431 protein-coding genes, 3 tRNA genes and 2 pseudogenes (1 of these 436 only partly in view) are annotated in these 461,373 nt (G+C 59.6%); 187 read left to right on the forward strand and 249 right to left on the reverse strand.

Annotated elements, in window-relative coordinates; all coding sequences use genetic code 11:
* From VGG22_05945 to VGG22_06055, 23 genes are all read right to left on the reverse strand, one after another.
* A partial coding sequence (locus VGG22_05945) for a methylenetetrahydrofolate reductase (GenBank protein HEY1727891.1) occupies positions 1-476 on the reverse strand: 476 nt, incomplete at its 3' end.
* 9 nt (positions 477-485) lie between these two features.
* The gene (locus VGG22_05950; protein HEY1727892.1) at positions 486-1,127 is read right to left on the reverse strand and encodes a flagellar type III secretion system pore protein FliP; all 642 of its coding nucleotides are present in this window, start codon (positions 1,125-1,127) and stop codon (positions 486-488) included.
* Between the two features lie 48 nt (positions 1,128-1,175).
* Positions 1,176-1,442: a flagellar motor switch protein FliN gene (gene fliN, locus VGG22_05955; protein HEY1727893.1), complete on the reverse strand. Its 267-nt coding sequence runs from the start codon at positions 1,440-1,442 to the stop codon at positions 1,176-1,178.
* Positions 1,439-2,215 carry a FliM/FliN family flagellar motor C-terminal domain-containing protein gene (locus tag VGG22_05960; protein HEY1727894.1) on the reverse strand — a complete coding sequence of 259 codons (777 nt, stop codon included), beginning with the start codon at positions 2,213-2,215 and terminating at the stop codon, positions 1,439-1,441. The genes fliN and VGG22_05960 overlap by 4 nt, the downstream gene beginning before the upstream one ends.
* The gene (locus tag VGG22_05965; GenBank protein HEY1727895.1) at positions 2,212-2,928 is read right to left on the reverse strand and encodes a hypothetical protein; all 717 of its coding nucleotides are present in this window, start codon (positions 2,926-2,928) and stop codon (positions 2,212-2,214) included. Before VGG22_05965 ends, VGG22_05960 begins: the two co-directional genes overlap by 4 nt.
* A gap of 531 nt (positions 2,929-3,459) precedes the next feature.
* A complete protein-coding gene (locus VGG22_05970; protein ID HEY1727896.1) occupies positions 3,460-4,029 on the reverse strand; it encodes a lytic transglycosylase domain-containing protein in 570 nt (189 codons plus the stop codon).
* Positions 4,030-4,031: 2 nt separating this feature from the next.
* Positions 4,032-5,252 carry a flagellum-specific ATP synthase FliI gene (gene fliI, locus VGG22_05975; protein ID HEY1727897.1) on the reverse strand — a complete coding sequence of 407 codons (1,221 nt, stop codon included), beginning with the start codon at positions 5,250-5,252 and terminating at the stop codon, positions 4,032-4,034.
* A complete protein-coding gene (locus VGG22_05980; protein ID HEY1727898.1) occupies positions 5,249-5,659 on the reverse strand; it encodes a hypothetical protein in 411 nt (136 codons plus the stop codon). Before VGG22_05980 ends, fliI begins: the two co-directional genes overlap by 4 nt.
* On the reverse strand, positions 5,656-7,113 hold the full coding sequence (locus VGG22_05985) for a flagellar M-ring protein FliF C-terminal domain-containing protein (protein ID HEY1727899.1): 1,458 nt from the start codon (positions 7,111-7,113) through the stop codon (positions 5,656-5,658). The genes VGG22_05980 and VGG22_05985 overlap by 4 nt, the downstream gene beginning before the upstream one ends.
* Positions 7,110-7,391: a hypothetical protein gene (locus VGG22_05990; GenBank protein ID HEY1727900.1), complete on the reverse strand. Its 282-nt coding sequence runs from the start codon at positions 7,389-7,391 to the stop codon at positions 7,110-7,112. The genes VGG22_05985 and VGG22_05990 overlap by 4 nt, the downstream gene beginning before the upstream one ends.
* A complete protein-coding gene (locus VGG22_05995) occupies positions 7,388-7,711 on the reverse strand; it encodes a flagellar basal body rod C-terminal domain-containing protein (protein HEY1727901.1) in 324 nt (107 codons plus the stop codon). The genes VGG22_05990 and VGG22_05995 overlap by 4 nt, the downstream gene beginning before the upstream one ends.
* Positions 7,708-7,950, reverse strand: coding sequence for a hypothetical protein (locus VGG22_06000; GenBank protein HEY1727902.1), 243 nt, complete (start codon positions 7,948-7,950; stop codon positions 7,708-7,710). Before VGG22_06000 ends, VGG22_05995 begins: the two co-directional genes overlap by 4 nt.
* Before the next feature lie 166 nt (positions 7,951-8,116).
* Positions 8,117-8,602 carry a GNAT family N-acetyltransferase gene (locus VGG22_06005; protein HEY1727903.1) on the reverse strand — a complete coding sequence of 162 codons (486 nt, stop codon included), beginning with the start codon at positions 8,600-8,602 and terminating at the stop codon, positions 8,117-8,119.
* A 16-nt stretch (positions 8,603-8,618) separates the two neighbouring features.
* The gene (gene rpsI / locus VGG22_06010) at positions 8,619-9,017 is read right to left on the reverse strand and encodes a 30S ribosomal protein S9 (protein HEY1727904.1); all 399 of its coding nucleotides are present in this window, start codon (positions 9,015-9,017) and stop codon (positions 8,619-8,621) included.
* Positions 9,017-9,442, reverse strand: coding sequence for a 50S ribosomal protein L13 (gene rplM, locus VGG22_06015; protein HEY1727905.1), 426 nt, complete (start codon positions 9,440-9,442; stop codon positions 9,017-9,019). The genes rpsI and rplM overlap by 1 nt, the downstream gene beginning before the upstream one ends.
* Before the next feature lie 51 nt (positions 9,443-9,493).
* The gene (gene truA, locus VGG22_06020; GenBank protein HEY1727906.1) at positions 9,494-10,276 is read right to left on the reverse strand and encodes a tRNA pseudouridine(38-40) synthase TruA; all 783 of its coding nucleotides are present in this window, start codon (positions 10,274-10,276) and stop codon (positions 9,494-9,496) included.
* Between the two features lie 13 nt (positions 10,277-10,289).
* Positions 10,290-10,724, reverse strand: coding sequence for a DUF5069 domain-containing protein (locus tag VGG22_06025; protein HEY1727907.1), 435 nt, complete (start codon positions 10,722-10,724; stop codon positions 10,290-10,292).
* Positions 10,725-10,760: 36 nt separating this feature from the next.
* The gene (locus tag VGG22_06030; protein ID HEY1727908.1) at positions 10,761-11,933 is read right to left on the reverse strand and encodes an amidase; all 1,173 of its coding nucleotides are present in this window, start codon (positions 11,931-11,933) and stop codon (positions 10,761-10,763) included.
* The gene (gene lysS, locus VGG22_06035; GenBank protein ID HEY1727909.1) at positions 11,933-13,414 is read right to left on the reverse strand and encodes a lysine--tRNA ligase; all 1,482 of its coding nucleotides are present in this window, start codon (positions 13,412-13,414) and stop codon (positions 11,933-11,935) included. Before lysS ends, VGG22_06030 begins: the two co-directional genes overlap by 1 nt.
* On the reverse strand, positions 13,411-13,920 hold the full coding sequence (gene greA / locus VGG22_06040) for a transcription elongation factor GreA (protein HEY1727910.1): 510 nt from the start codon (positions 13,918-13,920) through the stop codon (positions 13,411-13,413). Before greA ends, lysS begins: the two co-directional genes overlap by 4 nt.
* Positions 13,921-13,934: 14 nt before the next feature.
* On the reverse strand, positions 13,935-15,263 hold the full coding sequence (locus VGG22_06045; protein HEY1727911.1) for an APC family permease: 1,329 nt from the start codon (positions 15,261-15,263) through the stop codon (positions 13,935-13,937).
* Complete coding sequence (locus tag VGG22_06050) at positions 15,256-16,176, reverse strand: hypothetical protein (protein HEY1727912.1); 921 nt, start codon at positions 16,174-16,176, stop codon at positions 15,256-15,258. Before VGG22_06050 ends, VGG22_06045 begins: the two co-directional genes overlap by 8 nt.
* Positions 16,173-17,309: a hypothetical protein gene (locus VGG22_06055; protein ID HEY1727913.1), complete on the reverse strand. Its 1,137-nt coding sequence runs from the start codon at positions 17,307-17,309 to the stop codon at positions 16,173-16,175. Before VGG22_06055 ends, VGG22_06050 begins: the two co-directional genes overlap by 4 nt.
* 64 nt (positions 17,310-17,373) lie before the next feature.
* Between VGG22_06055 and VGG22_06060 the strand changes: the two genes are divergently transcribed.
* A complete protein-coding gene (locus VGG22_06060) occupies positions 17,374-18,039 on the forward strand; it encodes a hypothetical protein (GenBank protein ID HEY1727914.1) in 666 nt (221 codons plus the stop codon).
* A gap of 3 nt (positions 18,040-18,042) precedes the next feature.
* Here the strand turns inward: VGG22_06060 and VGG22_06065 are convergent, their stop codons facing one another.
* On the reverse strand, positions 18,043-18,423 hold the full coding sequence (locus tag VGG22_06065; protein ID HEY1727915.1) for a VOC family protein: 381 nt from the start codon (positions 18,421-18,423) through the stop codon (positions 18,043-18,045).
* 95 nt (positions 18,424-18,518) lie between these two features.
* Here VGG22_06065 and VGG22_06070 point away from each other — a divergent pair, with 95 nt between their 5' ends.
* Together VGG22_06070 and VGG22_06075 are read left to right on the forward strand one after the other, a co-directional pair.
* Positions 18,519-19,460, forward strand: a complete 942-nt coding sequence (locus VGG22_06070; GenBank protein HEY1727916.1) for a YafY family protein — start codon at positions 18,519-18,521, stop codon at positions 19,458-19,460.
* Positions 19,450-19,875 (forward strand): hypothetical protein, encoded by a 426-nt coding sequence (locus VGG22_06075; GenBank protein HEY1727917.1) that lies wholly within the window; start codon positions 19,450-19,452, stop codon positions 19,873-19,875. The genes VGG22_06070 and VGG22_06075 overlap by 11 nt, the downstream gene beginning before the upstream one ends.
* Positions 19,876-19,943: 68 nt before the next feature.
* Here VGG22_06075 and VGG22_06080 read toward each other — a convergent pair whose 3' ends face one another.
* The 9 genes from VGG22_06080 to lexA all read right to left on the reverse strand — a co-directional run bounded on the left by VGG22_06080 (position 19,944) and on the right by lexA (position 28,269).
* On the reverse strand, positions 19,944-21,155 hold the full coding sequence (locus VGG22_06080) for a hypothetical protein (GenBank protein ID HEY1727918.1): 1,212 nt from the start codon (positions 21,153-21,155) through the stop codon (positions 19,944-19,946).
* Positions 21,152-21,610: an aromatase/cyclase gene (locus tag VGG22_06085; GenBank protein ID HEY1727919.1), complete on the reverse strand. Its 459-nt coding sequence runs from the start codon at positions 21,608-21,610 to the stop codon at positions 21,152-21,154. The genes VGG22_06080 and VGG22_06085 overlap by 4 nt, the downstream gene beginning before the upstream one ends.
* Before the next feature lie 2 nt (positions 21,611-21,612).
* Positions 21,613-22,878 (reverse strand): aspartate aminotransferase family protein, encoded by a 1,266-nt coding sequence (locus VGG22_06090; GenBank protein HEY1727920.1) that lies wholly within the window; start codon positions 22,876-22,878, stop codon positions 21,613-21,615.
* Positions 22,878-23,951: a tRNA dihydrouridine synthase DusB gene (gene dusB / locus VGG22_06095; GenBank protein HEY1727921.1), complete on the reverse strand. Its 1,074-nt coding sequence runs from the start codon at positions 23,949-23,951 to the stop codon at positions 22,878-22,880. The genes VGG22_06090 and dusB overlap by 1 nt, the downstream gene beginning before the upstream one ends.
* A gap of 94 nt (positions 23,952-24,045) precedes the next feature.
* A complete protein-coding gene (locus tag VGG22_06100; GenBank protein ID HEY1727922.1) occupies positions 24,046-24,846 on the reverse strand; it encodes a type III pantothenate kinase in 801 nt (266 codons plus the stop codon).
* Between the two features lies 1 nt (position 24,847).
* Positions 24,848-26,125: a bifunctional phosphopantothenoylcysteine decarboxylase/phosphopantothenate--cysteine ligase CoaBC gene (gene coaBC / locus VGG22_06105; protein HEY1727923.1), complete on the reverse strand. Its 1,278-nt coding sequence runs from the start codon at positions 26,123-26,125 to the stop codon at positions 24,848-24,850.
* Positions 26,031-26,354 carry an FHA domain-containing protein gene (locus VGG22_06110; GenBank protein ID HEY1727924.1) on the reverse strand — a complete coding sequence of 108 codons (324 nt, stop codon included), beginning with the start codon at positions 26,352-26,354 and terminating at the stop codon, positions 26,031-26,033. Before VGG22_06110 ends, coaBC begins: the two co-directional genes overlap by 95 nt.
* A 9-nt stretch (positions 26,355-26,363) precedes the next feature.
* Positions 26,364-27,683 carry a methionine gamma-lyase family protein gene (locus VGG22_06115; GenBank protein ID HEY1727925.1) on the reverse strand — a complete coding sequence of 440 codons (1,320 nt, stop codon included), beginning with the start codon at positions 27,681-27,683 and terminating at the stop codon, positions 26,364-26,366.
* A complete protein-coding gene (lexA, locus tag VGG22_06120) occupies positions 27,637-28,269 on the reverse strand; it encodes a transcriptional repressor LexA (GenBank protein HEY1727926.1) in 633 nt (210 codons plus the stop codon). The genes VGG22_06115 and lexA overlap by 47 nt, the downstream gene beginning before the upstream one ends.
* A 252-nt stretch (positions 28,270-28,521) precedes the next feature.
* Here lexA and VGG22_06125 point away from each other — a divergent pair, with 252 nt between their 5' ends.
* The gene (locus VGG22_06125) at positions 28,522-28,809 is read left to right on the forward strand and encodes a LysM peptidoglycan-binding domain-containing protein (GenBank protein ID HEY1727927.1); all 288 of its coding nucleotides are present in this window, start codon (positions 28,522-28,524) and stop codon (positions 28,807-28,809) included.
* Positions 28,810-28,865: 56 nt separating this feature from the next.
* Here VGG22_06125 and VGG22_06130 read toward each other — a convergent pair whose 3' ends face one another.
* From VGG22_06130 to sucC, 5 genes are all read right to left on the reverse strand, one after another.
* Complete coding sequence (locus VGG22_06130; GenBank protein HEY1727928.1) at positions 28,866-29,075, reverse strand: hypothetical protein; 210 nt, start codon at positions 29,073-29,075, stop codon at positions 28,866-28,868.
* A 72-nt stretch (positions 29,076-29,147) separates the two neighbouring features.
* Positions 29,148-30,578, reverse strand: coding sequence for a hypothetical protein (locus tag VGG22_06135; protein HEY1727929.1), 1,431 nt, complete (start codon positions 30,576-30,578; stop codon positions 29,148-29,150).
* A gap of 12 nt (positions 30,579-30,590) precedes the next feature.
* Entirely contained in the window at positions 30,591-33,842 is a 3,252-nt protein-coding gene (locus tag VGG22_06140; GenBank protein ID HEY1727930.1) for a TonB-dependent receptor, read from the reverse strand.
* 224 nt (positions 33,843-34,066) lie between these two features.
* Positions 34,067-34,951, reverse strand: coding sequence for a succinate--CoA ligase subunit alpha (gene sucD / locus VGG22_06145; protein ID HEY1727931.1), 885 nt, complete (start codon positions 34,949-34,951; stop codon positions 34,067-34,069).
* Positions 34,951-36,126 carry an ADP-forming succinate--CoA ligase subunit beta gene (gene sucC, locus VGG22_06150; GenBank protein ID HEY1727932.1) on the reverse strand — a complete coding sequence of 392 codons (1,176 nt, stop codon included), beginning with the start codon at positions 36,124-36,126 and terminating at the stop codon, positions 34,951-34,953. The genes sucD and sucC overlap by 1 nt, the downstream gene beginning before the upstream one ends.
* 90 nt (positions 36,127-36,216) lie before the next feature.
* Between sucC and VGG22_06155 the strand changes: the two genes are divergently transcribed.
* Positions 36,217-37,311, forward strand: coding sequence for a redoxin domain-containing protein (locus VGG22_06155; protein HEY1727933.1), 1,095 nt, complete (start codon positions 36,217-36,219; stop codon positions 37,309-37,311).
* Positions 37,312-37,509: 198 nt separating this feature from the next.
* Here VGG22_06155 and VGG22_06160 read toward each other — a convergent pair whose 3' ends face one another.
* The 13 genes from VGG22_06160 to VGG22_06220 all read right to left on the reverse strand — a co-directional run bounded on the left by VGG22_06160 (position 37,510) and on the right by VGG22_06220 (position 53,055).
* Positions 37,510-38,655: an acyl-CoA dehydrogenase family protein gene (locus tag VGG22_06160; protein HEY1727934.1), complete on the reverse strand. Its 1,146-nt coding sequence runs from the start codon at positions 38,653-38,655 to the stop codon at positions 37,510-37,512.
* On the reverse strand, positions 38,652-39,527 hold the full coding sequence (locus VGG22_06165; protein ID HEY1727935.1) for a 3-hydroxyacyl-CoA dehydrogenase NAD-binding domain-containing protein: 876 nt from the start codon (positions 39,525-39,527) through the stop codon (positions 38,652-38,654). The genes VGG22_06160 and VGG22_06165 overlap by 4 nt, the downstream gene beginning before the upstream one ends.
* A gap of 407 nt (positions 39,528-39,934) precedes the next feature.
* A complete protein-coding gene (locus VGG22_06170; GenBank protein HEY1727936.1) occupies positions 39,935-41,284 on the reverse strand; it encodes a hypothetical protein in 1,350 nt (449 codons plus the stop codon).
* A gap of 22 nt (positions 41,285-41,306) precedes the next feature.
* Complete coding sequence (locus tag VGG22_06175) at positions 41,307-42,182, reverse strand: cation diffusion facilitator family transporter (protein ID HEY1727937.1); 876 nt, start codon at positions 42,180-42,182, stop codon at positions 41,307-41,309.
* A complete protein-coding gene (locus tag VGG22_06180) occupies positions 42,179-42,763 on the reverse strand; it encodes an isoprenylcysteine carboxylmethyltransferase family protein (protein HEY1727938.1) in 585 nt (194 codons plus the stop codon). Before VGG22_06180 ends, VGG22_06175 begins: the two co-directional genes overlap by 4 nt.
* The gene (locus VGG22_06185) at positions 42,763-43,683 is read right to left on the reverse strand and encodes a GDP-mannose 4,6-dehydratase (GenBank protein ID HEY1727939.1); all 921 of its coding nucleotides are present in this window, start codon (positions 43,681-43,683) and stop codon (positions 42,763-42,765) included. Before VGG22_06185 ends, VGG22_06180 begins: the two co-directional genes overlap by 1 nt.
* A gap of 63 nt (positions 43,684-43,746) precedes the next feature.
* On the reverse strand, positions 43,747-45,732 hold the full coding sequence (locus VGG22_06190) for a GDP-mannose 4,6-dehydratase (GenBank protein ID HEY1727940.1): 1,986 nt from the start codon (positions 45,730-45,732) through the stop codon (positions 43,747-43,749).
* Between the two features lie 5 nt (positions 45,733-45,737).
* Positions 45,738-46,415, reverse strand: coding sequence for a PilZ domain-containing protein (locus VGG22_06195; protein HEY1727941.1), 678 nt, complete (start codon positions 46,413-46,415; stop codon positions 45,738-45,740).
* 44 nt (positions 46,416-46,459) lie between these two features.
* Positions 46,460-47,455 carry an SIS domain-containing protein gene (locus VGG22_06200; GenBank protein HEY1727942.1) on the reverse strand — a complete coding sequence of 332 codons (996 nt, stop codon included), beginning with the start codon at positions 47,453-47,455 and terminating at the stop codon, positions 46,460-46,462.
* On the reverse strand, positions 47,456-48,661 hold the full coding sequence (locus VGG22_06205; protein HEY1727943.1) for a D-alanyl-D-alanine carboxypeptidase: 1,206 nt from the start codon (positions 48,659-48,661) through the stop codon (positions 47,456-47,458).
* A complete protein-coding gene (locus tag VGG22_06210) occupies positions 48,658-49,386 on the reverse strand; it encodes an OAM dimerization domain-containing protein (protein HEY1727944.1) in 729 nt (242 codons plus the stop codon). The genes VGG22_06205 and VGG22_06210 overlap by 4 nt, the downstream gene beginning before the upstream one ends.
* Positions 49,387-49,792: 406 nt before the next feature.
* On the reverse strand, positions 49,793-50,929 hold the full coding sequence (locus VGG22_06215) for a Fic family protein (GenBank protein ID HEY1727945.1): 1,137 nt from the start codon (positions 50,927-50,929) through the stop codon (positions 49,793-49,795).
* A 668-nt stretch (positions 50,930-51,597) separates the two neighbouring features.
* Positions 51,598-53,055 carry a lysine 5,6-aminomutase subunit alpha gene (locus VGG22_06220; GenBank protein HEY1727946.1) on the reverse strand — a complete coding sequence of 486 codons (1,458 nt, stop codon included), beginning with the start codon at positions 53,053-53,055 and terminating at the stop codon, positions 51,598-51,600.
* A gap of 45 nt (positions 53,056-53,100) precedes the next feature.
* Between VGG22_06220 and VGG22_06225 the strand changes: the two genes are divergently transcribed.
* From VGG22_06225 to VGG22_06240, 4 genes are read left to right on the forward strand one after another with little or no spacing between them, the layout of a single operon-like run.
* Positions 53,101-53,721 carry a sigma-70 family RNA polymerase sigma factor gene (locus tag VGG22_06225; protein ID HEY1727947.1) on the forward strand — a complete coding sequence of 207 codons (621 nt, stop codon included), beginning with the start codon at positions 53,101-53,103 and terminating at the stop codon, positions 53,719-53,721.
* The gene (locus VGG22_06230) at positions 53,702-54,241 is read left to right on the forward strand and encodes a zf-HC2 domain-containing protein (GenBank protein ID HEY1727948.1); all 540 of its coding nucleotides are present in this window, start codon (positions 53,702-53,704) and stop codon (positions 54,239-54,241) included. The genes VGG22_06225 and VGG22_06230 overlap by 20 nt, the downstream gene beginning before the upstream one ends.
* On the forward strand, positions 54,241-55,083 hold the full coding sequence (locus tag VGG22_06235; GenBank protein HEY1727949.1) for a hypothetical protein: 843 nt from the start codon (positions 54,241-54,243) through the stop codon (positions 55,081-55,083). Before VGG22_06230 ends, VGG22_06235 begins: the two co-directional genes overlap by 1 nt.
* A 60-nt stretch (positions 55,084-55,143) precedes the next feature.
* Positions 55,144-55,584, forward strand: coding sequence for a hypothetical protein (locus tag VGG22_06240; protein HEY1727950.1), 441 nt, complete (start codon positions 55,144-55,146; stop codon positions 55,582-55,584).
* 4 nt (positions 55,585-55,588) lie between these two features.
* On the opposite strand, the gene VGG22_06245 is transcribed toward VGG22_06240, so the two are convergent.
* Entirely contained in the window at positions 55,589-55,804 is a 216-nt protein-coding gene (locus VGG22_06245; protein ID HEY1727951.1) for a type II toxin-antitoxin system HicB family antitoxin, read from the reverse strand.
* 343 nt (positions 55,805-56,147) lie between these two features.
* Between VGG22_06245 and VGG22_06250 the strand changes: the two genes are divergently transcribed.
* From VGG22_06250 to VGG22_06260, 3 genes are read left to right on the forward strand one after another with little or no spacing between them, the layout of a single operon-like run.
* Complete coding sequence (locus VGG22_06250) at positions 56,148-56,429, forward strand: hypothetical protein (protein HEY1727952.1); 282 nt, start codon at positions 56,148-56,150, stop codon at positions 56,427-56,429.
* A gap of 43 nt (positions 56,430-56,472) precedes the next feature.
* Positions 56,473-58,110, forward strand: coding sequence for a hypothetical protein (locus VGG22_06255; GenBank protein ID HEY1727953.1), 1,638 nt, complete (start codon positions 56,473-56,475; stop codon positions 58,108-58,110).
* A gap of 40 nt (positions 58,111-58,150) precedes the next feature.
* Complete coding sequence (locus tag VGG22_06260) at positions 58,151-58,708, forward strand: Uma2 family endonuclease (GenBank protein HEY1727954.1); 558 nt, start codon at positions 58,151-58,153, stop codon at positions 58,706-58,708.
* Here VGG22_06260 and VGG22_06265 read toward each other — a convergent pair.
* On the reverse strand, positions 58,698-59,348 hold the full coding sequence (locus tag VGG22_06265; GenBank protein ID HEY1727955.1) for a hypothetical protein: 651 nt from the start codon (positions 59,346-59,348) through the stop codon (positions 58,698-58,700). The two genes, VGG22_06260 and VGG22_06265, sit on opposite strands and share 11 nt — an antisense overlap.
* On the reverse strand, positions 59,345-60,220 hold the full coding sequence (rfbD, locus tag VGG22_06270) for a dTDP-4-dehydrorhamnose reductase (GenBank protein ID HEY1727956.1): 876 nt from the start codon (positions 60,218-60,220) through the stop codon (positions 59,345-59,347). Before rfbD ends, VGG22_06265 begins: the two co-directional genes overlap by 4 nt.
* 40 nt (positions 60,221-60,260) lie before the next feature.
* Here rfbD and VGG22_06275 point away from each other — a divergent pair, with 40 nt between their 5' ends.
* The 9 genes from VGG22_06275 to VGG22_06315 all read left to right on the forward strand — a co-directional run bounded on the left by VGG22_06275 (position 60,261) and on the right by VGG22_06315 (position 73,827).
* The gene (locus VGG22_06275; GenBank protein HEY1727957.1) at positions 60,261-61,082 is read left to right on the forward strand and encodes a hypothetical protein; all 822 of its coding nucleotides are present in this window, start codon (positions 60,261-60,263) and stop codon (positions 61,080-61,082) included.
* Positions 61,079-63,055, forward strand: a complete 1,977-nt coding sequence (locus tag VGG22_06280; protein ID HEY1727958.1) for a glycosyltransferase — start codon at positions 61,079-61,081, stop codon at positions 63,053-63,055. Before VGG22_06275 ends, VGG22_06280 begins: the two co-directional genes overlap by 4 nt.
* Complete coding sequence (locus VGG22_06285) at positions 63,052-63,438, forward strand: hypothetical protein (GenBank protein HEY1727959.1); 387 nt, start codon at positions 63,052-63,054, stop codon at positions 63,436-63,438. The genes VGG22_06280 and VGG22_06285 overlap by 4 nt, the downstream gene beginning before the upstream one ends.
* Positions 63,435-65,714 (forward strand): glycosyltransferase, encoded by a 2,280-nt coding sequence (locus VGG22_06290; protein ID HEY1727960.1) that lies wholly within the window; start codon positions 63,435-63,437, stop codon positions 65,712-65,714. Before VGG22_06285 ends, VGG22_06290 begins: the two co-directional genes overlap by 4 nt.
* Before the next feature lies 1 nt (position 65,715).
* Complete coding sequence (locus tag VGG22_06295; protein HEY1727961.1) at positions 65,716-67,557, forward strand: hypothetical protein; 1,842 nt, start codon at positions 65,716-65,718, stop codon at positions 67,555-67,557.
* Positions 67,541-68,800: a hypothetical protein gene (locus VGG22_06300; GenBank protein HEY1727962.1), complete on the forward strand. Its 1,260-nt coding sequence runs from the start codon at positions 67,541-67,543 to the stop codon at positions 68,798-68,800. Before VGG22_06295 ends, VGG22_06300 begins: the two co-directional genes overlap by 17 nt.
* A gap of 1 nt (position 68,801) precedes the next feature.
* Positions 68,802-69,608 (forward strand): ABC transporter permease, encoded by an 807-nt coding sequence (locus VGG22_06305; protein HEY1727963.1) that lies wholly within the window; start codon positions 68,802-68,804, stop codon positions 69,606-69,608.
* A gap of 149 nt (positions 69,609-69,757) precedes the next feature.
* Positions 69,758-70,591 carry an ABC transporter ATP-binding protein gene (locus VGG22_06310; protein ID HEY1727964.1) on the forward strand — a complete coding sequence of 278 codons (834 nt, stop codon included), beginning with the start codon at positions 69,758-69,760 and terminating at the stop codon, positions 70,589-70,591.
* Between the two features lie 77 nt (positions 70,592-70,668).
* A complete protein-coding gene (locus tag VGG22_06315) occupies positions 70,669-73,827 on the forward strand; it encodes a hypothetical protein (protein HEY1727965.1) in 3,159 nt (1,052 codons plus the stop codon).
* Here VGG22_06315 and VGG22_06320 read toward each other — a convergent pair.
* Positions 73,788-75,119: a nucleotide sugar dehydrogenase gene (locus VGG22_06320; protein HEY1727966.1), complete on the reverse strand. Its 1,332-nt coding sequence runs from the start codon at positions 75,117-75,119 to the stop codon at positions 73,788-73,790. The two genes, VGG22_06315 and VGG22_06320, sit on opposite strands and share 40 nt — an antisense overlap.
* 54 nt (positions 75,120-75,173) lie before the next feature.
* Between VGG22_06320 and VGG22_06325 the strand changes: the two genes are divergently transcribed.
* From VGG22_06325 to VGG22_06345, 5 genes are all read left to right on the forward strand, one after another.
* Positions 75,174-76,172, forward strand: coding sequence for an NAD-dependent epimerase/dehydratase family protein (locus VGG22_06325; protein ID HEY1727967.1), 999 nt, complete (start codon positions 75,174-75,176; stop codon positions 76,170-76,172).
* A gap of 134 nt (positions 76,173-76,306) precedes the next feature.
* Entirely contained in the window at positions 76,307-77,833 is a 1,527-nt protein-coding gene (locus VGG22_06330) for a hypothetical protein (GenBank protein HEY1727968.1), read from the forward strand.
* Positions 77,834-78,704: 871 nt separating this feature from the next.
* Positions 78,705-80,111: a hypothetical protein gene (locus VGG22_06335; protein HEY1727969.1), complete on the forward strand. Its 1,407-nt coding sequence runs from the start codon at positions 78,705-78,707 to the stop codon at positions 80,109-80,111.
* 46 nt (positions 80,112-80,157) lie between these two features.
* A complete protein-coding gene (locus VGG22_06340; protein ID HEY1727970.1) occupies positions 80,158-81,846 on the forward strand; it encodes a hypothetical protein in 1,689 nt (562 codons plus the stop codon).
* Positions 81,847-82,967: 1,121 nt separating this feature from the next.
* Entirely contained in the window at positions 82,968-84,035 is a 1,068-nt protein-coding gene (locus VGG22_06345) for an SDR family NAD(P)-dependent oxidoreductase (protein ID HEY1727971.1), read from the forward strand.
* Between the two features lie 3 nt (positions 84,036-84,038).
* Here the strand turns inward: VGG22_06345 and VGG22_06350 are convergent, their stop codons facing one another.
* A complete protein-coding gene (locus tag VGG22_06350; protein HEY1727972.1) occupies positions 84,039-84,581 on the reverse strand; it encodes a class I SAM-dependent methyltransferase in 543 nt (180 codons plus the stop codon).
* A 182-nt stretch (positions 84,582-84,763) separates the two neighbouring features.
* Between VGG22_06350 and VGG22_06355 the strand changes: the two genes are divergently transcribed.
* The 6 genes from VGG22_06355 to VGG22_06380 are packed head-to-tail and all read left to right on the forward strand — an operon-like array spanning position 84,764 to position 90,617.
* A complete protein-coding gene (locus VGG22_06355) occupies positions 84,764-85,912 on the forward strand; it encodes an NAD-dependent epimerase/dehydratase family protein (protein ID HEY1727973.1) in 1,149 nt (382 codons plus the stop codon).
* A gap of 27 nt (positions 85,913-85,939) precedes the next feature.
* Complete coding sequence (locus tag VGG22_06360; GenBank protein ID HEY1727974.1) at positions 85,940-87,199, forward strand: hypothetical protein; 1,260 nt, start codon at positions 85,940-85,942, stop codon at positions 87,197-87,199.
* A 13-nt stretch (positions 87,200-87,212) separates the two neighbouring features.
* Complete coding sequence (locus VGG22_06365; GenBank protein HEY1727975.1) at positions 87,213-88,106, forward strand: ChbG/HpnK family deacetylase; 894 nt, start codon at positions 87,213-87,215, stop codon at positions 88,104-88,106.
* The gene (locus VGG22_06370; protein HEY1727976.1) at positions 88,103-88,936 is read left to right on the forward strand and encodes a glycosyltransferase family 2 protein; all 834 of its coding nucleotides are present in this window, start codon (positions 88,103-88,105) and stop codon (positions 88,934-88,936) included. Before VGG22_06365 ends, VGG22_06370 begins: the two co-directional genes overlap by 4 nt.
* 6 nt (positions 88,937-88,942) lie before the next feature.
* Positions 88,943-89,692, forward strand: coding sequence for a class I SAM-dependent methyltransferase (locus tag VGG22_06375; protein ID HEY1727977.1), 750 nt, complete (start codon positions 88,943-88,945; stop codon positions 89,690-89,692).
* Positions 89,685-90,617, forward strand: coding sequence for an NAD-dependent epimerase/dehydratase family protein (locus tag VGG22_06380; GenBank protein HEY1727978.1), 933 nt, complete (start codon positions 89,685-89,687; stop codon positions 90,615-90,617). Before VGG22_06375 ends, VGG22_06380 begins: the two co-directional genes overlap by 8 nt.
* Positions 90,618-90,623: 6 nt before the next feature.
* On the opposite strand, the gene VGG22_06385 is transcribed toward VGG22_06380, so the two are convergent.
* Genes VGG22_06385 through VGG22_06410 form a run of 6 tightly spaced genes read right to left on the reverse strand, consistent with a single transcriptional unit; the run spans position 90,624 to position 97,599 of the window.
* The gene (locus VGG22_06385) at positions 90,624-92,411 is read right to left on the reverse strand and encodes a glycosyltransferase family 4 protein (protein ID HEY1727979.1); all 1,788 of its coding nucleotides are present in this window, start codon (positions 92,409-92,411) and stop codon (positions 90,624-90,626) included.
* 4 nt (positions 92,412-92,415) lie between these two features.
* Positions 92,416-92,790 (reverse strand): hypothetical protein, encoded by a 375-nt coding sequence (locus VGG22_06390; protein ID HEY1727980.1) that lies wholly within the window; start codon positions 92,788-92,790, stop codon positions 92,416-92,418.
* Positions 92,787-94,127 (reverse strand): O-antigen ligase family protein, encoded by a 1,341-nt coding sequence (locus tag VGG22_06395; protein ID HEY1727981.1) that lies wholly within the window; start codon positions 94,125-94,127, stop codon positions 92,787-92,789. Before VGG22_06395 ends, VGG22_06390 begins: the two co-directional genes overlap by 4 nt.
* A complete protein-coding gene (murJ, locus tag VGG22_06400) occupies positions 94,120-95,739 on the reverse strand; it encodes a murein biosynthesis integral membrane protein MurJ (GenBank protein HEY1727982.1) in 1,620 nt (539 codons plus the stop codon). The genes VGG22_06395 and murJ overlap by 8 nt, the downstream gene beginning before the upstream one ends.
* 33 nt (positions 95,740-95,772) lie before the next feature.
* Complete coding sequence (locus tag VGG22_06405) at positions 95,773-96,438, reverse strand: sugar transferase (GenBank protein HEY1727983.1); 666 nt, start codon at positions 96,436-96,438, stop codon at positions 95,773-95,775.
* 15 nt (positions 96,439-96,453) lie between these two features.
* Positions 96,454-97,599 (reverse strand): phosphopentomutase, encoded by a 1,146-nt coding sequence (locus VGG22_06410; protein HEY1727984.1) that lies wholly within the window; start codon positions 97,597-97,599, stop codon positions 96,454-96,456.
* A 60-nt stretch (positions 97,600-97,659) separates the two neighbouring features.
* On the opposite strand from VGG22_06410, the gene VGG22_06415 reads away from it, so the two are divergent.
* Positions 97,660-99,420: a hypothetical protein gene (locus tag VGG22_06415; GenBank protein HEY1727985.1), complete on the forward strand. Its 1,761-nt coding sequence runs from the start codon at positions 97,660-97,662 to the stop codon at positions 99,418-99,420.
* Positions 99,417-100,319: a hypothetical protein gene (locus VGG22_06420; GenBank protein ID HEY1727986.1), complete on the forward strand. Its 903-nt coding sequence runs from the start codon at positions 99,417-99,419 to the stop codon at positions 100,317-100,319. Before VGG22_06415 ends, VGG22_06420 begins: the two co-directional genes overlap by 4 nt.
* On the opposite strand, the gene VGG22_06425 is transcribed toward VGG22_06420, so the two are convergent.
* The gene (locus VGG22_06425) at positions 100,316-100,672 is read right to left on the reverse strand and encodes a hypothetical protein (GenBank protein ID HEY1727987.1); all 357 of its coding nucleotides are present in this window, start codon (positions 100,670-100,672) and stop codon (positions 100,316-100,318) included. The two genes, VGG22_06420 and VGG22_06425, sit on opposite strands and share 4 nt — an antisense overlap.
* Before the next feature lie 248 nt (positions 100,673-100,920).
* Between VGG22_06425 and VGG22_06430 the strand changes: the two genes are divergently transcribed.
* Complete coding sequence (locus VGG22_06430) at positions 100,921-101,907, forward strand: glycosyltransferase family 2 protein (GenBank protein ID HEY1727988.1); 987 nt, start codon at positions 100,921-100,923, stop codon at positions 101,905-101,907.
* On the opposite strand, the gene VGG22_06435 is transcribed toward VGG22_06430, so the two are convergent.
* The gene (locus tag VGG22_06435) at positions 101,829-103,115 is read right to left on the reverse strand and encodes a thymidine phosphorylase (protein ID HEY1727989.1); all 1,287 of its coding nucleotides are present in this window, start codon (positions 103,113-103,115) and stop codon (positions 101,829-101,831) included. The two genes, VGG22_06430 and VGG22_06435, sit on opposite strands and share 79 nt — an antisense overlap.
* 41 nt (positions 103,116-103,156) lie before the next feature.
* Between VGG22_06435 and VGG22_06440 the strand changes: the two genes are divergently transcribed.
* Genes VGG22_06440 through VGG22_06450 form a run of 3 tightly spaced genes read left to right on the forward strand, consistent with a single transcriptional unit; the run spans position 103,157 to position 106,256 of the window.
* Positions 103,157-104,392: an O-antigen ligase family protein gene (locus VGG22_06440; GenBank protein ID HEY1727990.1), complete on the forward strand. Its 1,236-nt coding sequence runs from the start codon at positions 103,157-103,159 to the stop codon at positions 104,390-104,392.
* A gap of 47 nt (positions 104,393-104,439) precedes the next feature.
* Entirely contained in the window at positions 104,440-105,705 is a 1,266-nt protein-coding gene (locus VGG22_06445) for a glycosyltransferase 87 family protein (GenBank protein ID HEY1727991.1), read from the forward strand.
* Positions 105,702-106,256: a hypothetical protein gene (locus VGG22_06450; GenBank protein HEY1727992.1), complete on the forward strand. Its 555-nt coding sequence runs from the start codon at positions 105,702-105,704 to the stop codon at positions 106,254-106,256. The genes VGG22_06445 and VGG22_06450 overlap by 4 nt, the downstream gene beginning before the upstream one ends.
* 2 nt (positions 106,257-106,258) lie before the next feature.
* On the opposite strand, the gene VGG22_06455 is transcribed toward VGG22_06450, so the two are convergent.
* Both VGG22_06455 and rfaD read right to left on the reverse strand, forming a co-directional pair.
* Complete coding sequence (locus VGG22_06455) at positions 106,259-107,122, reverse strand: class I SAM-dependent methyltransferase (protein ID HEY1727993.1); 864 nt, start codon at positions 107,120-107,122, stop codon at positions 106,259-106,261.
* A gap of 342 nt (positions 107,123-107,464) precedes the next feature.
* Positions 107,465-108,487, reverse strand: a complete 1,023-nt coding sequence (rfaD, locus tag VGG22_06460; GenBank protein HEY1727994.1) for an ADP-glyceromanno-heptose 6-epimerase — start codon at positions 108,485-108,487, stop codon at positions 107,465-107,467.
* Between the two features lie 36 nt (positions 108,488-108,523).
* Here rfaD and mfd point away from each other — a divergent pair, with 36 nt between their 5' ends.
* From mfd to VGG22_06530, 14 genes are all read left to right on the forward strand, one after another.
* Positions 108,524-112,015 (forward strand): transcription-repair coupling factor, encoded by a 3,492-nt coding sequence (mfd, locus tag VGG22_06465; protein HEY1727995.1) that lies wholly within the window; start codon positions 108,524-108,526, stop codon positions 112,013-112,015.
* A 41-nt stretch (positions 112,016-112,056) separates the two neighbouring features.
* Positions 112,057-113,433, forward strand: coding sequence for a hypothetical protein (locus tag VGG22_06470; protein HEY1727996.1), 1,377 nt, complete (start codon positions 112,057-112,059; stop codon positions 113,431-113,433).
* 79 nt (positions 113,434-113,512) lie between these two features.
* The gene (locus VGG22_06475; protein ID HEY1727997.1) at positions 113,513-114,481 is read left to right on the forward strand and encodes a peptidylprolyl isomerase; all 969 of its coding nucleotides are present in this window, start codon (positions 113,513-113,515) and stop codon (positions 114,479-114,481) included.
* 29 nt (positions 114,482-114,510) lie between these two features.
* Positions 114,511-115,686 (forward strand): nucleoside triphosphate pyrophosphohydrolase, encoded by a 1,176-nt coding sequence (mazG, locus tag VGG22_06480; GenBank protein HEY1727998.1) that lies wholly within the window; start codon positions 114,511-114,513, stop codon positions 115,684-115,686.
* Complete coding sequence (locus VGG22_06485) at positions 115,659-116,069, forward strand: hotdog domain-containing protein (GenBank protein ID HEY1727999.1); 411 nt, start codon at positions 115,659-115,661, stop codon at positions 116,067-116,069. Before mazG ends, VGG22_06485 begins: the two co-directional genes overlap by 28 nt.
* Positions 116,056-116,331 (forward strand): S4 domain-containing protein, encoded by a 276-nt coding sequence (locus VGG22_06490; protein HEY1728000.1) that lies wholly within the window; start codon positions 116,056-116,058, stop codon positions 116,329-116,331. The genes VGG22_06485 and VGG22_06490 overlap by 14 nt, the downstream gene beginning before the upstream one ends.
* Positions 116,322-117,182 carry a DNA-binding protein WhiA gene (gene whiA, locus VGG22_06495; GenBank protein HEY1728001.1) on the forward strand — a complete coding sequence of 287 codons (861 nt, stop codon included), beginning with the start codon at positions 116,322-116,324 and terminating at the stop codon, positions 117,180-117,182. The genes VGG22_06490 and whiA overlap by 10 nt, the downstream gene beginning before the upstream one ends.
* A gap of 38 nt (positions 117,183-117,220) precedes the next feature.
* Positions 117,221-118,237 carry a type I glyceraldehyde-3-phosphate dehydrogenase gene (gap, locus tag VGG22_06500; protein HEY1728002.1) on the forward strand — a complete coding sequence of 339 codons (1,017 nt, stop codon included), beginning with the start codon at positions 117,221-117,223 and terminating at the stop codon, positions 118,235-118,237.
* 7 nt (positions 118,238-118,244) lie between these two features.
* On the forward strand, positions 118,245-119,444 hold the full coding sequence (locus tag VGG22_06505; GenBank protein ID HEY1728003.1) for a phosphoglycerate kinase: 1,200 nt from the start codon (positions 118,245-118,247) through the stop codon (positions 119,442-119,444).
* Positions 119,426-120,187 carry a triose-phosphate isomerase gene (gene tpiA / locus VGG22_06510; protein ID HEY1728004.1) on the forward strand — a complete coding sequence of 254 codons (762 nt, stop codon included), beginning with the start codon at positions 119,426-119,428 and terminating at the stop codon, positions 120,185-120,187. Before VGG22_06505 ends, tpiA begins: the two co-directional genes overlap by 19 nt.
* Complete coding sequence (gene gpmI / locus VGG22_06515) at positions 120,184-121,713, forward strand: 2,3-bisphosphoglycerate-independent phosphoglycerate mutase (GenBank protein HEY1728005.1); 1,530 nt, start codon at positions 120,184-120,186, stop codon at positions 121,711-121,713. Before tpiA ends, gpmI begins: the two co-directional genes overlap by 4 nt.
* Entirely contained in the window at positions 121,710-122,474 is a 765-nt protein-coding gene (locus VGG22_06520; GenBank protein HEY1728006.1) for a purine-nucleoside phosphorylase, read from the forward strand. The genes gpmI and VGG22_06520 overlap by 4 nt, the downstream gene beginning before the upstream one ends.
* A gap of 662 nt (positions 122,475-123,136) precedes the next feature.
* Positions 123,137-124,570 (forward strand): alkaline phosphatase family protein, encoded by a 1,434-nt coding sequence (locus VGG22_06525; protein ID HEY1728007.1) that lies wholly within the window; start codon positions 123,137-123,139, stop codon positions 124,568-124,570.
* Positions 124,571-124,684: 114 nt separating this feature from the next.
* Entirely contained in the window at positions 124,685-126,286 is a 1,602-nt protein-coding gene (locus tag VGG22_06530; GenBank protein ID HEY1728008.1) for a diguanylate cyclase, read from the forward strand.
* A gap of 10 nt (positions 126,287-126,296) precedes the next feature.
* On the opposite strand, the gene VGG22_06535 is transcribed toward VGG22_06530, so the two are convergent.
* From VGG22_06535 to VGG22_06590, 12 genes are all read right to left on the reverse strand, one after another.
* Positions 126,297-127,472: a Fic family protein gene (locus VGG22_06535; GenBank protein HEY1728009.1), complete on the reverse strand. Its 1,176-nt coding sequence runs from the start codon at positions 127,470-127,472 to the stop codon at positions 126,297-126,299.
* A gap of 120 nt (positions 127,473-127,592) precedes the next feature.
* Positions 127,593-128,519, reverse strand: a complete 927-nt coding sequence (locus VGG22_06540; protein ID HEY1728010.1) for a prohibitin family protein — start codon at positions 128,517-128,519, stop codon at positions 127,593-127,595.
* A gap of 65 nt (positions 128,520-128,584) precedes the next feature.
* A complete protein-coding gene (locus VGG22_06545) occupies positions 128,585-129,034 on the reverse strand; it encodes a MaoC family dehydratase (GenBank protein ID HEY1728011.1) in 450 nt (149 codons plus the stop codon).
* A complete protein-coding gene (locus VGG22_06550; GenBank protein ID HEY1728012.1) occupies positions 129,031-130,917 on the reverse strand; it encodes a KUP/HAK/KT family potassium transporter in 1,887 nt (628 codons plus the stop codon). Before VGG22_06550 ends, VGG22_06545 begins: the two co-directional genes overlap by 4 nt.
* Before the next feature lie 14 nt (positions 130,918-130,931).
* Entirely contained in the window at positions 130,932-132,512 is a 1,581-nt protein-coding gene (locus VGG22_06555) for a hypothetical protein (protein ID HEY1728013.1), read from the reverse strand.
* A 17-nt stretch (positions 132,513-132,529) separates the two neighbouring features.
* Positions 132,530-132,811, reverse strand: a complete 282-nt coding sequence (locus tag VGG22_06560) for a hypothetical protein (protein ID HEY1728014.1) — start codon at positions 132,809-132,811, stop codon at positions 132,530-132,532.
* On the reverse strand, positions 132,811-133,470 hold the full coding sequence (locus tag VGG22_06565) for a sigma-70 family RNA polymerase sigma factor (protein HEY1728015.1): 660 nt from the start codon (positions 133,468-133,470) through the stop codon (positions 132,811-132,813). Before VGG22_06565 ends, VGG22_06560 begins: the two co-directional genes overlap by 1 nt.
* 138 nt (positions 133,471-133,608) lie before the next feature.
* Positions 133,609-134,337, reverse strand: a complete 729-nt coding sequence (locus VGG22_06570; protein ID HEY1728016.1) for a flagellar hook-basal body protein — start codon at positions 134,335-134,337, stop codon at positions 133,609-133,611.
* Positions 134,334-134,885, reverse strand: a complete 552-nt coding sequence (locus VGG22_06575) for a flagellar basal body rod C-terminal domain-containing protein (GenBank protein HEY1728017.1) — start codon at positions 134,883-134,885, stop codon at positions 134,334-134,336. Before VGG22_06575 ends, VGG22_06570 begins: the two co-directional genes overlap by 4 nt.
* A gap of 38 nt (positions 134,886-134,923) precedes the next feature.
* The gene (locus VGG22_06580; protein HEY1728018.1) at positions 134,924-135,142 is read right to left on the reverse strand and encodes a hypothetical protein; all 219 of its coding nucleotides are present in this window, start codon (positions 135,140-135,142) and stop codon (positions 134,924-134,926) included.
* A 34-nt stretch (positions 135,143-135,176) separates the two neighbouring features.
* Entirely contained in the window at positions 135,177-135,860 is a 684-nt protein-coding gene (locus VGG22_06585; GenBank protein ID HEY1728019.1) for a haloacid dehalogenase type II, read from the reverse strand.
* Positions 135,860-136,594: a class I SAM-dependent methyltransferase gene (locus VGG22_06590; GenBank protein HEY1728020.1), complete on the reverse strand. Its 735-nt coding sequence runs from the start codon at positions 136,592-136,594 to the stop codon at positions 135,860-135,862. Before VGG22_06590 ends, VGG22_06585 begins: the two co-directional genes overlap by 1 nt.
* Before the next feature lie 116 nt (positions 136,595-136,710).
* On the opposite strand from VGG22_06590, the gene VGG22_06595 reads away from it, so the two are divergent.
* From VGG22_06595 to VGG22_06610, 4 genes are read left to right on the forward strand one after another with little or no spacing between them, the layout of a single operon-like run.
* Positions 136,711-137,049, forward strand: a complete 339-nt coding sequence (locus tag VGG22_06595; protein HEY1728021.1) for a YciI family protein — start codon at positions 136,711-136,713, stop codon at positions 137,047-137,049.
* Positions 137,012-138,289: an RNA polymerase sigma factor gene (locus VGG22_06600; GenBank protein ID HEY1728022.1), complete on the forward strand. Its 1,278-nt coding sequence runs from the start codon at positions 137,012-137,014 to the stop codon at positions 138,287-138,289. Before VGG22_06595 ends, VGG22_06600 begins: the two co-directional genes overlap by 38 nt.
* 45 nt (positions 138,290-138,334) lie before the next feature.
* Complete coding sequence (locus tag VGG22_06605) at positions 138,335-138,874, forward strand: Uma2 family endonuclease (protein ID HEY1728023.1); 540 nt, start codon at positions 138,335-138,337, stop codon at positions 138,872-138,874.
* The gene (locus VGG22_06610) at positions 138,784-139,845 is read left to right on the forward strand and encodes an ATP-dependent DNA ligase (protein HEY1728024.1); all 1,062 of its coding nucleotides are present in this window, start codon (positions 138,784-138,786) and stop codon (positions 139,843-139,845) included. Before VGG22_06605 ends, VGG22_06610 begins: the two co-directional genes overlap by 91 nt.
* Before the next feature lies 1 nt (position 139,846).
* Here VGG22_06610 and VGG22_06615 read toward each other — a convergent pair whose 3' ends face one another.
* Entirely contained in the window at positions 139,847-140,416 is a 570-nt protein-coding gene (locus VGG22_06615; GenBank protein ID HEY1728025.1) for a DUF6249 domain-containing protein, read from the reverse strand.
* 102 nt (positions 140,417-140,518) lie between these two features.
* Here VGG22_06615 and VGG22_06620 point away from each other — a divergent pair, with 102 nt between their 5' ends.
* Positions 140,519-141,136 carry an RNA polymerase sigma factor gene (locus tag VGG22_06620; protein ID HEY1728026.1) on the forward strand — a complete coding sequence of 206 codons (618 nt, stop codon included), beginning with the start codon at positions 140,519-140,521 and terminating at the stop codon, positions 141,134-141,136.
* Entirely contained in the window at positions 141,133-141,483 is a 351-nt protein-coding gene (locus VGG22_06625; protein ID HEY1728027.1) for a hypothetical protein, read from the forward strand. The genes VGG22_06620 and VGG22_06625 overlap by 4 nt, the downstream gene beginning before the upstream one ends.
* On the opposite strand, the gene leuB is transcribed toward VGG22_06625, so the two are convergent.
* Genes leuB through VGG22_06650 form a run of 5 tightly spaced genes read right to left on the reverse strand, consistent with a single transcriptional unit; the run spans position 141,425 to position 144,892 of the window.
* Complete coding sequence (gene leuB / locus VGG22_06630) at positions 141,425-142,504, reverse strand: 3-isopropylmalate dehydrogenase (protein HEY1728028.1); 1,080 nt, start codon at positions 142,502-142,504, stop codon at positions 141,425-141,427. The two genes, VGG22_06625 and leuB, sit on opposite strands and share 59 nt — an antisense overlap.
* 5 nt (positions 142,505-142,509) lie before the next feature.
* Entirely contained in the window at positions 142,510-143,244 is a 735-nt protein-coding gene (locus tag VGG22_06635; GenBank protein HEY1728029.1) for a GvpL/GvpF family gas vesicle protein, read from the reverse strand.
* Positions 143,241-143,747 carry a DivIVA domain-containing protein gene (locus VGG22_06640; protein HEY1728030.1) on the reverse strand — a complete coding sequence of 169 codons (507 nt, stop codon included), beginning with the start codon at positions 143,745-143,747 and terminating at the stop codon, positions 143,241-143,243. Before VGG22_06640 ends, VGG22_06635 begins: the two co-directional genes overlap by 4 nt.
* Before the next feature lie 6 nt (positions 143,748-143,753).
* Positions 143,754-144,182 carry a cell division protein SepF gene (gene sepF, locus VGG22_06645; protein ID HEY1728031.1) on the reverse strand — a complete coding sequence of 143 codons (429 nt, stop codon included), beginning with the start codon at positions 144,180-144,182 and terminating at the stop codon, positions 143,754-143,756.
* On the reverse strand, positions 144,179-144,892 hold the full coding sequence (locus tag VGG22_06650; protein HEY1728032.1) for a YggS family pyridoxal phosphate-dependent enzyme: 714 nt from the start codon (positions 144,890-144,892) through the stop codon (positions 144,179-144,181). The genes sepF and VGG22_06650 overlap by 4 nt, the downstream gene beginning before the upstream one ends.
* Before the next feature lie 53 nt (positions 144,893-144,945).
* On the opposite strand from VGG22_06650, the gene VGG22_06655 reads away from it, so the two are divergent.
* Positions 144,946-145,590, forward strand: a complete 645-nt coding sequence (locus tag VGG22_06655) for a hypothetical protein (protein HEY1728033.1) — start codon at positions 144,946-144,948, stop codon at positions 145,588-145,590.
* 7 nt (positions 145,591-145,597) lie between these two features.
* Here VGG22_06655 and VGG22_06660 read toward each other — a convergent pair whose 3' ends face one another.
* Entirely contained in the window at positions 145,598-146,122 is a 525-nt protein-coding gene (locus VGG22_06660; GenBank protein HEY1728034.1) for a Uma2 family endonuclease, read from the reverse strand.
* 47 nt (positions 146,123-146,169) lie between these two features.
* Complete coding sequence (gene lgt / locus VGG22_06665; GenBank protein HEY1728035.1) at positions 146,170-147,000, reverse strand: prolipoprotein diacylglyceryl transferase; 831 nt, start codon at positions 146,998-147,000, stop codon at positions 146,170-146,172.
* A 56-nt stretch (positions 147,001-147,056) separates the two neighbouring features.
* Here lgt and VGG22_06670 point away from each other — a divergent pair, with 56 nt between their 5' ends.
* The 4 genes from VGG22_06670 to tgt are packed head-to-tail and all read left to right on the forward strand — an operon-like array spanning position 147,057 to position 150,193.
* Complete coding sequence (locus VGG22_06670) at positions 147,057-147,788, forward strand: cytochrome c biogenesis protein CcdA (protein HEY1728036.1); 732 nt, start codon at positions 147,057-147,059, stop codon at positions 147,786-147,788.
* Positions 147,785-148,243, forward strand: coding sequence for a signal peptidase II (gene lspA, locus VGG22_06675; GenBank protein ID HEY1728037.1), 459 nt, complete (start codon positions 147,785-147,787; stop codon positions 148,241-148,243). The genes VGG22_06670 and lspA overlap by 4 nt, the downstream gene beginning before the upstream one ends.
* The gene (locus VGG22_06680; GenBank protein HEY1728038.1) at positions 148,212-149,105 is read left to right on the forward strand and encodes an RluA family pseudouridine synthase; all 894 of its coding nucleotides are present in this window, start codon (positions 148,212-148,214) and stop codon (positions 149,103-149,105) included. Before lspA ends, VGG22_06680 begins: the two co-directional genes overlap by 32 nt.
* The gene (gene tgt / locus VGG22_06685; protein ID HEY1728039.1) at positions 149,102-150,193 is read left to right on the forward strand and encodes a tRNA guanosine(34) transglycosylase Tgt; all 1,092 of its coding nucleotides are present in this window, start codon (positions 149,102-149,104) and stop codon (positions 150,191-150,193) included. Before VGG22_06680 ends, tgt begins: the two co-directional genes overlap by 4 nt.
* Here the strand turns inward: tgt and VGG22_06690 are convergent.
* Positions 150,183-152,720: a LuxR C-terminal-related transcriptional regulator gene (locus tag VGG22_06690; protein HEY1728040.1), complete on the reverse strand. Its 2,538-nt coding sequence runs from the start codon at positions 152,718-152,720 to the stop codon at positions 150,183-150,185. The genes tgt and VGG22_06690 overlap by 11 nt on opposite strands.
* 427 nt (positions 152,721-153,147) lie before the next feature.
* Positions 153,148-154,665, reverse strand: coding sequence for a helix-turn-helix domain-containing protein (locus VGG22_06695; GenBank protein ID HEY1728041.1), 1,518 nt, complete (start codon positions 154,663-154,665; stop codon positions 153,148-153,150).
* A gap of 454 nt (positions 154,666-155,119) precedes the next feature.
* On the opposite strand from VGG22_06695, the gene VGG22_06700 reads away from it, so the two are divergent.
* The 3 genes from VGG22_06700 to VGG22_06710 all read left to right on the forward strand — a co-directional run bounded on the left by VGG22_06700 (position 155,120) and on the right by VGG22_06710 (position 156,161).
* Positions 155,120-155,404, forward strand: a complete 285-nt coding sequence (locus VGG22_06700; GenBank protein ID HEY1728042.1) for a hypothetical protein — start codon at positions 155,120-155,122, stop codon at positions 155,402-155,404.
* Positions 155,405-155,625: 221 nt separating this feature from the next.
* Positions 155,626-155,958 carry a hypothetical protein gene (locus tag VGG22_06705; GenBank protein HEY1728043.1) on the forward strand — a complete coding sequence of 111 codons (333 nt, stop codon included), beginning with the start codon at positions 155,626-155,628 and terminating at the stop codon, positions 155,956-155,958.
* Positions 155,955-156,161, forward strand: coding sequence for a hypothetical protein (locus VGG22_06710; protein HEY1728044.1), 207 nt, complete (start codon positions 155,955-155,957; stop codon positions 156,159-156,161). Before VGG22_06705 ends, VGG22_06710 begins: the two co-directional genes overlap by 4 nt.
* Positions 156,162-156,283: 122 nt before the next feature.
* On the opposite strand, the gene ileS is transcribed toward VGG22_06710, so the two are convergent.
* The 7 genes from ileS to VGG22_06745 all read right to left on the reverse strand — a co-directional run bounded on the left by ileS (position 156,284) and on the right by VGG22_06745 (position 167,145).
* Positions 156,284-159,085 (reverse strand): isoleucine--tRNA ligase, encoded by a 2,802-nt coding sequence (gene ileS / locus VGG22_06715; GenBank protein ID HEY1728045.1) that lies wholly within the window; start codon positions 159,083-159,085, stop codon positions 156,284-156,286.
* Positions 159,082-159,804, reverse strand: a complete 723-nt coding sequence (locus VGG22_06720) for a site-2 protease family protein (GenBank protein HEY1728046.1) — start codon at positions 159,802-159,804, stop codon at positions 159,082-159,084. Before VGG22_06720 ends, ileS begins: the two co-directional genes overlap by 4 nt.
* Positions 159,805-160,893 (reverse strand): polysaccharide pyruvyl transferase CsaB, encoded by a 1,089-nt coding sequence (gene csaB, locus VGG22_06725; GenBank protein HEY1728047.1) that lies wholly within the window; start codon positions 160,891-160,893, stop codon positions 159,805-159,807. It lies immediately after the preceding gene.
* A 6-nt stretch (positions 160,894-160,899) separates the two neighbouring features.
* The gene (locus VGG22_06730) at positions 160,900-162,399 is read right to left on the reverse strand and encodes a retropepsin-like aspartic protease (GenBank protein HEY1728048.1); all 1,500 of its coding nucleotides are present in this window, start codon (positions 162,397-162,399) and stop codon (positions 160,900-160,902) included.
* 2 nt (positions 162,400-162,401) lie between these two features.
* Positions 162,402-163,919, reverse strand: a complete 1,518-nt coding sequence (locus VGG22_06735; protein ID HEY1728049.1) for an aspartyl protease family protein — start codon at positions 163,917-163,919, stop codon at positions 162,402-162,404.
* Entirely contained in the window at positions 163,916-165,907 is a 1,992-nt protein-coding gene (locus tag VGG22_06740) for a DUF5693 family protein (protein ID HEY1728050.1), read from the reverse strand. Before VGG22_06740 ends, VGG22_06735 begins: the two co-directional genes overlap by 4 nt.
* 266 nt (positions 165,908-166,173) lie before the next feature.
* Positions 166,174-167,145, reverse strand: coding sequence for an NADPH:quinone reductase (locus VGG22_06745; GenBank protein HEY1728051.1), 972 nt, complete (start codon positions 167,143-167,145; stop codon positions 166,174-166,176).
* A 33-nt stretch (positions 167,146-167,178) separates the two neighbouring features.
* Between VGG22_06745 and VGG22_06750 the strand changes: the two genes are divergently transcribed.
* Both VGG22_06750 and VGG22_06755 read left to right on the forward strand, forming a co-directional pair.
* Positions 167,179-168,285, forward strand: coding sequence for a peptidyl-alpha-hydroxyglycine alpha-amidating lyase family protein (locus VGG22_06750; GenBank protein HEY1728052.1), 1,107 nt, complete (start codon positions 167,179-167,181; stop codon positions 168,283-168,285).
* Positions 168,286-168,459: 174 nt separating this feature from the next.
* Positions 168,460-169,587 carry a homoserine dehydrogenase gene (locus VGG22_06755; protein HEY1728053.1) on the forward strand — a complete coding sequence of 376 codons (1,128 nt, stop codon included), beginning with the start codon at positions 168,460-168,462 and terminating at the stop codon, positions 169,585-169,587.
* On the opposite strand, the gene VGG22_06760 is transcribed toward VGG22_06755, so the two are convergent.
* Both VGG22_06760 and VGG22_06765 read right to left on the reverse strand, forming a co-directional pair.
* On the reverse strand, positions 169,584-170,081 hold the full coding sequence (locus tag VGG22_06760; protein HEY1728054.1) for a hypothetical protein: 498 nt from the start codon (positions 170,079-170,081) through the stop codon (positions 169,584-169,586). The two genes, VGG22_06755 and VGG22_06760, sit on opposite strands and share 4 nt — an antisense overlap.
* Positions 170,082-170,241: 160 nt before the next feature.
* A complete protein-coding gene (locus VGG22_06765) occupies positions 170,242-170,940 on the reverse strand; it encodes an SIMPL domain-containing protein (GenBank protein HEY1728055.1) in 699 nt (232 codons plus the stop codon).
* Between the two features lie 36 nt (positions 170,941-170,976).
* Between VGG22_06765 and VGG22_06770 the strand changes: the two genes are divergently transcribed.
* Both VGG22_06770 and VGG22_06775 read left to right on the forward strand, forming a co-directional pair.
* Positions 170,977-171,213 carry a hypothetical protein gene (locus VGG22_06770; GenBank protein ID HEY1728056.1) on the forward strand — a complete coding sequence of 79 codons (237 nt, stop codon included), beginning with the start codon at positions 170,977-170,979 and terminating at the stop codon, positions 171,211-171,213.
* A gap of 5 nt (positions 171,214-171,218) precedes the next feature.
* Entirely contained in the window at positions 171,219-171,965 is a 747-nt protein-coding gene (locus tag VGG22_06775; protein ID HEY1728057.1) for an SDR family oxidoreductase, read from the forward strand.
* Here the strand turns inward: VGG22_06775 and VGG22_06780 are convergent.
* The 3 genes from VGG22_06780 to VGG22_06790 are packed head-to-tail and all read right to left on the reverse strand — an operon-like array spanning position 171,962 to position 174,679.
* A complete protein-coding gene (locus VGG22_06780) occupies positions 171,962-172,759 on the reverse strand; it encodes an enoyl-CoA hydratase (protein HEY1728058.1) in 798 nt (265 codons plus the stop codon). The two genes, VGG22_06775 and VGG22_06780, sit on opposite strands and share 4 nt — an antisense overlap.
* Entirely contained in the window at positions 172,756-173,838 is a 1,083-nt protein-coding gene (locus VGG22_06785) for an acyltransferase (protein HEY1728059.1), read from the reverse strand. Before VGG22_06785 ends, VGG22_06780 begins: the two co-directional genes overlap by 4 nt.
* Positions 173,839-173,881: 43 nt before the next feature.
* Entirely contained in the window at positions 173,882-174,679 is a 798-nt protein-coding gene (locus VGG22_06790) for a GDSL-type esterase/lipase family protein (protein HEY1728060.1), read from the reverse strand.
* Between the two features lie 98 nt (positions 174,680-174,777).
* On the opposite strand from VGG22_06790, the gene VGG22_06795 reads away from it, so the two are divergent.
* Entirely contained in the window at positions 174,778-179,331 is a 4,554-nt protein-coding gene (locus tag VGG22_06795; protein HEY1728061.1) for a translocation/assembly module TamB domain-containing protein, read from the forward strand.
* Here VGG22_06795 and VGG22_06800 read toward each other — a convergent pair.
* Genes VGG22_06800 through VGG22_06810 form a run of 3 tightly spaced genes read right to left on the reverse strand, consistent with a single transcriptional unit; the run spans position 179,310 to position 182,312 of the window.
* Complete coding sequence (locus VGG22_06800; GenBank protein ID HEY1728062.1) at positions 179,310-181,010, reverse strand: hypothetical protein; 1,701 nt, start codon at positions 181,008-181,010, stop codon at positions 179,310-179,312. The two genes, VGG22_06795 and VGG22_06800, sit on opposite strands and share 22 nt — an antisense overlap.
* A 37-nt stretch (positions 181,011-181,047) precedes the next feature.
* Entirely contained in the window at positions 181,048-181,590 is a 543-nt protein-coding gene (locus VGG22_06805; protein HEY1728063.1) for a hypothetical protein, read from the reverse strand.
* 38 nt (positions 181,591-181,628) lie between these two features.
* The gene (locus tag VGG22_06810; GenBank protein ID HEY1728064.1) at positions 181,629-182,312 is read right to left on the reverse strand and encodes a Crp/Fnr family transcriptional regulator; all 684 of its coding nucleotides are present in this window, start codon (positions 182,310-182,312) and stop codon (positions 181,629-181,631) included.
* A 329-nt stretch (positions 182,313-182,641) separates the two neighbouring features.
* Here VGG22_06810 and VGG22_06815 point away from each other — a divergent pair, with 329 nt between their 5' ends.
* Positions 182,642-183,091, forward strand: a complete 450-nt coding sequence (locus VGG22_06815) for an ATP-binding protein (protein HEY1728065.1) — start codon at positions 182,642-182,644, stop codon at positions 183,089-183,091.
* On the opposite strand, the gene VGG22_06820 is transcribed toward VGG22_06815, so the two are convergent.
* The 8 genes from VGG22_06820 to VGG22_06855 all read right to left on the reverse strand — a co-directional run bounded on the left by VGG22_06820 (position 183,035) and on the right by VGG22_06855 (position 187,957).
* Complete coding sequence (locus VGG22_06820; protein ID HEY1728066.1) at positions 183,035-183,763, reverse strand: amino acid ABC transporter ATP-binding protein; 729 nt, start codon at positions 183,761-183,763, stop codon at positions 183,035-183,037. The two genes, VGG22_06815 and VGG22_06820, sit on opposite strands and share 57 nt — an antisense overlap.
* Positions 183,750-184,400, reverse strand: a complete 651-nt coding sequence (locus VGG22_06825; GenBank protein ID HEY1728067.1) for an amino acid ABC transporter permease — start codon at positions 184,398-184,400, stop codon at positions 183,750-183,752. Before VGG22_06825 ends, VGG22_06820 begins: the two co-directional genes overlap by 14 nt.
* 6 nt (positions 184,401-184,406) lie before the next feature.
* Positions 184,407-185,069, reverse strand: coding sequence for an amino acid ABC transporter permease (locus VGG22_06830; GenBank protein HEY1728068.1), 663 nt, complete (start codon positions 185,067-185,069; stop codon positions 184,407-184,409).
* A gap of 4 nt (positions 185,070-185,073) precedes the next feature.
* Complete coding sequence (locus VGG22_06835; GenBank protein HEY1728069.1) at positions 185,074-185,850, reverse strand: transporter substrate-binding domain-containing protein; 777 nt, start codon at positions 185,848-185,850, stop codon at positions 185,074-185,076.
* 89 nt (positions 185,851-185,939) lie between these two features.
* Positions 185,940-186,012: transfer RNA gene (locus VGG22_06840), tRNA-Val, on the reverse strand.
* A 39-nt stretch (positions 186,013-186,051) separates the two neighbouring features.
* Complete coding sequence (locus tag VGG22_06845) at positions 186,052-186,921, reverse strand: DMT family transporter (protein ID HEY1728070.1); 870 nt, start codon at positions 186,919-186,921, stop codon at positions 186,052-186,054.
* On the reverse strand, positions 186,918-187,283 hold the full coding sequence (locus tag VGG22_06850; protein HEY1728071.1) for an acylphosphatase: 366 nt from the start codon (positions 187,281-187,283) through the stop codon (positions 186,918-186,920). Before VGG22_06850 ends, VGG22_06845 begins: the two co-directional genes overlap by 4 nt.
* The gene (locus VGG22_06855) at positions 187,187-187,957 is read right to left on the reverse strand and encodes an aldolase/citrate lyase family protein (protein ID HEY1728072.1); all 771 of its coding nucleotides are present in this window, start codon (positions 187,955-187,957) and stop codon (positions 187,187-187,189) included. Before VGG22_06855 ends, VGG22_06850 begins: the two co-directional genes overlap by 97 nt.
* Before the next feature lie 10 nt (positions 187,958-187,967).
* On the opposite strand from VGG22_06855, the gene VGG22_06860 reads away from it, so the two are divergent.
* Entirely contained in the window at positions 187,968-189,974 is a 2,007-nt protein-coding gene (locus VGG22_06860; GenBank protein ID HEY1728073.1) for a phosphodiester glycosidase family protein, read from the forward strand.
* Positions 189,971-190,714 carry a polysaccharide deacetylase family protein gene (locus VGG22_06865; GenBank protein HEY1728074.1) on the forward strand — a complete coding sequence of 248 codons (744 nt, stop codon included), beginning with the start codon at positions 189,971-189,973 and terminating at the stop codon, positions 190,712-190,714. Before VGG22_06860 ends, VGG22_06865 begins: the two co-directional genes overlap by 4 nt.
* Here VGG22_06865 and VGG22_06870 read toward each other — a convergent pair.
* A complete protein-coding gene (locus VGG22_06870) occupies positions 190,711-190,863 on the reverse strand; it encodes a hypothetical protein (protein ID HEY1728075.1) in 153 nt (50 codons plus the stop codon). The genes VGG22_06865 and VGG22_06870 overlap by 4 nt on opposite strands.
* Positions 190,864-190,922: 59 nt before the next feature.
* Positions 190,923-192,149 (reverse strand): LCP family protein, encoded by a 1,227-nt coding sequence (locus VGG22_06875; GenBank protein HEY1728076.1) that lies wholly within the window; start codon positions 192,147-192,149, stop codon positions 190,923-190,925.
* Positions 192,150-192,314: 165 nt separating this feature from the next.
* On the opposite strand from VGG22_06875, the gene VGG22_06880 reads away from it, so the two are divergent.
* Positions 192,315-192,746, forward strand: coding sequence for a hypothetical protein (locus VGG22_06880; protein ID HEY1728077.1), 432 nt, complete (start codon positions 192,315-192,317; stop codon positions 192,744-192,746).
* Here VGG22_06880 and VGG22_06885 read toward each other — a convergent pair.
* Entirely contained in the window at positions 192,743-193,549 is an 807-nt protein-coding gene (locus VGG22_06885; protein ID HEY1728078.1) for an FkbM family methyltransferase, read from the reverse strand. The genes VGG22_06880 and VGG22_06885 overlap by 4 nt on opposite strands.
* A gap of 23 nt (positions 193,550-193,572) precedes the next feature.
* Here VGG22_06885 and VGG22_06890 point away from each other — a divergent pair, with 23 nt between their 5' ends.
* Entirely contained in the window at positions 193,573-193,998 is a 426-nt protein-coding gene (locus VGG22_06890) for a hypothetical protein (protein HEY1728079.1), read from the forward strand.
* Here VGG22_06890 and VGG22_06895 read toward each other — a convergent pair.
* Complete coding sequence (locus tag VGG22_06895; protein HEY1728080.1) at positions 193,995-194,651, reverse strand: PilZ domain-containing protein; 657 nt, start codon at positions 194,649-194,651, stop codon at positions 193,995-193,997. The two genes, VGG22_06890 and VGG22_06895, sit on opposite strands and share 4 nt — an antisense overlap.
* 109 nt (positions 194,652-194,760) lie before the next feature.
* Here VGG22_06895 and VGG22_06900 point away from each other — a divergent pair, with 109 nt between their 5' ends.
* A complete protein-coding gene (locus VGG22_06900; GenBank protein ID HEY1728081.1) occupies positions 194,761-195,150 on the forward strand; it encodes a hypothetical protein in 390 nt (129 codons plus the stop codon).
* Between the two features lie 70 nt (positions 195,151-195,220).
* Positions 195,221-195,844, forward strand: a complete 624-nt coding sequence (locus tag VGG22_06905) for a hypothetical protein (protein ID HEY1728082.1) — start codon at positions 195,221-195,223, stop codon at positions 195,842-195,844.
* Here VGG22_06905 and VGG22_06910 read toward each other — a convergent pair.
* On the reverse strand, positions 195,813-196,433 hold the full coding sequence (locus VGG22_06910) for a methyltransferase domain-containing protein (GenBank protein ID HEY1728083.1): 621 nt from the start codon (positions 196,431-196,433) through the stop codon (positions 195,813-195,815). The two genes, VGG22_06905 and VGG22_06910, sit on opposite strands and share 32 nt — an antisense overlap.
* A gap of 39 nt (positions 196,434-196,472) precedes the next feature.
* Between VGG22_06910 and VGG22_06915 the strand changes: the two genes are divergently transcribed.
* From VGG22_06915 to VGG22_06930, 4 genes are all read left to right on the forward strand, one after another.
* A complete protein-coding gene (locus VGG22_06915; protein HEY1728084.1) occupies positions 196,473-197,240 on the forward strand; it encodes an AIM24 family protein in 768 nt (255 codons plus the stop codon).
* Between the two features lie 270 nt (positions 197,241-197,510).
* Complete coding sequence (locus VGG22_06920) at positions 197,511-197,840, forward strand: hypothetical protein (GenBank protein ID HEY1728085.1); 330 nt, start codon at positions 197,511-197,513, stop codon at positions 197,838-197,840.
* Positions 197,841-197,924: 84 nt separating this feature from the next.
* Entirely contained in the window at positions 197,925-198,296 is a 372-nt protein-coding gene (locus tag VGG22_06925; protein HEY1728086.1) for an STAS domain-containing protein, read from the forward strand.
* 46 nt (positions 198,297-198,342) lie between these two features.
* A complete protein-coding gene (locus tag VGG22_06930; protein HEY1728087.1) occupies positions 198,343-198,993 on the forward strand; it encodes a hypothetical protein in 651 nt (216 codons plus the stop codon).
* Here VGG22_06930 and VGG22_06935 read toward each other — a convergent pair.
* A complete protein-coding gene (locus VGG22_06935; GenBank protein ID HEY1728088.1) occupies positions 198,990-200,162 on the reverse strand; it encodes an aminotransferase class V-fold PLP-dependent enzyme in 1,173 nt (390 codons plus the stop codon). The two genes, VGG22_06930 and VGG22_06935, sit on opposite strands and share 4 nt — an antisense overlap.
* Here VGG22_06935 and VGG22_06940 point away from each other — a divergent pair.
* Complete coding sequence (locus tag VGG22_06940; GenBank protein ID HEY1728089.1) at positions 200,140-201,105, forward strand: DNA-formamidopyrimidine glycosylase family protein; 966 nt, start codon at positions 200,140-200,142, stop codon at positions 201,103-201,105. The genes VGG22_06935 and VGG22_06940 overlap by 23 nt on opposite strands.
* Here VGG22_06940 and VGG22_06945 read toward each other — a convergent pair whose 3' ends face one another.
* Positions 201,106-202,386 (reverse strand): hypothetical protein, encoded by a 1,281-nt coding sequence (locus tag VGG22_06945; protein HEY1728090.1) that lies wholly within the window; start codon positions 202,384-202,386, stop codon positions 201,106-201,108.
* Entirely contained in the window at positions 202,383-203,150 is a 768-nt protein-coding gene (locus tag VGG22_06950) for a FecR domain-containing protein (GenBank protein HEY1728091.1), read from the reverse strand. The genes VGG22_06945 and VGG22_06950 overlap by 4 nt, the downstream gene beginning before the upstream one ends.
* Positions 203,151-203,332: 182 nt before the next feature.
* Here VGG22_06950 and VGG22_06955 point away from each other — a divergent pair, with 182 nt between their 5' ends.
* Complete coding sequence (locus tag VGG22_06955) at positions 203,333-203,539, forward strand: hypothetical protein (protein HEY1728092.1); 207 nt, start codon at positions 203,333-203,335, stop codon at positions 203,537-203,539.
* A gap of 1 nt (position 203,540) precedes the next feature.
* Here VGG22_06955 and VGG22_06960 read toward each other — a convergent pair whose 3' ends face one another.
* A complete protein-coding gene (locus tag VGG22_06960; GenBank protein ID HEY1728093.1) occupies positions 203,541-207,176 on the reverse strand; it encodes a SpoIIE family protein phosphatase in 3,636 nt (1,211 codons plus the stop codon).
* A gap of 182 nt (positions 207,177-207,358) precedes the next feature.
* Between VGG22_06960 and VGG22_06965 the strand changes: the two genes are divergently transcribed.
* A complete protein-coding gene (locus VGG22_06965) occupies positions 207,359-208,009 on the forward strand; it encodes a PilZ domain-containing protein (GenBank protein ID HEY1728094.1) in 651 nt (216 codons plus the stop codon).
* Positions 208,010-208,221: 212 nt separating this feature from the next.
* Positions 208,222-208,974, forward strand: a complete 753-nt coding sequence (locus VGG22_06970; protein ID HEY1728095.1) for an AraC family transcriptional regulator — start codon at positions 208,222-208,224, stop codon at positions 208,972-208,974.
* On the opposite strand, the gene VGG22_06975 is transcribed toward VGG22_06970, so the two are convergent.
* On the reverse strand, positions 208,942-210,177 hold the full coding sequence (locus VGG22_06975; GenBank protein HEY1728096.1) for an acyltransferase: 1,236 nt from the start codon (positions 210,175-210,177) through the stop codon (positions 208,942-208,944). The genes VGG22_06970 and VGG22_06975 overlap by 33 nt on opposite strands.
* A gap of 61 nt (positions 210,178-210,238) precedes the next feature.
* Positions 210,239-210,697 (reverse strand): YkgJ family cysteine cluster protein, encoded by a 459-nt coding sequence (locus tag VGG22_06980; protein ID HEY1728097.1) that lies wholly within the window; start codon positions 210,695-210,697, stop codon positions 210,239-210,241.
* An 80-nt stretch (positions 210,698-210,777) separates the two neighbouring features.
* On the opposite strand from VGG22_06980, the gene VGG22_06985 reads away from it, so the two are divergent.
* On the forward strand, positions 210,778-212,928 hold the full coding sequence (locus VGG22_06985; GenBank protein HEY1728098.1) for a hypothetical protein: 2,151 nt from the start codon (positions 210,778-210,780) through the stop codon (positions 212,926-212,928).
* Between the two features lie 6 nt (positions 212,929-212,934).
* Here VGG22_06985 and VGG22_06990 read toward each other — a convergent pair whose 3' ends face one another.
* The 3 genes from VGG22_06990 to VGG22_07000 form a co-directional block, all read right to left on the reverse strand.
* On the reverse strand, positions 212,935-213,717 hold the full coding sequence (locus tag VGG22_06990) for a transglutaminase family protein (protein ID HEY1728099.1): 783 nt from the start codon (positions 213,715-213,717) through the stop codon (positions 212,935-212,937).
* A 127-nt stretch (positions 213,718-213,844) separates the two neighbouring features.
* Positions 213,845-214,840 (reverse strand): magnesium transporter CorA family protein, encoded by a 996-nt coding sequence (locus VGG22_06995; GenBank protein HEY1728100.1) that lies wholly within the window; start codon positions 214,838-214,840, stop codon positions 213,845-213,847.
* A 66-nt stretch (positions 214,841-214,906) separates the two neighbouring features.
* The gene (locus VGG22_07000; GenBank protein HEY1728101.1) at positions 214,907-215,131 is read right to left on the reverse strand and encodes a hypothetical protein; all 225 of its coding nucleotides are present in this window, start codon (positions 215,129-215,131) and stop codon (positions 214,907-214,909) included.
* Between the two features lie 58 nt (positions 215,132-215,189).
* Between VGG22_07000 and VGG22_07005 the strand changes: the two genes are divergently transcribed.
* Positions 215,190-215,975, forward strand: a complete 786-nt coding sequence (locus tag VGG22_07005; protein ID HEY1728102.1) for a 5'-3' exonuclease H3TH domain-containing protein — start codon at positions 215,190-215,192, stop codon at positions 215,973-215,975.
* On the opposite strand, the gene VGG22_07010 is transcribed toward VGG22_07005, so the two are convergent.
* Entirely contained in the window at positions 215,916-217,097 is a 1,182-nt protein-coding gene (locus VGG22_07010; protein HEY1728103.1) for an MFS transporter, read from the reverse strand. The genes VGG22_07005 and VGG22_07010 overlap by 60 nt on opposite strands.
* A 786-nt stretch (positions 217,098-217,883) precedes the next feature.
* Here VGG22_07010 and VGG22_07015 point away from each other — a divergent pair.
* The 8 genes from VGG22_07015 to VGG22_07050 all read left to right on the forward strand — a co-directional run bounded on the left by VGG22_07015 (position 217,884) and on the right by VGG22_07050 (position 225,091).
* Positions 217,884-219,587, forward strand: coding sequence for an NADPH-dependent assimilatory sulfite reductase hemoprotein subunit (locus VGG22_07015; GenBank protein ID HEY1728104.1), 1,704 nt, complete (start codon positions 217,884-217,886; stop codon positions 219,585-219,587).
* Between the two features lie 152 nt (positions 219,588-219,739).
* On the forward strand, positions 219,740-220,150 hold the full coding sequence (locus tag VGG22_07020; protein HEY1728105.1) for a MarC family protein: 411 nt from the start codon (positions 219,740-219,742) through the stop codon (positions 220,148-220,150).
* On the forward strand, positions 220,147-220,749 hold the full coding sequence (locus tag VGG22_07025) for a trimeric intracellular cation channel family protein (protein HEY1728106.1): 603 nt from the start codon (positions 220,147-220,149) through the stop codon (positions 220,747-220,749). Before VGG22_07020 ends, VGG22_07025 begins: the two co-directional genes overlap by 4 nt.
* A 1-nt stretch (position 220,750) precedes the next feature.
* On the forward strand, positions 220,751-221,974 hold the full coding sequence (bioA, locus tag VGG22_07030) for an adenosylmethionine--8-amino-7-oxononanoate transaminase (GenBank protein HEY1728107.1): 1,224 nt from the start codon (positions 220,751-220,753) through the stop codon (positions 221,972-221,974).
* A complete protein-coding gene (locus VGG22_07035) occupies positions 221,958-223,073 on the forward strand; it encodes an 8-amino-7-oxononanoate synthase (GenBank protein ID HEY1728108.1) in 1,116 nt (371 codons plus the stop codon). The genes bioA and VGG22_07035 overlap by 17 nt, the downstream gene beginning before the upstream one ends.
* A gap of 2 nt (positions 223,074-223,075) precedes the next feature.
* Entirely contained in the window at positions 223,076-223,765 is a 690-nt protein-coding gene (gene bioD / locus VGG22_07040; GenBank protein ID HEY1728109.1) for a dethiobiotin synthase, read from the forward strand.
* 655 nt (positions 223,766-224,420) lie between these two features.
* Entirely contained in the window at positions 224,421-224,645 is a 225-nt protein-coding gene (locus VGG22_07045) for a hypothetical protein (GenBank protein HEY1728110.1), read from the forward strand.
* The gene (locus VGG22_07050; protein ID HEY1728111.1) at positions 224,642-225,091 is read left to right on the forward strand and encodes a tyrosine-type recombinase/integrase; all 450 of its coding nucleotides are present in this window, start codon (positions 224,642-224,644) and stop codon (positions 225,089-225,091) included. The genes VGG22_07045 and VGG22_07050 overlap by 4 nt, the downstream gene beginning before the upstream one ends.
* Before the next feature lie 2,683 nt (positions 225,092-227,774).
* On the opposite strand, the gene VGG22_07055 is transcribed toward VGG22_07050, so the two are convergent.
* The 4 genes from VGG22_07055 to VGG22_07070 form a co-directional block, all read right to left on the reverse strand.
* Positions 227,775-228,548: a DUF2321 domain-containing protein gene (locus tag VGG22_07055; protein ID HEY1728112.1), complete on the reverse strand. Its 774-nt coding sequence runs from the start codon at positions 228,546-228,548 to the stop codon at positions 227,775-227,777.
* Between the two features lies 1 nt (position 228,549).
* Positions 228,550-228,825, reverse strand: a complete 276-nt coding sequence (locus tag VGG22_07060; protein HEY1728113.1) for a hypothetical protein — start codon at positions 228,823-228,825, stop codon at positions 228,550-228,552.
* A 93-nt stretch (positions 228,826-228,918) separates the two neighbouring features.
* Complete coding sequence (locus tag VGG22_07065) at positions 228,919-229,620, reverse strand: RES family NAD+ phosphorylase (GenBank protein ID HEY1728114.1); 702 nt, start codon at positions 229,618-229,620, stop codon at positions 228,919-228,921.
* Between the two features lie 14 nt (positions 229,621-229,634).
* Entirely contained in the window at positions 229,635-230,027 is a 393-nt protein-coding gene (locus VGG22_07070; protein ID HEY1728115.1) for a hypothetical protein, read from the reverse strand.
* A 147-nt stretch (positions 230,028-230,174) separates the two neighbouring features.
* Between VGG22_07070 and VGG22_07075 the strand changes: the two genes are divergently transcribed.
* Positions 230,175-230,756, forward strand: a complete 582-nt coding sequence (locus VGG22_07075) for a hypothetical protein (protein HEY1728116.1) — start codon at positions 230,175-230,177, stop codon at positions 230,754-230,756.
* A 137-nt stretch (positions 230,757-230,893) separates the two neighbouring features.
* Here the strand turns inward: VGG22_07075 and VGG22_07080 are convergent.
* From VGG22_07080 to ndk, 6 genes are all read right to left on the reverse strand, one after another.
* Positions 230,894-230,968: transfer RNA gene (locus VGG22_07080), tRNA-Glu, on the reverse strand.
* Positions 230,969-231,021: 53 nt separating this feature from the next.
* Positions 231,022-231,798 carry a copper amine oxidase N-terminal domain-containing protein gene (locus VGG22_07085; protein ID HEY1728117.1) on the reverse strand — a complete coding sequence of 259 codons (777 nt, stop codon included), beginning with the start codon at positions 231,796-231,798 and terminating at the stop codon, positions 231,022-231,024.
* A 35-nt stretch (positions 231,799-231,833) separates the two neighbouring features.
* Entirely contained in the window at positions 231,834-232,874 is a 1,041-nt protein-coding gene (locus VGG22_07090) for a hypothetical protein (protein HEY1728118.1), read from the reverse strand.
* A 64-nt stretch (positions 232,875-232,938) separates the two neighbouring features.
* Positions 232,939-233,010: transfer RNA gene (locus VGG22_07095), tRNA-Ile, on the reverse strand.
* 23 nt (positions 233,011-233,033) lie between these two features.
* A complete protein-coding gene (gene eno / locus VGG22_07100; protein ID HEY1728119.1) occupies positions 233,034-234,350 on the reverse strand; it encodes a phosphopyruvate hydratase in 1,317 nt (438 codons plus the stop codon).
* Positions 234,350-234,859 carry a nucleoside-diphosphate kinase gene (gene ndk, locus VGG22_07105; GenBank protein ID HEY1728120.1) on the reverse strand — a complete coding sequence of 170 codons (510 nt, stop codon included), beginning with the start codon at positions 234,857-234,859 and terminating at the stop codon, positions 234,350-234,352. Before ndk ends, eno begins: the two co-directional genes overlap by 1 nt.
* On the opposite strand from ndk, the gene VGG22_07110 reads away from it, so the two are divergent.
* Positions 234,828-235,616, forward strand: a complete 789-nt coding sequence (locus tag VGG22_07110) for a biotin--[acetyl-CoA-carboxylase] ligase (protein HEY1728121.1) — start codon at positions 234,828-234,830, stop codon at positions 235,614-235,616. The genes ndk and VGG22_07110 overlap by 32 nt on opposite strands.
* On the opposite strand, the gene VGG22_07115 is transcribed toward VGG22_07110, so the two are convergent.
* Positions 235,613-236,161 carry an archaemetzincin gene (locus VGG22_07115; GenBank protein HEY1728122.1) on the reverse strand — a complete coding sequence of 183 codons (549 nt, stop codon included), beginning with the start codon at positions 236,159-236,161 and terminating at the stop codon, positions 235,613-235,615. The genes VGG22_07110 and VGG22_07115 overlap by 4 nt on opposite strands.
* Positions 236,162-236,221: 60 nt before the next feature.
* Here VGG22_07115 and acpS point away from each other — a divergent pair, with 60 nt between their 5' ends.
* From acpS to VGG22_07130, 3 genes are read left to right on the forward strand one after another with little or no spacing between them, the layout of a single operon-like run.
* Positions 236,222-236,584, forward strand: coding sequence for a holo-ACP synthase (gene acpS, locus VGG22_07120; protein ID HEY1728123.1), 363 nt, complete (start codon positions 236,222-236,224; stop codon positions 236,582-236,584).
* Positions 236,581-238,095 carry an NAD(P)H-hydrate dehydratase gene (locus tag VGG22_07125; GenBank protein HEY1728124.1) on the forward strand — a complete coding sequence of 505 codons (1,515 nt, stop codon included), beginning with the start codon at positions 236,581-236,583 and terminating at the stop codon, positions 238,093-238,095. Before acpS ends, VGG22_07125 begins: the two co-directional genes overlap by 4 nt.
* A gap of 8 nt (positions 238,096-238,103) precedes the next feature.
* Positions 238,104-238,670 (forward strand): Uma2 family endonuclease, encoded by a 567-nt coding sequence (locus tag VGG22_07130; GenBank protein HEY1728125.1) that lies wholly within the window; start codon positions 238,104-238,106, stop codon positions 238,668-238,670.
* On the opposite strand, the gene ligA is transcribed toward VGG22_07130, so the two are convergent.
* Genes ligA through uvrA form a run of 3 tightly spaced genes read right to left on the reverse strand, consistent with a single transcriptional unit; the run spans position 238,667 to position 244,017 of the window.
* Positions 238,667-240,694: an NAD-dependent DNA ligase LigA gene (gene ligA / locus VGG22_07135; protein HEY1728126.1), complete on the reverse strand. Its 2,028-nt coding sequence runs from the start codon at positions 240,692-240,694 to the stop codon at positions 238,667-238,669. The two genes, VGG22_07130 and ligA, sit on opposite strands and share 4 nt — an antisense overlap.
* Positions 240,657-241,046, reverse strand: a complete 390-nt coding sequence (locus tag VGG22_07140) for a VOC family protein (protein HEY1728127.1) — start codon at positions 241,044-241,046, stop codon at positions 240,657-240,659. Before VGG22_07140 ends, ligA begins: the two co-directional genes overlap by 38 nt.
* Positions 241,018-244,017: an excinuclease ABC subunit UvrA gene (gene uvrA / locus VGG22_07145; GenBank protein ID HEY1728128.1), complete on the reverse strand. Its 3,000-nt coding sequence runs from the start codon at positions 244,015-244,017 to the stop codon at positions 241,018-241,020. Before uvrA ends, VGG22_07140 begins: the two co-directional genes overlap by 29 nt.
* Before the next feature lie 87 nt (positions 244,018-244,104).
* On the opposite strand from uvrA, the gene VGG22_07150 reads away from it, so the two are divergent.
* The 3 genes from VGG22_07150 to VGG22_07160 are packed head-to-tail and all read left to right on the forward strand — an operon-like array spanning position 244,105 to position 245,914.
* A complete protein-coding gene (locus tag VGG22_07150; GenBank protein ID HEY1728129.1) occupies positions 244,105-244,431 on the forward strand; it encodes a metalloregulator ArsR/SmtB family transcription factor in 327 nt (108 codons plus the stop codon).
* The gene (locus tag VGG22_07155) at positions 244,428-244,820 is read left to right on the forward strand and encodes an ArsI/CadI family heavy metal resistance metalloenzyme (GenBank protein ID HEY1728130.1); all 393 of its coding nucleotides are present in this window, start codon (positions 244,428-244,430) and stop codon (positions 244,818-244,820) included. The genes VGG22_07150 and VGG22_07155 overlap by 4 nt, the downstream gene beginning before the upstream one ends.
* Entirely contained in the window at positions 244,808-245,914 is a 1,107-nt protein-coding gene (locus VGG22_07160; GenBank protein ID HEY1728131.1) for an aquaporin, read from the forward strand. The genes VGG22_07155 and VGG22_07160 overlap by 13 nt, the downstream gene beginning before the upstream one ends.
* A gap of 7 nt (positions 245,915-245,921) precedes the next feature.
* On the opposite strand, the gene VGG22_07165 is transcribed toward VGG22_07160, so the two are convergent.
* The 6 genes from VGG22_07165 to uvrB form a co-directional block, all read right to left on the reverse strand.
* Positions 245,922-246,647 (reverse strand): hypothetical protein, encoded by a 726-nt coding sequence (locus VGG22_07165; protein ID HEY1728132.1) that lies wholly within the window; start codon positions 246,645-246,647, stop codon positions 245,922-245,924.
* A gap of 24 nt (positions 246,648-246,671) precedes the next feature.
* Positions 246,672-247,385, reverse strand: coding sequence for an HAD family hydrolase (locus VGG22_07170; protein HEY1728133.1), 714 nt, complete (start codon positions 247,383-247,385; stop codon positions 246,672-246,674).
* Positions 247,382-249,772 (reverse strand): glycoside hydrolase family 38 C-terminal domain-containing protein, encoded by a 2,391-nt coding sequence (locus VGG22_07175; protein ID HEY1728134.1) that lies wholly within the window; start codon positions 249,770-249,772, stop codon positions 247,382-247,384. The genes VGG22_07170 and VGG22_07175 overlap by 4 nt, the downstream gene beginning before the upstream one ends.
* A 61-nt stretch (positions 249,773-249,833) precedes the next feature.
* Complete coding sequence (locus tag VGG22_07180; protein ID HEY1728135.1) at positions 249,834-250,034, reverse strand: hypothetical protein; 201 nt, start codon at positions 250,032-250,034, stop codon at positions 249,834-249,836.
* Between the two features lie 41 nt (positions 250,035-250,075).
* Positions 250,076-251,131 (reverse strand): cupin domain-containing protein, encoded by a 1,056-nt coding sequence (locus tag VGG22_07185; protein ID HEY1728136.1) that lies wholly within the window; start codon positions 251,129-251,131, stop codon positions 250,076-250,078.
* The gene (gene uvrB / locus VGG22_07190) at positions 251,131-253,185 is read right to left on the reverse strand and encodes an excinuclease ABC subunit UvrB (GenBank protein ID HEY1728137.1); all 2,055 of its coding nucleotides are present in this window, start codon (positions 253,183-253,185) and stop codon (positions 251,131-251,133) included. The genes VGG22_07185 and uvrB overlap by 1 nt, the downstream gene beginning before the upstream one ends.
* A gap of 98 nt (positions 253,186-253,283) precedes the next feature.
* Here uvrB and VGG22_07195 point away from each other — a divergent pair, with 98 nt between their 5' ends.
* From VGG22_07195 to VGG22_07210, 4 genes are read left to right on the forward strand one after another with little or no spacing between them, the layout of a single operon-like run.
* A complete protein-coding gene (locus tag VGG22_07195; protein HEY1728138.1) occupies positions 253,284-254,339 on the forward strand; it encodes a ribose-phosphate pyrophosphokinase in 1,056 nt (351 codons plus the stop codon).
* Between the two features lie 10 nt (positions 254,340-254,349).
* Positions 254,350-255,003, forward strand: coding sequence for a 50S ribosomal protein L25 (locus VGG22_07200; GenBank protein HEY1728139.1), 654 nt, complete (start codon positions 254,350-254,352; stop codon positions 255,001-255,003).
* Between the two features lie 29 nt (positions 255,004-255,032).
* Entirely contained in the window at positions 255,033-255,629 is a 597-nt protein-coding gene (pth, locus tag VGG22_07205) for an aminoacyl-tRNA hydrolase (GenBank protein HEY1728140.1), read from the forward strand.
* Positions 255,630-255,653: 24 nt separating this feature from the next.
* Positions 255,654-256,322, forward strand: a complete 669-nt coding sequence (locus VGG22_07210; protein HEY1728141.1) for a hypothetical protein — start codon at positions 255,654-255,656, stop codon at positions 256,320-256,322.
* Here the strand turns inward: VGG22_07210 and VGG22_07215 are convergent.
* From VGG22_07215 to VGG22_07270, 12 genes are read right to left on the reverse strand one after another with little or no spacing between them, the layout of a single operon-like run.
* Positions 256,286-258,862, reverse strand: a complete 2,577-nt coding sequence (locus VGG22_07215; GenBank protein ID HEY1728142.1) for a SpoIIE family protein phosphatase — start codon at positions 258,860-258,862, stop codon at positions 256,286-256,288. The genes VGG22_07210 and VGG22_07215 overlap by 37 nt on opposite strands.
* Before the next feature lie 16 nt (positions 258,863-258,878).
* Positions 258,879-260,054, reverse strand: a complete 1,176-nt coding sequence (locus tag VGG22_07220; protein ID HEY1728143.1) for a M48 family metalloprotease — start codon at positions 260,052-260,054, stop codon at positions 258,879-258,881.
* A gap of 16 nt (positions 260,055-260,070) precedes the next feature.
* Positions 260,071-260,574 (reverse strand): peroxiredoxin, encoded by a 504-nt coding sequence (locus tag VGG22_07225; GenBank protein HEY1728144.1) that lies wholly within the window; start codon positions 260,572-260,574, stop codon positions 260,071-260,073.
* A 27-nt stretch (positions 260,575-260,601) separates the two neighbouring features.
* The gene (thyX, locus tag VGG22_07230; GenBank protein ID HEY1728145.1) at positions 260,602-261,384 is read right to left on the reverse strand and encodes an FAD-dependent thymidylate synthase; all 783 of its coding nucleotides are present in this window, start codon (positions 261,382-261,384) and stop codon (positions 260,602-260,604) included.
* 16 nt (positions 261,385-261,400) lie between these two features.
* Positions 261,401-262,339, reverse strand: a complete 939-nt coding sequence (locus VGG22_07235; GenBank protein HEY1728146.1) for a GGDEF domain-containing protein — start codon at positions 262,337-262,339, stop codon at positions 261,401-261,403.
* 28 nt (positions 262,340-262,367) lie between these two features.
* Complete coding sequence (locus tag VGG22_07240) at positions 262,368-265,850, reverse strand: indolepyruvate ferredoxin oxidoreductase family protein (GenBank protein ID HEY1728147.1); 3,483 nt, start codon at positions 265,848-265,850, stop codon at positions 262,368-262,370.
* Positions 265,847-267,001: an ABC transporter substrate-binding protein gene (locus VGG22_07245; GenBank protein HEY1728148.1), complete on the reverse strand. Its 1,155-nt coding sequence runs from the start codon at positions 266,999-267,001 to the stop codon at positions 265,847-265,849. Before VGG22_07245 ends, VGG22_07240 begins: the two co-directional genes overlap by 4 nt.
* An 8-nt stretch (positions 267,002-267,009) precedes the next feature.
* A complete protein-coding gene (locus VGG22_07250) occupies positions 267,010-267,738 on the reverse strand; it encodes an ABC transporter ATP-binding protein (protein ID HEY1728149.1) in 729 nt (242 codons plus the stop codon).
* Positions 267,735-268,454, reverse strand: coding sequence for an ABC transporter ATP-binding protein (locus VGG22_07255; GenBank protein ID HEY1728150.1), 720 nt, complete (start codon positions 268,452-268,454; stop codon positions 267,735-267,737). Before VGG22_07255 ends, VGG22_07250 begins: the two co-directional genes overlap by 4 nt.
* Positions 268,451-269,332: a branched-chain amino acid ABC transporter permease gene (locus VGG22_07260; protein ID HEY1728151.1), complete on the reverse strand. Its 882-nt coding sequence runs from the start codon at positions 269,330-269,332 to the stop codon at positions 268,451-268,453. Before VGG22_07260 ends, VGG22_07255 begins: the two co-directional genes overlap by 4 nt.
* Entirely contained in the window at positions 269,329-270,027 is a 699-nt protein-coding gene (locus VGG22_07265) for a Phenylacetic acid catabolic protein (GenBank protein ID HEY1728152.1), read from the reverse strand. Before VGG22_07265 ends, VGG22_07260 begins: the two co-directional genes overlap by 4 nt.
* On the reverse strand, positions 270,011-270,946 hold the full coding sequence (locus tag VGG22_07270) for an SDR family NAD(P)-dependent oxidoreductase (GenBank protein ID HEY1728153.1): 936 nt from the start codon (positions 270,944-270,946) through the stop codon (positions 270,011-270,013). Before VGG22_07270 ends, VGG22_07265 begins: the two co-directional genes overlap by 17 nt.
* Before the next feature lie 55 nt (positions 270,947-271,001).
* Between VGG22_07270 and VGG22_07275 the strand changes: the two genes are divergently transcribed.
* A complete protein-coding gene (locus tag VGG22_07275) occupies positions 271,002-271,958 on the forward strand; it encodes a branched-chain amino acid ABC transporter permease (protein ID HEY1728154.1) in 957 nt (318 codons plus the stop codon).
* Positions 271,959-272,018: 60 nt separating this feature from the next.
* Here VGG22_07275 and VGG22_07280 read toward each other — a convergent pair whose 3' ends face one another.
* The 7 genes from VGG22_07280 to VGG22_07310 all read right to left on the reverse strand — a co-directional run bounded on the left by VGG22_07280 (position 272,019) and on the right by VGG22_07310 (position 280,845).
* On the reverse strand, positions 272,019-273,164 hold the full coding sequence (locus VGG22_07280; GenBank protein ID HEY1728155.1) for a hypothetical protein: 1,146 nt from the start codon (positions 273,162-273,164) through the stop codon (positions 272,019-272,021).
* Between the two features lie 179 nt (positions 273,165-273,343).
* Positions 273,344-274,735 carry a bifunctional UDP-N-acetylglucosamine diphosphorylase/glucosamine-1-phosphate N-acetyltransferase GlmU gene (gene glmU, locus VGG22_07285; GenBank protein HEY1728156.1) on the reverse strand — a complete coding sequence of 464 codons (1,392 nt, stop codon included), beginning with the start codon at positions 274,733-274,735 and terminating at the stop codon, positions 273,344-273,346.
* A complete protein-coding gene (gene gltX, locus VGG22_07290; GenBank protein HEY1728157.1) occupies positions 274,732-276,213 on the reverse strand; it encodes a glutamate--tRNA ligase in 1,482 nt (493 codons plus the stop codon). Before gltX ends, glmU begins: the two co-directional genes overlap by 4 nt.
* 2 nt (positions 276,214-276,215) lie before the next feature.
* The gene (locus VGG22_07295; GenBank protein ID HEY1728158.1) at positions 276,216-277,679 is read right to left on the reverse strand and encodes a tetratricopeptide repeat protein; all 1,464 of its coding nucleotides are present in this window, start codon (positions 277,677-277,679) and stop codon (positions 276,216-276,218) included.
* Complete coding sequence (locus tag VGG22_07300; protein ID HEY1728159.1) at positions 277,649-278,068, reverse strand: cobalamin B12-binding domain-containing protein; 420 nt, start codon at positions 278,066-278,068, stop codon at positions 277,649-277,651. The genes VGG22_07295 and VGG22_07300 overlap by 31 nt, the downstream gene beginning before the upstream one ends.
* Before the next feature lie 126 nt (positions 278,069-278,194).
* Positions 278,195-279,838: a methylmalonyl-CoA mutase family protein gene (locus VGG22_07305; GenBank protein ID HEY1728160.1), complete on the reverse strand. Its 1,644-nt coding sequence runs from the start codon at positions 279,836-279,838 to the stop codon at positions 278,195-278,197.
* 17 nt (positions 279,839-279,855) lie between these two features.
* Entirely contained in the window at positions 279,856-280,845 is a 990-nt protein-coding gene (locus VGG22_07310; protein ID HEY1728161.1) for an NADP-dependent oxidoreductase, read from the reverse strand.
* 21 nt (positions 280,846-280,866) lie between these two features.
* Here VGG22_07310 and VGG22_07315 point away from each other — a divergent pair, with 21 nt between their 5' ends.
* From VGG22_07315 to VGG22_07325, 3 genes are read left to right on the forward strand one after another with little or no spacing between them, the layout of a single operon-like run.
* Positions 280,867-281,619, forward strand: a complete 753-nt coding sequence (locus tag VGG22_07315) for a 5-oxoprolinase subunit PxpA (protein ID HEY1728162.1) — start codon at positions 280,867-280,869, stop codon at positions 281,617-281,619.
* Positions 281,570-282,295, forward strand: a complete 726-nt coding sequence (gene pxpB / locus VGG22_07320) for a 5-oxoprolinase subunit PxpB (GenBank protein HEY1728163.1) — start codon at positions 281,570-281,572, stop codon at positions 282,293-282,295. Before VGG22_07315 ends, pxpB begins: the two co-directional genes overlap by 50 nt.
* Positions 282,292-283,287 (forward strand): biotin-dependent carboxyltransferase family protein, encoded by a 996-nt coding sequence (locus tag VGG22_07325; protein ID HEY1728164.1) that lies wholly within the window; start codon positions 282,292-282,294, stop codon positions 283,285-283,287. Before pxpB ends, VGG22_07325 begins: the two co-directional genes overlap by 4 nt.
* On the opposite strand, the gene VGG22_07330 is transcribed toward VGG22_07325, so the two are convergent.
* From VGG22_07330 to VGG22_07340, 3 genes are read right to left on the reverse strand one after another with little or no spacing between them, the layout of a single operon-like run.
* Positions 283,288-284,091, reverse strand: a complete 804-nt coding sequence (locus tag VGG22_07330; protein ID HEY1728165.1) for an alpha/beta hydrolase — start codon at positions 284,089-284,091, stop codon at positions 283,288-283,290.
* Complete coding sequence (locus VGG22_07335; protein HEY1728166.1) at positions 284,088-285,437, reverse strand: sensor domain-containing diguanylate cyclase; 1,350 nt, start codon at positions 285,435-285,437, stop codon at positions 284,088-284,090. The genes VGG22_07330 and VGG22_07335 overlap by 4 nt, the downstream gene beginning before the upstream one ends.
* On the reverse strand, positions 285,434-286,408 hold the full coding sequence (locus tag VGG22_07340; GenBank protein HEY1728167.1) for an NAD(P)-dependent oxidoreductase: 975 nt from the start codon (positions 286,406-286,408) through the stop codon (positions 285,434-285,436). Before VGG22_07340 ends, VGG22_07335 begins: the two co-directional genes overlap by 4 nt.
* A gap of 109 nt (positions 286,409-286,517) precedes the next feature.
* Between VGG22_07340 and VGG22_07345 the strand changes: the two genes are divergently transcribed.
* On the forward strand, positions 286,518-289,757 hold the full coding sequence (locus tag VGG22_07345; protein HEY1728168.1) for a PDZ domain-containing protein: 3,240 nt from the start codon (positions 286,518-286,520) through the stop codon (positions 289,755-289,757).
* On the opposite strand, the gene VGG22_07350 is transcribed toward VGG22_07345, so the two are convergent.
* Entirely contained in the window at positions 289,669-290,076 is a 408-nt protein-coding gene (locus VGG22_07350) for a hypothetical protein (protein ID HEY1728169.1), read from the reverse strand. The genes VGG22_07345 and VGG22_07350 overlap by 89 nt on opposite strands.
* Positions 290,073-290,486, reverse strand: coding sequence for a hypothetical protein (locus VGG22_07355; protein ID HEY1728170.1), 414 nt, complete (start codon positions 290,484-290,486; stop codon positions 290,073-290,075). Before VGG22_07355 ends, VGG22_07350 begins: the two co-directional genes overlap by 4 nt.
* Before the next feature lie 123 nt (positions 290,487-290,609).
* On the opposite strand from VGG22_07355, the gene infC reads away from it, so the two are divergent.
* The 4 genes from infC to VGG22_07375 are packed head-to-tail and all read left to right on the forward strand — an operon-like array spanning position 290,610 to position 292,340.
* On the forward strand, positions 290,610-291,380 hold the full coding sequence (gene infC / locus VGG22_07360; protein HEY1728171.1) for a translation initiation factor IF-3: 771 nt from the start codon (positions 290,610-290,612) through the stop codon (positions 291,378-291,380).
* The gene (gene rpmI / locus VGG22_07365; protein HEY1728172.1) at positions 291,373-291,579 is read left to right on the forward strand and encodes a 50S ribosomal protein L35; all 207 of its coding nucleotides are present in this window, start codon (positions 291,373-291,375) and stop codon (positions 291,577-291,579) included. Before infC ends, rpmI begins: the two co-directional genes overlap by 8 nt.
* Positions 291,580-291,599: 20 nt before the next feature.
* On the forward strand, positions 291,600-291,965 hold the full coding sequence (gene rplT, locus VGG22_07370; GenBank protein ID HEY1728173.1) for a 50S ribosomal protein L20: 366 nt from the start codon (positions 291,600-291,602) through the stop codon (positions 291,963-291,965).
* Between the two features lie 30 nt (positions 291,966-291,995).
* A complete protein-coding gene (locus VGG22_07375; GenBank protein HEY1728174.1) occupies positions 291,996-292,340 on the forward strand; it encodes a hypothetical protein in 345 nt (114 codons plus the stop codon).
* Here VGG22_07375 and VGG22_07380 read toward each other — a convergent pair.
* From VGG22_07380 to VGG22_07390, 3 genes are all read right to left on the reverse strand, one after another.
* A complete protein-coding gene (locus VGG22_07380) occupies positions 292,324-292,848 on the reverse strand; it encodes an NUDIX hydrolase (GenBank protein ID HEY1728175.1) in 525 nt (174 codons plus the stop codon). The two genes, VGG22_07375 and VGG22_07380, sit on opposite strands and share 17 nt — an antisense overlap.
* 70 nt (positions 292,849-292,918) lie before the next feature.
* Positions 292,919-294,559 (reverse strand): hypothetical protein, encoded by a 1,641-nt coding sequence (locus VGG22_07385; GenBank protein HEY1728176.1) that lies wholly within the window; start codon positions 294,557-294,559, stop codon positions 292,919-292,921.
* 281 nt (positions 294,560-294,840) lie between these two features.
* Positions 294,841-295,173 (reverse strand): hypothetical protein, encoded by a 333-nt coding sequence (locus tag VGG22_07390; protein HEY1728177.1) that lies wholly within the window; start codon positions 295,171-295,173, stop codon positions 294,841-294,843.
* Between the two features lie 2 nt (positions 295,174-295,175).
* Between VGG22_07390 and VGG22_07395 the strand changes: the two genes are divergently transcribed.
* From VGG22_07395 to VGG22_07420, 6 genes are all read left to right on the forward strand, one after another.
* Positions 295,176-295,949, forward strand: a complete 774-nt coding sequence (locus tag VGG22_07395) for an RNA methyltransferase (GenBank protein ID HEY1728178.1) — start codon at positions 295,176-295,178, stop codon at positions 295,947-295,949.
* 271 nt (positions 295,950-296,220) lie between these two features.
* The gene (pheS, locus tag VGG22_07400; protein HEY1728179.1) at positions 296,221-297,258 is read left to right on the forward strand and encodes a phenylalanine--tRNA ligase subunit alpha; all 1,038 of its coding nucleotides are present in this window, start codon (positions 296,221-296,223) and stop codon (positions 297,256-297,258) included.
* Positions 297,255-299,603: a phenylalanine--tRNA ligase subunit beta gene (pheT, locus tag VGG22_07405; protein ID HEY1728180.1), complete on the forward strand. Its 2,349-nt coding sequence runs from the start codon at positions 297,255-297,257 to the stop codon at positions 299,601-299,603. Before pheS ends, pheT begins: the two co-directional genes overlap by 4 nt.
* Positions 299,604-299,680: 77 nt before the next feature.
* The gene (locus tag VGG22_07410) at positions 299,681-300,766 is read left to right on the forward strand and encodes an MFS transporter (GenBank protein ID HEY1728181.1); all 1,086 of its coding nucleotides are present in this window, start codon (positions 299,681-299,683) and stop codon (positions 300,764-300,766) included.
* Entirely contained in the window at positions 300,763-301,278 is a 516-nt protein-coding gene (locus tag VGG22_07415) for a phytanoyl-CoA dioxygenase family protein (GenBank protein ID HEY1728182.1), read from the forward strand. The genes VGG22_07410 and VGG22_07415 overlap by 4 nt, the downstream gene beginning before the upstream one ends.
* A gap of 91 nt (positions 301,279-301,369) precedes the next feature.
* The gene (locus tag VGG22_07420; protein ID HEY1728183.1) at positions 301,370-301,900 is read left to right on the forward strand and encodes a CvpA family protein; all 531 of its coding nucleotides are present in this window, start codon (positions 301,370-301,372) and stop codon (positions 301,898-301,900) included.
* Here the strand turns inward: VGG22_07420 and VGG22_07425 are convergent.
* Entirely contained in the window at positions 301,880-303,061 is a 1,182-nt protein-coding gene (locus tag VGG22_07425; protein ID HEY1728184.1) for an alanine--glyoxylate aminotransferase family protein, read from the reverse strand. The two genes, VGG22_07420 and VGG22_07425, sit on opposite strands and share 21 nt — an antisense overlap.
* A 66-nt stretch (positions 303,062-303,127) precedes the next feature.
* Here VGG22_07425 and selD point away from each other — a divergent pair, with 66 nt between their 5' ends.
* Complete coding sequence (selD, locus tag VGG22_07430; protein HEY1728185.1) at positions 303,128-304,153, forward strand: selenide, water dikinase SelD; 1,026 nt, start codon at positions 303,128-303,130, stop codon at positions 304,151-304,153.
* Positions 304,154-304,213: 60 nt separating this feature from the next.
* Here selD and VGG22_07435 read toward each other — a convergent pair whose 3' ends face one another.
* The 11 genes from VGG22_07435 to VGG22_07485 form a co-directional block, all read right to left on the reverse strand.
* On the reverse strand, positions 304,214-304,852 hold the full coding sequence (locus tag VGG22_07435) for a DUF3501 family protein (GenBank protein HEY1728186.1): 639 nt from the start codon (positions 304,850-304,852) through the stop codon (positions 304,214-304,216).
* Between the two features lie 14 nt (positions 304,853-304,866).
* Entirely contained in the window at positions 304,867-306,168 is a 1,302-nt protein-coding gene (locus VGG22_07440; GenBank protein ID HEY1728187.1) for an anaerobic glycerol-3-phosphate dehydrogenase subunit C, read from the reverse strand.
* Positions 306,169-306,183: 15 nt separating this feature from the next.
* Positions 306,184-306,603, reverse strand: a complete 420-nt coding sequence (locus VGG22_07445) for a rubrerythrin family protein (protein HEY1728188.1) — start codon at positions 306,601-306,603, stop codon at positions 306,184-306,186.
* Between the two features lie 16 nt (positions 306,604-306,619).
* A complete protein-coding gene (locus tag VGG22_07450; GenBank protein ID HEY1728189.1) occupies positions 306,620-307,099 on the reverse strand; it encodes a transcriptional repressor in 480 nt (159 codons plus the stop codon).
* A 74-nt stretch (positions 307,100-307,173) separates the two neighbouring features.
* On the reverse strand, positions 307,174-308,187 hold the full coding sequence (locus VGG22_07455) for a TRAP transporter substrate-binding protein (GenBank protein ID HEY1728190.1): 1,014 nt from the start codon (positions 308,185-308,187) through the stop codon (positions 307,174-307,176).
* Positions 308,184-309,020, reverse strand: coding sequence for an amidohydrolase family protein (locus tag VGG22_07460; protein ID HEY1728191.1), 837 nt, complete (start codon positions 309,018-309,020; stop codon positions 308,184-308,186). The genes VGG22_07455 and VGG22_07460 overlap by 4 nt, the downstream gene beginning before the upstream one ends.
* Positions 309,020-309,850 carry a hypothetical protein gene (locus tag VGG22_07465; protein HEY1728192.1) on the reverse strand — a complete coding sequence of 277 codons (831 nt, stop codon included), beginning with the start codon at positions 309,848-309,850 and terminating at the stop codon, positions 309,020-309,022. The genes VGG22_07460 and VGG22_07465 overlap by 1 nt, the downstream gene beginning before the upstream one ends.
* Before the next feature lie 29 nt (positions 309,851-309,879).
* Positions 309,880-310,725, reverse strand: a complete 846-nt coding sequence (locus VGG22_07470) for an amidohydrolase family protein (protein HEY1728193.1) — start codon at positions 310,723-310,725, stop codon at positions 309,880-309,882.
* Between the two features lie 20 nt (positions 310,726-310,745).
* Positions 310,746-311,861: an MFS transporter gene (locus VGG22_07475; protein HEY1728194.1), complete on the reverse strand. Its 1,116-nt coding sequence runs from the start codon at positions 311,859-311,861 to the stop codon at positions 310,746-310,748.
* A 50-nt stretch (positions 311,862-311,911) separates the two neighbouring features.
* The gene (gene lon / locus VGG22_07480; protein ID HEY1728195.1) at positions 311,912-314,371 is read right to left on the reverse strand and encodes an endopeptidase La; all 2,460 of its coding nucleotides are present in this window, start codon (positions 314,369-314,371) and stop codon (positions 311,912-311,914) included.
* The gene (locus VGG22_07485) at positions 314,368-314,778 is read right to left on the reverse strand and encodes an Hsp20/alpha crystallin family protein (protein HEY1728196.1); all 411 of its coding nucleotides are present in this window, start codon (positions 314,776-314,778) and stop codon (positions 314,368-314,370) included. Before VGG22_07485 ends, lon begins: the two co-directional genes overlap by 4 nt.
* A 388-nt stretch (positions 314,779-315,166) precedes the next feature.
* On the opposite strand from VGG22_07485, the gene VGG22_07490 reads away from it, so the two are divergent.
* Genes VGG22_07490 through VGG22_07505 form a run of 4 tightly spaced genes read left to right on the forward strand, consistent with a single transcriptional unit; the run spans position 315,167 to position 319,194 of the window.
* The gene (locus VGG22_07490; protein ID HEY1728197.1) at positions 315,167-315,748 is read left to right on the forward strand and encodes a hypothetical protein; all 582 of its coding nucleotides are present in this window, start codon (positions 315,167-315,169) and stop codon (positions 315,746-315,748) included.
* Complete coding sequence (locus tag VGG22_07495; GenBank protein HEY1728198.1) at positions 315,749-316,543, forward strand: hypothetical protein; 795 nt, start codon at positions 315,749-315,751, stop codon at positions 316,541-316,543.
* A 1-nt stretch (position 316,544) separates the two neighbouring features.
* Positions 316,545-317,054 carry a hypothetical protein gene (locus tag VGG22_07500; protein HEY1728199.1) on the forward strand — a complete coding sequence of 170 codons (510 nt, stop codon included), beginning with the start codon at positions 316,545-316,547 and terminating at the stop codon, positions 317,052-317,054.
* A 1-nt stretch (position 317,055) separates the two neighbouring features.
* Positions 317,056-319,194, forward strand: coding sequence for a hypothetical protein (locus tag VGG22_07505; protein ID HEY1728200.1), 2,139 nt, complete (start codon positions 317,056-317,058; stop codon positions 319,192-319,194).
* On the opposite strand, the gene VGG22_07510 is transcribed toward VGG22_07505, so the two are convergent.
* From VGG22_07510 to VGG22_07520, 3 genes are read right to left on the reverse strand one after another with little or no spacing between them, the layout of a single operon-like run.
* Positions 319,195-320,100, reverse strand: a complete 906-nt coding sequence (locus tag VGG22_07510; GenBank protein HEY1728201.1) for a transglutaminase family protein — start codon at positions 320,098-320,100, stop codon at positions 319,195-319,197.
* A complete protein-coding gene (locus VGG22_07515; GenBank protein HEY1728202.1) occupies positions 320,100-321,032 on the reverse strand; it encodes an alpha-E domain-containing protein in 933 nt (310 codons plus the stop codon). Before VGG22_07515 ends, VGG22_07510 begins: the two co-directional genes overlap by 1 nt.
* Positions 321,026-322,444, reverse strand: coding sequence for a circularly permuted type 2 ATP-grasp protein (locus VGG22_07520; protein ID HEY1728203.1), 1,419 nt, complete (start codon positions 322,442-322,444; stop codon positions 321,026-321,028). The genes VGG22_07515 and VGG22_07520 overlap by 7 nt, the downstream gene beginning before the upstream one ends.
* A gap of 104 nt (positions 322,445-322,548) precedes the next feature.
* On the opposite strand from VGG22_07520, the gene VGG22_07525 reads away from it, so the two are divergent.
* Genes VGG22_07525 through VGG22_07550 form a run of 6 tightly spaced genes read left to right on the forward strand, consistent with a single transcriptional unit; the run spans position 322,549 to position 329,973 of the window.
* Positions 322,549-323,892, forward strand: coding sequence for an aminotransferase class III-fold pyridoxal phosphate-dependent enzyme (locus VGG22_07525; GenBank protein HEY1728204.1), 1,344 nt, complete (start codon positions 322,549-322,551; stop codon positions 323,890-323,892).
* Positions 323,889-325,295 carry a CoA-acylating methylmalonate-semialdehyde dehydrogenase gene (locus VGG22_07530; GenBank protein ID HEY1728205.1) on the forward strand — a complete coding sequence of 469 codons (1,407 nt, stop codon included), beginning with the start codon at positions 323,889-323,891 and terminating at the stop codon, positions 325,293-325,295. Before VGG22_07525 ends, VGG22_07530 begins: the two co-directional genes overlap by 4 nt.
* Positions 325,292-326,905, forward strand: a complete 1,614-nt coding sequence (locus VGG22_07535) for an amidohydrolase (GenBank protein HEY1728206.1) — start codon at positions 325,292-325,294, stop codon at positions 326,903-326,905. Before VGG22_07530 ends, VGG22_07535 begins: the two co-directional genes overlap by 4 nt.
* A gap of 37 nt (positions 326,906-326,942) precedes the next feature.
* A complete protein-coding gene (locus VGG22_07540; protein HEY1728207.1) occupies positions 326,943-328,262 on the forward strand; it encodes an extracellular solute-binding protein in 1,320 nt (439 codons plus the stop codon).
* Between the two features lie 53 nt (positions 328,263-328,315).
* On the forward strand, positions 328,316-329,152 hold the full coding sequence (locus VGG22_07545) for a sugar ABC transporter permease (GenBank protein ID HEY1728208.1): 837 nt from the start codon (positions 328,316-328,318) through the stop codon (positions 329,150-329,152).
* A complete protein-coding gene (locus VGG22_07550) occupies positions 329,149-329,973 on the forward strand; it encodes a carbohydrate ABC transporter permease (GenBank protein ID HEY1728209.1) in 825 nt (274 codons plus the stop codon). The genes VGG22_07545 and VGG22_07550 overlap by 4 nt, the downstream gene beginning before the upstream one ends.
* Here the strand turns inward: VGG22_07550 and VGG22_07555 are convergent.
* Positions 329,970-330,332 carry a hypothetical protein gene (locus VGG22_07555; GenBank protein HEY1728210.1) on the reverse strand — a complete coding sequence of 121 codons (363 nt, stop codon included), beginning with the start codon at positions 330,330-330,332 and terminating at the stop codon, positions 329,970-329,972. The genes VGG22_07550 and VGG22_07555 overlap by 4 nt on opposite strands.
* 293 nt (positions 330,333-330,625) lie before the next feature.
* Between VGG22_07555 and VGG22_07560 the strand changes: the two genes are divergently transcribed.
* The 6 genes from VGG22_07560 to VGG22_07585 are packed head-to-tail and all read left to right on the forward strand — an operon-like array spanning position 330,626 to position 336,320.
* Positions 330,626-331,888 carry an MFS transporter gene (locus tag VGG22_07560; GenBank protein HEY1728211.1) on the forward strand — a complete coding sequence of 421 codons (1,263 nt, stop codon included), beginning with the start codon at positions 330,626-330,628 and terminating at the stop codon, positions 331,886-331,888.
* A gap of 4 nt (positions 331,889-331,892) precedes the next feature.
* Positions 331,893-332,753, forward strand: a complete 861-nt coding sequence (locus VGG22_07565) for a branched-chain amino acid ABC transporter permease (protein ID HEY1728212.1) — start codon at positions 331,893-331,895, stop codon at positions 332,751-332,753.
* Positions 332,750-333,667, forward strand: a complete 918-nt coding sequence (locus tag VGG22_07570; GenBank protein ID HEY1728213.1) for a branched-chain amino acid ABC transporter permease — start codon at positions 332,750-332,752, stop codon at positions 333,665-333,667. Before VGG22_07565 ends, VGG22_07570 begins: the two co-directional genes overlap by 4 nt.
* Complete coding sequence (locus VGG22_07575) at positions 333,651-334,391, forward strand: ABC transporter ATP-binding protein (protein ID HEY1728214.1); 741 nt, start codon at positions 333,651-333,653, stop codon at positions 334,389-334,391. Before VGG22_07570 ends, VGG22_07575 begins: the two co-directional genes overlap by 17 nt.
* Positions 334,388-335,083: an ABC transporter ATP-binding protein gene (locus VGG22_07580; protein HEY1728215.1), complete on the forward strand. Its 696-nt coding sequence runs from the start codon at positions 334,388-334,390 to the stop codon at positions 335,081-335,083. The genes VGG22_07575 and VGG22_07580 overlap by 4 nt, the downstream gene beginning before the upstream one ends.
* A gap of 22 nt (positions 335,084-335,105) precedes the next feature.
* Positions 335,106-336,320, forward strand: coding sequence for an ABC transporter substrate-binding protein (locus VGG22_07585; GenBank protein HEY1728216.1), 1,215 nt, complete (start codon positions 335,106-335,108; stop codon positions 336,318-336,320).
* On the opposite strand, the gene VGG22_07590 is transcribed toward VGG22_07585, so the two are convergent.
* Positions 336,299-337,447, reverse strand: coding sequence for an MFS transporter (locus VGG22_07590; GenBank protein HEY1728217.1), 1,149 nt, complete (start codon positions 337,445-337,447; stop codon positions 336,299-336,301). The genes VGG22_07585 and VGG22_07590 overlap by 22 nt on opposite strands.
* Positions 337,444-338,259 carry an alpha/beta hydrolase gene (locus VGG22_07595; GenBank protein HEY1728218.1) on the reverse strand — a complete coding sequence of 272 codons (816 nt, stop codon included), beginning with the start codon at positions 338,257-338,259 and terminating at the stop codon, positions 337,444-337,446. The genes VGG22_07590 and VGG22_07595 overlap by 4 nt, the downstream gene beginning before the upstream one ends.
* Before the next feature lie 42 nt (positions 338,260-338,301).
* On the opposite strand from VGG22_07595, the gene VGG22_07600 reads away from it, so the two are divergent.
* Together VGG22_07600 and VGG22_07605 are read left to right on the forward strand one after the other, a co-directional pair.
* A complete protein-coding gene (locus tag VGG22_07600; GenBank protein HEY1728219.1) occupies positions 338,302-339,153 on the forward strand; it encodes an alpha/beta hydrolase in 852 nt (283 codons plus the stop codon).
* A gap of 37 nt (positions 339,154-339,190) precedes the next feature.
* Entirely contained in the window at positions 339,191-339,391 is a 201-nt protein-coding gene (locus VGG22_07605) for a hypothetical protein (GenBank protein HEY1728220.1), read from the forward strand.
* Here the strand turns inward: VGG22_07605 and VGG22_07610 are convergent, their stop codons facing one another.
* Entirely contained in the window at positions 339,392-340,240 is an 849-nt protein-coding gene (locus VGG22_07610; protein HEY1728221.1) for a helix-turn-helix transcriptional regulator, read from the reverse strand.
* A gap of 104 nt (positions 340,241-340,344) precedes the next feature.
* On the opposite strand from VGG22_07610, the gene VGG22_07615 reads away from it, so the two are divergent.
* Both VGG22_07615 and VGG22_07620 read left to right on the forward strand, forming a co-directional pair.
* Entirely contained in the window at positions 340,345-341,271 is a 927-nt protein-coding gene (locus VGG22_07615) for a helix-turn-helix domain-containing GNAT family N-acetyltransferase (GenBank protein HEY1728222.1), read from the forward strand.
* Between the two features lie 14 nt (positions 341,272-341,285).
* Positions 341,286-342,116, forward strand: a complete 831-nt coding sequence (locus tag VGG22_07620; GenBank protein HEY1728223.1) for a dienelactone hydrolase family protein — start codon at positions 341,286-341,288, stop codon at positions 342,114-342,116.
* A gap of 61 nt (positions 342,117-342,177) precedes the next feature.
* Here VGG22_07620 and groL read toward each other — a convergent pair whose 3' ends face one another.
* Positions 342,178-343,821, reverse strand: a complete 1,644-nt coding sequence (gene groL / locus VGG22_07625) for a chaperonin GroEL (protein HEY1728224.1) — start codon at positions 343,819-343,821, stop codon at positions 342,178-342,180.
* Between the two features lie 9 nt (positions 343,822-343,830).
* Complete coding sequence (gene groES / locus VGG22_07630) at positions 343,831-344,133, reverse strand: co-chaperone GroES (protein ID HEY1728225.1); 303 nt, start codon at positions 344,131-344,133, stop codon at positions 343,831-343,833.
* A gap of 321 nt (positions 344,134-344,454) precedes the next feature.
* Between groES and VGG22_07635 the strand changes: the two genes are divergently transcribed.
* Positions 344,455-345,498 carry an alcohol dehydrogenase catalytic domain-containing protein gene (locus VGG22_07635; GenBank protein HEY1728226.1) on the forward strand — a complete coding sequence of 348 codons (1,044 nt, stop codon included), beginning with the start codon at positions 344,455-344,457 and terminating at the stop codon, positions 345,496-345,498.
* A gap of 13 nt (positions 345,499-345,511) precedes the next feature.
* Positions 345,512-346,600: a sn-glycerol-3-phosphate ABC transporter ATP-binding protein UgpC gene (gene ugpC / locus VGG22_07640; GenBank protein HEY1728227.1), complete on the forward strand. Its 1,089-nt coding sequence runs from the start codon at positions 345,512-345,514 to the stop codon at positions 346,598-346,600.
* Positions 346,601-346,941: 341 nt separating this feature from the next.
* Here the strand turns inward: ugpC and VGG22_07645 are convergent, their stop codons facing one another.
* Positions 346,942-347,664 carry an SDR family NAD(P)-dependent oxidoreductase gene (locus VGG22_07645; GenBank protein ID HEY1728228.1) on the reverse strand — a complete coding sequence of 241 codons (723 nt, stop codon included), beginning with the start codon at positions 347,662-347,664 and terminating at the stop codon, positions 346,942-346,944.
* 104 nt (positions 347,665-347,768) lie between these two features.
* Between VGG22_07645 and alr the strand changes: the two genes are divergently transcribed.
* Both alr and VGG22_07655 read left to right on the forward strand, forming a co-directional pair.
* Positions 347,769-348,872: an alanine racemase gene (alr, locus tag VGG22_07650; GenBank protein HEY1728229.1), complete on the forward strand. Its 1,104-nt coding sequence runs from the start codon at positions 347,769-347,771 to the stop codon at positions 348,870-348,872.
* Between the two features lie 19 nt (positions 348,873-348,891).
* On the forward strand, positions 348,892-351,081 hold the full coding sequence (locus VGG22_07655; GenBank protein HEY1728230.1) for a methyl-accepting chemotaxis protein: 2,190 nt from the start codon (positions 348,892-348,894) through the stop codon (positions 351,079-351,081).
* Here the strand turns inward: VGG22_07655 and VGG22_07660 are convergent.
* Complete coding sequence (locus tag VGG22_07660; GenBank protein HEY1728231.1) at positions 351,030-351,773, reverse strand: HisA/HisF-related TIM barrel protein; 744 nt, start codon at positions 351,771-351,773, stop codon at positions 351,030-351,032. The genes VGG22_07655 and VGG22_07660 overlap by 52 nt on opposite strands.
* A gap of 27 nt (positions 351,774-351,800) precedes the next feature.
* Between VGG22_07660 and VGG22_07665 the strand changes: the two genes are divergently transcribed.
* Positions 351,801-352,913, forward strand: a complete 1,113-nt coding sequence (locus tag VGG22_07665; protein ID HEY1728232.1) for an aspartyl protease family protein — start codon at positions 351,801-351,803, stop codon at positions 352,911-352,913.
* Here VGG22_07665 and hisH read toward each other — a convergent pair.
* Positions 352,885-353,496: an imidazole glycerol phosphate synthase subunit HisH gene (gene hisH / locus VGG22_07670; GenBank protein HEY1728233.1), complete on the reverse strand. Its 612-nt coding sequence runs from the start codon at positions 353,494-353,496 to the stop codon at positions 352,885-352,887. The two genes, VGG22_07665 and hisH, sit on opposite strands and share 29 nt — an antisense overlap.
* Positions 353,497-353,551: 55 nt before the next feature.
* On the opposite strand from hisH, the gene VGG22_07675 reads away from it, so the two are divergent.
* Positions 353,552-354,688 (forward strand): hypothetical protein, encoded by a 1,137-nt coding sequence (locus VGG22_07675; GenBank protein ID HEY1728234.1) that lies wholly within the window; start codon positions 353,552-353,554, stop codon positions 354,686-354,688.
* 11 nt (positions 354,689-354,699) lie between these two features.
* Positions 354,700-355,815 carry a trypsin-like peptidase domain-containing protein gene (locus VGG22_07680; GenBank protein ID HEY1728235.1) on the forward strand — a complete coding sequence of 372 codons (1,116 nt, stop codon included), beginning with the start codon at positions 354,700-354,702 and terminating at the stop codon, positions 355,813-355,815.
* On the opposite strand, the gene VGG22_07685 is transcribed toward VGG22_07680, so the two are convergent.
* Complete coding sequence (locus VGG22_07685) at positions 355,781-356,437, reverse strand: ATP-dependent Clp protease proteolytic subunit (GenBank protein HEY1728236.1); 657 nt, start codon at positions 356,435-356,437, stop codon at positions 355,781-355,783. The two genes, VGG22_07680 and VGG22_07685, sit on opposite strands and share 35 nt — an antisense overlap.
* 75 nt (positions 356,438-356,512) lie before the next feature.
* Here VGG22_07685 and VGG22_07690 point away from each other — a divergent pair, with 75 nt between their 5' ends.
* The gene (locus tag VGG22_07690) at positions 356,513-356,713 is read left to right on the forward strand and encodes a hypothetical protein (protein HEY1728237.1); all 201 of its coding nucleotides are present in this window, start codon (positions 356,513-356,515) and stop codon (positions 356,711-356,713) included.
* On the opposite strand, the gene VGG22_07695 is transcribed toward VGG22_07690, so the two are convergent.
* Genes VGG22_07695 through VGG22_07775 form a run of 17 tightly spaced genes read right to left on the reverse strand, consistent with a single transcriptional unit; the run spans position 356,710 to position 375,177 of the window.
* A complete protein-coding gene (locus VGG22_07695; protein HEY1728238.1) occupies positions 356,710-358,086 on the reverse strand; it encodes a citrate synthase in 1,377 nt (458 codons plus the stop codon). The two genes, VGG22_07690 and VGG22_07695, sit on opposite strands and share 4 nt — an antisense overlap.
* Before the next feature lie 16 nt (positions 358,087-358,102).
* On the reverse strand, positions 358,103-358,687 hold the full coding sequence (gene hisB, locus VGG22_07700; GenBank protein HEY1728239.1) for an imidazoleglycerol-phosphate dehydratase HisB: 585 nt from the start codon (positions 358,685-358,687) through the stop codon (positions 358,103-358,105).
* Between the two features lie 46 nt (positions 358,688-358,733).
* A complete protein-coding gene (locus VGG22_07705) occupies positions 358,734-359,693 on the reverse strand; it encodes a D-alanine--D-alanine ligase (protein ID HEY1728240.1) in 960 nt (319 codons plus the stop codon).
* Positions 359,684-360,616 carry a UDP-N-acetylmuramate dehydrogenase gene (gene murB / locus VGG22_07710; GenBank protein HEY1728241.1) on the reverse strand — a complete coding sequence of 311 codons (933 nt, stop codon included), beginning with the start codon at positions 360,614-360,616 and terminating at the stop codon, positions 359,684-359,686. Before murB ends, VGG22_07705 begins: the two co-directional genes overlap by 10 nt.
* On the reverse strand, positions 360,613-361,959 hold the full coding sequence (gene murC / locus VGG22_07715) for a UDP-N-acetylmuramate--L-alanine ligase (GenBank protein ID HEY1728242.1): 1,347 nt from the start codon (positions 361,957-361,959) through the stop codon (positions 360,613-360,615). The genes murB and murC overlap by 4 nt, the downstream gene beginning before the upstream one ends.
* On the reverse strand, positions 361,956-363,116 hold the full coding sequence (locus VGG22_07720; protein HEY1728243.1) for a UDP-N-acetylglucosamine--N-acetylmuramyl-(pentapeptide) pyrophosphoryl-undecaprenol N-acetylglucosamine transferase: 1,161 nt from the start codon (positions 363,114-363,116) through the stop codon (positions 361,956-361,958). Before VGG22_07720 ends, murC begins: the two co-directional genes overlap by 4 nt.
* A gap of 8 nt (positions 363,117-363,124) precedes the next feature.
* On the reverse strand, positions 363,125-364,786 hold the full coding sequence (locus VGG22_07725; protein ID HEY1728244.1) for a hypothetical protein: 1,662 nt from the start codon (positions 364,784-364,786) through the stop codon (positions 363,125-363,127).
* Positions 364,783-365,916, reverse strand: coding sequence for a putative lipid II flippase FtsW (gene ftsW / locus VGG22_07730; protein ID HEY1728245.1), 1,134 nt, complete (start codon positions 365,914-365,916; stop codon positions 364,783-364,785). The genes VGG22_07725 and ftsW overlap by 4 nt, the downstream gene beginning before the upstream one ends.
* Positions 365,913-367,310, reverse strand: coding sequence for a UDP-N-acetylmuramoyl-L-alanine--D-glutamate ligase (gene murD, locus VGG22_07735; protein ID HEY1728246.1), 1,398 nt, complete (start codon positions 367,308-367,310; stop codon positions 365,913-365,915). The genes ftsW and murD overlap by 4 nt, the downstream gene beginning before the upstream one ends.
* Positions 367,307-368,251 (reverse strand): phospho-N-acetylmuramoyl-pentapeptide-transferase, encoded by a 945-nt coding sequence (mraY, locus tag VGG22_07740; protein HEY1728247.1) that lies wholly within the window; start codon positions 368,249-368,251, stop codon positions 367,307-367,309. Before mraY ends, murD begins: the two co-directional genes overlap by 4 nt.
* Complete coding sequence (locus VGG22_07745) at positions 368,248-368,946, reverse strand: coenzyme F420-0:L-glutamate ligase (GenBank protein HEY1728248.1); 699 nt, start codon at positions 368,944-368,946, stop codon at positions 368,248-368,250. The genes mraY and VGG22_07745 overlap by 4 nt, the downstream gene beginning before the upstream one ends.
* The gene (gene murF, locus VGG22_07750; protein HEY1728249.1) at positions 368,918-370,291 is read right to left on the reverse strand and encodes a UDP-N-acetylmuramoyl-tripeptide--D-alanyl-D-alanine ligase; all 1,374 of its coding nucleotides are present in this window, start codon (positions 370,289-370,291) and stop codon (positions 368,918-368,920) included. Before murF ends, VGG22_07745 begins: the two co-directional genes overlap by 29 nt.
* Positions 370,288-371,715, reverse strand: a complete 1,428-nt coding sequence (locus VGG22_07755) for a UDP-N-acetylmuramoyl-L-alanyl-D-glutamate--2,6-diaminopimelate ligase (GenBank protein ID HEY1728250.1) — start codon at positions 371,713-371,715, stop codon at positions 370,288-370,290. Before VGG22_07755 ends, murF begins: the two co-directional genes overlap by 4 nt.
* A complete protein-coding gene (locus VGG22_07760; protein HEY1728251.1) occupies positions 371,712-373,481 on the reverse strand; it encodes a penicillin-binding protein 2 in 1,770 nt (589 codons plus the stop codon). Before VGG22_07760 ends, VGG22_07755 begins: the two co-directional genes overlap by 4 nt.
* 2 nt (positions 373,482-373,483) lie before the next feature.
* Positions 373,484-373,906, reverse strand: coding sequence for a hypothetical protein (locus VGG22_07765; protein ID HEY1728252.1), 423 nt, complete (start codon positions 373,904-373,906; stop codon positions 373,484-373,486).
* Positions 373,903-374,766: a 16S rRNA (cytosine(1402)-N(4))-methyltransferase RsmH gene (gene rsmH, locus VGG22_07770; protein HEY1728253.1), complete on the reverse strand. Its 864-nt coding sequence runs from the start codon at positions 374,764-374,766 to the stop codon at positions 373,903-373,905. Before rsmH ends, VGG22_07765 begins: the two co-directional genes overlap by 4 nt.
* Positions 374,767-375,177 carry a division/cell wall cluster transcriptional repressor MraZ gene (locus VGG22_07775; GenBank protein ID HEY1728254.1) on the reverse strand — a complete coding sequence of 137 codons (411 nt, stop codon included), beginning with the start codon at positions 375,175-375,177 and terminating at the stop codon, positions 374,767-374,769. It lies immediately after the preceding gene.
* 812 nt (positions 375,178-375,989) lie between these two features.
* Between VGG22_07775 and VGG22_07780 the strand changes: the two genes are divergently transcribed.
* Positions 375,990-376,448, forward strand: a complete 459-nt coding sequence (locus tag VGG22_07780; GenBank protein HEY1728255.1) for a type II toxin-antitoxin system antitoxin SocA domain-containing protein — start codon at positions 375,990-375,992, stop codon at positions 376,446-376,448.
* 240 nt (positions 376,449-376,688) lie between these two features.
* Here the strand turns inward: VGG22_07780 and VGG22_07785 are convergent, their stop codons facing one another.
* From VGG22_07785 to VGG22_07795, 3 genes are all read right to left on the reverse strand, one after another.
* Positions 376,689-377,468, reverse strand: coding sequence for a hypothetical protein (locus VGG22_07785; GenBank protein HEY1728256.1), 780 nt, complete (start codon positions 377,466-377,468; stop codon positions 376,689-376,691).
* A gap of 38 nt (positions 377,469-377,506) precedes the next feature.
* Positions 377,507-377,785 (reverse strand): hypothetical protein, encoded by a 279-nt coding sequence (locus tag VGG22_07790; GenBank protein ID HEY1728257.1) that lies wholly within the window; start codon positions 377,783-377,785, stop codon positions 377,507-377,509.
* 192 nt (positions 377,786-377,977) lie between these two features.
* Positions 377,978-378,760 carry a hypothetical protein gene (locus tag VGG22_07795; GenBank protein HEY1728258.1) on the reverse strand — a complete coding sequence of 261 codons (783 nt, stop codon included), beginning with the start codon at positions 378,758-378,760 and terminating at the stop codon, positions 377,978-377,980.
* Between the two features lie 336 nt (positions 378,761-379,096).
* Here VGG22_07795 and VGG22_07800 point away from each other — a divergent pair, with 336 nt between their 5' ends.
* Complete coding sequence (locus tag VGG22_07800) at positions 379,097-379,465, forward strand: hypothetical protein (GenBank protein ID HEY1728259.1); 369 nt, start codon at positions 379,097-379,099, stop codon at positions 379,463-379,465.
* A 187-nt stretch (positions 379,466-379,652) separates the two neighbouring features.
* On the opposite strand, the gene VGG22_07805 is transcribed toward VGG22_07800, so the two are convergent.
* The 3 genes from VGG22_07805 to VGG22_07815 all read right to left on the reverse strand — a co-directional run bounded on the left by VGG22_07805 (position 379,653) and on the right by VGG22_07815 (position 385,908).
* A complete protein-coding gene (locus VGG22_07805) occupies positions 379,653-380,372 on the reverse strand; it encodes a hypothetical protein (protein ID HEY1728260.1) in 720 nt (239 codons plus the stop codon).
* Positions 380,373-381,823: 1,451 nt separating this feature from the next.
* Entirely contained in the window at positions 381,824-382,888 is a 1,065-nt protein-coding gene (locus VGG22_07810) for an alpha/beta hydrolase (protein HEY1728261.1), read from the reverse strand.
* Between the two features lie 230 nt (positions 382,889-383,118).
* Positions 383,119-385,908: a TonB-dependent receptor gene (locus tag VGG22_07815; GenBank protein HEY1728262.1), complete on the reverse strand. Its 2,790-nt coding sequence runs from the start codon at positions 385,906-385,908 to the stop codon at positions 383,119-383,121.
* A 642-nt stretch (positions 385,909-386,550) separates the two neighbouring features.
* On the opposite strand from VGG22_07815, the gene VGG22_07820 reads away from it, so the two are divergent.
* The 6 genes from VGG22_07820 to VGG22_07845 all read left to right on the forward strand — a co-directional run bounded on the left by VGG22_07820 (position 386,551) and on the right by VGG22_07845 (position 394,787).
* Positions 386,551-388,194 carry a LuxR C-terminal-related transcriptional regulator gene (locus VGG22_07820; protein ID HEY1728263.1) on the forward strand — a complete coding sequence of 548 codons (1,644 nt, stop codon included), beginning with the start codon at positions 386,551-386,553 and terminating at the stop codon, positions 388,192-388,194.
* A 57-nt stretch (positions 388,195-388,251) separates the two neighbouring features.
* Entirely contained in the window at positions 388,252-388,983 is a 732-nt protein-coding gene (locus VGG22_07825) for a gamma-glutamyl-gamma-aminobutyrate hydrolase family protein (GenBank protein ID HEY1728264.1), read from the forward strand.
* 1,030 nt (positions 388,984-390,013) lie between these two features.
* Positions 390,014-391,252, forward strand: coding sequence for a prolyl oligopeptidase family serine peptidase (locus tag VGG22_07830; GenBank protein HEY1728265.1), 1,239 nt, complete (start codon positions 390,014-390,016; stop codon positions 391,250-391,252).
* 3 nt (positions 391,253-391,255) lie between these two features.
* Positions 391,256-392,560 carry an MFS transporter gene (locus tag VGG22_07835; protein ID HEY1728266.1) on the forward strand — a complete coding sequence of 435 codons (1,305 nt, stop codon included), beginning with the start codon at positions 391,256-391,258 and terminating at the stop codon, positions 392,558-392,560.
* 205 nt (positions 392,561-392,765) lie between these two features.
* The gene (locus VGG22_07840) at positions 392,766-393,155 is read left to right on the forward strand and encodes a TRIC cation channel family protein (GenBank protein HEY1728267.1); all 390 of its coding nucleotides are present in this window, start codon (positions 392,766-392,768) and stop codon (positions 393,153-393,155) included.
* A 1,404-nt stretch (positions 393,156-394,559) separates the two neighbouring features.
* Positions 394,560-394,787 carry a hypothetical protein gene (locus VGG22_07845; GenBank protein ID HEY1728268.1) on the forward strand — a complete coding sequence of 76 codons (228 nt, stop codon included), beginning with the start codon at positions 394,560-394,562 and terminating at the stop codon, positions 394,785-394,787.
* A 471-nt stretch (positions 394,788-395,258) separates the two neighbouring features.
* Here the strand turns inward: VGG22_07845 and VGG22_07850 are convergent, their stop codons facing one another.
* The 4 genes from VGG22_07850 to VGG22_07865 form a co-directional block, all read right to left on the reverse strand.
* The gene (locus tag VGG22_07850; protein HEY1728269.1) at positions 395,259-396,131 is read right to left on the reverse strand and encodes a TniB family NTP-binding protein; all 873 of its coding nucleotides are present in this window, start codon (positions 396,129-396,131) and stop codon (positions 395,259-395,261) included.
* A complete protein-coding gene (locus tag VGG22_07855; protein HEY1728270.1) occupies positions 396,125-397,972 on the reverse strand; it encodes a Mu transposase C-terminal domain-containing protein in 1,848 nt (615 codons plus the stop codon). Before VGG22_07855 ends, VGG22_07850 begins: the two co-directional genes overlap by 7 nt.
* A complete protein-coding gene (locus VGG22_07860; GenBank protein ID HEY1728271.1) occupies positions 397,905-398,564 on the reverse strand; it encodes a TnsA endonuclease N-terminal domain-containing protein in 660 nt (219 codons plus the stop codon). Before VGG22_07860 ends, VGG22_07855 begins: the two co-directional genes overlap by 68 nt.
* A gap of 326 nt (positions 398,565-398,890) precedes the next feature.
* Entirely contained in the window at positions 398,891-399,358 is a 468-nt protein-coding gene (locus VGG22_07865; protein ID HEY1728272.1) for a hypothetical protein, read from the reverse strand.
* A 659-nt stretch (positions 399,359-400,017) separates the two neighbouring features.
* Between VGG22_07865 and VGG22_07870 the strand changes: the two genes are divergently transcribed.
* The 7 genes from VGG22_07870 (at position 400,018) to VGG22_07900 (ending at position 409,847) form a co-directional block, all read left to right on the forward strand.
* Positions 400,018-400,764 carry an NUDIX domain-containing protein gene (locus VGG22_07870; GenBank protein ID HEY1728273.1) on the forward strand — a complete coding sequence of 249 codons (747 nt, stop codon included), beginning with the start codon at positions 400,018-400,020 and terminating at the stop codon, positions 400,762-400,764.
* Positions 400,765-400,775: 11 nt separating this feature from the next.
* Positions 400,776-401,795, forward strand: coding sequence for an SPFH domain-containing protein (locus VGG22_07875; protein ID HEY1728274.1), 1,020 nt, complete (start codon positions 400,776-400,778; stop codon positions 401,793-401,795).
* Positions 401,796-402,034: 239 nt separating this feature from the next.
* Positions 402,035-402,727, forward strand: coding sequence for a hypothetical protein (locus tag VGG22_07880; protein HEY1728275.1), 693 nt, complete (start codon positions 402,035-402,037; stop codon positions 402,725-402,727).
* Between the two features lie 11 nt (positions 402,728-402,738).
* Positions 402,739-404,028, forward strand: coding sequence for a TIR domain-containing protein (locus tag VGG22_07885; GenBank protein ID HEY1728276.1), 1,290 nt, complete (start codon positions 402,739-402,741; stop codon positions 404,026-404,028).
* Positions 403,982-405,553, forward strand: a complete 1,572-nt coding sequence (locus VGG22_07890) for an SIR2 family protein (protein HEY1728277.1) — start codon at positions 403,982-403,984, stop codon at positions 405,551-405,553. The genes VGG22_07885 and VGG22_07890 overlap by 47 nt, the downstream gene beginning before the upstream one ends.
* 468 nt (positions 405,554-406,021) lie before the next feature.
* Positions 406,022-406,414, forward strand: a complete 393-nt coding sequence (locus tag VGG22_07895; GenBank protein ID HEY1728278.1) for a hypothetical protein — start codon at positions 406,022-406,024, stop codon at positions 406,412-406,414.
* Positions 406,415-406,457: 43 nt separating this feature from the next.
* Positions 406,458-409,847 carry a hypothetical protein gene (locus VGG22_07900; GenBank protein HEY1728279.1) on the forward strand — a complete coding sequence of 1,130 codons (3,390 nt, stop codon included), beginning with the start codon at positions 406,458-406,460 and terminating at the stop codon, positions 409,845-409,847.
* 23 nt (positions 409,848-409,870) lie between these two features.
* Here VGG22_07900 and VGG22_07905 read toward each other — a convergent pair whose 3' ends face one another.
* The gene (locus VGG22_07905; protein HEY1728280.1) at positions 409,871-410,317 is read right to left on the reverse strand and encodes a GIY-YIG nuclease family protein; all 447 of its coding nucleotides are present in this window, start codon (positions 410,315-410,317) and stop codon (positions 409,871-409,873) included.
* Positions 410,318-410,935: 618 nt separating this feature from the next.
* Between VGG22_07905 and VGG22_07910 the strand changes: the two genes are divergently transcribed.
* The 5 genes from VGG22_07910 (at position 410,936) to VGG22_07930 (ending at position 417,010) form a co-directional block, all read left to right on the forward strand.
* Positions 410,936-411,364 carry a hypothetical protein gene (locus VGG22_07910; protein ID HEY1728281.1) on the forward strand — a complete coding sequence of 143 codons (429 nt, stop codon included), beginning with the start codon at positions 410,936-410,938 and terminating at the stop codon, positions 411,362-411,364.
* 107 nt (positions 411,365-411,471) lie between these two features.
* Complete coding sequence (locus VGG22_07915; GenBank protein ID HEY1728282.1) at positions 411,472-413,037, forward strand: hypothetical protein; 1,566 nt, start codon at positions 411,472-411,474, stop codon at positions 413,035-413,037.
* Positions 413,038-413,134: 97 nt separating this feature from the next.
* Positions 413,135-415,258 carry a hypothetical protein gene (locus VGG22_07920; GenBank protein HEY1728283.1) on the forward strand — a complete coding sequence of 708 codons (2,124 nt, stop codon included), beginning with the start codon at positions 413,135-413,137 and terminating at the stop codon, positions 415,256-415,258.
* A gap of 42 nt (positions 415,259-415,300) precedes the next feature.
* Positions 415,301-415,867, forward strand: a complete 567-nt coding sequence (locus tag VGG22_07925) for a hypothetical protein (GenBank protein HEY1728284.1) — start codon at positions 415,301-415,303, stop codon at positions 415,865-415,867.
* A gap of 282 nt (positions 415,868-416,149) precedes the next feature.
* Positions 416,150-417,010 carry a hypothetical protein gene (locus tag VGG22_07930; GenBank protein ID HEY1728285.1) on the forward strand — a complete coding sequence of 287 codons (861 nt, stop codon included), beginning with the start codon at positions 416,150-416,152 and terminating at the stop codon, positions 417,008-417,010.
* A 25-nt stretch (positions 417,011-417,035) separates the two neighbouring features.
* Here VGG22_07930 and VGG22_07935 read toward each other — a convergent pair whose 3' ends face one another.
* Complete coding sequence (locus VGG22_07935; protein ID HEY1728286.1) at positions 417,036-417,551, reverse strand: TIGR02391 family protein; 516 nt, start codon at positions 417,549-417,551, stop codon at positions 417,036-417,038.
* A gap of 241 nt (positions 417,552-417,792) precedes the next feature.
* The gene (locus tag VGG22_07940) at positions 417,793-418,470 is read right to left on the reverse strand and encodes a hypothetical protein (GenBank protein ID HEY1728287.1); all 678 of its coding nucleotides are present in this window, start codon (positions 418,468-418,470) and stop codon (positions 417,793-417,795) included.
* A gap of 454 nt (positions 418,471-418,924) precedes the next feature.
* Here VGG22_07940 and VGG22_07945 point away from each other — a divergent pair.
* From VGG22_07945 to VGG22_07970, 6 genes and pseudogenes are all read left to right on the forward strand, one after another.
* Positions 418,925-419,182, forward strand: a pseudogene (locus VGG22_07945) (metalloregulator ArsR/SmtB family transcription factor).
* Between the two features lie 120 nt (positions 419,183-419,302).
* Positions 419,303-419,599, forward strand: a complete 297-nt coding sequence (locus tag VGG22_07950) for a rhodanese-like domain-containing protein (protein HEY1728288.1) — start codon at positions 419,303-419,305, stop codon at positions 419,597-419,599.
* On the forward strand, positions 419,596-420,846 hold the full coding sequence (locus tag VGG22_07955; GenBank protein ID HEY1728289.1) for an MFS transporter: 1,251 nt from the start codon (positions 419,596-419,598) through the stop codon (positions 420,844-420,846). Before VGG22_07950 ends, VGG22_07955 begins: the two co-directional genes overlap by 4 nt.
* 92 nt (positions 420,847-420,938) lie before the next feature.
* Positions 420,939-421,562: pseudogene (locus VGG22_07960) on the forward strand (MBL fold metallo-hydrolase).
* Between the two features lie 320 nt (positions 421,563-421,882).
* Positions 421,883-422,137: a hypothetical protein gene (locus VGG22_07965; GenBank protein HEY1728290.1), complete on the forward strand. Its 255-nt coding sequence runs from the start codon at positions 421,883-421,885 to the stop codon at positions 422,135-422,137.
* An 18-nt stretch (positions 422,138-422,155) separates the two neighbouring features.
* On the forward strand, positions 422,156-422,764 hold the full coding sequence (locus VGG22_07970) for a hypothetical protein (protein HEY1728291.1): 609 nt from the start codon (positions 422,156-422,158) through the stop codon (positions 422,762-422,764).
* 560 nt (positions 422,765-423,324) lie between these two features.
* Here VGG22_07970 and VGG22_07975 read toward each other — a convergent pair.
* The gene (locus VGG22_07975; GenBank protein HEY1728292.1) at positions 423,325-424,389 is read right to left on the reverse strand and encodes a DUF1611 domain-containing protein; all 1,065 of its coding nucleotides are present in this window, start codon (positions 424,387-424,389) and stop codon (positions 423,325-423,327) included.
* On the reverse strand, positions 424,386-425,285 hold the full coding sequence (locus VGG22_07980; protein HEY1728293.1) for a dihydrodipicolinate synthase family protein: 900 nt from the start codon (positions 425,283-425,285) through the stop codon (positions 424,386-424,388). Before VGG22_07980 ends, VGG22_07975 begins: the two co-directional genes overlap by 4 nt.
* A 48-nt stretch (positions 425,286-425,333) precedes the next feature.
* Here VGG22_07980 and VGG22_07985 point away from each other — a divergent pair, with 48 nt between their 5' ends.
* The 4 genes from VGG22_07985 to VGG22_08000 are packed head-to-tail and all read left to right on the forward strand — an operon-like array spanning position 425,334 to position 430,039.
* Positions 425,334-426,281: a proline racemase family protein gene (locus VGG22_07985; protein ID HEY1728294.1), complete on the forward strand. Its 948-nt coding sequence runs from the start codon at positions 425,334-425,336 to the stop codon at positions 426,279-426,281.
* Entirely contained in the window at positions 426,278-427,450 is a 1,173-nt protein-coding gene (locus VGG22_07990) for an FAD-binding oxidoreductase (GenBank protein HEY1728295.1), read from the forward strand. The genes VGG22_07985 and VGG22_07990 overlap by 4 nt, the downstream gene beginning before the upstream one ends.
* Before the next feature lie 8 nt (positions 427,451-427,458).
* Positions 427,459-428,982, forward strand: a complete 1,524-nt coding sequence (locus VGG22_07995; GenBank protein HEY1728296.1) for an aldehyde dehydrogenase family protein — start codon at positions 427,459-427,461, stop codon at positions 428,980-428,982.
* A 1-nt stretch (position 428,983) separates the two neighbouring features.
* Positions 428,984-430,039, forward strand: a complete 1,056-nt coding sequence (locus VGG22_08000) for an acetamidase/formamidase family protein (protein ID HEY1728297.1) — start codon at positions 428,984-428,986, stop codon at positions 430,037-430,039.
* Here VGG22_08000 and VGG22_08005 read toward each other — a convergent pair.
* The 5 genes from VGG22_08005 to VGG22_08025 form a co-directional block, all read right to left on the reverse strand.
* Positions 430,013-430,273, reverse strand: coding sequence for an SRPBCC family protein (locus VGG22_08005; protein ID HEY1728298.1), 261 nt, complete (start codon positions 430,271-430,273; stop codon positions 430,013-430,015). The two genes, VGG22_08000 and VGG22_08005, sit on opposite strands and share 27 nt — an antisense overlap.
* 19 nt (positions 430,274-430,292) lie before the next feature.
* A complete protein-coding gene (locus VGG22_08010; protein ID HEY1728299.1) occupies positions 430,293-431,795 on the reverse strand; it encodes a peptide ABC transporter substrate-binding protein in 1,503 nt (500 codons plus the stop codon).
* A gap of 95 nt (positions 431,796-431,890) precedes the next feature.
* Positions 431,891-433,621, reverse strand: coding sequence for a CocE/NonD family hydrolase (locus VGG22_08015; GenBank protein HEY1728300.1), 1,731 nt, complete (start codon positions 433,619-433,621; stop codon positions 431,891-431,893).
* Positions 433,618-434,850, reverse strand: coding sequence for an FAD-dependent oxidoreductase (locus VGG22_08020; protein ID HEY1728301.1), 1,233 nt, complete (start codon positions 434,848-434,850; stop codon positions 433,618-433,620). The genes VGG22_08015 and VGG22_08020 overlap by 4 nt, the downstream gene beginning before the upstream one ends.
* An 11-nt stretch (positions 434,851-434,861) precedes the next feature.
* Positions 434,862-437,630, reverse strand: coding sequence for a TonB-dependent receptor (locus VGG22_08025; protein HEY1728302.1), 2,769 nt, complete (start codon positions 437,628-437,630; stop codon positions 434,862-434,864).
* A 268-nt stretch (positions 437,631-437,898) separates the two neighbouring features.
* Here VGG22_08025 and VGG22_08030 point away from each other — a divergent pair, with 268 nt between their 5' ends.
* From VGG22_08030 to VGG22_08040, 3 genes are read left to right on the forward strand one after another with little or no spacing between them, the layout of a single operon-like run.
* Positions 437,899-438,591: a GntR family transcriptional regulator gene (locus VGG22_08030; GenBank protein HEY1728303.1), complete on the forward strand. Its 693-nt coding sequence runs from the start codon at positions 437,899-437,901 to the stop codon at positions 438,589-438,591.
* A gap of 7 nt (positions 438,592-438,598) precedes the next feature.
* On the forward strand, positions 438,599-439,573 hold the full coding sequence (locus VGG22_08035; protein ID HEY1728304.1) for a hypothetical protein: 975 nt from the start codon (positions 438,599-438,601) through the stop codon (positions 439,571-439,573).
* A gap of 35 nt (positions 439,574-439,608) precedes the next feature.
* Positions 439,609-441,156: a D-aminoacylase gene (locus VGG22_08040; GenBank protein HEY1728305.1), complete on the forward strand. Its 1,548-nt coding sequence runs from the start codon at positions 439,609-439,611 to the stop codon at positions 441,154-441,156.
* Here the strand turns inward: VGG22_08040 and VGG22_08045 are convergent.
* Positions 441,149-442,234: a cis-3-hydroxy-L-proline dehydratase gene (locus tag VGG22_08045; protein ID HEY1728306.1), complete on the reverse strand. Its 1,086-nt coding sequence runs from the start codon at positions 442,232-442,234 to the stop codon at positions 441,149-441,151. The genes VGG22_08040 and VGG22_08045 overlap by 8 nt on opposite strands.
* Before the next feature lie 294 nt (positions 442,235-442,528).
* Here VGG22_08045 and VGG22_08050 point away from each other — a divergent pair, with 294 nt between their 5' ends.
* Complete coding sequence (locus VGG22_08050; protein ID HEY1728307.1) at positions 442,529-443,251, forward strand: GntR family transcriptional regulator; 723 nt, start codon at positions 442,529-442,531, stop codon at positions 443,249-443,251.
* Positions 443,252-443,436: 185 nt separating this feature from the next.
* On the opposite strand, the gene VGG22_08055 is transcribed toward VGG22_08050, so the two are convergent.
* From VGG22_08055 to VGG22_08075, 5 genes are all read right to left on the reverse strand, one after another.
* Positions 443,437-446,250: a TonB-dependent receptor gene (locus VGG22_08055; GenBank protein HEY1728308.1), complete on the reverse strand. Its 2,814-nt coding sequence runs from the start codon at positions 446,248-446,250 to the stop codon at positions 443,437-443,439.
* Positions 446,251-446,500: 250 nt separating this feature from the next.
* Positions 446,501-447,199: a hypothetical protein gene (locus VGG22_08060; protein HEY1728309.1), complete on the reverse strand. Its 699-nt coding sequence runs from the start codon at positions 447,197-447,199 to the stop codon at positions 446,501-446,503.
* A gap of 239 nt (positions 447,200-447,438) precedes the next feature.
* On the reverse strand, positions 447,439-448,179 hold the full coding sequence (locus tag VGG22_08065) for a sulfite exporter TauE/SafE family protein (protein ID HEY1728310.1): 741 nt from the start codon (positions 448,177-448,179) through the stop codon (positions 447,439-447,441).
* A 14-nt stretch (positions 448,180-448,193) separates the two neighbouring features.
* On the reverse strand, positions 448,194-448,877 hold the full coding sequence (locus VGG22_08070) for a class I SAM-dependent methyltransferase (GenBank protein HEY1728311.1): 684 nt from the start codon (positions 448,875-448,877) through the stop codon (positions 448,194-448,196).
* Positions 448,878-448,895: 18 nt separating this feature from the next.
* Positions 448,896-450,266, reverse strand: coding sequence for a hypothetical protein (locus VGG22_08075; protein ID HEY1728312.1), 1,371 nt, complete (start codon positions 450,264-450,266; stop codon positions 448,896-448,898).
* Here VGG22_08075 and VGG22_08080 point away from each other — a divergent pair.
* Positions 450,257-451,138 carry a DUF4097 family beta strand repeat-containing protein gene (locus tag VGG22_08080; protein ID HEY1728313.1) on the forward strand — a complete coding sequence of 294 codons (882 nt, stop codon included), beginning with the start codon at positions 450,257-450,259 and terminating at the stop codon, positions 451,136-451,138. The two genes, VGG22_08075 and VGG22_08080, sit on opposite strands and share 10 nt — an antisense overlap.
* On the opposite strand, the gene VGG22_08085 is transcribed toward VGG22_08080, so the two are convergent.
* The 8 genes from VGG22_08085 to VGG22_08120 all read right to left on the reverse strand — a co-directional run.
* Positions 451,135-451,905 carry a DUF4239 domain-containing protein gene (locus tag VGG22_08085; protein ID HEY1728314.1) on the reverse strand — a complete coding sequence of 257 codons (771 nt, stop codon included), beginning with the start codon at positions 451,903-451,905 and terminating at the stop codon, positions 451,135-451,137. The genes VGG22_08080 and VGG22_08085 overlap by 4 nt on opposite strands.
* Before the next feature lie 55 nt (positions 451,906-451,960).
* A complete protein-coding gene (locus tag VGG22_08090) occupies positions 451,961-452,488 on the reverse strand; it encodes a hemerythrin domain-containing protein (GenBank protein ID HEY1728315.1) in 528 nt (175 codons plus the stop codon).
* Between the two features lie 409 nt (positions 452,489-452,897).
* Positions 452,898-453,443: an SRPBCC family protein gene (locus VGG22_08095; protein HEY1728316.1), complete on the reverse strand. Its 546-nt coding sequence runs from the start codon at positions 453,441-453,443 to the stop codon at positions 452,898-452,900.
* Positions 453,444-453,785: a metalloregulator ArsR/SmtB family transcription factor gene (locus VGG22_08100; GenBank protein HEY1728317.1), complete on the reverse strand. Its 342-nt coding sequence runs from the start codon at positions 453,783-453,785 to the stop codon at positions 453,444-453,446.
* Between the two features lie 394 nt (positions 453,786-454,179).
* Entirely contained in the window at positions 454,180-456,246 is a 2,067-nt protein-coding gene (locus tag VGG22_08105; protein HEY1728318.1) for a prolyl oligopeptidase family serine peptidase, read from the reverse strand.
* 125 nt (positions 456,247-456,371) lie between these two features.
* Positions 456,372-459,173 (reverse strand): TonB-dependent receptor, encoded by a 2,802-nt coding sequence (locus VGG22_08110; protein HEY1728319.1) that lies wholly within the window; start codon positions 459,171-459,173, stop codon positions 456,372-456,374.
* Between the two features lies 1 nt (position 459,174).
* Positions 459,175-459,924, reverse strand: a complete 750-nt coding sequence (locus VGG22_08115) for a gamma-glutamyl-gamma-aminobutyrate hydrolase family protein (GenBank protein HEY1728320.1) — start codon at positions 459,922-459,924, stop codon at positions 459,175-459,177.
* A gap of 142 nt (positions 459,925-460,066) precedes the next feature.
* Positions 460,067-461,373, reverse strand: partial view of a LuxR C-terminal-related transcriptional regulator gene (locus VGG22_08120; protein HEY1728321.1) — the 3' portion only. Its footprint extends 493 nt past the window's final position; the window shows 1,307 of its 1,800 coding nt (coding positions 494-1,800); its start codon lies beyond the right edge, outside the window; the stop codon is at positions 460,067-460,069.

Here is a 461,373-nt window from a genome sequence, read left to right on the forward strand (position 1 = left end):
GTCTCGGCATTGAATGCCTCGGGATGCGTTTCCGGATAGCACGCCGCGCCGATGCAAAACGCGTACTCTTTGGAAAGCATCGCGATCAGCTCCACAGCGTGCGCGAAGCCGCCCTTCGAAGCGCTGAAAGCTTCTTCTCCCTTTGGAGGGTCGCCGCGTAACGCCATGATGTTTTCGATGTTGGCTGCCGCTAAGTCGTCGAACAGCGTCCGTAGCTCGTCGCGCGTCGCGCCCACGCACGTGACGTGCGCCATGACATCGAGGCAAAGCTCGTTGCGGATACGCTTCGCAAGCTCAACCGTGCGGGCTCGAGTCGAACCTCCTGCGCCGTAGGTAATCGAAACGAAGGCCGGCTGCAAGGTCCGCAGCTGCGCGATCGCGTCGAAAAGCAAGCGCACGCCCTCGTCGTTCCTCGGCGGGAAGAACTCGAAGGAGAAAAACGGCTGCCGCTGCTCGAGCGACTCGGTGATGCGCACTACCTATAATTATCGGAAGCTGGTGGTCACCCCCGCACAAACGACGGCCCAGCCGTCGACGGTGACGAACAGCAACAGCTTGAGGGGCAACGAAACGATCGGCGGGCTCAGCATCATCATGCCGAGACTCATCAAAATACCGGCGACCGCGAGATCGATCGCGAGAAACGGAAGATAGAGAGCCACGCCGATTGCAAATGCACTGCGCAACTCGCCAACCACGAAGGCCGGAATCAGTACGGCAATCTCGGCCGGCGATCGGTGCGCGACGCGTGCGAACAACGCCAGATCTCGTGCGCGCGTCTGCCGGATCATGAATTGCCGTAGCGGTTCGATGGCACGTGCGACAAACGCGCTCTGTGAAAGACGGCCGTGTGCGTACGGCTGCAGCGCATCGTGCTGGATCGCGTGAATCGTCGGAGTCATCACCAGGACCGTCAGAACGATCGCCAATCCTGTAAGGACCATGCTCGGCGGAACCGTCGGCGAGCCGATCGCCGAACGCACCAGCGATAGCACGACGACGATGCGCACGAACGAGGTCGTCATCACTGCGAAAAACGGGACGATCGAAAGCAGCGTTAGGCCGGCCAGCGCATCCAGCGGCAGGGACGCGCGCGTATGCGCGAAGAGGGCGAAAAGATCGTCCACCACGCCATGATGGAGGCCGTAAATTACGCCGGGATGACCGCGAGCGGTCTAGGGGGTTTCGGGGCGGTCGATCAGCTCCGTAATGCGGACGCCGAAATTATCGTCGATCGCCACAACCTCGCCACGCGCAACGAGCTTGTTGTTGACGAGCAGGTCGACGGGACCGCCGGCCAGGCGATCGAGCTCGACAACGGAGCCGGTGCCGAGCTTGAGAATGTCGCGGACATTCATCTTCGCCTTGCCCAATTCAGCAGTCACCTGAAGCGAAACGTTCAGGAGCAGGTCGAGATTTTTGCCGTTCTCCGAAATTCTCATATCAGTTCGTGTACCTTGAAGGCGGATCGGTCGCCGAGCACGCCGCCTTCGCCCGCAGCGATTGGGTCGCGCCCCACGTTCAGCGTCGCGTACGGGCCCACCTTGGTGTCCTGGGGGATCACATCGCCGGGTGTCAGACCCGCAATTGTAAAGATATTGAATGCGGCGAGACTGAGCTGCGCCGAGCACTCGATGGAGCAATCCTCGAGTACCTCAAAACCGATCGTCGGTCCGATTTTCGAGACGTTCTCGCTCACCGCAATACCGATCACGGCATCAAGCGGCGAGGGAAGTCGCAGCTCACAATATGCACGACGCGGCGCCGGAAGTCGCGTTCGAACAACCGCACCGTTGCACGTTCCACGAATCGACGTGAGGCGGTCCGCAAGCTCTGCAACAAAGCGTTCTAAAACGCGCACCTCCATAGCCGAAAGCAGTTTCTCGCATTCCACCGGACTTTCGCCGAACGCACGTCCAACGATGCTTCGAGCGGCTTTCGGTGCAATCACGACGCTCAAATCACCCGCATCGACCGTCATATCGAAAACAAAATTTCCGTCGTAAAGTCTCGCCCATGTCACCGTTTCCAAATGAACGGGCGGGAACGCGTCGACGGCAATAGGCTCGGCGAAGATCTCGGATACGCACGATTCAACGGCCCGAGCGATCGCGTCGATCAAACACAGATCGAACGGTACGCGTCTTTCGAAACGCACGTTCCGTACGCGACCGTCGTTCGCATCTTGCGTCCACACGAGCTCGCGAACGATCACTTGAGTAAGTCGAACGCTCCACGCGCAAACGCGTTTTGCGAGCGTTCGATCGTGCCCAACGCGCGCATCGCGAGGTAGGCATCCTGTAGACGCGAAACGGCAACATCTGCATCAAGCCGCCCTAGTGCACGCCGCTGCGTTTCGATCGGCAAGAAACTTCCGTCGTTCGGCGATCCGACGAACGGAATGGTACTCGTGGGAGCGTGAACGTGCGTCGCATTGATACGCTCGAGACGAGTCCCCGCGGGAAAGCGCGCCAGTGCGACGCGCCCGACGACGACGCGTTCGACGCTCGACTGGCCGGTCTTCGGATCGAACACGGAGCGCGCGTATCCAAACACGCCGTCGGGTTCGACGCGAATGTCTTGCGCTCGCCCTAAGAGCACATCGTTCTTCTCAATCTCCAGCACGCGCGGCACGCCCGACGCATCGCCCTCGACAAATCCAAGCACGGGCGTTCCATCACTGCTCTCGAGAACGCCGTCGCGCACCGCTAGCGCTCCATCGCGCGTGTACGCCGGCCGCGCACCATCACCCGCAACGAAGTACGCATCCGAAGGCAACGCCACCGACAGCGGATCGTTCGTCAGCTCCGCACGCTCCGGCCGCAACGCATCGGAGAAATTCGGCTGCGCACCGCCGGTAAAGACCATGCGCAAATCCTCAGCCCGCCGATCGACATTCTCGATCGCGTTCGCAATCCCAAGATTCATAGTGCGTACCTCACTTGCACCAGCGCCTTTTCCACGGCGTCGCGAATCGCCGGCGGACAAAACGCCACAATCTGCGACCGCCGCTCCCCACGCACGACGTACAGACACACCCGTCCTTGCGGCACGTCGAATACGAACCGTGTCGCCTTGGGCTGCGCCCGCAACCGCGCCACAATGTCGCCGGCTAACGAAGTAAGCTTAGCCCTTCGCTCCCCCGACACTCTCTTCGTAGGGAGGTCAGTCGCGGTGACATTTCCCGACGGACGCTCCAACTTTTTCGGGAGCCATGGATGGCGAAACGAAAAAGTGGGCGAGCAGACTTTTCCACGATGGAAAAGTCGAGCGCTCCGGAGGGGGGTGTTACCGGGCTGAGCGACCGCGCGAGAACAATCGGTTCGCGCAAGGTGCAATGCGTCATACCACGCTTGCGATAGGGCACGGCGATCAACACCCGGCGATCGTACGGCTACAAGGTCGAACTTCGCGGCGACTGCATGCATGATACGCAGTCTAGCGGCGCGATGTTATCGTTTATTGTCCGGTTTTGTACTGTTTATACGTGTCGAGAACGTTCTTGACGTACGATTGCGTCTCGGGATACGGCGGCACGCCGTTATACTTGTCGACGGCTTCAGGACCCGCGTTGTACGCAGCGACTGCGTTCGTGAGATTGCCACCGAAACGATCGAGCAGTGTGCGGAGGTACTTCGTGCCCCCGGCAACGTTCTGCGATGGATCGTAGCTGTTGGTCACGCCGACGTCCGCCGCGGTTTGCGGCATGAGCTGCATGAGCCCTTGCGCGCCGGCGCTCGATGTCGCGTTCGGATCGAATGCTGATTCGTTCGCCATGACGGCGCGGATGAGATCCGGGTCGACGCCTTGCGATGCGCTGTTAGACTGGACGAGCTGCTCGATAGCCGGCGTTGCTTGCGGCTTACCGGCGCCACCCTCTTGACCCGCCATCTGCTGCTGCACCATCGACGCGAAGCGCCCGCTGGGGACGTTCGAGATGGTGGGCGTCGTCGGCTGGTCCTGAGGGTCGACCCCGAAAATCTGGTCGATCCGAGCCTGGATGCGCATAATCCCGGTGTCAAAGTCCATGCTCATATTCTATCGGCAAGGTGGTGGAGCGCGTCTAGGGTCCGAGCGATAAGCTCTGGTTGAGAATCTTGCCGGAGGAACTCCTCGAGGACCGGTTCCAGGGGTTCCGGAGGGGCCAAGCCCAGCTCGCGAGCCTCGCGGGCGCCCTCGAAGCGCGCCAGAGCGGCCCGGACGCGCACCGCGGCGACGAGTTGCAGGGGGTCGACGACGGCCGGCATTGGGCGGCTCAGGCTCGCCGGGACGTCGATCGCCGGGAAGGCCCCCCGCTCGGCCCGCTCCCGTGAGAGAACGAGATGCCCGTCCAGATGCGAGCGGGCAGCTTCCGCGAGGGGATCCGAAGGGTCGGCGACGTCCGAAAGCACCGTTGCGAGTAGCGTCACGGATCCGCAGGTAGTCGCGCCTGCACATTCGCACAACTCCGCGAGCCGCGCATAGACGGTCGGAGGGTAGCCTCCGCGCCCGGGCGGCTCACCACAGGAAAGCGCAATCTCGCGCAAGGCATGTGCATAACGGGCCAAGCTATCCAGGATGATGACGACGTCGAGCCCGCATTCGCGCAAACGGCATGCCTGCGCCATCGCAAGCTCCGTCGCAGCGATTTGCTCGCCGGCGGTGCGATCGGCGGGCGCGCAGACGATTGTGGTGCGCGCGTTCATGATTGCGAAATGCCGCTCCGCTTCCGTGCCGCGCTCGCCGATCAACGCGACCACTACCGCATCCGCCTTTACATCGCGCGCAATTGTCTGAAGCAACGATGATTTTCCGGCGCCGGGCGGACCGAAAATGCCGAGCCGCATTCCGCACGCGAACGTCAGCAATCCATCAATCGCGCGAACTCCGGTCCATAGTGGACGCGAAAATGCGCGTCGCTTCAGGGGTGACGGCGCGACCAGATAACGCGTGATCGAAAAGCGCGAACCGTTCGGCGCGGGCCGGCCATCGAGTGGTCGTCCGATGCCGTCGACCGCGCGTCCGCACAGGCTCGTTCCAAGGACCGTGTAATCGCCAAAATCTTCACGCTCGACGACGTCACCTAACGCTACGCATCGCGCATCGTCCAGGACGGATAACACCGTGCGCGCGCCTTCAACGGCAACGACAACCGCAGCAGCGTTTCGTCCGCGAGCGCGAATCGAAACGCGATCGCAGAGACGAACGCCGCGCAAGTTTGCTTCGATTCGATGGGCCCGAGTCGAGGTAACGCGCCCGCGAACTGCGATCACGCCATTGCCCGTTCGATGGCCGCGTGAAGCCTGCGTCCGAGTGATGCGTCGATTTCCGTGCCGTCCCATTCGATTTTGAGGTCGCCGCGCGAGCTGCTAACGGCGACGTCTTCGAATCCGTACCGTTCTTTGAGCCGGAGCACGATGCGTGCAACGTCGATTGGAGCAAGCAGCAGCTCGCGTCCGATGACTTCGGCCGCAATTTCCTCGAGCAATCGTCGCAGTGCGGCTTCGAATCGTTCGAGCGTCTGTACCCCAAGAAGCCGGTCCTCGGGTTCTTCGTCTTCCGCGACTTCTTCGGGCACTTGCACTTCGGGCAACGGCTGCGCTATTAACGGCGAAATCAGCGGTGATGCGGCGCGACTCTCGCGCAGAATCTCAGCCAGACTCTTGAACTCCGGGCTCATCGGGCGATCGGCTCGGTATCGAGAGCTGCAACGAGGCGAGTCGGCTTACGTGAAAGCCGCGTGACGATTGCGCGACGCACGTCACTCGGATATAGCTCGAGCACGGCAGCCGCAAGCGGCGAGGGCAGGCGCGCAATTATCGCGGCAGCGACGTGCGGTGGTTCGGCGCGTAACATTGCAAAAATATCTTCAGGAGACGCAGCTCCGTTCGAAGGCGTGTCCCGTTCGAGGCGCACACGGCGAACGGCATCGTTCAGAAACGCAAAAGCCGGGCGCGCGGCTACGCGCACGATGACAATGACCATGACTGCGAGTGCGACGCCTGGAAGCGCCTCACCGAGAATGCCCAACGCATAGGCCAAGGGTTGTGGCGCGACGCCGTACGGGCGGTCGAACGCAACCGCTTCGATGGACAACTTATCGCCGCGCCCGGGATTGTAGCCGCTCGCTGCGCCCGCGACCTCGCGGATCTTCTCGATGTCGAGCGAGCGTCGTGCATCGACGATTACCGCGATCGAAATGCGCGCAAGGGTCCCCGCGGCGAGCGTCGTGTGTTCCTCGTGTACGTCGCTTCCGCGATCTTCGGTCGTGGCCCGGCGTGAGTAGCTCTTCTTCTCGCCGCTGAAGCGCTCGTCCAAATCACGGCGCGAGACTGCGGCTCCTAGATCCGGACTGCGTTTGACATCGTGCGACTCCGTTGCTGATGTAGTTCGCTCGACGTGGACGCGTACGATCGTCGCTCCGGTCCCGAAGGCAGCATCAAGTGCGCTTTGCAGCGCAGTCTGGGGGCCGGATTCGTCGTCGTCTTGATGACCGTCGTACGCGCCACGGTCGTCGACCACGGTCACGTGCGCGGAATCGAGACCCGCGACGCCCGAAGCAACGAAGGCGCGAACGGCGTCGAGCGTTGAGTCCGTCAGCGTCTGACCAGGCTCGGCCGTCAGCCGCACGCTCGCACTCGCCGGGGTTGACGGTTCATCCGCGAACACGCCGCTGCGCGCCGGCGCGATAATGACGCGGGCATCGGCAATCCCACCGAGGCCACGCAAACCTTTTTCAAAATCGCCCTCGAGCCCGGCACGCGTTTGGGCATCGAGAATTGCTTGAGGCGTTAGCGTTCCGACACTCGATAGGGCCTCGCTCGTTCCGACGACGTGCGCATGCGGAACGCCGGCGAGCGCAAGACGCGCCAGCAGCGTGCTGCGCTGCTTTGCGTCGACCCGGACATTATCGTGACTCGCCACGAACACGACGCTCCAGGCAGAAAGCTGAGCGTCGACTTCCGCAAGTTGATCCGGCTTGAGCGAGTTTGCAAAGAGCGCGACGCGCGTGTCGCGTCCGAGCAGTGCAATGAGAGCGGCCGCGAGGACAATTGCAAATGCACAAGCACCGAGACCGATGCGGACGCGCGGCTCGAGCGAATTCCAACGCTCGACTAGCGAACCTACATTCACACCTGCATCCCGAGCAACGTCGAAACCGCTTGGGTCGCGCGTCCGGCTGCGACGGCTGCAAGCTGCAGCATCACGTCGGCGCTAGCACGCTCGACCATCATCTCGACGAGGCCACCGCGCTGAACGGCAAAAGCGTGTTCGGCGCGCTCCGCGCGATCTAGCACGGCTCCCGCGCCGTCGAGGACGGTTTGAAACGAGCCCTTCTCGAGCGGAGCGATCGTTGGCGTTTCATCGATGCCGCCGGGCGCGCTATCCGGCTGGAGTTGGCTAACACTCACGGCCGGTCCAGATCGATTGCTCGTTCCGCAATGCGTTTGCCGACATCGAAGATGGACGCGTTTGCCTCGTACGAGCGCTGCGCGTCGAGCATGGAGATCATCTCGGTCAGCGCGTCGACAGGTTCGCTGCTCTCGCGAACATGCGGCTCACCATCGTTATCAAACGGAACGTCGTCTTCGAAGTCGGCGACCAGGCGGTGATATTCGTGTCCCGGAGTCGAGGCTTGCGCCGCGGCGACGTTGCGCGCGGAGAGCTCGAGCAGCGTACGCTGGCGTTCCATCCCTGACGCGCCGGCCGCGAGGATATCGAATTCGCTCACCGTGCCACGATCTTCAGCTCGTTGAGATGCGCACGCAGTGCGCCGAGCAACGCCTCTTCGAAAAGCGCCGTCGTACCGATCTCGGCCATGTGCCGCTCGTCGCCGCCCTGCTGCGCAAGCGACGTTAACCGATCGCGCGCCTGGATTGCCCGCGCCCCCGCCACGGAAAAATCATTTGCTTCCATACGCCGCAGCATACGACGATGTGGATTTCCGCGATGTTGCTCTCCCGTTGTCATGGTGAGCGTAGCTACGCCTCGCATGTCATGGTGAGCGTAGCTGCGCGCAGCGCAGCGTAGTCGAACCACCGCGATGGTCACTAATACTCGCGACGTTTGCGCTGTCCCTCGACTACGCTGCGCTTCGCGCAGCTACGCTCGGGATGACAAAGAGGGGTTCCGACCTCTATCTGATGCGTAGCTCGTAAACGAGTTCGTCTTCCGTTGTTCCGTCGGGCCAGTTTTTTGATTCCGTGCGTACGAACTCGAATCCGAACGGGCGATTCGCCTTTGCGGAGATCTCGTTGCTCACGCGGTGACTGACGACGATCTTCTCGACCTGTGCATGCGCACGCACCCAATCGAGCCGCGCGTTGTAGAGTAGTCGCGAGAACCCGCGCTTGCGATACTCAGGGGCAATATATGACATTGCGAATACCGCAGTTTTCTCACTTGGATCGAGACGCCACGTAAAGGCGGCCGTGATTCCGACGAGCCGCTCGCCATCGAACAAGCCGAAGACTTGCTTCTTCTCGTCGCCTCTAAGCAGCTCGCGCCACTCGTCATCCGTCTGCGCAGACTCCTTGGCGTACGACATCAAGAACACACCCGGTTCGCTTTGCAGCGCGTGAAGCCGCATTGCGCGGAATGGTTCCCATTCGTCCGGGCGCATCGCCCGGATCGTGATATTAGCGCTTACTGAACTGGAAGCGTTTGCGGGCGCGCTTGCGTCCGTATTTCTTCGACTCTTTTTCACGCGGGTCGCGCGTGAGGAGTCCGTTGCGGCGCAAGACTTCGCGCAGCGATTCGTCCATCGAGACGAGCGCGCGAGCGATACCGTGACGCACGGCGCCGGCTTGACCGGCGATTCCGCCGCCTTCCGTCTTAACGACCACGTCGAAACGGCTGAGGCTTTGCGTGACGTCGAGCGGCTGACGAACGATCTGCTTGAGGCTATCGCGCGTGAAATAATCGTCGAGCGGCTTCTTATTGATCGTGATCTGCCCGGAACCCAGCGCGAGTTTTACGCGCGCGACCGAACGCTTGCGGCGTCCGGTACCTAAAAATATATCGTCGTTTGGTTGCATCACGGAAGAGGTTGTGGTTTCTGGGCGTCATGCCCGTGCTCAGCACCGGCGTACACCTTGAGGCGGCGGAGCAGCGAGGCGCGCATCTTATTCGGCGCGAGCATCCCGCGGACGGCCAGCTCAACGAGACGTTCGGGCTTCTTGTCGTGGACTTCGCGCGCCGTCTCAGTCTTCAGGTTGCCCATATACTGGTTGTGGCGGCGATACAGCTTCTGATCCCATTTGCGCCCGCCCAGCTCGACTTGTGACGCGTTCAAGACCACGACATGGTCTCCGTCATCGATGTGCGGCGTCCAGGTCGGTTTATGGCGCCCTGAAAGAGCACGCGCGATGCGAACGGCAAGCGTTCCAAGGCGTGCGCCGGCAGCATCGACGATATACCAGTCGTGCTTCGTTTCTGCGGTTTTCTGCTGATACGTGCGCATGGACAACCAAGGTAGTATACGGACCGGCACCCCTAGCGTCAAGGGGTTGCCTTAAGCACTAGAATAAGCAGTCGCTGGCCGATGATATGAGTCGAACGCGTTGTAGCGCACGCCGGCGAGATACAGTCCACTCGGGGGTGCGGTATAGCCGGCTCGGCGGCGGTCCCTCGAGGCGATGATCCCGGGGATCTCGTCGGGCGGGCGCCGGTGGGTCGCAATTTCGATTGCGGTCCCCATGAGGATGCGGACCATCCGGTGCAAAAATCCCTCGGCGGCGATTCGTACTCGAATGAGCTCACCGTCGCGTTCCACCTCGAACGCATTCACCGTACGTTCGGTCCCACCGAACTCCGGGAGCACGCCGCAGAACGCGAGGAAGTCGTGCGTTCCCACAAATTCTTGGCCGATGCGCGCGAGCAGCTCCTCGTCGATCGGACGATGAACGTGATGGGTCCATCTGCGCAGCACGGCCGAGGGCATCGGGCGATTCAGAATGACGTACTCGTAAATGCGCTCGTACGCATCGAAGCGCGCGGAAAAATCTTTGGCTGCGAAATCCGCTTCGCGAACGCTGATGTCGTGCGGCAGCGTTGCGTTGAGTGCAATCGCTAAGCGCTCGACCGGAAACTGACGCGGCGTTTTAAACGAGACGACTTGGCCCGTCGCGTGAACGCCCGCATCGGTTCGGCCCGCAGCTGCGACCGAGATCTCGGCGTGAAAGAGCGCGCACAGTGCGCCTTCCAACACGCCGGCCACGGTTCGCAGCTGGGGCTGAAATTGAAACCCGTGGAAATCGGTACCGTCGTATTCAACGACGAGGCGATACGTCGGCACCGCTACGGAATCTCTACGCGGGGACCCGGCGAGGAACCGGGCGCTTCTCGTCGAGGTCGAGCAGATCGGCCCACGCGGTTACGTCGGTGCGATCGGGCGCGACTTGTCCGCGCAATTCGAGAAAATACTTCTCGCCGTCGGAGCCGGCAGCCGGACCATAGTCGAGCCATTCACGATTGAACTTTTCGATATCGGCGGCATTCTTCTTCGCGATAGCAGCCTTGAAGAAATCATCCGTTGCCGCGTCGCTCTTCTTGATGGCGTCGAGGAGCGCGTTCCCATCGATGTTCAGGAACTCGAAGAGGTGCTGATCCATCGGGCAATCGTAGCGGTATTCGCCGAGCTTGCCGTCGAGCGACGCTTTGCCTTTGTCGACCGTGCGCGCGACTTGCACCAAACCGAGGTGCTTTTCACGGACGCTGCGTGGATATGAAGTGGTAAGATCCATTGTCACTCCCGTTATCAGAGGTAGGGTTGGCGACGCCTACGACCGGCCTGCGGCGGTGACGGTTTCAGGGGCGGCCAGACCTTGCTCGACGCGTGCCGCGATCTCGAGGAGACGCCCGTCGGCACCCGCCGGCGCGACAATTTGCATCGAGAATGGAAGCTTGGTGGCCGCATCGTCGCCGATCGGCACCGCGATCGCCGGAAGTCCGAAGAAGGTCACGGGCGCAAGCGGTGTCGGGTCACCGGTTGAGCCGAATTCGGGCGCCAGATTCGCGCACGGCATGATGACCGCGTCGACGGAATTGAAGATCCCCGCAATCTCGGGACGCTTCGCTTCACGCCAGGCGCGCAGCGAGCGATACGCCGCATAGTCGATCGCCTTTCCGGTTGCGAGAACCTTCGCAACCCACTCGGGCACCGGCTTACCGGCTAGCCACGCACCCGACGACATCCATGTCTCAGCTGCTTGCAGCCGCGCCGTGTACGACGCTGCTTCTTCAAACGATGCCGGCAACGCAACATCGTTAATGCTCAAGCCGCTTTCGCGCAAGCGCGCGACCGCTCGTTCGATCGCGCTGCGCGTTGCAGGTTCGATGATGTTCGTCATGTAGCCGAGCGCAAGACCGATGCGCGGTGACGACGGCGCACGATCTTCGAGTGAAAAGAGCGCCTCAGCTGCGCGACGCGCGATCGCGACGTCGGCTGCGATGATTCCGATCGTATCGAGCGACGGTGCGCACGGCGCCATACCGACCGTCGGAATACGTCCCCAACTCGGCTTGTAACCGACGACGCCGCAATATGCCGCGGGACGCTCGACCGAGCCGAGTGTTTGCGTACCGAGCGCGAACGGCACATCGCCGGCGCCGACGGCGGCTGCGCTGCCTGCGCTCGAGCCACCGGGTGAACGCGCGGGATCGCGCGGATTGCGCGTTACGGCGGGATCGCGAAACGCAAGCGCGGTCGTGTGCGTCTTGCCGATGGGAATTCCGCCGGCGGCACGCAGCGCCGAAACACACCATGCGTCGACGACCGGCTGATGGGTGAGAAAGTCGACGCCGTACGACGTCGGAAATCCGGCCACGTCGATGATGTCTTTGACGCCGAAGTGCATTCCGCCGAGCGGCAAGTGCGCAAATGATTGTGCCGAAGGCGGCGAGTCATCGCGGACGACCCAAGACAAGTACAGATCGCTGGTCGGCTTTGCCATCACTGTCCATCTCCAAGCGGCCGTTGCAACGGGAAGAGCAAGACATCCCGAATCGATGTATTGTCCGTAAGCAGCATGACGAGTCTGTCGATGCCGATTCCGATTCCGGCGGTTGCGGGCATGCCATATTCGAGCGCGGTAACGAAATCCCAGTCCGGATCGGGGACTTCTTCGTCGCCCCCGGCACGTTCGACGACTTGCGCTTCGAAGCGCGCGCGCTGATCGTCGGGGTCGTTCAGCTCCGAGAACGCGTTCGCTATCTCAAAGTGATGGCAGAACAGCTCGTAGCGGTCGGTTAGGTCGGGATCGCCGGGCAGCCGCTTCGCGAGCGGCGAGAGCACGACCGGATAGTCGTACACGAAGGTGGGATCGAGGAGATGCGGCTCGACGACGCTCTCGAAGATCTTGTCGAGCGAATGCGCGTGTGAGGGCGAGAAACCCAACCCCAGCTCGCCCATGATCGCCTGCGCGCCGTCGGGCGAAAGCAGCCGCTCGCGCGGAAGACCGCCGTATTTTTGCAGCGCTTCGAGAAACGCGATGCGTGCAAAGGGGCGCTTGAACGAAATCTGACGTCCGCGATAGACGAGTGCGTCGCTGCCGTGCACTTGCTCGACGAGATGCGCCATCAGCTCTTCGTTAAATGCCATCATATCGTCTTTGGACCAGTAGGCCGCGTACAATTCGAGCATCGTGAATTCGGGGAAGTGCGTGGTGTCGATGCCTTCGTTGCGGAACGTGCGCCCGATCTCGTAGACGCGTTCGAGGCCGCCCACCACCAGACGCTTGAGATTGAGCTCGGTCGCGATGCGCAAATCGACCTCGATATCGAGCGCATTCATATGCGTCTTGAAGCGCCGCGCCGCTGCCCCGCCGGCAACGTTGAGCAAGACGGGCGTCTCGACTTCGAGAAAATCCCGTGCGTCGATGAAGCGCCGCATCTCGGCGATGATCCGGCTGCGCTTGATGAAGGTGTCGCGCACCTCCGCATTCATGATGAGATCGACGTAGCGTTGCCGGTAGCGTTTCTCAACGTCGACCAGCCCATGCCACTTGTCGGGCAGCGGTGCGAGCGCCTTACCGAGCACGTCGAAGCTCGTCGCGCGTAACGTCAACTCGCCCATCTTCGAGCGAAAGACGTGGCCGCGCACGCCGATCAAGTCACCGCGGTCGAGCGCTGCAAAGGCCGCAAACGGCTCGTCACCCAGCTCGTCCTTCCGTATATAGATCTGGATTTTGCCGCTGCGATCGACCAGATCGGCGAAAAAAGTCTTGCCGGCGCTGCGAATCGACATCAGGCGGCCCGCGAGTGCAAAATCATCCGCCGGCGCTGGGTCGGCGACGGTTAGCTGCGCATAGCGAACCAGCAGGTCGCGCGCGTGCGCGCTAACCTCGTAGCGCAGGGTCGCAAACGGATCGATCCCGTGCGCCCGCAGTTCCGCAAGATTCGCGCGGCGGGCCTTGACGAGATCGGCTTCGCTCACGAAGCTTTCTTGCCGGCTGCCTTCTTCGCCATCTTATTAACGGCTTCGATTTTATACTGAACTTTGCCGCGCGGCGTTTCGACGTCGATCGTGTCGCCTTTGCGTTTGCCGATGAGAGCCAAACCCAGCGGCGATTCATTTGAAAGGCGCTTGTTCGGCGGATCCGATTCAGCCGAGCCGACGATCGAGAAATCGAAAGCGTCGCCGCTTTTGAGATCTTTCACGCGTACGGACGCGCCGAGCTGAACGTCTTCGGAAACCGATCCGGATGCATCGATGAGCCGCGCATTGCGAATCATCTGCTCGATCCGAATGATGCGACCTTCGACGAACGCTTGTTCTTGCTTGGCGTCTTCGTACTCGGCGTTTTCGGAGATGTCGCCAAATTCTTTGGCTTGCCGAATGCGGTCGTTGACTTCCTTACGATGGACCGTCTTGAGTTCGTCAAGCTCAAGTTCGAGCTTTTCTAAGCCCTCTTTTGTAAGGACGATGTCTTTGTCGTTCAACGGAACCCTCCGAATCAGCCCCCGATGTTCCCAGCCGCCGGGCTCTGTCCCTTCCGCATGCGCTCGCGCACAGCGTACCCTAACGTAATCGGCAATCCCAAACCTAGGGCCACAACGATGCACCAGCGCGTCGCGGGTGCCGCTTGCACGATTGCGACCGTCAGAATGACGACCAACGCCAGCGCGCCGGCAGCCGCGAAAAGAGGGGTGCCCTGGGGTCGCAAGCGTAGCGCGGCGAGACAACTAATCAAAAACAGCAACCCCAGAAATACTGCCGACCCATTCAGAACGAGTGCAAGGCGATCGTTCGCGCTTGGCACCAGGCCAACGATTGCCATAGCAAGCAGCGAAGCGACGGTGACGGCGACCAGCGCGACATCCGGATCGCGCGTCCGCGCGCCGAGCGCTCCCAGCGCACCCGGCAACACGCCGTCGCGTCCCATCGCGTAGACGCTGCGAACGAGATAGAGCAATGTCGTCTCGAGCGTCGCGGCGAGCGACACGAGCACCGTGACGACGAGCAAGGTACGCCACATGCCGCCCAGCCGTTCCCCGACGAATGCGAGCACGTCGGTTTGATTTGCGGCCAGCCCCTCGACGCCGCCGGCATGCATGTACGCAAGCGTGCAGACGATCAAGAAGACCGCGGTCACGAGCAAGCCGACGATGCCGCCGATGCCCGCGACGCGCGCGGCATCGCGCGTCTCCTCAGACGTCGACGCGGTTACTTCCCAACCGTCGACCATCCAAATGCCGAGCACCATCGCTTCGATGAAGCCGATTGCGCCGAGCGAATGCGCGGAGGGCATTGCCGGAGCCGATGCGGGCGCATGCGCCATCCCCGCAAAGGCGCTCGCGGCCAAGACGACCAGCTCTGCGATCAGCAACACGGCCGCAACGCGCGCCGAAGATCGAATGCCCAGATACAACACGAGCGCGATCGCGACGATCCAAGCGCAACCGATCGCGGCGCTCCACAGCGTCGAGTCGACAAGTGAGGGCGCGAAGAGCGCAAGCGTATAGGTTCCGGCCGGAATCGCGGTCGCAAGCACTGCGAAAAAGTTCGCGACGATCAAGATCCACGCCGTGTACGCGCCGATGCCTTCGCCGAATGCGCGCCGCGCCCAACCATACGAAGATCCCGCATCCGGATACTGCGTGATCAGCTGCATGAACGCGATCGCAACGAGCAGCAACACGATCGTCGTACCGAGCAACGCCAGGATCGTTAGCGAGCCGGCGGCCGCGACCATGACGCCAAGCGTGCTCGCAAGCGAAAACGCCGGCCCCATTGACGCCGACGCCAAAACCGAAAGATCGAAGAGCGAGAGAACCCTACGCAGTGGCTGTTGCGTTCAGCTCGATCAGACGCGGACGCAAATTCAACTGTGCGATCGCGTGCTTGTAATCATCCGGAACGATGTCGTCGGGACGTTTGCCGAGAAATGCAACGAGAGCAGCTTCGACCACGTTCGTTCCGAACGAGCGCCCGCCGAAATCGGGCGTGCTCGTTACCAGACGGCTAACGCCGCGCGCGCGTAAATCCTCGATGTCGCGCGCCGTGACGGTGTTCGTCAGTACCAGCTTGCCGTCGAGACGGTCGGGCATGAACGAACGCATGAAATGGAAGTCGCCCGCAATGATCGCGGCCTCTTCGTAATATTGCGGGTATTTCGGTTCCGGCGGCCGCTCTTGTTTCTTTCCGGTCGGATAGAAGAATTGGAACGGCAGCTTGCACGCGTCGGGTAGATAGCGCCGGGCAAGCGCCTCAAACTCAGCGAGGCCACGCACCGGCTTGTCGAGATCGAGCGCAAAGATGAAATCGCCAAAAAGGACGTCGGCGCCCGCATCGACGAGTGCTTGCGCCATCCCGAACCGGTCGAGCGCACTTACCATCAGTACTTTGCGGCCGCGTAAATCGAGGCCCAAATCATTCTGAAGATATGAGACCGCCTGCCGCTCGAGCGTGTTCTTCAGTCCGCTTCCGTCGACGACGGGCGTTCTCGTTGCAGCGCCGAGGAGCCGCAATCCATCGCGAAGCGCGTAGCGATCGCTTCCCGCGTACAAATAGACATCGATTCCACCCAGGCCGATTGCATCGACCTTACCGTCAAGCTCTTTGATCTTCGCAAGCGCGGCATCGAGCACGCCGTCCATCCCGATTCGCTCGATCCTGAACTGCTCGCCCAGAAGTTCGATGTTCGCTTTATGATCGCGCGTCGACGAACCGAGCGAGACAGAGACGATGTGCTTCACGCTGACAATCCTGCCTTGTCATCCCGAGCGAAGTCGAGGGACCGCGACTTGGCTGCCTCCCGAGTCCGTTTTATTTGTTCGGATGTTATTGCAAGATCGAACGCGCGCATGTCGGCGAACTCGAATCCGGCACCTTTGGCCAGCTTTTCGATCTCGATGACTTTCTCGACGTTGACGCCGCGCCCCAGCGTGAACGACTCCAAGCGATCGCAAAGCGCAAGCGTCATCGTCTCCGACATGCACGCAAGCGCAGTTCCGCGCGGCAAGCCCAAATCGAACTCTTTGTCCGGCTCGCGCACGCGCATCCATTTCGGATCGCCCGGCATACGCATGTTGCCGCCTTCGATCACGAGCACGTCGGGACGTTCGGTTGCGACGCGGCGCGAGACGTCGTGCGGCAATGATATCTCGCACACGACCGCACCCGAACGCAGATCTTCCGGCTGGATGATTTCTTGCGTCGACGACGTTGCCGTCAGGATCATATCGCCTTCGCGCACGGCACGCGAAAGATCGGTCGTGTACGACGATGCGCAGGGCAGCCCGCTCGCAATCGACTCGTGGTATTTGCGCAAACGCGTTTCATTGCGTGCAACGAGAATGATTTCACGGACGCGCGGCGCGATCAATCGAACGCACGCCGATCCGATCGAGCCCGTCGCACCGACGACGACCGCTGTCGCTTGCGAAGCATCGAGCTCCATCTCGTCGGCGCCGCGGAACAGGCTCGCAACGCCCGACGCAATCGTCAGCGAGTTCCCGGTCGTTACGGGAATCGAGACGCGCTCGGCAATCGTCACGCCACCGTCACCAACGACCCCGGTGAACGCTCCGAGGCCGGCGACTTGTGCGCCCAGCTCGATGCCGATTTCGATCGCACGCACGATGCGTGCATACACTTCCTCGCGCGGAAATTCGAGCATCTGGGCCGGCAAGAGCGGCGCGGCAACGAACCAGCCCTCGGTCGTCCGGCCATCAGGCGCGCGGACGCCCGTTATGTGCGCCGCGGCGTATGAGGGCATCCACTCGAGGATCTTCGCAATGATCGGACGTCCTTTGCCGGCAGCGCCCGGCTCGTACCGGGCGACGTCGTCAAACGACACCGGATGTATGACGAAGCAGAACTTGCCCATGCCGCGCGTCCCCTTCGGGCCGCTCGCGCGGGACCCCGCCCAGTGGGCTGCGAAGCCCGCCGCCATGCAGACATTGAGCGAAATCGAAGAGCTTTATCGCGTTCCATCGCCCGCTCCGGCGCCGCAAGCCCTCGCCGTCGACGGAGCGACACTGTGGATGGGGTCGCTCGAAACGAGACGCATCTACGGCGTTGATTCGCGGCAAGGCCGCGTCTTCGAAGAAAATGAGGCGCCCGGCAGACCGATCGGCATGTGCGTCGTCGGTGACGAGCTGCGCGTACTGTGCAGTGAGAACGGCAAAGAAGACAATCGATACGTTCGTCGCTACGTCCCCGGCCACGGCTTCAAAGATAAAGACAAGTTTGCATGTCCGGAAGACACTGGTTCATTCATCGCGTACGATGGTGATTTTCTGTATCTCAGTCAGCGCTTCCAAAAACGCATCCTCGAGATCGACGACAAAGGGTGTGAGATTCGTGTCGTTGCGGAAATTCCGCGCGAAATTACCGGCATGACGATTTTCGGTGGCTGCTTCTATCTTGCGACATCAGCCGGTATGGATTCGGGCGACTATCGGATTACGAGAGTCGACGCACGCAAAGGGACGCCGGAGATCAACGATCTCGCAAGCGTCCCCTTCGAAGCGCGTTCGCTCTGCCACGACGGCCAGCGCTTCTGGACGAATCAGCGCTGGGAAGCACAATTCGTCGCGTTCAAACTGCCGGAGTAAACGCTAGTCGCGTCCGCCTTTGCGCTGGTGCAGAATGAAACTGTTGCCTTCGCTATCTTCGGCGAACGCCATTACGCAGACGGGCGAGTCCTCGATGTGATCGTTGACTTTCACGCCTTTTGATTTGTAATAGTCGACGGCCGTGCGGACGTCGTCGACGGCGAAGAGGGCCCATCCGCTCGCATGCCACGAGCCGTCGTCCATCTTCCAAAGACCAAACGTCGTTCCGTCGGCGAACGTGAACTCGCCGCCGTTGGGGCCATAATCTTGGGTCAGGTTCAGACCCATCGTCTCCGTATAGAATTTTTTCGCGCGCTCCGCGTCTTTGACCAAATAGGTCGTGATGTCGATGCCGCGGATCGTCGCGGTTTGGGTGGCTGCCATCTCAAAGCTCCCGTCTGGTGAGGTGGGTGTCTTGTTCAAGCCTACCGAATCATACCTGACATCTGCTGTCATATTTAAAAGGGTAGGCTGAACGGGTGAAATCGGCGCGTCTTCTGCGGATACTGCTGCTGCTTCAAACGAAGAGTCCCCGCTCGGCGCGCGAGCTTGCGGACGAGCTCGAGGTCTGCGAGCGGACGGTCTACCGCGATGTCGAGGCGCTCGGGGCCGGTGGGGTCCCGATCTTCGCGACTCGCGGAGCCCAGGGCGGCATTCATCTGATGGAAGGCTACCGCCGCGCGATTGCGGAGCTCGACGAGGACGAGATTCACGCGCTGTACGTCTCCGGCAGCGATCCGCTCGCCGATCTCGGCTTCGGCTCGCCGCTCCAACGTGCACGCGAAAAACTTTCGGGTGCGCTTTCCGAGCGTCAGAAGAACATCGCCGAAAAGGCACGGACGCGCATCCGTGTCGATCAGCGCCGCTGGGGGCAAACCGAAGCGCCGACGGAAACGCTCGGGCTCGTGCGGCGCGCGGTTTGGGACGATCGCCGCATCGAGATCGCGTACCGCGATCGCAACGGAACGCGCTCGACGCGCGAGATCGATCCACTGGGTCTCGTTTCGAAGACCGGTATCTGGTACGTCGTCGCCCGCTCGGGCAGCGAGCTACGAAGCTTCCGCGCGGATCGCATTCTAACGGTAAGGGCGACCGACGCGCACTTCGAACGTCCACGCGATTTCGATTTGGACGCTTACTGGTCGCAAAGCTCGCGCAACTACGAGGGCATGCACGAACGCTTGCCGGTAACTGTCCGCGCGAATCGCACCATGCTCGACACACTCACGGCATATTGGACGCCCAAGAGCATCGATGAGAACGCGGCGCAGTGCGTGGTGCGTTTCGAGTTTCCGGCCCGCGGCGCCGCGATTCAGCAGATCCTTGCGTGGGGCAAGAGCGTCACGATTCTCGAGCCGCTCGACCTCGTCGACGACATTGTCGCGCTCGCGCGCGACGTGCTCGGCCACTATGCCGGCTAGACTTCTGGCAATCGTGCTGGCCGCACTGACTGCGTGTTCCACGCCACGCATGCCGTTGGAACGCGCGCCGGTTGCTTACGGCGGATCAGAGCCAATGGTCGCCGCCGAGGTGCGTGCAAACGCTGCGCCGCCAGTCATTCAATCGATCTGGATATCAGGAAAGACGTTCAAGGGCGGCGATCTGGTGCGCATTCGCGTGACCGCCTCCACGAACGTTGCCGTCGTCGAGATGCGTACGTTTTACGGTGGACGAGCGCTCATCAAGCACGACTTCGGAAAGTTTGGCTGCGCGTATCACGTTCCGGTGCTGCCGCCATTCGCACGTATTCCGTACACGATCACGTTTCATTTCGTCGCGCGCGACTCCGCGGGCACACCGGTCGGGGAAGACGCCGCCATCGATATTAAGGGTTAAGCTTGTCATCCCGAGCGTAGTTCGACTTCGCGCGCGTGCCGCGCGCTACGCTCAGGGTGACAACGAGGCTAACGATAAGGGCCCAGATGGGCTGCGCGTAACTGCGCCGCGAGCGCGCGCGTATCGGGATCGGCACTGTACTCGCTGAGCTCCTCGTCGTCGACGCGATCCAAATGCTGCATCGCAACGAAAGCATCGAGCTGTAAGCCCGTAAGCGAGTAGGAATAAAAGTACCCCGCCGCTGACCCAACGATCACGAGCGCGCCGATTGCAAGCGTCTGGGCGTGCCACCGGCGTAAGTCGAGCACTTGGGCGGAGAGTCCGGCAAGCGCGATCCATCCGAGTGTCGAGGGCGTCACGTACCGCAACGCCAGCGCCGCGTCAACGCCGTTCCCGGCGCGTCCGGCCGCTTCAAAACATGCCGCGCTTAGCGCAAACGCTGCAAGCGCGTACCACGGTCGTGCAGGCACGCCTTGCGCGAGCGCGATGCGCATACAGTACACAAAGGCCACGATCAGCGCAGCTCCCGCGATCTCCGCTACGATTCGTCCCGCCCAAGCTCCGAGCGGATCGCCAAGATAGACCAAGATGAACTGCGCGATGCCAAGCGGAGAAGAGAGCGAACCCCATCCGTTTTCAAACTGCGGCGCATGATAGCCGATCGAGAAGAACACCGCGAAGATCGCGCCAAGCGCGCACCACGCCGCCAACAGTCCGCGGCAGCGAATCAGCATGACGATCCCAGCGATCCATGCGCCGAATCCGAAGATCAGAGAGCTCGAGGCAGCCACGGCGGCAAGTATCGCTACGATGAAACCCAGTGGTTTGCGCGTCCGCAGTAAAACGACGACCGCGACTACGAAGAAATTCACCAGAAACCACGACATCTGAAATCCCCACAGCCAATTCTCGGCTTGTAGCAGCGAGAAAAATAACAAGCTGCTGATTCCAAACCACCACGCGCGGCGCTCGCCTTCGATGCTCGATCCGAGAATGAAGAGCACGACTTGCGTTGCCAGCGCAATCAACACGTTCACCAAAGCCTCGATACGTACGTTCCAACCGTCGAGCTGCGCCAGCGCCAGCATCAGCAGGCTCGGCACGAAACTGCGGTGCGCTTGCTGCTGCGCCCATAGATCGCTGAGGTGCAACGTGCCGGCATGCAACGCGAGAACAAGCGGCGCGAACGTCCATTCGTCGAACATCGGCACGTTGATGACGAGGCCCGCAGCGAGCGCGAAGATTGCCGGGGCGCACAGCCACGGCCAGACCCGCGTCACACGCGCGTCTTGGAAGCCAACGCTTCGGCTTCGCGCTTGAGGCCGGCCAGCATCATCTCGCTATTCTCTTGCACCTTGCGCTGCAAGGTCGGCCCGATCAGCTCCGCCAGCGTCGGTACGCCGAAATCGTAGTCGACGTCGAGCACGACGCGCGTCGTTCCGTCGCCGACGTCATCGAACGTCCACGTGCCCTCGAACTTGTCGAGATCGCCTTCCGTCAATTTGTACTCGATGCGCGTACGCGCGTCATCGAACCGGTCTTCTTCCGTCCATTCGATCGGCGCTTCTTCAACCAGCGTCTTCCAGCGCGTCAAGATCGCGTCGTCGCGGCGTTCGAGCACGGTCACCGATTCGACGTCGGGCATGAACTCCGGAAAACGCTCCTGATCCTTCGCAAGCTCGTAGACGTCGCGCGCCGGAGCAGCGACGACGATCTCAACTTTTACGTACGCCATCGCTAGGTGAGAACGCCTAGCTTCGTTTGCGCCGTCGCAACCGCGCCGCGCAGTGCCGTAAGGGCGCGCTCGACTTCGGACTCCGTTACGATCAGCGGCGGTTCGAGACGAATGACGCGCTGCTGGTTCAGCGTCCACGCGGCCGTAACGCCGGCCTTGAGCATCTCCGGAATGATCGTGCCCGCGTAACCTTCGTGCACGAGCTCGACGCCGACGAGCAAGCCGCGTCCACGCACTTCGCGGATTACGCCGGGATACGCTTGCGCGATCGCATGCGCACCGGTCAGAAGCTGTTCGCCGCGCGCCTTTGCGTTGGCGACCAAATCTTCGTCGCGCAATACGTCGAGCGCAGCCAACGCCGCGACGCATGCAAGCTCACCGCCGCCGAACGTTGAGGTGTGCAGCAGCGGCGCTTTTCCGTACGCCGCATTCCATGCGGCCGGACGCGCTACGATTGCGCCAATGGGAATGACGCCACCGGATAGTCCCTTGGCCAGCGTCATCACGTCCGGAACGACGCCGTCGAATTCGCACGCGAACATCACGCCGCACCGCCCGAGTCCGGTTTGAACCTCGTCAGCGACGAGAAGTGCGCCGGCACGCTCGCACAGCTCGCGCGCGCGTGAAAGATATCCGGAGGGCGGAACGTTGATCCCGCCTTCGCCTTGAATCGGCTCGACGATAAAGCAGGCCGCATCCTCGAGCACACCCGCGAGCGCTTCTGCATCACCGAACGGAACGTGCACGACGTCTTCCAGCAGCGGACGAAACCGCTCCTGAAACGTCTCGCGTCCGCTGACCGACAACCCACCCAGCGTTTTGCCGTGGAATGCATCCTGCGTCGCGACAATCTTCGAGCGCCGTGTTGCGGCGCGCGCGAGCTTGAGCGCGCCCTCGACGGCTTCGGTCCCGCTGTTGCACAGAAACGAGTATTGCAAATCGCCGGGCGTCAGCTCTGCCAGACGCTTTGCGAGCCTTCCGAGCTGCGCGTTGAACATCGTCTTGCCGGAGAGCGACATCTCATCGAGCTGCCGGCGCACCGCTTCGACCACGCGCGGATGACTATGGCCGATCGTAAAGACGCCGTACCCGCCCGCAAAATCGAGATATGCTTTGCCGGCGTGGTCGACGATCGTCGTCCCGTGCGCGCTCACTTCGAGCGGCGAGCCCGAAAGCTTCATCACGCGCGCGAGCGGCGGATTTACATATTCGCGATAGTTCTCGTACGTCTCATCGTAGAGCGACTGCTTCGCATCTTCGGCAATCACTACGCAGCCTTTTGACGTTCGGCTTCGAGCCGTTCGACCGTCGCTTCGACGAGCGCCAGCGTCTCGGCCGCAGTCGGCGTGCGCATGACCAGCTCGCGAAGATCGCTTGCGCTCGTGAATCCCTTGAGATAATAGCCGAGATGTTTGCGCATTTGCGGAACCGCGCGCGACTCACCAAGCTCGTCAACCATAATGCGATAGTGATGGATTGCGAAGCGCAGGCGTTCGACCGCATTCGGATACGGCAGCGGCTCGCGGCCTTCCATCAGTGCGCGTACGCCTGAGGCAAGCCAAGGATTGCCGAGAATCGCCCGGCCGAGCATGACCGCATCGACGCCGCTTTCACGCATGCGGCGCATGGCATCGTGCGGATCGCTCAGATCGCCGTTCCCGATGATGGGAATGTCGACTGCAGCCTTCAGACGGCGAATCTGCTCCCAGTCGGCGCTGCCCTTATAGAATTGCTTGGCCGTCCGCGCGTGGAGCGTCAAGGCTTGCACGCCGACGCTCTGTGCGCGCTTCGCGACGTCGATGAAGACCATCTCGCTTTCGCTCCAGCCGAGGCGCATTTTCATCGTCACCGGACAATCGACGGCCTCGACGACCGCTTTCATGATCGCTTCGCAGCGCTCCGGATCGCGCAGGCAGGCGCTGCCGCCTTCCGTCTTGGTGATCTTTGGCGCGGGACAGCCGAAATTGATGTCGACGATATCAGCGCCGCACTCGCGCACGACTTTCGCCGCCAATGCCATGACGGCCGGATCGCTGCCCCACAACTGCGTCGAAACCGGCCGCTCGACGCCGTGTTGATCGATCATCTCCATCGTGCGCTTGGCGCCGTATTGCAACGCGTTCGACGAAACGAACTCCGTAACGGTCAGCCCGAAACCGAACGGCTTGTACAGCGCGCGCATCGTCCGGTTCGTCACGCCCGACATCGGCGCCAGGACGATCGGCGGCCAAATCTCATGGCCTCCGATTTTGAGAGGTTTCGGAACCGTCATGATGCCCATGTCATCCCGAGCGTAGCGCTCGATGCGAAACGAGAGCGCGTAGTCGAGGGACAGCCGCAATGGGAGACGTCAACGATTATCTTTGTCCCTCGACTACGGCGCTTCGCGCCTACGCTCGGGATGACAAACGTGACCAAGCCGCGACGCTGATGCATCATCGTCGCACCGTGGCAGCGACTTCCGCTTCCCAAAACATCTTGAGGCCTTCGAGGGCGAGCGACTTATCGACGATTTGGACGATATTCGTGTTGTCCGCAACGATGTCGGCGAGGCCACCCGTCGCAATAACGCGTGCATCGGGTCCAAGCTGCTCCTTGAAGCGCGCGACGACGCCTTCCGTTTGACCGACGAAACCGTACACGAGACCCGATTGCAGTGATTCAGTCGTTTCGCGGCCGATCGGCGAGCTGGGCGGCTCGAAGGCGACCTGCGGAAGCTTTGCGGCACGCGCGACCAGCGCATCGATCGAGATCTGAATTCCGGGCGCAATCGCCGTCCCGAGAAATGCTCCGTCGCGCGAGATCGCCGAAAACGTCGTGGCCGTACCGTAACCGATCACGATCGCGGGCACGCCGTATTTTCCGCGGGCGCCGATAGCGGCTGCGAGCATGTCGGAACCCAGCTCGTTCGGACGCTCGGTGCGCACTTCCATCAAATGCTGCGCGCGCGCGTTCAGCATGAGCGGATCGGATTTGAAATAACGCCGGCAGCAGTCGCGCAAGTCCCGATTGACTTGCGGAACGACGCTCGACATCGCAATTCCGCGAACCGCGCCGAGCGCAATCCCTTCGGAAGCGAAGAGCGAGGTGAACAGGACCCCGTATTCATCGCCGGTTCGAGGACGGATGGTCGTGACGCGCCACTGCGCAACCATTTCGAGTCCGAGTCCCGAGGCGGGCACGCCGTAGAATCCGAGTTTCGTATCGGTGTTGCCGACGTCGATGCACAGCAGCATGCTAGTTACGCTCTGCGCGGAGCGACTTGATTGCGTCCCAAAACCGCGTCGCCAGCTCGCGCTTGCGTCCGCGGCCGAGCGGAATGCGACCCGCATCGCCGTGCAAGAGCACAAGCTCGTTCTCGCCGGTGCCAAAGCCGCGCTCTCCGGCGACGTCATTGACGGCGATCGCATCCAGGTGTTTGCGGCGCAGCTTCTCGCGCGCGTTCGTTTCGTGCGCCTGCGTCTCAGCGGCAAAGCCGATCAGGTACGTGCCGTTCTTCTGCCCGCCGATCGCGGCCAGAATGTCGGGATTACGAACGAGCGCGACGCTCTCGTCCGCTTCGCCGGCTTCCTTTTTGATTTTCTGCGCATGCGCTTGGGCCGGACGCCAATCCGCGACGGCGGCCGCGGCGATGACGATCGTCGCTTCCTTGGCAAGCGGAACGGTGGCGTCATACATCTCTTGCGCGGTCGTCACGCGATGCGTGCGCGCCGCCTCGGGTGGATCGGCATTCGTCGGACCTAGGACGAGATCGACGACCGCGCCGCGCGCCAAAGCTTCGCGCGCAATCTCGATGCCGGTCGTACCCGTCGACGCATTCGAGATGAAGCGCACCGGATCGATCGGTTCGCGCGTCGGCCCCGCCGTGATGACGACGCGTTCGCCGCGCAGCTCATTTCCGCGCGCAACGACGGCTTCGATCGCCGCCAATATCTTCGACTCGTCGGCAAGCCGGCCGATGCCGTGCTCGCGCTCCGCGAGAAATCCTGATTCCGGCTCGACGAACTCGATGCCGCGCGCTCGCAGCGTGCGCATGTTCTCGATCGTGGCTGCATTCATGTACATCGCCGCATTCATCGCGGGTGCGATGACGATCGGAATCGTCGCCGCGAGCGCCGCGTTCGTCAGCAAGTCGTCGGCGATGCCTTGCGCGAGCTTGGCGATCACGTTCGCCGTCGCCGGCACGATCGCCATCACGTCGGCTTCGCGCACCAGCCGGATGTGCGGAATCTTTTCTTGCTCGTCCCACAGCGAGGTGTGGACGCGATTGCGCGTGAGCGCCGCAAACGTGAGCGGCGCAATAAAACGCTGAGCGTCGTCGGTCATAACGACGTTTACATCGGCGCCGCGCTGGACGAGCGTACTCGTCAACGCCGCTGCTTTGTACGCGGCTATCCCGCCGCATACACCCAGGAGAATTCTAATCGTGCTCGGCCTCCGCGCCTGCACCGGCTCGAATGACACGTAAGAGCGTCCGCCCGATCGTAAATGGCGTGCCGATTTCCAGCTCCGCATCGCCGCTGAGCGGCTTGCCGCCCAGACGCGTCCCGTTGCGGCTTGCGAGATCCTCGATGTGCAAGCTGCCTTGGTCCGAAGCGTACAGCCGCGCATGCTTGCGCGAGACGTAGCGGTCGATCGTGATGCACGCGGTCGCGACGCGTTCGTCGCGGCCGATCGTGATCTCGTGATCGAACTCCCAGGTCTTGCCGTCCAGCGGCCCGCTCATGATCTCGAGGATGTACACGTCGAAAACCTACCGTTGCTCGCCCTTCTGTCCCTTCATAACTGCATCGGCAGCAGCGATGGCTCCGAGGGCGACGTGCTCGGCGAGCGTCCCGCCTTGCAAATAGACTTGGAACGGCGGCCGCAGGGGGGCGTCGCAGGAAAGCTCCGCGGTCGATCCGGCGATAAACGCGCCGCTGGACATGATCACGGGATCAACGTACCCGGGAACCGCCCCCGGCTCCGGTGCGAAGCGCGCGTTGACGGGCAGCACGCGCTGCAGCCCACGCGCAAAGGCAATCAGCGCTTCCGGAGTTCCGAGCGTAATCGCTTGCACCATATCGGTGCGCGGTTCGCCGCCGCGCGGTTCGACCTCGAAGCCAAGCTCGGAGAAGAGCGTCGCCGCGAAATCGAGGCCGCGTAGCGATTCGCCGACGAGCGCAGGTGCCGAAAATAGTCCTTGCAGCAGCGCACGGCCAAACCCGAGCGTCGAGCCGAGCGCGTCACGCAAACCGGGCGCGTACAAGCGCGCTGCAGTTCGTTCGATGACGTCCTTCCGTCCGATCACGTAGCCGCCGGCGGGCGCGAGGCCGCCGCCGATGTTTTTGATCAGCGAACCTGCGATCGCATCGGCGCCGACTTCGAGCGGCTCGCGTTCTTCGACGAACTCACCGTAGCAGTTGTCGACGATGATCCGCGCGTTCGGAGAGAACGAGCGCACGACGTGCACGAGCTCTTCGATCTCCGCGATCGACATCGATGGGCGCGGATTGTAACCGCGCGAGCGTTGCACGAAGATCGTACGCGCCGGCGTCGTCGCGAGAACTTCCGCGAGCGCGCCGGGTTCGAAACGTCCGTTACCATCGAGCGCAACTTCCGCATATCCAATGCCTTGCGACGCAAGCGAATTCGGTGCGGACGTGAGCGCGTAATGCAGCGTGTCGTACGGACGTCCGGCTGCACACACGATCGTCTCACCGGGTGCGGTGCAGGCCGAAAGCGCCGTCAGAATTGCGTGTGTGCCGCTTGCGAAATTCAAGCGTGCGAGCGCACGTTCGCCACGGAAAATGCGCGCCAGCAACGCTTCGTAGTGCTCGCGTGCCGCATCGTCGTAGCCGTAGCCGAGCGTTCCGGCCAGATCTGATTCGGCCAGACCTTCTTTCAGAAAAGCGCCGATGACACGCATACGAATGCGCGCGCGCAATGCGACGTCACGCGGCTGCAGCATCGACGCCGCAGCTCGCGCAGCATGCGCTACCTCGGGCCCGCACGCGGCGTGCTCGAGGATCGCTTCTATGAGGTCGCTAGAGTTTTCGTATGACGGCTTCGACTCGGCCGACGATTGTAACATCGTCCGCGTAAATTGGCGTCATAGAGCGGTTCTCCGGTTGGAGCCGGATCCGGCTCGGTTCGCGGTAGAAGCGCTTGACGGTTGCTTCCCCGTCAAGCATCGCAACCACGATCTCACCGTTCTTGGCATCCGGCGACGGCCTCACGACAATCAGATCGCCGTCCAAGATCGCGGCGTCGACCATTGAGTCGCCGCTGACCTTTAAGATGAAGGCGTTCGGATCGCGGACGAAGCCGGTCGGCAGCGCGAAAGTGTCCTCCACGTTCTCAACCGCCGTGATCGGAACGCCGGCTGCGACCTTACCGACGATGGGCACGTGCGCGACTTGCCCGTTTTCGTTGCGTGCGCGCTCGAGCGGCCGTGAGGCGCTTCCGCTTGGGACGAGCGCCCGGGGCTTAGTCGGATCGCGTTTGAGCAATCCGCGGCGTTCGAGCGTCTTGAGATGGGACTGGACGGTCGACGAGGACGAGAGTCCCACCCGTTCGCCGATCTCGCGGACTGACGGCGGATAGCCACGCTCGGCCGTAAAGGCGCAAATGACGTCGAGAATCCGCTGTTGTCGGTCCGTTGTAACTGTTTCCGGCAAAAGTTCCCCCCTGTGTCATCCCGAGCGTAGGCGCAAAGCGCCGTAGTCGAGGGACAGAGATAAGTGCCATGCAGCTGGCACGACAGCGGCCTACGGTAGGGTCAGACTGGCCGCTCAATTGCTTTCACCATATCAAGAACCGGGTAAAAAGGCAAACATACGTTCGAAGAAGTCTTGACGGCAAGCAAGCGGCCGAGGTACAATCTTGGGGACGAACAGACGTTTGCCACTATATATAGCGAGGACAAAGTAATGTTGGCGACCCGAAAGACCCGATTCACCCTGATGCCGCTGATCGCGCTCGGGACCTTGAGTCTGGCAGTCTCGATCCCAACTCTCGCGAGCGGCCATCTTTACGCCGCAAGCCCGCAGCGCTACGAAACGGTCGTAGTGAAGCGCGGCGACGACCTCTGGACGCTGGCCGCGGCCAGGACGGCCTCCGGTAGCGACGTGCAAGCCACGATCGACCGCGTCATGGCCGACAATCATCTCGACACCGCCACACTGCAACCGGGACAGCAGATCCGAATCCCGATCTAAATCGTCGCCGTGTGATGGTTAACGGGCCGCGTAAGCGGCTCGTTTTCTTTTTGCGACTAAGGCCGTCGCACGATCACGACGTTATGTCCGCTGTGGCGATCGAGGAAGTTCAGCGCCTCGTCCATCCACGTATCGAGTCCTGATTGCAGATGACGCGCGACTTCTTGCACGACGTGCTGTTTGTTGCGCAACCAAACCAGCTCGGAGCGCGTCGTCGCCGGCCAAATCGTATCCTCACACTCTTCACAGTGATAACCGTGTTTCACGTTGCAGCGCTTCTCTAGCAAACGAAAAGGGCCCGGCCGAAGCCGAGCCCTTTGTTTTGTGTCCTGGTGTCTCTACTTGACGGGCGCCTTTGCCTTGAGTGCAGCGGCCGGCATGCGGTGGAGCGCTCTTCCAAGCTTCCGCGCATGAAGCAGCGGCAGGTTGGCGTTGCAGTCACCCGCTGCAGCGATCGTGCAGGTAGCTGTCGAGATCGACAGGTCCGCACTTCCCGCCGCGCCGAGCAACGTCGGCGAGGTCTTCCCGCTGCTGCTGGCTGCTTGCGTACCGTATTGCAACTCGTAGATCGGGTAATCAGCGTAGACCACTTGCGTGACTATCTGATCGCCCGCGGCAGTCGAGGTACAAGCCGGCAGCGTACCGCCGATCACGCATCCGGCCGGATTCGGCCCGATCGTGTCCGACAGCGTGCACACGAGTCCGGTGCAGCCAATGCCGTTACCACCGTTGACGGCCTCCAACGTGTAGTAGATTCCGCCCCCGCCACCGGCCGTAGCCGCCGCGGGGTAGTCGATGACTTCGACAAGCGCTTCCGTCCATGCGCCGGCCGGCGGCACAAGAGTGACGGTTCCGCCGCCGGTGCCATCCGGAACGAATCCCGGAGCAGCTCCCGCCGTTCCAAGATCAACAACGCCGGGCAACGCGAACGACCCCGATGCAGTCGTCGTTCCGGAATTCGCCGGAATACTGACTGAGAGACCGTACGTTCCGGCAGCCGCTGCGGGTGCCGGCATCATGAACACGTCGATGCCCAAGCTAATGCCGTTACCGACATCGTCTGAGTCAAAGGCAATGTTCTGCCCGTTGCTGTCTCTGCTGTACTGGATCGCCGGCGGACCGCCCCACGCTGCGTCGAGCTGGTTCGGATCGCAAGCCGGCGCCGTTGCGCAGCCCGCGTTGACCGTATCCCAGAGCGGCACGGGGTAGGGATTGACCGAGAACGGCGTACCATCCGACCCCGGGCCGATGATGCCCAGAAGCGCGGCGTAGTCACCCTGTCCAACGGAGTTGTACGGTTCAAGCCCGAGACCGAAAACGCCGCCGGATTGGCCGAACGTCGTTTGCGCAGTGCCTCCGCAATTGAACGCTGAGTTCTGCGTGGTGCTCGTGATTGTCGTGGTGGTCTCCGCCGTCGCAGAGCCGAAAGCCGCGGTCGAGCAGGGATCAAAACCCTCGACCGAGCCCGAGGCATCCGCGCTTCCGGCGGCGATTGCCACCGGAAGCGTGATGGTCGGAGAGTTCAGCAGCGTACCGCTGCCGCCAGGCAACGTGCTGCCGGCCGGCTGACGGTACGTCGTAACCACGTTCAGACCGCCGTTGGCAGTACCGAACAAGTTAACCGTACCGACAGCAAACTGCAGAACGTTGCTGGGGATGCTGGCATGGTTAGTTGGTGCGGGTGCATTTGATCCATTTGCCGACCCGCATCCGACGAGAGCGAACGAAGCGATCGCCCCTAATGCAATGAGCTTGTTGATATTAGTCATGCGCCATTCCATTTAAAACGACCGCGAATAATAGACTTGGAGATAGAAGGGCTGTTGTGGCCCCACCGATGCTCCGCTGGTGTAGTTGGCATTCGAGAGCAAATATCCACCGTTGGTGAAGGCATTTGCCGCCGAGGGAATCACTGGGACGCAGCCCCGATTTCCAGCTCCAACCTGATTCGCGCATGAACCGTAGTTCGTCTGCGGTCCCGATATGCCCGTGGCTACCGGTTGGTAGTACGGGTTCACGATCGGAATCGTGTTGACGAACGCGTTGCCGAAGAGGTTGAACATCTGGACACCGATGGTGTTACGCGACCACTTGTACTGCAACGTAAGATCTGCGTTCAAATTGAAGTGTGAAAGCAGACTTCCGCTCGCGACGCCAAGGCCGACGCCGCGGTTTGCCGCGATGTTCGGTTGAAGCGCGCTGCCCGGGTTCGCCGGATCGTAGTAGTTGGTCGCAATCGCGGCTCCCGGAGAGCCGATGAGGCTGCCCGTGTTGCCGAGACCGCTGCTGACGGCCGGACCGAAATCCACCTGCGGGATATTCATGTTCGTGCCGTTCGCCAGCGTCGCCGCAACGTAGTTGCCCAAGTTGTACGGATAGCCGACGTTCATCTGAAGTTGTGGGCTGATGCTGAAACCGTTCTTGAAGTTCTCAACGCCGCCGATGCGGATCGAGAACGGTGAGACGAAGTCAGCGCGGTACAGATCGCCGAGTGCGACTGACGGCGGCGGAATGATCGGGAACGCGTTTTCGTAGCTGGTGAACGGCTCAGTCGTCGTTAGGACGTTCTGATACGTTGCAGCGAAGAAACCGGAGAATCCGACAGCCCGCTGTGGCGTCGTAAGGTCGAACTCAACTCCGCTCGTCTTTTCGTAACCTTCGTTTGTGGTTGCGAAGATACCGAGCACCGGATTGATGATCGTACCGATCGGCAGCCCTGAGCCCGTTCGCACGAACGGCGAGAGCCGCAGACCCCAACCATTCGTGAAGAGATGGTTGTAGCTGAAGTCCCAGTTATTGTAGATAGCCGGAGCCGAGTTGCCGGCGTCCGGCGCCTCGATGTTGTCGCCTTCCCAATATAGGGCTTGCGCGTAGCTCTTGCAGTTCCAGGTGGTCGTTGCCAACCAGCCGCACTGCTGGACACCGTTCGCCGGGACGTTCAGATACGGTTCGTATCCGTACATACCGAACGGGGTGCCGGCAAACTGCGCGTCCGCGAAGACCGCGGAGCGGCCGTAGCTGAAGCGCAGCGAGTCGTTCGAGCCCATCTCATACGAGACGGACATGCGCGGCTCGGCCACCGTCGGGGATAGGAAGTTCGATCCCCAGGACGAGTTGAGGACGTCGAACGGATTGTTGATCGGAACCGTCGAGCCCGCGGCCACGCCGTAGGCGATACAGGAACCCGAGCAGATACCGCTCGCCGGCGGCCCTTGCCCCGGCAGCGAGTTGGTCCAGTGCGTGTTCTGCCCTTCCTCGCGGAAGCCGACGTCGAAGCGCAGACGGTCCGTTGGATTGTACTGGAAGCGAATACCCATGCCGTAGTTTTGGAAGATGGCATTTGTGTAGTTGATGCCCCAGTTCGGAATACGCGGCAAGCAGTTCGACGCGTATCCGGCCGGAACCGCAACCGACGAACAATCCCGCTGCGGTATGTTAACCGCGTTGGCTCCGAAGTAGTTGTAGACGTAGCCACCCGGCAGCCAGTCGCCGATGAACGGCGCATTGGCAAGGCCGCCCGGATCGAGTCCGGTACCGTAGACCATGTAGTCCGGGTTGACGTTGTTCCAAACCGGGCGAATGAAATTGTACTGACCGTTCAGCGTAACCGTTAGGTTCGAGCCGAATTGATGCAGCAAGTCCATGTTGACGCCCGAGGTCGGACCACCGACGCTACTCGTTTCGCCAACGCCGCCTGCGCCGTTAGCCCAAGCGCCGAGTGTGTGGGTGTCGTCGCTGTCGGACAGCGTTTCCCAGTTGTAGTACCGCAGCGCTAGGTACGTATTGGAGCTGAGGTTGTTGTCATATTCCAACTTGAGGAAACGCGTCTGGTTCGAGAACAGCTGCTGCGGCGACGTCGCCAGCGTGTTCGTTGCCGGCACGCCGGGAGCCAGGCCGACGAGTCCCGAGTACTGCGCTGGCGTTAGGGCCCCGCCGGTGACGCCGGCTGCGATCGCATAACCGAACGAGTTCTGCGTTGTGAAGTCGTACGGATAGTATGTATTGTCGAGCGCAGTCGACGTCAGGAACCCCTGCTGCGAGGTATTCATATAGAGCACTTGCAGCTGTTGGCTGTTGTCCTTACCGAACTTGAAGAAGAAGTTGTTGAGCAATTGGTCGTTCCGCAAACTCTGAGTTGGGAACGCAGCCAAGTATGCTTGCGGCGTACCGCCCGAATAACCGTAATACGGCGTCAGGCGCTCACCGTTGTATGAGATGTAATCCGAGAAGCGATTGTCGGGAGTCGAAAAGCCGTAGTTGATGCCGAGCTGGTGATCGAAATTCGGACCACCGACACCGAGAAACAGCTCGCCGGAACCCGGACCGCTGCCGCGCTGCGGGACGATGTTGATGACGCCCGCGCCGACGCCGGCTTGCGTTGCGTCCGCAGCACCTTCGACGACTTGAACGTTACCGACGCCGTTCATAAGTCCGAACGAACCATTTCCGTTAAGGAACGGCTCGCGGAACGGAACGCCGTCCATCTGATATCCGACTTCCCAGGCCGCCGCACCGCGGATCGTCACCTGGGTCGAGTACGCCATGCTGTTGTTGGTCAGGGTCACACCCGGAACCGACAAAAGCGCCGCATTTTCGTTCGACGAGTATTTGTTACCGGTCGATTGAACTATTTGCGTTTGGTTGATCGTATATTGATCGGTGGTTTGCGTCGGTTGGTATGCACTCGAAACGCTACGCGATGTTACGCGCGCAATCGTTGCGAGATGCGGTTCGAGCGAAACCGCGCCGATCGAGTTCGTTTGGTCACCGAATACGGTGACGCCCGGAATGTTGACCGTGTCGTGACCCGGTGCGGTCACGCTGATCGAGTACGTGTCGACACTGACACCCAGGACCGTAAAGTGCCCCGAAGAGTCGGTCGTTGCCGAGTATGAATTGCTCGGCGACTTCGCCGAGACGCTGGCACCGCTGATCGGTGCGCGCGTCGTCGAGTCAAGGACTGTACCGCTGAGCGTGCCATAGACACCGCCCGCAGCGAACGCCGATGGCGTAGTTAGTGCAAGAATCGCCACAGCTAACAGTGACGCGATTACGCACTTAACCGACGCACGGCGTATCCGTGTGAGTCGCATGCTGCCTCCAGATTGTTCCAATGGGGAAAGGCAAACTAAACAAGTGGGCGGCCCCGAGGGCCCCCTGCTCGCTCCGCGCCTTTCGTTTATGTGACGGGCTTAACCCTCTTAATACGCAGGGCAAGCACAAGAATACATTTCCTTACTTTTTCTGGATATTTGGCTCAGGCATGGACTAAATTGCCGAGCTTCTTTTTAAGCAACTTCGGGATGTCCGAAGGCCGGTCGGCGACTGGGACTCCGGCAGCTTCGAATGCCGCGACTTTGCTTTGCGGCGTCCCGGTGTTCCCCGAAATGATGGCGCCGGCGTGGCCCAAACGTTTGCCCGGCGGCGCCGAGCGTCCACCGATGAAAGCGACGGCCGGGATGCCGGCCATGTGTTCCTTTATGAAGGCGGCCGCGTCTTCTTCATCTGAACCGCCGATTTCGCCGCAGATCACGAGCGCCTCAGTCAGCGGATCGCTCTTGAACTCGCGCAGCGCATCGACGAACGTGGTCCCGATGATCGGGTCGCCCCCGATACCGACGCAGGTCGACTGGCCGAGGCCCGCCTTCGTAAGATTGTCCACGATCTCGTAGGTCAAGGTCCCGGAGCGCGAGACCATGCCGACCTTGCCCGGCGCGAAGATGTGGCCGGGCATGATCCCGACCAGAGCCTTGCCCGGCGAGACGAGGCCGGGGCAGTTCGGCCCCAGGATCTGCATCCCAGGGGTCGTCGCCACAATCTTGAGCATGTCGGTCGCCGGGATCCCCTCGGTGATGCAGACGCAGAAGCCGATCCCGGCGTCGTAGGCTTCGTAGAGCGCGTCGGCCGCGAACTGCGGCGGGACGAAGATGATCGAATGGGTCGCCCCGGTCGCCTCGACGGCGGCTTTAACGGTGTCGAAGACCGGCTGGCCGGTCTCGATCTTGCTTCCGCCCTTGCCGGGCGTCACACCGCCGACGACGTTCGAGCCGTACGCGATCATGCGGCTCGCGTGGAAACCGCCCTCGCGACCGGTGATCCCCTGAACGATGACGCGCGAGTTCTTATCGAGCCAAATCGACATCAGGCGGCTCCCTTCGCGGCAGCGACGGCCTTGGCGGCGCCGTCGTCCATCGTCTCGACCGACGCGATTCCGGCCTTGGCCAGAATTTCGCGGCCTTCTTTTTCATTGGTCCCGGTCAGCCGCACGACCAGCGGCACTTTCCGCAGCGAGTTGCCCGAGAGAGCTTCGACGATCCCCGCCGCGACTTGGTCGGCGCGCGTTATCCCGCCGAAGATGTTAATGAACATCGCCTTAACTTTCGGATCGCTCACGATCAGCTCATAGCATTTGCGCACGCGTTCGGCTTGCGCACCACCGCCGACGTCGAGAAAGTTTGCAGCGGAACCGCCGGCGGTGCGAATCGCGTCCATCGTTCCCATGCCGAGCCCGGCGCCGTTGGCCATCACGCCGATGTCGCCGTCGAGCCGCGCGTAGTTCGAACGTCCGAGACCAATCGCAACGGCTTTGGCTTCGTCCTCGTTGTCGGGCGATTCGTTTTCTTTCTCCCACGCGGCAAGCTCGGGATGTTTGTAGAGCGCGTTGTCGTCCAGCTCGACTTTCGCATCGGATGCGATGACGCGCCCGTCTTTGGTGAGCACGAGCGGATTGATCTCGATCAGATTCGCACCGTAGTCGAAAAACAGTTTGTAGATGGCGCCTGCGATCGCGGGCCATTCTTTCGCGTATCCGGCCGGAAGCTTCGAGGCAAAAAACAGAAGCCGCGCTTCGAACGGCGAGTATCCTACTGCAGTATCAACCCAATATTTCGAAAGCGCGTGCGGATCTTTATCCGCAACCTCTTCGATGTCCATGCCGCCTTGCGCGGTAACGATGAACACGGGACGCTTCGTACTGCGATCGATCGTGACCGAAACATAGGCCTCGTGCGCGATTGCAACTTTCTCTTCGACGAGCAACGACTTGACGAGCTCGCCTTGCGGATTCTGAATTCCGCGCAGCGTCGTGCCGATCAGCGCAGCAGCGATTTTCTTTCCGTCATCTGCATTGTCGGCGAATTTGATTCCGCCGGCTTTGCCGCGCCCACCCATCTGCACTTGAGCTTTGAGCACCCACGAACCGGGATTCGCGGCGATGAACGATGCAACGTCGTCCGCGGTACGCGCATGCTCTCCGCGCGGAACCGGAATGCCGACACGCTTAAAGAGCTCTTTGCCTTGGTATTCGACTAACTTCATTTCGACACGCCCGCCGTTCCCGATAGTAGCAAGATTGTGCACGCGTTTAGGCAGGAGAACTTGCCGGACCCTTCCGACGTTAGTCTCACTATGAAACGCTTGTCCTCGGTGGTCCTGATCGCAGCGCTTTTCTTGGTACCGACGTTGGTGACGGCGGCCGAACCGGATTCCATCCTGTCCTTCGACGGCGGCAGCGGATGGCTCAATGGCGCTCCGATTTCCATCGCCGATTTGCGCGGGAAAGTCGTGCTCGTCGACTTCTGGGAGTACACGTGCATCAATTGCTTGCGCACGCTCCCGTATCTGCGCGAATGGTATAAGCGTTACGCGGCGGACGGTTTCGTCATCATCGGTGTCCACACGCCGGAGTTCACGTTCTCCTCCGACCCGAAGAACGTTGAAGCGGCAACGAAGCGGCTCGGCGTAACTTGGCCGGTCGTTCTCGATGACAAAGACGTAATCTGGAACCGCTACGGCACCACCACATGGCCGCACGAGCTGCTTTTCGATCAAACCGGAAAACGTAACGACAGCGTGATCGGCGAGGGCGGCTATACCGAAACCGAACAGCGGATCCAATATCTGCTCAAGCGCGCGAATCCGTCGCTACAATTGCCGCCGATCATGGCGCTGTTGCCGGAAGACAACTACTCGAAGCCGGGCGCCGTGTGTTATCCCAAGACCGAAGAGACGTTCGTCGGCGGGCCGCATGCAAACGTGGGAAACGCTCCGCCGCAAGCTGCGAACGGTGGTCTGTTCGACTCGCAATCGTCGCTCCAGGGCCTTACGAGCGCGATGTACTACGACAAGGGCTCGCACACGGACGGCAAGATCTATCTGCAAGGCGGCTGGCGCAAAGTGGAACAAGGACTCGTATCAGTCGACGGCCGCCCGCATGTCGCGCTCAAGTACCACGCCATTCAGGTCGTCGGCGTCATGCGTCCGGAAAAAGGCGCGGTAACGGTCATCGTTACGCAAGACGGAAAACCCGTTGCGCACGATGATGCGGGCCCCGACATTCAATACGATGCGCAAGGACGCTCGTACATGACGGTCGATGCGCCGCGTGCCTACACGATCATCAACAATAAGAAGTGGGGTACGCACGATCTCACGCTCGAGCCGCAAGGCTCAGGCGTCGGCATGTTCAGCTTCGACTTCGAATCCTGCGAAGTCCCGAACTAGTCGAGGCGGCCAACGCGATGGAGCTTATTTTGTCATTCCGAGCGTAGCGCCGAAAGCGCGTAGTCGAGGAATCGGGACAATAAAAAAATCAGAGCCCTTGCGAGCTCTGATTCCGTAGCTTCCAGAGAAGCATTTTCACGAAAGTGGTGCCTACAGTCTAGCAACTGCCGTCGCCGCCGTCAACGGTTCGGGCCTTTCCTATTCCAGCCTTCCGAGTAAAGCGCGCGCGATGATCATCTGCTGAATCTCTGAGGTGCCTTCGTAGATCTCGGTGATCTTCGCGTCGCGATAGTAGCGCTCGACCGGGAAGTCGCTCATGAATCCGTAGCCCCCGTGAATTTGCACGGCTTCCGATGCGTGCTCGCGCGCCTTCGTCGACGCAAATAGTTTTGCCATGCTGGCTTCGACGGCAAACGGTTTGCCGGCGTCGCACAGCGCAGCCGCGCGGTACGTCGCGAGCTGCGCGGCATTCAAATCAGCGGCCATGCGCGCGATCTTGAACGAGATCGCTTCGAACGCACCGATCGGCTTGCCGAAAGCTTCGCGATCTTTTGCAAATTGAACCGATGCGTCGAGACATGCACCAAGAATGCCGCACGCCTGCGAGGCAATGCCGATGCGGCCCGACGTCAGTGTGCCGAGCGCGCTGCGCAAGCCTTCGCCTTCGCCGGCGAGCAACGCACTTACCGGAATCTCAACGTCATCGAAAGCGATGTCGCACGTGTTGCTAGTGTGAATGCCGAGTTTGTTCGAGAGGTTCTCGATCACCATGCCCTTCCAGGGATGATCGATCAGAAACGCAGAGATGCCGCGCACGCCCTCACCGCCGGTTCGAAACATCCCCATGATCACCGCGGAGTAGCCGCCGTTCGAACACCACTGTTTGCGACCGTTCAGAATGAACGCGTCGCCCTTGCGCCGCGCGGTTGCACGTAACGCGGCGGCGTCCGAACCGACTTCGGGCTCCGTGAGCGCAAATGCCGCGATCGCATCGCCGGTCGCGAGCATCGGTAAATATTTCTTTTTCTGCGCGTCGGTGCCGAGGCGCATGATCGCCGCGCAAATCATGACGTGCACGGAGAGCGTCACCGCTGCGCCGGCATCGACTTTCGCGATCTGCTCGACTGCGAGCGCGTAACTCACGTAGTCTGCGCCGACGCCGCCATATTCTTCCGGGATGACGATGCCCATTAGGCCGGCTTCCGTCATCTTCGTGAAAAGCGCGCGCGGAAACGTGTGACCGCGATCCCACTGCGCGATATGCGGTGCGATTTCGCGCTTGGCAAACTCCGCTGCCAGCTCCGCAATCGCGCGCTGGTCGTCGGTCAGCTCGAATTGTGCTATACGGGGACCGCCTCGGCGCTGACTTTGCGGCCGTTCTCATACGCGTAGAAACCGCGGCCCGTCTTGCGCCCGTACCAACCGGCGTCGACGTATTGGCGCAACAACGCGCACGGGTTGTACTTCGGGTCGCCAAGACCGTCGTACAACACTTCCATGATTGCAAGGCACGTATCGAGGCCGATCAGATCGGCGAGCTCGAGGGGACCCATCGGATGATTGAGTCCGAGCTTCGCAACGGTGTCGATCGCATCCGGAGTACCGACGCCTTGGAACAAAGCGAAGACCGCTTCATTAATAAGCGGCATCAAAATTCGATTGGCAATAAAGCCCGGCATGTCGCGCGACTCGGCCGTCGTCTTGCCGAGATCGGCTGCGAGATCGTGGACGAACTTCGCCGTCGCGTCTGTCGTTTGAATCGCGCGGATGACTTCGACCAGCTTCATGACCGGAACCGGATTCATGAAGTGCATTCCGATCACGCGCCCCGGATTGTCGCAGACGGCGGCCAGCTTCGTGATCGAGATCGAGGACGTGTTGCTGGCAAGAATCGTTTCGGGCGCCGTCGATTCGTTGAGCTTGCGGAAGATTTGCAGTTTGAGCTCGAGGTTCTCGGTCGCAGCTTCGATCGCGATTGCAACGTCGAGATTCGTGAAGTGCGGCCGCGCGTCGATGTGCGAGAGAACCCGTCCCCGCTCGTCGGCCGTCATCCGGCCTTTCTCAACGGCGCGATCGAGATTCGATTCGATCGAACGTATGCCGTGCTCGATGAACTTCTCTTCGCGATCGTTGAGCAGCACTTCGTGTCCGGTTTGCGCGCAAACTTGCGCGATCCCGGATCCCATCTGCCCGGCGCCTATAACTAAGATCCGCATGTTATTTCAGCGGCACGCTTCGCGGGCCGAACCTCCACAAGAGCAGCGAGACGATTTTCGGGCCGAGCCCTCCACAGCAGGTTCACTAGTGACTTGCTCCCCATTGTGTCTTCTGACCATAGCGCTCCCACGTATGTCATCCTGAGCGTAGCGCTCCGCAGGAGCGCGAAGTCGAAGGGCGAGCCCGAATGATGCGGGCAGCGAAACACTGCGGCAAGGTCGAGGGCACGATCATGCCCGCAAGTTCGGACGATCGTTCCTCTACCCGGACGACTACGACGCGCCCTTCGACTTCGCAACGCGGCGCGTTGCTACGCTCAGGATGACATCGGGGTAATCGTGCCGTGCGGCGGCCCTTTGCGCGAAATCAACTGCACGCGCTAATCGAACGTGCGCCCGTTCATCCATCACTCCACTCTTACCAGGACGGCGTCACCTTGGCCGCCGCCGCTGCAGATCGCGGCAATGCCGAGTCCGCCGCCGCGCCGGCGCAGCTGATGAATCACCGTGCCGACGATACGTGCGCCCGATGCTCCGATCGGGTGGCCCATCGCGACTGCGCCGCCTTGCAGGTTGACGCTATCGGCGCTGAGACCTAAGCGCTGCGAAGAGCTCAGGACGACTGCCGAAAATGCTTCGTTGATTTCCCATACCGCGATGTCGCTGCGCGAGAGACCTTGCTGGTCGAGCAGTTTTTGCGCGGCCATCGCCGGCGTTAAGGCGAGATATGGCGGATCCCATGCAGCCGTCGCATGATCGACGATCGTCGCGAGCACTTCGGCGCCTTGGCTTTTCGCGTACGCCGGATCTGCGATCACGAGTGCGGCTGCACCGTCGTTGACGCCCGGCGCGTTGCCGGCCGTAACCGACCCGCCTTTGTCGATCGGCGGAAGCTTGGCCATCGCAGCGACGTTCGCGTCGCCGCGCACCGCTTCGTCGCGATCGACGAGCGTCACGGCAATCTCACCGTGCGCGTGCGCATCGAGATACGGCGAATATTTTTGCGGATCCGGCACCATCGTGTGCGGCGGCGTATGCGACCAGACGCTCGAGCTACCGTTTCCACCCGCAAGAACGGGGACGCGTGGCGGCACGCGTGTGGGAACGATCTCGACGACGATCTTGCCCTTCTGTTTCACAGCAACGCGAATCGGCACGATCTCGTCGGAAAAATAGCCGGCTTCGCGCGCTTGCGCCGCGCGCTGGTGACTGCGGTACGCGAATTCATCTTGCATCTCACGCGTCAAGCCCAACTCGGCTGCGACTTGCGCGCCTTGCGATGCCATCGTCACGTCGAAGAAAAAGTCCCACAAGCCGTCGTGGACCATCAAATCGACGAGCTTACCGTCGCCGAACCGATAGCCGCTGCGCGCGCCCGGGAGCGCGTAAGGGGCATTGGACATCGACTCCATCCCGCCGGCGACGATCAGCCGGTAGTCGCCGCTGTCGACCAGACGCGCCGCCATGACGACGGCGAGCATGCCGGAGGCGCAGACCTTGTTCACGGTCTCGCTGGTGACGGTCTTGGCAAGCCCTGCTTTATAGGAAGCTTGGCGCGCGGGCGCTTGCCCGGCCCCGCCCTGTAAGACCTGCCCCATCACGACGTGGTCGACGTCGGCGCGGTCGACTTTGGCGCGCTCGAGCGCAGTGCGGATGGCTTCAGCTCCCAGCGTCGTCGCGGGAAGCGCGGCGAGGGCGCCGCCCAAGCGGCCGAACGGCGTACGCGTCGCGGCCAGAACTACGGCTTTTCCATTCATGTTCTCGATGACCCCGGAGTGGTTATTTTGGCTGCAGTTGGGTGCACACGATCCGCTCGTCGGCCGCGCACGACTGGCATTCGAACTGCACGGTCACGTGCGAGATCGCGAACTCGTCGCGCATCGCGCGATCGACGCTTTGCAAGATCTGCGTTGCGTCGCTGATGCTGCGATCCGGCAAGAGGATGTGCGCCGAAAGCGCGTAGTTTCCGGTTCCGAGCGTCCAGACGTGCAGGTCATGCACGCCGACGATCCCGTCGACCCGGCGAATGCGATCCTGAACGCGCTCGACGTTGACGTGCGCTGGGACGCTTTCGAGCAGCACGTCGCTGGCTTCGAGAACGATGCGCACCACGCCGACGACGATAACGGCTGCAATCCCAATCGAGAGCAATGGGTCGATCCACGACCAGCCGAAGCGCCAGATCACGAGCGCCCCGAGGATGACGCCGAACGACGAGAGCGCGTCGCCGAGCACGTGCAGCGTCGCCGCGCGCATGTTCAGGTTCTCGTGCATCTTGCGCGCCAGCACGATGCTGAGCGCAGCATTCACGATCAGCGCGAACGCAGCGAATGCCGCCATCAACGGACCTTCGGGAATAACCGGGTTCATCAACCGGCGCACCGCCTCGACGACGATGAACACCGTGATCGCAAAGAGTAAGCCGCCGTTGAGCAGTGCCGCAAGAATTTCGGTGCGCCCGAAACCGAAGGTTTGGCGCCGTGTTGCGGGCCGCGAAGCGAGATGCATCGCGGCTAGTGCAATCAGCAGGGCGATCGCATCCAAGAACACGTGCGCGCTATCGGTCAGGAGCGCAAGCGAGTGCGCAAGAAATCCGCCCGCGCACTCGATCGCAGCAACGAGCGTGGTCGCGATGAACGCCACGCGCAGCGTCATGACACGACCGCCTTGAATCCTAGGATTGCGAGCATTACGCCAAACGTCACGAACGTGCGCGTCTCCGCGCGCACGATGACGCCGGCATCATAGGAGCCCATCCGTGACGCGGACGCTTTTGGAATGCGCGGCCAGACGCGCGCCACGCGTGAAGCATACTCATCAAAGCTCGCGCCGAACGTCGCCCGCAGAAAATTCTCTTCGTGCGGCACGATCGTTATGTAGATGGCGAGCATCATAGCCAAGCTGATCACAATGAGCACGTAGCGGTCCGTCTCGGAGTTGTTCCCGGTGAACGCGATTGCGAAGCCCAACGCCGTGAGAAAGTTTCCGATATAAAGCGGATTGCGAACGTAGGCGTATGGCCCGGCGGTGACGAGCTGCGGCGCCGTCACCTGATCGGCACGCGTCGTCGTTCCCGAATAGCCGACCGCCCAGCAGCGAATCGCCTCGCCTGCAAGCGCGAGCGGCAGCCCGGCGAGAATTGACGTTAGGTTCGGCTTTCCGAAAATCGCCAGAATGAGCGCCGGGATCGCAAGCAGCGCGCCGCGGTTCTTAAAGACGAAGGCACGAACGCCCATCAGGCGGGGACTTCTGCGCGCGCTTCCTCGTAGACTTCGCGTAGCGAATCCGCAAGGCTGATGCGCGGCGACCATCCGGTCGTGCGCTTGAGTTTGCTCGGATCGCCAACCGAGCGCAGCACTTCGCCGCTTGTGCGCATCAGCTCGGGATCCTCACGAATCTCGACCGGTACGCCCGCAATGTTGACGAGCCGCCGCAAGACCTCGCGCATTTTGACGGCCTGTCCGCTGCAAACGTTGTAGACTTCGCCGCTCGAGCCCCGATCCGCAAGTGCAATGTACGCGGCGACGACGTCGCGCACGTCGAGAAAATCGCGTTCGCTCTCGACGTTGCCGACGTTGAGCACGCGATCTTGTCCACTTGCAATCTTCGCCAGACGGTGCGCGAAGGCGGGGACCGCGAAGCGCGCATCTTGTCCGGCGCCGATGTGATTGAATGCTCGCGAGATGACGGCATCGATCCCGTACGAGTGATGCCAGCCAAGAACCAGCGCTTCGCCGGCAGCTTTCGAGGCTGCGTACGGATTGGTGGGACGCGGCGGAAGCGTTTCGCGCAGCGGCATGTCCTCTTGCGAACGGCGCCCGTAAACTTCGGCAGAACTGACGAACAGCAATCGCGGCTTGAGTTCGCGCAAGGCTTCGAGCAGATACGCCGTACCGTCGACGTTTACGCGATACGTCGTCACAGGATCTTCGATCGAAACCGGAACGAACGACTGTGCCGCAAGATGATAGACGACCTCAGGCTGCACCATCTCGACGACGGCGCGAACGTTCTCGGCGTCGGTTAGATCGAGTGGGAGATGTTGATCGTCGCCGTGCGAGGGCGCAGCGGAAATGACGTCGTCACCACGCTCGCGCAACGCAGCAACAAGTCGCCGCCCAACAAAGCCACTCCCCCCGGTAACCAAAACTCGCATACGGCTACGTTACGCTTGTCATCCCGAGCGTAGGCGCGTAGCGCCGTCGAGGGACAGCCACGATCACAAGACGGGCGTCAGCGCTCGCAAACGCGCGACATCGGCACGAACCATCATCTCGGCAAGCTCCTCGACTGGAACCTTTGGCTCCCAACCCAAGATGCGCTTCGCTTTAGACGGATCACCGACGAGCATGTCGACTTCCGCGGGACGATAGAAGCGCGGATCGACGACGACATACTTCTCCCAGTCCAAGTCGACGCACGCAAATGCCAAGCGGACGAACTCTTTGACCGTGTGTGTGCGGCCCGTCGCGAGCACAAAATCTTCGGGCGTGTCGTGCTGCAGCATCATCCACATACCGCGCACGTAGTCGAGCGCGTAGCCCCAATCGCGCTTTGCGTCGAGGTTCCCGAGTCGCAATTCTTTCGCAAGGCCAAGCTTGATGCGAGCGACACCGTCACTGATCTTGCGGGTCACAAACTCTTTGCCGCGACGCGGAGAGTTGTGAATTATGCATTCACCGACGCCCGCGTGAAATCGTTGCGAACCCGTCTGAAGATCGTACAGCCAATCATCATAGCCAGGAAGATCTACTTTACGCTTAACTTCTGCACGGTCTTTGAGCATATGCGCACCAACACCGTTGGCGTTCGGAGACCGCAGGTTGATCGAGTAGAAGGGGCCCGGCCTCTCAGGCGGGCCGACCTCGACATTGAGGATGCACGCTTGCTTCAACGCTCTCGACATCCACCACAAACCCATTGCGAGGACTGGCGAGTTCGTCGACTTGAGACCGTCCGTCGCGTTGTAGCCCTCGAGGAAAGCCTTCCATGCGCTCTCGTCGGAATTTAGGATCACGCGAGGAACCCTCTTGAATCCCGTCTCGGTGTAACACTCCTCGCGTAGCCATTCGATGTAGCGGCCGGCTCCGTTAAGTGCCAGCGCCCCAATTATGCGGCCGGGAACAAACCCTGAAGACGTTGCGCTGTACGTTGTAAAGCCACACGTCACTCGCTCCCAAGCCCCCGCGAAATACTCACGAAGACGCGGATCGCGGTTCGTGAACTTCGCGTGCGCGCCGCCGCCTTCTTTGGTATAGGCGCTGCAATCGCCGACAAAAGCTCCCAACATCCACGCCTCGTCGAGCGTAATCGACGTTCGACTGGGGACTTCCGGAAGCAATGCCTGCTGCACGCGATCACCAACGGCAACATCACGATTCATCCGTTCACCGTCGGCCATGAAGACGACGTGATCTCCCGTTGTCGTGACAGTGCCACAGCGAGCTTCGATACGAGCTACGTTCTTGTCTACGAAGTTCCGACCGGTCCGGCGGTACGCTGTCGCACCAAGTACCTGTGTAAATTGCTCTCCGTCCCAGACCTCGAGATCGGAGAAATCGAAGCGCTGATGCGTTGCACCCTTTTCTCGAACGCTGACGACCTCTTCGATCGGAACGATATCGACAAAGCCGTTCCTACGAATTATGACCGGCGTGTTTCCCGGGACGGACTCGTGATTGAAGCAAATTCCGCTTGCGGCAAAGATGTCGAAGCTCTCACGGTAGTTGACCGTAATGTAGTGGCCGTAGACCTTCGCGACGCCGTACGGGCTACGCGGATGAAACGGCGTGTTCTCGGTTTGCGGAACCTCGCGTACTTTACCGAACATCTCGGAGCTCGAGGCTTGATAGAAGCGAATCTTCGGATCGACCGCACGGATCGCTTCGAGTACGCGCGTGACGCCGAGCGCCGTAAATTCGCCGGTGAGTACCGGTTGCGTCCACGAGGTCGGAACGAACGACTGCGCCGCGAGATTATAAATTTCATCGGGGCGGATCGTTGCAACGATCGTCGTGATCGAGCTTTGATCGAGCAGATCGCCCGAGACGATCTCGACGCGGTCAACGATGTGCTCGATGCGTTCGTGTACGTCGGTGCTCGAACGCCGCGTCATCCCGGCGACACGATACCCTTGCTCTAACAAGAATTCGGCCAGGTACGATCCGTCCTGGCCGGTGATTCCGGTTATCAGCGCAGTTTTCACGAAGCTCAGTTCATCATCAAGACGTTTTCGCCGGTCTCATCGAACAGGAACCGCGTCTCGTACATGTCGGTCCCGTCGTCGCGGACGATCTTCGATTGTATCGTCAAGCGATGCATCGGCTTGTTCTGATAACGAACGAGGCCCGAATAGAAGAATTGCACCAGCGGCGTCGACTTGCCGTCAGGGTTCGCGAGCCGGTTGCGCGCCACGAGCATATCGAGCAGTTTGCGCTGCAGCACCATCGGAATCAGGCGCTGCGCGTCGTCCTCGCTCATCTTGACCGCGACGAGCTCTTCTTGCGCCTTATTCGTTTCCTCGGGGGGTTTGTCCGAAGAGTAGCGCATTATGGCGTCCCAGTCGTCGGCCGGAATGCCCGAGTAGCGAACGCCGAAGCGCGTCACCGCTTTGCCCGCGTGCGTGACCTTGTCTTTCCAAACCGGCTTCACGCGCATGCGCACCGTGCGTTGATCGAGAGTCGCGCGCACTTCGAATTCGGGCTGTTCGACGTCGGTCTGCGTCAAAAAGCACATTCCGCCGGCGCTGATGTCGAGGCCGATGGCAGGATGCATCGTCTGACCGCCGTCCATCGTGTAGGTCGCGCGATAGCCTTTTTTCTTACGCGGAAATTTCCGGCGGTTAACCTCTTTACCGGTAAACCACGCCAGCAGCTCGGGAAGGGGCATTTACTGTGCGATTCTGGACCGCACGCCACTGGGCCCTGCGGCGGTCAGGCGAGGAATTTGCTGAGCCCGCGTGGTGCGTCGCTGTCAACACCGGCGGCGCGCCCCACGAAGAGCGCCAGCGCCTGCCCGGTGACCAGCCACGCCAGCGTATTGAACGCTTCGGGGGTCTTTGGCCCCAAGAGGGGGAGCTCGCCGAGCTTCGCGCCGATCACGAAGCGCAACGCGCCGGCGGCCTCTGCCTCACGCATCGGACGCTCGACGATATCGCGCGAGGTCTCGTCGAGGATGCCGATCAGCGTGCACGATTTGTCGAGGATCGCGGAGCTGCCATGACGGAACTCTCCCGCCGGAAACCCCTCGGCGTGCACGTAGGTGGCTTCTTTCATCTTCAGCGCAAGTTCGTAAGCGATCGGCACGCTGTAACCGGCACCCACGATCGCGACGGCGCGCGAGCGCGCGACGGACTGTGCCATCGTATCGACCTCGTGCCAACCATCGCTCGCGAACCAGCGTTCGACGTCGTCTGCGGTTTGGCGCAAGGTCTGTGCGGTGCGGTTACGATGTCCCGCGATCAGCGCAGCGCTCCACAGCAGAATCGCGGCCATTGCCGTGACGCTCTTGCTGGCGGGGACCGCCGTCTCGGGACCTGCGCTGACATCGATCGCAAGCGAGGCGCGCGCTGCGAGCGGCGAATCGGCCACATTGGTGAGCGCGACGGTTGCCCGGGGCGTCAAGATATCGAGCGCGCTCAGCAAATCGCTCGAGCGTCCGCTTTGCGAAAGCGCAACGACGCAGCCGTTGCGATAGACCTCACGATCGAAGCGTGCTTCGGTCGCGGCGAGTGCGCTTGCTGCGATGCCGCGACGCCGAAGCGCTAGCGCGCCGAGCTGCGCGACGAACAGCGAGCTTCCGCTTCCGACCAAACACACGGGTCCGCTGCCGATCGCACGTGCCAACTCTTCGGCCTTTGAGGAGTCCGCAATCCGGCGCCACACCAAGGGCTGCTCGCGAATCTCGCGCTCGAATCGTTCGCCCGGCATCTAACTCCTAATCAAACGCGAAAGCAATTGACCTTCAAAACGATCGAGATCGTCATCGTCGCCGGTCCAGTCGTCCACCATGAACGCGAACGTGATCGTGCCGTGGCGCGTCGGCATCAGATAACCGGCGAGCGAGCTTGCGAAAAGACGATTGCCGTCCTTCGCGTAGGTCCGGCCCCGCGCCGGCATCCCGGCGAACGAGTTGCGAATCGTCCCGCGCACGCCGGCGAGCGGCAATGCAGCCACAATCGTGTCGCGGTTCGAGCTGCGCCAATCGACTTGAAAAACGTGCACGAGCGTGTGCGGCGAGAGCCGATCGTAGATCGAAACGCCCGAACCGTCGTAAATCGCGGTGTTGAGCGCGGGATTTATTCCGATCGAACGCAGCCAGCGCTCTTCATGTTTCGCGCCGTTCCCCGCCGTGCCGGGTATTCCGTGCGCAGCGACGCCCATCGACTTGATCAGCATTTCGGCGATCAGATTGTCGCTCGGATACCACATTGAAGCTAGGTATTGCGTGAGCGGTTTGGACTCGTGCGTCCACACGACGTGATATGCGCTTGGCGGCGGACGTACGTAAACGTCGCTCGGGATGACGTCCGGGAGCGAGACGCCGCGCGTACGCAGGTCGCGCGCGAGAATCGCAAGCGCAACGTGTTCGGGATCGACGCGCGGCTGGCGATCGGCGACGTTATCCTGATAGCACAGCGCCGTTAGCGCCGGCGCGTACGCTTCACCGATGTCGTCGAGCGTCCAGCCGTATCCGTAACGTTCCTGATCGAAGCGGCTCGTATCCGCGTCAATCTCGGAAATCGGCCCGAAGTTCGCAGCCGCGACCGCGGCGGCCGCATCATCGAGATCGCTCGCGCTCAAGAGCGGATCGCCGCCGCCGATCAGCACCAGCTTCGTCGTCGTCCCGTCCGTAAGCGTCGCGACTTGCGTCGTGAACGTGAAGTTCGGCCCCAGCATCGCAAGGGCGCTTGACCCGGTGATCACCTTGAGCGTGCTGGCCGGCATGAATGCATCGTCGGACTTATGCGCGTACAGCACGCGCCCACTGCGCGTGTCGACCGCGAGAAAACCGACGTGCGCTCCGCGCAGGGTCTTGGCCGTCGCTAGCATGCGATCGACGTTCGCGTGGAGTTTCGCAATCTGCGCGGGCGTCCACGGCAATACCGCGAGCAACAGCGCCAGAAACGCGATCATGCAGCGCGCTCGATGAGCCGGCGGGCGATGAACGTCGCGACCTCGCTAGGCAGCGTTCCGCGCCCGAACCCGGCGTCATAGCCGAGCTCAGCGGCCAGCAGATTCGTGACGCGCGGACCGCCGCACAAGAGCAGAATGCGATCGCGTATGCCGGCTTCTTCGAGACGTTCGGCGAGCGCGGTGAAGTTGAGGACGTCGCTGCCTTTTTGCGTGACGACCTGCGAGGCGAGGATGACGTCGAGCTCGCGCTCGCGCGCAATGCGCACCATATCTTCAACTGCGACCTGCGCGCCGAGGTTGAGCGTTTCGAACATCGCGTAACGCTCGAGCCCGTAGTCGCCTTTGTAGCCTTTCATATTAAGGATCGCGTCGATTCCGACCGTGTGCGCGTCGGTACCGATGCACGCACCCGCGACGCGGACTTTGCGCCCAAAGCGCTCGCGCAAGAGTCCGTCGACCTCTTCCATTGCCATCGGCCGTTCGCGCGGAATGGCAGCCGCGATGTTGTCGACCGCGACCGATGCCTTCGTGCGCGCGTACACGACGAAGAACGAAAAGCCGCGCGCGATCTCGCGCCCTTCAGCCACCGCAACGTCGGTGAACCCCATTTGCGCGACGAGCCGGCGCGCAGCTTCGTCCGCTGCTTCGCTCCACTCGAGCGGCAACGTGAAACTCAACTGAACGACGCCGTCGTCCTTGGTGTCACCGTAGGGACGAACGTTCATGCTCGGACCGCGGCCCCTCTGTCATCCCGAGCGTAGGGCCACGCTGTGGCCCGAAGTCGAGGGACCGTTCCAATCGCGCAGGCAGCGAAACGATGCGCCAAGGCCGAGGGCTCGATCGTGCCCGCAAATCGCAAAGATCGTTGCGCTACCCGAATCACTTCAGCCGTCCCTCGACTACGTTCGCTGCGCTCACTACGCTCGGGATGACAAACATGCGTGGCGCTACGCTCGGGATGACAAACATGCGTGGCGCTACGCTCGGGATGACAAACATTCTTGGCGCTACGCTCGGGATGACACCAACGTGATTCGCAGCATGAGGCGGCCCGCAGCTTGTCCCGAGCGCAGCGTAGCGAAGTCGAGGGGCGCGAAATCGACTGCGCGTTGCAATCGAACTTGCGCCAGATCATCGCGCCACCGAAGCGTGCAGGTTGGACAGGGAATAACTCGTGCTTCTACCACCTGCGGGATCCTTTTTGAGGATCCCCTTTTCAACGAGTGCTTCAATGTCGCGTAGCGCTGTGTCGTGAGATGCTTTTGTCATTTTTGCCCATTTCGTGGACGTCAGCTTACCTTCGAATCCGTCCAATAGGTTGTTGACCATGATCCGCTGCCGCTCGTTCAGCGACGCGTCGCGGTGAACTTCCCAAAAATTCGCCTTTGACAGAACGTCTTTCAGTTCTGTCTCGGCTGCTTCGAATGCGCGGCCGAGACAGCTGAGGAACCAATCGAGCCAAGGCGTGACGTCAAGATCACCCTTTTGCATTGCTTCGAGCAGATCATAGTACTTGTCGCGCTCCTTACGTATTTGCGATGACATGCTGTAGAAGCGCTGCGACGTTTGCTCGGACCTAGTCAGCAGCAGGTCGGTGATAGCGCGCGCGATGCGACCGTTGCCGTCCTCGAATGGATGAATCGTCACAAACCAAAGATGAGCAATGCCTGCCTTCAGGACGATATCCATGTCCCCGGCTTCGTTGAACCACCGCAGAAAGGAACGCATCTCGTCATCGACGCGATCGGCGATAGGCGCCTGATAATGAACCTGTTTTCGGCCGATCGGTCCGGATACCACTTGCATCGGACCGTCTGCGTCCGTCCGCCACGCACCCACGCTGATCTTGTGAATCCCACTGTGTCCGGTTGGAAAAAGCGCCGCATGCCAACCAAAGAGCCGCGCCTCCGTCAAAGGCTCGCTATATCGTTGCGTCGCGTCGAGCATCATCTCGACGACGCCATCGACGTTCCGGTCGGCTGGAGTTAAGGCGCCGATATCGACGCCGAGACGACGCGCGATGGACGATCGTACTTGATTCTTGTCGAGCCTCTCGCCTTCGATCTCGTTCGATTTGAGAATTTCTTCCGTTAGGCTCTCGAGGGTCGCCTCGGTTTGGAGCGTGAAGCCAAGCGCCGTCATTCTACCAAGCAAGCGCCCTTGCAGATGCCGGACGGCAGCTAGGTGACCAGCCAGCCGTTCTGAGTTCATCCGGAAATTCGGCCATTCCGGACGCTCGTGGATATATCGCGGCGGCAATATACGCATAACTTGCGTATATTATATCACTTTTCTGCGCAGGGGCAATTATTCTACGCAGATTTTGCGTCGATTAAGGCCCTTATTCTACGCAAGAGCGAATTCAGCAGTCGGCCTGGCGATTGTCGGGCCAAGCCCCCACGGCATAAGCATTGTAGACTTGCTCACGATCGTATCGCGATTTCTCGTCATCCCGAGCGTAGGGCCCCCCGATTGTGTCATCCCGAGCGTAGGGCTCCCCGATTGTGTCATCCCGAGCGTAGGGGCCCCCCGATTGTGTCATCCCGAGCCTAGGGCTCCCGATTGTGTCATCCCGAGCGTAGGGCCACGCAGTGGCCCGAAGTCGAGGGACCGTTCCAATCGCGCAGGCAGCGAAACGATGCGCCAAGGCCGAGGGCTCGATCGTGCTCGCAAATCGCAAAGATCGTTGCGCTACCCGAATCACTTCAGCCGTCCCTCGACTACGTTCGCTGCGCTCACTACGCTCGGGATGACAAACCTCCGTGGCGCTACGCTCGGGATGACAAACATGCGTGGCGCTACGCTCGGGATGACACCAACGTGATTCGCACCCTGAGGCGGCCCTTTGCGCGAAATCGACTGCCCGTTGCAATCGAACGTGCGCCAGGTCATCGCGCCCTGAATCGACTGCCCATTGCAATCGAACGTGCGCCAGGTCATCGCGCCGCTGAGGCATGTCGCAGCATTTCTTCAAAAGGATTCCAATAACCGTCAGCTTTTGCGAAGACGCCTTCGTAACCGCGTCCGCCGGCCGGCGTGCGCGAAACATCGGCAAACACACGCGCTTCGATTGCAGCTTCGAGTCCGATTTCAGCGACGTGACGCAGTCGCGTGCGCGCAGCCTCGAGCACGTGACGGGCACGGTGCTCGATGATCCCGCCGCGCTTGATTTCCAGCTCGTCACCGAGATGCCGCGCCGTTCCCATCACGTAGCGCGCGCCTCCGATGGAGAGCGCACGATCGCCGAGCAGCGGCGTGTGAATCGCTTCGGTCAGCATTCCGCATAGATGAATCGTCTGATGCGTCATCACCGATGTTAGATCGAACATTCCATCCATCAGGTGCCCTTTGAAAATGTCGCCCGTCATGTGTTTGGTCGGCGGCATATACTTCAGCGGCGCATCGGGGAAGATCTGGCGCGTCAGCTGCGCTTGCGCGAGCTGGAAAAGAAACCCGTCTTCCAAATCCGGATCGATCTCGAAGGCGTCGCCCAGACCAAGCTGTTTATCGGGCAAGCCCGCACGATGCGCGAACTCTTCGTTGATGAATTGCGATGCGAGCACGGAAGGTGCTTGCTCGACCGCGTCGGCGGTCGTGAGGTAATTATCCTCGCCCGTGTTGATGATGATCCCGGCGTGCGCATTGAGCATGCGCGAGAAGTGTTGATCGACGAACGTGCGCCGCATGTTGATGTCGCGAAAGAGAATCCCGTACATCGAGTCGTTGAGCAGCATGTCGAGCCGCTCGAGTGCCGCAAGCGCCGCGATTTCTGGCATGCACAAGCCGCTCGCGTAATTGGTGAGCATCACGTAGCGCCCGAGCCGTTCGCCGGCTTCATCGAGCGCTTCACGCATGATGCGAAAATTTTCTTGCGTTGCGTAGGTGCCGCCGAAGCCTTCGGTCGTCGCGCCTTCGGGGACGAAATCGAGCAGCGATTGCCCCGTCGAGCGGATCACCGCGATGATCTGTGCGCCGGCCTCGGCTGCCGCGACTGCTGCGATACGGTCTTCGTAGATGTTGCCGCTCGCGACGATGACGTAGAGCAAGGGCGGCGCACCTTGCGGCAAGCGGTCGAGCAAGGCTTGCCGGTCGTTCCGCTGCGTCTCGATCGCGTGGAGCGCGGAGCCCGCCCGCCGTTCGATTTCCGCGCGCCCCAGTTCCAAGGCCATTGCCCCGGCGACGCCATGCGGCAGCCGCTCACCGAGCGCATCGACAACCACGTTCGCGCGGGGGACGCTATCGGCGCCGGCGCCGGCCTCGCCAAGTAAGCGAGCGATAGCCCGCTCGACCGCTACGGTCGAGTGGGCAGCGATGAATGCGGCAACGGGATCGACGATCCGGCGCGCCAGGTCGCGGCACTCCATGACGGCATCCCAATCGAGCTCCAGCTGCATCGGCGAAACCTTGCTCCCTTCCGGCAGTATCTCCCGGTGAAAGCCATGGGACCGCGCGATGAAGCCCTCGTCAAAAACGTCCTTGCAGGCGACCACGAACAATTCGCCGTTCTGGTCGACCGGTATAAACGCGGCATCGGGAATTTCATCGGCGCCAGCGTCCGCTCGTCATCCGACGTAGCCGATATCTCGCAAGAAACGTTCATGCGCGCGTACGCGCACCTCGGCACGTACAATCCGCAGCTCGGCAAGTTTTCGACCTGGCTCTATCACATCGCGCGCAATGTCGTGCGCACGCATCTCGGCAAAGCACAGCGCCGTCCCACGACGCAAGAGTTGGCTGAAGAACAGACGCTCGAAAACACGCTTCCCGATATGTCGATCGAAGCCGATCCGGCCGGCGGCGTCTTACGCTCCGAAGCTGAAGCGGAAGTTCGCGCAGCGCTCGCGCTGCTGCCGGAACGCACGCGCACCGTTCTGGCGCTACGCTACTACGACAACATGGACTATCAAACGATCGCGCAGACGATGGGACTGTCGCTCGGCAACGTAAAGACGTTGATTCACCGTGGCAAGCTCGCGCTTGCGCACAAGCTCCGTCAGGCAGAGACGGAAGCCAGCAGCTTTCGCGCCTTGAGTATGATGCATGCGTTGCAACACGTCTGAAAATCTTTTCGACGGTCTGCTCGACGGGACGCTGAGCACGCTGCAGCGTCACAACGTCGAAACGCATCTCGCGAGCTGCGCGCGCTGCACGTCGGTGCTTGAAGAACTGCGCGTCATCGACGCGTTGCTGTTGACGCCGCGCCTGCTCGAGTCCGTTCCGAACTTCACGCAGAAAACGATGGCCGAGATTCGCACGATGCCGGCTCCGAAACCGGCGGCGCCGCGTCTTCCGCTGTGGATGGCGTTCGGATTCTATCTGCTCGTGTCGTGGCTCGGAATCGGAACGTGGATTGCATTCGGACGTCCCAACGCGCACGGACTGTTCTCGCTTGCGCTCGGCTTGCTCGATCACAGCTCGCGCGCAGTTCAGGACGTTGCCCGGGTGGTCGCCGCCGGCGTCGGATCGACCGGGATCGCGAGCATCGTCGCGCTCGTACTCGGCGTCGACATTTTGCTGATTGCGCTTGCGTTCTTTGCGCCGCGCGTCATCTCGCGCATGGCGCGCAACGAGCCGGTCTGATGCGCCGTAAGGCACTTCTCGTGATCGTCGCCATCTTCGCCGTCGGGATGCTCTCGCATCGTTCGTGGCCATCGGCACCGCGCCACTGGTTCCATCATGGCGCGAACTACATGTTCCGCGACGTCACGGTTGGGCCGGGCGAAGTCGTCTACGGCAATCTGAACGTGTTATTCGGCAACGCAACGATCGACGGCCGCGTCGACGGCGATCTCAACGTCTTCGGTGGCAGCTGCGACACGACCAATGGCACGGTCGAAGGTGAGCTCAATTGCGTGCAGACGGCGTCGGTCGGCGCGATCGCTCCCTGGATCGGAAGCGCGTTCGAAGACATTCCGTTCGCGGGCGAATCCAAGCACCTCTCGATGACGCTCGCCTGGAACTTCATCATCTTTCTGATGTTCTTGCTGTTCCCGATGCGCGCACGCTTGGCGCTCGCGCGCGCTGAGACGCAGCCGGGACTCGCAGCCATGGTCGGCCTGCTGGCGTTCGTCGCAGTGGTGCCGCTTGGGATTTTATTGGCGCTTTCGATCATCGGAATTCCACTGATCGTCATCGAGCTGGCCGCGGTCTTTGCGGGCGTCTGCATCGGCCAAGCTGCAATCGCATTGCTCGTCGGCCGACGTCTCTCGGAGCTGGTGCGCCCGAATACGACACCGTCACCGCTTGCGGCATTGCTGCTCGGGTTGATCGTCGTCAGCGCAGCAGAAATCGTCCCAGGCATGGGCTGGCTCGTGACGGCGCTGATGGTTCTCGTCGGCCTCGGCGCTGCGATTCTCGGATTCGTTCCCTCTGCCATGGCAGGGGTGCGCCAGCCCATTACTGGGCCGCCGATGACGCGCTAAAGGGCGCCTCTGGTCCCCCGCGAAACGAGGCCGACGCCCCGCGCTTCGGAGGATGTTCTCTTGGGTTTGACCGTCACCGGTATCTCGCAGACAACCGACATCAAAGGGTTGGAGAAAGCGCTGCAAGATGCGGGATTTCCGCTCGATCCGATTCAGCTCGTCTCTCCGGACGATAGCGACAAGCATCTCACGGACGTTGAGAGCGATCAGCGCATCGATACGCGCTTGATGCTCGGTGGCGGACAAGGCACGGGCGTCCCCGGTCTTTCGGGTGGACGTTCGGATTACGATCTTCCCGGCCACAGCACATATTTTCGCAACGAAGAGCTGTGGGATCGTCTCGATGATTTCGAGATCCCTGACGACGAGATCGAAAATTATCTCGAAGCGCTCGCGGCCGGCCGCAGTGTGGTCGCATATTTTGCCGGAAAGCTAGACAACGTCCCCAAGGTCGAAGCGCTCTTCCGCTCCTCGGGTCTTTCAAAAGTAAAGACGTTCTAACGACCTAGACTGCCACCCGAATAAGCTCGACTTCTCCCGGCTCGGGTATCGGAAGTTGCTCGTCGCGAAGTGTTTCGATGTAGTCTGCGATAGCAGCAGGGGCGCCGGCCAACAGTTCATCGCGCGAATCAGCCGCAAGCACTAGGCCCGGCAGGTTAGGTGCCATCGCGCTCCAACTGCCGTCGTCGGCCCGCTCGAGTATGATCGGGTAGGAGCTCATCGTGGCCTCCAAGTTCCATCGATTTGTTTCAAGATAGTTGCAACTGTCCCCGCCGCTAGATCTCTCGAACCATGATCCGGGATGGACAACAGATACGGATACTTGGGATGATGATAGATACGATGAGACGCGCGCGAGCCATACCGCAAGAATGCCCAACCTTTACTCTCCGCATATGCAATAAGATCCCTGACTTTCACAGAAAAGGCAGTGCCCGCCCACGACCCGTTGTCACCCCGAGCGTAGGGACGCGAAGCGTCCTGTAGTCGAGGGGCCGCACTTGTCGCGCTACCGCAGTGCGTGAATAGAGGCGGGGAGGGTCGGCTTTGGGGAAAATACGGACATGAGCGCGCAACCGCTGGAAGCCCGGATGGCCCGCATCGAAGGCGCATTCGATCAGATCGATAAGCGCTTGGATTCGTTCGAGCACCGCGTGGTCGCGAGCTTCGCCCAGGTGGACGCGCGCTTCGCGCAAATCGATGGACGATTTGCGCAACTCGAAACTCGATTCGATTTGCGCCTCGGCCGTATCGAGCAGGTCCTGGAATCTCGGTTCACGTGGCTCATTGGCCTCATGCTCGGAACTTGGGTCAGCTTAATGCTGGCCGTTCTCTTTCACCGATAGCCTGACAATCGCGCATACGTTCGTCGCGCTCCTTTGGCTCGCGATGTTGTGGTATGCCGCTCCGCTCTTATCGCGCGAAGAGAGCGCCGACGTTCCGTCGCGCTTGCGCGGCATGCTCGTTTTGCTGCTGGCGATTCCGCTCGTGCTCGCGACGCTCCACGCGCTCACGTTCGTGGGAGTACTCCTCGCAGCTGCGATGCTGTGCGGGCTGCGCGCATACATCGCTCGTAAAAAGACGACGGCGTTCGATCCCTGGGAAAGTTTGGCAGCCGCCGTTACGCTGATCGTTGCCTCTCCATACGTTCCGCGCGCACCGACGGACGGCGATTCGCTCGCGTATCATTTGCCGAACGCCATCGCGTGGGTTCAATCCCATTCGCTTGATCCCACCTGGATGCGCTACTGGTGGTATCCGCCGGGTTCAGAGGCGAGCATTTCCGGCGTCGTTGCCGCGGGCGGACTTTGGATCACGGGCGCGGTTTCGTTGCTGACCGCCGTCATGTTGAGCACACGGCTCGTCGCGTGGTTGCGCACGCTCGACGTACCCGCGCCGGCAGCCACTGCACTGAGCGCCGCCTTCATCACGATCAGTACCGTTGCGTTTCAAACATACGATCAGCGCAACGATCTCATATTGGCCGCGTGGTTTCTCGAGGCACTCTGGATGCTGCGCATCCCGGATCGGATGGCAATCGTCCCGATCATCGTGCTCGCGCTCGTAAAACCGTACGGCTGGGCGTACGCGCTGGTCGCATTCGTCTGCATGGGTCGTCCGCGTATGCTTGTCGGCTTAATCCCGCTTGGGCTTTGGTCGCTGCACGACGCATTGCTCTCGCCTCACGCGTTCAACTCGATCGGATCGACGAACGCGATAGGTTCGTGGTCGACGACGATCCTCGGAAATTTCCCGAGCTCACTCGGGGTGCTGGCGCTCGCTGTGGGTGCACGCGGACCTGCAATGGTCGTTTTCTTTCTGGCGCCGATTTTCGCAATTTTCGCGCGCGGCGAAGTGCGTCGCCTCGCGATCATCGGCATCGTTTCGATGGTCTTGTTTCTCTTGAGCCCTTTCGGCTATGCGAACAATCTACCGCAGCTCGCGCTCGGCTGGTCGTTACGATACGATCTGCCCGCACTCGTGCTCGGCGTTCTTTGCATAGCGCCACTCGCGCGCCGAATGTCGCTCATCGTCGTTATACTTTCGATCGTAAGCGCGCTCGCCGGTTTCGCGCGACTGCTCTATATTCTCAATCACGATCCAACGATACTCGTCGCCGTCGCCTTCGCGTGCACCGCGGGGATTGCAGCGTGTCTCGCATTCCTACCGCACATGCGACGCGCCTCGGGCCTGCTCGGCGGAGCTGCTGCATTTGCACTCTTCTTCTACGGAAGCAGCGTCGCGTCTACGAACGCGGTGTCTTTCTACGGCGATTCGCATTCAATCTACGCGTGGTTTCACGCGCATCCGCACGCGGCCGAAAGCGTCAACTTCCGTGCGGGGACGCTCTTGATGCTCGCGCCTGAGGTCCGCATCACCGACGCTGACGGCATCGATTGCGAAGGCGCGCGAAGGCAGAAAGCATGGATCGTCGTCGGAACCGGTGACATTCGAGCGCAGGACGCCCGCGGCTGTGGGCGCGTGCTCTTCGAAGACGCCGACGCCATCGCGGTCTTCCCGCGCTAAGGGCCTTTCCGCCCGAGGCGACGGCGTGATAGGGTTGTGTATGGAGAACACCGCCATGGCACGAAGCACCGCCCTGCGCTACGAAGATCTCGCCTCGTTCCCGGACGACAACCTGCGCCGCGAGATCCTAAGCGGCGAGCTCTACGTGACGCCATCGCCGACCTTGCGTCATCAACATGTCGTCGGACAGATCTTCAGGGTATTGGCAGACTACGCGGATGGAGCGGATGGCCGGGCGATCGTTGCACCGCTCGACACCGCGCTGAGCGCACAGAACGTCGTTGAGCCCGATGTCGTCTTCGTTGCGGCCGATCGGATGCACACGCTCGGGCGTAAGGGTATTTTTGGGGTCCCGAGTCTCGTGGTAGAAGTGCTCTCGCCCGGTACGAAGATCGTCGATCGCGGAAGTAAGCGCGAAATCTATGCGCGATTCGGCACCCCTGAATACTGGATCGTCGACCCGGACGCCAACACGATCGAGCGCTGCAGTCGTCCAGCCGGCGACTGCTATGAAGAGAACGTCACCTTCGAATCGGACATGGCCGCAGCGACACTGCCCGGTCTCACGCTAACCTTCGATAAGATTTTCAGCGCGTAGTCTTCGCTCGCGACGTCCCCTTCCACTCAGCGGGCGCAACGAACGGCGGTGGCTCGCCCTCGCCAGTCTGCGCACGGTGCAAACCTTCGCGCGCATTTACACTTCCGGGATCAACTGCAATCGCGCGCTGGAAATACTGTATTGATCCGTTGCGATCGCCGTTGAGGAGCGCTTGATTTCCGGCCGCAAGCAACAGCGTCTCTGAAAGCGGTTCGAACTGCAGGGCCTGATCGTAGTCCTTGAGCGCCGTCTGCCATTGGATGCGACGATGCGCCGGCTCGACGTAGCCGGTTTCCGCATCGAGCTGTCCTAAGCGCCAAAGCGCGTCAGCGAGCGCGACCTGATCGATGCGGTCGCGTTCGAGACGCTCAACGAGCTGTTCGTCGAGCGCAGTAGCGTCACGATAATTACCGGCCTTGTCGAGCGCATCGATTTGCGCACGCACCGTCAGGACATCAGCCACAGAATTCTGCGGGAAAAACGCGAGCGCGCGCGCCGGACGATCGCCAAGCGTACTTGCGATCAGCCGGGGAACGGAGATTCGCGCACCGGCTTGTCCGGTCGCTCCCTCTGCGATGACCTGTATCGCAGCCGCCGCGATCACGGCGATGCCAAAGGCTATCGCGCCAAGCGCCTTCACGAAGCCCCAACGGAAAGACGTGCGGCGATGTAGCGCTGCAGTCCGTCCTGCCACGACGGCATCGTAATGCCGATTTTTGCGAGCGCTTCATGCGCAAGCGCGCTATACGTCGGACGTTTCACGTTTGATGCGAAATCGCGATAGGACGCGGGCGTTATCTCCGTCGAGAGCCCGGCTAGACGCAGCGCTTCCTTCGCATACTCGAACCAGCTGCAGTGTCCGGCGTTGGTCACATTGTATAGGCCGTACGCCTCGCGCTCGATTACTTGCCGGATCGCAAGAGCGACATCACTCGCGAATGAAGGCGAAAATATAACGTCGGTGACAACGCGCGGCGTCTCGCCGTTTTCAGCTTGTTTTATGATGCGATTGACGAACGTGTGACCCTTTTGCGTCGCAGTGCGGAGTCCGTAAAGACCGCTGGTACGGAAGACGAACGCCTTGGGACGACTCAGTGCCGCCAGTTCGCCCGCCCGCTTGGATTCGCCGTACACGTTTACCGGTGCCGGCTCATCGCGTTCGGAATACGGCCTGCCGGCATCGCCTGCAAAAACATAGTCCGAGCTAATCGTGGCAAAGGCCGCGTCGATCCTCACGCACGCGGCCGACAACCGGTCGACAGCAGTTGCATTGACGGCGAAGGCACGGTCGGGATTCTGCTCGCATTGATCGACGTTATGATACGACGCCGTGTTGATCACGATTGTCGGCTTGACGCGCGCGAATGCCTCCTCGACGGACGCATCGCTCTCGATCTCGATCGCCGTGTGATCGAGGCCGGTGACGCCACAATCTTCGAATACGCGCGTGAGTTCGGTACCGAGTTGCCCCGACGAACCAATGACCAAGGGATGGCCCAGAAGTTGTGTCAAACGGCCTCCTGCGGTGAGATCATTTCTCGGTCGCTCTGCCGTGACTCTCTCGAAAGTCCCTGCGATTCGCAACAGCTTGGCTGCCTTGCGGAGACTCGCGCGTCAGCGGCATACTCGAACACTCCAGCGCTTTTCCGATCTGCAAGCATTTGAGCGAAAAGTACTTTCGCAAAACGCCGAGGACGGTCTCATTCATGAAATACTGTTTCGTATCGGGGAGGACCGCTATTTCGTCGAGTTCGGCGTCGGCGACGGCATCGAGTGCAACACGGCTCTTCTTTCATTGCATTACGGATGGCGCGGCCTCGTCATAGAAGCGGACGCGACGAACGCGGAGCGCCTGCGCGAGCGCTATCGCGGCCTTTCGGTCGAAGTGCGCTCGGAATTCGTTACACGCGAGAGTATCGTAACGATCTTTCGCACGGCAGACGTCCCCAGCGAGTTCGACCTTCTTTCGATCGACATCGACGGTAATGACTACTGGGTTTGGGAAGCGCTTGACGCATACCGTCCGCGCCTTGCCATCATCGAATATAATGCGAGCATTTCACCGGACCGCTTTTGGGTGATGCGGTACAACGCCAAGCACGTGTGGGAAAAGACGCTGTACTATGGCGCCAGCATCCGTGCCCTCACGTTCCTTGCCGAAAAAAAGGGTTACGCGCTGATCGGTACCGACTCGCAAGGCGTAAACGCGTTTTTCGTGCGACGCGACCTGCTTGCCAAATCCGGGTTCCCCGAACGCGCGCCCAAAGACGTCTATCGAAAACCCGGCGGCATTTGGCGGCTCTTCCCCGCGCAGATCGGGCCATCGGTTACCGACGCCGCGCAACTCTCCGACGCCGCGGTATGCGGAAGGTGAGCGCTCTGGTCTACTCCATCATCATTCCCGGTCGCAACGAAAGCGCACGCATCGAGAGCACGCTCGACGATTTTGCGAAGACCTTCTACGATTCGGAGATCATCGTCGTCCTCAATGGTTGCACGGACGCAACGCCTGCCATCGTTCGCGGCCTGAGGGCGCAGTTTTCGAACATCGTCGTGGTCGAGATCGAAGACGCAGTCGGGAAAGGCGGCGCGGTGCGGGCCGGCATGCTCGTCGCCAAGGCTCCTGTCGTTGCGTACGTCGATGCCGATCACGCGACGAGCGCGGCCGAACTTCGCCGTTTGTGCGAATCGCTCGACGGTGACGGAATCGTTGCGTCCCGCTGGTGCAAAGGCGCGATTGTCGAGGTAGCGCAACCCTTTGCCCGACGGATTGCAAGCCGTGTGTTCAATGCTCTCGTGCGCGCAGCCTTCGGCTTGCGGTTTACCGACACGCAATGTGGGGCCAAGGTTTTTCGGACCGCGTCGATTCGCGACGTTCTGCCTTATGTTGAGACATCGAACTTTGCATTCGACGTGGACCTGCTCTTTGCGATGAAGAATGCCGGGATGAACGTGCGCGAGGTACCGACGGTTTGGCGAGACGTTGAAGGCTCGCGCCTCAATCTCGTCCCGGCCTCGGCGCGCATGTTCGCTGCAATCGTGCGCTTGCGAATTCGAAACTCGTTCTTGCGCTGGGTTGTACCCGCATTCGACCGGTTGTTTCCTACGTCGCCAATGCGCTCGCACTCGGGATTGAATATCCTCATCTTGAACTGGCGTGATCCCGAGCATCCGCAAGCCGGAGGCGCCGAGAAGTACTTGCACGAGATGGCGCGACGCTGGGTTGCGTCGGGCCATGCGGTTGAATGGCTGACGGCACGTTTCCCCGGGGCCGCTTCGACAACCACGATCGATGGTGTTCGCGTTATGCGCGTCGGGAACGCGATGTCCGTGTACGCGCTCTTGCCGATCGCATACTTAAGGAAGTTCCGCGATAGATTCGACGTCGTCATCGACGCGGAGAACGGGATTCCGTTCTTCAGCCCACTCTTCTCGATGAAGCCGAAGATCTGCCTCGTCTTTCACGTCCACCAGCAGGTGCTCAAGAAGTATCTGCCTGCCGCAATCGGCAGCATACTGATCTGGGCCGAATCGTGGCTGATGCCCCGGCTTTATCGAACCAGCAAATTCGTCACGATCTCAAACGATACACGCGAAGCAATGCACGCAATCGGCATTCCGCGGCAATCGGTTGACATCGTTTATAGCGGCGTCGACGCCGAAATGGTTCCCGGCACGAAATCGCTGGTCCCATTGTTTGCCTACGTCGGTCGCTTGAAAGTGTATAAGCGCGTCGAGTGCATCATCGAAGCATTCTCCGCAGTGCGCGCCGCCTTTCCAAATGCAATGCTGCACATTGCCGGAGACGGCGACGACCGTGGACGCCTCGAGGAATGCGCACTCCGGCTAGGACTCGCGGAGAGTGTCGTCTTCGAAGGCTTAGTATCGCAGCAACGCAAGGTCGAGCTCTTGCAATCTGCGTGGGCCTACGTCTCCGCGTCGGAGATCGAGGGTTGGGGCATCGGCGTCATTGAGGCCAACGCGTGCGGCACCCCTGCTCTCGTGTACGGGGTTCCAGGTTTGCGTGAAGCGGTCATCGATGGCGTGAGCGGCTTAGTTATCGAAGACGGGTCGGATCTTTCACCCGCGCTCCTCTCTATCGTGCGAGATGAACCGCTCCGGCGCCGGCTCGAATCCGGCGCAGTTTCTCGCGCTCGAGAATTCTCGTGGGACGCAGCCGCTCAGGCCATGGTTGACGTCGCGATGCACGCGGTGATCGGCGACTATTACGGCCTGGCGCATCTCTCGGGCGAGTGGAGTCTCATCAAGCGGGTTCGCAATGACGGCGACTCGATAGCGCTTGCGAAGATTCCGCTAGTGAGCGAGCGAAAGACAGCCGGTGGATGATCCGGCGCAACAATCCTTTCATCGATTTTGATCAACTCGAAGGGAGCATTCGTACGCACGCGGAGCAGCTGCGCGTGCAAGGCTACGCTTCGCCCGACGAGGTTCTCGCGCAGTATCGCGCCGCGGAAGCCTATCTCGATCGCGCCGAAGAGCTCAACCAGCCTCGATCGCGCATTCCGCGCCGCTTCGCGCCCTTGTTGCGTTTTGGGTCGATGGGACAGCTCTTCCTCAAGGCATACAACCTCGCGTTGCTTCCAACACGCCGATCGAACGCATTGCAAATCGAGGCGCTCCGCGAGCTGCTCGGGGCCGGACTCACGTTAACCAAACGGATTGAGGACCTCGAGCGTGAGATCGAACGCCTCCGAAACAAGGGCGAGTGAAGCGCAGCATCGCCCTCCTCACGCCGTGGTACGGCCCGGAGTGCACGGGCGGAGCCGAATCGCTTGCGCGTGAGCTCGCCGAGCGTCTCTCCGTGGAAAATAAAGTCACAATCCTAACGACAACGTCGCGTTCGTTCTTGCACGACTGGGACAAAGATTTTCACAAGGCCGGACGCTCGAAGGAAGGGTCGAAGGACGTTTTACGATTTCGCGTCCGAAGGCGCGATCGTAGGATATTCAACGACCTCAACACGTCGCTCCTCGAGCTTCCGCAAGAACGCTGGGGCGAGGTTGCTCGCAGCCGGTCGTTCACCGATCCGTTCATCGAGAACTCGATCAACTCGCCGGACCTGGAGAATTATCTAGCACGAGAGAGTGCATCGCACTATGATGCCGTCCTCGCGCTTCCGTATCTCTACGGTGTTGTCGTCCGCGGCATCGCTGCAGCGAGCGGGCCTGTACATCTCGTTCCATGTCTGCATGACGAAGCGTATGCGCGAATACCGCACATCGAAGACGCGTTTCACAAGGCACGAACGCTGCTCTTCAACAGCGCAGGCGAAGCTGCGCTCGCGAAACAGCTGTACGGGCCCGGCATTTTACACAAGTCGCACATTGTCGGCACGGGAGTGCCACCCGCCGGCGAAGCCGGGCCGCTTCCCCCGATCGCAACGTCGCCCTATTATCTCTTTCTTGGCCGCCGTGCGCCCGAAAAAGGCTTGGATCTTCTGCTCGAAGCTTTTCAGCGCTCGCGCGGAAACGGCCACGGGCGAGAGATCGCGCTTATTCTCGCGGGCCCGGGTGAACGATCGTATTCCGATCCAGATCGTGGCATTCACGATCTCGGCTTCGTCGATGAGGCGACGAAGCGCGCGCTCTTGCGCGACGCTCTTGCCCTTGCGAGTCCAAGTAAGAACGAAAGCTATTCGCGCGTCTTGATGGAAGCGTGGCGCGAACACACGCCCGTCATCGCGCACGCAGATTGTCTCGCCACCGCAACCGCCGTCCGCGAGTCGCGAGGCGGTTTGGTCGCAGGCACGAGCGATGAGTGGACAAGGGCGCTGAACGCGATGCACTCGATGGAAGCTGTATCGCGCCAAGCGATGGGCGCTTCCGGCGCGGAATACGCTGCCGAGAACGCCGATTGGGACAAGGCTCTTGCGCGGCTGCGCGATGCTATCGGCATCGAGCAGGCCGCCTCCCCGGCTCCGAAACGCGGCAAACGGATCGATCAAGTACTTGAAGCCGTCGACGAAGGTGATGCCATCACGCAGCAGGCGCGACGCATTCGGGACCGCTTACGCGACATCGGTTACGATTCGAACATCTACGCAACGAGCATCCCGCCCGGCGTCTCCGATGCGCATTCGCTTGTCCAATCAAGCGTGAGCGGTGCGGATGCGCTTATCCTTCATCATTCGATTGGCTCGAACGCGGCAGACGCCGTTTTGAAAGCCCGATGCCGCAAAGCGATGGTTTATCACAATATTACGCCGGCGAGGTTTTTCGCGCCTTACGCGCCCGACGTTGCCGCACAACTCGAGCAGGGTCGCGAGCAGTTGGCTGCGTCGGTCCAGAAGTTCGATATCCTCATTGGGGCTTCGGATTACAACGCACGCGAGCTTGTCGCGCTTGGCGCGAAGAACGTGCGGACGCTTCCCGTAGTACCAGATCTAAACCGCTTTGACCGCACGCCGGCGGACGGGTCGATCCGCCTGCGGCGCGGGACAACTTGGCTCTTCGTGGGGCGCATCGTTCCGAACAAAGGCATAAAGGCGCTGATTGAAGCCTTTGCCGCATACCTGCGTTTCGACGACTCGGCGAGTTTGGTCGTGCTTGGAAAATTCGATGGCGGAGACGCCTACTATAGCGAGCTCCGACGTAGCGTCGCCGAGTACAACATCAGGCCGTACGTGACGTTTACGGGTTATATGGAGGACGACAGCGTCGTCGGGAAATATCGCAGCGCCGATGTGTTCGTCTGCTTGAGCGAGCACGAGGGGTTTTGCGTGCCGCTAGTTGAGGCGATGTTCTTCGACGTTCCGATCGTTGCGAAAGCATTGACGGCCGTGCCCGAGACTCTCGGGCCCGCCGGACTCATTCTCGAGCCCGGCGCCGACGCATTCGACGTCGCTGCAGCCGTTTGGGAAGTCGTCACGAATGCGAAGGTACGCCGTACGATCCTGGAGGCCCAACGTGAACGACGCGAAGCATTTCTCGCGGAGAAAATCGACCCACTGATTGATGCGCTAGGCGCGGACCTCATCGCGTACTAATATGTCGCGCCGCGCCATCCCATATCTCGTTACTGGGCTTATCTCTTTTGTCGCGTTTGCGATCGCATTTAAGTTGTGGCGGGCCGATTTGCACGTGCCGTTTGCGTATGCGAACTACGGCGACATCATCAATACGAAAATGAGCGAGATGCTCAACGGCGGCTGGCTCTTCTTTGATCCACGACTGGCGGCGCCATTCGGACAGAATACGATGAGCTTGCCCGAGCTCTACACGGTGAACTGGGCGATCCGGTGGTTGCTCGTCGAGATTTCGCGCAACGCGTTCGTCGCCGAGAATCTTTTCGACATTCTGTCACCGATTCTAAACTCGCTGGCGTTCCTCTACGCTGCGCGTCGCTTCAGACTATCGTATATGGCGGCCATTCCCAGCGCGGTCCTGTACGGCAATCTCTTCGCGGTCTATTGGCGCACCATCGCCGGCCACGAGTTCCTAGCGGCGTATTGGCTCATTCCGCTCGTATGTTTGGCCCTCATACAGATTGCCGACGGCACAGAGAATGCGACGAGGACTGACCGCATCGTCTTTTACGGGACAGCAGCACTTGCCGGGCTAGAAAGTCACTACGAAGCCTTCTTCTCAACATACTTGGTCGTTGTTGGCATCCTGATCGGGGCGATCCAGCTTCGATCGTGGCGCCCCTTGCAGCTTGGGCGAGCATTCATTCTAACGACGATCCTCGCTTTCGCAGTCAATGACGTGAACGCGATTCTCTGGAAGCTGTCCGGTCACTCGATTGCCGCTTACCCCCGACAGTCCATCGAGGCTTATTTATACGCCCTTTCACCAGCTCCGATGATACTGCCGATTCCGAGCCATCGTATTCCGCATCTGGCGGCAGTGCGATCGCACTTCGACAATATCTTCCCGCAGCTCGCGACGGAGAACGCTGCAGCGACGCTAGGCACAGTTGCAACGATCGGACTCTTCATTCTGATGATTGCGCTCGTCATGCGCAATGACAGCAAGATGCCGCACGTGTTGCGGCATGGTGCGCTTTTTACGCTTGCAGCGTTTGCACTCGCGACGATAGGCGGATTTGGGGCCATCTTCAATACGTTTGTTCTGCCTGACATCCGCGCGTACAACCGGATCAGTCCCTTCATCGCGTTCTTTGCGCTACTGGCCATCGCGCATGTCTTTGAGTGGGCATGGAACGCGCTGCGTAAGCGCAATCTCGTGCCGCTTTACGCCGCAGTTGCCGCGATCATTATGGTCCTCGGCGTTCTCGACCAATCGCCCGCGTCGTGGGCGCCGTTCGCAAAGAGCAAACAACGCGTTGCGATCGACACGGCATGGGCGGCGCGGATCGCGAACGCAGTGCCGGCGAAATCTGCGATTCTCCAGCTGCCCTACGTATCGGCGCCCGAGTTCCCTATCCTCGAATCGATGTACACGCAAGTCGAACAGGTTCCGTCTCTCTATACGCGCGACGTACGATGGTCGGTTGGCGCAGTCGAAGGCACGCCCGATGCGAGCTTTGAGCGCTGGCTGGCGAGTTTGCCGCCGCGGGATCTGGTCGCCGTCGCGTTGCTTGCCGGTTTTGACGGCGTGCTTGTCTATCAGCAGGGGTTTGCCGACCGCGGAGGCGCGATCGAGAGCGCGCTCAAAGCAATCAGCAAACAGCCATCTCTACTCAATGACGACGGAACTCAAGTGTTCTATCCGTTGGTCGCGCTGGCTCAGAAAGCGCACGCGGCGGAACCTAATGCTGGGACGTCCCAAGGCGTAAGTGACGCGGTTGCTATCTTTAATGCAAAAGGGCTCCCAGAATCCGATCCCCACGTTGCGCGAATCGAGGCAGTACTTGCGAAACCTTCGTGAGTTTGCTCGGCACGGTGCAATCGTCTTTGCTGGTCTGACCGCCGGCAATTTATTTCTCTACCTTTATTATGTCATTATTGGGCGCGTTGTCGGACTGACGGGCTATGGCGTCGTCACCGCCCTGATGTCCGCGATCTTGCTCTTTTCCTTACCATCTACGGTCGCCGGAGCGGTCATCGCAAAAGCCGCAGCCGACTTCCACGCGACGGGCGAGGGCGCACGTCTGAGATGGCTTGCAAACCTTGTCGACCGCGCGGCATGGGCGGCGGGTGCGATCGTCTTTGCCCTCGTTGCGGTCTTCTCGGCTTCGATCGGTTTTTTTTTCCATCTGACGTCGACCGCGCCGGTCATCGCCGCTGGCGCCGCGCTCGGCCTCTCTCTCGTCGTGACCGCTCAGCGCGCCTACCTACAAGGACGGCACAGATTCGAAGCTTTTGCGCTTTCGTACGTCATCGATGCGTTAAGTCGCGCGATACTTGGTGGGATCGGTGCGCACTTCTATGGCGTTGCAGGCGCGCTTGGTGGCGTCGCGATCGATCTACTCATTACGACGCTCTTCGATTCCGTCGCGATGCGTCACGGTATTCCGCAGGAGTCCGTACCACTCGATCTGTCATTCGGAGGCTTTGCAGGTTCCGCAGTAAGAATCGGATTGACGCTGCTCGCCGTCAACGCGATGCTATCCTACGACACGATACTCGTTCGACATTATTTCAGCGCCGAGACCGCAGGACTCTATAGCGCGGCTGCGCTCGTCGCCCGGGGCGTCTACGCGGTGGTCGCATTCATCCCCATCGTTTTGCTTCCCAGCGCTGCGAAGCGCGCCGCACAAGGCGAGCGCTCGACGCATCTCCTGATGTTCGCGGGGACCATCGTTTGTGCAGTCGGCGTCGTCGCGATAGCAGCCAGCATCGTCGCCCCGGGTTTCGTCGTACGCACCATAGCGGGCCCTGCTTTCGCCGATGCGGGCCCGTACGTTCTCCCATACGTAACGGCGCTTGTTGCTCTTGCCGGCGCGAACGCTGTCGCAAACTACAAGATCGGCCTCGGCCGGATGGAACAGGCTATCCCATTAACGGTGATTGCATTTGCTCAGATCGTTTTCGTCGTCATGCGACACGACTCGGTGCACACCGTCCTCATGACGCTACTCACGGGCGACATTTGTGCGCTGATCGTAACGCTCTACGGCGTCATGCCCGTTCCGGCAGGACTCCGACCCCGTCCGATAGAGACACGTTAGCGTGACCGCAGCGATCTTTCCGGCGACTAGCAATGCGAGCGTGCGAAGGTACGTCGAGCTTGTAACCACGATTGCAGAGCGCAACATCAAGGCCCGCTATCGCGGGTCGGTTCTTGGCGTCTTCTGGTCGCTATCGAATCCCTTGATCATGACCGGCGTCTACACGCTCATTTTCGGCACGGCGTTTGCCTCGTACTACGGAAATTCTATCCCGAATTACGTTTTGGCCGTCTTCATGGGCCTCGTTGTCGTTACGTTTTTTTCGCAGGCATCGAGCCAAGCGCTCACCTCTGTTGTCGCTAACGGATCGCTCGTCAACAAGATCAGAATTCCACTGAGCGTCTTCCCCGTTGCGATCGTCGTTGCGAACTTGTTCCAGTTTATCGTCGGCGTCTTGCCGGTAATCGTAGTCGTAACGCTACTCGCGAGCCATCACCCCGAGCGTGTACTGTTCCTGATCGTCCCGGCGTTATCGCTCCTCCTCGTCACCGTCGGAGCATCGCTCGCCACATCTGCACTCTTCGTCTTCTTCCGCGACCTACCGTACGTCTACGAGCTTGTCGTCTTCATCACGTGGATGACGAGCCCGATCTTCTATCCTGAAGAGATCGTTCCGCACAAGCTACGCTTCTGGGTACACATCAATCCCATCGCGGCAATCGCCAACGACATTCGGCAAATCGCATTCGGCATATCCGCGCCGAGCTTTCAGTCGCTCGCGCTCACGCTACTGACGGCCGTCGCAACGCTTTTGGCGGGCGCAGCGATATTCTATTCGCTGCGACGTCACGCCATGGATCTGCTCTAGTGGCTCGTCAAGTGATCGGGATGCAAGGGGTCGACTTGTGGCGCCGGACGCAAGAAGAGTTTCACTACGATCTCAAGCGATTTGTTTTTGGGCTTTTGCGCGGGCGTAATCGAAAACCGAGCCGGCGGCAGGTACTCGCGGGTGTCAACTTGAGCATCGAGGCCGGTGAAAAGATTGGGATCATCGGCCCGAATGGCTCTGGTAAGACGACGCTTTTGAAAGTCATCTGTGGAATTCTATCGCCGACGCGTGGTAAGGCCACCACGAATGGAACCATCGCGCCCCTCATCGAGTTGGGTGCAGGATTTGACCCCGAACTTTCACTTGTCGACAATGTCATCTACTACGGGCTCTTGCTGGGAATCGAACGGCACCGTATGAACGAGCACCTCGATGCGATCTTGGACTTTGCGGAGCTACAAGACTACCGAAATGAACCCGTCAAAACGCTTTCCTCCGGCATGACTGCTAGACTTGGCTTTTCGATCGCGACTGAGTTTCGATCAGACATTCTCATCCTCGATGAAGTCCTGTCAGTCGGCGACGAAGCATTCCAGCGGAAATGTCGCGAACGCATCGATCATCTTTGGGATGAGCATGTCACGATTCTGGTCGTTTCCCATAACCTTGATTTCATTCTCAAGGCCTGTGATCGAGCGCTCTGGCTCGATAAGGGCTCAATCGCCTATGACGGCGCGCCGCAGGAAGCTGTTCTGCAGTACAAGCTCCGCGTCGAGCAACAGCGCCTGGAAGGCACCGGTCGGCCCGCAATGCTTTTGCTCGGCCCCGAACACGCGGACTCAAAATATGCCGGAAAGCTATTCGCCTTCTTCGATGGAAACCGGCACCTCGTGCTCGATAATAACTGGATGAGCTCCAACGGGCTCGACGATACCACCGCCTTGCGCTTTTCCGATGAGACGATCGATCGTATACCGGAAGGCGAGCCCGTGGGAAATCTAGCGGCCATCTCAGGCGGATGATCTCGCTCGTCCTGTACGGCCGCAACGACAATTACGGTTATAATCTACATAAGCGTGCTGCGATTAGCCTAAATTGTATGGCTGAAATCCTCACCGACCCCGACGATGAGATCATCTTCGTCGATTACAACACGCCCGACGACTTCCCGACCTTCCCGGAAGCGATTCAAGACACGCTTACGGCGAAGGCACGAGCGGCACTGAGAATTTTGCGCGTGCGTCCTTCACAGCACGAGCGATTCCAAGACAAGACACACTTGGTTTGTCTAGAGCCGATCGCGCGCAACGTCGGAATCCGCCGGTCCAATCCCACGAACCGTTGGATCCTCTCGACGAATACGGACATGGTGTTTTATCCGCGAAACAACAAATCTCTTTCGGAGATCGTTTCGTCGCTTCCTGATGCGTACTATCACCTGCCTCGCTTCGAAGTTCCCGAGTCGTTGTGGGAAGGCGCGAACCGGATGGACCCTGATGGGACAATCAGTTCCTTTGGAACTTGGGGTCGCGAACTTCATCTAAACGAGATCGTATACACGTCGCTTTCCGACGTGCGATACGACGGCCCGGGTGATTTTCAACTCATGCTCCGTTCGGACATTTGGAACATTCACGGATTTCACGAGAGCATGCTGGTAGGGTGGCATGTCGATTCGAATATCGCTCGCAGACTTTCTCTGATCCCTAGGGCTCTAGGCGACGTCGTCGATGAGCTCTACGGTTACCACTGCGATCATACACGCCAGGTAACTCCCGCGCACAAGGCACGCGGTATTCAAAATGATCAGAAGATCTATTATGAGAACGTCACAGGTGCCGACGTCCGTGCACAATCCAAAACTTGGGGGCTCGCCGACGAAATCGTAGAAGAAATACGCGTTGACCCAACCGGCAATACTTACCTCGTGGCGTTGCAGTCCGCGATTGACGCGCCATTAGACAAGCCGACGACGACCGGCTACTCGTCCACGAGTTTCAATCACCTCGACTATCCGATCGAACACGTCGCGCCCTTTCTTGCAGACAGCCTTGCGAGCTATCCACGCGATACGGTTCTCGGTTGGTCTGGAGCCAAGAGAAGTCTGTTGCGGCGCTTCGCGCGGGTTTGGAAGGCGCTCGGTTTCTCGGCGCCTATCATGGTCTTCGCCGACGCAAAGTGGCTGGGTCCGGACCTTCCAGTCAATTGTGTCTGGATGCCGTGGGAAGAAGCTATCGAACGGGCGACTGTCTTTGTGTTCGATTGGGGAAAACCTGATGAAGGTCCGCCGCTCGCGGAGTGGCTCTTTCAAAACGACCCGATCATTCAGCACGTAACTCGCGACTTTCGGCGCGCTGTCCGAAGCGAACGGTACCGGGTCGAACGGAATCCCAGCGCCGCGAGACGGTTCATCGGAATCAACGCGATCTGCAACTCCGTCGAGGGAGTTTTCAATAACAACGTTGGCGCCGCACTCACGCCGCTCGCAACGCATATCAGGCAAGGCTTCTTGAACGCAACACCGAGCGACGAATTATTATCGGCACTTTATATCGGCCAAGCCGGAAATCGAATGCCACGTGCTATCGTCACGTTGCCGAAAATTGAAGGCTACGTTTTTTACGGCCCGTATCTCGACCTTGATCCGGGAGCTTTTCGCTTTACCGTTGAGTTCGACGATGTAAAATACACCTCGCGTTCCCCCGCGACATTGGTCCTGGAAGTCGTTGCTAGCGCGCGGCTCATCGCCTATCGCGAGATACTCCGTAAGGATCTGGCTGACGGCACCGTATCGCTCGACTTCAATATTTCGCCGGAAATTGGAAACGCAGGGGACTGGCCGAGAATCGAGTTTCGCCTGAAGACGTCGGGATCGATCAGCCTCGCGGTCCGGAACGCCTTCCTCGATGAGCTGGAAATGGATCAGGCTCATTTCGAAGGGCTTCGTGAATTCGATTGTGCCCCGTTGCTATCAATCGGACCGGCAGGGACGGCGGGAGGCTCCCCCGCGAACAGTGAGCGTCGCGCAATACATGCAAAGCGGGGCGTAAACGACCTTCTCGTTTTTGGTCCACATTTTTGGCTGGAAAGCGGACATTACGAAGTGACGTTCGAGTTTGATGTCTCTCGTCCGAATGCAGACTCGTCAATCCGCGTGTACGTCGCATCTCACCTCGGCAAACGCATCTTGGGAAGCGGGGTTGCCGAACCCGGCAAGCGCGGGATTGCCTCGTGCACGGTAGCGTTTGATATACCCAACGAAACGCCGGCGGCTGAACTGGGGCTGCTTGAGTTTCTCGTGTGGTCCGACGGACGACCTCGCTTTTCTCTACTCTCGGCGCGCGTTAAATACGTGCGCCATCTCACTGCCGCAACAAGACCGGATATTGAGCCGCGTGACCTCTTGGCAATGCTACCAACCGGTCGCGGCGGGAAAACAGTTCCCGGTAAGATCGTCTCAGTCGTCGGCGCATATGGGGCGGTATTCTTCGGCCCATATCTCGACCTGAAACCCGGGTCGTATCGTGTTTGCGTGGCTTTGAAGCCGAGCGGGGCGCAAAACCCAGACGCTTCCCCCGGCCTCTCATTAGCAGTCGTAAGTGATGCAGGGATTCTTGCCTTTCATCAAATCACCGCGCAAGAACTCGACCTGGGAAGCGTCGAGATGTTCTTCAGCAGCCCCGAAGAGCGTGGCTGCCGCAGGACCGAGTTCGTATTACGTACGACCGGCCATGTCGCGGTCGAAGTGTCGTCCGTCGTTTTCGAAGAAATCGGAGGGTCAATTCCCGGAGGGATCGCGCAGTCGACGGATCTTTTACCAATGCTCGAGATTCACGAGGCCGCCAAGTGGGAGCGCGCACCGGGAAAATCCGATCAGCTTCGGAGCCCGTTCGGCGCGGGTGGAATCATGGCATATGGACCGTACGTCGCCTTGCTGCCCGGAGACTATGAAGTCGATTTTGATGCTGTCTTTCGCGGATGCTTGCCAAATACAACAATTCGCGTTGATGTGGCAACCGATCTCGGGCAAAACATCTTGGCCCAGGGACGCCTGGTGCCTACGCAGGTCTTGGGCACTGGTTCGGCTCGAGCAACTCTGAAATTCTCCGTAAATGGGTCAGTGAGCTCCAGCCAAACGGCACGCTACGAGTTCAGAGTATGGTCCTCGCGAAAGGCTGACGTCATCCTGACGGGCGTCCGCCTCAGACGGACGACGAGCTACAGCGGGGTTGCCGCTACTACTGCCGCGCTGCCGTAACCAAGCCAGATCGGCTCTACCGCCGACCTACTCGCATCTGTCGTTAAGATTCGCCAACAATCAATCACGGGCACGACCCTCGGCAGATTCGCTTTCGAAAGCCGTGCGTATTCGGGCCACGGCGTGACGATGATTGCAATGTCGACGTTCTGCAATGCATCCTCGATGCTATCCGCACGAACGACGCCCGATCCGAGAATTCCCGACGCTACTTCGCCTGCCACGGGATCATGTATTGTCACGACATAGCCGTCGTCATGGAGACGCTTCGCGAGCAAAAGGCCCTGGCTCTGCTCGACAACCGACGTGTCCGGTTTATAGGACATGCCAAGAATAGCGACACGAGCCCCGTCTGACACACGTGACGAGATCGCTTGTACGAGGCGATCGATCTGATACTTGTTGATCGCATCGGTCGCGCGTGCGATATCGGGCCGAGCGCCTACACTGCTTGCGAGTGCAGCGAAAGCCACATTGTCGCGCGGGAAACATGGGCCGCCGTAACCGGTTGCACCACGAAGATATTTTCTCCCGATTCGCGTGTCGCTTCCAATCGCGTCCGCGACGACGTCGGCGTCTGCGCCTGGAAGTCGATCACAGATGTCGGCGATCATGTTGGCATACGAGATCTTGGTTGTAACGAATGTGTTGACCGCGATCTTCGCTAACTCTGCATTCACGAAGTTCATGCGTCGAGCCGGCGGATTATTTTCGCAAACCCACTTATAAACCGACTCGACCGTGTCGCCGGCGCGCCGGTCGCTCTCACCGATCAACAAAAAATCGGGACGGAGCATATTATTGACGACGCTACCGAGCGCGATAAATTCCGGATTGTAACAGAGGCCGATGTCCGAACCCACGGATCGGCCTGATGACCGCTCCAGGGTTTCGCTAATGACACCTCCCGTTGCCCCCGGCATAACCGTCGATGTAACAACGACGACGTGATATGCGCTCCTCTTGCGCAATGCTGCACCCAACTTTTCGACAACGGCAAGCACGCACTCGTTCGAGAATGCACCGCTCTCGTCACTGGGCGTCGGCACGATAATAAATGTGACGTCACTCTGGTCGACGAGCTGCTCGTAATCGGACGTGACGGCCATCCGATCTTTTCCTGCGTCAATCATCTCTTGTAAGCGCGGCTCGTCGACCGGCGCTCGCCCAGCCGCCAAGGCTGTCAGGAATGCCGCATTTGCGTCAAGACCAATGAGGCGATGCCCTTTTGCTGCGAAAACGGCCGCCATCGGCGCTCCGAGCTTCCCTAAGCCGATTACGGAGACGTTCATACTGCGCGCTGTTTCGAAGGAGAGGAACCTCGAACCTCGGAACAGCGATTGGCTATGTCACGGGGACCAATACTTATAGCGGGCGGCGGCGGATTCATTGGGGGCTGGATGGCTCGCGAAGCGTTATCTCGCGGCTATTCTTACGTCCGCAGCGTTGATGTGAAACCCCGAGAAGCATGGTACCAAGTCCATTCAGACGTCGACAATCTCGTTCTCGATCTTCGAAATCCTGATGATTGCCGCCGAGCGCTACGCGGTGTAGAGAACGTCATAAATCTCGCCGCAGATATGGGCGGCATGGGGTACATTGAGAATCACCGCGCAAACTGTATGATCTCAGTTCTCATCAACACGAACTTGCTGTGCGCCGCTCGAGATCTGACCGTCGAACGCTACTTCTTTTCTTCGTCGGCCTGCGTATACAACGTTGACAAGCAACGCGAAGCTGATGTAACGCCTCTGAAAGAGGACGACGCATACCCTGCGATGCCGGAAAACGGCTATGGGTGGGAAAAGCTCTTTTCGGAGCGGATGTGCCGGCACTTCTATGAAGACTTCGGTCTTCAAACGCGTGTCGCTCGATACCACAACGTCTACGGGCCAGAAGGTACGTGGGACGGGGGTCGCGAGAAAGCGCCGGCGGCAATCTGCCGCAAAGTTGCGCTCGCGAAACTCTCAGGTAAGCGCGAGATTGAGATTTGGGGTGACGGCGAGCAGACCCGGACGTTTATGTACATTGATGATTGCGTTCATGGCACCTACATGCTCACTGATGGTGATTTCGCGGAACCCTTAAACGTCGGCTCGGGCGAGTTAGTCTCGATCAATCAGATGGTAGGCATTGTCGAGAAAATCGCCGGCATCAAATTGAAGCGCTCATACAAACTCGACGCTCCAAAAGGTGTGCGCGGCCGCAGCTCGGACAACCGATTAATCAAAACAATCTTTAAATGGGAGCCGACGATCTCTCTGGAGAGCGGCCTAGAAAAAACCTACCACTGGATCTATGACCAAATAGTCGCTGCCAATAGAGTACCGCAGATCGCGCGGTAAGCGGGCAGAGCTCCGGTGTCCGCACGACTCCGTGAATCGCAGAATGCAACACCAGTTGAAAGCAGTCGACTGCCCAGCGCAGCGAACTCATGCAATGCGATCGCAGTGATGACTGTCTTTCGGGAGCCAACCAGTTGACGAACTATTTCGACCGCATCAATATCTTCGATGAACGCACGGTCGATCTCCAGACGATCCTGAAGGCTCCACTATTTGTTAACGATGCTAAGCCTATAGCCGAGGAGCCACTAAAGGTCGAGATGCCGCCGCATGATTGGCATTTCGGGGTCGTCTTCCAGATCGCTGATGATAGCGGCTTGCGACAGAGCGCCGATATCGTCGTCGCACGCTTTCGCATAATCCTTTCCGCCGGGGACATCAGAGTTGGGTGTGTCGATCCGACATCAGCATTTCTAGTGGGAGATGAGCTCGAACTCGCAGCACGACCCGAACTCCAAACCGTGGAGGTAGAGATCCCGCCTGACGCTGGCTCGATTGTGTTTCGTACCGGCCTGACAGCGACTTCGCGCGCGCCAATCCTACAATTCGACTGCTGGCAAGTCGTAGTCGGCAAACGAGCCGCCGCCGTTTCAGTTACTGACGTCTTATGCGACTCAGCATCGCGGGTAGAATCGACCTCAATCCCGGTCGCAGTTGCGGAAGTGGAGCTTCTAATAAGCCATTCGACGCGCCGCTTCGACCATAGAAGGTCGTCAACGGAATTTCTTCGCGCGCGCTATGCAGACCGGGAGCGTCTGCGTAATCTTCCAGCCTTCGAGACTTTGGCATCGGCCAGCACGGCTCACTCTCTGCACGGAGCGCTCACCCACGTGCGTCTTAGCGCGTCGGGTGGCGACTTGTCGCTGGAGCCGATTCGTTGCATCGATAGCCGCGAGCTCATCCAGCAGGCGGCTTTGGTAGGAACGCGTTTGGTGATTTGCTCGAATGGCTTCATGTGCGTGTTGCCGGCGTTAGACTATAGACTTCGGGGCGACGAGTTCGATCGAGGATCTCCGTTCCGCATCGATGACCCGTGGTTCGCGGGCCTTCACACCGTGGTCGGAATTGATTCGGATTCATGCCTAGTTTCAGCAGCCGGTCCCGACGCCGTATTATGGGTTGATCTCGAATCACGACGAGTCACCCACCGTTTTCGGCTGCCAGAGGATCGGTATGGATCTAACTACCCCGTGACTCTAGAGACCTCGGTGAATGAGCACTATATTCCCAACGACTACCAACTGGGTCATTTGAATTCCGCATTCCCAGACCGCCACGGTGGTTGCTACTTCACAACGCTTGGGCAAGGGGACGTCGCGCACGTTGATCGGAACGGAAAGTGGGAAATCATTGCTTCTGGCTACATCGGCTTACACGGCCTTAGAGAATCTCTCGATCGCACGTTTCTGTACTTTTCGGAGAGCCCGACGGGCAAACTCTGGAAGATAGCGCACGGCTCAGTGTATCTCATGGCAGACATTGAGACCAAATGGCTTCACGACTCGCAGCAGATATCGCCGACTCTCTTCGCTTGCCTCTCTGTCGATAGGAACGAGCTGCTCCTGATCGACACTTTAAGCGGAAAAGAGTCGGCCGCTTTTGATCTCAGTTCTCGAGGGCATAACCCCCAATTTCTCTCCCTCGTGAGCCAAGGGACCTGACCGCCGGAATCCTGCATAGAAAAGACATGCGCGCGCGATTAAACGACAGGTTCACGCTCTCGGCTCTTCCGTACGCGTCCAGGTTTGCAAGAAGCGCCTGGATTAGCGGACCTCGCATTCGCCTGATTAGAGCATGAGTGATAGCACCGGTCAGACTCGACGGCACGTTTCGCGCCTTTCTGTCGACGTTATTGCCATCTTGCTCGTGCCCTTTGTACTTACGACGGCTAACAATACATGGATCTTTTGCAAACCGCTCTTCATCGATCGATGGATCTATACTGGTTTGCAACTTCACTTTGCCGCACTTTCGACACGATTTTGGTATACGTACTATCCATCGCGTGAACCGTGGCTCCTAGTTGGATGGCTAGCTCACCGAGTATTTGAACCGGCGACGGCTCTTTACGTCTTACACTTCGCGGTATTTTATCTGTCCGCGTTTTCACTCTATTCAGCAGTATTAATGCTGTTCTCGGATCGTCTAGCGGCTTTAGGCAGTGTTATGCTACTTGTTACGCAGTCCGAATTCCTAACCGCGACTGGCTGGGATTACGTTGACGGAGTCTACACGGCATTTTTTGCGCTAAGTATTTCGGCTCTCGTCGGGGTCGCGCTGCGACACAGGTGGAAGATATTTGCGCTGCTGTGGGGTGCGGCCATAGCCTGCATTGCGTCGCTCTATCCTCTTTTAGCGATTCTCTTGCCAGCAGAGCTCGTCGGGTTTTTTCTGCTAAATAGGGCCGCGTCGCGACGATCAATCACAGTCGTCGGACTTTTTTGCGTACTCGGGGGCATAACAACGATACTAATTCTCTGCTGCCTTGCATGGTTAGCCGGCGGACCATTCGCCTATTTCCAAGGCCAACTTATGAAGTTGTTCGAGGTTGAGGGCAACCTCGCTCGCTGGTATCAGAACCCGAGTGAATGGATATGGACGGCAGCGTTTCTGATCATCCCCTTCGCGGTCGCCTCATACAGCGCACTGGAATCCATCCGTTGCTGGCGGAGGTACGCCGATCGCACTGAGACGATGAAAGGAGACGAGACCGGCGCGCACCTCTTTGCCGTGAGCGTTGCTAATCTGGTAGCGCTTTTCACGTTCATCGCATTGGAAGCCGATCATTTCCTCGTCTTGCAGCTAGACGACAAAGTAAACGCATTGCTTCCGTTCGCGTTCTGCGTAGTAGGCGGTGCCATCGCCACCGCCCTCCGTCGAATCCCCGACTCTCCGCGAATATCCCTTACGATCGCAATATTTATGATCCCGCTCGCCCCGTGGATCCTCGCGAATTTTACGTTTGTTCACCCGCACGTGCAGTATTTCCAGGGCACCGTTCAGGAGATCTCTTGGCTGATCGCGATCTTCTTCGCGCTCGCAGTGTGCTCATTAGCCCCGCGTGTCGGTTTTTTGGCGACAATTGTTGTCCTCACGACGATAGGTTTCGGAGCAGCGGACGATCAGCTCATGACCTTCCCTGCCAATCCTTACTACAAGCAGGGGACGTTGGCAGTAATCGATGCCTCTGAGCGAATCGGGCAATATAATACGGATGCCAGCGGCCGTTTCTGGTTCAACCTCTTAGATCGATCTTCGGCCCTAGAGAGGGATGTCAACTCAACTTATCTAGGACCTTTCACTAGGCTAAATGACCACTTCCCGAGCCTAGCCAACAACGATGGCTCCACCGCAGTTGTATCGCCCGGTGATCGGCTGATCATCCTGTTCGATAGTGGTGACGCGATAGCAAACGCGAACCGATCCTTGGCACGAGAGGGTGTCTTTCTTCGGCCAATCACGATACAAGAGGAGAAACGACCCGGCGTTGACTTTCGCTTTGCAGTTGCTGCCGCTCAAGCGAGAATGCCCGAGCGCAGCGACTCACTTCTCCTATCGGCGTCATCTGCTGTGCTAGCTCGCGGTTTGCGAGCAAGCCTGCAGTGGCCAATATCGTTAAGTATTCCGGATAAACCGTGGGCATATGCCGCCGATATTCCGATTCCGCATTACGATGGAAAAGGCGACGCCACTAAAGGAATCGTAGAGATCGAAACAAGAACGACGCGCGGTGAGCTGTGGGTTGGCATATTGTCTCGCGATCGGAAATCATTCATTCGGCGAAGAGCCCTTTCCACCGCCGCTGAACTCCGCACGATTTTCGTAAACATCGATTTGGGGAACGCGTCGGACATCGTTTTCCAAAACGGTCCGCTCGGTCACCTGGGCCAAAGCGAGGTTGATTCCGTTCGTGTAATCGTCCCAACGGACGAGCGCTAGCGCCTTGAGCTTGAGGAAGTCTCTGTGGCCAGAGTGTGCGATGCTTTTGGCATTACCCTTCGCTCTGACCTATTTCAACAACACGTGGATCTTCGTGAAGCCGATTTTCATCGATCGATGGATCTATTCGGGCTTCCATATGCATCTACAGTCGCTTCTCAGGACATGGGGCTACACGTATTACGCGTCACGAACGCCTTGGGATGTGTTGGGCTGGGCCGTTCACAGAATATTGCCGACCGAACCAGCTCTGTATGTTCTGCATTTCCTTGTCTTCTATGTGTCTGCTTTCTCTCTCTACTTCGCCGTCTTAACGCTATTTTCAAGCCGACTCGCCGCGTTGACAACCGTGCTTCTGCTCGCGACACAATCCGAATTCTTGACGGCAACAGGTTGGGACTACGTCGATGGAGCGTACACGGCTTGCATCCTCGTTAGTCTCGCCGCTGTCGCTCTAGGAGCAACGCGCAAGCGGTACCACGTGGCAGCATTTGTTTGGGGCGTTGCTATTACCACAACCGTCTCCCTTTACATCTTGATGCTCGTTCTGATTCCTGCGGAAGTTGTACTCGTGCTTCTATTGAACCGAATGCGGCATCGGCACTCAGTCGGTGTCTTTGCACTCTGGGTTTTCGCCGGCATATGTGCGGCGGCGATTTTCTACGGATGCGTAAATAGGTTAGCGGGTGGCCCATATTTATATTTCATGGGACAAATCCTCGCATTGCACGGCGTAGCCGCGAAACGACCAGAATGGTTTATGCCACTGCATGAGTGGATCGGCTATGCGACCTGGCTGCTAATTCCATTAGCAATCGCGCTAATGAGTGTTGTCGTCGTCGTCCGCCACGCAGTCTCATCGCTTCGCTGCTTGCGGAAAGGTACGGGCAATGCCGAGAGCACGCTGTTTGTTGTTTGCGCCGCCTACCTCGCCGCCTGTCTTTCATTTGTCATTTTGGCGTTGAACCACTTTGCAGTTCTCGAACTGGATGACAAGATAAACGCGCTGCTGCCTTTCGCCTTCGTATGCGTTGGCGGTGCACTTGCGCTCGCCGCGCGCACCTTTCCAAATCTCTACACGGTTCCGTTCTCAATTATGGTTGTCGCGGTAACCCTTTTGCCGTGGTTTCTTTCATCGGTCACGCGATTTCTGCCGATTCCTCAGGCCTTTCTCGGTCTTCATAACGAGATCGCCTGGATATTAGGCGACGGCATCCTCCTTTGTATCGCCGCCGTATTGCCGCGCATCCTGATAGCGCCTCAGGTTTACATGCTGGCCGTAATTTTGTTCACCTGCATCGGTTTCGGCGGCGCGGACACAGACATGATGCAGTTCGTACCGAATCCATACTATAAACAAGGGACCCTTGCAGTTTTCCAAGCGATGGAGCAAGTTCAGCCTTACGATCGCGATGCTCGCGCACGCTTTTGGTTTGACAACCACGACAAGTATGTCGGCCTCGAGCGTGACGTCGTGTCGTCCTATCTCTACGGACCAGCATTGATCAATGAACATTTTCCGAGTCTCGTTAGTTGGACGGGAGAAACCGTAACATTCAGACCCGGAGACCGCGTGATCTTTTTAACCTCTGGAAGCGACCCACTCGCTCGCGCGGACCAAACAGTCGCACATCAACGCGTCTTCTTTCAGCAGGTCGTGCGCGAGCATGTCACGCGTCCTGGAATCGATTTCGAATTTATAGTGACGGATGTTCGTTCTCTAGATGAAAGGTAACTGGTCGCGTATAACGGGTCCCAGTGCATTTGAAAGTGTTAGAGGCAAATGTGACCAAACTCTCTGGGCGACGCTCCTCGACGTTCTTTGCTCCTGCAAGAGAACACCGCGTGAACGTCGCCCCTTGCGAACGTAGAATTGATATGGAACATCGATATCTCGACCACGCCACTTGCGCTTGAAAAGGTGCACGTTGCTGCCCGGTGCGCTTCTGCCTAAGTCGAGGCTCTCAACATTGTTGAGCGACGCGTCCCGAATGACATGCCAATACAGCATGTAATTCGCAAACTCGAGCTCACGTTCGTATCGCATTATTGCGAACCAATCAGTCCACGAGTTACCGTGCAGAATGCAAAGCATTCCCCCAATGAGCTCGCCGTCGCGTCGCGCAAGGTACAATCGGAGACGTTCCGGTCCAAGGTGTGCCTTCATCGCACGCAACATCGTGCGGCTAAAGACGGGCGTCCCAAGATCTCTCATGTGAGCAGCATATACGCCGTAGAATGCGTCCAATTCCGACAGTTCGAGATCTCTTTCAATGCCCAAACTAGACTTTTCGGCTTGCCGAACCCCCCAACGAGTTTTGCCCTTCACCGCAGACCAAAGCTGGTCAACGTTCTGTCGTGTATCGATTATCGTGTGAACGGTTGGAATAATCTCAGCGTTTGCAGCAAGCGGTCCGCCGCGGAGCTGTAAATAGCCCGCTCGCAAACTATCTCTCAATCTTATGCCTTCATGCACAAGCGCTTCTGCCGCTTGGCTGGATTTCGCGAGCACACCACCCTCGAGAGAGGATAGATGGCGACCCGTGATCAGGCTTCGGCTGAAATATGTGGGTAGAATTCCGACGACGTCTCCGGCACCATCGAAGGCATAGAGAAAATACGGCGAGACTGAAAAGGCATCTCGCAAGATGTGGTACCAGCCAGCGTGATGCAGCGGCCCCGCCTCTGGCGAGCTGTCAACGAAGCGTTGCCACGCCGTCAGCTCGCGAGGGCCGGCGATCCTAACGTTCAGCGCGCTTTCGGCCAGCACGCGTGACAATTCGCGCGATTATGTGCGGAGCCTTTGGGAGTACTCACCAATAGGAATCCTACGAATGTCAGTCAATCACCCACGCGATGACTAGTCCTCCGTTAGACATGACGTCCAGGAGTGTTACGGATTATTTTCGTGGCCGGCGCGTGCTCGTCACCGGTGCGTGCGGCACGGTGGGTCAACAGCTCGTGCGTCATCTCCTTGAGCGTCTCGACGTTGAGGCACTCGTTGGCCTCGACAACAACGAGAGTGAACTGCTTTTCCTCGAAGAGCGCCACAAGAAGCACAGCAACACTCGTTTTCGCCTCTGCGATATTCGCGATCTCTCATCCCTTCAGCGCGAGGCGCGGGGAATCGACATCATCTTCCACGCCGCAGCGTACAAGCACGTTTATCTTTGTGAACGCTCTCCGCTCGAAGCAATTCAGACAAACGTTCTTGGTGTTCAGAACGTAATCCAATGCGCGAGTGATAATAACGTAGGCCGACTGGTCTTTACAAGCAGCGATAAGGCCGTGAATCCCACGAACGTTATGGGAACATCTAAGCTGATGGGCGAGCGGCTTGTGACCGCCGCTGCGATCGACTCGGGTCGATGCGACACCGTTTTTCTTTCGACTCGCTTTGGAAACGTTTTAGGCTCGCGCGGTTCAGTTATACCAATTTTCAGAGATCAGATACGGCGCGGCGGACCCGTCACACTATCAGATCCGAGGATGACCCGATTCATCATGTCGCTCGACGAAGCGGCGTGGCTCGTCATCGAATCGACGGTGCTTGCCAAGCGTGGCGACGTCCTAATCACGAAAATGCCAACTATCAAGATTACTGATCTGGCAGAAGTATTGATTAGCGAGCAAGCCCCTCGCTACGGATTGCGGCCGAGTGACATTAGTATCGTCAACGTCGGCCCGAGGCCTGGCGAGAAGCTTTATGAAGAGCTCATGAACGAAGAGGAAACGCGCCGCTCGATCGAACTCGAGCGCTATTTTGTCGTACGACCCGCTATGCTTGGCGATCCTGGCGACGACTACAGCGGGCGGCCAGGGATAGCCGTTACTCGACCCTACAACTCGGCTAACGAAAAGCCGTTATCGCGTGCCGATCTGGCGCAGTTTCTTCACGACAAGCAGCTGATCGAGCAGGCATAGCGGTCATTCGGACATTTTCTCCGCGACGTAAACGCTGTTCAATCCCCATTGAAATGAGCGCGTTACCAAATGCTGCAATGGGCGCGTGTTGAGGTAGCCGAGCAACTCTTCGCGCGGCATACAGAACTCCTCATCCTCTTCCATGCCACGCTCGTGGTCCATGTCAACTTTACCTTGCAGGCCCATATAAAAGTGTTGCCATTTATGACTCAGTAATTGCGTAATCGGCTCGCCTTCAGTCATCACAAGGCGACCACCAGGTTTTAGAAGCCGGCTAAACTCCATGAACTCTGCAGTTCGCAGATTCTTGGGTATGTGACCGCCGACCGCGACAAGCGTAACGGTGTCAAAACTGCTATCCGGGAAAGGAATCTGCGTCGGGTCCTCGACCAAATGCTCGACGCCTTCGTACGCAAAAAAGTCCACCCCGATCCCACAATCCGCCCCGATAAAACGCTTGATAAAGAGGTTGCCCGGGCCGCAGCCAACATCGAGCACACGTCCTTTGCAAAACTGAGCAACTTCCCACATGCGCTCGTCACGCATTGACGTTAGGCCTACGAAACCTCGTGGCCCCATGAATAACGCACGGACCGGCAGGGCTACGTTGTCTAACAGTCGTTTAATTGGGGGCCGCGCAAGGCCAATCATGCGCGCTGCTTCTTGCCGCCGGTGCAACCTCCTACACAGGAATCAATGGCCTAGGTCCTAATCGGTGCATCGATCTTATGCGCATTTTGATTCTCGGTGGGGACGGATACCTCGGTTGGCCGACCGCCATGGATCTCCGCAAAAGCGGACACGATATTACATTAGTCGACAATTATTCTCGTCGTTCTATCGCAAAAGAAACCGAATCGGAAGCCTTGATGCCGAACCCGCTCCTGCCTGAACGCACATCGATCTTCAAGGCAGCGTCCGGATACGATATTGTGGTCGAGGAAGGCGATTGCTGCGATTACGACTTTCTCTCAACCCTCGTAAAACGGTTCGAGCCACATGCAATCGTTCACTATGCGGAGCAGCCTTCTGCCCCCTACTCCATGATCGGCTATCGCGAAGCCCATAAGACGCTGACGAATAATCTCGAAGCAACCTTCAACGTCATTTGGTCAGTCCTGAAAAGCGCACCAAACTGTCACATCATCAAGCTGGGGACAATGGGAGAATACGGCACTCCCAGGATCGACATCGAGGAGGGCTGGATCGAGATTGATCACAAGGGACGACGCGACAAATTTCTTTTTCCACGACAGGCCGGCTCTCTCTATCACACCACCAAGATACTCGACACTGATCTGCTTTGGTTTTACGTCCGTACTTACGGATTACGAGTAACCGACCTGATGCAAGGTCCTGTGTACGGGATATCCACGCCGGAGGCTGATTTAGACAAGCGCCTCATGCCGAACTTCCACTACGACGACATTTTCGGCACGGTCGTAAATCGCTTCATCGTTCAAGCGATCGCGGGAGTCCCTCTTACTGTCTACGGTAAAGGCGGTCAAATTCGAGGTTATCTAAATTTACGCGATACGCTTCAGTGTGTCGCTCTGGCGGCATTAAAGCCGCCGGATCCAGGAGAGCTTCGGATACTTAACCAGTTCACCGAGACTTTCTCTGTAAACGAGCTCGCCGACCGCGTTCAGCACGTGGGTACAGGGTTGGGTTTGCCTGTTAAGATCCAACCGATCGATAATCCACGCAAAGAACTTGAAGACCACTACTACAATCCGGTCCATTCCGGACTACTAGAATTGGGGCTGAAACCTCACCTTATGACCGACGACGTCCTCGCGGGCATGATTGAAGCAGTCATCCCATATCGCGACCTGATAGTTCGAGATCGAATCATGCCTCGTGTGCGCTGGCGATAGCGCGCTCAGCGACTTCAAATGATTGCGGTGAGCGCTCGCTACTCCGTGGTTCGACGCTCGTTGATCGTCGTTATTTTGGTGATCCTTGGCCAGGCGTTCAACTATCTCTTGATCTTGCTTGCAAACCGTTCGTTGGATGCCGCGGCTTTCGGACGATTTTACGCAGCATGGGCCACGATCAATATCCTCGCGACGCCGGGAACGGTATTATCCCTGGTGGCCACACGATACTTTGCCGAGGCCTTCCGTAGCGGTGCAGAACCAGGAATCCGGCCAGCCCTTGTACGCGTTGCTCGCTCGCTCGGGCCCTGGCTCCTCGCGGGCGTTCTCGCGACCGAGATCGTTTTCTTTGCCGCCGGCCGACACATAACCGACTCTTGGGCGTTGGCACTTCTGCTGCCGGTGACGGCGGCGTCTTTTTTTGGGGTCGAGATCGTTCGTGCGGTATTGCCCGCGATGCTGCGAGGAACGCTGTTCGGAATGGTGTTCTTCGCGTGGTGCGCGACTCAGTGTGCATTCGCGATTGGAGCACTCCTGTTAGTCCATTCGGTTTGGTCCATCTACGCCGGAATCTTCGTGGCAAATATCCTCGCCCTCTTTGCTATTATAACGTTGGTTCTTCACCTATCTAGGCACGCGACGCAAATGCCGGTCGATCCGAGCGATCCAGCACGCTTTGATCTTTCTGAAGTACTTCCGTTTTGCAGCGCCTATGTCGGATTCGTCCTTTTCAACAACGCCGATATCCTTATCGCATATTTTTTCTTCACCGGTTCCCAACTTGGCGCGTATTCCGCTGCTGCGGTGCTTCCGAAAGCGATCGTCATGGTAACGCAGCCAATTGCTCAAGTTGTTCTTCCGCTTTTGGTTGCCACTGAAGGTCAGACGGCTCTGGTGCGAAGAGCCGTTTGGCGCGCAATTAGCGTGACCGCGGTCCTCGGCTCGCTCGGCGCGGCGTTTCTTTCTGCAGCCTCGCCGCTCGTTTGTAGCGGAAAATTCGGAATTCGATACTGTGATCCAAAACTAATGACGACGCTCGCCGTCACGGCCGTTCTGCTTGCGTTGGTTCGAGTAGCAATCACGGTCGATCTCGGCCAACGCCTTTACTGGCTCGCGCAGGTACCTTTCGCCGGTTGCCTCGTGTTCGCCGCTGTCCAATTCTTCACTCACCCTTCTCCTGACAAACTGGCGATGTCGTATCTGATCACCTCACTTGGTACGATTACGACGTTCGGCCTACTCAGCTTTGGTCGCATGCGGTTTAAGAGTATGGCGCAAGCCCAATAGCCAACAAGGTGTTATGGCTCGCTTAATTGTGAACGCCGACGACCTTGGTGCGGACCCGCACGTCGACCTTGGCATTCTCGAAGGATTTCGGAACGGAATCGTGAGCTCGACCACCTTGCTGATAACCTTCGCCCCACACTGGGAGCGATCGGCTACAACCGCGCAAGAAGCTGGACTACCGATGGGACTCCATCTGTCACTGACGCACGGCTTCGCCGTGTCTGAACGGACGCGGATACCAGATTTAGTGGACGAGCGTGGACGTTTCGCAATCTCGGCCGCTCAACTGATTTCGATGGGGTTTCAAAATCGAGCGCAACACAAGCGACTTTACGATCAAATCAAGATCGAACTCGACGCGCAGATCAAGAGCGTACTCAGCAAGGGCTTCCGCTTAACCCACGTCGATTCGCATCAACACGTTCACATGAATCCGAACATCTACGAAATCGTTGAAGGCGTCGCTACGGAGAACGGCATACGAGCGATGCGAATCGTGCGCGAGCCCTTTTTCGCTTTTCAGTTCACATACGGACTCGTCGACAACCTTAAGCGCAATAATTTCTTAAAGGCGTTCCTGGTCCAGACTCTCGCGCGGCGCATCAAACCACGGCTTCGAACAAACGAACGCTTCTTCGGCCTAATGCAATCAGATACGGTAGACCGCTCTTCCTTTACGAAGTTTCTTCGCTCGATGGCTCGGACCGACTTCGTGTGGGAGGCCGGCATCCATCCGGGCCACCCAGGCCAGCAGCCCGAGTTCGACCTTCCACCGGAGGTTGGCCGGTGGTTTTCCTCGTTAACTCGCAGGCGCGAGTTCGACGTAGTAACCGACCCCGAAGTCAAGGACCTCATTCGCAAAGAGCGTATCGAAATAATCTCCTATGCCGCGATCACTCAATCGTGATTGACCTATCAGTCGTCGTCCCCGCTTTTAACGAAGCGAACGATCTTTGGGACATGGCGACGAATATGTCGCCGTGCTTGGACAACATCGTTGGCGCCGGGCGATGGCAATTCGTAATTGTCGACAACGGAAGCTCTGATGGTACGCCAGAGAGCGCTCGAGCTATCGCGGAGAAATGGACAACGACGCGTCTCGTTGAACTGCCGCGACCCGACTACGGCAATGCGATGTACAATGGAATATGCGCGTCCGAAGGTGAGTGGGCGTATATCATCAACGTCGATTTCTGGGATCAAGTCATGCTGACGTGGTGCTGGAAACATCGAGGCCTATACGAGCTGGTCCTCGGATCCAAGCGCGCCGATATGACTCTGAACCGGCAGTTCAAATATCGACGTGCTTTGAGCTGGGGACTGAACTCGATATTGCAGTTCTTTTTCGGGTTTGTCGGTTCGGATACGCACGGGCAGAAATTCATCCATCTCCCCACTGTACGCCCTATAGCCGACCGCTGCGTCATGCGCCGAGGACAATTCGATACAGAGTTGACGCTCCGCGCTGCACGATCGGGACTGTGGCTTGCCGAGGTTCCGGTTCCCCTTGCCGAGGTACGTCCTCCGCGAAATCTCATGATTGCCAAGATCTATAGGAATATCGTCGACATACTACGTCTGCGCAAAGTCATGAAGCAGGTTCCTACGAAAGCGCCACTGCGCTATCATCGCTGGGCACGCGAGGATCTTCTCGAAGGTGGATCACGCCAAGCGCAGGCATTTCTCGACGCGGCAGAGCGCCAGCGCACGCTCGACGCTCGCGAAATCTCCGTCTAACGGACCGTGGAAAAGCCCCTAGAGGCCCGCATATCGGACGCACACTATTCCGGCGCGTCCGAATACGAACGCTCCAGTAAAAGGATGATGCGGGAAATGATCGCTGCACTTCCTGCCTCGCGAGTCTTAGATGTTGGATGCGGGACGGGCCTCAACGCCGGGTTCTTGAAGGCCCGCGGGCACAGCGTGACCGGTGTCGATATCTCGCCCGTTGCAATCGAGCGGTTCACCAGCCAAGGTTTCGAAGGCTTCGTCTGCGACGTCAGCGCCCAGTCGCTTCCGGTCGGAAACGACACGTTCGATCTGGTCTACGCATCAGAAGTGATCGAGCACTGCACGGACACCGAAACATTTCTAGGTGAGCTTTTTCGCGTATTGCGGCCGGGTGGGAAGCTCGTCTTGTCTACCCCTAATTCGGCGTTCTGGCCCTATCGTATTCTGGCGGCTGCTGGGCGCACTCCGAGCGAATATCAGCATCAGGGACACGTAAGGTTCTTTTCACAAAAAAGCCTACGTCGCGCGGTGGAAAATGCGGGATTTGGCGCTGTAAACGTATCAGGACGACATATGTATCTTCTCTTCGGAAGTGCCGTCGATCCAGCGGCTGTCGTTCTGCGAAAACTCGGTTTTGAACAAGAGCAACGCTTCCGCACCGGTGGATATTTCTGGCAGCTTAGTAGGTTCTCACCGAAAGCTAGCGGCTTCTGGGCGGATACGCTTTTCTTAGACGCAGCCAAACCTAATACGAGTGCCTGATTTCTCGCGAGTCCTAATCACGGGCGGCTGCGGTTTTATCGGCAGTAACTTAATCGATCTCCTCCGCAGGCACGCACCGTGTGAGATACGCGTTCTCGACAACTGCACGAGCGGTTCCGAACGCGACATCGCAGGGTTTAACGTAGAGCTTATCGTCGGCGACATTGCCGACGCAGCCGCCGTAGCGAAGGCCGTCAAAGGTGTAGACTTAGTCGTTCACCTAGCTGCCGATACGCGGGTCGTCGAATCCATATCGGCGCCGCAGCGAAACTTTCAGACCAACGTCGTGGGGACGTTCAACCTGCTTTGCAGCATGCGAGAGCTCGGTGTGTCACGCATCGTAAATGCCTCGACCGGCGGGGCGATTCTGGGTGAAATCGACCCGCCTGCACACGAAGATATTGCGGCTGCGCCGGTTTCACCATACGGAGCGAGTAAGCTCGCGGCAGAAGGATACTGTTCGGCATTCGCAGGCGTATACGGCTTTTCGGCGACGAGTCTGCGCTTCGCGAACGTATACGGCCCGAGATCCTACCATAAGGGCAGCGTTGTCGCGCATTTTTTCAAGCAACTCATGGCACACCAAGAATTGGTCGTCTATGGAGACGGCACGCAAACGCGCGACTATGTCTTCGTCGAGGATATATGCGACGGCATCATGCGTGCGATGAACTTAGCTCAGAGCGGCGTCTTTCAGCTAGGAACCGGCACGCCAACGAGTCTCAACGAGCTGATTGCCTTGATGCAGCGTGTGGTTGGAGACGATCTGCCCGTTCATGTTCGTTACGAGTCGTTCCGCGGCGGTGAACTTCGCCGGAGCTGGTGCGATATCACGAAAGCTCGCCGCGTCCTAAATTTTGATCCAAAGACGTCGCTCGCAAACGGTCTTGCAGAAACGTGGGAGTGGTTCAAAGAGTCACGGTGAGGCTGCTTACACCAAGCCTTGACTTCTTCTAACCTTGGCGTACGATGTATTTCGCCGATTACGCCGCTCTTCCGCGACAATTTGAGCGCGCAAGTCTACATTCGTAGCCGCAAGGCGGAGTAGCGCAGCTGCTGCATACAGGCTTCCACGATAGCAAACGATGCCGCAATCCTCGATAAGCTTCCGCTGAACGACATCGTCGAAAGCGACGATTGGGATGTCGAACCATAGGGCTTGCTCGAGGGCCTCGGCACGAGCGCGAGGCCTTCCAAAAGCGCAAGCAACATGCGCATCCCGAAAAGCTGCCAATTGGATCGAAACATCCTCGCCGAGAACCGTCACCTTCACCAATTGGCTGAGAGCATCACGTGCCTCGTTTGAACATGCCTGTTCGAGAACGAATACACGTACGCGGCCGGCACGTCTTTGAAGCGCGGCTAGGATTTCGATGAGGTCTTGGACGGAGCCCGCATCAACCGGCGCTAACGACAAGACGTTGATCCTGCCGTCGTCAAAGCGGGGCGTCTTCGCGCGTGGAGCAGCCCAGCGCTCAAGGCTCACGATCCGGTCGATGTGCGTTGTCTCATGGCCAAGTCTCGTTTCGATTGCCGTGAGAGTCCGCTTCGCAACGTCATCCCAACTGCCCGATTGCAACGCGACCGCGCGCCCTCGCATTCCAGCTCCATCGATCTCGGCATCACTCGATTCGTCGATAATGGCCAAGGCGCGCGTCCATTCTTCGACCGTTCGCGCCGTCCAACCGCCGCCCGACCGCTCGACGATCTCGGACGTCGCAGCACTGTCCCTATGAACGACGACCGGTCGCCGAAGATGCCATGCTTCAAAGACCGTTCGTGAGAAGCTCTCGTTTGTGGACGGCTGCACAAGAGCTCGCGTATGCGCAAGCAACGCCGATTTCGCTTCTTCCGTCACCGCACCGAGATCGATGACGCCCGCACCCCGAACTGCCTGCGCGTGGGGCCCGGCAATGACGAACTGCAAAGCCGTCGTTTGCCGCGAAGCGCGAAAACGCGCAAACGCATCGAGAGCGAGGTCGATGTTCTTCGTCCGGTCGCCGCGACCGAGAAAGAGAATATAGCGCGCCCTCTGGGGCGCGAATCCTTTGATAACGATATCTCCGCTCGGAGGCGGCGCAACCGTGACTGCGTGTCCGATCACCGCCGCGCGGAAATGTACCCAAGGACCATAGAGCGATGCCGCAACGTTCCGCTCGCCTTCGCTATTGAACAGCAATCCGCGCGCTTGACGGAAAACGTCGCGAACCGTGTCGAGGTACGCGTACGCTTCGTCGTGCAAGCACGGAATCAGAAAGGCACGATCTGCGACGAGTGGTAAGCCCTCTACGGTCGTGGTGTAGAGGTATGGCAGAAAGAGAATCGCATCGTAGTCGCTGCCACGATCTCGCAGGTGGCCGAGGAGCGTCGATGAGCGAATGCCTTGCGAGATAAAGGCGTCGGTCGTCGCCGGCAACGGCGCAAGATCGCGTCGAAGCTGATCGCGCCGCAGCGCCAGCAGTGCGGAGTTTGCGCGAGAAAACGCGACACGATCGCGTGCGTCGACCTTGAAACGGCGCACGTTGACGCCGTCAACGTTCGTCACGCCCGGGCGATGATAGTTCGCGGACCAGTCGTCGTGAAACGATCTGCAGCAGGTCGTAAGTACCTCGACCTGGGCGCCTTTGCGTGCTATCGCGCGGGAGAGGTCAAATGCAAGGCGCTCCGCGCCGCCGATCAAATCGGCACCGAACCACGGCGTTACGAGCGCGATCCGCAAAATGTTACTCCGGATCGTGCTCGCGCAGCTGGTTCAGAAGCGCTCGGATAAGGGCGATCGTTTCGCGTTGCGACCGAATCAATGCGGCATTGACTTCCTGTTGGTCGCGCATGGCAAGACCCAAGATGCGCAATGCGAGCGCGCGCAAACGCCGGCTGGCAGAAAATGGGAATATCTGCAGATTCTCCGGCCAGCTCGTGCGCGGAACCGAGCGTTCCTCGGCTGCGGCCAGCGCCTGCTCAACCGTCTGCAAGTGCAACTCCACGGCCAGCTTCGAGATGCGCGGACTCCCGGCGGGGTCGCTCATATGCGCAGCTTCTTCGGCGACGAGTGCGCGCAGCGCTTCAATATCGATTCTCGGATTCTTCGAGCGAATCACGATTGCGGCAGTATCCCGACGTCGTCACGCGAGGCCAACAACTCGACGATGCCTATCCCGAGCAGTAAGCACCACAGTCCCCCGACTTTGGGATAGAACCACATGTAGTCGAAGATCTGATGCAAAGCGAGTGCGAGATTCGCTCCGCCGACGCCGATCACGAGCGCACGCCGCGAGTAGCGCTGAACGAATGGGACGATCGACTCGTATAGCAAGAACAGGATTGCCGCTAACCCAACGACTCCCGTCTCGGCCAAGGTTTGAAGATAAAGACTATTTGCGTGTGTGTGCACGTCAGGATGGCCGACCAAACCCAGTTCGAGCTCGTAGTTGCCCGCTCCGATTCCAGTGATGGGGGAGCGTTGCCACAGCTCGAGGGCGGACGTCCACAGAATTGCACGCGTTCCCAAATGATTCGGCGTCGAGACTTCGGCGAGCGAAAAAAACCGTGCTTCGAGTCGCGCCATCAACCCTAGTCCGACCAGGGTAACCACGATAATTGCCACGATCGAGGCAAAACGGAGGCCGACTTTTTTCGGAGGCCGCGCCAAGATCAACACGACGATGGCGCCGATGAAGCCCGCCACAATGCCGGAGCGCGAAAGCGTGAGAATAGTCGCAATGCCGCTAAGCGCCGTCGCGGTGACGAGCCAGCGGTTGCGATCCGTCATCGAGCGCGCAAGCAGGACCGGAAAAATCAAGTTGAGCCAACCCGCAAACTGATTCGGGCCTTCGAGTGAGCCGGAAACTCGCGGCCAAACCTGATCGTGCACGACGACGCCGGAAGGCGCGCCGATAAACAGTTGGACTATTGCATACAGCGATTCCAGGATCGCGATTCCGATGAGAGCGCGCCAAATCGGGCGGTCGTCGGGATCGTTATCGAACGCAATTGCCGCAGCCAGAAACGTGACGCCGTACGCGATCCACTTGGCAAGCTCACGTACGACCTGGCCGTGATATTGCGCGGAAATTGCCGAGATCGCAATCGTCACCATGACGAGAGCGAACGCGATGATCACCATGCGCACGACGCGATCGCTCAAGATGCGCAACGAGGGGCGATGCAGTAACAAAGCGATCACGAATCCGGCGAACGCGGCCTTCGGAATTGTGATCGATGTTCCGAAGATGAAGCGTGCTTCGGCAAAAGGCAGGCACACGATCATTGCGCCGACGCCAAGCGCCGGTCGCCTGTACGTTAGGTAGCCGACGGCGATCGCAATCGCCGCGAACAACAGTGAGTGAAGTGGCCCGAGATGGAAATGCGGTGGGTTAAAGACCGGCGGGTAGACGTAGCCGGGCTGCCATTTTATAGCCGGAAGAGGATCAGCCAAGCGGTACGTCTCGATTCTCGGGTGCGCTTGGCAAGTGGCGCTCGAACTTCTGCAGGATCAACCGCACGACGAGATCGAGCTCTTCGACGCGCAAGAGGCGCGCCACGGCAACGAATACGAGGGCGCCGATCGCAATTTCCCAAAATAAAAGCGCTACACTATCGGCATAGGCAGGTGCGGGCGAGTAGATAAAACGCGTTACCCATAACAGCTGGCCGGCCATGATCACGGAGGCGAGCAGCGTCCCTGCGAACGATCGCAACACGGCACCGGCGTCGAAGCCGTGCAGCAATCGCCAGACGACTATTGCAAGAAGAAGTGTTCCTAGTATCTCGCTGACGGTGTTAGCGAGGAGAAGTCCGCGCGCACCCAGGGTGGGTAGCCAGAATATGGACAGCGCGATGTTCGCCGCGACCGAGAACACTGATATCGCGACTGCTGATTTCGCTTGCTTGCACGCGAAGCAGCAACGCGTCAGAACTATGTTCGCCGCAATCGCGATGACTCCAAATGCGGCCCACGGTATCAGGCCGGCGACCAGCTGCGTCGACGCCGCCTGGAACTCGCCGCGCTGGAAGAGCACCTGGGTGATCGGATATGCGAGTACAACCAATCCGAGCATTGCCGGGATCATAATGAAGTTGACGAGACGCAGGCCCGTCACGACCGATTGGCGCATCCCAGGCCTGTTCGAGCCGGCAAACTGCGAGGCAAGCAGCGGGAAAAGCACGGTCGCGATCGCAGCGGCGAATATTTGCTGGGGAAACGAGACGAGCTTCACCGCGTAGTTCATGCCTGACATGTAGCCGTGCGGGAGTGTCGATGCGAAAAACCGATCGAAGAACAACGAGAGTTGTCCCGCTGCAGAGCCAATGACGATCGGGCCGAGCATCGAGAACATCCGTTTGAGCCCAGGATGCTTGAGATCCAGAATAAACCGATAGTTGCGTAACCATAGGAATGACGGCACCTGAACGGCGAGCTGCGCTGCGAGCCCCAGAGCCGTCCCAAGCACAAGCGCATAAATACCGATGTTGTGGAAAAGCGTAATCGTCGTCGTCATCGTCACGACGTTGATCGCAATACCTTGCAGAGCAGGGCCGAGAAAGCGTTGGTGGGCGTTCAGCATCGCAGCAAGGACGCCCGCGAGCGACGTCGCAATAATGCTCGGCATCAACCAGCGAGCCATTCGCACCGCGACACTCATTTGTTCAGGCTGAAAACCGTGCGCGATCAGCGGGACGATATATGGGGCCAAAAACCAGCCTAGAATTGCAGCTACAGTCAGCACGATAGCGAGCCCGTTGAAGATCGTACTGGCAAGCCGGCCGGCTTCTTCGTCCTCCCCATGCGCGATGTAGTCGGAGAATGTCGGAACGAGCGCGCTCACGAGCGCACCATTGAAGAGTCCGAAAATGATGGTTGGGATCGTCGCGGTCGCGAGGAACGTATCCAGTTCCCACCGGGTCCCAAAGTAGTGCGCGTTGACGACCTCGCGGCAAAAGCCGAGAAGTGCCGAACCGAGAGTCGCCACCATCACAAGAAGCGTCGAGCGGGCCAGGGCGTGACGCGTCGGCGTCGCGCCCGGAATGACGCGAAGGCGGGGCTTCATTGCCCTCGACTTCGCTTGGGATGACAGAGGCGCCTAGTGTGCCCCTATCCCTCTTATGACGGCCGGAATGGTGCGGGCGATGATACCGAAATCGCCAACCGGCGTCCAAGTGTCGATGTACTCGTTGTCAAGCTCCATCCAGTGATCGAAGCTAACGTTGGATCGCCCATTGATCTGCCAGAGGCATGTGACGCCAGGCTTGACCGTAAGCCGGCGCATCGCATGCTCATCGTAATGTTCGACCTCGCATGGAAGCGGTGGACGAGGTCCGACGACACTCATTTCGCCGCGCAACACGTTGATGAAGTTGGGCAGCTCGTCGATGCTCGTCCGTCGCAGGATCGAACCGAGTGCGTGCAATCGCGGATCGTTGCGGATCTTTAGGACCGGGCCGTCGACTTCGTTGAAGGCGCGCATTTCATCATGCAGTAAATGCGCGCCCTTTGACATTGTCCGGAATTTGTATAGACGGAACGTTCGCCCGTTTTTGCCGACCCGCGTTTGCAGAAACATCGGCGGCCCAGGCGAGACGATGCTGATCGCGATCGCCGCCAGCAAGAAGAGAGGTGAAGTAATCACCAAGCCGATCAACGCCACTGTGACATCTGTCACGCGCTTAACCGCCCACCACCATCGTGGGACGGTGCGGCCTATCGATAAATCAGGTTGGGACGGAGCAGCTTGAATAGTTTCGATCACGGCCCTAGTGAGGCGTTACCTTCTCCCGCTACCGGCGACCTTCTTGTGCAGCAAGACCGAGCTTAATCGCTTCCCAATCTGGTCGAGGCCCTCGAGGGTGCCGAGTTCACCGCCCAGCGCCGTTCCGAGCTCAATATACGGGACGAATTCGCGCGTATGGTCGCTTCCCGGCGCCGTCGGGTCGCAGCCGTGATCCGCGGTTACGATCAGGCCGTCGCCGGCTCGCAGTTTTGGAGTCAATTCCGCCAAGCGAACGTCCAACTGCTCGAGTGCACGAGCGTAACCCCGCACATCGCGGCGATGGCCGTATTTACTGTCGAAATCATTGAGATTCGTGAACACCAGACCATGCTCGATTTTCTCGAGCAACGAAGCCGTTTGGTTCATCGCATCGTCGTTATCCACAACGCGCACTGACGTCGCAATGCCGTGGCCCGTATAGATGTCGCAGATCTTTCCCACGGCATGCACGGGAACGTTCGCGGCCGCAAGCGTGTCGAGAACGCTCGGAGGAGGCTCGATAGCATAATCACGACGGTTGGGGGTGCGGCTATAGTTGCCGCTCGTGCCAATGAACGGGCGTGCGATTACACGGTTTACATTATTCGGCGGGAGCAGCATTGCACGTGCGCGCTCGCACCAATCATAAAGTGTCGACAGCGGAACGACATCTTCGTGCACCGCGACCTGAAAGACTGAGTCCGCGGACGTGTACAAGATCGGACGTCCGGTGCGCACGTGCTCGTCACCGAGCTCAGCAATAATCTCGGTTCCGGAAGCCGGCTTGTTACCGAGCGGCGCCTTTCCGACAATTTCGGTAAACCGCTCGATGACGTCCGGAGGAAAACCATCAGGATAGGTCGGGAACGGAACGTCAGTGATGATTCCGGCCATCTCCCAATGTCCGGTGATCGTATCTTTACCGCGCGAGCGTTCGCGCAAGCGCGCCACTGCGGCTCGCGGATGTTCTACTTTTGCAACACCGACGATCGGCGTGATATCGCCGAGACCGAGTTGCTCGAACGTCGGGAGATGCAAGCCACCCACGTGCGCCGCAACATTGCCGAGCGTGTTAACCGACGCGGTGTCACCATACGCATCGGCGTCCGGCAAGGCGCCGACGCCACCTGAGTCGATCACCAAGACGACCATCCGCGGCATCGCGCGGCCTTCCCGTCGCACGGAGGCGATGCCTGTGACGCCTCGGAAGACGGCTGCTGCGTGCGCGTCCTTAGTCTCGCCCTTGTCATTTTGCTGACTGCATTCGTTGCTGCGATTCCGCGCGCGGCGTCGGCGCAGATCGATTCGATCGTGCTCCACGCCGATCGCGTCGCGTTCTATAGCGCGAAGTACATCGTGACCGCGGACAACAATGTCAGCGTCCGGCTCACTGACGGCACGACGATCACCGGCCGCACGTTCTGGATGGACTTGAAATCAAACCGCTTCATGGTCGCAGGCGGCGTCCACGTCGTGCACGGATCGATCAGTTACGATGGCGCAGCATTCTCGGAGTTCATCGACTACAAGCGGGCGTATTTCTTGCCACTCTTGAGCGAACCCGATCGCTGGACATTCCTTGACGAAGATTATTCGAAACCCGTTCCCGGACGCGAAATGCCGGGAGACACGTTCGAATTTCCGGACACCGGCGGCGATCACGCATTCGTGCTCGCAAAGCAAGCCAAGATTATTCCGAAGACGGGCGTCGAGTTTAAGCCGGCCCGCATCTACGCGTTCGGAGCATATACGCCGGCGCCAGAATACTACGTGAACTTTTCTCCGAATCCGTACTTCGCAGAGAATTCTTTGGCCGGCGCAACGGGTGCGGTCGGCTATCCGTTCATGGGTTCGAAGAATGCGACGTCGACGCTCTACGGCCGCTATGATTCCGCTAACGGACTGTACCTCGCGGCGGAGGAAAACCTCGCCTCACCAAACGCATATGCCGTTTTCTCGATCAATCCGCTCACGCGTCCGGGCAAACAGTACAATTTTCTCGGCTCATACAAGACGCCGAACCAGCGATTTCAGCTGACGAACTTCGATCAGTTCTTTGCGTTTCAGTCCGGCTTTTCGCAGCCCCTGAATTCGAGCGCGCTGGAGAACGAGCAGCTCACGTACGGCTTGCGAAATTCGTTCCTGCAACTTAACGCGAATGAGTACCAGGACAGTTTGCTGGCGCAGCCGGCACCGGATTCAAACGGAAACTATTGGTACGGAACGCCGGAACATGACTGGCTTCCCAACCATCCAACGAACATTACGTTGTCGTGGATTGGCTCGAGGCAGCAAGTCAGCAAATATGTACCGATTAATTTCGACTTTCGCGGCGGCGTCACTCAGGCCCACGACATCTACGGGCTCGGCACATTCAATGGCGTCACCTACGCTACGTACTGGCAACACTATCTTGGTTTCACCGTTTGGTCGAATCCCTTCCGCCTAACGCCGCACGCACCGTTCGATCAGTCGGTATATTTTAGCGAGACCTACGATCGGCAGCGCACATTTGTCGACTCGATGCCAGGGCGCTTCCAGGACGCCGGAACGTTAACGAGCACGCTCAGCAAGCTCCAAGGCCACAAAGGCGCGACGTACCTCTCGTATATTATCTCGAACACGGGCGATTATCTTGGCCCGCTGCAACAGGTCGTTTATCCTCCGACGATCATCGACAACCCGTACGACAACCAGATCTACCCGGGTTACGCAGCGTTTGACGGCTTCTCGACGACGCGCGACTTGCAGTTCGCCTACATCTACACGCCAACACCATACTTCTCGTTTACGATCCAGGCCGACAAGCACAACGACTTCCCGGCACCCATACCGTACTACTATGGCAATCCGCCGTACTCGATCGCGTTCCGAACACAGATCCGGATTAACTCGATCCTAAGCGTGCAGATTGCGAAGTCATACTCGTTCAACTTCGGAAACGAGGGTTGGAGTTCATGGACGATACAGTTCGGACCATGATGCGAACGCTTTCGCTCGCCGTCGCCTTCGTGCTGCTCGGCGCTGGGACGCCGGCCCCCTTGTACACGGCGGCACCGACGGTTGCGCCGGCGACAACCACTCCGAGCGCAGGCTTAGTGCACTTCACTGGCGAGCTGCTCGATGTCCAGCACGACTTCGTGTTCTTTACCAGCGGGGATGCATTTAGGCTGGCGCCCGGCGCGAAGATCATCAGCTACGACAACGGGCAGCCCGCGACACTGTCCGTGACGACGAAAATGTTCGCGCAAGCGACCTTCGATGAAACGGGGAAAGTTGTCGCCCTCGCGCTTTCGAAGCACCGGCTTCCGCCGGAAGCATCCTACGCCGACGTGCACAAGTTCGCTGTCGCGCTATCGCCCCCGGTGCCGAATCCCGATCTCGATCCCAACAGGCCGCGAGGCAATGGCCCAAATAACAGTCATTTCGCGCTGACGGGGAAAATCGTACAGGTGCGTTTCGTCGTTCAAGTCCCACCGACGACGCCGATGACCGACGCCGTTTATCTTGCGACGGATGTCAGCGGCTGGAACGCCGAAGCCATTCGCATGGAGCGCTTCGATGCGCTGCACTACGCGGTGACCTTGCCGCTGCGCACCGGGACTGAATTCTATTACAAATTCACACGGGGATCATGGCAATCGTCCGAGCGCGGACGCAATGGCATCGAGCAGGCACCGCATCATTTCTTCCTCGGTGCGAGCGCACTGGGCGAACCTGATACGCAAGTCCGCGACAATGAAGTCTTTAACTGGTCCGACTACAACCCCGCAACCGGTGGACAAGCGATCGTGCCCGGCGCTACGCCGACGCCGTTCAATCCACTGCCGTTCGGTTATCCGACGCCGTTCCCAGTTCGAACGCCACCAGGACACCGCTAGCGCAGGCTGATCGGAATATCGCGCTCGGTGGTCGGGCCGTTACCGTCGCGCGCGATCACCTGCAGCGTGTAATTGCCTTTCAAGAAAAATGGCAAGTCCGGAATAACGCCTGACGCCCTGAACAATCCGCTGTGCGCTTTCGGAACCGGCATTGCCCACGAGCTGATGTGAATGTCGACATTCGAGACGTTGTCAGTGGTTGTAACGTAACCGCTGACGGTTTCGCCCGATTTGATCTGGAGCGTCGAGAGATGAATCGCGAGGATGCGCGGCTTGCTGTCGGCTGTCCCTCGACTTCGCGCCTTCGGCGCTACGCTCGGGATGACAGGAGGACGCTCGACGCTCCCTATCACGTGGTACGGCGACACGCTTGGTAGTGGTACAGGCATCTCGGAAACCGACTTGCCGGGCGCCGAGCTGCGGATGATATAGACGGGCGCAGTGGAGATCGCCCGCGGAGATGCAGCGGCGGCCTCCGTCGGCGCGACGGTCGGTGCCGCCGAAGGCGATGATTGTGGCCCCGAAACGGAGGCGGCGTGCGGAAAGCATCCAGCAAGTATCAAGAGGGCGCTCGCGCCAAGCGCGCGTAGGCAGCGCAGACATGTCATCGGAGCTGATCTCGGTCGTCGTCCCGCTTTACAACGAAGAGGGGAACGTCGACGAACTGGTGCGGCGCTTGCGCGCGGTTGTCGCGGCTTTGCCCGGCGAACCACGCTACGAGCTCGTCTTGGTCAACGACGGCTCGCGCGATGCGACGCTTCTCCGCCTTCGCGATCTTGCACTCACCCACCATGAGATCGTTGTCGTCAACCTGTCGCGAAATTTTGGCCACCAGATCGCGGCAACGGCAGGCATCGACACGGCGCGCGGCAATGCGATCGTTCTGATGGACGGCGATCTCCAAGATCCGCCGGAGCTGATCGGGGCATTCTTGGAGCGCTGGCGCGAAGGCTACGACGTCGTCTATGCGGTGCGACGTTCGCGCAAGGGCGAAGGAACGTTCAAGCTCGTGACCGCTCGCGCGTTCTATCGCATCGTTCGACGCTTGACGAACGTCGCGATTCCCCTCGACACCGGCGATTTTCGTTTGATGAGCCGGCGAGTGGTGGACGCGCTGAAGATGACGCGCGAGCGGCATCGGTTTCTGCGCGGCCTCGTGAGCTGGGTCGGATATCCGCAAATCGGCGTCGAGTACGATCGCGACGAGCGTTTTTCCGGAACGACTAAATATCCGCTCACAAAGATGATGCGGTTTGCAATCGACGGGATTACGAGCTTCAGCGAAATTCCGCTGCGATTTTCTTCCTATCTTGGATTCACCGTTTCGATCGTTGCGTTCATCGTCGCGATCATTGAGATCCTTATCAAACTCTTCACCGGATACAATCTCCCCGGTTACACCTCGACGATCTTCGCAATCCTTTTTCTCGGGGGCGTCCAACTGATTGCAATCGGGACGCTTGGTGAGTATATCGGGCGAATCTACGAACAAGTAAAAGGCCGTCCGCTCTATTTGATCGCCGACGTCATTCGCGAAGGTGAGCTCGAGGTTACCGACCCAATGGTCAGCGTTCGAGAATCAGGCTGAGTCGAGCCGATAGAAATTGCGGCGTGCGCGCGCCGCTCGGCAGCCTCGTCGCCTCCAAAAAGCTCCGCTACGATCTCACCGGCCGAGACTGCTTCACCTAAACGCACGGCAAGACGTATACCCGCAAGCGTGCCTTCCGCACGCACCATATCGTGAGCGAGCTCTCCAAGCGCGACGACGTCGAACTCGTGAACGAATCCACTCCTGGCCGCGACGACCGCGCGCGCGGGAAGGGCGCGCATATCCTCGAGATGCCCGCGCGAACCACCTTGTGCTTCGATCATCGCAACGAACTTCTCGTAGGCGGTTCCGTCATCGAGCACGGCTTGCATACGTGGTTGCGGATTTCGGACGCCCGCTAGTTCGAGCATCGCTTCGCCGACGTGCATCACGCCTGCGGCCAAGCGCGAGTCGCGGCGCGTGCCGCGCAGAAAGTCGCGCGCTTCGATGGCTTCGACTCCGGAGCCAATCGCCGGACCGAGCGGCTCCTCCATATCAGTGATGTGTGCAATGGCGCTGCGCCCGAAGTCTTCGGTTAGCCGTACCATTGTTTCAGCGAGCTCGAACGCTTCAGTCTCGGTACTCAAGAATGAGCCACGGCCGCATTTGACGTCGTAGACGATCCAGCGCGCGCCGCTCGCGATCTTCTTCGAAACGATCGAAGCAGCGATCAATCCATTGCTGCGAACGGTCCCGGTTCGATCGCGAAGCGCGTACAATTTCTTGTCGGCGGGTACCAACTGCGCGCTTTGCGCGGAGATTGCGCAACCGAGCTTCCAGACGATATCGCGAAAGCGCGCCACGGGAAGCTCGGTCTGCACGCCCGGGATCGCTTCAAGTTTGTCGAGCGTACCGCCGGTATGCCCAAGCGCGTGTCCGGAAAGCTTGGCAACGCGTACACCGCACGCCGCGACAAGCGGGACGACCGCAAGCGAGACCGTGTCTCCTACGCCACCGGTCGAATGTTTGTCGACCGCATCGAAACCAAGATCGATCGTCTCACCGGAGGCGATCATTGCGCGCGTCAGCGCGAGCGTCTCACTGCGGTCGAGTCCGCGAAAAACGCACGCCATCAGGAGCGCCGCAACAGGCGCGTCGTCGAGCTCGCCACGGGCGTATGCCGCGACGATTGCTTCCCACGTCGCGGCATCGAGCGGTTCGCCGTCGCGCTTTCGAACGATTGCGCGACGCAGTTGGACTTCGTCCATCGCGGCGGAGTGTTCGCAGCGCGCGCCGCGAAGCCCGCCGAATGGCCGTTTTCCCCCCGGTCGACCTCTTGTCGCTCGCCGTTTATGCCGCGCTCGGTGGCGTGGTTCTCCTTGCGACACGGCTGCGGCCGTCGAACGCGATTGTCGCACTGATCGCGACAGCTCCGTTTGATTTCAGCCATGCCGTCGGCGCAACGACGATCACCTTCGACAAAGTAGCGCTCCTTGCAGCGGTTGTGGGACTGGGCCTTCGCCGCCCTCGCGTAACGATTCCGCGGACAATCGGAATCTCCATATTCTTCGTCATCCTTGCAACGCTGCTAACGTTCGCCGTTGCGGAATACAAAGGCCCCGTACTTCGCGAAACATTAAAGTGGATTCAATATCTCCTGATCTTCACGGTCGCGGCAGCAGCGTGGCAGCTGGATCCCGATCGACGGCGCCTCGAAGGTGCGGTAACACTGACCGTTACCGCCGTGGCGTTCCTCGCGCTCGCGCAAGAATTCATCGGCTCGCCAACCGGCATCTGGTTCGGCGATCGCGCCTTCCCGCGCATCGCGGGACCACTCGAAGGTCCCAATCAGCTAGCAGGCTATCTCGGTATCGCATTGCCGTTTCTCGTCGCGTGGGCACTCGAGCGGACGTCGTGGACGACGCTCCTACCCAGTGCGCTCGCTGCAGTTGCGTTGATTCTGACGCTCTCGCGGAGCGGCGTCGGCTGCGCGATTGTCGGTGTTGCAATCGTGTTCGTCGTGCATCGTCGCGCGAACGCACGGATCCCACTTTTCATCGCACTTGCCGCAAGTCTCGCGATTGCGATAAAAGTGTTGATAAGTTGGAAGACGGGAGGCGTTTTCGAACGCTTTTTCTCACTCGATGAAGTACAAAGCTCGGGCGGCGTCGGAATGCGGAGCACGCTTTGGCGCGCTGCGTACACGCTGTGGACGCGGCATCCTATTTTGGGCGTCGGCGCCGGAAACTTCGAGCTTCTCTTGCCGACGGTCGGCGCAGTGGGCATCCGCACGCATGCGAACTCTTGGTATCTGCAGTCGCTGGTCGAAGGCGGCTTACCGCTTCTGTTTGCGACGTGCGGCCTGGTCTGGGCGTCGATTGGAACATTCCGGCGCGCTCTCGGAAATCCGATCTGCCTTGCAGCCTTTGCTGCCGGCATCGCCTTTGCACTGCACGGCTTCGTCGATTATCTTGTCTTCTACCCGAAGGTTGCGATCATGTGGTTTGCACTGCTCGGCATCGCTGCGCAGGAGTCGCGCACATAGCGACGGTCCCTCGACTACGCGCCTTCGGCGCTACGCTCGGGGTGACAATGTTGAGCGTACCGCTCGTCATTGCATTTGGCGCAATTGCATCGCATGTTGTCTTTCCGGCGTTGCATAAACCCGACGCTGTTCTCTCTCAGCCGGTCGCCGTCGTTACGGCGTGGGGCTGGTCCGGAGTTGCGGCATGGCTGATTTACTTCGCGACCATGCTGCTCGCGGGAATCGCCTACGGATTTGCTATCGCGCGCAGCCGCGAAACACCGCTCATCGCGATTCTCGCCGGAAGCGTTCTTGCATGCTGCGCCGCCCTTGCGTTCCGCTTTATCTTCTCGAGCGACGTCTACGCATATGCAGCCTATGGCGCGTTATCGGCGACACATCACGATCCGTATATCCCCCATACGCTTCCGCCACTGCAGCTGGTAGACGCCGTATGGACGCACGCAATCGGGTTCGAATGGCCGTCGCTCCCGGCGTTCATCTACGGCCCTGCATTTCTCGCGCTCGTCCATGTGACCGTCGTCGCGACGCATTTCGATCTTCCGACAACATTGATCGCGTTGCGCGCAATCGAAATCATCGCGTTTGTTGCGGCAGTCGGCGTTGCAGCTAACGCGGTGCCTGAACGAGGCCGGTTACTGGCAGCGATCATCGGCCTCAATCCCGTCGTGATTTCCACGGTGTCCGACGGGCACAATGATGCGCTGGTTTTACTCGTGGTCGCAATAGGCGCGCTCATTGCGCTTCGCAAGCCCGAATTTGGCGGCTTTCTTGCGGGAGCATCGATGATGCTCAAAGCGACCGGCGCCGTCGCGACCATCGCACTCGCGTACGTCCTGCGCGATCGCCGATTCACTCTGTGGGGATGTGCGGCGATCGGGCTCAGCATCGTCGCGCAATTGGTTTCAACACAACTCGCCGGTGGCTACCGAACTGCTGCAGCAACCGATTTCGTGGGCACCGGGGAGGCGGCGATTGCGATCGGCATTCGCGGATTGATCGCTCTCGGACTCGTCGCACGAGCGCTTTACAATGCCGCAAGGGGCGATCGCGCTGCGGCGCTAGCTGCCGCTGCCCTTGCAATCTGGGCGCTTTATCCGCAAGACTACCCGTGGTACGGCATGTGGCTGCTCCCCTTGGCAGCGTTCACGCTCGAGCAGCGGGAAGGTCCCGTGCTCGTTCTGCTGACGTTTAGCAGCACGCTGCGTTACCTCTCAGACGCCTACGGGTTCGCACCGGCGGCTCCGTGGCTCGAGCTCATCGCACTCGTGACCCCGCTTGCCGGCTATTTGAGGGAACCACTACCCACGTGATTCTTCGCCTGATCGTCTTGACTATCGGATTCGCGCTGGGTGCTGCCGCGCAGGCGGTCGCGCAATTGGCGACGCCCGCGCCGGAGCCGCAGCCCGACATCAGCGCGAGCGCCGCGCCGACTGCAACCGCAACTCCGACCGAGACGCCGACCGAGACTCCAAGTGCAACGCCCGCGCCGACAGTATCGCCGTCGCCGACGGCCACGCCACAAAATCCCTACAAATACATCGTTGAGCCGACGCCCGATCCGAATGCGTCACCCGGCGCACCACAAATCGTGCGCATCGAGATCATCGATAAAACGGTGCATATCGGCGGACAATTCGCGTGCCGCATCACGACGTCACCAAACGTCGCGAATCTCGTACTTTCGGTCGAGGGGCACGATATCTCGATTCCCAAAGCGCAGGACGGAACGTTTGCGGGTATTCAAGCGATTCCGTCGTTCATTCCACCGTGGTTCTTGAAGACGTATCAGGTCACGTTCAACGCGCTGACGGCAGACGGGAAAAAAGCGAGCATGACAATTCCGATCACTCTCGCCTATTGAACTTATACGGCTATTGCCGTTACGCAGAGATGCCAGCCGAATCTGCGCTCGAACCAGCGAAAGATCGGCTGTGGCATCCACGCGAAGTACCACCTCTTGTTATAGCGGTACTGCACGTAGTCCGGGATGCTGTATGGGAAAACGTGGTCTACAAAAATTTCCGCCACGCGGAAGCCACGATCGGAAAGCAGCTTCGCGAGCTCGCGCTTGGTGTACGTGTAGGTAACGGGGCAGCCGGTCTGCGCTTCGGAGTATCGCGCAATGATGTGGCGCCAATCCCAAAGACGCCCTTTACCGTAGCGCAGCGTCGCCCATAGGACTTTCCACGAGAACGAGTAGTACATCATAAGCTTTACTGTCGTGCCGGGCATGGCGTAGCGCTTGAGCTGGTCCAGCGCTCGCTCCGGATGCGGCGTGTGGTGCAGCACGCCAAACGACCAGATCAGGTCGTAGGGGGCGGGAGCTACGTAATCGCTCAGATTCTCCGCGTTAGCGAATTGCAGATGCACGCGGCTCGAAAGGCCGAACACATCGGCGCGTTTGCGAGCCAATTCGAGGCTCTCGTTCGAAAGATCGACGGCCGTGACGTCGGCGCCGGCGCGCGCGAAGCTGATTGTCGCCGTGCCAATTCCGCACCCGATCTCGAGAACGCGCTTGCCGCTCCACTTTGGAAACTCGGCGAACGATACGATGTGCGGCTCAACGAAGTACTTACGTGCCTCCACTTCATCGAAGTACTCTCGCGTCCCGATTGGCTTCGGTGAGTGCTTGATGTTGCACGGCCGAGAATCCCAGAAGGCTTGAACGTCGTCGATCGGGACCTCGGCAAAGTCGCTACTGGGTTCAGGGTTGTCTCGGGCGATCACGTCACCCAATTTCCCGCCCTACCGGCAATGAGCCTAGCGCCTCATGCGGCGATGCACGCGAAACCGCCGCGCGACTTGGCGAATTTTAGCATCCGCTCATCCCGAGTCACCAGCGCCACCGGATCACCGTGGAGCTCGTCGGAAAGTTCCCTAGCGATTCGAGCGATCTCTCCGCTAACCGCGATCTCGCGTCGAGACTTCCCAAGCCGAAATCGCGGACAGGCGCAACATTCCGCTTAATGACGTCCGCGTGCGCTCCACATTATCCAGCACCTCCAGGTACCCGGACTTCCACGGCAGCAAGACGCGGGTACCGTCCCTCGACTACGCTCCTTCCGGTCGCTACGCTCGGGATGACACGAGAGGGCGTGACAAATCGGCAGGCGGCTCGTCGCCTAGGGCGTGACCCGGGATCAGGTAGCCGCGGACGTAGTCGGCGATCCCGTCCTCGAGCGAGGTGATCGGCCGGTCGTAGCCGGTGCTGCGGATCTTGTCGATCGAGGCCTGCGTCGCGTACTGATAGCGCCCGCGTAGGACCTCGGGCATCTCGATAAAGCGGATGTCCGGTTTGCGCCCCATCGATGTGAAGACGGAGCTGACGAGATCAAGCCACGTCCGCGCAGCGCCCGAGCCTACATTGAATAGTCCGCGCGCACTCGGCGTGTTTGCGAGATGGACGGTCATGGCAACCGCGTCTTTGACGTAAATGAAATCGCGCGTTTGTTCCCCGTCCGCAATTTCGGGGCGGTAACTCTTGAAGAGTCCGACCCATCCGTCGCGCGTGATGCTCTCATAGGCTTTGTGAACGACCGAACGCATCTCGCCCTTGTGATCTTCGTTCGGTCCGTACACGTTGAAATATTTCAGACCGACGATTTTATCCAGCATCCCGGTACGCGCTGCATAGACATCGAAGATATGCTTTGAAAATCCATACTTGTTGAGCGGCCGCAATTCCGAGGCCGGCAGATCTTCACGCAGTCCATGCTCGCGGGAACCATACGTTGCGCCGGAGCTTGCATACACGAATCGGCGACCTTTGCCGACCGCCCACTCGGCCAACATCTTCGTATAACCGAAATTGTTGCGGATTAAGTAACTTGCGTCGCTTTCCGTCGTCGACGAGCAGGCACCAAGATGGAAAACCGTTGAGATTTCGTCAAGTTTGCCTGGTGACTCGTTGACGATGCGTGCAAGCTCGTCGGCTTCGAGGTAGTCGCGAAAACGGAGCGGAACGAGATGACGCCACTTTTCGCCGGTACCCAATCGATCGGCGATCAGGATATCGTCGAAACCTCGCCGGTTAAGCTCCCAAACGAGCGCACTTCCAATGAAGCCCGCGCCGCCGGTAACAAGTATCCGCATCCCCCGTCTTTCGCGATGTGCTAGCATAGAAACTCTGTGTCCGTAGCTACCCCCGTTCTCTATCGTTCATTTGCGGCTCTGCTCGACCGTTTGCGGTCATCGAGCGGTGCCGCTGCATTCTCGTTGCACGAGACGGGCGCAGCCGCGCGACCATACCTGCTCTCCGGAATCTTCAAGGCGCTTGGCGACCAAATGCTCGTCGTCGTGCCGACGGCAGATGTCGCAGAACGCACGTTCGCCGATCTGCTCTACTATCTGGGCGAGGGCGAGAACGGCCCGGTTGCGCTGATGCGCCCGCGCGACGAGAGCATCGGTGCGCTCGAAAGTCCGTCCGAACGCAGCGCGCGCATGACGCTGCTTGCCGATCTTTCGGCCCGCCGCTCGATGATCGTCGTGGCTCCGGTCGCTGCGCTACGTCAGTATCTGATGCCGCGTGAGATCTTCGAGAGTCTCATTTTCTCAATCGAGCGCGGCGCGAGCGCCGGTTTCGAAGAGACGCAACAGCGCTTATTCAGGCTGGGCTATCATCGCGTCGATGTCGTCGGCGCGGCCGGCGAATACGCCGTGCGCGGTGGACTCATCGACGTCTTTGCGGCGACCGCCGAGAAACCGGCTCGCATCGAATTCTTCGGCGACGATGTCGACAGCATTCGGCCCTTCGATCTGCAGTCGCAGCGCAGCGATGCCGGCGAGCCGCTCGCGAAGATCGCGATCGCGCCGTGGAGCGAGATTCCACGCGAGCCCGTTTATCGCGAGCGCGTCAGCGATCGCGTCGACGGCGAACCGGGCGTCGTCTCGGCCGTGCGGGCATATCTTGCGTCGGGCGCAGAAGTCCCCGAAGCGTGGCTCTCGCTTGCGTACGACCGGCACGCGACGATCTTCGACTATCTTTCCAAGCGCGCGCTCGTCGTTTTGCAAGAACCGCAGATGCTCGCGACGATCGATGAAAGCCTGAGCCAAGAGCGCTCGCGCGAACAAGAAGTCTTGCTTGCCGGCGTCGAGTCGGGCGAGCTCGACGTGCGCACCGACGAAGTCGGAGAAGCCTTACTCGCCGATGTGAGCGCGCCGTATCCGAATTTCTGCGCACTGCGCAATGAGCTCGCGCAAGCAACGACGCTCGTCGTTGCCGGTGCAATCGAAGGCGACGCGGCCGAATCCTGGCTTCCGCGCGTCCTCGAACGCTTTGCGCTCGAGACGCGACCGGTCGAGCATTTCCAGCGCCGCATCGATACGTTCATGACGTCGGTACGTGAATGGTTGGACACGGGAGAAACCGTTTGGCTGACCGTTACCGGCGCCTCACGCTTGCACGAGATGCTGCAAGGAGCCGGGATCGACGCGCAGCGCGGCATGCCGCGCGCGCTGCTCGGCAACGCCGCCGTTTACGTCGATCAAGGCTCGATCGATGCGGGCTTCTCGATCCCGGCGTTGCGTTTGCACGTGCTCGGCGATCGCGAGATTTACGGCCAGCAGGCGCGCCGCGTCAAACTGCGCGCCGTCAAGGAAGGCGTGCCGATCACGCTTTCCGATCTTTCGGTCGGCGATTTCATCGTGCACGCCGTGCACGGGATCGGACAATATCTCGGCTTGCGCACCGAGACGATTCTCGGCACGACGAGCGACTATCTCTCTCTGCAGTACGCAGGCAACGACCGCATGCTCGTCCCCGTGCACCAGATGCACATGGTGACGAAATACAACTCCGGCGAAGGCCACGCGCCGCGGCTTTCGCGCATGGGCGGCGGCGACTGGGCGCGCGCCAAGAGCCGCGTCAGCGAGCAGCTTGCAAAAATTGCAGACGAGCTCGTCGCGCTCTACGCCGAGCGTGAATCGGCGCCGGGCTATTCGTTCGGCCCGGATGCGCCGTGGCAATCGGAGCTCGAAGAAGCCTTTCCATACACGGAGACGCCCGATCAGCTCAAAGCGATCGTTGAAGTCAAGGGCGACATGGCGACCTCACGGCCGATGGATCGCCTCGTTTGCGGCGACGTCGGCTACGGGAAGACCGAAGTTGCAATTCGCGCCGCGTTCAAGGCCGTGCTCGCGAAAAAACAAGTCGCGATCCTGGTTCCGACGACGCTGCTTGCGGCGCAGCACTTCCGCAATTTCAGCGCGCGCTTTGCGAGCTTCCCGGTGCAAGTCGCCGAGCTTTCACGCTTCCGCACGAAAAAAGAGCAGCAGGCGACCCTGCGCGACGTTGCCGACGGAAAAATCGACATCGTCATCGGAACGCACCGGCTCCTGCAGAAAGACGTCGTCTTCAAAGATCTTGGCCTGCTCGTGATCGACGAAGAGCAGCGCTTCGGCGTCATGCACAAAGAGCGGCTCAAACAGCTGCGCGCAAGCGTCGACGTGCTCACGCTCTCCGCGACGCCGATTCCGCGGACGCTGCACATGTCGTTGCTCGGCGTGCGCGATCTCTCGCTCATTCAAACCGCACCGGCCAACCGGCTCTCGACAAAAACGGTCGTCGTGCCGTCGAGTGATTCCGTCGTGCAACGCGCGATCATGGCCGAGCTGGATCGCGGCGGACAAGTGTACTTCGTGCACAACCGGATCGAGACGATCTATGCCGTCGCCAAAGCCCTCGAACAGCTCGTCCCCAAAGCCCGCATCGGCATCGGACACGGCCAGATGGGGGAGACCGAGCTTGGACCGGTCATGCAACGCTTCATCGACGGCGAGGTCGACGTCTTCGTCTCGACGACGATCATTGAGAACGGCCTCGACATTCCCAACGTCAATACGATCATCATCACCGACGCCGATAAATTCGGACTCGCCGATCTCTATCAGTTGCGCGGACGTGTCGGGCGTTCGAACCAGCAAGCTTACGCGTATCTTTTGTATCAGGCACATAAGGCGCTCACGGAAGAAGCCAAGGCGCGGCTCGAAGCGATCCGCGAGTTCACCCATCTCGGAAGCGGGATGCAAATCGCGATGCGCGATCTCGAAATCCGCGGCGCGGGGAATCTGCTCGGGAGAGCGCAGAGCGGCTTCATCGGCGCAGTCGGATTCGAGACGTATTGCTCGCTGCTCGCGGATGCGGTCGCCGAGCGTCGCGGCCGTACAAAAGAAACGCTCGAAGCGCGGCGTGAAGCCGTCATCGACATCAAGATCGACGCCTTCATTCCGGCCGACTATATTCCGCAGGTCTCGCAGAAGATCGCCGTCTATCAGCAGCTCGCCGCCGCGCGCAGCGAGGCGGAAGTCGAAGAGGTCGCGGCCGGAGTGCGCGACCGGTTCGGTGCGTTTCCCGATGAATTTCGCGATCTCGTCGAGATCACGAAGCTGCGCACGATCGCGCTGCGCAAGAACATCACGCGCGTCGTGATCGACGAGCGCCGCTTGACGTTCGGCGTCGGTAGCGGCTTCGCGCTCGAGCCGACGGCGATTCCGCGACTGCAATCGCTGACGAAGAATCGCTTCCGATTCGGCGATGGAAAGATCACGGTCGACCTGCCGACGCGCATCGAGTCGCCCCGAGAAGCGTTTCCGCTCGTACGACAGCTCGTCGAGACGCTCTAAGAGAAGGAAAGTCGGCTAGCACTACGTAGTGCTAGCCGCGAATGAAACTCGGCGCGGTCCTTGCCGTCGCGTTTTTCTGCATGCTGGTGGGATGCGGGCCGCCTTCAACCGTCACGCCTTCTCCCGCGAATACCGGGACGAGTCTCTACACCGTCACAATCGGAACCGACTCAAATCCAACCTCTGTTCTCCTCGGTGTAGGCAGTGGTGTGGGTGTGCAAGGCGACCTGCGATACGGAATGGCACACGCGCAGCCGAATACGGCGATTCAATTCGACGTGAAACGAATCGCCAGCAGCAATCCGGCCCTGTGTTTCAACAACGCCTGCACGATCACGCTGTCGGGTCCGCTTCCGATCATCGAGAACAACCTTTCAATCGACGGCGCATCATTCGGCCGAATCACGATTGACGGCGCTGGGAAATACCGCGCGTTCTTCGCCGACAGCGGCACCATTATCATCAAGAATTTGCAAATTCAAAACGTAACGGCAAAAGGCGGCGACGGCGGTTACCCGTGGGGAGGCGGAGGCGCCGGACTCGGCGCCGGCATCTTTATAAACCAAGCAACCGCCAGCGTCAGCATCAGCGACGATTTCTTCGTCAACTGTCAGGCCATCGGCGGAGCTGGAGCCGGCGGTGGCAATCCCGGCGAACCTTCGTTTGGCGGTGGCGGCGGCGGAGGCGGTCTCGGTGGCAGCGGCGGCGGCGGTCCACTTTCCGGCCCGAGTGACTTGGGCGGATCCGGAGGCGGCGGGCTGCTGCAGGCGGGCAACACTGCCACAACAAGCGGGGGCGCTTTTGGCGGGTCCGGCTACGGGCCCACCGCCGGAAGCGGCGGCACATCGACGAGCATTAATGGGGTGAATGGCGGCTTCGGCGGGGGTGGTGGCGGTGGTAGCGGCGGCGGCGTCAATTCTCCACCAATAGGAGCGGGCGGAGATGGTGGTTTCGGCGGTGGCGGCGGAGGGAGCGGCGCGCCCACAGTCGGTGTTTTGGAAAATTACGGAGGTGCCGGTGGGTTCGGAGCCGGCGGAGGCGGAGGCGCAGGCGGCGGAGCCGGCGGCCCAGGTGGTGGCGGCGGCTCAGGCGATACCGTAGGCGCAAACGGCGGTACGCTCGCGACGATCACCGGCGGGGCCGGAGTAAGTACGCATAGTGGAAGCGGCGCCGGCGGTGGAGCGGCAGCGGGTCCAGGAATCTTCGTGAACGCCGGAAGTCTCCAGACGACGAGCAGCGGCGCCTCTCAATGCTCGGCAACCGGGGGAACCATCGATTACTCCGGCCCCGCGACGCCCGGGGGTTCAGACTCGACGCCAGTCTTCAATTACGCCGGCACCGTAAACGGCTCTACGACAGCGGGCCCCGTCCCAGCCGCCTTGGGCACGTCGGCCCCGATGGCGCTCGTTCGGCGTTAAGCCGCGGGAGGAACCCCCGGCACCCCTACGAACGTTCGGGGGTTTTGCGGAGCCTGTTATCTCCGCGCGGAGTAAGGATTTGAATTCGAATCGTTTGATGGCGGCATCGTTGGCCGCCGCGTTTAGCTTGTCGCTGGCTGCGTGCAACAGCACGAATAGCGGTGGCGCGATCGTGACCGTCAACGGTCAGGCGATCAGCCACGGCACCTTCGACAACAAGCTGGAGGGAAGCCAAGCCGGAAAAGGCGTGCTCAACCAGTTGATTCAGAGCGATCTGATCGATCAGTATGCGACGGAGAACCACATCGATCCGACCTCCGGACAAATCGACGACGAGCTCAATAAGCTCAAGACGCGCTATCCCAACGGACAGTTCGACATGATCGTCAAGCAGCAGGGCATGACGAATGCCGACGTGCGCAACATCTTGCGCCAACAGCTCGTCCTGCAGCAAGCCGTTGCAAAACGCATTCCGCCGATCACGAACACACAAGTTGCGGCGTTCTTCAAGCAAAATCACGCAGCTCTCGACAAGCCCGAACAGGTCCGCGCGCGTCACATTCTCGTTCCGGATCTCAAGACCGCGCAGCTGGTCGAAGCCAAGTTGAAATCCGGCGGCGATTTCGCTGCGCTTGCCAAGCAATATTCGGCCGACCCCGCCAGCAAAGACAAAGGCGGCGAGCTAGGCTTCTTCGGACACGGACAAATGGTGCAGCCGTTCGATGCGGCCGCGTTTAGCTTACCGGTCGGGAAGATCAGCGAACCGGTGAAGAGTCCGTTCGGCTATCACATCATTCAAGTGGAAGAAAAGAAGCCGGCCGTCAAAGCGACCCTGGCGGGCAGCGATGCGCAGATTCGTACGACGATGATGCAGCAAGCCGAACAGCAACAGATTCAGCCGTTCTTGCAAGAGCTTCGTAGCAAAGCCACGATCACCGTGAGCGATCCGCGCTTCTCCGACCTTGCGAGCACGCCGCTTCCGCCTGCACCGAATACGGGCGCGCCGGCCCCCGCGTCGCCTGCAGTGTCTCCGGCCGCCACGAAGTAAACCGCGTCGCGCCGGTTGAACGAACCGGCGTGATCCGCATCGTTGGGCTCGGTCCGGGCGACCCGGATTTGCTCACGCTCGGAAGCCTTGAAGCGTTGCGCTCGATTGGGCGCGCAGCGACGGTTCTGGCGCCACCCGAGCTGGTGCTCTTCCTCGAGAACGAAGGCGTCGAGCTGCTTAAGCTGGTCGAACGCCCCGGACTGTTCATGCGCGGCAGCCGCGAAGAGATCGATGCGTTCGTGATACGCGTCGATCCGGGACGCGACACCGGGCTTGGCGTGCTCGGGAATCCGCTCTCGGATTTCGCCGGACTTCCCGTGCTCTTGCGCGCGCTCGAAGCGCGCGGCATCGCCGCCGAAATCGTTCCTGGCGTTCCGAAAGCGACGCTGTCCGCCGCGATTACGATGCCGCTCGTGCCGTTGCCGCCGGGCTCGGAGCATCATTCGTGGGAAGATCTGGTCGAGATCATGGCGCGCTTGCGGCGCTCGTGCCCGTGGGACCGCGAACAAACGCATCGCTCGCTCGTGCCGTATCTGATCGAAGAGACCTACGAAGTCGCCGAAGCAATCGAAGACGATCGCAACGATGCGCTGTGCGAAGAACTGGGCGACTTGCTTTTGCAAATCGTGTTCCACTCGCAAGTGGCGACCGAGCGCGGAAAGTTTTCGATCGCCGACGTGATCGACGCACTCTCCAATAAGATGGTGCGCCGGCATCCGCACGTTTTCGGCGATCAAGCCGTCTCGGGCGTCGCGGAAGTCTGGAAGAACTGGGAGCAAATCAAGGCCGCCGAAGGCGCCGCGCTCGGACGCAACAGCCGGCTCGACGGAATTCCGAAAGCACTTGGTGCATTGCAACGCGCACAGAAAATGCAAGAAAAAGCCTCCCGCGTCGGTTTCGACTGGCCGGACGCACGCGCGGTGACTCACAAGTTGAGCGAGGAAATTGCGGAGCTGGCCGAAGCGCAAGCCAGCGGCGACAAAGACCACATTCGCGAAGAGATCGGCGACATTCTCTTCACGCTCGTGAACGTTACGCGCCAGCTCGGCATCGACTCCGAAGGCGCGCTGCGCGAGGCCAACGAGAAATTCTACCGCCGCTTCGCGTTCATGGAGCAGCGCGCGTCCGCAGACGGCCGCAGTCTCGGCGATATGAGCATCGACGAACTCGAAGATCTATGGCAGCTCGCGAAAACAGCGGCGTAACGCTGCGCGTGCGCATGAGCGCGCACGATGCGCACTACGGGGGCAACCTCGTCGACGGCGCACGAATTCTTTCGCTGTTCGGTGACGTCGCAACGCAGCTGCTGATCGAGCACGACGGCGATGAAGGACTCTTCGCCGCCTACGAGAGCGTCGAGTTTCTCGCGCCGGTCTACGCCGGCGATTACATCGAAGCGTACGGCGAGATCACGAAGACCGGGAACACGTCGCGCACGATGAGCTTCGAGGCGCGCAAGATCATCGCTGCGCGTCCAGATCTTTCTCCCAGCGCCGCCGATGTCGTCGACGAACCCATCGTGGTCGTGCGGGCGCGCGGAACGTGCGTCGTTCCCAAGGCCAATCAGCGCAACGTTGCGCCTCGATAAATTTCTTAAAGTCGCGCGGCTCGCAAAACGCCGCACCGAGGCCAAAGAGGCGCTCGATGCCGGACGCATCTTCGATCGGCGCGGACGACCGCTCAAAGCGGGTTACGACGTCAAGGCCGGCGACGTGCTCGAAATTCACTACGCTCGCAAAATCCTCACCGTGCGCGTTGAGTCGGTTCCGTTGCGCGTGACGCCCGGCGTAAAGCCGGTCGAGCTGTACACGATTCTCGGCGAACGCAAAGACTCGGAACAGTGGCTCTAACCAATCGCGTTTCGTTTTCGGCGGACGTCAAGGACGCGCTGGCGCGCGACCTCCCCGCGAACGTAGCCGCGCGCGCGGCGCTGCGCGACGGTCTTGCACGGTACGGCGCACGCGAGGGCACCTTCCGCACGCAACGTCCGGCCGTTGCTCGTCTGGCGCGCGTGCTCTCCGGCGATTCCCCCTCGATTGCGAAACTCGCCGGTAAACGTCTCTATCGTACAGCGACATACGAACTTGCAATTCCGTTACCCGCATCGCGCATGCCCCGTTCGCAGCCCGAGCGCAGAATGGAGGCACGCGGTGCGTTTCTCGCATGCGGTTCGGTCGCAACACCGGCACACGGCTACCATCTGGAATTCGTCGTCGCAGGCGAGCATGATGCGACGCGCTTGACGTCGATTCTCACGCAGCTCGGCGTCCCTCCCAAACGCACGATTCGCAAGAGCCGCGCGCTGCTTTATTACAAGGATCTCGATGCGATCGTCGCCGTGCTCGGCCAAATCGGCGCGTATAGCGCCGTACTGCAGCTCGAAGACGTGCGCGCGATAAAAGAAACGAAGAATCGCATTCGGCGCTTGGTCAATACCGAAGCTGCGAACCTCGATCGCTCGACCAGCGCCTCCGCGACACAGCGCGAAGCGATCGCGCTCGTCGCCGATCGCTACGGACTGCGCAGGCTCACGCCGGCAATGCGCGAGATCGCGCAGTTGCGGATGCAGCACCCCGAAGAATCGCTCTCACAATTGGGCCGGCGTTGCCGCCCGGCGGTCCCCAAGGCAACCGTCAACGGCCGCCTCGCCGGCATCCTCCGCTTGGCGCGGCGTCTTCGCGAGGGCGGAGCAAGGGTATAGCGGAAGGCGAGCCCCGCACTATCTGACGAGGGAATTGAATGCGTATTGGGATCAACGGGTTCGGCCGGATCGGCCGTAATTTCACGAAGGCGCTTTTGGAACGGTATCCGCAGGTCGCGATCGCGGCCGTGAACGACCTGACCAGCGCCGCCGAACTCGCGCATCTCTTCAAGTACGACTCGAACTACGGCGTGTACGACGCCGCGGTCGGAGCCGAGGGCGATCAGCTCAAGGTCGGTTCGCAAAAAATCAAGGTCGTTGCCGAGCGCGATCCCGGCAAGATTCCGTGGAAAGATCTCGGCGTCGACGTCGTAATCGAATCGACCGGCTTGTTCACGAATGCCGAGAAAGCCGGCTTGCACATCAGCGGTGGCGGCGCAAAGAAAGTCATCATCTCGGCGCCTGCCAGCGGTGAAGATATCACGCTCGTCCTCGGCGTGAACGACGACAAGTACGATCCCGAGAAGCACAAGATCATCTCGAACGCGTCGTGCACGACGAATTGTCTGGCCACCGCCGTCAAGCCGATCGTCGACACGCTCGGCTGGCAACGCGGCTTCATGACGACGATCCACTCGTACACGAACGATCAGCACATCCTCGATGCGCCGCACAAAGATTGGCGCCGCGGGCGAAACGCCGCAACAAATATCGTTCCCACCTCGACCGGCGCCGCGAAAGCGCTGTACTTGACGATCCCCGAAGTCCAAGGAACGTTCGACGGCTTCGCGCTGCGCGTTCCGACGCCGACCGTTTCGATGATCTATCTCGTCGCGCAGACGAAAAAGCCGACGACGAAAGACGAGCTGAACGCACTGCTCAAACGAGCGACCGAAAGCGGCCGGCTGAGCGGCATCATGCAATACACCGACGAGCTGCTCGTCTCGAGCGACTTCAAGCGCTCGCAGTACAGCTCGATCATCGACTCCGGGTTGACGAACGCCAACGGCGATCTCATTCAGATCGGCGCGTGGTACGACAACGAATGGGGCTACTCGTGCCGTCTCGCCGACGTCGCTAACATGGTGCTCAGCAAGATGCCGGCAAAGGTCTGATCGACGTTTGCGGTTTCTGACCCTTAGCGACTTCGACTATCGCGGCCGCCGTGTGCTGGTGCGCGAGGACCTGAACGTCCCCATGAGCGATGGCAAGGTCGCAGACGACACTCGCTTAGTGGCCGCGCTTCCGACGCTGCGCAAGCTCCGTGAAGGGGGCGCGCGGACGATCATCTGTTCGCACCTGGGGCGGCCCGACGGCAAGCGCGATCCGAAATACTCGCTCGAGCCGGTCGGGAAGAGGCTCTCCGAGCTGCTCGAGGTTCCGATAACATTTGTGAACGATTGTATTGGGCCCGAAGCCAAAGCCGCGGCCGAGAAGCTGCGGGACGGCGAGTTCCTGCTGCTGGAAAACGTGCGCTTCCATCCTGAGGAAGAAAAAAACGATAAGCACTTCGCCGAGGAACTTGCCGGGCTCGCCGAGCGTTACGTCAACGACGCCTTCGGTACAGCACATCGCGCCCACGCCTCAACCGAAGGCGTCGCTCATTTTCTCCCTTGCGCGGCCGGTTTGCTGATGGAAGCCGAGCTTTCTGCGCTCTCGAAGCTGACCGAAGATCCGAAGAAGCCTTATGTCTGCGCGATCGGCGGCGCCAAAATTGCCGACAAGATCGGCGTCTTCACGAATCTGATCGGCAAAGTCAGCGGGTTCTGCGTCGGCGGCGGGATGGGCAACACGTTTCTCGCGGCATCGGGCGTTGACGTCGGCAAATCGCTGCGCGATCCCGATCTCGAGCCGGCTAAGAAAATTCTCACGCTGGCACGCGAACGCGGCGTCGAATTTCATTTGCCGACCGATGCGATCGTGGCGGAAAATCTCGACGAAGGCACGCCGTCCGCAGAAGTGTTGCTCCTCGAGCCGCTCGGAAACCGGATGATCCTCGATATCGGTCCGGCGACGTCAGGCGTCTATGCGAACGTGATTCGCCAAGCACTCACGGTCGTCTTCAACGGCCCAATGGGCGTGTACGAGAAGCCCGCGTATCAGCAAGGCACGCGCGTCATCGGCCAAGCTCTCGTCGAAGCGACGAAAGACGGGGCGACCACCGTCGTCGGCGGCGGCGATGCTGCCGCGGCCGCGCACATGCTCGAATTCGACAAAGGCGTTACGCACGTGAGCACCGGCGGGGGCGCGACGCTCGAATTTCTGGAAGGCAAAACATTGCCCGGAGTCGCCGCTCTCGAAGCATGCAGCGCCGCACGCTAATCGTCGGCAACTGGAAGATGCACAAGACGATCGCGCAAGCACGCGACCTCGTTCGTGCGTTGCTCGACGACACGTCGTGGCAACATCCGGACGTCGACGTCGCAATCGCGCCGCCATTCACGGCACTTGCCGCCGTCGCAGCCGAGCTTGCCGGCAGCGACCAACCGTTGCTTGGTGCGCAGACCATGCATTGGAGCGATCAAGGTGCCTACACCGGCGAGATTTCACCGGTGATGCTGCTCGAAGTCGGCTGCACGTACGTCATCCTCGGTCACTCCGAACAGCGCGCCAACTGCGGTGAGACCGACGCGACCGTCAATCTAAAAGTAAGGTCGGCGCTTGCACACGGCATCACGCCGATCGTCGCCGTGGGGGAGTCGCTCGAAGAACACGAAGCCGGACATGCGAAAAAACGCGTGACGCAGCAGATTCTCGGCGCCTTCGACGGCGTCGACGCCAACGGACGTAAACGCTGCGTCCTCGCCTACGAGCCGATCTGGGCGATCGGCAGCGGACTTTCCGAAGATCCGAGCGCGGCGAACGAGGTGATGGCCGAGATCCGCGCGATCGACGCAGCCTTCAACGGCGTTCCGATTCTGTATGGCGGGAGCATGAAGCCGAACAACGTCGCGAGCCTCGTCGCACAACCGAATATCGACGGCGGCCTCGTGGGCGGCGCGAGCCTCGATGCGCAAATCTTCACCGAGCTGATCCGTAACGCACGTCCGGCGGTGGCTGCGTGAGCGAAACGCGCCGGCCGCTCGTCCTTGCCGTACTCGATGGCTGGGGCGTGCGAACCGAGACACACGGTAACGCAATCGCCGCAGCGGAGCTACCGAATTGGCAGCGTTTCCTGGCGACGTATCCGCACACGCTGCTCGAAGCCAGCGGCGAAGACGTCGGACTCCCGCACGGCATCATGGGCAACAGCGAAGTCGGACACATCAACATCGGCAGCGGACGCGTCGTGCCGCAGGGCGTCGTCGTCATCGACAGCGCGATCGCCGAAGGCAGCTTTGCGAAGAATCCCGTGCTCCAGCAGGCGATCGCACACGTTCAAAAGACGAGCGGTACGCTGCATTTTCTCGGTTTGCTGAGCGACGGCTGCGTGCACAGCTCGATGTTGCACCTTGAAGCGCTGATCGATTCCGCCGCGAACGCAAAAGTGCCGTTCGAGATTCACGCGTTTCTGGACGGACGCGATACGCCGCCGCGCTCGGCGCTAAATTACATCGACCGCATCAGCAAGCGGCTGGAAGCCGTCGCGGCCCCGAACGCGATTGCAACCATCAGTGGGCGATTCTTCGCGATGGACCGTGACAAGCGCTGGGATCGCGTCGAGCGGGCGTACGATGCGCTGGCAAGCGGCAAGGCTGCGTTCAACGCGCCGACTGCGCGCGCAGCAATCGAAGCCGCGTACGCGCGAAACGAAAACGACGAATTCGTGCAGCCGACGCTGATCGGAGCCGTGCGTCCGATACGCGAAGGCGACTCGGCGATCTTCTTCAACTTCCGGCCGGACCGCGCGCGGGAGCTAACGCTGGCGTTCACGGATCATTCGTTCTCGCACTTCAATACGGTGAAATACGGCGACCTCGTCTTCGCTACGATGACGAGATATGAGGAGAACTTTCCGAACCCCGTGCTTTTCGGACCGCGCCCGCAGTCGCAGACGTTCGGCGAAGTCATCGCCGAAGCCGGTCTCCGTCAGCTGCGCCTGGCCGAAACCGAGAAGTACGCGCACGTCACGTATTTCTTCAACGGCGGCCGCGAAGACGTTTTCGAAAACGAAGACCGCATTCTGATTCCATCGAACCGCAAGGTGGCGACCTACGATCTCGCGCCCGAGATGATGGCCGCCGAAATCACGACGGCCGCGATCGAAGACCTCGATCATAAACATCACGACGTGATTGTGATGAACTACGCCAACGCCGACATGGTCGGTCACACGGGCGTGTGGGATGCGACGATCTCCGCCGTTGAGACGCTCGACGTCTCGCTCGGACGGCTCGAACAGCGCGTCCTTGCACGCGACGGCATTTTGGTCATCACGTCCGACCACGGGAACGCCGAAGAAAAGATCGACGCCGACGGAAATCCGCTCACGGCGCACACGACAAGCCCCGTGCCGCTCGTGATCATCTCGCAAACATCGGTCGGCACGCTCGCGAACGGCGGCAAGCTCGGCGACATCGCGCCGACGCTGCTTCCGCTGATGGGCTTGCGCGTACCGGGCGAGATGACCGGCAAAAACCTGCTGGCGTGAACGAGCTCGCAAAGCGCGCGGGCGGCGAAGTCGATCTCGCGATCGTTTTGGGAACCGGTTTGTCCGGACTCGTAGCGGAGCGAATTCACCACCCGAAAAAGATTCCGTACGCGGAGCTTGGACTGCCGCGCGCAACGCTGCTCGGACACGCGGGCGAAGCGATCGCCGGTGAGTGGCACAAACGCCGCGTCGTCGCTTTTTCCGGACGCTTTCATCTCTATCAAGGCTTTGACGCGCGACAAGTTACGGCGCAGGTCGATCTCGCGAGCGGCGCCGGTGCTAAGACGATCATCCTTACGAACGCATCCGGCGGTTTGAATTCGAACTTCAAGGCGACCGATCTCATGCTGATCACCGATCAGATCAATCTGACCGGAACGAGCCCGCTGATCGGTCCCGACGAGCCGAATCCGTTCATCGAAATGCTTGGCGCGTACGATTCCGAGCTGTGCGAGATTGCGCGGCGTCGCGCCGCTTCGCTGGGCATCAGCTTGCGCGAAGGCGTCTACGCCGGTCTCGTCGGGCCCGCATTCGAGACGCAGGCTGAAGCGCGGTGGCTGCGCTCGATCGCCGATGTGGTCGGCATGTCGACTGTGCTCGAAACGATTCGCGCGCGCTACTTGAAGATGCGCGTCCTCGGTTTCAGCGTCATCACCAACATGGTCGGCTTACCGACCTCTCATGAAGAAGTCATCGCTGCCGGCAACACGCGCGCTGCGGACCTCGCCCGCCTCCTCGACGCCATCGTCGAATCGCTGTAGTTGTAGCGCGAGCAGCGGGCGCGATCACCGGGCGCACGTGGGAGATCACCGGGCGCACGTGGCGCGATCACCGGGCGCACGTTCGATTTCCGCTGGCGACTGACTTCGCGCAAAGGGCCGCCTCACGCAAACATTGCGCGATTCGCTTCCCCTTTGTCATCCTGATAGCGCCCGCAGGGCGCGTAGTCGAAGGACCATTCCAGTAACGCGGGCAGCGAAACGATGCACCAGATCGAGCACGCGATCGTACCCCCAACCTTTAGAGGTCGTTTCGGCGCCGGCAGGATTACCTCGGTCCTTCGACTTCGCAACGCTGCGCGTTGCTACGCTCAGGATGACATATGGCGAGCGCTACGCTCAGGATGACACCAGGGGCGTGATCGTGCCCAGAGGCGGCCCTTTGCGCGAAATCAGTCGCCAGCGCAAATCGAACGTGCGCCCGGTAATCGCGCTACCTGTGCCCGGTAATCGCGCTACCTGTGCCCGATAATCGCGCTGGGTGCGCCCCGGTAATCGCGCTACGTGCGCCCGATAATCGCGCTGGGTGCGCCCGGTAATCGCGCTACGTGCGCCCGGTAATCGCGCTGGTTGCGCCCCGGTAATCGCGCTGGGTGCTCCCGGTCTGCAAGGCTCCGACTGCATTCGCGCGAACCGCGATGCACATGAGCCGTTTATCTCGTTCGCGTTTTCTTGGCACAGCAACCGCTGCGGCGATGACGCCGATGGTCGAGTGGATCAGGCCGGCAATGGCGGAGGCTGCGCCCTCGAAGCTGTCAGACATCGATCATCTGGTTTTCCTGATGCAAGAAAACCGGTCGTTCGATCACTACTTCGGGTCGCTTTCGGGCGTACGCGGTTTCGGCGATCCAAAAGCAATTGAGTTGCCGGAGGGGCGGCCGGTCTTTTATCAGCCCGATCAGCTGACCAAGGGCGGCTACATTCTTCCATTTCATCTCGATACGAAGACGACAAGCGCGCAACGCTTGCACGATCTCAGCCATGCATGGAAGATTCTGCACGAGAGTTGGAACGGCGGAAAATTCGACGGTTGGGTGAGCGCGCATCGCGAGAGCAACGGCGCGAGCGGTCCGTTGACGATGGGCTATTACACGCGCGGCGATTTGCCGTTCTATTACTCGCTGGCCGACGCATTTACGATTTGCGACGGATACCATTGCTCCGTGATGGGTCCAACCGATCCGAACCGTTACTTCTGGATGAGCGCGTCGATCGACGCCGACGGGAAGAACGGCGGCCCGGCCACCTACAACAACGAGCACAAGCGCTATACATGGCCGACCTACGCCGAGCAGTTGCAGAAAGCCGGCGTCTCGTGGCGAATTTATCGTCCGGAAAGCGATCGCGAATACCCGGTCGGCCTCGACGTCGTCATGAATTTCGCGCCGTTCCAAGACGCTGACAAGAGTTCGTCGTTCTACGACAACGGCGTGAAGCTGCGTTCCGTCGATACGATGCTGCAAGACATTCGCACCGGAAATCTGCCGTCGGTCACGTGGATCATTCCGCCGTATGCGCTCTGCGAGCATCCCGACATGCTGCCGGCAGCCGGCGAAGATTACGTGCGCCAGATTCTCGAAGCGTTTTGGTCGAATCCAAAGACCTGGTCGCGCACGGCCTTTATCATCGTCTACGACGAGAACGATGGGCTCTTCGATCACGTCGTGCCGCCGACGCCGCCGGCCGGTGCCGCAGGCGAATACGTCGGCGGCGCACCGGTCGGTCTCGGTTTCCGCGTGCCGTGCCTCGTTATCTCGCCGTTTTCGCGCGGCGGATACGTGTGCGGCGACACCTTCGACCACACGTCGTGTCTGCGTTTGATCGAGAAACGCTTCGGCGTAGAGGTTCCGAATCTCACGGCTTGGCGGCGACAAACCTGCGGCGATCTGACGAGCGCATTCGGCTTCGGGGAAGCTCCCAACACAAGCGTTCCATCGCTGCCGCAAACGGCTGATGCACTCCGCGCCGTCCAAGCCGCGCTCAGCAGACTCAACCCGCCGGCGGTCCCCTTTCACCAGGCGATGCCGAAGCCCGAACCCGGAACGATCGTCCGGAAGCGCCGAGGCACCATCGCGTAGAAGTTAGGCCCTATGCGGCTTCGTACGCTGGCTTGGGCCTTTGCCCTAGTCATTGTTTTCATTTTTCCGATGGCCGTCCGCTGGAGGCTAGAGCCTTCCGCGTCTATTCCTATCTTGACGAAATCAGACGCGTTGTACGATGCGTCGGGCGCCCTGCGCATCCAGGATGTCACCGGCGACGCTCGTACCGCATTTACGAGTGCGGCAGCGTTGCAGACGTTCCCTGAGGGCTACGTTCCTCGCGTCTACTGGTTTCGCGTAACGTTTCCGCGCGATGCGTCGATTTCATCGCCGGTACTCTCCTACAGCTACAAGGTCACGCAGATCGACGTCTATCGCGCCACCGGCAACAGCTTCGAACACGCAGGCGCCGGATACGACCTCGCGGATCGCGATACGGCACTTGTTCCCGGAATATTACAGGTACCCGAATGGGCGCTCGACGGCGCGCCCATCTACATGCGCATCGCGACGGTCATAGACCCGCGCTCGGTGACGTTCCGGCCGCTCGCGCCGGTGTTGACGGCTTCGCTTCAGCGGCGTATCGCATTTGGATTTTTCGTAGGCTTCTTCGTTGCAATCGGCGCCTTCAATCTGTGGACATTCTTTGCGCTGCGCGATCGACCGCTGCTCGATTACGCGACCGTCATGTTTCTCGAAGCTGCCGCAACGGTCATCGGCTACGGCGCACTGTGGCAAGTACTTCCGCCGCTCACGTTCTTGGCCCGCGAGCTGATCTACGACTGCGCATCGCTCGGTGCCGCCGTCGCGCTAACCGTGTTCACCATCGGCTTTCTCCACCTGAGCGTACGCGACCGTCACGCGTTTTCCGTCGTCTTGTTCGGGACGGCGTGCGTGCTGACGGTCTACCTCACCGACTTCTTTCCGAACGCCACGCTCGCGTGGACGTGGACGCTCGTGGCAAGTCTGTTGTTCTACGCGACGTTGTTCTACGCCGGCGTGCGCGCGGCACGCTCGGGAATGCGCATCGGAACGATCTATGCGATCGGCATCGCGTGCACGATGCTCGGATACGCCATCAATATGAGCTCCTATGCGCTTCCGCGACAAGACCTCTTTGTCTACGCCTGGCAGGTCGGCGACGCGCTGCAGGCGCTGATCTTGGCGATCGCCGTTGCTTCGAGCGTGCAAGAGACGCGTGCGGAGAACTTGCGACTCGTTTCGGAATCACGCGAACTCACGCAGCTTGCGGCGCTCGACGGACTCACCGGTGTCCTCAATCGCCGCTCGTTCGATCAAGCCTTGGACGATGCGGCGACGCGTTCCATTGCAACGAAGAAGCCGCTGGGCGTGCTGATCCTAGATATCGACCACTTCAAGGACTACAATGACGGACTTGGGCATCAGGCCGGCGACGAAGCCTTGCGCGCGGTCGCGCAAGCTTGCGGTTCTTGCGTACGAACGGGAGACGTCTTTGCGCGCTACGGCGGTGAAGAATTCGCCGCGATCGTTGTCGACTCGACGCTTGAAGATCTCCAACGTATCGCAGACCGTATGTTCATCGCCCTATCAGCGCTATCGATTCCGCGCGGCGACGGGAACCCTCTGACGATCAGCATCGGCGGCGCGAACGGTACGCCGTTATCGCCACGCGACGCGACCGAGATCTTGCACGCTGCCGACGCCGAACTCTACGCAGCCAAACGCAGTGGCCGCAATCGCGCCAACTTGAGTCTCTACGAAGTTCTCGTGTAGCGCGAGCGGTTTATTCACCTTGCTCGATCGGCGACTCGATCGCGTGAATGATATTGTTTGCGACGTAAAAGCTGGTCCCGCTCACGACGATCGTCTCCGCATCGAGAATGCCGGCTTCGACCAATCGATCGATTAGGGCTTTGGCGCTCGGATACTTTACCCCAAGTAAATCGCGCGCAATCGGCACCGAAATCGCCGGAATCTGAAAAAGTGCATCGATCAGTCGATGAACGTTTTGCGTCGTACGAGGTCCCGTTAACCTCTCATGGTACCGCTTGCGCAGATCCGAGAGTCGCGACGTTCTCGCGGTCGCATCGACCGCTTGGGTGCGCACGCCGCGAAGAAAGAACTCAATCCACTCTTCCCAATGTCCCTGGGTGCTCACATCTAAGAGCAAATCGTAGTATTCGTCGCGATGGCTCTCAAGATAGACGCTTAGGTACAGGAGTGGCCCTGTTAAGACGCCGGCGCGTTCCAGTGCAAGGGCGATCAGCAGTCGCCCAAGGCGGCCGTTCCCGTCTCGGAACGGGTGAATCGTTTCAAATTGGTAGTGGGCGACGGCCAGCTTTAGTAACAGTGGTTCTTTGTAATCCTGTAAGTACACATCGAGATTTTCGAGGAGCTCCGGCACGAAAAGCTCCGGCGGCGGCACGAACCGAGCGTTTTGAAGCGGCGGTTTTCCAATTACTACAAGACAATCTCGAATGACACCGGGGGTCTTTTCTCGCGCGTCGGCCCCGCGCATGAGGATCTCGTGCATTTCAGAAAGGAGACGCCGTCCGATCGGTAGATCGCCACACCGGTCGCGGCCGTAGTCAAAAGCAGCGAGGTAGTTGGCAACGATCTCATCGTCCTTTCGTTTTTCCGGCTCCGCGCTATTTGCGGCTTCAAAGATGATGAGATCTGCGAGCGTCGTGTGCGTGCCCTCAATCTTGCTCGAAAGCACAGCCTCGCGCCGTAGGAAATTACGAAATAGCAAATCGGGGCGTTCAATTTCGCGCGCCATCCCTCCGAGACGGGCCAGAGCCTGGTCAGCCTCGGAAAGTGCTAGCCGCAATTGCCTGGCACCAAAATCGCGCGCCGGCGGGAGTGAAGCGGGGACAAAGGCGTGGCCCTGATTGCCTAAGGCATCGGTTGCCTCGACGAGCCGGCCCGGTGCGGCCTCCGTAAATTGCTCAGGAGTCATGAATGCTGAACTTACAGCGTTCGCGACCATTAAGTTTTCGACCCTCTTAACCTTACAGTAGAGGGGTTTCTTTCAGTTTAAACTGCCTGCCAGGGCTAGGTCTTAGACCAAGCGCCTCCGCTACTTAGCCGATCCGCTGTCGAGGTTCATCAGGCCGCTCCCACCGCCGAGCATTTGAGGAACGCGCCCGTCCCAACCGTTGTCCTTGGTCATATGCTCGATGAACGTGAGCGAAACGAGGTCGGCAGCAATTCGCGGATCCGTGCCGAGTCCTTCACGCCGGAGCTGCTCGGCTTTGCGATCGCCGTCGGCGGTTGTGACCTCTTGTTGCGCGAGCACACGCTTCGTGTTCAGAACCGTTAGCTCGCGCTGATACTCTTGCTCGGCGGTGGCGCGCGCTTCTGATGCTTCCTGATATTTCGGTCCAAACGAGATATTGGTGAGCGAAACGAAGGCCATGCGAACGCCGTACGGCTTGAGATCGCGATCTAAATCAGCCTGCAGGTCGTTCGCGACGCGCGCGCGATTCGCAAGTAAAACCGCCGCATTATAGTTGGGCTCGATTTGCTTGAGCCAATAGGACGCGCGCGGTTCGATGAGCCGCTCGGAAATGCTCGTGTCGCGTCCGTCGTTGCCCTTGAATTGCGCGACGATATTCCGCAGCTTGCTGTCGTCGAGCGAGAAGTTGATGACGTAGTCGTTGTCGGCGTTCTGGAGATCTTTGGTGAAGACTTGATCGCCGGTAATTTTCAACGCGCGCATTTGCGTATTGATGGGATAGACCCCGTTGATCAAGGGCCATTTGAAGTTTAGACCCGGTTCCAAAACGCGATCCGTCAGCGCACCGTTGAACGTTACGATATCGATCTGACCGAACGGAACGATCACCATGCCGGAATCGACGACGACTGCAGCAGCCATCACGGCAAGCGCGCCGGCCGCCGGCAGCGGCGATGTCCTTACGCCCATGGTCTTCGTCCACAACCAGAGCATGTAGTACACGCCTGCCGCGATCAATCCGAAAACAACGAGCACGATAAGCTGCATAATCTACCGCCTTCCTGATCCCCTGAAATTTACTATTCGCCGGGCGGTCCGAAGTTTCTCGCCGTCTAGGGTTTTCGGGCGATGAAGGCGATGGTCGTGAACGTCATCACCTCCTGATCTTTCTGATTGTAGACCTGGAAGCCGAGACGCATGATGCCGCGATCCTCCCGCGAGCGTGATTCGCGTTTCTCGAGGATCGTAATTTTGGTACGAATCGTATCGCCGGGACGAACCGGTTCCGTCCAGCGCAGCTCATCGATGCCGGGCGAACCATATCCCGTCTCGTTGATCAAACCCATGTGGAAAAACATCCGAAACGCAAACGTGAGCGTCTGAAATCCGCTTGCGATCAAGCCACCGTACGGCGATTTCTCGGCCGCTTCCGTGTTGATGTGAAACCGCTGCGGATCGTACTTGAAGGCAAAGTCGATGATGCTCGCTTCCGTCATCGTTACGCCGGGCGACATCATTGATTCGCCGATCGTGAAATCCTCGAAGTAACGGCTGCCGATCATACCGGAACCTCAACGCCTATCTTGACGACGCGATCGGGCGGGATATCAAGAACGGATTCAATCGGAAGTGCGTTCGTCACCATCCATGCAAACAAGGTGCGTTGCCAGCTCATCAATCGGTGTCCGTCTCCTCCAGGTATAAGTGTTGATTCTGCGAGATAGAATACAGTATCGTCGAAGACATTATCTTTTGCCTTTTCGCGACATAAGACAAGTATCTCGCCGGTTTTGGGCGTCTCCATAAAGCCGTAGTGTGCTGTGACGCGATAGAACGTCTTCTCACGTAACTCTTCGAGCTGTATTCGATCCTTCGCCGGTACCCATGGCCGCCGCTCGTAGATGATGGTCAGCAGTACGACCGTCTCGAACGTGACGTGCGTGCGTAACCACTGATGCGTCAGCGCATACGGAACGCCGGATGGATGCGCGGTAAGAAACACCGCTGTCCCGACCAACTTTGTGGGAGGCCGCGCATCGAGGTCTTTCATGAACTCGTCGACCGGAACGCCCATTTTTTCGAAGGCTCGCGCTTGACGTCTGCGACCGGTGTTCCATGTGACGAGGATGTTGAAGACGACGATCGCGATCAACAACGGAATCCATCCGCCCGTCGGAATCTTCGCGATATTGCCGATCAGGAACGAGCCGTCGAAGCTCAAAAAAAGGAGCGTCACGATGGCAGTCTGCCACCATCGCCAATGCCACGAGCGCTGCGTCAACGCCGCGAACGCGATCGTCGTGGTGATCATCGTCAGCGTTACGGCTAGTCCATATGCGTCGCCTAAATTGGCCGAGTGTTTGAACGTTATCACGAGCACGATGCACAAAACTCCCAGGACGACGTTCACGAACGGGATATAAATCTGCCCGGCTTGCTCGCGCGACGTGTGGACGACTGCAATGCGCGGTATGTACCCGAGCTGCACTGCTTGTTGCGTTAGGGAAAATGCGCCGGAGATCAAGGCCTGCGAGGCGATGATCGTGGCGGCCGTTGCCAGCAGCACCATCGGCATCAGACCCCACGACGGTACGAGCGCATAAAACCCGAACGACTTCGGAGACGAGAGCGCAAACGCGCCCTGTCCCAAATACGCAAGCGTCAGCGCCGGAAAGACCGCCGCGTACCAGGCAAGACGGATCGGTCCGATACCAAAGTGTCCGAGGTCGGCGTATAACGCCTCCACACCTGAAACACAAAGCACCGTGGCGCCGAGAACAACGATTACCATGATGTTGGCGTGGAAAACGAAGCGCAACGCATGCAACGGGTTAAGCGCCGCGAGAATCTCCGGATTGTGCACGATCGAATTCGCACCCAAAACCATGAGCGCCGCACACCACAGTAACATCACCGGCCCGAAGAATGCCCCGATCTTTCCGGTGCCACGCGACTGAACTGCAAAAAGCGCGATGAGAATGAGAACCGTGATCGGCACGGCCATATGCAGGGCGCCGGGCGTGGCAACATCGAGGCCTTCGACCGCGCTCAGAACCGAAATTGCCGGCGTGATGATACCGTCGCCGTATAGCGCCGCCGTACCAAAGAGAATGATGAGCGCGATGATCGGCAGCGTCTTCTGCTTGGCAGCTTTAAGCGGGTCGGTCGGATAGATCAAACCCAAAAGGGCGAGCGTCCCGCCCTCACCGTCATGATTCGCACGCATGATAAACGTCGTGTATTTGATGCACACGACGCCGACGAGCGTCCAAAAAAAGAGCGACGAAATCGCGAGCACGTTTTCGTGCGTCGGGGCGGGTGCATTCGGACCGAGGAAGCACTGCTGGAACGCGTAGAGCGGGCTGGTTGCAATGTCTCCAAAGACGACGCCAAGGGCTCCGAGAGCGAGAAACGAGCCTGCTCTCGAGCGTCCTTGCGATCCCATCGCGGCCTATTTCGCTAGAAGAAAGGGAAACCCCAGATGGTCGCAACGGAGCCGGCTTGCGAGCCGACGGGTGTCTGCGTGGAGGTTGATGCGAACGAGAACGTCGACGACTGGAGCACGCCGGCCCACGTGCCGTCAGGCGAAGTAACGACGCGAGTCGCAACCGGCGAGAACGTGGTGCCGAACGAGAACGCGCTTCCCGTGTTCTCTTCGTACAAGCCGACAATGGTGTTGCCGCTGCTAAAGAGCAAGCCGGGTACGCTCGATATCGTTGCCAGGGATCCGACGCTGCCGGAGTTGCTGCCGTACGCGTTCGCTTGTATATTCGCCAAGCACGGTGAGCTGTCGTAGAACGAACACGTTACGATCGCGTTATGGGGGGTTAGGTTTACGTCGAAAGCGCGGAACGACGCGTACAAATTCGCGTCGTCAAACGACGCGGCCGTCGTCACGACGGACGACGAAAACGAATAAATAGTGTTGCTGACGGAGACGCCATTGAGGCTGAACGGACCTCCCACGGGCGATCCGGTGTTGGCTCCGTCGACCTCATATAAATTCACCGTGTTAGCCGACGTCGCGAAAACGTAATCATCAACACCACTTGTGAGCGACGTAATCGAGCTGCCGGCCGCCGCAACGAGGCCGCCGGCGATTGCGCCGTCGTTCGTGGCTCCGTCCACGAACGGATTATCGACGGCATTCGTATAGTCGACTCGTTGAATCGTGCCGTCTTCGTTCAGGATGTACGCTTGCAGATTAGGTGTCGCGGTAATGTCGAGACCGGTCGTGCTCCCAAGCGTCGTCTGCACGACCGGAACGTAAATCGCGGGGGCAATAAACAGATCGTTTGCGAGGATAATGTCGACGGTCGGATTCGAACCCGCAGCGTCGAGCACGACGATCGCACTGTTGCCGTCTTGCGACATCGACACCGGATTGGTAAACGTCACCACGCCGCCCGTGTTGTACGACGTCAGCGGAACCTGACCGCACGCGTACGAGGTCGGGCTGCCGCCGACGAGACCAACCGCGTAGAGACCACCGGAAGACGCAACGAGAGCTGTCTCATTGACCGAATAGAGCGCGGAGAAGTTCACCGGGAAAGTGCCGCTCGAGGTGCTTGCTGTGAGCGCGCCAGTCTCTCCGCTGAGATTACTCGGCGAGGCCAAAAACCAGTAGTCAGGATCCGGCGCGCTATAAAACGTGTAGGACGAACCGACGCTGTTTCCCGCGTACATTATCGAAAACGTGCCGGCATTGAACGTTACGGGATTTGCAAGCGGGCCGGTGACGATCGAGCCGTCGATGTCCTGGAAGAGGAAGTTGGTGCCGAATCCGTTGACGCACGGTGTCGGGCTCAAGGCCGTTACCGAGTTCGCGATGCCATACGTTTGAATGAAGACCGCCCCGGAGTAGGGGATGCTGATCGGCGCCGGTGCCGTTCCATAGCTCGAGATCCCGGGAAGGCCGGGAGTCACCGAAAGCGTGCGGTGCTGTGAGTCGTACGTGGCAGCGTAAAACGTATCGCTGCCGCTCGGTACGTAAATATCACCGGCGGTCGTAAGGCCGGCCGCCGTTTTTTTCGCGCCCATCGCGCTGGTGCCGTTCCTCAGTCTAGTTTATAGCTCCCGCTCGCATCGACGCCGATTTGGCGGTCGCCAACCGGTGCGCTTCGCGTGCTGTGATCCCAAAAACCGGCGGGTGGTGCAAGCGGGTTGCTTGAGGGGTCCTCCTGGCTTCTGAACGCCTGGGTGCTCAAGGCGATCGTATCACCCGGCTGACGCGGATAGTCGCGCGGCAGACGATCTTGTTTTTCGCTCGCAAGGTCTGCGAGTGCGAGCGGCCGCGCACCGGAGACCGAGGTGTTCGTGGCGCTTGCAATATCGTTCACTAGACTTCTCCTATGACTGCAGCGCGCATACGATGCAGCGCTGCGCAGTGCAGTTGCGAGACGCGTTGCGGCGTCACGGCCATTGACTCGGATATCGTGCGCAACGGCGTATCCGCGAAGTAATGCCGCTCGACGATTTCGCGTTGACGCGGCGAGAGGCGCTCGAGCGCGCGGTACACGGCACGTTCGCGCGTGACGCACTCGTACAGCTGCGCGGGATCGTTGCCCCAATCGACGCGAGTGCGTGCGCCCGCCGGCAACGACGCATCGAGCGAGAGAGGCAATCCGCGCTCGACCTGCGCCCGCGCACGCGTGATGCCGGGTAACGCTTCTTCGAGTTCACGCTCGGAAAGCGGCACCTCTCGCCCGGCTTGTAACCGATCGCCTTCGCGCACGCGGCGGCGCGCACGTTCCGAGACCGGGTCTTTGCGCCGTAAGCCGTTGAGCATCGCCCCGAGAATCACATGACGTGCATACCGGTCGAGCGTCACACCGCGACTCGCATCGTACGTGTCGAGCGCGCGAACGAGTCCGAGCGCGCCATCGCCGACGAGGTCGTCTTCATCCGGCACGCGACAGATGCGCGCGACGCGATGGGCGATTCTGAACACAACCGGAAAGAGTTTGCGCACATGCCGATCGCGCTCGTCTGCACTCATCGAGGTTTGGGTATGAACAACTGTTGCGCAACACTGCCGAGCGCGATCTCGCCGACCGGTCCGAGCGGTTTCGTGAGCGGCTCGAGCACTTGGGTGAAAAGCAGCGCTTCGAAGACGCTGGCCGCGCGCGGCTGCGGGTCAGGTGCGGTGCAGATTGTTTGCGATTCGCTGCATCTCATCGGCAGCCTGAACTCCTTTGGCGTTAGCTTCATACGCGCGCTGCGCGGACAGGATCTCCATCATCGATCCGATGATCGAAACATTCGAACGCTCGAGCATGCCGAAGCCAATCTTCGGACCGTGCTCGCCGCCGGGAAACACACGCACCGGCAGACCCGCACGATGCGTTGCTGCAAAGCGCGCGCTGCCAAGCGGTTCGAGCGCTTCGGGCGCTGCAAACATGCTGAGCACGATACGCCCGCAATCGGACTTACTGCCGCCTGCGCGCTCGCAATGCACGCGACCGTCGGGTTCAACGCTGACGCTCGTCGCGTCGCTCGGAATACGAACGCCCGGAACACGCCAGCCGTCGCCGGTTTCGAGAGTGCCGTTCGGCGCGCGGTGAAATTCGCCGTTGCGCGTGTACGCGGTTCGGGAACCATTCGTAAGGACGAAGAATCCTGATCCGTCGATCGCGACATCGAACGGCCCACCGCTCTTCTCGAGTTTTCCTTGCTCGAAAACGGGATGCGTGCCGGAGGGAACGACGCCGAGTCCAATGCCGCCTGCGACGCGTACGTCGCTGAACGCGGCTGCGGCTTGTTTGAAGCCGGCAACGTCGGCGTTCGCGAGATTGTCGGCGACGACGTCCAGATGAATCTGCTGCGCGGCCATGCCGGAGGCCGCAACGACGAGAGCTCGGTTCATCGCAGCCTCGCCAGCTCGTTGACGGCTTTCGCACGCGTCTCATCGATCGCACCGAGTGCCTTTTGCGCGGTCTCGAACGCGCGCTGCGCGTCGAGCACGTCGACCATCTCACCGACGGCGTTGACGTTCGGGCTTTCGAGCGCGCCGCTCACGAGCGAGGATCGATACGGCAATGGAATGCGGTCGAGTAACTTTCCGTCAGGCGCAACACGCACGAAACCGTGCACGCCCTGAACGCGTGCGCCGCCATCGTCAGCGAGAAAACCATGCGCGTCGCGCATGAACGCGCCGTTACGCGTAGGCTTGCCGCCGATCAGGAACGCTCCGTCCCCCACGATCGCGAGATCGAGCGCGCGCCCGGTATGCCGAAGCGCACCTTGTTCGGACGATGTCGTCTTCTGCGTTACGAGCCCGCTCGCCGACAACGTGACCCGCGCTACGGCCTTCCGGAACCCGTCTGATGAGGCGTTCGCAAGATTCTGCGCCGCGATTTCGAGCCGCGTACGAGCGGTTCGCATCGCGCTCGCGGTCCAGTCGATTCCATCCATGCAGCGCAGTATCGCCGCACGGGGTTACGCGTATGTTGCTACGACTTGTGCAATAAAATGGCCAACATGATCGTGATCCATGTCCCGACCGTCAGCGACATCATCCGCCACCCCACGCGACCAATATCGTCACGAACTTCGCCAATCTTGCGGTCAAGGGAATCTAACCGGCGATCCATGCTATCGAGCCCCTTGTCGACTTGCTCGTAGGCGCCTTCGAGACGCGCCGTACGTGGTTCCAAGGGCTGGGCGGTCATGTGTAGTTATTTCCCCCGACCCGCCCCGGAAGACCTATAAGAGTGTCTTCGCCAGCTCCGCGAAGTTCGCAACGATGACGTCGGGCTGATACGGCGTCTTGCCGAACGGGCGTTTTCGCCGGTCGATGAACGCCGAGCGCATGCCGAACGCTTTGGCTCCGAGACAATCGAAGGCGTGATTCGCGACAAAAAGCACTTCGTGTGGTTTGGCACCGATCAGCTCCGCGGCTTTCTTGTACGTGGCGACGTGCGGCTTAAACGATCCGGACTCGGCGACCGAGATCACGCGATCGAATTCGATGCCGGAATACGGCACGCCGCTCGCGAGCATGTCGCGATCGCCGTTGGATAGGATGACGAGCTTGTATCTGGTGCGCAAGCGATCGAGCGCCGCCGGCACGTCCGCGAAGGGCTTGAGCCGCGTGATCGCGTCGACGAGATCACGCACTTCCTGATCCGTGTGCGCGACTTCGGCCCGGTCGAGCGTGTAGTCAAGCGCGGCAAAACCAATCTCGCGGTAGGGCGTGTGTTCTTTGTGCAAGAGCGCGTCGATCATCGAGTTCTCGAAATGCGTTCGGCGCCACCAGGTGACAAGCTGCCCCGGCTTGCCTTCGTACTTCTTCTCTTTGAGATACGGCGCGATCGCTTCGGTAAGCCCGGCTTGCATGTCGACAACCGTGCCGTAGAAATCGAACATGAGCGTCGAGACGCCGTCCACTAGCGTTCGCCGATCGTGACGAGATACTGCAACGCCATCCGCGCTTGTCCATCGCGCGCGTACATATCGAACAGCGCTTGAGCCTCGCGATGAAGTTGCTCGCTCTGGGGTCCCGTGTGCGGAAGGTACGAGCTGCTGTTCACGCGGTCGACGATGCCCGCGGCATCAAAGATCTGTTCGCTCGGCACCGATCGCTGCCGCACGCTGCGCCATCCGTCGAAAAGTGCAAATGTCTCGCGCGTTCGCGCACGCCGCTGCTCGGTGTCGTCGGTTGCGAACTTGCGGACCAGATTTCCGTATGCGCCCGCGAACGGATCGCTTTCATCGCGTTCGTAGTAGACGAGTGCTGCGCGTCCGCCGTCTTTGAGAATGCGCATGATTTCCGGATACGTGACGGCCGGATCGAACCAATGAAAGGCTTGAAACGCGGCAACGACGTCGATGCTCGCGTCTGCGAGCGTCGTTTTCTCGGCTGAGCCATCGACCCACGTCACGCGCTCGTGCGTACCCGCCTTCGCGCGCATGGCGACGTTCGGCTCGACGGCGCGAACATCGGGCCCGTGCGCCGCAAGGAGCAGCGAGGACGTTCCGGTCCCTGCGCCGAGGTCGGCGACGACGAGGCGGCTCGGATCGCCGAGTCCCTCAAAGATAATCTCGCCGACTTCGGGCGGATAGCCCGGACGGCCGGCGTTATAGACGCCCGCTAAGGTCGTAAAGCGTTCTTTTTCGTTCACGAGCAAAGCGTAGCAGAAAGATTCCGGCTGTCCCTCGACTTCGCTCGGGATGACAAGCCGGAGTTGTCGATTTCCAGGCAGGCCATTCGTCTTAGGGGTACGGAGGAGAAGAACCAATGCAATACATGCTGCTGATCTATTTACCGAACCGCCCGGTGACGCCGGAAGAGCGCGAAGCCGCTATGCCGGCCTGGATGGCCTATTCCAAAGAGCTGCAAGACCGCAAGGCCTACATCGCCGGTGCGCCGCTTGCCGAACCGACGAGCGCGACCACGGTGCGCGTGCAAAACGGGAAACGCGCCGTCACGGACGGTCCGTTCGCCGAAACGAAGGAATGGCTCGGCGGATACTACCTGCTCGACTGCAAGTCGCTGGACGATGCGATCGAGCTCGCCGGGAAATGCCCCGCTGCGCAATATGGATCGATCGAACTTCGTCCCGTCGTCGACATGTAATCAATCCGCGACGATCGAGCAATCGTTTCGCGATGATGCGGGACGCGCGCTCGCGACGCTCGCCAAGCACCTCGGCGACATCGAAGCCGCAGAGGATGCTCTTCAGGACGCATATCTCGTCGCGTTGGAACGTTGGCCGCGCGACGGAGTGCCGCAGAATCGAACCGCCTGGATCTTGGCGACGGCGCGCAATCGTGCGATCGACAAATTACGACGCGAGCGTCGCGGACGCGAGAAACTCGAGCTTCTCGCGACGCTCGATTTCGTACACAATGCGGAAGATGCAACAGAAATGACGGCTGTACCGGACGACCGGCTCGGATTGATGTTCGCGTGTTGCCACCCCGGCCTCGCGGTCGAAGCGCGCGTGGCGTTGACGCTGCGCACGCTCGGCGGACTCGAGACCGCTGAGATCGCCGATGCGTTTCTCGTTCCGGAAGCCACCATGGCGCAGCGGCTCGTGCGCGCCAAGCGCAAGATTCGTGAAGCGGCAATCCCACTCGACGTGCCGCCGGCGCAACGCCTTCCCGAGCGTCTCGCCGACGTGTGCGCGGTGCTGTACTTGATTTTCAACGAGGGCTATCTCGCCTCACGCGGCGAGCAGCTCGTTCGCCACGATCTCTGCGAAGAAGCGATTCGTCTGGGACGGATTCTGATGCGGCTGATGCCGCAAGAGCCCGAGGTAATGGGACTGCTCGCGCTCATGTTGTACGCACACGCACGACGCGCGGCGCGCACCGGCCCGGCCGGTGAGCTCATCCCGCTTCCGGAGCAAGAGCGCACGCTCTGGAATCGCGAGCTGATCGCAGAAGCGAATGCGCTGCTCGGACGCGCCGTACAGCATCGTTTGGCGGGCGCCTATCAACTCGAAGCGATGATCGCGGCGGAACACACGAACGCACAGAGCGTCCAGCGCGTGCATTGGGACGCGATTGCACGCATCTACGGCGAGCTTGCCGTGGTCGCGCCGTCGCCCGTGATCGACTTGAATCGCGCAGTCGCCGTCAGCTTTGCAGACGGACCGGAGTCCGGACTGCGAATCCTCGATGCGATCGAGCCGGAGCTGCTCGAGAGCTATCATCCTGCGCACGTTGCGCGCGCTGATTTTCTCTCGCGGTTGGGACGCCGCGGCGAGGCGCGCGAAGCTTACGTAGCGGCCCTCGCACTCACGCAGAACGCCGCGGAACGCGTATTCATCGAAGGAAAAGTCAGGGACTTGGATCAGTCGACCCTAGCCTGATCGCGAGAGCGCGTGATAGGGTAATGTGCACAGCGAGGAAACGACATGGCGCATCGAGCAGCAGCCCTGCGATACGAAGACCTCGAGGCGTTCCCCGAGGACAACACCCGGCGCGAGATCATCGACGGAGAGTTGTTCGTGAGCCCCTCGCCGTCGCTCCGGCATCAAGAAATCGTCGCGTCTCTCTGGGCAGCTTTCCATGCGTACGGGCGAACCCACGACGGCAAAGCGTATGTGGGTCCGGTCGACGTCCTTCTCGCGGAACACGATGTCGTAGCGCCGGACGTGATCTACATTGCAGCCGATCGCGCCACAATTCTACAAGAGAAGGCCATCTTCGGCGCTCCGAGCTTGATCGTTGAAGTCACGTCATCGAATCGCTCACGCGATCGCGGAAAGAAATTGCGCCTCTACGCGCGCTCCGGCATTCCCGAATATTGGATCGTCGATCCGAAGCACCCGTCGATCGAACGTTGTAGCGACCCGGTAGGAGAATGTTACGCGAACGTTCAGATTTTCACCGAGACGATGAATGCCGCAACCTTGCCCGATCTGCGCATCGTAATTCCCGAACTCGTCGACTGAAACTCGCGATAAGTCCGCCCTTTCCGCCCATGGAGGCGCAGCTCACGCGCGCCTTGCCGCGCGGCGAGAATTTTCTCTTCGAGCCAAAGTGGGACGGCTTTCGCTGTTTGTGTTTCCGTGACGGCGACGAAATTTATCTGCAATCGAAATCATCGCGCCCGCTGGCGCGCTACTTCCCTGAGATCGTTGCAATGCTCAAGGCGTTGCCGATGCGCAAGCTCGTCATCGACGGCGAACTCGTGATTTCCGTCGACGATAAGCTCGACTTCGATCAACTGCTGCAGCGCATCCATCCTGCGGAAAGCCGCGTGCGCAAATTGTCCGCGGAATTTCCTGCGCAACTCATCGTCTTCGATCTGTTAGTCGATCCGGAGGGAACACGCATTGCCGATCTTCCACTCGAAGAACGCCGCGCGCGTCTCGAGCGTTTGGAAGGCTTGCGTCTTTCCGAAGCCACGCGAGATCGTTCGATGGCCGCAAATTGGCTTTCCGAATCGAACGCCGACATCGACGGCGTCATCGCGAAGCGCTTGGATTGCCCGTATCGTTCGGGCGAGCGCGACGGCATGTTCAAGGTTAAGCGCTTGCACACCGCAGACTGCGTGATCGGCGGTTATCGCACGAGCGACGACGGGACGCGCATCGCGTCGCTCCTACTCGGTTTGTACGATGCCGATGGCATTCTCCAGTATGTCGGCTTCACGTCGAGCCTGAATGCCGAAGACCGCGCGCATCTCGAACGCGAGCTCGAAAAGCGGAAGGCCGAATCCGCATTCACCGGCCGTTCGCCGGGCGGACCGAGCCGCTGGAGTCACGGCAAATCAACGGAGTGGGTGCCGGTGAAACCGGAAATCGTCATCGAGGTCGGATTCGATCACGTGACCGGTGGACGTTTCCGGCACGGAACTCGCGCACTGCGCTTTCGCCCCGATAAGGCGCCGCAGCAGTGTACGACCGATCAGCTTCGGTAGGCTACTGCGTCCGCGGCGGTTTGGTGCGCGGCAGCTCTTCGGTCGCGCCCGGCCGATAGGTGTATGCGCCTGAGGCCGGCGGAGGCGGCGCGGAACCGGGGGGCGGCGGAGGAATCGGACCGATCGTCATCCCGGAGCGCGGAAACTGCGCACCGGCCAGCATGGCGTTCGCAATTTGCGCGAGGCCAACGAACATCGGGATCAAGCCGCCGAGCAACCAAGGACCCGGCACGAAGACGCCATCGCGCATGCCGATGAACGACAGGCCGATCAGCAGAGCAAACCCGACCGCCGTGGTGACGATGCCCTTACGCAGACAATTCTGAGCGTTCTGATTCCAGTTGCTTGGGTGCGAGACGTACATCCCAGGGCCAGGGGGCGGGGCCGCCTGGCGGGCCGCAAAGACGTGGTCCCACATCTCCCGGTTTGAAGAGTCGCCGGGAGGGGTGATGCCACGCTTGATCATCTCCATGCGCTCCATGTGCTTGAGCATCCGGGTGACGATCCACCCGGCTACGGGGAGGCCGAAGATACATACGACTGCGAGAGCCGCTACAACATTGTCGTCCATGCTGCCCCATTTACAGTGCGACCCCGGGGAAATGTTTCACGGGCGGGCAAGCGGTGTGGAAGCCCGAAACATTCCGGCGCCTTCCTTCGTAGGTTTTTGTGCATGGCGGCCATCTCCGCTCCCTCGGATCAGGATCTCGTAACTGGGACGCTCGCCGGAAACGGTGCGGATTTTGAAGTCCTCATCAGCCGGTACGAGCGCGCCGTCTATAACCTCGCGCTCCGAATGCTGCGCAACGTCGAAGACGCCAAGGACGCGACGCAAGAAGCGTTCTTCAAAGCATATCGCTCGCTACGCACGTTCAAGACCGGCGCGAAGTTCTCGACGTGGATCCTCGCAATCGCGTACAACGCGAGCTGCGATCGGCTTGCCAAGCGTCGCCGCTATTCCGATAGCGGACTCCCGGAACGCGCCGACCCCGGACCCGGACCGGCCGAAGAAGCTGAACGTGAAGACGAAGCACGCGCCTTGCGCTACGCGATCGATCAGCTTCCGGACAAGTACCGTGCCGTGATCACGCTCTACCACCTGCAAGGAAAGCAGTACGACGAGATTGCGACGATATTAGGAGTGCCGATGGGAACCGTGAAAACCCACCTGTTCCGGGCAAAAGATCTCCTACGCCGGCGTTTGTCAGGCGAACAAGACGAAGACGAAGAACCTGTCGCGATCAAATCACGGTTTGGTTGGATGCAGAGAAGGATGGCCGCAGTACTATGAAATACGACGACGCAGCACTCGAACGCGCACTTGACGCGCTTTCGCTCGAGGATACGCCTTCGGATTTGCATTCGCGTATCGTTGCGGCGATCGCTCCGCGACCGCAAACGGCTTTTCGACCCTGGGAGTTGTGGGTCGTCGGCGTCGCCTTCGCAATCTGCACTTGGTTGATTTTAACGATCGTCGGCGCACCTTCCGAAGCGCTTCGCATGGCGACGCAGCATCTGGAAGCCGCGATCATCACGATCGTCACGCCGCCTGCGGTTTATTGGCTGGCGCTTGGTGTCGTTACCGCAATAGTGGTGCAAGCGAGGCGCGCACCGCGTTCCCAAACTCCCGCGTACTAAGCGCTTTCGAATCGCCGATCAAATCGGCGGTGCGCAAGCCGTCTGAGAATACGTGCGCGACGGCACGCTCGATACGTCCTGCGCTCTCGGAATCCGACAGCGAGTAGCGGCACAGCAACGCAGCTGAAAGAATCGCCGAGGTCGGATTCGCGATGCCCTTGCCGGCAATGTCCGGTGCGGTTCCGCTGATCGGCTCGTACATGCCGAATTTTCCGAATTCGGTTGTCCCGGTGCCGATGCTCGCGCTCGGCAGATTCCCCAGAGAACCCGCAAGCATTGCGGCCTCGTCCGAAAGAATGTCGCCGAACATGTTCTCGGTGACGATGACGTCAAAGCGTTTTGGTTCGCGCACTAAATGCATCGCGGTCGCGTCGACCAGCATGTGCTCGAGCGTAACGTCCGGGAATTCCTTGCTGACTTCGTCGACCACCTCGCGCCACAGACGGGAGGTCGCGATCACGTTGAGCTTGTCGACGGATGTGAGTTTCTTGCGGCGTCCGCGCGCCAGCTCGAATCCGAAGCGCGCAACGCGGCAGACTTCGTCTTCGTCGTATTTCAGCTCATCGAACGCGCGTCGCTTGGGCGTGCGCTCGAAACGATGTTCGCCGTAGTAGACGCCGCCGGTCAGCTCGCGCAGCACGATCAGGTCGAGCCCTCGCACGAGCTCCGGCTTGAGGCTCGATGCGTCTTCGAGCCCGGGAAACACGTTGACCGGCCGCACGTTCGCGTACAACTCGAAGTGCTTGCGCAAACGCAAGAGCGCCCATTCGGGACGCTCCTCGAGCGGCTTGCCGTCGAATTGTAAACCGCCGACGGCGCCGAACATGATCGCCGATGCGCGCTCGCAGATCGCGAGCGTCTCGTCGGGCAGAGCACCCTTGCCTGCGAGCAACGGATCAGCACCGACTTCGCACGGGACGTATTCGCAATCCGGTCGCACTGCGCGCAGTACGTCGAGCGCTTCCCGCGTAACCTCAGGTCCGATGCCGTCGCCCGGCAGTACTGCGATAACCGGTGCCATCGCGACTAGATAAAGTTAAATGCGGGGCGCGGTCCTTCGAGATAGTACGTCAAGCCAAGCTCTTTGGCTTGCGGATGCAACTTCTCGAGCGTCTCGCGAAATTCGTCGCGGCGCGTCTGCGTCACGAGAAACGCGCCGCAGAATAATTGATGCGAATCGGCAAGTGCCTCGATCCGGCGCGCGGCCGTCGAAACCGCCGAGCACGCCCTCCAGACTTGCATGATGTGATCGCTGTGCGGTCGCACGGTCTTGCGGTTCGCGTCTTCGCGTGGGCGGGCCATCATCGTACGCAAAAGGTACGGCGTCAGCTCCGGCAAGCGATGCGGGCCGCGATAGACGTGAACGGCCCACTCAGCCTTGCCCGCGATGCGCGTCAAACTGCGGCGAAAGCGCGTATAGTGAGCGCGCGTCGCCATGTCGAGCGACGTAGAGTCAGCGTAGACGGTGAAGGGCTGAACCGGAACGACCGTCCCTTGAATCATCGCGCGGGAAACGATTGCTTCGTGCAGACGTGCTTCGCGCACAAGCCAGCTCGAATCGTTCTTCTTCAGCTCGAGCGTCTGCGGCGTCCAAATATCCGCCTCGACGGTGCGCAGCAACAGCGCAATCTTCTCGAAGCGCGAGAACGTGATGCGTTCGCCTTCGACCCGCAGACGGCGCCCTGCAAATTCTTCGTCTGCGACACCGATAAGATGATAGGCGCGATCGACTGACGCGAGAGGCGCCTGTGCACGGCTCATTGGACGAGCGTGTGTTGATCGGGAAGTTCAGCGATGCCGTTGAGTATTACCGGGCTCGGGGCGACTCGTTCCAGTAATGCAAGGTGGGTCATCAAGAGACTCCTCAGTTCGCTCCGTGCCTTTTCGGCGTTGTCGAGAGATCGCTGGTACTCGCGCTTTGCTTCGTCGGTCCGTTCGACCAAAGAGCCGATCTCCTTTTCCGCTTCCATCTTCGCTTGCGCTTTGATGACGTCGGCTTCTTTGTGGGCTGTCGCCTTGACCTCATCGGCCGTGCGCTGCGCGAGGATCAGCGTGTTCTGAAGCGATTCTTCCATCGCCTTGAAATGACTGATACGCTCGCGAAGGTCCGCGGTTTCCGCTTCGAGCGCGGCCTTTTCCTGCGCCTCGTCCTCGAGCGATTCGATCAGGTCATCGAGGAACTGGTCGACCTCTGCGCGGTCATAGCCTTGCAGCGATTTCTTGAAGGTCTTGTGCTGTATGTCGACTGGCGTGATCCGTTGCATCGTACCTTAGCCCTGCCGCGCGCCGAATGTGGTACGCGGCTTGAGGTCGATTAGTGTGTCGTTTTGAATTGCTTCGCGCACACCGGCAGAATTTACCGCAACGCCGGCAGGCACGACGAGATAAATTGAATCGGCGAGCTTCTGAATCTTTCCGTCGATTGTGTAGGCAACGCCTGACGTAAAGTCGACAACGCGCTGAAGAAGCGAGCGATCGGCGCCTTGCAAGTTGACGATTGCAACATGGCGCGAACGCAGCGCGTCGGCGATGTCGGTGACGTCCCCGAAAGCGGCGGGCGCGAAGATCGCGACCTCGACGCCTCCGGCGCGAATACGATTGGTCGACGTGATCGGCACGACGTTACCGTGCTCGTCGAAGTCATCATCGTCGTCATCGCGCAGTGAGAAGAATGAACCGATGCGCTCCAAAACGCTCATGCGGGAGTGCCTCCTTTTCTCGGGCGTGGGCCGAAGATCGCGGTGCCGACGCGGATCATTGTGGATCCGCATGCGACCGCGATTGGCCAGTCAGCGCTCATCCCCAGGGATAGGATCTGTCCGCCCACGCGCTGGTGCGCCTCAGCCGCGCGCAGAAATGCATCTCGAATGGTGGTGGGATCGTCTGTTAGCGGGCCGATCGCCATCGTGCCGGCGACCTCGAGCCCCTCGGCACGCAACCGCTCGGCGATCTCTGGTGCCAGCTCGGGTTGCAGACCGTAGCGCTCTGCCGCCGAGATGTTGAGCTGGAGCAGCACGCGCGTCGGCGTTTCGCGTTCGCGCGCGGCTTTGGCGAGCGCCAAGCCGGCTTCGAGGCGATCGACGCTCTGCACGAGATCGAATTCGGCGACCATCCGCTTCGCTTTGTTCGTCTGCACGTGCCCGATGTAGTGGCGTTCGGCCGAATGCGAAAGGCCCGCAAACTTCGGGATCGCCTCCTGGACGTGATTTTCGCCGAACGCGCGAATGCCCGCGGCATACGCTTCGAAGACGAACTGCCGGGGTTGAAGCTTCGAGACGGCAACGATCGCAATCTCAGCCGGGTTTCTGTTCGCAGAGCGAGCGATTTCCGCGACTTCTTCACGAAGACGTTGCACGCGCTCAGCGATCGTCGTCGAAGCGTTCATCGGCGCTCCGAGGGCGAGCTCCATGGAATGTTCTCTTCCACAGGCACCGTGCCGCTCCCCCATTTGAAAGGTGAAGGATGCAAGAGATTCGCGAGACCAGCCGTCGACCCGCGCCGTTTGAAAAACCGCAATCGGTTGCGTTCGATGGCTCGTCACTGTGGATCGGATCGATTGCGACGAGCAAAATCTATCGTCTCAATCCGGATACGCTTGCAATCGGATTTGAAGCCGCGGCGCCCGGCAAACCGTGGGGCATGGCCGCGATGAACGGCGAGCTGCGCGTCATTTGCGGCGAAACGGAGGAAGACAACCGCTTTGTCCGTCGCTTCGTTCCGGGTTCGGGCTTCACGCGCGATGGGGATTTTCAGTGCCCCGAAGACACGGGCTCACAGCTGTCGTTCGATGGGACACGCCTCTACGTCAGCCAGTGGTATAAAAAGCGCTTGCTGGCCGTCGACACCAAGGGCAACGTCCAAGAGACGATCGAGATCCCGCACGGCGTCTGCGGTCAAACGTTCGCGAACGGCGCCTTCTACGTGCTAACCACCGACGACGAAGCCAAAGGCGACTACTGGATCACGCGCGTAGAGCGCAACGGCTCGAACAAGGTCGAAGACATCGCGCACGTCTCGTTCCCCGCACGCGCCCTCGCGTTCGACGGCAAGCACTTCTGGACGAACCATCGCGAGGCCGACCAGATCGTCTCGTTCGACCTTCCCTAGGGGCGCACTACCACTTCCGATCGAGCGACGCGAAAACGTCGTCGACCGGAATCTGAAGGCCGGGAAAGCCCGCGTGCTCGATCGTTTCCCGCGCGCGAAAGATCGCCTCGCCGTGCACATCGGTAACACGAATCGTGCGCGTGGCCGGATCGACATTGAGAACCAACGTTGCTCCATGCGCGAGATAGAGCTCAGTTTTGCGACGAATTCGCAACTCGCGATCCTCGGGCGAGCGAACCTCCACGACGATATCGGGTGCGAAGGGCGGCCGCTCTTGCTCTTCAGCCGAAAGCCTCGCGAGGCGTTCTCCCGAGACGTAGGCCACGTCGGGAACGAGGGTAACGCCTTCGCCGAGATAGGCTCGCAGCTCCATTGCTACGCTGCCTCGATCACCGCCCCACGCCTTGAGGAGAATCCCCACGTTAAGCATGATCTCGCCATGGCCGCGCTGCGGGCTCACCTTCTCGTGAACCACGCCATCGAAAAGCTCTTTGTAGGGTTTCTCGTCCAACCATGCGTCGATTGACAACATCGCGACCTCACACCGACCTTATCACGCGGTTTTCGCGCGTGACAAGATTACGCGGTAGGATTCGGCTTTAAGGTCTCGTCGGTGTGGGTGCCGCCCTGCAGGGCACGCACGATGAGATAGATTCCCAGGACGATCATTGGAATGGAGATCAGCTGCGCAGCGGTGAGTGGCCCCAGCGTTGCGTCCGGCTCGCGCCAAATCTCGCCCAGCGAACGGCAGATGCCGTAGCACGTGAACCACGTCCACGCAACGACACCATCGGGCGCACGGCGCCGATAAACGATCAGGAGGATCGGCAGGACCAAGATGTCGAGGATCGCTTCGAATATCTGCGAGGGGTACCGATAGCCGTAGTAATTCGGGAATTTGATGCACCACGGACGATCCGGATTGCAAATGTCTCCCGGCAGCTCGTCGTTGATGAAATTCACAAAGCGCGTCAACATGAGCGCTATCGGGATCATCATCACGATCTCATCGGCGAAGACCTGAAACTTGAGCTGCGGACGCTTGCGCAAGAATAGCCATATCGCAAGCATGACGCCCATCAGACCACCGAAGAATCCCATCCCGCCATTCCAGACGGCGATGATATTGAGCGGATTCGAGATATAGTCGCCCAGCGTATGCCGCGTGACGATGTCGGCCGCGACGAAAAAGAGCCGCCCGCCGACGAGCACGCCGATCAGCGCGTAGACGAGAAAATCCTGAATCTCTTCGGTCGACAACCCAAGCCGGCGTCGCCCAGCCGGCCGATTCAACCAGAGAAAGACCAGAATGAATCCGGCCAAATACGACAGGCCATACCAATGTATGCCAACGGGCCCGATCTGAATCGCGATCGGATTGATATTGGGATAAGTAAACCAGTGCTCCACAATGCGCGCGTTAGCCGGAGGCGACGGCTCCTCCCTGCTCGAAACGCGGCTGGTCGATGCAGCCGAATCTCAACGTCTTGACCGCGCTCGGTGCTGGCCTGTTGTCTTTCATCTCACCGTGCGTGCTACCGCTTGTTCCCGCATATCTTTCATTTTTGACGGGTTCGAGCGTCGAAGAATTACGCGACGGCACGCAGCAGATTCACCGTCTCAAGGTGTTCTTGCACGCCGTTGCGTTCACGCTTGGCTTCTCGTTCATCTTCATCACGATCTTTGGGCTCGGTTCGGCGGCGCTCGGCGCAGCCTTCGCGGCAAATAAAGAACTCATCGCCAAGATCGGCGGCGTCGTCATCGTGGTCTTGGGCCTCAACATGATGGGCGTCTTCCGCATTCCGTTCTTGATGATGACGAAGCGCGTGCAAGTCCACAGCCCCAATCGCTCGCTGCTTGCGTCGTTCTTGGTCGGCGTCGGATTCGCCGCGGGCTGGTCACCATGCGTCGGTCCGTTTTTGGCGAGCGTCATCTTGCTCGCATCGCAACAAACGAATATCGGCAATGCAATCTTTTTGCTCGCCGTCTATTCGCTGGGTCTCGCAATTCCGTTCCTGATAGCCGCCGCAGCAATCAGCTTCTCGCTCTCTGCGATGAACCGGATCAAACGGTTCCTCGGCCCCATCGAGTTCGTAGCAGGCGGCTTGCTCGTCGCGACGGGATGCATCGCGTTCTTCGGACTGTTTTCAAAAGTCGCGAGCTTTTTCTCGCAGTTCATCCCGACCCCGAGTCTGTGACCGGACTCTGGCTCTCGGCCCTGATCGTGCTCGTCGCCGATCAGCTAACCAAACGCCTCGTCATGCACACGTTTCTTCCAAATGAAAGCCGCACGGTGATTCCACACGTGCTGTGGTGGGATTACGTGCAGAATACGCACGGCGCATTTGGCCTCTTCGGCGATTCGGCCGCTCTGTTGGTCGTGATGGCGCTCGTCGTGCTCGCGGTCTTCTGGTTCGCGTTCCGCGATGCAGCACGTCAGTCGCTAATCGTGCGCATCGCCTTCGGTGCGATCGTCGGCGGTGCGATCGGTAATATCGTCGATCGCATCCACTACCACTTTGTCGTCGACTTCATCGACCTGCACTGGTGGCCGGTGTTCAATATTGCCGATTCATGCATCAGCGTCGGCGTCGTTACCCTCGTGCTTGTGAGCTTGCGAACTGAAGCAGTACGTCGCCAAGCAGGAGGATGACGGCCACCGCACCGATGCGGTGATCGCGCGCATCAGCGGGCTGCCGCGTTCGCGTGTCGCGGCGGCACACAAGGCTACGCTGATTCGCGTCAACGGGGAGCCGGCAAAACCAAGTCTCCCGCTGCACGAAGGCGACGTCATCGACTATGACGTGACGGCGCGCCCCGACCTTGTCGTCGAGCCCGAGGATCTTCCGCTCGAGATTGTGTTCGAAGATGACGATCTGCTCATCGTCAACAAACCGGCTGGAATGGTGACGCATCCGGCGCACGGCGCGAGCGACGGAACGCTCGTGAACGCGTTGCTCGCGCACGCACCCGCGTTACCCGGCGAGCGCGTGCGCGCTGGACTCATCCATCGCCTCGACCGCGACACCAGTGGTCTGATCGCAATCGCCAAGACGCCGGAAGCGCTCACGACGCTCGGGCGCGCGATGCAGAAGCGCTACATCCAACGCGAGTATCTTGCGATCGTTCGCGGCATTCCGGAAGCTCCCGAGGGAACGATTGACGGTCCGATTGGACGCGATCCGACGAACCGTTTGCGTTTTGCGATTCGCTCGGACGGACGTCCGGCAGTCACGCACTATAAGCTGCAACAAAAATTAAACGGCGCCGCTGAGCTGCTCATCCAACTCGAAACCGGACGCACGCATCAGATTCGCGTGCACCTTGCGACGATTGGACATCCCGTGATCAACGATCCGATCTACGGACGCGCGGATCACCGGCTGGCGCTGCCGGGGCAGGCGCTTCACGCGTGGCGTTTGGATCTCAAGCATCCGCGAACCAAAGAGCGACTGCACTTCGAGGTCGAGCCCCCGCCCGAGTATCTCTCGGCACGAGAATTTTTGCGCGCATGAGCTTCGGGCTCGACGCGACGAACGGCCCGGCGCGCGCGGGAACGCTGGCGCTTGCGCACGGCACGGTGCAGACGCCCGCCTTTATGCCAGTCGGAACGGCCGCCACTGTTAAAGCGCTGGCCCCGCGCGATCTCGTCGAAATCGACGCGCAGATCGTCCTCGCCAACACCTATCATTTGTGGTTGCGGCCGGGTCTCGAGACGATCGTTGCCGCCGGCGGCTTACATAAGTTCATGGCATGGGAACGGCCCATTCTCACCGACAGCGGCGGATTTCAGGTTTTCAGCCTCGAGTCTCGACGTGAACTGGATGACGACGGTGTCACGTTTCGCTCGCATCTCGACGGCAGCACGCATCGATTCACGCCGGAGAACGTCGTCGCATTTCAGGAAGCGCTCGGCGTCGACATCGCGATGGCGCTCGATGTTTGCGTTCGGTTGCCCGCCGATGATGCAACGCTAGGCGAGTCCGTCCGTCGCACGACGGAATGGGCAAAGCGCTGCCTCGACGCCTGGAAAGCACGCGAGAGAACGTTGCTCTTCGGAATCACGCAAGGCGGGCTCGATCAGCACTTACGCGCACAAAGCGCCGACGAACTGATCGCGCTCGATTTCCCCGGGTACGCGATCGGCGGGCTTTCCGTGGGCGAAAGCCGTGAAGCGACGGAACGCATGATGCGTTTTGCGGCATCCACGCTTCCGGCGGAGAAGCCGCGCTATTTGATGGGTGTCGGAACGGTCCGCGATGTGATCGTAGCCGTCGACTCGGGGATCGACATGTTCGATTGCGTGTATCCGACGCGTTGCGGTCGCAATGGCCGCGCGATGACGCGCCGAGGCGAGCTGCACATCAAGAATGCGGCGTTTACGCGCGACTTCTCGCCGCTGGATCCCGAGTGCGACTGTCAAGTCTGCAAAACGTATACGCGAGCGTATCTCTCCCATCTCTTCCGAGCCGGTGAAATGCTAGGCGCGCACTTGCTCTCGTATCACAACGTCTACGTGCTCGTTCGACTCATGCGCGATGCACGAACTGCAATCTGCGCCGGCACGTGGGAGAACTTTCGAGAAGCGTTCCTTACGCTCTAATAGCTCCCGTACTTCGCGCCCGCGCGACAGCCTCACCGCGACTACGCGCCTGAAGTTTTCGTAGGATTGCCGAAACCTGATTGTCGACCGTCTTGATCGACTTGCCGGTAATCGCCGCAATCTCTTTATTGGATCGTCCGAGTGCTAAGGACTCGAGCACGCGCCGTTCTGTAGGCGTTAGCGGCTCCCGTTGTGCCCTAGTCAAGACACGCCGGATCAACTCGATGATTCCGCCGGAAAAGCGCATCGCGCTTGCCGATGGGTCCGCCTCCGGCTCGGTTAACGCGATATGCGTCCAACGAGCGAGATCACGCCTGTATTCTTCGTGCGCAAACTGCGTCAATCGCTCAAAGACGTCTTCAACCTCGGCAATTCGTCCGTTCGCACCGAGGACAGCCGCAGCCATCGTTTCTGATATCTCGATTTCCGGAATTGCTGACGTGGCCGCCGCCCCATCAAATTTGAGCTGTGACGCTATTCGAATCACGCTTAAGGCGGCTTTGTTTGCGGCGTCCTCATTGCCAGTCAGGTGGTTGAGAAATGCCGACTGTGCGTTGAACAAAATTTGACGCGCGTCGATGAACTCGCCGTCTAAAGTTGAATCGCCGAAACTTGAAATCTCCGCGAGCAGCGAAGCGGCCTCCCAATAGTTCTCTTCAATCAGCGCCAACTGCGCCGCAACAATCTGAGCGTTTGCGCCAATACGTTCGCGCAAATTGGCGGGAATCGGGAAGAGAACTCTACGCAACCTCCGAGCCTCGTCCAAATTACCCGAGCGGCACGAAAAGGCGAATAGCGAGCAACTATTTGTGTAGGCGTTTACGACGCTGAGAATGCGGTTGGCTGCCGCAAGGCCTTTTCGCGCGCAGTCGATGGCTTCGGCCTCGTCAGTGGGAGCTGTCGCAACGAGTCGCGTCCGATACGCCCACGACAACGCATTGAATCCACAGCATTCTCCTAATTCAATAGAACGCTGAGCGTACGCCGCCACTTCGTCGAGTAATCCCGCGCTGAACGCTACACGTGCTGCTCGAAGATATGTCCTCGCCTCAATCCGCGGATTTGCGATTCCCGGCAGCAGCGCCAGGGCACTTCGAATCGCCTTCTTCCCGTTGACATGGTCTCGAAAAATCGAAAGACTTTGACCGAGAATACTGAGGACTTCGCAGGCCTCTTCGTCCTGTCTTGGGAGAGGCGTATCGGCAAGCTCAGCGACGACCACGCGCGCTTCATCGAGGTGGCCTTCCCACGCCAAAAGCGCCTGACATAAACGAGCTTTAGCGTACGCCTTAAACCCGGTCTCAGCTAGCTCGGCGGCCTTGCGTAGGAAATCCACGGCGATTGCGGGCTCACCACGTACGAGTTCGTTTAGGCCTCGGATGAGCAACAGTCGAGGGGAAGTTTGAACGGCATCGCCGGTCAACATTGTAAGGGCGGTGCGCAAGAGTTGCGGATCGTCCGAATCAACAAAATAGTACGCGTGACGCTCCAATAATCTACGAACGTTTCGCGGCGCCTCCGAGGCGACCGCGATTTTGAGCGCGTTATCTAGGTCCTTTTGGTGCTCAAACTCGGAGGCAAGGGCCGTAGCGTCCTCGACTCCGTTCGATGTGCAGCGTGCTAACAGCTGCGCTCGAAGAACGTCGTGCAGTCTCCATCGACGATCGTTGCTCTGCCATAGCGGAACGCCCGCGAGCGCAAGGCGATACACGTCTTTCGCTCCGCCGGCCTGAGCGATCTCCAACTCTTCCGGCAATGCGCCATCTAGCAAAACGAGCGTCAGAAGCAACCGATGCTCTTGTAACGACAGCTTTGATAGCAGTTGATCGGACAGCGACTCGATCCCGCGTCCTCGGATCGAGCCGAGTACATGCTCGGTGCTGTGCCCTTGCTGCAGCAGTCGAACGGCATAGATACACAGGAGCGGCCAACCCTTGGTGGCTTCGACTACTCCCTTCGCATCCTCTTCGGTTAGACGGGCGCCCATGGCCGCCGCGAAGTGCTCAAGGTCCGTCGCCGAAAACAAGAGATCGCTCTCAAATAACGGCGCGCCCTCAACACCCTTGACGGTCCATTCGACCGTCGGCAATTGAGCCCACGTTCTCGAGGCTAGTACCCACTGCGACTCGCCCTCAGTGCTATCAACAACGAGACTTAGCAACTGCAGTGCCGTTGCGTCATCTCCGAGGTGATGGACGTCGTCAACCGCGATTTTATAATCTTTTCCTCGGATTGATTCCGCGAACCACGCGCCAAGATCGGATCGTGAGGCACTTGCATTCTGAAATGCTTCGGGGAGTGCTCGCAACAGGTCCGGGAGATCGGAGGACACTGCCTCGCATAACGCCCGCATTAACGCAAGCACCGCGTCCTCATTGGGGCGGATTGACGCAAGGCGGAAGCCGCGTTTTGACGTCAACTCATTCAAAACGGTCGTCTTCCCGAATCCGGCCGGTGCAACAATTTCAGTAATACGATATTGAAGCGCCCTGTCTACAATCGTAGACAGTCGTGGACTAAGATCCATGCGACCATGGCCCTTCTTAGCGGTGCCTAAGGCGGCGCGGTTACTGAATTCCTTATGCCTGCCCCTTGTTAATAAGCTGTGGATAAGCCATTTGGCTCTGCTTGCTACGGGTCTTGATTAGTGGTTTTGCGGGTCGATTTAGTGAATTTTCCTCATTGGCAGTCGCGCCGCAGCGCCGTACGCTACGCACAAATACGGAGTGTCCTCGCTAGCTTATCGCGGAGGGGTTATGCAGAGCGGCCGGAGTCTTTCAAACATCGAACTCGCGATAGTACGAGCCTTGGCGCAGGGAATGCAAAGCAAAGAAATCGCGTCAAGTCTCGATCGCAGCAGACCGACGATCGAGTTTCACATTCGAATGCTTTTCGCAAAGATGGAGGCCCGATCGAGGGCGCAAATCGTCGCCCGCGGCTACGAGCTTGGCCTGTTACGGGATTAGGCGGAGAACGCGTCCCTTGGCGATCGCCGCTATCGTACGATTTACACCGAGCTTCTTAAGAATATTATTTCGGTGCCAGACCACCGTCGCCTCATCGATTCCGAGCTTCTGCCCGATCATGCGAGCAGTCTCACCTGCTGCACAGGCATGTAGAATCTCAGTTTCTCGCTTCGTCAAACGAACGGTTGATTCGTAAATTTGTGCTTCGGCCTGCTGCAAAGCCTGGAACATCATGCCGTAACCGACCAAATCGGGGGCCGTATCACGCAACGGCTCATAATTATCGTCGACTACCGCCTGCATAAGACGGCGCACCGACAACGTCATGCGATGGCTGAAAGCGTGGAACATGCGCATCGCCTCGCTCTTTCGATTTGCGCGCATCAGCACGGTGGCCCCCATTACCCGCGCCAGTAAGCGTAGCCGCGTCTCGAAGACGGATTCCTTCGCTGTGGGGCGTGCCATCGAGAGAGCACGGTAAGCGTACTGTAGCGCTTCCTCTTCATCACCGCAGCCAGACGCGGCGACTGCTCGAAGCCCGTGACATATTGCTCGCTGCGCGTCGCCAATTCTGCCGAGACTCACGGCGCCGAGATACTGGCGCATCGTATCAAAAGCAAGAGTCCAAGAATAGTATAGTGCATCTGCAAAAACGATGACAAACCGTTCACCGTACTTCTCCGCAGCACGAAGGGGCTCGAGTTGAGCGCGAAGGTCCCCCGCGAGTGCTCGATCGCCTATCTCCGCCGCTAACCCATAGCGTGACACCAGTGCGATGAGCCATTGTGTCTTATCTCCCGCCTTCGTCGCCGCGTCCGCACACATATCCGCGTAATGCAAACTAAGAGCTACATCGCCAACATAGTTAGAGTAGATACTCATTAAGATCTGGTAGGCGGTGGCGGCCTGTCGGCTTGCTCCCGCAGCTTCGGCGCTTTCAACGGCGAGATGTGCGTACTTTTCTGCATCAGGAATGTCACCGAGAATATACGCGGCGTGACATGTGCGAATGAACGAGCGAGCTCGCCACAAGTCCGGGAGTAGCAATGCAGACTGTTCTACAGCATCAATATCGGCCCGAGCTCGACTGTCTCCGCGATGCGCGCGAAATGTCGCGCGAAGAGCGATTAGAGGTGAATAATCCGGGGTTGCTGACAGAGCGCTCTCGACGATTTTTTCAGCTTCGATTGTCTCCTTACGTAGAAATCGAAGTACACCCAGGTTCTCAGCGATTTGCGCGCGCAGGTGGCTATCTCCAGCGGCGCTTACTGAGGCACGCTCATAAAGCTCGAGGGCCTTGTCGATGTGGCCTTCATATCTTTTTAGTGCCGCCCGAACCGCCAAGCATGCGGGATCGCTACTTCGTTTCGAAATCGGTATGAGAGAAAGGGCGCGCTCAACGTCCGCGCGGTCGTCCTTTTCGCACGCGTCTAACCCATACTCACGGATCCACGCCAGTGCATCCGTAGCGTCCTTAAATAACTTTTCGCTTTCGGGCTCGTCCACTTGCTTCGCCTTACAGAGGGACAGCAAAAGCGCCCCTTCCCGTCTGAAGAGGGTCCTGCCACCTTGCAATAGGGCATAGCACACGCTGGGGCTCCCCGGCAAGTAGCCGGCCCAAAGTTTGGGAGCAACACAAGCGAGCGTAATCTTGCTATATTCTCATTTGCGCCGCAGATTCAGGCCATCAGCGAATCCGGGCTGCCCCCTCCCAAAACTGGAGGCGCGGCGCGCTTAGCGAGGCGCTAGACTGCCGGCAGATCACTCATCCTTTTGATGGAGAGGACCTCATGCTTTTACTCGGTGTCGTTCACATCATGCTTTCGATCATTCAGTCTATCAGCCACATCATGGACGTAATGCCTGTCGGCCTTTCATGAGTCGAATGGCGCAGCTTCCTAGCCCGGAAATTCGAGAAACACTCAGCCTCATCGGCAGCTGCACGACCAGCGATCCTGACTTGCTCGCGCCTCGGATTCCGAGCGCACTCGAACAGATCGATCGTGCGGTGGTCGCAGGCGATCCGACGCTTCTAGCCCGCTGGGCCACAAGCACAGCGCGCACCATGGACTCGCAGGATGTCTGCAATCTCATCTATGCCGGCTGCAACGCTTACGCGAAGGTGTGGGCAAAGCGCTATGGCCGGAACGACCTCTCAAACGTGGTCGGGTTCCTATTACGCGCTCGGCACCACGTCGCGGACGCGGTTCTCGCAAGAGATCGCAGCCTGGCGGCTACGGCCTAAACAACTGGATGGCGAGGGCTGTGGACACTCCGCAGCCTCTCGCCAACCAGAGAATTCCGTTCGTGAAGCGTCGGGGAAGCCCGAACGCTTGCTTGCCTTGTTTTAAAAAAACCCTGATTTAACGGGCTTCGGGGCTCAGACCCCATAGTTCTGCGTGGGCACGGCCCCTTAGCGACCGGTACGATGTAATCGTCCCCTCCTCGCAAGTAAGGAAACGGACCATGCATACACTCGATACCGAAATCGCAAAAATCGTCCAGGACGCCCGCATTCGGCTGAATCCAGCCCATTTGCGCTCGCTCCCGACCCGGGAAGAGCAGCTCCGAATGGAGTTCGCGCTTTCAATCGTCGATTTTCTCCCGAGCGGTGTCAATTTGCTCAGCTACGATCTGGCGAGCAACCCGCACCTTCCGTTTGTCCTTTCGGAAGACGAGCCGTGGAAGTGCGCGCTCGCGCTCGAAGCGCAAGACGACACGCTCCGTCCGCTTCCGAAGTTGCGTCTCGATGCGCGCCTGACGGCGACGATCGAGATGCCCGAGTGGGCCGCGGCATGACGACGATCGCTATCTCCAAGCCCGCGCTGCTCTCACTAATCGGAACAGCGGAAGACAACGAAGTGCGCGACGAGTCAACGTGTCTCTCCTGGCGCTGCGGATGCCTCGCGATCCAGGCGGATCTCTCGTATCTCTGGCAGCCGTGCCGCGATCATCGTAAGAGTGCTTATTGGACAGATTTTACCGACGCGCTTAGCGCGTAACCTCACTGCCCGTGTGGTGTGGGCTGATCCTCGTTGGCCGCCGGCCGAGGTCCAACAACGCCGACCCGAACGAGGAAAAAAAGAAGCCGGAAGTAGCGACCACTTCCGGCTTCTTCCTTTTCTTAGGCGTGCGTGGAAACGGACTCGTCGAGCTCACGGACGATTTCCGCGCAGCTTGCGCAGAGCTGCGGATGTTCGGAATCGGTTCCGAGCGGCAGATACTTCCAGCAGCGCACGCATTTGTCACCCGACGCTTTCGCAAGCGTGATCTCGGGTGTCGTGTTTGAAACTTCTTTGAGCTCGACGTCGGAAACGATCAAGGCTTCGCGCAGATTGTCCCCAAGCGCCGCGTAGCGACCGTAGCGTTCGTGCGGTGCGGTGACGTGCGCCATCAACTGGTAATCGCGCAAACCTTCGTTTGCGGCGATGCGCGCACGCAGCGCGCGCAGCTCATTCCATAACTCGAGCTTCGGTTCATCGACGTGCTCGATCCACGGGAACGTCAGATCGAAAACGCTTTCGTACTCGGCGCGCAACTGCTCGGGCAAGAACTGCCAGGCTTCTTCCGTCGTGAATGACAGAATCGGCGCGAGCAACACGCACAACGTTTTGAGCAGCTCGAGCGAGGCACTCTGCACGCTGCGCCGGCGATCTGAGTCCGGCGCGCTCGTGTAGAGCCGGTCTTTGACCGCGTCGACGTAAAACGCCGAAAACTCTTGATCGAATTTCACCAGCGCTAGGTATGCGTCGTGCAAGCGAAATGCGAGATAGTCCTCGCGTACTTGCTTCGCAAGCTCGTCGACGCGCGCGAGGGCAATCTGGTCGAGTGGTTCCATCTTCTCGCGCGGAATGATCCGCGCGACCGGCAAGTCATCGACGGCGGAAAGCAAATACCGCAACCGTAAACGCAGATTGCGGTAGACGTTCCCGACATTTTCGAGCATCGTCTTACCCAAACGAACGTCCGCACTCCACTCGACGGATGCCGCCCACAGACGCAAGACGTCGGCGCCATAGGTCTCCATGCCGTCAAGCGCGCCGATGTAGTTGCCGATCGATTTCGACATCGCGCGACCTTCGGCGTCGTTCACCCATCCGTAGGAGAGCACGCCTTTATAGGGCGGTCCATCCGTTACGGCGACCGACGTGATCAAGTTGCTTCGGAACCAGCCGCGATATTGATCGCCGCCTTCGAGATACAGATCCGCGGGGAAGGGCATCTTGCGTTCCCACAGCACGCCGCGCCACGTAACACCGGATTCAAACCAGATGTCGACGATATTGAATTCCTTACGGAAGCTGGTGCCGTTGCATTTCGTGCAGCGGAAGCCGTCGGGCAAGAATTCCTCGACCGGCAACGTCCACCACACATCGCTCCCGTCTTTGCCGAAACGTTCCGCGGCGATTCGCGCGACTGCCGGGTCGAGAATCGATTCGTTGCAGCTCGCGCAATCGATCGCCGGAATCGGAGTGCCCCACGTGCGTTGGCGTGAGAGACACCATTCGGGATGCAGCTCGATCATTTGTTCCATGCGCTGCTCGCCCCAATCCGGGATCCACTCGACGGATGGGATCACGCTGAGGATACGCTGACGCAGATCTTTACGATCCATTCCGATGAACCACTGCGCCGTCGCACGGAAGATGACGGGATTGTGGCAACGCCAGCAGTGCGGATACGAATGCTTATAATCTTCGTACGCGACCAGCTTGCCGCTCTTGCGCAGATCGTCGATGATCACCGCGTTCGCATCGAAGATCTCCATGCCGGTGTACGGCGCGCCGTCGGCGGTGTAGTGTCCGGACGCATCGACGGGATTGAGCGGCTCAAATCCATAGGCGACGCCGAGCTCAAAGTCTTCGGCACCGTGTCCGGGCGCCGTGTGCACGGCACCGGTACCGGTGTCGAGCTCGACGTGGTTGGCGATGCCGATCAGTGAATCGCGGTCCAAGAACGGATGGCGCACAGCGGCGCGATCCAGTTTCTCGCCTGTCGCCGTGGCCACGAGCTTCATCGGCTTGCCAAGCTTTTGCGCAACGTGCTCCGAGAGCGCTTGCGCGACGAGCAACAATTCGCCGTCCGCTTCGTAGATGCCGTACGGCGCCTTGGGGTCGAGCGCGATCATCAAGTTTGCCGGAAGCGTCCACGGCGTCGTCGTCCAAATCACGACGGAAAGATTTTCGCCGTCCCTCGACTTCGCTCGGGATGACAAGGCAGGGTCATCGAAGCGCGCAACGATGTCGGCTTTTTGCGCGGGCGATGCGGTGAAGCGGACGTAGACGGATGGCGAGACGTGGTCTTCGTATTCGATTTCAGCTTCCGCGAGCGCCGTTTCATCGTGAATGCACCAAAGCGTCGAGCGCAGGCCCTTGTAGATCAAGCCGCGTTCGGCAAGATCCGCAAGTGTGTTTGCGATCGCGCGTTCGAACGACGGATCGATCGTACGATACGGATCGTCGTAGAGCCCGGCGAAACAACCCATGCGCAAAATCGTGTCGCGTTGAATGTTGAGCCAGTGCAAGGCGCGCTCTTTGCACTTCGCGCGCAGCTCGATCGGATCGACCTTGTGATAATCGAGCCCCAGATGCTTGAGCGTTTCAAGCTCGATCGGCAACCCGTGCATGTCCCAACCCGGCACGAAACACGACCACGCACCGTCGAGCAGATGAATCTTCGTGAACGCGTCTTTAAGGAAGCGATTCAGGAAGTGTCCCATGTGCAAGTTGCCGTTCGCGTACGGCGGACCGTCATGCAAAATCCAGGGCTGCGCGCTCTTATTGCGTTCCAGCCGCTTTTCATACGTGCGCTGCTCGGCCCACCACTGGACCCGGGCGGGCTCGCGCTTTGTAAGCTCGGCCTTCATCGGGAACGCGGTTTTGGGAAGTTTGAGGGTGTTTCGGTAGTCTCGGGTCTCGCCGGTCATCCGCCAGTGGTTCGCGCTGCCCTCAGATGTGTCCACCCACTCCAGGCGATGAATCCCGCAAGCGCCGCGTACCACGCGTACGGCCATGAATGCGTCGAGCCGAGCATGACGAGCGACGCGACGCCGATGCACAACGCGAGCGTCACTCCGACGAGCGCTGCGGCAATTGTCGCAGCGCGTTGGTCGCGCGTGCGCATCCAGATGAGCGCACGCAAGATGCGGCCGCCGTCCATTGGGAATGCGGGAACGAGATTGAAGACGGCAAGCACGGCGTTCGCAACTGCGATGTAAGCGAAGGTCACGCTAACGCCGGCAGCGATCGGTCCGTGGCCGATACGATCGATGAGACAGGTGATGCCGTAACACGCGAGCGCAACAAGTCCGCTCGTGAGCGGCCCTGCAATTGCGATTGCGGCTTCGGCGCGCGCTGTCGGCGGCTCGCTCTCGAGCGTCGCAACGCCGCCGAAAATGAAGAGCGTGATGCCGCGCGTCTGTACGTCGAAGCGGCGTGCTACAAGCGCGTGCGCAAACTCGTGCACGATGACGCTCGTAAAGAGCAAGAGCGCGCATACGAAAGCGAGTCCGAACGCAAGCGCCTGGTGTAATTCCGAAAGCGAGCTCGCAATCGCCCAAACCACAAACAGAAATAACGCAATCCAGGAGATATGAAAGCCCACCCGGATGCGAAAGATTCTGCCGAGCGAATACGTCCCGACCATCTAGGCCAGGAGTTCGTCTACCACGTCGAAGTTCCGCTGCGCAAGTGCGCGCATTTTGTCAAGTTGTGATGCAAGTTGCACGCGTAAGCTTTCTCGCTCGTCCCACAAACGATCGACCAGCGCGCGCACGTTGTCCAGGTCCGTCCCGCTCCCGCGTTTGTTGGGCTCCCACAACGGCGGAAGCGGCCAAGCAAGCTGGGCGCACAGCGACGAAACTTTGGGATCGTACGGGATCGCCAGAAACGGAACACCTAGCCGCGCCGCGATGATGACGGCGTGCAAGCGCATCCCGATCACTGCTTGCGCGCGCCCGATTACGTGCGCTGCTTTTTCCAGCTCGAAGGCCGGCAAGAGCACGGGCGCACTCGAGCATGCCCGGATCACGGTGGTGGATGCCTCGGCATCGTCCGGGCCACCTAAAGGAAGAAACGCGACCTTGGCCCCGCGCGCCGAGAGTTGATCGACTGCAGCGGCCATCGCGCGCACGCCCCGCTCGAAGGCCGGAATCTTGCGGACGCACACGATCGCGAGCGGATCGCTATCCGCGCCGAGACCCTCGGCTTCTAAATCGAAGTCCGCATCGCTGCGCTCCAGCATCCAGACGGGATCAGCCGTCCGCTCGACGAGCACCTTTGGGAGAATGCGCTCGAGCAGCGCGCGCGAGGTTTCGTCCCGGACCGTGGCTCGCCGCAGTCCGCGACACATCTCGCGAACCATGAACCGCCCAACCGCATCGAGCGGGCCGATCGATTGCGCAAAGATCATCGCGGGCTTTTGGGCTCGGATCGCCGCGCGAATGACGCCGGTGTAGTAAAGGAGACTCCGCGTGCTGGTTGCGTTCTGCAAAAGGCCGCCTCCCCCGGAAAGCACGAGGTCGGCCCGTCCGATCGCAGCGCGCACTGCGCCAAGATCGGCTCGCGGGGTCGACTCGACGCCGTAGCGACGGCTCGTCGCTTCGGGCTCGTGCGAGAGTACGTCGATTGCGAGCTGGGGGTGCCGGCGGCGCAGCTCGCGGATCGTTAGCTCGAGCAGCGCCTCGTCGCCGAGATTTCCGAAGCCATAATAACCGGAGAGCAGCAGGCGCAGAATCGTCGCCTAGCCCGTGTACAAGAGGTACAACTTGCCGCCCAGCAGATCGAGGCTCGCAGCGAAGTGATCTAGCATGCCCGGCCCCATCAACCCGTCGGTTTCGGGCGAGTAGTTCTTCAATTGATCGATCGTGATCACGTCGAACGGCTTGAAATTGTAACGGCCAATGTCGACTTCTTGCATTCGATAGCCTTTTGCATCCGGCTCTTTTGCGCCGCCGTAAAGCGTCGGGTCTTGCGGGTTCGCGAGCTTGCTCGTGAATATCTCCGGATACCGCCGGACGAAGTATCCGAAGAGAATCATGTCCGCTCCCGCGCCGGTATCCAGCACAATGCGTTCAGCCGGAGCTCCGTTGATCTTCGCGGAGACTGTCGGTTGGTGATCGATCACGCGCACGCGAAGAATATCTGAATCCGGAGTCATCACCGGAGCAACGAACTGATCCGAGGGGACAGCGGTCACGCGCCTCTTCGAGTGGTCAAACGTGACGGTCGCACTCCGAAAGAAATCGTACCCAAGCGCTCCAACAGCTTGTGAAGCGATCTGCTGATCCGCACTTACGGGTCCGAGCGAAACGACGACGTTGTGCATCCTCAGCGCGCCTACGCGCATTTCAGGAATCGTTGCCTGGACGCCGGTGCGCCGTGCATTCGCAAGCAGCGTTTGCGTTGTGTTGATCAGACCGATTTGGCGCGCAACGTTGGCATCGAGCGTTATTCCCTGCGACGACGTATCGAGCAAGAAGTTGAAAGTTCGGTCTCCGATCGTCACACGCACGGTAACATGCGGGGGATTGGTATCCGTGGGCAATGTGACCGCTCCGCTGCCCGCCGGAAACTCGATGAATTTCCGGCTCGGCGGCATCGCGAGATCGGCGTCGCTGATCGTGGTCGACGTAAACGTGATCACGTTCGCGTCGATGTGCGCGCCGGTTGTCGCGTCGTCGGTCACCATGTGATGGGCGGTCGTATAGCCGCCGTCCGCGCGAAACTCATCGTAGACCGTCGTGATCGTTCCGGTTGGCGTTAGGTTCTCGACCCGCACGAGATGATAGTTGCTGGGGTCAAGATATCGGATCGTTCCATAACCGTGCACGTCCTGATCCGTAATACGCCATGCGGAAACGGGTTGGTTGACGCGCGTGACCGTTACTCGTCGCGGCTCGACACGCTCTTGGCTCGGTGTCGAATCGTGAACCGTCGTGATGCCGTTCGCGTCTTGATCCCATTCGCGCCCTTCGACACGGCCGGCTTGGTGCTGATACGCGCCCGTACCGTAGACGATACGATAGTCAAGCCCGCGATGATACTCGCGGCGCAGATAGGTGCCCTCGAGCGACGAGCTCGTTATGATCTCTTCGCGATACTGATCGGGGGGTTTCCCCTGCGCTTCGATCATCCGCTGCTGAAGCGATGCCGCATCCATCTGTTGAGCAGCGACCGGGTTCATCATCGACAACGTCATGCAGAGCAATAGAAATTTCGCGACTCTTGATGACGGTGCCATGGCTACTCGCCTTCGTTGCGAACCAAATACATCTTTCCGGCGGCGTAGTCGAATCCGACCGTGAAATGCTTCAGGAACTCATATCCAACGAGAGCATCGAGGTTGAACTGGAATCGTCGCAACGATACGACTTGAAATGCGACAGCATTCGGAATGTTATACTTGCCGATACCGACTCGCATAAGCCTGACAGGTTTGCTCTCGAAAGGTCCACCGATGCCCGACATCGGCCCAGGCATGTTGCCTAAGAACGTCGTGACCTTCGGGGAGATTGCTTCCGGATATCGCGCGGTGAAATAATCGAAAAGGATCAGGCTAGTTCCTCCGCCGGTGTCGACGACAACGTGCTCGGCGGATGCGCCGTTGATCGTCGCCGAGATCTCCGGAACGTGATCGCCTAGACGGATCGGCAAGATGTCCGAATCCGGCGTCATGACCGGTGGCTGGTAGCTCCCCGCTGGAAATGCCGTAACGTGCCGGTGGGCGTAGTCGATCGTCAGTCCCACGCTTCGAAGGAAATCATAGCCGAGAAGCCCGACTGCTGTAGTTCTTTGGTTAGTGTACGGACCATAATCGAACGCAAAAGGGATCGTGTTCACGGCCACATTGTGCATCGTCAGGTCACCGACACGCATCTCGGGAATAATTGCCTGTCGAGTTTCGTACCTACCGGCGGTGACGGCTGAGTGGCTTGGCGAGGTTCTTAGGCCGAGCTCTTTCACCACCTGGCCATCGATGGCAATACCACTAGCGCCGCTGTCGAGAGCAAGGTCGAGTCCGCGGTCGCCGACCATTACCCGGACGATGATCGTGTCATAAAGAAATGTCGTCGGCAGCTCTACCGACGCGCGATCCGACGGGAAGGAAACAAACGGTCTGCTCGGTGGTATCGCGAGATCTCCGTCAGTGACGGGACGAACATCAAACGCGACGACGTTGCCTTCGCTTTGTGTCTTACTTACCTGGTTGTCCGTCTTCCAGTGATATGGCTGTGTAAATCCGTTCACCGTTCGAAAGTCGTCGTAGTCACTCGTAATCGTTCCGTAGCGCGTCAGCGATTCGAGACGCACGACATGGAAGTTCACGGGATCGACGTAACGTATGCGACCGAATCCCACCGGATTCAGCTGGGTTTCTTTCCACGCGTTGAGTGGCTGGGTTACGCGCGTAACCGTGACCTTGGTGGGCATCGGACGCTCGTTGCCGGCCGGCAGGTCGTGAATAGTCGTCAGGCCGTTCGCATCTTGATCCCAAATGTGCCCTTCGAATCGTCCGACTTCATCGTGGAAGAGCCGGTCATTGAAGATCACGCGGTAGTCGATGCCGCGGTGAAACTCAACCTGCGCTACGTCTCCAATCGTGGACGTCGTTCGGTCTTCTTCAAAATACGAATCGGGCGGTTTACCCTCGGCCATGATCATGTGCTGGCGGAGGGTCGTTTCATCCATCGTCTCTTGCGCGGTGACGGGCATCACCGGACATAGCAAAAGACAGGCGAGGAAAAATCGCAGCGTTTTCACGCGGCTATTGTACTACGGCCCTCCTTGCGAAATAAACGATAGACGAAGATCGCAACCGCACCGATGATCGCGCCGAGAATTGCGCCGAGTATCACGCGGATGAACGAAACAGTCAAAGGTGTATGCAGATGCGAGAATGTGTCGAGCACGTCGGACAGCCCGACACCAACCGCCAGTGCGAAAAACCAACCCCACGCGCGACGATCGGCTGGGATAAGTGTCGACAGCAACATCAAAAACGGCCAACCGGCGACGAACTCTTTGAAGCGGGGACGCACCGAAAGCAGCGCTGTTAATTTCGAGCGAAGCAGCAGCTCGAGCGTGCTCGGCGTGACGTCGGGCTGATTGCCGCTGCGGATGATAACGAAAAAACCCGCGACCGCGAGGATCCCCAGAACGGCTAACTGGATGATCCGCACGGGCGAGTTGAGCGACTCGCGCACGTTCGTAAGGCGTCCGCCGAAGATCGGCGTCGTCCAGTACAGGACGAGAATCGCAAGCGGCGGGACGACCAGCACGGTCTTCACGCCGAAGAAGCGATCGATCTCCTCCATCGTCAGGGGTGTGCTGAGCAAACCAATGACGACGAGCGCTCCCGCAAGTGCGACTCCGATGGCGATCGCGAGCGCACGCGCCCCCGCGATGTACGGATTCCCACGACTGTCCCCACGGAATACCGGCGCAATCGCAATTGCCGCGGCAACCGGGAAGAGCAGTGCCGCAGCAAGCCCGTCGAGTTTGCGCACCGCCATATCGTGGTGCCCCGCGAAGCTGAGGGCAACGACGATCACGTCGAGTGCGAAGAGCGCAAGGGCCAAACGCATGTCGGCAATCCCGAATGCTTCGAGCATCAAGAGAAAGACCGCGGGTACCGCGAGCGAGACGGCGATTACGACGATCGGATTGATGCGGAATGGCGGCACCGGCGTCGCGCGCCCGAGTGGGAAACCGCGTGAACGCAAACCCGTCGCAATCCCGCGAACGATCGCAACGTTGGTCGCTTCGATCGAGCGCTTCTCCCACAGATGCGCGTACGGACGCAGGTAGACGACGCGAATGTTGCGCTCGCGCACGCCGAGGATATATCGCGCGATCTCGGTTTGCGGGCTTAACTTGTCGAGCTCGGTCTTAGAGATCGCTTGCACGCGCGTCACGCGCCCGGAGAGGAGCGTGCCGAGGGCTTCCGTTCCGCGTTGATCCTGCGCTTTGTCGTACCATTCGATCGCGCCGAATGGAAGCTGCGAACGCTTAAAAGCGTCGGCCGTATCGTGCAAGTGATTGGGGTACCCGACGACTTCGTTTGCGAGTCCCATGAAAATGACGGTTCCGAGCTTTGCGCCACGGTTGAACGAGTCGAAGAGCGCGTTGATTTGCGGCGCGCCGTAACGCTCGTCGTTCTGCACGCGCGGATCGACGAGAAGATGCAGTTTGCGCGCCAGCGCAAATTGATCTTCCGGAATGCCGAGCCCCATGCCGTTGAAGAAATCCGATTGCGTGCGGATCGCGATGACGTAGGGATTCGTACGACTCAAGATGCGAATAGCCGGCGCGCCAAAACGAATCGGCAAATCACGTATATAGCGGCGGTATGTCGCGTCCTTAAAGACGACGAGGTACTCAAAATTCGGGTCGATTTTGCCCGTGCGAATAAGCTTGGCAAGGGTTGGGTTTGCGAGCGGCGTCACACGAGCTTGATTGATCAGAGCTGCGCCGGTGAAAGCAGCGGCATTGGGCGTGATGGTCCCGACCGTGCCTCCCAGCTCCTCGCCGATCGCAATCGACGTGAGGCCGGCGCGTCGCAGCTCTATTAGGAACTGCTCTTCGTTATATCCGTACGAGCGCGCGAGCGCATCGAAATCGGTCCAATCCATGCTGATCTCGACATGCTTGCTCTGCCGCTCTTTGGAATAGCGGATCGCCGTCACATACAGGCTCGCGAGGAGCGCTAGACCCAGCACGGCGACGAGGGCCTGGCGATAACGACTCACGGGCACCCTCCTTCGCGGCTTCCCGAAGAAAGCTTCGCGAGAGCCCTGTGGATACAAGACCCTAAACTGTGGACAAAACAGAAAAGCCCGCTGTTGCAGCGGGCTCTCACTGCCGTCGCGTAGCACATTGCTGCGCTACCGGGTGTGGGCGACGTCTTCACGTTTCGTTAACCAGCACGCCCACGGTTGCTGGGACTGCCGAGATTCTAGCTTGCTAAGGTGCTCCCTCGCTAGGGGTTAACCCAAGATTTACGGCGAGACGTGACCTAGGTCTCTAAGACCACGTTGCCGATTAGTTCGCCGCGTTCTACGATTTCGTGCGCTTCGGCGATTTCTTTGAGCGGCATGCGGCGCGCAATTGTGTGAATCAGTCGATTGCCTTCCAGCAATTCGTTAATCTCAGCAATCCCCGAGACGCGATCCTCCTGAGGAATCTCATATATGAGAAAGAGCCGCAGATCGGTCGTGTTCTGCATCATCCAGCTGCTGGGAATCGTGCTTTCACCGCTCGACATTCCGTAGACGGCAATCGCAGCATGTGACGCAAGAATCGACGGATAGAGTTTTGCGTCGTTGTTGAGGTCCATTTCGATCACGGCACCAACACCTTTGCCGCCGGTGAGCGCCTTGATGCGTGCACCGACGTCCTCGCTGCGGTAGTTCACGATTTCATCCGCGCCGGCGGCGCGCGCATGCGCCGCTTTTACATCGCCGCTAACCGTCGTGATCACATGCGCGCCTCGCATCTTGGCAAATTGAATCGCGTAGTGCGCGACCGATCCCGCGCCGCCGACGACGAGCACGTTCGTTCCGCGCTCGACGCGCGCGAGCCGAATCGCCGCAAGCGCAGTGAACACCGGAATTCCAAGACATGCGCCGGCGTCATACGTCGCGGCGTCCGGAAGTCGCGGAGCCTGCGCGCTCGGGACGACGATGTACTCCGCGGCTGTGCCGAAGGCGCGCTTCCATTGTCCGTTCCAAATCCAGACGCGCTCGCCGATTGGGCGATCGACGCCGGCTCCAAGCTTCTCGATCTCGCCGGCGCCGTCGCTGTGCGGGATGACGAGCGGTGCCACCATGGGGCGCGATCCGCCGCGCGCCTTCCAATCCGATGGATTGACGCCCGAGGTGCGGAGGCGTACGCGCACTTCGCCGGGTCCGGGTTCGGGAGTTGCGACCTCGCCGAGCTGAAAGACCTCACGGGCTGGGCCGTTCTTAGTATAGAAGGCTGCAAACATGAGGAGGGGTTTATGACATCAAGGCGTTCGTTCATGTTTGGAGCCGCCGCAATGGGCTGCTGCGGCCACCTTGTCGCTGCGGGGCAGGCTGCGCTCGCGCAGAGCGCTCCCATGCCGCTCTTGCGCAAAGTGCCGACGATTCGTTACGAATCGGTTCCGAATTTGTTGACGTTACCCGACGATTTGTATTTGGGCGAATGCCCTGGCGTCGCGCTGAACTCCAAAGGACACATCTTCGTCTTCTCACGTGGAAACTCGACGGGACCAGCCTATGCCGCGACCGCTTCGCAGCTGCTGGAATTCGGATCGGACGGAAAATTCATCCGCGAGATCGGCCATAACTTATATGCGTGGTCATTCGCCCACACCGTAAAAGTCGATCGCTACGACAATATTTGGTGCACGGATAAAGGCTCCGACATGGTGATCAAGTTCAAACCCGACGGACGCGTCGACATGGTGTTCGGACGCAAGTTGGAAGCCTCGGACGAAGGCACCGGTCCGCTCAAGCATCCGAATCCGCCCTTGCCGGCCGAGAACGGACGCTTTCGCCAAGTTACCGACGTTGCATGGGATTCCGACGACAACGCATACATCAGCGACGGCTACATCAACTCGCGCGTTGCGAAGGTCGACAAGAACGGGAAGTGGCTCGCGTCGTGGGGCACGCCGGGAACCGGGCCAAGCCAATTCAGCACACCGCATAGCATCGCCGTCGATGCGCAGAATCGCGTCTACGTCGCCGATCGCGCCAACCGGCGCATTCAAGTCTTCAATACGAAGGGCGAGTTCATTCGGCAAATCCATATCGACGTTGCGTACGACCCGAACACGTACGTCGCGATCGGCGACCGCCCGGCGGGCAAAGGGCTCGAGACCGGGACGTTCTCGCCCGGCGCGCCGTGGACGGTCGCGATCTCGCCGGGACCAAAGCAGTATCTCTTCGCTTCAGATTCATATCCGGGGCGGATCTACAAGATGACCCTCGACGGCGAGGTGATCGGCGTCTTAGGCGAGTCCGGAAAGCGGCTCGGACAGTTCGGCTGGATTCACGAGATGGTAGCGGCGTCGGAGCACGAGCTTTACGTCTCCGAGATCCTGAACTGGCGCGTGCAAAAACTCGTCCTGCATCCGTCGTAAAGGTTTGACAGAGCAGCACGCCTGTGCTAAAACCCTTACTCATGACCCTCTCCATGTCGATGGCGATTACGATGTCGATGATTACGACTTGTCTGCGAGACGAGGCGGCATTCAGCGTACGCTGAGATCGGGAGAGACCGAAAAATTGCCGCCTCGCCTCTGTGCGAGGCGGTTTTGTTTTATGGGGTTGACGTGATGCTGGCTGCTCAGAAAATCAAGGATGTTCCAAATCTCGGTTTACGGACCGCCGGTATGACGATCGGTCTGCTCGGTTGCGGCGTGGTCGGCGGAGGCGTAGCTGCACGACTCCTAACGATGGAAACGCTGCTCGGAGTCCCGGTTCGGCTTGGCCGCGTGCTCGTGCGCGATCTGCACAAGGCGCGTCAACCTGAAGCCGTGATCCCGTTACTCACGACGGACCCGAATGACGTGATCGGCGATGAAAACGTGCACGTCGTTGTGGAAGCAATCGGCGGTGTCGAACCGGCGCGCTCGTTCGTTGAAACCGCTCTCCGCGCCGGCAAGCACGTCGTCACCTCGAACAAAGCGTTGATCGCAGCGCACGGCGCGGCGCTGTCGCTCATCGCCCAGCAAAATCATGCCGCACTGCGTTACGAGGCGTCGGTTGCCGGCGCGATTCCCGTCGTGCGAACGCTCAGCGAGATTCTCTCGGCCGAAGATGTCATCGAAATCGCCGGCGTGTTGAACGGTACGTCGAATTTCGTCGTCAACGCCATGCGCGACGGAAGTACGCTCGAAGATGCAATCCGGCGCGCGCAAGAAGCAGGTTATGCGGAGATCGATCCCAGCGATGATCTCGACGGTGTAGATGCCGCGCGCAAGCTCGCCGTCCTCGCACCGCTCGCATTTCGCTGCCGCATCAACGACGCGCAGATTCTGCGCACGTCGCTCCGCACGCTCAAGACCGAACATTTTGCCGATGCGCGCAAGCTTGGCGCGGCAATCGTGCCGCTGGCGCTGATTCGGCGCAGCGGCGAGCGCATCGAAGCAATGGTTTCGCCGGTGCTGGTGCCGGAGGATCACGAGTTCGGGCGCTTGCGCGGGCCCGAGAACGTGGTGCGCGTGCTAGGCACCCATTCCGGCACATTGCGATTTTCGGGTCACGGTGCGGGCCGCAGCGCTACGGCTTCGGCCGTGCTAGCCGATCTGGCCGAGATTGCGCGCCGTCGTGCTCGCTGGCAAGCGCAATCCGTCGCTCCGATCGACTTTCGTGAAACTACTCCGCGTGTGCCGGCGCTTTCGCGACAGGGCGATCTGCCCGTGTTCGAGTTCGAGGCCTAGCTCGAAGACTGAATCGCAAAACTGTACGTTTCGCCGAGTAGCATCGAAAACGGCGGACACCTGTAAACTGTGCTCTGATTTTGCACGCTCGCGGGACAAGTGACTACGAACCCTGTTTGGATCGTCGCGTTCGAACAATCGCCGAAACTGACGCACGTCTCGCCTCCACCGTAAATCTGCAACGATGTGCTTGACGATCCGTTCGGATACGAAAGCAACAGATCGCCCTTCATCGTAAGCGTTCCGTTTATGGGCTGCTGCGAAGAAGAAATGAAATAGACCGTCCAATACGCAATCGGAGCCGTCGTCGACGAACCCGACGTGGAGACTCCCGGCGTCGGCACACAATACGTCGCATTGAGCACAACCGACACGTTGCCCGGCATATTGCTTTGCGGGAACGAGACGGCTCCCGATGTCCCCTTACATGCCGGAAGTGGAACGTCCGTACCATTCGCCGACACGACCTGCGTGAGCGACTCCGCGCCCAACATTCCGATCGATAATTTGGGACCTGAAGCGTTACCACCGCATCCGGGCAGCAACAATGCAAGAACAATGCATATGCCGGCTCCCCTAGATAAGTGCATGGGCACCTCCGCAATTGCAGTTTACCAGCAAACGCCCAATATAACGCCTCTAGACTGTCGACACTTACGTGCGTGCGCGCACGGCGTAGGTCACCGTCAGCTGCGTGGTGAGCGTCACCATCGGTTGCGCGGACATGTCGAGCGCGCCGTTCTGAACGTTCTGCTGAACCGGGCACGCGCCGTATGTTGCTTCCGACGCGCTTAAGAGATCGCCGAGACCCACGCCCTCGTCGTGGGCGATCGCCTGGGCTCGGCGGTGCGCATCTGCTATCGCGGCAACTCGCGCTTGTTCTTCCGCAGCAGCGCAGTCTTGGAGCGCATAGCTTGCGCTTAAATTCTGAAACGCCAATCCGCTTACGTTCGCAACCGACGTCATTACATTCTGATACGTGGCTGCGAGCTGCGCAGCGGGAGCCGGGCGGGCCGACCCGTTGATCGTCAGCTCGATGGCTTGGTTTTGCGCATAGATCGGTCCGACGTCGCGCGAGAGCGTGTTCACATCAACGCCTGCCTTCGCGAATGCCTGCGTAACGGTATCGATCTGCGAGAGCAATGCATCCATTGAGGATGGACGCAAGCTGAATCGCGCCGTGAACCGAAGCACGTCAGGTCGCAATCGAATCGACGCCCGGCCGATTACGGTTATCCCGCCGGCCGATGAACTGCTCGGCACTGAAACGCCGGCTCTGACGATCTGCCCCGAGGCGCTTGCCGTCGAGGCCAACAACAGTAAGGAAGCCATGAGTAATAGGCGAGCTCTCATACTTTTTCTCCCGATGGGTAGTATAGTCAGTACGTCATGGAACCGCGGCACTTCGATCAGAAAGACGAGGACACGAACGAGGCCCCGTGGGGTCCCGAGCGTCGCGTCAAGAAGCAAGATTTCGTGAAACCTGGGCTTCGCGAAGCGATCGAACGCTATCGTCTAGCACGTGCGGCGCGGCACGGCCGAGGTACTCCTGACGAACCGTTGGGGGCAATCGAGCCGATAGAACCGATCCATCCCGTCCGCAGCATCCGAGAACGCGGCATCTGAGCCCGCTGCTCTCTGAAGAGCGCGCACTCGTCACGGGCGTCGCGTCCGGAATCGGACGCGGAATCGCGCGTGCGCTTCGTGCTGAAGGCGCACAGCTCGCCGTCGTCGACATCGACGCCGAGCGCGGCGGCAACGTCGCCTCCGAAATCGGGGCGACGTTCATTCAAGCCGATCTGTCGACAGATGCCGGCGCACGTGGCGCATTCGATGCTGCGATGAACGCGCTCGGAAGAATCTCGATCTTTGTCCATTCCGCCTCACCGCCGCGCCGCGAGTCACAAACGGTGCTGAACGTAACCTCCGATGAATGGGACGCGATGGTGAACATCAATTTGCGTTCCGGTTTCGCGCTCGGTCAGGCAATCGCAAAACAGATGATCACCGAACAAATCCGCGGCAAGATGTTGTTCGTGACGTCGCTCCACGCCGAATCACCGCGCAATCTCCCGCACTACAGTGCGGCCAAAGCCGGCGAGACGATGATCGTGAAAGAACTTGCGCGCGCGTTGGGCCCTCACGGCATTCGCGTCAACGCAATCGCACCCGGCGCTATTCCGGGCGGCGGATTTGCAGCCGACACCGCTGCGCTCGAAAAAATGATCGCACTCGGCCGCACCGGTACGCCCGAGGATATCGCTTCAATGGCAGTTGCGTTACTGTCGGATCGTTTTAGCGCGTATGTTACCGGCACGACCGTCGTCGTCGATGGCGGCCTTGCGCTCTACAACTGGATTCCCGCGCCGAGAACTTAGGCTCCGTTGCGCTCCGGCCATTGCGGCGGGCGCTTTTCAACGAAGGCGCACATGCCTTCTTGGGCGTCGGCGGCGAGCGCATTCATACTCATGACTTCTTTCGCGTAGGCGTAGGCTTTGGGTTGATCGAGATCGATCTGCGCGTAGAACGCCGCTTTGCCGAGTCCGATCACGAACTTGCTGGCCTCGGCAACTTTGCGCGCGAGTGCGAGCGCCTCATCATGAAGCTTATCTTTCGGCACGGCACGATTGATGAGGCCCCACTCAGCAGCCGTCTTCGCATCGACGAACTCGCCGGTGACGAGCATTTCCATTGCACGCTTGCGTCCGATTGCGCGCGTGAGCGCGACCATCGGCGTCGTGCAAAAGAGTCCGATCTTCACGCCCGGCGTCGCAAACTTTGAATCGTCGGAAGCAATCGCCAAATCGCAGCTGGCGACGAACTGACATCCCGCCGCCGTCGCGATCCCGGAAACTTCCGCGATGACGGGTTGCGGGATCTGCTGGATCTTCTGCATCAGATCGCTGCACACGTCGAAGATCTCGCGATAGGCGCTGACGTCGCGGCCGATCATCTCGCGAATATCGTGACCGGCGCTAAACACCGGCCCTTCGTGCCGCACCAGAACGGCGGCAATCGAATGGTCTCGCCCGATGGCGTCGAGCTCGGCGATCAACGTCCGCATCACCTCGAGTGAAAGCGCGTTGCGCTTCTCGGGACGATCCAGCGTAATTTCGGCGATTCCGTCCTCCACGACGGTGCGGCGTACGAACGTGCGAGCGTCGGCGATCATGTCAGCCCTCCGCTGCTACTATACACCAAGATCGGGCGCTCGATCCAATACGTGATGGCGCTTGCGACGAGGAGCCCCGCGACGATCGAGAGCACAAATGCCGTCGCCGGCGCGAGCCCCGCATTGTGCAGCCAGACTGCGATCTCGAGGTTCCAGAGATATAAGTTGTAGGAAATCACCGAGAGAAATACCAGCACCGGCGTCGCGATCGTGGCTCGCCACATCTTGCCCGAGAACGCAGTCGACACCGCGATTGCAATGCACAGCGGCCCGATCAGGATCCGGTGCTCGTTAACCCACGCGTAGGTCGCATCGATACCGGAACTTTGATCGATCGCGCTGACCTTGGCGAGCCCGGCGATCGCGATCCCGACGAGTACGACGGAGATCGCGGTAAGCGTCGAGCGATTCAGCTTGGCATCAACGCGCCGCACGACGACGAACGCATACGCAGCGAACATACCCGCGCCGAAGATGTCGATGTACGCCGGCAATTGATTGAAGGCCCAGAACGTGGTGTCCATGTGCGTCGCCGTCAACGCGCCGCGAAAGCACTCCGCGACAATCGCCATGACGCCGTACGTCAAGAGCGGCCGCTTTCGGAACGGAATACAGATCAGCGGGAAAAGGAAATAGAATTGCACCTCGACGCCGATCGTCCACAGCGGACCGCTGATCGCACCGAACGTGTCGGGATCGAACGTGTGCAAGAACGTCAGATGGCTGAGCAGCGCGACAAGCGCGTCGGGCGTCGAGGCGAAGCGATCGCGATAGACGATCGTGAAAATGAACAGAGCGAACAAATAGGACGGCAGAATCTTCGCCGCGCGCCGCAAGAAAAATCGGCGCGTCGTCGGCATCGGCTTTTCTTCGCTCAGGGCCCTGGCATAGGGATAAAACAAACAGAAACCGCTGATGAAAAAGAATAGATCGACGCCTAGAAACCCGGCCTCGGCGATGAAGTTGATCGCGCCGGCCGAGAGACCGGATACCAGCCACACGTGATACCAAACGACGAGCGCGATTGCGAGGCCGCGCAGCCCGTCGAGAATCTGCAATCGTTCACCAGGTCCCGGCACGGGCGTGTCGTTCCCACGAAACGCTGTTTTCTAAGGTTGGGAGCTACTGCTTGGCGGCGACCGGAACGGGTTGTTGCCCGCTTACTTGCTCGAGGGCGCCCAGCCATGCGCGCGCGACGTCACCGTATCCGTCGCCACCGCTCGGATGAATGGTATCGGGAAAGTGCGTGCTGTCGCGCGGTACGGCGTCTGCCATCGCATTCGCAAGCGTGATGCGCGCGCCGCGGATTGCGTATGATGCGACGATCGGTCTAATACCATCGTTGAACGCCGTCAAATCACTAGTTGAAACAATTGGACTCGCAACAACCGGCGCGACGATCACGCGCACGTGCGGATCGATGCTGAAAATTTCACCGAGCAATAAATTCATCGATTCGAGCACGTTCGGCATCGTGTATCCCGGGACGTGATGCGTTAGGCGAATCAAATCGTTCGTGCCCGCCATCAATAAGATGACATCGGGTTTCTCCCGCGTCATCGCGCGACGGGTTAGCGCTCCGTAGAGCTGCCCCGGTCCGGGATCGGCGGGAAACGAGCGCAACACGTAGCCGGGCCACCCGTCGTGCTCGCGGTTCGCGATCGCGGCCGAATAGTCGTGACGCGTTCCAACAAATTCCGCATTGATGCCGTTGTGCGACAAGAGCGTGCCGAGCGTGCCTCGATAGCCGCCTTCGGACGAAGGGCCGCCACCCGCGGAAACGCCGGCTGTTATGGAATCGCCGAGCGCCATGATGCGCACGGGCGCATCAGCAATCGCGGGCTTTACAAGAAAGCCAGCGGTTGCCAGGACAACGAAGAAGGCGGCGAGGCTGAAGACGCCTCTCCAAAGCAAGATCACGCGAGAATACACTTTCTTCCGAGATAACGTGCTTCTCCTTACAAACGTCCCATTCGAACGTGCGCGAGCCCGTTAAGAGTGGGTAAACCGCAGTAACCATGCGCCGTTTTCAGATCATCCTCGCTGGGATCGTCGCGGCGCTCGTCGTCGTTGTCGCTGTAATTTTCTTTGCGCACGATGCCGTTGCCAAGGGTGTCGTCGAAGCATTCGTGCGTTCGTACGGTTACCGCGTCAGTTTCGAACGCTTCGACATCGGGCTGCGCAACGCGAAAATCGCGAACATACGCGTGCAAAATCTTGCGGGCGAGCCCGTGCTTACTGCAGATCGCGTCTATCTGCGCTATTCGCTCATGGACTTTGCTCGCGGCAAGCGACGGTTCGGGCTCGAGAACGCGACGATCGAGCGACCGTACATCACGCTGATTCATCACGCCGACGGAACCTACAACGTCAAACCAATCTCGTTGCCGCGCGGTCCGCAAAAGCAGCAGCCGCCGCTGTGGATGCGCTTCAAACTGCAAGGCGGCACGGTTGCGATGATCGACGACTACAGCATCGCACCAAAGGCGCGGCATGAAGAGCTGATCGGAATCAACGCCGACGCCGATCTGGCCCCGAATCGCCGCTCTTCCTATAATGCACGTCTCGCGATTGCGGTTGGCGGGCGGCGATACCCCGTCTCGGGCTATGCCATCTTCGATGACCCGGAAGGTTTCGAGTCTGCGCACTGGACTGCTGCCGATCTTCCGGTTGCGGAGCTGCTCGATTTCGCGATCCCGACGCACCAAGTCAGCATCTTGAGCGGCGATCTGCACGGCATCGACTTCCGGATGTTCAGCCTGCAGGATCGCGACGGGTCGTTCCACGCGCACGTCGCCGGTCACGCGACTCTCCAAGACGCAAACATCTCGGCTGCTAGTTTGCGCGAGCCCCTGCGCAACGCCCACGGCGATCTCTTGATCGGTGACGATGTGATGACGATGCCGCGCCTGGATGCGAGGCTGGCCGGAATCCCGGTGGCTGCCGCCGGCGGCGTTTACGATTTTGCGAATCCGAAGTTGCGGTTCGGGATCTCGATCGCGGCGCCGCTCGGGCGCTTGCGGACCGTCGCGGCCCAAATCGCGAACCGTCCAATCAGCGGCAAGCTCGCACTTACGATGCTGGCCGAAGGGCACGCCGAAAATCCGCTCGTTCTTGCGACGTTCTCGTCGCCGGCGATTCACTATGCGAATCTGAGCGCCACGCGCGCGCACGGTTTGATCGCACTCCAAGGCTCCGAACTCGACATCATCGATGCGGGTTTGCGCTACGGCCCGCTTGACGTCGGCGCGCGCGGAAGCGTGACGTTCGGCAAGCACATCGGCACGGAGCTGGTCGCGCGCGTGGCAGGCTCCTCAGATCAGCTCCCCTACGTTGCGCATGTCGTGCCGCATATGCCGCTGCGCGGCGTCGCCATACTGAGCGGCGTTGACCGCGCGGTGCGATTCGATGGCGTCGTCGACGGTGCGAACCGCACGCAACGCCTCACCGCAATTGCAAGCGTCGACCCGAACGGGGCCGGCACCGCGGGTCCGGTTACGATCGACGGGCCCTCCGGCGAGATGCTGTATGCGCGCGTCGCCCTCAACCGTCCATCGAACGAGAATGCCGTTTTCGTCGCGGCGCATCACTTCGTCGTGCACCCCGGCATCAATCCGACGTTACCCGGCCTCGCCTCCAAACCGTTCCCGTCGCTCAACGGCACACTGAGCACGCACGCCGTCGCACTGCAGCATGGCAAAGGTCTCGAATATCTGGGTGGTGAGGCAGCAGTCAGCTCGGCGCACGTCAACGATGTCGACATCGATCGAGCGCTCGCGCTCGGCGACTACGTTCGCGGCACCATGTCACTCTCGACGCTTGCCGACGCACGCGTCGATCGCACAAAAATCTCAGGCCACGCCGATCTTACGTACAGCGGCGATCGCTTGCAGATCGTGCGATCGGCCGTCTCACTCGGCGGCGGCATCGGCCTCGCAAATGGAACGGTAACCGGTTTGCGCTCCGGGCATCCGAACTACGACGTCGACGCTCAGATGCGCGAAGCCGACATCGCGCTGCTCACAAAAGCGGCCGGTCTGCATCTGCCGTATCCGGAAGGCTCGATCGACGCCGATGCGCGCGTGCGCGGCTCGGGACAGAATCCGTCGATTGCCGGCAACGTGACGATTCCCGCCGCGTCGATCAACGGGCTTGCGTTTTCCGGCCGGACGCGCTTCAGCGGAACGGTCTCGAATATCGTGACGAGCGGCGGAAAGATCGTCGTCGGTTCGACGCGACTGAACTTCGCCGCCAATGTCGGCGCAGCACACAGAGCGCTCAGCGTGTCGAGTAGTACCGTGAATCTCGCGGACTTCAACGATTACTTCGATGTGGCAGAAACGCTTGCGGGCGAAGGCTCACTCAAAGCCAACGTTGACGAAACGGACGCCGGTCTTGCATCGAGCGGACGGCTCACGATGGCCGGCGTACGCTTCCGCCATTTTTCGCTCGGAACGGCCAACGCGCGTTGGAACACCTCGGGAAGCCAAATCGCGGCAAACGGCACAGTCATCGGCAAAGGCGGCAGCGTAAGCCTGAATGCGACGGCGCAAGTCAACGACGGCGACCCATACGTCAACGCGAACGCGCGCATTCGCAACGTCGATCTGGAGACTTGGCTGCCGGCAGCCGGCATCAACATGCCGATACTCGGTCGCGTCGACGCCGATGCGATCGCAAAGGGACCGATTCGCACCGTTGCGATGAGCGCGAATGCAACTTTGCACAACGGCATCGTAAATCAGATTCCGATACAACGATTCACCGTCTCGGCGACCGCCGGCAACGGACGCGGGCGCATCGTCAGCTCCCAGCTCGAAATTCCCAACCTCGTTGCGGACGCAAGCGGCACGTTCGGATTTGACCAGGACTCGCCCGTCGATATGACACTGCACGCGACCAGCCCAGACGTCGGCGCGCTGGCCACGACGATCACGCATAAGAAGGTTACGTATCACGGCGCCGCCGGCACCACGCTGCATGCGACCGGCACGTTGAACGATCCGCGCCTCGACGACGTCGTCGATCTCACGCGCTTCACGTACAACAATTTCGAGCTGCCGCACGCGCATACCGAAATCGTCGCATACGGCAAGACAATTGACGTTCGCAGCGGTTCGGTAACGTTCCAGAAAGGCAGCGCCGATTTTGCCGCCCAGCTGCCGATCAGCGAAAATATCGATCCGCCGGTGAGCGGGCATGTCACGGCCAATGGGATCGATCTCGCGCAGTTTGCCCCGCTACTGCCGAAAGGCACGAAGCTCGGCGGCATGCTCGCGGGAAACGTGACGTTGAGCGGCACGAACGTGGCGCCGCTTTTCGGCGGAGCACTGGGTCTCACCAACGTTTCGTACTCTTCGCCGATCGAATCCACGCCGCTAACGCACGGCACCGCCAAGCTCGCATTTTCGGGGACCCGTGCGACGCTGAGCGACACGCGCTTCACCGTCGGCAAGAACGGCGCACTCGAAGCGCACGGCAACTTCAACGTTCCGAACCTGCGCGATCCAGCGCATGACGCAACGTACTACGTTGCGCTGTCCGCAACGCGCGCCGCCTTCAATCTGCCCAAATACTTCAGCGGTCAACTCGACGGCACGCTGTCGGCGGTCAAAGCCGCAACCGGCATTCCGCAGCTTAGCGGCACGCTCGCCTTATCCCACACGCGAATTCCGGCCGCTGCGGTCATCGCGCAAGCGCTCGCCAAACCCGGCACCGCGAAGCCGCCCGCGCTCGGACTCGACGTGAAGGTTGCGCTTGGGGGGGACGTGCGCGTGCAAGGCGCGGGCGTGGATGTCGGGGCGGCGGGTTCGATCGCTCTCGCGGGAACGCTCGCCGATCCGAAGATCACCGGCTCGATGACGTCGACCGGCGGCACGATTAACATGTATCGCGATTTTAATCTCGAGCATGCGGTCGTTGCATGGAACGGCAGCGGTGTTGTTCCCAACGTCAATGCGACGGCTACCACTCTGCTCTCGCAGCCCACAGCCGACGTTCGACTGCACGTGAGCGGACCAGCGACGCATTTGGATCTCAAGTTGACGTCGAACCCGCCGTACGATCAAGCACAGATCATCGCACTGATGATCGGCGGGCCGAGTCTGGCCGGGATCAACGGACTGCAAACGGCGAACGGTCCGCAACCGCCATCGTTCTTACAAGGTGCGGGACAAGGCTACATCAACGGTCTTTTCGCACGTAATTTGCTCGAACCGCTGCAGGGGAGCTTGGGCAGCGCACTCGGATTGCAGAACGTTCAATTGAACTACGATCTGGCCGGACAGGGCGGCTTCTCGGCGCAAGTCAAAAAAGGCATCGGGAACAACATGTCGGTTTTCTTTGCATCAACGTACGGCTTCCCGTCGCGTTCGACGTTCGGCGCCGACGAGCGCATCAACAATGATAGTTCTGTACGTTTCTCGATCTTCAGCACATACGGCGAAGAAGGCTTCGGATATTTTCCGGCCTACCTCGCCGCACAACCCGGTTCGAACATCTCGTTACAAGCCCAGCAACCGCTTGCGGGTCAGCAAGGCTTTAGCGTGAACTACGTGCGCCGCTTCAAATAAGTCGTCGCGGATTTCCGCGTGACACTTGTCGGTGCGGGCGTCGCATTCGGCAACGCGCCTGCGACGGGCCCCGCGACCGGCGAGCCATTCACGTTGCCCGTATTATTGTAGACCGGCGTTGCATCGTGCCCGCCGGCGGTAGCCGTGCCGCCGCCGGCCGCGCCCCCCGTCGTCGCGGAGCCGTTCGCGCCACTATTCGATGTCGCTAACGTACCGTTGTTCACGAAGATTGCCGGACCCGCGGCAGCTCCACCGCCGCCGTCGGCATTATTCGAATTGTCGCCGTTACCACCATGGATCGTCGAAAGCGAGCCGCCCGCACCGGCGGTTCCGTTTGCAGCAACTAAACCCTGACCGGCACCGGCGCCGCCGCCACCGGGACCGCCCGCTCCCCCGGACGTACCCGTCTCGCCGGCCCCGTTCGCGTCGCCTCCGCCGCCTCCGCCGCCGCCGAAGCCGCCGGCCGCGCCCGGTCCGAGATTGAGGCCGCCGCCCCCTCCGCCACCGCCAAAGCCACCGGCGCCGCCCGCGCCACCAGTGCCGGTCGAACCGGACGCACCTGCGGTGTTTCCGGCGTAGGCACCACCGCCGAGCCCAGCCACCCCGCCGAATGCGCCGCCGCCGCCACCACCGCCGAAGCCGCCGGCGCCGCCGTTCACCACGCCACCAGCCGCACCGGCACCAAGAATGCCCCCGCCGCCGGTGCCTCCGCCGGTCGAGATGCTGTCACCGGCGCCGCCGAGGCCGCCGCCCCCACCGCCGCCATTGCCGGTCCCCTGAGATCCCGATCCGCCGGTGCCGCCGGCCGCGCTGCAATTCAAGAAGTAGTCGTTCACGACGCTGACCGTCGCGCCGGCTTTATTGACGAACAATCCACCGCCGAGGCCGGCTCCGCCGCCACCGCCGCCACCGAGGGAGCTGCCTGCTCCGCCTGCGCCACCGTTCGCCGCAGCATTCTGAATTTGCAAATTCTGCAACGTCACGCTTGCGGTGTCGACCCAAAACGCGCGATACGTGCTCGCACCGTCGATCGTTATGTGACCGAAATAACCGCCGTCGATCGTGAGATTTTGAATGATCGGCGGCAACGGACCGGCGAGCGTTATCGTGCACACCGGGCTGCTGCACATCGCCGTGTTATCAAAAACGATCGTGCTTCCCGCAGCCGCGTTCAAAATCGCATTACGTAAATCGCCGGCAGCGCCTGCGCCGCTGCCCGCGGGATTTCCCGGAACCGTATCAGTCCCAAGCGTGACGACAACGGCACCGGTGTTCGTCACCGTGAATGTTTGCGCGGTTGTCGTTCCGCCCACAGTCGTCACCGTAACATTGTGCGTTCCCGTCGAGGCTTCCGCATCGACAAAGAAATCTGCCGTGATCGAAGTTGCGCTGTTCACCACCACGTTACTTGCGGTAATTCCGCCGCTGCTGACGTTGATCGTCGCACCGCTCATGAAATTCGCTCCGGTGAGCGTTTCGTTCACGTTCGTTCCGATCAACGCGCTCGTCACACTTAGCGACGTTAATCCCGGTATTGGCGTCGCAGTGGGCGCGGGAGACGGCGACGGCGTCGGCGTGACAAGCGGAAAGACGCTCGGATTACCGCCGTGTCCTCCGATGCAGCCGCTGATCGCAAACGTCAGCGCGAATATGAAAAGCAGAGCTCGGGGAGAACGCATCTCCCCGAGGTAGGCTATTGCCCTTTTGGTTTCCTAGCTAGCGAGCTTGCGGATGTCCGCTACTTATCGGACGAGTCAGTTGAATCGTGACCGATGCCCCGGCTGGAATATCGATGTCGTTTGCGGTGTTGGCCGCCAGCAACCCGCCGCCGACCAGCCCGACTGCTCCGCCGATACCGACCCCGAGCGCTTTGCCGATGATATTGCCGGCGATCATGCCGCCGAGCGCCGTTCCCGCAGCCCGCGTGTAGTTGGTTTGTTTGTGCTGCTGCACGGCGACCACCGTCGCGTGGATGCGCGCCGTCGATCCGTCAGGAAAGCGAATCGTGTCGAAATTCAACTTCAAATGCGCCTTGCGTCCGATGTTGGCGCGATCGACTTGCGAGAGATGTCCGTAGATCGTCGAACCGCCCGACGTCACCATCGTGAACCGGTCTCCGTCTTGTGCGGTTTTCGAGCGAAGCTCTTGTTGGATCGTCCCCGATATCTGCGCCCCGGCCGGCTTGTAATATTGCGCGAGTGCCGCCACCGGTAACGCGAGTGCCGCGATCAGTGCAACGAGCGTGATGCGTAGTTTCATGTTCCCTCCAGTACCCGGTCCCCATAACCGTTCCCGTATTAGCGCCGAAGGCCGCGCTCGCTCGTCTTGCTGCCGGTATATCCCATTATCTTTTTCCATTCTCGCTCGACCACGGCATAGCACTCACAGGCTCCTGATTCCAAGCGCTCGCGATCCTTGACCGCAATACGCCCACGCATATACGAGATCGAACCGCCTTTCTGTAAGGCGGAAGCGGCAACGGTTACTCCGGCGCGCCGAACACCGAGCATCTGACTCAAGAAGTGATGCGTCAGTGAAATGACATCACCGTCAACGCGGTCATGTGCCATCAGCAGCCATCGTGCGCAGCGCTGGTTCACCGGATGGAGTCGATTGCACGCACCGGATTGCGAAACAGCGACGATCGTTGCTTGCGCATATCGCAAGAGATACGCGCCGAAATCCGGCTGTTTCTCGACGGCGGTCCGGAACGTTTTGGTGGACATGACCAGCGCAGAATCCGGAACCTGTACGACGTAGCGATGATTCGCGCTCGACTGCCCGAGCGCTACAGGAAGTCCCGTCGTCCCCTCACGGCCGATGATTCCGACCTCGGAGACTTTGCCGTCGGACATTTCCGAGACGACCGAGACGATGCTATTAAGGGGGAAATAGACTTCGCGAATCGTTTTCTGCGGAGCGTAAAGCGTTTCGCCCGACGCAGCGTCGGTGCGACGCAACGCAGACCGAAACGTTTTCAAAACCTGCGCTGGCAAGCAATCTAAAAAGAGATTGCCCGTGGGACGCGATTCCCCGGAAGCTGGCGTGACCGTTGGCTGTCAATTCTGCTAATTGGTAGAAATTAGCGAGTTGCGCTTGCTCGGTCAAGAAGATCTGCCCGGTTCTACCCGAGGCGATCTACGCAGCTTGCTTAAAAAGCACGGCGAGCACTAACAGCCTTCGGATGCGGTTCAGACCCACCTTTGTTTGGCATTTCCGCAAACAGGACTGTACGGAACCGTACATATTGGGTATGATGCTAATCGACGGCCATCTACCCCCAAGGGGACACCGTCCTTTAGGGGCGTTAATGGAGTGGTATTTCAGAGCAGCCGATGCGGCAAAAGCCGTTTCGGAACGACGGGCGTTCACGAAATTCTTGCGCGCCCGATGCACGCCCGGCTCCGATTGTCAGGCGGCGGAAATTGTTTTCGGCGAATTGGTGGCAAATGTCGTCCGGCATGCGCCGGGACCGATCGAGATCATGCTTCGAAGCACTCCGCGCGGCGCAGTCACGCTCGAAGTGTGTGATACCGCGGCTCATTTCAAGGTCACGCGACCAACCCAGCCCCCGCTCAATGCGGAAAGCGGGCGCGGACTTTATGTCATCTGGCATCTCTGCGGAAACTTGTCGCGCACCAAAACTCCGACCGGTGGCAAGATGAGCGTCGTGTTGCCGGTCGTTCGTTTGCAAACGCGTAACCTAGACGATGGCTCGCAGAAATTGCGCGAGCTCCGGAGTTTGAGGCAAATCGAATAGGTCGTCCGGTCTGCCGATCTCGTGGATTTTTCCCAGGTGCATAAAGATGAGTCGATCGCAAACTTTGCGGGCGAAGCTCATCTCGTGCGTCACGAGGATCATCGTCATTCCGCCGGCGGCGAGGCTCTCGACGACGCGTAGCACCTCGCCGACCAGCTCCGGATCGAGCGCCGACGTGATCTCATCGCATAGCAGCGCTTTAGGCGATGTGGCCAGCGCGCGTGCAATCGCCACGCGCTGCTGTTGTCCCCCTGAAAGCTGCGATGGAAAGTTCTCGAATTTTTCGCCGAGGCCGACCTGGGAAAGGCGCTCACGCGCGATTCGCTCCGCGTCGACGCGTGCCGCACCTTGAACGATGCGGGGCGCAAGCATCACGTTGCCGCCCGCCGACAAGTGCGGAAACAAATTGAACGACTGGAATACCATCCCCACGGTCTGCCGAACGGCGCGCACGTCGCGTGAGCTGCGATCGACGAGCCGGCCTTCGACGCGAATCGAACCCGCATCGTAGGTCTCGAGCGCGTTGATGCATCGCAACAGTGTCGATTTTCCCGAACCGCTACGGCCTATGATTGCTATCACCTCACCGCTTTCCACGCTCAGATCGATGCCACGAAGCACCTCGTTTTGTGCGAACCGTTTGTGCACGTTTGAAAGCTCAATGAGCGGCACGAAGCCTCCGCTCGAAGTCTCGACTCCAGACTGAGAGTGGGTAGCAGAGCGCGAAGTAGATGATCGCTACGAACCCGTAAACAAGGAACGGCTTGAACGTCGCGTTCGTGATGATGGTGCCGGCTTTGGTGAGCTCGACAAAGCCGATGATCGATGCGAGCGCAGTGCCTTTCACGACTTGCACGGAGAATCCGACGGTGGGCGCGACGGCGATGCGAATGGCCTGCGGCAAAATGACGTAACGTAGCATGTCGATGAACCGGAAGCCGAGACTCTCTGCGGCTTCGCGCTGACCCTTTGGAATCGCGTCAACGCATCCACGCCAAATCTCGGCAAGATATGCGCTGCTATACGCCGTCAGCGCGATCGACGCAGCGACGAGGGGTGAGATTTCGAAGCCGAGCAGCGAGATCCCGAAGAAGCACAGGAAGAGCTGCATCAAGAGCGGCGTTCCTTGAAGAACGTCGATGTAGGCAATACTCAGGGCGCGCAGCGCTCTGAGGTCGGAGACACGAAGCAACATGATTGCGAAACCGACGATGCCGCCGCCGACGAAGGCGATGACCGAGAGCACAATCGTCCAGCGCGTCGCGAGCAGCAGGTTGCGAACGATGTCCCATACGGTGAACTGATCCATTCGCGTTCAGCGCCTGGCGAACGCGAAGCGGCCGATGACGCCAAACGCACGCCGTATCGCGAAAGCAAAGACAAGATAGACCGCGCTGATGATGAAATAGACTTCGAAGCTGCGGAAGTCTCGAGACTGTATGAAGTTTCCGGCAAACGTAAGCTCTTCTGCAGAAATCTGCGACGCAACAGACGAGCCGAGCATGAGAATTACGAACTGACTGATGAGCGACGGATAGACATTTCGCAAGGCCGGAAGCAGGACGACGTGCAGAAATATCTGGAAACGCGTCATGCCCAGCGCTTCTCCGGCTTCGAGCTGCCCGCGACCGATCGATTCGATCCCGGCGCGAACGATCTCAACAGCGTAGGCTCCGAGATTGAGCGTCATCGCCAAGAGAGCTGCCTCGACGGCCGAGATCTTGAGACCCAGCGACGGCAGTCCGAAGAACACGAAGAAGAGCTGCACGATGAACGGTGTGTTGCGGATCAGCTCGACGTAGCCCGCGACAACGGCGCTCAAGACCGGAACGCGCGCCGATCGTATGTAAGCGCCGGCGACGCCGAGGAGCGTGCCGAACACGATCGCAATGAACGTGAGGACAAGCGTAAGCAACGCTCCGCGAACGAGGAGCGGCCAGTACTCGAGGACTGCGAGAAAATCGAAGTGGTAGCGCAACGCGCTACACTGGAAGATCCGGGGGCAGCGGCAACCCGAGCCACTTACGCGAGACCGCGTCGAGCGAACCGTTCTTCCTCGCCGCCGCAATGATCACGTTCACGCGTTCAAGCAGCTTGGGTTCGTCTTTGTTGAGACCGATGAAGCACGGCGAATCTTGGATAATGAATTTCTTCTCGGGTTTCACCGGCGGATTCTTTGCGAGAATTGCCGCGGCGACGACGTTACCGGTTGCAATCAGCTGCACTTGTCCAGAGAGAAACGCGGAGATCGTCGTGTTGTTGTCTTCGAAGCGCTTGATGTCGGCGGTAGGAGGCGCGATTTTCGTCAGGGCCAAATCTTCGAGGGCGCCGCGCGTGACGCCGATCGTCTTACCAGCAAGGTCATCAGCTTTATGAACGGTGATCGACGGCGGTCCGAACACGCCGGAATAGAATGGCGCGTACGCGGAGCTGAAGTCGATGACTTTCAATCGTTCGGCGTTCTTGCCGAGACTTGAAATGATGAGGTCGACTTTGCGTGTCTGTAGGTATGGTAGCCGGTTTGCGCTCGTTACCGGGACGAGCTCGAGCTTCACACCCAAGCCTTTGGCGATCAGACGTGCGGTGTCGATATCGTATCCTTGCGGCTGCATGTCGGGGCCCGAGGAACCGAACGGCGCAAAGTCTTGCGGAACCGCGATCCGAATTACGCCGGCCTTCGTTATATCGTCGAGTTCGTCCGCAAATGCCGGAGCCGAAACGGCGGCAAGCAAAATCGACGTAAATGTAAGACGCTTCATACGCGATTCTCTGCGGGCGGAGCCACGCGATGACCCTCTCGCAATGTCACAGCATTCCAGCGCCGAGTTAGACCTTTGGATAATAGCAATGGGCGATGACGGACTTGAACCGCCGACCTTCTCCGTGTAAAGGAGCTGCTCTCCCAACTGAGCTAATCGCCCGCGTTTTGCGCGGATGATCCTTCCGAATCGCGCCGCGCTTTAACCTTCCGGAGCGCGAGAACGGATGGCGATGGCAACGCACGCAATGACGGCAAGCGCATAGACGAGATCGCGCGGCCTTACTGCCTCGCGAACGATCACGTGTGAGATTCCGATCGTGACGAGCGGCTGCAGCACGAGCAGCTGGCTGATTCGAGCTGTACCTCCCAGCTGCATCCCCCTATACCACGCCATTGCACCGAGAAACATGCTGATTAGCGAGACCCAAGCAAAACCACCCCACGCAGCCGGTGACACGTCGTGGGGCGGTGATTTAATCAGATCGATTCCCAGAGGGACGATAACGACGGGGATCATCAATAGCAGCGCCCACGACAGCGTTTTGTCGGCGCCGAGCGTGTGCGAAAGGCGCGAACCTTCGACATACGCGATGCTCGTGCTGACGACGGCGGCTACGAAATAAAGGTCGGCCACGCCGAAACCGCCGCCGGATGCGAAGACATACGCCGTAACGGCAATGAGCGCGCCGATGCAGCCGACCCAAAACATTGCGGGTGGACGTTCGTGGTTCCGAATGACTGCAAGCGCAGCTGTCGCGGAGGGCGCGAAACCCGCAACGACGGCGCCATGAACGGATGATGCCGTCGCGAGACCGAGTGCCACGAACCATGGGTACCCTATCGCGAGACCGGCGCCGGTGACCGCGAGAACGGCGAGATCTCGCCAGGCGGGAACGCGGACGCGAGAGACGATCAACAACACCCCGCCGAGAGTGCCGGCGATGACGATGCGCCCCGCGGTTACGACAAACGGATCGAAGCCGGTTATCGCCAGCTTCGTGGCCGGAAACGTTCCACTGAAGGCGACGATCCCGATCATTCCAAGGAGCACGCCGCCGCGAAGGTTCACCGCAAAACGCTAAATCCGCTGATGCCTCGCGCTTGGTCTTCGCGGCGCTCGACGCGATCGACATGCGCGCCGCTCGGCGGATCGCGCAGGACCGCGTCGATGAAATCGTTTACGGCATCGTCATCGCCCTCGACGTCGATTTCGACCGCGCCCGACGCCAAATTACGCACCGTTCCGGCGACCGGAAATCGCGCGGCGAGACGAATGACGGTATAACGAAAGCCGACTCCCTGGACGCGACCGTGCAGCTCGAGAACGATGCGCGCTATGCCTTGACCTCGGCGCGCGCACCCTTCGCAGCACGCAAAAGCATCCCGCTGTCGCCCGAATAGCCGACAAGCGTGTAGCCCATTGCAACGCAATCATTCGCAAACGCGGCGTCATGAATCTGAATGCCGGCATATTTGCCGTGCTTTTTCGCAATTTGCGGTATGAGAGCGATCGCTTCCTTATACTTCGCGCTCATCTTCGACCAGATAAGCGCCGGCTCACCCATTGTTAGGGCCAAATCGTTCGGTCCGACGAAGAGCAAATCGACGCCTTCGGTCGCTGCGATCGAATCTGCATTCTTGACGGCTTCGGGCGTTTCGATTTGCACCATCAGCATCGTTTCCTCGTTCGCACGCGGACGATATTCGGGCATCTCCGCTCCGAATGCGATCGGTGCGCGAATCCCGCCGCAGCTCCGATTTCCAAGCGGCGGATATTTTGCATCGGCGACGGCCGCTTTGGCTTGGGTCGAGTCGTTGACGACGGGGACGAGCGTACCGTACGCACCCATATCGAGCACCTTCTGAATGAGCGACGATTCGTTCCATGTAACGCGTACGAATGGAACGCAACCCGCGGCCCGGCACGCGTTGATGAGATGGATAACGGCGCTACCGGCGATCGGACCGTGCTCGGTGTCGACCATCAGCCATTCGAATCCGGCGGCGGCCATGATTTCAGCAGACAGCGGGCTCTCGAAGGCGAGCCACGAACCGACGCTTACGCCACCAGCCCGCAATTTGTTTCTTACTGTGTTTTCACGCATTACCCAAACTATGCGTCTCCTGACGCCGTTCCTGTTTGCGACAGTTGTCGCTCCGGCCGCAGCCGCGACGTTGCCTGCTGTGCTCGCGCCGCCACCGCCGTTTCCGCGGATCGTCGCGCAATCGGTCCTCAGCGAGTTCGTAGCGCCCGGCGTCACGCGCGCCAACTATCGGCTCGCGACGGTAAACGGTCCACTTATCATCTCGGTCGTTGCGGTCGACACACACGACTCGACCGTGCGCCTCGCCGACGTCATCGCGAACGATCGCTTGGTCTCAGTGGGCGAAACAGTTTCAGCCATGGCGCTGCGCACGCACGCAATCGCCGGGATCAACGGCGACTATTTCGATATCGGACAAACGAACCAGCCACTCGGAATTGTGGTGAGCGACGGCACACTCGTGCGCACGCCGAGCCGTCGCGTCGCACTTGACATCGGTCGCGACGGAAGCGTTCACTTTGAACCGTTCAGCTTCAAAGGCACGGCGACGTTCAACGGGACGACGATACCGCTAACGGCGGTGAACGAATGGCCACCGCAAGGTGGCGCGTCGTTGCTCACCGCCGCGTTCGGGCCTCTTTCTGCGACGACGCAGGACATCACGCTCGTCTCACTCGGCGCACTCGGTGCTGCGAATGCACTCAGCGGGGACTATCGTGTGATCGGCGTTTATCCCGCGACGACCGGTCCGCTCGGAACACCGACGCTTGCACTCGGACCGGCCGCGCTCAAACTCACGCCGCCACCGCAACCGGGCGATACGGTCACGATTGCAGGCGACACCGCTCCACCGCTCGCGACGATTGCAACCGCAATCGGCGGCGGACCCGCATTGCTCGTCGACGGAAAGCCGTACAGCGATCCGAATGCACCGGCACCGGAAGAACGCAATCGCCGTTTCCCTGTCTCAGGTGCAGCGCTCAGCGCGAACGGAACGTTGTACTTGATTGCCGTCGACGGCCGCGATCCGTCGCTTTCGATCGGCCTCACGCGTCCGGAATTCGGTGCGTTGATGGTGGGCCTTGGCGCAAGCGACGGCATGGCATTTGATTCGGGTGGTTCATCGACGCTTGTCGCTCGGCGTCTCGGCGAAACCCTGACGAGTCTTCTCAACATGCCGTCGGACGGCAGCGAACGTCCCATCGCCGACGGCCTCTTCGTTTATAGCGATGCCGCGCAGGGGCCGCCCGCGCGGCTCGCGCTCCAACCCTCACGCGTCGTCGCCGTGCGAGGCGCGCGCGTGCGCGTCACCGCCGCGATCACGGATGCAGCCGGACATCTGCTTGGACCCGCACCGAGTTTGACGATCGATGCAGAACGCTCGGAGACGCTGCCCGTGCGCAGCGGCGTGCTGCGCACCGAGCTTCCGATTGACGTCGTCGACCGCGTTGCGCGTCTCACAATTGGTCCGGCGCGTCCGAATCCGGATCCGAACGGAAGCATCGAGCTAACCGCGGACGCATACGATGCATCCGGACGTCCGATCGCTACAAGCGGTGCAGTTCATTGGACTGCAGACGGCGGAACGTTCATCGAGCCCGGTCTTTTTCACGCCGGCCCGCGCGATGCAGTCGTGACCGCATCGGTTGGCGGCGTCAACGCAAAGACGACCGTTCGCGTGGGGCGTCACGAAGTTCCCGTGCCGGGTTTTTTGCCACTTGGGATTGCGCTCAACTACGATTTCACCGGCGGCACACGCATTGCGAGCGCGAACGGATCGTATGCCCTCCCCGGCGATCCGCTCAGCTTCACGATTGAAATCAACGGTGACGCGAGCGGCATCGGATTGCGCGCTGCATTCGTCAATGGTCTCGGCGAGCGAACCGCGCTCACGCTGGCGAAGCGCGTCGACTGGCGTGGGTGGCAGCGGCGCACGATCGTGATTCCGGGCTTAGTGAATCCACCGATTCACCTGGTCTCGCTCTACGCCGTCAATTCGCTCGGAACGCCTACGGTACACGCGGCCGGAAACATCGGCTTTCGCAATCCGACCGTTATTCTTCCGGGAACGCCGTGAAGCGCCGAGACGCGCTGGCAACGATTGCCTCCACCCTGATCGCTGCGTCACCGCATGCGGTGCGTGCAGAAGCGAGCGGCGTCCCGGTCTTCATGTATCATCACGTCAACAACACGATTCCGAGCAGTCCGCTCGCACTCGGTCTCACGTTGCCGACCGGATCATTCGAAGCGCAGCTGCGCTATCTCGCAAGCCACAAGATCGCGACGCTTACGGCCGGTGAGCTTGCCGACGCGCTCTCGCGCGACGAACATCCTACACGCACTGTCGTCCTCACGTTTGATGACGGATATGAAGACAGCTCCACCGTGATCGCGCCGCTCTTAGCGCGCTACGGCGCACGTGCAACATTCTTCGTCAATGCCGGAACGATCGAACACCGCAATCATTTGAGTTGGCGCGAGATGCGCGCGTTACGCGCGGCGGGCTGCGAAATCGGCGCGCATGGAATGCATCATCTCGATCTCTCGACGCTCGACCGCGATGGTCAGCTCCACGAGGCCGGCGATTGCGTCGCGCGCATTGAGCGCTTTCTCGGCGTGCGTCCGGTCAGCTACGCGTATGCGAGCGGCGCGTATAACAAGACGACGCTCGACGTGATGCGCGAGATCGGCATCCATTCGGCGTGGACCGAGCACGTGGCGCGGGCGAAAGACGTTCGCAATCCATATGAAATGCCACGTCTGCGCATTACGCGCGACATGACGGTCGATGGATTCGCGGCGCTGGTTAGCGGTTAGGCGAGGGCGTTGACGTTGTTGCCGACGCCGAGCGACTTCATCAGGATATCGACCTGAGCCGCCTGCAGGTTCTCGACGCCCTTGAGCACGGGAATCGCGACGGACGACGTTCCGTTGGCTGCAATCGAACTAACTGCACTGATATCCATGATGTCTAACGCGTTCGGGAGCCCGGCGAGCCCTCCCCCATCGGGGGCCGTGCGGAGGGTCACTGTCTGGGAGCGGCTGTAGCGTAGTCCTTGCCGATAATGATCGTGACGTCGTGCTGGGCGGCGGAGACGTCGGCCAGGACCTGGGCGCTCGCCAGGTTCATGTCGCGCCGCAGGACGCCGTCAATCCCAGGGGGGGCGGTGGGCGCCAAGCGGATCACGGTGGTGGCGTACGAGGGTCTGTCGGCGCGAGAGACCGCGGCAATTGCGAAGCCTTCCTTGTGGAGGGCGGAGGCCAGGCTGGTGGCGAGACCGGGGACGCCGCTGCCGTTTTCAACCCGCAGGCGGACCTTGCTCGGATCGAACTGCGGCTCGAAGAGGCTCGCGACGATCCTGGCTTTGGCAGGCTCATCCGGGATCAACATGTCGCCCGCGTAGCCGGTGGCGCGATCGCCGGTGAACGGGATTTGCGTCGTTTTGAGATTCGCGAGATTGAAGTTCGAGTAGGCGTTCGCAAGACTCAGCAGCTCTTGCGGCTTGAAGTTCGTCGCGACGTCGCGGCGGGTCACATCGACGAGATCGCGCAGATGAAAGACATCGTTGAGCTTGTCCTTTTCGAGCTTGGCAAGCACGACGCGAATGACTTGTTGCTGGCGCTTGATGCGGCACGGATCGCTGCACGCGTCGTGACGAAAGCGCATGTACGAGACGGCTTGCTCACCGTTCATGTGATAGACTTTTCCGCCCGTGAAATGAATGTGCAGATGACCCCAACTGTCGTCGTAGTTCATCGTCTCATCGGGAACAACATCAACGCCGCCGATTGCATCGACCAAATCTTTGGTCGCGGCGATGCGCAGGACCATATAGCGGTCGAAATAGCGGTTGGGCGCAACTTTCGGGAGTCCAAGCCAGGATCCGATGACGTTGTCGGCTTCGGTAATTCCGCCGTTCGAATACGCGGCGTTGATCTTGTCATCGTGACCGTCAAACGTTGCTTCCATGTCCCGGGGAACCGAGACGAGATGAATCTGCGACGTTTTCAGATCGAGCGCGGCAACCATGATCGTGTCGCTACGCGCGTGCGCCGACGACGGCATGTCGATCTTCGTATAGTCGTAGTCGACGCCGAGCAGCAGCACCGCCAACCTGTCTTTGTTGAACAGTGACTCCGGCGCCGGAACAGCCAATGTCGCAGCTTGATGCACGAAGCGCGCGACGAGTGCTTCGCGTTCGCGTTCATCGATTCGCAGAATCGTTGTCGTCAGCACCAGGCCGGCGAGCACGGCTGCGATAAAACTTATGCCAAGTACACGAAATTTGGTGTGCTCAGCTAATCCTCTGAACATGCAGTCGCGCGAGTTCCGGCACGTCTTTGCCGGCCTCCTTTCGACCTGGGAATTACCCAGGAAACGCGATTTCTACTAATGTAGATACTATTAAAACGACGCGTGAGGAAACCGACGTTTGCCGCAGTCGCGGCACTGGCCCCGCTGATCCTTTTGCCGCTCCTTGCAGCGGCCGCGTCCGAGCATGCCAGTTTCACGAGCGGAGCCGTTCGCGAAACCTTCGTGGCGACGGCGAGCGGCGGGGTGGAATACGACGTCGTGCTCGACTCAGATCTCTCAGCAGTGAGAAAGCTTCGCAATGAGGCTCGCCGCCGTACGAACGCCTTCAAACACGGAAATTTCATTGACCCAACCAATCCTCACGGCGACCTGGTTCCGGGCTTGCGCGAGATGCGTCACCAATGGGGACGGCTGCACGTTCGCTGTGACGACCTTCCGAACGGTTCACGGATCCGCTATATGACGCGCGATCCCGTGATGGTCGAGGCGCTGCACCAATGGTTCGCCTCGCGCGTCGTCAATAAGATTCGCTAGCCGTCCTTGAATGGGTGCTCACTCGGATCGAGCACTTCGCTGAAACTCGGTCCTTGCGTTTCGAACGGCAGCTCTTTAGGAATACACAGCATGTTTGTCGTGACGATGTTCGGATACAGATTCTCGGCATTCTGCTTGAAGTTCGCGGGATTGTAGAGCGGCGTCACATGCCAAAACGCGCGGTAATTGAGCGCGTACAGTAACTCGATGAGCTCATGCGAGCGATCGATGCGATCGTTCTCGACGTACATTACCGGACGGAATCGCGCGAGAAATTTGCGTCCGCCCTCGAGCACTTCGGCTTCCATCCCCTCGACGTCAACTTTTACGAGATCAGCCGCATGCACGTCGAGATAGTCGTCGAGCATGATGCGCTCGACAGGCCGGCCTTCCTTGAATTCGGAAACTGCGATGCCGCCATAATTTGCTTCGACGGAATAATCGATCTCCGGAATCAAGACCGAGCCGTGCGTCGACCCGAGCGCCGCGTGCACGCAATCGACGTTCGGCAAGTCGTTCAGCGCAACGTTCGCGTTCAGCACTTGAAAGATCGGGCGTTGCGGTTCGAATGCATACACGAAACCGCTCGCACCTACGTGCTTCGCCAGCGGGATCGTGTGGTCGCCGATGTTCGCGCCGAGATCGAAGATCGTGCTGCCCGGCGCGCTCAGTTGCCGCAACAGCTCGAGCTCGAACTCGTGAGCTTCGCCATATGCCTCAAGCGCTTTACCTATGTAAACGTCGTTCGGATTGTAGAGGAAGCGGCCGTAGCGTGTCTGAGTCAGACGGTTGATTTCACGCACGCCGGGTAGTATTGGAGGCAGTCATGCGCAGGTCCGCCAGCTTCGTTCTAACCGTAGCAGCAGTCACCGTACTCGTCGCCGCGTGCGTGCCGGGCTCGGAAGTTCCGCCAATCAAGTCCCCGATCAGCGCGGAGCCGTTCCCTACGGCCACCTCGACGGCGATGCTGGCCAATCCGAGCGCGATGACGATCAGTAAATCAGCGTATCCGTCCGGCGGTACGTCCTATCCCGGCGTGACGGTGTCGCAGCCTAGCGCGAGCGTCGCGCCCGTGGTCGTTACTGCGCAATCGACGTGCATTACAAACGGTAACATGAGCATTTTCAGCGCGACGCCGAACGGCAACGCAACAACGGTGGAAGTTGAGCCGCTCGTCATCGGACAGTGCGTCATTCAGTTCGGCGGGCAGGACGGTGTTACGCTGCTGGTGCCGGTGACGATAACGAACTAGTTCAGAACGATTATTTCTTTGCCGTTCTCGTCGAACATGAAGCGCGTTGAAAAACGCTCTTCTTTTTTGCCGTCCGTTATCTTCGAGTGGATCGTAAGACGGTGCATGTTCTTGCCGCGCCACGGCGCGACGCCTCCATACTCGAATTGAACCAGCGGATGCGGCTTGTCTTCGAGCGGCGCGAGGCGGTGGCGCTTGACGAGCTCGGCGAAGAGCTTGTGCTGAAACGCCTGCGGTAGCATCCGCGCGACGTCATCCGTCTTGGGCTTGGCGGTTTCGAGCTGTTCTTGTGCTTTGTTTTTCTCCTGAACATCCTCGCCGGAGATGAAGCGCACAACAGCGTCCCAATCGTCAGCCGCGATGCCGACGAACTTCAACCCGTAGCACTCGACCGCTTTACCGTTGTGATTGACTTTGTTGTGCCAAACCGGAATGCAACGCATGTTGACGACACGCGTGTCGAGGGTGGCGCGTACGCTGTATTGCACATCGCCCGTCTCCTCTTGCGTGAGAATGCACATGCCCTCATCGCTGAGATCGACACCGATCGCGGGCCGCCACGTTTCGCCGTCGAGGCTATAGGCGGCTTTGTAGCCCTTTTTGACGCGCTCATGCTCGCGACGATTCGAGGCCTTGCCACCGAACAGTCCCATCAAGTTTGAAAGCACAAGCTACCTACTCTCAATAAGCAGAACCCGCAACTGGAGACTACGACTCCCTTGGAGAGTTTTCCGCTGGGCGCTTGGTGGGAAAGGATCCAACATGCGTCCGCTTTTCGTTGCAATTTTCGCTTTTGCGCTGCTCGCCGGGGCGCTCGGCCTCTCCGGCCGTCGCGCCGTTGCCCAAATGCCGCCAGCGACGGCACCACCGGTCGCCTCGGTAATCACTGCCGGCTCCGCGATCGAAGGCACGCTCACATCCGTCGGCGGCTCCGGCGCCGTTCTCCAAACGCCGAGCGGCCAGAGCGTGAACCTCGCGTTTCGGCCGCGCGGTTACCTGCTCGTCGATCCAAGCCCGCAAGCGCTATCGGCCGGAATGCGCGTTTTCGCGGTCGGTTTCGCGCGCACTGACGGGACCATCGACGTCGGCGAAATCGACGTTCTCGTTCCGACCAACTTATTGTTGGTAACCCCCGCGCCCGCTCAAACCTAAAAAGTCTGCCCGAACGGCCCCGCTCCGAGGGTGACGCCGCTGGGTACTTTTTTGAGCGAGGACCTACTACATGCGAACGCGCCTGCTCCGCGCGCTGGCCGCGCCACTCCTTATTGCTACCCTTGGACTCGGCCGAAGCAGCATCGAGTGCGTGCCGCTGTTTGCTCAGTATGCATCCGAAGAACCCTCGTTACGCTCGTACAGCGTCCCGCTCCACGCGACGGTTGCGATCCACAAGCTATTCACGTTTCACGTGGGGATGGACGGCATGGCATATTTCCGCCGGCCGGACCGTTTCGCCGTTGACGTTCACGGAGTTCCGGAACGTTATCGCAAGACGTTTGCAAAACTCGGGACGCCGAGAACGTGGCCTGAGTCGTACGATATGCAGGTCGTCGGCGTCGACGGAACGGGCGCCGGCCGCATCTACCATTTGCGCGGGACGCCATATCATTCGTGCGAGGTCGATCATCTCGAAGCCGACGTCGGAAGCGGAAATGCGCCGGTCAAAGCGACGTGGTACATGCGCGATGGCGGAACGATCGCAGCGACGATCGAGTTCACGAACGTCGGCACCTATTCGGTACCCAAGGCCGAGCACGCCGACATCGATTCCGGCGGCTTCAGAATCCACGCCGATCTCGAATTCGGCGACTATGAGGTCAACGGTCAGGTTTCGGACGCGCTCTTCTGAAGACTGCGGCGTAACTGAGCTCGCGCTCTAGCTCGAACGCACCGGTTGCTTCGACCGTCTCGCGCTCGACGGGTGTGTGATACAGCAAGGTAACTTCACGCGGCAGCGCGAGCATATGCTCGAGCACGCTTGCGAGAATGTTGGCGCGAAACGGATTGTAGAGGTAGACGGCAAGATTCCCGCGCGGAAATTTGTACTCCGCAGCATCGGCGCGAATCAGGCGGATGTCATGGCATCGCAGCGCATCCGGCTCGAATCGCGCAACGTTCTCGCGCGCGACCTCGTGAAGCGCTCCCGAGATCTCGACGCCCGCGACCATCTTGAACGGCCGGCGCGCAGCTAGCAAAACGACGCGCCCCATCCCCGATCCGATGTCAACGAACGTCGTCGCTTCAAGCGGCTGCGGGATCGCATCGAGCAACGCTTCGGCTTCACGAATCGGCGTTGGCTCGTAGTGCGTCGCAAATTCGAGACTCGGCCCGATCGCTTCGGGGTCGAGTGTGTTCAAGAAGATCAGCGCTTCGGTCGTGACGTGATTCTCGGCGTCGAAGCGTTGGCCGGCCCGGCGGCCGCTCGTGCGGAAACGCACGGGGCGGATATTCGTCCAACCCATTGAATCACCGCCCGGATGAAGTCGAAGATCACGGGTGATACGCTTCCGGTCCTCGAGATCGGACTCGAGCTCGGCGACATGATCATCGCCGAGCCCGGTGAGTTTTCTTGGATGACGCAAAACGTCGTCTTGAACACGACGCCGATGACGGCCGGCGCTAAGGGATTGTTCGGCGTGCTGGGGCGCGCGCTCTCCGGCGGCGGATTGTTCATGACGGAATATAGCGCGCAAGGGGGCCCCGGCTTGATCGCGTTTGCCGCGAAAGTTCCCGGACATATCCTCGAATTGCAAGTGCAGCCCGGACGCGGCTACATGATTCACCGGCATGGATTCTTGTGCGCAACGAGCGGCCTCGAGCTGACGATGGGCTTTCAACGCTCGCTCGGTGCGGGAATTTTCGGTGGAAACGGTTTCGTCTTACAACGGCTCGGCGGCGCGTGCACGGCGTGGGTCGAGCTCGGCGGCGCAATCGTCACCTACGATTTGGCGCCCGGTGAAACGCTGCAAGTTCATCCGGGCCACGTAGGGATGTTCGAAGAGAGCGTGAGCTTCGACGTTACGCTGCTGCCCGGAATTCGCAACATCTTTTTCGGCGGTGACGGGTTGTTCGTCGCACGGCTCACGGGGCCGGGGAAAGTTTGGCTGCAATCGTTGACGCTTCCGAATCTCGCGCACGCACTCGCACCGTACATCGGCGGTGGAGCTCAGACGTCAGGTTCGATTCAAAGTGGTATCGCCGGCGGGTTAGCCGGTAGTGTTCTGCGCGACTTCTTCGGCCGCTGAAACATATCGGGATCGTCGCCTCGAACGCGCGGGCCTGATTTCTTGATCGTGCGCTTTCGCTCCTGATCGACAAGGGCAACTCGGCGCTCCCCGTCCTGGATACGACTCGGTTGCTGGCCCGTGCCGCCCTGCGCCAGGCGGTTTAGGAGCCGCCTTCGTTCCTGGGAATAGCCTGGCACAATTTGGTGTCTTTACAGGTGTGATTTGATGTGGTATGTAGCTGCTGTGAAGGATGCTGTTCGGGGTGATATCAGCGCCCATGAGCACGCGATGGAGATCCCGATCGAGGACGTCGTGCGGGAACTCGTCGCTCTGCTCGGCGCGACCACGGTTGCCGTCATAGGCGGCGTCAAAGAGACACGTGCTGTTACGCAATGGCTTAGCGGCCGATCGCCCCAACGACCACACGTCTTGCGGTTCGCGTTACAGCTCGGAACGATGATCGCGACTCAGGCGAATCACGAGATGGCTCGCGCTTGGTTTCACGGTTCCAATCCGCAGCTCGGCGATGCAATCCCGATGATGGTGCTGCGAGATAGTGAGCTGCGTGATATCCAGAGCCTCTTGCTTGCGGCGGCCCGGTCATTCGCAGCCCGATAAACACACCGTAAATCACGCCGAGGTACACGCAGGCTTTCGCCGCGTAAAGCGCACGCAAGACGGTAGCTTGTTTCCCCGTCGCATATGCGTCAGCATGTGTGCGTGGTAGATCGCATCAACTACTCCACTTCGCCACTCGTAGTTATCCGTGAGACCCTGCCGAACGTGGAGGTCCTGCACGTCTTCGGCGATGCCGACATCGCAACGGCCTCCGAGCTCGAGAGCTCGATCAACGAGATCGACGGCTCTCTTCCGTTGATCGTGGATCTCTCCGAATGCCGGTTTATCGATACGACCGCCATCTCGGTGCTGATCCGAGCCTTCAGGCGCCTCGGTGACAAGTTCCGGATTGTCGTCGCGCCGAAGAGCCACGTCGAACGTGTCCTCAATATCACCCATTTGCCGGCAATCATGTCGGTATCGACCAGCCTCGAAGAAGCTTTCAAAGTCGCTTAAGCTTCTCGGCGGCGCGGTTTCTCTCGTCGTCCTAATCGGGCTCGCCGTGCAGGCGGCTGCAGCCGATCCGGACGTCATCGCGCTCGCGAACGGACGGCACCTCATCGTCGTCCAACCCGACGTTCCGCCTGCGAAAGGCGTCGTGTTGCTCATTCCGGGCGGTACGACGTTGCTTAAGCTCGGGCCCAAAGGCCAGACGGATTCCTCGAACTTCGTAATTCGCACGCGTCCGTTTCTGCTTGCGAACGGCTACGCGATCGCCTACATGGACAATCCGTCCGACTTAGGCGAGGCAATCGGACGCCTGCGCGCGATGGCAAAACCGGTTATCATCGAAAGCACGAGTCGCGGAACGATCGTCGCTGGTTCGAATGCTGCGCGACTTGGCCCGAATGGACCCGATCTGCTGATCCTTACGTCGCCAGTCACCGTCGGAAACGATTCGTTGGCGCGGGTCGACGTTCACTCGATCACGATTCCTGCGCTCGTGGTCACCAACGATAATGACACGTGCAGCGCCTCACCTCCGAACGGAGCGCGCGCCCTCGCGGAACGCCTTGGTTCCGCAACGATTTTGCATTTCTCCAGCTCGCAGCGGAGCGGGAGCGTCTGCGAACCGCTTTCACCGCACGGTTATCTTGGAATCGAAACCGACGTGATGCACCAGATCATCAACTGGATCGAGTCTCCGCGCTAGCGACCTGGCCAGCCCCGTTTTTCTAGTGCCGAATGGAGCCGTTCCAGATCGGCGTCGTCAACGTATGCCTGCGCACAGAAGCGAATCAACAGCGCACCCATCATGCTGTTCGAATTGACCTGAATCCGCTCGTCGGCCCAAAGCATCTCTTTGAGAGCTTCACCGTCGCCTTCTTCCGTTGCTCGGCGTTGCGGCAAAATAAAGGCTCGCATTGCGGCCGACATCTCGATCGGCGCGATCGGCTTCGCACCCAGAGTCTGAAGTAGCTGGGTGCCGCGCTCGACCAAAGCGTGGTTATGCCGCCGGAATTTCTCAGCTCCGAGCTGGTTGAAAAACGCGATTGCCGCCGGAATGGCAAGCCATCCCGAGTTGTCACGCGTCCCGCAGTAATCGAACGAACGAGGAAAGCCCATTTCGATGAAATGACTCGTGAGAACGGGCCGCGTGATCGGCGCGACTGCCGGCGACGCGTAGAAGAACGCCGTTCCCTTAGGACCGTAGAGCCACTTGTGCACGTTGCTCGTGTACCAATCCGGCTTCAGCTCGGCGACGTTCAGCGGAATTTGACCGACGGCATGCGCGCCGTCCACGTGCACGAGAATGCCGAGCGCGTGCAGATCCTCAATGATTTCGGCCAGCGGAAAGAGCAAAGCCGTCGGCGACGTGATGTGATCCACGATTGCGAGCTTGACGCGCTTGTTTGACGCGTCGCGATAGCGCTTACGGACGTCGTCCGGATTCGTCGGCATCGGAATTTGCACGACGTTCGGAATGGCGCCCGTCTCCTTACAACGCTGTTCGACCGCGAGACGAACGGCATTGTATTGATGGTTCGTGATCAGGATCTCGTCGCCGGGACGAAAATCGACCGACTGCAACACCGATTGCGTTCCGGTCGTCGCGTTCTCGACGAGCGCAACGTTGTCGGCGGAGACGCTGACGAACTCGGCGATCGCGGTGGCCGCCGAACGGACTGCCGTGACCCGATGCCGCGGAACGACGTCCTTCGTGAAGAACTCGTCGGGCTGCGTTTCCATCCAGGTTCGAATGCGCTCTTGTTCGCGCAACACGGGAATCGGACACGCCCCGAACGACCCGTGATTGAGGAACGCGCCATCCTCTTGCAGCAGAAATTGCGCGCGGAGCGTGCGTCCGAAACCTGATTCCATTCGAGAGGCGCTTTTTGCGCTGCAGATCAATCTTCATGCCGTGCCCGAGCTTCCGGACGTCGCTGCATACATCACGGCGCTCGAGCCGCGTGTGATCGGTCAGCCGGTCGAGAGCACGGCGGTCGCGAGCGTCTCACTGCTGCGCACTGCGGATCCGCCGCTTGCGAGCGTCGTCGGAAAGACGGTGCGCAAGCTGCGGCGCATCGGCAAACGAATCGCATTCGGCCTCGACGACGACCTTTGGCTCGTGTTGCATTTGATGATTGCGGGGCGCTTACACTGGCGTGCGCCGGGAACCAAGCTCGCAGGACGCAATCAGCTCGCCGCCTTTGGGTTTCCCGAAGGCACGCTCGTCCTGACGGAAGCCGGGAGCAAACGCCGGGCACAGTTACACGTACTACGCGGTACGGAGGCGGCAAACGTGCTCGACGCCGGCGGAATCGACGTCTTCGCAAGCGACCTCGCGACGTTCAAGGCTGCGATGACCGCCGAGAATCACACGCTCAAGCGCTCGCTGACCGATCCACGCATCCTCAGCGGAATCGGCAACGCGTATTCCGACGAGATACTGCACGCGGCGCACCTTTCGCCGATCGCCCAAACGCGCAAGCTCACGGACGCCGAGTGGAAACGTCTCTTCGAGGCGACGCGCGCAACGCTGCAACTGTGGATCGACCGGCTTCGCGAGGAAGTGAAGGGCGATTTCCCCGAACGCGTTACCGCATTTCGCGAAGACATGGCGGTCCACGGACGGCACGGCAAACCATGTCCGCGATGCGGCAGCCCGGTACAGCGCATCAGTTACGCCGACAACGAGACGAATTATTGCGCGAAGTGTCAGACCGGCGGCGTGCTGCTCGCAGACCGGAGTCTCTCACGGCTTCTCAAAGGCGACTGGCCCAAGACGCTCACCGAACTCGAAGAGAAGTTTACATTGAAGTAACTACAAGTGTACGGTCAAGACCGCGCTCTGCCCGGCGATTCCGTCGATCGTCGCTGTGCAATTTCCGCCTAATCCGAGCGCCGTCACGAGGAACGTTCCGGGCGACGTCTGCGAGACAGAGATCAGTCCCAAGCCGGAGCAGCTGGGTGCAGAGGGAATTGTGAACGTATTCGCAGCGTTACCGGTTTGCGTCGCGGTTACCGTACCGGTCGCAAGAATCGACAGCAGCGTTAAGACGTTCTGCGATAGCATCACCGGTCCGGGTGTCGGAGTCGGAGTCGGAGTCGGTGACGGTGTCGCGCCAGGAGGCGTTGGAGTCGGCGACGGCGTCGGAGTCGGTGTCGCCGTTGGCGTCGGTGAGGGTGTCGGCGTTGCAGTTGGTGTTGGTGAAGGTGTCGGCGTCGGCGAGGGCGTCGAACCTGGCGGAGTCGGCGTTGCCGTTGGAGTCGGCGTCGGGCTAGGCGTCGGCGCAGGCGGAGGCGTCGGATTGAGGATGGCGCCGTTCGGATTGATCGTCGCAGGGACGATCGCGCTCGCTTGAACGCCGTTGACCTGCGCGTTGATGGTAACGGCACTCGAGAACGACGCACCGTTGTACGCGATCGGGATGGCGTTGGCGGGCCCGCCGATCATGGTGCCTGACGGTAACGTGAAAGTTCCCGTCCCGTCGGAATTCACGATCGTTACGGACGTCGAGAACGACCCGGGCAGCAAGATGATATTGCCGCCGGCGTCTTGAGCGACAACGCTCACCGTTCCACTCGACGATTGTCCCGCCGAAAACGTCCCGTAGACGTTGACGGCCAATGATGCGATCGTCGCATTGACCGTGAGATTGACGACGAAACCTTGCCCGAACACGACCGCAACGGTACTCGTTGCGGTACCCAAGACGCTTCCCGTTCCGTTCGCACCATCATACAACGTTATCGTGATCGTGGGATTGCCGGCCGGTGCGTTGATCGGAATCGCGCAATTGCGTCCATTTGCCGCGACCGTGCATAACGGCGACGTCGCCGAGAGGTCGGCGGTCGTCGTCGCAAGGTCAGTGACGGCAATCGTTCCCGACAGCACGGACGGTGAGACGAAGCGCGGGCGCCGGATCGATGCCGGCACGCTCGTCCCCGTCGGAATGAAAATCGTCGCGGTGCCTTTCGACGTCGACGACGACGCGGGCGTTCGTGATGCGCTCGATGACGAGCCGCCGCCGCACCCGCTGGCAACAAATGCAATGACGGCAACGAGAGCGCCGAGTTGCCGTAATGTAATGCGCTGCATCATCGTTTCGGCCGGGACTGCAGATTAACGAGACCGCTCGACGTCGGGAGTGGCGTTGGACCGGCGCCGTGCTTGTCGACGAGGACGGCCCCAGCAGCTGCGGCGGCAGCGGCACCGAGAACCTGACCTGTCGCGTCATGCGGCGGTTCGAGCACTACGGGTGCGGCAGCACTCGGGTCGGTCGAGAGACCTGCCTCGGAAAAGCTCTGCAGAATCGAGCCGGTCGTGCTTACGGTACTGACGGCACCGGCGGACGTTACGACGAGAGTCTGTCCGCTTACGAGCGGATACGCGTTCGAACCAATGGTCACGACAACGTCGTTTGGGCTGCAGGCAAGACACGAGATGACGTCGCCGTTCGTGGCGCTGGACGAGATGAGTCCGATCGTCCCGCGCACGGCTACATTTGAACTCGGAGTGACGAACGTGTAGTTCGATACCGCGCCTTTTGGATGCTTGACGTCGAACCGCAGCGTCCCGCCGGACTGAGGTATGCTGATCGTGGACGACGCATTTTCCGCCTGCCTGATCGCATTGACTTCGATTCGCGAGTTCGCGCCGATTCCGACTAGGGATGAATCCGGGAGCGTAAGGAGAGCGCGCGATCGCTGACCGACGACGGCGAAGCTGCCGTCGGAAACGAGCTGCTCACCCGCAACCGCAACATATGGCGCACCAGCGGTTTGCGTATAACCGACCTCACCGGCAACGTGCCGGAGAACTGTACCAACTGCGGCGACTCCTTGCCGTGTGAAGCCAGTGGCCACAAAAAACGCAAGGAGCGCGACAAGAAATGCGACTTTCCTCATCGAGCGATGGGAGCAATTTTCGAGCGCGCGCTCGGCTCCTTCGAACCGGCGGCAAAATGTGACGAGGGTTACCGCCGCGACGGTCTAGATCTCTAGTTTTATGTACGGTAGCGTGCATAGCGTTTTCAACGCATTGTGCGATGGGTCAAAATCTCTGCATCGACCGGCACGCAGTCGCCACCGGACACGAGACGACGGATACCGAATCCGGGAGTGCTTGCTTCGGCTTGCAAATCTGGATCGCGTACCGGAATCCGGCTCGCTTGCAATCGTCACGTTTCCCAAACCGCGCGCTGGTTCGGGATTTCCGCGGTAACGATGCGGTGTTGGCGTCCTGCGGGCTCTAACTCAATAGGCTTTGCGAGGCACGGGAAGCACGACGCGCAATTCCGTGCCCGCATCGCTCGTTTGGTCGATGCTGACGTCCGCGGCAAGCGCTTTGATGAGAAACAATCCGCGGCCGCCATCGTCGAGTGTTTCGGGAAGCCGTGCGATGATGTAGCGTAAACCGGGACCGCTATCGCGAATCGTGGCAACCGGCAGCTCATCCGACCAATCGATGCGAATCAGAACCAGACCTGGAGCGTGCTCGACCGTGTTGGCGAGGATTTCGCCGAAGATCAGCTCGGCGACGTAGACCGATTCCATATCAGCAGCGTGCGCGTGAATGAATTTCGTTAGCTCGTGACGTGACGTTCGCGCCGTTTGCGCATCGCTGGAGTGGAAGCGCCATTCCTTAACGAGGCTCTCGGGATCGACCGGCAGCATCCTAGAATCAACGGTTCCGAACTGCGCCAAAAGGATCGCGACGTCGTCGACGGGACGATTCTCACCAAGGACCGCTTTTTGAACGGCTACCGCCGGATGCGCAACGCTCGCGTTTCCAACGAGATCGCTCATTACGGAGCGCATCGTTTTCTCGGCACGTTCGATGTCGCGCGCAAACTCGGTAAGGCCGTCGGTGTATAGCACGAGCACCGCATCTCTCGTGATCGGCAAGCGGTGCAGCACGGTTTCCATCGTGTCGGCAATCCCAAGTGGAATTCCGCCCGCATCGAGCGGGCGAGCCGGCGCATCCCGCGTTTCGGCCAGAAAGGGAGCCGGATGGCCTGCAGAGGCGTACGACAGAACCTCGCAGCTGCGATCGATGATTCCAACGATCGCGGTAGCGAACGTCTCGGGATATTGAAAACGCGTAACCCGGTTTGCGTGCTTCAAGATTTCAGCCGGATCGGCACCGGTCAAAGCATATCCGATCATCGACTGCCGGATCGATGCAGCCGTTATGGATGCGCCGACACCGTGACCCGCTACGTCGCCGATCGAGATGAGGATGCTGCCATTGGGCAGTTGCACGGCGTCAAACCAATCGCCGCCGATGAGCGCATCCTTTTCGGCTGCCACGTAGATCGCATCGAAGCGCACGTTGGCCGTGCGCGGAAGTCTGTCGGGCAAGAAGACGCTTTGCAGCGCTTCGGCGACCCGCTTCGATCCTTCCAACGCATGCTTCTGCGCATCGACGTCGACGTAGCTGCCGTACCAGCGGACGATGTTTCCGCAGTCGTCGCGATGCGCTTCGGCGCGCGTCAGGAACCAGCGATAGCGCCCGTCGCGGCCGCGCAATCGCAGCTCCATTTCGAATCGCGCGCCGGTCGCGAGCGAATGCGGCCACGCCTCCATGATCTTCGGCAAATCCTCGAGGTGCGGAACGCCTTGCCATCCCCAACCGAGGGATTCTTCCGGATCGTGCCCTGTGTACGCGTACCAGCGATTGTTATACCAATCCACGTAGCCGTCGGGAGTCGCGCTCCACACGATGACGGGAACGGCTTCCGCGAACGTCCGAAATTGCTCTTCGGAAAGCTCCCACGCCCGTTGACGAATTTCTCCCGCGTTCAGGTTTGCGCGTACTCGCGCGCGCAGTTCCTCAGCGGAAAACGGTTTGGCGATGTAGTCATCCGCACCGATTGTAACACCTTCGAGAGCGTGTTCCGGCCCGGCGCGCGCCGAGAGCATGATGAACGGCGTCGTCGCAAGGTCCGGATCGGCGCGCACGGCTTTGAGTAGCTCAAAGCCGTCCATTTCCGGCATCATGACGTCACTGATGATCGCGTCGAATCGCAGTTCGCGCGCGGCGTCGAGCGCTTCTACGCCGTTTCGAACTGCGGTCACGTCGTACTCGCGCGAGAGCAAGCGCGATACATAATCGCGCAAATCGCCGTTGTCATCCGCAAGAAGAATGCGCGACCGCTGTTTCGCGCCGGTGGCCGGTCCGGGCGGCGCGGACGTTTCCGCGGAACGCGTAATCGTCGAATCGACTTCAGCCAGGTACTGCTCTGCGATTTCGCCGGAGCGTAGGACGGCGGATGGCTCGTTCTCGACGGCCTCGGCATCAAGATGCGCGCTGCCGAATGGAACGCGCACGATGAACGTCGTGCCCTTGCGAAATTCGCTTTCAGCCTGGATCGATCCGCGGTGCAGATCGACGAGATCCTTCACGAGCGCCAATCCGATGCCGCTGCCCTCGTGTGAGCGCGACGTCGTTGCGCGCACTCGTCGAAAACGTTCGAAGACGTGCGGCAGTTCACCGGCCGGAATTCCCACACCCGAATCGCTCACGCGCAGCTCGGCGTAACCGCGGGCGCGCCGCAACGAAACGCGGATCTCTCCCGCGAGCGTAAATTTCAGCGCGTTCGAGAGCAGATTGAGAACGATCTTCTCCCACATCGAACGGTCGACATAGACGGGACCGTCGAGCGCGACGTCGACGCGGTACTTCAACCCGGCGCTCTCAATCGCCGAGCGGAAGACGCTGCAGATCTCTTCCGTCAACGCGGCGAGATCGGTTTTGGCGTAGGTCGCTTCGGCTCTTCCGGCCTCGAGCCGCGAGAACTCCAGCAGCGTGTTGACGAGCTTGAGCAGCCGCAGCGAATTGCGATACGCGGAGTCGACGAGTGGCTTTTCCCTGGCTCCAACGGTTTTCGAGAGATCGGAAAGCGGCCCGAGCATCAGCGTCAGCGGGGTGCGAAACTCGTGGCTGACGTTGGAGAAGAACACGTTCTTCGCGCGATCGATTTCCGCCAGGGCCTCCGCGCGCCGGCGTTCTTCTTCGTGCACGCGCGCGCTCGCGATCGCGGAGCCGATCTGTGCCGCGACGAGTGCACAGAAATCAACGTAACGCTCATCGAACCGCATGATCGGACTGACGCCCGCGACGAGCACGCCGGTCGACTCGTTCCCGGCGCTGGATGGAATCGGCGTGCAAGCGCAAACGCCGAAAGAACTATCGACCAGTTCGACGGAGCCGGGCCGAAGCTTCGGATCGAATCTCCAACGCGCCGCATCTGCATCGTCTACGCCCGCGGATGCGGCAAGCTGAAAATTACCACTTTCGCCATCTTTCAGGTAGATGAACGAAAAGGGAACGTCGCGGCCGTGCCGCGCCATGTTATCGACTGCGAGCTGACACTGCTCGACGACCGTCTTGGCTTGCGTTGCGGCAGCCGCGAGGTCGCGCAGCAATCGCATGCGACGCTCGCCGATAACCTTCTCGGTCGTCTCTTGCACCGTCGCGAGCACGCCGCCGATTCCACTCTCGACGCTTTCATCGAAGACCGGACTGTAGGCGACGCTGAAATGCGTCTCTTCCTCGAAGCCGTTGCGACGCAGGACAAGCTCGAGATCATCGCTGACCGACGGCGCCCCTCCGTGAAGTGGCTGATAGATGAGCGGGCCGATGACATCGAATATCTCATTCCAGCACTCGCGCGTTGGCTGTCCCAGCGCCCGGTCCGGATGCTTCGCTCCTAAAACTGGCCGGTAGGCATCGTTATAGATCTGGATGAGGTCTTCGCCCCACCACAGCAAGAGCCCAAAGCCGCAGGCGAGCACGTTTTCGACGGTGCTTCGAAGCGCCGGCGACCAGGTCGAGGTCGGGCCAAGCGGAGTCGATGCCCAGTCGAATTCGGCGACCCGCCGGGTCATTTCCGGCGAAATCTGCCACAAGACGGGCTTGTCGAGAAAACGCGACTCGCGAAGGACTGAAATAAGCCCCGGCCTCCCCTCACGGGAGTTACCCAGACGAAAGTCGGTTCTAAACTATCGCCGCGAGCACAGGCTTTACAAACCGTAAACGCTTATAATTGGGTTACCAGGGGGTGTAACCGATGTTCGCAGCGCTTGTCGGCTGGTACACGGGATGCGAGCGCAATCGCAGACGGTTCCCTCGTGTCAAACGGGATTTCGACGTCGAGTACAGCTTAGACGGTACCCGTTGGATCTTCGCTCAGGGCGTCGACCTGAGCGGCGGCGGGATGTGCATGATCACACTATCGCCGATTCTGGCCGACGTCTTCGACGTGCGAATCGACCTCGGGGGCCAGCCGGTCGCCGTACGTTTGCGCAAGATCTGGGGAACGACGACGCAGTATCGCGGCAAAGAGGCTCCGTATTACGGACTGCAATTCGAAAAAATTAACGCGCACGATTGGGACGCGGTAATCCGCTCCATCACCGGACGTAGTTCAGCGCCGGTAACTCAACTCGAATCGATCCCGCTCGCGGAAACGGAAGCCAAGAATCTCTTGCCGCTGCAGTTTCGTGAACGAATGCTCAGCGAGCTGCGGATCCGCTCGCGAATCGATCCGCAAAAACCGTTGCCCGTCGTCTACGAGTATGGGGGCGTGCTGACGGAAAACAGTCAACAGTTGCATCGCTTTACGGTTCGCTCCAGCATCAACGGCTACGCCGGATTGAAGCGCTTCACAACGCAGGTTTTGGTGCGCGACGACGATAGCGACGTAACGGTCCTCAGCTAACAAGAGGTCAATTTCGTCCAAAAGTCTTTTGAACGACCCGCATAACGCTTTCTGTGTTGATTCCCTCTCATGCGCCGCGAGGAACAATTCTCCAGGGACGACACCGCCGTGTTGGAGGCAAGCGGACGGTGTCGTCCTAATCTTTTCCATCCCATAAAGACATGACGGCACAATCGGACCCCAAGCCTGTCGATCTCGGATGCGGAGTGCACGTGCCAATCCGCTGGTCGGCGCTGTGTGTGCTCTACCGGTACGAGCCGTCCTTGCACACGTCGCGGCGCGTCGACGACAAGACGTTCAGCGCGCCGATGGTCGGACAAACACTCAGCGGCTCGTGGGAATTCCACGGCAAGCGGGGCGGCGCGACGGTAGATTCTCAAACGCTCGTCGCCGGTACGACCGGGCTTCACTTCGGTTGCAAGCACGAGAAGAATGCGTCCAATCCGGGTCACATCGCGTGTCTGCGACCCGGCGCACTCGATCCGGAAGAACCGATGTTTGACGACCAGGTGATCAATCGGTTGCGCGTGCCGGATCTTTCGCGTTGCTTGACGATCGATTCGACGGACGAATTCGACTCGTTCATCTTTGAAGTCTTCGGTCACGTCTCGCGTGCTTCGCTCGACGGCGACCGCTCGCCTCAGCGATCTTTGCGCATTCAGCGCGCCAAGCGTTTCATCGAACAGCACGCCTTCGAGGACATCGCGCTCGGTGACATTGCGGCCAGTATCAACGTATCGCCCTTCACATGCTTGCGTCAGTTCAAAGCCTTGACCGGCGTAACGCCGCACAGCTACCTGAGCCGGTTGCGCCTCACTCGCGCACAGCAATTGCTTAAAGACCACCGCTTGACGATTGGAGAAATCGGATCGCGCGTCGGAATACGCGATCGGTTCTATTTCACGCGCTGGTTCTCGAGAGAAGTCGGGATCTCACCGGGAAGGTATCGAAACCTCGGCAGTTGAGATCGTCGGGACGATTTTCGGCCCGTCACCGGAGAGAATCCGGTTCTTCTTCCGCAAGAAGGGCCGCTCGATCCCGATGTGGATCGCATAACAAAACGGCAGTAAGACCAGCACCGTAGCGAGCACGACGCCGGCGTACAACACGTCGGGATGCGCGGTGCCGAACGGACCGAAGACCATCGTGCCGACCTTCTGGATCGCATCGAGCGCGGTCGGATGGAACAAATACCATCCGTACGAGAGCGCCGCCGCGACCACCATCGTACGCGACGATAGCAGCTGCGAAAGCGGGCGGCGCGAATCCGCAACCAGGAAGAGCAGAATGCTCGCAGCCCCGATCGCGGCGATCGTGTCGTCGACGGCGAGTATGCCCGAGGAGCCGATCCCTTCAACGAGCACCATGGAGAGCTGCAGGACGAAATAGATTGCGATTCCGGCAATCGCTACACTGAGCACGACGCCGGCGTGCCGCCGCAGGAGCTCGCGCGACGCGTTTTCGCGGATGAGGACCTGCGCGATGATGCCGACGGCAAACAACCCGGCCATTCCGGGGATGTTGCGAATTGCGACGACGACGTCGGCTGAATCCAAAGGATGAAAAACCGCGCCGGCTACGACGCGATACACAATGCTCGCGAGAATGACGATGCTGAGCCCGCGGACGACGAACGCGATCCGCGCCTGGCGCGAATGTTTTGCGGTCTCGCGATACGCCCACCACGCCGCTAGCGGAAGCATGATGTAGAAACCGGCGTCAACCGCCATTGTCCAGAAGACCGGCGAAACCGAAACGACGGTCGATGAACGCAGATCGTTCAAGAACGTCAGATGCGAAATAACGTCCCAAGCATTGAGCGGAATCGCGTGCCGTTCGAACATGACGACAAAGATCGCGATCGTGATGACCGCGAACGCATATAGCGGATAGATGCGCAAGAAGCGCGCCTCGGCGTAATGTAAGGACGACGGCACCTCGCGGTCACGATCGATGATGGCGCGAAGATACGGAACCGAGAGGAGAAAGCCGCTCAAAACGAAGAGCGCAGCAACACCGAGTCCTCCGCTTCCGAGCGAAAGTGCTACGACGAAGGCGGAACGCTCCGGCGAACGCAGGCCGACATGATCCAAAAAGACGAGCGCAATCGCAAGCGCGCGGATCCCGTCCGCGGGGCCGAAGTGGACTCCATCGGTAGTGCTGCGCACACATCTATCTTCGTTTTCCGCCACGGGGCGGAGCGAGGGCCGTAAGTCCTAGTTTAGACGGCTAAAGGTCAGAGCCGCGTAACAGCGACTCCGATATGTGCTTGATCAGATCTTCCCGAGTGGCGCTTGCCAAGGTTTTTTTCGCTGCCGCAAATCGACCGGGTCCCGCAATCGCAGCCAAAGCGTTCAGAATCTCACTCATTTCAGCGTGCGAAAGTAATCGCTCGGGTTCGCATCCATGCGGACACGTCATGCCTTCGACGACTCCGAAAAACCGGCAAATCGCCGGCCGCTCCGCGTAGATCGTGCATCGGCCATTGCGGTCGAGCGCGCTGCACGCGAGCGGCGACGCGTCCGGTGCACGATCGACCTGTGCAGCGTGAGCCACGTGTTCGATCTCCGGCCGTTCCGCTTCCGTAAACGCACCGAGCTGAATGATCGCGCCGCAAAAATCCTGACATTTCTGCCGGCACTCGATCTTCGGAATGCGCGCGTAGAGCGCCGCCACTTCAGGATTCAAGAATCAGCAACTTACCGTGCTAGCTTCAATTTCACGCAACTACTTGACAATTAGTCGTTGACAACTATAAAATTAGTTATATGTGGAAAGCGCTGTTCCGACGCGCGGGCCTTATCGTATTCGTAGCCGGCTTCCTTTGCACGACCACCTCGGCTGCAACGTTGCGCACCGACGTGCCGAAACTCAAGGCGAATGTCTCGCTCGACCCTGCCGCGAGCGTAAGCGTTTGGACCGAGAGCGTCAGCCTGCCGCTAACCTGGGACGTTCCGCATCAACGGGCCGCCGCAGATCCGACCGTCGTGCACGTTGCAACCGACGGCAAGTTTCTGTACGTCCGTTTCGATGCGACGCAACGCACGCCGGTCGTCATCTCGCAGCAGAGCGACGATTTGGTCGCCGGCGGAAGCACCGGCGGCAACGGAAGCATCGCCTTTAACGACGATGCCGTTTGGGTAGATTTGTGGCCGACTGGTGCCGGCGGCTTTCAATATCAGTTTGAAGCGAACGCGAGCGGTTCGCACAACGAAGCGTCCACCGAAAACACCGCCTTCGCGCCGCGCTGGGAATCGCACGGCACAATCTACGATGGCGGCTACACCGTAACGATGGCGATTCCGCTTGCTGTGATTCACGGCGTGCACAGCGGCGCGTGGCGCGCACAGTTCATTCGCTACGTTCGCAACACCGGTGCGGTGTACGTGTGGTCCTATGACAGTCTGCAGACGTCCCCCGACGATGCAGCACGCGCGGGCGTTCTCACGATGCCTGCCGCGACTACCACTGCAGCGAGGCCGGCGCCGCGGTTAGCTCCATATGCACTCGGATCGGTTGCGACCGCCGGAGCCGGTGGATCGACGTCGCGCGTCGGTGCCGACCTCTCCGTTCCGATCACGCAGACGTCGGCATTCTATTCGACGTTCCATCCGGACTATTCCAACGTCGAGCTCGATCAACAAACGATCGCGCCAACCATCGTGCAACGCGTGTACAGCGAAGTGCGGCCGTTCTTCACGCAAGCCGCGCCCTTTTACAACACCTTCGGCTGCAACGTATGCTTAGATCTCCACACCACGCTGTATACGCCGGCCATACCGACGCCATCGCAAGGTTATGCCTTTGAGGGCAAACAGGGCGACTTCGGATTTGCGGCATTCGATGCAATCGGGGACGCTCGTAACGATAGTGCGGCGGCGGTCGACTATACGTCCTCAGACTCGCAATGGCACTCGGAGTTTCAGCACGTTGCCGCGGATCTTCCCGGCATTATCGATGATTCCAATGAGATTGGGCTCAACTGGAACAGCCTCAAGTATCTCAACGGATACGTCCGCTATGCGACCGACGCTGGGACGAACGTGCTGAACCCCTCGCAATCGTCTTCGATCGACGCAGGCTTCGGTTGGCAAAGTCCCACCTTCAATTTCAACGCCGCGCTAAAGAAGGTCGGAGCAGATTTCAACCCGGTCGACGGCTTCGATGCGCACCCGGACATTGCGGGTTACGGTTTCTACGCCGGTAAGATTTGGCTATTTTCCGGATCGAGTAAACTCGCGGCAATCGGTATCGGCGGCCTCTTGGACCGCTATCAAGGCACGCTGTACGGACAATCGCAGAGCGATCAGATTCTTTCGCTTGACGTCCTTACGAAGAGCGCATGGGATTTCCAACTCTATACGGGTTCCGACTATTGGCGCTTCGGACAAACGCTTACGCCGGTGTCACAGAACGCAGGCTTCAGCCTCATGTACCATAGCGGGCTGCAAGAGGGTCCGGGAAATTTCTGCTGCCCCAATCACGGCTCATCGGCGTATCCAACCTGGCTTTATTACAACACCGGACGTTTCGGCGATGGCCGGCTCGACACGTGGCTGCGCACGACGACCATTCGGGTCGGCGACCGAGGCGCAATTTCGCTCGCCGTCGATGAGACCGCGCAATGGATGCCCGCGGTCCCGAACAACATTCAGTGGTTCGAGACCGCGTCGTACGCGTATCAGCTCAACCGCGACTCTTCGTTTGCAATCGGCTTGCGCCGCGTCAACGGCACGCCGCCCGTACCAAACGGTGGCGGCAACTGCACCGGTACATGCTCCAACATATCCGTTGCATATCATCTCCGCCTGAAACGCGAAGAGATTTATATGGCCTACGGCGATCCGAACACGCTGGTTACGGTTCCGCAGGCCATCCTCAAAATTATTTTCTACGCCGGAAGCGGAAAAGGAGCGTAGATCGCGTTACGCAGCCGGCAAGACCTGATCCGCCCAAACGGTCATTTTGGTTAGTGTCGTCATTCCGAATGTCATGATCATTGGAACGTCGGCTGCGTCGCGTCCGCGTCCGACCACGATGTGCGCGATGCGTCGCTGGTTGTTGCGCGGGTCGAACGTCCACCAGCGCCCGGACAGATACACTTCCAGCCATGCACAAAAATCCATCGGCGCGTCCGGCGGCGTCACACCGATATCCGGAAGATAACCGAAGGCGTACCGCGCCGGTATGTTGAGCGCGCGGCAAAACGCGACCGCAAGATGTGTGAAGTCCCTGCATACGCCGGCACGTCGCTCGAAGGTTTCCGCTGCACTCGTCATCGCTGTGCTGCCGCCGTATTCAAACCGGATGTTTTGGTGCACCCAATCCGAGATTGCTTGAACGCGCGACCAACCCGGCTCAACGCCGCCGAACAGTTCCCACGCTTTATCCACGAGCACGTCAGACGGGCAAAAACGGCTTGGGAGTAGATAGATCAACATCTCGTCAGAAAGTTCATGCGGGTCGATGTGCAGTGCTGACGGATCGGTCGCATCCACATCGCTCGACGTCGTCACGATCGCGTCGTAGCGCAACAGGACGTCGCCCTGTGAAAGAACGAGGCGCCGCACGTCGTTTCCGGCCGCGTCGATGCCGTCCCGAAACGGCGTCTCGGGCTCGACGTCCCAATGCTCCTCTCCGATCGCGAGGCCGCTCTCCAGCTTGGGCTGCACCATCACGACTGCCGGCGTCGGTGCTCCACAACTCAATTCAAACTCGCACCCGACTCGGACGCGCACCCGCCCGCTCGCGCTTAAGTCCCGTTCGGCTTTTAGCGCCTCCACACGGGCGTGTTTCCCCGATTCCTATCCAAGTGCATCCATGCAAATGGCCAACTTAGAGCCAGCGCTTTATCTTGAACCAGGCCAGCAAGCCGGCGACTATTGCCACATCCAGGAACATGCCGAAAAACGCGAATGGTTTTAGGCCGTCGATATGCGACACCATCCATCCGAAGTTCTGACCGAAAAAGCCGGTCACGAATGTTAGCGGAAGAAATATTGTTGCGATCACAGTGAGCTGCTTGACGACGTCGTTTTGACGCTGACTCTCGATACGAAATTGCATGTCGAGCGCTGCCCCGGCTGCATCGCGCGCCATTTCGAGTTCATCCAGCGCGCGTAGGGAGTGGTCGCGAATGTCGCGATAATACTCTACCTCTTGCCGCTTGAAGATATCATTCGGGGTGTGGATGATAGCATTCAAAATTTCGCGCATCGGCGCGATCGAACGGCGCAGCCGCATCGAGTCGTTGCGGATAGCGAAGACTTCGCGAAGAAATTCCTGTGGCTCGTGATCGCCGGCGAAAAGCATCTCCTCGATTTCGGCAACCCTGCGGCCGAAGCCGTCGGCAACCTTCGAATATCCGTCAACCATCGTATCGAGGAGTAAGTAGACGAGAGCCGCACTTTCGTGCTTGATCTTTCCACCTTCCCGCAACCACCGGCGTTCGACTTCATCGAGCGGATACGGCGGAAAATGGCGGATCGTTACGACATAACGATGTGAAGCAAAGATTGCAATCTCATGGGCGACAAAGTTTTCCGCGGTGCCGCTGATTCCGTGCGCTACTACCAGCCAATAATCGGTGTACTCGTCTGCTTTCGGACGTTCGTGAGCTACGGTTGCATCTTCGAGCGCAAGCGGGTGAAAGCCAAATTCCATCTCCAGCATCTCGACGAGTTGCGGTGATGGATCGACTAAATCGAGCCAAACATTAGCACCCGGCTGCTGGATAATTTGGTTGATCTCGCTCAGATCTTCGAGGGCGACTCCCGTCCCGCCATCCCTGAAGACAACGCAGCGCGGGGCTCCGTTCCTAACGTCCTCCATTTCGCCTCCGTCAATGACGCGTCGTTATGCGCGCCCGCGCAAGCCGAACTTTCGGAACCTGCGGGATTAAACCTTAGCGAGCGTACGCGAGCGAAGACGCCGCTTGTGAACGCCACACTTTTCCTTCATCGTCACTGCATCGGCGCCCTGACCGTGTGCCGTCGCCCCACAAGCGAACTTGAACGAGAACACGGGATGTTTGCGAACGAGCTGCGGGTCCAAAACGGCCTCGGTGAAGTCGCTGCCGTGTACTTCCAGGACGCTTGATAACGTCGTTGTCTGCTTTTTCATTACTTTTGTAGTCTTTCGGAAAGGGCTGAATCGGCCTGCAACAGCGAAAAGGCGCGGCATGATCGTACATCTCGTCGACGGGACCTACGAGCTTTTCCGGCATTTCTATGGATTGCGCCGCTTTACCGGAGGCAGCGACCGGCCACTCGGCGCGGTTTCCGGCGTGGTCAATACCGTGCGGCAGATGATCGGCGAAGGCGCTACACATCTCGGCGTAGCCACGGATCACGTCATCGAGTCTTTCCGCAACGAGCTTTGGCCCGGGTATAAAACGGGAGATGGCATCGAACGCGCGCTCCGGGCACAGTTCGAGCCGCTCGAAGACGCGCTGCGCGCGATGGGAGTGACGGTGTGGGCGATGATCGAGCTCGAAGCCGACGACGCGCTGGCGTCAGCGGCCGCGATCGCTGCGCGCGATCCTCGCGTGCAGAAAGTCTGCATTTGGACACCGGATAAGGATCTCGCGCAGTGCGTGCGCGACGATCGTGTCGTGCAAATCGACCGAAGAAGCAAGACCATTCGTAACGCCGAGGGCGTGCGCGCAAAATTCGGAGTGGATCCGGAGTTGATTCCCGACTACTTGGCGCTCGTCGGCGACTCCGCCGATGGCTATCCGGGCATCCGAGGGATCGGACCAAAAGGTGCAGTTTCTTTGCTGAGGCAGTACGGTGCGATCGAGCAATTCCCGCCGGAGATTCTCGGCGAGCAGCAGCGCTTGGCGCTCTTATTCAAGGATCTGGCCACGCTTCGTACCGATGCACCGCTCTTTGCGAGCGTCGACGAGTTAGAGTGGCACGGCCAATTGCCATCTCTGCCGGCGGAGCAGCAGCCACAGCACGATTGAGCCATTCAGCAAATTCCACAGTACGCCGTTACCGAAAGCCGCGTTGTAGGATCCGGTGATATCGAAGATTACACCGGAGAGCCAGCCTCCGAGCGCCATGCCCGCGAGCGTTGCCATCATCGCGATACCGACGCGCGCCCCGGCCTCGTTTGAGGGTAGATACTCGCGCACGATGATGGCGTAGCACGGTACGATGCCGCCTTGGAACAAGCCGAACAAGGCCGAAATCACGTAGAGCGAATTGAGGCCGTGAAAACCGAGATAAAGCAGCAGTGCGACACACTGCAAGACTGACCCGAGAAAAAGCGTCGCAAGTCCGCCCAAACGATCGGCGATCCAGCCCGAACCGATCCGGCTCACGATCCCGAAGCCGAGCATGAGCGAAAGCATCTGGGCACCGCGGGAAACACCGTAGCCGAGATCACCGCAGTACGCAACGATGTGCACTTGCGGCATCGACATCGCAACGCAGCAGCCGACACCTGCGAGCGCGAGCGCAGCTTGCAGGGCGTTCGGCGACAAACCTAGCTTTGCTTCCGAGCCGGCAGCGCCGTCGCGTCCTGCGGTTTCCGTTTGCGACGGCGGCTTACGACGCAGCGCGAGAGCAAGTGGCAGCATGGCGGCAATGCAAAAGACGCCGATCCAAAAATGCGTCTCACGCCAACCGATGTTGCTGATGAAATGTTGCACAACGGGCGGCCAACTGGCGCCGGCCAGATAATTGCCGCACGCGCAAATGGCGACAGCGATCCCTCGGCGTCGCGCGAACCAATGCGAGATGTCTGCGAGCAGCGGCGCGAACGTCGCCGCACTGCCGACGCCTATCATCGTGCCATGTGCGGCGGCGAAGAGCCAAAGGTTCGGTGCGCGGGACGCCGCGATATAGCCAAGCCCCAGCAATATCGTAGCGCCAACGATTGGCCGCACGATGCCGAATCGATCGACAAGCCGGCCGATGACGATGCCGCCTAGCCCGAAGCCGATCATTGCAAACGTGTAGGGCAGTGCCGCCTCTGCGCGCGAGACGCCGAACTCTGCTTGCACTGCAGGCAAGGCTACGATCACCGACCACATGCCGACTCCGCCGACCGTGCTGAGCAATACAGCGATGGCGAGACGCATCCATGCGTAAGTTGACTCGACGTCGCTCCTCGCGGACGCAGTAGGCATACAACCGCCACATTGTGCGTCTGTGTGCGCGTGCCTTTGCAGAGGAGTTCCTGCTTCCCACGCAAGCGCTGCAGAACGGAGTTACATTATGTTGAATTTTCTTCGCGTCGCTTTAGAGCGGCGCGCGACTTTTCACAATCGCTCCCCAAACCGCCGCCGACGCCGTTCGTAACGAATACGCTTGAGGCCAAAGTCGAAGCGACCTTTATGAAAGATCCTGGCTGTTCCGGAGGCGCAGGCGGACACGCTCGCCCAGCGATAACGTAAGGAACTCAAGGGCATGTACGTGCGCGATCACGACGTCGTGCCGATGAGAAGAATTGCGCGACCTGACGGAATCGAACCGCGAACCTAGGGCTTAGGAGGCGCTCGCCATATTTCTTCCGACACGATTCTTTGGGCAAACAACGTTTCTAGTCGACCAAACGTACTATTCTCTTAAAGGTATTTAAGATAATAGACGCTACTTGACTATGCGATTGTGACGTGTTACCGTCGGTTGCAATGTTGAGCGTGTACGCGATGATGATGTGTTGTATCTCGCCCCTGCGGGGATCGGCGTAGCGCTTAGACGCGTGCCCTGCATGGCTGCGTAGAGCCCTCGCCGATTCGGCGGGGGCTCTTCATTTTCTCTTCCCATCGAACAAGGAGAGACAGTCATGGAAGCGCCCGTTGCGACAACGCAGCACATCCCTCACTTAGCTATTGCCCGGGCCTACAATCGCATTACGGTGATCCATGAGTGATCATCTGCTCGAACTCGGCGCCGGTGTCGGCAGCAAAGTTGAATCAGTAAAAGCCGAGAGCGACTTCTTACGTGGAACGATCGCGGAACAACTTCTTAACGACAGTCCTAACCTTTCGGAGTCCGACGCAAACCTTCTCAAGTTTCACGGGAGCTACCAGCAAGAGGATCGCGACCAGCGCCGAGCGCGTCGCGACGAGGGTTCCGGCAAAGCGTACCAGTTCATGATTCGCACGCGCGTGCCCGGTGGCGTTTTGTCCGCAGCGCAATACTTAGCCGAAGAAACACTCGCGGACAAATACGGCAACGGCACGCTGCGGATCACGACCCGACAAGGATTTCAGCATCACGGCGTCCTCAAGGGAGATTTGCGTAGTGCGATCGCCGAGATCAATTCCGCTGATCTCACGACGCTTGCAGCCTGCGGGGACGTGAATCGCAACGTCATGACGTGCCCAGCACCGATCCGAACGTCCGCTGACGAAGCGATAGTAGAAATTGCGCAAGCAATCGCGCGTCACCTGACCCCGGCAACGCGCGGTTACCGCGAGATTTGGGTCGACGGCGAACGCGTCGAACAAGCCACTCCCGACGTCGAACCGATTTATGGTCCGACGTATCTGCCGCGCAAATTCAAGATCGGCATCGCGCGGCCTGACGACAACTGCGTTGATGTCTATACGCAAGATATCGGTCTTGTCGCAGACGTGGAGGGTGAACGGCTCCTCGGATTTACGATACTCGTCGGTGGCGGCATGGGAATGACGCACGGCAAAACGGCGACGTATCCACGACTCGGTACATCACTTTGTTTCGCCGTTTCGGACGATGTCCTGGGGATCGTCGAGGCCATTGTCACGACGTATCGGGACTGGGGCGATCGCAACAACCGAAAGCATGCGCGCCTCAAATACCTCGTCGAGGAGCGTGGCATCGCGTGGTTCCGCACGGAAGTGCAACGTCGCAGCGACATACCACTACGCGCGCCGCGGCCGGTCCGTTTAAGCGAGGTCGACGATCACCTTGGGTGGCAGCCGCAGCCCAACGGACGTTGGTGCTTCGGTCTATTCATCGAGAACGGCCGAATCAAAGACGACGAAACATCGGAATTGCGGACGGCTCTGCGCACCGTCATCGACCGCTTCCGTCCGGGCGTGCACCTCACGGCGCAGCAGAATATCTTGCTGACGGATATCCTTGTACCAGATATTCCTGAGCTGACGCGGCTCTTCGAATCGCATCGCGTCGCCATCGATCCGCGAAAGCTCGGCGCGCACCGGCACGCCATGGCGTGTCCTGCGCTACCAACGTGCGGCTTAGCTCTGACTGATGCTGAGCGCGTGCTCCCTGATGTCGTCGCAGCGATCGACGCCGAACTCGAACAGCTAGGTTTCGAGGATCGGCCGCTTAGTATTCGCATGACGGGATGCCCGAACGGTTGCGCTCGACCGTACATGGGCGACATCGGTTTCGTCGGACGGTCCAAGGATCTGTACGACATCTTTCTCGGCGGCGACTGGGCGAACACGCGACTGAACTGGCTCTTTGCGACAGGCATTCGCCTGAATGAACTTGCGTCGACGGTCGCGCCGCTCTTACGGCGATGGCAACAAGAAGGTGAGGATGAGGAGAGTTTCGGCGATTTTTGTCATCGGCTCGGGCGCGAGGCACTTACCGCAGTGGCGGCGGCAAGCTAACGGACGCGCATTAACCAAAAATGACGATAGAAGATTTCAGAAACCGTTTCTTTTCGGAACTAGCTCTGACGGCCTTGATCGTTGTTCTTGCTCTCGCGCTTAAGCGCAATTGAACGCAGGCGTCGCAGACGTCTCTGCCGACTAATCACATTATGAACGCGGGTTTCATTGCTACTTCTATCGCGACCGCGTTTACCATCATCGACCCAATCGGCATGATTCCGTTGACACTGGCCGCGACCGCGAGCGTCCCGCCGCAATCACGCGGCCGCACCATTGACCAAGCTGTTATAGTCGCGGCCATTGTTATTGCCGTCATGGGATTGCTCGGTCGCGCGATCCTGCACTATCTCGGCATCACGCTCCCTGCCTTCATGATTGCCGGTTTTGCAGCCGCTCTCGCCGCAACGTGGGCATGTATGCGCGCCGCGGCGGCTATCGTTGGACGCATCGGCAGCACGGGGATACACGTCGTCACGCGCCTACTCGGAATCATTCTGGCCGCGCTCGCGGTCCAGTTCGTTCTAAACGGTCTCGTTGCGACGCCGCTCTTCGCCCGATGACTACGTCGATTTACGTCATGACGCTTGTCGGCGTGGTCGCATTCGCGGTTTCCGGCGTTATCGAAGCGCGGCGAAAACAGATGGACCTTGTGGGCATCAGCGCAGCCGCGTTTCTTACCGCGTTCGGCGGAGGAACGGTCCGCGACATCTTACTCGGACGTTATCCAATCTTTTGGGTGACCGAGCAGTCGTATGTTGCCTTCGTCTTGGCAATCGCGGTGGTCGCATTTTTTGTATCTCGTCGGGTGACGCTCACGCCCAGCGCGATCGCCATTCCCGATGCGATTGGCCTGGGTGTTTTCAGCGCTACGGGAGCCCAGATTGCCGCCGATATGAACACGCCCGTCCTCATCGCAATCGTTATGGGCGTCATCACCGGATCGGTTGGTGGCGTATTGCGCGATGTTGTCTGCAACGAGATTCCAACAATTTTCGCACGAACGCAGCTCTACGCAACGTGCGCGGCGCTTGGCGCGATCGTCTATTTGGTAGCCAGAGCGATCGGCGCCGACACCCAGACCGGACTCATCGCCGGATCGCTCGCGACCATCGCCCTACGCCTTGCCGCCATCCGGCTCAACCTTCGACTCCCGGCCTAACATGGGACACATCTGGTTGCCGTTCACGCAAATGCGCGGGTTCGACATCGGGGAACGGACATTCGTGCGCGGCGAAGGGTGCACGCTCGTCGACGCTCACGGCAGACGCCTGTTCGATGCGATCTCCTCGGTATGGACGACGATTCATGGACACGGACATCCGCACATCGTCGAGGCAATCGCACATCAGGCAGCGATACTCGATCATGCGACGACGCTTGGGGCGGCAAATCTGCCGGCGGTCGCGCTTGCCGAACAACTCGCCAAGCTCAGCGGATTCGATCGCGTGTTTTTCTCCTCCGACGGCGCCTCGGCCGTCGAAGTCGCGCTGAAAATGGCGCTCCAGTATTGGCAGAATATCGGCAAAGCGCATAGGCGGCGTTTCGCTCGTCTCACGAATGCTTACCACGGCGACACGGCGGGAGGTATGAGTGTCTCCGATATCGCGCTGTTTAAAGAACACTTTGCCCCTGTTCTTTTCGAAACGCTGCCGTACGAAGGCGCGAGCGACGTTCTCCAACGCGACGACCTTGCGGCTGTCATCATCGAGCCCGTCGTGCAGGCCGCGGCCGGCATGCACATCATTCCCACCCACCTCTACGAGCCGCTTCGCGCGCGCCGCGATCGACGACCGCTTCTTATCGTCGACGAGATTGCAACAGGCTTCGGACGAACCGGACCGATGTTCGCCTCTACGGATCTTGCGCTCGAACCCGACATTATGTGCGTGGGCAAAGGCCTCACCGGCGGCACGCTGCCGCTCTCTGCAACCTTAACGCGCGAACACATCTACGAAAGCTTCCTCGGTGATTTCAACGAGGGACGACAGTTCTTCCACGGTCACTCGTACGCGGGAAATCCGATCGCGTGTGCGGCCGCGATCGCGTCGCTCGAGGTATTCGAGCGCGAGAACACGCTCGAGCACGCCTTGAATCTCGGCAGCGCGCTGGATGTTGTCCTTCGTTCGCTTAGTAACCGGAGGAGCGTGCGCGAAATCCGTCGCGCCGGGCTAATGTGTGCGATCGAGCTGAATCCCGATGCGCTTCAAATCGAGCATCCGAAAAGCGTCGCCTGGGGTGTTGCCGACGCAATGTATGAACGCGGCCACTTTACGCGCCCTCTCGGAAATGCAATCCAACTCGTTCCGCCACTCGCCTCGCGCGCGGAGGATTTGGTGGGTTTCGTGAAAGCTCTGAACGAGGTACTCGATGCCCACGAACACTGAGACAATCACATACCTGGATCGAATCGCGGATGAGCTCAGGAATCTCGAGCGGCAAGAGCTCCGGCGTGTCGTGCAACAGCAGAGCGCATTCGCTGAGGGCTCGCTGCTCGATTTCTCCTCAAACGACTACCTCGGACTATCGCAACATCCCGATGTTGTTGCCGCCCTCAACGACGCAACGCGAGTCGGATCGGGTGGTTCGCGCCTACTCGCGGGCGCTCACAACGCCCATCGACTGCTCGAAGAGGATCTTGCGTCGTTCGTTGGTCGCGAGAAAGCGCTCTTGTTTAGCTCCGGTTATCACGCAGCTCTCGGTGCAATCGGTGGCTTAGCGCGCGTCGTCGAGACCGGCTTTTCCGATCAGTTGAATCACGCATGTCTGATCGACGGCTTGCGTCTCACGAAACTCACGAAGACAATCTATCCGCATGCGACCCTTCCAAGAATGGGAGAGGCGAGCAAGCTGGTCCTAACGGAATCACTCTTCGGCATGGAGGGCGATGCCATTGACGTTGGAGCGATCGCCCGGTCTTTGCGACCAGACGACGTCCTGCTCATCGACGAAGCCCATGCGCTCGGAATTCTCGGCGAATTCGGCGGCGGTCTCGCCCACGGAATCGACGATCCCCGGGTCGTTGTCATCGGAACGCTGTCCAAAGCCTTCGGCGCGCACGGCGGATTCGTCGCAGGACCAAGACCGGTGATCGAATTCTTGCAGACCGTTGCCCGAACGTTCATCTTCGATACCGCACTCCCACCCGTACTTGCCGACGCCGCCCGAATCGCAGTCCGCCTCGCGAGGACTTACGACACGCAACGTGCGCATCTGTTGCGCCTCGCAGGTGATCTCCGCCAACGCGTGCGCGCAATCGGTTTTCGAGTCCCCGACGGACTCGGACCGATCGTGAACATGATCGTCGGCGATCCGCGCGCCGCGCTGGAACTTTCGCGCCAACTCCGTGAGGCCGGCGTGAATGCTCCCGCGATACGTCCGCCGACGGTTCCGAATGGAACGTCTCGGATTCGCATCACGCTGCGGGCAACACATACCGAGTCCGATGTCGACCACCTCGTTGGCGCACTGAGGCGGGCGTTGTGAGCATGCCGCGAATATACATAACGGGAACCGACACGGATGTCGGCAAGACGCACGTTACTGCCGCTCTCGCGCTTGCATTGCGCCGTTCACTTCCTCTGAGCATTCCGGTTACGATCGTGAAGCCCGTACAGACCGGCTGCGGACCGCTCGATTTGGGCGACGCTACGAAGGCTGCAGCGCTCGCCAACGCGCGACTCGACTCGGCGGTTGGCGCACAGGTGTTTTGCCGGGAGCTGCGCCGTTTCCGAAAAGCAAGCGACGGATATTCAGCGGCACTTGCTGAGGGTCTCGCCGTTCCGACCTCGACTGAGCTGGCGACGAAACTACAATCGATTGAAGGCGCAATTGTCGTCGAGGGTTCCGGCGGCGCCGCCGTTCCGATTAACGAACATGAGACGATCAGTCACGTCGCGGCTCGTGCCGGACTGTCGGCACTTGTCGTCGTCGGATTGCGTCTCGGCTGCATCAATCATGCGTTGCTCACGGCGCGATATCTCGCCGATCTCGGCGTTTCCACGCTCGGCGCAGTTTTGATTGAACGCTGGGAGAAAACCGAACCATCGTATCGGGAAGAAGTAACGCGCGCTCTACACAATGTTGTCCCAATTATCTCCGTCATTCCGTACGATCCAGCAGGATACGAATTAACGCGCGCCGCCCACGCTTTCGAAGAGGAGTTATGTCCAGTTTAGTTCCAGCCTCTGCCGCATTACTGCGCGAGTTCGCGGCTTGGCCGAACGACCGCACCGAGGATTGCTTTCGCTTGCTGGCAGCGTCCGCGACGCCGTAAGTGGCAAACGGATGTCGATCGAGGTCTTGCACAATGCGAAGAAAGGCGGGTGCTCTGAAGACTGTAGCTTCTGTTCGCAGGATGCCCGATACGCGACCGGTGTCGAGCCCGAGCAGTTAAGCACGGTCGAAGAGCTCCTTGAAGCTGCCCGCAATGCGCATGAGCGCATGTGAAGCATTTCACCACCTTTGAGGGTAGATCCATCCGGCACCGTGTACCGGCGCTAAAATGATATCTTGACCCTATTTCTCTCGCCATCGAAAGCTGATTGACTGATCGAGATCGGAAGTCAACGCGTGAACGAAGTCGTTCTCGAACGGCGTCGCCGAAGGCCATTATCTCGTTCAGGGGCAGCGATTCAAGCGCCACGTCCTCCGGATTCGACGTCGATCATGAAAACGGCTTCGTGAACGAACCGAGACTGAGTTGTGCTACAATGGAATGCCGTGCGAGACCACAAGGATTGGCGTCCATTCCTTGATCCCCAAGAAGCAGATTCGCCACCTTCCTGGTACGAGCTGAGCCAGAATGCTGCGCGCGATTCACGTCGACGATGGATGCAGCGTGCGCGACGTCGCAGTGCGCTCGCGCTGATCGGCATCGCCGGCATATTACTACTTCCCGGCACGTGGATGACGCTCGGATTCTGCGCATTTGTTTATTTCGGAACGGGCGCTGGATGGGCGCTCGTAAAAGCGTGGGAAGCGCACATCGAGGTCGGTGAAGCCCGCGCATCTCTAACTGAAGACGCGTTTCAGACGGCTCCGAGCGGGAGCATGTGATTCACGGCGTCGATGTCCTTCTCGGCCTCGGACGCGACGAAGAAGCGTGGATATTTGATCGTGCCGATGCGCAACCGTGGAACCCGGGCGCCTTCTCGGTCGCATCCATGCGATTCGTCGTGCGCTCCGGCGTTCAGAAACTGCGCTTTCACGATCTACGGCACTCGCACGCGACTCTTGCGCTCGCAGCAGGCACTGACTTGAAGACCATCTCTGCCGCGCTTGGTCACTCCGTCAGCGTCACCGCAAATACATACCTGCACGTCGTCGAAGCACTCCAGACGGAGCACGCGAGCCGCATCGACGGCATGCTACGCGGAGCGCTTGCTGAAGCGGCTTCGCGAAGCTCGGGCCCACAGCGGGCCCACAAGCCAACTTCGATAACAAAAAAAGCCCGTAATAACGAGCTTTCTATGGTAGCGCCAACGGGAATCGAACCCGAATAACACTGTCGATCCTTAACGACCGGTGTCGATTCTCGCCGGTTTCCACTCACGGATGTAGCAACACCTTGACGGTTTGAACCGACCCTTGTCGTTCCCTTACGACAGTGTCCGTGACCAATCGTGACCTTCTTCGGCAGCGCCAACGATCGTTCTGCTCGCTCTTGCGCTAAAGCGGGGACCGGGGAGCTCGCCTCTACTAAACGGCGGAACGCTAGCTCCCGCGTTAGTGATGTCGCGTTATCGAGATGTCGCTACGCGAGCATCGCCACCTTCACAGGTCTCGGCTTCGTAAAAGACCGCCTCGGGTCATAGCAGAACTAGTGATTAACTGTCGAAACATTCCTTTCGAAGAGCTTGCTTGTGCAGAGGCCCCTAACTGACGCGACGGCTGCCCTGCTTTCCTGCTGGCCCGCTAAGCGCGTATACGTTGCGATGTACATGCGATCAGTCATGAATACTAGTTCTTGTTCTAGTGCGAGCGCCTTGCCGTCTTGCGTTAGTTCCGTAGCAGCGATCTCGCCGGCGGCGAAACGCCCGCACCCTCGGTGCTACGGAGAACCTTGTAATGCAACTGGTTCTGGCCAAGCACAGTCGTTGCAGATCGCAACGATCCATGCGGCTGTCGAAGGATGAGAAGGTTAATATTCTCATGGAAGCCCCGGTCGGCGTGAGGCTGATAATAGGCCTCGATCGCGCCAGTGCGTAGAAGCGCTTCCGGCAGCCGAAAGTACGACCAACCCGGGGGGCTCAACATATCGTGGTTTTCAGCAAGACTTGGGAGACGTAACGCGAGGAATGCAATGAGCAGAAACACGAGGCCGTTGGCGAGTTGTCGGACCCCACAGGAAAAACACATCATGTGCTCCATGCTCTCTATTGGTACGATTATCAATCGTGTGCGGTGTTGAATTCAAGTATCTCGACAACTGTCACGATCGTTGATTTCGCGACGTTCCCGTTTTGCTCAGTCATCCTTGACATACTTACGCTGCAATCGACGACCAACAGCATTTCCGCCAGTGCCGCCACCTAATCCAGCGCAAATCCCCGTAATGATCTGCGATGGAACACTAAAATGCATATGGACGGCGGCCAAAAATCCGCCCACAAAACCTCCAAATGCGGGGCCAAGGGTGTAAAAGAGCACAACATGTTGTCTTAACATGCTAATCCTCACTTGCGGCCTAGCGGCCGACATTCCAGAGCATAACATTCCCGCCGTAATTGAGGTAGTTACCGGTAATGTTGCCGACAGCGAAACCCAAAAGGCCACCTAGTGCAGATCCGTAAGTGACTCCGGCCGCCCCGAGAGCTGTAGCGCCGAAGACCGCCCCTGCAAAAGCACACGGCCCTCCACATATCGCCCCCCCGCCAACAGTACCGACAGCCGTACCAAGGTTACCAAATATGAAACCCCCGACCATGGCCCCGACGTCGGATCCTATTGCATCACCGATATCCGCGGGGGACGCGTCCGAGGGATAGGCCGCGACAATAATAGGTGGGCTGGGGGGTGCGAGAAATTCGTTGTTAGATGCGTCTTGGCCAACGCTAACGCACCCGTTTACACATGGCCCCGGCGTACCTTTAAGGAATTCCACAGAAAATGCCCCCTTCGAACCTATTGAGCCTGGCGCGGCGTTCGGGAGCTGACTTGGACCCGTCACCACTGAGGACGTCGTTCCGGGACTCGCCGAAATGAGCGATCGCGTTGCGATATTCGAACCCGGAGATGTGACACTAAGTCCGAGCGGGTTTCGGCGAGCCGAGACGCCGCTTGGATCAATGTAGGCCAACCAATTGTTCTTGTGCCAGGTCGCAGGCGCACCTGAACCACCGCGCGACCGCAGCGTCGGTCCTGTCCATTGAGTCGTCACGGTGTCCCAGGCGCGAACGCCCTCGAACGTAGTAAACGCCGTCGCGAAACCGTCAGATCCGCTTGAAGTGATCGGGCCGAACGGGTTTGCATTGACGTACGTATTCGCATAGGTGGTCGACGACGGAGGCAGGCCAGCCTCGCAGCGCTGTGCATATGCATCCGGTGCGTTCCATCCGCCAAAGCCGCTAGCATTGTGACTAGAGACGACGGTCCCGGTCATATCGCGATCCCAGACTACCATCGCTCCCGTCGTCGGATTAATGTCGGCAAGCGTGTTGCCGCTCAAATCATTGACCTTAAAATCGTCCATGACGTTCGCCTGATGCCCTGACGATGGTTGAAAAATCGTGTACATCAGATTTGGGCCGTCCCAGTGAAGAATTTCCATGTTGGTTGTTTGGAGATTTGAAATGTTCCACATCCGGCCAAACGGTCCATAACCGTACACCTCGCCAGAGTTCCCTGACGTTGGGGCGGTCGGGAGGTTGCCAGCACAATCTGGCGGACCAGAGTTTGGAAATTGGCTTATATTAACTCTCATAAGACGACTGCGAGCGTCATAGTTTCGCTGTAATTTCGGAGTAGAGCCGTTTGCGTTTACGCTACTTCCGGTCATTCTGCCCAGAAGATCGTAGGTATAGGTTCGAAGTCCGGACTGTCGCGTTTGTGATCTGCTGCGTCAAGCCTAAGTCAACTTCATCGTCGATTGCGCACCGTTCTATCGGCGGTTTGAAGCGTGTCGCAGGCCGATAGTCAAGTAGAACCAAAAGTCAACGTGCGCTAATGCTGTCGCACGAGGACGAGCTAGGCTTGGGGCGTTACGATGACATGCACTCGAAATTTCCTATCGCCTATCGTGCGTTCCGCTGAGAGCTCATGTTCGACTGCTACGGCACTTCTGAACGCGCGGTTCGGATCGTAGATGAGCACGAAAAGCACGTCGCACCGCGGATCCTTGCCGTAACGTTCGATTTTCGACGTGATGTCAGAGAACATGGTCGCCTTCCAATCCGTTTCGTCGCGAAAGACCTTCAGCTCGATGAGCCACTTTAGGCCATCCAAGACGAAATCTACGCGTCCGCCTTTGCCGCCTACTGTCGGGATTGGTTCTTCCGGCTTAACGGCCTTCGGATACCACATTTGCAAGAGAGCGCGCACAAAGTCTTGGAGATCGTATTCGTCCTTGACCTCAAACGGTAACCGTCCTCTATGTCGATGCTCAGCAGCTAGTTCCCGCAAGCCGCGAGGGATTGCTCGCAAGACGTCCGCGATATTTTCTTCCGCAAGAGTCGTTCTTTCACGGATCGCAGACTTGCGTTCTGGCTTTGCCTCATCCGCGGCAATTTTCCAAGGGAAAGCCGCCCCGCATGACTTGCAGAACTTCGGAATGGTAAAGCTACCGCGGCCCTCTGGTCCTGGAATGCCGGCTCCGCATGTGGCGCACGCGGTCACGGTTTTCGCTCCGCATCTCTTGCAGAAGTCCGCATTGTTTTCTGGAAATCTTCGCGAGTCGGTATTGATCATGTGGCCGGCGGCACACACAGCCATTGAGTCGTTTCGTGCGGGACGTTGATACATGCTACACGATTCTTACCGCATCCGGCCCGCGGCGTTCGACGTTCTGAAAGCCGGACTTCAGTCTCTCGACGTCGTCAGGTGAGCGAACTTCGATTTGCACGCCGCACTTGCACGAAATGACATAAACGGCCCGATCGTCGTAGTCGAACGGGATTGATTCCTCATACGACGGCTTGCCGCTCTCTTCGAAGACGTTCGAGATCTGCGCTTCTCGAGCAACCGTCTGTTTGCATTTGGTGCACATGATGTCGTACTCGAAACGAATTTGCGCGAACATTGTTAGGTTCGGTCTATGGACCGATGCGGCCGCAGCTACCGGTTAAGGCTGGATCTTTGCGCACGTCGTGCAGGTGCGTCATTGTTAAGAACACTATGGTTCCCAACCGAGTTCAGCTGCGACTGATACGATGTCCGCGTCATACGGAGTGAACTGGATCGGCGCATTGTTCTCGCAAATAACGTACCGCCCCTCAAAGAAGACAAAATTGATTCCGTCGTGACGGCTATCGCACGCGATCCCATCGGGCCGCTCACCGTCGAAGTCATTTCGCATGAGAAATCCCGATATGGCACGGGTGATATCGAGATGTTGCGACGTCAGAGGTGACTTGTCGAATTGCCCGCGGTCGATCCCTAAACTACGGAGCCTTTGCGCTACAAATGCAATTCGGTCATGCAGCTGCATGCGTACGCCAGGGGAATTCAGATCGACAAGTCGAGCATCGTGCTCCAAGGTTGCACGCACTTTCGCCTTCTCGTAAATCGTTTGGGGCATACGACGTTGGCGAGTCGCGATCAAACCATCTCGAACGGCATCTATCGCGATAGCTGCTGCAAGAGCCTGATCATTGGCATCTTCGAGATCCAGCTCCGTAGGGGAGCTATGTACGTATTCATCATCACCCGCGATCCATGGAAGCACTACCTCAAAGATACACGTGCGAATGCTGCTCGCGCCGTAAAGGACAATCCGCCCTCGCTCTGGGTCATCAAAACGGCCGGAGCCGTCTTGATGCTCCAACGTCACACGCAGAGGATCTGCAAAGTAGCCAGCTCGCCAGAACGAGGTCACTGTAAGAGGCAAAATTACTCGCTCGCAAGATTCTCCACTGCGGTTAGCACTTTCTCAAAATCGCCATCCGCTAGTACGTCCGCCGGCATACGAAAACCGAGGACGGGGTTCTTCCCGCGAAACCATTGCTCGGCATTAATATCGCTCAGCCCTATCCCAACGAGTACTTTGAAGACCTGGAACGTCTCCCGCATGCGCTCTAGGCGAGCGCTCTTCGGAACGGCTTTCTTTAACCGCCACTTCGTTACGGTGTTGGGATTAGAAGTGCGCGTTACGCGTGCGACTGTCGGTCTCCCTAAGCGATCGGCTAGAAAGGCCGCAAGCGCATCGTACTCAAGCCGTGAGACTTCACTATATGCGTCCGTCAGAAGCTTTGCGATCGGGGGATTTCGCGTCAGGGTGTGCATGGTGGGAGCGCTCCAAAGTCGCTATGAAGGATGCCTTAAAAGATATAGTACTAGATAGCTGAGAAGATAGCAACTTATTTCATGGCGAGGCAAGCCCCATGCGGGAGCTATTGACATCGTTCTATCATATATGGAACATTGTTCGTAATGAAGGCTTCTGATCTCAGGGCGTCTCTGCACAAGCTTGGCTTCTCGCAGGCTGATTTCGCTCGCTTGCTCGGCGTAACCTCACGAGCAGTATCCATGTGGCTGGGCGAGCAACGCGCGGTGCCGCCCCCGGTCGAGGCCTATCTCCGGCTGTTCACTGCGGCACCCGAGGCGACTCGTCTTGCCGAGGTTCAGCGTCTCAGCGAAAGCGAGTTAACTATGCGTGATGGCATGTATGCCGTCGAGTATTACTCAAATGACACAGGCCAAACGCTGGTCGGATATGGTTTCGTGATCTTTGACGCCGGTAAGGTTTACGGCGGTGATCCCTTCGGTGGAACCTACAATGGCGAGTACACGTTCGATCCCGCAACCGAGCTCGTGAATGTGAGAATCAAACTCACGTTTCCGCCCGGCGCGCAGGCCGTCTTCGGTGCTGGCCCCCCGTACGAATGGTCCGTTGAAGCCACAACTTCATTTCTACCGCAGACCACTGTCGGCAACGCACTCCTCGTGACAACTTTGGGGCAAACGGTCAATGTGTCATTCCGCTTTATCAGGCCGATGCCCGAGGCCGCGTAGCGAGCATTAGCGCACGTACGAATGTCAGACGAAACATACGGCCGGTGCTTCGCGCGAAATCCGTGACCATTCTTGTGACCAGCGCGATCTCTATATAGAAGAAACCCTCGTTCTATAAGGGTTTCTGATCGCTCACTTGGTAGCGCCAACGGGAATCGAACCCGTCTTTTCGCCTTGAAAGGGCGATGTCCTAACCGATAGACGATGGCGCCACGCTGGCCTCTGGGATTCTACCCGTTCGGCCAGCGTGGACGCAACACCTGATCTACATATGCTGATTGCGCGTTCGGAAGGCCCATCCGGTGTGGAAGGGGCGACCACTCTCGAGGCGTCCTTGGATTTCGACCCGATGCGGTCCGGACGGCAAGTCAAAGGTTGGAGTGAACTTGAAGTCGCGTGCGGAGACGTAGTAGCTATCCGCCGTGATCGTTCGCCCGTCGAGACGAACCTGAATGCTGTCGGGACGGACGGCTTCCGGGAACGTCGCGCTGATTTGCGGACGCACGTCGTCAAGCATCGCGTCCGGAGGCGGAACGATCCGGACGAGTGTCAATGATGTTGCCGGCGGAGGAGGCGGCGGTCCATTCGGGACAGGCGTTACCGCCATGTTCGGCGCCGCGTTCGGTTCGGTGATCGAGACCGTTTGATTGGAATCGTTGTAATTCACGATCGCACCGAGCGATTGCGCGATGAAGCGCAGCGGAACGAGCGTTCGTGCACCAACCAGGAACGGCGGACTGTCGAGAGCCTGTTGTTGTCCGTTCACAATCGCATTCGTGCTGCCGATGTTCAGCTGCACCGTTGTCGAACCGCGCGTCGCATTGATCTGTCCGTTGTCATAGACGACCGACGCACCAAGGTGTTCGAAGACACCTCGCAACGGAACGTAGACGCGGCCAGCCCGTTCGACCGGCGGCTGATCGAATTGAATGGGTTGACCGTTTACGCTAACGGTCACCGATGCGTTCTGGGCCAAGGCCGGCGAAATCGACGGCACCGTGAAGGCGAGAACGAGGGTGAGGAGAGTAAGCAGTTTATTCATCGTCTCGGATGAACGGTCACCACTATTCCCAGATTCTAAACGTCGAGCTTGCCGAGGATGTCGAGCCCCGCAATGACCGCGGGGGGACTGATGACTTCAAGCTCGAGCACGTGCCGCTTATTTTGATCCTCGCTCAAGAGTACGTCTTCATGGTGCATCTCGTCTGAGCCGGGAGCAAGCGTCACCGATTTTCCGTCCATCGACGCAGAGATCGTTCCGCCAGTCCCTACGCTCCAGAGCGCCAAATATCGTCCAACGAACGGAACGCGCAGTTTCGCGCCGACGCGATCTGCGGCGCATAGCCGGTCGAAATATGCTGCGATCGGCTTCGTCGCGAGCGCATCTGCAAGCGGGCCGCCCATCCATCCGTCGCCCGTAAGCGCCGACACGTCGACTGAAAGTGCATCGCTGCATTCTCCAACGTTGAGCGCCGTCGGGAGCTCGCTCTCGGTTTTCAACGAATTCGGATGGAACATCGTGATCATCGATTGCGCGATATGCGAGCCGAATAGCGTGCCGCCGAGCGTCGTGTGATTTCCGTCCTCGCGCATGAGCGCGATCGGACGCCGTTCGTCCCAAGTGCGCCGCCCGGGCCAACGTTCGAACAGGATTACGGCGCCTTGTGCGATCAGTGATTCCGCAAGCGCAGCACCGTTGAAGGATGGTATGCCGTAGTACTCGGCGACGCTTTCCCATTTCGGTAGGACGCGATCGATCGCGCCGCTTGCAATCTGCGCAGGCGTGAAAAAGTAGACGAAGGCAAGTTCACGGTCAGGATCGTTGACGCGCAGCTGACGCACGATCCCTTCAACGGCTTGTGAGATGCCTTCCGATGAAAACCGCGCATCTTCGATTGCAAACTCGACGATTACGAGATCGGCGTTCAAGTCGCGTACCGATTGCGTGCGGAACACCGCGCGTTCGCAACCGAATCCCGGTAACGCGCGCGTGGCCGTCTCGATGATCGCGCTCGAATATGTTCGCGTCAGCGTGCGCGCTAACGACGCGAAATAGTAGCCGTCGTAGGTGAGACCACCGCCGAACGCAACGATTCGCGCCTCGTTACCCGAGCGCAAACGCTCTCCGAAACGCGAGAGACCCTTTCGGGCAGTTGAGAAACTCATCTCACACGCAAAATTGTGGGCCTGGCTGGATTCGAACCAGCGCGCAACCAGTTATGAGCCGGCCGCTCTACCGCTGAGCTACAGGCCCGTTTCAGCGTGAACCGTGCATTTCTAGACGTTGGCGAGTGCCCGGAACGCGGCCTTTCCGGGATAGCGTGCCGCGCCGTCCAGGTTCGCTTCGATCGCCATCAGACGGTTGTATTTTTCGACGCGCTCGCTGCGCGAGAGTGAACCGGTCTTGATTTGTCCGGCGCCGGTCGCAACGGAAATATCGGCGATCGACGTATCGCCCGTCTCACCCGAACGGTGCGAGATGACGCATCGATAGCCGGCGCGGTGCGCCATTTCGACGGCGTCCCACGTCTCCGACAGCGTTCCGATCTGATTGATCTTGATCAGAATCGCGTTAGCGTCGCCTTCCTTTATGCCGCGGGCGAGCCGCTTCGTGTTCGTTACGAACAGATCGTCGCCGACGAGCTGCACGCGTGAACCTAATCGCGTCGTCAGCAAGTTCCAGCCGTCCCAATCGTCCTCCGCGAGACCATCCTCGATCGAAACGATCGGGTAATTCTTGATCAGGCCTTCGTACAAGCCGACCATCTCGGCTGACGTCGCGGGATGATCGTCGGCAAGGTGCGGCCAGTATTTTCCATCACGATAGAATTCCGACGCAGCGGGATCGAGTGCGATTCCGATATCTTTTCCCGGCGTGTAGCCCGCGCGCTCGATCGCTTCCACCAGCAGCTTGAGTGCCTCGTCGATCGACTCGAGCGGCGGCGCGTAACCACCTTCATCACCGACAAGCGTCGGCATTTTGCGATCGTGCAGCATCTTGCCAAGCGCGTGAAATGTCTCCGCGCCGGCGCGAACCGCTTCTCGAAACGTCGGAACGCCAAGCGGCACGATCATGCATTCTTGAAATTGCAGCGCACCTTCCGCGTGTTTGCCGCCGTTGATGACGTTCATCATCGGAACGGGAAGCGTCGTTGCGAGCGATCCCCCCAAGTACGCAAACAGCGGAAGGCCGACGCTGGAAGCCGCCGCGCGCGCGACGGCAAGTGAAACGCCGAGAATCGCATTTGCGCCGAGACGGCTCTTGTTTTCGGTGCCGTCCAACTCGAGCAACAGCGCATCGACGTCACGCTGTTCGGTCGCGTCCGCACCCTCGAGCGCCGGCGCGAGCACTTCGTTGACCGCATCGACGGCACGCTCCACGCCCTTGCCGCCGTAACGGCGTTGGTCGCCGTCGCGCAGCTCGACGGCTTCGTGCGCGCCGGTCGAGGCGCCCGAAGGCACCATCGCCTCTTCCACCATGCCGAAGCTGGTTGCAACGGAGACCGCGACCGTCGGATTTCCGCGCGAATCCAAAACTTCGCGCGCGCGAACGCCCTCGATCAGCGGGCGTCCGGCACCGCGCTGACTTTCCATTAGTCTGAGACGATCTCGTTCTGCAGCGGATGCGCGCGCACGCACAGCTCGCTTGGCGTAAACCAGATCGCGACCTCGCGTTTTGCGCTATCCGGCGAATCGCTGCCATGCACGAGATTGCGCCCGATCGTTTGCGCCAGGTCGGCGCGAATCGTTCCCGGTGCCGCCTTGCGCGGATCGGTTGCACCGATGGTTTGGCGGCATGCTTCGATCGCGCTCTCACCCGTAATCACCATCGCGATGATCGGCGCTGACGTGATATACGAAACCAGGCTCTTGAAGAACGGCTTGCCTTCATGTTCGGCGTAGTGTTTCTTCGCGATGTCTTCACTCACATTAAGGAGCTTCATCGCCGTTAAAACGAAACCGCGATGCTCGAAGCGCGAAACGATCTCACCAACGAGGCCACGCTGAACTGCGTCGCCCTTGCATAAAATTAGAGTTTGTTCGACCGGCATAGGGAAAAGCTCATACGGGATGGGGAACGCGGACGCCTTCGCTGCAAACATAGCCGCCTCTGGGCTGCGACATTTCCGGCTTATCGAACATCACCGGACAATACGCAGCACCAATGACGAAGCACAGCGGCGCCTCGGAGAGGCGTCCTCGGCCGGGCTCGTCATCGTCGCGGACGAGCAGTCCGGGGGCAAGGGACGCCGCGGTCGCACGTGGGTCGCGGCAGCGCACAGCGGCTTGCTCTTCACCGCCATCCTTCCGAAGCCGGTTGATGCCGGCGCTGCATGGTCGGTGACATTCTGGGCCGGATTGCGCGTCGCGGACGCGCTTGCGCATTGGAACGTCGAGCCGGCGTTGCAGTGGCCTAACGATCTCTTGCTCGACGGCCGCAAGCTGTGCGGCATTCTGTGCGTTTCACGCATCGTTGCCGATCGGGCGACGCTGGGCTGCGGAATCGGCGTCAACGTGTATCGTCCGCGGAATCGCCCGGACCTCGATGAGATTATGCCGCCACCGATCTTTCTCGATGACGTTCGCGTCCTTGGCGAACGCGCGCGCGAGGAGCTGCTGGGTCAGATTTTGCGCGCGTTTGAATCTCAGCTCGACGGGCTCCACAATCCCGCGTCGATCGCGCGCGAATGGGAGACGCGCGCGGGAGTCCCCGGCACGCGCTACCGATTCACGCTCGAAGACGGCGGTGAGGTCGAAGGCGAAGCGCTACGGCTCACCTCCGGCGGAGGACTCGTCATGCAAACCGCCTCGGGAGAGCGCGTCGTCGAATTAGCCGATCGCGTGCGCGTCGTGCGCTAGCGGCCAGCCTTGGCGCGCTTTTCGCAGGTGTCGCAAAGATTCGAGAGCCGATTGTCGGTCTCGAAGATCGAATCAGCGTGGTGCATCGCACAACGCTGATTGAGACAATTTCGCAAACCGAGTGCGCGTCCCAGCGCTCGAACCGATTCTTTGAGCGTGCGCTGAAACAACATATTCTCATCGGCCGGTTCGCCATAGAATTCCGGCGTCAACCGGAATCGTGAGACGAGCGCGATGTGCGTCGTCGGATCGCCCTCGCCGAAGACGTAACGCGCTGATATGCGATACAGATCGTAATCGGTGATTGAAAGAACGTATCCGTCGCGCGGCGGATATTTCGTCGCAATTTGCGTTGCAAGGGCACCCGTGAACAGCTGTCCACGTACGCCGTTCAAAACATTTTTCGGAACGCGTAATGGAGCGCGTACGAGGAACGGTGCGAGGAAACGTTCTTCGAGACACAGGCCCAGACGGGTCACAAAACCAGCATCGATCGAATTGACGGGGACGATGCTGATCGGTTCCTGCAAGTTACCGGGCCCCACGTTATGCGCAGTTCTATCCGTCCCGAGGCAGGTCCTGGCCTTGACGAGAAGCGTCGGCGCGTGATCGTCGGGATCGGAATCGATTTGGCGGAGGTCGAGCGCTATCGCTTCGACGAGCGGCGGCGTGCCTGGTTCGCGCGCAAGATCTACACCGAAGAAGAGTGGGCATACGCGATGCGCAAGCGCCTGTGGCCGGAACGCTTGGCGGGCTTCTACGCCGCAAAGGAAGCGACGCGTAAAGCTTTCGGGCACGCGATCCCGTGGCGTTCCGTCGGCGTCTCGCATGAGGGGAGCGGGAAGCCGATCATTCGTCTGTACGGAAAAGCGGAACGCTTGATCGCTGCGCGCGAGATCTCGCGCATTCATTTGACGATCACGCACACGGCGACGATGGCCTCGGCCGTCGTCATCCTCGAACGATGATCGTCTTCGACGCGGCGGGGATGCGTGCGTTCGACACGGAGCAGGTGGCGCATCGCGGCGAAGTCCCGTTGATGCGCGACGCGGGTACGGCAATCGCCACGCTCGTCCCGCGCTATCGCCGTGACGGCAGCATCGTAGGAATCGCCGGGCCCGGAAACAATGGCGGCGATGTTTTTGCCGCGCTGGCGGTTCTGCCGCAAGCCTTCGAACGCATCATTTATGCGCTGCCTGCGCAGCGAGAATCCGAAGCCCGAGCCGATGCCGTCGCGCGTGCGCGTGCGAGCGGCGTAGAGATTCGAGCAGTCGATAGCGCCGCCAAGCTGCGAGGGCTCGCCAACGCGGGGCTCATACTCGACGGATTGCTTGGGGTTGGCTCCCATCTGCCACTCAGCGAACCGATGAACAAGATCTCCGAAGCCATCAATGCATCGGGCGCGCCGGTACTTGCGATCGATTTGCCGAGCGGCGTCGATGCAAGCACGGGAGCCGTCGATCCGATAGCAGTCCGTGCCGATGCGACGGTCACGATCGGCGCGCTCAAGCTCGGCTTATTACTGGATCCCGGACGTGAATTAGCCGGCGATTTGTGGCTCGCACCGATCGGCTTCCCATCGACCTATCAAGGCGTCGTGGCGCATTGTCTCTCGGACGCGGAATTTCGCGCGATCGTGCCGCAGCGGGCGCACAATACGGAAAAGCGCGAAGCCGGTGCGCCGCTAGTGCTCGCCGGCTCCGAGCAGTTTCCGGGTGCGGCCGTGTTGTGCGCACGTGCCGCGGCACGCACCGGTGCCGGCTACGTCACGGTCGCCGTTCCGCAAGCGGCGGCGGCGGCCGTCCGCGCGCATCTGCTCGAGCAAACGATCGTAACGTATGATCCTAGCGATGTCGGCGCATCCGTCGAAACAATCGTCGACATCGCGCAGCGCTACGGATCGCTTGCGATCGGTCCGGGCTTGGGATTATCGGATGCGATGGGCTCGATCATGCGCGAAGTGATCAAGCGCGTTGATCTCCCGACGGTGATCGACGCAACGGGGCTTTTTCATCTCGCCAAGCATCTCGACGTGCTGTATCGCAAGCGCGCCGTGCTTACGCCGCACGCCGGAGAGTTCGCGCGACTTTCAGGGAAGGGAACGGTGGCCGAAAGCGATCGCGTCTCGCGTTTGCGCGCCTTCGTCCAAGAACACGGCGTAACGACGTTGCTCAAAGGCCGCGCAACGCTCGTCTACGATGGCCTCACCCTACACGTGAACACGAGCGGAACGTCTGCGCTGGCGACTGCAGGAACCGGCGACGTGCTCACCGGCATGATCGGCACGTTGCTCTCGCAAGGCGTCGAACCGGTTGACGCAGCGCGCGCTGCCGCGTATTGGCACGGTCTCGCCGGAACGCTCGCCGCGCAGAATCGTCCGATCGGCGTCGTCGCCGGCGACGTCATCGAAGAGTTAGCCGCCGCGTACGGTCATCACAGCGATGCAATCGCGACGCCACCTGTCGTGCGCGTCGCGTAGGGCTTGTGGTGGCGCCGTCCGTCGTGATAGAAGGATGTGAGATGCATTTGGAAGACCGCGTACTGGGCCTTCTCGACGCCGAGAAGCCATACATTGAGATTATCGACGGCCGTGGCCAGGAAAAGCTGGTGAGCCCGGAGTGGCCACATTCACGCGCGCAATCCACACTGTCTCGCATCTTCAGTGAATATGCCGATCGCGTAGGCGGCGACACGGGCGTCGAGCTGCGATTTGTTGTAGATGCCGTTACGTTGCTTCCGGATGTTTCGTACTACTCTGAGTCGCAAATGCAGGACATGGGTGAGACGGAGAAGCGCTATCCGAGACGCTCGCCGTACGCAGCCATTGAAGTTCGTTCATCCGACGATCGGCCAGGCGAGCGCGAACGTAAGATGAATCTCTATCTCACACTGGGTTCGCGCGTCGTTCTTGACGTCGACCCGAAGCGTGAGACGCTCACAACAATCGATGCCGCGGGCTCTCGCGTGTATGCGAAAGACGAAACGTTCGAGCACGTAGCGCTTCCCGGATTGCATATCGATCTTGCTCCGTTTTTCGCGCGCGTCAACCCTTAGCGCGACAAGAGTTCGCGCAAACCGGCTTCGTCGAGGATCGTTACGCCGAGTTGTTCGGCTTTCGCGAGCTTGCTGCCGGCTTCGGAGCCCGCGACGACGTAATCCGTCTTCTTTGAAACTGACCCGCTGACTTTGCCGCCGGCGGCAGTGATCAGCTCCGTTGCTTCTTCGCGCGTCATCGACGGCAGCGTGCCAGTCAGCACGAACGTCTTGCCCGCAAGTTTGCCCGCCGCTGCGCGCGGTCGTTTCGGCGCGGTCAGATCGACGCCCGCATCGTCCAATCGCTTGACGATGCCGCGATTGATTTTCTGCCCGAAGAAAAAGTGCACGCTCTCGGCGATTCGCTCGCCGACGCCTTCGACTTCCTCTAATTCTTCGACGCTCGCACGTTCGATAGCGTCGACCGAACCGAACGCGCCGGCAAGTGCATTTGCATTTTGCAAACCGACGTAACGAATCGAGAGACCGACGAGGACGCGCGCGAGCCCGCGCGTCTTCGAGGCTTCGATCTGCTCGAGAACGTTGGTAATCGATTTTTCGCCCATGCGCGGGACTTTGCCGAGACTTCGCTCATCGAGCGCATAGATCTCGCCAACGTCGTGCACCAGCTTGAGATCGACGAGCTGCGCGGCTAAGATGTCGCCGATGCGTTCGACGTCCATCGCGCCGCGCGAACACCAATGCCGGACGCGTTCGCGAAGCTGCGCGGGACACGCCGCATTCGTGCAGTACGCCACCGCCTCGCCTTCGAGGCGCTCGACCGGGGAACCACATTCGGGGCACGTCGCCGGCAGTTTGTAACGGCGCGGATTGCCCTTTCGTGTTCCGGGAACGGGACCGACGATCTCCGGAATAACGTCGCCGGCACGCCGTACGATTACGATGTCGCCGATGCGGATGTCTTTGCGGTCGATCACGTCTTGATTCGAGAGCGTTGCGCGACTCACGACGACGCCGCCGATCGGCACCGGTTCGAGCACCGCGTACGGATTGATCGAACCCGTGCGTCCGACGTTGACCTCGATGCCCAGCAACTTCGTCTGCGCTTCAGCCGCGCGAAACTTGAAGGCTATTGCCCAGCGCGGATCGCGGCCGGCAACGCCAAGCTTCTCCTGCAGCGCCAGGTCGTCGATCTTGACGACGACACCATCGATCTCGTAGTCGAGAGAGTCACGCGTATTCTCCCAGTGCTCGCAAAAGACGATGACGTCGTCGATCGTCGCGCACTGCTTGGTGTGCTTGTCTGTCGGCAATCCGAGCGCGGCGAGATATTTGACCAGCTCGAACTGGCCGCGCACCGGGAGTGTGCCTTGGACGACGCCGACCGCATAAGCGACGAATGAGAGCTTGCGCTTCGCGGTCTCTTTCGGATCGAGCTGCCGCACGCCGCCTGAGGCTGCGTTGCGCGGATTCGCGAAGGGCGTAAGCCCGTGCTTCGTTCGTTCCTCGTTCAGTTTCGCAAAATCGCTGCGGCGCAAGAACGTTTCGCCGCGGACCTCGATGAGATGCGGCGGTTTCGCTTCCTTACGAAGCGTCAGCGGAAGCGAGCGGATCGCTCGCACGTTCGGCGTGACGTCTTCACCAACCATTCCGTCGCCACGGGTCGCGCCACGATCGAATGTCGCGTCGCGATAGCGCGCCACCATCGCGAGGCCGTCGATCTTCAGCTCGCAGCTATACGAAAACTCCGCTCCCGCGAGCTTGCGTGCCCGTGCGTCGAACGCCCGCAGCTCGTCGCCATCGAACGCGTTGGCGAGGCTGAGCATCGGCCGCGTGTGCACGTAGGGTTCGAAAGCCTCCGCCGGCGCTGCGCCGACGCGTTGCGTCGGCGAATCCTCGGTGACAAGCTCGGGATGCTCTTCCTCGAGCGTAAGCAGCTCGCGGAGAAGCTTGTCGTACTCGGCGTCGCTTATCTCTGCAACGTCGAGAACGTAATACCGATGATTGGCCTCGTTGATCTGCGCGCGCAGCCCGTGCGCGCGAGTCTCAGCCTCGTGGAGTGAAGACTTGGATCGCGTAGCCATCGGGATCAGAAAGAATTGCAATTCGGCCGAACGGCGCGTCGTACGGATCTTGCAAGATTCGTGCACCCATCGCGCGTGCATCCGTGATGAACTTGTCGACGTTCGGGACGGCGAATCCGAGCTGCAGCGTCCCCGGCGTCACCTTGCGACCTGCACCTTCGGGATGGAGTCCGAGGCGCTTTCCTTCGCTCAATTCGAAATCGACCCAGTTTGGAACTTGATCGTTGAGCACGCGCAAACCCATGACGTTGCGATAGAAATCACGCGATGCGGTGAGGTCGCGAACCAGCACCATGAGCATCGAGAAGTCACTGACGAACGGCTTAGGCTTCGATTGGGACGCGTCTTCCATTCGCGTGCAGCTCCTCGAGTGCCGCGATATTGCGGCCTTCCATTTCAGCGATCCGTTCTGGATCCGAGTGCAAGCGCCCCGTTGCGCGTGCATCCGCCAAAACCGGACGCAGGTACACACCCGTAAACGACGCGTCGTTCTCGGCAACCTCTTCCGGCGTCCCAACGGCGACAAGGTGGCCGCCGCGATCGCCGCCTTCGGGACCGAGATCGATCAAATAGTCTGCCGTCTTGATGACGTCGAGATTGTGCTCGATCACCAGCACGCTATTCCCGAGCTTGACCAGACGTTGCAAGACTTCGAGCAGTTTGTGGATGTCCGCGAAGTGCAGTCCCGTAGTCGGCTCGTCGAGAACATAGAACGTACGGCCGGTCGCGCGCTTCGAAAGCTCGGTCGCGAGCTTGATGCGCTGCGCCTCACCGCCCGAGAGTTGCGTCGCCGGTTGCCCCATCGCGATGTAGCCGAGGCCGACATCACAGATCGTCTTGAGCTTATTTTGAATGCGCGGAATGGCCGCGAACAGCTCGACCGCCTCGTCGACACGCATCTGAAGAACGTCGGAGATCGACTTGCCTTTGTATTTGACCTCGAGCGTCTGCGCGTTGTAGCGCTTGCCCTTGCACACTTCGCACGGTACATAGACGTCCGGCAGAAAGTGCATCTCGATCTTGATGATGCCGTCTCCCTGACAGCCTTCGCAGCGTCCGCCCTTCACGTTGAACGAGAAGCGGCCCGGTGAATAGCCGCGCATTTTCGAATCCGGCAGCTGTGCGTATAAATCCCGAATCAAATCGAAGACGCCCGTATACGTCGCCGGGTTCGAGCGCGGCGTGCGCCCGATCGGTGATTGATCGATCACGACCATCTTGTCGAGCGCTTCCGCGCCCTTGACCGAGCCGTACGTCCCGCCCGCAGGTTGATGATGCAAATGCTGATTGAGCGCTTTGACCAGCACCTCGTTGACCAGCGTCGACTTCCCGCTCCCGCTCACGCCCGTCACGCACGTGAACGCACCGATCGGCACTTCCACGTCGAGTCCATGAATATTGTTGGCTGTCGCTTTTTTGATCGACAAAAACGCGCGCGGCGTGCGCCGATGTTTGGGGATGGCGATAAATTGACGTCCGGAAAGATACGCGCCGGTGAGCGACTTGGGATCCTGAATGATCTCATCGAGCGTCCCGATCGCGACGACGTTGCCGCCCTCGGCGCCCGCGCCCGGTCCCATGTCGACGACGACGTCGGCTTCGCGCATCGTCTCCTCATCGTGCTCGATGACGATTAGCGTGTTGCCCAGATCGCGCAAGGTTTTTAGCGTCGCCAACAGACGCGCGTTGTCGCGCTGATGCAATCCGATGGACGGCTCGTCCAGGATATACAACACGCCGACAAGCGACGAACCGATCTGCGTTGCCAGCCGAATGCGCTGCGATTCACCGCCGGATAGCGTCGTAGCCGAGCGCGCGAGATTCAAATAACCCAGACCGACATTGGTCAGGAATCCCAGCCGGGCACGAATTTCCTTGAGAATCTGGTGCGCAATGAGCGTCTCACGCTCGTTGAGCTGCAGTGCTTGGAAGAACTGCTCGGAACGCTCGACCGAGGTCTTCGTGATCTCGGTGATGTTCTGGCCACCGATTGTTACGGCAAGAGCCTCGGGCTTCAGACGCGCGCCGTTGCAGACCTTGCACGTGTTGGCCGACATGAATTTCTCGATGTCTTCCTTCACATAGTCGCTGCTGGTCTCGTTGTAGCGGCGCTGCAGATTGTTGATCACGCCTTCGAACGTCGTTTCGTACGCCCACGTATGACCACTGCGTGACTCATATTCGAACTTCTGCTTCTTGTCGCCGCCGTACAAGACGGTCTCCAACAGATCGGCCGGCCATTGATCAACCGGTGTCGTGATCTTGACGCGGCGGCTGCGTAAAACGCGCTCGACCTGCTGCGTGTAGTACGGATTCATCGAGGGATACTTGCCGGTTCCGAGCGACTTGCTCCACGGCACGATCGCACCTTGCGCGATCGACTTCGAACGATCCGGGATCACTTTCCAAGGATCGATCTCGATCTTCACGCCCAGCCCGCTGCAACCGGGACACGCGCCGAACGGCGAATTGAACGAAAACAGCCGCGGCTCGAGCTCACCGAACGAGAGCCCACAATAAACGCACGCGAAGCTTTCGCTAAAGGTCATCTCTTGCGGCACGTTGCCGCTGCCCTGTGTCTTGGCATCGTACAAAACCGTAACGATGCCGCTGGAAAGCTTGAGTGTCGTCTCGATCGAGTCTGCCAGACGCGAGCGAATCTCCGGCTTCATCACAAGACGATCGACGATCACTTCGATCGTGTGCTTGCGCTTCTTATCAAGGTCGATCTTCTCGCGCAGCTCTTTGATCTCGCCGTCGACGCGCACGCGCGCGAAGCCCTCTTTCGAGATCTCCTCGAACAGCTTCGAATACTCACCTTTGCGTCCGCGAATGACCGGCGCAAGAATTTGCAGGCGCGTTCCTTCCGCAAACTCCATGATTTTGTCGATGATCTGCTCGGCGCTTTGGGCGCTCACTTCGCGCCCGCAGTTGTAACAGTGCGGTTTCCCGATGCGCGCAAAAAGCAGGCGCAAATAATCGTAGATCTCGGTGACCGTACCAACCGTCGAACGCGGATTGCGCGAGGTCGATTTCTGGTCGATCGAGATCGCCGGTGAAAGTCCCTCGATGTAATCGACGTCGGGCTTTTCCATTTGCCCGAGAAACTGCCGCGCGTACGACGAGAGCGACTCGACGTAACGCCGCTGGCCTTCGGCGTAGATCGTATCGAACGCGAGCGACGATTTGCCGCTGCCTGAAAGTCCCGTGATTACGGTTAGCCGGTTGCGCGGCAGGACGAGGTCGACATTCTTGAGGTTATGCTCGCGGGCGCCCTTGATGACAATCGAATCAAGGCCCGTCGTTGCCGGCTGGGGCTTCACGGCAATCTAGACCAAATCGAACTGCTGTTCGTTGCGGGTTTTTGTATTGACAAAATTCGATGCAATCCTCAATATTGAAATATGTCGATGCAACGTTGCTGCGGGCCGGTCAAAGTCGACCCCGCCGACCGGTCCGGAGAGGCCGCTCTGTTCAAAGCACTCGCCGACCCGCACCGTCTGACGATCCTTGCGACCCTCGCCCAAGCCTCTGAACACGTCTGCGTTTGCGACTTCACCGCGGGACTTCCCTTAAACCAGCCGACCGTCTCGCACCATCTCCGCTTGCTGCGCGAAGCCGGGCTCGTGACCACGCAGCGGCGCGGCACCTGGATGTACTACCGCCTTACCGACGGTGCGCTCGATCGCGTCCAATCGGCGCTGCGCGCCACGCTTTCCGAAAAGGCTATCGCATGAAAACGCACATCTCGCTACACACCGCCGATCTCGAGCGAAGTGTCGCCTTCTACATGACTCTGCTTGACATTGCTCCGGCGAAACGCTTCGACGACTATGCGCTCTTCATCGCCGAGGAGCCGGGTCTCGAGCTCGCGCTCAACCGCGCGAAAACCGTCGCGAGCGCTAGCGACACGCACTACGGAATCGCAACAACGTCAACCGATGCAGTCGATGCGGCAGTCGCGCGATTGCAACGCGCCGGACTTTCGATCGACATCGAAGTCGAAGAAACATGCTGCTACGCAAAGCAAAACAAAGTTTGGACGCGCGATCCCGACGGACGCCGCTGGGAGACGTACGTCGTGCTCGAGGAAGCGGACGAGGCAACGAGCTGTTGCTCGACCTAACACGTCGCGCCACGCTGGAAGGCGTGGGAACCGCGATTCTTCTTGCCGTGATCGTCGGCTCCGGAATAATGGCGCAGCGACTGACGAACGATGCTAGTCTGTCGCTGCTTTGCAATGCCATCGCAACCGGTGGCGCGCTCGTCGCACTGATCGCGACGCTGCAACCCTTTACAGGCGCGCACTTCAACCCGCTCGTTACGCTGAATGAAGCATTCAACCGTGAACGCGCATGGCGCGACGTCCTGCCATACTGTTTCGCGCAACTGGCCGGCGGCATCTGTGGGGTCGCTCTCGCCGATGTCATGTTCGGCAAGCCGATCACATTCTCGGAGCGCGCGCGCTCGTCGCCCGAAACATGCCTAGCCGAGGCCGTCGCAACGTTCGGACTATTGACGCTGATTTCGCTGTCGTCTCGGGCTCGAAGCGCGTGGATTCCTCTAACGGTGGGAAGCTACATTACGGCTGCGTATTGGTTCACGTCATCGACGTCGTTTGCGAACCCGGCCGTCACCGTGGCACGTTCGCTGTCGGATACATTCGCCGGGATTCGCCCTCCGGACGTTCCGGCATTTCTGGTCGCACAGGCAATCGGAGCGGCGTTTAGTCTCGCCTTCGTCAAATGGAGCTTGCCGATGAAATCGGTTCTTTTCGTCTGCGTTCACAACAGCGCGCGCAGCCAAATGGCCGAGGCGTTCGCAAATAGCCTCTGCGCCGGATCGATCACAGCCTACAGCGCCGGACTAGAGCCCGGAAGTTTGAATCCTATCGTGGTCGATGCGATGCGTGAGAGCGGAATCGACATCTCGAAGAACGCGACCAAAGGCATCGACGATTTTAATGTTCTGGAACGCCGGTATGACTACGTCGTCACTGTGTGCGATGAGGCGAGTTCCGAAAGTTGCCCCATCGTTCCCAGCTACGAGCAACGCGAACATTGGAGCTTCCCCGATCCGTCAACGTTTACCGGATCGCCGGAGCAGATTCTGGAGCAAGTGCGCGACGTACGCGACGCCATTCGCGAACGGATCGGCAAATGGTGCGACACTCGCTGTCCCTCGACTACGACGCGCTCCGCGCACCTACGCTCGGCATGACAAGGAGTTAGACTGCTGTGGGGGGCTTCACTAAGGAATCGCGTAGCGCGAGATACTCGCCGACGACGACGAGCGTCACGTACGCCAAGACGAGCTGGACGACGATTGCCGCGACGATCGGGCCGATGAGCGGCACAAAGCTGAGCAGCGCCGCGACGAAGTGGCAAACGAACAGAATCACGGCGATCATGACCGTCACGATCAACGTTGGCGCCACACGCCGCGCGGCGATCCGAAATGAGTCGCCCATCGCGGCAAAGCCGGGACGTTCGCCGATGATCGCGGCCGGAAACGTATACAAGAAGAAATAGAAGTAGAGCAGCACAGAGATGCCGAGGGTCGGAAACGCGAGAATCCCTGCGATGACGAACGCAATCACCAATCCGACGAGAGCGATCAACGTGTTGGATGCGTCGCGCTCGAAGGCTTGGGTTCCATCGCGGAGCACTGTGCTTCCGCGCTGCCACGCTGCGCCCGCCATCCCGGTCATGTAGCACTGCGACAAGATGAAGCCGGCGACGTTCACGAGGACGAGCAACAGTCCGGCGGAGGCCCCCGACCACCATGACACATTGTAGGCGGCCACGTACTCGCTGTGCGGAATCAAAAAATAATCGATGATCCCGAGAACGATTCCAATGACGATTCCGGGGACGATGATGATGCCGTTCTTCGTCAGCAAATCCCAGGAACGGCTGAACGTGCTCTCCACGTTCGGCGGAGGAGACTGCATCGGTGCCCCTTTCGAGCGAACGGCCTACGGTAGCAGGACGGCGAGGACCTCTTGAATCCCCTTGACGCGTACGTCCGGCGCTTCGTTCGGTGGAACCGGTTCCGCATGCACGTCGATGTAAACCGTGAACAAGCCCGCGTCGCGCGCGCCGACGATGTCGCGGAAGTAACGATCGCCAACCATTACGGCCCGCGACGGCGGCGTACCCAGCAGCTCGCACGCATGTAAAAAGATTTTCGGATCGGGCTTCACCATGCCGACTTCATCGGCGCAAATCACCGCATCGAACGAGGCTGCGAGTCCGAGCAGCTCGAGCTTCTCGTAGTGTGTCTCCGCAAAGCCGTTCGTGATCAAACCCAGTTTCAATCCGCGGTTGCGCAGCGCATCGAGCAGCTCCAGCGTTCCGGGAAACGGTGTGTAGTACGAGCGCCGCCGCTCGCCGTAGCGGCGCGCAGCAGCCTTTGTCGTCGCATCGTCGTCGATGCCGACCGAACGCAACGCGGCGGACCAAAGCTCGTAGCGTGAATCGGCAATTGGCGTGTTGAGGTGCTCGGCGCTAAGGGCGCGCCAATAGCGCGACGTGTGCTCGATGTACGAGTCGAAGATCGCCTGCGCCGAAACCTTATGCGCTGCGCCGAGCTCTTCGGCGACGTCGCAGGCCGCAGACTGATACGCATGCGTGTCGTTGTGCAGGGTGTCGTCGAGATCGAAGACGACGGCTCCAAGGTCACGGATCACAATCGTATTCGAAACGTGCGAAGCTCGTACGGTTCCAATCCGGCGACGATTGCGCCGTCGTCAATGGCGACTTCGCGCTCGAGTGCGCGCTCACGAGCATCGCAGCTTTCGACGCTTCGCGGCCGTCCGCCAAAGCGAAGACGCATCCGGCGCGTGGCGCCGTCGCATTCACGCACGCGAACGATGATGCCGCCATCATCGTCGGCCGGTTTGCAGGCGACGACGAGCACGGCCGGATCCTCGCACGTGAAGAGCCGGACGCGCGGCGGATACGCGTACTCGCGCCATGCGTTCTCGAGTGCGCCGATTCCGAACCCGGCCGCGAGCGGCGCCATCGCCCACGAAAGCCGGTGCTCGCCGCGATCGGCGTTCGGATCCGGCCAGAGCGGACTGCGCAACAGTGAGAGACCCACGTGCGTCCCGCCGCGACCGAGACCGCGACCGTTCCAGCCGTAGTTGTCGGTTGTGAGTAGCGCAAAACTGCCGTGCGGCCCATCGACGCGCGCAAACCGTTGGCCTGCGACTTCGAACTTTGCCTTCTCCGAATCGGTTTGCATCGACGTCGTACGATCGAGCGTGCCGTGCGGAGTCCCGAAGGTTACGTGTTGGGCTTCGATTGCCAACCAATTCTCGACGCGCAAGAGGGTGCGCACTTCATCCCAGAGCACGGCGGCATCAGCGCGCAGATACGGTTCGTTCGCGCCCATCGATAACCGAATCACGACCGTCGAACCGCGAACGCGATAGCGAATAACGAGCGCGCCGTCCTCGATGTCGCTTCCTTCCGGGCGGACGCGCACTGGCCGCTTCACATAGGACGCGTCGATATTCCACGCCTCCCACTCTTTGGGACGGTCGATGTACGCGCGCAAGACGTTGGCGCCGGTCACGAGATTGGGTTCACCCGGCCGGTGGAGGGCGACGATCGTGCCGTCGCGGCGAACGCGCGCGTACACATGAGCGTTCTCGAACACGTACGCATCGTCGTCCTCGCGAGGGGCAAGCTCTGCGCTCACCGCATTGATGTGCGCACGCGGCAAGAGCGAATAGGCTGCTTCCCGTACGCGCGCGCAGACGCGCCCGACGCGCCCGTAGTCTTGCTCGAGCTCACCGTAGACCGGCCCGATCGATGTCCCGCACACGACGTCGTGAAAGTCGCCGCGCAAGAGCGGCGGCCATGCATTGCGCAAATCTGCCGACAAGGGCGACGTAAGGTTCGAGGAGGCGCGGACCGCAACGCACCATGCCGTCAGCTCTTCTGCTTCGTCGAGCGCGGCTTCGAGTGAAAAGCGGTGCGCTTTGACGTCGTGATGCGTCGTCCAAACACCGCGATGCGTCTCGAGATAGAGCTCACCCTCGACGCGCGGCAACTGATCGGCGTGTGCGGCGACAGTTTCAAGCCACGCGCGGGCGGTCGTCCAGCGCCCGTGCCGTCCGGCTTCCTGTACGATTGCGTCGTTCGGTCCGCCGCCGCCGTCGCCGTATCCGACGACGAGCGCTTCGTGACGTTCGCGCGCTTTCGCCACGCGCTGCGGCGACGCGCCGCCTTCGTAACCATCTATGACTGCGCCGACGACGCCGGAACGATCCGGTCCCATCCACACGAACTGCGGATGCGGCCACGGCGTCGTCTCGTTCCATTGCAGCTTCGCGGTGGCGAAAAACCGCACGCCCGCGTGCGCGAGCAACTGCGGCAACGTATTCGGAAATCCGAATGTGTCGGGCAGCCACGCCACGCTCGGTACTATTCCAAAGCGTTCGTGCACGTAGTTCATCCCGTGGACGAGTTGACGCAAGAGCGTCTCGCCGCTCGGAATGTTGCAATCGGTCTCAACCCAGGGCGCGGCGACGCTCGGATCGATTTGTCCATTGCGCACCGCCTCGCTGATGCGCGCAAAGAATTCCGGTTCGTCGTGCTCGACGTAGCCGTAGAGCGCCGGCTGGCTTTGTACGAAGACGTAATCAGGATAGCGCTCCACGAGATATAAGGCATTAGCGAACGTGCGGAGCGCTTTTCGTCTGCCTTCCGCGAACGTCCACAACCAGGCCAGATCAAGATGTGCGTGCGCGATCAGCGGAAGATCCTCCGGCGCTACGCTCGGGATGACAACGGGGGGATCAACAATCTCGATGCGATCCCGCGGCCGCTCAGCTTTGCGGCGCTGCATCAGCGTCCAGCGCGCGCCGGGACCGCTCGGCAGTCCATTCGTCGGAAGCGATGCCAGCTCGACGTCGAGCGTCACCGTTCGTTCGTTGCTCGACGCGGCGACCGCGATCGTGTCGTGTTCACGATCGAATGCGCCCACGATCACGCCGTCAACGCGCAGCAAGGCTCCGGTACGCGTTTGGTACCGGAGCCCGACTGGCTGCGCAGATGACGGCAGCAAACCGCGAAGTTCGCAAACTCCGTCACGCCGCGCGGATTCGGCGAGACGCAGTGCGTGTGGTTTAGGCGGTGGAGTTCACTCCCGCAGGAACGGTCGACGTGAAGACCGTCGTTGCCGCGGCTTGCGCCGAGGCCTCTGCCGCTTGGGCTTGCTGCTGCTCTTCGGCCTGTTGGTCTTGAGCAGCTTGCTGTGCCGATGCGCTCGAAGCCGATTGCGTGTCGCTCGAGCCATAGTTGCTGTTAACCTGGCTAATCCCAGACATCCTAATCCTCCCAATCCTCCCTGACGGTTCCCAGTATAGCACTATTCGCCGTCAAAATAGTCCAGGGCGGGCTCGCTGCGGACGATTAAATCGGCCCGCTCGACCAGCAGCTTCTTGGAGTCCGGATAGAAACACACGTCGGCGGTGTCGACATTCGAGATCATCAAAATCGTCGCCAGCGTCGATCCGTCGTTGCGCAGCTTGTGCGCACCGATTTCGCCACACGGAAAGGCAATACAATCACCTTTGCGGAGCCGCACATCGCCTCGCGGCGTAAGCAGCGTCGGTTCGCCCGACCAGACGATGAACAGCTCTTCCTCGGCCGTGTGCCAGTGCGTCGGACAGAACGACGCGCCGGGCTCGAGCTGAGCGACGCGATACCCGAGCCGCTCGGCGCCGAGCAAATATCCGATCTCACCTTCGAGCACCGTGTAGTTCCCGGGACCGGCGTCCTCCCGCAGAGGGACGTCCTCGAGGTTGATGCGCAGCACGTCCGCAACGCCGCGCGCATCGATGCAGCGGCCAAGTACTGCGCGCGCGTTGCTGTAGACCGGCGCGCCGTCGCCAACGAGAAGATGGTCGAGACCCCTCACACCGCGCACTCTGCGCATTGAGAGCACGGCGCGCTTCGAATCCTCGAGCTTGGCGTCCGGCATGAAACGCAACGAACCGGCCGGATCGCCCAAGAGGGAATCGCCGAGAATCACGGTACGCCGCGTGCTCGAATACAACGCGATCTCGCCCGGCGATTTGAAGCCCTCAAGGCCGATCACGCGCCAACCGTGGAACATCTCGTCGTCACCGAGCCGCTGCGTAACACCGAGGCTCAATTGGTCCGCATCACCGTCGCCGGCGGCGACTTTTGCTTCGAAGCGCTCGACGAACAGTTTCGTTGAACGTTCGTGGTCGCGGTTGGTAACAACGACCCAATCGACGCCGCCCATCTCTTCGATCTGCCGCAAATCGTCCGCATCCGGTTCGAGCGGATCGATTGCGATGTTCACGTCACCCTTGCAAAACCACGAGTTGAAATCCATCGAGCGATCGGGCTGCCAGCGTTTCCACGTCCAAACGTCCGGGACGACCGTCTTCTGCATCAGGAACCGACGAGTTCTTTGAGCGCGTGCGCGAATATCTTCGGGGCTTTGCCTTGGAACAACACGCTTTCGTTGCCGCCGATCCGGCGCCGCAAGCTAATCAGCTCGTCGCGCAGTGCGGCTGCCTTCTCGAATTCGAGATTTGCGGCAGCTTCGCGCATCTTGCGCTCGATCTCGTTCGCCATCGCGGCGACGACTTCGCGGGGGAGCTTCTCCGCTGCGACGACATCGCCCGCCGTTTCGATCGGCGTGCCGACGAGATCGAGAATGTCGCGCACGGCCTTGCGAATCGACTTCGGCTCGATGCCGTGCTCGGCATTGTGCGCCAGCTGCCGCTCGCGCCGCCGCTTCGTCTCTTCGATCGCGCGCGACATCGAATCGGTGATGACGTCCGCGTACATGATGACTTTGCCCTCGACGTTGCGCGAAGCGCGGCCGATCGTTTGAATCAACGACGTTCCGCTGCGTAAATAGCCCTCTTTGTCGGCATCGAGGATTCCGACCAGCGAAACTTCGGGCAAATCCAGCCCTTCGCGCAGGAGATTGATGCCGACGAGCACGTCGAACACGCCGTTGCGCAGATCGCGCAAGATCGCGATGCGTTCGAGTGTCTCGATCTCGCTGTGCAGATAGCGCACGCGCAAGCCGTTCTCGAGAAGATAGTCGGTGAGGTCCTCGGCCATCTTCTTGGTCAGCGTCGTGACCAAAACGCGCTCGTTCTTGGCAACACGCAGCCGGATCTCTTCCATGAGATCGTCGATCTGATGGCGCGTCGGCCGCACGTCGACTTCGGGATCGACCAGGCCGGTCGGCCGGATGATCATCTCGGCGACCCGCGACGACTTGCTGACCTCGTATGTGCCGGGCGTCGCCGAGACGTAAACGATCCGATTGATGTGCTTTTCGAACTCGTCGTAGGTGAGCGGACGATTGTCGAGGGCGCTCGGCAGCCGGAAACCGTGTTCGACGAGAATTGTCTTGCGCGAGTGATCGCCCCCGTACATGCCGTGAACTTGCGGCAGCGTGACGTGCGACTCGTCGACGAAGAGCATCCAATCTTTTGGAAAGAAATCGAGCAGACACCAGGGCGTCGAGCCGGCTTCACGTCCGGCTAGGTGGCGCGAATAGTTCTCGACGCCGTTGCAATAGCCGACCTCGCGCAGCATCTCCAGGTCGTAGCGGGTGCGCATCTCGAGACGCTGGACTTCGAGCAGCTTCCCGGCGTCTTTGAAAGCCTTCAGGCGCTCGTCGAGCTCGATTTCAATTGCGGCAATCGCGCGTTTCAATTTCTCTTCCGGCGTGATGAAGTGCTTGGCAGGAAAGATCATCATCTCGTTCTTGCTCTCGACGTATTCGCCGGTCAGCATGTTTACGACGTTGATCGCTTCGATCTGATCGCCGAAAAATTCGATGCGGTGAACGAGCTCCTCATCGACGCCGACGAACTCGAGCGTATCGCCACGCACGCGGAACGTGCCGCGCAGCAAGTTGATGTCGTTGCGGCGATATTGCATGTCGACCAGGCGCCGCAAGAGCGCATCACGGTCGATGTTCTGCCCGATGGCCACTTTTTGTGAAAGCTCGACGTAATCGGCCGGCGAGCCGAGGCCGTAGATGCACGAAACAGAGGCGACGACGAGCACATCCTTGCGCGTCAGAATCGACTGAGTCGCGGAATGGCGCAGGCGCTCGATCTCGTCGTTGATCGAGCTGTCTTTTTCGATATAGGTGTCGGTATGCGGGACGTACGCCTCAGGCTGGTAATAGTCGAAGTACGAGACGAAATACTCGACCGCGTTGTGCGGGAAGAACTCGCGGAATTCGGCACACAGCTGGGCCGCGAGCGTCTTGTTGTGGCAGAGGACGAGGGTCGGCTTCTGCACGATTTCGACGATCCGCGCCATCGCCAGCGTCTTTCCTGAGCCTGTGACCCCTAGCAGCGTCTGCGCGCGGTCCCCTCGGAGCACACCTTCGGCGAGGGCCGCAGTCGCTCGGGGTTGGTCACCGGCGAGTTCATACGGGGTTACGAGCTGGAATCGCTCCGGTTTAGGCATCGCATCGCTAAAGAACACGTCCCGGCATACAGTGGTTTTGGGCGGGAACCCGCCCCGGCGCCTGGGAAGCACCAACTAGCCCTGCCCGAGGAGCCTCGTTGATCCAACAGCCGCTTTTATTCAGCGGAAATTCGAATCCCAAACTGGCCGCCAAGATAGCCGAACGCATGCAGACTAGAGTCGGCAGCGCGATGGTTGGCCGTTTCCGCAACGATGAGTGCCGCGTCGAGATTCGCGAGAACGTCCGCGGCGCAGAAGTCTTCGTTATTCAATCGCTGTGCGAGATACACAAGAGCGCGAGCGTTCCCCAGGGCGGTAGCGTCAACGATGCGCTCATGGAGCTGCTGTTGATGATCGATGCGCTTCGCCGCGCATCGGCGCAGCGCATTACGGCCGTTATTCCGTATTACGGCTACGCAAAGCAAGATAAGAAGACGCGCGGCCGCGAGCCGATTTCCGCGAAGCTGGTCGCCAACATGATCGCGGCGGCCGGCGCAGCGCGTGTCGTGACGCTCGATCTGCACGCCGCGCAAATTCAAGGCTTCTTCGATCTGCCGGTTGACAATTTGGTCGCCGCGCCGGATCTCTCGAACTATCTCAAGCGCAACGACCTGCAAGGCGAGTCGATCGTCGTCGTCTCGCCGGATGCGGGCGGGGTTGCTCGGGCTGAGAACTTTGCCAAGCGATTGCGCTCGAATATCGCCGTTATCATGAAGCGGCGCCCCGAGCCCGACATCTCGGAGGTCTCGCACGTGGTCGGCGAGGTCGCCGGACGCGTGGCGGTTGTGGTCGACGACATGATCTCGACTGGCGGTACACTGGTCAAGGCAGCCGAGAAGCTCAAGGAAATGGGAGCGACCGACGTGTATACGCTGGCGACGCACGGCATCTTCGCCGGCGACGCCATCGCACAGCTCGAGGCGTCCCCGATCAAGAAGGTTGTCGTGACGAATACGATCCCGCGCGAGCCGTCCGGCAAAATCGAGGTCCTCTCGATCGCGCAGATCCTGGCCGATGCGATCAAGCGAATCACCGCTAATCGCTCGGTCTCCGAGCTCTTCGGTGACGAAGAGGGCCAGCAAGGCCCTTTTGACGGTCACGCACCGATGGACGGAGTCGTCACCCCGTCAGAGCCGGTCGTCGCGGGACGCTAAGAAAGAGATCATGGCAAAGACTAGTCCAACGCTGAAGCTGGAGCTTCGCGAGAAATCCGGCACGATCGGCTCACGCAAAGTGCGCCACGAGGGTCGCATTCCCGGCGTCATCTACGGTCACGGCGAGAAGCCGCTCGCGGTCTCGATTGAAGGTCGCGAACTTGGCGAGCTTCTGCACGGCGGCCGCCGTCAGAACATTATCGACATCCAGCTGGACGGCAAGAAAGACACTGCGATGGTGCGCGACATGCAGCTCGATCCGGTGACGCGCCGCGTCCTGTCGATCGACTTGCAACGAATCTCGCGCAGCGACATCATCACCGCCGAAGTCCCGATCGTCACCGTCGGCATCCCAGCCGGCGTGCGCGATCAGGGCGGCATGATGGATCTCGTCACGCACGAGATCGAAGTGCGCGGTCCGGCCGACAAGATTCCGGAAGAGATTCGTGTTGACGTTTCGGAGCTGACGATCGGCGACAACATCAGCGCGGGCGAGTTGACGCTTGCCGAGGGCATTCGTCTGATCACGCCGGCCGATACGACGATCGTTGCGATCGAGCAGCCGCGTGCTGAGGAAGCGGCTCCGGCAGCGGCAGCGGTTCCTGAAGGCGCCGAAGGCGCGGTACCCGCGGAAGCGCCGGCGGGCGAGGTCGCTTCTACATAGCAGATGCCACCACTCGCGATCTTCGCTTAATCGTCGGCCTCGGAAATCCGGGGACGAAATATGCGAACACGCGTCACAACGTCGGCTTCATGGTCGTCGACGAAATTGCGCGGCGCCTCGGCGTCGCAGAGAGCGACTGGAAAACCAAAGATCGCGCGCGCCAAGTGCAAGTTGGTGCGCGCGATCTTATTTTGGTCGAGCCGCAATCCTATATGAATGAAAGCGGTGTCCCGACGCGCCTGGTCGCGAGCTGGTACCGCATTACCGCGGAACGCATGCTGGTGATCTACGACGAGCTCGACTTGCCGTTCGGACGCTTGCGCGTCCGCGATAGCGGAAGCTCGGCCGGACACAACGGTATGAAGTCGATCATCAGCTATTTCGGGACGGAGATTCCGCGTTTGCGCGTCGGCATCGGCCGAGATGGTGAGGGCGCAGAAGCGATCGACCGCGTGCTTGGCACCTTCGATCAACGCGAACGTGAGTCGCTGGCCCAGGTCGTCGGTGCCGCCGCTGATGCTGCGCTCATGTGGCTCGACGATGGTATGACGGCGGCGGCAAATGTGGCGAACGGCTGGCGGCTCCCTGGCGAGGAAAGCAACCCGACCGAGTCTGCCGAACGTTAAGTAGGGAAAGACTTCCAAACGAACATGCAAGATTTCACCGGACGAACGATCGTACTCCGCGTCGACGAAACCAGTCTCGGCGGGACTACGCTTGTGTCCGACATCGCGTTTCTTCAACAGCGGAACGTTCGCCCGATCGTCGTTGCGCCGGAAGCCGATCTTGCGCGCGCGTTCGTCGGGGTGATGAATCGCACCGGTGACGCGGCAGTCGGACTGCGCGGCGCCGACGCAGGGATGATCCCGGCTGCCGGTACGGTGATCGGCTCCGTGCAGACACGCTTGCTCGAGACCTTGACGCGCTCGGGTTACGTCCCCGTTATCGAGCCGACTGCAATCGGCTTGCGCGGCGACGATATCCAGCTGCCGGTCGACGATGTGGCGCGCGCGATCGCGGAAGCCACCGACGCGTCACGCATCCTGTTCTTCGACCCCAACGGCGGCGTCGTCGACGCCGAGACGCAAAAGCTCGTTGACGAGCTTACGCCGGCGGAAGCCCTGGCGCTGGCTGATTCTGGAAGTTTGTCACCCTCGCTTGCCGCAGCGATTCGCGCGGCAGCGCTGGGCGTTCGCGGTGGCGTCGAAGCCGCGCAGATCATCGACGGCCGCATCGCGCATGCTGCGATCGTCGAGCTGGTGACGGCGCGTCACCTCGGGACTCAGATCGCCGGAACCGTTTTCATCGTTTCGCCCTGAGCCGCAACTTTGCGGCGCACCGGAAGCTCGACCGTGACGTGCGTTCCGTAACCCGGCAGATATTCGATCGACGTAAAGACCGCGAATTGATGGATCAGCCACAAACCGCGTCCCTCTTCGCGTAACAAGTCGATCTCCGCCGGCGGCGTATAGTCGAATCCCTTGCCGCGATCGATCACGTGAAGGAGCGCACGTGAGCCTTCCCATTCCAGCGTAACGTCGATTGCGCCGGGTGCGTGACGGACGACGTTTCCAACCAGCTCTCCGAAAATAATTTCGGCCGCACCGAGATCGCTTTCCGGCCCTGCTTCTGCCTCCAGCCGCGCATAGAACTCGCCGCGCGCGTGCTGCGCCGATCTTGCGTTATCGGCGTCGAACTGCCATGCGGTCCCGCGCGGGAAGGTCACAACCAGAACGGCCGCATCGTCGGCGTGCGGACCCTCGGGCAAACAGCTCGCCGCGACCAGCGTCGCCGCGCTGCCTGCGTACAACATGGCGTCGTTTGCGACCGCAGCCTGTAACGTGCGCTCGCCCTCTTCGACGTCATGGCCGGCTTCGGTGATGCCGTCCGTATAGAGGACCAACAGCGCTGCGTCTGCGAGTGAGCGCGTCAAGGATTCAGATGGTTCGATCAGCTTGCGCAATCCGACCGGCAATCCGTGCGCGACGATCTGCTCGACGCCACCGTTCAAAAAACGCACGAACGGGTACGTGTGTCCTGCGTTTGCATACTGCAGCATTTTCGTTTCCGGATCGAAGATGCCGATGAACGCGGTTGCAATTGCGTCCGGGTACCGCTGCAAAACAACGTACTCGGTCGCATCGAGAATGCGCGCGGGGTCATCTTCGAAAAGCGCAATCGCATTGATAGCCTGACGAAGCTTTCCCATGATTGCAGAGGCTTGCAAGCCGCTTCCGGTCACGTCACCGATGCTGAAGACGATGCGGCCGCTGGGAAGCGCAAACGCATCGTACCAATCACCACCGATCGGCGCTTCGCTTGTCGTCGCTGTTGCATAGGCACTGCTCAGGAGTAGGCCCGGAATCGTCGGCAGCTGCGCGGGAAGCGCTAATTCTTGCAACGTTTGCGTCAAACGTCGCTCGCGCCCTACGCTGTGATCGTGCTCGATCGCAAGCGAGATGCGGCGCCCGAGCTCTTCGAACAGCTCACGGTCCGACTCGTCGTAGTTACGGCGTCCCATATACACGGCGATCGCACCGAAGTCAAATTCCGTCGTGTAGAGTGGAATGACGAGCAGCGATTGAATTTTCATCTGCTCGACGATTGGACGCAAGAACGGCTGCAGAATGTCCTTGACGGATTCGACCGTGACGTCGGTTCGAAGCCGCGAGCGATGCTTGGCGACGATCTCGAGGAAGTGGCGTTCCGCGGCCGGGTGGAACAAGCGCTGTCCGCGCAGCTCTTCGACGAACGAGGTCGCCGGATCGCAGTACGAGACCGATTGCGCGCGCACCGCGCCCTCGTCATCAATCCGGTAGAGAATCGACCAATCGGCCCAATACCCGACCAGGCTCTTCACGAGCGTATCGAGATTGGTACGCAGCTCGCCCGGAGCGAAGAGTTGATCGGTCGCGTGCGCGAGATAACGGAACCGTTCCGTGGTTGCACGCTCGCGCGCGAAGATGGACGAATGCTCGATCGCCGTTGCGGCTTGACGCGCGACCGCTTCGGCGACGTCGAGATGGCGCTCGTCGAACGGCGAGCCGGGCCGCGACGAGACGAATGCGATCGTGCCGCGCACGTGATCGGCGATCAAGAGGGGCACCGCAAGAATCGAGTACGTCGGCTCAAAGATTTCGGGAACGTGAACGCCTTCCGCGTTGATCCACCCCTCGTGCTCGGGATCGCGCAGGTCTCGGATCAAAAGTGATTTCTTCGTGTTGTAGACGCGCGCCGCAACGCTCTGCGGTAAGACCGGAACTCTGCGGGATTTCTCGTGCGCACGTGCCTCGATCGCCGGATCGCGGTGCGCGACTCCGACGCGCTGGAACTGACGGGTCTCATCCAGCAATGTGATGATGCAGCCGTCCGCAAACCGGCTCTTCGCGACACGCATGAAGGTTTCGAGGATACGGCGGCGGTCGAACGACGACGTCAGCGCCGTCGCCGATTCTGAAAGAAAACGCGAGGCTTCCAAATTACGGATCTGGTCGTCGACGTCGGTCGCGACGCCGTACCAACCGATCGTGTTCCCATTGTCGACGTACGGTAGAGCGCGGGCGAGAAACCAGCGATAAACGCCGTCACTCGCCGAACGCAGGCGGTATGTGATCTCGTACTGCTCGCCGGTCTCGACCGAGCGCTTCCACTTCGACCAGGTGCGATCCAGATCGTCGGGATGTACGATGTCGAGCGGGGTGCCGCGATCCGCCGTTATTTCGTCGATCGTAACGCCGGTGTAGTCGGCCCAGCGCGAATTGACGCGGACAATACGTCCGCGGGCGTCAGCAATAAACACCAGATTCGGATCGGCCTCGACAACGATGTTGGAGAGGGCATCCGCGTCTCCCCGCGTCATTGAAAAGGTCGTTTATTTAATGACAGGGATCGCCTCCTCCACGGATCGCCGCAATGCGTGACCCGATCGGCGGATACGAAAGAAAGTATCGCCGGATGATCGGTGAGGGGCAGACTTGGAGCAAGTCGACGTTCGCGAACCGCACCATCAGCCGCACCGCCGAGGCGGGGTCGGCCGTCGCCGCGAGCGCGGTATGATCGGCGCGCGCTTCCAAACGTCGCGAATAGGCCGCTTGAACCGGCAGCAGCAGCAGGATCGCAAGCCCCAGAAACGTGCCGAGGAGCGCAAGACGCGAAAGCGGATCGTCGTCACGGCGGAATCCGACGCGGTCGGCAAGCGTCACGGATATGACCGCGGCTACGATCAACCACAGTGAGACGTACAAATCCAGCTTGAGATTGTCGTGCGCGGCGACGTGCGCGCTGAAACGCGCGATGAGATACTCGAGTTCTCCCGGCGTTGCGGTTTGTAGCGTGGCATCGCTGATGACGATCTCCTGTGTCGAGCCGAGACCCGCGACGCGCGCGGCGTCAGCGCCCGTGCCCGTTGCGCTCTCCTCGACGATGATGGGGACGTGAACGCCTTGACGCTGCTCGGTCGCGTAGAGCTGCGCGCTCAGCGCCGAGCTGGGGAGCGCTTGCTGATGATGGATCCACGGCGCAAAGACGACCGGTTCGGCAAAGGCTGCGACCAGCACGAATACAACCATGAACACGGCGCCAAAGACGTACCAAAAGCGCGTGCGCGACGCGAGCATCAACATGAACGAAAAGATGATCGCGGCCAGCGCTGCGTTCACGACAGCCCCTGAGAGCGATTGGCCAAGCCACTCGGCCGGTGATTGCTGCGTCAGCCCTGCCTCGGCGACGAGCCGGTACGCAACGATCGCCGCCGGCAGCGCGGCAATCTGCGCGATCATCGCAAGCGACCAGACGTACGTCAGCCGCAAGAGGTGCACGTTGCGCAGATTACGCCGAAGCGCGTCGCGTAAGGCGGCGGCACGTCCCGAACGCCACATCCAGAGCAGCGCGCCGATCTCGAGGAAAGCGGAACCGAAAAACAAGGGCGGCTTACGCGCGTTGAGCGCTTCCGCCAAATGCTGGCGCTGCGCGTCGAAGAGCGTTTCGAGCGGCGCGTTCAGGACGGCTTGCGCGTGCGCCGCGATGCCGCACGCGGCAATCGCGACGCACAACGCTATCAGAAAACGCTTAGCGAAGTTTACGAAGCTCCTCGAAGAGCACTTCTTCGTCGGGTTGTTCGCGAAGCTCGTGAACATCGATGTAACGGATGACACCTTGCTTGTCGATGATGAACAGCGCCCGTTCGGAAAATCCGGCATCTCGGAGGACGCCGTATTTCTTGGCGACGTCACCGTGCGGCCAGAAATCCGAAACGAGTGGGAACGAGAGTCCACCGATTGTTTCCGCCCACGCTTTTTGCGAAGGTGTCGGGTCGCACGAAATGCCCACAACTTGGGCATTCTCCGCGGCGAAGCGGCTTTGAGCTGCTTCGTATGCCGGGAGCTGCGAGCTTCAAACCGGTGTGAATGAAAACGGAAAGAACGCGATCACGACGTTTTTCCCGCGTTGATCTGAGAGCTTCCATGGTGTGTCGCTATTGGTGGCCTTAAGCTCAAAGTCGGGGGCGACGTCCCCGACCTTCAATGTCGACGTGCGATCCGCAGTCGATGTTCGGCCTTTTGCTACTGCCATGCGCCGCCGTTCGGCCCCGGCGTAGGCCTATCCCGCGGTCGCGGCGGTCTGTTGGTCGGCGACGATTTCCTTGCTCGAGCGGCGCGGACCGCCCTCGTCGATTTTTGCCTTTCGCTTGGCCTCGACGGGATTCGCAACCGCTATGTAGCGCGGGCACTCCGGGCCGTTCGGCTCGTTGCAGTAGCCGCGAACGCACGTTGCTCCTGCACGAATAAAAAGATCGGGCGCAGCCTTCTTCGCCAAACGCAACATCGCAAACGCCAGCTCACGTATCTCCCACTGCGCGTTGTTGCACGTGCGTAACGTGAAGAAATCAAGCAACGCGCGTGCATTTGCCGTGACGACGATTTGGGTCTCCGCAGCATTTGGGAGCGCAAAACGCGCATCCTCGGGCGGCGTCTCAGCTTCGATCGCGTCGGCATAAAATTCGGCGATCTGTCCCATGAGTTTGTCGTATTTCGCTTTTATCTCGGGACGCGCAGCAATCGAGGGCGGCGTGATGTATTCGAATTGCCCTTTGACCGTGATGTAGCGCTGGCTCTTCTGTTCGAACGACATGTGCCGGTGACGGACGAGCTGGTGCGTGAGCGCGCGCGAAACGCCGCTGACGCCGAACGTGAACATCGTGTGCTCGAAGGTCGAGAGATGCCCCGCGTCTCGAACGCGCGCGACCATCTTCTTGATCTCGTCTTCCGACCAATTCCGGTCGATCGACGCGACGTCGCGCGGGCTGTAGCAGTTGCGAGCCGCGGTCGCGACCGCACGCTCCGGGTCGGGACTGTGCGAAAGGAGCACGACTTTGAGCGCCATGACGACACGTTCGACCTCACGCGTAGGAGACCCGGTTTCGTCCGGCCCGCTTGGCTTCGTACATTGCCTTGTCGGCGGCTTCGAGCAGGCTCTCTGCGGTCTGCGCGTCGAGCGGGAAGGCTGCCACGCCGATGCTTGCGGTTATCGCAACCGTCTCGCCCGAGAACTCTTGCCCGATCGCAAGTCGAAGCTCGTCTGCGCGCATGACGGCGCGTGATTTCTCACAGTCGTACCAAACGAGACAGAATTCGTCGCCGCCGTTTCGTGCCACGAGATCTTCCGGACCGGATGCGTGACCGCGCAGCATCGCCGCGAGCCGCCGCAAGAGCTCATCACCCGCGGCGTGACCAAAGCGATCGTTCCACTCTTTGAAGTGATCGGTGTCCAAAAATAGCAGCGCCAAACGCGGAACGATTCGCAACCTCGGCGCTTCCCGCAAACTCTGAACGAGGAGCGTGCGAAATGCGCGCGGCGTAAGAAGCCCGGTGAGACCATCGTAGGTCGCGCGGCTTCGATCTTCCGCCCGCTCGCGCGCGATCGCAAGTGCGGGCGCGGCAATCGAGCAAATGTCGAGGAATTCTGCGAACGTCGCTTTCGGCGGGTGTTCGGCGAACGCGACGTACAGCACGAAAGGTAGATTCTCGAGAGGGACTGCAACTGCGATGCGGTCGCCCGGGTGGAGCGGTTGCGTCTCGCCATCGACGAAGAGCGCAATTCCGCCGGCCTTCGCGGTCGCGAGCGGAGATCGCGCGGCAACCGCGGAGAGCGTCGCCCCATTGAAGTGCGCGTAGCGCAAGCCGCTTGCGAACACGCACCGAAAGCGGTCGGCATCGAGCTCCCATGCCGTCACGGCATCGACGTCGTCGCACAGCGCGCGCAGGGCACGATCGAGCGCCCCGAATACATGCGGAACGCCATCGCGCGCAGCGGCGATCAGCTCGCGAGCAGCCCGCACCACGCTCGGGTAAGTGCCCGCGGCGCGGTTAGGTTAGCTTGGCGAGAAGCTCCCGTGCTTTGAGCTGCGCACGCGCGACGTTGCCCAGCTTCACTTCTTCGTATCCGCGAATCGAATCCGGAATCTCGAGAACCTCTTGCGACGCTGCGAGGTTCGACGTCGATAGGCGCGCGAGCACGTCCGCGACGATCTCCTCGTACCACACGATCAGCTCACGCTCGACGCGCCGCACTTTGGCGTAGCCGAAAACATCCCAGGGTGTTCCGCGCAGTGCTTTTGCGCTCGCCATCATGCGCAACACGGGCGTGAACCACGATCCGATCCGAATCTTGCGCTTGAGGCCGAGGCTCCGAAGAATCGGCGGATGGAGATTGTACCACATCTTTCGCGGTGACGTGAACAGCGCGCGCGACCGTGCCGCGAAGGCGCCGTCGACGTAGAGGCGCGCCACCTCATACTCATCTTTATAGGCCATCAGCTTATGAAGCGAACGAATGACGGCGATGGTAAGCGGTCCGTCTTTGCCGCTGACTGCGCGCTCGTTCTCGGCGACGCGCAGGATCGTATCGACGTAACGTGCCGCATACGCAGGACTCTGGTAAGCGCAAAGGTCAGGAATGCGCGTGCGGAGCAGCCGCTGCGCTTGCTCGCCGAGACGTTCGCAGCGCTGGAGCAGTTTGAGCGAGCCATCCATGTCCCGCCGGCCCGCCAAACGATCCGCCAGCGGTTGCTGCGCGCCGATATGCGCGAACAGCGCGGACGAATCGTAGACCGCGAGGCGCCCGTAGTTGAAAGCCAGCAGGTTGTTCTCTACCGCGACCCCGTTGAGACGGATCGCGTCTTCGATACTGGCCGCCGTAACCGGAATGAGACCCGCCTGATAAGCCGCACCGAGTGTGACCAGATTCGTCATCATGTGATCGCCGAATGCACCTTCGGCGATTGCGCGTGCCGCCAAGCGGACGTCGGAATCTTTGCGCGTGACCGCGCGAATTGCTTCGATCAGCAACAGCGGCGTAACAGAGAAGTGGACGTCGCGAATCATCTCACCGCTCGGCAGCAGCGACGTATTGATGACCGCCAACGTGTTTTCCGGATCGCACCGGTCAAGATTGACCGGATCCGCTGCGGCAAGGAGATCGAGCGCCAGATATAGATCGGCTTTACCCGCACCGATCTTGTTGGCGGCGAGGTCGTGCTCGGGCTCGGCGATGATCAAGCTCGAGAGCACAGCGCCCCATTTTTGTGCGGCGCCGGTCTGATCGTAACTCAACACGCGCTTCCCGTCGAACGCCGCAGCCTGCGCGAGAATCGCATTCAGCGTCAGTACGCCCGTGCCGCCGACACCGGGAGCATAGATATGATACGGGCGGCGCAGCGTGCGCGGGTAGTTTGGTTCGGGCAACGCGACGTCGATCGGTTGCGCTTTCGGTTTGTGAATTCCGGTACCGGGCTCAGCCTCGACGGTAACGAACGACGGACATTCCGCCTTGATACAGCTCTGATCTTGATTGCACGACGATTGGTGAATCTGTGTCTTGATACCGAACTCCGTCTCGACTTTTCCGAGCGACATGCAATTCGTCAGCGAGCCGCAATCACCGCAATTCTCGCAAACATCCTCGTTGACGACGACAAAACGCGTCCGCGCCGCGGCTTTTCCGCGCTTCTGACGCCGGCGCCGCTCGTTCGCGCACGTCCCATCGTAGATGAGTACGGTAACGCCGGGCGTCTCCTGTAGCTCGCGCGAAGCCGCCTCGAGTTCGTCAACGTCGCAAACTTGCGCGACGGCCGGAAACTGCGCGCGACGATAGGTTTCAGGCGTCTGAGTCAGCACGACGATTCTGCGCACGCCCTCGAGCGCAAGCAGCTGCACCAACTCTTCGACGGTCTTGGCACCGACCGGCGCTTGTGCGCCCGTATTCGCGACCGCACCGTTGAACAGAATCTTGAACGTAATATTTACGTCCGCGGCGAGCGCGAAACGAATGTTCATGTACGAGGAGTGGAAGAGCGAGCCGTCGCCGACATTTTGCACCATGTGCGTGCGCGACGTATAGGGCGCAAGCCCAATCCACGGAATTCCCTCGCCGCCGAGCTGCGTCATCGCTTCGATATGCCGCTGCGGCTGCTCGATGATCGATGCGAACGAGTGACAACCGGGGCTTCCCCACGCAATCTGATCTTCGAGTAAGACCGTCGACGTATTATGCGGACAACCCGAGCAATAATTGGGTGTGCGCTTCGGTAGCTCTTTATAGGTACGGTTGCCGATCGCGGTCAGCGTCTCGGCACGTTTCCCGAGCCGCGGCGCGAGGATGCGCGCGATCGTGTCGGCATCCATGCCGCCCTCGACCGGAAACAGCGGCGCGCCGTGTTCGTCGTCTTTGCCGACGACGCGAACCCGGCGCTCGACATTGCAGAGCGCAGCCTTGAGCGCGGCTTCAACGACGCCGCGCTTTTCTTCAACGACGATGACGTCGTCGAGTCCGTCCGCGAATTCGCGCAAGAAATCCTCATCGGCGGGATAGATGACGCCCAGCCGTCCGAGACGGATCCCGGCTGCCCGCAGTGCGTCGTCGTCAAATCCGAGATCGAGCAAGGCTTGACGCAGATCCGAAAAGCTCTTCCCTGCCGACAGCAATCCGATCCGGTCGTTCGCCGTGCGCATGTGGATACGATCGAGCTTATTTGCGCGCGCGTAGGCGCGTACGGCGAGATGCCGTTCGCGATATAAACGCCGTTCGGGATCGATGTTGAGCCCCGGGAAGAAGCGAAAATCCGTGTACTTGCGGAACGACTCGCCGCCGATCGTCAGCTCGGGAATGACGATCTTCGGAAAGTCGGGTGTGATGGCGAACGTCTCGCCGCCGTCACACAGCTGCCCGATCAGCTTCATCGCGATCCAGCATCCCGAATAGCGGGAGAGCGCGATCGCGTGCAAACCGTACTCCAAGAACTCGGCGACCGAGGACGGATACACGATCGGTATCCCGGCGCTCATAAACGCGTAGTCTTCCTGGAATGGGAGCGTCGAGCTCTTGCTTTCGGGATCTTCACCGCCGAGCACGACGACCGCGCCGAGCCGGCTCGTCCCCGCGAAGTTGGCGTGCTTGAATGCGTCGCCGGAGCGATCGACCCCCGGACCTTTTCCGTACCAAATGCCGACGACGCCCTCGATACCGTCGCGCGAAGGATGGTCGTCGAGCATTTGCGTTCCCATGAGCGCCGTAACGCCGAGCTCTTCGCTCTGCGCGGGGACATGCATGATCCCGCTCTCGCCGACGATTGCACCCGCCGCGCGCAACGAGATATCGTAGCCGCCGAGCGGCGAGCCCGGATATCCCGTCACGAACGTGCGCGTGTTCAAACCGCTCGCAACGTCACGCCTGTGCTGATCGATCGGCAAGCGAATCAACGCTTGAACTCCGCTCAAATACAGCGTCCCTGATTCGAGCGTATAACGATCGTCGAGCGAACGGCGTACGTGTGTACGCGGTGGTGAGATCACCTGATCAAGACGAAGTGGCCGTCGACGACTTTGGTAACGACGTCGGCATCGGCGGCGAGGCCATTGTGATCTTGCGACGACGTGTGAAATACGCCGGAAACTCCAGCATAGCTGATGTGCTCGAGCGCGTCACGCAGCTTTGCCGTATCGGGCCCGGATTTCGCCAGAGCTTGCTTGAGCCAATATACGGCATCGTACCCGAATCCGCCGAACATGTTCGCGGGCTTGTCCTTCGCATACGCCGACTCGAATGCGCCCACGTAGTGCAGCGCGATCTTCTTCGACGGATCCGAATTGGGGAGTTGGCTCGCGACCGAGGCGCGTGACGTGGCGATGAACGCACCGTTTAGCGCAACGCCGCCTTGGTTGAGGAAGCGCTGATCGGCTGCTCCATCGGAGAAATAGAGCGGCAGGTTGCCCATCGCAAGCTGACGGTAACCCTTGGTGACGACATAGACCGACGGCAGCGTGCTCCACACCAAGACCGCTTGCGGATTCGAGGCACGCACTTTTGTGAGCTGCGTCGTCGCATCGGTTGCCGTAGCATCGATCGCTTCCGAATCGGTCACCGAGAAGCCCTCGGATTTGCCGGCCTCCAGGAAATGCGCGACGCCGGTCTTACCGTAGTCGTCGTTACGATACACTGCGCCGACCTTTTCGATTCCGGCCGCTTTCATGTGTTTCTGCAGAATGCGCGCAACGGCCGTATCGGTGGGGGGAATCTTGAAGACGTAAGCGTGGTCGCTCACGGGTTCGATGACGCTCGCCGACGATGCAAGCGAAATCATGGGCACTTTTGCCGCCTGCGCTACCGGCACCATCGCGAGGCTGCCCTGCGTTATCGACGTGCCGATGATTGCGAGCACATGCTGATCGAGAAGCCTGCGCGTCCCGTTTACCGCGTTTGCAGGCGACGTCTCGTCGTCGATGATCGTCACTTGCAGCGGGTGACCGTTCACGCCGCCGGCTTTGTTGATCTCGTCGACGGCGAGCTGAATGCTATCAGCCTCGGGTCTTCCGAGCGTCGATGCCGGTCCGCTTTCGCAGACCACCGCACCGATTACATACGGTTCGCTCGCGGCGTCACCGGCGCGTAGCGAAACGCCCCCCAAAACGAACGCAAAAGCAACAGCGATAATACCGAGTCGCACAAATCCCCTCACGAATTCTCCTTTTCAGCTTGTCCCATGAAGTACGTCCGTCCGCTACGGACCAAATCCTCTGCCGTTCCGGTCCCGACGATCCGCCCGCGTTCCATAAAATAGGCGCGGCGGCAGATACGCGCCGCCATGCGGAGGTTCTGCTCGACCAAAACGATCGTCGCTGCGCCCTCCGCCAGGCGGCCGAGAGCGGCGAAGTTCTCGGCGCGAACGCGCGGAGCGAGGCCGAGACTCGGTTCGTCGAGCAGCAGCAGCTCCGGCTTTGCCATCAGCGCGCGTCCGATCGCGACCATCTGCTGCTCGCCGCCCGAGAGCGAGCCGGCCGGCATGCGCAGCAGCTTGCGGAGCGGCGGAAAGAGGTCGAGAACCTCGTTTACGTCGTCGTCGAGACTGCTTCGGTCGGCACGCGCGTAGGCGCCAAGCACGAGGTTCTCACGAACGGATAGGGGTCCGAACAGCTGGCGGCGCTCCGGAACGACGGCGACGCGGCGGCGCGCCATCGCTTCGGGCGCCGAGCCGGTAACATCCCGACCGAGCACCCGAACGCGTCCATTGGCGGGGGGAAAGAGACCGATGATCGAGCCGAGCAGCGTCGTCTTTCCCGCGCCGTTTGGACCGACGACGGCAACCGTTTCACCACGTGCGACTTCGAGACTGACGTCCCACAAGATTTGCACGCGGCCGCGATACGTCGCAACGCCGTCCAGCTCGAGAACGTTTTCGCTCATGCCGAAAGCTCGTCGCCGATGTACGCGTCGAGGACGACCGGATCGTTGCAGATCGCATCGGGCGAACCTTCGGCGATTTTACGGCCGTGATCGAGCACGACGAAACGGTCCGCAGCTGTCAGCAGCCGGTGCAAATCGTGCTCGACGAAAAGAATGCTGACGTTGCGCACGCGCGCCGAATGCACGAGTTCAAGAACGGCGTCGATCTCATCGCCGCTGAGGCCCGAAAGCGGTTCGTCGAGCAGCAACACTTTGGGCTCGACCGCGAGCGCGCGCAGCATTTCGAGCACCCGCTCTGCTCCGAATGATAACGATTCGGTCAGCGTGCCGGCATGCGGTTCGAGCGGCGTTCGCGCAAGCAGCGCGCACGCCGCTTCTTTGGTGGCTTTTGCACCGCGCACGTTTGCGTCGAGCGCGACCATCAAACTCTCGCAGACGCTAAGTCCCCAAAACATGACCGGAGTCTGAAAGGTGCGCGTCACGCCGAGCGCGGCGATGCGGTGCATCGGAAGATTCGTCAGCTTGCGATCGTCGAGCGTCACGATCCCCGCGCTTGGACGCTGCAGGCCGCTGATCACGTTGAAGAGCGTTGTTTTCCCAGCGCCATTTGGACCGATGACGCCGAGTACTTCGCCCGGCTGCGCTTCGAAGCTGACGCCGTCCAATGCTACGACGCCGCCGAAGCGGACGGTGACGTTCTCGACGCGCAGGCTCATGCGCGCCGCAACGTTCGTCCGAGCAACCCTTGCGGACGCGCTATCAAAACCACAAGCAGGATCACGAATGCGATGCCCTGCTCCCATCCGCTCGAAAAGAGTCCGCCGCACATCTTCTCTACGATCCCGAGAACGAACCCGCCGACGAGGGCACCTGTGAGACTATCGAGTCCGCCGAGAATGGCCGCGACAAAACCGTTGAGTCCGAGGTACAGGCCCATGTCGTAGGTCGCGCTCGTGATCGGTGCGATCACGACGCCGCCGACGGCGCCGATCATAGCGGCGGCAACGAAACTCCAAAACGCGAAGTGTGCGAGCGGCATGCCGAAGACGCGCGCGATGTTCGGATTTGCCATCGCCGCACGAACCGCCGCGCCGGTGTACGTCTTGCGAAAGAACAGATATAACGCCAGCACTATGATGACGTCGGCGCCGAAAACCCAGAGGGCTTGCGGCGGAATCGTCCCAGGTCCGAGCGCGAGCGACGCGCCGGCCGAAAACGGCGGCAGCAATACGGGATTCGTCCCCCACACGAAGAGCGCAGCTCCGCGAATCGCCACGTCCAGTCCAAGGGTAATGAAAATCAACGTAACCGTGCCGCTTCGACGCGCCGGCCGCAATGCGACGAGCTGTGCGAAGCCGCCGACTGCGCCGGCGACGATGACTGCAGCGATCGCTGCGGCGGCTACGGGCCAGCCTTTGCTCGCAAGTGATGACGACGTCATCGCGCCGATCATGGCGAACTCACCCTGCGCGAAATTGATGATCCCTGAAACTTGATAGACGAGAGCGAAGCCTGCCGCAATCAGCGCGAAAATTCCGCCGACCACAAGGCCGGCGAGAAAAAATTGCCAGAGCTCTGCGACGATAGGCGTCATGCGGCCGGCAATGCCAGCCCGAGATCCTCGACGACTCGCTTCACGCGCGCGAGATAATCCTCGCGCATCTCACTATTGGTGCGGAATTTAATCCCGAATTGGCGGTACGTCTCGTTGTTCTTCGAGCGATCCGACCCGAAGAAGGCCGGCATCGACGGGAAGATCGCATCGAGCGCGGCCTGCGCGCGTTCTCTGCCTTCCGGCGTCTCGATGATCTCCTGGACCGATTGCTCGCCGAACTTGGCGTGAAATTTCTCTTCGGGTAAGGTCGCCTTCGCAGCATTTCGGAGCGGAATATAGCTGCACTGCAAGAGGTCTTCGACTTGAATGATCTCCGCGAGATCCGCAACCAGCTTGATGACCGCGAACTCTTCCCAACTTCGCAGCGGGAAGTCGAAGATCGAGAGGGTGCGCTTCGCCGACGTGTCGGGGAGCATCGCATCTTCCGGCACACCGATCTCACGTCCGAGCCGAAAGAACCGAACGTGATGCCCGTACTCTTCCATCGCAACGCGGCACGTCAGCCACTTCCAATACGGCGTCGGCGCAAATGCGACGGCAACCTCATCGAACACGCGCGCGCCATGGAGCTCGTTGATCGCATGACTCACGACGATCTTTTCGACTGCATGGCGATAATCGGCGGGCTCGTCGGCAAGTGCTTTCGGAGTCTTGACGTCAGGATACGCCGGCATGCGAGAACGCCTCCAAGTCGGTTTCGAGCGGAGTAAACGCCGCGGAAAGCTTCTGAACCTCGCGCGCCATATCGCCGTGCGAGGCGTTGCCGTCAAGCGTGAAGCGCGCAATCGGCCGCGGCTGCGAAAACAACATAACCTCGGCGCCGCGGACGCAGAAAAGCTGTCCGGTGATCGACTCTGCTTCATCCGAGGCGAGAAACGCCACGAAGCGTCCCACGAACGCCGCGTCGATTCCAAGTGCCTGTTTCTTGTACGCATTTTGCGCGTCGTTCTGCGGCTGAATCGATTCCGTGACGCGCGTCGCGCCGAACGGAGCCACGGCGTTTACGGCGACGACGCTGCGCGCCATGTCGTGCGCAACCACGCGCGTAAGCCCGAAGAGCGCAGCTTTGCTGCTCGCGTACGCCGCTTGTCCGAAGTTTCCGTAGAAGCCCGCGGTCGAGACGATGTTAACGATGCGCCCCCACCGATAACGCTCGCCGCCACGCCCCGCTTTCGCTTGGTCCCGCATGAGCCCGGTTGCGGTGCGAATCGCTTCGAATGCGGCGGTCACGTTGTTTTCGAGCACGTCTTCAAAATCTTCGAGCTGGGCTTTGAAGGTGAACGCGTCGCGAATGATCGCGGCGTTGTTGACGAGGATGTCGATCCCGCCGAATGAGCTTACCGCGAGCTCGACGGCATGCCGCGGTGCGCCGGCTTCCGCGAGATTCGCGGTAAACGCGACGACACGATCGTCGAAGCTTGCGGCAAATTCGTTTGCGAGGTTTGAATCCTCGCCGCGTCCGTCGATCTCGGTTCCGTTGTCCGCCACGACGACGCTCGCGCCGTGCTCCCACAACGCGCGAACGATCGCCGCGCCGATTCCTCGTGCCCCACCCGTGACAAGCGCCACGCGCCCTGCCAAGCCGTCGCTCACGCCACGGCCTTCGCCGCAAGGCTCGCCACCGCTTGCCGGGAAGCGAGTCAAGGCGATGCAGCTACGTTTCGCAATCCAGAGCGTCGTGATCTTCGTCCTCGGAGCGTTGCTTGCGCTCGTCTTGCCCCCGTTTTACGCGGGACTCTTGACCTTGTGCGGACTCTACGCGCTCGTCACGCTCGGCCTCAATCTGTTTATGGGCTACGCCGGCCAAGTCTCGCTCGGACAAGCTGCGTTTGTGGGAATCGGCGCGTACACGTCTGCAGTTTTGGCAACGCGCTACAGCATCAGTCCCTGGATCGGAACGCTGGCCGGCGCGCTCGTCGCAGGCGTCGTTGCTTACGCGATCAGCTTTGTTGCGCTGCGCTTACGCGAGAATTATCTCGCGCTCGCGACGCTGGCGCTCGGCATCGTGATCAACGTCGTCTTCACGCAGTGGGATTTCGTGGGTGGAACATCGGGGATCAGTGGCGTTCCAGGCTTCGTCTTCTTCGGACGCACGTTCGATACACGCAGTTATGCGGTGCTTACGTGGGCGCTGGTCGCGATCGGCGTGTGGTTTGCCAACCGGCTCGTGACGTCGTCGTACGGACGCGCACTGATCGCGCTCGCGTCCGGCGAACTCGGCGCGCTCACACTCGGCATCGACGGCGATCGCTTGCGGCGCCAAGTTTTCGTGCTCAGCGCAATCTACGCCGGTGTGAGTGGCGGTGTGTACGCGTCGTACTTCAGCTACATCGATCCGACGTCGTTCGGCTTCTTGCTCTCGGTGAATTTCGTCTTGATGTCGGTGATCGGCGGGCTGCGCAGCGTCTGGGGCGCAATCATCGGCGCCGCTGCGGTCGTTGCGCTCGGGCAATTCCTCTCGATCGAAGTGCCGAAAATCTTACCGAGCGCGCGCGGCGACTTTCAAGCGTTCTTCTTCGGAATAATCTTGGTCGCGATTCTCGTCAACATGCCCGAAGGCTTGATCAGCGGATTACGCCGTTTCAAATTGTCATCCCGAGCGTAGCTCTTGTCATCCCGAGCGTAGGCGCGAAGCGCCGTAGTCGAGGGACAGCCGAAGTGCCGGCTACTCGCTCCAAACGAACGCGGTAGCAACACCGTTATAGGTTCCGATGCCGACGATCGAGCCATCGTGAGCGATCGCGTAGGCCGACTCGAACCGCCAACCGCGTGGATGCGGTAAGTCATCGAGTCGCTCCAACCGCCCGTTCTTCCATCGGAATGCGTAGTGCTTTCCATCCTTGAGCTGTTCCATTCCGACAATTGTTCCGTCTTCGGAAACATCCCACGCCGAGCTGCGCTCGTCGTTTCGAACTAGTCGAACCTCCCGGCCGTTGGGTAGCCAGGCAGTCGCGTGCGGGTGTGCGTATCCATAGCGGCCCGCTGGTCCCAACATGTTACCGTAGACCACTTCCTTCGCGTGTCCCGGCAAAGCACTCGCTCCCGCAGTGAGCCCGGTTCGCGAGATTGCGTACGGAACTCCAGCACCAAGCGTAATCTGTTTTTTGCCGATCCAACGGAAAGCGACCATTTTTTGCACCATGACGTCGACTGATGCCGGGGCAGCTTTCCCGTCCAAGAAGCCGAGATAGCCCGCGGCAAATTTGCCGTCGACGGCCATCAGAATCGCATTACCAAGCACGGTACACTTCTGTTTTTGCACAATTACTGCGATTGGAAGATTATCGCGGACGGACGCGGGGTTCTCGAGGTCGATGCCCGCGGATTCGTAGCTCGGATCGAACGTGACCGCGATTCGACCCTCATTGTCAATGCCCAAAATGTATGTCCCGGTAAAGCGGCTCTCACCGCACGGTGGATTCTTCCATGTCGTAGTAGACGTTGCCGACCAATGTTGGACCCTATAATACATGCGAATAGTGGCACCGTCGGCAACTTGGCCGACCGTCATGAACGCGGAGTCGAACATTGATGCCGCCACTGCATCGGGCCCTGGACCCCGAAGTTTATCGTGCCCGCCAAAGAGGTCGAGGGGTTCGAACGTGTCGGCAGCGTCGGAGTCGCGCCAGCGAATTGCAATCGCACGGAGGTTACTGCGTTCATCGATTACCGAAGCGATCGCAAAAACGGAACCGTCACGCGCTACAACGACTGCCTTCCGTTCTGCCTCGGGCCGTATCGTGTAACCGTCTGGAAGGTGCAGTGCGCGAACCGTTGCCGCTTCTGCAATTCCGTTTGCTGCAATGAGCAACAGGAGAACAAGGATGAGCGCTGTCCCTCGACTACGGCGCTACGCGCCTACGCTCGGGATGACAAGCTGCGCGCCTACGCTCCGGATGACAAGCTGCGCGCCTACGCTCCGAATGACAACGTGGCGCGACCCGCGTCCTAATCCCAATGCCGCGGTGCGCGGCGCGCGAAACACGGCGGCTACTTCGCTGGTGTCTTTTTAATTGACTTAGCGGGGACGCCGGCGACGCGGTCGCCGGGTGCGACGTCGCGCGTTACGACCGAGCCCGCGCCGGTCACCGAATCGTCGCCGACTTCGACCGGGGCGACGAGCATCGTGTCCGAACCAATCTTGACGCGCTTGCCGATCTTCGTCTTGTGTTTCTTCGCACCGTCGAAATTACACGTGATCGAGCCGGCGCCGATGTTCGAACCTTCGCCGATCTCCGCATCGCCCAGATACGCAAGATGCCGCGCTTTTACGCCCCGCTCGAGCTTCGAGTCTTTGACCTCGACGAAATTGCCGATCGCGACGTCAGGCTCGAGACGCGCACCGTCGCGCAGATGCGAGAACGGACCGACGACGGCGTGCGCGCCGACCGTACTGTCGAGTACGACGCTCTCGGTGATTTGTGCCGACTCGCCGATCGTCGCACCGTAAATCCGGCAATTGGGCCCGATGCGCGTTCCGCTTCCGATGACCGTCGATCCCCCGATCGTGGTATTGGGCGCGACGACGACATCGTTTCCGAAGACGAGATCGGGCTCGACGTACGTGCGCGCCGGATCGACGATCGTCACGCCGCCACGCATGTATTCCTCACACAGGCGCAGATTGATCACCGCCCGCACGCGCGCAAGCTCGGCTCGATCGTTCACGCCCATGACGGTCGCAGCGTCGCTTTGGACCGGCACCACACGATCGCCACGCAGGGCGAGCATCGCGATCGTATCGGTGAGATACAACTCGCCTTGCGAATTGTCGGTGTTCAGATTTCCGATCACGCTTCGCAATGAGACTTCATCGTACGCGTAGATTCCGGCATTCATCTCATCGACCAGCAGCTCGTCGGGACTGCAATCGCGCGCTTCGACGATCCGCATCACCAAATCGCCATCACGGATGACGCGTCCGAAATTCGACGGCAAGGGCATCTTGGCGGTCACCATCGCCAACGCCGTTAGCGTGTCGCAAGCTGCGACGACGGAGCGAAACAGTGGACCGTCGACCGCCGGCATGTCGCCGTACGCGATCAGAATCGTGCCCTCGCGCGGCTTCATCGCTTGGAGCGCGATCTGCACAGCGTGACCCGTGCCTTTTTGTTCGCTCTGAATGACGGTGTCGATCTTTACGTCCGGAATGACGTCGGCGACGGCGGCGATCGCCGCGTCGTTTTCGGGACTTGTGACGACGACCACGCGTGTAACGCCGGCGTCGCGCAGCGCGCGCAGCACCCACCAAATCATCGGGCGTCCGCAAATCTCGTGAAGGACTTTGGGCGTTGTGCTTTTCATGCGCACGCCCTTGCCGGCCGCCAGTACGATCGCGGAGCTCGTGCTCGCGGTCACCGGCGCAGTGCCGTTCGTCGTCATGCGGTCACCTTGGACGGATTCGCGCGCAGAAATGCGTCGATTCGTCCGAGCGTAATCTCACGTCCGAGAACTTCGGCGGTCTCGAACAATCCGGCCGAGACTGCCGCACCGGTGATCGCGACGCGCGTCGCGCCGATGTATTCGCCGGCCTTAATGCTTTTGCGCTCCGCAAGCCCGCGAATCGCTTCTTCGATCGACGTGCGCGTCCACTCAGCCTGAATGCCGCGCAACGCCTCCGCAACATCGTGCAGGCGTTCACGGGCTTCCGGCGTTCCGGCGCGCTTGGCAATGGCTTGCTCGTCCCACGGAATCACCACATCGGTCGTGAAGATGTACCGCGAGCCCGAGACGAGATCATCGATCGTCTTGATGCGTTCGCGCAGCAGCGTGCAGGCGGCTTCGACGTGCGCACGGTCCGTTCGAAGCGCGGCCGCATCCGGCGCATTCGCGAGCATTTCGATCGTCAAATCGACGAACGCTGCCAGCGGCACGGTGCGAATGTACTCGCCGTTCATCCACGCGAGCTTGACGACGTCGAAGATCGCGCCGTGCTTTTGCACGCGATCGAGACCGAACAAGTCGATCATCTGCTCGCGCGCCATGATTTCGAGCTCACCACCGGGCGGCGACCACCCGAGCAGCGCCAGAAAATTGACGAGCGCATCGGGAAGATAGCCGAGTCCGCGATATTCGGAGACCCCCGTTGCGCCATCGCGTTTCGAGAGTTTCTTGCGCTCCGCGTTGAGGATGATGGGCAGATGGGCGAATTGTGGAATTGGTTCGCCGAGCGCTTCGTAGAGGGCGACTTGCTTTGGCGTATTTGCAAGGTGCTCTTCGCCGCGAATCACATGCGTAATCTTCATCGCCGCGTCGTCGACGACGGCTGCGAAATTGTAGAGCGGTCCGCCGCCGCCGGCCTTGACGACGATGAAATCTTCGACCTCGCCCGGCGGAAACTCGACCTCGCCGCGAATGAGATCGTTAACGCGATACGTTCTGGCTGCGTCGACCCGAAAGCGCATTGCGGGCGACGTCCCGAGCGCGGCGGTACGCGACACGACTTCAGCCGGAGAGAGCGACGAGCATTGACATGCTGTGCTCTTCTGCAGGGGCTCGTCATCCTGCGCGACTTCGTCGGCGCGCGACGCGCAAAAACACGGATAGACGCGCCCGGCTTGCACGAGCCGTTCGAGCGCAGCCCGATACCCTTCGAGTCTTTCGCGCTGATTGTAGGGTCCGTATTCTCCGCCGACGTCGGGTCCTTCGTCGTGCTGCAACTCGAGCCAATTCAGCGCGCGAAAAATTTCCTCGCGATACTCGGGACGCTCGCGCGCGACGTCGGTGTCTTCGACGCGCAGCACGTATGTGCCGCCGGTCTTGCGCGCGTAGAGATAATTGAAGAGGGCCGTACGCGCGCCGCCGACGTGCAAGAATCCCGTCGGTGAGGGCGCAAATCGTACGCGCGGTTTGACAGACACGCTCAGACTCTTACCCGCCCCATCACCATATCCTTGAACGCGTTCAAGATTGCGGTGACTGCAGGGCGCCGATAGTCCCAACGGGCATCGGCTCCCGGCTGTGCAACGACCATCGTCGCATTCGCTTCGAAAAGTAACACGCGGCCTTGCGCATCGACCGCAAAGTCGATGCCGGCGTAATCGAGGCCGAGCGTCCGTTCAATCCGTTCGAGCGCAGCGATCGCGACCGGCCCGAGTGCGCCGTGCATGTCGGCGAGAAAGCGTTCGTCCTCGGCGCGATTTGCCGCGTTCTCGGTCATGTCGGCTGAAAAGTAATGTATCTTCCAGTGCGGCGAAACCGCAAGGTGCAACGGATACATCTTTCCGTCGACGAACATGACGCGATACTTGCGGGCTTGTCCATCCACGCCGCGCGCATCGAGATACTCGATTACAAAGAATTCGTCGCCCGGCAGCTGTGCGATGGCCGCGGCGAGATCGTCGGATTTTTCGACGAGAACGAAATGGCGGCCGGTGTGCTGTCGCGGTAAACGCAAGAGCACGGGAAAGGTGAAGCCGAGCGCTTCGAGAGAGGCAGTGCCCTCGCGTTCGAGTACCTCGCGCGCGATCACGCACGTATGCGGTGCAACGACGTCTTGGAGTGACTGCAGCCGCTCTGCATTGTCGGCACGTCCCGTCGGCATGACCGCGTGGGGAGCGTTGATCAGCGGCGCGCCCGTCGCGAATTCACGTGCGCGTTGCAGGGCGTCGGCCGCGACGTCCGCATCACTGATGGCGTTGAAGATGAGATCGTGCCGCGGTAAGGGTTTGGCCGGATCGGCGTATTCGATGTAGAGCTTCGTCGTCGCAAAGACGTGTTTGTCGAGCAGACTCTCCGCATCGAGATTTCCGCCGGTCGACGAAACCAGGACGAGCACTTCGGTTGGTTTTCCCTCACCGAGATACGGCAGCACTTCGATGGGTTCGGCGCCGAAGCCGAGCTTGCGATGACGATCCGCTGCGGCCTCATCGCCGGTACGGCTGAACAGATAGACGAGGCCCTTATGCGCGGCGGCATTGGTCGCATCGAGCGATAGCGCCGTTTCGAACGCGTGGCGCGCACCTTCGAACTGCTCAAGCTCGAGCATGCAGATGCCGAGGCTCACGTGTCCGACCGGATTTTGCGAATGCTGGCGAACCGCTTCCTCATACGCGGCTTGCGCCGCGCGCCGCTTTCCGGAACGGGTCAGGACGTTGCCGAGATTGTTGAGTCCCCCGAAATGCGACGGCGCAACCGAAAGCAATGCGAAATAGGCCTCGCGCGCATCGTCGTTGCGGCCGAGCATTTCGAAGAGCTGTGCGCGCGCGAACAAATCCTCGACCGCGTGCGGCGGACGGGCCAAACGCTTTTCGATCTCGGCAAGTTTTCGCTGGGCGTCTCGCGGCGAGAGCGTTGTTAGCCGACCAATTCCCGCCGCTTGCCGCACTCGCGTTCGATGAATTTAATGATATCCGAGAGCGGCGCTCCCGGCGTGAAGATTTCGCGGACGCCGAGACGCTTGAGCTCGACGGCGTCATCCGGCGGAATCGTTCCACCGCCGAAAAAGACGATGTCGCCGGCGCCCTTCTCTTTGAGCTGCTCGACGACGAGCGGGAAGAGCGTCATGTGCGCGCCCGAGAGTATCGAAAGCCCGATGCCGTCGGCATCCTCTTGAATCGCCGTATTCACGATTTGTTCGGGTGTTTGGAACAGTCCGGTGTAGATCACTTCCATCCCGGCGTCGCGCAACGCACGCGCGATAACTTTCGCGCCGCGGTCGTGTCCGTCCAGACCCGCCTTTGCGACGATGACGCGCAGCGGGCGTTTCTTTTCCATTTTAAAGGCGCTCCGCCCCAGGCTGCGCGCCCCCCAACCGCTTTGCGGTCGGGGCCCCCGGTTGCGCTCGGCCCATCACCGTATCAAACATGCGACGGTGATTTCGCCGGCCTCGCAACAACATACCTAGTAACGTGGGGTTTCCGTGTAGCGGCCATAGACCGAGACCATCGCCTCGACAATCTCGCCTTCGGTTGCCATCGCGTTCACCGCGTCGATGAGCGGCGGCATGACGTTGATCGATGAATCGGCGCAGGCGCGTTTGAGCGCGGCCAGCGCCTTCTCGACGCCGGCAGCGTCGCGATTCGTTCGCGTGCTCTTGACGCGCTTCGCCTGCTCCATTTCAACCTTCGGCTCGATGCGCAGCAGCTCGATGTCCTTTTCGGAACCTTCGCGTTCAAACGCATTGACGCCGACGATGATACGATCTTGCGTTTCGAGCGAGCGCTGATAGCTGTAGGACGCGTCCGCGATCTCTTTCTGCAAGAACCCGGCCTCGATGGCCTCGATGCAGCCGCCGAACTCCTCGATGCGGCGAAAATAATCTTCGGCTTGCCGCTCCATCTCGTCGGTCAATGACTCGATGAAGTACGATCCGCCGAGCGGATCGACGACGTTCGTCACGTTGGTTTCGTAAGCGAGAACCTGTTGCGTGCGCAACGCAACCTCGACGGCACGCTCGCTCGGAAGCGCGAGGACCTCGTCCATCGAATTGGTGTGCAGCGACTGGGTGCCGCCGAGTACGGCGGCCATCGCTTCGAAGGCAACGCGCGCGACATTGTTGAGCGGCTGCTGCGCGGTTGCGCTGCAACCGGCCGTCTGTGTGTGGAAACGCAGCTGCCAAGAACGCGGATCCTTTGCACCGTATTTTTCACGCATGTGCCGCGCGTAGATGCGGCGCGCCGCGCGGAACTTGCAAATCTCCTCGAAGAAGTCGATATGCGAGTTGAAGAAAAACGACAGACGCGGCGCAAAGCTGTCGATGTCCATTCCGGCTTTCGTCGCGGCCTCGACGTACGCGAATCCGTCGGCAAGCGTGAACGCAAGCTCTTGCACGGCGGTCGACCCGGCTTCACGGATGTGATAACCCGAAATCGAGATCGTGTTCCACTTGGGCATCTGCTCCGTGCAGAACTTCATCATGTCGACGATGATGCGCACGTGCGGGCGCGGCGGAAAGATCCACTCTTTCTGCGCGATGTACTCTTTGAGAATGTCCGCCTGAATCGTGCCACCCAGCGAACGGCGTGGGATCCCTTTCTTCTCCGCGGCCGCAACGTATTGCGCGAGCGCGATGCAGGCCGGACCGTTGATCGTCATCGAGGTCGTTATCGCGCCCATGTCGATGCCGTCGAAGAGCTGTTCCATGTCGGCGAGCGAGTCGATCGCAACGCCGCATTTGCCGACTTCACCGAGCGACTGCGGGGCGTCGGAGTCGTAACCCATCAAGGTCGGCATGTCGAACGCGACCGAGAGACCCATCTGACCTTGCGCCAATAAGAAATGATAGCGCTCGTTCGTTTGCTTCGCGTTTCCGAAGCCGGCGAATTGACGCATCGTCCACAAACGTCCGCGATACATCGACGGATGGATGCCGCGTGTGTACGGATACTCACCCGGCTTACCGAGATCGCGCTCCAGATCGAGCGCGGCGGTATCCTCCGGGCCGTACAGCTCTTTTAACGGTATGTCGGAGATCGTCCGGTCGGTCGCACCGGAGCCGGGTCCGCTGCGCTTGAGGGGCGTTGCCCGTTCGATCATTTTGGCCATGGCTGCTCCTGGCTTCGTCAGACCTTGACGATCAGCTTTCCAAAGTTCTCCCCGCGAAGCATCCCGATCAACGCGCGCGGCGCGTTCTCGAGGCCCTCGACCACGTCTTCCCGGTACCGTATCTTCCCCTCACGCAGCCATCCGGCGACGTCACGCTCGAAGGCCGCCACATGCGCCTGATGGTCGCTGACCAGAAAGCCCTGCATCGTTGCGCGCATCGTCAGCATCGGACGCGGGTTCGGTCCGGGCGGAGGGACGAGGGCATTGTACTGATCGATCATCCCGACGATCGCGATGCGTGCGTGAAGGCTCAGCTGTCCCATAACTGCATGCAAAATCGGGCCGCCGGTGTTATCGAAATAAAAGTCGATGCCGCCCGGGCAGTGCGCCGTTAGCGCGGCGCTGAGGTCTTCGGTACGCCGGTTGATGCACGCATCGAAGCCAAGCTCCGCCGTCACGTAAGCGCACTTTTCATCGCTGCCCGCGATGCCGATCACGCGGCAACCTTTGATCTTTGCGATCTGTCCCGCGACGCTGCCGACCGCTCCGGACGCGGAAGAGACGACGACTGTTTCGCCGGGTTGCGGCTTGCCGATATCGAGCAGCGCACAATACGCGGTTTGACCGGGCATACCGAGAACGCCGAGCGCGTAAGTAACCGGCGCGGCTTTCGGATCGAGCTTACGAAGTCCGTCGCCCAAGCTGACGTGCTCCGTCTGCCATCCGGTGTAGCCAAGAACGAAATCACCTTTGCGAAACGACGCGTCCTTGGACTCGATGACTTCACTCACGGCGCCGCCGACCATCATCTCGCCGATTTCGACCGACTTTGCATACGAGCGCGCGGCGCTCATCCGTCCGCGCATGTACGGATCGAGCGAAAGATAGCGCGTTCGCAGCAGCACTTGTCCGTCGCCGAGCGCCGGAACCGGTTCCTCGACGAATCGGAAATCGGAATCGACAGGTTCGCCTTGGGGCCGCCTGGCTAGCAAGACGCGCTTGTTCATGGAGAGAACTTCGTTCCCACGATGGATCTGAACTGCGACATGGGCGAGAGCTACGGCGTCTACAAGCTCGGCGACGACATGGCGATGCTCGAAGTTATCACGACGGCAAACGTGGCCTGTGGATTTCACGGCGGCGATCCCGAGGTGATGGCCGAAACGATGAGCGCCGCCAAGAAAAACGGCGTCGCGGTCGGCGCACATCCGGGATTTCCCGATCTGTGGGGATTTGGGCGTCGGCGCATTCCATATTCGACCGATGAGATCATTCGGTTTGTCGCGTATCAAATCGGCGCCGCGGCCGCAATGGCAACGCTTGTCGGACACAAGCTCACGTCGGTGAAAGCACACGGCGCCCTCGGCAATATGGCAGCCGAGGAAATCGAGATCGCTCGCGCCGTGGCGCGTGCAACAAAGGCGGTCGATCCATCGCTCGCGCTTCTCGTCATCGGCGGCTCGCAGCTGCAGCGCGCCGGCGAAGAAGCCGGACTGCGTTTAGTTCACGAAATCTACGCCGACCGCGCGTACGGCGACGATGGACAGCTCGTGTCACGCAAGATCGAAGGTGCCGTCATTCACGATCCCGATGTGGTTATGCAGCGCGTCGTCGACATGGTGGCGGAATCCGCGGTGATCTCGACGAGCGGTAAGCGGCTTCACACCAAGATCGAAAGCGTGTGCGTGCATGGCGACACGCCCGGCGCCGTCGCAATCGGACGCAAGGTGCGTGCAGGTCTCGAACGTGCCGGAATCAAGCTCAAACCCTTCGCCGCCTAAATTCCTCGACGCCGGTGACTCGGCGGTCATCGTCGAGTTCGGCCGTGTCGTCGACGTAGCGCTGCACGATCGCGTGCTGGCGCTCGATGCCGCCGTTACGGCAGCGAAGATCGATGGCGTTACGGAAACTGTACCGACGTATCGCTCGCTGATGATTTACTACGATGCACGGAGCATCGAACGGGACCAGATCATTGCTCGCGTCGAGAAGCTGCTCGCGCAAACAAGCTCGGTACTTATCGAGCCGAAGGTGCGCACGATTCCGGTTTGCTATGCGCCTCCGCACGCGGAAGATCTCGCCGAGGTTGCGCAGCACTTGAACTTGAGCCAAGACCGCATCATCGACATCTTCACGAACACGCCGTATCGCGTCTACATGTTCGGATTTCTCCCAGGCTTTGCGTACCTCGGCCGCTTGCCGGAGGCAATCGGGATCCCACGCCGCGCAACACCGCGTTCACCGGCCCAGACGGGCGCCGTGCTGATCGCTGCCGAGCAAGTCGTCATCACCGGCGTTACGATGACGACCGGATGGTACATGATCGGCCGCACGCCGCTGCGCATCTTCGATCTCGCACGCGAATCGCCGTTCATTTTCGACGTCGGCGACGAAGTGCGATTCGAGCCAATCGACAACGCAACGTTCGAGAGGCTCCAATCGGGCCACGCAAAATGAACGGACGCTTGCGCATCCTGCGTGCCGGACCCGGCGAGACCATTCAGGATGCCGGACGATTCGGGTATCTCCGTTACGGCATCGTTGCATCGGGGCCGATGGATTGGATCGCGTTCAGCCTCGCGAATCAGGCGCTCGCAAATCCACCGGACGCTGCGTCGATCGAGATTTCGATGGCCGGAATCGAAGTCGTGTGCGAAGGTGCGCCGCTCATGATTGCATTCGCCGGCGGCGGATTCTTGTGGGACCGCGACGGCACACGCTTGCCGCCTGCAGCGGCGATCGCGCTGCAGCCCGGCGAGCAACTGCGCGCAAGCGCAGGCGCGTGGGGCACATGGACGTATCTCGCGGTCGCAGACGGCATCGACGTTCCGCCGGTGCTCGGCAGCCGCTCAACGTATGCGCGATTTGCGATCGGCGGACTCGAAGGCCGTGCGCTTCGTGCGGGGGATGTTCTGAGTGTGCGTGCCGGCGCGACCCGGAGCTTAATGGAAGGAACGCTACGCACGCCCTTACTCGAACGCTCGAGTGCGCCGGTCCGCGTGGTGCTGGGGCCGCAAGATGATTACTTCACGAGCGTTGCGCGCGAAACGTTCTTCTCCGAAAGCTACACAGTCAGCGGACGCTTCGATCGTATGGGCTATTGGCTTGAAGGTCCAAAACTGACGCACGAAGCCGGCTTTGATATCGTCTCGGACGGTATTCCGCTCGGCGCGATTCAGGTGCCCGGCGCGGGCCAACCGGTGATCTTGATGGCCGATCATCAAGCGACGGGCGGCTATCCGAAGCTCGGCACATTGACGCACGCCGATGTCGGACGCTTCGCGCAGCATCGTCCGGGCGAACGCGTGCGTTTCTTGCCGTGCGCAGTTGAGGCTGCGCATCGCGCACTACGCGACGTGTATGCGGCGCTCGATCAAACGACGCTGCGCGCAGGCGACGAGATTCTCAGCTCGAGCAATCTCATCGGCGGGGTGGTCGACGGAACCTAACTAGGCGGGAACGCTGATATATGCGTCGAGCACACGCATGTACTCGTCGAATCCCGTCCGGTGGAGGCTGTGGCTTTGCCCGGGGAACACACGCATCGTCACGTTCGAGCCGCCGTGCTCGCGAATGAACTTGACGTCATCGCGATGGACGACGGAGTCGGACTCGTCGGCAAGCATAAACAACAGGGGCTTGGGATAGTTCACGATACTCTCGCGCAGATCGAGCTTGCCTTCGTCGGCTCCGTTCTCGACGCCGATGCCGATTAGCGGATCGATCGTCATATGCTGCAGAGCATGAATTTTGGCCTGAACCTCGATGTCCGGAAGACCCTGGTATTCTTCCATGATCTTCCGTTCACGGTCGGCGCCGTGCAGATTCAGAATCGGATCCATTTCCTCATGCCAATGCTCGGTCCACGACGTGCGTCCCCACGGACGAAACATCGGATCGATCGCGACGATGCGCGAGACCCCCATCTGCAGACCCGCGAGTATGGCAACGGCCCCTCCCCACGAGTGCCCGATGATAGTGTCGATTCCGCCCGGGATCGCATCTTGCACTTCGATACAATCGCGCACGATGCGTTTGAAGCTCATCGGTCCTTTGATCGCGGCCGAATCACCGTGTCCACGCTGATCGTACGCGTGCACGCTGTAAGCAAGCTCGAGTGCGCCCGCAGTGCGGTTCCAGGACTTGCGCGAGCTCGTCATGCCGTGGATGCACAAGATGTTCGGACCGCCCGAACCCCACGTCTCCAGCGTCGTCGTTTTGCCGTCGTCGAATGTTATCTGTTGTTGACTCATAATGCTTCGAGGGCCGTCTCTTCGTCGAATGCGACGCGATTCCGGCCATCGGATTTTGCCCGGTACAGCGCCTCGTCGGCGCGGCGCACGAGCTCGGCCGTATCTTCACCCGGCAAGAATGCCGCGAGGCCGATGCTGACCGTAATCGACGCGCCGGCTTCCTGAGCCGGAATAGCGAGGTCCGAGACGGCGCGGCGGATGCGTTCTGCGACATGGATCGCGTCGTCGAGATCGATGTCGTGCAAGATCGCCGCAAACTCGTCGCCGCCGTAGCGCGCGATCAAATCTTCGGAACGCAGCACGTTTGCCGCGAGCGCACGCGCGACGCGGCGAATACAATCGTCGCCGGCACGGTGACCTTCGAGATCGTTATAGTTCTTGAAGTGATCGATGTCGATGATCAGCAAGACCGCACTGCCTTGCAGCCCTTCGATGTGCACGTCGAATGCACGGCGATTTGCGACGCCGGTCAATGGATCGACCATCGCAGCACGAGCCAGACGTCGATTCTCGGTCGTAAGCTGGCGATACAGCAGATTGACGTGCCGGATCATCACAAACGCGACCGTCGCAGAAACGATCAAAACCTCAAGCCGTGCGCCGATGCGTCCGAATGAAAAACGCTCCGAGCCAACTTGTAGCAGGTACGCATCCGCGACGAGTCCGGAAAGGAACAGCGCGGCGTACACGTCGATCGACCGCTTGAGGCGCGTCGCGGCGACGACGGCTATGAGCGTCGCCACGCCGATCAAGAGCGTGATCGGGTGCCACACGAACTGATTGATCGGCGTGAAGTGCCCGTTGACTGCCAGCAGCGGCAGAGCCGGACCGTCGAAAACGACCAACAGCACGAGCCCGATGGTTAAAGTTCCGGCCGTGCCGGCCGTTATCCAAATGACGTTGTCGAATGGGCGCAGCCGTTGCGACGTCGCTGCGAAAATGCCGAGCAGCACGTACGTGCCGAGCTGCCATCCAAATGCAAAATACCCGACGGTGCTCGGAACGACCGGGACGACGCCGCTGGCCGTCACCAAGTTGGGATACTCGATGACGAAGATCGCCGTCACGATTGCGCTGAACGCGAATGCGATCGCAAGAAACCCGGTCGACGGATGGCGCCCGGAGCGCCATTGCCCGTAGAGAAGCAGGGCGGTCGTCAGCTGAAATGCGATCGACGCGACTTGGCAAAACCCGATGACGTCGTCGCTGATGCCGGTCTTTATCGCGGCGTACGGAGCAATCGCGCCCGCGATAACGAGAACGATGAAGAATACGGAACCCGCACCGAGATAGTCGCGCGGAGAAGCCGGACGCGTCGCGAGGAACGGCGTCCGCGGCGTCCTCATTTCGGAGCTGCGGTTGGTACCTTTTGTTCCGGCGCGGGCTGGATGTAGCGCTTGCGACGTTCCGCAAACGTAAGCTCGGAGATGCCGGATTTATCGATGTGGCCGAGTCCGACCTCAACCATCGTGTCGTACTGCGCTTTGGTCGCTTCCGCGAGCGGCAGCGTCAGCTTCGCTTCCTTCGCCATGTCGAGCGCGATGCCCGAATCCTTGCGCGCGTGTTCGGCGGCAAAGTACGTCGTGTGCTCGCGCTTCTGCATATCTTCGCCGTCGCTCAGCAGCACGCGTGACGCGGCGCCAGTGCGTGAGAATATCTCACGCAGCTCGTCGAGGTTGATGCCGAGCGCGCTTCCGAGCGCAAGCCCTTCGGCAAGCCCCGCGGTGTTGATGTTCATCACCATGTTGACGAGAGCTTTGATTTCCGCTGCGCGCGGAATCTCGCCGACGTAAACTTGCGTGCGAGACATCATACGCAGGATCGGCGCGAGCTGATCGACGACGAATTTGTTGCCGCCGAGAATCAAGTAGAGCGTTCCGTCGTGCGCTTGCGGCGCGGAACCCGCCATGCACGCTTCGATGAATCGTCCGTTGCGCGCAGCGACGCGCTTCGCAACTTCGAGATGCAACTTCGGTGAAACGGTACTGCACTCGATGAACGACGTTCCGCCGGCACCCAGGAGCAGGCTGTCGCCGCTCTCCGAGTAGATTGTATTTACGGCTTCGTCGTCGCTTACGACCGTGAAAACGATCTCGGCGTTGGCATTGACCTCAGCGAGTTTTTGCGCGTGATAGCAGCGCAGCTCGCGCGCAAGTTGCGCAGCGAGCGCGGTGTTCTTATCGTAAACAACGCCGATCGGAACGTGTGCATGGAAAAGCCGCTTCGCGATGTTCGAACCCATGCGACCGAGTCCGATGATCCCGACTTTTTTGTCAAAACGTGGAGGCTGTTGCGGGCTTTGTGGCGTTCCGGCCATTAACTACCTGGCCTTCCAGATAACCGGCGGCGAAGCGATGAGGTCCATTGGCACCTTGTAGGTCGCGGCCGCGGGAACTCCTCCCCTTAAAGCCAAGGCTCAGGGTCCGATGGACCCTGGATATTATCGTTACCCTACGGCTTTTCGCGAACATGTTGCATTCGTAAGTGAAGATGATCTCTGGCTCGCCGCGCTAAGCGGCGGAATAGCACGAAGACTGACGACAAGCGTCAGTGAGATCTCGTTCCCACGCTTCTCACCGGACGGTCGTTTGCTCGCTTTCGTGGGACGTGAGGAAGGCCACCCCGAGGTCTATCTCATGCCCGCCGAAGGCGGCCGGGCGCGCAGGCTCACCTTCATCGGTGCGAGCGTTTGCGTCGTCTGCGGCTGGAGCGCCGACGGCAGCGAAATTTACTTCACATCTGACCACGGCTCGCCGTTCGAGCGCGAAACACTGGCGTTCGCAGTGTCGACGGAAGGGGGCGCGCCGAGACCATTGCATTTGGGCCACGTCGCCACAATCTCGGTCTCACCGAACAACGCGACGCTGATCGGACGCAACGCGATCGACGCCGCGCGCTGGAAACGTTATCACGGCGGAACCGCGGGAGACTTGTGGATCGATCCGTCGGGTGCGGGAACCTTCCGGCGACTGATCACGCTACGCGGAAATTTGGTGTGGCCACTCTGGATAGGCGAACGCGTCTTCTTCGTCTCCGATCACGAGGGCATCGCCAACATCTACTCCTGTGCGAATGACGGCAACGATCTTCGCAAGCACACCGACGAGCGTGAGTACTACGTTCGCTACCCGTCGACTGACGGACGTTTGATCGTCTACGGGGCGGGCTCCGAGCTACGCGTCCTCGATACTGTCGACAGCAGCGTGCGTACGATCGACGTCTCGACACCATCGACCGCACCGCAAACGGTTCGGCGTTTCGTTGAGAGCTCCGATCGCCTCGAGCACTTCGCGCCGTCGCCCGACGGCACGCAAGTCGCGCTCGTCTCGCGCGGACAGCCGTACACGATGCCGCTCTGGGAAGAGGCCGTGACGCATCACGGACGCGGAAGTCGCGTACGCTACCGCCTCGCAGAGTGGATGCCGAACGCCTCGCGCCTCGTTATGGTCGACGACGCCGAGGGTTACGAGCGCATCATCGACGTCGATCTCAGCAAGGACCAGACTGAAAAACCGCACGTCCTCACCGACTCGCGCATCGGGCGTGTGGTCGAGCTCACAGTTTCGCCGGCGAACAATTTGGTGGCGTTCACGAACCACCGCCGCGAGCTTTTCATCCTCGATTCCGAGAATCGCGACCTGCGCAAAATCGACGAGAGTCCGGGCGACGTAACGTCGCGCCTGGCATTCTCTCCGGATGGGCGTTTTCTGGCATACACGTGGTCACCGCAGCATGACGTCGGAATCATTCGCGTCTGCAAAGTGAAGTCGGGCGAAAAGCACGACGTCACGTCGCCGTTGCGCGTCGATGCCAATGTCGCGTGGGATCCCGACGGCGACTATTTGTATTTTCTTTCGACGCGCGATTTCAACCCGGTCTACGACGCGCTGCAATTCGATCTGAGCTTTCCGTTTGCGATGCGTCCATTCGCGGTCGCACTCCGTAAAGACGTGCCCTCGCCGTTCGTCCCCAAGCCGGCGCCGCTACATCGCGAGCATCGTTCCGACGACGAGATCGGAAAGAAGCCCAAGGCGGAAAAAATCGAGATCGACTTCGACGACATTACGGGACGTGTCATTGCGTTTCCGGTCGAAGAAGGCCGCTACGACGATATCGTTGCGGTTCGGCGGCGCCTACTCTTCACGCGCTTCCCACTCAAGGCGATCAAGGTACCAACGAAACGCTGGAGTGACGAAGAAGCGCAGCTCGGCGACCTGCTCGCCTACGATTTCGATTCGCAACGTCTGGTCACGCTCGCGCACGAAATGGATCAAGTGCGCCTCGCGTCCGACTATCGTACGCTCGTCTATTCGTCACACGATCGGCTGCGTGCAATCGACGCCGGCGGCGATCTCCCCGAAGACGACGCCGACGAGCAAAAGCCCGGCGCCGAACCCGGCAGACGCTCGGGCTGGATCGACTTGGCGCGCATCAGCGTCCTCGTCGAACCGCGCGACGAGTGGGCGCAAATGCTGCGCGAAGCATGGCGCCTGCAGCACGAGCATTTTTGGGACGAGCGAATGTCAGGCGTCGATTGGGACGTCGTCTACGAACGCTATGCGCGAATTCTTCCGCGCGTTCGCGCGCGCGGCGAGCTCTCGGATCTCATTTGGGAGATGCAAGGCGAGCTCGGAACGTCGCACGCGTACGAAATCGGCGGCGACTATCGCATTGCACCCAGCTACAAACGCGGCTTTCTCGGATGCGACTTGGCGTGGGACGATCGCCTCGAAGGTTGGCGCATCGAGCGGATCTATCGCGGCGACTCGTGGGAACGCAACTTCGATTCACCGCTGGCAGCGCCGGGACTCGAAATCGAAGTCGGTGACGCGATCGTCGCCGTCGGCGGACACCCGGTCGAGCGAACCATTAGTGTCGACGAGCTTCTGACCAACGCGGCGGATCGTGACATCACGTTGACGATTCTGTCCGGCAAGAAACGCGAACGGCGCCGAGTTCTCGTCAAGGCGCTCGAGAACGAAACGACGTTGCGCTATCGTGCATGGGTCACCGCCAATCGCGAGTACGTGCACGCACGCACCGGGGGTGCCGTCGGATATCTCCATATTCCGGACATGGGGCCGTGGGGATTCTCGGAATTTCATCGCGGCTTTCTCACCGAGTTCAATCGTAGCGGCTTGATCGTCGACGTCCGATACAATCGCGGCGGTCACGTCTCACCACTGCTGCTCGAGAAACTCGCACGCAAACGCATCGGCTACGACGTCATGCGCTACGGACCGCCGGTTCCGTATCCGCCGGAATCCGTCGGCGGCCCGATGGTCGCGCTCACGAATCAGTTCGCAGGCAGCGACGGCGACATTTTCTCGCACGCGTTCAAGCTTTACAAGCTCGGGCCGCTCGTCGGAAAGCGAACGTGGGGCGGCGTCATCGGGATCAATCCGTCCCACCATCTCGTCGACGGCACGATCACGACGCAGCCGGAGTTTTCATTTTGGTTCGTCGACGTCGGTTGGGGCGTCGAGAACTATGGAACCGATCCGGATTACGACGTCGACATCGCACCGCACGACTCGCGCGCCGGGTACGATCCGCAGATGGAGAAAGCGCTCGAGCTTATCGGGTCGTTGCGGGCGCAGACGAACGGGAAGCCGAGCTTTGAACCACGGCCGTACTTGCCGCTCCCGTTTGTACCGGTGCGCTGAGGATATGACCTGAGCCGGCGAGCGATCGCAGCGAGGCAATAACTTGCTGCGCACCGTCGATCGGCGGAAGTGACGGAATCTCGGGCGGGGCGCCGCCCGGCCGCGTCAGCGCCGAAGCGTAGATGTCGTTTTCGAGCACCGAACCGGAACTCACACCGTTAAGGTAGACGGCGTAAACCTCGGGAGAGTACGAGGCGGCGAAATCACTCGCGCTCGACGGACTCGCAATCGGGCTGGAAGCAGCGGACGTGCTCGAACTGACCGGCGCAACGTACGTCAGCTCGTGAAGCCAAATCGAAACAGGCGAGAGCAGGCTCAATGCTTCTTTGAATTCTCCGTTTGGAAGATCTGTCCGTTGCCGGCCAGCGACCTCAGCGACGCCATGACCTGAGCCGCATAGTCGTTATGGTTGGCCCCCGGTGCATAAGGTATACCCGCCGCGGTGCCCGCCGGTGGGGGTGGAGTCCCAAAAGGTCCCAATAAATTTTCGCGGGCGATGGCCCCACCGACCGATGTCCCGTTCCCACCCAGCTGGGCCGTCAGGCCGTTGAGCAGCACGGAGTAGACATTCTTCGAGTACTGCGCGACCTCGGATTGCTGGAGGGAGTAGGCCGGGGGCGCGGACGGCTGGCTCAGCACCACGTGGGGAAGGCCGGAAACGGCCGTTGCCCCGAGGGTGGTGTCAAGTGCGGCGCCTAGGGAACCGATGGTTGGGATGCTCGAAATCATCTTCTTAAGTTTACGGCTGCTTGGCCGTCCTTCACTAGTGTTCGCGACCGCAGCCGGTTTGACCCCAGGGGCGGCCTCTGGTATGCTCGGGGTCGCCGAAGTAGGGGCCGGGCCCCTCACCGGATGCCTGCGGGCGATCCGGTCCGCGAACGGACCGTCGGCAGGTTCGATTTGTGGGGATGCTTTCGGCATCGCCACTTTGTTTTTTCTGGGAGGTCCTTCATAGCAGCTCGACCACTTCGCATAAACGAGCAGATTCGAATTCGCCAAGTGCGCGTCATCGATGATGACGGTTCGCAGCTCGGCGTGATGCCGACGGAAAACGCGCTCGACCTAGCGCGCCAACGCGGACTCGATTTGATCGAAGTCTCACCGACTGCGGTTCCACCCGTCTGCCGAATAACCGATTACGGACGACTGAAGTACGAGCAAGCAAAAAAAGATCGAGACGCACGCAAGAAACATCGCGGCTTTGAGCTCAAAGAAGTCAAACTGCGTCCCAAAATCGAGACGCACGACTACGAAGTCAAAGCACGAATGGCCGAGCGGCTACTCCTGGACGGCGGAAAAGTCAAAGTAACGATCATGTTCCGCGGGCGCGAAATCACATACACCTCTTTCGGACGCCGTCTACTCGATCGCATGTCTGAAGATCTCAAGAACCTCGCAATCGTCGAACGCGAGCCGCGGCTGGAAGGCAAGAACATGTTCATGATTCTCTCGCCGCGACAGTCGCCGCTGGGACCGCCGAAGTTCACACACCACGATAAACACGAAGCCGAAAAACAAGCCGCGGCTGATAAGCAACACGAAGCCGAGCAGCAAGACGCCGACCACGAAGAAGACATCGAAGAAACACCCACGCCGCAAATAGAAAGTGCCTCCAGTGCCTAAGATCAAGACCCATCGCGGAACCGCCAAACGCGTTAAGGTGACCAGCACCGGTAAGGTGTTGCATCGCCATCAGTTCAGCGGGTGCGGTCACATTCTCAGCAAGAAGTCGCGCAATCGCAAACGCAAGTTTCGCAAAGATCAGCAGACTTCGCCGAGCGATCTGCAGCGTTTTCGCCCGCAGATCCCCTATCTGTTTTAGGCCGGAGGTAGACGTAAGAAATGGCTAGAGTAAAGCGCGGCGTCAACAAGATCAAAAACCGCCGCAAGGTCATGAAGCTCGTCAAGGGCTTTCGGGCGTCGCGCCGGCGTAACTATCGCGTTGCGAACGAAGCGCTGCTGCATTCACTGGCGTACGCATTTCGCGACCGCCGCACGCGCAAGCGTGATTTTCGTTCGCTGTGGATCGCGCGCATCAACGCGGCGGCCCGGCGCGAGGGGCTTTCGTATTCACGCCTGATGGCGGGCCTCAAGAAAAGCGGCGTTGCGGTGAACCGCAAGGCGCTCGCCGAGCTTGCGGTCAGCGACCAGAAAGCGTTCGCACGTCTGCTCGCTCTCGCGAAGGACTCGCTCGGGACGGCGGTCTAGCAAGCGCGCTCGCCGGGGAAAAAGGCGAGCATGAAAACGATCCTCAGCGTGGCAGCCCTGACGCTCGCCTTCGGCCCCGTCCTCCTCAACGGCCAGACAACGTACACGCCGCCGAGTCTGTCGGACGGTCAATCCGTTACGGTCAGCGCGTCGCAAGGCACGGTGCCGTCCGGAACCTACTTCATCGCGGGCGGGAGCCCGCAGTGCATTCGCACATTGCAAATCGTCGGAGGCGGACAACCCGGTGCGCCGCCGTTTTCCGGCTACATCACGTCCAGCGGAAAATTCACGTTCTATCATCTCGGCAATACCGCCGGCTGCGTCGTGACGATCACGTCCAGTGCCGGAGGCGATGCGGCTACGATCGCATTTTAGCCCACGCAATCGCAATTTGCGTTTTCGCATCGGGAAGCTCGTCGCGCTCGACCATGGCCCAGGCCTCGTCGAGCGTGAACGTTTTTACGACCATGTCTTCTTCGCCGAGATCAGGCGCGCGCTTACCGGCCGTGAGCTCTTCGGCCGCATAAAAATGTAAGAGCTCGGTACAAAAGCCGGGTGCCGAATACGCGGACCACAAGCGGCGGATGCGTTTGGCAGTGTAACCCGTCTCTTCGCGCAGCTCGCGCACCGCGCACGCATCCGGACCTTCATTCGGATCGATCGAACCGGCCGGGACTTCCCAATTCCGCTTTCCGATCGGATAACGATACTGCTCGACAAGCACGATCGAATCGCGCGTGGGCTGCGCTGCGATGACGACGGCGCCCCGATGCTCGACGATTTCGACCACGTCGCGACGCGATGGAAACTCAAGCTCCTCGATGCGCAAGCTGACGACTTTGCCGCGATAGACGTAGCGCGACCACAACGATTTGAGCGTCATGTGCGCGGCTTAGAGAAACGGCCCGCGAGTCTTTCTCGCGGGCCGTTCTGTGCTAGGCGTTTTGTCGTGTCTAGAGGTTGGCGATGCAGAGCCAGTTGCGAACCGTTTCGGCACCCGCGGTTGCAACGGGCCAAGCCAACTTCCCGTCCGGAAGTTGAATCATTCCGTTGCCACCGCCGGTGTTGAATCCGACTTCGCACTCGCCGGCATTCGAGGCTCCGCTGCCGGCGCTTAGTGCTAGGGTTGCCGTGAGAGTTGCGCGCGTCGAGGATGCCCACGATGCGTGCATGTCGAGATCCATCTCGTCCGATGCACCGAACACCACAGTGCTGCCGAGTATGCCGTCTTGTACGAGACCGCCGCCGCCTTGCGAGAAGACGAACTTCGTCCCCGGTGCGGCCGGACTTGTGAAGGACGTGTTGGCCGAAATTTGATCGACTTCCGAGTACAGGTTCGAGCCGATCATCGTCAAGCTTCCGCGGCCGAGGAATGGCGCGTTTCCTAGGTTGGATTCGAAGATTGCGCCGCCGCACGGACTACCCGACGTCGAGGTTGGAATTGAAACCCAGTCGCCGTCTCCGCCGCCCGCCGTCACTTCTTCCGAGTACAGCGTGCCGTTGGAGTAGACTGCGCCGTTTCCGAACGCGCTATACGTCGTCGGAACGTTGCAGGATGCAATCGTCGTGTTCCCCGGCGTGATGCGATTGAGCCAGTTGTGGAGATTGTCGTGCGTTCCGGTGTTGCCGCACAACGCCCAGACGAATCCGCCACCGGAAACAATGCCGGTTTGCGCGTTTCCGCCCGTGCACGTGATCGCGTATTCCGTTACGAGACCACCGGCGGGCGCGACTTCAAACACCTTGCTCGCGTTTTGCTCGGTGCCCCACAGGTTTCCATCGGGCCCGATTACGAGACCGCCGGCCGGCGCATTGCTCATACCGGCTGCAACCATGTTCGCAACCGAAGTGCCGGCCACGCCGTTGGCGTACGACACCATGCCGATCGGGTTGATCGCATTATTCTGCGTATAGTAGATCTCGCCGTTCGCGTACGCGACGCCGCCGCCCCACGGTAAGATGCCGGCATTATTTGCCGTGTGCCCAATCCCGACTGCGGGATTGCTCATCGTTACCGCTGCCGGTTGCTGACTCGCTCCCGGCGCATTGCCGTTGATGCTGAACGTTCCGCCCGGTGCGCTCGGTCCGTCATTGTACTGAACCGCGACACCGTCGCCGACACGCGCGATCGTTACCGGCGGAGGCGTCGAGTTGACTGCCGGATACGTGCACGCAGTGCCGGTCGAAGCACCGTTTGCGACATAGATGAGGCACGTGGTGCCGCTCTTGTCACTGCTGGTGACCGAAACGTTGATGGGCGCACCGGTCGCCATCGGCGTACCATTTTGCGTCGCAGTGATACGGCCGACCGTGCTGATCACTTGCGTCACGCCGTTTGCCAGCGTGTTGACTTGACTCTTGGTGATTGCTCCCGGACTGCCGATCGTAACGACCGTGCTTGCCGGATTTTGTGATTGTGATGGTGTTGGTGTCGGTCCCGGAGTCGGAGTTGAACCGCCGCCGCCCGGCGGCGCAGTTGGTGCACCGGGACCACCTGGATTCGAAGGTGCAGATGGCGACGTACCGCCTCCACCGCCGCAACCAATCAAAAATGCCGTTGCGACGACACCTATGGCGAGAAATATTCGTTTCATTTTTGCTCTCGATATCACGCGCTAGAGAAGAATTGAGAGCTTGACGGGTTCTTCGATCTCTGCCAAATCTAGAACGACAAGCACGGCGGCTATTTTCCCGTCGCTTTATCAATAAAACGTACTCTCGCATGAAATAGAGACGATGAGACACTCGATCGTTAGTACGCTTGTACATCGTGCGCGCGCTCGTTCTCATCTGCAATTCAGAAACTGGTCGTTTGTATGGGCGCAACGACTGCGCGCGTTGGTACGCGCGAACTAATGGGAATGGGCCGAAGGTCCTAGCTCGAACGTGCGAAGCGGGTGAACAAATCGAAAACAATCGCGATATCGACCATTGCGATCGATGATCCGGAGCTCCAGCGCGCCGGAAAAATAACCGCGAGGAACGCGAGAATCACGCCAGTCAGATACGCTGCGCGAACGGTTATCGCAAGACGCGTGTTGACGCGGCGCATCGATGCGGCGAGCGCGATGACCGTGAGCCCGAGCAGCACGAACGCCGGAATCTCGAAGAAGTGCAGCTCGGCCAGCAGCGACCGGCCGCCGGCGGTAATGCCGATCGCGATCGCGACCAACGCGAGGCCTTCGATCAAATCCGCGCTAAGCCGCATGCGTGCCACTGTCGCCCGACGTTGTCCGGAGCCTGCTTAGAAGGAAGAGCCGCCGCGAACACGGCCTTTTCCTGATCGAGGGTCCCTCGCTGCTCGAAGAGGCCCTCAACAGCCGGCTCTCCATCCTCGAGGTCCGGGCTACGGCCGAGGCCGGCGAGAGCGCCGGCTCGCTGATGCGACGCGCCGAGATTGCCGGGGCCGAGCTCATCGAAGTCTCGACCCGAGCCCTTGACCGGCTTTCGGATCTGGATTCGCCGCCGGGAATCGTCGCCGTGGCGCGGATGCAGGGCTGCCCACTCGCCGAGCTTTTGGAGCGGCCGGGATTGTTGCTGTTGCTGGCCGGGGTCTCCGATCCTGGGAACGCCGGGACGCTCGTGCGGACCGCGGAGGCCTTCGGGGCCGCGGGGATCATTTTCGGAGAAGGCGGCGTCGATCCGTACAATCCTAAGGTCGTCCGCGGCGCGATGGGATCTCTTTTCCGCCTTCCGCACGGCATATCGCCCGCCGCCGAGCTCGTTCTGGGGGCCGCGAGCGGCCGCCGGCCGATCATCGCCGCCGACCGTGACGGGACCCCGCTTCCCGAGTTTACGTTCCCCCCGAACCCCATCATTGCCGTTGGGTCTGAGAGAGGCGGGGTGGGGGCTTGGCTGCCCCACTGGGATGCAAGCGTCGCCATCCCGCATGCGGGGCCGACCGAGAGCCTCAATGCCGGGATCGCGGGCGCGATCGTCCTCTACGAATGGTCCTTTTCGCCCCGTTTTCGCCCCAAAATTTGAGGTCATGTCAAGCCTCTTGTCAAGTCTTGGCGGCCCACAAGTCCGGTGATACAATCCACGTCAGTCTCGGAAACAACTACGGGGTACCGCCCTTGCGAACGTCCGAATTTTTCTGGAAACTTTTCGCCAATACGGGTTCCGTAAACGCGTACTTGATGTACAGAAAACTGAACCCTTCACCGGTTACCGTCTGACCCTCGAGACAATCTCTATCTGATGTTTGACGCTCGGCAAAAGGCCGAGCGTCTTGTTTTTGCGTAAGACCGCTGCAATGAGCCTTAGCGAAAGCTTAACGACACTTGCGTCGGAGCTTGGCGCCGCCCTGAAAGACGTGCGCGATGAACGGACGCTCGAAGATCTACGCGTAACGTACCTCGGACGCTCCGGAAAAATAACCGAAATCCGGCGCGGCATCGGCAAATTGCCGCCGGAGGAACGTCCTTCGGCCGGTAAGGCAATCAACGACGCAGTCACGGGACTCGAGGCGCAACTCGAGTCGGCTGCTCTAAAACTCGGCGCGCTCAAGCTCGAGCGCGAGCTCGAGAACAACGTCGACGTCACGCTGCACAACGTGCCGGCGCAAATCGGCTCGCTGCATCCGATTCGTAAAACGATTCAGGCCGCGTGCGCGTATTTCGAGTCACGCGGATTCGCGGTGCTGCTCGGGCCCGAGGTCGATACGACGCGTCACAACTTCGACGCGCTCAACATTCCGCCCGATCATCCGGCGCGCGAAGGATTTGATTCGTTTTATTTGCGTCCGGATTTGCTACTGCGTCCGCACACATCGCCAATGCAGATTCGAGCCATGGAGAAACATGGTCCGCCGATTGCGATCGTCATCCCCGGAAAATGCTATCGCCGCGATGCCGTCGACGCGCGCCATCTGTATCAGTTCAATCAAATCGAAGGCCTGATGGTCGGCGAGGGCATCCACTTCGGCCATCTCAAGGGCATGCTAATCGGAATGTGCCGCGAGCTTTTCGGTCCGGATCAAGACGTACGGTTCCAGCCCTCGTTCTTTCCGTTCACCGAACCATCGGCGCAAATCGACACGACGTGCCCGCGTTGCGGTGGCGCGACCGCCAGCTGCGCCACATGCGGCGGTTCAGGTTGGATCGAAATCGGCGGTTCGGGGATGGTGCATCCGAACGTGCTGCGCGCAGTGGGGGGAGGGTACGACCCCGATGTCGTCAGCGGCTGGGCCTTTGGTGTCGGCATCGAGCGCCTCGCGATGATCCGGTACGGGATCGGCGACATCCGCGAATTCATCTGGAACGAGCCGTCGTTCTTGGAGCAGCTGGCGTGAGAACACCGCTTGCTTGGCTGCGCGACTACGTCGATTTGCCCGCCGACACCGACACGATTGTCAACCGCTTGGCGATGCTCGGCTTTCCGGTCGAAGAAATCATCACGCGCGAACCGATGTCGGGTGTCGTCGTCGGCAAGCTCGAGCGCGTCGAGAAACACCCCAACGCCGATCGTTTGCAAGTCTGCACCGCGAATATCGGCAACGGCGCCACGCTCCAAATCGCGACCGCGGCCGAAAACGTCGCCGCCGGACAGATCGTCCCGGTTGCGAAGATCGGCGCGGAGCTTGCGGGCGGTCTCGTCATTGCCCCCCGCAAGATGCGCGGGCTCGACTCGGAGGGGATGCTCGGTTCTGCCAACGAGCTTGGGCTCGACGGCGAGTGGTTTGAAGATGGGATCTTGCAGCTCGACGCGGACACGCCGCTCGGCGCGGACGTCATCAAACTCTTCGGTCTCGATCAAGACATTTTGGAAGTCGAGATCACCTCGAATCGCGTCGACGTGATGTCGATGCTCGGCCTCGCGCGCGAGCTGGCGGCGTCGTTCGGCACGACGGTGCGTGAACCGGATAGCGTCGTCACCTATGCGTCCGGCGGCGACTTCACGGTTACGCTCGAAAGTCCGGACGTCCATCGCTTTGTCGCGCAACGCGTCTCCAATGTCACGGTGCGAACCGCAAAGACGGCCGTCCGCATACGCCTGGCGCTTGCGGGGCAGCGTCCGATCAACAATTTGGTCGACATCTCGAATTTCGTCATGCTCGAGACCGGGCAACCGCTGCACTTCTACGACTACGACAAACTGGCGGGCCACCGCCTGATCGTGCGCGACGCGCGCGATGGCGAGCAGGTGCGAACGCTGGACGGCATCGATCGCACGTTAACTCCCCGCGCACTCGTCATTGCCGACGAGCGCGAGACGCAGTGCCTCGCGGGACTCAAAGGCGCAGCGGCAAGCGAAGTGACGGCGGCCACGCGTGAGATCGTGATCGAGGCCGCGAATTTTTCCGGGCCACGCGTGCGGCGAATGGGCGCGGAACTGGCGTTACGTTCCGATGCGTCGTCCCGGCACGAACGGAATCTTCCGCTCGCGCTTACCGATGCCGGCGCCGCGCGCGCCGCAAAGCTGCTCTCCGAGGAAGGCGCGACGATTCACGCCCCGCACGGCTTCGGTGTCCCTGTACCGGCGCCGGCGATCATCGCGTTGCGTAAGCGCGAAATCCCGCGCTTGCTCGGATTCGAGCTCGAGGATGCCGAGATCGTTCATGCTCTTGGCGCGCTGGGATTCGAGAGCGTCACCTCGCGTGCAAACGACGAGACCACCTTCGAAGTGCAGGTCCCGCTTTGGCGAAGCGACATCGCAATCGAAGCGGACCTGGTCGAGGAAGTCGCGCGCCTGATCGGCTACGATCGCGTCGCGGTCGCGACGCCGCCGGTTGCAGAGCAACATATTGCCAGCACCGCATACAAGCGCCAAGAACGTGTCGCGAGCGCCCTCGCAATGCTCGGTTATCATGAGGTCGTCACGCTTGCGCTACAGCCGGGTTCGATCCACGAACGCTGGCGCGAAAGCGGCGCCGCACTCGACATGAAGGTCGTCGAAATCATGAATCCGCTTTCGGAAGATCAGCGCTTCATGCGATTCTCTCTACTGCCTGCGCTGTTGGCACTCGGAACCGACAAGATTTTCGAGATCGGCGACGTGTTTGGCGAAGCCAGTGAGATCGTCGAACGGACGCATGCGACGTTCATGCGTCGCACGACGCAACCGCAAAGCGATTCGTGGAGCGACGAGCAGTTCGTCGCGCTCAAGGCCGACGCGCTCGCCTTCGTGCGCGCCGTAACGGGACGCCATGCAAGCGTACGCGTCACCGGGCACGCCGGTTGGCATCCGGGCATCTGCGCCGAGCTGGTCCTCGACGGCGCACCCATCGCGATCGTCGGCGCGCTCGATCCACGTTTAACGTTCGCACTGGGAGTCGAGGGCCGCGCGCACGCCGCGCAAGTCGATCTTGCCACGCTCCCGGATCCGGTGATTCCGCGCTATGTCGCGCCGTCGCGCTATCCGACCATCTCACGCGATCTCGCGCTCGTCGTCAATCTCGACGTCAGCGCCGCGCAAATCGAGAACGTCATCGGTGGCGCGCTCGATGGGCTGGCGCGCACGATCGGCGCGTTCGATGAATATCGGGGGCCGCAAGTCGGTGACGGCAAAAAGAGTCTTGCCGTGCGCGTCGTGCTGCAGCGCGATGATACGACGATGACGGACGCCGAAGCCGACGCAGCGATCGGCAAAATCCTCGGTGCGCTACGCTCCGAGCTAGGCGCGACGATACGCAGCTAACCTCTCCACGCACGGCCCAGTATTGGACATATTTATTCCTGGTATGGCTCGTCGGCGTCGATTTACGTCTGACGATTTTGGCCGTCCCGCCGGTCTTGCCGGCTATTCATCAAGACCTCACGCTCAGCGAAGCGGCCGTCGGTGCGCTCACGGGATTGCCGATTCTCATCATGAGCGTCGCGGCAATCGCCGGTTCGGCGCTGATCGCGCGCATCGGCGCGCGACGCGCGTGGATCGTGGGGTTGCTACTCATCGCAGTCTGCGGTGCAGCGCGCGGCGCCGGTCCGTCGATTGGCATGTTGTTCGTGATGACGGTTCTCATGGGAATCGGCGTGGCCATCTGTCAGCCGGCATCGCCGACCATCGTCGGAGAATGGTTTCCAAGCTCGATCGGTTTCGCAACGGCGATCTATGTCAACGGTTTGCTGGTCGGCGAAACATTGAGCGCCGCGTTCACGATTCCGTATGTTCTCCCGCTCTTGCACTCGAGCTGGGAATGGAGTTTTGTCTTCTGGTCCCTGCCCGTTGCGCTCTCGGTCGCGCTGCTCGCACTGTTCTCGCGCGAACGGCTTGCGGCGCGCACGGCCTCCGCCCAGTGGTGGCCGAATTGGCGCGACGGTTTGCTATGGCGCCTGGGGATCATCCAGGCCGGCGCGTCAATCGCGTACTGGGCGGCAAATGCGTTCATCCCCGATTATCTGCACGCAATCGGCCGCCACGAAATGATCGCGCCGAGCTTGGCCGTCATCAACCTCGGACAGCTACCCGCATCCTTTGCGACGCTTTTCTTCGCGCAGCGTCTGGCCGGACGGCGTGACGTCTTCTTCTATACCGGTGCGATCGCGATCGCCGGGCTCGGATTATTCATCTTCGTCCCGAACTGGTCCGGAATCGTAGGAATCGGCTTGGTCGGCGCCGCGACTTCTTTTACAATGGTGATGGTGCTCGCGATTCTGCCGATGGCTGCCAAACAAGACGACGTGCATCATCTCACGGCCGGCGTGCTGACGATCAGCTATGGAGCCACGTTCATCGGAAACTTCTTGAGCGGCGTACTGTGGGATACGACGCACGCACCGCTTGCTGCTTTTCTCCCGATCTTCGCCGGCATGCTCGTGCTCGTGGCCGGCGCGATGGGTAAGTGGAAAGTTGCAGTAACATGAACGCTCTCGAAGAGCAAGGGTATCTTGTCATCCCGGGTTTTAAGTCCTCAAAAGAGGTTCACAATCTTCGGACACACGCCGAGGCGATCGTCGATGCGTTCGATGAAGCGGGCCGGCTGCGGCAACCCAAAGCCCTCTCGATCAACAAGATCGGGCACGCGATGCACGATCTCGATCCGGTGTTCGAAGACTTCTCGCACGGCAGCGCGCTTGCCGGCGTCGCCCGCAGCGCCGGCGGCGGCGAAGTTCGCTGGCATCAAGACGCGACGTACTTCTGGACGGATCCAATTTCGGTGACGACGTTCTGGTTCGCGCTCGAGAGCGCCGACCGCCAGAACGGTTGTCTCTGGGCGCGTTTCGTCGTCGAGAATGGCAATACGCGCGTTCCCAAGCTCGATCAAACGCCGTGGCCAACGGAAGAATCCGCGGTACCCCTCGAAACCGTTCCGCATCGTCGCGGCACGCCTACACGCTGCACGCCGTCGAGGCCAATGCTGAATACTCCGCGCTGAATTGGCTTCAACGTGGACCGAAACTACCGGTCGCAGGTTTTACGTAGTTTCGAGAGCATCGGCGCTTGGGGAAGGAGAAGCTTATGCGTCGATGACGTGGCCTGATATCCTGATCCTCGCCGTTCTCCTCATCGGAGCCCTCAAAGGGTTCAAGCGCGGACTCGTTTCTGAGATCGGCGGTTTCATCGCAATCATTCTTGCGTTCTGGGCCGGACTGCACTACAACGGCGGGTTCGACGATCTGGTGCAGCACGTCACGAGGACGACGCAAGGCTCCGCGCACGTCATCGCTGCGATCGCGTTCGCGATCACGATCTACATCGTCTTGCTCGTGCTGTCCAATGTGCTCTCGGTGTTTGCGAAACTTCCGGTGCTCGGTCTCGCAAATAATCTGCTCGGGATTCCGATCGGAATCTTGAAAGCCGCCATTTTGGTATGGGCCGTCATCTATGTTGCGTTGCTATTTCCGCTGCCGCCTGACGTACGCAGCGATCTGCGCCACTCACAGCTCGTCGCGATGGCGACGCAGCCCAACGCACAGGTCGACGCGACGATCGTCGAATCGCTGCCGTGGTTCGCGCGGCCGTTCGTTCAGGGTTTTCTAAAGAGCAACCGAGTTTAGGCCGTGTTTGAAGGCCTCGCGCGCGGCTCCGACGCCGGCGCCGAGGTCGACTGGGAATCCTTGCCGATCGACTGCGTCCTCGAATGCGCCCAGCATCGAGAGCACGTTGTCGCGCGTGATGTCGCCCATCGTGCCGATCCGGAAAATCTTGCCCTTGAGCTGCTGCTGACCGCCGGAGAGCACGTACCCTTGATCGCGGCACGTCTGAAGCACGGCCGACGCATCGACGCGCTCCGGGGAATGGATGGCAACGACCGTATTCGAGTGATGCGGCGAATGCGAGAACGGACGCAAGCCGATCGCGGTGCAAAAGGTATGTATCGCGTGCGCGTTCAGCGAGAGCCGCTGATGCACTTTCTTATCGCCTTCACGTTCGTAGAGATCGAGTGCACGTTCGAGCGCGTATACAATCGAAATCGGCGGCGTCCACGGCGTCTGTCCTATTTTTGCGAATTCTCGTGCGCGGCGCAAGTCGAAGTAATAACGCGAGCTGCGTGTCTTCTCCATCTTCTCCCAGGCACGATCCGAAACCGCGACCATGGCAAGGCCGGGAGGTGCGGCAAACGCTTTTTGCGACGCAGCGACAACGATGTCGAAACCCCAGTCGTCCATCATGAACGGCGTCGCACCCATTCCGCTGACGCTGTCGACGATGATGAGTGCGGGATGCTTGCCGATCGCGGTCGCGAGCGCGTGCATGTCGTTGGCAACGCCCGTCGACGTCTCATTGTGCGTCAGCAGGATGCCTTTGATTTCGGAATTCTCGTCGGCACGCAAACGTTCCGCGAGCAACCGGTGATCGACGCCGCGTCCCCACTTCGTGTCGAAGATCTCGACGTCGGCGCCCCACATCTTTGCAATCGATGCGATGCGATTGCCGAACACGCCAACCGGAGCGGCTAAAACTTTTTCGCCGGGGCCGAACAGATTTGCGACTGCGGCCTCGAGGCCGCCCGTCCCCGATGCGCCCAGCATCAGAATGTCGTGGCGCGTTCCGAAGATCGGACGCAACCGCGAATTCATCCGCTCGAGCGTCCGTTTGAATTCCGGACCACGGTGATCGACGAGCGGACGCGTCATCGCCGTCAGTACGGGCTCGGCTACGGTAACCGGGCCCGGTAGGAACAAAAGCTGCTTGCCGCTCGTGGTACGACGCTCCATGGCAATTCCTTTCCTCTTAAGGCTGCAGGCATCCCGCGAACCACCGGCACAACTTGGCCCTTGCAAATGGCATCACAGATTCGGCTGACTTCGCTGTCCTCAACCTCGGGTTGAGCTAGCAAAGTCGGAGCCGCCGACCTGGCGCAGGTCCTGCGCCGCATACCCGCTACTCAAGATGAGAACGTCCTCGTCGGTATCGAGACGAAGGATGACGCTGGCGTTTACCGTTTGCGCGACGACCTTGCGCTGGTACAAACGGTCGACTTCTTCACGCCGATCGTCGACGACCCGTTCGACTACGGACGCATTGCCGCGGTCAATTCGCTGTCTGATATCTATGCGATGGGCGCGACACCGTTAACGGCTCTTAACATATGTGCGTTTCCGGTTGAGGAAGTCGATGCTGAGATTCTTGGACGCATTCTGGAAGGCGGCTCCGCGATCGCGAAGCAAGCCGGCGTCTCATTGCTGGGAGGCCACACCGTCAAGGATGCCGAGCCCAAGTACGGATGGGCCGTAACCGGCACCGTTGACCCGAAGAAAATGGTCACCAACGCCGGCTCGCGGCCCGGCGATTTGTTGATTCTCACGAAGCCCATCGGCACCGGAATCCTGACGACCGCGCGCAAGCGCGATCTGATCGATGACGCTGCACTCCAACCTGCGATCGATTCGATGCTGACGCTCAATGCCGACGCAGCGCGCGCGATGGTCGAGGTCGGGGTCAACGCGGCGACCGACATTACCGGCTTCGGGCTGCTCGGCCATGCCGGCGAGATGATGCAAGCCTCGCACGTCGGGTTCGCGCTCGATGCGGTCTCGATTCCGATCTTCGACCGCGTCCTCGACTTGATCAAGAGCGACTGCATTCCGGGCGGAACGAAGGACAACGCCAAGGCGCACGCAGCGTTCACGCGCTTCGCCGACCATATCGATCCGGCCGTGCGTATGGTGCTCTCCGACGCGCAGACGTCGGGGGGACTGTTGATCTCAGTACCGCGCGAGAACGCGAAGAAACTACTCGGCGCAATCGGACCCTCGGCTCAAATCATCGGCGTGGTCCTGACGGGCGACGGAATCAGCGTCGGTTAAGAGCGCGACCCCTTGTCATACCGAGCGTAGCGCCGAAGGCGCGTAGTCGAGGGACAGAGATTATCTGATATCCTCGAGCAAACTCTTTGCTAAATCCACGCCGATCGTCGCCTTCGCGGACATGGAGGGATGATCGACTTCGATTGCGAGCTTGCCAGCTGTGGCGAGCTCGACGAGTTTTTCGCCGAGTCCGCGCGGTAGCGGAAAGCGCACGAACTGCACCGCGCTGACCGCGTCGGTTGCGATCTGCGCCTGAGCAAATATCGGAGAAATTTTGCGATCGCCGGCGATCAAGTGAACGTGACGCTCGAACCCGACGAGTGTTTTCAGAGCGGCGTCGCGCTCGGCGGCATCTTCGTATTCGATGAGCATCGTCGCTGAAAGCTCATCTTCACGCGGAAGGAGATCGTTGTATGTCTCCAGCTCGTGCTCGATCGCATCTTGCGCGGTGATGCGTTCGACACGCAGCATCTCTTCGACCTGATACCAAACGCTCAGCGCGTTTTCGAACAAGAACGTTAAATGCTCACCGACGCGGAGCCGGCGGCGTTCTTTCTCGTGAATGAACAGCGGCCGCAGCACGGGACGCAAACGCTCCCACTGCGCGAACGGCATGATTTGCTCGATCGTGATCGGTTTTATGACCTTGTCATCCCGAGCGTAGGGACCCGAAGGGCCCGTAGTCGAGGGACCGCTCAAATCCTACCACCGCCTTAGTCGAACCCATCGTCTTTATACGCGCGAGCCAGGACCTCGATCGGATGAATCGGCTTCACGCCGGTTGCCTGCTCGATCTGGACGGCCGAGAGCGGACAATCCGTCGCCATGATATTTGCGCCGGCGTCGGTCAATCCGTCGAACGCCTTCTTTCCCCATTTCATCGAAAGCTCGAAATACTCACGCTTCATCGCCCACGTGCCGTCGTGCGCCGTGCACGCATCGACGGTCGTAACCTCCGTCTCCGGTATCAGACGCATGAGATCGCGCGAACGAAAACCGATCTGCTGATACTTCAGATGGCACGGCACGTGATACGCGACCGACTTCGGCGAGCTGCGGAAATCACGTGAAAACGTATTGGCCAGCTTGAGCGACCACAACAGCTCGTGAACGTCCACGACGGCAGCAGAGAATTCTTGCGTTTCTTCCGGTGTGAGGATGTCCGGATATTCCATCTTCATCGTCATCGAGCACGTGGGGTTAATGGCTGCGATCTTGTAGCCTTGCCGCACGTACGGCATGAACGTTTCAATGTTTTGACGCGCCTGTTTGCGCGCGAATTCGACGTCACCGCCGTCGAGCGCCGGCATGCCGCAGCAATTTTGCTTCGGACACGTGATCGTGCACGAGTTCTTGGCGAGCACGTCGACGGCTGCTTTGCCCGGTCCGGGATTGTAGTAGTTCACGAAGCACGTCGGAAAAAGTACCACCTTGGCGGCGGGAGACGGTGGAGCTGCCGGAAGCGGATTGCGGCTCAGCCACTTCTCGAAGCTCTCGTTTGCAAAGTCCGGCAGCTTCTTGTCGCGGTGAATCCCGAGAAATTTTTCCATCATGATCCGCTGCGCGCGATTATGGCATGACGCGTTCGCGAGTGCCGGCGTGAGCGAGCCGGCTTTCCCGAGCAAATCGGGATTGCCCAGCATTTTGTCACGCAGCTTGATGCCGTGTTGCTTTGCGCGCACGGTCTTGGCGCGCATCATCAAGCGCGCGAAGTCAAGCTTAAACTCGTGTTTGTCGCGTGTCGTGTACGGGCAGCGAACCTCGCACATCTTGCAGTTGTAGCAGAGATCGACGACCTTCTCGCGCTCCTCCGGCGCCACTTTTGCCACGTCGCCGTCGACGCGGTCCATCGATTCGAACATCGCCGGAAACGAGGGACACTGATTGAAGCACAAACGGCATCCGTTGCAGATGTCGAACGCGCGCTCGACTTCAACCTCGAGCGCGGACGGGTCCCAGTACTTCGCTTCGGTCGCGTTATAACTGAGCCCGTCCGTGGGCTGCTGAGATTTGATGGCGGTTAGCTCGCGCTACGCGATCGTTGCCAGCGCTTTTTCGAAACGTCCGGCGTGCGACTTCTCAGCCTTAGCGAGCGTTTCGAACCAATCCGCGATCTCGGAGAACCCCTCGTCGCGCGCGGTCTTGGCCATACCGGGATACATGTTGGTGTATTCGTGCGTTTCGCCGTGCACGGCCGACTTCAGATTCAGCGACGTGTCGCCGATGCGCTGATCTGTGGCGGGATCGCCGACGATCTTCAGATAGTCGAGGTGACCATGTGCGTGGCCGGTCTCACCTTCCGCCGTGTCGCGAAAGAGTCCGGCGATATCGGGATGGCCTTCGACGTCGGCGACCTTGGCGAAATAGAGATAACGCCGATTCGCTTGGCTTTCGCCGGCGAATGCGTCTTTGAGATTGCCGTGAGTCTTTGTGCCCTTGAGGTCTTTCATGTGTAACGAACTCTCCTTACCGGTTGGAAGCTTTGCTGCAATCGGCGCACACCGCCTGAATCTCGACGGAAGCGCCCAATACCTGAAAGTCACCGATGCTTTGGCACGCATTCAAAAGCCGCTCGTCGGCATCCGGAATGCTGACGTCTGCGATCCGGTGGCAACGCACGCACACGACGTGGTGGTGTGGCGCGACATTTCCGTCGTACCGCGCGCTGTCGTGGAGCAGCGTTACCTTGCGAGCCTCGCCGGCATCGCATAGCACCTCGAGCGTCCGGTGAACGGTCGCGCGGGAGATGTACGGATGCTCCTGTCGCACGGTCTCATAGACGGCGTCGGCCGTCGGATGTTGTGCCGAGGAGAGCAAGGCCCGGATGATCGCAAGCCGCTGCGGCGTGATCGCAAGACCCCGCTCGCGGCAGCGTTCCGTGAATTCGGCCAGGCGGGAGGCGGCGTAATCTTCGTGCCGGCTTTTCTCGATGAGCTCAGGTTTCATTAGCGTGTGATAACGATTATCACACGCAAATGGTAAGCGTCAAGCGGGTGGCCCCAGCTCGCCTGCTTGCTCGGCTAGCCGATCTTGCCCGAGTACTTCTCCATGAGGCTCCACGCCGGGTCGCCATACTCGGCTTTCGTGTGGACGTAGAAATCCTGGGACGCGAGCTTCGTTCGAAACGAGGCGACGTCGCATTCGTTAAAGGCGAGCCCCTGGCGCTTGAGCTTGTTGGAGACGGATGCATCCAGAATTTCTTCGTCTCGCCGCTGGAGCAACGCATACTTTTCGGCATTTTTCTCGATGACTGCCTGTACGTCGCCCGGCAATGACTTCCACGCGTCTCCGTTTGCAATGAGGAAGTACGAACCCCAAATATGGTTGCTCACGCTCAGGTACTTCTGGACTTCGTATAAACGCCCAAGCTCGATCGTCGAATACGGACCTTCCTGGCCGTCGACAACGTGCGTTTGCATCGCCGTATAGCTCTCGGAGAAATTGAGCGGCACGGGCGAAGCTCCGAGCGCTCTGAACGTGTCGAGGATAATCCGCGAAGCCGATACGCGAATCTTGAAACCGACCAAGTCTTCTGCAACTCGGATCGGGTGATTTGACGACGTAATCTGCCGAAATCCGAGAAGCCACTCGTGGCGCATCGATACGAGTCCCGTTTTGGCTCGCAGCTCCTTACGGACATAGTCGCCAAGATCGTTGTCCATGGCTCGCAACGCGTCTGCATTGGTTCGCCATACAAACGGCGTCTCTTCAATCGCGCAAAGGTTGTGGAGCGACGAAAGCGGGCCACTTCCCGCAAACATGAACTGCAGTGCGCCGGAACGCACCTGCGACAGCATCGCGCTGTCGCCGCCGAGCTGATTGTTGGGGAAGATCTGTACGTCGAGCTGCCCAGCGGTCTCTTTGCGAACCGCATCCCACATTTGGACCGAGCGCACGTTGACGGGATGATCGACCGGAAGATTGTGTCCGATCTTCATTTGAAACTGAGCTGCACGGGCAGGTGCACGGATCACGGCAATGCTCGAGAGTGCGCTCACGGCGCTCGTGGCGAAAACTTTGCGGGAAACCTTCACTTGTGGCGAGTCCTTTCCAAAAGCCCGAGTAGCGTGCCGCCCATGATTGCCGGCCGTTCGTCTTTGCCTATGAAGTCCAAGTTGCGAAAGAACTCCATCGATTGAGGCAGCGTGCAAGAACGGTGACAATTGGGAAAGTGCGAACCCCAAATCATGCGCTCGCCGCCGACCTCTTCGTAGAGACGTCGAAACCGCTCATGCGAGGTCGGGAACGGAAATTTCTCGCCTGGCGGCGCCGATTCAGGAAAGAGCGTCGTCTTGAGCCACACGTTCGGGAGACGCGCAAGTTCCGGCAAGTGCTGCCAATGACGATCCCACTGCTCGTTCGTCATGAAAAGGGTGAATGTCGAATGGTCGGCCGTAATCAAGACGTCCGGATGGCGTCTTGCAACGGCCGCGAGCGCCTTCGGATCCGGTAGATAGATTCCGACGAGAGGCGAGTACTTCGGAGCCAGCTTCAAAAAAGCATCGAGCTTACCGTCGGTAACCCACTCTTCTTTTTCGGGCTCTTCCATTGTAATCCGAATGCCGTTCATCGACGGTTGCGACATCAGCTCGACAAGGCGTTCTTCTAATCGCGGCTTTGTTATGTCGAAATAGCCCAGCACGCCGATGACGCGATCCGGACGTTGTGCGGCGGCCTCGAACGAGTATGAGTTGTCGTAACCCATGATGCCGGGTGTGACTTGGAGGACACGATCGATACCGACCGCGTCCGTAGCCGCGAGCAGCTCATCAATCGGCCAAGGCTTTCCTTCGAGGACCTCAAGCTCGGTGCGTTCGTATCCGGGTGGAAACTCGGCGCGCGTATGAACGTGGCAATCGACGATCACTACGAGCGTCCCGTCATTTCGCGAACCCGATCGCCGATCGGCTTGAACTCAGAACCCAGTTCCGCTTTCGCGACTGCGAAGATACTCTGCATCATGAACTGCAGCATCGCGCCGTCGGTCTGGATCAAGATAATCTTCAGTCCGTGATCGACCATCCGTTTGATGCGCTTTCCGATCGTCTCCGCCGTTTGAAACGCGTGTCCCGTTCCCGAACCGAGAACGATCCCACGCCGCTCGCAAATCTTCACAACCTCATCGATGCGATTCCAAAGCGTCGGATGCTCGTAGTTTAAACCTAAGCCAAGCACGCGGCTTCCGTCCGAGCCCGCAAACATTGCGGCTTCGAGCCCTTCGACCTCGAGCATGCGCTCGAATTGATCGAGCGTGGTCTGCGATTCGAAGAGCGGCACGATCATGGTGCGCTCGCGGACGGCGGCTTCATGTTCTGGCCACGTCGTAACTTCGCCGTTTTGCGGCGTTCCCGCAAAAGGCACGACGTGATGCTGCCGGTGCCAATCCTTACCTGATTCCAGCATCGCTTTTAGCTCGTCGGGGCTGTGAACCGACGCGCATACTCCCGTTGCTCCGACTCCAAGAGCCCGGATTGTTTCGGAGGCGATCTGTCCCGCGTTGCCGCCCGCGCCTACCCAAGGATTCGCCTCAGGCCGAATCAAGGTGCTCATGCCCCTCGCCTGCGCCGCACGAATCATATTCGCAGTCGTCATCCAGTCGGTCGATGTGTACATTTGATCGATCAGCGTGAAATCGAGTCCGCTCGCAGCCAGGACCTCGACCGCCTCGGGACTCGACAATGCTGCGCAGACGCCCATGGCAACTTGTTTATTTCGAATTTTGTAGATTAGCTTGTCCATGAGGCCCCGCTAACTGTGCCGAATGCGGCGAGCGCGCTTTCGCCGAGAATTTTTCTGCGATCGTCGCCGCTAAGAAAATCCAACGCACCGACATAATCGATTGCCTGTTTCAAGGTGCACGCTCGCTGGCAGTTCGGAAAATTCGATCCCCACATGAGCCGCTCAGGCCCGAATGTCTCAAAAGCCTCACGTATGCGAGCATGCAGCGAATCATAAGGAAACGGATCGCGTGCTACTTCCGGAAAGTTCGACATTTTCATAAAAAGATTCGGCGCCGATGCCATGCCGAGAATTTCGTGCCATTGGCGGAACGGCTCGGAATCACCGTGAAACAGCAGCATGTGATCGACAAGAATTCGTACGTCCGGATGACGCCGCGCTAACGAGATCACCTCATTCGGCGCGTGCGGAGCATAGATTGCAACGATGGGCGAATATTGCTCCGCGGCCGTGAAGAATTCGTCAAGGATTCCATCCGAAAACCACGCGCGTTCCTCCGGTGACATCGGCGTAACCCGAACTCCGTTGAGTCCCGGCATCGTCATAAGCGTTCGTAATCGTCCGGCGATATCCGGCATCGTGATATCGAAACGCGCGAACGCCGCAACCACACTGTCATTCTCCGTCGCAATCTCGGATGAGTAGCGATTGTCCCACCCCATGATTCCGGGAGTTACCTGGGTTATGCGGTCTATACCGCAATCATGCATCTCAGCCAAGATGTCTTCTACCGGCCATGAACGACCCGCGAGCTTCTTCTGGTCGAAGCTGCTATCCCAAGGACGATCTGCGCTCGACGCTTGAGAACAATGAACGTGTGTATCAACGATCATGTTGATCGTGATGCGGCGTTCTAAGTCGCCGCACCTCGACGTTCCATCTTCAAGGTGCCGCCCGCGAACGCAACCAGTATGGCTCCAATGGCGACCGGGACGAACGCAGTCGCAGGAATGTGCGTTGCATCCCAGAGTACGCCGCCGAGCAGCGTCAAGACAAACGAGCCGAGGTATGCGATCGTGAACATGCCGGCCGAGAGACGGTGCACGTCGCCGTGGTGCGTGAGCATCGGCGGCAACGCGACGATCATCGTAAGTCCGACTGCAGACGAGAGTCCCAAGAGCGAGACGCCGACGATGACAAGCGTATCGTTGCCCGCGATCAACATCGCAATCGCGGGCAACGCGAAGACGAGAATGACGAAAAAGAAACGCGGCTTTCCGGCAAGCTTCTGCGCGAAGAATAGCGTTGCGATCGAGCCGGGGACCTGCGCGGTGTTAAGCGCGCCGATCGCGATCGGTGAGAGCCACGGACGGCCGAGCGCGTGAAAGTAGTCCGGGATGTACGCGTTGAGTGCGAAATAGAGCACCGATATTCCGGCTTGTAAAATTCCGAGCCGCCACGTAAGAAACTTATGCCAATCGGGCCACCATGCGACCGAACGCGGTTCGCCGTGCGCGCCGACGTCCGTAACCCACACGCCGAACACGACGGCCGTTAGAATAACCGGGATCGACCACAGCGCGAGATTTAACTCCCAGCTGTTGCCGATGTGCGCAAGTATCAGGGGAACGAAATCGGCGGGAATCGCTTCGCCGACCAGGATGCCGTTGACGTAGACCGCGGTCGCTAGTCCGATCCGCGCCGGAAACCATTCGCCGACGAGCGTCGGCGCCGCAGGCTGACAAATCGCGACGCCAGCGCCCATGATGAAGGTCATCGCGAACAATATGGCTTCGTTCGGGCCGACGCCACGCAAGGCGCCGGCTACGGCGATGATCGCGAGACCGACGATCGTTGCACGGCGCGCACCAAGGCGCGCGATCAACAGCGATCCGCCGATGGCTGCAACGCTGAGCAACAGCACCGGTACCGAAGTCAGAGCCCCAACGGCTTTCTCGTCGAGCGAGAGATCGTGGTGGATCTGCGTCAGTACCGGCGGTACTGCCAGCATGGTGAAGCGCAAGTCCATCCCGACGAGCCACAACAGCCCGAGATGGAACCAGTCGCGCCGCTTCAGCGCTATCTCTTACGTGAGATTTGCCGCGCGCGTTTACCGTTGACGCGCACGCGCTTTGCCACGGAACGTGGCCGTAGTGCAACGACGTTGCTGGCGCGGCGCACCTGGTCGGCGCCCAAGTACACGGGCGTGATGACCCGGTTGCCGAGCGCCTGCAAGAAGACTTCGCTCAGCTCGTCCATGAGCACGAACTCCATCGTGTCGCGAACCTCTTTGGGCACGTCATCGAGATCGATCTCGTTGCGTCGCGGCAGAAGTACCTTGCGAATACCCGCGCGCTTTGCACCGAGCACTTTCTCTTTGATGCCGCCGACCGGAAGCACTTGGCCCGTCAGCGTAATCTCGCCCGTCATCGCGATGTCGCTCTGCACTTTGCGATTCGTCAGCAGCGATACGATCGAGGTTGCAATCGCGATGCCTGCGGAAGGACCGTCTTTGGGGACGGCGCCGGCCGGCACGTGAATGTGCAGATCGTGCTTCGCGAAGTAGTCTTCGCTCAATCCGAGCTCGTTCGAGCGTGAGCGCAGGAAGCTGACCGCAGCGGTAGCGCTTTCTTTCATCACGTCGCCGAGCTGACCCGTGAGGGTTAGCTTGCCGGTACCCGGCATCGTCGTCGTTTCGATGAACATGATGTCGCCGCCAACCGGCGTCCATGCCAGTCCCGTCGCGACGCCTGTCGACGCGACGCGTTTCTTCGTTTCGTTGAAGAAGCGCGGTTTCTGGAGGTAGTCGACCAGCGTCTCCGGCTTCACGCGTTGCTTGAAGTTCGGTTCCTCGGCGACTCGGCGAGCAATCTTTCGGAAGATCGTGCCGATCTCGCGTTCGAGATTGCGGACTCCGGCTTCTCGCGTGTAGTCACCGATGATCGAGCGAATCGCCGGATCGGTGATCTGCGCTTGCGAGGGCTTGAGGCCGTTTGCCTTGCGTTGCTTTGCCACGAGATAGCGGCGCGCAATTTGAACCTTGTCTTGCTCGGTGTATCCCGCCAGAGGAATCACTTCCATGCGGTCGCGCAACGGTGGCGAGATCGTCGAGAGATCGTTGGCCGTGCAGATGAAGAGCACCGACGAGAGATCGAAGGGCAGATCGAGATAGTGATCGCGGAAGTTGATGTTCTGCTCCGGATCGAGCACTTCGAGCAACGCCGACTGCGGGTCTCCGCGGAAGTCACTGCCGACCTTGTCGATCTCGTCGATCATCATAACCGGATTTTTGGTTCCGGCATCGCGCAGCGAACGGATGATCGTACCCGGCATCGCGCCGATGTACGTCCGTCGATGTCCGCGAATCTCGGCCTCGTCACGAACGCCGCCGACCGAAAGCCGCACGAACTTGCGACCCATCGCGCGTGCGATCGATTGCCCGAGACTGGTCTTACCCACACCCGGCGGACCGACAAAGCATAGGATCGGACCGGTTAGCTTCTTGCGCAGCTTACCGACGGCCAAGTACTCGATGATTCGGTCTTTGACTTTCTCGAGATCATAGTGATCCTCGTCGAGAATTTCGCGGGCTTTCTTGATTTCGATGTTGTCATCGGTCGTTTGACTCCACGGGAGCTGAACGATCCAATCCAAGTACGTGCGAATGACGCTGTACTCAGGTGACGCCTGCGGAACTTTGGTGAGCCTGTCGAGCTCGCGGTCCGCGGCTTTCTTCGCATCTTCGGGAAGCTTCGCGTCGTCGATCTTCTTGCGGAGTTCGTTGACGTCGGCTTGCTGTGGATCGGTCTCGCCGAGCTCGTCCTGAATGGCGCGCAGCTGCTGACGGAGATAGAACTCGCGTTGGTTCTTCTCCATCTCTTTTTGAATCTCGGACTGAATTTTGTGTCCGAGTTCGACGACTTCGAGCTCCTTGGTGAGGAGCACGGTGAGCTTGCGCAACCGCTTCTCGGTGTTGCGCTCTTCGAGAATCGCTTGGCGATCGTCGGTGTCGAGGCGCATCGTCGATGCGACGAAGTACGTGAGCAGATTGGAGTCCGTGATATTTTGGACTTCCATCTCCATCTCACGCGGCGCTTGCGGAAGATAGCTCAACAGTTTTTGGAACAGCGTCGCGAGATTGCGGTGCATCGCGACCAGCTGCTCCGAATCTTTGGTGATATCGGGAAGCTCGATGAAGGTCGCCGACATGTACGGCTCGCTCTGCACGATCTTGTCGATGCGGAAAACGTTCGAGCCCGCAACGATGCAGCGCAGCGTTCCGTCGGGAACTTTGAGCATCTTTTGAATCGTACCGATCGTGCCGACGCGGCGGATGTCCTCGGGACCCGGATCTTCGGTGTCTTTGTCCTTGAGAACAACCAAACCGATGGGCTTGCCTTCGCGTAGCGCTTCCTCAACGAGCGCAATGCCCGGCTTCTTTACGACTGCCAGCGGAATGACGGTGTTTGGAAACAGCACCGCTTCCTGCAGCGGCAGAATGCCGAGAGTATCGGATGCAGGGAGAGTGGTCGTGGTCATATCGTTATCTTTCTGACCGTCACGCGCAGCTCGGTGCGCAGCGCGCGCGGCTCACGCACCGCAATCGGTAGCGTGATCGTTAGGATGCCGTCGTTATAAGTGGCGGTCGCTTCGTTGACGTCGATCGGGTTCGGCAGCGGGATGCGCGCGGCAAACTCGCCGTACTCGATTTCCTTTTGAAGGATGGAGAGCGTCCGGCAGGCCTCGGCGGAGTGGTCCAGCCGGTGGCCCGTTATATAGAGAGAGGTCTCGTCGGCCGAGACGGTCAGACTCTCGGGATCGGCTCCGGCCAGTTCGACCTGGACGACGATCCGCTGTGACTCCCCGTCGAAAAAGACGTCCGTATTGGGGTTGAATCGCCCCGAGCGCCAACGGCGCGCCAGCTCAAAAAATCGGTCTTCGTGCATTAGCACTCTCCCAAACCCGCTGCTAAGGCCCTCGGATGCGATGACCGCGGTCCTCGACCCTCCGCCTCTTGCTCTAGTACCCATGCCGTGCGTCGCAAAAGCGTATCGGCAGAACAACAAATATTATGTGCTACTTGTTTTGCATGCGCTTTACAAAGCGATATTTGTCGCGATGCGTAAATTTGTAACTATCGAAAATTCCTTGTGCCATATGACTTTTCGAACGTTACACAACGTTAACTGAGTTAACTTTCATCCAGACTGTTTGCAAATCACTTGGCGTAATGCATGGACGCGCGTAGTGTGAGGGCTGCACTGGACGCTCGCTTGTCGAGCACCCGGGCCGGACGCTCGAGAGAGCCTCCGCCCCCTCACACAAAGGAGAGACATGCTTCGTCTCAATCGCGGTGGGCTCGCTAGACTCGGCCTCGCGCTCATTCCATCGGCCGCGCTGGCCTTCGGAACGCTCTGCGCTCCGGCAGCCGCAGCCTCCAATACCGCAAACGTCTCCGTCGCCGTCACGGCCGGCGTACAAGCTACCATCGGCGTCACCTATTCGGCCGGCAGCAACGTTAGCTGCAACGTCGGCTCGGCGATCACCGGCTTCGTCGCCTGCACGAACACGGCGACCCTCGCGGGCACGTTCCGCAGCTCGAAGACCGATACGGGCGGAACGTCCGTCTCGATCACGGCCGCAGCAATCACCGGAACCGGTGGCGGCGTCATCCCGGCCACCGCCTGGGAGATGACCTGCACCGGCGGCACGACCGGCAGCCCGACGAACCCCGGAACGCCCGGAACTCTCGCGGCCACCGCTGCACTCTCGACGTCGGCAACCGCCTGCCAATCGTGGAGCGGCGAAATCGTCGCCAACTACAGCCTCGTTGTCGCGCTCTTGCTCGACGCGAGCCTCGTTCCGGCAGACACCTATGCCGCGACGAACTTCACGGCGACGGCAACCGCGAACTAAATGCTTCGCAGCATTGCAAGCGCGCTCACGGTCGCATTGATCGCGCTTGCACCACTGGGGGTCCGGGCACAAACCGTGCCCGGCCTCCAGATCTCGGTTCAACCTCTGATCGTGCAGTTTGCAATTGCGCCCGGTCAACAAGCCAGCGCACGCGTGATCGTCAAGAACACCGGAACGCAAGCAGCACGCGTCAGCGCGAATCAAATCGATTGGATTTCGAACGTCGACGGCACGGTAAAAACCGGCAAGCCCGGGATGTCCGCAGTCTCATCGGTCGATCCGTACCTTCATCTATCAGGCAACGAATTCACGCTCGCACCCGGCCAGACACAAGAGATGACGTTGACGCTCGATCTTCCGTCAACGTTTCCGTCCACGATCGGCGATCACTGGGGCGGCTACTTCATCCGCGCGACAAGCGCGGAGGGACCGGCCGGCTCGTTCGGCGTCGGCGCCAACATTCTCGTTTACGAAACTGTCGGCATCGCGCGCAAACATCTTAAGCTCACCACGTTGCGCGTTGAAGACGCGGGCAACGGTAACGTCCGTCTCGTCGCTCGGATGTCGAACGACGGCGAAACCTACGTTCGTCCTCAAATTCACTTACAAGTCGCGCAGGCCGGACGGATCGTTCAGCAGCGCGATGACAGCACCCCGGCGATCTTCGCCGGAAGTCCTCGACTTTACACGCGCACGTTTTCGGGACTGACGCCGGGCAATTACTCGCTCGCGCTCACGATCGATTACGGCGGAAGCACGCTCGTGGCGGGGACGACGCAGTTTACGGTGCGATAGCGTGCGCCGTCTGCTCGTCTCACTTTTTGCCGTAGCCTTCCTCTCGATCGCAGCATTCGGACACGCCGACGCGGCGGCCGGCAAGATCACGACCTTTACGAAGCTCTGCTCGGGGAGCATCAACTTCACGGTCGTCGACATCACGCACTCGCAGCTCCCCGGCTCGCAAGCCTGTTCGTTCTCACTCGAAATCACGACGAGCGCGAATCAAGGCTTGATAACGATCGTTGCGCCGAAGATCACCGGCTCAACCGGCGCAACAATCCCGCAAACGGCTTTCTATGCACTGTGCAGCGCAAGCTCCGACCCGTCGGGAATTTTTTCGTCGAGCGGAACCGTACAGCTGAGCTCGAGCGCGGTAACGTGCGCGACGATTACGTCGAAATCGAAAAACAAGACGGTCACCTTCAGCGTTTCGCTGTTCCTCGACGACACCGCCGACGCGACGACCTTCCCCGGCGATCCCGCATACACGGCGGCAAATCTTTCCATTACGGCAGACGCACCCTAAGATGCGAACGCTCGCGGCAATCCTTGCGCTCAGCATTGCCCTGCTCGGAAGCCTGGCCCCGGCCGCCGCACAAACGAACGGCAGGCCGAACGTTTGGCTCGACGACACTCAGCTCGGTACGGTCGCGGTCGAGCGCAACGGAAAAGATATTCTTGTCGCGCTCAGTCCACTCGCACGCGCGCTCAACTGGAGCATCGTGCGAACGAAGAGCGCTGCCATCCTGACCGGGCACGACCGCCAGCTAACGCTAACGATCGGCTTGCGCAGCGTCGGAGAAAACGGCGACCCGCACGCGATGTTCGCAGAACCGCCGCTGGACCGTGACGGGCAAATTTACCTTAGCGCGCACGATGCCGCGAAACTCTTTGGGCTGACGCTTACGAACAACGGTAAGCTTGCCTTTCATCGTCCGCAAGATCTTTCGAGCAGCACCGAGATCACGGAAATTCCGGCGTCGCCGACACCGCACCCGACCGCTACGCCACGCGTCAATCGCAGCAACAACAACGGCGGCGACGGTACGACCGCAAACGCCGGGCGCGTTATGCTCTCGCTCGATCGCAGCGGCACCGCGAACGTGCTGAACATTCAAAGCGAGACGAATGGCTCGTTTCTTGCGACGCGCCTCAACTCATCCGGTGTCAACGGCATCGGTCCGCCGGATGCGACCGTCATCGTCGGCGATGCGGAACGCAACGCCAGCATCGGCTACATCAGCGATCCGCTAGCCGGATTGATCTTCGGCGGCGGGGTTTACGAAGGCGTCGATCTGCACAACGGCATCGGCGGTCAAGATGCGTTCATCGGGCGGCGTCTCGATGACGGCTACTCGAGCTTCGGTACGGTCCTCTCCGATCCGCACAACGGGACCAGCGATACGCTTGACGTCCTGATGCACGGCACGTCATACGCTGAAATGCTGCTGCGCCGCTTTTCGGTAACGCACGAGCCTTGGGGCGACTACACGCGTGAGTTCATCATCGGCAGTCGCGGTTTCGGCATGGGATTCGGCGCGCGCACGCGCGGACGCACGTTCGTCGAAACTGCCGTTACGTATGCGTCCAGCGGCTTACCCCTCGGCCCCAACGACGCGCCGATCCGTGTCGATCTCGGTCACGAACTGAGCGAGGCGACGACAGTGGCGGCGGGTTTTGAAGAAACACCTCAGTCGCCGCTCGGCCCGTTTGTCGGTATCTCGACGCATTCGCAAAACTTCGTTGCCGGCGTCACCGCAACAAATCACGAGATCTCCGGTTCGCTGGCATACCATACGACGAACGCCGACGTGCAAGGCTATACCGTTCCCGGTGTTTCGCGCGCCAGCGGACTCGAGGGCACGTACTATTTTCCGGCGATCACGATCGACGCGCAATCATATAGCTCGCTCGGCGACTCCGAATCATACGTTGAAGCGCGCACGAATCGTCCAGGTTTGAATCTCGTTACGGGCGTCGGCTTTCCGAGCGGCGGTAAAGCCGGTCCGATCGCCGGCCTCTCGATTCCCATAAGCCACATGCTCTCGGTTGAAGGGACGCTGCGTCCATCCGCATCCGGTCCGTATCGCCTGCATCTCGGCCTCGCCGCCACGATCGGTCGGCGCCGTGGAGCGACCGAACCGATGGTCCCCGCGAACGTTCGCCTCCAAGGCCCCTGGGCGCGCCCCGTGCGCGTCTTCGTCGACGGAACGCCGGCCGGAACGCGCGCGACGTCGGCGTTTACGATTCAAGTCACCAAAGGCCCGCATCGTTTTTCGGCCGAGAGCCTCGACGGAACCGAAGGCTCGCAGGAAACCGCCGTTACGGTCGAAGCCCCGGGCGACACGGTTTCGCTTTCGCTCTATCCCGAGCAGGCGATCAAGGGTCACCTCACGCTCGCACCCGCCGCAATCGTGCCTTCGGACTTTTCACTGGCTGGAATTACGGTGCTCATCGAGCCAGGCGATCTCGCCGTACAAACGAACGCGGACGGCACGTTCTTCTTCCCGCGGCAACCAATCCCGCAAGACGCAACCGTCTCGATCGATCCCGCATCACTGCCTCGCGAGCTTCGTGCGGGCCCCGAGCGCTCGCTCAGCGACGACGTCGAGCTTGCGATTCTACCGGGCTTGGCGATCGAGCATAGAACATTTTCGTCGCGCTAACTACTGCTGCTGTTGTTGTTGCTCGTAAAGTGCCTCAAGCTCGACCTCACGGGCAGCATCGTAAAGCTCGTCCATCGCGACGTTGACGGACATCGTGCTTTGCGCGAGACCCTTGTACACGCCGCGAACCGGACTGACGTCGCGATAGTCGCGGCCGATCGCGATCTTGACGAAGAAGTCGTTGACCAGCTTCGCGTTCGTCGGATCGTACCCGACCCAACCTAAAGGCGGAAGATACGCTTCGCACCAGGCATGCGAAGCTTCCGCGCCGAGCACCGAATCGGCCTGTCCGCTGAAGATGTAGCCGCTGACGTAACGCGCGGGAATCGCGTTGTGCCGGCATAGCGCAATCAGTACATGGGCGAAATCCTGACAGACGCCGGCGCGCAAGCGGACAGACTCCGCAACGGTGGTGCGTACGTTGGTCGCACGCTTCACATATTCGAAATTCTCTTTGATATACGTTCCCGCGTGAAGGTACCAGTCGAGCAGGTCTTCCGACGGCTCACCGATGTCGCCGGAAAGCGCGGCGAGATCGGGTCCGAACTCTATGAGTGGGCTCGGCTGCAGAAAATCGTACAGTGACACCAACTGCGCGTCGGCCAGCAACGCGCGCCGCGATGCATCGGCCGAAGCCTGCGCCGCATTTTCGGTCCGCGCCGTAACGACCGTCGAGCGGGTCGAAATCGCGAGCAGCGCATGCTCCGGGACAACGGAAAAATGATGCACTCGATTGCCGAAACGATCCTTATACGAGAAGACTTTTGTGCGCGGAACGCTGTTGAGCTCGAACTGCGTGCAATACTGCTCGACGTCGCTGAACGGCTGCAAGTGACAGACCGTATAGCTTTCGTGAATCGGCCCCGCGTAGCGGTACGTCGTTTGATGACGGATCGTGAACTGCACTACACCGCCACCGGAATGCGCGGGAAATAGATTCGCTCGGTCGCCGACGAGAGCTCGTCGAGCCGGCGGCATATGACCTGCGCAAAACCTGCGACGCCTTCGCTTGCAATCTCGCCGGCGTGCGCGAAATCAAGCATCGCGAGCAAACGTCCCAAGACGCGCTCCGCGTCGTTGCTGAACGTCCCCGCCAGCGTCCCCGAGACACGGTGTAGCGAGCCGTCGACCTCACGCAGTGCGTAGCGAACCGAGCGCGGAAACGTAGCGTCGAGCAACAGGAAGGCGATCACGCGATCCGGCTCCGGAATCGAGTGCGGGAGGCGCGCGAATGGCTCACTCGCGCAGCACATCTGCAAGACGGTTTGAACTTCGCTGGCGAGATCGCTTCCGGCTTGAGCCCGCAAGACGCGACTCGTGACGTAGGCGCGTTCGAAGTGTTGGCCCATGTGTAAGAAATCCCACAGCTCGTCGCGGACGAGCGTTGCATCGATGATGCCGCCGAGCGCTTGCGCGACGTCACGGACGTGCCTCAGAAACGACGACGGACCTTCGCGCGCGAGGGTCTTCGGTGACGACGCTTCGACGAAGAGATACAATCCGTTGATCGCTTCCCACATCTCGCTGGAAAGCTCGGAACGGACGTAGAGCGCATTCGAGCGCGCGATTTGGACGCACGAAACAATCGACGTGCGGTTTTCGCGCGAAAACGTACAATAATGGAGTGCTGTCGCTGGGACGCTTGCTTCCGGAATGAGATCCAAATCGGTCTGCATCCCTGCCACGTCCAGCACGACTTTCCAATGCCGCAGCGACTCGCGGCCGCTATAGCGATCCATCGTTCGCGAATAGTTGACGTCGAGAATGCGCGCCAGCGTCTCCGCACGTTCGAGATTCCGGCTCAACCACCACAGCGATTCGGCGACGCGGCTCAACATAGAATCCACGTGTCCTTGCTGCCGCCGCCTTGCGACGAATTCACGACCAGCGAACCGGCTTCGAGCGCGACGCGCGTCAGCGCCGCTGGTGGACAATCGATCGTCCGCCCGTATAAGACGAAGGGCCGCAGATCGACGCGCCGTGGCGCGATCTCGCTTTCGATCAACGTTGGGTGCGACGAGAGCTCTATGACCGGCTGCGCAATGAAGTCGCGCGGATGCGCTTCGATGGCTTCCGCAAAAACTTCACGCTCGGATCGCGTCGACGCGGGTCCGATCAACATCCCGTAGCCGCCGGATGCTGCGGTGCGCTTGACGACGAGCCGTTCGAGATTCTCGATCACGTGCCGGCGCTGAGTATCTATTGTAAGATCGAAGGTGTGCACGTTTGGGAGCAGCGGCTCCTCGCCCAAATAATAGCGGATCATTTCCGGAACGTGCGGATAAACCGCTTTATCGTCGGCGACGCCGGTACCGACGGCGTTTGCGAGCGTGACGTTCCCGGCGCGATACGAGTCGAAGATCCCCGCCGCACCGAGCGCCGAATCCGGACGGAAATACAGCGGATCTAAAAAGTCGTCGTCGACCCGGCGGTAGATGACGTCGACGCGCGCCAGACCCTTTGTCGTCTTCATGTACACGATGTTGTCGTGGACGACGAGATCCTGACCCTCGACGAGCTCGACGCCCATCCGGCGGGCCAGCAATGCGTGTTCGAAATACGCCGAATTGTGAATGCCCGGCGTCAAGATTACGATCGTCGGATCCTCGATGCCGGCCGGCGCTACGTTCGTAAGCGCGGCGCGCAATCGCGCAGGGTAATCGTCAACGGGCAGCGGCGTGTAATCGCGGAAAAACTGTGGAAACGTGCGCTTGAGGATCTCGCGATTTTCGAGAACGTAGGCTACACCCGAAGGCGTACGCAGATTGTCCTCGAGTACGAGATATTCGCCGGAGCCGTCGCGGATCAAGTCGATCCCCGAAACGTGAATATAGACGCCTCCTTGCGGCTCGATCCCGATCATCTCACGAGTATAGAATTTCGACGAGAAGACGATCTCCGCCGGAATCTTGCGCGCGAGGACGATGCGCTGTTCGTGATAGATGTCATAAAGGAAGGCGTTGAGCGCGCGAACGCGCTGTTCGATCCCGGCTGCGATATGCGCCCATTCACTTGCAGGAATGATGCGCGGCAATGGATCGAAGGGGAGCACGCGCTCGGTTCCGCGCGCATCCGAATAGACCGTGAATGTAACGCCGCGCTGTAAGAGGGCCGAATCGATCTGTGCGAGCCGATGACCGATATCAGCCTCAGCGATCGCCGAGAGCGATTGGGCGAGCGCGTCATAATGCGGCCACGGCTGCCCGCGTTCGTCGGCGAACTCGTCAAAAACCCCAAAAAGCCCTTGCATGCCGCACCGGCGTTCGTGCAACCCCTCGCAGGCCGCTTTGGCCTTACGGCCAGGAGAGTGGCCCGGGCCTGCGGAGGCGAAACTGCGCAGTCCTGGAGGTCCCCATGCTCGCCACGTCGTCGGAATCGATCTCGCAAAAGCACGCTCGCTTCGTCCTATCCCCTTGGGTCGCCCAAAAAGGCGCGCAACCGCCTGTTATCGTGCGAGCGCGCGGCTCGACGCTCTATGACGTCGACGGCAAAGAGTACATCGACATGACTGCCGGCCTTGTCGCCGTCAACCTCGGGCATGGAAACACGCATGTCATCGAGGCGATCAAAGAACAAGCCGAGCGCGTCGCCTTCGCACCGCCGAGCTGGGCGAACGATAAGCGTGCGGAGCTCGCCGAGCGGCTCGTCGAGATGGTCGGATGGCCGAATGGCGGCCGCGTCCTTTTCACGACGGGCGGCGCCGATGCTATCGACGACGTCAGCAAGATCATGCGGCTCGCCCTGGGCCGCAACAAAATTCTGAGCGCCTACCGTTCCTTTCACGGTTCGACTGCCGGAGCGGGTTCGCTGACCGGCGAGAGCCGCCGCTGGGCCGCCGAACCGGGCGTCCCAGGTGTCGTGCGTTTCTTCGCGCCGTATCCGTATCGCAGTCCGTTCTCGACGAACGATCCGAAAGAAGAAACGCAGCGCGCGCTCGAACATCTCGAGCTGATTCTCGGATACGAAGATCCACAGCGCGTCGCCGCGATTTTGATCGAACCCGTCGTCGGCAGCAACGGCATCATCGTTTATCCCGACGGCTATCTCGCCGGCCTGCGCAAGATTTGCGATAAGTACGGCATCGCGCTGATCTTCGATGAAGTCATGACCGGCTTCGGACGAACCGGTAGAGCGTTCGCCGCCCACACCTTCGGCGTGATGCCCGATGCGATCGTCTTTGCAAAAGGCGTCACCTCGGCGTACGTACCGCTGGGCGGCGTGATTTTGCGCGAAGAGCTTGCCAAACACTTCGACAACAATGTCCTCTGGGCCGGACATACGTATTCGGGTCATCCGCTGGCAATGGCGGCCGGCCTTGCAACGCTCGGTGCATATCGCGACGAAAACGTCTTCGAGAGAGCCGCGGCGCTCGAGGGTCCGCTGCGCAAAGGCCTCGACGAACTGGCCCGCAAGCACAAATCGATCGGCGAGGTGCGCGGCGTTGGTGCGTTCTTCGCTCTCGAGCTGGTCAAGGATCGCACCACGCGCGAACCGGTCGTGCCGTGGCAGAGCTCGCAGCCGAGCGCAATGGCGGCCTTCAACTCCGGCTTGCGCCAACGCGGCGCGTGGGTGCTGGTGCGCTACAACTTCGCCGCCATCGCGCCGCCGCTCACGATCGAGCCATCCGAGCTCGCGCGAGGCTTCGAAGCACTCGACGGTGCGCTCGGCGATCTCGAAAAAGCACTCGCAAGCGCATGAGCTCCGCCACGAGCGTGGCGAGCAATGAAATCGTCGTCACCAATCCCGCGAACGGCAAAGAGCTCGGGCGCGTCAGCCGAGCTGACGCTCCCGCAGTCGACCGCGCCGTTCGCAAAGCGGCCGAAGCGTTTTCGTCTTGGAGCCAGATCCCGGTCGTCGAGCGCACGCGTCGCTTCTTTAAACTCCAGGTGCTCCTCGATGAGCATCTGGACGAGCTTGCGACGCTCGTTGCCAACGAAAACGGAAAGATGTTTGCGGATGCCCGCGGCGAGGTGCGGCGCGGAATCGAGTGCGTCGAGTTCGCGTGCGGGATGCCGTCGCTGCTCATGGGGGATTCGCTCGAAGGAATCGCGCGCGGAATCGACTCGAACACGATTCGTCAACCACTCGGCGTCTGCGTCGGCGTCACGCCCTTCAATTTCCCAACGATGATCCCGGCGTGGATGTTCCCGATTGCAATCGCAGCCGGCAATACGTTTATCATCAAACCGTCGCCGCAAACTCCGCTCTCGGCCGAACGCCTTCTACACTTCTTCAATCAGTGCGGTTTCCCCGAAGACGTGCTGCAAGTCGTGCACGGCGACGCCGACGTCGTCGAAGCGTTGATCAAGCACGAGTTGACGGCTGCCGTTTCGTTTGTCGGAAGCTCGGCGATCGCGCGACGCGTGCAATCCCTTGCAGTCGAGCATCACAAGCGCGTCACGGCGCTCGGCGGCGCGAAGAATTTCTTGATCGTGATGCCCGACGGCGTCAACGACGCCACGCTCGACGGAATTCTCGGCTCCGCGTTCGGCGCGGCCGGCGAGCGCTGCTTGGCGGGGTCGGTCGTGATCGCCGTCGGCGAAGCCGGCGACAAACTCGTTCCGATGTTGCAAAATGCCACATCAAAGATGAAAGTCGCGGCCTGGGAAACCGACGGCGCGCAGATGGGACCTGTTATCTCGGAGCAAGCCCGCACGCGCATCGTCGGCTACATCGAGAACGGACTGCGCACGAGCGACCTCGTCGCCGACGGCCGTAAGAACGTTCCGTCCGAAGGCAGCTTCGTCGGTCCGACCATCTTCGACCGTGTCGATCCTACATCGCCGCTTGCGCGTGACGAAATCTTTGGTCCGGTTCTTTCGATCGTGCGCGTTCCGACGCTCGAGGCCGCAATCGAACTCGCGAACCGCTCGGCCTACGGCAACGCGTCGTCGATCTTTACGCAAAGCGGCGCTGCAGCTCAGACGTTCGCGCATTCGATTGCGGCCGGGATGGTCGGCATCAACGTCGGCGTCGCAGCACCGATGGCGTTCTTCCCGTTCGGCGGCATCAAAGAATCGATCTTCGGCGACATGCGGATGCACGGCAAAGACGGCGTCGCCTTTTACACGCAGCAAAAGGTCGTTATTACGCGCTGGTGAGCTCGAACCGGCTTCGCATATTCGGAGCGCGCCGGATCGTGGCGCAAGACCGCCGCATTGAACCGGAGGCTTTCGCAACGTTCGGTGAGTGGATCATCGACTCGGGCGGCTTCATGCTCTTGCAAGACCGTTATCCGCGCGCCGAGATCGTCGAGCTCGACGGCGTCGTCGTTCCGGGATTCAACGACGCTCACGCGCACCTCGCAATGGCGGCCGAGGATCTCTTGCACCTCGACTTCTCAATCAAGTCCGTTCACTCACTCGCCGAGATCAAAGCGCGCATCCGAAGCGAAGCCGCCGTTCGCCCGACTTCGGAATGGATTCGCGGCAGCCGCTACGACGACGCGAAGATGGTCGAGGGCCGGCTACTCACGCGCGCGGATCTCGATGAAGTCGCGCCCGATCATCCGGTGCTCGTTTTGCAGGTCGCGGGGCACTGGGGCGTTGCGAATTCGCGTGCGCTTGCGCTCGGCGGCATCAATGAAGAGACTCAACCTCCGGACGGCGGCGCATTTGGACGCGACGCCGCCGGAAAACTGAACGGCGTCCTCTACGAGCAAGCAATCTTCAACTTCGCGTATCCCTCGGTCGCGCACGGAGAGAAAAGCGTCGCACCGCCCAGCACTGACGCCGAACGATTACACGGGCTCAATCGCGCGCAAACGATGTTCCTCGCCGCAGGGATAACGTCGATGGGCGATGCGCTTTGCGGTCCCGCCGACATCGCGCTCTTTGCGGAAGCCGAGCGTCTCGGCGATCTCAAGCTGCGGCTCAATGCGATGCTGGCCGTCGATCACTACGAGAAGCTGCACGCCCTGGGCGTTCGCACCGGCTTCGGAAACACACGTCTGCGGATCGGAGGGATAAAATCGTTCGTCGACGGCGCGATCGGAGGTCGGACCTGTCTCTTGGCCGAGCCGTTCGAAGGTACCGACTACTACGGAATGCAGACCACGCCGACCGATGAGCTGCGCGAGATCGTGCGGCGCAGTCAGTCCGACGGAAACAGACTATGCGTCCACTGCAACGGCGACCGCGCGCTCGACATACTGCTCGGCGCGTTCGAAGACGCGGCGAACGAATTTCCGCGGCCCGGACTGCGGCATCGCATCGAACACTGCAGCGTCATAAACGAAGAAATTCTCCAGCGCATCAAGCGCTTGGACGCCTGTGCCATCCCGTTCGCGGGCTACGTCGCGTATCACGGCAGCAAGCTGATCGAATGGTACGGCGAAAAACGGCTGGAGCGCATGTTCGCGCACAGCTGGTTTCTGCGCGAGGGGATTACCGTTGCCGGATCGAGCGATTATCCGTGCGGACCGTTCGAGCCGCTCTACGGCATGCAGAGCATGGTGACGCGGCGCGCCGACGACGGCCCGGAGCTCGGCGTGAACCAGTGCGTCAGCCCACAGGAGGCGCTTGCAATCTACACGCTGGGCTCTGCGGAGGCCGCCGGAGACCTCGGAATCAAAGGCCGGCTCGCGCCCGGGTATCTCGCCGACTTCGTTTTGCTCGAAGACGATCCGCTGACGGTCGCGCCTTCGCGCATTGCTTCGATTCCGATCAGAGCAACATACGTTGGCGCCGAAAGGGTCTGGTCGAGCGACTAGGAACAGCTTTCGTCCGCTGTTTGAAGGAGGGGCTTTCATGGCGCGTCTTGACCGACGGACGTTTCTCGAACTTTCCGCTGCCGGTATCGGGGCAGCAACCGCAACCGGTCTTCCCGCGGAAGCAATCGCGGCCGCCGAGGCTTCACCATTCAAACCCGAAAAGGGCGCACAGCTGCAGCTCTTGCGTTGGACGGAGTTCGTCAAGGGCGATCGCACGGCGTGGGAAGAGAACACCAAGAAGTTTACGGAGCTGACCGGCGTCCCGGTGCAAATTCAGTGGCTGAATTGGCCGGATGTTTCGCCGAAAGCCGCACTCGCCGCGCAGATCAACTCCGGGCCCGATCTCATCATGGGCTGGAACAGCGACGCGTATCTGTATCCGGATAAGCTGGTCGATGTCGGCGATCTCGTCGATTACATTCAAAAGAAATCAGGTTACGTTTACCCGGTCGCGCGTTCGTATTGTTACCATGACACGCTCAAGCGTTGGATCAGCGTTCCGATCGGCGTCCCCGGCAATGCCATGGCGTATCGCAAGGACTGGATGGAGCAAGCCGGCTTTCAGAGTTTCCCTACCGACATGGACGGAATGCTCGCCCTTGCACGCGCGATGAAGAAACAGGCACACCCGTGCGGCTTCTCGCTCGGCCATGCCGTCGGCGACAGTCAGGGCTGGTCGCATTGGAACCTGTGGGGACACGGCGGGCGTCAAGTGAACGCCGACAACTCGCCGGCGATCGTTTCCGCCGAGACGCTGTCATCGATCGAATACGCGCAGCAGCTCTTCGAGACGATGATCGACGGCGTCGCATCGTGGGGCGATGCAAACAACAACCAGGCATTCCTCGCCGGCCAAATTTCACTAACGATGAACGGCATCAGCATCTGGTACGTCGCCAAAGCGCAGTATCCGAAACTCTTCCCTGTGACGTACAACGCGCTTCCGCCGCTGGGTCCGATCAAGCAGCGCACGCAATTTAGCACGTTCACGCACGCCTACATTTGGAAGTACAGCAAATATCCGAACGCTGCTAAGGAATACTTGCGGTTCATGCTCGATCGGGAGCAGGCAGGTAAGTGGGTGACCGACATGATCGGCTATATCACGCCCGCCTATCGCGGGTTTTCGAAGCTTCCGGTTTGGACCTCGGATCCGAACGTCACGCCGTACCGCGACGTACTCGACGGCGCGCGCTTCGACGGCTGGCCAGGAGTCCCCGGACGCGCCGCAGCCCAAGCTACGGATCAGTTCGTGCTGATCGACATGTACGCCGACGTCTGCATCAACAAGATGGCGCCGCGCGCTGCTATGCAAAAAGCCGAAAACCGACTCACGCAAATCTATAAATCGGCCTAGCCCCTCTGCTCCGGCGTCTCGACTCGCCGCCCGTTCTCGGGCTCATCCTCATCGTGCCGGCCGTCCTAATTTTGGGCGGCCTGCTCGCATATCCACTGTTCCTCGGCGTTTGGTTGAGCCTGACGAACACGGTGCTCGGATCGCCCGGCCAGTTCGTAGGATTTCAGAACTACATCGACCTCATCTCCGATCCGACGTATCGCGGTGCGGCGATGTTCTCAATAGCCTACACGTTCTTCGCAGAGATCGGAAAAGTCAGTCTCGGACTAATCCTGGCGCTGATCGTGAACCAGAAGTTCGCCGGCTATCGTATTGCCCGCGCAATGATGTTGATGCCGTACGTCGCGCCGACGGTTCTCAGCGCCTTGGCTTGGCTGTGGCTCTTCGATCCGCAGTTTAGCGCCATCAGCTGGCTGCTGATGAAAATCCACCTCATCCATGCGCCGATCAATTTCGTCGGTTCGCCGACGCACGCTCAGATTTCGGTGATCGTCGTGAACATCTGGCGTGGACTTCCGTACTTTGCGATCGGATATCTGGCCGGCTTGCAAGGCATCAATAAGGACTTGCTCGAGGCGGCTGCCATCGACGGCGCATCGGCTTGGCAATCGTTCTGGCGGATTACGTGGCCGCTGCTCTTGCCGGTGACGACGATTTTGGTGTCGTTCTCCGCGATCTTCACGCTGACCGATTTTCAGTTGATCTGGACGATCACGCGCGGTGGTCCGACGGATGCAACGCAAGTCTTTACCACGCTCGCATATCAACGCGCGATCACCGGAGGATCGCTCGGACAAGGCGCCGCCGTTGCGATCTCGCCGATCATCTTCATGATCTTCTTTGCCTGGTTCGTCGTGCGCTCGGTCCGTGAGGAGCGGGCGACCGCATGAACCGCGTACGCGCGCTGCGGATTTACGTGCCGCTGGCATTCTACGCGGTCTTTTTGCTACTGCCGTTCTACTGGATGCTCGCGACTACGTTCAAGATAAATCAGGAGCTGCTGGTTACGCCCAACCCGTTTCTGATCTATCACTGGACGCTCGAGCACGTCGTCAATCTGCTAACCCAGACGCGCTATCTTACGTGGTTCGGTAACACGCTGGCTCTCTCGATCGGAGCGATGCTGCTCAGCGTTTCGGTCTCCTATATCACTGCATACGCAATCATCCGCCTACGCTTCCCGGGAAGTCAGGCCTTCGGCACCGCAATTTTTCTTGCGTACATCGTCCCGCCCGCGATCTTGTTCATCCCGCTTGCGACCGTTCTAATCCAGCTCCACTGGTTCGACAAGCTGTGGGCGCTGATCCCGATCTACGCGACGTTCTTGATCCCGTTCTGCACGTGGGTGCTGATCGGATTTCTGAAGTCGATTCCGCGTGAGCTCGAGGAAGCCGCGCGCGTCGACGGCGCGAGCAATCTCATGATCATGTGGCGGATCATCCTCCCGATCGCGGTACCCGGGATTATCACGACCGCTATCTTCTCGTTCACGTTGTCGTGGAACGAATATCTGTACGCGCTCGTCTACATGTCGTCGCCCGAGAACAAAACCGTCTCGGTCGGGATGACGTCGGAACTGATCAGCGGCGACGTATTTCAGTGGGGCCAATTGATGGCCGGTGCATTGATCGGGATCATCCCGGCGCTCTTAGCGTACTTCTTCTTTGCAGAATATTACGTCGCCGGGATGTCCGGATCACTTAAGGACTAGGCTCCGCCGAAAATTCCGCCCCAGGCTTTGTATTGGGAATCCGCACCATGCATTGAATCTTTGGCCATCTTCATGGTCTTCGAATCTTTGCCGCACTTCATTTCCCACGCGCTCAGATCGCGCTGGCCCTTCGCCATCGCCATCATGGCGTGAGCGTAGTCCTTGTCCATATCGCCGGTGCTCTCCATCGACGACATTTGAGTGCCCATCTTGGAAACAGCCGCATGCATCGCTTCCGGCGTGCAACCCGCCATCGAATGCATGGAGCTCATGCTCTGCTGCGCTACACCTACTGCGGGCGCGGCGAGGCAGGCAATGCCGAGCGCCAGCACCGGCGCCACGAGAAATTTGGCAAACATAGCAATCCTTCCGAAAAAAGTGTTGGAACGTATCGTCCGCAGGTAGACTACGCTCGAATCACCCCGGCGTCGGTAAGGCTGCTCACCGCCGCTTTGTAAGCTAACCTACATCCCTCGGACGACGCGCGTACTACCCTCTCACCATGAGCATCGCAGCAGTAAGTTCCTGAACCGGAGCCTCGGCGGCTAGTTGGGCCGCCCCCGTGCAAGCCGTCGCGAGCGCGCCACGACCGGCGCCTGCCGTCTCCGCCGTCCAAGAGGGTCTGGGAACGCATGTAGACGCTTACGCATGAGTGCGCGTCCCGTCGGCTCTGACCGCGACCTTTGCGAGCCTTCAACGACACCGAAACTATAGGCTTTACTTCTACGGCCAGCTGATCTCGCAGATCGGCACGTGGCTGCAAAACGCAGCGCAAGCCTGGCTCGTGCTGGATCTCACGCATTCGGCACAGGCCGTCGGCGTCATGGGCTTTGCGCTTTACGGACCGTACGCGCTGCTGGGGCTCTTCGGCGGCGCGCTCGCCGACCGTCTCGATCGCAAGCGCACGATGATCGTGACGCAGAGCGCGATGGCACTCGCCGCGGCGGCGCTTGCACTCATCGTGATGCTGCACGTCGACCGCCTCTGGGTCGTCGACCTGCTCGCGGCCGTGCGCGGAACGGTGCTCGTGCTCAACAATCCGAGCCGCCAAGCGCTGATGGTACAAATCGTCGGACGCCGCGAGCTTGCAAACGCGATCGCGCTCAATTCGAGTCTGAACAACGCGACGCGGATCATCGGCCCGGCGATCGCCGGCGTGTTGATCGCCGCGGTAGGCACCGCCGCGTGCTTTGCGCTGAACGCACTCAGCTTCATTCCGGTAATCGTCGCACTCGCCATGATGCGGCGCTCCGAGTTTCATACGCGCGCGCGTCGTCCGGCGCAAGTTAGGTCGTTCCGAGCTGCGATCGTCGAGGGTTTACGCTACGCGCGACGGCGCAAGACGATCGCAATTGCGCTAACGATGCTCTTCGTCATCTCGTTGACGGCGATCAATTTCAACGTTCTGCTCCCGATCCTCGCCCGGCAAACGCTTCATGGCGGCGCCGAAGTTTACGGATTCATTACTGCATGCTTCGGTTTCGGGGCGCTTGTCGGCGCACTGTTTACTGCTGCGCGCGCGAGATCGGGACCGATCGTATTGCTCGCCGCGGCTGCCGGCTTCGGCGCAATGCAATTCGTCGTCGCGCCGCAAACGAATACGGTCCTCGTCGGAGTATCGCTCTTCTTCATGGGCATCTTCTACACGACGTACACCGCGACGACCAATGCGCTCGTGCAGCTCGCGACGCCGGAATTCTTACAGGGCCGGATCGCTGGACTCTATTCATATCTCTTTCTGGCATCCGGCCCGATCGGATCGTTGCTCGTCGGCTGGATATGTGAACACGCGGGGACGAATGTGATGTTCGAGGTCGCCGGGGCCGCGACGCTTGCGATTACGTTCGTCGGTGTCCTGGCGCGGCCGTGGCCGATGCCTTCGGGGTCAGCCTCGGCGCGACGTCGTAGAGCCTAGAACCGTGGAGCCCTCGCTCGTCGCAATCGAGATTCTGAACGGCATCGTTCTGGGCGTGATCTACGCGCTCGTTGCAGCCGGGCTCACGCTGATCTTCGGGATGCTCGACATCCCGAATTTTGCGCACGGCGCGTTTTATGCGCTGGGTGCATATGTCGCGTATACGGCAATGACGCATGCGGGCTTCCCGCTGGCGTTGCTTGCTGCGCCGCTCGCCGTAGGACTCGTCGGAATCATAATCGACGCCTTGTTTATACGGCGACTCGCGCGTGCCGGACACACGTATCAGATTCTTTTCACGCTCGGCCTCGTGCTGATCGTGCAAGAATCGATCGTGCTGATCTGGGGACCGAATCCCCTCAGCGTCGAGGTTCCGCGTGGACTGACCGGCGGCATCGCGCTCGGCATCATCTCGTTTCCGTACTACCGCGTTTTTCTTGCGGTGGTCGCAGCGCTGTTGATCGCGGCAGTTTGGATCGTTCTCGAACGCACCAAGCTCGGCGCCGTCATTCGCGCGGGCATCGAAGATCCCGAGATGGTCGATGCGATCGGCTATGACGTTCAGCGACTCTTCACGCTTGTTTTCGGGATTGGTGTCGCACTTGCAGCGATCGCCGGCGCGCTGATCTTGCCGCTTCGCGGCGGTCAACCCGCGATGGGCAACGAGCTCAACGCACTTTCGTTCGTCGTCGTCGTGATCGGAGGACTCGGTTCGTTTGCGGGGGCTGTCGTCGCCGGCATTCTCGTCGGGCTCGTGCAATCGCTGATGTCGATCGTCTTTCCGGCCGCGGACGAAGTCGCGATCTTCGTTGCGATGGCCGTTGTGCTGCTCGTGCGGCCGCAAGGACTTTTCGGAAGGCGATGAACGCAAGGCGACTACCGTTCGCAATCCTGGTTGCGCTGATCGTGCTTGCGCCGCTAGTCGTGCACTATCCGGACCTGCTTGCGCAAGCGCTGATCTTCGGACTCATGGCAGCCGCGTTCAATTTGCTGCTCGGCGAGCTGGGTTTTCTCTCGTTCGGGCAGGCCGTGTTCAACGGCCTCGGCGCGTATGCCGCCGGACTGCTGCTCGTCCACGTCGCTCACGTTCCGATCCTGCTTGCGCTCGCACTCGCTGCGTTGTGCGGTGCGGCCGGCGCCGCGATCGTTGGTTTGCTTGCAAGCCAGGGCGCCGGTGTGTACGCGGTGATGCTGACCTTCGCGTTCAACGAGCTGGCGTACTATCTCGCGTTCCAGCTGCGCGACATCACCGGCGGCGACAACGGATTGCGCGGCATCGTTCGCCCCACGCTGTTCGGCCTCGACTTGAGCAGCAACGTCGCCTACTACTATTTCACCGGCGCCGTTTTCCTGATCGTGTTTTACGCGCTCTTGCGAGTCGTCGATGCGCCCTTCGGCCACGTGCTGCGCGCGATTCGCGAGAACGAAGCGCGCGCCCGCGCGATCGGCTACGATACGCGCCGTTTCAAAGTATCGGCGTTCGTGATTTCAGGTGCGATCACGGGGATCGGCGGCGCACTCTACGCGATGCTCTACGGTTTCGTACCGCTGGAAGTCGTCGACTTCACGACGTCAACGAACATCGTCGTGATGGGCATCCTGGGCGGAATCGGTTCGCCATACGGCGCGATCGCCGGCGCCGGGATCTTTACGCTGCTCTCCGACAGGCTCAGTCACGTCTGGGCGCACTGGCCGCTCATACTCGGCCTTCTGTTTTGTACGGTCGTCATGGTAATGCGCGGCGGTGTCGTGCAGTTGTTGCATGTTAAGCGCGCGTAGTCTCACCAAGCGGTTCGGTGGAACCGTTGCGGTTGACGGTGTCGACCTTGACGTGCGTAAGGGGACGCTTCACGCGATCATCGGTCCGAATGGTGCGGGAAAGACGACCCTCTTCAATCTTCTGGCAGGCGACATGGCGCCGAGCAGCGGCGCTATCGCGTTCGAAGATCGTGAGATCACGCGTCTTGACGTGCGCGAGCGCTCGCATCTCGGGATCGGACGAAGCTTTCAGCGCACCAACGTCTTTCGCAACTTGAGCGCCTTCGAGAACGTTCGCATCGCGGCCCAATCGCGGACGCACGCGAGCTTCGGACTCTGGTCTTCGGCGAAGCGCCTTTCGGCCGTCACCGCAAAAGCTCACGCCGTGCTCGCGGAGCTAGGCCTCGAGCATCTTGCGGAGCGCCGTGCGGGCGAGCTCGCGGGCGGCGACCAGCGATTGCTCGAAATTGCGATCGCGCTCGCAACCGAGCCGGTGTTGCTGCTGCTCGATGAGCCGTCGCAAGGGCTCTCCGGAGAGGACGCGCGCGCATTGCTCGCGCGAATTCGGGCGTTCTCGGCACATTACACGATCGTATTGATCGAACACAACATGCACCTGGTGATGGAACTTTCCGACGAGATCACCGTCATGAATTTCGGCAGCGTTCTGGCCCGTGGAACTCCGGAACAAATCCGCGGCGACGAGCGCGTTCGCGCGGCGTACTTGGGGAATCGGACGCCATGAGTCTCGTTGTGCGAGGTGTCGATGCCGGATACGCCGACCTAACCGTCGTGCGGAATCTGTCGCTTGAGGTACCGGATGGATCGGTCGTCGCGCTGCTGGGCCGCAACGGCGCCGGCAAGAGCACCACGCTCAAAACGATCATGGGACTCGTGCACCCGCGAAGCGGCGAAATTGCGTTCGACGGCACCCGCATCGACCACCGCACGCCGCACAAGATCAATCGCTTGGGCATTGCATACGTTCCCGAAGAACGCCGCGTTTTCTCGGAGCTCACCGTCGACGAACATCTCCGTATCTCGCAACACACGAACACGCAGTGGCCCGCCGCACGCATCTTCGAGCTCTTTCCGCAGCTGTGCGCATTGCGTTCCCGGCGCGGGCGCTTTCTCTCGGGCGGCGAGCAGCAAATGCTTGCGATCGCACGCGCGCTCGTAACGGGTCCGAAGCTACTGCTGCTCGACGAGCCATCGCAGGGACTTGCTCCGGTGATCGTCGACGCGGTCATCGACTCGGTTCAGCGAATGCGTTCCGAGGGCTTGAGCATCTTACTCGTCGAGCAGGACGTCTCCATCGCGCTGCACTTGGCGTCGCACGTCTACATTTTGGAGACCGGCGAGCTCGTTTACGCCGGAGGCGCCGATGAACTCGGAACACGCGCGGACCTGCAGGCGAACTATCTCGGCGTGGGATAAAGGCGTCCGAAAGGGAGGGTTCATGCGACAACATCTCACGCGGCGCGATGTGCTGAAGCTCGGAGCCAGCGTCACCGCAACGCTCGCGGCACCGCTCGGTCGCGCGAGCGCTGCAGAAGCGGACGTCACGCTTTGCGGCATCTTCTCGCAAACGGGAGCCTACGCCGTCTTCGGGCGCGATACCGACCGTGGGATAAAGCTCGCCCTTTCGGAAGCCGGCGGCAAGACGCTCGGTCACGAGATTCGTTACATCATCCGCGACGATCAAACGAATCCGGGTGTCGGCGTCCAACAAGTGAGTGACGCGATCGATCACGAGAACGCAAAGTACTTTGTCGGCGTCGCGTCCAGCTCGGTCGGGCTTGCAATCGAGCAAATCTGCGGAATGAAGCACGCGATGTTTCTGACGAGCGTCGGCGCCGATGAAGTCACAGGCAGTGCCTGCAATCCCTACACGTTCCGTTGGGCTGTTCCGACGTATGGCGCCGTTCGTGCCACGATGTATCCGTTCATCAAGCGCTTTCCAAAAGCCAAGCGCTGGTACACAATTACGCCGTCGTACGTTTTCGGCGATTCGCTGTTGCGCAACGTGCGCGACGTCGCAAAAGAACACAATCTCGACGTCATCGGAAATGCATATCATCCGCTGGGTGCGACCGAATACTCGTCGATCGTCACGGCTGCCATAGCGTCGAAACCCGACGTAATCGCGCTCCTCAACTTCGGCGGCGACGCAATCAAGACGATCAAGACGGCGCAAGAATTCGGCGTCAAGAACACTGCTAAACTTCTCTATGTGTGGAGCGGCGGTCTGCTCGATTATCAAGGCATCGGTCCGGCTGCGATGGATGATTTGTATGTCGGCTGCCAATACTGGCACGACGCAACGCCCGAGACGCGCAAGGCCAGCGAACCGTACCTAAAGGCCTACGGTGAGCCGATGGGCTACGTCGGTGCGAGCGCCTACATCGAGGCGAAGCTCGCACTTTCCGGCATGGAGCGCGCAAAGTCAATCGATCCGCTTGCGGCGGCGAAAGCGCTACAAGGCTACACCTACGCCGGTCCGACCGGCCGCGAAACGATCCGTGGATTCGATCACCAGGTCATCAAGCCATATTATTTCTTGCGAGGCAGAGCTGAGAAGGCGATGCAGAACCAGTGGGATTTCGTCGAAACGCTCGGCTCGGCGTCATATCCCGTCCCGCAGTCAGAGAGTCAGTGTAAGCTCGGCTCCTGAGTGCGCGCGCCCGCGAAGAACGGAATCGCCGCGAGCTGCGCGATGACGGAGAACGCGACCAGTGTGAGGATCGAGCGATCGACGAGATAACCCATCAGCGCGCTTCCCGCAAACCACGCGACGCCGAAGACGGTGTCGTAGATCCCAAAGGCGGTCGCGCGTTTCTCGCCGATCACGCGCGCAACGAGGGCGACGAGCAACGTATCTTGTACCGCCGTCCCCAGTCCCCAAAAGACGACTCCGGCCTGCGCCAACGCGCCGGTCCCAAGAAACGCAAGCGGTGAGGCCGCAGCCGTGATGATCAACGAGATGACGACGACGTTCGAACCGTACTTGTCGAGCCAGCTGCCGAGAAAATAGGAGGCAATTGCGGCCACACCCATCGCGACGGCAAACCAGATCGAGATCGCCGGAATCGACACGACGTTATCCCGCGCGAAGCGAAACGCGATCAACGCGAAGTCCACGTAACCTGCGGCGACAAGTGCGCCGCCGATGGCATAGCGTTTGAACGTCGCACGATCTTTGAGCAGCGTCGAACGTCCCACGCTCGGCGTCAGTCCGCGGCTCGCGGTTTGCGCGACCGCAAGAGCAATTAGCGTGCAAATCGCCGGAATGAACAGAACGCCGTAGCCCAGACGTATTCCCGAGTGCGTAATGCCGACCGCAAGTAGTAGCGGACCGATCGTTGCGCCGGTTTGATCCATGGCTTCGTTTACGCCGAAGGTCCAACCACGACGGCCGAGCTGCCGTCCGGCTTCCGCGATGAGTCCGCTCGTCGCCGGGCGGCGAACGCCGCGACCGAAACGCTCGCCGATGACGAGACCTGCGGCAGCCGGCCAACTTCCGGCGAGCGCCAGCGCCGGCACGCAGAGTTGATTGATGATGTAGCCCGCCCAGATTTCGATCCAATATTTTCCCGTGCGGTCGGCGATCGCGCCCGCAATCGATCGCACGGCGTAGCCGGCGAGCTCGCCGCCCCCGGCGACGGCGCCGACTACAAACCCGCTCGCGCCGAGTGACCCCAGCAACGCACCGACCTCGCCGCGTCCCCCTTCGTACACCATGTCCGCAAACAGGTTGACGATGCCCATCAGAAAGACGAATCGCAGCACGTTGTTTTTCACGTCATGAGTTCCCGCAGCTCGCGATTGAAGCGTCTCGAACCTTCAAAAAACGGTGTGTGCCCGATGCCTTCGTAGAGCGAAAGCCGTGCCTCCGGGATGACGGTGGCATTGTGTTGCGATGACGCCGGCGTTACGATGGCGTCTTCCGTGCCGTGCACGCACAAGACCGGAATCCGCAGCGTCTTCAGCACGTCGTCGTTGTCGAGTTTCCGGCGGCCCATCCACTCACGCGCCACTGCGGGACATTGCTCGCCAACGGCGAGCAGCCGGACGCGATCGTTTTCCGGCAAGCGCGCCGGATCCGCGACGCACATGTCGACGAAGCGCGCCATCGCCGGTCGAAGAACTTCAGGATCGGATGAATTGAGCGCCGGAAAGAGCGCTGCGAATTGCGCGCCCGTGAAGCCGCGAGCTTTCTCGCCGCCTTTCACCGTTAGGGCGCACGCAAGTAAAATCGCGCGAACGCGATCGCTTCCGTAGAAGCGCAGGTAGTCGCAGATGACGTAGCCGCCATACGACCATCCGACCAGCGTGACGTTCTTCAACTCAAGTGCCGCGATGACTGCCGCGACGTCGTCGGCCCACGGCTGCGATTCCGCGTACGCGGCTCCCTCACCGGGCTTATCGGATTCACCGTGCCCACGCAGGTCGAAGGCGATCAAACGAAAGTCGCGTGCGAGATCGCTCGAAAACTGCTCGCGCCACGCGAACGTCGACTGACAGTAGCCGTGGATGAAGAGAATCGCGGGACCGTCCGGATTGCCTTCGGCGACCACATGCAGGGCGACGCCGCCGCCGCCGATAACGCGCATGCCGTTATGTTCGAAGGTTTTGCAACGCGACGCCTCCCTGGCGTGGACGGCATTCAGATCAACGCGGTCGTCGGCGGGAGTGGGCCGCCGCTTCTGCTTCTGCACGGCTATCCGCAGTCACACGTGATGTGGCACAAGGTTGCGCCCGTGCTTGCAAAGCACTTCACGGTCGCCGCTGCCGATCTTCGCGGATACGGCGACAGCGACAAACCGCAAAGTGACAAGGCGCATCTCGTTTATTCGAAGCGCTCGACCGGAAACGATCAACTAGCAGCGATGCGGTCGCTGGGTTACGAGCGCTTCGCCGTCGCCGGTCACGATCGCGGAGGACGTGTCGCACATCGCATGGCGCTCGATCATCCCTCTGCCATCGAGCGCATTGCGGTGCTCGACATTGCGCCGACGCGCGAGATGTTCAAGCCGACGACGTTCGAGTTTGCGATGGCGTACTATCACTGGTTTTTTCTCGCGCAGCCATTCGACTATCCGGAGCGCTTGATCGGCGCCGATCCCGAATATTACGTGCGCGAAAAGATGCGCGCATGGTCACGCGGTCTGGATGAAGAGATTTTCACACGCGAAGCGCTCGCCGAATACATTCGATGCTTCAAAGATCCGAAGACGATTCACGCAAGCTGCGAAGACTATCGTGCCGCTGCGACGATCGACATCGAACACGACGACGCCGATGGAGGGAAGACAGTTGAGGCGCCGTTGCTCGCGCTATGGGGCTCGAAAGGCGTCGTCAATCGCTTGTTCGATCCGATCGCGCTCTGGAAGCAGCGAGCAAGCGACGTTCGCGGCGAAACCTTACCTTCGGGACACTATCTTGCCGAAGAAGTTCCGAAGCAGACTGCGGAACGGCTGCTTACGTTCTTCAAGGGCCAAGCCTAAACGTTTCGCGCGCGGGACCGCCGGGAACGGGCCATTTATGCGGAACCCCGACGAAAGTAAGAACGGCACGCACACGGGCAAGCCGCGCGCAAAGAAAGATCCGCAGCGTTCACCGCTGAGCGGTATTCTCGAAGATCCGAAAGGCACCGATCGTGGTGTTGGATCGCTCGACAAAGCGTTGTGGGATGAATCCCGTAGCAAGAGCACACCCGAGCGCGCTGCCAAAGACGACGACTAGCTAAGAACCGCCGCCCGCGTCACGAAACGCTGCGAGCGTCGCATCATCTGCCGGCGTAAGATAGCGCGTGTGCGCTCCGGGCCATCCGGCGACCGGAAAGACAATCGCGTGGACGGCGAGCGAACCGTAGGCGGGATGCGTGATGATGTATGGCTTCGTCAAGTTCTCCTGATTGAGCTCATCAAACGACGACACGTCGTGCGCGCCCCAAAGACGCTCGAATTCCGACTGACCACGCAGCGCATCTAACACGAGCCGTGCGGCCGGACTTTCCGGATCGCGCGCGAGCGATCGGCGGAAAAGTCCGAGATTTCGGCGCGTGTGCTCTTCCCAACCGGGACCCATCAGGCCGCGCAATGCATCGTCTTTGAACGTGCGCCAGACGACGTTGCGCGCGAGCCACTCCTCATTGCCGTGTAAGAACACTTTTTCGGCGACACCGTTGGCGCGAACGCGCGTCAGCCACGGATCGTACACGAGCACTGCGGCTTCTCGCGTGTTCTTGAGCGAGTACTCGAGGGATGGATGAATGGGGCGAACACCTCGTGGTGGCGGCGGTTCGCCGCGTACGAGCGTGTAGACGTAATCGCGCTCGACGCGATTCAATCGCAACGCTTTTGCGACCGGTTCGATGATGCGTTGCGTCATGGCGCGATCGCGTCCCATTTCGAATAGCGTGTACCACTCGGTGCTGATGCCGGCGAGGCGCGCCACCTCGGCGCGCCGTAGCCCAGGTGTCCGTCTCCCCCGCGCATCGTCGATCAGCAAGCCAACGTCATCCGGCCTCAAACGCGCGCGCCGCGACTTCAGAAAATCGGTCAGCAGCGCACGGTGCGGCGCTTTGGGCATTCAATACCGAGCTTTCGTGAGGACTTTAGTACACGGGGTTCGCCGTATCTAGTGAAATCCCAATATACTTGACTGAAGCAACCAAATAGTTGACAATCGAGGGAATGGCTGCCGGAGATACGAGGATAGCGGCGGTTCGGGGCTTCAACCGCTTCTACACCAAGAAGATCGGCGCTCTGCGTGGGAGCGTGCTGCAGAGCAAGTTTTCCCTGAGCGAGGCGCGCGTACTTTACGAGCTTGCCCACCGCAAGACTACGACCGCTGTCGAGCTGAGCCGCGATCTCGGGCTCGACCCGGGCTATCTCAGCCGGATTCTTCAGCGGTTCGCGGCCCGCGGTCTCATCAGCCGGCGCCGGTCGTCGACGGATACTCGCCAGACTGTGCTGACCCTGACGCCGCGCGGCGGTGAGGCCTTCGCGCCGCTCGCGCGGCGCCAGAACGCAGAGGTCGCAGCAATGCTCGGTGAGATTCCGGAGGGCGAACAAGAGCGCGCGATTGCAGCGATGCGCGAGATACAAACGGCATTTTCAGCCGCTGCAGGTTCGGAACCGTACATCATTCGCGAGCATCAACCAGGCGATATCGGTTGGGTAATCTCGCGGCACGGTGCGCTGTACGCGCAAGAGTTCGGGTGGGACATCACGTTCGAAGCCTATGTCGCCGACACGACCGCGCGATTCATACGCGAGTTGAACCCAAAACGCGAGCGCTGCTGGATCGCCGAGCGCAACGGGCGCAACGTCGCCTGCATTTTTCTCTTTGACAAAGGTGACAACGTCGCGCAGCTGCGCATGCTGATCGTCGATCCGGAAGCGCGCGGTCTCGGTATCGGACATCGTCTCGTCGACGAGTGCATTCGCTTCGCTCGCCAATGCCGTTACGCGAAGATGCTGCTCTGGACGATCGACATTTTATCCGCGGCTCGTAAGATCTACAAACAAGCCGGATTCAAATTGATCGAATCAACGAAAACGCGCGCTTTCGGACACGACCACTTCGACGAATGGTGGGAGCTGCCGCTCACGAAGTAGAAAATGCGGTTACGATGGTGCCTTCGGTCCGGAGCGTTATTCTTGCGCTCGCAATCGCCGTAAGCGTTGCCCCTCCGCCGGTATCTGCCGCACAGACAGAAATCACGGTTGGCGTCCGAAAGAGCATGCACGCAACGCTCGTGGCACCAGACGGACCTGGACCTTATCCGGGCGTGTTGGTCCTTCACACCAGCGGTGGATTAGAAGACGCCGATCTCGCATTCGCGACCAGACTCGCCGGCGAGGGATACGTTTGTCTCGTTCCGGCGTTCATGGCGGCATATGGTCTAAGCGCGCAATCGCGGGATGAAGCGTTCACGCGCGACGGAGATGCAATCTACGCCGATCTCGTCTCAGCGCTCGACACGCTTCAAAACAATCCCAAGGTGCAGGGTTCGAAGATTGCTGCGATCGGTTTTTCTGCCGGTGGGTATTTCGCGGTTTGGCTGGCGCTGACGAACAAGGTGCAGGCCGCAGTGGGATACTATGGGGCGTACTCCGGTGCCGGAACGGATAAGGAGTTGACGCACTTCGAACGGCTCGCGAATGCTTCAAGCGCTCCGATTCTGATCTTGCACGGCTCGGATGATAGAACGGTTCCCGTTCACGCCGCGCTCCGGCTGGCCAGCATTCTCGAAAACGTTAAGACGCCATACCAGATCAAGATATACCCGAATGCGGGTCATCTCTTCGACCGCGCCGACGCCGCCCGGCCGGCCGGCGGCTACATGCGGAGCGGACGCGGACCCGCACGCGGAGGCACCGACGCCGGCGATTCCGACGCGAACATTGATGCATGGACGCGCACGATGGATTTTCTTCGCACGTACGTCAGCGCTCGGTAATGAAAATCGAAGAGCCCCGGATTGCTCCGGGGCTCTTCGATGTCTTCTCGCTCGCGCGAGCTTACATCATTCCGTCGTAGCCGCCCATGCCGCCACCGGGAGGACCACCGGCGTCTTTCTTGGGCTCGGGCTTGTCGGCAATCAGCGTTTCCGTCGTCAGGATCAGCGAACCGATCGACGCTGCGTTTTGCAGTGCCGAACGCGTGACCTTGAACGGCTCAACGATGCCTTGCTTGAACATGTCGACGATCTCGCCGCTCATCGCATCGAAGCCCATCGGAGCCTTCGCTTGCTTGACGCGGTTGACCTCAACGCTGCCCTCAAAGCCGGCGTTCTCGGCGATCTGTCGCGTGGGCTCTTCGAGCGCACGACGAATGATGTCGAAGCCGATCCGTTGCTCGCCACCGCTAAGAGTTGCGACTTTCTTGTCGAGCTCTTTGAGCGCGTGGATGAGCGAGGCACCACCGCCGGGGATCATGCCTTCTTGCACCGCTGCACGCGTTGCCGAAAGTGCATCCTCGATGCGATGCTTCTTCTCTTTGAGTTCAGTCTCGGTGGCTGCACCGACTTGAATGACTGCGACGCCGCCTGAGAGCTTGGCAAGACGCTCTTGCAGCTTCTCGCGATCGAAATCGCTGTCGGTCTCATCGATCTGACGCTTGATCATTTCGATGCGGCCCTTGATGGCATCGCTCTTGCCGGCACCGTCAACGATCGTGGTCTCTTCCTTCGTGATCTTGACCGTTTTGGCTTGACCCAGCAGATCCGGCGTCACTTTGTCGAGCTTTAGACCAAGCTCTTCGCTGACGACCGTGCCGCCCGTGAGGGTGGCGATGTCCTTGAGCATTTCCTTGCGACGATCACCGAAGCCCGGCGCCTTGACGGCAACCGACGTGAACGTTCCGCGCAGCTTGTTGACGACGAGAGTCGCGAGCGCTTCACCTTCGACGTCTTCCGCGATGATGACGAGCGGCTTCTGAACTTGCACGATCTTCTCGAGCAGCGGCAGGATGTCGGCGATTGCCGTGATCTTGCGCTCCGTGATCAGAAGGTACGGATCGCTCAGCGTCGCTTCCATCCGCTCCGAGTCCGTGACCATGTACGGCGAGATGTAGCCCTTGTCGAACTGCATGCCGTCTTTGGTCTCGACTTCGGTCTTCATGGACTTCGACTCTTCAACCGTGATGACGCCGTCTTTGCCGACTTTCTCCATCGCGGTTGCGATCAGTTCGCCGATCTCTTTGTCGTTCGCCGAAATCGACGCGACGTTGGCGATCTTCTCGCGCGTGTCGACCTTTTGAACGAGCTTTTCCATCTCTTTGACGGTCAGCTCAACCGCTTCGTCGATACCCTTCTTGATTTGGAGAGGGTTCGAACCGGCGGTGACGTTGCGCAGACCCTCGCGGATGATCGCTTGCGCGAGCACCGTTGCGGTCGTCGTTCCGTCGCCGGCGATGTCGTTCGTCTTGGACGCCACTTCTTTGACGAGCTGTGCGCCCATGTTCTCAAATGTGTTAGGAAGCTCGATCTCCTTGGCGATCGTCACACCGTCGTTGGTGATCGTCGGAGAACCGAACTTCTTGTCGAGGACGACGTTGCGTCCTTTGGGTCCGAGGGTTACGCGGACCGCGTCGGCGAGAATGTTCGCGCCGCGCTCGAGCGCGCGACGCGCGCTCTCATCAAATATGAGTTCCTTAGCTGCCATGTTTCTTTCTTACACCCTCGCCGGGACGCCGCTCAAAATTAAGAGCACGTCCTTTTCAGAGATGATGAGGTACTCTTTCCCCTCGATCTTGACTTCGGAGCCTGAGTACTTTGAGTAGAGAATGCGGTCGCCGACTTTCAAATCCATCGGGACCTTGTTGCCGTTGTCGAGTATACGCCCGGCACCGACGGCAATGACTTTGCCCTCTTGGGGCTTCTCCTTGGCCGTATCGGGCAGGAACACACCGCCAGCCGATTTGTCGGACTGCTCAACGTGCTCGACGACTACGCGATCGCCCAAAGGCTTACCAATCACGAACTTCCTCCCAAACAAAATGCAAATTCGAATATGCTTTTGGCACTTGCAGTCAGAGACTGCTAGGCGCCGAATAAATTTAGCAGACCCGGCACCAGAGTGCAAGCCCCGTCAGCCGGGCCGCCGCCATCCTAAGGGTGGCGCGTGAGGGGAGGGCCGTTCGCTCGCGAGGGGCGCTCGGGCGAACCAGCCCTCCCCATAGGTGCAGCCCTGGAGGCAACCAGGCTGCTGGGCGTTCTGAGGGGTTCCTTTCCCGCCCCAATCGTAGCTCGCCATGGCTTGGAAAGGCCTCCGAGGACCCTGAGCCAAGGCTGAGATATGCGTGCCATCCTGAAATCGCGTCCCGCCGCCGGTGTCGAGTTCACGAAGGAGCAGCCCGAGCCGGAAATCGGACCCGACGACGTCCTCGTCCAGGTCGCGGCGACCTCGATCTGCGGGACGGACGCGCACCTCTACGCCTGGGACAAGAGCGCCCAGGCCTTCGGTCCGACACTGCCGTTCGTGCTCGGGCACGAATGCGCCGGAACGATCGTGCGCATCGGTTCGACCGTCAAGAACCTGCGCGTGGGTCAACGCATCGCGGCCGAGTCGCACATCTTCTGCGGCGCCTGCTATATGTGCCGAACCGGCAACGCGCATAACTGCCTTGAGATGAAATTGCTCGGCGTCACCCGGCCGGGCGGATTCGCGGAGTATCTTGCGCTGCCGGAACGCGTCTGCTTTCCGCTACCGGATGACTTACCGCTCGAACTCGGCGCGCTTTTCGAGCCGAGCGGCGTGGCGGTGCACGCCATCCAACGGGCCGGAAATCTCGACGGCTGCAGCGTGCTCATCACGGGCGCCGGACCGATCGGGCTCGTGCTGATTCAGCTGGCGTTCGTCATGGGCGCGACCTCGATCGTCGCGCTGGAACCGAATCCGTTTCGACGCAAGCTTGCAGAACAACGCGGTGCGCGCGCGCTCGATCCGCTGGCGCCGGGGTTCGATCTCGATGCAATCGTGCGCAAGGACTACGCGCGGCACGGCGGCTTCGATGCCGGCTTTGAAATATCGGCTGCACCCGGAACGCTCGAAACGCTGCTGCGCGGCGTACGGCGTGAGGCGCCGATCGTGTGCGTCGGACTTCCAAACGAACCAATCCCGATCGACATCACGGCCTTCATTAGTAAGAAGATGATTGTCCTCAAGGGAACGTTCGGACGGCGCATCTGGGATACGTGGGAGATGCTGCTTGCGATGGTCCAATCGGGAAGGCTCGATCTTTCCGGCATGATTACGCACCGGCTTGGGCTCGAGGAATTCGATCGGGGAATCCAGCTCTTGAAGGGCGATTCCGCGAAGGTGATCATCTCGCCTAATTGAACGGTCTGGGCGCATGGCTGGCGTGCGCCTGGAATCCGTGTCGAAGAAGTTCGGAAAGAATGTCGTCGTTCACGAGATGACGATGGATATTCCCGACCGCGAGTTTCTTGTATTCGTCGGACCGTCGGGTTGCGGCAAGACGACGACCTTGCGCATGATCGCCGGACTCGAAACCATTAGCGACGGTAAGATTTTCATCGGCGACCGTATCGTAAACGACGTCGAGCCGCGCGATCGCAACATCGCGATGGTGTTCCAAAATTACGCGCTCTACCCGCACATGAGCGTCTACGAGAACATGGCCTTTGCGCTCAAGCTGCGCAAGATGTCATCCGAAGAACTCGACGGACGCGTCAAAGGCGCTGCCGAAATTCTTGGCATCACGCATCTTTTGAAGCGCCGGCCGAAAGAGATGTCCGGTGGACAGCGGCAGCGGGCCGCGCTCGGACGCGCGATGGTCCGCGATCCCGCCGTCTTCTTGATGGACGAGCCGCTTTCGAATCTGGATGCGAAGCTGCGGGTGCAAATGCGCGTCGAGCTCGTGCAGCTGCATCGCCGTGTTCAGACGACGACGGTCTACGTTACGCACGATCAGGTCGAAGCCATGACGATGGGCGATCGCATCGTTGTCATGAACGACGGCGCGATTCAACAGATCGCCGCGCCAAAAGAACTCTACGACCATCCGGTCAACCGCTTCGTCGCGGGATTCATCGGCTCACCGCCCATGAATTTCATAAACGCCGACCTTACGCGTGACGGCGATCGCGTTTTCGCACACGGCAATGGGTTCAAGACGCTCTTGCCGGCCGCGCAAACCGCGAAGCTCAGTGCCAACGGCAACAAGATCGTGCTCGGCGTTCGGCCGGAGGACGTACGTGTCGTCGCCTCAGCCGAGAGTGATTCAGGCGCCAGCGGTCGTGTCGACGTGGTCGAGCAGCTCGGCGCCGAACAGCTTGCGTTCACCCTCGTCGGCGATCAGAACCTCTTGCTGCGCACGAATCCCGATGTGCCGCTTACCGCCGGCTTGAACATCACACTCGCATTCAACGTCGCAAAAACTCACGCATTCGATCCCGAAAGCGGCGCCGCGTACTTCTAGCCCACCTTGTCATCCTGAGCGTAGGCGTTCGCAGCCATCTGTCATCCTGAGCGTAGGCGTTCGTAGCCATCTGTCATCCTGAGCGTAGGCGTTCGCAGAACGCCGAAGTCGAAGGGCGCATACTAATGCTGCAGGTAGCGGAACGATCGTAAAGGGCTGCGGGCACGATCGTGCCCGCGACCTGCCTCATCGTTACGCAGCCGTCATCACTCTGGCGCGCCCTTCGACTACGCGCGCCTGCGGCGCGCTACGCTCAGGGTGACAACGTGTACGCCTGCGGCGCGCTACGCTCAGGGTGACAATGTGTACGCCTGCGGCGCGCTACGCTCAGGGTGACAAGATTAGTCCATCATGACGCCGCCGTCGACGTTGAGCATCTCGCCTAATACATAGGAAGATTTCGGCGAGAGCAGCCACGCGATGGCTTCGGCGACTTCTTTGGGATCGGCGATACGTCCGATCGGATGTGCGGCGATGGCTTGTTTTTCGATTTCTTCCGTCGGCATGACGTAGCGGCCCATCGGTGTCGCGGTTCCGGCCGGACACACGCCGTTGACGGCGATACCTTTGGGACCGAAGACGCGCGCGGCGTTGCGCGTCAAAGCGATGACGGCGCCTTTGCTCGCGGAGTATGCAGCGGTTCCGGCCAATCCGCCACCGCGTTTGCCCGCGACGCTCGAGACGGTGCAGATCCGTCCGCCCGCCTTCATATACTTGACGGCTTCGCGAATGCAGAGCCACGTGCCGACGACGTTGACGCGATAGACTTGCATCCAGCGCTCGACGCTCAGCTCTGCAAACGGCGTCGTGTCGGCGATTCCGGCCGGAGTTGCGAGTGCGTCGAGCCTTCCGAATGCCCCGTGCGCGGCGGCGAATAGATCAACGACTGAGGCTTCATCGCCGACATCGACCTTGAAGGCCTTGCCGCCGCATTCTGCTGCGATGTGCTCAGCTGCGGAAACATCGAGATCCGCGACCGCGACTTGATACCCGGCTTCGCCAAGTACACGACACAGTGCGGCACCTATTCCGCTTCCGCCACCGGTGACAATTGCCACGCTCATAGGCGGTCCTTCGACTTCGGAGCGCTATCGCGCTCCTACGCTCAGGATGACATATGCACTCCTACGCTCAGGATGACATTGACGCCTTGACGAAGCCCGGGACCATGCAGGCTCAGCTCGAGATCGATCTCGGCGCGATCGCGGCGAATGTCGATGCGATCTCGCAGTTCGTGCGGCCCTCGAAATTCGCGGCCGTCGTCAAAGCCAACGCATATGGGCACGGCATCGCGGAAGTTGCTCGCGCACTCGAGGATCGCGTCGCTCGCTTCTGTGTCTACGAAGTCGGTGAGGCGGTCGCGCTGCGAGAAGCCGGGATTCGCGCGCCCATCTTGATCATGGGCCCGATCGAGTCGAGTGACCTCGACCTGGCGCACGCATCGAACGCCGCGATCACGTTGTGGGATACGGACACCTACGCACGACGCGTCGCGAGCGTTGCACGCCGCCGCAGTGCGAAATTTCCCGTCCATGTGAAGATCGAGACCGGTGTCTCACGCATCGGTCTCTCGCCGGAGGATGCGCCGGCCGCGATCGATGCGTACGCACGCACTCCGGAGCTGACGCTCGAAGGCGCATACTCGCATCTGGCTGCCGCTGAAGAGCTTGACTCCGATTTCACGCTGGTGCAGCTCTCGCGCTTTCAAGAAGCCGTGAAAAGTGCGCCCGCGGGCATACGCCACATTGCCGCATCCGCGGCAGCGATGCTTTGGCCGCAAACGCGCCTCGACATGGTGCGCGTCGGAATCGCAACATACGGTTTATGGCCTTCGCCCGAGACGCGAGCGCGACTCGGCGATGCAATTCCACTGCGGCCGGCACTGCGATGGACGACGCGGCTCGTTTCCGTGCGCGATATTCCCGCCGAAACATCCGTTGGCTACGGCCGCACCTACCGTACGACATCGAATGCACGCATCGGTGTGCTTCCGATTGGTTACGCCGAGGGAATTCCGCGTGCTCTTAGCAATCGAGGCGCGGTTTTGATCGACGGAAAACGTTGCCCGATCGTTGGGCGTATTTGCATGAACATGACGATGATTGACGTGACGAGCGTCACTTCTGCAGCGCCGGGGATGCAGGTCACACTTATCGGGCGCGACGGCGATGCAATTTTAAGCGCAGAAGACTGGGCAAATTGGGCACAGACGATCGACTACGAAATTGTCGCGCGTTTGCCATACAACACGCCGCGGGTGTTCGTTACGTAGCGGCGAAGCGACGCCGGGCATGTCTCTGTTGACGCGTTATCATGAACTATTGTCGGCCGCTGCAATGCGGCGTTATGTTTTTACGCTCGCGACTGCTCCGCTGCTCGTCGTTCTCGCACTCGCTTTCGGAGATTACAGTGTAGGACGATGGCCGTTTACGGGCATCATCGTTGCGGCGCTCGCGTCGTCGTTCGCGGGCACGTTCGCGCTGCGTTCTTTCCTATCGCCCGTTCGCACGGCGTTGGATGTTTTCGAGCGCGGTGACCGCGACTTCCGCAGACTCCGTGACGTCTGGTCGCGGCTTCAATGGTTTCCGCTGTTCATTTCCGTTTTAATGGCGGCGCTTTACGATTTCATCATTCTGGCGGCCGTGCCGCTCGGAAATGCGCTCGCGGGTGAATCGCTCGCGCGCAATTTTCAAGGGACGCCGCTGCTTATGGCGATCGGAACGATCATCGTCGCGGTGCCGGTGTATCTGAGCAGCGAACAAACGGCGGCAGCACTGGTTTCCCTAGTCGCACAGAGTATTTCGATCGACGTTCCGTCCGACGAGCGTCGCGACGGAGGCCTTGCACGCCGGCTCGGCGTTGCCATCGGCGCAATCGTCATCGTCATTCTGCTCGTCATGACGTCGGGGATGTTACATCTTGCCACAATGGTCCGCGTGGGCGGCGACCCGAGCGAGGGCTACCGGCTCGCGATTTTGACGGTCGTCGCCTCGTGCGGAACGGCAGTCGTGTTTGCACTCGTGATCGGATCCTATCTGAATCTGAGCATCGTGCAGCCAGTTCGCCGCATCGCCGAAATGTTACGCCGCGGTCAGGATGGCGACGTTACGACGGCGCAAGAGCTTCGCTACGAACCGCAAGCCCCCCACGAAATTGGCAATCTTGTCGCCGCCTTCGTCGCGACCAACGTCGCGCTCGCCCACTTAGCGGAAGACTCGGAACGCATCTCGCACGGCGATCTTGGCGTCGAAGTCATTCCGCGCTCGCGCAACGATTCGCTTGGGCTCGCGCTTCGACGCTTGGTCGAAACCGTACGGCGCGCGTTCGGTGATGCGCATCGCGTGGCGCGCGCACTCGAAGGTGAAGCAACGGCCCTACGCGAGCGTGCATCCGAGCTTTCGTCGGTCTCGGCGGTCACGGCGAACGATTTGCAATCTTCGAGCGCCGCGATGCGTGAAATCGACGTTACATTCGGCAAAGTCGTTGACGCGACGGGAACTGTGCGGCGCGTTGCGCGCGAGTCGCTGGCGATCGCAGGCGAACTTGGGAAGGCTGCATCGATCACTGCGACGTCGCTCGATAACCTCGAAGAGATCACGGCGCAGCGGTACGGCGTCGTCCGCAATGCATCGGAGCTCAGCGCGCGCGCCAGCGACAACGCCGCCGAAGCGACGGCTGCGCTGACCGAAGCCACCGTTGCATCAAGTTCTGCCGCCACGACGATGGATCGAATGCAAGAAGCGATGCAGTCGCTTGCCGCGGCATCTGCGCAGATCGGCGCAATCGCCGTAACGATCGAAGAGATCTCCGATCAGACGAATTTGCTGGCGCTCAACGCCGCGATCGAAGCTGCGCGCGCCGGCGAACACGGCCGAGGGTTTGCGGTCGTCGCCGACGAGATTCGCAAGCTGGCCGACAGCTCCGGAACGGCAACCAAAGAGATTTCCGGACTCATTCGCAAGACACAAGCCGACATGGAACGTGCCGTTACGGAAACGCGCGCGGGCAGCACCGCGGTCGCATCGGGACGCCAGCGGACGATAGCAGCGTCCGAAGCACTCGTCAGCATCGTTTCCGACATCGATTCGATGCGCGCGCAGATCGCGACCGCAGCGCAACTCGCCGGCTCGCAATCAGATATTCGAGACGCGCTGCGCGCGGCAAGCAGTGACCTGGAGATGCTCACGACCCGCAATCGCGACCTCGGCGCGGTGCTCGATTCAACGATCGAGACCTTGGTCGACGCCTCCGAGCGTGGTCGCTTGGCCGCGGACCGTACGACACGCAACGTCGAAGCACTGGCCGAAGGATCGCGCGCCGTCGCGAACGCCGCCGAACAGTTCCAAGATCTCACGTTCTCGCTGCACATTGAGGCCGCGCGCCTCAGTCAAACCGTCGAGATGTTCCACGACGAAGAAATCGTTGACGATCAGCCCACGACGGCGGTAATCGCTTCCTCTAAATCGATCGTACCCTCGTAAAGAGCGCGTCCGACGATCGCATGATCGACGGTCGTAGGCGTCCCTTCGCGCAGCGCCATCAGGTCGTCGACGGTACGCGCACCACCGCTGGCTGAGATTCGTACCGGCGCGAGTTTCGCGACGTGCGTTAGCGCCGCGAGATCATAGCCGCTTCCCGTCCCGTCGCGTGTGATTTCCGTATAGATGATCCGTTCGACGCCCCAGCCGGCGACGTCGCGCACCAATGCGTCGCGTGAGACATGTGACTGCTGCTGCCAGCCGCGTGTCGCGACGCGATCTCCCCGCGCATCGATCCCGGCGATCAGCCGTTCCCGAAAGCGTTCGATCAGCATCCGCGCGCCGGGTGGATCTTCGACCAGCAGCGTCCCGATGATTACCTCGGTTGCGCCGGCAGCAAAACGCGCTTCAATATCGGCCGGGCGCCGCACGCCGCCGCCGGTTTGCACGCTCACGCCGGTGGCCGCGCAAATCGCGCGCAGCGCCGCGAGATTCTCGCCGCTGCCGAGCGCGCCGTCGAGATCGACCACGTGCAGCCGTGTCGCGCCGGCGCGCACGAATGCTTTCGCCCGCGAAACCGGATCGGCGTCATACGATTTTTCCTGCGCCGGATCGCCTTGCCGCAGACGTACGCATCGTCCGCCCCGCAAGTCAATCGCGGGAACGACGAGGATGGAGCGCGCGAGCAGGTCCATTCTTGCGATTTCCCGCAAACACCGCGCGTGTTCCTCGCGCTCGCATTCAGTTTAGCGTTTTCTCTTCAAGCAAACCACCTCGTTATCCCGATCACGATCGACGGAACGCCGACTTACGCGCTCTTCGATACTGGCGGCGGCAACACGCTCGATCCGCAGTTCGCGCGTAAGCTTGGACTCCGTGTGCAAGCGAGCGGCACGGCGTCCGGCGCTGGTGAAGAAACCGTCAAAGCCTCGCGAACGCACGTCGACGCACTCACGTTCGGTGGGCTGACGATGCACGATCAAGACTTCGCCGTGCTTCCGCTGCCGCGAGCGCTGACCAACGGAAACGGCATGACGGTCAGCGCCATCGTCGGACGAGAAATTTTGGCGCGGTATGTTACGCGCATCGACTACGACGCGCAGACGCTAACCTTCACGCCCAATAGCGAGTTCCAGTATGACGGCTCGGGCGCCCGGGTCCCGCTCCATCTCGGTTCGTCGGAAGCTATCGTCGAAGGCTCGATCGACGGCGTCTCGGGCTCGTTTCAAATCGACACGGGCTCGTCCGCATCGCTCATCCTGACCTCACCGTTCGTCGCTGCGAACAAGCTGCGCGAGAAGTATCAAATCGCCGGAAACATGATCGTCGGCCGCGGCATCGGCGGCTACTCGCGTGCCGATCTGGCGCGCGGAAAGCGCCTGCGCATCGGAACGTTCCAGATCGACGATATGGTGCTCGATCTCTCGACCGATAACGGCGGCGCGTTCGCCTCGCATTGGGTCGATGGCAACATCGGCAATGACGTCCTCCAGCGTCTCACGATGACGCTCGATTATGCGCATCACGTCGCTTACTTCGAGCCGAACGCTCGCACGAATGTTCCAACGCCGCCCAACCGCATCGGCATCTACGTACAGAACGACAATCGCACCTACTTCGACGTTGTCGACGTTCTCGCAAGCGGACCCGCGTTCGAGGCGGGGTTACGTACGGGCGATCGCATCACCGCGGTCGACGGCGTCCCTGCACGCAACGTTACCGAAAACGATTTCTGGCGGCTGTTGCACGATATGTCCGGTTCGGTCCATACGTTCACGGTTGACCGGAGCGGTCAAACGATGACGGTCAGCGTGACGTTGCGAGATACCGCGTAAGGAAGTTGTCGAGAATCCGCCCGCCGACATGTTGGCTTTTCTCCGGATGAAATTGGGTTCCCACGATGTTGTCGCGCGCGACAACGGCTGAAAACCGTTCGCCGTAGCTGCACGCCGCAACCGTTTCAGGTCCGACCGGCGCGCAATACGAGTGCAAGAAATAGACGAAATCGCCGCTCGCAATGCCATCCAGAATCGGATGCTTTCCAAGAATTTCCAGCTCGTCCCAGCCCATGTGCGGGACGCGCGGCGCGTTTTCGAGGCGTTTGATCGTCCCGGCAAAGACACCGAAACCGGCATGCTCGCCATACTCCAAACTGCGTTCGTAGAGTATCTGCATTCCAATGCAGATTCCGAAAAACGGCCGGCCTTCAGCGATGAAGCGTTGCAGCGCCGCATCCAAGCCGTTTTTTCGCAGCGCGCGCATCGTGGCTTCAAATGCGCCATCGCCCGGGAGGATAGCTGCGTCGGCGTCGTGTAGGCGCGCCGGGTCACCGGTCACTTCGAAAGGCGCATTCCTTCTTCGCAGCGCCGAAACGAGCGATCCCAGATTCCCGCCGCCATAGTCGACGACTGCAAGCACATAACGCTCTGAGCCGGAGGCTTGTCCGACCCCTGCTTAGGGAACGAGGAGTACGGTGTTACGTTTTTTTGGAATCGTCCTGAGTCTGGCCGTTGCAGGCGCATTGCCCGCTCGATCGGCTGACACGGCGCTCACCGTTCCGGCCGGTTTCGCGATCACGCGCATTGCGACGATTGCGGATGCGCGCGAATTGGCGGTGTCGCCGAACGGTGATCTGTTCGTCGGTACGCTCGGTGGAAACGTCTATATCGTCGCCCATCCGGACACGACACCGGCAGCACCGCGCGTATTCGCTTCGTTCGCCGACCGGCCCGCAGCCGGCGTTACGTTCGGCGGCGACGCGTTGTACGTCGCAACGCAGTTCAAAGTGTGGAGCATTCCGTACAAGGCCGGTGACGAAAAGGCCGCTGCCGAGCCTCGCAAAATCGCAACCGTTCGCACGAGCGGGCGTTCAAGCGATCACTTCACCACCTCGGTCGCGTTCTCAAAGAACGTTTTGTACGCCAGCGTCGGGTCGTCGTGTGATGCTTGCGACGCCGAGCTCGACACCACGCGCGCAACCGTTCAAGCTATGCAGCCGGACGGAAAAGACATGCATCCGGTTGCCGTTCACATCCGCAATGCGATCGCACTGGCCACGAATCCGAATACCGGAACCGTTTGGCTTGGTGCTGCCGGGCAAGATACGCTTCCCGAGGGTCATCCCTATGAGATTGTCGATCCGTTCACACTGCACTCGGGCGTTCCGAATTACGGTTGGCCCGGATGTTATGAAAACCATCGCAGCGACGGCAGGCACGATTGCAAACTCATGACCGTCGCACGCGTCGCGCTTCCCTCGTATGTCACGCCGATCGGGATGGCAATCTATCCGCAGGAAACGAAGGCCGCGCATGCGTTTCCGGCGCCGTATCGTGGCGGCATCTTCATTGGTGTGCACGGCTCCTGGCACCAGCCGCTGCGGCCGCCGCGCGTGCTCTTCGTCCCCATGCACGGCGACGAGCCCTCGACTCCAGCTTCCTGGGACGACCCGGAGCGGCAGTTCCGCCAGTTCGTTGGCGGCTTTCAAGCGGCTGACGGCAGCCGCCGAGGACGCGCGACCGGCGTCGCCGTGGGGAAAGATGGTGACCTTTACGTTGCAGACGATTACGCCGGCGCCATTTATCGTATACGCTACACGGGCAGCTCATAGTAAGGAATGAAATGAAATCGAACGTTGTTTTGGTCGCAATCCTGGCCGGCGTCATCGGTGGCGTCTCGGGAACGCTCGCGACGCTGAATCTCGCACCGCACCGCGTGCTCGCCGACAATCTCGATGACCAACAACGCATCATAGATGCGGTCAAGCACAGCGAGCCGTCCGTCGTTGCGCTCAACGTCACCGCCAACGGCACCCGAATCGCACCGACCAATCCACTCGGCTTACTCTTCGGCGCTCCAAGCGGCGAACGTGTCGTGCCGTTTCACGAGGTCGCGTCCGGGTCGGGCTTCGTCTTCGACAAAGACGGATTGATCCTCACCGACGATCACGTCGTCCACGGTGCGCAAAAGATTACGGTCGTTTTCCAAAACGGCGATAAGATCCCGGGCAAGATTTTTGGCGAGGATTACAACGACGACATCGCGCTCGTCAAAGTCGAAAACTACGCGAAGCTTCCGCCACCGCTCGAGCTCGGCGACTCCGCCACGGTTCAAAAGGGCGAATGGACGATTGCTATCGGCGAGCCGCTCGAATTGTCGCAGACGGTCACGGTCGGCGTCGCCTCGGCGTTTGGCCGCGACGAACAGATCGAAGGCGAAGACGGCGTGCAGCGCACGTTCCGCAACCTGCTGCAAACCTCGGCGCCGATCAATCCCGGCAATTCCGGCGGCCCGCTCATCGATCTCGACGGTCGCGTCATCGCGATCAACCAGTCAGTCGCAGCGCCCGCGCAAGGCATTGGTTTTGCGGTACCGGCGAGCGTGATCGAGACAAGCGTTGCGTCGATTCAAGCCCATCCCGGTGTGATGAACACTGCGCCGGTCGGCTTTCTCGGCGTTCAGTTGGTGGCGATCGACGACAACGTCCGCAAAGTGCTGCACTACAAGGGCAGCGGCGCGGTCATCCTCGGCGCGATTTCAGGCTCGCCCGCCGCGAGCGCCGGCTTGCATCCCGGTGACGTCATTCAGGCGGTGAACGGCAAGAACGTCAACGGCGCGCAGCAAGTCACCAAGATCGTGGGCGCATTAAAGCCGGGGGAAATCGCGAAAGTGCGCATTTGGCGCAAGGGCAAAACGAAAACCGTTAATGTGCGCTTGGGGACGCGTCCGCTTGGCTAATGGCGCTGCGCGCTGAAGTATTGAGCACCTGATCGATGATTCCGTACGTGCGCGCTTCCTCGGCGCTCATATAGAAGTCGCGCTCGAGATCGCGCAAGACCTCATCGGCCGGCTTACCCGTCGTCCGTTCGTAAATCTCTGCAATCGTCTTACGGGTCAAAACCAATTCGCGCGCGTGAATCTCGATATCCGTCGCTTGGCCGCCAATTTGTCCGATCGACGGCTGGTGGATCAGGATTTTGCTGTAGGGGAGCGCCATGCGTTTGCCCTTAGCCCCGCCCGTCAGTAACATTGACGCGGCCGACGCAGCGAATCCGGCGCAGATCGTCGCGACCGCCGGCTTGACGAGCTGCATCGTATCGTATATTGCAAGACCGGCACTCACGCTGCCACCCGGACTGTTGATGTACATGTCGATATCGCGGTCGGGATCTTCGCGCTCGAGAAAGAGCAACTGAGCGATGACGAGGTTGGCCATGCCGTCATCGATCGGCCCCGTGACGAACACGATCCGCTCTTTCAAGAGCCGCGAGTAGATGTCGTAAGAGCGCTCGCCACGCGCGGTTTGCTCGACGACAATCGGTATCAGCGTCATGCCGCGAGTATAGCGATTCCAGCTCAATGCGCTAGAGTTTGCGCATCAAAAGCGGCCACGCGGCGGAGGCACTTACGAGCCCACAAGACGAAATTACGCGTTATGAATACGTTGACCGATCAACAGCGCGAGCGCATTCTCGCCTTGCTTCGGGAAGGCAAGAGCCTGCGGCGCATTGAGTTCGAGACTGGCCATCGTCGCGAAACAATAGCAGCCTATGGCAGGCGCGCCGGTTTGCTCAGCGCCGAGCCCGCTGATATCGGCTCTCGACGCCGAGACCGGGCGCAGATGTTGGCGGCTTAGGTTCCGCCGACCACCGTCGGTTCGGAAGGCATCGGCTTGCCGCTCGTCATCGGCCGGCCGTCGCTTCCGGTTACGCGTTTCTCGACGGCAACGTAGTCGCGTCTTTCCGGACCGCAATACAGCTGACGCGGACGCGTGATGCGCTGATCCGGATCCTCGATCATCTCTTTCCACTGCGCGAGCCAACCGACCGTGCGTGAGACGGCGAACACGGCCGTGAACATATTTTCGGGGATTCCGATCGCACGCATCACGATGCCCGAATAGAAGTCGACGTTCGGGTAAAGCTTGCGCGAGACGAAATATTCGTCGCTGAGCGCGATCTTCTCGAGCTCGACCGCGATTTCGAGCAGCGGATCGTGCTCGTGTCCGATCTCCTTGAGCACCTCCTCGCAAATCTGCTTCATGACTTTCGCTCGTGGATCGTAGCTCTTGTAGACGCGGTGACCGAAGCCCATGAGACGGAACGAATCGTCTTTGTCTTTCGCGCGCTTGATAAAATCGGGGATGCGTTTCTTTTCCCCAATGACCTCAAGCATCTTGATCACTTCTTCGTTGGCGCCGCCGTGCAGCGGTCCCCAGAGTGACGAGATGCCGGCTGCGACGCAGGCGAACGGATTCGCGCGGCTGGAACCGACCGTGCGAACGGTCGAGGTCGAGGCGTTCTGCTCGTGATCGGCTTGCAGGATCAAGAGCGCGCGCACGGCCTTCGCAAAGACCGGATTGACCGTATATTCCTCGGCCGGAACTGAGAACATCATGCGCATGAAGTTTGCCGGATATGTGAGGTCGTTGCGCGGATAGACCATCGGCTGCCCGAGCGCGTACTTGTGCGCGGCGGCCGCAATCGTCGGCATCTTCGCGATCAGGCGATAAATCGAGATGATGCGGTGCTGCGGATCGAAGACGTCCGTGCTGTCGGGATAGAAGGCGGAAAGCGCGCCCACCACGCCGAGCATGATCGCCATTGGATGCGCGTCGCGGCGGAAGCCACCGTAAAAGCGCAGCAGCTGCTCGTGCACCATCGTGTGATGCTTGATCTCCCAACGGAACTGCTCGAGCTCGACTTTGGTGGGCAGCTCGCCGAAGAGCAGCAAATAGCAGACTTCAAGATACGTGCTCTTCTCTGCAAGCTGATCGATCGGATAGCCGCGATAAAGCAAGATGCCTTGATCGCCGTCGATATAGGTGATCGTCGAGCGACAGGCAGCCGTGCTTCCGAAGCTGGGATCGAACGTGCAGTAACCGGTGTCTCCGAGTAACTTGCGCACGTCAACGACGTCGTATCCGTACGTCCCCTTGTAGACGGGCAAATCGGCGATCAAGTTGCCTCGTTCGTCCAAAAGCTTGAATTTTCGGGTTTCCTCAGGCACTTTGATCCCCTTCCGTTTACTCGAGAACGCCTTTGGTTGAAAGAATGTCGCCGCCCGTAATCATCTTCGCTTGCGCGAACGAGCGGGCGAAGGCTTTGAACGCCGCCTCACAGAGATGATGATTAACATGGCCGCTCATCTGCACCAGGTGGAGATTGAAGCGGCCATTATCGGTTAGGGCTCGGAAGAACTCGGCGACCATCTCGGTTTTCATATCGCCGAGATCTTCGGCCGTGAACTTGACGGCAAAATTAAGGTACGAACGCCCCGAGAGATCGATGCTCCCTGCGACGAGCGCGTCGTCGAGCGGCACCATCATCGAGCCGAACCGCGCGATCCCGCGTTTCTCACCGAGCGCCTCATGCAGAGCTCGACCGAGCGCGATCCCGACGTCCTCGATCACGTGATGGTGGTCCATGCCGTCGCCCTTGGCAACGACGACCAGCCCCAGGCCCGCATGCGTGGCCAGCGACGCGAGCATATGGTCAAAGAACTTGACCCCTGTGTCTACCTCGATCGGCCCGGGCGCGAGGTCCAGGCGGAGGGTGATCTGGGTCTCCTTCGTGTTCCGTTCGACCGAAGCACGGCGTGCTTCAACCATAGCCTAGTGATGTTCCCTATCTAGAGGCATTTGCCATCTACCTCGCCTACCCGACGTTCGTTTGGGGGACCTTGCCCTTCAGCCGGCGGCCCAAGGCGAGCCCTACCAAACGGTCGACCAGCGCTTCGTACGAGATTCCGGCTACGGCCGCCTCGTCGGGGATCAAACTGTTCTGCGTCATGCCCGGAAGCGCATTAACCTCGAGGATGTACGGCCGGCCCTCTTTGGAGACGATGAAGTCGCTGCGGGAGTAGTCGCGCAATCCGATGAGCCGGTGCACGGTGAGGGCCAGCATCTTGATGCGTGCGGCCAGATCGTCGTCGATCGGCGCAGGGCACAAATGCCGGCTTCCGCCCGGCGTGTATTTGGCGTCGTACGTCAGGAAGTCGTCGCCGGAGGTGATCTCGACGACCGGCAGCGCTTCGTCGTCCAAAACTCCGCATGAAAATTCGCGTCCCGCAATATACTCTTCTGCGAGGACTTGCGCGTTGTGCGCGCGCGTGCTCGCGACGATCATCGCTTGCGTCCACTGCTCGTGCGTTTTCACGAGCGTGACGCCGGTGCTCGAACCTTCATTGCGCGGTTTGACGACGAGCGGCAAATCGAGTGAGCCGGGCAAGAGCGGAAGCGCACCGTCACCCAGATCGTAGGCATCCCAATTCGGCGTCGGTAGACCTTCGGCGGATAAAATCTTTTTCGTGACATGCTTGTCCATCGCGAGCGCGCATGCAAGAATTCCGCTGCCCGTATACGGCAAGCCCAACCACTCCAGAACGCCTTGAATCATGCCGTCTTCGCCGCCCGGGCCGTGCAGGGCATTGAACACGACGTCGGGTGCGAGCTCGCGAATATTTTCGATGAAATTCTTGTCGAAATCGAGCGAGCGGGCGGGATAGCCGAGCTTGTCGAGCGCGCGTAAAACGTTCGAGCCGCTCGCGATCGATATCTCGCGTTCGGTACTCGTACCGCCCATGACGACGGCGACTTTTGGTCGCTTTACGGGCATATGAACTCGCCTACCAAGTGCACTTCCAATTCGAGGTCGACGGCGAAACGTTCGTGCACCGCACGCCGCACGCGCGCGAGAAGCGTCGTGACGTCTTGGGCCGTCGCGCCATCGACGTTGACGATGAAGTTCGCGTGCAGGCGTGAGACTTCGGCTCCCCCGACCCGCCACCCCTTAGCGCCGACCTCTTCGATCAGACGTCCCGCGTGGTTGCCTTCCGGGTTGCGAAAACACGAGCCGGCGTTTGGAAACTGGAGCGGTTGCGTTTCCTTGCGGCGCACGAGACGGCGCTGCATCTCGCCACGCACTTCGGCCGGTTCGGCGCGCTCGAAGGCGAGGGTGACGTGCGAGACGACGGCGTCGCGCGCGAGCGACGTGCGGCGATAAAAATATTGCGGCGTGACGGCGTGCGCGTCGGGTTTCGACGGCGTTTGAATCCACACGTCGCGCACGAAGTCGCCCATCTCCCGATCGGTTCCCGCGTTCATTCGCAGCGCACCGCCGACGCTCCCAGGAACCCCCGCGATCGAGCCGATTCCGCGCGCTCCCGCGGATGCCGCCTGCGCGGTGAGCAGCGACAACGACGCAGCCGCGCCCGCCCGGACGAGGACCGTCCCGGCTTCAGACGTGGCGTCCACCGCGAGCGAGGAGTACTCGCCGCCGAGCCGCAGGACGATTCCACGAATTCCGCCGTCGCCGACGAGCAGATTCGATCCGCTGCCAAGGACGAACCAAGCGATGCCTCGCCGCACGCACAGCCGCAGCACGAACGCGACCTCATCGGTCGATTCGATCGAGACAAGCGCGTCGGCGGGCCCACCGATTTTCCACGACGTGAACGGCGCCAGCGGTTCATCGAACGCAGCGCGCTCCCCGAAACGATCCGCGAGCTCTTTCCGCTCGCGGTCGCCGATGCGGCTCACCGCGCGGCGAACTTCTGCGCGCTCTCCGTAATCGCGCCGGCGCCCAATATGAGGACGAGCGAGCCCGCGGGTGCCGTGATCTTCAATGCGTCCGGCAACGCTTTAACGTCCTTGACGTAGGTTACGTCGGTTCCGCGCGCAGCCAGCGGTTCTCCGATCGAGCGCGAAGTCACGCCGTCGATCGGCGGTTCAGAGGCCGCGTAGATCGGCGCGAGGATGACGTGATCCGCTCCCGAGAGCGCCTCCGCAAACTCACGCGCCAGATAGCGCGTGCGTGAGTAGCGATGCGGCTCGAAGGCGACCACGAGCGGGCCTTTGTGATAGCGCCGTGCCGTTTTGATCGTTTCGCGCACGGCCGTCGGGTGGTGCGCGTAATCGTCGACGACGCTGAGGTCTTTCTCGCGCAACAGAAATTCAAAGCGCCTGCGAACGCCCGAAAACTCGTCAAGCGCGTCAGCCACGCTTTGAAACGGCATTCCCAAGTGCATCCCGATTGCAATCGCAGCCAGCGCATTTTGCACGTTGATCTCGCCCGGCACGCGCAAGCGCAACGTTCCGAGCGTCGTTCCGCGCAACGAGATCGTGGTATGCGTGCCGAAATCTTCATACGTGTCGATCGTTGCGTGCAAATCTGCCTGCCACGCGTTGATGCCGTACGCGAGCACCGGGACGGTATTCTGGCTTCGCGCGATCTCGTCGCTGTATTGATTGTCGACGCCTGCGACGAGCAGGCCGTCATGTGGAGCTTTCGCCACGAAGCGCTTGAACGTTCCGAGCATGGCTTGCCATTCGCTCTCGAAGCGAATGTGATCGTTCTCGATGTTCGTGACGACGGCCACGGTCGGATTCAGATGCAGGAACGAGCCGTCGGACTCATCGCTCTCGGTGACGAACCATTCGCCTTTCCCGAGGCGCGCATTCATTCCGGAATCGATCGGTTCGCCGCCGATTGCGACCGTCGGATCAAGGCCGCCGTATTCCAAGACCTTCGCAATCATCGCGGTCGTCGTCGTCTTGCCGTGCGTTCCGGCGACGGCGATCGTTTTCTTGCCGGCGGTTAGCTCGGCCAGCATCTGTCCGCGCGTCGTCACCGGAATCTTCAGCTCGACGGCGTGCGCATACTCCGGATTCTTCTTGTCGATCGCGGAGCTGACGATGAGGCGCGTAGCACCTTTGATGTTTTCCGGACGATGCCCGATGTTGATGAGCGCGCCTTCGCCGCGGAGCTTTTGGATCAACGGCGTCTGCTTGACGTCCGAACCGGTGACTTTTTCACCGCGTGCGAGCAGCAATCGCGCGATTGCGCTCATTCCGATTCCGCCGATCCCTACGAGATGGGTCACGGACGGTTTCTTTCTGTACCGGTAACCCCGCGGCCCTCGCGCAGATTGCGGACGCGGCGCACGATCATCGCCGTTGCATCGGCAGGCGCAAGCGCCCCGGCGCATTTTGCCATTGCCTCGATCCGCTCCGGGACGAGCGCTTCGCTCAGCGCATAAAACAGGACGTCGCCGCTCAGCTCCGCGTCGTGCAACAGCCGCGACGCGCCGCTCTCCGAAAAGAAGCGCGCGTTGGCATTCTGGTGATCTTCGGATGCGTGCGGATATGGAACGAGCAGCGAGGCACGGCCGGTCGCCGCCAGCTCGGCGAGCGTCGATGCGCCGGCACGTGCCACGATGAGATCGGCCGCCGCATAGGCCGGCGACGGATCGTCGAGATACGGTACGAGCGTAAAACGGCTTGGGCGCTTTTCGCCGATGCGGGCTTTCATCGCGTCATAGTCGCGCTCTCCGCAGACGTGCACGATCCACCAGGGCGCGGGCACGCCGCGACTCGTTACGAGGTCGATCACCGCGTTGTTGATCGAGCGCGCACCTTGACTGCCGCCGAGAACGAGGACGACCATCGCATGCGCGTGCGAGTCGATTTCGAGCTGCTCGCGCGCACGCTGCTTGGGCACGAGCGCCTTGAATTCGGAGCGCACCGGAATGCCGGTGACGACAGCTTTTCCTTTAAACGCGTCGGGCGCCGTCCAGCTCGCCGTCCAGACTTCATCGACGAGCGGACCCAAAAGGCGGTTCGTAAGTCCGGGCAGTGCGTTTTCTTCTAGCAGCGTCAGCACAGGATTGATGCGGCGCGCCGTTCGCATCGCACGCGCTGCAGCGACGACCGGAAAGCCGACATATCCGCCGCTCGCGATCACGACATCCGGACGAAAGCGCGCAAGCGCTCTCCCGGCAACGGCGAGTCCGGCGGCGTTGGCACCGACGGTTGCAATCAGCTGCGCCGACAGACGGCGCGCAAGCGGTCGCGACGGGATCAATTCGAGTGGGACGCCGGCTTTCGTCACGATCGTGCTTTCGAGTCCGCGCCGCGTTCCGAAGAACACCGACGTGTATTCTTCGCCACGTGCCGTGCAGTCGTCACGCAAGGCCGCATCGATCGCCAAACCAGGATAGATATGTCCGCCGGTGCCACCGCCTGTAATAACCGCGCGCAACGTCGCCCTTAGGGAGCTGCGGACTTACGCACGTGCGCAAGAGCGCTTGCGATCGGGCCGCTCGTTTTCGAACCGTTCACCGTTCCAGCGAAATTGAAAACCGGCGTCGAGTCGGCGGTGCCGGCCGTCGAGTACATTGTCCCGGCAGCGCCCGCAGCTGCGGTCGCACCGAAATAGCCGCTGTTGATCGTCGTGAGCGTGCCCGCATTCACGAAGATCGTCGGCCCGGCTGCGGCGCCACCGCCTCCGCCTTCGAAAAAGAATATGTACGCGCCGCCTTGCGTGCCGTTCGAGCCGGTGCCGCCGCTTACGGTTCCGAGCTGACCGCCGATCCCGGCAGTGCCCCCCTCGTCGGCCGAGCCGCCACCGCCGCCCGGGCCACCGTTTCCGCCCGCGGTCGAGCCGAGGCCGCTGACGAGATTCTGGTTGATGCCCGCGCCGCCGCCGCCGCCGCCGAAGCCACCAGCGCCTGCCGCGCCGCCCGCTGTCGCGTTCCCCGCGCCGCTACCGCCACCCCCTCCGCCGAAGCCGCCCGCACCGCCGGCGCCGCCGACCGTGAAACCCGTCGCGGCAGAGCCGTTACTGCCGCCCGCATGACCCGCGAAACCGGGTCCGCCGGAACCTCCCGTCCCGTTGACCGTAATGCCGGACCCGCCGCCACCGCCGCCGCCGCCCGAGCCGCCGCTCGAGCCGTTGTCGTCGCTTTCCCCCACGCCCGCTCCAAGGATGCCACCGCCGCCGGACCCGGCGTTTCCGTTCGTCAGCGAATTTCCGCCGCTTCCGCCCATACCGCCGCCGCCGGTGCCGCCAACCCCGCCGCCCGTCTGTGGAGTGCCGCCATTCCCACCGGTTGCGCTGGAATTCAGAAAGAAGTCATTGGCGACCGTGACGTTGGCTGTATTCACGAACACGCCGGCTCCAAGTCCGGCGCCGCCACCGCCTGCACCGCCGCCGCCGCCTCCGCCCGCGCCGCCGATCGCCGCGATGTTTTGGACGAACAGGTTTTGCAGCGCGACGTTCCCGCTGTCAGCCCAGAAGGCGCGAAACGCGTTCGCGCCATCGATGACGACGCGCCCGAAAACACCGCCGTCGATCGTGAGGTTCTGCGTAATCGGCGGCAGCGGACCGCCCAGCAAAATCACGCAGGTTGCCTGACCGCACATCGTCTGTGTGTCAAATACGATCGTGTCGCCGGCTTGCGCGTTTGCAATTGCATAACGTAAATCACCGGAAACGCCCGCACCACTTCCTGGCGGCGTCCCCGGAGCCGAGTCGGCTGCAAGCGTGACGATGTCACGCGAAGGACTCGTCACGATGGAAAGCGTCTGCGCGGCGCTCGTCCCGGCAGACGTCGTGACCGTCACGTTAACGGTAGTCGCGTTTGTCGTAATCGGAATCGTAAGGGCGACGGAAATCGACGTCGAACTGTTGACGGTCACGGTTCCGACGGTGACGCTGCCTCCGCTCACGTTTACGCTGGCGCCGCTTGCGAAATTCGTTCCCGTCAGCGTTTCAAAGACTTCGGCGCCGGTAACGCCGCTGGTCGCGCTCAGCGCGGTTAAGGTCGGTGCACCGAGAGACGAAGACGATGTCGACGGATGCGAGCTACCCGACCCGCAGCCGGAAAGCAACAAACCGGCGAGCGCCCATGCAAGACGGAAACGCATCAACTCACCGAGCGTCGCATCGGTACGGATCCGCGGGAGCGACCCACGTTCAAGATCAGCGCAACGGCGACGAGGCTGACGATCAGCGAGCTCCCACCGAACGAAATGAACGGTAGCGGGACGCCGGTGACCGGCCACGACGACGTCGTCACGCCGATATTGACGAAGGCTTGAATCACGATCAGCGCGGTGCAGCCGACTACCAAGAAAAACCCGAACTGATCCGGCGCCGCGAGCGCGATCTTGATGGCGCGATACGCGAAACAGATGAAGAGCGCAATCACGAACAGTGCGCCAAGCAAACCGAGCTCTTCGCCGACGATGGCGAAGATGAAATCGGTGTATTGCTCGGGCAAATAGAAGAACTTCTGCCGCGAAAGTCCCAGTCCGACGCCGAATAGACTGCCGCTTCCGAGCGCGAGCAGCGATTGCACGATGTGGAAGCCCGTATTTTGCGGATCTTTCCACGGATCGAGAAACGCAAGAATACGCGCCCGTTTATACGGGCTCGCGAAGATCTCAAAGATGACGAACGGCGCCGTCGCGAGCACGACGGCAACGAGATGTGGGACGCGTGCGCCGGCAATGAACATGATCGTGAAGGCCGTGAACACGACCAGCGTCGCGGTACCCATGTCGGGCTCGACGAGCACGAGCGCCGCAAGCGCGAACGTCACGATCAAGAGCGGCCACAGTCCGCGCGTCAGCGAGCGAATCCGTTCTTGCCGGCGACTGATTGCGGCTGCGAGATAGACGATCAGGGCCAGCTTCGAAAACTCGGAGGGCTCGAATTGAAAACCGCCCGCTCCGATCCAGCGGCGCGCACCGCCGGAAACGATGCCGACATGCGGAACGAGCACGGCGACGAGCGCAAGCATCGCGGCGATCAAGATCGCGGCGTCGACCCGTCGCAAGATGCGATAGTCGAGCTTGTACGCAATCGCGGCGCAGATCAGCGCCACGACCAGCCACATAAGCTGCCGCTTCAGAAAGTACGCGGTGTCGTGATGAAAGGCGTATGCGGTGGCGCTCGAGGCGCTGAACACCATCACGAGACCAAGTGCGACGAGCGCACCGACGATCGCGACGAGCGCGGCGTCAGGCGGACGAGGCGTGTCGGGACCCGAGGTCAATGCACCGCCTCTGTTCCACGTTCGAGACGTCTCACGGCCGCAACGAACGCTTCACCGCGCGCTTCCGCCGATGCGAACATGTCGAACGATGCGCAACCCGGTGAGAGCAGAACGACGTCGCCCGGCTTCGCCAGCTCTGAAGCGGCATCGACGGCATGCTCCATCGAGTCGGCGCGCACGACCTTGGCACGTTTGATGACCGACGCCATCTCTTCGGCGGCTGCACCGATCAGCACGACGGCACGCGTACGAGACGAAACCGCTTTTCCGAGATCGCTGAAATCCGTGCCCTTGGCTTTACCGCCGGCGATCAAGACGATGTGCCCGTCGTCGAACGTGCGAAGCGCCGCGATGACGGAGCCCGGATTGGTCGCCTTTGAGTCATCGATGTAGCGAACGCCGCCAATCTCCGCGACCTCGGTGAGCCGGTGCGGCAAGGCCGCGAACGATTTTACGCTTTCGCGAATCTTCTTGGGCGCAACACCGGCCGAAAGCGCCATCAACGTTGCCGCCATGACGTTGTCGACGTTGTGTTCGCCGAGCAGCGGTATCTCATCGACGTCCATGATGTCGATCGGACGCGGATCACCGGTCGGCGGTGCGTAGACGACCTTTTCGTTGTTGCGCAGATAGAGAGTTGAATTTCGATGCGGCTCGCGCGAGTACCAGAGCGCGCGGCACTTCACACGGATCGCGCCTTCGCCTTCGGCGAGCGTGCAAATCCGCTCGTCGTCGAGATTTCCGACGAACGTGTCGCCGGCGTTCTGATTGGCAAAGATACGGAATTTGGCTTCCGCATACTCGTCCATCGAGAAGTAGCGATCCAGATGATCGGGCGAGATATTGATGATCGCGGAGATGCGCGGCTTGAAGCTGCGGATCGATTCGAGCTGGAACGACGAGACTTCGGCCACGACCCAGTCGCTAGGCTCGGCAGCGAAGGCTTCTTCGATCAGCGGATTGCCGATGTTGCCGCCGACGCGCGCTTTCTTGTTCGAGCCGCGTAAAATGTGCCCGACGAGCGCCGTTGTCGTGGTTTTGCCCTTCGTGCCCGTGAGCGCGATGATCGGCGCTTTGCACAAACGGAAAGCGACCTCGATCTCGCTGTAAACCGGGACCCGGGCGCTTTGCACGCGGCGCACGAGCGCAGAATTCAGCGGGACGCCGGGTGAGAGCACCGCAGCGTCGAGCTCGCCGAGAATCTCTTCGATATTGCCGGCGGCAACGAACGTTGCTTCGAGCTTCTTTAGCTCCGCAATCGCCGACGTCAAGTTCTCTTCGGGACCTTCGTCCGTCGCCCAAATTTTCGAGCCGATTTCGGTCAGTACGCGCGCGCTTGAACGTCCGCTCTTTCCGAGACCGATGACGAGAACGCGCTCGAATCCGGCAATCATGGGCGCACCGTTACGAGAGCGGCGCCGGCGAGCGAGCACAGCGCGGAGGCGATCCAAAATCGTGTGGTCACTTTCGTCTCCGGCCAGCCTCCAAGCTCGAAGTGATGGTGTAAAGGACTCATACGGAAGATACGTCGCTTCGTCATCTTAAATGAAGCGACTTGAAGAATCACGGAGAGCGCCTCGGCAGCGAAAACGCCGCCGATTAAGATCAGCACGAGCTGCATTCCGGTCAAGGTTGCGCCCCCGGCAAGCGCAGCGCCGAGCGCGAGAGACCCGGTGTCGCCCATGAACACCTTAGCCGGATGAAAATTGTAGACGAGAAACGCCAGGACGCTGCCGATCATCGCCAGCTCGAAGATGCCGACGTCGTTCTGTCCGCGCGCGAACGCGACATAGGCGACGACGGCGAGTGGCGGCACGATCGTTCCACCCGCGAGCCCATCGAGTCCGTCCGTTAGGTTGACGGCGTGCGTCGTCGCGACGATCGCACAAATGCTCAGAATGATGAAGACTGCGGTCGAGACTTCTCCCAAGCCGAAGATCGACGGCTGGAATCCGGATTGCGTCGCAAGCACGATCCATACGAATCCGGCGGCGGCAACACCCGTGGCCAGGAGCTTGGTTCGTGCGCGCAGCCCGCGATTGCGTCCGAGGCGAATCCCCATCATATCGTCGGCGAAGCCGATCGCCGCGCAGGCTACGACCAAAACGACGAGGGCAACCGTCATGGCGCTGGGCGCCGCAATCAGCGCAGCGATCGGTCCGAGTAAAAAGAGCACGCCGCCCATCGTTGGCGTCCCGGTCTTCGTTTGATGTGTCTTGGGTGCGTCTTCGTACGCAGTTTGCTTTGCGGACAATGCCCGCAGAGCGTTTATCAACGGGCGTCCAAGCGCGAACGCCGCCACGAGCGCACCGCCGAATGCCGCCGCCGCGCTCATTCCCATAATGGACTCGCTCCCTGCGCGCGCCACTTCAAGATAACAATCGGCGTTTGTTGATCGGAGTTTCCGTGCGGATTTCCCAGCAACGCGTGCTCGACGGCTGAACGGGCGACTCCGGTCGAGGCACCCAGCACCTTCGCAATGCGCAAATCGTTTGCGTCGACGACGACGCAGCCCGCGGCCAGACGCTGCGCGCACGCCTGCGCAAACGCGTCCGGATCTTCGGGACCCAGAACGATCGCTTGCTCGTATGGCGGCATCGTCCCGGTGTAGCCGTCGATCTCCGCAATTGCTTCGCCGAGCCGCTCGTAGAGAACGCCGCGCTTTCCGCAGATGCGCCCGACGACGTGTGCGGCGACGGCGCCGAGGAGGGCCGGCGTTCCGACGCGATCGATCACCAGCTGCATCGATTCGGGCTGACTGAGCGTCGCCATTGCACCCGCGCGCCGCGCGAGTGCGTACGCGAGCCGCGATGGACGGACGTATTCGGCCCCGATGAACCTGCCTTGCGCGATTGCGAGCGCCGTCTCACTGATGGCAACGACGTCACTCGGCTGCAGCATGCCGGCCGTCGCTTCCGCGACCACGTTGACGAGATCGTCGCCGCGCGCAACCAAGCGCGTGCGAATCGGCAGTGCGACGAGCCCCTCGGGGAGCTCACGTTCACGGACGGAGAGCTTTGAGTCCGTCAAGGATCTCCTCCATCTTGTACATGCGCGAACCTTTGAGCAGAATCGAATCGCCCTCGCGCATATTGACGCGCAGCCACTGCATGGCATGCGCATTGTTCTCGTACGGGACGATTGCGAGCGGGTCCATTCCGGCGCGAACGGCGCCTCGAATCGTCGAATCGGCGTGCTCGCCGCCGATCAGCACGACGTCGATCCCGCAAGCGGGAAGCGCGGCGCCGATTGCTTCGTGCATCTGCGATGACTCGATACCCAGCTCGGCCATTCCACCCAGCACGGCTATTCGACGCGCTGCGGGTTCGTCAGAAAACGCGTTCAACGTCGCGAGCGTCCCGGAGAGCGATGCATTGTACGCATCATAGACGAGATGCACGCCGCCCGGCAGTGACATGCGCTCGTATCGTCCCGGCGGAAGCGTTAATTTCGGGATTGCCTCGACGATGGCGGCCGGCGTCATGCCGACGGCGCGCGCTGCGGTCGCGGCCGCAGCGAGATTCGCAAGGTTGTGATCGCCGGGCAGCGACGTCGTCATGGGAAGCGTTTCAGCGCCGGCGGCATCCGCGAATACGATGGCATCGCGCGCCGGAATCAACGTCGCAGGCAACAGGACGGTCTCGAAGACGGACTCGCCCGCACCGAACCAACCCGGTGCTCGCTGCAGCGATCCGACGCGGCGGCGCGATTCTTCGTCGCCGACGTTGAGGATCGCGATCGCGCCGGTCGAGAACAGGCCCCACTTCGTATTCGCGAGCCGCTCGCGCGTCTCGAAGACTTCCAGATGGGCTTCGCCGATGTTCGTCAGGATGCCGAGATGCGGCATTGCGATGTTGCAGAGCTCGGCGATCTCGCCGTCGTGTCGCGCTCCCATCTCGACGACGACGACCTGCTCGTCACCATCGAGCGAGAGCAAGAGTTTGCTGACCCCGATCTCGTTGTTCTCGTTCTGTGGCGTCGCGGCGAGCTTGCGGCCTGCAAATGAAAGCAGCGACGCGAGCAGCGCCTTCGTCGTCGTCTTTCCCGTGCTGCCCGTAATCGCAACAAAGATCGCGTTCGAGTGCGAACGCGCCGCAGCGCCAAGGGCCATATAAGCACGGAGCGGATCCTCGACGACGATTCCCGGCTTGCCGGCAAGCATTTCTTGACTCGTGACGATCGCGAGTGCCGCGCACTTTGCAAACGCGTCGCCCACGAAATCGGCGCCGTCGAAATTTTCGCCGCGCAGCGCGACGAACGCGTCGCCCGGCTCGATGTGCCGCGTATCGGTTACGATCCGAACGGCCTCTGAGGGTGGTTGACCGACGGGCCGGCCGCCGGTTGCATCGCAGAGCTCGCCGAACGAGAATCTCATGCCAGCGCCGCGCGAACTTCATCGCGATCGTCGAAATGCGTGCGCGCCGCACCGATGATCTGATAATCCTCGTGACCTTTGCCGGCAACGACGACGACATCGCCTTTGCGCGCGCGCTTGATTGCGGCACGAATCGCGACTCGGCGATCGAGCTCGACTTCAGCGTTAGGAGCGCCGGCCAGGATCTCACGTGCAATCGCCAACGGATCTTCGGAGCGTGGATTGTCGTTCGTGACGATCACAACGTCCGCCAGATTGCTTGCAATCGTTCCCATTTGCGGACGTTTTCCCGCATCGCGATCGCCGCCGCACCCAAAGACGACGAAGAGCTTCCCGCCGTCCATCGTTTCCCGGGTCGCCCGGAGCACGTTCGCGAGCGCATCCGGCGTGTGCGCGTAATCAACGATCGCGACGACACCGTCGCGCGCGTAGCGTTCCATTCGGCCCGGTACCGGAGGCAGGCCGTGCAAAGCCGTCGCGGCCTTGTTCAAGTCGAGCTCGAGCGAGCGCGCGATGGCAAGCGCGCAGAGCGCATTGCGCACATTGAATCGTCCCGGGAGCGGAACTTCGACGCGCGCTCCGTCGACGGCGAAGGTGCTCGCATCCGGACGCAGCTCGACATCGGTCGCGCGAAGATCGGCCGGCGCATCGAGCGCGTAGGTGACGACGGGAGTTCCACGCGAGCGCAGCTCGCTCGCCCAATTGGCGCCGTGCGGATCGTCGACGTCGAGCACCGCACGCTCGGCCAGATCGAAGAGACGGCGCTTGGCTGCGGCGTATGCATCGATCGTCAGATGGAAATCGAGATGATCGCGCGTCAGGTTTGTAAACGCGCCGACAGTGAAACGAATGTCATCGACGCGATGCAATGCAAGCGCGTGGGAAGAGACTTCCATCGTGACGGCTTTGGCTCCGAGATCGAGCATCGTCGCAAGCGTCTCTTGCAACTCGATCGGGAGCGGCGTCGTGTTTTGCAAGCCTCGCGTCCACTCGCCGTACGATGCGCCGAGCGTTCCGACGTATCCGGAGCGAATTCCGCACGCATCCAGGAGCGCACGCGTCATGTGCGTCGTCGTCGTCTTGCCGTTGGTTCCCGTGATTCCGATGACGCGAAGCTTGTGCGACGGCTCGCCGTAGAATCGCGCGGCTAAGCGCGAAAGCGCAATACGCGTGTCGGCGACGCGAATGATTGTCGCGCGGCCATCAACAGGTTTGCGGTCGACGACGATCGCGCGAGCGCCGGCCGCGATAGCGTCGGAAAGAAATCTGTGTCCATCCACGTGCTCGCCCGCAATCGCAACGAACATCGCGCCGGGGGCGACATTTCGCGAATCGGCGGCGAGCGCCGTGATCGCGACGCCGTCAACCGGACCGTCAACATTGGCGTCCGGAATTGCCTCGAGTAAGCGGGCAAGCGGCATCATCGCGCAGCGAGCTTCGCGCCGTGTTTTGGGGGAACCAAGCGGGCCGGCGGGGGCGCCGGATAAACACCCGCGTGAATCATTGCGACCTGCGCGAGCTTCGCAAACACCGGGGCGGCGACGACGCTGCCATAGTAGGCGCCGCGCGGTTCATCGACTTTCACGAGGATGACGAAACGCGGATGCTCGGCCGGGATGTATCCGATGAACGATGCGATGTACGCGCCGGAAACGTAGCCGCCGTTACCGACGACTTGGGCCGTTCCCGTTTTGCCCGCGGTTGTATAGCCCGGGACTTGCGCAGCGGGGTTTCCCGTGCCGCGCACGACGACCGCGCGCAAAAACGTGCGCAGCGTCTCGGCCGTTTGTTGCGACATCGCGCGACCTTCGAGCTCCGGACCGTACGTGTGAACCGTCTTTCCGTCTGCATCGAGAACGGCGCGCACGATGTGCGGTTTGACGAGCATGCCACCGTTTGCGATCGCGCAATACGCGCGGACCATGGCGAGCGGCGTCGTGGAGATGCCCTGACCAAATGCAATCGTCGGCAGCGAGGTCCCGCTCCACTCATCGAGCGGCGGGAGAATTCCCGGACTTTCACCCGGGAGATCGACGCCGGTTTCGTCGCCGAACCCGAACTTTCGTATCACACGATACTCGGCTTGACCGCCGATCCGCATTCCGACTTCGGCTGCACCGACGTTATGTGAGTATGCGATGATGTCTTCCAGCGACTCGGTACTCGTCGCGAGCGGCATGTCGTCTTCTGCGTTGTGAATGATGCTGCCGTTGATCTTGATCTGATCGAGCGCCGGAAAGCGAGATTTTGTATTGACTTTACCGCTATCGAGCGCAGCGGCAGCCGTGATCAGTTTGAACGTCGATCCGGGTTCATACGCATCCGTGATCGCGCGGTCGCGCCACGCGTCCGGTTTCGCCGCGCCGTAGTGTGCCGGGTCAAAATCGGGCGCATTGGCCATTGCCAAGATCTCGCCCGTACGCGGATCCATGACGATGACAGAACCGCTACGCGCGTGGAATGCTCTCACCTGTGCATCGAGTAGGCGCTCGGATTCGAACTGCAGGTAACCGTCGAGCGTCAAAACGAGACTGCGGCCGGGATGCGCTTTCTCGATGACGTGTTGCTGCCCGAACGGCAGCGCGCGTTGGAACGGATCGGCCTCGAGCATCATCTTGCCGGTCGTCCCGCGTAGCATGTTGTCGTACGAATACTCGACGCCCGAGAGTCCGTTCTCATCCATGCCGACGAAGCCGAGGACCGTTGAGGCGAGACGCCCCGACGTCCAGAAACGGCGACCCGTCTCTTCCTGAACGATGTTCACGCCTTGAATGTTGAGCGCGCGCACGCGCTGCGCGACGTCGTGCGAAACTTTGCGTCTTAGCCAGCGGAAGTGCGTGTCTTCGTTGAGCGCCGCGAGGATTTCGTTCGGCGCGTAGCCGAGAATCGGCGCGAGCTTGGCGGCCGTGTCGGATTTATCGGTCATCTGCGTCGGATCCGCGTAAACGCTTTCTGACTTGAGCGAGCGGACTAAGACCGTGCGCGTGCGGTCGTAGATGGTGCCGCGACGCGCAAAAATCTCGATCGTCTGCGCGCGCTGTTCGAGCGCTTCACGCGAGTAGAGATGCCCGTGAAGTACTTGAATATCGAAAAGACGCCACGTCAAGTACAAGCCGATCGCAGCAAAGAGCCAAAATGTGATCTTCGCGCGGTCTGGAGAGATGCGCACGAGCGCGCCGCGCGCTCGCACTTCTACCTCCGAAGCCAGCCGAGAAACGCGATGCCGCCGGATCCCTCGTCGTGGACCGTGGGCGCGAGCGTGACGATTTCAAAGCGCGCCGGATCGCGCATCCCGAGCTGCGCGGCAACTTGCGAGAGCCGTTCGCGCGATTCCAAGTGCGCAACCTGATCGTCGAGGCGCTGCACGTCTTGTTGGATTACCGTGCGTTGACCCTCGGCGGTCGCGAGCGCGTAGTTCAGGCTTGTGAGGTTCGACGTCAGCATGACGTACACCATGACCGGCGCCAGAACCAGCGCAACGATGCTCAGCACCCGTGCCGTGCTACCGTAGTGCGCGAGCTGAGAGCGGCGGCGACGCCGAAAACGACCGTGTTTCGGCTGGCGCGGACGGGGTTGGGCCGCAGGCGCTTCGACTTCGAACTTGGGTTGAATCATGGCAAACGCTCCGCGACACGAAGTTTCGCGCTGCGAGCGCGGGGATTGCGTGCAAGCTCGTCGTCGCTTGCGACCATCGGCTTGCGGGTGATCGGGTTCAGGCGCGGATCGCTGCGCATCTTGTTCTTGACGATGCGATCCTCGAGCGAGTGAAATGCGATTGCGACCAGCCGTCCGCCCGGACGCAGCACGCTCGTTGCAGCTTCCAAGCCTTCTTCGAGCGCGGCCAGCTCGTCGTTGACGGCGATACGCAACGCTTGAAACGTGCGCGTCGCCGGATGAATGCGTTCGCGTTTTCCGTGCTGATGGACGGCGCCGCTCACAATACGTGCCAGCTCACCCGTCGTCTGCGGGTGATGCTGTTTGATCGTGCGCGCAATTCGCCGCGCGTGGCGCTCTTCACCGAAATTGAAGATGACGTCGGCGAGCTCGCGCTCGCTGGTACGCTCGATGTACTCTGCGGCAGTGAACCCTTCGCTCTGGTTCATCCGCATATCCAGCGCCGCGTCCGAAGCGGACGCGCTGAGCGAGAAGCCGCGCTCGCCGACGTCAAATTGCATGGAGCTGACTCCCAAATCGAAGAGCACTCCGTCGATCCGTGTGATCTCGCAGCGCGAAAGCTCCGCCTCCAGCGTGCGAAAATTCGCGTGCACAAGCAGCAGACGTGGATCGCTCGGCAGATCGCTGCGCCTGTGGACCGCCCGGTCGACATCGAACGCGATCACGCGTCCGCGCGGTCCGAGGCGCTCCATAATTGCCTGCGTATGCCCGCCCGCACCGAACGTCGCATCGACGTACGTCCCGCCGCTCTGAACCGCGAGCCCATCGATTGCTTCCTTTAAGAGAACAGGAATGTGCAATCAATAGAGTCCCAGCTCGGTGACGAACTTGGCGAAGTCGTCGGCGTCCAGGGCGCCATCCGGATATTTCTCTTTGGCCCAAATCTCGACGCGCGTGAGCGAGCCGACCGTCACGACGTCGCGCTTGATGCCGGCGTAGGCTCGCAAGTGTGCCGGAATCGCGACGCGGCCTTGCGGATCGCACGACGCTTCCTCGGTGTTGGCGAAGATGTGGCGCACGAGGCGACGATAGCGGCCATCCTTTATAGGCGCGGATTCCAGCCTGCCGCAGAATTCGGCCCAGCTGACGGCGGGATAGAGCGCCAAACATGGCTCGGGCTCGGCTATCGTTAGGAAGAAGCCGGCGCCAAGGCGCTCGCGGAAGCGGGCGGGCACGACAAGGCGACCCTTGTCGTCAAGGGCGTGCTCCACGGAACCGGTAAAACGCGGAACCTCGCCTGGCACGAAATACCCCACACGGCGCCATTAGCTACCACTCAGAACCACTATACGCCACCATGCTCTGTGGGGCAACGCCGAACGTGTGTTCGTGTTGTGAAACGCAGCAGTTGGGGGCGTTTCGCAGGAGTTAGGGCGCTACTGCCCTTCTGTAGTGCGACAATGCCCCGATCTAGTGCCTATTCAACGACGCCATTGGGCCGACGCTGCGCGGCTGAGCCCGCCGCCTTATGCGTCGACGCCGATCGTCCAAGTGAATGCTTGACCGAAGTCGGCGGGCTACCGTAGGGGGCTTCTCCGAGAACGGCTCTAGCGGGTCTCAGCGCACCCGCGGCCAGTTGTCCGGTATCGGGATCCTCTCGGAGAGTATATTACTAGAAGTAATATATCTATCTTGAGTTAGTTATATTAACCTAGTAATCGACCACCATCCTTGATATGATTGCGGTAATGGGATACCGATCGTATACTAGGTCGGGTCGTGCCCGAAGTGAGCGTTCCGGGATTCCAGTGTTTGCGATGCAACCACATCTGGATATCCCGATCGGCGACCAAAGAGCTTCCACGCGTGTGCCCCAAGTGCCACAGCGCTTGGTGGAATCTTCCGCGCAAGAGGGAGAAAGCGAAAAAGAAGCCGACGGGCTGAATAACAGGTCGAATGGCAGGTCGTTTGTGTGCATCGTCGCATTCGCGACGAAGACCGCTCACCTTACGAGGCGAGCGGGTTTTGCCTTCCACCGTCCGTGGCAAGAGGCAAGGACGTAGGGGGTATGGAGCCTGTGAGCGTGCTCGACGTAGCGCAGTTCATTTTGGACGAAAAACAGAGCGCGATTGCGACTATGAAGCTGCAAAAGCTTTGCTACTACGCACAAGCTTGGACGCTCGTCTGGACTGGTACGCCGCTCTTCGACGAAGATTTTCAAGCATGGCGTGACGGGCCAGTTTGTCCAGAACTCTACGAGTCGCACCGTGGCCAGTACAGCGTCAGCACCATCCCGGGTGCTCGCCCAGAGCGGTTGACTGCGAATCAGCGAACGATGATACAGTCGGTCCTGAAAGCCTATTCCCCATTTAGCGGTGACCAGTTAAGTACGCTGACGCATCTTGAGGATCCGTGGCGGCTCGCGCGCGAAGGCGTAGAAGATGGAGATCGCAGCCAACGCCCCATCTCAAAGCCTGCGATGCGCGCGTACTATCTACAGCGCAAAGAACGCGCTATGATCCAGGGACAGCCAGCGGGTTAACACAGTCGTCCTTATATTTTGAGGGAACCGTTTTAGGCTGCTCCATAATGCGGACAGCGATATCGTAGAAATGCGCTTGTCGACACTTGTCGGCGTCATCAAGTGCAGCTCGCATTGCCTCGGCCTTTCCCGCATCGTACACGAAGTCCGAACCAAATAGCCCAACGAGCAGCGCAACGATAACCATGAATAACATCGTGTTATCAATTCGAAGAGGCTCCAGCTCCGTCGAAGGCACGTTTATTCCTCGTTTTCTAATTGAGGTTGCGCTGGTACAACGCCGCCCACTTCGCTCGTTCCAGCCTGGCTTGACTTAATATCGGTAAGTGACACCATTGCCGCCGACGACTCAGAACGTCGCTGACTGAAGAAGTGCAATTTCGTTGGGTCAATCTGATCATCATCCGTCATTTTTTGAATGAGTGATGCGAGCTGTTCGTCTTTCGTCCCCTCATTGAACTGCATGGCGATTTGACCGATGCCCACCTCGATATGAAAGGTCACGTGAACGTCGCTATCCGTTGGAATGCAGGGTAACTCAAGATTGTACTGTCTCGGCGTACCATCAGCGGACGAAATCTGAATTCCAATAATCGGATTTATCAATGCTGCCCGCCCGAGATTGAAGAAATCGTGTCGCCGCGGGGGTTTTTGAAATTCCTTTCCAGGTGGTGGCGTCAGGTAACGGTTCAGCAGATCGTCAGCGATCCACCATTCGATTTCCGGAGAGTCATTATGGCCTTCACGTGAACAGGTGCGCTCAGCGAGTAGCGCTAGCCGTTCGAAATTGAGCGTGCGTTGAGCCGTCGCAAGTGATTTCTGACCGTCGATGTAAGCCTTTACGGCTTCATTCGCCGCCTTGAACGCGGCAAGCAGGATTAGAACGGTGACGACGGCGAGCAGCCACGTCGCAAGCGTCAGCGAACAACTGGGATCGCCGTAAATGCATCTGAAGAACGACCCAATATGTGTTCCGCTCCAATAGACATACCATTCGACAGCAAGAAGCGTCGCCAGCACAACCACGAACGCGCCTAAGTGACGGGTGCGCGGTCGTTTCAGCGGGGCGGCAGAATCTTGAAGCTCGGCACGTTATCGACGAAATCACGAACGCTTTGAGTGGGCACTTTCCGAATCGCATCGTAGATTTCTCGAGCCCGTTGGACCGCCTGACTTTGTGTCAGCAACGGAGTGCCCGGAGCCATGCGAAATTGGAGGCTGCCATCTCTGTCCGGACCTTCATAGGTGACGTTCAAAGATGCAACTGCTCGCGTAATCGTCGCAAAGATTTCTGCAACGACATTTTGATCGATCGCGGCAGCTGACGAGGGGCTCATTGTGTACTCCGTTCCCATCAACACACTCTCCCTCTAAAAGGATTCTGCGACTCCGGTGATTGCTGATCCGAACGGGGGCCAATCCGCTCGTCGCGATCAAGCGACACGATGCCGTACCTGTGACGGTGGGGGCTTCCCAAGGAGACGGTGACCGCCTTTGCCAGACAAAGATGTCCTCCTCTCATACAACTCTCACTCGCTCCTTTGACCTGCATTCAGCGGCTTTTCTTGGACGCCGTCATCCAGCCTGAATATTTCAGGTAGGATGAGGAACAGACTGACAACGATGACAATAAAACATGACCACGCAATGTATGAGACTTTGGCAGTAATGAAGATCGCCGAACTCAAGAGCGATACCAGCGCGAAATACCTCGTACCATGCGCTACGCGCTTAAAAAACTCAATGTCTTTCAAACGAATCTTTTCCAGGCTCTGACGCAATTCCACGGCCGCCTGCGTCTCGCTGGCCGTTTTGTCCGGCACCTTCAAGGTGAACTTGCCGGGCTTCAGCATCTCGAGATTTGTCAAACTAAATAGTGTACTTATGCCGTAGAAGTATCCGATGAAGTAGAAAACCGTACGCATCTCCGCTCCGACTGCAATAAGACCGACGAGCGGCGCGAGGATCGCAAAGTTCAAGAGCTGTACGCCGGTGCGCAGCGGCGGCGTGTACTTCTTGTGAATCGAATACGCAATGATTGATCCGGACCAGAGCACACCCGCGACGCTAGAAAGAGTGATAAGTGCATCCTTGAGATCTCGCGGCGGCGGCACGGACGAGTACCATGGCCACAACCAATGCACGAGCGCGGCTAAAACGACGAGCGGACCAATTGTGATCGCAAACAGCGCCGCCAGTAACTCGAGTGCAACCTTTAAACAGCCAACCAATAGGGTCTGAAACGCATTGGCGACACCGGAAATGGACGGCGTCGGCAAGGCAGTCGGTTTCGGTGGTTGATTGCTGCTCACACCGAGCTTCTCCGCATAAACGCCGCGAGAAGTAACACGATAAGGATCAATACGAACATCGGAAACGTTAGGAGATGGAGTAACGGGATAAAGAGCGTCGGAGCCAAGAGCACAAGGCAAATGGTGCACCCTATGATCAAGCAGCCGCGGTTCATGCGCTATTGACCATTCCGAGTATCACGGTCACCAGCGCGGTCAGCCTCCTTGCGACAGACGTACGCTCCATGTCTCGTACGGCCGTACCAACGCATTCCTCTTTCATGGTAGATACCGGTGCTCGTGTTTAGCCAGACGACCTCGTCGTTCGGGCAATGCTTCTGTGCCAAAGATTCAGTGGTGAAGAGATGCAGGGACGTAACTGCCGGCGCGGGTGCGCTTATCGCAGCCATTGGCGTTGCGATCGCAAGCCAGACGGCGACGAGAAAACAAGCGGCGAGTCTTGTGATCACGGCGACCCTCCTTGCTCTTTGTGGCGTGCATAAGACTGCGGCAGTCGAGGGTGTCTGTCCCGTCGCCGCTGCTTCTGTCGACAGTATTCCCTGTGGCCCGGTTACTGAGCCGGCGGGCACTGATCTGGTCATGAAGACGTTCGAGACATTGCACTTTCTGGTCGCTCTGGATAGTCCCGAGCAGTTGCCCCTAGATATCATTGGTGACGGCTTCGATCTCGACGACGTCCTCGATTGGATCGTCAGGCTCAACTAGCGAAGTGCGGCGTCATCCAGCGAAGTTGACCAGAATGGGCCACGTTTGGTCATCGTGACATTTGTGACCAAGCGTGACCAATCTCTTTAAACAATGAGGTGGACCGCGGGAAAAGGCGTCAGGACGCACTCTCGACGGAAGACACTATGATGAACTTCCAATGAACTGTAGTAACCGCGGCGAGATTTTACTGTAGTACTCTTCCCGCAAAATCGAGTGCTGGCGGAAATAGGCCGCCAAGATCGTGGGCGAGCCAAAGCCGGACCCTTTCGAGCATATCTCGAGAGATTAAATAGTGTCCCCAATCAGGACCGCCAGCGAAAATGTAACGGCCGAATGAGCCCGAGCCATGCGCGATTGCATTGCGTTGTTCTTCCAGTTGGATGCGCTCAGGATCGTTCTTGACACGATATAGCTGGAGCGTAAAAGAATCTAGTGGATAAACGGCCTCAAACGATCTGAAGACGCTTTGAACGCTCTCCGCCCATGTTGTGAGAATGAATGGGACAAACGTCGGTGGCCGTTCCGGCAATGGCGCGGGAGGCCTATGTGGGTGCTGCGTTGCAGTCATTGCGTAGAACGCCATAAACGCAGCCTCGACGCACGACAATGCATTCACTACAAAATTAAAGAGATCTCGCTCTTGCGCGTAACGATCTTCTGGCGGTGGCATCGCGGGTTCGGATAGCCGATCCCAGAGCTGGACAAAACTATCATTTGCTTCGCAGCACGCTTTGTAGCGGTAAACAACCGAATGCCATGCGCGAATGAATCGTGACCAGCAATGCGCCTTGTGCGTATCGCCGAGATATTGATGTCGATATCGTCCGAGAATGGCGTTGAGCTGTTCCCATTCACCGCACGGAAAGTCGTCATCAATCTGAAGACGCATTTCCAGATTATCCATTGCTCACCCGCTGATTGATTATGCTTCGTGTGGACACTTCGACGATTCAGAAACAAATTTCGTAGCACGGTATCTTAGACTTGTGCGCTCAATCCGCGCGCATTTAGGTAGCGCTCTAGTCTCTGAATCGCTTCGAGAGCCTCTATGCGGAGCCTGTCCCACGCCTCCCGGTCAGCTGGTTTAGGTACAGGTCGAGCCGCTTCCGCGCGCTGTCTAAATGTCATGGAGAGAAGGTCGGGATCGAGCAGATCGACGCGCACACCGCACGCAGCGAGGTGCGGAAACGCCGCCTCGATTTCGGCCTTTGTCGCCTTACGAAACCCTTCCACGTACGCAATTATAGCGTACCATTCTTACAAAGCATCCGGCACTGACTCGGTTGTCTAGTTTGATCGCAAGCAGCCACCGCACAAACCATCAGTGGAGGCCGAAGACGCAGACGACTCAGTCTTGATCGTCCGGAAAGTCGTCAGCCGCATGGAGATGCAAGACTAAATTGGCAACGATCGCGCCAGCAAGCGCGACCCTGAGACGCAGATCAGATACTCCCGCCCGCTTCATCCGCTTGATCACATCTCGAAAACGCTGCACTACTCGGTCGCCTTCGCCCTCGACGAGAGCATCATGCTTAAGAATTGCGGGACTCAGCTCGAGGCAGCATGCCCGTAACGCGCGCATCTCACTTTGAATATCGCGATAGATCGGCTCTCGGTTTCGCCGGCTACGACCTCGCTTGCTGGTTGCCCCATCGTCTACGTCTTGAGGTACGTTTTGATGCGCCAAGATCAGCCGGGCCTATCTTCGCCCAGGAAATCGACCGTTGTGAGAAACCCTTTGGAATGCACCTGGTCGACGACCGACGTGGCATCCTCTCCAACGTTCGTTCCCGCGACCGAACCGTCGGACAAAAGGAAACATCGAAGTCCTATGGGTCCTTTACCTGTGGCATCAGCTCCGCGAATATTGCTCCCGCGAAAGCGATCCGGAGACGAGCGTCATCCAGTCCGGATTGACGCAGCTCATCAATGTTTTCTTTCAAGGCGCGCACAACCGAGTCACCGTCCCCATCTCTCAAATCACTGGCTCCAAAGACGAACTGACTGAGCGCACAGCATTGCTGGCGTATTCTGACGATTATACTGCGGGTGCGAGCCTCGCCTGGCATTAAGCTAGTACCGCAGCGCCGGCCAGCGTAAGGAAGCGCTGAACACGCGCGGATATCTGTGCGTTACGCACGATACCTTTATGCAATCATCCCGCCAAGAGGACACCGTCGCAGCATAGCGACGTCGACCGTCGAACGGGCGGAGAATGCGCTCAATGCTTCCGAATACGCGGTTCTGAGCGTAGCGTCAACCGGCGATTACGAGTCAGACTCTTGACGAATGGCGTCAATTTGTCTTTTGCTTTCGTAACGCGGATCATGTTAGCACTTCGGTTTTCGATAGGGCCTAAGAGCCGCTATGGCCTTGAACCCGATTTGTTCGCCACTCCTGAATAATCGATCGAATCGCATCAATGACGAGATTCGGCTGATCGAGTTGGATGTAGTGTCCACTGGCATATGCGAATATTTGCTCTGAATTTGAGGACAACGACAACCAACGGCCCTGAACGTGAGCTAAAGCGGTTTCCGCCGAGGTATGCTTGCGATGCAGAGCGATGCCCGTATGGCTCGTGTCGTCGTAATGGTTCTGTGCGGTCAGAATTCGGAGCGGACGCTTACCAAGAGAGCGTCGGCTCCGTATCAGGTACTCCTCGTCCCACGGCATCTCTGCCATTTCAGAAATGACTTCGTCGTATAGGGCAATCTTGGAATTAACAACCGCCAGGATTGCGGCGTTTAATGCATCGGAAAATCGTCGCTCCGGCAGGCCTCGAAAAAATTGCCGGGGACAGGCAATACCGCCGTGTCCGTGCCGCGCACCAAGCACGGGAAGAGCCCGGCCAGCCGCAAGCGCATCGCGGCACTTCCGCAACTGCTTAATGTATGTCTCGAATGCGCGATCATTGGCCAATCGATCACGCTGAGATTCTACGTCGCCGTCCTCTCCATCCACGAGAACCATCCCCGCGACGTCATTCACATAGCGGTCCGCAAACGCTCGCACATTGTACCCCCCGAAGGAATGACCAACGAGGACGTACGGACCATCCATTCCTGCTCGACGTAGAGCTTCATGAAGTTCGTCGGCGATCCGAACACTAGTCCGTGGCATAGGACCTGGATCGCTAAAGCCCGCACCGGCGCGATCGTATGAGCACGCACGAGTCCACTTTGCGACACTCCCTTGAACAAGCGCCCACGACGCGGACCAATCTTCCCAACCCGCGTCAAACACCACCGTCGGCGATCCCGTTCCCATACAGTACATATTCAAGCGAGTAAGGGTTATCGAAACGAGTTGTGCTGGGTGCGCGTAGACGATATCTTGTGGACCAGCGTTAATCGGTACGGCGCACCAAAGCAGCGCTAACAACGCGCCAATCGCTGCAGAACAAAATATCGACCTCATCGTTCCGAATGTCCCTCCAGATTCACGATTGCACTCGGGCTAAGAGATCGCGCTCGTCCGTCGCATATATCAATTCCCAAAAAGCTTGGCCTTCGATCTTGCGTTTATAACACGCTATCTGCTTCTTAGGCCCACGCCCCGAACCCAATATACCAACGCACAAATTCCGCAGAAAAGCTAGACCCCAGTTCTAGAAAGACGCACTCGGCCGCCGCGTCGTCCCGACCTCTCTACGTCTTGTAGTTGAGCGTTAGCATAAAAGTTCTCGGGCCATAGGGAAGCGGGTAGAATGGATACGGTAATCCGCTGATCGTGGGTGCTCCCGACGTCGGGATTCCGAGCGCGGTACTTTGCCCGTAAACGTTGCTGAAGTTCCTGAATGTCGCGATGAGCGAAAGGTCCGTCGTCACCGGATAGCTGGCTCTTGCGTCAAACTCAACAAAGGCCGGCTGAAAGAACGTATTGTTATTGCCGTAGTACGTCGGCTCAATCTCGATGTACTTGCGCGGAGCCCAGCGGTATCCAAGACTTCCGGATCCATTTGCATATGGCACGGTCGAGGGATACTCGCCATTGAAGTTTGGTCCCGGAATGACGTACGTGTTCGTGCAGTTCGTGCAACTTGGCAAGTTGTAGAAGCCGGGCGGTACGTTGACGACGTAAGCGCGAGTTAGACCAATAGATCCGCGCCAATATAATCCCTTATTCGGCTCATGACGAATATCAATGTTAACGCCCTCGAAACGGGACCGTGCTAAGTTCTCATACTCCTCGGTATATAGTGGCAGGCCATTGAACATTCCACCGGACTCTGTCGACGTGTAGATCTGGCCATTTAGATTCGTCTGGTAAGCATCGAATGCGAGAACAGTATCAGGAGTTAATCGAGTATCGAGACCGAGGTCATATCCAAACGATGTTTCCGGCTTTAAGTGAAGGTTCGGCTCGGTCAACGTGTAGTATTCGTTGCCTGGGTTCGTGGCTTGGCTAATAGACCCGGTCAGTTGGTAAAGTTGCGGCAGCGCGTAGCCTCCACCAGCGGCGAGTCGCACGACTGTGCCGGGCTGAAGGCGCCAGGTCAAACCTATCCTTGGAGCGCTGTAATTGAACGTTGAATCCGACCACGAACTCGGGTTCGGAGCGAAGACGCTGTTCATCGGCACGTGGAAGGTGCTGTTCGTAAAATAATACGATGCGCCGAGTGTCACCGCATCGGATAGCTCTGTGCTCGCATCCACGCGCGCCTCGCGCGTGCCCGCCGACTGTGCTGGCGGAAAACCGAACGTCGCGGCAAAGCCAGGGATATCGTACGCCTCTAGAAATGGCTGATTGTAGTAATCGGTGCTATACGAAATGCCGGCGCTAGATCTCGAGCCGATCGGTGTCGAATAGCTAGCTAACATTGCGCGCGAGTTCGTCCACGTATTGTAGTTGATTGTATACGGTGGAAAGGTGAGGCTTTCAGACGCTCCGTTGAAGGCGGTGAGAGTTCCGCCGTTCGGGCACGACGCGCTTACCGCAGCCGTTCCAATGCAGCCTGCCCCAGAGAGCGTATATTGCCCATTAGGGAGTTCAGATGTTGTGCGTTGCTGAAAAAATGAATTGAATTGTAAGGCGGAAAGCCGGAGCACTCCACTCCCCAAGTTCGCGGTGATTTTCTCTTCAAAAAGACTCCCTGACTGACTAAGGGGAGTTGTCGTGCCGAGATTTATTAATTGATACGACCCGGGTGCAATGCTGCCCGCGTAAGGGGCACCTGGTGTGAAAGACGCCGGCACATACGATAACGGCTCGCTTTGCGCTGTTGTCGACGAGCCGGCATAAAACACTTGCGCGGTCACCGCTTGGCCGATTTCGTAAACCAATGAGAGCGCGCCATTGTTCTGATTCCAATGCGTGTTATACGGTACGCCAGAGAGCAGTAAGGAGTCCTGAAGTGTATAAGCGAGCTGATAGTTCGGACTCGGCACAAAATTGACGCAACCCGCTGGCGGGGTACACGACTGGAAGGGCTGACCACCTACGGTTGCGGGCGCAACTCCATATCCGGATGTAATGGTGGTGCTGCCATTCGGGCCGGGACTGTCATTTATTCCGTATATGACTGTTGCGGAAAGGCGACCGATCCGCTCCGCCGCCTTTAGATTTGCAACAATGCCGCCGTATATCCCATTTCCTATTGAAAAGTCGAACTGGTCTTTATCGACGCGGCCAGGAGGGTGAAGGACAAACGTTCCGGCTACTGAGTTGACGATGCTCGGCGAGTCCGCTCCCGGTCCTCGTACAACATCAGCTGAACCAAATGCGTTAAGCGGCAGAACGCTCAGATCGGCCGATCCCCCCTGACCGCTAAATTGCGTGCTTATGGATGTCCCCTGAAGAGGCATACCATCGAGCATCGTTGATGTCTCGTATGGGAGTGCGCCATTGATCGAAACGACCGCCGGTGAAAGAGGCGACCCCGCAACAGCGGTTCCGAGAGTATTTCCGCCTCCAAGGTTTCCGCCAACTGCCACACCCGGTACTTGCTGCAAGATTTGTTGCCACGAGGTTTGTCCCTCGAATGCGGCGTCAGAAGGACTAATTGATGCAACGTTTGCCGCAGTCGCATTGATGTGGGTAACCGTTTGCGCAATTACCTTGGTTGGTGCCTCACCCTGGTACGAAACTGCGACATCTACATCGCCATGAACGTCTATACTCTCCCTGGCGGTGCTGCCTAAGGACGAACTCACCAGCAGCTTGTACGTTCCGAATGGAACCCCGACGAAATTGAATCTTCCACGCGAATCAGTTCGAGTTGTCGCTATGGTAGGTCCGATTAAACGAACATCCGCACCACCGACCGATCTCCCGTCTTTACTCGTAACCGTCCCGACAACATTTGCTGACTGGGAAGCTGGCTGCTGCACACTCTGATCCACCTGCTGCGCGACAGCAGGCACGACGCTAGCGACGAACAACGAAAGCGCTACTGCGAGGGCCAGTCCCCACGATTTTGCGCGCACATATGAAACCATCGGGAAATGAAACCTCCCGCCGCAATAAGCAGCGTCTCTCCAATTAAGGAAACGGATCTTTCAATAAAGAGACGGCGATCAGACGTACTCTGGGTGGGGGACCGCTCGACTAGGTAAGCGTCTGCCAAGCTCTTTTTTGATTTCCAAACACAATAGCGGAACCGCAGGCAGTGCACATCCTGGAGTCCGCTAACAGAACTCGCGCACTGCTAGAAACATCGGAACGTCCGCTTGCCAGCAAGGCCGTTCTTGGATTTCGACTGGCCGCCCCCGATGACAAAGCAGCCCACAATCCGCGTAAGGAGCGATTTCCCTGTAAGCCTTCGCGCGAGCCCGGAGCCTCGAATTGAGTTTCGCGTTGCTATCTCCGGTCGACAGGTCTCAGATCGCGAAGGGATACACTTTTGAAAGGACATTACGGTAACAGCGGGAATCGGCGGAACGTGTTACCGTAATGACGCGTGCCGGTGACCGCCTCGCTTGGAAAGGCCCTCGCGGACTTACGGTAACACTTGCGCGGGATCGTTCTGTTACCGTAATGCTGCGGAGAATACAACAACGACAAGCACCCTTTGGGTCCGACGGAAGCGTGAGAGAGCGCTTATCGATGGTTTGTGTACACGCTGTTGCTGTAGGCAGCCGATGCGGGATCTCCGGACATGCGAAGCATGCAATGCCAGTGCAAAAGCTCGCGTCTATCGCGCTCGAAACCGCAACAAGGAACGACGTCGTATTGCCCGCGCGTTACACAGCCTTGAGGCTGCTGGGGACACGGCGCTAAGCAAGTACGATCATTCAGAAGCTGCGATCCATTATCAGGAAGCGCTCTCTGCGGAACTGCCTCTTATTGATGACGATCGCATCTCGGAAAAGTTGGTGCGCGCCATATTCTATACGTCGCGGCCAGATTTGGCTCGAGGGTGGATAGAGCGTTCAATCGCAAGACACTCCGCCCTTGGCTTAAGCACTGAAGGTTTAGCAATACAGTTCATGATGCCGCGTCAATATTGGTTGGAGGCAAAGACTCCCCTTAGCATCGCTCTCATTGGACAGATTCGCAAACATCACGGAGAACGAGCAACTGTCGAAACTCAAGCGCAACTGGAGGCGCTTTCCGCCAATTATTTGACGTTGCTTGGCCGTTATGATGAGGCTGGAGCGCACGCAGTGCCGCTAACCGCGGTTCACGCAAACTCTCGCGCGCGCGTCATATTGGCAAACCAACGAGCAATGATCGACGCAGCACATGGAGATGCTGAAGGCGCACTTGTTGGCTTTGATTCAGCCGTCGAAGCGGCCAAGGCTCTCGAAGATGGATATCTGCTTACGATCGTGTGGGATGACTACGCGAACTGGTCGACAGTTCTTGGTAAGCTCGAAACTGCGCGAACCTGTCGTGAAAGGGCGCTGTTTGTAGCTCGCGAGCAACATATCGCATGGCGAGTTCCGTATTTGAGTCTCCGTTACGCCAGCCTCTTGATCGTAATGGGAGACTATACAGTGGCAAAAGAGCTTCTGGCTGAGGCCATCACGCATAGTATCGAAACCCCGATACTGCGCATCCTCGCGGCGACAATCAGCGCGCAGCTTGCATATGCGATGGGGAACGCGGTATTGGAAAGTCAACGACTTGATCGGGACGCCCTGGAAGCAGCATTTGCGTCATCCGAACCGGGTTGGATCGGTCCAATTGCCGCCGCTTATGCGCGGATACTAGAGCAAAATAACGCCGTCGACGAAGCGCGATCCATCGTATCTCGGGCCGTCTCCGCCATCAATAGTGCTGACCACGCCGAAGAATTGCTTGCGCTGACGGCTCGTTATGGTACCCGGGCGGAAGCGAAGCGCGCTCAGGACATTCTTCGACGCCGAGTTCATCTCCCAAATGGACATGTCGCAGCGGCCTTCAGCCGACTTTGGGACGCATACGATGCCCTCAGACATCGAAGCGCAACTTCAGCCCGCACGATCGGAACGGAAGCCGCGCGACATTTCCGTGCCATTGGGTGGATGCACCAAGAGCGGGAGGCATATAAACTCGCGGAGCCCTCTCGGCGCGTCGATGCGGAGCGTGCACGCGCCCCAATTGCGGCATTGGGAGATTTCCGCCCCGCACTTAGCGCCCGTGAGCTCCAAGTGGCGGAACTCGTCCTTCGCGGCCAAACAAATCGTGCCATCGCTAAAGCGCTGTCGATTAGCGAGCACACCGTCGAATCACACATGACGTCAATCTTCAACCGATTGGGTCTCCGATCGCGGTGGCAGCTGCAAGACCTAATGAAGTAGCAACTCGTACACGGATTCCGGGATGTCGAGTGTAGCATTGCCCGTTACACTCGATGCGTGCGTCCACGAATCGGTATTACGTCGATGGTCCGTTCCAATGATGCCGATGACCATCCGGAGGTCCACCTCCACGAGGCGGCGATTCTTGCCCTTGGCGGCGAACCCGTTGTCCTGCCGAAGGACCTCGAAGTAGCTCAACTCCTTAACCGGTTCGAGTTGTCGGGTGTGATCTTTTCGGGCGGCGGTGACGTCAACGCCGTTCATTATGGCGGACGGGAGGAGCTTTCCAACGATCGCGTAGACGACGAGCGAGACGCATTTGAGATGTCGCTAATGCGCGAGGTTCTCGCCGCGAAAATCCCGACGCTCTGCGTGTGCCGCGGTTTCCAGATCGCTAATGTTGTTTTGGGTGGCACGCTCATTGAGCATCTCCCAGAACATCTTGGTGAGAATTACACCATCAGTCATCACCAGCGAAAGGACCTCGGGCTCGATTCCACCGCCTATGCCCACGAAATCTCCGTGAGCCCAAAGGCGATGCTGCATGACATCGTACGTACTGACCGGTTGCGCGTAAATTCGTTCCATCATCAGGCGATACGGAATCCCGCTTCGGGTATGGTTGTGGAGGCGGTCGCGGACGACGGAATAATCGAGGCAGCTAGTCTCGATGGCTTTTCGACATTTTTTCTTGGCGTGCAATGGCACCCGGAGCTGCTACATAACAGGGATGAACAAGCTTCCAGAATCTACGAGCACTTCGTGCGAAGCGCGGATCGGAAACACTAGATGTGTTCACCGTGAAAGAGGGAGAGCTACCGATGACTGAGACTCTTCGTTTGAGAGTTCCGCGTGAAGCATGCTAGTGATTCATGCGATGCGAGCGCTCGTAGCGGTGATAACTGTAAGCGCCCTTTCCATGTCTCTACTCGTCACCGAAGCCGTCGACGCCGCTTCACCTATCATCACTCCTCGGTCGATTGAGTTTCACGATCTCGCGTCCCTACGGCGTGTCGCGGCGGTAAAGACTTCACCGGATGGTACGCGGGTGCTATATGAGACTGTTTGGGGTTCCGCGGATGACGTACGCACTGGCAATCGTTCTTGGACGCTTATCGATTTGCGAACCAACCGACGTAAGGTCATTCTTAGCGGCGATGCTACGCGATCATACGGCTGGCCCGTGCAAGATGTCACTTTTACGCCCGACGGAAAATCGATTGGCTTCCTAGGTGAGTCGAACGGTCGTACCGAGCTTTGGTTGCTTAATCTTACGACAGGTCAGCGCCGGGCCGTCACGGGCCAGGGGCTCGCTACATCCGACGTTTCATCTGTGGAATCGTTTAGCTTTCGTCCTGGAGGAGACTCTGTTGCCGTCGTTCGCGCCGACAACGACGACAAGCATCAGAGTGCATTATTACAACGGACGATAGTCTCTATAAACACCGATCCAAGTGTATTGAGTTATCAGTATTGCTGCCACCCTCGCATCGATCTCGTCTCACTTAGGAACGGGCGGAGTCGCAGTCTCGCGACGCCTGACTCATGGGAGCCGAACGCGACATGGTCTCCTAACGGAAAGGAACTCGCGTATCTTAGCGGCGGTCTACATCAAAAGGTCGCCCTGATTACGATCGCATCGGGAGTCACCAGAACCTTAAACGATAGGCTCGGAGACGAGCTCTTTGAGACCTGGTCGCCGGAAGGGAAGAGCGTAGCATTTATTTCCTGCCGTCGCGGCCCATTTAGTCGAGTCGGATCCGTGTTCGTCCGGAGCATCCGCCAATCCTCACCCACTCGAATCTCGAGCGCGAATGAGATGGCGACGATAATTTATGTCTCTCGCGCTCTGGTCTGGAACGCACATGACGGTTACCTCTACGATCAAGCGTTTGACGGTCCGAATCTACGACTTTGGGCCTATGATGTTGTACACGGCAGGCGCCACCCCGTCACACCAGCCGGTTATGATGTGCACGACTTTTCGTTCTCCAAGGATGGGACTACGCTAGCGCTCGTCCTCACTAATATGCACGTTTTAGGTGAAGTATATGTTCGACGAGCAAATGGTCACCTTCGACGTCTCACTTATTTCGACGAACAGTTGAAATCGTTAAAGCTCGGCAAGGTCCGCGATATTGTGTGGACGAGTCGAGATAGTCGGTTTCATGTTCATGGATTCCTGATTACGCCACCAGACTATGACGCGGCACATCACTATCCGCTTGTTGTCGTACTTCATGGGGGGCCGGCAGCGCGCTATGAAGGCGATTTCGATACGGTCAACCTTTGGGGTAACTACAACTCCTCACCTCAACTGCTCGCGTCTGCCGGATACGCGGTGCTACTCCCCAGCGTGCGAGGTGACGACGGCTACGGGACGGCGTTTCTGGACGCTCTTCCCGGCAATCTCGGCACAGGTGACGTTGAACAGGACGTGTTTGGCGCGGTTGACGCGCTAGTCGCCCGCGGCATCGCAGATCCCACGCGACTTGCGATCGCGGGTCACAGTCTTGGAGGCGAGTCAGCAGCGTGGGCGATAACGCACTCAAATCGTTTCAAGGCGGTTTCGATTAGTGAAGGGCCAATGAATTGGGTCAGTTACTACGGCGAATCGTATCAGAATAACAGCGCCTTCATCGACTATGTAATGAAGGGCACGCTTAGTGAACGACCTTGGGATTACGCAAAACGTTCACCGATAATGTATGCGAGCCGTATCCGAACTCCAGTGCTCATGCGCTACGGTTTACTTGGTTTTGCGCCGCGTACGTCAGCCCTGTTTAACGACGGTAAACAACTCTATAGTGCGCTGGAGCAGCTGCACATCCCCGTGCAGTTTGTAATCACTCCAAAAGATGCGCACGTAATTATGGGAGAAGTTGCTTATCGAGATTGGGTCCATCGTGAGATTGCGTGGTTCGATTATTGGGTCCGCGGACTTCCCTACGCAGATGGTAAGGCGCCAAAATGGTGGGCTCGGTGGCGGCAACATAGTCCGCGGCAACGCGATATGTCGAACGTCGGCGTGCATCCAGCCGTTGACTGGCAGAAATAGGACGTGCCTGGCGCACATCAAGTAGGGAGTTCGATTGCATTCCGAACGAGCGCCTTCGTTGGACTTTCAGCGTCTCTTTGGGTTCTCGTTGGTGTATTCAGTACAGAGAAGCTGTCGTTTCTTTACAAGGACACGCTGCATTTAACCGCAGGCGAGGTCGCGACGCTCGGAATTCTGATTGGGGTTCCGGGCTATTTACGTGTCATAATGGGCGCCGGCGCCGATCTCTTTCCTTTTCTCGGGTACCACAGGCGTAGCTACTATGCGTTGTCGTGGTTGCTGATGGCGGCTGCAATGTTTTCGATGGCTACGGTGGCAGCGTACTCTTTAGCAACCGTCGTCTTGCTCGTTATTGTGTACGCTTCCGGCAGTAATCTGCTTTTTGTCATTATGGACGCCGTAATGGTGCGGGTCGGGAACGAAACTGGTACGATCGGACAACTGCAGTCTATCCAACAAGGCGTGCAGTTACTACTTGGGGTCACTTTTGCTGGCCCGTTGGCTGGTTTCGCTACGCAGCACTGGTCGTACAAGACCTGCTTTCTTGCGGCCGGTGCCTGCGCTCTCATCGGAGCTGTTCTAGTCGGTTTGATCGCCGAACCATCACGATTTACGTCCGTAACCACAGATCACAGACAATTGTGGAAGAATGAGCGCCGTGAAACAACCACAACACTGCTCAAGACATTTCGAGGGGCGGGTCTTTGGGCACTGATTGCATACATCTTCTATCTCGTGATTACGCCGGGTTCAGATTTGGCGCAATTTTATTACAGTGTTGACGTTTTACATTTATCAAAACAGACGATCGGAAATCTTCGCATACCGGGATCGCTAGGTGCATTGATTGCGATGGCTGGATTTGCGCTTGCGTCCCCTCACATCTCGATCCGCGCTATGGTCTGGGGCGCTTTCTCGGCAGACTGTGCCGGATATCTTGTGAGTTTTGCTCTAGCGGACGGGCGTTCAGCATATCTCGTTGCCTTTTGCCTCGGCTTTACAGGGTATGTCTATACACTATCCCTGATCACGCTGGGAGCGAGAGCGTGCCCGGCCGGCATTGAAGCGGCCGTTTATGGACTCGTAAATGGGGCCATGAGTCTGGGCGGAACCATTTCCAATAAAATCGGCAGCACCATTTATGACGCCTTTGGGCCAATGCATGGGCACAGTTTGACTAACGGCTGGCACGCGACGTTGTGGTCCGGCTTGGCGCTATCGCTCGCCGGCATCGTCTTTATTCCGTTTCTTCCCTCGTGGACGAGAAGCAGCGAGCCTCTGCGGTCGCTGCGATCGGTTGAACGTTAGCGACCCAGCTGAAGAAACACTCATGAGTGCTAATATGCAGTGACTTCAGGTGATTATGATGGCGCTTTATCCGCGCTGAACGTTAGTGACATTTCGAGAACTTCGGAAGATTGCAAGTCACGGTATCTTGCCGGAAGCGATAGTGATTGTGATGGACGTCATCGTGTTTGCCATTCGGTAGTCGTTAAGATCCGACGCGAGACCGATGGACCTTGTTGTCGCCTTTGTCATATCGCGGCGAATCGCACTCAAAGCGAGTACCATCACTATTCCGGATGCCATTGGCCTGGGCGTCTTCAGTTCAGCGGGGACTCAAATCGCGGCCGATATGCACACTCCCATTCTCATCTCCATAGTCATGGGCGTCATTACGGGATCCGTTGGTGGCGTCTTGCGCGACATCATTTGCAATGAGGTCCCATCAGTTTTTGTGCGCACTCAGCTCTACGCTACATGCGCGGCGCTTGGCTCAGGTATCTACTTGATCGCGCAAACCATCGGTGCCGATAATCAATCAGCGCTGACCGCGGGAGCCGTGTCGACCATCGCCCTCCGGCTCGCCGCCGTCCGATTCAACATCACGCTTCCGGCATAACGGTAAGCTCTGTTTATGCTCTTAGCCCACAAGCGGCACTGGAAAGCTACGAAGCGACCCCGTTTGTCGATTATGCGGAAGGCCGAAACAGCCGCGGATCGTGGTGAGAATCTGTTCCTTCAACCGTCTGCGCAACGTGCCAGGCTGATATCGAGCCAAGGGAGCGACGATCGCCGCAATTTCCAGCTCATGGAACCCCTTACGGACGAGACAAATGTTAGCCTCTGACTGAAGTGCTTCTGCAATTTCCTGAAGCACCGCCAAGACTGATCCGCGGCGCTGAAGCGTCAAACTACCGACATTCTCTCCAATGTGGTCGCACAATTCCTGAAAGCATCCTAGTCTGCCCTTGCTTACGGCACCGAGTGACTCCACTGTTTGGAATCGCGCGCGCGCCGGCGCATCGCGAAAATCCGTGCCGAGTATGTGGCGTCGAGGATCGCCGTCACCCTCGCGCGTGAGATAAGGAGGCGAGACTTCTGCAGTATGAAGGTCCAAGGCGACTCGCAGGCCTTTGAAAAATGATCGGGCTTGCGCAGTGGCGTCACCTGTGCCGTCGGATGCTCCACGGGCTTGTTCTAGGAGCATTGTTTGAAACTCAATGGCGTCGGGAGACACAACGTCTGCCTTGGCTGTAGCGGAAGCATTACAATGCTTACATAGGCAAAATGAAGGCAGCGCACTGGCATCGTTGCGTCCATGCGTCGTTTGACGATAGCGGAGCTTTCCAGCGCATCGATCGCTGCGGTCGACGAGCGACCGCGCATGTTCGACGCAGATCGTCACAAACGACAACTGCCAGTCTCGCTTCACGTGCGGCACCATTTTGATACACATCGGGCACCACTGGGGTCCCCTTCGTGGTTTCTTGACCTCGGTATTGATTAGCCAATTATCGAGGATATCGCCGGGCGCTCGTTCCTTAATTGACAACACGCGCAAATGGCTTAAGAGCGACAATTGACGTATGTCCGATTCGGACCTTGCCGTTCCGCGTGAAAGGCGCGCAAAGTCGCGATCGCTCGCGAGCCTATCAAGACGCCAGAACTTATCCGGCCTTGCTCCGCACGGCAATGCGGCGCGGCAAAAGTCCTCGTATGAGAGACCGTTTCCCTCAGCGAGCCTCGTTATCCAGGATGAAAGCAACTCGCCCGCTATCGGCCTCGGTCTTACCGGCCACAGTGGTGCATTGGCGACCGCCGAAAATTTTTCTTGCGCGTATTCGCGAAATGGATGCGTCGTTAACTGCACGTCTCATGACATACTGCGCCCCGCTTGTGCCAGGTGCTTGGCATCTTGAAATTCGCGCGCGACACTCTCAATGAGGACGTACCGTTTGATAAGCGACATTTGCTCGATAGCAACAGTAGAGCCGTTGTTGCGAAGTCGTTTCAAACAAGCGCTGTGCACGTTCTCAAAGATGCCGATCGTCGCATCGGCCGGTACCAGTCGCGACAGCCCGAGGCTGAGCGTGCCGATCAGTATCCTCTGGAATTCGAGACATATGTCGGACGCTGCTTCACCGATAGGGAGTTCCGCATCACACGCAACGCAGGCACCGGGACGTCTAACGGTGCCGACGGAGTTCCACGGCCGGATGGGTTTATTGCAGTGCGCGCATCGATCTATTAGCACGCGTTTGTGCTTCGAGCAGGTCGTCACAAATCCGAGACGCCAGATTTTTCGAAAATACCCATCTTCGTCGAGACATTGCGTACAGGCTTGAAGACCGGCCCTTCTCCGCTTTCTGTGCTCGGAGCGAAGAACGAGGAGCCAAGGAACAACTCCCCGTTCTCGCTCCCGAGACAGAACGCGTGTTATTGAATCAAGCGTGGTTTGACGTGCGAGGTCTTCATCGATACCTGTCACGTGACCCAATGAGGATACGAGTTCAGGATTGTCGCCGTCGTCGATGTCCGCGTTGCCTATCGGGCCTGCATTGAGGAGAGATGTCAGCTGATGTATTGAGAGTCCATTGCCGTTCGCGACTCGCATAAGCCACGAGGAAAACAATTCTCCTCGCCGCGGTCGCGGTCGCGACGGCAGAACCATCGGAAGAGGCACGGACCACGCGGCCATCCGCCGTAGCAATGGATCGCCCGATTATCGCGATGGGCGAGCCGATGGGACCGTGTAGCCACACATCGCCAACGTGCTTTCGTCGATGCATTCTCGACCCGACTCAATCGCCTTCAACGCCGCTGCTCGCACGAGAGCGATTATCTCTCCGATGGTACCCTCCGTTAGGGAGAGGATTTTTGTTGCAAGCCGTTCTCCCGCGAGATTCGAGGGACGTTTGAGCGGCAATATTGTTTCGAGTCCCGCGAGCAGACGGAGATACTCTTCACCCATCGACCATTTCGAAAGTTTCATGACCTCGAATCTGTTCGCCAACTGCGTGTGACGATTGAACACATTGAGCGCTTCATAGGTGCCGGCCGCAACAATTGGGATCTGGGTCATATTCCCGATATACTTGACGGTGTCGAGAAGAATCGTTCTCGTGGTACTATTTGCATTGAGGATGTGTTGAATCTCGTCGAAAATGAGCACTCGTACGCCGACGTTACTCAGCAGCGTGAGAGCTTGTCGACGCTTTTCGGGTGTACGAGCTGAAACGCGAATTGGACCATGGATGGCGTGAATGATTTGCTCGTATATTTCGGCTTCGGTTGGATTTGGAGGAACCTCCACGTAGAGAATCTCTACGAGATCTGCCTCCGCGGACGGATCGCGCAGAACCCTATGATTGCTCATGAATCGCTGGAGTAAGGACGTCTTGCCGTTATTCGTCAACCCGGCAATGACAAGATTTGGCATTCGACCGCCACGCGGCAATGCGAAGAGATATTCGAGCTTCGAGAGCACCCTTTCGCTCGTGTCATACTTGATCCAATAGTCCCGAAATAGGCGACTTCGACGATCATCTCCGCCGCCGTCTCCCGGCGCCGGCGCGGCCACAGCTACTGCTACCATGCGCCGTCAACCTCGAACGGCTTGACGGGACCGGTCGGATACGAAGTGTCGGGCGGATTCGCAGCTGCCGATGGAAGCGCTGGCCTTGTGATCGGCAGTTCGCGCTGTGCGCGATCGCGGCGTTCGTTGGCTCGTCGCGCAGTCTTCGTTCGTAACGCTGCCTCTGAAATGAGGGCGTCGTTACGTTCCTTGGCTGCGAAAATGGCCTCTTCATCGACATCTTTGAGACCTTGCGCTTTGAGCTCTTTGCGATATCCAAGATACTCCCACATGCTCATCGGCGGGTGTGGCGTACGATACGTGAGCTCGAAGTACTGCTTTAACTCCGGATCCCAGAAGTAGATCGTGCCCAAATCACGCGGATCGTATCGAACGATGAACTTGGGCTTCTTACCGTCTGCGTTCATAACCTCAATGTAGTTGCGCAGAATCGGCGAGTAATAATCGATGTAGTGTAACCGGATGCCCGTCGGCTGTACGGTCTTTCTCGCCGACGGGAGCAGGTTGATGCGCAACATCTCAGGGTCTTCCTCAAGGTCGGGAAGGCCAACGCCACGAGTGGTAGCAGTACCGAGCACGGCATCGTTCCACGCTTTGATCGGAGATTTGAGGATGCCGTCGTGATATTTCTGGTGGTAAATATTGGCGACCCATTCTGCCAGCCATCGATCGAATTCAACCATCGTCATGCACGATTCCGAATCCGAGTCATAATCGCCGCGCTCCGTCGGGTTTGAGAACGTCGTTCCGGGTAGCTGATGAATCGCGCCCTCGAGTGTTCCGAAGAATCGCTCGATATGTGCGCCGAAGTGTGGCGTCTTCACCGGTCGATAGTTAACTTCGATGCCCAACTCCTGACAGGCTTCGGTGAGCCACGGACAATCGAATTCTCGAGCGTTGTCGAGAATTAAGACTCTGGGTCGTCCACGAAAGGGCCAGTCGCTTGCGATCTCAAGCCGCGAAAGCCATCCTTCTTTGGGCAGAATCGCGTGCGCGAGGGCAAGAGATGTCGTGATGCGACCGGTTGGATCGAGGGATAGATAATATCCGAGAATTCCTCTGGTTTTTACGTCGATAATGCAGGTGAGATACGGGCGACCGATTGGACGTCGATAAAGCTCATCCACGAGAATGATATCGAGCGTCGTATGATCGATTTGCGCAATTGACAGCGGGTCGGTCGCATCCGTGAAGGTGCCCGGGCGTGGAAGTCGCTTCTTGAGCGCAGCGCCATAGCCGCGCGCCTTCAGGCGAATCTCTTCGGGAATGTCGAGAATGCGCTTTCGGACACTGTTGTAGGTTGGCGGCTTCAAATTTTCGGCGATGCAGTGGCGTCGTACTTCATCGTGCGTGCTCTTGATCGTTTTGCGTTGTTTGGTCAGGTAGATTTGCGCAATCATGAGTTGGACGATGTCGTTGATCTTTGGATTCAGCCTATTGCCCATCTTACCGCCGCTTCGCTTTTTTGGCGTAAGTGACGACACTCGCCGTGTGGCGAGGAAGAGCGCCATCCATTTGTACATGGTCCGTTCGTTAACGCCAGCCTCGTTCGCAATTCTCTTGACGTCTTCGCGCGTCCGATTCGGATTGTCCAGAGCCTTTTTCACAAAGGCATAGCGACGACGCGATTCGGCCTGTCCTGGCTTATCGAGATCGAGCGGTTCGATCGCCGGTCTGTAGTTTTCTGGTGGTGTAAGGTCAGCGATCTTGAGCTGCGTCGATTCTCCCGTCTTGAGATCCTTCGCTTGAACGATCTGATTGCTTAAGACATATTCAACGCGATAGAGGCGGTTGTTGAAGAAAACTTCGGCGCCCTTGCCGATTGGGAACGAACTGTGCATTGTGCGTCGTCCTTTCAATGAGCGTTTGCATCGTAAGATCGATCTGAAGGTTGACCGAAAGCTCGCCTTGAGCCAGAAGAGCCCAAAGCGACTGGAGAATGCGCGGACGCGCGTCCGCAGGGAAGGAGGCAATGATTGTGTTGATCATTGCTGCAGCGCCATTTAAGCCGGCGTAGATCGCTACTCGATCTTCGTGCGGCACTTCGCGATTGAGATATCGCGATAGAAACTTGACGTTGCCGAGATAAGGTGTGTGTATTTCGCGATCGGTGAGGATGCAGTAACGCCACCCGCGCGATCGTGCCGCCGCTAACGCGGCTCGCAATCGAGCCTTGTACTTCGGCCACCGCTCGCGCAAGCCGCTGCGGTACATCACATCACACAGCACCGGCGGAGCGTCGTGGAACTCGATCAGAAAATCGGGGTAACCCCGATGCCAGTCGCCCCCGGGACCTTCGTAGCCCAGTTCGAGCGGCTGCGCCGCGACCGACTTGACCCACGACAGCGAGTCAAGCCACACGGTAACGTCGCGTTCCAGTTTCGACTCAACGATCACGAGCCCGGACGTCCGCGTCGGGACAAACGCGCGCACGCTCCGATATTGTCGCCGGATCCGCCGCGCCGGCTCCCCAGAGGGCGGTTTTGGGTCAGCCACTCTCCGCCAGCCTGATGACCAAGCGCTTTATTGTCTTCATGAGGCGGCCGACTTATCGTTCGCTAGTCGATTTCCTCTTTTTTGCTATTGTAATATTCTATCTGTCACTATTGATATGCGGCGCCCGCAGGCGGTCCGGCATCGAAAACCCGCATTGGCCCCTCGCTAAATGTCAGAAGCTAAAAACGGGAATGCTGTTCGGCACGCCCGCGGGGGCGTGCCGCTCATTGGTGGATAGCGAGGCCGTTACGGCCGAGAGGTGGCTAGCGAAATGCCTGCGCGGAGACTAAGTCCCTGAGGGGCTTTCCGATCGCGTTCCATACAGCACGACCATCCTCAGTGAACCGAAACGTATATGCTGTGGCCTTGGCAGATCCAGGCGACGCCGTCGTGCGGAGACCCTCAACGATACCAGCTTCCTGAAGATCACCGACAAACTGCTTTAGCTGTTCCCACTCGCTGTCGCGACACGTGCACAGAATGTTCTGATCATCCGAAATCGCTGAATTCATTTCGCCGATTAGATCGAGAAGTTTTTGTTTTGACGGCTTCGATTTTGCAAGAACAATCGACAAAAGCACCATCGCGGATGTCAAGTACTCACTTTGCGTCAGCTTGAGATCTTTTGCAATTGCGCTCATGCGGCCGTGAAATTCCGCCGGCCCTTTCCACAGCATGCCGCGCGATACGGCTGCATTCTCCAATTGATTTCTCGGACGACGCTCGATCACGACGCACTGACCAATCGGATAACGCGACACGGTTCTGCTAGCGATTTCACGTAGACTGCATTCATGAAATTGTTGATACGCACCGTTACTAATTGACTTTCAGTCGATAGTCGAAAGTCAAGGTTGAAAGATGAACCTTCACCTTAATCTGTTAGCCTAGTATAGCCGCATAGTCGCGGGAGGGGGAGGGGGTCCGAAGAGGGGCACGGCCTCCAAATTTCCCCACGGGTAGCCGCCAAGAGCGAGGCCTCCGACCATTCGGATCAGAGCGGGAAAGTGCGGGGTCTCGAGGGTCCCCAACGGATCAGCTTCCCGCCTCACCTGCATCGTGCTCTTCACGATCAATCTCGTCGAGCTCGCCCTTCACTAAGTCGCCGACTCCACTTAGGGCTCGGTGTAAGAGGACGGCGGCAAGGGGGCCTTCCCTACTGCCGAGCGCATCGGCTCGACGCTGCAGCCGCTTGCGGTCCGCTCCCGAGATGGGCACCGAGATCCGTTCGTCTCGCTCAGAGTGGGGCATGGGGCGCTATAGTACCACGTGGTGCAGCAAATTGCAGCATGACGCCGCACAGCGCAGCAAGCTGCCGCACGGTGCTGCATACTGCAGCAATTCGATTCGCGGCTGGCGACAATTGACAAATATGCATGACGCATATATAATGCCTGCATATATGCGCGATGCATCAAATAACCTTGACGAACAGCGCTTCCTGGCGGAGTACGACCAGTCGAAGTTTCCGCGCCCGTCGGTTACCGTCGACGTCGCGTTGCTCTGCCCCAGCGACGGCGATCTGCGGACGTTGATCTCCCGCCGTTCCGATTTTCCGTTCAAGAACGAGTGGGCGCTTCCCGGCGGCTTCGTCGGAATCGACGAGTCACTAGACGAGGCAGCGGCGCGCGTGCTCCGCGATAAAGCCGGCCTCCGCGACATATTCCTCGAGCAGCTCTACACATTCGGTGATCCTAACCGCGATCCGCGGGGGTGGGTGATTACCGTAAGCTACTACGCGCTTGTGCCCGCAAGCGAACTCGAGCCCTCGGCACCGGGTACGCAACTCGCGCGAGTTCGCGTTCCGTGGGAAGGCGACGTCGGCGGGCCCGTTACGATCGAAGATGCGCAGGGCAATTCGTTACCGCTCGCGTTCGATCACGAGCAAATCGTCGGAGTCGCCGTCAAACGCATTCGCGGCAAACTGGACTACACGCCGATCGGATTCGAGCTATTACCGGAGACTTTTACACTCTTCGATCTGCAACAAGTGCACGAGACCGTCCTCGGACGGGATCTCAACAAGGATTCGTTTCGCCGGCGCATGTTGGCGTCTGGCTTACTCGAGCCGACGGGCGACGCCCGCGAGGGCACTGCGCACCGTCAGCCGGCACTTTATCGACGCAAGAAACACTAGGAGAACTTTTCATGGCTGAAATTCGACAATTCCCAATCTGGCGGCACGCCCGTGTTGACGCGAGTGCTTACGCCATCCACTATCGCAACGCGCGCATCCTCAAGAGCGGCCGCGGCCTGTCGTTCTGGTTCCGGCCACTCAGCGACAGCATCGCAGAAGTTCCGATGGACGACCGTGAGTTGACCCTTGTCGTTCACGGCAGGTCAGCAGACTTCCAGGATGTGACGGCGCAAGGAATCTTATCGTACCGGACGCAGGATGCAAACGTCCTTGCCGATCATGTTGACTTCACAATCGACTCAAGCGGAGGTAACTACGTTCGCGAGCCGATCGAATCGCTTGAGCTCATGCTCTCTCAATTGGCGCAAGAGTTTGCCAACTCATACGTTGCGCGGACACAGTTGCGAGAGCTGCTCATTAACGGCCTCGAGCACCTTCGCCAGGCGATTGAAGCTGGCCTTAACGACAATGCACTTCTCACATCCATTGGCATCGCCGTTGCTTCCGTTCGGATATCCAGCATACGTCCGTCCGCCGACCTCGAGAAAGCCATCGAGGCACCCGTGCGCGAGGAGATCAAACAGAAGGCAGATGAAGCGACGTTCGCGCGCCGCGCCTTTGCCGTCGAAAAAGAGCGCGCGATCGCGGAAAACGAGCTGCAAAACCGCATCGCACTCGCAACGCGCGAGGAAGAGCTCCTTCAGCAGCAAGGGCAGAACGCACGGCGCAAAGCGCTCGATGAAGCTTCGACCGAGAAAATTACCGCCGAATCGCTTGCCACCACTCGCATCATTGAAAGCGACGCTGAAGCCCAAACTGTTCGTACCGTTGAAGCGGCACGGAACGAAGTAGAACGCGAACGCCTCGCCGCCTATAACGAAATGGATCCTCGAATTATTCTTGGTCTCGCAGCTCGTGAATTCGCCGGCAAGCTGCGGACGATCGAACATCTTAACGTCGCACCTGATCTCCTGAGCCCCATGCTCGCGACACTTTTCTCGGCCGGAACGAAACGACTCCAGGAGTCCTGAACTTGCAGGCACTTATACCGCGAGCGGTTATCGTTACACGTCCGACTGACTATGAGCTCCTTTTGGCTCGATACGGCACGCGCGCGCAAGCAAGGTTCGCGCTCAAGGATCGCGGCCAAAGTCTCGACTTCGTCGATCAAAACCATCGGAAGATCGAGGATGCAATTGCCTCCGTCGTTCGCGGCGTGCCGTCGGCGTGGCGGCGCGTTCGCCTTACACGCTCACAGCTGGACCGGTTCGTGTTCGAACCCTCCGACATCGTCCTCGCGGTCGGTCAGGACGGCCTGGTCGCAAACGTTGCAAAGTACCTCACCGGTCAGCCAGTGATTGGCTTTAATCCCGATCGCGGGTTGTACGAGGGCGTACTCGTCCGCAATGATCCGGCCGACACCACCAAGATTATTGAAGCGCTAATGTCAGGTGCAATTTCCATAGAAGAACGTACGATGGTACAAGTCACGCTTGACGATCGTCAAATGTTACTCGCACTCAACGAGATTTTTATTGGACATAGATCCCATCAGTCAGCGCGCTATCGCATCCGCGTAGAACAGCAGGAGGAGCGTCAATCATCCTCCGGCGTTATTGTCTCGACCGGCACCGGAAGCACTGGGTGGGCGCGGTCTATCAATTCGCAGCGTAGGTCGTCACTGGCGCTACCTGCGGCCGCAGACGCGGTCTTGTCGCTTTTCGTTCGAGAGGCATTCCCGGGAACCGGATTCCAGGCAACGCTAACCGAGGCGGCCCTCCATGCAAAAGACACAGCTCTGATTACTTCGGAAATGGATGATTCAGGCGTGATCTTCGGCGACGGCATTGAGGACGATAGTATTGCGTTCACCTGGGGAGCATCCGCCACAATTTCCGTAGCAGCTCATCGATTAAGACTTGTCGTTAGCGCTTCAACTGCGATCCTTGAGCGAGCGGCTTAGGTGATCGCGAAATGAAGGACGATCTGCGGTTTGCGATCCTCGCTGAGTTGCGCCGACGGCAAGAAGGTGGACGTAGCGAGTACGAGTGGGCGGCCTACACGGACATTGCGACGGCGCTGAAGACTGCTTTGGATCATGTGCTGCAACAATGCGACGAGCTTGTACGCGACGGATTTATTGAAGTTCGATCCGGCGCTAATCGCAGCGGTGCCCGGGTACGCGTCACCACCAGCGGCAGAGACTATCTCGAACAATGGCTTAAAGATCAGGATGCGGCAGCTTCCGATCTTCTGTTGTCGTCCGAGCCGGTCAAAAAGTACCAATGCGACCTCTTCGTTTCTCATGCCTCAGAAGATGCAACGTACATCGATCCAATCGTCGCAACGTTGGAAGCGGGCAATATCAAGGTTTGGTACGACCGGAATCTTATGCAAATGGGAGCTAAAGCGTTCGTCGCGATGAACGAAGGCGTAACCGAATCACGCAGCTTCCTCATTTTTGCAAGTCCGGAATACTTCAAGAAACATTTTGCAAAGAATGAACTGGGGGCGATCTTACATCTCAACTCGTTCGATAAGGATCGTCGTATCATCGTCGTCCTTTATGGGATGTCGCAAGCCGACCTTCGACGTGACCACGCAATGCTCTCGACACATACCAACATTGATTCGGCGCTCCTAAGCGGAGAAGACATCGTACGTGCTGTCGTACACGAGCTACTAACGGGACAGGAGCTACCTCCGCCCAAGCTCGAGACCGACATCGAACCCGGGCCACGCGCTGTCGCGCAGCTCGAACCGAGTATCTATGTTCCGAATGGCCACAACCCGCCTTACGATGTTCTGGACGATACCGGCATTACCAAGAAGCCAACCCTCGAGATACAGTGGTTCACTCCGGGATTTGTAGATCACACGTTCTCGATAAAATGGTCGCTGCGCAATACCGGTTCTACCACGGCACAGGATGTAGCCGTTTTCATGCCGGGGCTGAAAGTATACCGTGTGACGAAATTGGAACCCGGCGTTCACGCCGACCAATGCATCCGATTCGATGACCGATACGCATACTTCGAAATCATGAAGCAACCGGTTTCAGCCGTTATCGAGTTTTCTGACTCATCCGATCGCATTTATCGTCAATACGCGACCGTCAATGCGTTTCCCAAATGGAATGAAAACGAAGCGGAATACCTTACGACGGAACTCGGATATCCATATCGTGTATCCAACCGAATTGTGACGATCGACGACAATGATCGTTTTCATCGTTCTCGTTCGATCGGCTGGCCAAGAGACTGAGTTGCTGACGACTTTGCGAGCGAAGGACCCTGACGTCGTTACGCGACTCGCCCAGCGAATCGTTGATGGAAGCTTTGTCCCGTTCATTGGGGCCGGCTGCTCGAGAGAGCTGCTCGCAGGGAACGATTGGGCAGGGATCACCGAACACACGCGGGCGGCGCTTGGCTCTAGTACTTCAACAAGCTACACGGCCATTGCGCAGGAGTATGAGGAGAGGTTCGGACGCGCTCAACTTGTCGACTTTCTCAGATGTCATCTCACGATCCTGAAGTGGGACGACAAGGCAGGATACGCACAGCTCGCAATGATGGAGTTGCGCTTCCCATCTTATTACACAACGAACGTCGACGATGCTACGGAGGCTTGTTACCGGACATACAATAAGCGACTACACGTTGTAGTTGTGCAGGAAGATCTTAAAGCCCGTCAGTCGGGCGCGCCGACACTTTATAAGTTTCACGGCGATCTGCGGCATCCAGACTTGCTCGTTTGGACTTCCAATGACTATAAACGGCGGCTTGCATCAGACGGCGACAGCTTCATGCACGTGCTTCTGAGGGCTGACGTGCTAGCAAAGTCCCTCTTGTTTATTGGCTATTCGCTGCAAGATCCGCACATTCTCGATCTACTCGATGATATGCGTACACGGTATCCCGACGCCATGAAAGAAAGCGTCATTGTGGAGTTCGGCATATCGCCACCCCTCCGCGAGAAGGCGAGCGAACTCGAGATAACTGTCGTGCATACGAGCGAGCTGTATGACGTGACCTCGCCTGCGGAAGCCTTCGACCTTTTTCTGGCCGATCTTGGGATTGCCGTCAAGGCACACGATACGAAGCTCGAGATGGAGACGCTCTTCTCACACGACGGACCTGGTTTACCCGTGCTCTCTGACTATGATCTCAGATCTCTTGAAGACGCACTTCCGAACATCCCGCCAAACGAACAGATTAAGGGCTTCCGTGCAACATGTTGCTGGAAGTCGATACCAATAGGTTTCGAGAGCCGAATTCTGGACCTCTATCAACGGCTGTGCCTTGAAGCGTCGGCTCGCGACGTCCCCGACCTGACATCGGCACTCTTCCTGATGGAGGGTCGACTATCGACTGACTTTCTTTTTGGAATGTACAGTGCGGCATTTACCCTGTACCGACACCCAGCACCCAACGCTTTCGGACATCATATCGTTCTGAAGCATTTGCAGGATTTGCCAATGACGAAAGTGCTGCTCATCTCGCTCGCTGCAGCGCTGCTCAAGGAGCACAACCTACCACGTAATCAGAGCTTCGCCGATTCGGTGGCTATGGTGCCAGGCTATGGCAAGGAGACCCTCGATGAGTTTCAAGAACCTGCGCGATCTCAAGTAGCAGCAGTTTATGCGGACATTTTTCATGGCTCAGCGCGTGAGAACCCGCTAGAACAGCCTAATCGTCCCCTTAACTTCGGTGTAAACACATTTCAGCAATTGAGAAATGATTTGATTCGACATATGCCGCCTCGACCGCAGCAGCACGGCAAGGCGTAGTGTCATAGATACGCCTCCACGCGTGAATATGAACGCACTTACGGGCGCACGCGCGTACGGCGCGATGATCATTCTGTGCGAGTGATTGGTGCAAATAGGGCGCCGGCGCCCGAACGTAGCTTTGCGAGACTAGACGATGATCTTCGCCTTTGGCGGTTCATGCCACTCGGACCATTTCTGGAAATGTTAATGAGCTCTACGCTCTGTCAAACTCGAGTTGATGCATTTGAGGATGGGTCGGAGGGAGCATACGGTTACGAGACGGTTGCGTTCGCGCCCAACGTCATTCGTGTACTCAACGTAAGACCGCGTACATTCATGGATAAGGCCGGGACGCATCCCGTCGGGGTTGAATCAAAGGCAGTCATTCTAGCTGCGCGCCAGCACTCGCTTGTAACGTGCTGGTTCGCATATCCTGGACAAGAATCGTTCCCGATGTGGCGCGTATATGGCCGCGATCGCGTTTGTGTGGCGGTCGTGACTACGGTTGGTAACTTGCGAGCAATTTTCTCAGACGAGCCGGGAGCAGTCGTTGGATCAGTTGTTTATGAGCAACTTCCGAAAGAGATTGCGGATATACACACGCTGTTCTTTCATAAGCGAAATGAGTATGCAGAAGAACGGGAAGTTAGGTCCGTCAATGTGCTTGCAGCGGCAGCTAGAGATCGCTACGTACAGAAAGCGCTAACTGCAGCCCAGCTGGACGGCTTACTCACCGAGATCGTATCGGGGCCGGGGATGCGAGAAACAATGTCTGATGCGCTACTCCAGACCGTGCAAAGCCGATTTAGCGCACTGGGTCTCTCCTTTGATCCTGAGCGTCTGAAAAAGACCAGTCTTGACCGTGATTTACTCACATGAGAAAGCTAAGACGAAACTCTTGGAATCTGCAGGTGGTTAAGCGATGACGGAACTGACGTCTGAACATCTCGTAACAATAAGAGCGCATATCGATGAAGGACGGCGCATGACCGCCCTCCGTGAAGTTGATTCGCTCTTACGAACGACTGATTTTGATCGGGCGGAGGCAAACGTGCAGGCCGGTCTCCTGCGCACGCGTGCATTCTTGGCGTTGAATATCGACCACGATGTTGCTCTTAGCGCACAGCTCGCCGCTCGAGCCGCAGAATTGGAGGAGTCTGAGGATCAACACATTCTTGAGGCAAGTATCAGGCTGCATAAGGACGGGCCCGATTCCGCTTTGAGCCTACTGCAGGCGGGCGGTATCAAGACGACACTGTTCCGGGCAACGTTGCTCTACTTTCAAGGGAATATTGCAAGTGCAGCATCACTCATCGACGCCGTTGCGGATGGGTATCCCGATAATGTCGAACTACACCGACTACTCGCGATGCTTCGGCTCGCGGCACACCAGTGGCAGCTTGCCGAAGCCGAGGCGAAGCGCGCCTATCAGCTCAGACCGAAACACTTATTTGTAAACGTGACGTTGGCCACTGTGAACTTCATGGCGTCGGTCCCACAGGATTTTATCCCCGTCAGTCTCGACGACGCTCCTGAGCCGGCTCCTCGCGAGTACATTATCGCAGACGAAGATGCCCTGAATCATCTTCGCCGATCGGGAGACATGTTCACTGAATGTCTAGCGGTGCTCGAGCAAGGCGACCCAATGATTGCGGAGCTTGAGCTATGGAGGCTCGCGTGTCTCTCACAGGACCCGAATCGATCGGAAGAGGCGGCGGCATACTCAAAGGTGTTACTTGAGCGCGATCCGCCTAATCACCGCGCCGCCATCTGGACAGCTGGATTTGGACTGGCGGTTGATCTGACAACATGGCTAAAGAACGCGAATGAAAGTGTTGAGCGCGGAACTGCCAGTAGCCAACAACGCTATACGGTAGGGTGGTTAGCTTTAGATAAAAGGCAATTTGAAAACGCGACAGATGTCCTATCGGCGGCCGACGTCTCAGAGAGTGGCGCTGATCGGACGCGGCGGACGCTTTTGCTAGCTCAAGTGTACGCGATGCAAAGGAAGTATAACGAGGCAATTCAGGTTCTGGAGGATACAGACTACGCGTCATTTGCGCGATTACGGGAGATTCTAAAGGCGCAGCAGCAGGGCATCGATGTTGACACAGATGGGCGTTACAAGAATACAACGCAGATTTCGATTGATAGGGTCAAGCGGGCGGCTGAGGATGGAAAGTGGCAGATCGTAGCGGGCATGTCCGCGGAGATCATGAGAAGCTTTCATACGCCACTTGGTTATCAACTGGTACTTCAGGCCTTATACAATACGGAGCAATATGATCGATTTCTCAAGATCTTTGCTGATGTTGGAACGTGGACGAGGTTAAACCGAGACGGCCAGTTCCGCAACGCTCATATAAGCTCTCTGCGTGCCGTAGGCAAGAGAGCTGAAGCCCTCCGCGCGATGGAGGCGCTATTTCATGATGATCAGAGTGCTGCTACCTGCGATTTGTATGGTCGCATGCTATTTGAGAGCGGCGATTATAATGGTATAGCCACCTTATCACGGGCTTTACGCAAAGCTGGAGATTTGACTTCTGATATTTCCCTGCGCTTCGCCGCGTGGCTCCAGAACACGCACCCGGACGATGCAGCTGCGCTCTGGGATAAGGCAGTCGCGTTGGGTGTTAAGGATGACCTGATCGGTCTCGCACTCTCGATTGCTTACCGCGTAGGTAGAGAGACTTGCACGAAGACGCTAGTGCATCGCATGCAGGAAATCGCTACGAATGAGGCCAGCGGTATAAAGCGCGCTTCCTTTGAGGAGGTCCGAGAGGTCGTGGCTCAGAGCTCCCGATCCGACCAATACATGGGGGAGCAATATCGATTTGGGCGCGCGGCTATTCATATTGTCGGGGACGCCATCCGATGGCCGTTATTCATGTCTCACTACATGCAACCGCAGCTAAACGCGAGCGTTCCACCTGCGCAGTGGACGAACATCTATGTCCGCCACGGTAGCCGCGGGCCACTACTAAAAGGGCCAATTACCGCGCGTGTATGTAATTTAGATCTTACTGCCCTGATGATGCTACAGTCTCTTGATGCCTTCGATATCATCAGGGATGCATTCGACGTTATAGCGATTCCCGTGCAGACGACCATAGTGCTTCACGACGCCTTCGATCAGATCTCCGTGGGTCAGCCTTCAAGAATGGATAGCCTTGAACGGATCAAGCATAGCGTCGAAGGAGGAGGGATACAGATCGTTGCGGCCTCCAACCCATTCCGATGGGCACGTGACAATGGCGGCTTATTCGCGACACCGCTCCCGACGATTGATACCGCAACCGCGATGCCTGTTCCCGTTACCAAAGAGGCGCGGAGTTTCGGTCTAAATCTCGTCTCGCTTATAAACCAACTCTTGGAAGTCGGTGTGATATCGAAATGGCAGGCCGACGAAGCACTTGCACTCTCCGGCACGGCGGGTAGCGAAGCGCCGATTGGCGCAAGCTTGTCCGGCAGAAAAAAGCTTTTGTGTTCGATCGTTCTTCTCGAATACTTGGACGAAGCGCAACTGTTGGGCCCGATCTTAAATTCCGGCTATAACCTTTTTTTACTGGAACAGGATCGGGCGTTCTTGCAAAAGCAAATTGAGGACGCCGAGCGTCGGACTCAACTTGCGGATACTCTGAAGCATCTAATTCCGGTGGTTCGCGATAACATCGGTACCAACAAGTTTGAGCAGAGATCCAGCAAGATCGAGATTGCTGACCCGTCTAATTTCAACGCACAGTCTCTCGCCACTCTGCTCGATACGGCAGCAGAAAATGAAATTCTCGCTGTCGATGATCGAGTCGTTACGAGCTATGAGAGAACTGGGAAAGGCGCCCTCGTGGTGTCCACTCTCGATTTGCTAAATGCTCTTCGGGGACCAGAACTCCCAGACGGTCGGTATTATCAGATCCTGCATAGCGCCCGCAAGGGTGGTCTGTTTTTCATACCGCTCGATGCCTCCGAGATACTTTACTTCTTGCGGCGGGCGTCGGTGCGTGATGGCCTCGTGCAAGAGACTGCCGAACTGCGCGTCTTGCGGCGCTATCTTGGTGCGTGTCTCAATCCCAATACACGATTACGCGTTATCGATCCAATAGATGAGCGCATGTTCTTGCAGGTTCTTAATGCAGAGCTATCACGCGCATGCAACCAGGCGGCTGACGAGGGGCCGAATGCTGACGCATACGTCGATTATATCGTAGCAAGTCTCTGTGCGGCGGACATCTCGGCGTTCCATCAGCGGCTTGTTGCTGACGACCCTGCATTCTTCTCTTCGCTCGAAACATTGGTGACGCGGCTAAACGCGTAATCTTGAAATGCCGGCGCACGGAGTCATGACCCAATCATGGCGCTAATGGCTTCGACTGCTCTGGAATACTCGCTTCTCGTCTGCATTGTGATCGGTTCTTTGCGCTTTCGTCTAAGCAGCAACGTACCCGGTTCAAATGCTTTCTCATTTGGCCGTATGCTGAATTTACGTTGCTTGGCTTTGTTGAGAAAGAGCGCGGGCCCCAGGACGTGGATCAGCAGAGATTCCAGTTCCCTGGCGTGCTTGATGCCGGCCACCATGAAAACACTGAACGATGTCGTAAGCTGCCGCTTCTGGTCGTCGGCGCTGACACCACCCTGAAAATACGTCCCTAGACGTTCTCGCACATTGTTTGAGATGCCGACGTAACGCGCGGTCTCGCTTGAATCGAAGAGAACGTAGACGCCCGAAATATTATCCGGCAACTCCGACCATGACTCCCAAGGGAGCATCTCACCAACGAGGCTCAAAAACGCACGCGTCTTCCTTCGCCCAGGTCGCCGCTTTATCTCGCCCCTCATAAGAAGATGCTGTTCGTTTTCCGGTCGCAACCATCTCAAGCCCCCGATAGGCTCTTTCCGCTCGACGTCTCTCGGCTTAAGACGGCTCTGATATCGCGTTTTTAAATTGTTTGCCGTCGGCTCCTTGGCAATACATCGCCTTACAACTCCCTCAGCGCTGTCGTTTGTTCTTCAGCGGTGGATTGCGTCCGGAACATCTAAGTCCTCGAGCGCAGCAAATTGTTGATTGACTGAGAGCGCTTACGTTAATCGCGTTGACTGTTCCGGCAGATCGTTTCAGCCGTCTATTTCGCATCGCGTCAAGCTAGAGTGTAGACACTTTCAATTCCAATCACGTGGCGACAGTGCGTTAAAAGATGCCATTCCTCGATTTGGTCCTTACTTGACCTTACTTCGCGGACATCGGTCAGGAGTTACTGATAACAGGATTAGAGCGCAAAACGCTATGATGTACATGGAGCAATAGACCTTCGGCTGAAGTGTCGGCACTTGCTCCCGACAGCGGTGTTTTCGGGGCATCGTCAGTTTACTGGACGGGCATATTCGCGCAACCGGAGGAGACTCTATATGATAAACAGTCGCGTTTTACGACTGTGCGTCGTCGCGTCCATCGTCATTGCGGTCACGATTGGGACACAAGGATCGAACGTTAGCCCGGCGCCGGCAAGCACGCCAACGTCGTTCGCATTCGTGCTCCCTGCCAAAGAGTCAGCAACGTTTAGACAGGACGCGCAGCTCAGCATTACATTTCAATACGCGAACGCTGGAAAAGCGACGTGTCGTCGAGTCGCAGTGCAAAATGGCGCCCAACATTTCGAGCTGTGGGTCGATCAGGGTGCATCCGCCACCAACCTGCCGATCGCAAAAGGCTCCTCGCTTCGCGCGATAGCGTGTGATGACGGTACTAACTTCACGATAGCCGATCTTTACATCACGGGATCTACTACGACTCTTCTCAGCGCCGCGACCGTCGTAACGGTTAGCAAGGATAAGTGAGCCAAATGTTAGCTCCATTTCTAAACAGAAAGGACGCGACGACGGTGAAGGCCGCTAGCAAAGGCTTGTTTCGATCCGCGCTATGCTCATTTATCGCTGTATCGAGTGTGCTCGGGTCGGTCGGTGACAGCTACGCGACCGATATCGTTCCCTCGCCAACGAACGTCCCCGTTCTGGCGCATAAAACTACCGTCACTCAAGTCGCGACCCAAGTACTGGGCGACCACATCGTCGAGACCGGCAAGGGGCAGACGTTTTCGGTCGTCATGATCAATCCGATTGCGTACGACTTTTTAAACCTTCAAGACACAAGGACGACGACGTTGTCCCCTCTGCCGTCGTTCAACTCCCTTCCGAACGTCGGCGTAGGGCCAAACGCCGCCGCGCAGACGCAAGCCAAAGCCGTTCTTGACGCGCGGGGCGGCGGCGCCGTGGCGAGTTTACGCTGCCGAACTCTGAACGAATGTACTGCGTCATTGGCAAACCTTGAGGCGGCGGATGCACACGGCCAGTCGTTTCACGATCTCGTCTTTGATTCGTTCACCGCATGGTCTGCATACTTGAACGCGGCGCAGAGCAGCATCGCGATCGATGCGGCGCGATACCAAAGCGATGCGTTGCTGCTCGCTAAGGAGCAGCATCTCTCCATAACGCCGGGAACGGATCACCTCCGTATTCCCGACCTGACGTGCCTCAATGAAGTCGCAGCGGTTGCGCAAGTATTGACGAGCGGCGCTGCCTCGACGCCTGCTCTTCTCCCTGTCGGCAAGAAGTCGTCATGCATCGGAGCACCTCAGTTGAAAAAGCTAGGCGCCGAGGCAATTACAGACGTCAATGCGTTATACGCCATGGTCTTGACGTGGGAAGACACGTTAAACACGCTACAAAACGACATCGACACGCACGTCTCGGCATTTACCGCTGCAACGAACCCGAATGTGACTCCAAACATTAACGATGCGGCTACGCTTCGGGCGAGACTCACACGGATTGATCTTTCATCGCAAGCAATAACAGGCTCCAATGGAAGTGCTCTTGCAACGCTCGTTAAGGCAATCCAACCGTTCTCCGACTTCGATCGAACGCATGACTGGGTCTCGGTCGACGTCTATTGCAACCCGTACAACATTGACGCCATTAGCCACGCGCTCGTGCTCACGGCGCCATCGAGGATCACCCCAGCGTTCAGCGCGTTGAACCAGTCGGTCGGAACCGTCGACTGCCCGGGAGGCCTTGTTCTCAGCGCTGGCGGTGGATACTCTACAATTCCAGTGAAGACGTACCAGCTCGTCCCGACAGTGACGTCATCGGGTGGATCGTCGACGTCTACCTACAATGTTGGTTATCAGTCGAATCAGCCCGGGCAACTATATGGGGCAGCGTTGTTCCATTACTACGTGTTTCCGGTCTCCGGCCAGAGCGCGCTATTCGCGACCGGCGGGATCGGCTCGTCCAGCTCGTTCTCTGGGTTTTACGGAGCGAGCTTTAGTATCGGTCGGCGCGTCATGTTCAACGTGCTATGGGAGTACGGTAGCTACAATACAATTGGACCTGGTGCGTCGCTGGGCATGTTGGCGCCATCCTCCTCGTTCGCGATCCCGACGACGCCAGTTCACACAACGAAAATCACGTATGGCATCTCGATAGGCGCCGCGCCTTTCAACAGTCCGTGAGAGTCAACCGCTTCCTTGTTCCAACGGCGTGATAGACGGACTGAAGACAAATGTGCAACGGACCGGGCGTCGTTACCCGTGTTGAGGCTTTTACAAGATGACCATCCGGGAGTGTTTCCCGACACTCGTGACAGCGCTCGAACGCTCAGCACACGAGGTCTTGAATCATCGGTGTTCGCTGCGCGTTACCAGCACTCATGAAGCGCTTTTCCGCGCGGCGGTATCCCTTCAGGACGAACTCGCGACGGATATGCCGAAGATGTCGACAACGACGAAATCGCTCATCCGCGAAATCGTCGAGTGCAAGACTCAAAGTGAAGATCCGGCCGAGAAAGACGCTCTGAATTTCCTTCAGGTCAGCGTTGCCGTAAACGCTCTTGGTCACTGTCTTACGACTGGCCAGCTGGCACGTGCGGGCGATTGGCTCATTGCCTCAGTAAGCGATGAACTGTCGTTTGCTCCGGAACCCACGTTTGGCGCTCCCGACGTGCAGCGGTTGGAAGCTATCCTCAATTCCGATCAAGCGTTTATCGAACTCAACGCGCTGCATCTTCTTTGCCAATGGACGTCGCTCGTATTCTGGTATTGCAGCCGAACGCAATCCTTTGTAGAGTTCGCTAGACTCGTTTTTCCGTTTTGCCTACACATTGTTCGCCTCGCTGCCTCGACGGGTAACAGTGAAGCACTAGCGGCAGCCTGCCGTATGGCTGAATGGGCGGGCGCCAACGACCACAACGATGCAAGAGAACTCGCGCATCTTTTGGAGTCGATGTACGGCGACGGGACCCTAGGTGGGGCTGCGCGCATTGCGTCGACCTTATCCACCGCTGTTGGGCGCCATTCGAGCAAACCTCCCATAGAGTGGACCCGGACGATCGTGGACCGACATTGGGAAACGGCTGATGCTGCGATACGTCTTCGTGCAATCGTTGCGCTAATTTCCGAAGAGAACCGATTTGATGCGTACCGAGATCGACTGCTGACAGCGATCTCTGAATATCAAGCAACGGCCACCCACGCGCAACCATTCGAACGCGAACAATGGCGCGAGCAAGCATTCATTACTCTTTACCCCGTCGTTCTTATCCTGATCCGAACTCAAAGAATCCACGAACTCATAGAGTTGCTGAGCGCTTGGTACGAGATCCTATTTGATGATCGGCTCGTAAATGCGGTATTCGTGTTGCCATTTTTACAACGAGAGACAATTTGGGCCGATGAGAATTCCCTTATCATGGCGACGCATGACGAGTCATTGCCACGAGACGCAGTTGCAGCCGTCAACCGTGGGTTGCGCGTCGTAATCACACATGACGGCTATACCGGTCTGGACGGACCGCACGATCCCCGCCTGACTGGTAGTCCTGATTTAACGATGGGCGGCGATTTTGAAAGAATCCTAACTGATCTATTCGCTTTTTCCGAATTGCCCGAAGACGTTTTTGCAAACGCTCCGGCAGTGCCATTCATTTCCGGATCGCTCCCCTTTCAGTCACTTTCCTTACGACGCACAAAACGAGCGTGGCCAATCTCCGCGTCTCTTGTGCTTCCGGACAGCGAAAGCGTCGTCCGTAAGGTCGGTATTTGGCTCTGCCCTTTACTCCATGGTGATTTGGAAGCGGAAATCGTGCGCGATCGTTTTCAAAGTGCAGGGGTGAGCTGCGAGCTGCATATTAGTAGTCAAGCAAGCGATAAAGATCGGTTCTTGTCCTTTTACGCTAGAGCCGATTTCGACGTAGTTTGGGTAATCGGTCACGGAGAGCGGCGCCCTCACGCGCCCGACGAGAACTCGCTAGAGATCTTGCAGGATGGCGCCGTTCATGTGCGTGATCTCGTCAACCTACCGTTAGCTCACGATCGCAGACGATTGCTTGTTCTAAACGTCTGCAGTGCCGGAAGTACGGTGGCATACGGGGGACTGCCCCGTGTCGGCATAGCCGCTATGCTTACTACGAAGCATCAGTCGACGATTTCTCATCTTTGGCCTGTACTCCCGGAACCGGCATTAGCATTTGGAATCTTCTTGGCCGGACATCTGGCGAATGCGGACTCGTTCTTTCGCTCTCATTGTGCTGCGTCCGTCCAACTGGTTGATAGCACGACGCGTATCGCGAAAAAGCTGCGCGAGAGCGCCGCGGGCGCTGCTGCCGACATCATCGAACGGCGCGGTCTCGACATGCACAATATTTTAGTGTCTGGCTCTCCTGTATTCTTGCAATGACGGTGAACGATCTGCTAAACCAGCCTCGCAATCGGTGACAAAATGACGAATGAGCAGGTATTTCTTTTTGACCATGTCGAGGAGAAAATCAACGAGTCGAAATATTTTCTTCAGGCAATGGACCTGCTGCGCGCTAAACACGTGGAGCACGTGCGATCTCTGAGACGTCCCTTCGAGGGTGAAGGCAGAGCATTCGTCAAGATGTTTCAGTACAATTTTTCCGCCTATTTGTCAGCGCACAGAACTACCCGCTACTATGTCAATCGAGTTTCCGGGAAGATTCAGGGCACGGCAGAATGGCGGAGAGCGATCGACGCCGATATGACGCTCGAAGCACTGCACCATCTACGCGACGCTGATATTCATGATGAGACTCTCAACGTTGGAATGACGATGAGCATTCGCCAAGGACAGTTCAGCTTCTCGGGATTGCATTTGCACGAGAGGGCGTTAGCTGCGAACTCGCGCATCGCGAAGCGTCCGGAGATACTACGCTACCTGCTCAGCAAGTCAATCATCGATATCGCAACCGAAGGCCTGAAATCTCTCGAATCCGTCGTTGAAGATGGACGGCGGCGGGGCTTTCTAAAGCCCCAGCCGTTGCCATGATCAAAACGCGCGTTCCCAAGCAACAAGGACCGACAGCCTCGCATCCGGGAGATCGCCTAACCGATGCAGTGTCTCTATTGCTCTAGCGCGCTCGACGGCTCGAGTGAGCACGTCATCCTAAACGCGATTGGTGGACGAAAGGAATCGAAACGACTCATTTGTTCCTCGTGCAATCAACTTTTTGGGAACTCGATAGATCGAGATTTCCTGAAGGCGATCGATTTCATTACACTTATTGTTGAACCGCCAACCCGACGTCGAAGCAATGGATCAGCCATCCGAGTGTTAAACGAACGCGGCGTCGAGTACGATTTGGTTGCCGGCGGCAAGGTAAAGGTTCGCTACAAGAAAGTTGCCGAGAACTCTTGGATCGCCGACGCGTCGGACGCCGATCGGCTTCGCGCCAATGTCGAGAAAGCCGCACAGGCCGTAGAGCAGCGCACAGGATCGGCCGCCACAATCAATATGGGCGAAGGTCAAGAGTTTCCCGGAAAGCTCCAATTCACAATTCGGTTGGACAACATCACTGCTGTACGCCAGGCAATGAAATGGGTCATAAATCTGCTAGGGATGGAGGTCTTTACATCAGACAAAACGGGCGGTCGTCAAGGGCTCGTTGACGAGCGAGCATTCGTGCACGCGGCTTCGGGGGCGCCGCTCGGCGGTTACCTTGTAAACACGCTTGTTCCGAGTCTTTATGGCGGCTTAGACCATTACGTCCTTGCAGCGCAGAGCGAAGATGGGACCGTCTACTGGGAGGCATCGGCCTTTGGCGGCGCGGTAGCGATGGCTGGGCGAACGTCTAAGGTCAAGACCGATATTGGAACAATTCTCTATAGGGTTGATCCCGTTACAGGTGAGCAGAGCACAACGCGTCCAGACGACATTACTGCTCTTTCGGATTTCTTCTCGTGGGTGCCGACATTCGACGCGAATTGCGAGCGACGAACCGGAATTGCAGTCGCGCGCGTAACTCAGCTCATGAACAATAAAGTCGCTATCGATGCCATGATCCGCGAGTGCATGGAGCAGCACCTTCCGCGGAGCGGCGTAATGCTTCAGGAGCACATTAATGCAATGTCGCGCTGCATGGCGGAGAAGTTCGTCGCGTACAAGCAACAGCTGGATCAGATGGCCAAGTGAGAGCCCAGTTACGGCACCGAGATGTCTACTGCGGCTTCAGTTCCGCGGCGTCGACGATTCGCAACAGGTGAGCAGCTGAGATAATAATCTCCAACGCATATTCCATCGAATCGACGTGCGGTATCTCGTGTACGGCACGATCACGATACAGCCCCATGAGCCCCTCGAACAAATGCTCCTCGTCGGCGAGCTGACCTTTGCGCTCGGACCGTTGCAGAGACGTCGCTTCCACGCGCGCAAAGAACGCTTTTGCGAGCCTTGAGCCATAAAGCGATGTCGACAGTCCCGCGCGCTCGCGCATTCTCACCTCGACGGCCTTAAACGCGGCCGCGATCGCCATGTCGAACTCACCCGAAACGAGGTTCGGGAGCACGCGAGCTCGGACGCTTACGGGGATCAAGTCGATCACCCGCAACGCATACACAGCCGCGTTCGCTGCGGGAGCGGCTGCGGCAACCTCGATGCCAAGACGCGTGGGAATGAGCGGCCCCCGAGGATTGCCTCCGGGCATCATGTGTTCAACGATCAGATCGTGAGACATCAACCACCCAATCGCCTCCGCGACGGCAGCGCGCCCTGCTGGTGAAGAATCAATGCCATCTGCGAGGCCAATGAGATTCGCAAAAGTGTGAAACGGATAATCGTCCCGCCCAGACCTTCGATGACGGTCGATATCAGCGATCAGTTGCTTGAGAATGGCAAGGCCGACATCTGACGGCCTGGCCGCGCGCAGAGCAGCCGCCTTCGGGAAAACAGTCGAGATATCGATCATCGCGACGCCATCAAGACTCGTCTGTCAACTCGGATATTGCGAGGACGATCTGCGCCGCGACGTTAGCGGCGGGCGTGACATTCCACGGCGTCGGAAGAAAGCGGCGAACGAGCCTTCCGGGAGCCGTAAACGACCAGCCGACATCGCCGGCGTCGCTCAACGGCCCGTTGTACGTGATTCGATACGGACCAATTAAGCGCTCGGACCCAGAAGTCGGGACCCTGAAACCCAGCCGTTCTCCGATACCGCGAAACACGTCCTCGACCCACTCGCGGTAGGGCTCGCCATGATCCTCGCCACCTTTAGGAAGAGCGTTGACGGTCATGATCATGCGCGGCTCGTCTTCCTCTATAAGTTCGGCGTCCTCGAGCACTCCACGCAGGTTCCCACCTTGGCTGGCAGGCCGACGGATCCAGACAAAGCTCCGGGTTAGAGGAGTAGGCCTCAGTCGCTCGCCCACACCGCGAATAGTCTCATCCTCGGCCCCGTCCCGCCGGAAAATAACGGTCGTTGAGATCGGATCGGAGGTTGCCGCGTACGAAGGGAACGTGAGGACCTCGCAGGCCAGGATACCGCTCTTCCGTAGCCGCTCGGCTTCGCGCTCGACCAGCCGGCGGACGATGCCGCCTTGCGACTCACCCGTGTGGTCTCGGATCTCTTGGAGCAGCCAGATCGTCGAAGGATACATTGAGATAGGGTACGGCCGGGCCTTTTCCCCGGTTCTGACTTGGTAGGGTGCCATTGCGGAAAAGCATACCGAATCTTATATAAGATTACAAGATAAGTGCGACCGGCTACGTGGCGGTCTTGTATAAGATCGGGGAGACAGACCACGTGGAAACGCAACATTCGCTGTCAGCATGTTGAGTGAACAATGGCGGCTGTCGACGTCAAAAACGAGTGCCATTTCCTCGTGAGATTCCTGGAAGTAACGACTCTCAGTTCTGCGACGATTGACCGGCGTTTCGCGAAAAACGGCCGTTTTTGCGCTCAGCGGTGCCAGCTAACTCCTGCGATTCACACGTGTCGCGGGCGCGTAGACAACCGGACTGGCGTACAGAGAACCGGACTGGCTCATATTTGATCGAGGGCGGACGCAAGTCGGCAGGAAGGTTATCAATTACTTACAATAATAATTGAGTATGCAGAGCGATCATCGAGCCTTTAAGGATGAACTCTACGGCGAATTCAGCCGTGTAGCGGATGCGCTCGCAAGTCCCAAGCGGCTCGAGATGCTAGACCTGCTCGCGCAGCGTGAGCGCAGTGTCGAGGACATTGCCCGCGAGATGCACGTCTCGGTTGCGAACGCGTCACGCCACCTGCGCGTGCTAGCCCGTACGCGACTTGTCGAAGCGCGCCGCGACCGCCATTTCGCGCATTACCGTCTCGCGACTCCAGCCGTCTACGAAGTGCTTCGGAAAATCCAATCGATTGCGAACGACCGCCTTCCCGACGTCGATGCAATCATGACGCGACATCTCGGTCAGCGCCCAATTGTCGCTCCTGCACCGTCGCAACTGATGAACCGCGTTCGCGATAAGAAAGTAACGCTAGTCGACGTTCGTCCGGCGTCTGAGTTTACCGCCGCTCACATTCCCGGCGCTCGAAATATACCAATAGAGCAACTCGATAAGCGCGGCTCATTAGACAATTTGCCGCAGCGCGGCGAGATCGTCGTGTATTGTCGCGGGGCATATTGCGTATGGGCGGATGAGGCCGTGGAGTTTCTGCAGCGACGGGGATTTCGTGCGCACCGTCTCCTGGTCGGACCTGCCGATTGGGCCGCGCTTGGTGAGAAGGTCGCCACCGGTTCGTGAGGCTCGGTATGATGCCGAATCTCGCCCAGTTCACGTTGCTGGCGCTCGACAACGTTTTCGTTGGAATGCTGGTCGGCAGCGAGCGCACCGTCGTCCCACTGCTTGGGACTCGGCGTTTCGCAGTTTCGTCGGCGGCAGTGTTGCTGACGTTCGTCGTCGCTTTCGGTATCGTCAAAGGTCCGCTGAACCTCGTCGCGGGCCGACTCGCGGACCGATACGGTCGCCGTAATGTTTTGTGGGCCGGGTGGTTTTTTGGATTGCCGGTCCCGTGGATGTTACTCTTTGCGCCGTCGTGGGGATGGGTGATCGCTGCCAATCTCTTACTTGGCGCCAACCAAGGCTTCGCGTGGTCGATGACGGTGACGAGTAAAATCGATCTCGTTGGCAGACGCCAGCGCGGCCTCGCGCTTGGAATCAACGAGTTCTCGGGTTATGCCGGTGTCGCGATCGCGAGCACGATAACCGGAGCTCTTGCGGCTCACTACGGTCTCCGGCCGGTGCCGTTTTTGTTCGCCGCAATCGTTGCGATTCTCGGCCTCTCCCTCGTGCTCGTCATTCGCGAAACTGCTCCGTTTGTGCATCACGAGCACGCGACTGCGACCGGCGATGCGCCGATGGCGCCCGTGGTGATGCGGGAGATCTTCGTTGACGTGACATGGCGTGATCGTACGATGCGCGCATGCAGTCAAGCCGGGGCACTCAACAAGTTCAGTGACACGGGTGTTTGGGTGCTTCTTCCCGTCGCAATGACGGTCCAGGGCTTTGGCCCCGCCGTAATCGGAGCGGTCGCCGGCGTCTACGCATTCGTGTGGGGTGCGGCCCAACTCGGAACCGGGGTCCTCTCCGATAACATCGGGCGCAAGCCGCCAATCGTCATCGGTCTCGTACTCAACGCCGCGGGCCTGGCAATCGCCGGTATCGCGCAAGATGTTACATTTTGGTTTGCTGCTGCCGCACTCGCAGGCCTCGGCACCGCTCTGCTCTATCCCGTATTGCTCGCAGCTGTGAGCGACGTCGCGGCTCCGGCCGCGCGTGGCACGGCTCTCGGCGTCTATCGCTTATGGCGCGATGGCGGCTACGCGCTCGGTGGCCTCGTAATCGGCGTTATTGCTGCGCACCTCAAGCCGAGCGGAACCTTCATCGTGCTTGCGATTTTCTTGCTGATCTCCGCCACTCTTGTTCAGTGGTGGATGCGCGAAACGCATATCCCTCACCGCCTACCCGTCGCTCTAGGACAACCATCATGATCTTCCGTCAAATCCTCAATCCCGCGACCGGCTGCGCTTCGTACATTCTTGGTTGAGGCAGCGAAGGCCGCGCGGCGGTCGTCGATCCTCAGTTCGAGGTCGCACCGTACATCGATATCACTTCCGGATATGGGTTGCGAATTGAAGCCATCGTCAACACACACGTGCACGCAGACCATCGTTCCGGAGAGCGACGCCTGAACGAGCTCGTGCCTGGGTCCACAATCTACATGCATGCAAGCGCCGATGTAAATTACGCATTTCGCCCACTTGTCGAAGGCGATGATATCTCGCTTGGAAACGTGGTTGCCCGTGCGTGGCACACACCGGGACACACGCCGGAGAGCGTCGCGCTGGTCGTAACGGATCGAACGCGCAGTACGGAGCCATGGATGGTCCTGACAGGCGATACACTCTTCGTCGGCGACGTAGGTCGCCCCGATCTCGGTGGTGATGACGCCGCGCATGATTTACATCGGTCCCTCGAGCGGCTTATGAGCCTGCCCGATTATGTAGAGGTATATCCAGCCCACATCTCCGGTAGCCCCTGCGGACGCGCAATGAGCGGTAAGCCATCGTCAACGATCGGTTTCGAGCAGCGCTACAATCCTGCATTACAGGTGAGAGAGGTTGGGGAGTTCGCACGATCGATCTACGACGGACTGCCTCCGAAGCCTGAAGACTTCTACAGCACGATCGCGCTGAATCGCCGTTGATGCGGTCCTTCGCGTTCTCGCGAAATTCAGTAGCGCAGACTTCGGTAAATCAGGCACTTAGTAGCGTTGTTTTCGGCGACGAGTAGCGTCGACTCGCGCACAACTCGGGCTTTTCGGCCTAGGGCTCCGCGCCATTGCCGCCGCGATCGCGGTAGCGCAGGGGTCTGGGCTTGCTGCCGGCATACCCGAGAAGTTCTTGGGCATAATTCGTTTTCCGCTGATTTACACGATCATCGCCGGCTGTCGACATTTCGAGGCGATGCCTATCTGTGATGGTCTTCTTCGGTCATCAGCCTTGACGTCGTGATGAAGGTTGCGCTATGAACCTCACACTGAACCACGGCCTCACACGAATTTTGGTCGTAGAAAGTGCTTCAATGGACTTCAATTCAAGGCTCGGCATCGCAACAAACACTGGTGTCCTAGAGCTGATGGACGCCATTAACGGAAACCCGCCAACGAAGTGGGATGACCAGGGCGCTTACTATATTTTCGGTCAGCTCAAATTGGGCTTCCGCATCGTCGCGGTGACTACAATGGCTCCAAATTCGATTCTCTTCGTCACGACAAAATAAGAAGAATCACATCAAGTCGTGACTGAGTATCATGAGTTGTTCGCTGCCACGGCAGCGATATTTGCCGGCTTGTGGGCGCTTTTCATCGCCTTTTGCATTTACATGTCCCAACAGCGAGCAACCACCGGTGCGCGCCTCACATTTGTAACCGCACTTACTCCAGCGAGAGCATTAGTCGCAAACGCCTACTTTTTTGCGGGTATGCTGGTCTCGCTTCTAAACCTTATGCCGCAGAGCGATACAAGATACGGCGCGCAGTCGCTGTCACTTTTGATATCAATGATCACGGCCTATGCTCCTCTCGTTATGCTCTATCGGATCGCCAGAAAAGAGGGGCGACAAAGCATGGAGCAGTTCAAACGCATCAGCCCATTTTATTTGATTGTGCCGGTTCCATTGATTGCCGCCTTTTCGTATTCGAGCAGCCAGGCAGCGACGGTTATCTTTAGCCTGCTCTGTTTTGGTTGTCTTTGGACTCTCATGGCTGCGATGTGGCTTGTGTTCTTTCCGAACGAATGGTCTAAAGCCGCTGCGATTGGCCCGATCGACGACGAAGCAGTCAAGATGCTCGAGGAGGTGCTCGCGAAATTGAAGCAAGACCAGATCCCCGCTTCGGGCGATATGTGAAATCCCTCGCATCAATCGTCGTATAGGCAACCTCCGCCAGCATCCGCCAAATAGCAAAACTCGACCGCGGTGGATTGTGTCCGCTTGAGGAGTGCCCACGGCAGTCTGCGGACCGTGCCCCTCCGCTTCACCCCGCTAATCGAACGCCTGTTTGGCCTCACGCTTGCCATCATACGGGTCTGATCGACCGCAATGTAGTCGATTTCTCTTGGCGCCGACGGATATGCAGTCTATCTGTCTTCGCGCCCTAGTCTACTTGACTAGGCGCCCAGATCGCCAAAAGCGGCGCGCGCGTACACTCCTCTTGGCGCCCGCGACAGTTTGGTGACGCGGGCGCATAGTGCACGAGACTGGCTAGGGTGATCGTCCGTTCGATTTTTTGTCGGGCTCCCATCAGCAGGCAGCCCGGGTCGCTCGCACTTCTGCGAAACCGGCCAGCAGCGCAACCGTCTTCTGCGGCGCCAACTTCCGCTAAAGAGCGGGTGCCGAGCTCTGTTGCAGTGAGCGTCAACTCCTGCGATTCACAGGGGCGCCTATGAAATGCGGAAGACGTTACCGCCTCAGGCGGGCGTCATCTTGGCGCCCGACGTCTTCTTTATCGACGGCGCAATGGCGTCGTAAAGCGCGTGCGGCCCAAAGCGCACGACGTCATCGACGGGGAGCCGCGTCTCTTCTTCTGCGCGCCTGACTGCTTTGCGAGCGTCCTCATCGCTCCAGCCCTTTGTGTTTAGCGCAATCCCCACAACGCGCGCGGGTTTGACCCCGCCAGCAAGCTTCTCATAGAGTTCCACGAGATTCGACAGCGGCAAGACTGGGACGTTCGGGAAACCTGCGACGCTTTCGCGCGAGACGTCGTGCACGAGGAGGAGCGCGTCAGGCGCGGAGCCATGCAATAGACCAAGCGTGACCGCGGAATATGCAGGATGATTAATCCCGCCCTGTCCTTCTACGACCAGAAAATCGCCGCGTGTGGAGGCTTGTTCGACGAGCTGTTCTGCGGCTCCGGAGATAAAGTCAGCAATAACCCTGTCGACCGCAATCCCCCAACCGGCAATCATGATGCCGGTCTGCCCAGTCGGTACGAAAACGGCATCAACGCCGCGATCCTTTGCGGCGCGGACTAGCTCGAGCGATGCCGTCATTTTACCCGATGCGGCATCGCTACCGACGGTGAGTAAAATGCACGCTGGCAACTGGAACGCTTTGCCGGAAAAGATTGGGACCGCAGGGGGTTTGCGCACGTCCCAAATCGATGTGCCGGAGTTACTTGCCGCCGCAGAAAACTCGGGATCATCCGCGAGCATCTCATGAAGACCACTGACAATCTCCAGGCCCGCGCCGATCGCAATGATGATCTCGTCACGCCAATCTTTTGGCAGCGCGCCGCCTTTTGGCGCCAAGCCGATCAGCAACGACGTTGGGGAAAACGCGAGCGCTTCGCGAACCGAGGCAACGATCGGAATATCGCGTCCAAGGTGCGGCGCAACCTCGCGAGTATTGCGTCCCGCCAACTCCGGATCGATAACGGCAACCGTGAGATCGTCGGAGTACGCGATCACGCCATGTGCCGTTTTTGCGTAGTGCGTCGTGAACACGCCCGGCGCAAACGCGATGTATTTCCTCAAGCCGGAGCGCCGATTCGCCGCTTCAACCCCTCACGAATCACTTCGAGCGTCGTGGCTAACTCATCGCCGGTTAGCTCGAGGCGCGGTGGGCGAACACGCGTCGTCCCGCGTCCACATTCGGCTTGCACGAGCTTGATTAGCTGAATAAATTTCGGCTTCGTATCGAGCCCCAAAAGCGGTAAAAACCAATCGTACAAGGCTCGCGCGGCGGTGCGATCGCCGTTTCCGATCAAGGTGTAAAGCTCGACGGTTTCGCGTGGGAACGCGTTCACAAGACCCGCGACCCAGCCAACGGCACCTGCGTCGAAACCCTCCATAGCCAGATCGTCAAGACCAACGAAAATTGCTATCCTATCGCCCAGCATGCGCCGCAACTCCGCGACCCGGCGAATGTCGCCACTCGATTCCTTGACGGCGCGTAGATTCGAATGTCGTTTCGCCAATTCGACGATGCGGGCTGGAAGGACGTCGACGCCATAGGCAATCGGATTGTTGTAGAGCATGCAGGGTAACGACGTCGCCGTTATCAGCGCGACAAAATGCGTTTCGGTCTCGCGTTCATCACCACGGTAGACGTACGGCGGCAGGACCATGAGGCCGGCGCAACCGACGCGCTGCGACTCGCGGGCCAGATCGATGGCTTCAGCAGTGCTGAGGGCCGCAATTCCGGCTACGATCGGCACTCGACCGGCGACCGCGCGCACGCACGTCTGCAGAACGTCTCGTTTTTCGGCAAACGATAAGGTCGACGCTTCGCCGAGCGACCCTAATGGAATGATGCCATGGCAACCCTCATCGACAAGCCACGTAACATGGCTCGCCAGGGCTGAGTGGTCCACCAAAAGCTGGCCATCAAAAGGTGTCGTAATTGCCGGAAAGACGCCGCTCCAATTCATGCTATTCCTCCGCAGGACAAATCCTATAGGATTTCCTATATATCCTTTATGACGGCGACCACTTTGAGCGTCGTCGATTCGCACACCGAGGGCGAACCAACCCGTGTGATAGTCGACGGCTGGCCCGAGCTGCACGGTTCGACGATGGCCGCGCGACGCGATGAGTGCTCCCAAAAGTGGGATACTCTTCGCTCGGCCGCGGTTCTCGAACCGCGCGGCCATTCCGCGATCGTCGCCGCGATTCTCACGCCACCGGTTACTGCAAACGCAGTCGTCGGCGTAATCTTTTGCAACAACATCGGCTATATCGGCATGTGCGGTCACGGAACGATCGGCGTTGTCCGCACGCTCGAATTTCTGGGTCGAATCTCGCCTGGCCGAGTGTCAATCGATACGCCCGTCGGCACCGTCTCCGCTGAACTTAGCGACGACCATCACGTGACGATCGAAAATGTGCCGAGCAAATGTACGCAGCGCGACGTAAGACTCGAGGTGCCAGGTTTCGGCGTGATTACGGGCGACGTCGCGTACGGCGGCAATTGGTTTTTTATGGCGCAGGTGCCAGAACTCTCTCTTCGATTGGACAACGTTCCGGCGCTTTTGCGTGCATCGCTCGCCATTCGCGAAGCGCTTCGTCACGCGACGATTACGGGTGACGACGCTGCCGAGATTGATCACATCGAGCTCTTTGGAGCACCGTTACGTCCGGACGCCGACGCGCGCTCCTTCGTGTTGTGTCCGGGCGGAAGTTACGATCGTTCGCCTTGCGGGACAGGTACGTCAGCAAAAATGATGTCGCTTTACGAGCGCGGCAAGCTCGAGCTCGACGCACCTTGGCGTCAAGAGAGCATCACAGGAGGCCTCTTCGTCGGGAGCCTCCACAAGAGAAATGGGAGCCTTATTCCTAAGATCCGCGCTACCGCTCACATTACAGGCGAAGCAACGCTCCATCTTAGCAGCGACGATCCTTATCGATTTGGAATCGTCGGGACATGACGCTGCGTGTAGGCATTATTGGCGGGGGCGTGATTGGAAGTTCCATCGCCTACTTTCTCAGCGCGGATCCGGCGTTCGACGGCTCGGTCGCCGTTGTCGAGAAAGACTCAACGTACGAGATAGCGTCGTCCGCTCTCAGCGTAAGTTCTATACGGCAGCAGTTTTCGTCGGACATCAATATAAAAATCTCACAGTTCGGAATCGAGTTCTTGCGAAATCTTTCCGACTATCTCGGGACCGAGGACAACCGGCCTGATGTCGGATTGGTTGAGCGAGGCTACCTCTATTTGGTTGCGGATTCAGGTCTGCAGACACTTCGTCAAAATTACGAGGTTCAGCGTCAGAACGGTGTCGACGTCGCCTTACTCGATGTTAACGTTTTGCGCGAGCGCTTTCCGTGGATTGCCACTGACGGTTTAGCGCTTGGAAGTCTTGGACTATCCGGAGAGGGATGGTTCGACGGCTATCTCTTGCTGCAATCCTTTCGAAAGAAAGCGATGGCACAAGGCGTGGAATACGTCTCCGGCAACGTCGTCGACATTGGTGTCGTCGGCGAGCGCGCGCGCTCCGTTCATCTTTCAGACGGAACGCAATGCGACTTCGACGTTGTCGTCAATGCTGCCGGCCCATGGGCTGCAACAATCGCAGACATGCTCGACACGCCTCTCCCGGTTCGAGCGCGCCGGCGTTGTGTTTATCACTTTTCGTCTGCAGAGGAGACGCCGAATTGTCCGCTCGTTATCGACAAATCGGGAGTTTGGTTCCGTCCGGAGGGCAACGGGATTGTCTGCGGCTTCACTCCGGAACCCGAGGATGATCTAGACGGCATGGAGCTACGGGTCGACCACAAAGCGTTTGAAAATTTCGTATGGCCGACTCTCGCGGAACGCGTGCCAAGTTTCGACACCATTCGGGTTTTGAGGTCGTGGGCCGGTTATTACGAGATGAACACCTTCGACCAAACCGGCATCGTCGGGCGTCATCCCGCTTTGACGAACGTGTATTTCGCAAATGGCTTTAGCGGCCATGGACTTCAGCAGTCACCAGCGGTCGGGCGTGGTGTCGCGGAGTTGATCGCGCACGGTACTTATCAGACGCTCGACCTAACGCCACTTTCTTACGAACGTATCTTGCGAAATGAGCCTCTCTTGGAGCTGAACGTCATATGACCGACACGATGCAGCGTGCTGAACTCGCTGCCGAAGTAGCGAAAATACTCTCTGACCTCGGCGTGCGTCCGAGTGCTTCAGGCAAAAGCTCGCTCAACGTAACGTCTCCAATCGATGGACAAACGCTCGCGGAGATAGGAATGCCGGAAGCCGAGCAACGAGCGTCAGCCGTTCGTGACGCACAGGAGGCCTTTCTCCGCTGGCGCGAGGTACCTGGGCCACGCCGAGGAGAGCTCGTCCGACTATTCGGCGAGGAACTGCGCAAAGCGAAGACCGTTTTGGCGGGGCTCGTCACGATCGAAGCCGGCAAGATCACGACGGAAGGCTTGGGCGAAGTCCAAGAAATGATCGATATTTGCGATTTCGCGGTCGGTCTTTCACGGCAACTCTACGGACTGACGATCACATCCGAGCGTAGTCAGCACCGGATGATGGAGATGTGGAACCCGCTCGGCGTGGTCGGAATAATTTCGGCGTTTAACTTTCCGGTTGCGGTTTGGGCCTGGAACGCGGCTCTCGCCATCGTTTGCGGAAATTCCGTGGTGTGGAAGCCATCGGAGAAGACGCCTCTGTGCGCGCTCGCCGCTCAGGCGCTCTTCGAGCGCGCTTGTGCGCGATTCGGTGACGCGCCGCCGAATTTATCGTCTGTCATCCTCGGGGGAAGTGACGCAGCGCTGGAGTTGGCCGAAAATCCAGCGGTTCGACTCGTCTCCGCGACCGGATCGACAAAAATGGGCAGCGTCATCGGTCCGCGCGTTGCTGCTCGTTTCGGACGCAGCGTTCTGGAGCTGGGCGGAAATAACGGCGGAATAGTATGCCAATCTGCAGATCTCGAGCTCACACTGACCGCCGTCGCCTTTGGTGCGATGGGTACCGCAGGTCAGCGTTGCACGACGCTAAGGCGCTTGTTCGTTCACGAAGCGGCCTACGACACGTTCCTTGCACGTCTTAAGCGCGTTTACGGCGCTGCGCCGGTTGGTGATCCCCGCGATGGCCGGACACTGATCGGGCCTCTCATCGATGCTAGAGCATTCGAATCCATGCAGAAATCGTTAGAAGAGGCGCGCGGGTCCGGAGGCACGGTTTACGGCGGCGAGCGCGTCACGATCGATGCGCATCCGGACGGGTTTTATGTCAAACCAGCGCTCGTCGAGATGCCCTCACCGTCGCCGCTTTTAAGGACAGAGACGTTCGCGCCCGTACTCTACGTACTTTCGTTCCGCAGCCTCGATGAAGCAATACGCATGCATAATGACGTGCCGCAAGGTCTCTCGTCGTCGATCTTTACAACCGATCTTCGCGAATCAGAGATTTTTATGTCGGCGGTCGGATCTGACTGCGGCATCGTCAATGTAAATATCGGGCCATCAGGCGCTGAGATCGGGGGCGCCTTTGGCGGCGAAAAGGACACGGGCGGCGGACGCGTAGCCGGGTCGGATAGTTGGAAGAGCTATATGCGACGCGTCACGACAACGATCAACTTTGCGAAGACGTTGTCTTTGTCTCAGGGAGTCATTTTCGAGGTAGCGTAACGTGCGAGTCACCCCGAGCGCAAGTTGGCACAACCGTTGGCATCCCGACATTCCGTCGATTGAGACCGTTAAGCCGGGCGAGCTTGTCAAGATTGAAACGCGCGATGCGCTGAACGGCGAGGTCAAACCGGGTACGACTGCGGTGGATCTCGAGAACTTTCTTGGCACCGTCGTGCACCCGTTGACCGGACCGCTCCGCATCGAAGGCGCACGACCCGGCGATCTGCTTGCGGTGCATATCGAAAAAATCAAACCTGCAAAAACCGGCTACACGTGTTTTTTCGGACCCAATTTTGGATTCTTGCGCGACGTCTTCAACTACGTGGGAGTCGTGCACTGGGAGATCGACGGGAAGCGTGCGCGCTCGCCGGAGATTCCCGGTATCGTCATTCCCGGCGCGCCGTTTATGGGCGTGATGGGCGTTTCGCCGTCGCACGAGCTCTTGAAGCTCGCCACGTCGCGGGAGGCCGAGCTGAAGAAACGCGGATTTCCGGTCGATCTTCCCGATTCACGTGACGCAATGCCGCCGGACGAACCAATCGCGAGTACGGCGTTGCGCACGATTCCGCCGCGCGAGAACGGCGGCAACATCGATATCAAGCAGCTCATCGCGGGAACGATTTTGTACCTGCCCGTCCTCGTCGACGGCGCGAACTTCTCAACGGGCGACGCACACTTCGCGCAAGGTGATGGTGAATCGTGCGGGGCCGCGATCGAGATGGCCGCAACCGTGCACGCGCGCTTCGAAGTACTCAAAGGTGAAGCAAAGCGCCGCGAGCAGCGCGAGCCATCATATTCCGGAGCGTACGCGCACGATAGGGTTCGCGCGCCCGGTAAACCGTACTACGCCACGACCGGTTCGGCTGAGGAAATGAGCCTGGCCGCGCGCAGCGCCCTGCTGGCGATGATCGCATACCTCGTGGACGCACGCGGTTTCACGCAGGACCAGGCCTACTGCATTTGCAGCGTTGCCGTCGATTTGCATGTCAGCCAAATCGTCGACATGCCGAACTTCACCGTCTCGGCGTTCCTACCGCTCGATATTTTCACCCGGTAGATGGTGCAAATACCAGCGATCGAATTCAGCCACAAAGGGTTCCGACGCAACCACTAAACCCGGCGTGTAAACTGACGAGTTAATCCCTTTTTGGACATTGTCGACGAGAATCTTATCCTCTTTGACCGTTATCTCAAAGATGGTCGAAACGACCTCGGTATCATAATCGACGTAGAAATGCCGCGGAAATGACATTCCGATCGCATTCGAAGGCAATTGAGTGGCGCTGCTCATGCTCGCATTCCTTTTTCAATCAGTTTCGTGAGGTTTTCGACCATTTCCACATGTTGACCCACGGCGACTCGTTGGAGGGTTCATAGCCGCCCACGCCGCTCGAGAGAACGGCGATGTTTTGCAACTGATATAGCGCAACAAAAGCTGCACCTCGATCGAGCGCCTGCTGCATTGCGTCGTTGGTACGCTCCAAGGCGACCGGATCGAACGCTCGTAGGCTCGCTTCGTACGCGGAATCCAACGCAGCATCACAGAGGCGCGTGAAGTTAAATCCGGCCGGGGGCCTCTGTGCGCATGTAAACGTCAAACCCTCTTCGAGCGGAGAGTTTACGAACGTGTTGAGCGCAAGATCGAATTTGCCGCCGAAGAGCGGCCCATCGGGTGGTGGTTCAAAGAACTGGATTCGATTGTACATGCGAACATTTAGCGGAATTCCAACGCTACGAAGTTGGCCTTGAATCTGGGTTGCGATAATGCTCTGGATTAGGGACCCGGTCGAGCTGATGAGGGTGAGTTGAAGTCGCTGACCGTTTTTCGTGCGAATGCCGTCTGCGCCCGTACGCCATCCTAGCCTGTCAAGCGTCGACCGAGCCGCCGCCGGATTGAACGACAGGCTCGTCGCTCCCGAATACGTTTCTCCCCAATACCCGCGCAGTGCGTTGCGTGAGTGAAATTGGCCTTGGGTCGCTCTATTCACAATAAACGGGATGTTGAGCGCTTCAATGATAGCCAAGCGCAGTTGAGGACTCGTAAGCGACGCGGTGTTCAGGAGAACGGCATCGAATCCTAACATCGGCGTCAGGACAACCTTTAGTCCATTGATGTTTTGAAGCTGCTCGATAAGGAGTGGATCCAGAAGATCCGGCGCCATGTCAATTTCGTGCGTTCGCAGTTCGTTAACGATCGTCGTCTCTGCCGGTATGAACTTAAACGTCATATGCGAGATCGCCGGACGCCCCTGAAAATAATCATCGTTTGCGGCAACCTCGAGGCGATCGCCGTGGTGCCAGGTCACCAGCTTAAATGGACCTGAACCGACCAGGTGCGTTGAGAAATCGGCTTGATTTAAGTCTGGATACTTCTCCCAAATATGCGCGGGCAATATCGGATAGTTCGTGTCGAGCGAGAGAAAAGCGGGCACGAAATTCGCAAAGGGATGCCGCAGACGAACAACGATGGTCGTACGATTCGGGGCCGTGACCGAAGCTATCTCGGTGTAGCCCTCTCGCACCGGCAAATTGGTCTTCGGATTCATGATTGCGTGAAACGTGAAGACGCAATCCGATGCGGTCAAAGGAACGCCGTCTTGCCAACGTATTCCCGGCTTGAGGTGGTACGTTATTCGCAATCCGTCGCGCGATAGGCCCCCGTTCTCGATCGTCGGAACCTCGGTCGCCGCCTCGGGCACCGGCCTTCCCCGTGCGTCTCGAATGAAGAGATACGAGTAGAAGAGTTCCGAGACGAAGGGCGACAACTGGCCGGTGACGAGGAGTGGGTTGAGCGACGTTGGCTCAATGCTCATGGCCACGGTCAGCGTTCCGTCTTTAGATGCCGGTCGGGAACAACCGCACTGCAGGCTGCACAGGATGAGCGCCACCAGCGCGAGGATGCGGCGAATTACTGCATCCATTCGCGCAAGACGTCATCCGAGATTACCGTAGTGTTTGGGTTTCCAACAGGCAGAAGAATGTAGCTTGCATGTGGCGGCTTGTGAAACACGGTCACATTCGCGACACGCGCATCGGCCGCAGTCTCCCACATGACGTCACCGCCTGAGTTATAATTTTTTTGATTGTAAGGCGTGTTCGGGCTTGAGACGACGAAGCGGAAACGGCTATACCGCGCAATGAGCCGTGACTGAAATGCCAGCCGGTCGAACACGTACTCGATCGGTACGCCGGGTTCCGGAAACTCGGCCTCTCTGAACGACCGGCGATAGCGTGCGCGAAGCAATGTCTCCCCAAGAATTAGGCTTTCACCGGTCGGAAGAATTTGATACAGCGAGACGCGAAAATCGGCGTCCGGCACGTCGAGCGCAATCCAGAGATGGATCTCGATAAAGCCGGCTAAGAACATCGCCTCCGGCAGTGGGTCGGTGTGGTATATCAACCCATTTCCAAAGGTGTTCAGCGCGAGTGTTTGATCGAACAATGTTATCGGTGTAACTAAATCAATTGGTCCGATAAGGTCGGCAGGACGCGTGTCTAACGGGTCGTTTTGATAGGTCGCCGCCGGCGATGCGGAATCGGTTTCGTCGAGGCGCCCGGAATAGAAAACGTCATTTGCCTGACCATTCCGAGAATGTAAGAATAGGGTCTTTCGCGATTGGGTGACATCTTCGATTCGATCCGCGGTACGCCATGACTCCTCGCCGGTCACGTAATAAACGACGCGATGCTCCATAAGTGACGGCTTTTCGCGTCCTTGCATGATCCATTGATACCAGGCCACGTGCAAAGCATTGAGATCGAGCAACGCCTTCGCAAATTTCAGACCGCCTACTTCGGGCCGCGGGTTTTGAGCGCCGGCGTGATCCCACGGACCGAGGAGGAGATGGTGAGCGGGTGCTACGCCGCCCGCAGCGGCGTTATGTCGCGTGTAATACTCCACGGTTGCAACCAAGGCATCGTCGTATAAGCCGCCGATCGTCAAGACCGGCATTGTGATTGCCTCAAATTCGGCTGTCGACGGAACCTGCAGATCCCAGTATGCGTCCATGGTCTGATGCGCAATCCACGTATCAAAGATCCGAGACTGATTCCCGGATAGGTTTGCGAGTTCGCCGAAGGGTCGGTGTTCGAGATACAAGCGCCTATAGACGTCCAGCCAATAATCTTGATCGTCGATCGCGTTGAATTGAGGCGAACGTCCTCCCGTTAATGCCAACCACTGGACGTAGAACGGTGTGAAGCTTCCGCCGACAGCAGGATGGTCAATGCCCGCCATGGACGGCACGCACGGAGCAATCGTCCGGAGATGACTGGGACGTTCAGCTGCAGCAAGCCACTGAGCCATGCCGAGGTAGGAACCTCCCCACATTGCGACGTTCCCGTCGCACCACGATTGGTTTGCGCTCCACTCGATAACATCACTACTGTCGTGCCGTTCATGGACATGCGGCTCAAAGACTCCGTCAGATTCTCCGCGTCCTCGGACGTCGACAACGACAACATTTAGCCCGTGCTCGGCAAAGTAGCGACTCTTTGCGTGCGTACGATCGACACCGTAAGGTGTCATAACGACGATCGTCGGATGGACGCCCATATCTGCAGGATGATAGATAGATGCAGAAAGCAACGCGCCGTCGCGTATCGGAATGCGAGAATTCCACTTGACCGCGAAGCTCACAGGCCGAATCGCCCCGGAAGCATTTCATTCGGTAGCTCAGCGACACCGTCCAAAAGGTCGCCGGCAATTGCTTCACCCGTTGCCGGTGCAAGAGTGATTCCCAAACCTGCATGTCCCGTTGCGAAAGCCAGGTTCTCGATCCGGCTTGACGATCCAATGATCGGCAGTCCATCGGGTGTGAGGGGTCGGAAACCCGACCACGGTTCACCTTCGTGGATAATCGAAGGGCCCTCGAGATATAATTTACAGGCTTTATGTATCTTATCGAGCCGCCGAGGATCGATACTCGGGTCATATCCGTGAAAGTCGTGGCCTGTGGTAGCACGAGTTACATCATTGAGTGGAGTCAGTGACACGTGTTCCTCACAGAACAGCAACGCAGTGCGTGGATTCCGTTCTAGTCGGATGTCGAAACTGTAGCCCTTAGCGGGCTGCATCGGAATATCTAAGCCAACACTTCGGGCAACGAATGTGCTCCAACATCCGGCTGCGATGACGACGCGATCCGCCTCAATCAACCTCGCCTCCGTTTGAACCCCTCGGGCCCGCTTTTCTTCGAGCGCAATCCCGACTGCTCGCGTCTTTATGACCTCAGTGCCGTGCTTGACGGCACGCTCGGCCAGCATTCGCACAAAATTCAAGGGTTGCAGACGTCGATCATCGGGATACCAGACGGCTCCGACCACGTTACTTGAAAGTGTTGGCTCGTGGGCGCGAGCTTCGTTTCCATTGAAAACGACTGAAGAGACCCCGACCCGCTTGAGGCGGCCTGCGAGCGATACCATCCGATTCTGCGATCGACTGCTGAGAGACGCGTACATGGTCCCAAACTTCGCGAAATCGACGTCCGCCGGCGCATCGGCAAGAAGCTCATCGTAGAGAGCGAGACTTCGTTGCGAGAAACCCGCCAGGATCGCGAGCCCTCTGTCGACGATCGTCTTTCGCGTTGAGAGAAGAAACCTGACGATCCACCCCAACGAGCTGCTGTCGAGCGGCAGCCGCACATCGATCTGCGAGTGCAGGCGCAAAAGAGAACGGAGGCCTTCCATTGCGTTCGCAAAGTTTGCAAGCGGCAACCCGTAGCTTGGGACGACGAGGCCCGCATTTCCGAATGACGCTCCGTGGCCGATCTCATTCGCGTCAAGAACGGTCACCTCCGCACCACGCCTACTAAGGGAATACGCGATCGACATGCCGATGGCTCCCCCGCCAACGACTACGACGTGCATCCGTGAATCTTTTACTGACCAACTTTCAAATGGTAGTCGAGGCGAACGTTCGTCGGTCCAATATTCCCGGCTTGCGTCGCCCCTTGAAGACCATTGACGAGCGGTACCGGAATCCCCGCGAAAATATTCGGCGTGATCGTACTATAGGCGCCCGTCAAGTTATATGCCGAGAGGACGAGTGAGGAACGTTGCCCGATCGGATACCGAAAGCTGGCGCTCACGACTTCGAAGGCCGGTTCGTTGTACTGGTTATTGTTCCCATAATAAGTCATGCCGACTGCGAGGTGAACTGCGTTCGAGAACGTGTAGTTGACCTCTCCATATCCCTGCGCGTAAGGGACCCTGCCGTAGGACATGCCGTTGTAGCCGTTACCGCTGGTCTGGAAATTGACGTACGGTAGGATGCCCAAGTTCGTGGTATTGGGTCCGGCGCTCGTATTATAGAAACCGGCCGGCAAGTCGTACGGATAGGCGCGAATAAGCGAGAAATTCGCTGTGAAACCAACACCTTTTGGAACCGCACGCCGCGCGGAGAATTCGATTCCCGCGTACTGCGAGTGACCTAAGTTCGCTGTTTGCGTGTCATACAACGGAGCCGTAATGCCCGCATTTGCGCCTGACGTTGCTGTGTAGCTTCCGTTCGCTGTCGTCGCCGACAAGAACTGATTGCGAAGGACCGATTGATAGAGATCGGATGATATGACCGTGCCACCAAGGTTGGGTAACCGTTGATCGACTCCAATATCCCAGCCAAAAGCGGTTTCCGGTGCGAGCTGGCCGGAACTGACTTGTTGCGTATACAACGTCGCCGCACCGTAGTTATCGCCCACCGGTGGTCCGCTCGGAATGCTGAGTAACGAAATGTAAGGCGGTGCTATCGACGAGCCGGCCGACGCTCGCCATGAAGTGTTGAAATTCGGACGCCATGTAAACGCGATACGCGGTCCAAAGAACGTGTGCGTCGAATCTGAAAAGCTGGTGCCACCGTCAGGTGAATAATGCACGGTATAGTCGATGAAGTAGTTGCTGAGTACGCCCTGCAGCGTCGGACTCAATTGAAAGATTCCCCGAGCCAAGATTGTCTGAAAAAGTTCGCTTGAGCCGGGGGCTATCGTGACGGCTGGAGGGTTATCAAAAAATGAATTCGCCTGTCCCGCTCCAAAAGCGTACGAGTCGTATGTATTTCGGTCGTATGAAACCGTATAGAGATTCTCCCCGCCCGGCAGGTTGAGCTCAATAGATTCCCCGCGGAAGTGATCGGAAGTTAGGTTATAAAAGGCCGTATCTGTTTGAGAAACGGTCACCGGTGTGTTGTTGAAGATCGTCGGCGTGGTGTTATTACCGAGATAAATCCCGCCATTTGCGAGAGCGTTAAACGTGAACGTCGTGCCAAACGGATAATTGTAATTCAGGCCGTTCGATGCGCCGCTATAGAAACGCGCAAGCAACGTCGCGTTACCAATTGTCGTGCGCAGCTCAGACTGAAACAGTCCTTGATTTGACGTCTGCCAGACCGGATAGTACGTGTAGTCATTGTAGGGAATGAGGCTGCCGGCGACGGGTTGATTTCCCGAAGGCACATAGCCGGCCGGTGGATCGAAAAAACTCGTCGCGTCGATCTCTGTCGAAGCTGCATTCCAAAGCGCCTGTGCCCCTAAGTAACTCGCCGTCAGCGAGGTCGACGTCGAGAAATTGAATTTGAGTTTCGCCAGCTCGGCACGCTCGCTGAACGTGCTTGGGACCCCGGTGCAGCAGAACTCGAGTGGGAACGCACCCATGTAACTGCTCTGTACGTTGGGATTCCCCGCGCCAAATGTGTAGGGACAATTCGCACCAGCCGGAGCATTGCCGCAAATTGTTTGCCCATTAATGGTGGGCGCCGAAAGAATATCGGTTGTCCCTGCCCACTTCTGGCCTTGCACGGGTCCGGGACTGCCGCCCGTGACATAGTCGAAGGCGTAACCGAGCTTGCCGCCGAGCGTCGTTCCTGTCGCACGGTAATTTGACGTCACTCCGCCATACCGATCGGAGCCGATATCAAGCCCGAACTGCGCAAGCTTCGTCGGATCGATTGTCCGATAGTTTACGCTACCGCCAATCGCGTAATTGATCTCCGGAGCAAGTGCGCCCGGGCCCTTGATCACCTCGACATCTTGCAAGAAGTACGGATTGATAAAGTTCGGCGTATAGTATCCTGAGGAACCAACGTTAACAGGGTGACCATCCAGCAGCGTCTCGGTTTCGTACGGCAGAGCCCCACGAATCTGCACCGCGCTTTGCACACCCATTACCGCATTGTTTGAATTCGCCTGACAAAAACCGCACGTGGTTGTAACGACGCCGGGCGTCTCGTTTAAGACGTTCATCACTTGCATTTGGCCCTGATCGATGAACGTTTGGCTCGAGATCACGTCGACAGCCGCCGGTGACGTGTTCAGCTGAATAGCGCTTGCGCTGACGGTAACGTGCCCAATTTCACGCAACGACGAGAACGACGCGGCGGTTAGCGAAACCGTCAGTGAGACGCTAGCTCCCGAGACTACAGCGATGTCCTCTTGTGTTACCGACGTGTAGCCTGGCTGAGACGCTTCGACAGAAAAGATGCCCTGCGGCAAGTTGATGAACTGAAAATGCCCGGCGCTATCGGAGGACGTCGTCTGGGTAACCGGCCCGCGTAACAGCAAATGCACGCCCGACATCGGCCGGCCATCGCCGGCGCTAACAGTGCCGGATATGGCACCGGTAACCGGCTGCGCATCTACCGGGCGAGCGAAGGTCACAAGGACAATTACCACGAGCAGCGCCTGCAACCAGAAAGATCGCTTCGTCGTCCGAGGGTAGCAATAATGAGAGCGCATAGAAAAATAGCTCCCCCCGTTAAAGGGACGTTTGGTTTGGAATCGGCTTCCGCCGCGGGAAACCGGACTTATCCATGCTTGACGAGAGTTTTATGTAACGTTATGCTTATGCATAATATGTTATATGTAACATAACGTCAATACGCTATCGACGAGTGGCCAAGGGCACCACGGAGATGAGGTACATTTGATGTTGAATGCCGCCGACGGTCTTGGAAATCTGCGGATCCAAGCGGCTTCAATGATTCGCGCGTGGCTTTTGACGGGCGATCTCGAGCCCGGGAAGCTTTATACCGTTGCGGATTTTGCCGTGAAGCTCAAGGTCTCGGCGACTCCAATCCGTGAGGCGCTCTTTGATTTGGCCAACGAAGGTCTCGTCGAGCCGGTAAAAAACCGGGGCTTTCGTGTGTTGACGCTGACCGAGCACGACCTTGATGAGATCTTCGAGCTCAGAACGTTGCTCGAGGTTCCCGCTGTCCGCAAGATCGCGCAAAAAGGCCTCGGCGAGAGCGCAAAGTCTCTGAAGGCGCTGATCAAGGAAGGTCAACGGTACGCTGCTGACGGCGATCTGCCACACTTCCTGGAGTCGGATCGCCGGTTCCATCTCAGCCTCCTGGAACTCAGCGGCAATCATCGTTTATGCACGATCGTCGCGCGTTTACGCGATCAGACAAGGTTGTGGGGATTGCCCAAGCTTGCGGAAGTTGGCAATCTCGTGCCGTCCGCGCGCGAGCACCTCGAGCTTCTCAATGCTCTTGAGGAAGGCGACGGTGACGCCGCATCAGAGACGCTGATGCACCATCTGAAGCATACGCGAGGCATTTGGGCCGGGAAGCCTGAGTCTGTAAAAACTGTAAAAACGACGCTCGCGCCGCGACGCTGACCGTCGATTGTACATTGTAACTGCCGAACAGGTTCGACGCCTCGTTCCAATCGGCGATGCCATCAGAGTCACGAGAGAAGCCTTTATCGCGGCTTCCGAACGGCGTTTACAACAACCTCAGCGGCTCAGCACAGACGATGGCAGCGTGCTGGCAATGGTCGCGCGCGTCGCGCCCGCGACGGATACCGTTGTCAAAATCGTTTCCGTCTATCCGCACAACCGGACGAGTTCGCTTCCCACGATCCATTCGACCGTGTTATGGCTCAACGGCAACACCGGAGAACTGGAAGCGCTCATCGAGGGAAGCACGCTCACGGCGATCCGAACCGGTGCCGCCTCGGGCGTTGCAGCGGACGTATTGGCGCGCCGCGATGCGACGTCCCTTACGATGATCGGCGCAGGACGGCAGGCACCAGATCAGATTCGGGCGATCTGCACCGTACGCGACATTAGAACGGTGCATGTTGTGAGCCGCTCGAACAACAGTAGCTCTCAGCTGGCGGATCAGATGGCCATAGAGATGCCCGCGATCAGATTTGACGCGACGACCGACCTCTCGAGCGCAGTCAACGATGCGGACATTATCGCGTGCGCGACAACATCTCTCGAACCGGTCTTTGACGCCTCCCACGTGAAACTCGGGACCCACATTATCGGCGTTGGATCGTACGCAAGAGAAATGCAAGAGCTGCCGGCGGAGATCTTCGGAAAGGCAGCTATCATCGCGGTCGATCAGCTTCACGCATCATCAATCGAAGCGGGTGATCTGATCGCCGCGATCGAGAAGGGCTATCTCACCAAAGACCGTCCGGTCGAGCTCGGGACGCTGATAAAAGAATCCTGTGTTCCGCCTCGGGATGCGATCACGATATTTAAATCTGTCGGCATCGCCGCACAGGATTGGATGCTTGCGAATCTGCTGATGGAGCGCGTGCTCGCCACGACGCGTGGACTAAGCGGCGTAACGCTGCTGGACGCATGACGAGCCGCTCCACGACAGTAATCGCCGGCGGGAAAGTGCTCGATGGACTGGGTGGCGCCGCGCAGGACTGCGACGTCTATATCCGAGACGCGCGCATTGATGATCTTCGCCCCCATTCGGACAGCCATAGAGGCTACGACGTCATTGATGCTGCGGGGCTAACTATAACTCCAGGCTTCATCGACACCCACTCTCATGCCGATAATGCTCCGTTCGTTCATGAGAACGACACGATGAAGATTCTCCAAGGCGTCACGACAGAAGTTGTCGGCAATTGCGGTTTCAGTCTCGCGCCGGTTTCGTTTGAATGGCGTGAAGAGCATCAGAACATGGTTTCCGCATGGCCGCACAGTTTTGCGGGTTCTTCGTTTGCGGAGCTACTTGCAGAGACCGATAAGCTCGGCTACATGTCCAACTATGTCCCGCTCGTTGGACACGGTGCGATACGGCTGGCAGCGATGGGTATGGACAACCGGGAGCCGACTCGACAAGAGCAAATCCGGATGGAAGTGCTTTTGGAAGCAGCGCTCGATGCGGGCGCATTCGGCATGTCGACCGGCCTCGTCTATCCTCCAGGAGTCTTCTCGAAAACGGACGAGATCGTGAACCTCGCAAAACGTCTTCGACCGCATTCGATTTATGCGTCGCATATTCGAGGCGAAGGTTCAACTCTTTTGGAAGCCGTCGCCGAAGCATTGCAGATTGGAGAGTCCTCAGCGAGGCGCCTCGTTCTCTCTCACCACAAGGCGACAGGCAAGCGGAACTGGGGCGCGACGGAGCGCTCATTACAGCTCATACAAGACGCTCGAGATCGTGGCGTCGACGTCTATCAAGACATGTATCCGTACACGGCCGGCTCAACGTTTCTATCCGCGCTAATACCGCCCGAGTTTCACGAAGGCGGCAAAAAGATGCTGCTGTCGCGTTTAACCGATCGGTCCGAGTTGCAGCGTATTCAAAAGCGTCTTGACGAATCGCCGACAAGCGGTTTTCAAAATACACTATTCGAGTCGGGCTATGAATCCGTGCTGATATCTTTGACCAACAGCAGGAAATTCGAGGGACAAACGTTAGTCGAGGCAGCTCGCAGTTTGGGTAGGTCTAACTTCGATACACTCATCCATATTTTGGTTACAGAAGATCTTTCGCCGCAGATGATCGTGTTCTTCATTGATGAGAACGACATCGAACGCGTAATGCGCAATAAACGCACCGCATTTGGGTCCGATGGAGCGTTTCCGGGAACCATCGGAAAGTCGCATCCGCGAACGTTTGGTACTTTTCCGCGTGTCCTTTCGCGTTATGTCCGCGACAAGGCTGTCCTTACGTTGGAGGAGGGAGTACGCAAAATGACCAGCCTGCCGGCTGAGATGTTCCATCTCGGCGAGGTCGGGCAGATTGCACCTAGTAAGCTGGCCGATCTCGTCGCGTTTGATGCCGCAACGATCTCGGACGATCTCGACTATCGGGATCCCGTACGACTGCCAAAAGGAATCGCTTGGGTCATGCAGAGCGGCCAAGTCGTTGTTAAAGACAATCAATTTTGGGGTGCGCGCCGCGGCCGTCGTTTCGAACCTAAATAGGTTCTCCAATACTCTCCAGTACCGTTATGCCGAGTCCCGGAGCGGTTGACGCAGCGAGACGACCGTTTTTTCGAATGGGAGCGCCATCGGCCGTCCGTAGCGTGACGTAGCTGTTGAAGTCGGTCGATGAGAACAGCAGTCGCGACGGCGTGCTGTGGGCGAGGTGTGCGATCGCGGCAGTGATAATATCGCTGCCCCACTGATCTTCGATCGTCATCGCGATGCCGAGCGAGATGCACACATCGCGGATCTGTCGCGCCTTCGTGAGTCCGCCGACCTTAGATATCTTGAGGTTGATCGCGTCCATCGCGTGGTCTGCGTGAGCACGAAGAAGCGCAGCAATACCGTCGATAACCTCATCGAGGATGAAGGGCCGGTCCGTCTTGCTGCGTACCGCAAGGCATTCTTCATACGTGGCGCAAGGCTGTTCAATGTAAACATCGAGTGCGCGAACCGCGTCGACCACGCGGACTGCTTCATGCTGGGTCCAACCGCCGTTGGCGTCGGCGACGAGCACATCCCCGGGAGCGAGTGCCACCGCGACAGCGCTGATTCGCTCAATGTCGAGATCAGGCTCACCGCCAACCTTGAGTTGGAACTTGCGATACCCTTCGTTGCGGTACGACTTGACGCTGCGCACCATCGCTTCCGGCGACTCTTGCGAAATAGCTCGATAGAGTGCATAATCCTCGCCGCAGCGGCCACCGAGCAGCGTGACTATAGGCAGATCGGTTGACTTCCCGAGGATATCCCAGCAGGCGATGTCGATGGCCGACTTCGCATATCCGTGGCCGCGAAGTGCTTCGTCCATGCGGCGATTGATGTTGCCGAGTTCTCGCGGATCTGCACCGATCAGGGCCGGCGCCAATATCGCAATCGCGGCTCGCGCGCCCTCCGGAAAAGCCGGTAGATACGCCGGCAGCGGGCAGAACTCGCCGTAACCCGAGACGCCCGCGTCGGTATCGATCCGGACGATGGTAGAATCGAACGTCATCGCGACGCGGCCGCCGGAGAAACGATAGGCGCCTTCGTTAAGCGGAAGGTCGACACGATAGACTTGAATGTTACTGATGCGCACGCCGGGTGGCTTCGTCTGCGCTATACCATATCCTATAGGATTTTCTATAGGGTTCATGGGACCAAAAAGCGCCGCGTGGCGAGGCGCGCGACGAAGAACGTGGGCCGACGCGCCAATGACTACCATGTATGACGCCTCCGCGTCATCAAAGAGCTTGGCGAGCATCGAAAGCCAGGTTGCGAAGCTGCTCACCAGCCTACTCAGTGCTTCGGAGGCTACTCCGCGCCAGGTCATTAGGCCACGAGGTTAGCGCTTGCGGTTGTGCGATCCTATAGGATTTCATATAGTAGGCCTGTGGCAAAGAAGCTTACTACTCGGAGGGTCGCGCTAAGCCCGGTTGCGTCAATTCGAAGGTCAATCGCGAGCGGCGCATTTCGCGAAGGCGAACCATTGCGTCAAGACGACCTAGCTGAACGCTACGGAACCAGCACTATCCCGGTGCGCGAGGCGCTGCGTCAGCTCGAAGGCGAGGGGCTCGTCCGCTTTCTACCCAACCGCGGCTTCGTCGTGTCGGCTTTAAGCGCAGCCGAAATTCGCGAACTGTGCGAAAACCGCGTCTTACTCGAATCGCACGCGCTGCGCCTCGCAATTCCCTACCTCAGTCGGGTTACTCTCAGTCGCGCGGCACAGATATTGGATGCTTCGGACCAGGATACAAACTACGTACAAACTTGGGGCGACCGCAACTGGGAATTTCACTCGACACTCTATTCCGCTTCGAAGCGCCCACTGTTGCTCGGCATGATCGAACGTATGCACGTGCACGTCGATCGTTATCTGCGTGCCCACGTTACGCTTGCGAATTATCGCGACCAGGGCCAGAGGGAGCACCGTGCCATCTTACGCGCCTGCCGCCGTAAGGACGTCGAAACCGCTCTGGCTTGTTTGCGCTCTCACATCCTCGACGTGGCAGACGTGCTGTGCCCTATCCTCGAGCAACGCGAAGCGCTACACGTTCTCACCGATAGGCCTCGCCGGCTCACACGGCCAGCCTCGCGCGTCGCGACCCGGAGCTGACACTCGACGCATTTAGGTTGGTCGGAGGGGATGCGTCGAAGTTCGACGGCGCCTATGAGTCGGGAATCCGGCGCGATGCACGTTTTGCCGGAGTTGCCAGCATCGCTAGCAGTTAACTAGACTCTGGCCTCGGCCCAAAGCAGCCAAAAGATCATGCAGATGAGGCTGGGATGCTAGTGGCGTGTCTAGTGCGCTGCTGTACTCACTTGGACGTAGACGGTACGCGGCTGGGCCCATTCATAGTTCGTCGGACCGATGCCGCTAGCGCCGAGACCCGGATAAGTGTAACCGCCGAAGTACAAGCCGCCTGCCATGCCGTTATCTTTATTAAAGACGTTCGTCGCTCCGATGGAAAAGTTGACGCCGTGCACCGGCAGATTGATTGATCCGTCGAACAGCGTGAAGCCGGGTTGACCGTACGAGTTGTTCGCTCCGTAAGTCGTGCTGCCGAAGCGAATGCTCCTGCCATCCTGGAATGTGTACCAGACGTTGCCGCGCATTTTATTGTACGGATAACCTGGAATCTGCACACCGTTGGCCGGCAACGGTCCGAGAAAGAGGCTGCCGCCCGACGTCACCGGGGCCTGATCGTAAGAGTAGTCGCGCAGCAAATCGACCGCGGCCTGGTACCCAAAGCCGAACTTCGGCTGGTGGAGAAGGGTGATCTCGGCACCACGGTTAGCCGTTTGCCCCTGTGAGGTGGGAATGACCTCGGAGGTGTATGCACTCCCATTGAACATGCCGGTGCACGCGGCGGTGACACACTGGTAGGTCGCGTAGCGATTGAAGATCGTCGTCGAGTAGAGATCGGCTGAGATGATGCTGTCGCGGCTGTACTTGTAATCGGCGCCGACATCGTACCCGGTCGAGGTCTCCGCTGTGAATTGTGTCGCGGGGTACAGCGTCCCATGGCTTCCGAGGTACGTAGTGGTGTTGATCAGGCCTTCGTACGGGGTAACGAATGCGCTGCCCGCAGAGGCGCGTACGCTGACGTTCGAATTCGGCCGCCACGTCAAACCGCCGCGTGGGTCGAAGCGCGAACCGACGTACGTCGTATTCGAGATGTAGCCGCCTAAAGCAAGTTGCAGGTTCGGCGCGATCTCGTAGGTACCGCGCAGATTCTCCGTGGTGCTCCGCACGGTTATTTGCGGTTTAGGGTAGAACCCAATCGTGTACGCGCACGAATATATCTGTGCGGCGGTTTGACCGGGGTAACCGCATCCGCCATACGGATCGGCCGGAGTCCCACTCCCATACCAGTACCAGCCGCTGGAGTACGCCTCTGTGTAATTGTAGCTGTCGCTGTGCGAATCGAAACCGAGCGTTAGGAAGCCGCGGTTGCCGAGCGGAAGCGAGTATTGTGCGTCGACGCCATGCAGCGTGTCGGTCGTGAGCTCGTAATACGGTTCGCCCGCGTAACCGTTATCGTCTGCAAAGTTGTTGCCAGCATCCGTTGAGAGCGCGGGACTGCTTCCGACCCAGGGACAACCCGGCGTGTAACACGGGCCGATAGCGCCTGGAGCGGGGTTCTGGATGACATCGCGTGTGATGCTGCCGCCATAGGCACGTGCGAGGAAAGTCCCGGGACCGATGACGGTGCGCAGAGCCGCGGTGAAGATCGGCTCCCTGTCGATCTCGTATGTGTTCGGGTAGCCGGCGTAGAGATTGATCGGGACGGTTTGGCCGACACGTCCCAGATACGGCGTCGCTGTGTAATTCTCATCATACGGGTTGGTCCCAGGCGCGCATGTCGGTCCCGCCGGTGCCGAACCCTCGGCGAGGCCGTTGGTGATGCAAGGAACGATCTTCGCGTAGACGTAGCCGACGTTATTGCCGGTCTCGTCCAGCCACGTCTGCGTCGAGTTACTGCTCAACTCGAGCGACGTAACCGGCGAGAAGTTGTAAGCCAACTTGAAAAGCTGACCGTCGTTGGAGAAGTCCGATGTTGCGGCGTAAGCGTAGTTCAGAACACCCGTGTAGCTCGTTCCGGACGAATAGACTTGATTGTTGCCCGTGAGGGGGTATGTGGGCGAGGTATAGGGAGAGTAGAAACTCGCGCGCCCAAAACCGAAGATGTTCTGCGGTGCCATGTAGCCCGGCGTCGTTTCGCGCGCGACGGCGACAAGCAGGCCGATCTTGCCGATCGTATCGGAGACCCGCACACCATACGTCCAGCCGCCGAACGAGTCGTATTGGGTCATCAAGTCGGTGCTCAGCGTAGGAGTGATCGGTGCGGTCTTGAGGTTGAGCGTGCCGCCGACGGCGTCAACCACCGTATTCGGCATATTGCCGGGGCCTTTGCTGACTTCGATACCGCTGAGCAGAATCGCGTTCGTAAAAGTGGCGTTGAAGCCGAAGGCGCCGCTGCCGATCGTATCGACCGGATGGCCGTCGATGAGCACCTGCGACTCGTACGGCTCGGCACCGCGAATTGAGATCGACGTGTTCGCGCCGGGCTCGTTCGAACCGCCGCCGACGCGAGCGATCTCGACGCCCGGGATCTGGTCGAGGATGTTGACGATCTGATCCTGCCCTTGGCTACGAATCGTCGCCGCGGTGAGCTGGGTCAATGCGGCCGGAGAGTCGGCGACTGAGGTCGAGCCGCCGACCGAGACGGTAGCAATCGTCGTGAGCGACGCCGGGAGCAGCGTCGTCGCAAGCGTGGAACTCTGACCGCTCAAAACCGTGACACTGTCCTGCTGCGTCGATCGGAAGCCCGGTGCCGAGATCGTCACGCTGTAGATTCCCGGCGGGAGCACGACATTGTATGTGCCGTCGGATTTCGTCGTCGTTTGCGCCGTTGTCGGTCCCGAGAAGACGATTCTGGCACTACTGACCGGCTTTCCGCCGTCGTCGTGCACTTTGCCAGTGATGGTGCCGGTCGATTGCGACGCACCAGTCTGCGCCCACACCGGCGCCGACATCGAAACACATAGCATCAGACCACACAGCAATGCCTTGAGGTGAGACCGCACGAGCATCTCCTTGAGATCAGCCAAAAGAGAAACGTGGGCGGCTGGGAAGCAGCTGCCGACTCTGCTCAGCGTACGAATCGAACGTCAGAACATCCTTGAGGCTCAAGAATGAATTTAGATGACGACGAACTTCCGAATCGATGCAGGAAATTTCAACGCTCACGAGTTTCCACCGAAACGATCGTCGTTCGCGGCGCTGCGTTTTTGCTATCGACCATTGTTTCGCGAGAAACGGCCTGGCGCATAGACGACCGGATTCGCCTGAGCGCCGAAGTTACTTCGGAGCCGGCGTACCGTCCGACCAGAAACCAACCGGGATGACGATCGTCACTGGTTCGTACCGGCGAAACGTCGACGTCGCCGGTGAGAGGATGGGCGATCCTTTGAAGCTTGCGGCCCACGTGGCCACTTGGTCGAGGGCGACGAACGGCATCACGTGAGGGCGCCATGGGCCCTTAACTCCATCGTTGAGATAGCTGTGTTTCGACAACATGAATGCGAACGACGCCGGAGCCGGGTCGGTGAACTGATGATCGGCGTAAGCGGCCTGACACTTCTTCGCAATCTCTTCGCGCGTGTCGCCGGCGAGCGCCCATTTCGTCCGGGCGAGGTACTGTGGCAGCACGCTCTTCACGGCCGGAGGGTTGAGGCAGCCGGCTCCGCGCCCTTTCGGATTCCAAAATTCAGGATCATCGAAACCCGCCGTCCACATACGCCCGACCAAGCAGACCCAGCCGTTGCTCCCCTTCGCGGCGACCACGTAGCCGCTCTTGGTGAGTACGAGCACCTCGGCGTGGGCGGAGATCGATGCCGGTCCAGCGCTGCGCGCGATCTCAATTTCAGCGGCACGGGGCATGAGATATTGCGAGACGGGCGCCATCGTCGGATACGGATTGCTCGCCGGCACCTGGCCGTATGCGGATGCGCAACAGGCAAGCAAGACGATGAGGACCGTGCAAGCGATGTTTCGCATGGATGACCTCCTATTTGGGCGCTGTCGCGCTTTTGGTGTCCGTCGGAACGGCCTCGTGATTATATGGGCAGTGCCGGCATGCATTACCGCAGCACCAGCCCCGTTTGAGGTGGTAGTGCTCGGTAAGAACCATTAAACCGTTTTCCAGGTAATAATCGTCCGGGCCGAGGGGAGCCGGCTGACCATCACGTTGATTTCTTGGCAACACAGGTGGCGAGAATTTTAGCACACCTCGAGCGCTAACGCCGAACGGCGACGTTCAAGATCAGGACGAAGCCGGAGACAGTCAGCAGCCCAAGGACCAGCCGACGAAACAAGACGTCGCTGAAACGTCCGTAGACCCGACCACCGATGAATGCCGGGATCACCAAAACCGGTCCTGCGATCGCAAAGACGCGCAACAATTCGGTATTGATCACGCCCGAAACGACGTAGGCGATAAGTGTCACAATTTGCACCATGAAGTTGAACGACTGGAACGTCGCGCGTAGCGCATCGCGATCCCAGCCACGTAACGTGCACCACAATGTCGACACCGAACCACCGAGACCGCTTAAGCCGGACATCACACCGCTGGCGACTCCCGCGCCGACGTCGGCGGTTCGACCAAGCCGGCCCAGAGCTGGAACCCGGTGCGAAAGCAAGACGACGGGACAATACACGACGAGCAGAATGCCGACGCCGAGCTTGAATGCATCGGCATTGAGATGTCCGAGCAGCGACACGCCGATTGGAACGCCAATCAGGCCGCCGACGAGCAACGGCATTATTCGCGACATTTCGAAACCGCTGCGCGCGCGATGTAAAGAGAACACGTTTCCGAGCAGCGACCCGAGCACGACCAAAGGTCCCGCAATTCGTGGATCGAGCACCCACGCCCAAAACGCCAGCGCCGTTAATCCGAATGCAAAGCCTGTAAGTCCCTGGACAAAACCCGCGACCGCAGCGCCGATCGCTACGATTACGATAACTTCGCTCAACCGGGAGTCACAGTCTAGTTTGGTTGAGAAAAGAGATCGATCCTCACGGGCTGGTCGAAAGGCTTGCCGCTCGCAAACACTTCGTCGAAGCGCCTGCGAACTTCCGGGGCAAGCACTGCTTCCTCGCTGTAGCCGTTAAACCGCCGGTTGGCAATCATGCGTTTCGCGTACGCATCAAAATTATCGTATGGCCGGCGATCGTAGTACGAGAGGTGACGACGATCGCCGAAATGCGGCGCGGCGAATGTGTCGAGCGCCGAGCGAGCCGCAGCGCGCACGACGGTTTCATCGTGAAACACCGAGGAAACATAATGATTCGGTCCCTCGGCGAGCGGTTCGGCAACGTATAGACGCCCCGCCGGTTTCAGCACGCGATGCGCCTCGGCCAACGCCTTCGAAAGCTTTTCATTCGGAACGTGATGCAGCGAGAACACGAAGAGCACGAGATCGGCTGAATGATCGTCGAGCGGCAAAGCATTGGCGGGGCCTTTTATGAGACGATATCGTCCCGGTCCCTCGACCGTCCAATCGACGGGGTCGATGAAAGGGTCAACGCCTGTGACGTGCGCACCGTGTGCCGCCAACACACGTGCGTTTCCACCCTCACCGCTGCCGACGTCGACCACCTCGAGTCCGGACAGCGAGCCGAGCGATGCTACAATTGCGTCGGGATGTTTTTGTAGTCCAAGATCGGTCATATTTGACCTGTTCCCTAACTAGAATAGCTGTCCCTGAAGCTCGTAGGTGAGGCGATTTCCCTCCGAGCCGTGCGCAAGATTCAATCGGACGCCGTGGTACATCACGCCGATACCAGCGTCGGCATGCCATTGAAATGCCGGCGGCGCAAAGGCCTGCTCTCCGCCGCGCACGCGAGCCGCGGCTTCTTCGGCAAATGCGATGAGCTTGAATGGACCGGGTAGCGCATCGTTGATACGATACTCGGCCTGCAAGACGCGGGCATCGGTGCCGCAAAACGGCTTCGGATATCCGCGGATGCCGACGCCGCAGACGAGACTGCTCGTGGGTAAAACGCCACCTGTTTGCAAGACCATACCGTGCAGCGCGAGCGTCGAGTTACCGACGCGCGTGTAATGCGCCAGGTCCGCGACGTATGTTTGATATTCGCTCGTCGCGCCCAACCCACCGATGCCGTCGAAAAATTCGACCTTGTATTGGTACGAGCAAAAGGGCGGGTACCATTGCGTCGGCGGACCCGTGCACGCATGGGAAAGACCGGCTTCCAAGAGCGAGACCTTCGCGGCGTTATAGTACGTGTCGTAGACGGAGGGCGCATTAATATATGTCGGTACGTTGCTCGTCGCGTGACGCTCGCGCACGCCGATTTCGAATTGCGTTCCGTCAGTGCCATGTATGAGGTACGACACTCCGACGCCGGTGAAATAGCTGTGAATGTCTTGCGCCACGGGTTGACTTGCGCGAACCGTGCCGCGTGCAGCCAGCATCTCGAAGAGAACGTCTTGTTCACGTCCGGTTGTCGCATCGACCGCGACGGGCATCGTGTAAAGGATCTCTGCCAAATCGGCGCGCAGCGCGAATTGGGTGTACATGGAGAGCGTCGAACCGCGCCGGTCGAGCGGCTTCGTGCCGGCGTCAAAGCCGACGCCTTCGATCGGAAACGCGAGCGGTTGCTGCGCGTAGACCGGATGTGTCGTCACGTCGAACTGCTTCGACATGACGATCCAGTCGAGCGTAACGTCATGCGTCGAGAGATCTTGCCGTATCGTGAGGCGTGGGATTGCGCCGGCAAGCTTGGTGAGATTTGTGAAATCCTGATCGACCGCGCTCTGCCGAAGCCGATCTCCCTCGTGCAGGGACAGATATCGCCGCACGATGGCAGGTTCGGCGATGCCGTATGTCTCGATCTTCACGGCAGTGATGCGAGCCCCGTCCTCGAGGATTGTAAGGCGCGGAGGCTTGGCCGGTTGCGCCGCACCTGCGCAAGCACCGAACAGGGTCATCGCCACGACGATAAAGAGAGCGCCGAGAAACTTCGAATGCATTCCCAGGGCGCTCATTCGGTAGCGAAACTCGGCGACCCGTCGAACGTAGATGAGGCGTGATCTCACGAGGTTCGATCCTCGCCGCAATCGTCATTGCCGAGCTGGCGATCGTCGGCACTGCCATCGTCGCGGTCCGAGGCGACCAAATCGGGCCGTCTTTCGCGCCGCCCGCCTTCGCGCAGTTCACGCACGGATCGCACCTCATCGAGGGCGGTCCGCATCAGCTCTTCTATATAGGCCCGCACCCATCGCTCACCGTTGATATCGGATATGCGGACCTCACGATCCAAAGCGGCAAAGCCGGCCAGATCGACGTTAGTGTCAGCCCAAGCCCCGACTTCGGAATCTTCCGCTCAAAGGAGCCGATTTCGGCAACCAAAGATAGGCAGACGGTCCGCATTACGACGCCGTCCCAGCACGGGATTACAACCGGCGACAATCGCATGGTGACCGTCGTGGTGCCGGAGGGAACCAGCGTTTCGGTTGTACACGCGGGCGACATTAGAGCGAGCGGTTTGCGTGCCGAGGCCTCATTTTCGAGTCTCGGCAACGGCTTCATAAGAATCGAAGACTATGATGGGCCGGCATTGCACTTGACCGCATCGAGGGGTTCGGTCACCATGCATGCCGTCGCCGCCCAACATCTCGAGGTGAGCGCTCGGGACGATCGCATTGAGGGAACGGGATTGCGAGTCCACGACGGCAGCATCGAAGGCGGCGATCGCGTGACGCTTGGTTTTGCGCCAGGTACAAACACCGTCGTCAACGCCGATACGGACGACGGTAGAATCACGGCGACCGGCTTGAACGCTACCGCCGCCGGCAAAAAAGGCGACGATGACGATTCGTCGTCACAGACGGTGCGCGTCGGCGCCGGAAACGGGAGCCTCGACGTTCACACGAGCGACGGAAACATCAATCTCGTTCAGGAAAACTAAGCTTCGTTCTCCAATATTTTCATACGGCTTTCGTAGAATAGCCATACGTTCGGCGTGATCGCATTCGGCCCGCGGAAAGGCGTGTCGAATTCCTTGATGACGACGAACATGATCGTGATGAGCGCGGCGAGAATTCCGGTCATCAAGAGCTGCATGACGCGATTCTGAACACCGAAGAAGAATGTGAAACATAGCGTCGCCGAGGCGCCCGCAATCAAGCCGAACCAGAGAATCGGCGGCACCGATGCTCTGGTCGCAAGAACACGTTCCCGCCGTGCATCGAACGCGCGCAGCAGCTCCTGCATTGCAATCTGATGCGCATCCTGTTGCCCACGGTTTGACGGCGTAAAGGTTTCGATCTCGCGCGCGATGTTCTCGACGTCGGAAACGGCGCTGAGCGCCACTGTTCCGTCGGTCATTTCCGGCCATTCCCTGGTGACGACATCGGCGACGTATCCGCGCAAGTCCGTACGGATTCGACGCCGCAGCGGTTGCGGAAAGGCTTCAGCGGTGTGGTACAGGTCGAAGACGGCGGCAGCCTCGGCATCGACGTGGTTTTGAACTTCGCCGTACTTCTCCCAAACGACGACCACGACGAATCCGAGCACGACCGCATACGTCACGGCGATCGCCGAATAAATGAAGCCGGCAACGTTATTTTGCTCGACGAGAATTCGTGGACCGATGCAGCGTTGCACGACGTAGTGCACGCCGGCGGCCGCGAGTGCTACAGCAACAGCTACCGCGGCCGTGACCAAGAAAATCATGGTCCGAACGCAGTTAAAGCGTCGTGACTAGCTAGCCTTCAGGACGCACTTGGCGTCATCGCGACCGAGCTGTCTTGCGTGCCGGCCGCCCGGTCGATCGCTTTTTACTAGCGGCGGCTCGTCCGTTGCCCGAAGCGCCCCGCTGTGCACGCTGTTTGGCTTTTTCCCACGCCTCGCCGATTTCGTCGAGTTCTTCCTTCTCCAGAAGCTCGCGCGCAACGCCGAAGACTTTCGACTCTTCTTCTTCGACGTGATGCTTGACGTTTTCACCGAGAACCTGAACTTCGGCCTTGAACTGCTCGTCCGGCTTGCGGCCACTGCTTATCATCTGCATAAGACTCTTTGCAGCCGCGTGTTCGGTATACGCCTCGAAGACATCGACCTTCTCTTCTTCGTCGTCGGCTCGCGCCTTGAGCTGCGCGTAGAATAGCCGCTCTTCAATGGCGAGATGTGTCGATAGCTTCGTCGCGATCTCTTTCGCGAGTTCGCGAAGCCGCTCGTCACCGGCGTCGCACTTGTTCGCCTCGTCGATCAAGGCTCCGACTTCCCGATGTTCTTGTTTGATGATGCTAAGTACGTCCACCCTAAGACCTCGCTTCACAGAATGTGTGCGTTTGACGCTGAGTGGAACACAGTACCCAGAAATGAGCAAACCCACCAACGCGACCCATTTCGATCGCATACCAGCCTATCCAAGCGCTTCGGCGTGTCGATAACGGCGTGGGAACGAACGAATTCGCGGTAAAAGGTTCCTATGGAACGTAAGAAGACCACCCGCAAGAAGAAAACCGCCCGAAAGAAATCGAAGCGTAAGTACTCAAAGGGAGCTCAACGCAAAGTCGCGCGCGCGATGCGCAAGCGTAAAGCGGGAACCCTGAAATCCGGCCGATCCAAGAAGAAAGTAACGAGCCGCAAACAGGCGATTGCAATCGGACTGAGTGAAGCTCGTAAACGCGGCGCGAAGGTTCCGAAAAAGAAGAAATCTCGCTAGCTCATCCCCATTTGGGGAGTTCGATGCCGAACTGCTGAGCGTACTCGGCGTTCAGCCGCTGCCACCCCTCGAATTGCATTGCTGCAGAACCGGCGATCGGGCCAATCGGCGTTCCGTTCAACTTCTGTTCCAAAACATCCAAGGCGATGTGCCAACCGGCTGCGCCCATCGAGATGTAGTTGCGATCGATTATGCTCCATAGCGTCAGACGCGTGCCGCCGCTGACGGCTTCCAGCTCCCAGCGCATGTCGTTATCGCCGCAGCTGTATTCGAGCAACTTTGGAGGCTCGGCTCGCTTCACTTTCGTTTCGATCTCGCTGGGCGCGCCGATCCACGTAAGCTGGACCGTACTCCCAACTTTGCTGAGATTTCCACTGACTTTGAAGGGCGCCCATTCGCTTAGCTCCACGGGATCGGTCAGCGCCTGCCACACTTTGTCAGCCGAGTGACGGAGTTCTTTCACGAGAATCAGCGTCCAGGTTTCTCCGTTCTTTTGAACGCGCGCCATGTTGGCGGGACCCGGCGAATACTGCTGACTGGTGCTCATCTATTTTCTCCTTTTCTTCCGCTTCGTCGGTTTTGCTGGATGCATGCGGTTGAGGTGGCGTTCGAGAGCATCGACGTGAACGGACCAGAATCGACGGAACTGAGCCAGCCAAGCATCCATTTCCGCAAACGGTTCAGGCTTTAGCCGATAGAGACGACGCTGTGCGTCGATCGTGGATTCCACGAAACCGGCCTCGCGCAATATGCGCAGGTGCTTTGAGACGGTCGGCTGCGACATGCGCAGCCGGCGTTCGATCTCTCCAACCGTCTTCTGTGAGGATACGAGCAACCCCAATATCGCGCGCCGGTTCGGCTCCGCAATAATCTCAAACGCAGATTCCACTCGTTTGATATACCTCACTCCGTATATGCCTGTCAAGGCATATTATTATGACCCATTCGGAACGAAGCTTCGCCAACACCGCAGCCGCGAGGGTCAGGAGCGCTAGGTGCTTCGCATAACAAGCTCGTTCAGGACGAGGAGATCGCTTCTCAACACGTTCACGGCCTGACGAACTCTAGGATCCGGAGTCAAAGCAATATCCCTTGGCATGCACCGTTCGAATAATGTTCGGTCGGGCGGGATCTACTTCAATTTTGGCTCGCAAGAAATTGATATAGACATGAAGGCACTTGCGTGCTCCTTTTTCACTTCGCCTCCAGATCGCTTCGAGAAGCTCATCCCCACTCACCGTACGCCCCGGCCGCGCCATAGTGAATAGTTTCCGACGGCGATGCTACATGGGTCGATCATTTGACGCCGCGGGACCCTTTGCGTGCATCAAGTGCTTGTCAAACCACACCGTCGATCGCGCGAGCAGGTCCATTTGATCCTGTGTCTCGTGGAGGACATGGCCTTCATCTTCGTACTGAATCAATTCAGACGGAACGCCTTGGTCGCGGAAGCTCGCGTATAAGAACTCGGGATCGTCGCGCGGCTCGCTTCCGAGATTCGGATTACCACTCACGAACATCGTCGCAGTTTTAACGTTCTTTGTATGAAACACGGACGACTCACGGACGTATCTCTGCGGTACGTCCCACTGAGTACCGCCGTAAAGATAGCCGAGCTCTTCGTGGCTAAGCTTAACGATTGCCGATTCATTGTGATAAAATTCGTTCCCCCATCCTTCGTACGAGATCGCCGCCCTATAGCGGTGATCGTGAGTGATGAGGAAATTCGTATGCGTACCACCATAGCTCACGCCGAAGACACCCAATCGGTTCGGATCGGCTATTCCATGCGCGATCGCGTAATTGACCGCACCTTCCACGTCGGCGCAATCGCGCTCGTAGTAGTCGTGGTTGGCGATTGCCTCCTGAACAGGTTTATGGCCGTATGTCCCCGTGATCCGATAATCGGTGATCACCATCGCATAGCCGAGACTCGCCCAGTATTGCCATTCGAGCGGCCCTGCTCCATAGATGATGGTTCCGTCCAGCGTGAGTCGCGAACTGAAGCCGCCGCCGTGAATCTGGACGATCGTCGGATATCGGCGACGTGCGTCGTAATGCATCGGGTAGACAATGAGCGCCGGCAACTCGAGTCCGTCGCTCGAGCGGTAATGAATCTCCTCGATGCGGCTCATTTTCAAGCCGTCGAACTCGGGATGCAGCCGCACGAGCGCGCGCGCCGACGAGCCGTCTTCATTCGCGACGTGCAAACGTACCTGACCGTACGGGTCAAGCCCGAGCCAGGCTATCGACGCTCGCTCTGACGAGAGCGCGAATGCTTGAACGTCCTCCGACCCGCGCGTCACCGATTCGGGTTGCTGCCCACGACGCAGCCGGTAGATCTGCCCGTATGCGCTTCCGTGCATTCCGACTGAGAATATCGTATGCGTCCTGTTGTCCCATTGGGGATAAAATCGGTAGAGCCAGCGAAAGTCGCGCGTCCAATACGACGTCTTCTTGCCGCCGATATTGGTTACCGCGAAATCGTCGACGATATCGTATGTTGGGAACACAGGGTCGGTGAGATACAACAGCTTCGTGCCGTCGTCCACAAACGTTGGATTGAGCCATTTCTGCATTCCCGCCACGCGAACGACAGTGGACGTTTTTCGTGTCGCCGGATCAAAAGCCACAATCGAGTGGAAGTCGTCCGCGTGAAAGAAATGCGATTCATCGAAAAATAGCCGGCCATTTGGTGACCAGCCAACCCAATTGACCCACGTGTCACGGTAGGCCTGAACGGCCAACCGATCGGCGCCGGTGTCGAGATCGATTGTTCGAATCTCAGGGGCTATTGGTTCCGAGAGAATCGACGGCGATGAGGACGGGTCGCTGCTATAAACATGAACGCGCGTGCCGCCGATGGCCGACATAGAATTGCCATAGCCGTACAAGAAGTGATGTGTCACGTAAGCGATCGATCGCGAATTGGGAGACCACGCGAACGGAGGAGCATCATAACCAAATCCTGCGCCGACGACTCCGCCTTTACGATTCGTCAACTGCTGAATTCCCGATCCATCGGCATTCATGACGTATATCTGCAGTGAGCCGCTCGTTCGCGATACGAATGCGACATGTCTGCCGTCCGACGATACAACCGGCTCGAATCCCACCGTGAGCGTGCGACACTCGCCGTCTTTGAGATCGACCGATGCGATCAACTGTGTTTCAGGCGCCTTTGTATCATTCGCGCCTCGCCATGAGACGATCAGCTGGTCGTGATGGGGAACCCACGCAATCGATTCGGGCGCGTTCATGTGCCCGTTCCACGTGGCTTCGTTTTCCAGCAACCACTTGATTGCGTGCGCATCGACAACACGCGATCCTATTGATAACCGCGTCGGCACGCATGGCGCCAGCGATTGTCCGTCTGGCGCAGCCGGCGCCGAGGAGCATGGGGAAACTAAGGAGCTGAAGGCAATGGCGGCTCCGAGAAACGCTGCCAAGCGCGGTAAACATCGCGTGTTCATCTTTATAGATGCAATTGCATCGTCAAAAGCACTGTGCGCGGCCCATATTCTTCGCCGTTGAGCTCGGAGGGGAGACCAGCTACGACGGGTGCGCCGCTCGCGTTCGCAGCCGAAAGCACTTGCACTCCGCTATCGTACATGCCGGTTATATTTTTGAAGGTCATCATGAGAGATAGATTTTTGCTGAGTGCGTACCTTGCATGCGCATCCAATTCGACAAAGGCCGGCCGAAAATATGTATTGTTATTTCCGAAATACGTAGGGACAAAATCAATCTCCGTTCCAGGCTTCCAACGATATCCCACGCGCCCATAGGCTTGAGCGTACGGTACCGCCGTTCCGAACGCGCCCGTCATGTTAATGCCTGGCACAACCTGGAGGTTTTGACAGTTCGCTTGCGTTTTGAAATTGCAGGTTCCACCGCTATTGTAGAAATCGCCCGGCAGGCTGAGGACGTAGCTTCGGGTGAAACCTCCTGAGAAATTCCCGAACAAGCCGTGCGGTACGTCATGCTTAAATCCGAGCGCAATGCCTTCGAACCGCGAGCTACCAAGATTGCCGAACTGCGTCACATATAACGGTTGCCCGCCGCAGGTCGCGCACGGTGGCTCGTATTGCGATGTCTGGTATATCTGACCGTAGAGATTCGAGCGGTACATATCGAAGGTGAAGAGATCGTTACCGTTGAGGCGCGCATCTGCGCCTGCATCGAACGAGAACGACTCCTCCGGCTTCAACGCGAGATTCGTGAGAGTCGTGAAGCAGTCTCCGACCTGACACGTTGGGGGTGCGTTCGTGCCGAGAAGATCGCTGAGGGGAGCTTCGGCGAAACCCCCACCGGCGGAAAATCGGAAGGCATACGGCGTGCTCGGTCGCCATACGAATCCGAGCCGCGGTGCAGAATACGTGTACACTTCATCGAGATACGCAACCGGCGGCGTGTTGGGGTTCGGGACATGATAGTGGGTTGTAACGAAGTAGTCGGCGAGTTCGAGGGTTGTCGTGCGCGAAGGATTGATACCGAGGGAGAGCCGTGACTCATCGGTGACTTCCGAAACGCTCGGCGCCACCATCGGGGGGTAGAGCGAGAAAATCTGTGTTCCTGCATAGTTCTCGCCGAACTGATCAGGCTCGTTATAATATGACTGAACAAACGAGGCTCCGAGGACCATGTTCTCACCGAGCGGCGTCGTGTAACTGACTAATCTGTCCCGATTGTTCGCAACGCCGAGATTCTGCTCACCGAACGTGCTACCCGTATAGCCGAGTTGATACTGCCCACCATTGAACGTAATTGGTTCGTATGTTCCCGTAGCACAACTAGGGCTCGTGTCTGTGCAGATTTGGCCTCCACCATAGAGCTTTTGTGTTAGTGACGAGGCGCTTTGAAACGAGTAGCTACTGAACGTCCGATTTTGCAATGCTGCGACGCGGAGCACTCCGCTGCCGATGGTCGCGGTAATCTTTTCCTCAAGCAAGCTCGCGGCGTTTTCGTAAGGCGCTGGACTCAAATACAAGCCAATTCCGGGGAAGGTATGGTTCCCCGACGGGAAACTACCCGTGTAGCCAGCCGGAGGCTCAAACGTGCCGGCAAAGCTGTAGAAGCCGTCGTCCATACGAGAAGTCTGGCCTGCATAAAAGACCTGGGCGCTCACGTTGGGTGAAATCGCGTATGCTATCGCCGCCGAACCACTGATCTGACTCCACGCTGTGCTTTGCTGGACGCAGCACTGAACGAGGCCGGTCGTGAAATTAAGGCCGCCAAAATCGCTATACGGTTCCGGCAGAAAATTCACCGCGCACGTACCCGTACAGTTAAACGATCGACCGTTGACCGACGTCGGCGTAAACACGGCATACCCTAGCGGTCCCGAACCGCTGAGAGGACCGGGACTATCGTTTAATCCATACGTAACGACCGCAGTGAGCTTATTTGCGCGTATTGCGCCCATGCTTCTAATGACGGTGCCGCCGTAGGGATCTGTACTAATCGAAAGGTCGAAGTGGTTCCGCGTGGCCGAACTCAGCGCATGCAGACTCAGGGTGCCCCCGATCGAATCAACGATGCTCGCAGAGGCGCCGGGACCCCGTATCACGTCGGCGGATCCAAATGCGGTGAGTGGATAGAAACCTAGGTCCGTTCCGTTCCCACCTTGCGATGTCGCGCTCTGCAAACCGATGAGAGGCATGTCATCAAGCAAAATGGCGGACTCATAAGGGAGCGCGCCGTCGATCGAAACCTGTATGGGCATCAACGGGCTATCGGCGAATCCGGATTGGCCGCCAAAGCTACCACTACCCAAGCCCGCTTGAGCCACCCCTGGAATTTGCTCGAGAGTTTGCCGCCATGAGGTATCTCCTTCCATGGCGTTCGTTATCGGACTAATCTGTGTAATTGACGCCGGCGTCGAATTGATCTGCGCTCCGACGGTCGTCGACGTCGTCGCAATAACGCGAAGGCCCTTTTGGGCTGCCTCATACCGAACCGAAACGACAACATCCGACTGCAAGGACAGATTCTGCGGTGTAGTCGTGCCTAATTCCGCCGACTTTGCGGAGATTTTGTATAGGCCGATCGGTAGCCCGTTAAACGCAAAGGCACCGTGACTGTCCGTCTGCGTGGAGAGCTTGCGCGGGCCCGATAAGGTGACGAGTGCACCGGCGACGGGCGCGCCGCTACTGGAGGTCACCGTCCCCGTTATCGATGCACTCGTCGTCGGCGCGACCTGCGCCACACCCGGTGTAGAAACGATCAGCTGCGCAAAGATGACCGCGACGACAAATTGCGCAACGCGCGCGAGCATGCTAGTTCCCATCGGATGTATCTCCTGACGTGGGCGGCGTGGGGTCACAGGCGGCGATAAAGCGTCCATAAAGAACATCAGTCCAATCATCGCGAAGCGCTTCCGGATGCCACTGAACTCCAAAGAAGAACGGTCTCTCGGCTTCAAGCTCGACAGCTTCAATAGTGCCGTCGTCGGCGAGCGCGCATGCGCGTAAGCCGGGCGCGAGTTTCCGGATCGCTTGGTGATGGAGCGAATTGACGCGGATCTCCCGGGCCCCATAGAGCGCGTGTAATCGCGTGTCGTCCACCAGTGAAACGCGGTGCGTAGGAGCAGCCGGTTGGATCCCGCTCTCTTTCACCTGGTGGTGCGCGATGATATAGCCCGTGCCAAAGTGTTCACGCAGATCCTCGATCAGCGTTCCCCCGAGAACGACGTTCGCAAGCTCCATCCCGCGGCACACCGCCAGCGTGGGGATCTCGCGTGTCAAACACTCTTGCATTAATCGAATCTCGAACTCGTCGCGTTGCTGATCGACGCGGTCGTTAGCGAGCTCTTCGCGACCACCGTAATACACTGCGCTGACATCGCCGCCGCCGCTGAAGACAATTCCGCGCAGCTCGTTCCGGCCGAGCGTCCGCGTTGCATCGTCGTCAGGAGAAAGAACAACCGGCTCAGCTCCGGTATCGCGCAATACAGCACAATGACGTTTCACCTCATCTGATATTTGGTCGCCGCGGAATGCTGAAGTCACGCCGATTAGTACGGCCATCAACGTAATGTTAAGCGCTGGCCGGAGCTCTCGCATCCCGGAGCCCTTAGGCTTGGACTGTTGGCCTAAAGCTCAATTCTCTTGAGTTACTGGGCAACTCTCATGCGTAACAGAAACAAAAGGGCGTTTCTGTTACGCCTGACTATCCCGGCGAATGCTCCTCGCGTACGCGATCCATGAGCTGCCAGCGCGACCGTAGACCTAGTCTGTTAAAGATCGACGACAAGTGACTCTCGACCGTATGTTCAGTAATCGATAAGACGGTCGCGATAGCGCGGTTCGTATAGCCGCGAAGGACGAGCTCGGCGACTTGACGTTCTCTAGGCGTGAGCGACGGCTGCAGGTCGCCCAGAATGTCACGTTCCGTGCCCGGCGACGTAGCTGCGGCTGCCGGCAGTTGGACTCGCGAAACTCCGGCGACGAACGCGCTTTGGTGGTGCCATCCAAGATCTGCGAAGGCCTTTGCCGCCGTGCGAGCCTGTTCGATTACCATTCGCGTGCCTAGGCGTCGACGAGCCGCAAGCAACTTCCAAGCCTCGAGAAATGCGGCGGCAACCTTCCCCGAAGGCGCCTTCGCACGCCGCTGCAGTATTTTGCGCGCACGTTCGGCATCCGGTGGCGTCCCCCAAGCTGCGGATGAGGCGAGTATGTCACCGGCATGATCGGCGCTTTCAAGGGCTCGGACTGCGCGCGACGTGATGGTCCTCAGCGGCGAAGACATGCGGCGGCGCGCGTACACTTTGCCAAACGCGGCCGCGATTGGGCCGATTCGTGCAGGTTCACCTGATGCAAATGCGAGCTCGAGTACGTCCTTGTCGACGACCTTCTCCAGCAGGGCTCCGTCGCTCACAGCAAGCCCGAGTTCGGTACCGACGATGCTCAGCAAGACGCGGAGTGTCGGGGTGTCGACATCATAGGTCATTGCATCCGCGACGAATTCTCGCGCACGAGCATATTCGCCCAAGACGATCAACAAGCTGGCATAACGCAGAGTCAAGTATGGAACGCGCCATGCGATTTGTCGCTCGCGAGCAACCAGTAGAGCCCGCTCGCGGCAGACACGAGCGCTCGCAATGTCGCCGAGCGCAGTCGCCCAATTCGCGTAGTCATCCCAAATTGCTGTTACAAGATATCCGTCGGAAATCTCGCGTGCCGCTCGGAGCGCCACTTCAAAGTCAGCGTAGGCGGCTCGCGCGTCGCCCTGTGCTGCCCGTACGATCGCCCTCTGATTGAAGAGTATCGCACGCGTCTCCGGGCTCTCGAGTGGCGAGATGCGCAGAGTACGTAGATGTTGTTGAGCTTCGTCGTATCGACCGAGCAAAACAAGGTAGTGCGCGATTGCCAGATTCGCTCGTGCCACGACTTTCCTGTCGTTTGTCGCGCCAGCGAGATTGCGCGCCTCGCGGATCCGCCCAAGGCCCTGGACGGTTTCGCTTTCTAGCCACGATT

Source organism: Candidatus Baltobacteraceae bacterium (assembly GCA_036489885.1).
Taxonomy (GTDB): domain Bacteria; phylum Vulcanimicrobiota; class Vulcanimicrobiia; order Vulcanimicrobiales; family Vulcanimicrobiaceae; genus JAFAMS01.

Excerpts from the sequence above, each read along its gene's own strand:
- rfaD (HEY1727994.1), bottom strand. The coding sequence starts at position 108,487 with ATGCGGATACTTGTTACCGGCGGCGCGGGCTTCATTGGAAGTGCGCTC.
- VGG22_06435 (HEY1727989.1), bottom strand. The coding sequence starts at position 103,115 with ATGGACGAAGTCCAACTGCGTCGCGCAATCGTTCGAAAGCGCGACGGC.
- VGG22_07920 (HEY1728283.1), top strand. The coding sequence starts at position 413,135 with ATGACCATCCGGGAGTGTTTCCCGACACTCGTGACAGCGCTCGAACGC.
- VGG22_06730 (HEY1728048.1), bottom strand. The coding sequence starts at position 162,399 with ATGGCACCGTCATCAAGAGTCGCGAAATTTCTATTGCTCTGCATGACG.
- VGG22_06805 (HEY1728063.1), bottom strand. The coding sequence starts at position 181,590 with ATGAAACTACGCATCACGCTCGTTGCACTGATCGCGGCACTCGCGTTA.
- VGG22_07855 (HEY1728270.1), bottom strand. The coding sequence starts at position 397,972 with ATGCACAGTTCGTTCCCAATCGGCAAGGGCGCCGAAGTTTTCTTCAAC.
- VGG22_06355 (HEY1727973.1), top strand. The coding sequence starts at position 84,764 with ATGCGCATTTTGATTCTCGGTGGGGACGGATACCTCGGTTGGCCGACC.
- bioA (HEY1728107.1), top strand. The coding sequence starts at position 220,751 with ATGGGACACATCTGGTTGCCGTTCACGCAAATGCGCGGGTTCGACATC.
- VGG22_07520 (HEY1728203.1), bottom strand. The coding sequence starts at position 322,444 with ATGCAAGGGCTTTTTGGGGTTTTTGACGAGTTCGCCGACGAACGCGGG.
- VGG22_06100 (HEY1727922.1), bottom strand. The coding sequence starts at position 24,846 with ATGCTGCTGTGCATCGACGTCGGCAACACCGATACGAAACTCGGATTC.
- VGG22_06860 (HEY1728073.1), top strand. The coding sequence starts at position 187,968 with ATGCGTCTCCTGACGCCGTTCCTGTTTGCGACAGTTGTCGCTCCGGCC.
- VGG22_06000 (HEY1727902.1), bottom strand. The coding sequence starts at position 7,950 with ATGACAACGGGAGAGCAACATCGCGGAAATCCACATCGTCGTATGCTG.
- VGG22_07415 (HEY1728182.1), top strand. The coding sequence starts at position 300,763 with ATGAACGCTCTCGAAGAGCAAGGGTATCTTGTCATCCCGGGTTTTAAG.
- VGG22_06925 (HEY1728086.1), top strand. The coding sequence starts at position 197,925 with ATGCGTCAGCATGTGTGCGTGGTAGATCGCATCAACTACTCCACTTCG.
- VGG22_06800 (HEY1728062.1), bottom strand. The coding sequence starts at position 181,010 with ATGCGTTCTCCCCGAGCTCTGCTTTTCATATTCGCGCTGACGTTTGCG.
- VGG22_07765 (HEY1728252.1), bottom strand. The coding sequence starts at position 373,906 with ATGATTCAACCCAAGTTCGAAGTCGAAGCGCCTGCGGCCCAACCCCGT.
- VGG22_06870 (HEY1728075.1), bottom strand. The coding sequence starts at position 190,863 with ATGGATATCAGTGCAGTTAGTTCGATTGCAGCCAACGGAACGTCGTCC.
- VGG22_06780 (HEY1728058.1), bottom strand. The coding sequence starts at position 172,759 with ATGATCGCCGACGCTCGCACGTTCGTACGCCGCACCGTCGTGGAGGAC.
- VGG22_07965 (HEY1728290.1), top strand. The coding sequence starts at position 421,883 with ATGAACCTCACACTGAACCACGGCCTCACACGAATTTTGGTCGTAGAA.
- VGG22_06060 (HEY1727914.1), top strand. The coding sequence starts at position 17,374 with ATGCAGACATTGAGCGAAATCGAAGAGCTTTATCGCGTTCCATCGCCC.
- eno (HEY1728119.1), bottom strand. The coding sequence starts at position 234,350 with ATGGAAAGTCAGCGCGGTGCCGGACGCCCGCTGATCGAGGGCGTTCGC.
- VGG22_07585 (HEY1728216.1), top strand. The coding sequence starts at position 335,106 with ATGCGACAACATCTCACGCGGCGCGATGTGCTGAAGCTCGGAGCCAGC.
- VGG22_06245 (HEY1727951.1), bottom strand. The coding sequence starts at position 55,804 with ATGAGCTCCTACCCGATCATACTCGAGCGGGCCGACGACGGCAGTTGG.
- VGG22_07305 (HEY1728160.1), bottom strand. The coding sequence starts at position 279,838 with ATGGCCAAAATGATCGAACGGGCAACGCCCCTCAAGCGCAGCGGACCC.
- alr (HEY1728229.1), top strand. The coding sequence starts at position 347,769 with ATGCAGGCTCAGCTCGAGATCGATCTCGGCGCGATCGCGGCGAATGTC.
- VGG22_06575 (HEY1728017.1), bottom strand. The coding sequence starts at position 134,885 with ATGGATGGAATCGACTGGACCGCGAGCGCGATGCGAACCGCTCGTACG.
- VGG22_06625 (HEY1728027.1), top strand. The coding sequence starts at position 141,133 with ATGAAATACGACGACGCAGCACTCGAACGCGCACTTGACGCGCTTTCG.
- VGG22_06900 (HEY1728081.1), top strand. The coding sequence starts at position 194,761 with ATGCGTCCGCTTTTCGTTGCAATTTTCGCTTTTGCGCTGCTCGCCGGG.
- bioD (HEY1728109.1), top strand. The coding sequence starts at position 223,076 with ATGCCGCGAATATACATAACGGGAACCGACACGGATGTCGGCAAGACG.
- sepF (HEY1728031.1), bottom strand. The coding sequence starts at position 144,182 with ATGAGCGTTTTGGAGCGCATCGGTTCATTCTTCTCACTGCGCGATGAC.
- VGG22_06935 (HEY1728088.1), bottom strand. The coding sequence starts at position 200,162 with ATGGAATCAGGTTTCGGACGCACGCTCCGCGCGCAATTTCTGCTGCAA.
- VGG22_07925 (HEY1728284.1), top strand. The coding sequence starts at position 415,301 with ATGACGAATGAGCAGGTATTTCTTTTTGACCATGTCGAGGAGAAAATC.
- VGG22_06410 (HEY1727984.1), bottom strand. The coding sequence starts at position 97,599 with ATGCCGCGGATGGTCGTCTTGGTGATCGACTCAGGTGGCGTCGGCGCC.
- VGG22_07755 (HEY1728250.1), bottom strand. The coding sequence starts at position 371,715 with ATGATGCCGCTTGCCCGCTTACTCGAGGCAATTCCGGACGCCAATGTT.
- uvrB (HEY1728137.1), bottom strand. The coding sequence starts at position 253,185 with ATGCCTAAACCGGAGCGATTCCAGCTCGTAACCCCGTATGAACTCGCC.
- murF (HEY1728249.1), bottom strand. The coding sequence starts at position 370,291 with ATGAGATTCTCGTTCGGCGAGCTCTGCGATGCAACCGGCGGCCGGCCC.
- VGG22_06485 (HEY1727999.1), top strand. The coding sequence starts at position 115,659 with ATGGCAGCTCGCGAAAACAGCGGCGTAACGCTGCGCGTGCGCATGAGC.
- VGG22_07655 (HEY1728230.1), top strand. The coding sequence starts at position 348,892 with ATGTCTCTGTTGACGCGTTATCATGAACTATTGTCGGCCGCTGCAATG.
- VGG22_06765 (HEY1728055.1), bottom strand. The coding sequence starts at position 170,940 with ATGAGAGCTCGCCTATTACTCATGGCTTCCTTACTGTTGTTGGCCTCG.
- VGG22_06030 (HEY1727908.1), bottom strand. The coding sequence starts at position 11,933 with ATGGCAAAGCCGACCAGCGATCTGTACTTGTCTTGGGTCGTCCGCGAT.
- VGG22_07505 (HEY1728200.1), top strand. The coding sequence starts at position 317,056 with ATGCGAACGCTCGCGGCAATCCTTGCGCTCAGCATTGCCCTGCTCGGA.
- VGG22_07200 (HEY1728139.1), top strand. The coding sequence starts at position 254,350 with ATGGCAAAGACTAGTCCAACGCTGAAGCTGGAGCTTCGCGAGAAATCC.
- VGG22_06760 (HEY1728054.1), bottom strand. The coding sequence starts at position 170,081 with ATGTTGGGCGCGGAGTCGCTCACGCAGGTCGTGTCGGCGAATGGTACG.
- VGG22_07790 (HEY1728257.1), bottom strand. The coding sequence starts at position 377,785 with ATGAGCCCCTCGTCAGCTGCCGCGATCGATCAAAATGTCGTTGCAGAA.
- VGG22_07985 (HEY1728294.1), top strand. The coding sequence starts at position 425,334 with ATGACGGCGACCACTTTGAGCGTCGTCGATTCGCACACCGAGGGCGAA.
- VGG22_07570 (HEY1728213.1), top strand. The coding sequence starts at position 332,750 with ATGAACGCAAGGCGACTACCGTTCGCAATCCTGGTTGCGCTGATCGTG.
- VGG22_07375 (HEY1728174.1), top strand. The coding sequence starts at position 291,996 with ATGAAAACGATCCTCAGCGTGGCAGCCCTGACGCTCGCCTTCGGCCCC.
- VGG22_06215 (HEY1727945.1), bottom strand. The coding sequence starts at position 50,929 with ATGCGTATATTGCCGCCGCGATATATCCACGAGCGTCCGGAATGGCCG.
- VGG22_07815 (HEY1728262.1), bottom strand. The coding sequence starts at position 385,908 with ATGGTTTCATATGTGCGCGCAAAATCGTGGGGACTGGCCCTCGCAGTA.
- tgt (HEY1728039.1), top strand. The coding sequence starts at position 149,102 with ATGAGCTTCGGGCTCGACGCGACGAACGGCCCGGCGCGCGCGGGAACG.
- VGG22_07330 (HEY1728165.1), bottom strand. The coding sequence starts at position 284,091 with ATGAGTCAACAACAGATAACATTCGACGACGGCAAAACGACGACGCTG.
- VGG22_07525 (HEY1728204.1), top strand. The coding sequence starts at position 322,549 with ATGCTCGCCACGTCGTCGGAATCGATCTCGCAAAAGCACGCTCGCTTC.
- ugpC (HEY1728227.1), top strand. The coding sequence starts at position 345,512 with ATGGCTGGCGTGCGCCTGGAATCCGTGTCGAAGAAGTTCGGAAAGAAT.
- VGG22_07035 (HEY1728108.1), top strand. The coding sequence starts at position 221,958 with ATGCCCACGAACACTGAGACAATCACATACCTGGATCGAATCGCGGAT.
- VGG22_06555 (HEY1728013.1), bottom strand. The coding sequence starts at position 132,512 with ATGGGCGCGAAAAAAACGGCGGCCGGCCTTACGACCGCCGGTGATATT.
- VGG22_07255 (HEY1728150.1), bottom strand. The coding sequence starts at position 268,454 with ATGAGCCTGCGCGTCGAGAACGTCACCGTCCGCTTCGGCGGCGTCGTA.
- VGG22_06180 (HEY1727938.1), bottom strand. The coding sequence starts at position 42,763 with ATGGGCGTTCGTGCCTTCGTCTTTAAGAACCGCGGCGCGCTGCTTGCG.
- VGG22_07390 (HEY1728177.1), bottom strand. The coding sequence starts at position 295,173 with ATGCGGCTTAGCGCGGATTTGATCGAAGGCCTCGCGTTGGTCGCGATC.
- VGG22_08115 (HEY1728320.1), bottom strand. The coding sequence starts at position 459,924 with ATGGCCGTACTAATCGGCGTGACTTCAGCATTCCGCGGCGACCAAATA.
- VGG22_07890 (HEY1728277.1), top strand. The coding sequence starts at position 403,982 with ATGATCGTTTTCATCGTTCTCGTTCGATCGGCTGGCCAAGAGACTGAG.
- VGG22_06345 (HEY1727971.1), top strand. The coding sequence starts at position 82,968 with ATGACTAGTCCTCCGTTAGACATGACGTCCAGGAGTGTTACGGATTAT.
- VGG22_06195 (HEY1727941.1), bottom strand. The coding sequence starts at position 46,415 with ATGCCCCTTCCCGAGCTGCTGGCGTGGTTTACCGGTAAAGAGGTTAAC.
- VGG22_06580 (HEY1728018.1), bottom strand. The coding sequence starts at position 135,142 with ATGACCGCCCAGCCCTTGGAACCACGTACGGCGCGTCTCGAAGGCGCC.
- VGG22_06430 (HEY1727988.1), top strand. The coding sequence starts at position 100,921 with ATGTCATCGGAGCTGATCTCGGTCGTCGTCCCGCTTTACAACGAAGAG.
- VGG22_07980 (HEY1728293.1), bottom strand. The coding sequence starts at position 425,285 with ATGAATTGGAGCGGCGTCTTTCCGGCAATTACGACACCTTTTGATGGC.
- VGG22_07850 (HEY1728269.1), bottom strand. The coding sequence starts at position 396,131 with ATGGTAGCAGTAGCTGTGGCCGCGCCGGCGCCGGGAGACGGCGGCGGA.
- VGG22_07150 (HEY1728129.1), top strand. The coding sequence starts at position 244,105 with ATGCAACGTTGCTGCGGGCCGGTCAAAGTCGACCCCGCCGACCGGTCC.
- VGG22_07310 (HEY1728161.1), bottom strand. The coding sequence starts at position 280,845 with ATGAACAAGCGCGTCTTGCTAGCCAGGCGGCCCCAAGGCGAACCTGTC.
- VGG22_07210 (HEY1728141.1), top strand. The coding sequence starts at position 255,654 with ATGCAAGATTTCACCGGACGAACGATCGTACTCCGCGTCGACGAAACC.
- VGG22_06065 (HEY1727915.1), bottom strand. The coding sequence starts at position 18,423 with ATGGCAGCCACCCAAACCGCGACGATCCGCGGCATCGACATCACGACC.
- VGG22_07885 (HEY1728276.1), top strand. The coding sequence starts at position 402,739 with ATGAAGGACGATCTGCGGTTTGCGATCCTCGCTGAGTTGCGCCGACGG.
- VGG22_06170 (HEY1727936.1), bottom strand. The coding sequence starts at position 41,284 with ATGAATGGAAAAGCCGTAGTTCTGGCCGCGACGCGTACGCCGTTCGGC.
- VGG22_07445 (HEY1728188.1), bottom strand. The coding sequence starts at position 306,603 with ATGAAAGACCTCAAGGGCACAAAGACTCACGGCAATCTCAAAGACGCA.
- VGG22_07340 (HEY1728167.1), bottom strand. The coding sequence starts at position 286,408 with ATGGCCGGAACGCCACAAAGCCCGCAACAGCCTCCACGTTTTGACAAA.
- VGG22_07250 (HEY1728149.1), bottom strand. The coding sequence starts at position 267,738 with ATGAGCGAAAACGTTCTCGAGCTGGACGGCGTTGCGACGTATCGCGGC.
- VGG22_06920 (HEY1728085.1), top strand. The coding sequence starts at position 197,511 with ATGGAGATCCCGATCGAGGACGTCGTGCGGGAACTCGTCGCTCTGCTC.
- VGG22_07595 (HEY1728218.1), bottom strand. The coding sequence starts at position 338,259 with ATGCGCGTTATCGGCGGCGGCGGCGTCGCCCTGCATGTGGTCGCCGAA.
- coaBC (HEY1727923.1), bottom strand. The coding sequence starts at position 26,125 with ATGCGGAGCTGGAAATCGGCACGCCATTTACGATCGGGCGGACGCTCT.
- rplM (HEY1727905.1), bottom strand. The coding sequence starts at position 9,442 with ATGCGCACGTATCAGCAGAAAACCGCAGAAACGAAGCACGACTGGTAT.
- VGG22_08010 (HEY1728299.1), bottom strand. The coding sequence starts at position 431,795 with ATGAGCATTGAGCCAACGTCGCTCAACCCACTCCTCGTCACCGGCCAG.
- VGG22_07465 (HEY1728192.1), bottom strand. The coding sequence starts at position 309,850 with ATGGGCGTCTGCGCAGCATTGTCGAGTCCCGAGGCGGTCGAGGTCCTG.
- rplT (HEY1728173.1), top strand. The coding sequence starts at position 291,600 with ATGGCTAGAGTAAAGCGCGGCGTCAACAAGATCAAAAACCGCCGCAAG.
- VGG22_06565 (HEY1728015.1), bottom strand. The coding sequence starts at position 133,470 with ATGAGTGCAGACGAGCGCGATCGGCATGTGCGCAAACTCTTTCCGGTT.
- VGG22_07470 (HEY1728193.1), bottom strand. The coding sequence starts at position 310,725 with ATGATCGTTGATACACACGTTCATTGTTCTCAAGCGTCGAGCGCAGAT.
- VGG22_06985 (HEY1728098.1), top strand. The coding sequence starts at position 210,778 with ATGTGGAAAGCGCTGTTCCGACGCGCGGGCCTTATCGTATTCGTAGCC.
- VGG22_06620 (HEY1728026.1), top strand. The coding sequence starts at position 140,519 with ATGGCGGCCATCTCCGCTCCCTCGGATCAGGATCTCGTAACTGGGACG.
- VGG22_06285 (HEY1727959.1), top strand. The coding sequence starts at position 63,052 with ATGATCCGGCGCAACAATCCTTTCATCGATTTTGATCAACTCGAAGGG.
- VGG22_06605 (HEY1728023.1), top strand. The coding sequence starts at position 138,335 with ATGGCGCATCGAGCAGCAGCCCTGCGATACGAAGACCTCGAGGCGTTC.
- VGG22_07810 (HEY1728261.1), bottom strand. The coding sequence starts at position 382,888 with ATGAGGTCGATATTTTGTTCTGCAGCGATTGGCGCGTTGTTAGCGCTG.
- VGG22_06640 (HEY1728030.1), bottom strand. The coding sequence starts at position 143,747 with ATGCAACGGATCACGCCAGTCGACATACAGCACAAGACCTTCAAGAAA.
- VGG22_07680 (HEY1728235.1), top strand. The coding sequence starts at position 354,700 with ATGAAATCGAACGTTGTTTTGGTCGCAATCCTGGCCGGCGTCATCGGT.
- thyX (HEY1728145.1), bottom strand. The coding sequence starts at position 261,384 with ATGGCGCTCAAAGTCGTGCTCCTTTCGCACAGTCCCGACCCGGAGCGT.
- VGG22_06175 (HEY1727937.1), bottom strand. The coding sequence starts at position 42,182 with ATGACGCTGCGCGTGGCGTTCATCGCGACCACGCTCGTTGCTGCGATC.
- VGG22_05965 (HEY1727895.1), bottom strand. The coding sequence starts at position 2,928 with ATGAATCTTGGGATTGCGAACGCGATCGAGAATGTCGATCGGCGGGCT.
- VGG22_07260 (HEY1728151.1), bottom strand. The coding sequence starts at position 269,332 with ATGACGCCTATCGTCGCAGAGCTCTGGCAATTTTTTCTCGCCGGCCTT.
- VGG22_07940 (HEY1728287.1), bottom strand. The coding sequence starts at position 418,470 with ATGTATCCTTCGACGATCTGGCTGCTCCAAGAGATCCGAGACCACACG.
- VGG22_07995 (HEY1728296.1), top strand. The coding sequence starts at position 427,459 with ATGCAGCGTGCTGAACTCGCTGCCGAAGTAGCGAAAATACTCTCTGAC.
- VGG22_07485 (HEY1728196.1), bottom strand. The coding sequence starts at position 314,778 with ATGCACGAAGACCGATTTTTTGAGCTGGCGCGCCGTTGGCGCTCGGGG.
- VGG22_06690 (HEY1728040.1), bottom strand. The coding sequence starts at position 152,720 with ATGGATCTTAGTCCACGACTGTCTACGATTGTAGACAGGGCGCTTCAA.
- ndk (HEY1728120.1), bottom strand. The coding sequence starts at position 234,859 with ATGTTTGCAGCGAAGGCGTCCGCGTTCCCCATCCCGTATGAGCTTTTC.
- VGG22_07020 (HEY1728105.1), top strand. The coding sequence starts at position 219,740 with ATGAACGCGGGTTTCATTGCTACTTCTATCGCGACCGCGTTTACCATC.
- mraY (HEY1728247.1), bottom strand. The coding sequence starts at position 368,251 with ATGAGCGCGGCGGCGGCATTCGGCGGTGCGCTCGTGGCGGCGTTCGCG.
- infC (HEY1728171.1), top strand. The coding sequence starts at position 290,610 with ATGCCTGCGGGCGATCCGGTCCGCGAACGGACCGTCGGCAGGTTCGAT.
- VGG22_05980 (HEY1727898.1), bottom strand. The coding sequence starts at position 5,659 with ATGAGCCCGGAGTTCAAGAGTCTGGCTGAGATTCTGCGCGAGAGTCGC.
- VGG22_06905 (HEY1728082.1), top strand. The coding sequence starts at position 195,221 with ATGCGAACGCGCCTGCTCCGCGCGCTGGCCGCGCCACTCCTTATTGCT.
- VGG22_07515 (HEY1728202.1), bottom strand. The coding sequence starts at position 321,032 with ATGTTGAGCCGCGTCGCCGAATCGCTGTGGTGGTTGAGCCGGAATCTC.
- VGG22_06540 (HEY1728010.1), bottom strand. The coding sequence starts at position 128,519 with ATGCAGCTTATCGTGCTCGTTGTTTTCGGATTGATCGCGGCAGGCGTG.
- VGG22_06670 (HEY1728036.1), top strand. The coding sequence starts at position 147,057 with ATGCAGCCGAATCTCAACGTCTTGACCGCGCTCGGTGCTGGCCTGTTG.
- VGG22_07575 (HEY1728214.1), top strand. The coding sequence starts at position 333,651 with ATGTTAAGCGCGCGTAGTCTCACCAAGCGGTTCGGTGGAACCGTTGCG.
- VGG22_07875 (HEY1728274.1), top strand. The coding sequence starts at position 400,776 with ATGGCTGAAATTCGACAATTCCCAATCTGGCGGCACGCCCGTGTTGAC.
- VGG22_06610 (HEY1728024.1), top strand. The coding sequence starts at position 138,784 with ATGTTACGCGAACGTTCAGATTTTCACCGAGACGATGAATGCCGCAAC.
- VGG22_07005 (HEY1728102.1), top strand. The coding sequence starts at position 215,190 with ATGATCGTACATCTCGTCGACGGGACCTACGAGCTTTTCCGGCATTTC.
- VGG22_07325 (HEY1728164.1), top strand. The coding sequence starts at position 282,292 with ATGAACGGACGCTTGCGCATCCTGCGTGCCGGACCCGGCGAGACCATT.
- VGG22_06235 (HEY1727949.1), top strand. The coding sequence starts at position 54,241 with ATGCGCCGTAAGGCACTTCTCGTGATCGTCGCCATCTTCGCCGTCGGG.
- VGG22_06125 (HEY1727927.1), top strand. The coding sequence starts at position 28,522 with ATGTTGGCGACCCGAAAGACCCGATTCACCCTGATGCCGCTGATCGCG.
- VGG22_06055 (HEY1727913.1), bottom strand. The coding sequence starts at position 17,309 with ATGGGCAAGTTCTGCTTCGTCATACATCCGGTGTCGTTTGACGACGTC.
- VGG22_06770 (HEY1728056.1), top strand. The coding sequence starts at position 170,977 with ATGGAACCGCGGCACTTCGATCAGAAAGACGAGGACACGAACGAGGCC.
- pheS (HEY1728179.1), top strand. The coding sequence starts at position 296,221 with ATGAGCCTTAGCGAAAGCTTAACGACACTTGCGTCGGAGCTTGGCGCC.
- VGG22_07935 (HEY1728286.1), bottom strand. The coding sequence starts at position 417,551 with ATGTCTCACGATCTGATCGTTGAACACATGATGCCCGGAGGCAATCCT.
- VGG22_07605 (HEY1728220.1), top strand. The coding sequence starts at position 339,191 with ATGCGGAACCCCGACGAAAGTAAGAACGGCACGCACACGGGCAAGCCG.
- rpsI (HEY1727904.1), bottom strand. The coding sequence starts at position 9,017 with ATGCAACCAAACGACGATATATTTTTAGGTACCGGACGCCGCAAGCGT.
- VGG22_06600 (HEY1728022.1), top strand. The coding sequence starts at position 137,012 with ATGGATCGATCGAACTTCGTCCCGTCGTCGACATGTAATCAATCCGCG.
- VGG22_07475 (HEY1728194.1), bottom strand. The coding sequence starts at position 311,861 with ATGGACTTGCGCTTCACCATGCTGGCAGTACCGCCGGTACTGACGCAG.
- sucD (HEY1727931.1), bottom strand. The coding sequence starts at position 34,951 with ATGTCGATTTGGCTCGATAAGAACTCGCGCGTCATCGTTCAGGGGATC.
- VGG22_06335 (HEY1727969.1), top strand. The coding sequence starts at position 78,705 with ATGAAGTTGTTCGAGGTTGAGGGCAACCTCGCTCGCTGGTATCAGAAC.
- VGG22_07345 (HEY1728168.1), top strand. The coding sequence starts at position 286,518 with ATGGACCCTGGATATTATCGTTACCCTACGGCTTTTCGCGAACATGTT.
- VGG22_06550 (HEY1728012.1), bottom strand. The coding sequence starts at position 130,917 with ATGGGATCGCAAGGACGCTCGAGAGCAGGCTCGTTTCTCGCTCTCGGA.
- VGG22_07950 (HEY1728288.1), top strand. The coding sequence starts at position 419,303 with ATGAACCGCGTTCGCGATAAGAAAGTAACGCTAGTCGACGTTCGTCCG.
- VGG22_06745 (HEY1728051.1), bottom strand. The coding sequence starts at position 167,145 with ATGTTTGCAGCCTTCTATACTAAGAACGGCCCAGCCCGTGAGGTCTTT.
- VGG22_07125 (HEY1728124.1), top strand. The coding sequence starts at position 236,581 with ATGATCGTCTTCGACGCGGCGGGGATGCGTGCGTTCGACACGGAGCAG.
- VGG22_07620 (HEY1728223.1), top strand. The coding sequence starts at position 341,286 with ATGGTGCCTTCGGTCCGGAGCGTTATTCTTGCGCTCGCAATCGCCGTA.
- murD (HEY1728246.1), bottom strand. The coding sequence starts at position 367,310 with ATGATTGCCGGATTCGAGCGCGTTCTCGTCATCGGTCTCGGAAAGAGC.
- VGG22_06720 (HEY1728046.1), bottom strand. The coding sequence starts at position 159,804 with ATGGTCGGGACGTATTCGCTCGGCAGAATCTTTCGCATCCGGGTGGGC.
- VGG22_06705 (HEY1728043.1), top strand. The coding sequence starts at position 155,626 with ATGCATACACTCGATACCGAAATCGCAAAAATCGTCCAGGACGCCCGC.
- VGG22_07910 (HEY1728281.1), top strand. The coding sequence starts at position 410,936 with ATGATAAACAGTCGCGTTTTACGACTGTGCGTCGTCGCGTCCATCGTC.
- murJ (HEY1727982.1), bottom strand. The coding sequence starts at position 95,739 with ATGAAGCCCCGCCTTCGCGTCATTCCGGGCGCGACGCCGACGCGTCAC.
- VGG22_07315 (HEY1728162.1), top strand. The coding sequence starts at position 280,867 with ATGGATCTGAACTGCGACATGGGCGAGAGCTACGGCGTCTACAAGCTC.
- VGG22_06365 (HEY1727975.1), top strand. The coding sequence starts at position 87,213 with ATGGCTCGCTTAATTGTGAACGCCGACGACCTTGGTGCGGACCCGCAC.
- VGG22_07530 (HEY1728205.1), top strand. The coding sequence starts at position 323,889 with ATGAGCTCCGCCACGAGCGTGGCGAGCAATGAAATCGTCGTCACCAAT.
- VGG22_07705 (HEY1728240.1), bottom strand. The coding sequence starts at position 359,693 with ATGCCCGTAAAGCGACCAAAAGTCGCCGTCGTCATGGGCGGTACGAGT.
- VGG22_07000 (HEY1728101.1), bottom strand. The coding sequence starts at position 215,131 with ATGAAAAAGCAGACAACGACGTTATCAAGCGTCCTGGAAGTACACGGC.
- VGG22_06325 (HEY1727967.1), top strand. The coding sequence starts at position 75,174 with ATGTCACGGGGACCAATACTTATAGCGGGCGGCGGCGGATTCATTGGG.
- VGG22_06890 (HEY1728079.1), top strand. The coding sequence starts at position 193,573 with ATGCGCAGGTCCGCCAGCTTCGTTCTAACCGTAGCAGCAGTCACCGTA.
- VGG22_07010 (HEY1728103.1), bottom strand. The coding sequence starts at position 217,097 with ATGCGTCTCGCCATCGCTGTATTGCTCAGCACGGTCGGCGGAGTCGGC.
- VGG22_07990 (HEY1728295.1), top strand. The coding sequence starts at position 426,278 with ATGACGCTGCGTGTAGGCATTATTGGCGGGGGCGTGATTGGAAGTTCC.
- VGG22_07540 (HEY1728207.1), top strand. The coding sequence starts at position 326,943 with ATGGCGCGTCTTGACCGACGGACGTTTCTCGAACTTTCCGCTGCCGGT.
- VGG22_06205 (HEY1727943.1), bottom strand. The coding sequence starts at position 48,661 with ATGATCGCGTTTCTGGCGCTGTTGCTCGCGGTATTGCCGTGGACGCCC.
- VGG22_08095 (HEY1728316.1), bottom strand. The coding sequence starts at position 453,443 with ATGAGCACCAGTCAGCAGTATTCGCCGGGTCCCGCCAACATGGCGCGC.
- VGG22_07420 (HEY1728183.1), top strand. The coding sequence starts at position 301,370 with ATGACGTGGCCTGATATCCTGATCCTCGCCGTTCTCCTCATCGGAGCC.
- VGG22_07425 (HEY1728184.1), bottom strand. The coding sequence starts at position 303,061 with ATGGAGCGTCGTACCACGAGCGGCAAGCAGCTTTTGTTCCTACCGGGC.
- VGG22_08005 (HEY1728298.1), bottom strand. The coding sequence starts at position 430,273 with ATGAGCAGCGCCACTCAATTGCCTTCGAATGCGATCGGAATGTCATTT.
- VGG22_06420 (HEY1727986.1), top strand. The coding sequence starts at position 99,417 with ATGATGCGAACGCTTTCGCTCGCCGTCGCCTTCGTGCTGCTCGGCGCT.
- glmU (HEY1728156.1), bottom strand. The coding sequence starts at position 274,735 with ATGACGACGAACGGCACTGCGCCGGTGACCGCGAGCACGAGCTCCGCG.
- VGG22_07045 (HEY1728110.1), top strand. The coding sequence starts at position 224,421 with ATGCAGCGTGCGCGACGTCGCAGTGCGCTCGCGCTGATCGGCATCGCC.
- VGG22_06815 (HEY1728065.1), top strand. The coding sequence starts at position 182,642 with ATGGAGTGGTATTTCAGAGCAGCCGATGCGGCAAAAGCCGTTTCGGAA.
- VGG22_05970 (HEY1727896.1), bottom strand. The coding sequence starts at position 4,029 with ATGGACTTTGACACCGGGATTATGCGCATCCAGGCTCGGATCGACCAG.
- VGG22_07165 (HEY1728132.1), bottom strand. The coding sequence starts at position 246,647 with ATGCAGTCTCCTCCGCCGAACGTGGAGAGCACGTTCAGCCGTTCCTGG.
- VGG22_07015 (HEY1728104.1), top strand. The coding sequence starts at position 217,884 with ATGAGTGATCATCTGCTCGAACTCGGCGCCGGTGTCGGCAGCAAAGTT.
- VGG22_06615 (HEY1728025.1), bottom strand. The coding sequence starts at position 140,416 with ATGGACGACAATGTTGTAGCGGCTCTCGCAGTCGTATGTATCTTCGGC.
- VGG22_06525 (HEY1728007.1), top strand. The coding sequence starts at position 123,137 with ATGAGCCGTTTATCTCGTTCGCGTTTTCTTGGCACAGCAACCGCTGCG.
- VGG22_06165 (HEY1727935.1), bottom strand. The coding sequence starts at position 39,527 with ATGCGGATCTTAGTTATAGGCGCCGGGCAGATGGGATCCGGGATCGCG.
- VGG22_06445 (HEY1727991.1), top strand. The coding sequence starts at position 104,440 with ATGTTGAGCGTACCGCTCGTCATTGCATTTGGCGCAATTGCATCGCAT.
- VGG22_07830 (HEY1728265.1), top strand. The coding sequence starts at position 390,014 with ATGGCGACGATAATTTATGTCTCTCGCGCTCTGGTCTGGAACGCACAT.
- VGG22_07450 (HEY1728189.1), bottom strand. The coding sequence starts at position 307,099 with ATGAAACCTGAGCTCATCGAGAAAAGCCGGCACGAAGATTACGCCGCC.
- VGG22_07070 (HEY1728115.1), bottom strand. The coding sequence starts at position 230,027 with ATGCACACCCTGACGCGAAATCCCCCGATCGCAAAGCTTCTGACGGAC.
- VGG22_06230 (HEY1727948.1), top strand. The coding sequence starts at position 53,702 with ATGCGTTGCAACACGTCTGAAAATCTTTTCGACGGTCTGCTCGACGGG.
- VGG22_07840 (HEY1728267.1), top strand. The coding sequence starts at position 392,766 with ATGGACCTTGTTGTCGCCTTTGTCATATCGCGGCGAATCGCACTCAAA.
- VGG22_06025 (HEY1727907.1), bottom strand. The coding sequence starts at position 10,724 with ATGGATCTTACCACTTCATATCCACGCAGCGTCCGTGAAAAGCACCTC.
- groL (HEY1728224.1), bottom strand. The coding sequence starts at position 343,821 with ATGGCAGCTAAGGAACTCATATTTGATGAGAGCGCGCGTCGCGCGCTC.
- VGG22_06185 (HEY1727939.1), bottom strand. The coding sequence starts at position 43,683 with ATGCGAGTTTTGGTTACCGGGGGGAGTGGCTTTGTTGGGCGGCGACTT.
- VGG22_07055 (HEY1728112.1), bottom strand. The coding sequence starts at position 228,548 with ATGTATCAACGTCCCGCACGAAACGACTCAATGGCTGTGTGTGCCGCC.
- VGG22_06795 (HEY1728061.1), top strand. The coding sequence starts at position 174,778 with ATGCGCCGTTTTCAGATCATCCTCGCTGGGATCGTCGCGGCGCTCGTC.
- tpiA (HEY1728004.1), top strand. The coding sequence starts at position 119,426 with ATGCAGCGCCGCACGCTAATCGTCGGCAACTGGAAGATGCACAAGACG.
- VGG22_07355 (HEY1728170.1), bottom strand. The coding sequence starts at position 290,486 with ATGATTTCGAGCATCCCAACCATCGGTTCCCTAGGCGCCGCACTTGAC.
- VGG22_06945 (HEY1728090.1), bottom strand. The coding sequence starts at position 202,386 with ATGATGCAGCGCATTACATTACGGCAACTCGGCGCTCTCGTTGCCGTC.
- VGG22_06710 (HEY1728044.1), top strand. The coding sequence starts at position 155,955 with ATGACGACGATCGCTATCTCCAAGCCCGCGCTGCTCTCACTAATCGGA.
- VGG22_07870 (HEY1728273.1), top strand. The coding sequence starts at position 400,018 with ATGCCTGCATATATGCGCGATGCATCAAATAACCTTGACGAACAGCGC.
- VGG22_06115 (HEY1727925.1), bottom strand. The coding sequence starts at position 27,683 with ATGTTACAATCGTCGGCCGAGTCGAAGCCGTCATACGAAAACTCTAGC.
- VGG22_06835 (HEY1728069.1), bottom strand. The coding sequence starts at position 185,850 with ATGAAGCGTCTTACATTTACGTCGATTTTGCTTGCCGCCGTTTCGGCT.
- VGG22_06535 (HEY1728009.1), bottom strand. The coding sequence starts at position 127,472 with ATGACTCCTGAGCAATTTACGGAGGCCGCACCGGGCCGGCTCGTCGAG.
- VGG22_07645 (HEY1728228.1), bottom strand. The coding sequence starts at position 347,664 with ATGAGCGTGGCAATTGTCACCGGTGGCGGAAGCGGAATAGGTGCCGCA.
- VGG22_06320 (HEY1727966.1), bottom strand. The coding sequence starts at position 75,119 with ATGAACGTCTCCGTAATCGGCTTAGGGAAGCTCGGAGCGCCGATGGCG.
- VGG22_07490 (HEY1728197.1), top strand. The coding sequence starts at position 315,167 with ATGCTTCGTCTCAATCGCGGTGGGCTCGCTAGACTCGGCCTCGCGCTC.
- leuB (HEY1728028.1), bottom strand. The coding sequence starts at position 142,504 with ATGGCACCGGTTATCGCAGTACTGCCGGGCGACGGCATCGGACCTGAG.
- VGG22_06255 (HEY1727953.1), top strand. The coding sequence starts at position 56,473 with ATGTTGTGGTATGCCGCTCCGCTCTTATCGCGCGAAGAGAGCGCCGAC.
- VGG22_07075 (HEY1728116.1), top strand. The coding sequence starts at position 230,175 with ATGAAGGCTTCTGATCTCAGGGCGTCTCTGCACAAGCTTGGCTTCTCG.
- VGG22_06595 (HEY1728021.1), top strand. The coding sequence starts at position 136,711 with ATGCAATACATGCTGCTGATCTATTTACCGAACCGCCCGGTGACGCCG.
- VGG22_06855 (HEY1728072.1), bottom strand. The coding sequence starts at position 187,957 with ATGCGTGAAAACACAGTAAGAAACAAATTGCGGGCTGGTGGCGTAAGC.
- VGG22_06005 (HEY1727903.1), bottom strand. The coding sequence starts at position 8,602 with ATGCGCCCGGACGAATGGGAACCATTCCGCGCAATGCGGCTTCACGCG.
- VGG22_06200 (HEY1727942.1), bottom strand. The coding sequence starts at position 47,455 with ATGCCGGGCGAACGATTCGAGCGCGAGATTCGCGAGCAGCCCTTGGTG.
- VGG22_07180 (HEY1728135.1), bottom strand. The coding sequence starts at position 250,034 with ATGTCTGGGATTAGCCAGGTTAACAGCAACTATGGCTCGAGCGACACG.
- VGG22_08085 (HEY1728314.1), bottom strand. The coding sequence starts at position 451,905 with ATGATTTTCTTGGTCACGGCCGCGGTAGCTGTTGCTGTAGCACTCGCG.
- sucC (HEY1727932.1), bottom strand. The coding sequence starts at position 36,126 with ATGAAGTTAGTCGAATACCAAGGCAAAGAGCTCTTTAAGCGTGTCGGC.
- VGG22_07300 (HEY1728159.1), bottom strand. The coding sequence starts at position 278,068 with ATGGAAAAGAAACGCCCGCTGCGCGTCATCGTCGCAAAGGCGGGTCTG.
- VGG22_06650 (HEY1728032.1), bottom strand. The coding sequence starts at position 144,892 with ATGGAGCTCGCCCTCGGAGCGCCGATGAACGCTTCGACGACGATCGCT.
- VGG22_06135 (HEY1727929.1), bottom strand. The coding sequence starts at position 30,578 with ATGACTAATATCAACAAGCTCATTGCATTAGGGGCGATCGCTTCGTTC.
- VGG22_07265 (HEY1728152.1), bottom strand. The coding sequence starts at position 270,027 with ATGCCGGCGTATCCTGACGTCAAGACTCCGAAAGCACTTGCCGACGAG.
- VGG22_06085 (HEY1727919.1), bottom strand. The coding sequence starts at position 21,610 with ATGGCGTACGTAAAAGTTGAGATCGTCGTCGCTGCTCCGGCGCGCGAC.
- VGG22_07140 (HEY1728127.1), bottom strand. The coding sequence starts at position 241,046 with ATGGAAGACGCGTCCCAATCGAAGCCTAAGCCGTTCGTCAGTGACTTC.
- VGG22_07805 (HEY1728260.1), bottom strand. The coding sequence starts at position 380,372 with ATGGATAATCTGGAAATGCGTCTTCAGATTGATGACGACTTTCCGTGC.
- VGG22_07275 (HEY1728154.1), top strand. The coding sequence starts at position 271,002 with ATGCAGCTACGTTTCGCAATCCAGAGCGTCGTGATCTTCGTCCTCGGA.
- VGG22_06250 (HEY1727952.1), top strand. The coding sequence starts at position 56,148 with ATGAGCGCGCAACCGCTGGAAGCCCGGATGGCCCGCATCGAAGGCGCA.
- VGG22_06470 (HEY1727996.1), top strand. The coding sequence starts at position 112,057 with ATGAAACTCGGCGCGGTCCTTGCCGTCGCGTTTTTCTGCATGCTGGTG.
- VGG22_07660 (HEY1728231.1), bottom strand. The coding sequence starts at position 351,773 with ATGGACCTGCTCGCGCGCTCCATCCTCGTCGTTCCCGCGATTGACTTG.
- VGG22_07085 (HEY1728117.1), bottom strand. The coding sequence starts at position 231,798 with ATGAATAAACTGCTTACTCTCCTCACCCTCGTTCTCGCCTTCACGGTG.
- VGG22_07495 (HEY1728198.1), top strand. The coding sequence starts at position 315,749 with ATGCTTCGCAGCATTGCAAGCGCGCTCACGGTCGCATTGATCGCGCTT.
- hisB (HEY1728239.1), bottom strand. The coding sequence starts at position 358,687 with ATGGTTGAAGCACGCCGTGCTTCGGTCGAACGGAACACGAAGGAGACC.
- VGG22_08060 (HEY1728309.1), bottom strand. The coding sequence starts at position 447,199 with ATGCGAAACATCGCTTGCACGGTCCTCATCGTCTTGCTTGCCTGTTGC.
- VGG22_06350 (HEY1727972.1), bottom strand. The coding sequence starts at position 84,581 with ATGCGTGACGAGCGCATGTGGGAAGTTGCTCAGTTTTGCAAAGGACGT.
- VGG22_06955 (HEY1728092.1), top strand. The coding sequence starts at position 203,333 with ATGGGTCAAAATCTCTGCATCGACCGGCACGCAGTCGCCACCGGACAC.
- VGG22_06825 (HEY1728067.1), bottom strand. The coding sequence starts at position 184,400 with ATGGATCAGTTCACCGTATGGGACATCGTTCGCAACCTGCTGCTCGCG.
- gap (HEY1728002.1), top strand. The coding sequence starts at position 117,221 with ATGCGTATTGGGATCAACGGGTTCGGCCGGATCGGCCGTAATTTCACG.
- VGG22_06155 (HEY1727933.1), top strand. The coding sequence starts at position 36,217 with ATGAAACGCTTGTCCTCGGTGGTCCTGATCGCAGCGCTTTTCTTGGTA.
- VGG22_06965 (HEY1728094.1), top strand. The coding sequence starts at position 207,359 with ATGTTCGCAGCGCTTGTCGGCTGGTACACGGGATGCGAGCGCAATCGC.
- VGG22_06225 (HEY1727947.1), top strand. The coding sequence starts at position 53,101 with ATGGGACCGCGCGATGAAGCCCTCGTCAAAAACGTCCTTGCAGGCGAC.
- VGG22_07380 (HEY1728175.1), bottom strand. The coding sequence starts at position 292,848 with ATGACGCTCAAATCGTTGTGGTCGCGCTACGTCTATCGCGGCAAAGTC.
- VGG22_06995 (HEY1728100.1), bottom strand. The coding sequence starts at position 214,840 with ATGGAGGACGTTAGGAACGGAGCCCCGCGCTGCGTTGTCTTCAGGGAT.
- VGG22_07580 (HEY1728215.1), top strand. The coding sequence starts at position 334,388 with ATGAGTCTCGTTGTGCGAGGTGTCGATGCCGGATACGCCGACCTAACC.
- VGG22_07690 (HEY1728237.1), top strand. The coding sequence starts at position 356,513 with ATGAATACGTTGACCGATCAACAGCGCGAGCGCATTCTCGCCTTGCTT.
- VGG22_06545 (HEY1728011.1), bottom strand. The coding sequence starts at position 129,034 with ATGATCGGCAGCCGTTACTTCGAGGATTTCACGATCGGCGAATCAATG.
- VGG22_07060 (HEY1728113.1), bottom strand. The coding sequence starts at position 228,825 with ATGTTCGCGCAAATTCGTTTCGAGTACGACATCATGTGCACCAAATGC.
- VGG22_07550 (HEY1728209.1), top strand. The coding sequence starts at position 329,149 with ATGAACCGCGTACGCGCGCTGCGGATTTACGTGCCGCTGGCATTCTAC.
- VGG22_08030 (HEY1728303.1), top strand. The coding sequence starts at position 437,899 with ATGTTGAATGCCGCCGACGGTCTTGGAAATCTGCGGATCCAAGCGGCT.
- VGG22_06210 (HEY1727944.1), bottom strand. The coding sequence starts at position 49,386 with ATGAACGTTCGTCCCTACGGTGACACCAAGGACGACGGCGTCGTTCAG.
- VGG22_07110 (HEY1728121.1), top strand. The coding sequence starts at position 234,828 with ATGGGGAACGCGGACGCCTTCGCTGCAAACATAGCCGCCTCTGGGCTG.
- VGG22_07820 (HEY1728263.1), top strand. The coding sequence starts at position 386,551 with ATGCGGGATCTCCGGACATGCGAAGCATGCAATGCCAGTGCAAAAGCT.
- fliN (HEY1727893.1), bottom strand. The coding sequence starts at position 1,442 with ATGAGAATTTCGGAGAACGGCAAAAATCTCGACCTGCTCCTGAACGTT.
- VGG22_07155 (HEY1728130.1), top strand. The coding sequence starts at position 244,428 with ATGAAAACGCACATCTCGCTACACACCGCCGATCTCGAGCGAAGTGTC.
- VGG22_06220 (HEY1727946.1), bottom strand. The coding sequence starts at position 53,055 with ATGCAGCTGGAGCTCGATTGGGATGCCGTCATGGAGTGCCGCGACCTG.
- VGG22_06915 (HEY1728084.1), top strand. The coding sequence starts at position 196,473 with ATGAAGTCGAAGATCACGGGTGATACGCTTCCGGTCCTCGAGATCGGA.
- VGG22_08070 (HEY1728311.1), bottom strand. The coding sequence starts at position 448,877 with ATGACCGATCTTGGACTACAAAAACATCCCGACGCAATTGTAGCATCG.
- VGG22_06655 (HEY1728033.1), top strand. The coding sequence starts at position 144,946 with ATGCAAGAGATTCGCGAGACCAGCCGTCGACCCGCGCCGTTTGAAAAA.
- VGG22_07615 (HEY1728222.1), top strand. The coding sequence starts at position 340,345 with ATGGCTGCCGGAGATACGAGGATAGCGGCGGTTCGGGGCTTCAACCGC.
- VGG22_07335 (HEY1728166.1), bottom strand. The coding sequence starts at position 285,437 with ATGAGGACGCCGCGGACGCCGTTCCTCGCGACGCGTCCGGCTTCTCCG.
- VGG22_08020 (HEY1728301.1), bottom strand. The coding sequence starts at position 434,850 with ATGCACGTCGTAGTCGTTGGCGGGGGAGCCATCGGCATGTCGATCGCG.
- VGG22_06260 (HEY1727954.1), top strand. The coding sequence starts at position 58,151 with ATGGAGAACACCGCCATGGCACGAAGCACCGCCCTGCGCTACGAAGAT.
- VGG22_06570 (HEY1728016.1), bottom strand. The coding sequence starts at position 134,337 with ATGAACCGAGCTCTCGTCGTTGCGGCCTCCGGCATGGCCGCGCAGCAG.
- VGG22_06295 (HEY1727961.1), top strand. The coding sequence starts at position 65,716 with ATGTCGCGCCGCGCCATCCCATATCTCGTTACTGGGCTTATCTCTTTT.
- VGG22_08110 (HEY1728319.1), bottom strand. The coding sequence starts at position 459,173 with ATGCTCGCGCGCGTTGCGCAATTTGTCGTCGCGGTCATCTTTGCGCAG.
- VGG22_06440 (HEY1727990.1), top strand. The coding sequence starts at position 103,157 with ATGGCCGTTTTCCCCCCGGTCGACCTCTTGTCGCTCGCCGTTTATGCC.
- VGG22_06660 (HEY1728034.1), bottom strand. The coding sequence starts at position 146,122 with ATGTTGTCAATCGACGCATGGTTGGACGAGAAACCCTACAAAGAGCTT.
- VGG22_06960 (HEY1728093.1), bottom strand. The coding sequence starts at position 207,176 with ATGACCCGGCGGGTCGCCGAATTCGACTGGGCATCGACTCCGCTTGGC.
- VGG22_07025 (HEY1728106.1), top strand. The coding sequence starts at position 220,147 with ATGACTACGTCGATTTACGTCATGACGCTTGTCGGCGTGGTCGCATTC.
- VGG22_06635 (HEY1728029.1), bottom strand. The coding sequence starts at position 143,244 with ATGAGCCGTGCACAGGCGCCTCTCGCGTCAGTCGATCGCGCCTATCAT.
- ileS (HEY1728045.1), bottom strand. The coding sequence starts at position 159,085 with ATGACCGGCGAGACCCGAGACTACCGAAACACCCTCAAACTTCCCAAA.
- VGG22_07185 (HEY1728136.1), bottom strand. The coding sequence starts at position 251,131 with ATGCAGAAGACGGTCGTCCCGGACGTTTGGACGTGGAAACGCTGGCAG.
- VGG22_07555 (HEY1728210.1), bottom strand. The coding sequence starts at position 330,332 with ATGTTTGCCAAATTTCTCGTGGCGCCGGTGCTGGCGCTCGGCATTGCC.
- VGG22_06750 (HEY1728052.1), top strand. The coding sequence starts at position 167,179 with ATGTTTGGAGCCGCCGCAATGGGCTGCTGCGGCCACCTTGTCGCTGCG.
- VGG22_07215 (HEY1728142.1), bottom strand. The coding sequence starts at position 258,862 with ATGACGCGGGGAGACGCGGATGCCCTCTCCAACATCGTTGTCGAGGCC.
- VGG22_07635 (HEY1728226.1), top strand. The coding sequence starts at position 344,455 with ATGCGTGCCATCCTGAAATCGCGTCCCGCCGCCGGTGTCGAGTTCACG.
- VGG22_07610 (HEY1728221.1), bottom strand. The coding sequence starts at position 340,240 with ATGCCCAAAGCGCCGCACCGTGCGCTGCTGACCGATTTTCTGAAGTCG.
- VGG22_06895 (HEY1728080.1), bottom strand. The coding sequence starts at position 194,651 with ATGGGACTGTTCGGTGGCAAGGCCTCGAATCGTCGCGAGCATGAGCGC.
- VGG22_06075 (HEY1727917.1), top strand. The coding sequence starts at position 19,450 with ATGCCGGCTAGACTTCTGGCAATCGTGCTGGCCGCACTGACTGCGTGT.
- VGG22_06315 (HEY1727965.1), top strand. The coding sequence starts at position 70,669 with ATGGCTGAAATCCTCACCGACCCCGACGATGAGATCATCTTCGTCGAT.
- VGG22_07385 (HEY1728176.1), bottom strand. The coding sequence starts at position 294,559 with ATGAAACGAATATTTCTCGCCATAGGTGTCGTCGCAACGGCATTTTTG.
- ligA (HEY1728126.1), bottom strand. The coding sequence starts at position 240,694 with ATGGCTACGCGATCCAAGTCTTCACTCCACGAGGCTGAGACTCGCGCG.
- VGG22_07900 (HEY1728279.1), top strand. The coding sequence starts at position 406,458 with ATGACGGAACTGACGTCTGAACATCTCGTAACAATAAGAGCGCATATC.
- lon (HEY1728195.1), bottom strand. The coding sequence starts at position 314,371 with ATGACCACGACCACTCTCCCTGCATCCGATACTCTCGGCATTCTGCCG.